The organism is Marivirga salinae (genome assembly GCF_030503855.1).
Lineage (GTDB): Bacteria > Bacteroidota > Bacteroidia > Cytophagales > Cyclobacteriaceae > Marivirga > Marivirga salinarum.
On sequence record NZ_CP129971.1, the window covers coordinates 2,977,401 to 3,438,773 of the forward strand.

The following is a 461,373-nucleotide window of genomic DNA, read 5'->3' on the forward strand; positions in this document are numbered from 1 at the left end:
CAACTCCTCTTTCAGCCTGGAAATTCGATGGTATAACCACAGATACTGCAGATTTAGCATTAGGGTTGGTGAGCGGATCAGCGGGAGAGACCTCCTCTATTTTAATTCTAATTGGAGGTTTGTATTTAGTATTTCGAAATTTCATGAATTGGAGAATTCCTGTTTCTATTCTCACCACGGTTTTCATTTTTAGTGGGATACTCTATTGGATAGATCCTGTTGAGTATCCTTCTCCTTTATTTATGCTCTTTTCAGGAGGGCTGATGCTTGGCGCTGTATTTATGGCAACCGACATGGTAGCCTCACCCATAACCAGTTGGGGCGTGATTCTCTACGGTATTATTATTGGAGCATTAGTGGTGATCATACGGCTTTGGGGCGGCTTACCTGAAGGCGTAATGTATGCTATTTTGCTCGCTAATGCGCTTTCTCCACATATAGATAGATTGATTCGATATAGAGTTTACGGAACTTCACTAAAAACTTCATGAAAGAGCAAAATACCATATCGCCCCCTAACAGTTTTAAAATGGTACGAGCAATGGCTGGTATCGGAATTATATGCGGACTGTTGATTGTACTTACTTATGAAGGCACATTACCCAGAATTGAGAGATTAAGAGCAGAGGCTTTACAAGAAGCTATTTTCAAAGTTATTCCGGGTAGCACCCAAATGAAGCCATTTTCTTATCAAGACAATACATTCGCTCCAGCTAAAGAAACTGATGAAAATATCATCTATGCAGGTTATGATGATGTGGGTGAACTGAAGGGAATAGCAATAGTAGCGGCTGGTCAGGGTTATGCAGATATTATTCGAATTATATATGGATATAGCATTGATAAACAAGGTGTTATAGGATTCTATGTTTTGGAAAGTAAGGAAACACCCGGCCTTGGAGATAAGATTGAAAAGGAACAGTTTTTTTTGGATAATTTCAATGCCTTGGATGTATCCCTTACCGAAGACAAAAATGCCATTAAGAATAAAGTAACCACTGTAAAGCAAGGCGGGAAATTGAATGAGTGGGAAATTGACGGAATAACGGGAGCCACTATTTCTTCACGGGCTATAGGAGATATAATCGCAAAGAGTACAGAGAAATGGGTTCCCATTATTTATAAGAATAGAGAAGTGTTTAAAAGCTTTGAAAATGAGTAATCAAGAAATCGATAAAGGAAGTATCAATACCGCTCCATCTTCCACTGATGAGTTTATCAAAGGTTTATGGAAGGAGAATCCGGTATTTGTTCAGGTGCTGGGTATGTGTCCTGTCTTGGCCGTTTCCAATACAGCGGTGAATGCTTTGGCTATGGGCATGGCAACAGCATTCGTCCTGCTGATGTCCAATATTTTGGTGTCATTGCTCAGAAACTTTATTCCCAAGGAAGTCAGGATTGCTTCTTATATATTGATAATCGCCACATTTGTCACCATCACAGATTATGCTATTCAGGCTATCAGCATTGATTTACACAAAAGTCTTGGAGCATTTATTTCATTGATTGTGGTAAACTGTCTGATTTTAAGCAGGGCAGAGGCCTTTGCTTCTAAAAATACGGTGGGGAAATCAGTAATGGATGCATTAGGAATGGGTCTAGGCTTCATCCTTGCACTTTTCAGCTTAGGCGCGGTTCGAGAAATTTTAGGGAATGGTGCTTTTTTCGGAATTGCCCTATTTCCTGATGGATTTCAGGAATGGGTAATTATGATCCTTCCAGCCGGAGGTTTTTTTACGCTAGCTGCCTGGTTGCTGTTTTTCAATTTAATTAAACAAAGAAAGGCTTTATCATGAATCAGGAAACCTATAGTCAGATATTTATAAATGCTTGCCTAGTGAATAACTTTGTTTTAGCATATTTCCTTGGTATTTGTCCATTCTTAGGTGTTTCAGGGAAGATTGACACTTCAAGCAAAATGGGGGCAGCGGTCACTTTTGTGATGTTAATAAGCTCAATCTGTGCTTATGGCATCCATTCACTATTGATTGCAATCAATGCGCCTTTTCTTCAGTTGATTAGCTATATCGTGGTGATTGCCTCTACTGTGCAATTAGTTGAAATGTTTGTTAAGAAAATGAGCCCAACTCTTTTCAAGGCTTTGGGTATTTTTCTGCCTTTAATCACTACCAATTGCGCTATTCTTGGGCTTGCTTTATTCCAAACTAATAAAGGCTATGATTTTTTCCAAAGCATAGTATATGCTTTGGGTGCTGGAGCAGGTTTTACCCTTGCACTAATTTTAATCGCAGGTCTTCGAGAACAACTCGAATTTGCAGAAGTACCAAAAGTCATTAAGGGAACGGTATTGACTTTAATTGTGGCTGGCATATTATCGCTGGCTTTTATGGGGTTTTCAGGTTTAGGTAGTAGTTAAATAGATGTATGATGATAAAATATGCGATAGGAATACTCGGAATTACAGCCTTAATGATTATTTGGGCTTTGGTGCAGTATTTATGGCGCAAAGCCTTTATCGATCAGCAAACGGATGAGGATGTGCTAGCAGGCAGATCAGCTTGTGGAAGTTGTGGCTGCGGTACCATTTGTAAAAAACAAAAAAGTAGCATTAAAGAAATTAAAAGATAAAGCCATGGCACACTTATCAGAATACGATATCAGAAAGCAATATTTTGCCACCATTAAAAAAACGAGAAGGCTAAGCCCTGAAGATACGGAGGAAGTAAGAGAGTTAGTATTGGAAGTACAAGATCCGGCCTTTGAATGTGAAATCGACCAAAGTTTTGGTGTTTTAGTTAAAGTAAGTGATGATTTTGGCAATACCTTGCATCATCGCCTCTACAGTGTTGCGGACATACCCAAAAAGCAGAAAAATAAAACTATCATCACCATGTTGGTGAAGCGCTGCTCTTATGTTGACGCTTTTAGCGGTGAGTTATTTCATGGAATTGCATCCCATTATTTATGTGATCGGAAAGTAGGAGATAAAATCACCATAACTGGCCCTTATCCCTTGGCCTTCAAAATACCTGAGGATAGGAGTTCTAACCTAATTCTAATTGGAATGGGAACAGGAATTGCTCCATTTAGAGCCTTCATTAAGCATATTTATAATGATGTAAAAGACTGGACAGGAAGGATTCTACTTTTTTATGGTGCCAAAACTGGTCTGGAGCTTTTGTATCAGAATGAAATAGAAGATGATCTTACCAATTATTATAATGAAGACACTTTCAAAGCGATTCATGCTTTTAGTCCAAGACCACTTTGGAATGATCCAGTAGTAATTGATCAATCCATAGATGAGCGTTCGGAGGAAATCCTAGACATGCTTTCTTACCTGAATACCTACATTTATGTAGCAGGACATGAAAAGGTTAATGAAGGATTAGATAAAGCATTTGCAGACGTTATGGGCAGTAAGAAAAAATGGGAAGCCAGAAAAGCAGAGCTTATAGCTGGTAAGAAGTGGGTTGAATTAATATATTAAAAAATACAATATGGCTGTCGTTATTGCTGTACTCGCACTTGGAGGATTGACTCTTGCTTTGGCAATTATGCTGGTAATTGCCAATAGGAAGCTCTATGTCTATGAAGATCCACGGATAGATGTGGTAGAAAATATGCTTCCTCGTGCCAATTGCGGGGCTTGTGGCTTTCCAGGTTGTCGACCATTTGCAGAAGCGCTGGTATCAGGCGAAGTATTACCAGGAAAATGTACTGTCAGTTCAGAAGAAGGTAGAGAAGCTATTGGTAATTATTTAGGGGTATCAATTGGAGGCGAAGAAAAGCAGGTAGCTCGGCTGGCTTGCGCTGGCGGTACAAACGTAGCTCGGAACAAAGCGCAGTATGAAGGAATTAATAGTTGCCAAGCCGCAGCTCTGGTTTCCGGTGGTGGTAAAGGATGTTTTTGGGGATGCTTAGGTGCTGGAGATTGTATGCGGGTATGTGATTTTGATGCCATTCATATGAATGAACATTCACTACCTGTGGTGGATATCGATAAATGCACAGCTTGCGGAGATTGTGTAGAAGTCTGTCCTAAAGATCTATTTTCTATTCAGCCAATTAGCCACCAGCTTTGGGTAGCTTGTAAAAACCTTGAAAAAGGGGATGAGGTATTGGAAGAGTGTCAGGTGGCGTGTACAGCATGCGGGCGATGTGCAATGGATGCACCCGGAGATTTGATTACCATGGAAAATAACTTACCAGTTGTGAACTATTCACTTGAACATCAAAACAAGATTCCAATACAAAGATGTCCTACTGGTGCAATTGTTTGGTTAGATCAAAAATTAGGGGCAATCAAAGGTGAGAAAAGCATAAAAATTGTCAGGAAAGGAAAGCGAAATATGGGTTATTCTTGATACTGTAATTACTAATGGAATTAGGAAATTATATCAAAGATGCATTAAATATAGGGCTAACAACAGTTTTTAAACTCTTAGTATTAACGCTCTAACTATCAAATCATTATCTGATATAAATCTATAATTCATATGATCTAAGTCACCCTTTATTAATAAAAAAGTGACTTTCTTAGTTAAAATAAAAAGCACGATTATGAGTACTAGCTCTGAAACTATTAATTCTGCAACATCCACAATTAAAAGGGATAAAATTAAAGAAGCTGTCATTGAAATTGTTAGTGATTCAGGTGAGGGCGCTCAAAAATGTGGGCAGAGTCTAGGCACTATCTCCGCAAAAATGGGGAATGGTGTATGGACGGTAGAAATTATACCCGCAGAAATTAGACCTCCAGCCAGATCAAAAGCTGGTGCCTCAGGAATTAGGGTAAGAATGGGAAGTAACAAAATCACCAATATGGGAGACCATGCAGATATGGTGGTAGCGCTCAATGAACAGGTACTCTACGGAAGAATTGACCAAAACGCTTATAAACCTGGAACCTATTTACTGATTGAGAATAAATGGGCCACTCATACCGAAGAAACTAAAGTTGCTTATGAACAGTCACTTTTAAAATTCAAAGAACTTGGTTATATCATCCATGAAATCCCCATGGAAAAGGAATGCTTAAAGTATGTGAGTGATGCGCGTAAAGGAAAAAACATGTGGGTACTTGGCTTACTCTGCAATGTTTATGACCGTGACTTGACAATTGCAGCGGAACAAGTAAAATCAATTTTCAGCAAGAAAAGTGATGAAGTTATTCAAAGTAATTTAGATCTTTTACATGCCGGTTATAAATGGGCAAACGAGAATTTATCCATGCATTTCACCATTCCTAGCAAGCCAAGTGAAGGTGAATATGTGGTAATGAATGGCAATGAGGCCGTTAGTTTGGGTGTGATGGCAGCAGGAATTGAATTATGCTCCATGTATCCCATTACACCTGCAACTTCAGCGTCTCATGCCTTGGCTGAAACGATAGAATCTGCAGGAGGTATCATTCATCAAGCTGAAGACGAAATAGCGGCTATAGGTTTTGCAATTGGCGCTTCTTATGCAGGCAAAACAGCAGTCACCATCACATCAGGCCCTGGAATTGCTTTAAAAACAGAATTTATTGGCTTGGCCGTGATGGCAGAAATCCCGCTTGTCATCATAGATGTACAGCGCGGAGGACCTTCCACCGGCTTACCAACCAAAGTAGAACAAGGTGATCTGCTTTCGGTATTATATGGGGCCGCTGGAGATGCCCCTAAGATTATACTGGCTCCAGCAACTATAGAAGAATGCTTCCATTATGTCATACTTGCACGAAAATTAGCAGAATCTTTCAGATCACCTGTTTTTGTGCTGACCAATGCCAATCTGGCTACAGGAGTTCAGCCTTTTCCAAGACCCAATATAAAATCAGCTTGGTTTTCTGACCCCATTGATCAAAGTAAATGGAAAGAAGGTGTAAAAGCTTATGATTGGGATCCTCAAACGGGTTTGAGCAAGCGTCCGATTCCAGGCCAAAAAGGAGGGATGTATACTTTGACAGGATTGGCCCATGATGAAGAAAGCCATGTAGCCTATGATCCTGCTATTAATCAGCGTGCTGCTGAAAGCAGAAGTCGAAAATTGGCTGCCTTAAAGCAAACGCTTAAGGAACCCATTATAAATGGAGATCAATCAGGTGATCTATTGCTTGTAGGCTGGGGTTCAACTAAAGGGGCCATAGAGGAAGCCGTAGAACGTGCAAGGGAAAAAGGAGCTAAAGTCAGCTCTCTTCATATCCATTTTATGAGTCCTATGGAACCGGGCCTCAAGCCAATATTTGATAAGTTTAAAAAGGTAATGACTGTGGAAATAAACTACAGCGATACCATAGGAAATCCTTTAATCACTAAAGAAAATAGGCGATATGCACAATTAGCGTGGTACTTAAGAGCTGAAACGCTCACAGATATAGACTGTTTTAGCAATGTATATGGTCAGCCATTGAGTCCCATCAAAATATTGCAGATGCTTGAGAAAACACTTGATTTAAACCTAATTGAATAGAAGATGATTACCCTAAAACCAGATTTTTGCGATATTGAACCACTAGACGGACATTTATTAAGCACCGATGACTATGCTAGTAGCGAAGCTCGATGGTGCTCAGGCTGTGGCGCACATACCATTCTACATTCTGTTCAAAAATTGTGCTCTGATGAACAACTACCACCAGAAAAAACGGTATTTGTATCTGGAATAGGTTGTAGCAGTCGCTTTCCTCATTATATGAAAACATATGGCTTTCACGGTCTACACGGGCGTGCATTTCCTGTTGCCAGCGGTGTAAAATTCAGAAGACCTGATTTGAACGTATTTGTGATTACTGGGGATGGAGATTGTTGTTCCATAGGTGCTGGTCATTGGGTTCATGCCATTCGGTATAATATGAAAATGGTAGTCTTGCTCTTCGATAACTCAATTTATGGGCTAACAAAAAAACAAACTTCCCCCACCAGTCCAATAGGCACCGTTAGTAATACTCACCCAACAGGCTCTGTACTTCCACCTATCAATCCAATACAAGCCACTTTAGGCTTGCCCAATGTTTCCTTTGTGGCACAAACGGTAGATTGGAAATTAGCCCACTTAGAGGCAACTTTAAAAAAAGCCTTTGATCATCCTGGGCTGGCTTTCGTACGAATTGTACAAAGATGTCCTGTTTGGATGCGTGACACTTATGAACCTACGGTTAAAGATCCTAACGCCATTACAGTCCTTCATCATGATGAGGGTATTGTTCTGGGAGAGGATGCATTGAAAAAATTTCGGCATGTGAAGGATCATGATCCTGCAGATATTGTGAAAGCAAGAGAAGTAGCCGAACTAGTTAAAACAACCACTCCAATTGGTCTTTTTTATCAGAATAAAAATGCAAGTAGGTATGATGAATATGGCGCTCATAACCTTGGTATTTCTGTTGAAGACCGAATAGACGCGATTAATTCACATATGGATAAATACGCCATTTAACGTCAGATATTATGGAAAATAGTGATAAACTTCAGCAAAGTATTTCTCCAATTCATTGGAAAAGAAGTGATCCTGCTCCAGAAGAAGAAATGCAAGCCTATTGGAAAAAATTAAGAAATTTTTACCGTACAGGTGAGATATTCCATGCACCACAAAAGCCTGCCTCTTCAGCACTTTTGAGTTTGCTTGATGATAGTCCATCTCCTTATCCATTTTCAATGGGAAATAGTGCAGAAAAAACTACCATTGAGCTAGAGGAAAAGGCACCTTTTTACCTAGTGGATTTTCTGCTTACTCAACACCAAAAAGAAAACAGAAAATCATTTAAAATACAATTGGCCACGCTCATAAAAGGATTAAATCGATTAATGCATATTGATGATAAAAATTCTGATATAGAGACACTTAAAGGAGATTATGATTTTGCAAATGAGCTTATAGCATTTGATAAAATGGTGGATATGGTTCCTCAGGATGCATCCGAAAAGCTAAGCGATTCAAGATTATCTCGCTTAACAGACATCATTGATATCTTGCAGAAAGGGTTGGTACATTTCAATAAACAAGAGGGCGTAATTGGAATTGAAAAAGAACTAAAAACCCTTATTGAAAAAGAATTTTTATTTAAAAAAGCACTATTGGTTGAGGCAAAGAATGATGCTTTTGACCAAATTCAAAATCTTTTCAATGAACAAGTGCAATCATTTACTTCTTTAATGAAAGCCTATCGAATAGCACAATTGGAAATTGAAGGGGAGTACAATGAAGCTATCCATAATGACTACTTTGAACATTTCACATGGTATCGTTTATTGCAGGATGAATTAAATCTTTTTCCACCAATAGTATTGCTTGTAACCCAAGCCTATTTATTTGATCATTTAACCTCTCTTTCGCATCTATTGGCTTCAAATAAACCGATTAAGATAGTGGTATTGAATCAGGAGCATATCACTGCTCCACATGAGCAATTAAGCTGGGAAGATGCCTCTCATCAGTTCAGACAAGAGATTGCAACGCTTGGTATTGCTCATCGAAATGTTTATACTTTCCAAAGTAGTATGCTTGATCCTACCTTTACTTACCAAGGGTTAGATAACTGTTTCAAATCTACTGCTCCCGGGATTTGTCATTTATCAGTTCCAAAAGAAAATAAATTGAGTAACACCAGCCATTTCTTAATTTCTAAAGCAGCCAATGCAAGTCGATATTTTCCGGGAATTCTCTATGATCCAGCAAAGTACAGCGAATGGGGTGGAAGGTTTGACCTTTCGGAAAATATCCAGTCAGAAGAAAAATGGCCTATTTTTACATTAAAGGCGAATACCTCTGATAATAAAGACTTCATAACCGAAGTGGCTTTTACTTATGCAGATTACAAAGCCATTTTTCCGGAAAAAACAGAAGAATTAATGATTATTCCTGCCGAGTATGATACGGAGCATTTAATTCCACTCAGCGAATATTTGGAAGCAGATGAAGCTAATCTATACGGTAAAATCCCATTTATTTGGCTGATTGATGAAAATCAGAATTTGCACAAGGCTGCAGTTCCTAATGTATGGGTAGTTTCTTGTCAGGAAAGATTAGATTTTTGGTCATTTTTACAAGAATTAGGCGGGCTGAATAGCTATCATGCAAAGATGGCTTTGGAACAAAAAGATCAACTTTTAGAGGAGCAAAAAGCGAAAATGGATGCGGAACGAGAGCAAATTAATGCTAAAGCACAAGAAGAAGCTATTGCTCAAGCAGCAGAGCGTCTTGTTTTAGCCTTGCTTAATGATGAAAATCACATATAATCGCAATTTCGGTCATTGGGGATTTCTATAAATATGAATAACTTTGATTTATCAAGTAAGAGATAAAGGGCAGGTTTTAAAACCTAATCAAATTTAGTTTATTCTTGGAAATTGTTCGGTTTTTTGAATTTGGGAAAAGGTAAACTAAGTTTGGTAGAATTATAAGATCTCACCTAGGAAAGAGATTAGATGATGAAGCCTTAATAACTGTAACTTGATATTTTGTGAAATTTCGAAAAATTAGCAAGATTGGTGGGGTATTGTTTCGACCAGGAATAATTCCCCACCTTTTGTTTTTTGGATGTGTTTAGGTCTAATCAAATACAAATCACAATTAAGATTAACCTTATAATTACCTTATTCTTAATTATTCTATTCTCCCCGAATATGCAAATGTATTATCATACTTCTATCAGCAATTGTAGTCGATATAATAGCATTTCATTTATTCGAAATTCACAGCTAAATCTCAAGTAGTTTGTAATTCAATCATTTTTATATTGAATAATTAAAAAAGGAAAATCACAATTCCTTTCAATTTTGAGCATAATGCGGAATTGTGATCCTATCGATAATAAAATTCTAATTAGCTTAACCTTTAAATAGATTAAGGAGCCCTATTATAATGATAAGGGTAGTAAACTAAACTGGTGAATGCGCATAATTATTTAAATGTTGAGTTGCCAGTTTAATTAAATGCTTGTCTAGTTTCCGTTCTTCTTCCAATGATGTATGAAATACACGCGAAATGGTATTGTCTTGCATCACATCAGATAAGGTAGAGATTGTTGTGTATCCAGCAATTTTGAAATGATTTATATATTGAATTGCATTAATAATCTCCATATCTCTGATTTTTGAGTCTTTAATTCTATTAATCAAATGATTTTTTTTATTGATTATTGCTCCAAATGGCTCACTCACTTCTCCATCTAACTCCACCTCGAAATTTTTGAATGCGGTTTCTATTCTTCCTTGTTGCTTCCAGGTTTTCTTTATTTCATCTCTAATAGTTGCTTTCAAATCATGAGAGGTGGCTATTTTTCGAAGTTTGGATAGTGCGTTAATCTCTTGTTCTTGGGCATTAAATAATTCTCTTCCTTCCTCAATGAACAAATCTTTTAGGTCTTCAATTTTTTTCATAACATTATCAATTTATTTTAAGAGTCATTTTCTTTATGGTTTTTGTTTATTCCCAATTTGGCATCTCTGCATTTTCAAATAATTTTTCTCTATTTTTTCCATCTGTATCCATTATCCATACTGATTTAAAACCAGAACCATCATTTGCTACGTTTACAAAAATAATTTTAGCACCATCTGGGGAGAATCTTGGCTGAAGGTCATTTGTACCATCAGTTTTACCATCTGACAAATCAGTAATCTCCAAGGTTTCAATATTAATATTAAATATGCGGGCATCTAATTGTCTTCCCGTGGCTGATTCATAGCCAGATTGATCACGAGTGAATATTACATTATTGCCATCTACTGAGAATGAAGGGTTTTCCATTATACCAGGTAAATCATCCACAAGCCTCATTGTATCTGTTCCATCACTGTTCATCAAGTATATCTCTGAAGAATAGATTGTAGAACCTATAGTTTCTACCACAATTTTATTATTGACATCAGTCCAATCGCAGGTACGGAAATTTCTGTTTATAGGAGCGATAGCCACTTTTCTTAAGGTAGTACCATCCTTGTTTATTTGGTAGAGCATATCGTAGTGACTATACAAGAACTTTCCATTGTCTGGAGACCAGCAGTAGCCCGTTCCTTGATTATGAAATCCTGCAATTGGCAGTGTCGTAACCTTTTTCGAGCCAGATCCATCTTTCGCCATAGTGTAAATGTGAAAGTCAACTTGCCTGTTGGATGAATACGCTATTAAGTCTCTCGTTTTTGAATAGAGTGGCTTAAGTTCCATGTTACTTGTATTCGTAATTCTTGTGAGAGTTTCTCCGGTATTATCGGATGAAAATATTTCGTAATTGCCTTCATGCAGTGATGAGAACAAATATCGATTATCTGGAAAGGCTATAGTCTTGAATGACCATATATCACCCTTAGTGACATTACCTGTACTACTTGTAACATTCACCTGCCAGAAGTAATTGGAATTATACTTCAACCCATCAATTACTAAACTTGTATCTTGATGATCGATTATCTCAATAAATGCTTCATTGTCATCATCTTCATACACAATAATATTATAAGCTAGAAGATCATCATAGGTAAGATCAACAGCTTGCCATTGTAGACTGATTGATAAGGGTTGATTATCAGCACTATTGTCAGGAAAAGGATTTATTGGGGGAGGTGCAATTCGGTTTGCAGCAGTGAGTTTAACAGTTACTGTCGTCTCGTTATTATTAGTTATTGTAATTTTAACATTTTCATTAGCATATCCAGTAGCTTTAGCAACTAAGGTATACTCGCCAATAGGCATATTTTCTATTTGAAATATACCTGCACTATCGGTATATGCTTCACTGGTTACGGGTACTGTACTGATTTCTACCGCCTCTATAGGTGTATTAGTTAGTTTATCTACCAATACACCATCTAAAGAACCTACCAAAGTAGGGGCGATGGTATCTTCAATACAAGAGCTGCCAATAAATAATAGAAAGAAAAATAGGAGATTTCGATTTATTGAATTTCGTTGCATGGTGCTTTTCATTAAAAAAGCCGTAAGGTTTTTACGGCTTTTGGGTTAATTTGATTTAATAATCAACTGCATTTTGTTTCCTCTTTGCTGAATTTTCAAATCGGATGAACTTAATTTATTTGAAGTATGCGAAATAGAATTATGTTGACCCTCTTGAATTATTTCATATAATAAATGATCGCCTGATACTTGTTGATTTATCGTATTTGAGTTCCCATTCTGAGTTATTAAGGCTTCTATGTGAGTACCATTAAGCTCGCCATTGTAGTGATTTAAATCTCCATTTTGATTCAAGGTAAATTGACCTCCAAAATTTGAGTGAATTAAATATAAAGAATTCTGAATCCCTACCTGCTTTGCAGTAATAGTATTAAGCCCGGCCTGCTTTATGAAAGCACTGTTTTCATCACCTAACTGAACTAGAATCGCACTATTAATAAATTCGTCATTCTTTAGGTTCGCTAAGTTTTCATTATTACCATCAATTTGCTCCATGTCAACAGCTATGCCTATTTCTTGTGAAAACCCATAATAAGGTATATAGAGTGATGCAAGAAGGATAGCCGATGTGATAAATAGATTTTTCATGTTAGAATTCATAAAAATACTTTCACCCATTTGGGCGAAAGTATTTTCTTTAAATTAAAATTGAGCTACAACTGCGTTGTTACCAACACCTAACTGATTAACATATGAATTATGTCCAGCATTGAATTGATTCACAACAGCGTTGTTTAAAGCACCAGTTTGCACTGTCAATGCATAGTTGCCTACACCAAATTGTCCTTGATATGAACAATTCAATTCACCATTTTGAACACTGAATGCACCATTACGTTCTCCCAGTTGAACTTGAGTAGAGCTATTACCAAAGCCTAATTGAAGAATGTTAGCATAGTTATATTTAGCAGCATGTCCGTGTCCACATTCTCCATCACAATCGTCTCCACATGCTCCCATTCCATTACCGTCATTCAAACCTTGAGTTTGGGAAGCATAGTTTGCTTCTCCCCATTGAGTAACATCAGCAACATTTTGAATACCTGATTGATATTGTTCTGATAGATTACCTGAACCTTGTTGGAATGCAGTAGCCATATTTCCTTTATGAAGTTGTTCTTGAAATGCTTCATTACTTTCTCCAGTTTGGAAAATACTCGCTACGTTACCATGTCCACGCTGATCTTGAGAAGCATAATTAAAGAATCCCCATTGATTAGTCATGGCACGATTCATTTTACCGTGCTGTACCTGATCAGAAACATTACCTACCCACAATTGCGTAGCAGCGGCTGAATTGCCAAAGCCATGCTGATTTTGTGTAGAGATGTTTCGTTCACCAAATTGGTTAGACAATCCAAAATTTAATACGCCTCTTTGAGATTTGTATGCTTGGTTTGCGAATCCAAATTGATCAGTTCCTACCATATTCCAGTCTCCGATTTGATCAGAATAGGAATAGTTCATTGCACCATTTTGCAATACCATCGATCCGTTTGCAAAACCAGCTTGAAACACATCACTGGTATTTTGCGCGAAACTGTAGTAGCCTGTTAATAATAAAACAACTACTAGACTCATTAACTTTTTCATCATTTTTCTATTTAAAATAAAACATATATATAATTATATGCCTGATGAAATAGGCCTGCAATACCAGCAATTACAAATCTATTTTTCAAGAATATACTCGTCAAAATTCACTTAAATCTTAACGTCTTTTTTTCTCTTTAAACCTTCTTTTTTTATTCCTCCTTTTTTATTCTTCTTTTTGAATGAGAAGTACTTGGTCACACCAATACTTACCCCCCAAAAGAAGTCATCATACTCTCCAAATTCGAGCCCATCCAGATTGTCACTAAGGACATGCCTGTAGTTTACTGCTCCATGAATTCCAAAATTGTTTTTAAGCAAATGCTCAAATCCAAATTCAACCGTTCCAAGAGGATAGAAGTCCTGATAATACTCTATCTTAGAGTCGCGATCATTCATCAATTCTTTTACCGTTCCTCCGCCAATATAAATGTATGGGGTCATGGTATTAAGATGCAGGAATTTGTACTTCACACCGAGGTCTGCATAACTCAGTATGCTATTGAATCCTCCGGAAGCACTTATTTTTCCTACTCCAAGATTAGTCATGACTGAAAAGGCCGACTTAGGCGAGTATTCCATTGCTATTTCTGCAGCCCCAAGAGTTTCTCCGTTAACATAATCACCTTCACATTTTATGGCCGATCCATTAATTCCTATTCCCCAATTATCTCGTCTTTCTCTTACTTCAAGACCAAAGGCATCTATGTAATTATTATTAATTTGTTCAGTTTTGTATTGATTTATGACATCTCCTTGTAGGTCGACAGTATCCATCACTTGCCATAATTGATCATCAATACCCTCAATTACTAGTCCAATAACAGCTTTCTCAATTGCCTCTTTCACAGCCATTTCGCTTGGTTCATTATAGGTGAATCCCATTTCAGCTTCAAGCAATCTACGTAAGCTGACAAACCTAAATACTCCCACGTCCACTTGCTGAGAAAGAATTGTTTTTGAAGTGTAAATGGTTTTTAAAATTCTGCCATTACTCGTAGATACAGCTCTAAGGTATATCGTAACACGGTCTTCTCTATATTGACCGGAGGATCCAGATCCAAAATAGCGTAGACCTGCGCCTCCAGTTTTAATATTACTGTCAAATGATACAATACCGCCTTCAATGATAATTCCTGCAAATACTAATGGGGGCAATAATTGGTCTTTAACATCCGTATAATTGGCCCGGCTAGACCGGATAATCTTTCTTTCATTCAGTAGGTTAGAAAGTCCTTCTCTTTCAATAGGAATAAACCAGCCGGACTCTTCCATAGCTCTTAGCAAAATGGATGTAGCACCTTGCGTTACAGCAGTTGACCAACTAGCACCTGTCTCTGATTCTTTGTATTGACCTGTTTGATCCCTGAATTTATAGACTGCCGCTACAATCTTATCTTTAGGCTCCGGTAAAGAGGTGAGTTGTTTGTAATATTGGGTTTCAGCTCCTAATCGTGCATTTTTAGTGCGCATGGGTTGATAGAAATAATTTGAACAACTAGATAGGATTACCAGCGAAATTATTAAGGCAAAATATTTGTATGGTATGTTTTTCATCATTATTGTTTTAGTAGTAAGGAATCACAATAACAGTTTCACCACCGTCAACGGCATCAAAAATCTTAACAGTTACGCCATCAGAACCTGAAGCGATGTCGATTTGAAATCCACCAATTTCGAAAGTTCCATCTTGCAAATCTCCCTCTCCAAAAATATTATCTACCAATTTCCTGGATAATTGAGAAAGAATTTGACGGTTTAAACTATTTTCAAAATCAGATAAAGGATCTTGTTCATAAGAAGAGAAAGTAGATTCTTCTTTATGGTCATTTTGTTCCGATGCTGAACTAAGCATCCACTGGTAATTGAAAGGATCACCTCCAAATGCCGGGTTGACCGGCTGGTAAACAAAGTCTTGAGAAAATCCAATACTGACTATCCCAAACAGTACGATTAATGTTGATAATACTTGCTTTTTCATAATATCACTATTTTAAAATATTCCTGTTCCTTTTACATCATCCCCTTCAAGTGAGCTTTTTATCTCCTCATAATTATATAAATATGCATTAGCTTGATTGACTGCCATTTCTACAATTGAAACCAGGTAATCATACCTTGGTTGAAGGGGCATTTCAAATATTAATATGTCATTAATGATAATGCTGACTTGTGTTGAATTACCTCGGAGGGGTTTTTCTTTTATCAACATGATGAATGTATCATTCAAGCCCTCTGGCCATACCCAAAGACTATAGAATAACTCATGGAAGTCATTTCCAGCTTTAGTCATGGTTTCATTCACTATTAGTTCATTGATTTCATTCTCATACTGATTTTTCATTTCAACCTCCAATGAACTATCCTGATTATGTGAAATTATTTCTTTTAATAGTTGGATACGGACGCTATCGTCTTGACCATGAATGCCTAATACTGTGATTATATTTAGGATAAAAAGTAGTAGCGTTTTCATTTTTGCGTTTTTTAAACTAGTAAAATATATAAATCGCTTTTTTTATTTGTTTAAAACTACACAATATCACATGTATGTTTAATGAGGATTATCACCACAATGAAAGATGTATATCATTTTTATAATCGATGCCAATATCGATAGGACTAAAAGAAGGAATAGCTTTAAAATGAAATTTATAAGGCTGTATTAAGCATCGCTATGGTGTAATAGGCTTAGGGATAAATAATAGTTACCGTATCCTAGTGGACAGGACATATTAGAATTTCGAATAATATTTTTGGGAAACATAATCCCGATTGATCGCGACCTAAGTGACAGCTTGAAAATGATTTGTATGGATTTAAAGTCAAACACAGGATAATTCCAGAGCAGAATCAATAAGGCCAGTAAGAATTTACTGACAGTTTATAGTTTTTTTATAAAAAATGAGGGCTTATGATATCAATCCGTTTCTTTGTAATAATGCTTTCAACTTGTCCAAATCTACCGGCTTATCAATAAAACCAATCACATTTGGGTATTCATCTAATTTGTCTTTATCAATGCTTTCCGATGAAATCATTATGGTTTTAGGTTGCTGCTTCATCAAATCCAATACATCAAAGCCACTTAAACCATCAATATATTGATCCAAAAAGAGTAACTCAGGTTCATTTCTATGAATATCTAGTAATCCTCCTAAAGTATCAACTCTGGAGCTTATATGTTCAAAATCAGGAAATATATCATCAATATTAGTTTTTAACCATTTGCTAAATATATGGTCATCATCTATAATTAAGTATTTTATCTTGTTCATATAAGTTTTGATATTTTTGTAAGCTGACCAAAAGTACAAAAAAATACTAATTAACATTGCAAGTTTTTCACGGCATAGTGTCTTAGCCAGGATATCTTAATAGTCCATAGAATCAATCCTTAAAATGAGAATTAAATAATTTAATTATATTTAGTTCATCAAAACCACAAATCATGGCAGAAGCAAGCATACATCTATCGTATTTGCGACTTAGGAGACTCATTGGCATTTGCGGACTAGCATTGCCTATATTCGGCAGCATTGTCATAGGTGATATATTACCCTCTATCAGTCATTACTATTATTCCAATGCCAACGTATTGTTTGTTGGTATTCTATCAATTTTAGGAGTATTCTTAATCTCTTATAAAGGCTATGATCAAGAGGAAGAGTGGATTTCCGATAATCTAGCCACCACCATTGGAGGGATAGCCATATTGTTGGTTGTCATTATCCCTGGGAAATATGTTTGGACTGATTTCCCAACTGCATGGAATTACAGCGTGAATTGTCCAACCTTTTATTGCACGGATGAGGACTCTATATTTAGGGTAATTCACTTTGTTTCAGCTGGTATTTTCTTTCTGGCAATGAGCTGGTTAAGTATCTTTAACTTTACGAAAAGTAGTAATACTAAATCCAATAAAGTCTATATCTTTTGTGGCATTGGAATGATTGTCATTCTCCTCCTCACCATTCTTGTAGAATTTATACTAGATCTAAATACTTCTAAATATTTCATTTTTATAGTGGAATGCATCATGTTGCTGCTTTTTGCTGTAAGTTGGTTGGTGAAGGGTAAAGCTTTGAGAGGAGGAATCAATAGTTAGAAGTGTTATGTTTTAGTACTCGCCACTATTTCTAACACGCCTATTGTTACTAAAAAATGAAGCTGTGATATATAAGGTTTCCGATTTAAGAAAAACTTGCCCAAACCATTTAAAAACCACAACTTTGAGCTAATACTATGGATGTAAATCAGGAAATATTAGCTATCACAAAGGCTTCAAGCATTATCCGAACCGAATCTGTGCAAACGCTCTGGAGTGGTTATGGAGAAATAAAACGATATGTACTCATGGGAGGAAATTACCCTAGCCTAATCGTTAAGCATATTCAGTTACCGGATGCTAATCAACACCCCAAAGGCTGGAATACTGACTTATCACATCAGCGAAAACTTAACTCTTATCAGGTAGAGCGGCAGTGGTATCAGGAATTTGCAAAGAAAACAGATGCTAGTTGCAGAGTACCGCAAATCTATCATGCGGTGGAAGAGGGAAATGAACTACTATTAATCATGGAGGACTTGGATGCAAGTGGATATCCGGTTCGTTTACATCATAATGATGTTAGCCTAAATCATGCTAAAAGTTGCTTAAGTTGGTTGGCACATTTTCATGCCAAATTTATGAATAGTAAAGTAGACGGACTATGGGAAGTGGGTACTTATTGGCATTTGGAAACTCGGCCTGATGAATGGGAGCGAATGGAGAATATTGCATTAAAAGATGCGGCCTCTGCTATAGATAAAAAACTTCAAGATGCCCATTACCAAACGATAGTACATGGAGATGCAAAATTAGCCAATTTCTGCTTTAGTGAAGATGGAAAGCTTGCAGCAGTGGATTTTCAATATGTTGGAAAAGGGAGCGGTGTGAAAGATGTTGCTTATTTTATCAGCAGTTGTTTTGAGGCTGAAGATTGTGAAAAATATGAAGAGGAACTTCTTCAGCACTACTTTAAGCAACTTAAAAACTCATTAGATCATGCTATTGATTTTCAGGCCCTTAAAAATGAATGGAGTGCGCTTTACCGATATGCGTGGGCTGATTTATATCGGTTTTTGGATGGCTGGAGTCCAGATCATTGGAAAATGCACGAGTATAGTAAAAAATTAACTGATGAAGTGTTAAATGAACTAAAAATCGCATAATGCTTACAGATAAAGATCTATATTCACTTTGTAAGATTGCAGAAAGCGCAGCAATAGCTGCTGGAGAACATATTCAATCACAATTTAATCAACATTATAAAAAGGAACAGAAAGCAGGAGGTCATTCACTAGCTTCAAAAGTTGTAACGGAGGTGGATTACAAGGCTCAGGAAATCATTCTTCAACATTTGAATAACAGTATTGAACAATATGATTTGGGCCTATTGACTGAAGAGGCCGCAGATGATTCCTCTCGACTGGAGAAAGACCATTTTTGGTGTATTGATCCAATGGATGGGACTTTAGCTTTTACAGAAGGAAGGACGGGCTATGCCGTATCTATTGCTTTGGTTTCAAAATCCGGAGACCCTCTTATTGGGGTGGTATATTTACCCGATTTGGAGGATGTTTATACTTCCGTGAAAGGAAAAGGATTACGATTAAACCATGAGGTATTCAATCGAGAAGCCTTGAAAACTGAAGTTATACAGCTTTATATGGATCGCAGTCTACAGTCAGAGCCCTATTTCGACTTACTAAAGAATGATTTTCAAAACTGGTCAGATGAAAAAGAAAAAAAGCTTGAGTTTCATCTAGGTTATGGAGCTGTACGGAATGCCATAGGCGTATTGCACTCAGCTTCTGCATGCTATTTCAAATTTCCTAAAAAGCAATTTGGAGGGGGCAGCATTTGGGATTATGCAGCCACTCGTTTATTCTTTGAAGAACTAGGCCTTATTGTAACCGATATTTTCGGCAAGCCACTTCATCTTAATGATCCTGAATCCACCTTTATGAATAAAGCAGGTGTACTCTATGCTACCGGTGGTGCTTTATTTGATTTTATCCTCAGGCTAGCTTATCAACTAGATGAGTTTTAAATATTACTGTAATATTCAGCCAAACATAAAAATAACCGAGTATTCATGACTACTTTTGCGGTTTTATAATTGACACATGACAGAAAATCAGGAAGAAAGCAAGCCGACAGCTTTCAGTGAAGAACAAATTGACCAATGCATTTCTATTTTAGAGGCATTGAATTTAGATACCAACCAAATTTTTGATATCCCAAAAGAAAAAAGAACTGCTTTGCTGATGGCGGCAGGCTTATTTTCCAGACCGAGTAGAGAAGAATTTCGAAGGAGAAAGAAAGAAGCTAGAAAATCTGAAAAGAGACAAATCAAAGCAAAGGATAAAGCTGCAAGAAATGGAACCGGTATTAGAAGTGCCAGAGAAGCTTTAGTTTTTGAAGCACCCAAAATGATTTCTTTGACAGGCGAGATTCCTAAATCGGATGTTAAATTGGAGAAGTCGCGTGAGTGCTATGTTTGTAAGGATCAATATGATACGTTGCATCATTTCTATGATACGATGTGTCCAAGTTGCGGTGATTTCAATTATGCAAAGCGCTACCAAAACGCAGACTTAACCGGTCAAGTGGCATTAATCACTGGTTCTCGTTTGAAAATTGGCTATCATATTACGTTAATGATGCTAAGGGCAGGAGCTACTGTCATTGCCACTACTCGTTTTCCAATAGATTCAGCGCTCCGTTTTGCTAAAGAAGAGGATTACCACAAATGGAGTCATCGACTGAAAATTCACGGCCTGGACTTAAGACATATTCCTAGTGTAGAGATTTTCTGTAATTTTATAGAGCAGCAATACGACAGACTAGATGTATTAATTAATAATGCAGCACAAACGGTAAGACGACCGGCTGGTTTTTATCAACACTTGATGCCAAATGAAGAAAAGCCCATCTCTGAATTGCCTTCATCCGCACAGGAATTACTTTCAGATCACCTGGCTTGCGTAAAAGAACTGCAAGAATTAAGTGAGGGAATTGCAGATGGGCAAAAGAATCTACCCGTAAGTTGGCATGGAAAAAGACTAGGAGTGGGGCTCAGTAATTCAGCTAAGCTTTCACAAATCCCATACAGCATCGATAATTCATTAAGTGCGGAGGAAGTATTCCCGGAAGGAAAATTAGATGCTGATTTGCAGCAAGTAGATTTAAGAAAAACCAATAGCTGGAGATTAAAATTAGGCGAAATAAATACCATTGAAATGGTAGAAGTACAATTGGTAAATGCCGTTGCGCCATTTGTGCTATGCAATCGTTTAGCGGATCTGATGAAAAAGGATGATACGGGCAAGAAACATATCATTAATGTATCGGCTATGGAAGGAAAATTCCATCGCTATCATAAAGAAGATAGGCACCCGCATACGAATATGGCCAAAGCGGCTTTGAATATGATGACGCATACTGCAGCCTCTGATTTTGCTAAATATGGGATTTATATGAATGCGGTAGATACAGGATGGGTAACGGATGAAGATCCTGCTGAATTGGCGAAAAAGAAGGAAAAGGAACACGACTTCCAACCGCCTTTAGATATAGTGGATGGTGCTGCCCGTGTAATGGATCCTTTATTCGATGGCATTAATACTGGTAAGCATTGGTGTGGAAAGTTTTTAAAGGATTATAGGCCGATTGATTGGTAAAGCCCCTTTAATTCCAAAACAATGCTATTAAGTTAAGGAAATATCCTTAAGGAGTTTTTCGCTTTAGCGAAAAACCTTTCTTGAGTGGTCAGGACAGGCTGTGGTTAGAATTTTCTAATGTTGGTGGTGATAACCAACATTCCTTTTTTAACCACAAAGACACAACAGAACACAAAGGAAAATAACTAAAGTTATTTTTTAGGATAATAGTGAAACTTGAGACTTCAAAGCTTAACTTAATAGCACTGAAGCCAAAATTGGGAGTGCGCACACAAATTCTTTTGCATTTTAATTTTATTTTGAAACGCATTAATATTCAGTACAAATTGCTGAACTAAATTATTTACTACTCATTAAAATCCGTGAAACTGTCCCCATGAGGGGACCATAGGGGTGTTTCTTGAGGACATTAATACTATTTAGTTAAGGTACTCTTGCAATAAGTTTTTCGCTTAAGCGAAAAACCTTTCTTGAGTGGTCAGGACAGGCTGTGCTTGGAATTTTCTAATGTTGGTGGTGATAACCAACATTCTTTTTTTAACCACAAAGACACAACAGAACACAAAGGAAAATAACTAAAGTTATTTTTTTAGGATAATAGTGAAACTTGAGACTTCAAAGCTTAACTTAATAGCACTGAAGCCAAAATTGGGAGTGCGCACACAAATTCTTTTGCATTTTAATTTTATTTTGAAACGCATTAATATTCAGTACAAATTGCTGAACTAAATTATTTACTACTCATTAAAATCCGTGAGACTGTCCCCATGAGGGGACCATAGGGGTGTTTCTTGAGGACATTAATACTATTTAGTTAAGGTACTCTTGCAATAAGTTTTTCGCTTAAGCGAAATACCTTTCTTGAGTGGTCAGGACAGGCTGTGGTTAGAATTTTCTAATGTTGGTGCAGATTACCAACATTCCTTTTTTAACCACAAAGACACAACAGAACACAAAGGAAAATAACTAAAGTTATTTTTTAGGATAATAGTGAAACTTGAGACTTCAAAGCTTAACTTAATAACATGGAACCCTCCAAAGAGGGGGAGTGCGCACACAAATTCTTTTGCATTTTAATTTTATTTTGAAACGCATTAATATTCAGTACAAATTGCTGAACTAAATTATTTACTACTTATTAAAATCCGTGAGACTGTCCCCTTGAGGGGACCATAGGGGTGTTTCTTGAGGACATTAATACTATTTAGTTAAGGTACTCTTGCAACAAGTTTTTCGCTTTAGCGAAAAATCTTTTGTTTTCTTTTGAATCTTTTGTGGTTAAAAGAAATGTTGTTTAACTATACCACTGGTATTTATTTCCTGCCATTTAAGAAATAAAAGAATATACCTAAAAATAACCTTGCTTATTTTTAGGTATTAAATGAGGCTAGCTTTGAAAGAAAAACATTTACTTTTTATTGACGGAAGTGTAAATAATCAACTCAAAGTGGGCTGCGGTGCTGCTTTGGTGATTGATGAAACTCAACTATCTGAGATTGAGCTGAAGGAAAGAATTAAGATTAAAAAGTTCAATAATACCTCTTCCACTAAATTAGAGCTTCAGACCTTGATTTGGGCATTAAATGAGTTAGATGATCGCGTTCGGAAAGTAGTGGTTTATACAGATTCTCAAAACATTGTGGGTTTACCAGCTAGACGTGAAGCCTTGGAAAAAGCAGATTATCATTCTAAAAAAGGAAAGCTTTTAAATCACTATGAGTTATATAGCGCTTTTTTCAAAATTATGGATGATTTGGAATGCGAATTTGTTAAAGTTGAGGGGCATCAAGCAAGCAAAAACAAAGATGATTACGATAAAATCTTTACGCTTGTAGATCGTGCCGCTCGAAAAGCCTCAAGAGACCTAAAATAATTGAATAAATAGAAATGAGCCCTAAGACCCATTTCTTTGAAGTAATCAATATTCTTATTGAAGTTTTACAGGAACTTGAAACATAGTTTGATCCCAACTAAAGTTAATATTGGCACCATTATCAATTGAGCTAAAGCCAATGGTAAAAGTCTCCACTACTGAAGCAGCTTGTTTTACCGGAACTTCAATTGTCACCACATCCAAATCATAATTAGGCTCCACTGCTCCAAAGAAAACATCCGTTTCGCTATTTAGGGTGATTTCAAAGGTCTCAGGACCTGGAACTGCGTACAAGCGATAAGTACCGGCATCTACTGCTTTTCCACCGAAAGTGACATCTTTATTAAAACTGATTTCTGTTGCTGCATTGGCACCTAGTCTCCAATATTTGCCGTAAGGCTGCAAAGCTCCTTCACTTTCTTCACCAAATATCAATCTTCCTTTTTTAGAGGGTTGACTATAATCAATGGTGATTTCCAATCCGCCCTCATTATAACTGACTGTTGCGGGTGGACTAACCGGGGTAGCAAAAAATAATCCGTAAACTACCCAAATAATCAATAGGAGCACTAAGCCTCCAAATCCAAGTAAAATTTTCTTTTTCATGATGGTGTATGTTTACCAGTGAAGTTACAAATATTTTATGACATCAAATCATTAGAACAAGCAAGATTTTTAATGCTCTATACTATATAAATTCAAAATTATTAGAAAAAGGATAAGGTGAAAAATACCTAATAATAGGTATTGTATTAATTAAATGAAATTAAGAACTTTATTACTCAATCAAACCCTTTGCGCTTGTATATGGACAGATTAATACAAATAGCCACTCAAGAACTTGGTCAAAAAGAAATATCAGGAGACCGTCATAATCACTCAACTAAAACTGGAGATGTCATAATATTCTGGCGTGAAAGTCCACAATCATGCAAAGGTCATTTCGGTTTCTTCTTTGGCTATTCACAAGATGCTTCTCGGGTTTATTGTTTAGGAAGAAATCAAGATAATTATATTTCCATCTCATTATATGATGCAAATATAATTCTAGGATTTATACGACTATCACTGAGTAAACTATTAAACCTTACCCTAGAAAGAAGAGATCAAGGAGGTAACTCCGATCCTGAGAAAAACCCACCACCGACTAGCGCCATTTCTAAAACGAAAAAATCAGAAAATACATGGATTCAACTTGTCATTAGGCAAGTGGTAAAATATTTAGGACCAGAAGTCAATTTGCTTGAAGCGAAAAATTTAATAGAAAATGAGAAGGTGTGCAATGATGTGAAAATCAATTCTGATGGATCAGATAATAGTGATGTTATTGAATGGATTAATGATAAAAAATAAATGTAAAAAGTAAATTTTAAATCATGAAAACAATAGAATTTAACCCAAATGGAGAAGCTTTAAAAGTCTCCTTTAAATTTTCGGGATTTTTATTAGCCTCTTATACATATACTCTATGGGAAGCTGAGAGCAATCATAAAGTAGTATATGAAAAAGGGAATAACCAAAACCCTCAAGATGACACATATCAACTACCAATGCCATTAAAAGCTAATGATGGGCGTCTAATCCAACTTAGAACAGAGTTTATTGCTCAAGATCCTAGTAATGTGAAAAATTATACAATTTCAACAGAGGTATATCAGGGAAGTAATCTACTCGGCACTGCAAAAGACGAAGGTAACAATACAGGATCTGCTCAAAGTTCACTAATTTTTATAAAAATGAAGAAATTATGAAAAAAATAATAATTACAATATGTCTATTGGCAACTGCAGCTACACTTTTTGCGCAAAGTAAAGAAGATACAACCCTAATGAAGAATTTTCGGCTTGATTTTGCTGTTCCAGATATGCCTGCTTTTAAGATGCTTGGGACAAATCCCAGTAACATTTTAAGACCTTCTTCTCCACAGGCCTTATCTCTGATGATTTCTGAAATAGGGGGTGGAGATGGATTTGTACTACCAAAATCTTTCGCTGCTGAACTTGCTCCTTACATCCTCATGAAATCAAGATCACTTACTTTGGAAGATTATGATAAAAACTCGCAATTATATAATCTGAGACTTTCATTAGGTACATCAAGAAATCCTGAAAATAGTACTACTACAGATGTATCAATAGGTTTTAGGTCTACATTAATTGATAAGGGAGATTTGAAAAATGATCAACAATATCGCAGACATGTATACAAACTATTGGCTGATAAAGGAGAGTTGAAAGATAAATATCAGGATGAATATCTTACCAATAATAATTTAAGTATTCATGATGTTGTACAAAGTGAAGTTAAAAAAACAAGCATGAATGAATATATAAACAATAAAATAGAAGATTATGAAGCAAATTTTGATTATAGACTAGATACTTTAAAACAAGGTTTCAAAGAAAGAAATTGGAATAAGCAAAAACTCGATGTTGCATTAGCTATGCTAGGTTCTTCACCAGATAGTCTTACTGAAAATATTGAATTTAATAAATTCTCCTTATGGTCTACTTACGGAGCACCTGTTGGTACAAATGGTCAAATACTTCTTGGGTTCAATTATAACTACTTTACTAATGACAGTTTAGAATATGGTATTACTTCATTAACATCCAGATTTTATGGAGGGTCAAATAGTTATAAAGGATTTGGTGAAATTCAAGTAAAGCGTAATGAAAACCTTAATTCAAATTTCATTTACTTGGCACTGGGGGGAGAAATAAATATTAAAGATGGAATCTGGGCAAACATTTCAGCAGGTTTAGAACGCAACTGGACTGACAATAATTCCTATTTTGTATCTCATTTTGATCTAAGATTTACAATCCCAGAAGATATAAAACTATTTTAGGTATTGAAAGCAGGGCCTAATTTTAATGATGATAGAATAATATTTTTTTTGTAAAGTTATGAGGTAGTGGTGGAGTGATCAATTTCAATCCTCCTAAACACAAAGTGTTCTTTTAGATTCTTTGGCATCAGCTAAGGTGACTATTTTCCTTTTACATTAAAAAATTGAAATGCAGTTGAACAAAAATGCTATTTTTGAATTTCAAATGCTTGGGGAGTACTCCCTTCAAGATATTCTATCAACTTTATAGCATCTTTCTTATCTAAATGAATGTAATTTCAAGTGTAGGTTTAATAAGTGTATTTTTACTACTACTGCTTTCTAGTTTTCTGCTATTTAGCAGATCACCGAATAGGGTGGGGAATGTTCTCTTCGCTTTATTCCTTCTGGTAACCTCATTGGAATTATCGGGGCAGTTTCTTGGAGACTTTTACAGAAACTATGAATTGATTAATAAACTGAGAATGGCATTAGTTTTTCTTCAAATGCCACTATTATATTTCTATGTCAAAAGAGCTTGTTTCAGCGATTTTAAATTAAAGCCAAAGCTGATTTGGCATAGTGCTCCATTTTTCATTTTTCTATTGATATTTTCATTTTTTGAGATCAATCAAAGGCTGGAGATATACTATGTTGTTATTTTACAGCTACAGTATTATCTCTATATAGGAGCTATCTTTCTGGTGCTCCGAAAATATAAAAGGATACACGATAAATTCCATTCTCTTCAAAGTGAAACTTATCGATGGCTGATGACAGCTTCACTATTATTCCTCTTAGGTAATAGTTTCGTACTTTTTCGTGGGGTGTTTGAAGTCCTGAATGATTTTCAGCGCTTTCCATGGTTGAATATGACCACCGCCTTGTTTGGATTGTTGGTGATTTCCTGGTTTGTCTTAAAAACTATGCGTAATCCAGAACTATTCAACAAGGTGAATGAAATTACATCTTCTTCAAGAAAGATTGCTATGGCAGACTGGGAACAGCTCCAGAATGAACAGGATCAGTTACATCAATATATGACGAAACATAAACCCTATTTGGAGGAAGCTTTAAGTTTGCAAGGACTCTCCCAAAAGACCAGTATTCCCATGAAGCGCTTGTCCTTATTAATCAACCAAAAAATAGGAATGCATTTTTTCGATTTTGTCAATGCGTACAGAATAGAAGAATCTAAGAAGTTATTAAAGGAAAGTGATTTTACGATTCAACAAATCATGTACGAAGTAGGCTTTAATTCAAAATCTTCTTTCAATACTGCCTTTAAGAAACACAGCTCGCTAACGCCTTCGGCTTTCAGAAAGCAATCGGTCTAATATTATCTACTTCATCTTCTGTATCAATATTTCATTAAAAGGGTTCGACTTTCGTCTACTCGAACCTAAAAGCCATTTTCTATTAATTTCTTTGCCTCAATCAGTAATCAATTATTAAAATAAACGAAATGAAGAAATTAAAAAACGCAGCTATTATTACTGCTTGTATTATTGCCTGGACACTCTTTGTTGGCTTTGGTTTTATCAATGGGTATCTTTTGAGAACCCTTGATTCATGCGATACTTCAGAGGAATTTTTCAAGGCTGTAAAAGAGGGCTTAAAAACTGAATTTGTTGGAAATCTAGCTATGGCGATGATTGAAGAGGGAGAGGTGACCAAAACTTACTTTTATTCGCATGATAATGAAAAGATAGACGAACATTCAGCTTTTCCTGTAGCCTCTATAAGTAAGTGGGCAACGGCCGTTGGAGTACTAAAATTAGTAGAAGAAGGTAAACTTGAGCTTGACAGGCCAGTAGAGGACTATTTAACCCGATGGCATTTGCCCAAAACTGAGTATGACAATAATGAAGTGACAGTCAGACGACTTCTTTCTCATTCTGCGGGCTTTGATGACCAATTAGGTTACAATGGTTTTGCAGCTGACGAAAAAATCCAAAGGTTAGAAGAATCACTGGACAAAGCGGCAGACGCAGGTAGTTGGACCGATGGTAAAACCATAGTAGGATATGAGCCGGGTGGGCCTCATATGTACTCTGGTGCAAGCTATACTTTGCTGCAGTTGCTAATAGAAGAAGTCACTCAAATGTCTTATCAAGAATTTATGGCATCACAAATTTTTGAGCCTGTAGGTATGAAAAATACCAGTTTTCTTTTAACAGACAGTACAGAAATTGGATTAGTGGATGTATACAAAACAGATAGCACCATTCGCCCTATGAAAAGATTCACGGCTAAGGCAGCTGCCGGCTTGATGATTAGTCTGGATGATCTATCAAAGTTGATGATCGGACTGATGCCATCGAAGGCCACTGTTCTATCTCCAGATATGATTGAAAAAATGAGAAGCCCTCAAAGCTATAAAAATGGACATGCATTTTACGGTCTGGGTCCAAGGTTATACGGTCATCCCTTAGGGAAATCCAGAACCTTTGGACACGATGGAAGTGGCAATGATGCAATCAACGCAGCGGCTAGAATGGATTTTGAAACGAGCTCCGGCATCATCATCTTAGAAACGGGCCATTACGCTTTTGCCTCCGATATGGCTGATGAATGGCTGTTCTGGAAAGCCGATATTGCCGATAGGGTAGTGATGCAGCGGAATATTCCTTATCTCTTAGCATTATTAGTTTTTGGGTATCTATTTATTTTGGCTGTTTCCATTTGGAATAGAAGAATAAGAAAATAAAGAACATCCTTCAACTGAAGAACCGCTGTTTATTCAGTTGAAGGAAATCTTACAAAGACAATATAGTATATTCCACTCGTCTATTCTGCTTACGCTCTTTTTCTGTTTTGCCATCTGTTACAGGTTTGGACGAGCCATAGCCTTTTGTTTTAATTCTGTTCTCTTCAATGCCTGCTTGCACTATATAAGCTTTCACAGCATCCGCTCTATCCTGCGATAAGATCTTATTGAGCCTTGCAGAACCTCTTCGCTCAGTATGCCCTCCAATTTCTATTTCCATGGTTTCAGAAGATCGCATAAGTCTTATTAATCGGTCTAATTCAGGATAAGAGGCTTCAAGAATCTCAAAGCTCCCTTGCCCAAAATAAACGTTATTTAAACTTATAAAGGAGCCTTCGCTTAGCGGACTCAAATAGATGTCACGGGTAATCTCCTGATAGTTTTCCTTTTCTTTTAAATCGATATTGCCGTGGGTAGATAAATAGCCGGCTAGCTGCGTATAGTAGCCATAATGCTTACCGTAAGGAAGAATGATTTGGTAGCTGCCATCCCTTGCATTAGACTTTACAGCATTCTGTCTTCTTCCTTTGGGTAATGATTCAAAATAGAGCTGTGCTTGTAAAGGTTCTTTAGTGTTGGCATCTAAAATCCTGCCCTTTATCAGCACTACCGGATCGGGTTTTAGCGCCTCGGGTAGTTTTACTCGATAAATATCTAATTGGGCAGCACTATCACTTTCGGAAACCATATAAGCCCAATTTCCGTGAGCCGGAATTGTAAAATAACCGTCCCAGTTAGGAGTGTTAATTTCAGAAGCTAGATTAATGGGTTCACTCCATTCAAATCCTCGATCATCCAACATGCGGCTCATAAAGATATCCATATCACCATAACCTGAATGACCTTCACTAGAGAAATAGAGCGTTTTACCATCAGCCGCTAAAAAGGGAGCGCTTTCATTGCCAAAGCTGTTGACTACTTTCCCTAAAGTCCTTGGCCCAGACCAAGAGTGGATATATGAGGTGTAATTGGAAAGGTATAAATCATTCATCCCTTCATTGTATCCTGTTTTTAAAGAAAGGACCATACGTTTACCCGTAACAGAAAGGCTCGTTTCAGCGGTATTGGAAGAGTTGATATAGCTTGAAATCTTCACTTTCTCAGGAATGGACCAATGGTCATCTTGCCATTCAGACATTGAATAGCCATTGCTGATCAAACTGAGACCATCTTTTGCATAGGTATTGCTTAAGAGTAGCTTGGAATTATCAGTAGCAATCCCCATAACATTATTGTCGCCAGGTGTATTCAAAGGAAATCCTAGCTTTACTGGAGCTCCCCATTGCTCATTCTCTAAGCTGGATAGCCATATTTCCTGTGCCGATTCATCGCCTTCATTTCGAGAAAAATATAAGCTTTTTCCATCATAAGAGACGATAGGGTTTAGTTCTTGAGCCTTGGTATTTATGCTTTTGGGCAACTTCTCTTTTATCAATTTAGGTTTGTTGGCCAGTTGATTGATGGCAGGTTTATCCTGTAATACATGAAAATAATCCACGCTGATGCCAATATCTCCATTCAAAACCATCCCTATTCTGCCTCCTTGAAAATGGACCTTGCTCGCAGGTATTTGGGCAACTTCCTGCTCATTTATGCTGAAGAAAATAGTTTCCTCTCGCTTATGAATCGTCAATTTATTGTCTTGGCCTTTTACTCGAATTGCATCAGACTTCCGCCAGGCTGTAAACTCCTTTATTCTTTTGCCCCAACTGGAATAAATATTAAAGCTTCCTGATGAATTGATGATAAAAGAGAAGGTTGATTTACTACTGTAATGAGAGCCCCAATGGATACCGTAGGAGCCCGCATTTCCACCTTGCGTTTGCATTACCATAGCTTCTATTTTATAGTCTTTTTCAGGATTAATGGCAAGGTGTGTATAAGTACCAAATCTATCTGTTTTATTGGACCGATCAATTCTTAAGCGCTGACCGTCATAATGATAGTGTGCATTGCTATCACTTTTGAACTGCCATCCAAAAGTGGGAGATGTAAAATCTTCCTGCATTAAATAGTGGGTTTGCGCAGACAAGAAAAGGGGAGAAGTGCAGCCAAAAAGCAGCAGCAAAAAGTACTTCATACGTTTATTTGAGTTCAATGAGCGCGCTAAACTAATAGAAAGCTTCGAATTATGCTAAAGGCAACAAATTCATATCAGATCAACTAACTGTATTTTTAATATGCCTATAACCCCTCAGTCCTCCAGACATCTCCGGAGGACGGGCGAGAGAGATGGTTTCATACCAAGACCAGCGCGACCGGGTGGTTTTCAAATCTTGAATCTCTTCTTATTTCCGCTTCTCTGCCCAACGGTTTAAGCGATCATAATTCTTAACGTAAGCTTTTAGGTGATCCTTATTAATTAAATTACTGTATCGATCGAAAGCACCATTGTTGGCCTCTCCCGAAGTTAATATTTGACCATCTTTGCAGTCATATATTTCATGCATCATCATATTTGTGGCAGTACCAACCGGTACAAGATGTACAAAAGCATATTTTTCATCTTGATCCATGACAGCTTTATCAATTTTTGCAGGCTCCACTAATTCAAAAGGGTATGGGTAAATCTCTGCTATTTTACTTTTTGTTATCCCCTTATCCAGTAGATCTTTTTGAATTAAAAGGGTCCTTTTTTCAAGTTTTCCAGCATTTTTTACGAAAGCATCCATCAATTTCTCATTCTCTAATTTTGCTTCATAGTGATTTAGAATTTTATAGATACCAACATAAACCTCTCTCGGCTCTAAATAAATATTATCGTCTTTTTGGTTGATGATTACATCTTGATAATAAATAGATTTTCTTTTTTGATACTTTTCAGCTAACCTTATAGCAAATCGCAAATACTCGCTAACCGGACTCCCAATCGTTGCTGCTTGCTTTATCGTGATAATATTTGATGACAATACAGCGTATTCTTTTTTATTACCATCCATAACGGAGGCTATGTTATCAGCTGCTACAAATTCAGTTTCTGAAAAGTCCCAGATTTGTGGAATCACTTTTTTTAAACTCTCATCTACACCAGGAGATCCCGTGAGCGCCACCAAAAGTGTTCTTTCTTTTACTTTTTGCACATCCGATTTCTTGGCAGGAAAACGAGCTGACTGAGCCCTATTGGATTGGGCTACTGCGGTGAAAGAGAAAACAAATAAAAATCCAAGTAATACAGTAGTAATTCTTTTTTTCATAGTATTTATATTTTATTGGATCAAAATATCTATCTAAAAATTAATCAAAAAATCGTTTCTAAACACCTGTCCTGTATTAGTATGCGTTATGAATATCCGCTTCCCCAATGTTGATAAAGGTATTATTATCGGCAATATCAGGATTGGAATTACCATACCAAATACCATATTTATCAATATTTTCAAAGGTAGAGTGTTCAATTCTGGGATATGGATTTGAAGCATCATTATAGATATTACTCACGCGAGTCCCCATGGATGCATCTTTAATGTGACAATAGGAAACTATACTTTCAGGCAAGGTTTGTGCATTAAACCTGATAGGGCTTGCGTTGACATCTTCACCAGTTAATTCGATAGGTTGATCAGCGGTCCCAACAGCAATAAGTCCCCCAGGTACTGATGTAGAACTTGTTGTACCAACTCCTGTAGTACCAATATATATCTCTCCATCTATTTTAACCCCGGGAGCAAGTGTCAATACATTCCCTTCCGGTGATCCAACATATACTCTATTGGGAAATTCATATTCTACATCGAAAGCCCGCCAAGTGACCGTTTCTGTAATATTGGCCTCATAAGGGATATGGATATTTTTGCCACTACTAAATTGGTTTCCTTCGTCAATATCATCGATATGATGGCCTCTTATTCGCATCGAATAGCTTAAAATATTGGCGATATCATTATTGGCATAAACGCCTAGTGTAGCAGAATTCGCTAGTTCTACCCCCCAACTTTTACTAGCATCGATGATACAATTCTCCATATTTAGGGTTGTGCCCGATACATTAATAACTGAACTAAAATCAGAGTTATGTTCTGCTTTTTCAAAAATTACATGGTGGAAATAGGAGTCAGGAGTAAATTCTGCTGTTAAGTGTACTCCTTTCCAATTGTCATACGTACTATTTTCAGGATCGTGGGCGGTGAATATAACGGGATCAGATGCTGTTCCATTCACTTTTATGGTAGCACTTGTTTCCGTTCCATACGATCTTAGGCTGGAAGACGATAAAAATTCGATTCTTACACCTTCTGAAATGGTTAGGGTAGCTCCTTCAGTAGAACCGATCCTTAAATCACCATCAGGTACGTAAGGTGCTGTTTGCTTAGACCAGGTAACGTCTTCCTCGATATACACCCAGTCAACTAAAATACCTTCATCCTCAATTTGATTATCCTGGCCTAAGGATTCGACTTTATTACAAGAAATCGAAATCGCATAATCTTCAATTTCACGAATTGTATTGTTGTTAAATGCGAAAAATTCACTAAACCTGTCTAGTTCAATCCCAAGCTCATTTGCATATTGAAAGGTACAATGTTCAAAGCTCACATCTGCTCCTTCTCTAATAGTGATTAAGGGTCGTGGGGAATCAAAACTAATCCCTCCGTATTCTATCGTACAATAACTTAATTCTGAATGTTTAGCGGTATTCACACCATGAAAATTAAGTCCTGACCAGTCGCCTGGCGATTTATTTTCTTTTGCAGAGGTGAAAATGATGGGAGCGGACTCCGTTCCATTTGCTATTAAAGCATTTTTTGAATCTGTATCATTATAGACAGATAAAACAGTATTCTCTTGAAATAGGATAGTGGTCCCTGGCTCGATGGTTAATATGGCATTATCCAGATAGACACCTGTATTGGTAATTAAGTGAACCACCCCTGCTTCCCAGGTCTCATCTTTAGTTATCATGCCACTATGTCTTATAATGGAAGGTTGTATGATAACAATCTCTTTGGTTGAAGAAGCTTCATTTCCCAGGCTATCACTAACTGTTAAGCTTACTTCATAGGTTCCAGGATTGTTATAAGCATGATTAGGATTTTCTTGTTGTGCGGTACTGCCATCGCCAAAATCCCAAGAGAAGGAGCTAGCATTTTCTGAGCATGATTCAAAAGAAATTATTTGTCTTGCTTCAAATTGATCTTCAGGAAAACTAATACAAGAAATAGGTTTATCTGGATCAACCTCGTCTTCCGCACAAGAAGTGATGCCTATAATTAAAATACAAATAGCTACTAATTTTAATGCGTATCTAAAGGGACTTTGAAAATTCATAATTAGGTAGATATGAGGTGAAAACGATCTATTAAGACCTTTGCAAGATGAAAATATAGACCATTAGTACAAAGGCTATGTAATATAAAACAGCATTTTAAGAGCTTGCTTATTTAAGTACTAGACTTAAAATTGCATGATTTTATCCTTAAGGACAAGTAGTAAAAGTCAGTGATTGACGGCTGGGCAATTTTTTTATTTATTGTGGATGTAATAAAACGGAAGCACTTTCATAAATCAATGAAGAGTTTAGTTGTTATCAAAATTAAGTACTAGTTGAGCTGACCAAAAGCAACATAGAGAGGAGTGCTCCTTAAAAAAATAGGGTATAGAAGCTGGATTTGTTGGAGCAAAGGATTTTCTCAAAACTGTTGAGGGAAAAGGGGTGTGATGCTTCGCTTAATCCTCCCAACCACAAAGCGTCCTCTTAGATTCTTTAGCATCAGCTAAGGTAACTTTTACCACTTCTGCTTTACAAGCATTTAAACCCCTGCAATCTTTTTTATAGTGGTACTTTTTGGCTGATTTGCTGTCACAAATGTAAACATGGTCAACTACCGTATTAAATGAAAATAGTAAGATGGAAATAAATAGGAGAGAGCTTTTAAGGATTTTCATGGTTTGAGATTTAAGTGCTATTAAATATAGGTAACATAATTATATTAGGAATAAGTAAAATTTAGATTTGACATTCAATAAAATATCATAGTCAATAAAATCGTCACTTTTCGTCTAAGGATTTAGTTCGTTCGTCTAAAGTTACTTTTTTATGTAAACTAAAAGTGAAAGATTACTTACATAAATTTTGTAGATTTTTTACATTCAACCAAATACAAAATGAGTAAAGAAAAAATAGAACATCTAGAATGCGTTCTTTCATCCCATAAATTATCTAAAGAAGAGACACTTTTAGAAAAGCATAGGAACAAAAGACAAGAGGTAAGGGAATTTCTTCAATCTAATTACGGCAATAAAAGCTATAACCCTTTTGATTCGGGATCATACGCGAAAAATACGGCAATAAATACAAAGTTTGATTTTGATTTAGTTTTACCCTTTAAGCGTGATTCTTTTAGTACTCTTAAAGAAATGTATCATGATACCTTGGAAGTTCTAACCGAAAAGTATAAAGGGACTGCTTATATAAAAGAACAAAAGGTTTCAATTGGTCTCGTATTTCATGCCGATTCAGACGGACATGAAATTGATATTGATGTAGTTCCAGGAAGAGAATTAAATCAAGACCAATATAGTGATGATAAGAAACTTAATTTGTTTGTTAAAAAGAAGTACGGAATTCTTGAAGAAGGATCCGAGCAATTAAGAACTAATATCCATTCTCAGATTCAAAATATTAGAAATCAAGCAGATAATGCCACAGATATTCGAAAAGTAATTCGATTACTGAAAGTTTGGAAAGTAAACAATAATGCTAAAATGAAATCATTTCTTATAGAATTGATAACTATTAAAGCATTTCAAGATGGAGAAATAACAGGGAATATATGGGATAAGCTCAAATCAGTTATTGAATATATAAAAGATAACATTGAAACGGTCAATTTAATCGATCCAGGAAATGGTGGTAACAATGTTTCTGAAACCCTTACTGATTACGATAAACAGATGATTGGAGATAGTATGAATTTCATTTTACAAAGAATAGAAAATGATTCAAGCAATCTGGAGTATTATTTTCCTGTAAACCCTAAGTTTCCATGTGAAAGTAGTAAAGGAAAATATGGTGTGAAAGAATCTGGTTTTAGTATTCCTCCAGCAACGAAGTTTGGGTGATGAATCGAATTGAGGTTATTTCGGAAGTAATAGAAAGTATTGATAGTGTTTATCTTAAAAATGAACTCAAGGAAACAAAAGCAAAATCTATAGTTGGGGAAATTGATATTGAAATAAATGATGAGAAGTACTCATTTGAAATGGAAATTCAAAAACCATACCCATTTCAATTTCATAATCAAGAAACAATTCAATTTGTTAATAAGCAATTTCTAAAATATAATCATGTAAATGCAGATGGCTCAATTTGTCTTCACACAAATAGTCACCCTGGAAATTTTAGGGAAAAACTTATTCTAGATCTGAATGGATTAAAATCTTGGGTACAGAATTATTTAATAGAGGAAAAACAAGATCACCATTATGAGCATATAATAGTACCTTATAATAGTCACGATGATATCATTAGACAATTTTTATTTACAGACATAAACATAGAATTTGAGGAAGATCAGTTTGGCCTGTGTGGTTTTAGCTTATTAGCAAATACAGTATTAGGGGGAAATAAAGGAGAGACTTACATTGTCAAAGAATTTGGGGAACCCTTAGAAGCAAAATGTAATTGGTCAATGTTCTATTCCAATACAAAAAATGACTTCGGTTTTTACATCCTCACCGACCCACCTGTCACAAAAGACAATCATAGAATTGCAGCCACTAGATGGGATGAATTAACCTATTTGATACATCCTGAATTCCTTGAACTAGTTTCAAATGCTATAAGAAATAATAGATATTTTAGAGACAGCAAGTTTATTACTGTTTTTTTCGGATATAAAATTCCTGGTAATAAGGTCCATTGGCAAGTAGCAACATTCCCAAAGAATAATCCTCCAATTTATTCAGTTAAGACCAAAGATCGAAATTGGACTGGAAAACTAAATGATAGTAAAATTAATTGGACGGAGACTATTGATTGTTCTTATCATCTATTTTTTGGTAGAGGGAAACTAAGTGAACATATTGTGACAAAGAAGATATTACTGATTGGCTGTGGTGCAACTGGTAGTATCCTTGCAGAAAACCTTGTCAGGGGAGGAGCAAAAACTTTAGCTCTAGTAGACTATGACACCAAAGAGCCGGGCAATATTAGTAGATCAAATTACAGATTTGCAACTGGAGTAACAGATAAGACAGACGAACTAGGTCTAAATTTGATGTCAATTTCCCCATTTATAGAAATAATCTATAGTAACATTCTTACTGATAAAATTAAGATACTTAAATATGACGATAATAGATCACGTGAAGAATTACAGGACCTATTAAATGAATATGGATATATTTTTGACTGTTCAACAGATAATGATCTATTATATATCCTAGATGATTTAAATTTAACATCAAAAGTTATCTCGATCGGAATAACAAACCATGCTAATGAAATGGTTGTAACAGCAGGAACGAATATTTATAAAAAAACCGCCCATATATTTAATCAATTAGACCAAGACATAAATGATTTATTTAATCCTACGGGATGCTGGTCACCAACATTTAAAGCTCGAAATACGGATATTTCAGTCCTTGTAAATACTGCTATTAATGAGATAGATAGACAGATTTCTTTAGGCTCAGACTTAAGAAACTTTTATATATCAAGAGAAGAAAACAACATTAAAATATGTCATTATTAGAATACTATTGCAATGATTTAGGTGTGAAATTGGAAATAGATGATTCTATTATTTTTAGGATGGTATCTGAATCAAAAAAACATTATCCAAAAGAGTTTGGAGGGATATTATTAGGAAGATATACTGAGGACTTTAATAAGGCAATAATTACTGACATTATTATTCCTACTGAATTTGAAAATTCTAAAACACAATTTAAAAGAGGAAATAAAGGAATAGAAAAAAGATTGAGAAAGGAGTATAACAAAAAACCAAGTATCATCTATTTAGGAGAATGGCATACTCACCCTGAATCATTACCCGAACCAAGCAATACAGATATTAGTACTTTTACTCAATTATCAGAGATTAGTTCAGTATTAATACGAAACCCAATAATGCTTATTATAGGCTTGTCGAAAGACGGTCATGAACATAAATTTTATGTTATCAATAATAAATCCTTATATAGATATGAATAGAATAATCACAATAGTACTTGTTCAATTTCTCTTTAATATTGAATGTATTGCACAGGAGAATTCCAATAACAATAAGGAAAATCAGGTTTCAGAAACAAGTCAAATGCAATATGCAATTGATAAGCAACAATATAATCTCTTTAAAAAAGAGATGGAATTAAAGTTACTAGAATCGAATAAAGAAAAGAGCCTTTATAAAAAGGAAATTGAGTTGTTATTGAAGGAATATAAGCAAGAGAAAACTTTTCTTGACTGGATAGCAATTGCAGTCGGTGGAATAACAGTCCTTTCATTATTTGGTTTCTGGCAAAGAGTCAAGTCCATGGCTCAAAAGAAAATTGAAGAGCAGTTTGAGGTCATTCTTGATGAGAAAAAGGGACAATTAATTAAGATAATTGATAGCCATGATGATGAGGAAAAACTTAAAAGGAAGAAAAAAATTAGGGTAATTACTGCACACGACTCAGATGTTTCTTTTTTAAATAGTTTTTTCAAGAAATTTGATTTCAAACACATTGAAGTTATTGAGATGGAGGAAGGTGATAATGTAGATCTTAAGGATTATAATTTTGATTTATTATTTCTAAATAGAGAAGAAGGTAACAAACCATTAAGCGATGAAATGTCACAGAAATTGATTACTGATTTACCTCAGGACTCCATTGTCTTTTCATTCGGGAAGTTTATAAATAACTATGATGAAAATGCTAAGAAAAGGTTTGCAGCAGCCACAAATTGGAGTCAACTATATGGCAATCTTATCAGTGCTCTAAAATATCAAGAACTAATTGATATAAAATGAAAAAATCCAATAAATACGCTAAAAATGGAGCTCTAATATTTGGGTTAGGAAATTCATTTATTGAGTTAATAGATCAACTTAAGGATTTGAATAAGGATCCTAATATTAAGTTTAATTGGAATAAACTTCTAACAGCAGCCATAAAAGGAGCAACAGTAGGAACAGTTGTAGGCTTTGGAATTGGGTCTGTCAGAGATTATCATAACTCACAAGAAAAACTGATTAACTTAAACAAACATTTGAGAGATCTTGCAGATTCGCTTGCGCTTGATAAGTCTAGTGCCGAGTTTATTAATTTGAATAATTCAGTCAATAAAATTATTAAAGAATTTAAAAATCACTTTCATAAAAAAATAAAGGGTGAATTAATTCCTCATGGATCAACTGAAAAAGGAACTGCCCTCAATGATTCATACGATATTGATATCGCAATTCCATTTCAATCAAAAAGTTTTCCGAATAACTATAAAATGTATAATGAAGTATATAAGTATTTTGATAATAGAATTAACACTTTAAATATAGTAGACATTAGGAAACAGAAAAGATCAGTAGGGGTATGTGTAGAAATTAAAAATAAGGAATACTGGATTGACTTTGCTCCCTACAAACTATCTAAGAATAAAAGCTCAGGTTACTTATTTGTGAATAAAAGTGGCATCTTATTCAATAATTCTACCATACAAAAAACTGATTTATCAATTCTAAAGAAAACAAAATTCACCAAAGTTCAGAAACATTTAATAGTTCTATTAAAGAATTGGAAAGAAAACGAGGGTTTAAATCTTCCATCTCATTTTTTAGAACATTTGGTAAAGGACGCATACAGAATTAATAAGGGAAATATCCCTAAATCAATAGACAAAAAGATGATCATGATTCTTGAACACATGGCCAATAGATTACATATAGTTAGAATTAACGGTTTAGAAAATACCAATAATAAGATTTCAGAAAGTATAGATGAATCTGATAAACAAAATGTAGTTGATGCTTGTAAAAAGATAATTAGAGATTATGAATATCAACCAAATTCGTTAATTGCAAACTTTAGGTAAATTGTATTAATAGAAAATAGGATCAATACTTAATAGCCCAGCAGCTTACCAAAAGATATTTTAATTTATATCATATCAACAGGTTTTGTAATTATTTATAGTACCCTCGTTACTGACATTCATGGTAAACTAAAGGCAATGATTTTCGCCAAAATAATGGGAGAGAGGTGAGTTTAGAAATCAGATGCACCACCTTTTTCATATTCAATCCTATGAATTTTCCAGCGGAACTCACCAGCAGGGGTTTTTACAATCGCTTCATCACCGGTTTTTTTGTTTAAAAGCGCTTTTGCCAGAGGGGAGTCCATCGAAATATAATCTTTATTACCAATAAGCTCTTCATATCCCACAATGCGAAAACGTTTTTTAAGGCCTCTATCAATGTTCTCAACTTCCACCCAGGCGCCAAACATTACTTTGCCTTCCTGATGAGGATGATAATGAATGACTTTAAAGTTATCTATGCATTTGCGTAGGTAACGAATGCGACTATCAATTTCACGTAAGCGTTTTTTATTGTAATGATAATCAGCATTTTCTGATCGGTCACCTAAACTGGCGGCCCATGAAACCTTGGCCGTAACATCTGGACGTACAACTTTCCACAAATGATCATGTTCTTCGCGCAATTTTTGTAATCCATCAGCAGTAATCATTTGCGAACGGTTTAGTTTAGGTAGTGTTGATTCTGGAATTTTACGTCTCATGTTTAGATGATCTTATTATAGTGCAGTCGAAAAATAATAGATTAAGGAATAATATCCTGAGCAATTCATGGATAAACAATTTTTACTGCACCAAATTGCCCGTTTACTATTATTTTTAATTTACTGCTTCAGATAGCAGAAATAGTGAAATGACTTGTCTAGATTTAACTATGATTCAAAATTTATGTATTTGTGTTATATAATTTATATTATGTTAAGTTACTATTTTTAACACCCACCTATTCTATAATATCATCTTGTGAAAAGTAAATACTCCAGGCAGCTCCTTACTCATTAGTATTTGTTCCATCCTATACTTCCTGCTTCTGCATTCAAAATGCTGATGTTCTATTTTCGATCTTATGTCCTATGGTAAAGAGCTCTTAATTATAAGCGCTGTATTTTGGCTTTAATTTTACTATCAGTATTCCCCATTAATTCTAATCGCTAAATTTTGGGTTAAACTTGGCCGATGCCCAGATTTATAATTCTATTAAAAAATAGAGCCTTATATAATTCAAGATTTGCCATACTTCATATAAGCCTAAATAAGAAGCTGAATTGTGAGCTCATTTTTAAAACAATACTTCTAAGCCATTCTAAAGAGCCCTGGAAAAAACCTCAACTTAACATAATATATTTTGGAGGTCGGATTTTGGATATATGCCTTTATTTGTTCAAAATGTTGCTACAATCAAGTTATGAAATCCTTAGACTGTCTATCTTTGTTGAGTATTAGAGATATCACCTATGGAAACTGAAAACACCCCTATTCAATCAATCATAGTTCAAGATTTTGATTATAAGGACTTCAATTTGCTAGAAAAATATAGTGGAAAACCTTTATTGATCATTATTTATAATAATCAATGTTTGGGATGCACAGGTCGAGCCATTCCCTTAGCTTATAAATTTCAACAAGAATATGCTCAACTGCAGGTAATTGGAATTCATTCTATTTTTAATAAACAGCCCGTCACAGAAGAAGATATTAAAAGCATTTTCACGAAAAATGAACTCCCCTTCCCTATTTATTTAGACCAAGAGCACAAAATATATGATCAGTTTCATGCAGAAGGAACTCCTCAATGGCTTTTGATTACGCGTGAAGGAAAATTATATCGATCGATCTTTGGATCTCAATTAGGTGCTCAAAATAGATTGATGTATGCATTGGATGCCCTTTGTTCTTGATAAAAAGCAGATCTTATAATAAGCTTTCAATAGAATTCCCCGTAAGATGTTGTACATTTTTAGTGATCTTCTCTATGTCCCAGTTCCACCATTGTAATTTCAAGAGCTTTTCAATGGTCTCTTGAGGAAAACGTTTCTTAATCTCAGTTGCTGGATTACCACCCACAACGGTATAAGGTGCCACATCTTTCACTACCGTAGCATTTGTAGCAATGATGGCACCATCGCCTATGTTTACGCCAGCCATAATGGTGGCATTATGCCCAATCCAAACGTCATTTCCTATCACTAAATCACCTTTATGAGGATAAGTTTTGCCTTCCATGGCCTTTTCCCATCCGTTTCCAAAAATGGCGAAGGGAAATGTGGAGATGGAGTCGGTAAGATGGTTGGCTCCATTCATGATGAACTTAACGCCAGAAGCGATCATACAGAATTTTCCGATGATCAGTTTATCACCGCTAAAGTCAAAATGATACTTTACATTTTTCTCAAAGTTCTCTACATTTTCGAAATCATCATAGTAAGTATAATCACCCACTATTATGTTAGGGTTCTTAATGATGTTTTTAAGAAAACAGAGCTTGTCGTAATTTTCAAGTGGAAATTTGGAATGTTTATCTGGTCCTGTCATAGTTTAGCCAAAGGTTTTAAAAGAATCAATTGTTATTTGGAGAATAAATTTCAACAGCTTTTTGCATAACTTTCATTTGGGTTTGAATGGAGTTTCTTCTTCTGTAGTCACTCTTTGTCTTATAGGCTAAGACCACGTCTATTTCAGGGTAAACCGTAATATTTTGACCTAAGGCTCCTTGAGCAGAATAAGCATTTTTAAGTCTGTAATCAGTTGTATTTTCAATTAGCCACCACATATAGCCATAGCCAAGATCAAGCCCGTCTTCCTTTAAGACAGGTGCATTTTTCTGTGCCTCTTTATAGGATGTTCTTTGTGTTGTTATTTCTCCTATCCAATCTGCTGGGATGATTTGCTTTTCTTGCCATTTTCCATTTCTCAGCATCAGCAATCCAATACGCGCCATATCTCTAGTAGAAAACCACATATGATAGGCCGGGAATTTTGACACGGATAGATTTCCATTTTTTAACTGTAGCGATCGATCCCAATCTTGCATTTGAAGTGGACCCACTAATTGCTTTTCTATTTCATCGTAAATGTTTCTCTCAGTCTCTTGCTCGAAAATATGCCCTGCTAAATTGAAATCCCAATTGCTATAGAGCCAATAACTACCTGGCTCTACAGATCCTCGCTCGGGTGCTAATCTTCGAAAGTCACCTCCGTTTGAACCCGGTAGAAATACTCCTGAGCGTGCTGAAATTACGTCCCCTATTGTGGCAGTCTGCTCAATTTCAAGTAATGATGAATGATCCACTATTTTTAACTCATTAAGTGTTTTTTCTAAATCAAGCTGACCACTTTCCACGTATTTGCCATAAAGCATAGCTAACACGCTTTTTCTGCAAGATGCGATGTAGCTATTTTCTTTTATATCGCCATATTCCAGAACAACTTCTCCTTTATGAATAATGACTAGGCCGGTAATTTGGGTACTATCGATTATGTATCTGTTGAAACTCGAAAGTTCATTTTCAGACCAACCCGATTGTGAAGGATTTTGATTTGTTGACCAGTTTTCTTTAGGATAAACCTGCGCCTCAGTTGAACAACCCAACAAAAAGGAGACGATTAACAATGTGATTATAAATTTCATGATTGCCATTAATTAATTTATAATTATAAAAAAATACTTTACAATAATCTGACTATCTACTAAATACCTTTATAATCACATTTAATTAGAATTCTGTTGGACAATTATATATAAATTTTCCTTTTATCTTTTTAAGTACTGTAAACTATATTTCAGTGCCTACTTTCACCATCCATTTTTTCCGGAAAATATTCATTTTCCATACTCACAAATTTATTTCCTTTCAAAAATATATCCATCGTAACTTCATCTATGGACTCTAAGCCACAAGCTGCTAGCATTTCCATGGCTGCTTTTACCGTATTCCGATGGAAGTTGTATACGCGTTCACTTTTTTCTTCCATCACCAATCCTTTTTGCAGATTTTTATTTTGTGTAGCTACTCCTGTAGGGCAAGCATTGGTATTACACCTTAAAGCCTGAATGCAACCTACTGAAAACATAAAGGCACGAGCACTATTACAGAAATCTGCTCCCAGAGCCAACATTTTTATAATAGACTGTGAAGAAATAATTTTACCGCTGGCAATTACTTTTATCTTATTTCTGATGTTATGCTTTTTCAGATTTTCATTGACATAAATCAAGGCAGGTTGCAAAGGTAATCCCACGCTATCAGAAAATTCAAGTGGTGCAGCACCTGTTCCGCCTTCGGCACCATCCACTGTAATAAAGTCTGGCTTAATACCCGAATTCACCATTTCTTGGCAAAGTTCATCGAATTCTTCTGTATTGCCGATACAAAGTTTAAATCCAATGGGCTTACCATCTGACAGTTCTCTTAATTCTTGTACAAATTCAAGCAAACCTTTTGCATCAGAAAAATGGCTATGGCTGGGTGGAGAATGTACTTCCGTATGAGGCTGAAGTCCTCTTATTTTAGCAATTTCAGGCGTGTTTTTAATAGCGGGTAATACTCCACCATGACCGGGTTTCGCTCCTTGTGAAAGCTTTATTTCAATCATTTTTACCTGATCATAATGCGCCTTTTTCTTAAATTCCTCAGGGTCAAATTCTCCGTTCTCCGTTCTGCATCCGAAATATGCTGTTCCAATTTGCCATACCAAATCACCACCATGCTTTAAGTGATAAGGTGATATCCCTCCTTCTCCTGTATTGTGGTAAAAATTACCTTTGCGAGCCCCCGCATTCAATGCCATGATGGCATTTGCGCTAAGAGAACCAAAACTCATAGCCGAAACATTTAATAAAGACGCCTCATAAGGTTTTTTACAATCAGCTCCGCCTACTATTATTCTGGGCAATTCCTCTTTAACGGATTTAGCATAAATAGAATGTCGTAAACCTTCATAGAAGCTATTATTCAGTTCTAACTGTGTACCAAATGGTCTAGTATCATTCACATCTTTTGCCCGTTGATAGACTAATGCCCTGTAATTACGAGAGAACGGACGTCCATCTGTGTTTCTTTCAATAAAATATTGTTGAATTTCAGGTGAAATAGATTCAAAAAGGTATCTGAAATGCCCTATAAGCGGGAAATTTCGAAGAATAGTATGTTTTTTTTGAAAAGCATCATGGAATCCTATTATACAAATAATTGCAATTGGAATTAGCACCCAAAGCGTAATTAAGTCAAAAAGCCACAAGGCAAAGACGGATGCAATTAAAATGGTTCCAATGATTAAGAATTGATTTCTCATAACTATTAATTTAGCTTAACTTAGAATATTATGCAAAAGCATATATTGTTTTTAATAATTAATCCCGGTCCTTAACGTATCATTTCCATAATACTATTAAGCAACCGGGGTTAAATAGAACCACTATTTAACTATGAAAAGTATTAAGAAGATGCTTAATTCCATCCGCCACCAAGTGCTTGGTAAATGTTAACTTTAGCATTCATTTGCTCTTTCTTAGTTTCAACCAATTCAAATTTAGATTCTAAAGCATCTCTTTGAGTTAACAGTACCTCCATATAGTCAGCACGTGCAGATCGAAATAGATCATTCGCTATGTCTATTGACTCATTCAGAGCTTGTACCTGCTGCGCTTTCAATTCATAACTTTGTTTCAAATTATTGATGTTGGAGAGCTGGTTTACCACTTCAACATAAGCATTCAAGACTGTCTGTTCATATTCATAAACTGCCTGAATTTGTTTCGCATTAGCACTGTAATAATGTGCTTTGATTGCTTTTCTATTAATTAAAGGAGCCATTAAATCACCTGCAACATTGAATAGCATAGATTCTGGTGCCTGAATCAGATAACTAGGGTTAAAAGCTTGCAGCCCAATTCCCGCTGAAATATCTAATGAAGGATAAAAATTAGCTTTCGCCACCTTTATATCAAGTTTGGCTGCTGCCAACTTATATTCTGCTTCTTTAATATCTGGCCTATTATTCAATAACTGTGAAGGGATGCCCGTCTGCACACTATCCGGCATGATATCAATGATTTTCTGTGAGCTTCGTTCAATGGGCTGCGGATATCTACCTAGCAAGTAATTGATCTTATTCTCCGTTTCAACTATACTTTGTTGGATCTTAAACTTCAAACTTTTAGTATGCAATACTTCTGCTTCAAATTTCCGAACGGCTAATTCCGTCACTCTGGATGCCTGTTTTTGTAGCTTCACAATTTTCAATGCATTGCTTTGAATTTCAATATTCTGATTCAGGATTTGGAGCTGATTATCGAGCGCTAGTAATTCATAATAAGAGTTGGCAATTTCAGCCACCAATTGTGTTATCATGAAATTCTTACCCTCTTCAGTAGCCAAATACTCCTTGACTGCAGACTCCTTAGCATTGCGTAGTTTATGCCATATATCCACCTCCCAGGAAGCAATTGCTCCTAACTGAAAATCAGGAACTGGTTCCGGCATTTCTCTACCTGGCTCTATGTCCGTAGTAGCTTCACTTGCTCCTTCAGGAGTATAACGTGCCTTTTTTTCAACACCAGAGCCCGCTTTTAGATCCACAGAAGGCAGGTATTCTCCTTTTCTAGCACCAATCTCAAATTTGGCTATGGCGATTTCCTGCAATATTATATTTAATTCCTGATTTCTAATCAGTGCCGTATCGATTAATCCAACCAAGTGAACATCACTGAAATATTCTTCCCAATCTAGTTTAGCGGTGTTGCTAGTATCTTGACTATCTGTGAATTTTTCAGGGACAGTTCGATTAACCGTTTTCTCCATTAATGAGGGAGTTTTACAGCCCGTCATGATGACAGCTGTAAAAACTACTCCCAAACTTATATATATTAGTTTTTTACTACTCATTTTTTCTTTTTCTCTTGATGTTCTGTTAAAGGATATTCTTCTTCATACTTAATGAGATGACGACCATCCGAAAGCTTAGCAAAAATGTAGTACAATCCGGGTACAATAATTACCCCGAAGATTGTCCCAAATAGCATTCCGCCTAAAGCTGAAGCTCCAATCGTTCTATTTCCAATTGCACCTGCCCCTGAAGCCAATACCAATGGAATCAGCCCTGCAATAAATGCAAAGGAAGTCATTAAAATGGGCCTAAAACGAACCCTTGCTCCTTCAATGGCAGCCTCAAGAATACTCAAGCCTTGTTGTCGTTTTTGCACAGCAAATTCTACAATTAACACTGCATTTTTACCCAAGAGACCTACTAACATGATTAAACCGATCTGCGCATAAATATCATTATCAAGGCCTAATAGCTTAAGTAATAAGAATGAACCAAAGACCCCAACAGGCAATGAGAAGATCACCGTGAGTGGAATAATAAAGCTCTCGTATTGAGCAGCTAACACTAGGTATACAAATATCAATACGATAATAAATATATAGAGTGATTCATTTCCCCTTTGTGCTTCATCGTAAGAAAGCCCTTCCCAAGCGATGTCGTAGCCTTTCGGAAGCGTAGCAGATGCTACTTCTCTTATGGCTGAAATGGCATCCGCTGTCGTATAGCCTTTTGCCGGCAACCCACGAATAGCAGCCGAATTGTACATATTGTACCTTGTCACCTCATTTGGTCCAAGTTGCTTCTTCATAGTCATAAATGCGGAATATGGCACCATCTCCCCTTCCTCATTTTTTACATATAGATCTAGCACATCTTTTGGCAATCGTCTGTATTTTGGATCAGACTGTACATAGACCTTGAAAAAACGGCCGAATCTAATAAAACCCTGCTCGTAAGTACTCCCAATCATGATATTGAGGTTCTCCATTGCTTTTCCAATAGAAACGCCTTTTTGCATGGCTCTTTCATTATCGATAACGAGTTCGTATTGAGGGTAATTAGCCGCGAAGAAGGTGAATAGACCGGATAACTCATCGCGTTTGCGTAAATTATCCATAAACTGATCGTTGATCTTCTCAAATTCCTGATAATCAGTATTAGTGGTTTTATCTAATAAGCGCATAGAGAATCCACCGGAAGAACCAAAGCCCGGAATAGCTGGTGGCTCGAAAAATTCCACTATGGCTCCAATATTTTTGGATTTCTCCTCTAATTCTTCCATGATTTCATGAACAGAATGTTTCCGTTCAGACCAATCTTTTAAGTTAATTAAGCAAGTACCGGCATTGGAACCTCGACCTTCTGTCATAATCTCATATCCTGCTAAGGAAGAAACTGTCTCTATTCCATCTATCTCTTCACAAATCTTCTGCAATCGCTGCGAAACCTGATTCGTTCTTTCTAGAGTTGAGCCAGGAGGAGTTTGAATTATGGCATAAATGGTTCCCTGATCTTCACTTGGGATAAAGCCTGTTGGCAATATTTCATTTTCAAAGAATATACCTGCACCAAATGCTAGTAGAATACCAAAAGTGAGCACTCTCCTACTCACAATTAATCGTAAGAACCCGATGTATTTCCCAGTTAGCTTGTCAAAAGCACCGTTAAACCCACCCAATGCCTTTGTCAATAAGTTTTTCTTTTGCTTCTGACCATGTTTGTTTTTCAAAAGCATAGCACATAATACAGGCGTTAGTGTTAAGGCAATAATTGCCGAAATTACTATCGCACTGGCCATGGTAATAGAAAACTGGCGGTAAAAAGTACCTACAGGACCATCCATAAAGGATATCGGTAAAAACACAGATACCATCACGGCTGTAATGGCAATAATGGCACCACTGATTTCTCCCAAAACTTGCTGTACTGCTTTATATGGAGTAATCTTAGGATTTTCAGCAAACTTAGCATGCACGGCTTCCACCACTACAATGGCATCATCCACCACAATACCGATGGCCAATACTAAAGCAAAGAGCGTCACCAAGTTAATGGACAATCCAAAAAACTGGATGACAAAAAATGCTCCGATAAGAGATACTGGCACCGCTAAAATTGGTATTAAAGTGGATCGCCAATCTCCGAGAAAAATGAAAACAACTAGCGCCACCAAAATAAAAGCATCTCGTAAGGTATGGGTAACTTGTTCAATGGAGGCATCCAAAAATTTTGATACATCGTAACTGATTTTATAATCCATTCCCGGAGGAAAATCAGCCTCCATTTCTTTTAATTTTGATTTTACGTCCGCAATTACTTCACTGGCATTACTTCCATAATTCTGCTTTAAAACAATAGCGGCCGATGGATCTCCATCTAAATTGGAATAGATGTCAAAGAATTCACTACCCAATTCTACTTTGGCAATATCCCTTAAATGGATAGTTTCAGCTTCAGCATTGGCACGAATGATGATTTCTTCATATTCTTCTGCTTTGTTTCTTCTTCCTTTATAAGTTAACACATACTCCAAAGATTGTGCTTCAATACCTGAACTTTGCCCTATTCGACCAGGACGCCCTATAATACTCTGCTCTTCAAGCGCTTTCATTACTTCTTCCACGGAAATATCATAAGCCCTCATCCTATCAGGATTGAGCCAGATACGCATGGCATAAGTTCTACTACCCAAAATTTGTGCTCTTGCAACCCCTTTAATTCTATTAATTTCAGGAATCATCTGTACGTTGGCATAATTGTATAGAAATTTTTCATCCATACTTTCATTCTTAGAGTAGAGGTTAACATACATTAACATACTCGGCTGAATAGGCGTAATAATTACACCTTCTCGTTGCACCAATTCAGGTAAGAGCGGCATCACTTGATCCACACGGGTCTTGACCCTAGTAACTGCCATGTTCGGGTCAGTCCCTGGCTCAAAAATGATATTGATGGTAGCTTCTCCAGCACTAGTGGCATCGGATGCCATGTAACGCATATCTTGCACCCCATTGATGGCATTTTCCAGTGTGATTAAAGTAGATTTTACCAATACATCAGCACTTGAGCCAGGATAAGCAATAAAAATACTCACCGTGGTCGGTGCAATTTTTGGAAACTGCGAAATGGGTAGTTGTTTGATTGATAGAGTACCTACAAATATGATAATGACCGATATCACTATAGCGAGTACCGGTCTATGTATAAATCTTTTAAACATGAGATTTTTGTTTTAGAATTCCAGTTACTCAGCGTATAAGCTTAAATTTGAAATGACATTGCGAGGCGTTTCGAATTCATAATGAACCTCATCGTTTTCTTTCACAAGCCGCAATCCCTCCAAGAGAATTTTATCCTTTTCATTTAGGCCTCCTGTGATAGCAAATAAATGTGGAATTTCCTGACCTACTGTGATTTCTCGCTGATGTACGCGATGTTCTTCATCCAAAACGTATACATATTTTTTATCCAAGATTTCGAATGTAGATTTCTGTGGAATCAATAATGCATCTTTAAGCGGTACTGTCATTAAAATATTTCCTGTCTCGCCATGTCTGAGTAATCTATTCGGGTTTGGAAATGTAGCTCTAAACTGGATATTACCTGTTTCGTGGTTAAAATCAGCCTCAATTGTTTCCATTAATCCTTTTTGATTAAAAACCTTATTATTGGCCATTAATAACTCAACCGTAATGCTACTGTCACGTTCTACTTCACTCATGTAGTCTAAGTACTCAGCTTCAGACACATTGTAGTACACCCACATTTCACTATTGTCTGATAAATGCGAGAGCAGCTCCCCTTCTTCTATTAAGCTCCCTTGTCTTACATGAAAGCGATCTATTATCCCATCAAATGGAGCTCTTATTTCGGTAAAATCTAAATGAACTTTGGCCAGTGACATCTCTGCTTTAGCTTTTTCATACTTCGCTCTAGCCATTGCCAACTCTGTCGAGGAAACAATGTCGCTATCTGCTAGATTCTTGGTATTCTCATATTCAATTTCTGCAAAATTGACTTCCGCCCTAGCTTTTTCTAGCTCAGCTTGGTATAGCCTTGGCATAATTTTAAATAGTAATTGACCTTTTGTAACAGATTGACCTTCATCCACATAGATCTTCTCTAAATAGCCTCTTTCCTGTGCTCTTAATTCAATATGTTGTATGGAGTGAATTTGACATACATATTCTTTTGTGAATGAAGTGTCCATTCTCACTGGAGAACTTATCGGAAAAGTTCTTACTTCTTCATGATGTGATTCTTTTGATTCGCAACTTGAGTAGACTAATATGCTACTTAAGATGATAAACATGAGTATTTGCCTCATAATTTTATAAGTAATTTAATTTTTTAAATAGAGTAAGTGAGTAGAGAAAGAAAATGATAATCTCTACAGTTTCATTCGGGCAGTTAACAGACTTGTGTTACTGTGAATGAGTAAAACCTTAAAAAATTAGCTAATGAAGCTTTTCCAGCAATGGAAAAGTATGTAAAGAGGTATGTTATAACTTGAACTACTGATTGCTATATCCGCAGAAGCTTTGGAATTTGCTAATGGGTTTAATAGGCTTTCAACTTGATAATGAGATAATTCTCCATCATTATCAGAATCGTTGGTTTCCTCATTTTCTTCCTCTCCATTTTCTTCATTTGATGAAGATTCTTCGGCAGGAGAATTATGAAATGGGATATGACTATTTTCTTCAGCAAGAAATTGATGTATCTCTAAATCTGAATTTTCATTTTGAAATGCAATTATTCTATGATCAATTTTTGACGCATAGGTAGGTTGGCTATAGACAGACAAAGCAAGTCCCATGACAATTGCAAATTGCCAAATGAACTTAATAAATATGGTGCTATTCCTTTTTTGCATTCAAAATTGTTGATTTGCAAATATAAGAGATAATAAGTTGAAAGAGCAAAGTGTTTATAAAATATGATTTTTCATCTAGGCCTTAGAAGTTATGAATTCTGATTTTATTTAGAATTTATTAGATTTCATTACCTTTTAAGCAGTTTGTAATACATTGGCCTTAATAAAAAGTACTCTTTTGTTCCTATTCCAATCGAAATAAAAACTTTATTGCAAATATTAGCTACGTAAGTTTAGGGTAATTAAATCTATAATTATTATATAATGCAATCTACTAACAAGATTACTTATCATTAAAACAAATCAATTTCACCTCATAAAACTATACTGCAGTCCAACTGAAGCAAAATGAATCAGCGAAAAATTGTATACCTGAGTCACATTTGCACCTCCATCAATGATTCTGTAGCCTGCTCGGGCACTTAGCCCATTATCTTTGAACTTATATTGGAATCCTAGTAAAACGTCTTCTGCCCTGCCTTGTGGGCCCACCAGCGCATCTGCTTTCAGTAAGAACTCTAAATTCTCTGAATATTTATAGCGGCCATCAAAGCTCAGGAGCGGCACCACACCCAAATCGGTAGTCTCATCCTCAAGTCCATTTTCCGATAGGGCAATTCTAGCATCTCGGACTAGCACAGTAGCCCCAGCAGATAAACTCCATTTTTCCCTATCTATAAATTGATATCGATAACTAGCTCTATAAGTGTTAAATTCGTAGCGGCCTGTTACCGTATTGCCACTTAATCCGTATTCGTTTTCTCCAAACTGAATGCTGGAGCCACTATTTTTCTCATAATCAAAGGCCAAAGGAGCTGCTGTTAATTCTATAATATTCTTGTCCAGAAAGCGAAACTGCGCTTCGATTCTGGTATATACCTGAGGTTGCTGTGGCGTAAAATCATCTGTTAATGAAAATAGATCTCCTTTATTGCCTTCCTCATTGAAATAGCGAACATCATTGCTTCCATTAAAGGCTAAGCCAGATTCTATTGTTAGGCTTAACTGGGCAAATAAAGGTTGGGTAAATAAGAAAAGTATTAGGACGGGTACAAGTAATAGAATTCTCATAAAACTTAATTGGGTTCAGGAAAATAACGGTGCAAAACCGCTATTGTTTATTTAGCATCCTACTGTGAAGATTGGGAAATAAACTATACCTATAGAATTGAATTATTCTCGTTCAACCATTAGTCGAGCACTATCTACTTCTATAAATTCTACTCCTTCCTTATTTTCCTTTACATCGCTCCAATATACTTCTTCAAATCTTAAAAAGTAGACTTGATCTTGCATTTCAACTCTTAATTCATTGCAATTTCCTCCAGTGCTCTGTGTATGACATCTATCTTCATATCCTGCTTCTATTAGGAAAGATGTTCTCATATTATCGATAATATCTACATCCACATAGGTTCTTTTACTAACTAATCCGTTTACCAAATGCTCTGAAAAATCTCTTATTTCAATTTTTAAATCTATTTCATTAAAACTTGAAAAACTGAGCTGTGTAAGCCCATCCACAGTAAATGCTTTATCAATTTCTACCTCAATTTTTTGCAAAGGCGAAATAGTATCCTCTTTGCAAGCCATAAGCCCAAGAAGGAAAAGGATCATAGTGGTACTTAAGCTTATATTTTTCACAGCATTTATATTTAAATATTTTTAATTATGAATGCCATAACGAAATATAATAGATAAATATTACTTAGGTAAAGTAGTTATTTAGGGCTTAATTATTTTAACCCAACCCTTTCTTTGGTCTATTTCTCCACATTCAGTTTCATATTTCAATAGGTAAAAATAGTTTCCGGCATATCCATTATCTGCATACCATTTAAAGTCTTGATCAGCAGTTTGATATACCTGCTTACCGTATCTATCGTAAATCGAAATTAAAAATTGTTTGAAAGGATAATCCGTTTTAATTCTAAATGCATCATTGTAGCCATCATTGTTAACAGTTGCCACATTAGGAATAAATAATTCTTGCAATTCCGGTCTATAGCGAATGGATACTGTATCAGTAGGGAATTCGCAGTTTAAACTTTTAACACCACAAAAATACTCTCCGCTAGCTTCAATAATTATCTGGTCCTCTTCAATATCTAATCTTTGAAAGCTAGTACTGTTTTCTCCTTTGAAATACCATGTCATCCCCTCATAGGAAGCAGAATTTTCTAATCTTAGCGGAATTTCCGATTCACAAAATTCCTGCTCCCCTTTTAAATTGAGTTCTGGAAACAACTTAGGCCTAAAGTGAACGGAAACCGTGTCGGTTGCGAATTCGCAGTTTGAATTTATTATAGAGCAATAATATTTCCCACTAGAGTCAATACTTATTTGATCTTCATTAACATCTAATTTTTGATAGCCAGTATTATTTTCTGCTTTGAAATACCAGGTCACTTTCTCATATGAGTCGATATTTTCTAATTTTAGCGCTGCTTCCGGCTCACAAAATTCCAGTTCTCCCTTTAAATTAAGCTCAGGAAATACCATATGGTTGATGATTTGAAACTCCTCTTCCAGCTCATCGCATTTTGAATTTAATAAACGTACTTTATAAAATCCTGGCTCGGTAGATTGAATGCGAGTAAGATTCATTGCAGAGTCTAAGAGCTGGTAATCAGCTTCTATTTCTTTCTTATGAAACCACCCAAACGTATTATTCTGATCAATATTTAGCTCAATAAATAGTTCCACTTCATCATTTGTGCATTTTGTAATGCTGCTAGGTGATTTCGATTCAACTACTCTATTAGAATTTAGTGTAAAAGTAGTTTCTTCTATACAGCCATTTAAATAATAGCTAACCGTATGATTTCCTGGTGTTAATGTTGAAATATCCAACAAATTATTTCCTAAATCTACTTGATCTAACTTCCATGTTCCTCCCTGAGGACTAGCGCTTAATTCGTATTCTGTAAGGTTATTACATAAATCAGGAATTCTTTCTATAGATGGCTGCAGAATTGTTGTAAAAACTGAACCTGATCTGAATCCGTTTTTAGTATCTGCCTCAGGGCTGCCTAAAATAAGGAATCCTTTATCTATTTCTAAAGTACTCCCAAAACCAGTTTTTGTATTATTTTCAGGATTATCAAGCATTTCCAATTCACTTCCATATGCCGTTTCATCTTCAATGATTGAATTTAGATCAAACTTATAAAGGTGATCAATTTCATTCTGATTGTACCATAAATCTTTAGCTTGAATATAAAGGTCATTTCCGTTTAAAGAGATATAGTTCCCGAACTGAGCGTAATCAACTGTTTCATTGGGGGTTATGTGGAAATCTTCATAATTGATATTTTCCATGGTTGAGTTTTCAGGTATTTTAAAACCATATACTCTGCCTGTTGCAGATTCATTAGTATCCGTACTTTCGTAATTGGGGTCTCCCACTAATAATAAATCATCTTTGATTTCAATACTTGCACCAAATCTGGAAAAAATATCCGTGTAGGAAGAAGCAAAACGATAATCAGGTAATTCATTTTGAAAGGCTTCTGAGTTTAATTTATAAACGTATACTTTTAAGTTTCTTGAAGCATTTCTGGAAACATTACCAGTACCAATAACCATATATTTATCGTTTATGATCACATCTCTTCCGAAACCATCATAATTATAGTCTTCTTCATTTTCAAATTGTAATTCTAAGTTAAACTCTTTGCTCGATTCATTATATTGATATAAATAGACCCTACCTCCTGCCATCGTACTTGATAAATCATTTTTAATTTCGCTAATGGCAAGATATCCTTTATAATAAGTAATATTTCTTCCAAAGTGGCCTTGCTCATTTTCTGATTGGATGTCAGGAGATACTAAGGATGTTAGGTATTCCCAATTACCTCCTTCTCTTTCATAAATATATACCTTACCTGTTGAGTTGTACTTTGCACCATCAATAATGCTGTCATAACTAGGAGCTGCAACAAACAACAAATCCTCAAATATTTCAATTCGGCTTGCAAAAGCATCTTCATTCACTTCTTCTGGTGCATTCACTTTCTCTTGAAAATCCCATGCTCCGTTTAATTTTTCATAAATGTAGACACTACCGGCTCTATCTCCCCATTTATAAGAACTTCCTTTTGCACCAATTGCCATCGTATTTTGGCTTACTGAAATTTGTACTCCAAATTCATCATCAGATGCAGAAATAAATCCGCCTTTAAAGGCATTTTTGTAATTTTCTATGTCTGTGGTAGAATTGGGCTCTAAATCATAGATCAAAACCCATTCATTTTGTAGATTACTTTCATCTTGGTAAACATGCCTGCTACTCAATATCAACTCATTACCCGTGCTTATTGGGTTAGTACCAAACTCCATTTTATCATCTCCAATATCAGTGGGTTTTATGATTTCTTTTTTAACATAGCCTGAAGTAGCCGAATTATCTGGCATATATATTGAGAAATTTTCTTCCAATACAGGGATAGTCCAGAAGATTATATCGTCTTTAACTATTAGTTCTACTTCAGTGCCTGTGTATCCATATGATTTTTCTATAAATCGGCTTTCTTGCATATCAGCCCAACCTGATGTTGGTTTATCAAAAATATACAGACGAGAATGCATTGAATTTTCATCGAATGAATTGGCAACATATAACTTATCATTTTCATAAGCCATATTGATTCCAAAACGATGTTGATTCGGTGCACTTGATGTTAAAATAGCCTTCTGATTCAGATTCCACTCATTATTGACATCCTTTTCAAAAACGAATACAGCTCCTTGTACCTCTCCTGCTTCATTTATATAATCTGGATTAGAAATAAATAGAACATCTGTCTTAAAAACAAGGGATGTAAAATAGCCATAATAATTCTTTCCCTCTCCACTTAAACTCTCATCTAGAAGAATCGTATTACCATTTTTAAGATCAATAATTTTAATCTTAACTTGTACCTCAGAGCCCTGATATTTATTATAGATAATTGCTAATTCTCCCTTTTCATTTATTTCCATTTCAAATATCACTACTCGAGTATCAGAATTGACCGTATCCTCTATCAGTATTCGCTCTGTTTCTATCGAAGGCCACTCTCCTGTTTGATTTTGCCTGTAGATATAAAGAATTTGATTTGCACCCGCATTGGAGGTGTATACATTACCTTTGGCTATGATAACGCTATCACTACATATTAAATCACTTCCCAACACTTGGCTTGATGACGTATTCTGAGTGGCTATTTTCTTAACGGGACTCCAGCTTTGGTTTTCTTTTTTATAGAGATGGATGATCCCAGCATTATAGGCTATAGAATCATTAAGATACTCACTAACAGCAAGGTATCCATTACTGTAGCTAGTTGCATAGCCATAATTATTTTTTGTTTTTAGCTTTGCTTCTGGAATTAATTTCTGATTCCCGCATTGGCTAAATCCCTTATTAGAATGGATCAATAAAATGGATAATAGAATAAGTATTGAGCTGATTTGACGCATTATTGGGTTTTGGTAGTGAAGCAAATATAACCAACAGATTAACTTCTTCTAAAAAAATCCAAACTATTTTATATGTGCTAAATGTAAGTTTATGCTTTAAGAATAAAAATAAAAAATAGTATCTTGGCTAATAGATTAAATATTTAACCAAAAGATAAAACTATGGATTTAACCGAATTTATCATCCGATTACTGCTCTCAGCTGCTGCAGTTTTCATTAGTGCAAAAATACTATCTGGTGTGAAAGTGGATAGCTATGGACAGGCTGTAATTGTAGCTATTGTATTAGGAATTATTAATGCTATCGTTAAACCCATTTTGGTTTTCCTTACCATCCCCATCACCATCATAACTTTAGGTTTGTTCCTTTTAGTGATTAACGCTCTGATGATTATGCTGGTCGATAAAATTATGAAAGGCTTTAAGGTTAAGAGCTTTTGGTGGGCTTTTTTCTTTAGTATTATTCTATCAGTGCTGAATGCTATTTTGCAGTCACTTTTTTAGGAGTAGTGAGTTTTAGGTTATAGGTTTTAAGTTAAAAAAAGCAACTTTCTTGGTCATACTAAAACTTAAAACCTATTATCCCAGTTACTTACTTCCGGTCTGACCTTCGGTACTGACCTAAGTGCTATCTGACTATATTACTTAAAACCTATAACCTAAAACTTAATACTTAATACTTAATACTTAAAATTGAACACTTCTTACCCGATTCCCATAGCAATCAAATCAGCCAAAACCACGATTCCTTCTCTAAGATATGGATCTTTGATTTCTCCATCCGTATTGATTTTGTTAACTACTTCTGGGTCAGAAGTTATTTTATCTCTCAATTCATTAGCCGCATTTCTTCTTTCCATAGCGGCTTCATTTTCAGCTTTTCGAGTTTCCATATTCAGACTAACTCGATACATATTTTGCTGATTGACCGCTTCATCTACATCATTTTTGAGATTTCGGAGGTATTGTTCCTCTTTCAATCTTTTTTCGTGCTTTTCATTTAGCTCTGCCAATAATTTTTCATTGATATGATTGCTTGGCTCATATTCGGAGCTTTCAATTTGATCCCATTCCAATGCTCTTTCGTAAGAACTTTCACCAAATGTTTTGGCAGTATAAGGTGATGGCATTTTAATATCTGGCATTACTCCTTTATGCTGAGTACTGCTGCCATTTACTCTATAATATTTTGCTAAGGTTAATTTCACTTGCCCTAAAGTATCTTCCACCTTCGGAACAAATTGATTTAGAGAGATTAAATTTTGAACAGTCCCTTTTCCAAAAGTATTTTCTCCTATTACCACTCCCCTTTTATAATCTTGAATAGCACCAGAGAATATTTCAGAAGCTGAAGCGCTAAATCTATTGGTTAGAACAGTTAAAGGGCCATCATAATAAATAGTTTTATCTTCATCCTTACCCAATTCAATTTCACCCTCAGAATCTCTAATTTGAACAATTGGGCCATCCTCAATGAACAATCCACTAAGTTGGATAGCTTCTTGTAAAGAACCTCCGCCATTCGATCTTAAATCAATTACGATACCATCCACTTTGTTTTTAATAGTATCTAAAATAGCTTTTACATCCTTGGTAGTACTGCCATAATCTTCTCCTTTGCGCATGTTTTCAAAATCCAAATAGAAGGAAGGAATTGTAATAACGCCTATATTATATTGATTTCCATCTCTATAAACTTCTCTTACTTCAGAATATGGAACTTGATTCTCAAGCTTAATTTTATCACGAACTATTCTAATCTCTTGAGGTACTCCTACAGAAAGCGAGGTTCCGGCTTCAATTATTTTGAGCCTAACGACAGTGCCTTTTGGGCCTCTAATCTTTTGAACAACATCATCAAGCCTCCAGCCAGTAATGTCTACAAAATCACCCTCATCGCCTTGTGCAACTGCCAATATTTTGTCATCGGTATTAATTACTTTACTTTCAAATGCTGGTCCTCCAGGTACAACTGAAGCCACTCTCGTATAATTTCCATCAGAAGTAAGCGTGGCACCAATTCCTTCAAGAGATTGGCTCATTCTTATTTTAAAATTTTCTGAAGTAATAGGAGAAAAATAACTGCTGTGTGGGTCAAAGCTTTCTGCAAAAGTATTCATATACAATTGGAAAACATCGCGGCTTTCATATTCACCTATCGTTTGTTCTAAGCGGTCATACCTTTCTTTTAAGAGTCTTTGAATGGTGGTGTCTGCCTTTTCATCCAATTTATAGTCAAGTGCTTGACTTTTAATTAACTTTCTCCATGTATCATCTAATTCGGCTGTTGAAGATGCATAATCTAAAGAATCCCGTTCAACGATTAAATATTCTTCTTTGCTATAGTCAAAATCATATTCTAATTCATTTTCAATGAAATCCATTCTTTCTTGAAACCTTTTGCGGAAAGTGTTGAATATCTCATATGGAGGAAGCAAATAGCCTAACTTCATATGATCATCTAGCCTATCGCGATATTTTTGAAATCCTTCGATATCTTCTTTTAAGAAATAATGTTTATTAGCATCTAGTGATGAAAGGTATTCATCAAAGACCACTTTAGACAAATCATCATCTATGCTAATTTTTTCATAATGATATTGAGTTAGAAGTCCAGCTACCAACCGTGCTTCCATGGATTGATCTTGAGTAGGACTTAATTTTTGAAGTTCTTCGGATTGTGCGAATCCTGAAATACTCCAAAAAAGGACAAAGATGGATACAATTATCTTATTCATACTTTATATTATTATAGTTCAGGATTTCAAACGGTGAAATCGATATTTATTTTATAGAATTTGATAAACGGTCAAATTGCTAAAGGTAAAAGGTTATTCTGGATTTTATCTTGGTAAAATAAGTTGTGTTTAGAGGAATCATCTAAATGCATAATTGACTTATCCATCATCCACTTAATGTATTTGTTGAATCTATGCCCCATCCAAACGCTCGAATTCAGCACAACCGCATAAGAATAGCCGTTATCTTTTCGATAGATAAAACAAGCCGATCCTGCTAATGTGCCTGTTCTCCACCAATTTTCTCCTCTTGCTCCTTTCCAGCCGTAAGCATCCTTATAACTTTTTCCGCTCACCATAAGTTCTTGGCTTTCTTTAGAAAGTAGTTGATATGATGTGTTCTTTGGATCTATTAATGAAACAATTTTAGCTAATTGGGATGCACTTGCTATCCAGCCACCAGCAGCCCCAAGAGTTTTGATATCACTTCCTCCATAAGGCTTCTTAACGGATTCGAAATTACCATCAAAAGATTGGAATTGATAAGCTCCAGGATGATTATAATAATGAACTTCAAATGGTTTTCTTTCCCATTCGTAGTTATCTGCTATTCGCATTCCATAAATTCCATTCGGTTCCAAAATATGTTCATTAACATAGCGCTCATAGCTTTTCCCAGATTTATATTCAATAATTTTACCCAATAGCATATATCCATAATTTGAATAGGCATATTGCGTACCTGGTTTATATCTTAACCTTCTATGTTTCAATACGAACTCAATGATGTCATCATCAGTTGGAGGCCCTTCTAACTCCATAATTCGCTTAATTTTAGCTGCTTGAAACATGAAATCACCATCTCTCCAGCTCCAACCTCCATTATGATTCAATAGATGACCTACTTTTATTTTTTTGTGATTATCATCCTTCATTTCCTCAAAGTCAGATAAAATTCCTTCTGAGCCAAATACGTTTTCTTGCAAATCTAATAATCCATCATCCACCATTTTCATGATCGTAATGGCTGTAATTAACTTAGATGCACTGGCAATTCTGAAAAGATGCTTGGTATTGGCTTTTTCTTTGGATTCAATATTTGCATAGCCATAGCCTTTGGAATAAATCAATCTATTATCCTTCATCACGGCAACACTGGCCCCTTTGATATCCCATCGATTTAAGAATTTATCAATATCTTTATCAAAAGCTTCATTGCTTAAGCTGGAGTCCATAACAGGCGCAGGACTTACTAAATTGAAATTCAAATAATTTAATTGACTGTGGGAGCTTTCGTCCATAGAACGGGTAAAGGCTACTTCAGAAGTGGTATAAAAGGCCAAACTAATTGCCATTACCCCTACTACTATTGCAATTATCGTGGTACTTTTCTTCAACTTTAAAATCAAATTGGTTCTTTTAAATTTTAATCCTTAAATAAGTAAACATTTATTTAAATAGCCAAATATAGCATAAAATAAATGATTCAACATCTAATTCACATTATAAACCTAATTAACAGCTATCGGCTGAAAAAATTCCACTGTGTAAAGATTTCTTTTTACTTTAGCTGAAAATTATAACGATCAAATTAACAGTCATTGCAATATAAACTTAAATACGATTTCATTATTGGCGGTGCAGGCTTAGCTGGGCTCACTTTAGCTTGGAAAATGCTTGATGAAGGATTATTAAAGCATAAGAAACTCTTGATTATTGATCGTGATAAAAAGAATACCAATGATCGTACTTGGTGCTTTTGGGCTGAACCTGATAAATGGTTGAATGATTTGCCGATTTCTAAATCATGGAAAAATGCCTGCGTAAAAGGAAATGATTTTGAAATTAATCAAAGTCTTCACCCTTATCAATATTATAAAATTGAAGGAATTGATTACTATAACTTCATATTCAATAAATTAAGTAATAGTGCTCAAATTACTATTATTCAAGATGTTATAGTTGGAGAAAATGCGAAAAGTAAAATAGTTGAAACTCAAAATGCTCAATATCAATTTACTGAGTACTTTTTCAAATCTTACTTTATTGCAGATGAACTTTTAGATATAAGAAATCCTAAAAAGCACTTTATTTGGCAGCATTTCTTGGGCTGGAAGATTAAAACTCAATCGAATAATTTTGATCTGGAAACCATTACCTACATGGATATGCGAGTTCCTGAAGTGAAGTCAGGTTTGAGTTTTGGCTATATTCTGCCAGAAAAGAAGAATGAAGCCTTAGTGGAATACACTCTGTTTTCAGCTGAACTCTGGAAAAAGGAAGAATATGAGAATGCTTTAAGACATTATATTGAAAACACACTCAATATTCAAGAGTATGAAATAGTAGAAGAGGAATACAATAAGATTCCCATGACCAATACGGTTTTTGAGCAAAGAAATAATAGTATCATTCCCATAGGTACTTTAGCTGGGACCGTAAAGCCAAGCACCGGTTATTCTTTTGTTCGAAATTACCGGCATATCCATCTGATTGTTAATAGCTTAAGGAGCAATACTCAAAGTTTTGAATCTGCTAATTCCAAGCGGTTTAGGTTTTATGATGAAGTGTTAATGAATGTGCTAGTTACTGAAAAAAGTAGCGGTCATGAAGTTTTTGGCAAACTCTATAAAGGCAATACATTACCAGCACTTCTAAAATTCCTTAATGAAGAAACTTCACTGTGGGAGGATTTAAAAATCATGAATACGGTGCCTAAATGGGCATTTGTGAAGGCTGTTTTTGGGGAAATGGCCCCTAAAGGAAGCCGCACAAAGACTTTCACTGAAGAAACATTGTGAAAGCTAATAGCCAGTCTGTTTCTATGGAATGCGTAGGTCAGTACCGAAGGTCAGACCGGAAACAGATAAACATCACTTTCATTTTTTTAATCAAGGAAAATTTAGTTAATAAACTTTATTAATTCTGATTAGATTTGGCAGCATATTTTGTAGAAATAAAACCGGTCTGACCTTCGGTACTGACCTAATTGAGATGCTTAGATCAGACGATATACAAAGCTTGACTTATTAACTTGGCTGAAAAGAAGGTTTAAATACTAATAGGAATCATAGTCTTAAACTCAGTTTCCTTTTCTTTTGATGAATAGTTCAAGGTGATGTCACCATTAAGCTTTTTGGTGATGATTTTGCAAATATATAATCCCAAACCAGGACCTTTAGGCAATTCAGAGCCTACATAAAATAGATCAAATATATTCTCTTGCTGTTCTTTTTTAATTCCGATACCATTGTCTTTAACACTAACAATCAATTGTTTATCAATTATTTCAATGGTTACTTTAACCCATTTCTTTAATTTTAAAGGATCATAAAAGCGAACAGCATTTCCGATTAAATTCTTTAAAATTAAGTGAAGGGAACTAGGGTCAATTTGAACTTTGTCTTTTACTGTATTATTAACTTCTATGGAAACATTATCAAGGTTCTCCTCCCCTTTCAATCTCTCAAACACGGTTTCCAATATCATTTCAATATCAATCTTTTGAGGGCTGATTGGTCTGGCACTAATTTCATAAACATTGCTCAATCTTTTAAGCATGCTATCCATATGATTAGCGGAATGATTTAAATGCTTTAAATGATCTGAGATATCATTATTCTGATCATATTCTATTTGAATCAATTGACTCAATCCTTTAAATCTTGCAATAGGTCCTCTTAAATCATGTGCTGATTTATAAATGAATTCATCAAGCTCTTTATTTTTTTCTACTAAAAGGTTGTTGGATACTGAAAGTTCTTTAGTTCTGTCTTGTACTTGCTGATCGAGATTTCTTGCAATTCCCATCAACTTTTTGTTCTGACCTTGAATGATTCTTTTGGCTTGCTCTAATTTGCTTCTTTCATGATCCAAAAGTTCATTTTGAGATTGGATCTCTTCAAATGCTTCTCTTAAATCTCTATTTTTAGCTAATAAATCTTGCTGAGCCGTTTCGATTTCTTCTTTTTGCTCATTTATTAAATCTATGGCTTCTTTATAAGCTTCATTTTGAGCAATTAATTGTTCGTGCTTTTGTTCTAGTGTTCTTGTTCTATCTTTTACTTGACTTTCTAAATATTCGTTATGCTGTTTTATTCTCTTCGAACCAACATTAACAAAGCTGAATGCGATTCCGAATACTCCTAATCCTAATAAGGATACTGAAAATGCCTGAAATATGTTTGTAAGGTTTTCATTCTCAATTTCAAATAAATAATTGAGCATACTAGCTTTTTGTGTAGCTAATAAAGGAATGTTAGCTGCTTCAATTGGTTGTACAGCAACCAATAGCAGAAAACTAATCAAAGTAAGGATAATAGAATAGTTTAAATAATTTTTCACAAATACCTGTCTTATTAAAATACTATTAAAGATAAAAAGTTTAATAGTTTTGAATTAAATTGTAAAACCTTTAATAATCAGTTAATTACCTTTATCTAATTCAAGTGACAATTTAATAAAATAATATATTTAAAAACAAGAAATACTTATATAAATATTAATCTAAATTAGATGTTAAAACATTTAATGCGTCATGAAACGGTCACTTTAAAGGCTACAGTCCTGAAATTAAACAATTTAGAAATTGAATAAATAAAAAAACCGATCTAAAAGATAGCTCCTTAAGATCGGTTCAAATACTTAATAGTATGAAAATAATGTAAGAAATTAATTCGAATTTAATTATTTTCCGAAAGGATTGAAGCCTGCCAAGCCTCTTTTGCTGCCACTCATTTTATTCATGGTCTTCATCATCTTACGCATATCCTTAAATTGCTTCAGCAAGTTGTTGATTTCTTGCACAGAAGTTCCACTTCCTTCCGCAATTCTTTTCTTACGGCTAGCATTCATTAATTCAGGATTGCTACGTTCTTCAAAAGTCATAGAGCGAATGATGGCTTCAACTGGCTTAAAAGCATCGTCATCAATGTCCAAATCCTTAATTTGTTTTCCCATGCCTGGCAACATCCCCAATAGGTCTTTTACATTCCCCATTTTCTTAATTTGCTGCAATTGAGAAAGGAAATCCTCAAAATCAAACTGGTTTTTCCTTATTTTCTTAGATAGTCGATTGGTTTCTTCCTGATCGAAAGTTTCTTGTGCCTTTTCAACCAAAGAAACCACATCACCCATTCCGAGAATCCTTTGTGCCATCCTATCCGGATAGAAAAGGTCAATGGCTTCCATTTTTTCACCGCTACTGATGAACTTGATAGGCTTCTCAACAACCGTTCTAATGGATAGAGCAGCACCACCACGCGTATCACCATCTAATTTGGTCAATACAACCCCGTCAAAATCAAGTTGCTCATTAAAGGTCTTGGCAGTATTCACAGCATCCTGACCCGTCATGGAGTCCACTACAAATAATGTTTCAGAAGGATTCAGCTCTTTTTTCAAGCTAGAAATCTCTTTCATCATGACTTCATCCACTGCTAAACGACCTGCAGTATCGACTATTACAATGCTTTTGCCATTATCTTTGGCAAATTTAATAGCATTCTTAGCTATTTTAACTGCGTCCTTATTTTCAGGCTCAGCATAAACTTCTACGCCAATTTGTTCACCTAATACCTTTAGCTGATCGATGGCAGCTGGTCTGTAAATATCACAAGCGGCTAAAAGGACTTGCTTTCCTTGTTTCTTTAATCTGTTGGCTAATTTACCAGAGAAAGTAGTTTTACCAGAACCTTGAAGTCCAGAAATCAAAATGGTAGCTGGAGAGCCTTCAGTACTGATGTCTACTTGCTTTTCGCCCATCATTTTGGCTAACTCTTCTTGAGTAATTTTCACCAAAAGTTGACCTGGGGATACTGAAATTAAGACATCTCGACCTAAAGCTTCTTCTTTAATTCTGTCGGTAACGTCTTTTGCTACCTTGAAATTTACATCGGCATCCACCAATGCTCTACGGATTTCTTTAACAGTAGTGGCTACGTTTACTTCTGTAATTTGGCCCTGACCTTTCAGGGTTTTAAAAGCGCGATCTAATTTATAACTGAGATTATCGAACATATCTTATATGGATTCTAAAATTAAATTACACAAAGGCTAGTCATTTGATTCTTATTTTCAAGTTAAATACTAGTGCTTCTCGTGTAATTGCCTAATAGGTACTTTTTAATTGATAAAATTTTGGGCAAAAGTAAGGAATTTATTGTTCTATTCCGAAGAAATTGACCACAGAGTTTTTCTGAGAATTTCAGAAAGAGCTGGTACAGCCAAAGGCTGTTTTTTTAAACCACAGAGATTCGCTAAGTTTTCCACAAAGGACCAAAAAGATAAATTTAATCTAGAATTACCATATAACTCTTTTGAAAATGCTTATTTCATAAATGAAGGATATTCGTCTATTTCAAAATAAACATTGTCTACATTCTTTATATAAACCTTTATGTAACTTAGTGAAAGTCTCCGAGTAACTCCTGACTTTCAGTACGGGACAGGTTCTGTGGTTATAGCAATAGTAGCCTTTGGCTACCAATACATGTGTTATTTACAGTATTTTTGATAGGCTTTAATTCCTTTCTCTTCTTCTAATTCTAAGGATTTTTGATAAGCTTCACAGGCTTTATCTAAATCATCAGATAATCGATAAGCTTCTCCCCTATAGTAATTTAAGGAAGCAAGATCGCTTTTACGCTTATATGCATTTTCAAATTGACGGATGGCTTCTTTATAATCTTCTTGTTTTAATGCTAAGATTCCTAAATTTCTATAGACATAAGGGTTTTTTTCATCTCTTACGATACTTTTCCTTAAATCGGCATAAGCTTTTTCATATTCACCCAAAAAAGTTAAGATATATCCTTTATTGTTTAAAAAATAAGGCTGACCAGGTTGTGATTTCAATGCTTCATTTACCGATTCTAATGCTGATTCGTATAATTCCTGTTCTGATTGGATCAATGCCAATAAATTCCATGCATTCGCTTCCTGAGGGTTTAGCTTTAATGCATTTTCCAAATGCTTAACGGCTGATTCATTATCTTTTTGATAATAATCTACTGCTGCCAAATTGGTATGGATCTCAGCATTTTCCGAATCTAAGGATAAAGCTTTTTCAAAGGAGGTTTTTGCTTCAGGATAATTTTCTAAACCCACTAAAGCCAAACCATGTGCCATGTGAGCAAATGCTGAATCTTGATATTCTTCCAAAACGGGTTCTAAATCATCTAATGCTCGATAATATTCACCAGTTTGATAAAAGGCATTGCTTCTATTGTAATACGCTCTTGTATAATCGGCTTTATATTGAATGGCTTTATTAAATGCCTGAACAGCTTCATAAGGATGTCCATTTTGATAATGTGCCACACCTAAGCCATTCCAAGCCGAGGCATTCTCCTGATTGAGATCAATAGCACTTTCAAAATAGTTTAAAGCCTGTTTCTCCTGCCCTTGATCAAGTGATTGATAGCCTTTTTGAATTAAACTTTCTTGCCTTTGCTCTTTATTTGAACAAGCAAAAAAGATTGGGATAAGTAGAAATAATATGTAATTTTTCATTTATAAAGCTTCAACTTAAATTCTGAACGGAAAATTGCAGCTTTTGATTGAAACAAAAAAGCACAGATCAAAAAATCCGTGCTTTTATTGCATTAAACTAAGTAAAACTAAACTATACTCTCTTTATTAAAACTCATCTCCTCCGCCTTCATAATCTCCACCACCTTTTTCTCGATTTCTTTTATTGGAGTTGATTCTGTAATCGAATGAAAGTGTTACCGTTGTTGTTCTCCATTGAAATTCGGAATCATAATAAAAACCATCACCACTAGTGGTAGTTCTCCATCTTCTAGAGTTCAACAGATCTCTAACATTTAGGGCTAAAGTTCCTTTTTTGTCCAATACTTCTTTACTGAAACCTAAATCAACCATATAAAATGCCTTCCTAGTACCTTGGGTGGTTTGTTGAGGAGCTCTGTAAAATGCGCTTAATTGCACATTAAAATCATTACTAAACGACATTTGAGAGGTGGCTCTACCTGATGCAGTGAAAGTTTCAGCTTCAAATACTTGTTCATTTACGACTCCGTAAGTATCTGAATAATAAATATTTAAATTCCCATTTAATCTCCACCAATCATTTAGGTCATGTGAATAATTATTTTCAATCCCGATTGAATTCCTTTCAGCCAAATTTTGTGGTTGTGTATAGGTAACACCGTCTATAACTGTATTAATTCTTTCCGCCACTCCAGTAGTTCTTCTATAATATAAACCACTATATAAGGTGGCATCACTAAAATTATTAACCAATCCAACCTCATATGAATCTGTAAATTCTGGATTCAAATTTGGATTACCAATTCTGATGTTTCTATCATCATTGAAATTAGAGAATGGATTTAAGGAACGGAATCTTGGTCTATCGAATCTTCTACTATAACTAGCCTGCAAAGTGTGTAACTTATTAAATTCATAAGTCATAAATACACTTGGGAAAAGATTGAGGTAATCACGAGCATTTATTGTATCCACAGGCTGTTTCAACTGAGTAGTAATATCCGTTAGTTCTGCTCTTAATCCTAATTGGTAAGTGAATTTATCAAACTCACTATTATAGATGGCGTAAAGTGCATGAATATTTTCATTGTAGATAAAATCATTGGTGAAATCACTTAATACACTATCTGCTTCTTGTCCTTCAACATTTTGTGTCACCTCATATTCATTGGTTATAGTTCTTAAAGTACTTCTCCAGCCTGTTTCAAAAGACCTAGTTTCACCAAGTGGTTTTACGTAATTGGCTTGCATTAATATATTTTCAGAAAATTCACTTATATAAGATTGTTGTTGAATACTATCTACATATTGCTCAGTAGACATTACAAACCTTTCATTTCTTAAATCAGAATCTTCTATTTCTGAATTATTTCTATATTGAAAATCGGCTGTTAATTTATGATCCTCATTATCCCCAAAGGTCTTAGTGAAATTCAGATCATATTCTAAAACTTCCTCATCTTCTTTTTCATTTTGAATACGAACAGAACGTCTTACCAATTCACGAGTGTCTTTATTGATGCCATCATAATCATCATAATAATTGTAACTTAAATTATTTTCATCTGAAATTCTGTAAAGAAATGATCCGGTTAAAGTTGTGCTTTCATTAAAGCTATAATCCATTCCAAATCTTGCATTTTGAGATATTCCGCTTCTTTCTCTTTCTCTATCAACATATGTTGAGTAAGCCGTGGTGTCATCCGGTGTAAATTGTTGGTCAATATAACCTCCGCCAAAATTTTCTCTGTAAGTGATTCCATAGCTACCAAATAAGTTAACATTTCCTTTACGGTAATTAATATTACTATTTACTCCACCAATAATAGGATATCCTAAATTGGCACTTACACTCCCATTAACTCCACCCTTTTTCTCTTTCTTCATAATGATGTTAATGATACCTGCATTTCCTTCAGCCTCATATCTAGCGGATGGATTAGTAATTACCTCTACCCTTTCAATTTGATCAGCTTGAATTTGTCTTAAAGCAGAACCACCGCTAATACCTACTAAACCAGATGGTCTTCCATCAATTAAAATTCTTACATTTCCGCTTCCTCTTAGGGATACATTCCCATCAATATCTACTGTCACGCTTGGAAGATTATCAAATAAAGATTCTGCATTGCTTCCTATATTACTAAGGTCTTCACTTACATTGAAAATCCTTTTATCTAGCTTCATTTCCATCTGAGGTCTTTTGGCTACCACTTCCACCTCTGACAATTGATTTACATCTTCACTTAGTTCAATAGTTCCTAAATCAATTTTGTTTTGATTTGCAATTAATTCTCTATTAACAGTTTGATAGGATATAAATTGTATTCTTAAAGTATATTCTCCTCTTTCCACTTGTAATTGAAAAACTCCAGATTCAGGAGTGACAGTACCGGTCACTAATTCATCATTACTATCAAAGACACTTACATTTGCATAAGCCAAGGGGGCATTTGTTTTAGCATCAACCAACTTGCCATTTACTGTAGTACTTTGCGCCCAAACTTGATGAGTGCTAATACTTAATAAAACCAGGATAAATATTTTCAGAATAGTTGTACTTGTTTTATGCATTTTTTCGCTTTTCAATCTTTATTTAACTCAAAATTACGATCCAATTCTGAAGAAAATTTGAATTTTCATCAGATGAATGAAAAATTAATGTAGCTACAAGTATTTTTTGAAGTGAATTGTTTAAATAAAGAATAAGGTTGAAATAATTGAAAATACTTCTTTGAGATAAATGGATATAGAATTGTGGATTAAGGCATCAAATTTTGAAATTTACCTACTCTCTTTCAACTTTCTATTGTGATTTGATGGAGCTGTTCTTTATTGATATAATTTATTTTTAATCCGCTTACTTTACAGATTTTTTGAATAATTGCTAAGCCTAAACCTAAAGATGAACTACTTTGATTTCCTTTCTTAAATCGGGCGAAAAGTAGTTCAGGTTTATGGTTTAATGGTTTACCAGAGTTTTCAATTATTAATTGATTTTTTTTCAAGTAAACTTTTATAAAACCTCCTTCAGGTATATTATGCTTGATGGCGTTATTCAAAAGATTGGTAATCAAGATTTCTAATAATACTGGATGAATACTCCATTCAATGTCTTCGCTAACTTTTTTACTTAAATTAATTCCCTTTAAATAGATTAATTCTTCGTATTCATCTAATAAATCTTCCAAGGTATTGCTTACATCAACACTTTCCTTTTGTTCAAATTCCTGATTATCAATTTTAGCCAGTAATGTTAAAGTATTTCCTAATTTTGATAGGTTAGTTAAACTTTTGGAAGCCTCACTTACTAATATTTTCTGTTCTTCATCAAGATTACCATTTTGCAAAATTTCTAATTTACCTTTTGCAATACTAATTGGCGTTTGAATTTCATGGCTTGCATTCTCCGTGAATTCTTTCAAAGACTGGTAATCAGCCATTACTTTTTGGGACATCTGATGAATAAATTCATTTAATCTTTTAAACTCCTTAGTATCTGTTTTAGGAAGATTAAAAGGCTCATTTTCTTTTATATCGAATCGCTTAATAGCAGAAAGTGTATCTTCAAATGGTTTTAATAGTCCTCGGGAAAGTAACCAGCTCCCTAAAAGCACTACAACAAATAGCAGTAAATATGTTTTTACTAAAGATTCAATTACTCCGTCAACTATATCATCTTGCTCGATTATAATATCATAAAGAGTTATTTTATAAAACCTTCCCTCAACTTTTTTACCCACTTCAAGCTTATTATGCAACTCAGGTCTTTCTAAGGTACTGTGGTAGACAATAGTATCTGAAAACATAATGTTATCTACTTCAATTGAATCTTGCTGTGGCAAAATGATAACTTTATCCCGAATGATATCTCTTGTAGGCTGTCTCCTTTCAATGTATTTTTCAGTGGAACGCAACCTTTCTTGTAAAAACCAACGCTCCTCTTTCTTTACTTCATTTGAAATGATTTGAACAGTAACTACACCACCGATAATGAATACGATAAAAGAGAGCCCGAGGAATATTAATACTATTTTGGTTATCAGTCGCATATTATAAAGTCTTGAGCTTGTAGCCTACACCGTAAACTGTTTCCAGCAAATCAGTTCCGGTTGCTTTTTGAATTTTTTTTCTTAAGTTTTTGATATGTTGATATACAAAATCAAATGAATCACTTTGATCTATAAAATCGCCCCAAAGGTGTTCAGCTATATTTTGTTTGGTTAATACTCTTTTGGCATTATTGGCAAAAAACAAAAGCATTTCATATTCCTTTTTGGTTAAATCCAGTAACTCATCCCCTACTTTTACTTCTTTCTTATCCGTATCAATCAATATCTTATCTAGTTGGATTTCATTACTGCTCTCTTGCTTTCTGGTTCGGTAAATAGCTTTTAATCGAGAAGCTAATTCTAATAAATGAAATGGTTTACCTAAGTAATCATCTGCACCTGCATCTAAGCCTCTTACTTTATCATCAATGGAATTCTTAGCAGATAGAATTAAAGTTCCGATACTTTTTCTGTTGGCTCTTAGAGAATATAACAGATCCATTCCGTTTCCATCAGGCAACATCAAATCTAAAATCACAACATCATATTCATAAGCCGCTAATTTATCGGTTGCGGTAAAAAAATCTGGTGCAATACTCGTTTGAAAACCTTCCTTTATAAGGTAATCCTCAATGTTTTTTGCCAATTCTACTTGATCTTCTACAATTAATACTTTCATCTTCTTTGTTGTAGTCTATAAAACTACTGTAATTTTTATTCTTAGGATATTTTAAGTCATAAATTCTACTGTCAATTATTTAATGGCGACTTAGCCTATCTTTATTAAACACAAAGTTAAAACTGAATTCTGAAGCAATTTTGAAGATACGGATGTAACTAATATCACATATCTTCTAAGTATTTGTAAATAAATCAATAAAACAATTGAATAAATGAAAATAAAATAAGAATTTAAAACTAGAATAGGGAAAAATGAAATTAAATGATCCATCAATTGCTCGTGAGCTAGAGGAAAGCAACCAAAGATTATTAGAAGCACAGCAATTAGCAAAAATAGGGAACTGGGAAGCCAATGTTAATTCAGGTAATATCCTCTGGTCTCCTGTTGTCTATGAAATATTTGAATGTGATCCCAATTCCTATAACCCCACCATTACTTCATTTAAAGAAATGGTGCATCCGGATGACGAAGCAAATGTTTTTGAAGAGGATATAAAAGCATTTAAAACAGGATATTTTAATCTCACCCACAGAATCATCACCAAAAAAGGAAATGTTAAATATGTTCATGAAATTGCTTCAAAAGTTGAAGATGGAGATGAACTAATTTACAGAGGAACCATTCAGGATATCACCCAGCTTAGAGAAACAGAAAAAGCCCTTATTTTAGAAAAAAAGAAATTAGATTTAATTATTTCGAGCAGTAATTTAGGAAGCTATGATTGGGATAAGGAAAAGAAATGTTATTATTTAAACAGAAATTATGCAAAAACTCTAGGTTATTCTGAAAACGAGCTGAAATCAATAAGTTTTACTAAATGGTTTGAAACTGTGCATCCTGAGGATATGGCTGTGATGACTGATTTCTTCAATAGCCGAAAAGAAGAAGACATCATTCCATATGAATTTGAAATAAGACTTAAACACAAAGAAGGGCACTGGGTATGGGTTTTTAATAATGGCAGAGCAGAAGGTTTAAACCAAGATTTGATGCCTACCTATCAATCAGGGATAATTTTGGAAATTTCGGAACGGAAACAAGCCGAAATAGAATTAGACAGAACCAAGGCATTATTACTGCAAACAAATTCGATTACAAAAACCGGTGGTTGGAGCTGGAATTTAAATAATGGCGAAATCCAATGGACAGAAAATACCAGAAATATTAATGAAGTTGATGATGGTTATGAACCTACCTTTGATAGTATTTTCGATTTTTTTTCGGATAAAAGTCTTGTCCCTCAAGTTAAGACGCTAATTGATAATAGTATTCATAAAAAAGAAAAATTTGATCTTGAATTGCAATTGCTGACTGGCAAGGGCAATAAATTTTGGGCAAGATTAATTGGGATTCCTGAAATTGTGGACGGTAAAGTTCAAAGACTTTATGGAACCATCCAGAATATAGAAGATCAAAAAAGAAATGAATTTCAACTACAAGAAAAAACAAAACAATACAATGAACTAGTAGAAAATATTCCAATAGGTGTTTATAAACTCAATAGAAAAGGAGAATTAAATTACATGAGTCCTCCTTTCAAAAAGATGATTGGTGTAGAAGATAGAGAAATTGATACCAATGACTTTGCTAATGAAGTGGTACACCCAGAGGATTTGGAAATGTTTTTGAAAGCCAATAACTATGCTTTGGACAACTATCAATATTTCAATCTGGAATTTAGGATCATTGTAAAATCGCAAACCAAATGGGTAAGGGCAACTTCACAACCCAGCAAAGACATTGACGGTAATTGGTATTGGTTTGGTACACTTTCAGATATAACCCAAAGAAAGAATACGGAGCTAAAAGTCAAAGAGAATGAAAAGCAATTGCAGAACATTATCAGTTCCATGACGGAAGCTTTAGTTTTCTATGATCAGAATGGGATTATTCGGTCTATAAATGATAGTGCTGGACAAATATTAGAACTCGATAGATCTGAAATTATTGGAAATCGACTTTCCCAAACCATTATTAAACTTTTTGATGTTGATGGAAATCCTTTGTTAGATGATAAACACCCTGTCGAGATTGCATTGCGGAAAAAAAAGTCATTTAATGACATTAGAATACAATTATTGAATAGTAATACCCATAAGATCATCTGGATAGAAGCTAATATTAAAATAATTGAAGAGGCTGATACCCATTGGGCCCTCGTTACTTTCAACGATATTAGTGACCGAGTAAAAGCCGAAAAACAATTGTTAGAGGCAAAAAAAGCTGCTGAATCTGCCAATCAGGCTAAATCTACTTTTTTAGCTAATATGAGTCATGAAATTCGTACTCCTCTGAATGGTGTAATTGGATTTTCCGATCTATTGAGAAATACTAACTTAAATGTTCTTCAAACTGATTACACTCAGCATATTTATAATTCTGCTCATTCCCTTCTCGGAATTATCAACGATATCCTAGACTTTTCAAAGATTGAAGCAGGTAAATTAAAGCTTCAGATGGAGGAAATAAATGGTTTAGATCTAGTAGAATCGGCTATCAGTTTTATAACATTCCAAGCCTCGCAAAAGAACCTAGAGCTGCTAATTGATTATGATCAAGACGTTCCTCTCTATTTTGAAGCAGATGAATTACGATTAAGGCAAATCTTAATTAATTTATTAGGAAATGCTGTCAAATTCACGAAAAGTGGGAATATAATTCTTAAAGTAAGTAGAATAAAGAAAAGCCATAAACTCAAATTTGAAGTAATTGATACCGGAATAGGTATTTCAACTAAACAACAAAAAAATATCTTTCGCGCGTTTGAACAAGCAGATGTTTCCACAACCCGAAAATTCGGAGGTTCAGGATTAGGGCTCACCATTTCCAATAAATTATTGAAAATGATGAAAAGCAAGCTGCATCTGGAAAGTAAATTGAATAAAGGAAGCAACTTTAGCTTTAATATTGATATTAGAAAATCAGATGAAACATTAAAACTAAATGAAGCGGAAAAGCCAATTAAAAAATTTCAAAAGCTGTTGGTAGTAGATGATAATCCTATTCAAATTGAATCATTTCAGAAATTATTTAAAGGTTTTAATGTACAGGTAGTTTATTGTCAATCAGCTGTGGATGCTTATAAAATGATTTCAAATGAAAAGGATTTTGATCTAATCATTATTGATGAAGAAATGCCCAATATAAATGGGCTTGAATTATTAAAAATGCTAAAAGAACGGACGCTCTTAGAAAACACTTCTGTTATAATTTTGCATAAGCATATTGAAAGTCAATTTTTCTATTCAGAATATGTAGACGAGCCCGATGTTTTTAAATTACCAAAACCAGTACTCCCCACTAAACTATTAAAATTAATACATGATATTGATTCTGGCGATGTAAGCTTAAAATCTCTTACAGAAAAAGATAATGCTAGAATTGAACAGAAAGTAGATATCAATAAAATCTTAATTGCTGAAGATAATGAGGTCAATAAGTTTTTAATTATCCGAATATTGGAAAACACCTTACCCGACTCTGAACTGATCCATGCTGAAAATGGAGAGATTGCAGTGGAGAAATTTAAAAAGTACCAGCCGGATTTAATTTTAATGGATATTCAAATGCCAATTTTGAGCGGTATAGAAGCTACAGAGATTATTAGAACAATAGAAAATCCAGGACTAAATACACCTATAGTAGCGCTTTCAGCAGGAGTATTAAAAGAGGAGAAAGAAAATGCTTTAGCGGCAGGAATAGATGATTTCTTAGAGAAACCCTTAATTCAGGAAGATTTATTGAGGACTTTAGAAAAACTTAAGTTAGATGGAAGAATTAAAGAAACTGAACGAGAACAGAAAACCCAGCAAAAGTTAAAAACTTTCAATAAGGAAGAATTATTAAAACGATTGAACCATAATGAAAAGCATTATACTAGCTTCATTACTTTGGCACAAGAAAACATGCGGACTTTTGAAAGACAAATAAACGAAACCATTGAAATTGAAAATATCCAAGCTTTAAGGACTGTCTTACATAAATTAAAAGGGACTGCCTTAGCTGCCTGTTTTGAAAATTTAGGATTAATAATTGATCAATTTGAAAGACCAAGTTTCTATAACAGTAAAGTAACTCACTATATGAAGTCTAAAATGATCCCAGAATTGCATAAACTTATTAAAATATTGGAAGAGGAAAAGTGATCTTGGTATTCATTGTACTTATACAATCCTTTCTTTAAAAGTATGCTTATTTAGATAACGTAAAATCAATAGATGCTATTATCAATGCTAACTTTGAAGTTATTTCGGGTTCCAGTAATGAAGCCATCTATAACTTATTTATCAGTAAACCTTTCTTGACAAACCATTAATCAATATTGAAATTCTTTAGAAATATCCCATAAAAGCCATTCTGTTGATTTGTTGGAAGTAGGTAGAAACTTGTATGGCGATTGTAGAAAAAAGAAGCCAGAATTCTGATATTAATAATTTAATTAAAATACTGAACTTTATATATTTTTTATACAATTTATATAGAATTTAAATGTATTTTTCTAAGAAAATATAATATATTTATGTTTGCTTAATACATAAATCAATTTCTATATCATTTAAATGGCAAAGCGATGATCCAAAATTATATAAAATTCTTCATATGGTGTACTGCATTGCTATTACATTCGAACTCTTTTTCACAAAGTAGCCAAGATAATGATAAAGATAGTGCAATGATTGCTCTTGAAATCAGCAACGCCTATTCCGAAAAAGCATTATGGTACAGGAGTATGGATCATTTTAATAAGGATAGTTCTCTTTATTATACAGCTAAGGCTTTAGAGGTTCTTGATGATCAGGAGCCTCTTCATAAACCAGCACTTAAAAGGTTAAATTTTAAAAAACAGCAAATAGTAGAAGAGCTTTCAGCTGATCAAGTTTTGGCTTTAAGTAGAGCCTACCAAGATAAAGCCTTATGGTATAAAGAGATGCCTCATTTCAACCGCGACAGTACTGTTTTTTATTTTGACATGGCTGCCCTCCTACTCCAAAATAGCCAGCCCTTACACTATGAAGGCTTGGCTAAATTGTATCTTGATATTACGGATAGATCAAATAGGTCACATAACTTTAATGTGGTGGATTCGCTGGCTCCTATCGGTTGGTCGTATTATGAAAAAATCCCGGAAAGTAAGAGAGACAAGGTTTTGGGTTATAATTTATTAAATAACTGGGCTATGATAAAAATTATCAGAGGAGAACCTAAACCTGGCCTTGAGCTTTTTGTAAAAGCACTGGATTTAGTCAAAGATGATCCCCGACCTGAAATTCAGCTTAAAGTAATGAAAGATAAGGGAAGGTTTTATTACCAAAATGGTTTGCCTGAAGAAAAAGAATTAGGAGTTCAATATCTAAAGCAAAGTATGATCGGTTATCAAAAATCAGAGTTCCCTCAAAAAAATGAAGCGCTGATTCTCAGTTACAAACTTTTAGCCTACCATTACGAAGACCTCTCAAAACCTGATTCAAGTGTCTATTATTTAAATAAAATAGAAAAACTATTACCTCAAATTACAAACCCATTCCATCATGCTTGGCATTCTTACGCAATGGCTGGTAGCTTGATTGACAGAAAAAAATATGAAGAGGCAAAATCTTATTTAGAAAAAAACATAAAGTTCTTAGAGGAATACAACCTTCGGACCATTGATATTTACCAATTCTCTTATTTTCTATTGGGAGATATTGCAGAGATTAAAGGTAAATACGATGAAGCAATTAAATATTATGAATTAGCCAAAGAGGCTTCCATTGCCATAAACACCAATGCAAACACGGCTTATTTTATTGAATTATTATCCGGAATATATGCACGCACAGGAGATTATAAAACTGCTCTCGAATACTATAAAGAGTACTCCAAGATTAATAATGTTATCGAAGTAGAAAGAAATGAAAGGAGCCTTCGAGAAAGCGAATTACAAATGAATGTACTCAATAAAGACAAAGAGCTTGCCGCTAACCAGCAAAAACAAACCATCTATATTGGTTCTCTAATTATTGGTGCTTTGTTAATCGGATTACTATACCGCAATTATAGGCTTAAGCAAAAGAGTAATGATAAACTGCAACTATTAAACGAAGAGTTAGGCCAAAAAAATCTATTGCTAGATAAACGAAACGCTGAAAACGAACTGCTACTAAAAGAAATACATCATCGTGTAAAAAATAATCTGGAACTGGTCAAGAGCTTAATTTCATTACAATCCGCTCAAATAGAAGATCCTGCCACTAAAGAAGCCATGATAGCCAGTCAAAACCGAGTTCAATCTATGGGCATTATCCACCAAAAGTTATATCAGGGAACAAACTTAGGGTGTATAGAAATGAAGGATTATTTCCTAAATCTGGGTGAAGGAATTTTGGACACCTTTAATGCAGAAGAAAAAGTAAAAATCGAGTGTGCCATGGAAAATTTAGAACTAGATGTGGACACTGCAGTCCCTATTGGGCTTATTGTTAACGAGCTTTTGACTAATGCATTGAAGTACGCATTTCCGAAAAATGAACAAGGCACCATCCATATCAGTTTAGAAAAAACAACTGATAGTAATTTAAAATTGAAAATAAAAGACAACGGAGTAGGTAAAGTAGTGGGACTAGCCCCTAAAGGGACCGGTTTCGGTTCGCAGTTGGTGCAATTATTAACCCTGCAATTGAACGGTAAAATGCAGGAGCATACTAATGAAGGCACCCATATTGAATTCGATTTCTTATTAAAGAAAAGTGCATAAATGAGCGAAAAGTTTAAAATATTAATTGTTGAAGATGAAATGCTGATTGGGGCAAATATTTCATTACAACTAAATGAATTGGGATATGAGGTTACTGGCATCGTTCCCAGAGGTGAAGAAGCACTTCAGCATATTGAGAAAACCACTCCTGACATCATGCTTCTGGATATAAATCTGAAAGGAGACTTAGATGGCATCCAGACCGCTATAGAGATGCAAAAAACACATAATATCCCCATTATTTATTTGACAGCTAATACTGATGAGGCACATTTCAACCGGGCTAAAGAAACCAAACCATTTGGATTTATATCCAAGCCTTTTAAAAAATTAGATTTACAACGGACGATCGAATTAACTATTAGCCAGATGGATAAGAAAATCAGAATGCATACTGATTCAGAATCTCTAAGCAGTAATTCTTTCATTTTAAGTGATAGTATTTTTGTAAGGCATTTAAATTCAATGGTTAAGGTAGAAATTAAGGACATCCTCTATATTGAAGCGGAACGGAATTATTGCCGAATATTTTCAAGTACTAAAGAATATTTGGTGGTCTTGTCGCTAAAAGAAATGGATGAAAAACTCCCTGCTAAGCATTTTCTAAGAACCCACCGTTCTTATATCATCAATCTTTCTCAAATTAAAGAGATAGCTGCAACTCATGTTGTGATAGGGAACAAAGCTCTTCCTGTCACAAAAGTGCAAAGGGAAGAATTGTTAAAGCGCATACAAGCTATTTAATTCCTTTGGACATAAAACCAGCACCTTCGGACAATAAATCTGGGCTTTCGTCCTTGATCGGTTTGATTCCAAGTTGATAGTCAGTTGATTAGCAAATGTTTACGAAGCATTTAAACTAATCCACTATCATTATGAAAGCTTTAACTCAGAAAACCGAACGACTACATTCTCTGGATTCACTCAGAGCCATTATGATGATGCTAGGTATCGTATTACACACCGCCATCACTTATACTGGTGGTGAACCTGGTCCTGGCTGGCCAATAAAAGATCCAGAGGCAAGCAACGAATTGTTAAAATGGCTGGGCTATACCATTCATAATTTCAGGATGCCCATTTTTATGTTGGTAGCTGGTTTCTTTGCTGCCCTCCTATTTTATGAGCGATCACCAAATAAAATGATTGTTAACAGGATGAAGAGAATCGTACTCCCATTTATCCTTTTTGTTATCTTACTCTGGCCACTGGTACAACTCGGTTTTTCATATTCACAACAGATCTTTGGACTTGCTCATACTTATACCTTCTCTAGTTTTTTCGAAAATCCCTTTAACCTTATCCCCGATCGGACCATGCACTTATGGTTTTTATATTATCTGATAATGTTTTCTGTGGTCTCTTTCGGTTTAGGTAAACTGATGCAGCATTTTCCTTCCCTAACGAAGCAAATAAGCAAGGTATTCAATCAAGTGATTACAAGGCCATTGCTAAAACTGGTAATACTATCACTCATTACTTTTTTGATATTGCTATCGATGGATGCTTACTGGGTGGCCACCTCACTAAGTTTTGTGCCTGATGGTGGTACTTTTAGCTTTTACTTCTTCTTCTATTTAACTGGATGGATATTCTTTAAGTCAAAGCATTTATTATCATCCTTCATGCAATTTGACAGACTGTTTACTTTCTTAGGCCTAGGTATATTTACCCTCTACTTTTTAGCGGACACAACAGAATTCTCTAATGCGCTAACAGCAGGTATCAGATCGGTGACTTGTTGGCTCTTTATTTTTGGTTTCACAGGTTTGTTTTTGAGGTATTTTAGTAAGCATTCGGCAATTGGGCGCTACATTTCAGATTCCGCCTATTGGGTGTATTTACTTCACTTGCCCCTAACTGCATTTTTGCCAGGATTACTGGCAGGCTGGGCGATACCTGCCTTACTTAAATTCACCATTGTTGCATCAGCTACAACCTTTATTTGCTTTTTCACCTACCACTATTTTGTGCGAGCAACCTTTATTGGGGAGTTCCTAAACGGAAGAAAATATTCCAGAAAACTCGATGATATAAAACCTTTGGAGAAGCCGGTGATGCCCAATATGACTTTAGTAACTGATGACAAATGAGGCAACTATATGAAGGATCAAGTGTTTGAAGAAACTAATAACAATTTAAGTTCAGAATAAAGAAAACATGAATTATAAACTGAATATAACAACTGTAATATCATAAGCCAAGAGTTGTACAAAAGCTAAAACAAAAACCATAAACTAAAATTCACTCATGAAAAAAGCACTAATCATTCTGATTTTAATTCAGATTTCAAATACTGCTATTGGTCAAGAAAGAAAAGACTTCTCCCTTTCCTTCAATCATATGGCACTATCAGTTAAAGATATAAATGTATCAACTACATTTTACACAGACGTTCTTAATTTGAAAATCATTCCATTGCCCTCGGAGGTTAAAGACGTAAAATGGATTTCAATGGGCGAAGGAAAAGAATTACACCTAATATCAATTTTAAAAGATGAAATTAAGACAAACAAGGACGTTCATCTTGCTTTTTCAACTGCCTATTTTGATGAATTTGTTCAGAGACTTACAGAAATGAATGTTGAATACTCTGATTTCCCTGGAAACGTGAATAAAATTAACATAAGACCTGACGGAATAGAACAAGTTTACTTTCAAGATCCGGATGGCTATTGGATAGAAGTGAATAGCATCAAATGATAAATAAAGTCATTGTACAATAACAACTGCACACAAAGTGGCTCAATAGTTCATGAGTGTACAGAGCCAATAATCAAATAACCAAAGAACCCTTTTATCTAGAGATTAATTATGAAAATCAAAAATACAGCAATAGCAGTTATCACAACGATATGCCTCTGTTCCGGTCAACTGCTGGCCCAAAAAAGTAACTATAGCGAAATCATTGCTAAAAAAGCCGACCAAATAGAACAGAAGGTGATTGACTGGCGTAGGGATATTCATCAAAATCCAGAATTGGGTAATCGAGAAATTCGGACAGCAGCTATAGTAGCAAAACATTTAGAGTCTTTGGGTATGGAAGTAAAAACCGAGGTGGGCATTACTGGCGTCATTGGAATTCTAAAAGGTGGACTCCCTGGTCCAGTTGTAGCTTTAAGAGCAGATATGGATGCCTTACCAGTAACAGAGCGAACTCCTGTTCCTTTTGCCTCTAAAGTGAAAGCGGTTTATAACGGCAATGAAACCGGGGTGATGCATGCTTGTGGTCATGATGTTCATGTAGCAATTCTAATGGGAGTTGCTGAAATTTTAACAGGCATGAAAAATGAGTTAAAAGGAACTGTTAAATTTATTTTTCAACCTGCTGAAGAAGGCGCTCCTAAAGGAGAAGAAGGAGGTGCAGAACTGATGGTAAAAGAGGGTGCATTAGACAACCCTAAAGTGGATGTCATTTTTGGACTTCATATTATTGCTCAGGTAGAGGTAGGAAAAATCACCTACCGACCCGGGGGTATGTTTGCAGGAGTTGCAGACATGAAGATCACAGTAAAAGGAAAATCATCCCATGGTGCTGAGCCCTGGTCATCAATCGATCCAATTGTGACATCGGCCCAAATCATCAATAATCTTCAAACTATTATTAGCCGCAATGTAAAAATTACCGAAAATGCAGCAGTTGTCACTATTGGAGCCATTCATGGCGGAAATCGTTCCAATATTATTCCTGAGCAAGTGGAAATGTTAGGCACAGTACGCACCTTAAGTGAGTCTGATGAGCAACTCATTTTTGAACGTATTCGCCAAATAGCTACCAAAACGGCAGAAGCAAATGGTGCTGAGGCCATTGTGGAACTACCCTATTCATCACATTACCCTGTTACATTCAATAATCTTGAACTTACTGCCAAAATGCTACCGACTTTAAAGAAAGCAGCTGGTGAATCGAATGTAATTTTGGTGCCAGCAGAGACTGGAGCAGAGGATTTTTCATTTTTCGCCAACGAAGTACCAGGCCTTTATTTTAACATTGGCGGTTTGCCAAAGGGTAAAGATCCAGAAACTTCGGCTCCGCATCACACGCCAGAATTTTTTCTTGATGAAAGTGGGTTTGTAACTGGAATTAATGCCATGGTCAATTTGGTAGTGGATTATATGGAAATGGAAAAGTAGTACCAAAATGAATCAGTAGAAACGTATTTGTATGGAAGCGAATATATATAGAGGAATAGGTTTTTACGGGTCAGAGTAACGGCATTTTACGTATGGAAAATAAAGATTTTTTATCACCTTCCACACCACTTTCACTTTCCGCTAAATTTTCCTTCGGACAAAAAACCAGCCCCTTCGGACAGTAAATCAGGGTGTACGTCCTTGATCGGTTTCTATGTTCATAGTTAAGTGCTTATTTAGATTTACAGCTATGGTCTGAAAATTTAAAACGAATTGCAACGAAGCTATTAGAAAATATGAATATTAAACCAGTCAGCACCTCCAATAGGATCATTTATTTAGATATTCTACGTGGCTTATCTATTCTATTTATTTTTATTGCCAACAGTTACTCATTTGCCGGTTGGTATGCTATGCCGGATGAAATGTATACTCAGTTTAGTGGAGGTCACTTGAATACAGTGGTCAAAAAATTAACTGTGGTTCTGGTTGACGGAAAATGGTATTCTATTTTCTCCATTCTCTTTGGTATAGGATTTATCATGCAATATGACAGCGCCAAAAAAATAGGTAAATCTTTCCCCCTCTTCTTTAGTAAAAGAATGTTGGGACTCTTGCTGTTTGGCCTCATCCACTTATTCTTTTTTTGGATAGGTGACATTCTTACCTTATATGCCTTATTAGGATTTATATTGATTTTTTTCAGGGACTTGTCCAGCAGAAAATTACTGATTACGGCAGGTATTTTACTATTGCTTCCCATCATTCATTTATTGCTGATGATTGGCTTCGATACTTTCTACCCTCTGACACTTTTTGAACCACTTGCTCACTATCTTAATCATAATAATTTTCCTATTGCGATGAATATAAACGAGGTAGATTGGTTTGCTTTCGACCACAATTTCCTCAATGTAAATAGTTGGCACCAGTTTTTTACTACTAATCTTGGTTTGCCCATTCTTCGATACCTGGAAATACTGATGGAAGGAAGAATCTTCAAAGTATTGGCTTGCTTTTTAATTGGCATCTGGGCCGGAAGGATGATCCTCCATGAAGGCTTACTAGAAAATAAAAGCCTATTAAAGAAAATCGTTTTATATGGCTTCCTGATTGGATTACCGATGAATATAGTGCTGGCTATTGCCAAAACACAAGCTGGAGGTTTCTGGACTATTATTAATTACATAAGCTATGCATTCGGTGTTGTTCCGCTGGCTTGTGCCTATGCAGCAGGTGTCGCCTTGCTTTTGCAAAAAAAGAATAAAATCATGCTACTATTGGCTCCGGTAGGTCAAACGGCTTTGAGTAATTATATTTTTCAAACGTTCATTTCAGTAATTATTTTTTATGGTGTAGGGTTTGGACTTGCTTTCGAACTGCCTTTGTGGGCTGTAATTATTGTTGTGCTTTCTATATATAGTGTACAAGTTATTCTTTCCACTCAGTGGCTTAAGTATTTCAGATTTGGCCCATTAGAATGGATTTGGAGAATAATGACTTACCAAAAATTTATAACTAATAAGAAAAGTGAATCTGCCGCTTCACAAAAACCAATCATACCTTCAGTTTAAAATTATCTGGATAATAAAAAGAATCTATTTAGGACTTGCTGAAAAAGCCTCAGTTGAGTGAAAACAGAATGAAGGAGATTTCTCAGGTTTTTATCCAACTCCCAATTAATTTATAATTTTCCTTCGGACAGAAAACCAGCCCCTTCGGACAATAAAGTAAAGTCTTCGTCCTTGATCGGTTTCTTATTTCATTGATAAGCGCTTAATTAGTTTTAATAATTGAGATTTCTGCTTTTCAAAGAATCGATGTATTAGTCAAATAATAATCGGAAGTAAGAGAAGAAATAAAAAATACGGATGCACGAAAAATAGCTAATGAAAAATATATGTAGTGAGCAAAATTGCCAGAAACAATCTCCTTAAATCAAAACTGAATACCATTATGAAAAACAATACCAACAATACCGAAAGAAGAAAATTTATTAAGAACTCTGCTCTTCTAACTGTCGGTCTGATTACTGCACCACTAATCAGCTATTCTAAATCAGAACCAGCTCGCACCACAGATAGCATTTATTTAATTGGACCTCAAGAAGGATACTCTCCTCAAATTGGTACGCTATTGTCTACCATGACAATGATGCGTAAATGGGTCATTGATACGGTCAAAGACTTATCAACCGAACAATTAGATTTTCAAATAGACGATCAATCAAATTCCATTGGTGCAATGCTTCTACATCTTGCTGCCACTGAAAGGTATTATCAGTTAAATACTTTTGAAGAAATGGAATGGGGAACTTGGGGCGAAGGAATAAAAAAAGAATGGGATATAGCAAGTGGTCTTGGAGAAGACGCACGAAAACAAATAAAAGGGAATGCTATTGATTTTTACTTATCAAAGCTTGAAGAAGTAAGGGAAATAACAAAAAAGGAATTTGCAAAAAGAGATGATGATTGGATTTTTAAATCTGAACCATTTTTCAATAATGAACTTACAAACAATTATTGTAAATGGTTTCATGTATGCGAACATGAATCGAATCATCGAGGGCAAATGAAGTTTATAATTCAAAGATTTCAAGCATAGTTGCACAGAAAAATAGTGTCTTATCAACTGAAAATAAATGGACTAACTGAACTTTTAGATTTGACAATGGAACCAGATACATCATTACTTTTAGCGACTGGACGCATACTCATTTTTGCTTCGCGCCAGTAATAAAAACTCTATGAATAAATTCCCAAACGCATTCGTCATCATACTTTCTGCAATACTCTTTGCATGGATATTAACTTTCATCATTCCTAAGGGAAACTATCAGCGAGAATTTGATACGCTAAATAACCGAAATAATGTGGTACCCAATTCATATGAACAAAAAGAAGCACCACAGCTTTCAGCTTTCAATGCGCTCCTTGCCATACCTAAGGGTATTGCTGGGCGAGCCGATTTAATTACATTAATTCTATTGCTGGGGGGATGTTTCTATTTAATTGAAAAGACGGGAGCACTTAATCAGGGTTTAAATCAACTCATCACATTGCTGAAGGGAAAAGAGCTTTTCGCTTTAGCAATTATCATCTTATTGTTTCTGACGGCCGGATTTACCATTGGTCTACAAGAAGAAATTATAGCCTTGACCCCTATTTTACTATTGTTTGGACGGACCCTTGGCTACAATCCATCAACAATTGTAACAGCCAGCTATGGATCAGCTGTTGTAGGTGCCGCCTTCAGTCCTTTAAATCCTTTTGGAGTGGTGATTGCTCAGAAAGAAGCCGAGTTAGCTTTACTATCCGGCACAGCCTACAGATCAGCATTTCTGCTTATTGCCGCTGTAGTTTGGACCTTAATCATCCTTCACTATGCGAGGAGAAATCGTGTGGAAAAAGCTAAACTGGAATTAGATATTACAGGATTAACGACCAGAAACAAAATAATTTTGGCATTACTTGCGCTTACATTTGCTATTGTTACTTTCGGATTGATAGTGCTAAACTGGGGTTTCATTGAAATGTCTGCGTGCTTTTTTGCTCTAGGCATAGGATGTGGATTAATGGCAAATTTTGGTTTCAATAAAACTACTGAACTATACGTTGACGGTTTTAAAGAAATGGTTTCTGCTTCTATAATTATTGGTCTTGCAAATAGCATTTCAATTATTTTGAGTGAGGGTTTCATTGTTGACACCATTGTGTACGGGCTTTTTTCTCCCTTAAATAATATCCCCCCATCCATTTCTGCTGTTTTGATGATGGTATCACAAGCCATTCTTCATTTTCCTATACCAAGTTATTCAGGACAGGCGATTCTAACGATGCCGATTTTAACACCTCTGGCTGATTTGATAGGTCTTTCACGCCAAGTGTGTGTTCTTGCTTATCAGTATGGTGCCATCACAATGGATATGATTGTGCCTACAAATGGTGCTTTAATGGCTGTATTAGCCCTCGCAGAAATTAAATACAATCATTGGATCAAGTTTATCATAAAACCAACCTTATTGATTTTAGGAGTTGCGGCTATCGCAATTTTAATAGCAGTACAAATCGGATACGAATAAAGCTGATAGCAGTCAAAGAGCAGCACAGATAGATTCTAATTCCAATGCCTCCTATTTTCCTTCGGACAGAAAACCAGCCACTTCGGAAAGTAAATCAGGGGCTTCGTCCTTGATCGGTTTCTATTTTCATGGGTAATCACTTAATTAGATTTAAGTTATCGGCTTTTTTTATCATCGATAATTAAACAAGTAATTATCAGAAAGAAAAGAAAAAATAAAACATACAAACACACATAAAAGGTATAGTGATAACTTTTATGTCATTTGCAAAAGTTAGCAGCAAGGCCGCAAACAAAGCAGAAAAACAGTAATTATGGCAAAAAATTCAAATATTGAAGTTAGATATGCTCAAATTCCTAAAGACATTGAGCCTATTAAAAAGCTATGGTTTGACTATTTAGTTTGGGGTAACCACAAAATGCAAGAACTATATGGCGTCCATCCTCATAATCCAAAAGAAGCGGTTGAACAGGACATTCAACAAATAAGTAAATTTCAACCACCATTTGGACAACTAATTATAGCAGTTTATGAAGGTAAAATCTGTGGACTTGGAAGCCTAAAAAGCATCAATTCCGAAATCGGAGAAATAAAACGAATGTTTGTTGACCCAACTTTCAGACGAATTGGCGCAGGACGAGCTATACTTGAAGGACTTTTAATAGAATCGGAAAAAGCTGGCTATAAAAAGGTTCGACTTGACAGCCCTAAGTTTATGGAAGCAGCTCACTCGCTCTATAGAAGTTTAGGCTTTCATGACATTGAAGCCTATCCAGAAATGGAAATCCCAGCTGAATTTAAAGACTATTTATTATTTATGGAAATGGATTTAAGGATGCTGCATTATGATAAACTCAACTATAAAATAAAAACCGGGGAAGCCGAAAACTTATCAAATTAGGCAAAACACAATTTAATACAATGATGAAAAAAACTAAAATCCATCTTTTCTACTTGATTATAATCTTTACCGGCTACAATCAAATCTGTCTGAGTCAAAACAAACAGCAGGCGGAAACTACAAGCGATTCTTTAACAGTCACTAAACCCTCTGATAATCAAATTATAGCCTACAATAATTATTTTGACAAGAATTATGAAAGACATATAGACGAATTGATAGATTTAATTTCTTACCCCTCTTTATCTATGCAAGCTGATCATCAAAATGATTTAGAGGAAGCTGCAGAATTCCTTAAAAATAAACTAATCAATATTGGCTTAGAAAAAAGCCAAATAAATTTCTCTAATGGCTTGCCGATAGTCACTTCGGAATACAATCAGCATAAAGATCAGCCTACAGTCCTTTTTTATGGACATTTTGATGTGCAACCTGTCAATAGAGAGCAATGGCAAAACGATCCTTTTAAAGCAGAAATCAGGGATGGCCGATTGTATGGTAGAGGAGCCACTGATGACAAAGGCCCTATTATAGCCTTAATAAGCACTCTTGAAGCCTTAATGACTATAGATGGCAAGCTTCCAGTAAACATTAAAATCCTGTTAGATGGCGGAGAAGAAATTGTGAGTTCGCATTTACTAGGCTGGTTAGCCGATCACAAAGATTGGTTAAAAGATATAGATTTTGGCATCAATATAGATGCAGCCATGCATAGTGATGAGCAGGGTTTGATATGGAAAGGCCTTCGTGGTGCTTCGGATATAGAAGTCACTTTAACTTCCGCCAATACTGATTTACATTCAGGTATTTATGGAGGCGTTGCACCAAATGCTGCAGTTGCCGCCTCTAAAGTAATTGCTTCTATGTATAATGATGATGGATCAGTTGCCATTGAAGGATTTTATGATGATTTAAAGATATTCTCTGAAGCCGAAAAAATAGAAATCGCTGCTTCTGTAGACAAAAACCAAGAAGCAGATGAATTGAGGAAATTTGAAATTGATCAATGGATTGGAGAAGCCGACTACACCTTTACTGAACGAACATGGATTCGTGGATCAATGGATGTCACTGGTTTTAAATCAGGTTATACTGATGGGAAAGCCTCTATTATACCGCATAAAGCTTGGTTCAGGATTATGACACGATTGGGGCCAGGTCAGAACCCAGAAAAAATTAACAGCTTGATTAAAAGCCATATCGAAAGAAATATTCCCTGGGGAATCCAAGCAGAATTTAAAGCAAGTGGAATGGCTGCAGCTACTGTCTTAAATGAAGATGATTTGGGCTATAAGATTGGAAAAAAAGTGCTAACTGACTTCTTCGGAATTGCTCCAAAAATCCTCTACATAGGTGGGACTATTCCAGCCCTATCTTTTATCCCTGATGCAGGCGGACCTGATTTAGTCTCGATCGGCTTTCAGCGAAGTGATGAGAATTTTCATGCCGACAATGAATTTATGAGAATTGATAGCTTTAAAAAAGGTCAACGCATATATGCGCAATTAATCCATGCATTTGTCAATCAAAATCGCAATAATCCTAAGTAAAATTATAATTAGAACCTGATGAAGCTTACTGAAATACTAATGAAAAAACACCTACTTATACTACTAGCCTTACTCCCTCAATTTTCATTCTCCCAAACAAGAATTATCGACATGCATGTCCATTCTTACTCTGACAGCGACTTTGGGGAAAGAGAACCGGCTACGGATCATTATGGAATCAAAGGCTCAACGAATGCCGAAGAACATCGCCTAGAGACTTTTAAGCTTTTTGAGCAATTCAATATTGTAAAAGCGGTGGTCAGCGGAAATCCTGAAAGCGTAGCAACATGGGCAGAAAAGGATAATTCCGATCGAGTGATTAAAGGAATCTTGCAATTTGCTCCTGATAGCTATAATATGGACACCGTCCGCTTTGAGCAAATGATAAAGGATGGAGAAATTGAAATATTTGGAGAATTAGGACCCTATTACAGCGGAACCACGCTAAGCGATCCTGAATGGCAACCATATCTGAGAATCTGTGAGAAATATGATATTCCTGTAGCCGTCCATACAGGTGGTGGTGAACCATTAGGTACGCATACATGGGCACCAAAAGCAAGGCTTAAATTAGGTGATCCTTACCTTATTGAAGATGTGCTGGTAAATTATCCGAAACTGAGAATCTACATGATGCATGCCGGTGGTGAAGATTGGCCTGAGCATGCCATCCGACTTATGGCCTATTATCCACAACTATACACCGATTTGGGTGTGATGCTATGGGTGGAGCCCAATACGCAGCGGTACATTACAGAATTTCTCAAAAACATTAAACATGCCGGTTATCTGGACAGGGTCATGTTTGGCTCGGATCAGATGATTTGGCCTTACGCCATCGAAAAGTCAATTGATTTCTTAAATAGCTTGGAATTCCTCACCGAAGAGGATAAAGAAGGAATATTTTATAGTAATGCCGCGAAATTTTTGAAGTTGAAAGATTGACCTAACACCAATTCACATGATCCTATGAATAAAAATATATTACTTCTGGCCTTTGTATGCCTGCTTGGGTGTTCTGAGAAAAATGAATCATTGAACCAGATTGTTAAAGCTTTTGGCTTCAATGAAATTCCTGATTCAAGCTTTGTGATGCAGCCAAAGGCACAATTTGACTCATCTGATTATACGATTGAACCTAAGCATTTAAAGAAATATTATGACCATCCTGGCGAACTTGGCTACATAGCTCAAGGTGAAGACTATGATTTTAATTCCCTTTCTGTAATAATGGCAATGGCAATACCAAATGGAGGGCCTCCGTTGCATTCGCACGGCATGGAGGAATTGCATATAGTGTATGAAGGTACTGTAGAATACATCATCAATGAGAAACGATTTACGGCAATTGGACCCTACATAGTGAAAATTCCAGCAGGCGCTCCACATGCATTTATGAATCGAGGGGAAACTCCAATAAATATTGTGGGCATATTACCCGAAAACAACACGAGCTATCATGAAATTGGACCAAATCCGCTATTAAAAAAATAACTTTAAAAATTCATGCTCTTTGATTAACAATTATAAGTACTTAAAACCAACTGAGTAATGCTTCTCCTACTTAGAAATATCAGAAGAAAGCTCATGCAAAACAAAAAAATTGGATCTTACCTTCTTTATGCAATAGGCGAAATTGTATTAGTAGTGATCGGTATATTGATTGCCGTAAGCATTGACGACTGGAATTCAGAAAATAAAAAGAAAGCCAGCCAGTCTGCCTATCTTACTGCACTGAAATCAGAATTTGAGGGAAACAGTGAGAAGTTAAAACAAGTCCGTTTAATCAACCAAAATAATATTCAATCAGCTCGAGCGCTATTACAATTAATGGGAACTAGCCCCAACAAAGTTTCTGTAGAAAAACTTCGTTTACTAGTGATTGGAACCATTGCCGCAGAAGTGCAATATCGACCAAACGTTGGAGTAATAGAAGAGATTATATCATCAGGCAAATTAGATCTATTTGAGAGCGATAGCATAAGGTATTTGCTTACCGGCTGGAGTAGTGAACTAACTAAAGTTCAGTTTCAGGAGAAAGAAGAAGTGATTCGTTTCCGATAAGTGGTGATAGAAGAAATGATGAAAACTATCAGCCTAAAAAATGCCACCTACGAATATCAAAACAATGTATTCAATTTCAGCCCTTCTAAATTGCATTCGAATGATTTTGACTTATTGAATTCCTTGTATCTCGAAAACAATTTGGTAGGTTTTATTTCAGCAAGCGAATTTCTGGAAATAAGATACGGAGATTTAGAACAGAAAATTTCCATCATCATTCAACATATAAAAAGTGAACAAAACCAGTTGTAGATGCTATTCATCCTGAAAAAATAAGAAAAAAACTACTGATGAACAAGAACGCGAAAAACTATATCCTTTATGTAGTAGGCGAAATCTTGTTGGTGGTGATCGGAATTTTAATTACCCTTCAAACCAATAATTGGAATAGTGGTAAGCAGCAAAGAAATCTTGAAATAATGTACTTAACTGAAATTAAGCTGAATTGGAAGCTTGTATAAGACAGATAGAGCAGGAATTGGCTGCAGTAACAGCACTGAATTATTATCTATTTTATTATTAGTAGTAGTCTGGAAATTTGCCAGTTAAAGTAACTTGCATTCATCAATCTAGAGGAAGAGTCTCCTCATTCCATTCAATACGTAAGCTATACTGAAAAAATAAGGAAGATATTCTATCGCTTCGGAAATAGAATCATAAGTTAATTTCCTCCTATTCCCTTTTATACTAGAAAAGCTTCGGACAGAAAACCAGCACCTTCGGACAGTCAATCGGGGGTTTCGTCCTTGATCGGTTTCATGGTAGTGTGAATATCGGTTACTTAGATGTGTTGAAAGTACGATTTTTAACGAAACTTAAAATGATACGCAGCACGCATAGCAATTCTATAGTAGGTAAAAAAATAGAGCCAGCATTAAATAGTTAGGTTAGCGTGAGGAGAGGGTGTTAATGAAAATTAGCCCCTTTTTTATTTTCATTATAGGGGTTAATAATTGTCAATTCGGAACTACAAAAGACATTGCTAACAGAAAAAACTGGCATTTTGTGGAGATGAAAATAAATCAATTTACTAATTATTAGTGTACGTAAAAACCAAATGAAGTGAAATTATCATTAAAAGTCCTAAACCAATCAACCATTGTTTCTGCATTTCTCCATCTTAAGCTTATTATATGTTTTATTATTTTCTCTTTTAGCTTGATAGCACAAAAGGGGACAGCTCAGATTATAGGTTCATTACTAAATCAGAATCAAGAGCCAATTGGATTCTCTACCGTTGCACTTTTTGACAGTGATTCCGTTTTGAAGCATGGCGCTATTAGTGAGCTTAATGGAAATTTTATTCTTGAAAATGTCACTTCGGGAGTTTATACTTTAGTCATCAAAAATATAGAGTACAGCCCCTTTTCAATTCCTAATTTGAAGGTGGTCGAAAACGAAGTGAACAAATTGGGAGCGATTACTCTTGAAAAGGCCTCTACCAATATGGACGAGGTGGTGGTAACTGGAAAGAGAGAATTACTAGAAGTCCACCCTGACAAAATAGTTTTAAATGTTGCTAATAGCATTAATGCCTCTGGTAGGAATGGTTTAGAGGTGATGAGGAGTGCTCCAGGGGTAATAATAGATCCTGATAACAATATCATTTTACAAGGGAAAAGTGGCGTAAGAATATTTATCAATGGCAGACCAAGCAGGCTGTCCGGAGGCGATTTGGCTACATTTCTTCAAAGCATGCAATCTGATAATATAGAGGCCATTGAGGTAATCACTAATCCCGGTGCAAAATATGAAGCAGAAGGTAATGGTGGCATTATAAATATCAGACTAAAAAACAATGTTAATTTAGGCTATAACGGCAATTTAACGCATAGTTCTTCAATAGGTAAAGAGCCTCGGATGAGCAATGGACTTACCTTCAATTATGGTAAGGATAAACTGGGAATTACCGCCAATTTAACCCGCTTCGATAACGTTTTTTCAAGAGCCTTTCTTGATAATCGCCAACAGGAAGGTTTTGAAGTCAACCTTCTAAACACCGACAGGTCGATCCAGCAAGGATATAACTTCTCGACCAGCATTACCTACACAATTAATAAGAAGCATTCTGTCAATTTCTCTAGTGGTGCAGTACTCACAGATGGAGACTTTACCGTAAAGGCAAATACTGATATTTACAGAGAAAGCACGCCAGTAATTGATCAGCTTTTAATCTCTAAAACACTAACTGATTTAAATTCAGATAACCTAAATTATAACCTTAACCACCAATGGAAGCTTTCCGAATCTTCCTCCCTTTCTACAGATCTTAGTTATGGAAGATTCAGAAAAGGCACCCGCATTTATCAGCCTAATGACTACTATGAAGCAGGTGGCACCGTCAAGATAGGCGAAGTAAATAATGGCTTTGACACCGACACAAATATTGATCTTTATTCTGTCAAAACGGACTACGAAAAGACTTTCGATAAATTTAATATCTCTGCAGGTTTTAAATACTATCAGGTAGAAACAGTAAATGATTTCATCGTAAGCAATGTAGTAGAAAATGAATATTTTGTTGATGAGAGCAGAAGTAATATTTTCAATTATACGGAGCAAGTAGCTGCTGCTTACCTCAATAGTAAGTTCAGCTTTTCAAAAAACCTTAAGGCTAATGTAGGAATCAGAGTAGAAAATACTGCCTCACAGGGTATACTGGAAAGTTCAGTAGCTACTGAAAATGACCATGTGATTCGCAATTATACCAACTTCTTCCCCAATGTTGGGCTTGCTTACACAAGGGGCAGATCAGATTTCAATATAGGTTATGGGAAACGTATTGCGAGACCCAACTATGAGCAATTAAACCCTTTCGAACAAAAAGAAAGTGAGCTTTTCATCTTTAAAGGAAATCCATTTCTTTCCCCTAGCTACACTACCAATTACCAACTGACCTATTCTTTTGATAAAGCACTTGTTATTTCGAATACCTATAGTGTTACGGAAGGGTATTTTGCCACCATCAATGAAACGGATGGAGCGGTTGCTTATTTTGTTCCGCAGAATATGCAAAGCACTACCAATTATGGTTTTTCGATCAGTTATCCTGTTCAGATAGCTAAATGGTGGGAAGCCTCCTATTTCGCGACCTACAATAGAAGAACTTATGATGGAGATTTTGAACAAGCCACTATTGATCTTGATGTCAACATCTACTCCGGTAGATCGCAGAATTCCTTTAAGCTGCCATTGGACCTTACCATGGATGTGAGTGTATTCTATAATAGCCCCTGGATTTGGAGAGGCTCAGTTGAGGTAGGCGCATATTCTGGAGTAGACATAGGGTTGAAAAAGATGTTTTTGAAAGATAAGCTACAAGTCATTTTAAATGCCAATGATGTATTTAATGGCTACACCCATTATACATATACTGGCGAGTATGGCGGGATGACCATGCAGGGCATTCGGTCTTTCGACAACCAAAGATTTGGAATTAGTCTCACCTATAAATTTGGTAACCAGCAAATAAAAAGTCGCAAGCGCAGAGGTGGGTTGGACGATGAGTTGAATCGTATTGCTGACTGAACACTGTTTGTACGGAGGCTTTGGCTTCTGTGCAAAAGGTGTTTTTCTAAAGTAAGTCTACGCTAAAATCTATATCACTAATCAATTTCTAAAAACTCCTAAGAACAAATGAAAACAACATCGCCTACTTCGCTAACGCCACTTCAACCTACCGACCGTATACATTCCTTAGATATTATGCGTGGTATTGTACTATTCGGAATTTTGCTGATGAACATTCATATGATGGGCTTAGCAAATGCTTACAGTGATCCTACGGTATCTGGGGGCTCAACAGGTTGGGACCTTTATACTTGGATGGTGACCAATATGCTTTTTGAGGGGACTATGAGGGCGTTATTTTCACTCCTATTTGGTGTGGGCATGTATATTTTATTAGATAGATTAGAAAAAAAAGGTGCAGGCTTAAAAGCGGCAGATATCTATTTTAGACGTTTGCTGTGGCTATTAGTTTTTGGCCTAATACATGGATATATATTGCTTTGGACAGGTGAAATATTGTACAACTATGCACTCATGGGTTTTTTAGTTTACTCTTTCCGCCATATGTCTCCTAAAAAATTGATCAGCATTGCTATTCTTTTAATGGCATTTGGCGCAGCATGGAGTTATATTGATTATGAAAAGGATGTAAAATTCATGGCTGATGTGGAGCAAGTAAGTCAATATAAAGCCGAAGGAAAAGTCCTGACAGACGAATTGAAAGAAGCTTCTCTCAAATGGGATAAGATCCAGTCAAAAAGAAGTCCTGAAGCTGTCGCAAAATTCAACAGCAACATGAGAGAAGGATATTTTGATTTAGTCGCATTCCTGGCGCCTATCAACAGGGATTATAATCAGCATGACCCTTATCGATGGGATGTTTGGGATGTTTTGAGCATGATGCTTATTGGAATTGCTTTTTTTAAATTGAAAATTCTATCAGCCAATAAGTCCTATCTCTTTTATGGTATGATGGTATTTATCGGCTATTTGATTGGCTTAAGTGTCAATTATTTCGAGACTATGCATATCGTAAATCAGGATTTTTCGCTTCTTAGTTACTCCAAAAGCAATATTACTTACGATTTGGGGCGTCTGCCAACGGCTATTGGTCATATTGGGCTAATACTCATATTTTGTAAGCTACCTATCCTGAAATGGCTGAAAAATGCATTATCGTCTGTAGGCAAGATGGCCTTAACCAACTACGTGATGCATTCTGTATTTGCCATGTTCATTTTCACGGGCGTTGGTTTCGGTTTATTCGGGACCTTCTTCAGACATGAGCTATTGTATATTGTTTTTGTAATCTGGATTTTCCAATTAATCTTAAGTCCCATCTGGATGAAATATTTTCACTTTGGCCCTCTAGAATGGATCTGGAGAAACTTAAGTTATCAAAAAAGACATCCTCTGAAAAAAGTAAGAGTGGAGGCAAAAAACACAATACATCCTGCGAGAGGCAATTTAGAAAAACAGTTATAATGACATGGCTCAAATGAAGGTAACAAAGACCCTCGTACCCACTAATATTGGCTTTACAAAGCCAGTGGAAACTGTTATGGAAATCAAAACAGATCGAATAGAATCCATTGACATCTTGAGAGGTGTAGTTATGGTTATTATGGCTTTAGACCATGTGCGAGATTATTTCTATTTCGGCTCATTTTTTAATGATCCAACTAATTTAGAAACTACTACTTCAGTGCTATTTTTCACGCGATTCATCACTAACTATTGTGCGCCTGTATTTGTGTTTTTAGCAGGCACTTCCGCCTTTTTATACGGAGCTAAAAAATCAAAGTCGGAACTCTTCAAATTTCTATTCTCAAGAGGCCTATGGCTGATTTTTCTAGAAATAGTAGTCAATAATTTCCTTTGGACCTTCGACTTCACGTACAGCTTTAAAATCTTTCAGGTGATCTGGGCAATTGGATTTAGCATGCTCTGCCTATCATTTTTAATTTTTTTACCTAAAAAAGCAATTTTTGCGGTAGGTGTTCTCCTTATTGCTGGACATAATCTATTGGATGGAATCGTGATGGAAGGTCAAAGTTTTCAATCTATTATTTGGTACTTACTACATCAGGAAAACTTTCTAACCCTTGGCTCGGATCATTTGGTAGTTATGAAATATCCACTTATTCCATGGATTGGTTTAATAGCTTTGGGGTATTTATTTGGTACATTTTATCAGAAAAATTATGATCCCAAGCTTAGGAGAAAATGGCTCTTGCGTTTAGGTTTAGGTGCTCTAACTTTCTTTTTCATCTTTAGAGGATTCAATATCTATGGCGACCTCGTACCATGGACTTTACAAAATACCGACACTAACACGATCTTAGCGTTTTTTAAAGTAACAAAATATCCGCCATCACTATTATTTCTTTGCATTACAATGGGCCCTGCCATGCTGTTTTTAGTAACATTTGAAAACAGTAAAAATAAGCTAAGTAATTTCTTTTTGGTATTTGGAAGGGTGCCACTATTCTACTACTTTCTACATATTTTAATGATTCACGTTTTGGCTATAATTGGCCTTTTAATATTTGGTGGCAACTGGCAGGACATGATTCTAACTGGAGAAAGCTTTATGGCAGGAAAGCTGGCAACCTATGGTTACTCGCTATTGACAGTCTATTTAGTGTGGATAGGAATCGTGCTATTACTCTATCCCTTGTGCAAACTATACATGCAGTATAAAGCGAATAACAAAGAAAAATGGTGGCTTAGCTATTTGTAAATTTGGCATCAATCCTAATAAATACTATTACAATGAAAGCTACACTACTATTTTTAACAGTCTCGATGTTGTCAATTTTCTTTAGCTCCCCTGATACAGAAAAGAAAATATGCAGTCTTAAAACAATGTATTATTAAATTTTATACAGGAGCACCTCTAAAATCTAAAAAATGAAAAAAGCACTAATCATCGCAATTAACTTAATGATTTGCTCAACAGCTTTTGGCCAAACACTCGATAAAAAATATGGGAAAGATGTAACATCTATTGACGCCATCATCGTAGCCTATTACGATGTGGTTTCAGGTTCGAGTGAGGATACATGGCAGTTTGAGAGGGATAAGTATATCCATTCTGAAAATGCTATCATCACCAGGCTTGATCAGAATGGCAAGGCAGATGTTCATTCCCTGGAAGCTGAATACATTCCTATGGGCCTAAACCCTAGAGAGGATTTCTATGAAAAGGAGCTTAAGCGTGTTGTCACTAAATATGGAAATATGGCACAGGTATGGAGCGCTTTTGAAATCAGGACGGAACCCGAAACTACTACAGATATCCGGGGACTGAATAGCATTCAATTGCATTACGAAATTGGCAGATGGTATATTGATAGCTGGACTTGTGAAATGGCTTCTGATGATAATACGGTAGTAGCTGATTTTTTAGAAATAAGGTGAAATTAATATAAATGGCCTGAATGATCATAAACGATAAACAAAACCCCAACTGTTTATCATCTTGGAAAATAAGTGATTTTATGAAAGCTTTATACTTCCGTGAATAACGTGCGGTGTCCAAGTTTTTGAGAATTGAGGCTATAGATGACTTAGATTGTTTATCTTTAATAAAAATCGTAAAACATGAACGAGATTGATAATTTACCAGCACAAGATGGACGCCTCTTTATAGTAACAGGAGCCAATACAGGCTTGGGCTATGAAAACAGCTTAACATTAGCAAAAAAAGGAGCGAAAGTAATTATGGCTTGCCGGAGCTTAAAAAAAGCCAATGCCGCTAAAGACTCCATTAAAGAAGAAGTACCCAAGGCTGATGTAGAAGTAATGGAAATAGACCTAAGCAGCTTAGACTCTGTGCGAAATTTTGCGAAGGCCTATCAGTCAAAATACGACCGATTAGATGTTCTGATTAATAATGCCGGTGTCATGATGCCTCCATATACAAAAACTGAAGATGGTTTGGAGTTACAATTCGAAGCAAATTTCCTTGGACATTTTCTTTTAACTGGCTTATTACTGGACGTGCTCTTAAAAACGCCAGATTCCAGGGTGGTCAGCTTGAGCTCAATTGCGCATAAAAATGGCAAGATCAATTTCGATGATTTGCAAAGTGAGAAAAAATATTCCGCCTCAGAGGCTTATGGACAGTCGAAGCTAGCTTGTTTGATGTTCGCTTATGAATTGCAAAGAAGATTGGAGAAAGCAGGTCATAAGCAAACGATATCAACTGCAGCACATCCCGGCATTGCCACTACCGAATTAGCCAGACATATGCCTAAATTAGTATATAGTATTTTAAAATATACAGTTGCACCATTCTTAACACATGCTCCAAAAGAAGGTGCTAAACCGACTCTTTTAGCCGCAATTGGTGATGCAGAGGGTGGAGACTATTTCGGACCAACCGGTTTCAATCAGTTCAAGGGAAAGCCGGGTAAGGTGTCATCTAATGCTTTGTCAAAAGATGAAGATATTGCAAAACGTCTTTGGGAAAAGTCAGAGGAATTAGTGGGCTTGAACTATTTATAAATAGTGCTTTAAATGAAAGAGTACTTAAGTCCTTGCCAATTTGACATATTAGATATTAACCACCAATGTGAATTGTACTTTATCATATGAGAAAAAATCATAGTTTACTATAAAAAGTAATAGATTGAGCTAATATTATACTGCCTTAAATCGTAACTTAGCGGACTGTCGCCATCGATAAATCACTCGCCTTTGAAATCTCAGTCCTTCAAACCTCAGCGCGTAAGCCTTAAAGAGAGTTTTGCCACGCTTAAATTTGTTCCTCGTTTCTTTAGCGAAATTCGGAAGGTCAACCCATTTCTCTTCTTCACTAACTTACTTGCTCGTATCATAAGTGCTTTACTACCTGTTAGCATGCTGTGGGTCGGCAAGCTGATCATTGATGAAATTGTCTTGCAACTCAATGCCGAAACACACGATATGAGCCAGCTTTGGCTATTTATATTCCTTGAATTTTCTTTGGCTATAGCTTCTGACCTTCTCAGCAGACTCACTACCCATACCGATGCCCTTTTAGGCGATCAATATTCCATTGAGTCATCCGTAAAGATTATCAAAAAAACGGCTGAGCTCACCCTTACGCAATTAGAAGATTCAGAATTTTATGACAAATTGGAACGTGCACGTCAACAAACTACTGGCCGAGTGGGGCTTATGTCCAATATACTCACCCAAGGTCAGGACATAATCGTAATTGCCTCACTGCTCACAGGGGTGGTGGTATTTGAACCATGGCTGATCCTATTATTAGTCCTATCTATTATCCCTACCATTGTGAATGAAATTAAGTTTAGTGGCACTAGTTATTCTCTGGCCAGAAGCTGGACGCAAGAGCGAAGAGAGCTGGACTATTTAAGATATGTTGGTGCAAGCGATGTAACAGCAAAAGAGGTGAAACTCTTTGGTCTTTCAGGTTACCTGGCTGAGCGCTTTAGTGTGCTGTCTCATCAATACTACCAAGAAAGCAAAAAGCTATCCTACAAACGTGGCATTTGGGGATCATTTTTCAACATCATCAGTACCTGTGCCTATTATGGCGCCTACCTACTTATTGTTTTTCGAACTGTTGCAGGAGTTCTCACTATAGGTGATCTTACCTTTCTCTCGGGCTCATTTAATAACCTAAGAAATAAGCTTCAGGGCTTATTTATACGATTTACGGCTATCACTGAACGCTCCTTATACTTGCAAGATTATTTTGAATTTCTGGATTTGCGCACTGGAAAGAGGTTCAATGAGACTGCTGAATCCGATACTGAAGAAAAACTTCCTTTGCCCGAAACTATAAAGGAGGGTTTTGAATTCCGAAATGTAGGATTTAGATATCCTCACTCTGAAAATTGGGTGATTCGCAATGTTAGTTTCCACCTTAAGGTGGGAGAGAAACTTGCTTTGGTTGGCGAAAACGGTGCTGGGAAATCAACTCTTATTAAGCTACTATTACAGTTTTATGCGCCTACAGAAGGGTAGATATTATTAGATGGCACTCCCATTTATAAATTCGATTCCGTAGAATACCACGACCGATTTGGGGTTATTTTTCAAGATTTTGTAAAATTCGACCTGAGTTTGAGAGAAAATATCGCTGTTGGCGAGATTGAAGAACTAGAAAACGAGCCTCGTATTAAAAGTGCTGCTGAAAAAAGCCTTGCAGAAGAAGTAATTCAGGAACTTCCAAACGGCTACGATCAAAAATTAGGAAGACGATTCAAGGACGGTAAAGATCTTTCCGGAGGCCAATGGCAAAAAATTGCTATGGCTCGCGCCTACATGAAAGATGCCGATGTGCTGATCTTGGATGAGCCTACCTCAGCACTGGATGCACGTGCTGAATCCGAAACCTTCAATCGCTTTATTTCACTCACACATGGCAAAACAGCGGTGATTATTTCGCACCGTTTTAGTACCGTACGAATCGCAGACCGAATTATGGTGCTCAAAGGCGGGAGCATATTAGAAATTGGAACACACGAGGAATTAATAGCAAACAAGCAATTGTATTCAGAGCTATTTAATCTGCAGGCAGCTGGTTATCAGTGATGTGTCGCTTTAGCAATAGCATAGGGCTTGCTTAAAAACAGCTAAATTTAAGGTAATGATTATTCCGAATTAGTTTTTCAGTAAAGTCCATTCCTCTTTTTGACCAAAAAAAGCTTCGGACAAAATAACGCCACCTTCGGACAATAAAGCTAGGGCTTCGTCCTAGAAGGCTTCTTCTTGATCCGAATTTTCGCGTGCTTTAAGATATTGGCTAGTGATCATTGATGATAGGCATTATCTGTAGCATTTTTTAGGCAGTTAAGTAGGAAGATTATGAAAGAACAATTAAAGAAGAAATTATACTATATAGCTTTTAGCCTATTGTTGATGGGCTTGGCTATAGGGCAGGTACAGGCAACAGACTTTTATGTGAAGACAGGGGTAACAAGTGGTGCAGGCACAAGTTTCGCAAGTGCCTTTGGTACTTTTCAAGAGGCCTTAGATGTTGCTACTGTCGGAGACAAAATATACATCGCAGCAGGCACATACAAGCCTAGTGTGGGAGTTGATCTTGATGCAACTGGCACTATCGAAGCGCGTGAGGTTACCTTCCAAATCCCCGATGGAGTAGAAGTCTATGGTGGATTTGAAGGAACAGAAACAGGAGCAATAAGCCAAGCTATTTTAGATGCCCGAGATTTTACTACTCATACTTCTATTTTGAGTGGAGATATAGGTGCACCTTCTGATAATACAGACAATGCCTATCATGTAGTTTATACAAGAAATGTTACTGTTACTACAGTCGTAGATGGCTTTACCATTATGGCAGGAAATGCTAATGGAACAAGTAATGGAGGTTTTCTAAATAGTAATGGAGCAGGATGGTTAAATCAAGGTGATGGTTTTGGTAATAGTTCTACTCCTACCTTGCGAAATATTGTTTTCTTTCAAAATACCGCTGATTTTGGAGGTGGAATGTATAATTATGGCTTTCTCGGAACAAGCAGTCCTATACTAACCAATTGTACTTTCTCTCAAAATACCGCTATAAGAAGTGGTGCTGGAATATATAATTATGGATACCGTGGAACAAGCAGTCCTATTCTTACCAATTGTAACTTCTCTCAAAACAATGCTATTCGGTATGGTGGTGGAATGTATAATTATGGAGGTGGATCTGGAGGAGACAGTAGTCCTGTATTAACCAATTGTACTTTCTCTCAAAATACTGCTGATTTTAATGGAGGTGGCATGTTTAATAATGGAACAGATGGAGCAAATGGAAATAGTACTCCTCAAATCGTAAACAGTATCTTTTGGGGAAATAAAACAAATGGAAATTCAACCTCTTGGATTAATGATGTAGCTACCCCTACCGTATCTTATTCCCTAATAGAAGAAGCTACACTGCCTACTGGAACAACAGATGGAGGAAATAATGTATTCAATCAAGACCCGCTATTTGTAGATGCAGCCAATGAAGATTTGAAGTTGCAAGACTGCTCACCAGCCATAAATACGGGCAACAATGCTGACATCCCCACAGGAATTACTACTGACCTGGCTGGGAAGGCGAGAACGCTAGATGTCACGGTTGATATGGGGGCGTATGAAAATCCACAATCGGAGATTAACCTACAAAGCAATAACACCAGCATCGTTTCAGGAGATACCAGTCCAAGCAATACAGACGGTACTGACTTTGGTGGAATTCCATATGGAGATAAGACAGTTACGTATACCATACAAAATACAGGTAGCTTAGCGCTTTCAATAAATGGCATTATATCAAACAATGCAAAATTTGTGGTGAGCAGTGTACCTAGCACTGTGCCTGCAAGCGGGACTGCAACCTTCGATATAACCTATAAATCCACTACGGCAGTAACGGATGTTGCCACCATCACCGTTACCAATTCAGACTGTGACGAAGGCGTGTACACTTTTGCTGTACAAGGATCAGGTGTGCAAAACGCATTAAATTTTGACGGTACGGATGACTATGTGAACATCCCTTACAATGCGAGTTTAGATATCACTGGAGCACTTACACTTGAAGCTTGGGTGAAAACAAATAATACTGCTGATTTCAATAACATTTTAATAAAAGGGAATTATGGCTATGGATTTACGATAGATAATAATGCTCAATTAGGTTACTGGAGTAGCAATACGAATTATTTTGATAATTGTCCTAAGTTTGGTTCCATACCCTCAGGTACCTGGACGCATGTGGCAGTGGTTGTAGTAGAAAATACCTCTACTACTTTTTATATAAATGGTGTTGAAGTAGGGCAAGCTATCAGCGCAGGAGAAACCACTATTAATTCAGGTGGGACAGACCCGCTAGTTATCGGTAGGCAAGGCAGTCTTTCAACGAATTACTTTGGCGGATCGATGGACGAAGTACGCATCTGGAATACAGCACGTACGTGTTCAGAGATTAAAGCAAACATGAACAATGAGCTAACAGGGGAAGAATCAGGTTTGGTAGCCTATTATAATTTCAACAAAGGTACAGCAGGAGGTGATAATACTGGACTTATCACCTTAAACGATGGGGTCAGCTCAAACAATGGAACACTGAACAGCTTTGCATTAAGTGGTACTGCATCCAACTGGGTGGTTGGCTCAACAGCCGTTACAAGTGATACACCTAGCCTAACTTCTGAAATCAACATACAAAGTAATAGTTTAGACATACTATCAGGAGATACCAGCCCCAGCAATACAGACGGTACTGACTTTGGTGCAACACTTACCAATAAGGTAGTTACCTACACTATTGAAAATACAGGAAGTGCCGATTTAATTGTCTCCTCCATCGGTATTTCGGGTACCCATCCAGCTGACTTTGCAGTGGGTGGTATTACATTTCCAGCTACGATTGCACCCGCAGCCTCTACCACCTTTACCCTTACGTTTACCCCGGGAGATCTAGGATTGCGTACTTCTACCGTGACAGTGAATAATTCTGACTGTGATGAAGGAGCGTATACGTTTAATGTGCAAGCAGTTGCAGCTACAGCTCAAGCATATGTTCGCACTGCTGCCAATGGCGGAAGTGATTCTAACACGGGAGCAGATTTTTCCAATGCGTTTGCCACCCTACAGCAAGCCTTAGGTGTCTCCGCAGCAGGAACTAAAATCTATGTAGCAGCTGGTACCTACATACCTACTCAACAATATGATTTCAGTACGGGAGCTACAATTAGTGGAATTCCAAGAGCAGTAAGTTTCAAAATTCCAGACGGTGTAGAAGTCTATGGTGGCTTTGCAGGAACAGAAACAGGAACAATAGACCAGGCCGTGCTCGATGCGCGAGACTTTACTACCAATACTACTATTTTGAGTGGAGATTTGAATGGAGATGATAATGTGACGGGTACTTTTCCATCATTTATGTATGGCAATTATGCAGAGAATGCCTACCACGTAGTTTATACAAAAAATGTTTCTGCTGCCACGATCATCGATGGAGTTACCATCACAGCAGGAAATGCTAATGGAGGTAGTCAAAATATTTATGCAGGAGGCTGGTATAATGATGGAAGTGGCACAGGAAATAGTTCTAACCCTACCTTGAGAAATATTATTTTCTCTCGAAATACTAGTTCTTTTTTTGGTGGTGGAATGTATAATAGCGGGGTTGCCGGAGAAAGCAGTCCTACCCTAACCAATTGTTCTTTCTCTCAAAATACTTCTTTATTTGGAGGGGGATTGTTAAATAATGGCGATGATGGAATTAGCAGCCCTACAATCACAAACTGCATTTTCTCTCAAAATACTGCTCTTTCAAAAGGAGGTGGTATTTATTTAATTGGAGATAACTTAGGAAACGGGTTTGGCTCTTCTGCTGCACGTATTATTAATTCAGTTTTTGAAAAAAATACTTCACATATAGGATATAATGATGGGATTGTTAATAAAGAACCTCATTTTATCAACTGTACTTTTACTGAAGCAACAATTGCTGCAGTTTCAATATTTGACTGGAATTCTGGACAGACACCTATCAAATTTAAGAATTGTATCTTTTGGAATAATACAGCCATGAAAGAAGGTGCTGGGGGTACAGCTACATTAGCAGTAACCAACAGTATTATAGAAGATGTTACGTACGCAGGAACAGGTACTATAAACCAAGACCCACTCTTTGTAGACGCTGCAAATGGAGATTTAACGTTGCAAGACTGCTCACCAGCCATAAATGCGGGCAAAAATGCTGACATCCCCGCAGGGATTACCACTGACTTGGCTGGGAACGCGAGAACTCTAGATGTCATGGTTGATATGGGGGCGTATGAAAATCCACAATCGGAGATTAACCTACAAGGCAATAACACCAGCATCGTTTCAGGAGATACCAGCCCAAGCACAGCTGATGATACAGCTATTGGAAATGTGGCAGTGGGCGATTCCAAAGTAATTACTTACACCATAGAAAACACAGGAAGTAAAGCTTTAGCAGTTTCTGAAATAAATATTACCGGCACCCAATCGAGTGAATTTGTGGTGGGGGGAATCACTTTGCCCCTTAGTATTGCAGCAAATTCATCTGCTAGCTTTACTTTGACTTTCACCGCAGCAGCTTCAGGCGTGCGTAGCGCTCTAGTAACTGTTGTTAGCGATGATTGCGATGAAGCAAGCTATACTTTTGAAGTACAGGCATACCCCATACCAAGTATAGCTATGAATGCTACCGATGTCATTTGTATTGGCGATGGTACCGCAACGGCCAATGCTGGTTCAGGCACCTATGATTTCCTATGGAGTAATAGTTTTGCAGAAACTGATGTAACCAGCTCAACTGCCACTAACTTAGGTCCCGGAGAATATTCCGTTACCGTAACTGATGCTTTAGGTTTTTCGGTTCAAGCTACCGTCTTAGTCGAAAATGGTCCTACTGTCCCAGTAGTGGATGTGGATCAGTTAAGTAATGTGACATGCCCTGGGGCAAGTGATGGATCCATTATAGTATCTGCAGGTGGAGGTGGAACTGCGCCATACACCTATACATGGAGTGACATTGGTAGTTCTGGTGCTACTAATAGTCCCGTTACTAGAAATAACCTATCCACAGGCTCTTACTCAGTAACTATTACTGATGCTTTAGGATGTCAATCAGTCAAAGAATTCACCATAGCTACCGTACCAGCAGAAATAAACTTACTAGGCAATAGCACCAGCATCGTTTCAGGAGCTAGCAGTCCAAGCACAGCTGATGATACCGACTTTGGAAATGTAGAATTGGCCGCTACTAAGGACGTTACCTATACAATAGAAAATACGGGGAGCAAAGCTTTAGAAGTTGCTAGCATAACCATTACAGGTACTCATGCTAGTCAATTTGTAGCAGCAGGAATCACTTTACCCCTTAGCATTGCAGCCAATTCGTCTGCTACCTTTACGCTTTCTTTTACCGCAGGCAATTTGGGCGCTAGTAGCGCATTAGTTACCCTTGCTAGCGATGATTGCGATGAAGCAAGCTATACTTTTGCAGTGCAAGGAACTGGACTAGATACTACGCTACCAACGGCTATTTGTCAAGCTGTAACCGTGCAATTAGATGTTGATGGAAATACCAGCATCACCGCTGAGCAAATTGATGATGGTTCTACCGATAATGGAGGCATCGCTACTTTAGCACTCGATCAAACTACTTTCACCGCAGCTGATTTGGGCGAGCAAACGGTGACTTTAACGGTTACCGATGCCAGTGGCAATGAAGCGACTTGTACGGCTGTAGTGACAGTGGAAGATATTATTGCACCAACGGCCATTTGTCAAGCCATCACTGTTCAATTAGATGCGGATGGAAATGCAACCATCACAGCCGAGCAGATTAATAATGGCTCTACTGATAATTTAGGCATCCCTACCCTAGCACTCGATCAAACTACTTTCACCGCAGCTGATTTGGGCGAGCAAACGGTGACTTTAACGGTTACCGATGCCAGTGGCAATCAAGCGACTTGTACGGCTGTAGTGACAGTGGAAGATATTATTGCACCAACGACCATTTGTCAAGCCATCACTGTTCAATTAGATGCGGATGGAAATGCAACCATCACAGCCGAGCAGATTAATAATGGCTCTACTGATAATGTAGGCATCGCTACCCTAGCACTCGATCAAACTACTTTCACCGCAGCTGATTTGGGTGAGCAAACGGTGACTTTAACGGTTACCGATGCCAGTGGCAATGAAGCGACTTGTACGGCTGTAGTGACAGTGGAAGATATTATTGCACCAACGGCCATTTGTCAAGCCATCACTGTTCAATTAGATGCGGATGGAAATGCAAGCATCACAGCCGAGCAGATTAATAATGGCTCTACTGATAATGGAGGCATCGCTACCCTAGCACTCGATCAAACTACTTTCACCGCAGCTGATTTGGGTGAGCAAACGGTGACTTTAACCGTAACTGATGCCAGTGGTAATGAAGCGACTTGTACCGCTGTAGTCACTGTAGAGGGAAGCGAAGATACGGTTAATCCAATTGCTGTCTGTCAACCCATTACCATCCAATTAGACAATGCAGGAAATGTCAGCATTACTGCCGAGCAAATTGATAATGGCTCTACCGATAATGTGGCCATAGCTTCACTTAGCATTGACATCACTAGCTTTGATTGCAGTCAAGTGGGAGAAAATAATGTGACCTTAACAGTTACCGATACCAATGGAAATACAGCCAGCTGTGTAGCTGTAGTGACGGTAGAGGATGCGCTTGCACCGACAGTTATAACACAGGATATTAGTGTGGCCTTAGATGAAAACGGACAGGCTAACATCACGGCTGCGGACATAGATAATGGCAGTACCGACAATTGCGGTATAGCTACACGCAGCCTAGACATCACCACTTTCGATAATCCGACAACGGAAAGCAGTACCGTTACGCTTACTGTAGTGGATTTAAATGGAAACAGCGCATCGGCCACAGCCGTAGTGAGCTTCCAGAAACTACCACAACAGATAATCTTTGAGGCACTAGCTGATAAAAAAGTAGGCGATGAGCCTGTGGTGCTAATCGCTACCGGCGGAGACTCTGGTTTACCAGTGACCTTCTCTTTAGCAACCCAACCTGCAACAGGAGTGGCTACTTTGGTGAATAATGAGGTGGTATTGGAAGGCCCTGGTTTAGTAACCATCACAGCAAGCCAGGCAGGCAATACAATCTTCGAAGCTGCGGCAGTTGTCAGTCAATCTTTTACAATTGCAGGGGGCGCACTTTTCTTACCCGAGCTTTTTAGTCCTAATAATGACGGCATCAACGACCACTTTATTTTACGCGGTGGCGAAGGCATAGAAAGTCTAGTCTTCCAAATATTCGATAAGGAAGGAAACTTGGTTTTTGAGACCAATAGCATTACAGATTTGTCTCAGAATGGATGGGACGGCACAAGTAGTGGTAAGGCCTTGTCGCTGGGTGTTTACCTCTGGGTACTAAAAGGAAGCCTAAAAAGTGGGGGTCCTTTATTGATTAATGGTAAAAATACAGGCATTGTGATGCTTGTTAGATAAATGATCGTTTTGAGTTAAAAAAAAATAAAACAAAAGATATGCTGTATTCAAGGAAATCCTATTTCTACACACTGCTGGTAGTCATTATTTCTGCTTTCAAGCTACACGCACAGGAGCCTAACTTTTCCATGTATCGCTATACACCCTTCTTTACCAATCCGGGAAGCTTAGGTGTGGAGCAAGATCCAGGAATAATGTTGAACTATAGAAATCAAAGCCTTGCATTGGGCCAGCGTTTTCAGACCTCAGCAGTATCAGGCTATTATCCATTTTATATAGGCAATCACCATTTGGTAGTCTCAGCCAATGTGCTCAATGAGCAATTAGCAAGTTTTATTAAAATGAATGGTGGGATGTTGGGGCTTGCCTACAGTGTGGCAGTAACAAGTAATTCTGAGTTAAGCTTTGGCTTTCAAGGCGGTTACTTCCAAAAAAGAATTGGTTCAGACTTTAGTACCGATGATCAGTATGTAAATGGTGGCTATGATCCGAATGCAGTGAGTGGGGATGAGGTGATGTATCAGGCCATGGGCTACGCGACCATGAGTACAGGTTTTTATTACCTGATAAAAGATGTAGATGGTAGCGATAAAGCTTTTATAGGAGGGTCACTTTTTAACCTAAATAGCCCTAATGTATCCTTTTTTGAAACAGGAGAAGATAAAATGCCACTGAGTTTAAAGGCAACGATAGGGTATAAGGTGTTCCAGAGCAATAAAATAGCAGTTACTCCTACTATGCGCTGGATAAACTGGCAAGGAAATAACATGATGAACATCGGGTCTCAATTTGGATATGATTTATCCAATAAACGGGAAAGCTCCAAAAGAATAGAATTGGGTTTGTGGTATAATACTAATAATTTAGGGGTATTTTCACTTGCCTATGAGCAAGAAAACCTAACAGTAGCGCTCAGCTATGACCTAGCTTTGAGCAGCACCTTGAGCAGCACCCAAAATGGCATTTTTGAACTGGCAATTGGTATGAACATAGAGCGGAGTAGCGCCAATAATTCAGGGAGAAACAATTATGCAAGAAAAAATAAGAGACGGCAGAAGAGTTACAAGAAGCTTAACCTCTTCCAAAAAAATAGTAAGAAGAAAACCCATAAACAGGATGACAATACTATAGCTCAGGAAGAAATAGACCAGCCCGCAGTGCCAGGAAAGAAAATAGTGTCAGAAATAGTTTACTTTGCCAAAGACTCTATTGGGCTCAGTGTGGAAGCAAGGAATATTTTAGATGGCGTAGTAGCTACCATGAAAGCTGATAAAAGCCTCAGAATAAAGTTGGTAGGCTATGCCGATAACGGAGCGCTTGCTACTTTGGATACTAGCTTGCCTGTACTAAGGGCTGAGCAAGTGCGTGCCTACCTTGTAAGTAGAGGTGTGGAAGCGAAAAGCGTTAGGGTGGAAAGAGTAGTGCAAAACCAACTATTGGATGATTCGGAAACAGCGCAGGACAGCGAAGGAAACAGTAGGGTGGAGATCAAGACAGTAGAAAAGTAGCAACTTAGGTGTAGGCATTTTAATAAATGGTTGAGTAGCTAATGTAGCTACTCAACCATTTTTTTGTTTACAGTATAAATGAAAATTAATTCAAGAAATTCATAACGCTATTTGACAAACTTTCTTTCTTTAGGTTTACAATACCCTTAGATGAAAGGTAAATACGCAGAACCGAAATTCTTGGTGTCCAGAGCCATCAGTATAAATATTTATCATCAGGTAACTTTGTTAGTAATCCAAGATCGTTCTGAATTACTTGATATTTTGTAACATGTAGACTGGTTTCCGCATTCCAAATATTTCCAAGACCGTGAATGGAAGTATCTATCGCTTGAAACAAATTGGTTGGATAAAATTCTTCCTTCACCGGCTTTCGTTCTGATTATTCAAAAGGTTTTTGAATAAAAATTAATATGAGTACATTAAAATCTTTTTAGAATATTTAAAGTCCTTTTAAGACCCCCATATCCAAAGCTTTTTTATAAGCAGCTAAAGAATTATTGACCTGCAATTTCTTAATAATATTCTTTCTGTGTTTATCTACAGTTCCTTTACTGATAAAAAGTTGATCGGCAATTTGCTTGCTTAAGAATCCCTTAGAAAGCAGTATTAGCACCTCAATTTCGCGCTTAGTGAGTGTTGATCTAAATTCTGGCAAATCACCAATTAATGCAATTAAATTTGCTGCATTTTCACCATATACTTGGTATTTGAAGCCTGTAAAACTCACTAAATCAGTTACGTCAATCAATTGGCCTAAGGTATAGCTAACCTGACCCAATGAATCTTTCGCTAACACGTAGGTGTTTTTTATGATTGTTCTATTATTTGGCGTTCTATATATGCAGCTAAATTTATCTCCTAATGACTGCAACTTATCTCTTTCTATAATCGCACTGTTCATTGCTTTATTACCAAAATCGACAATATTGCTAAAATCCTGAGAATTAATATTTTCATAAATAGTAATTAATGAGTTTTTGACCCTTTCATCTATGCCGAACATCTGCCCAATATTACTTGTAAGAAATTCTACATCCGCTTTTTGGCAATCCACTATATAAATGGCTTCATTGGGAAAATGGGCATAACTTTTGATCAACTGGTCCTCATTTATTTGTTGGTTCGATTCGCCATATTGTTGCTTCCTGAGTAGGTCTACTATCTTATTTTCAAATGATTTGGATTCCATCGCCCTATTGCTTACTTGAGTACAAATTCCTTTAACGACTTCATATAATAGCTGTTATTCTCAAAAAATGGTAGATGACTTGATTCAGGAACAATAGAAATTTGTGCATGTGGTAACTTCTCCATCCACTCCAAGTTGATGGCTTTATTCAAATAGTCATTTGCTCCTGAAATACACAGAATATTTGCCATGATATTTGGCAAGTGAGACACCACCTCCCAATCAGTAAACACTCCTTGAATACTAAAAATATCGGGCCCAATAAAATGACTTTGTAAAGTAACTTTACTGGATTCTCCTAAGGTTATCAACAATGGCTGAGGTAATTCTGACAATCGACACAAATGCTGTGGAATCCATTCTGACATAACAATTTCACCAATACCTGCTAAATCACCTTGCTCTTTGGCTTGCAGGTAGTTATTTTGAACTGTCTGAGGAAAACTTTCAAACCGATCTTGAATACCTCTTTTAAGAAATGCTGCTGAAGGGAAAGTATTGGATAAGATTACTTTTCCATCGTAATTAGGATGCTTTGCCAAAAATTCAAACACGATAGATCCACCAAATGATTGACCAAATAAAATTGGACTAGAAAGATGGTATTCCTCCAGTAATTGTGAAAGTTCCAAACCATAATGGACGATAGAATCTGGTAAGAAACCAGGATCATGATTAGGATATCCTGCAGGTTCGAATAACCAAGTTTGGAATCCTAGTTCCGCTAAATCTTTAGCTAATGGTTCCAAGTAATGATAGCTTAAACCTGGCCCTCCAGGAAGCATAATTATGACTTGATCGCCATTTCCGTATTTTTGAACAGCATGCATTTCCTCTTTTTTATCAGACATATAGATTTAGGGTTTTCGTATCAATAACAATCATACAACAAAATACCTATAAACAGCATTCTTTGGTCGAAAAATATAACTACACCTGTTTACAATATCATTTTAAGAACCCTATCATAAAATCCTATCAGCTTTCTTGAAATCCTTAACTTGATAGAATGAAGTCACCATCAAAGCCAACTTGGTCAGAATACTACCGCGAAGCAAAATAAGCACCTACAGAAAGCACTAAACCATAACCATAAATGGATATTTTTATCAATAGATTTTATACTATGTTTAGTATATAAAAAAGCATAAAAAATTACGCCATCCTTGATTCACTTACACATTTTAAGCATTCTTCTATTTTCTTTTCATAATAGATTAATGAAATAATAGCAAAAGGTAAATCATCAAGCTTAACAAAGACGATGCTGAAAATCTTAAATATTGTAAGTAATTAATACCACTAGATATGATAAACCTGATTTACAAAACAAAAATCCTATCATTCTTTAGTGTAACAAAATATCCACCTTCTTTATCCTATTTGTTGATCACATTAGGCCTAGCCATGTTGTTTTTATATGCATTTGAAAATACGAAAAATAAGCTGACCAACTGCTTTTTGGTTTTTGGAAGAGTTCCGCTTTTCTATTATTTCTTGCACATGCTCGTAATTCACGTTTTTGCTATCATTGGCATTTAGTTTGGATAGGAATCGTGCTGCTACCGTATCCATTATCTAAACGATACATGCTGTATAAAGCGAATAACACAGACAAATGGTGGTTGAGTTATTTGTAATTTGAATAACAATCTTAATCGAGAAAGTATTATACATGAAGCCTTTGGTTATACTCTTATTTACAACTCTTTTAACAATTTCCTGTAACTCCCCTGCTACAGAAAAGGAAGCCGCAATAACTGCAACAAGGCAAATGGGAGAATTTGAAAAAATTGATGCCCTTTAGCATATTTGGCCTACAACCAACCATAAAGAAGACGAAGAAGAAGTTGAAAAAGTGACATTGAAAATTATTGACGCACTCATCAGCGACCTAAAAATAGTCATAAATTGTGCGGATCAGTAGGTATTGCAACAAGCAAAAGCTAAATTAAACACTACATATCCTGACATGGATAATCTTATCTTTCGGGTCATTCCTTCCATTGAAATATGGACAAGAGATATGGCCCCTGTCTTCGTGGAAACCAGTAATGGAAAGCTTGCCATAGCAGATTTCAACTTCGATTCTTGGGGCTATGCTGATACCTTAGATACCGACACCAAAACCGAAGAAATTTATGATGAAATGGAAGCAGAATATCAACGAATATTAGGTGTAAAAAAGGTAATTTGGCTCAAAGATGGACTACTGGAAGTCAGCCATACTTTCCTGGGACTTCTTGCTGTTAATGATAGCACAAGTGATTATACGGTGGTGACTACCAACGGCCATACAGATGAGTTCTCACGTTTTGTAAATGATTCCACTATTCTATTGGCCAATTTTGACATCGCTGAATTAAGCGAACCCATTGCGCAGGAAAATCACCAACGCTTAGAGGCAAACTTTGAAATACTCTTGAACAGTAAAGATCAGGATGGTAAGCCCTTTACGATAATTCGCTTGCCTTTACCCTCTACCCTTCTCAACACCTTGGCTTCTGGAGATTATGTGTATGAATACATTAAAACACTTGTCTATAAAGATGGGAGTAAATTTCCTCAGGGCGATACGGTTTCAGTTGTAATACCAGCCAGTTATCTAATTTTATTATTACTAATAAAGTCATTATCGGTCAGAAGTACTGGCGAGCAGGGATGCCTAATAAAATTAAGGCGCAAGATGAAGAAGCAAAGCGGATACTGTCAGCAGTATTCCCCAATAGAAAAGTAGTAATGTTGGATGCCCCAGCTGTCAATTTAGGTGGTGGCGGATTGCACTGCATCAGTATGCATCAGCCTAAGTTGGAATTGAATCGAAAAGTTGTTTACTGTTGCCAATAATAAGTCTATTCAAGGCAAAACACTAATAAAAGTCAAATCCATATACTGGATTGACTAAAAAAAAAGCCCGCTTGAAATAAATTCAAGCGGGCTTTTGTAGTGTAAGTGAGCCTCCTGTCGGGATCGAACCAACGACCTACTGATTACAAGTCAGTTGCTCTACCATCTGAGCTAAGGAGGCTTAAAGAAATTTTAGAACGGATTCTAATCGCTTTTTTCAGTTTTTAACCTTTTGTTATCCCTGAATGCGGATGCAAATATAAAGGCTGTTTTTATTAATCCAAACCCATTTTCAGAAAAATATTAAAGAATTTTTCAATCAATGGAACGAACTATACGTAACTGCTTCTTTAACAGAGAGATTTCCTTTTCTGCGTCCTCAATTTTTTCTTCAAATTCTTTTTTCAATTTGTCTGCAGTCTTGGATGATGCAAAAAACTCCATGTTGTTTTTCCATGTAACGATGTCATTCTGCAAATCTCCTATCTTCTTTCTTAAAGAATTCTCTTTTTGATTCAATTTGCGATCAGAATTCGGTCCAGCCATTATTTTGGTAAGCTGGGCCATCAATTTCACTTTTTCTTTCTGTTCGTCACTTAAAACATCTTCAGATTTATCGATAAAGTCTTGAATAGCTTTTGAGAAGTCTTCTTTAACCTTCTGAATAGCCTCCTTAGGAACAAATCCTATCTTGCCATAAGCTTGTTCATAAGCCTCTAATTGATCTAAATCACCAGGCTCTAGTCCATTAATTTGAGCAATGATATCTTCTTTAGCTTTTAAGTTCTCCTCAAACTCTTTTTGAGCATCTTTAGAGCCAGCTCTTTTGTTTTCGAAGAACTTATCACATGCAGCTTTGAATTCTTTGTAGATGCTTTCTCTGAATTTCTCCGGGACTGGGCCCACCTCTTTCCATTGTCTTTGCAGGCCTTTTAATTGATCAGCTGTTTTATTCCATTCCGTGCTGTCACACAATTCCTTTGCTTTCTCAACAAATTCTTGCTTTTTCTTCAAGTTTTCTTCTCGCATGCTATCCAATCGCTTGAAAAACTCGTGTTTGTTAGCAAAGAACTGCTTGAAATTACCCCAGAAGTTCTTATTGATTTCCTTGGCATCTTCTTTGGGAACTTGCCCTGTGGCTTCCCATTCTTTTTGAATCGCTAAGATTTCCTTGGTTTTTGTATTCCATTCTTTAATTCTATCTGAATCGAAATCTAAAAATGGTTTAAGTTTTTCAATGATCTGCTCCTTTTTTTCAAGGTTCTCAGTTTGAATTTCTTTTAAATTCTTAACAAACTCTTTACGCTTTTCATAAATAGCATCAGAAGCGGCTTTAAACCTCTGCCAAAGTGGCTCTTGTTCTTCCTTAGGAACAGGGCCAATATGTTTATACTCTTCATGTAAATCATTCAAATACTTAATAGCATAAGGAACATCCTCAGATTGTGCTAATTCCTCCGCTTTCACACAAAGCTCCTTCTTAGCCTCTAAGTTTTTCTTTCTATCAAGTTCTTTTAATTCAAAAAGAATGCTTCTCTGATCATAATATCGATCTAAAAGAGCATTATAATTGGCCCATAGTGTTTTGGACTGATTTCCAGGAACAGGACCAACCGATTTCCATTCTTTTTGTATTTCTTTAATTACGTTTAGGCCAGTGATGGTTTCTTCCCCATCTACCAAATCACGCAATCTGTCTAATATTTCTAATTTCGTTTTAAGGTTATCATCCTTTTGATGTTCGAGTTCCTTATAATGTTTTTTTCTTCTATCTCTATATAGCTGATAATTTGCTTCAAAGCGTTCATTCAATTCATCGTGCTTCATGGCAAAATCACCCTCTTCTCCCCCATCTGCCAAAAATTTATCTAAAGCTTCTTTCTTTTCTGCTTCATAAATCTCATCAAATACAGGTTTTAGTTCATTGATGATACGGTCTGCTTTCTTGAAATTATCACTCTTAGAAATTTCCTTGATAGCTTCCACTAACTGCTCTTTGTTAAATTCAGAATAATCAGGTAATTCTTCATTATCATCATTATCATCCTGTTCTTCCTCAGTAGTATCGTCAGAATTCTTTGTTTCATTATCTTCAGAAGGAGCTTCATCCTTAGCCTCTTCTTGCTTAGGTTCTGAAGTAGTAGCTTCAAGCTGTTCTGAAGCAGAAGATTCAGCTTGTTCTTGCGCTACTTCTGGTTCTACTTTTTGCTCTGAAGCTGAATCTTGAACTTGATTTTCTGATGTGGATTCCACATTCTCCTTCTCATTATCCAATTCAGAATTATTTTCCTGTGGATTTTCAGAAGTACCTTTTTCGTCTATCATAATAATTTTGCTTTCTCTGTAATAAGGTACAATATTAATTAAAAAATGTTAAAAGTTTCAATCAATTTAGGTTGGGATCCGATGGATAGTTGGCATATATCTTAAATCTGCCTCCCATTTTCTCCAATATACTTTTCCAAAGTGTTTCTGGAGGACTCTTAAATATATTGGAAGGATGGACGCCACGTGCTATAATCCAACTATTATTATCAATTTCTTCTTGTAATTGATTTTCGGACCATCCACTATAACCTACAAAAAAACGTGCTTTTTCTTTATTGAGCGCCCCTTTTTGCATCAATCCTTGTAATGTCTCGAAATTACCGCCCCAAAAAAGTCCATCGGTAATTTTTTGACCTCCTTCTTTTAATTCTTCTATATCGTGAATAAAATGTAAAGTATTTTGCTGAACTGGACCGCCAACATATAAATCTGCTTCGAAGGTACCAATATCTTGTAATACTTCATCTACTTTTAAAATGGATGATTTATTTAATACAAATCCAAAAGAACCTTCTTCATTATGCTCACATAATAAGATAACAGTCCTGTCAAAATTATGATCCGGCAAAAAAGGTTCAGAGAGCAACAAATCCCCTTTTTGTGGTTGTTCGATATTTTTAAATTCAAAAAATTCCATCTAATGAAGAGCTGGTTTTAGGGGTAAGGCCCTGAGGATTTCAGCTTCTGCCTCATTCATTTCATCTAATCTATTGTATACTTCTTCCTTATCAAAATAATGGAGCGCCATATCCACAAATATTTCTCCGTGTTTGGCCTCTGAAGCCCACAATCTATGGTAAAATTTTTTTAAATCACCTTCAGGTAACGCTTCATATACCATTTTAAATCGTTCTGCACCTCTTGTTTCCACCAAAGAAGCCAATAATAAACGATCCATAAATCTTTCTTCCCTGCCCGACCTACAAACTTTGATTAAATCTTCCATATAAAAATCTTTCTCTATTTTATGTGGAAGCTGTATTCCTTTTGATTGCATAATAGCATAAACATCCCGAAAATGTTCCAATTCTTCAACTGCTGTGTCAATCAATTCAGGTATAATTTCTAATCTGTCAGGAAATTTAGCTACAAAACTCATCGCCATTCCGGATGCTTTACGCTCACAATTGGCATGATCTTGTAAAAAACTATCAAAATCAGCCATCACAGTATCAATCCACTCCTGACTGCTTTTGGCTTTTAAATCAATCCTTAACTTCATTTAGAAAATATTTTCACTATTTATTAATCAATAATTGGAAACAATTCGAAACAATAATAATTTTAAAATTATTAAGCCGCTAATAATTTAAAGAGAAATCTCAAAAAAATATATGAAGAAATCCATAGCAGACATCCGAAAAGAATACACAGCCCTTAGTTTAAAGGCCTCAGAAGTAGATGCAAACCCTGTAGATCAATTTTTAAGCTGGTTTGACATGGCGCTAAATGCTGAAATTATGGAGCCCAATGCCATGACCCTATCCACTATTGAAGGAAATAAGCCAACTTCAAGAATTGTTCTATTAAAAGGAGTTGAAAATGAAGAATTTGTTTTCTATACCAATTATAATAGCTCAAAAGGTCAGCAAATGGAAAAATCACCTTTTGTATCTTTGAATTTCTTTTGGCCTGAACTCGAAAGACAAGTAAGAATTGACGGAGAAGTTATGAAAGTGGATGAAGCCAAAAGTGATGCTTATTTTAAAAGTAGACCAAGAGGAAGCCAAATTGGGGCCTGGGTATCTCCTCAAAGCGAAACCATTGAAAGCAGAGATGTTTTGAATAAGCGACTTGAAGAAATCGAGTTAAAGTTTAAAGATAAAGATGTAGAAAGACCACCACATTGGGGCGGTTATACTATAAAACCAAAAATGATAGAATTTTGGCAAGGCAGACCAAGTAGATTGCATGATAGAATTCGATATACTTTTTCAGAATCAAAGAATTGGCAAATTGAAAGATTAGCTCCTTGATGTCAAACTTATATTTTGAGCGATATGCGTACCCTGACCGATTTATTGATGAGCCTATAAAAAGAGGGACTTTTGTTAATGTAGTCATACCTGTTTATAAAGAAGAGAATTTAATTCCTACTTTAACATCATTAGTTGCATGTAAAGAAACCAACTATCCTGTGGAGATCATATTGGTAGTTAATCACCCTGAAAATGTTGAACAGGAAGTAAAAAACCAAAGCCAAAAAACAGTAGAAGAAATTGAAGGCTTCGTAAATCAAAATCCTTCGGAATTGACTTTCCATATCATAAAAGCTTTTGATTTACCTGCTAAAAAGGCTGGGGTCGGATTGGCCAGAAAAATTGGAATGGATGAAGCTGCTTATAGGTTTAATTCAATCAATCAAAATGGAGTCATTCTTTGTTTTGATGCTGATAGCCAATGTCTTCCCAATTATTTACAAGAAATAGAAAAGCATTTTTTAAATAACATTAATTGCACAGGTGTCTCCGTTCACTACGAACACCCCTTATATTTAGATAATGGAGAAATCAATGAAGCTATTATTTTATACGAATTGCATTTGCGCTATTATATCCAAGCATTGAAATATACTGGATATCCTTTTGCATTTCATACGATTGGTTCCAGTATGGCAGTTCGTTCTTCAGTTTATCAAAAGCAAGGCGGAATGAATCAAAGAAAGGCCGGAGAGGACTTTTATTTTCTACATAAGATCATTCCGCTGGGTAATTTTCATACTATTTCTACCACCAAAGTAATCCCATCTTCCAGATTATCAGACAGAGTACCTTTTGGAACTGGTAGAGCCATGCAAGAGCATCAAAGCCAATCGAAAGACTTGAATTTAAGCTATGACTTTGAAAGCTTCAGATTAATAAAGGAGCTTTTAAAGGAAATAGATAACGAAAGCTTTATTGACAATATCCCAAAAGTGATATTGGAGTTTTTAAAGGATTCTGGCTTGCAAATCGAATTGGAAAAGATAAAATCCCAATCAAAAAATAAAGAGCACTTTCGAGATAGGTTTTTCGAATGGTTTAATGGCTTTAAAATGCTGAAATTGGTTCATTATCTGAGAGATAACTATTGCTCTGAAAAGGGATTAGTCGTTCATTCACGTAAATTATTGAAGGAAATTGGCTTCCAACAAAATGGTGATTTAGAGGCTTTAGAATTGTTGGAGATTTATAGGAAATTGGATACTGAGGTCTGATAGATAATTGAAACAAGATCTTTGTAAGGGTTAATCCGTGCGTCATCCCTGCGCAGACAGGGATCTTTTGATTTTAATCAAAGATTAAAATATAAAAAACATCTATAGTGTCTAAAAATAGTAGGTGTTTATCAGGCTTTTAATGGATATTGCTATTTAGATAATTGAAACAAAGTTTCAATTTGGATAGATCCCTTTATTCAAAGGGATGACGATTTTTTCTAACTTGGAAGTCATACAATAAAATTCACCATTGATAGGCCCTTAAGAAAGACTATATGATTAGATGCTGAAAAACAGTAAACTGCAGCCCATAAATTCGTAATTCAAAAATTAGTAATTCGTAATTAGATAAGCCCATTCAAATCCTTAACGCCTAAATATCTTTCTACCGTGAAGCCTTCAGCATAGTCAACGCCTATAATTTGACCAAATTCCATTGCTCTGGCTTCAATCATTTTCATAAATCTTGGACTTGAAATATAAGTCTCTGGCTCCTCTGAACCAGGCTTATGAAATTGAGAATCATAAGCTTTTACTGATTTCATTTTTTTCTCCCATTGATCACTAACATCCACTACAAAGTCTGGTGTGATAGGCAAGCTTTGAATGTAATGATAAACTTTATTGGGTCGGTATGCTTCCTGAATATTCCCATTGTCATCTGTAGTTTCAAATTTCTTTAAGCCCGCTAAAAATACAGATTCGGTTAACAGATCAGCAGCCCTACCATGATCTGGATGTCGATCAGAAATTGCATTTGCTAGGATAATATCGGGCTGATATTGTCTAATTTTTTTAACTATTTCAGTCTGATGTGCAAGGTCATTTTTAAAAAAAACATCATCAAAGCCTAAATTTTCACGAACTTTTAAACCCAAAATATCTGCACTTGCTGCAGCTTCTTCTAATCTTAACTTAGGAGTTCCACGAGTACCCATTTCTCCTTCCGTTAAATCAATAATCCCAACGTCCTCTCCCATTTCCGCATGCTTGGCTAAAGTACCCGCACATGAAAGTTCTATATCATCTGGATGTGCAGCAAATGCTAAAATACTTAATTTCATAGATTTTTTTTAATAATACTTAACACTAACAAGGTTACACCTACAATTAGTGTTCCAACATTAATAAGTTCAATAAAAAAGGAGAGTGAAACTCTCCTCATGATATTTACGCTTTTTCAGCTACTTCTTGTTCTTCTAATTCATCTTCTTTTTCAGCCAAAAATCGCTCGGCATCCAATGCAGCCATACAGCCAGTTCCTGCCGCTGTTACAGCCTGACGATAAATAAAGTCTTGTGCATCACCTGAAGCAAAAACACCTTCTACTTTGGTTTTTGTACTACCAGATTTAGTGATAATGTAACCGGCTTCATTTAAATCTAAGAAATCTTTAAAAATCTCGGTATTTGGCTTGTGTCCAATTGCAACAAAGAATCCAGTTGCTTTAATTTCTGTTTTCTCTCCTGTTAAATTATTTACCACTCTAACGCCTTCAACTTCATCTTTACCTAAAACTTCTTCCGTTTCAGTATTCCATAGAACTTCAATGTTTTTAGCCTTCTCTACTCTTCTTTGCATGATTTTAGAAGCTCTCATTTCATCTCTTCTAACAATCATGGTCACTTTATTACAAATATTAGAAAGGTAAGTAGTTTCCTCGGCAGCAGTATCTCCAGCACCTACTACCACTACATCCTGTCCTTTGTAAAAGAAACCATCACAAACAGCACAGGCAGAAACTCCCAATCCGTTTAATCTTTGTTCAGATTCTAATCCTAACCACTTGGCCGAAGCACCTGTAGAAATGATTACAGCATTAGCCGTGATTTCGTGTTTATCGTCAATAATAACTTTATGAGGGTATCCACTAAAATCGACCTTAGTAGCTAATCCGAACCTAACATCAGTACCGAATCTTTCTGCTTGCTTTTGAAAGTCCACCATCATTTGTGGACCATTAATACCATCTGGATATCCAGGGTAATTTTCAACATCATTCGTAATGGTCAATTGACCACCTGGTTGTCCACCTTGATATAATACTGGTTTCAAACCAGCTCTTGCTGCATAAATAGCGGCTGTATATCCTGCTGGTCCTGAACCTACAATAAGTACATTTACTTTTTCTTCTGTCATAACGCTCAATAATTTCTTGAATAATGTTACGGTCTTCTGCTAAAACAGATGTGAATTTAATTAATTAAATAAAAAAAGGTCTTAAAAAAGACCTTTTATGTATCATTTGTTACGAAAATCTTATCCTAAGTAAGGCTTTAAGGCTTTACTTCTGGAAGTATGTCTAAGCCTTCTAATAGCTTTTTCTTTGATTTGTCGTACTCTTTCTCTTGTTAAATTGAATTTCTCTCCTATTTCTTCAAGTGTCATTGAGTGCTCACCATTCAATCCAAAGTAAAGCGTGATTACATCTGCTTCTCTTTGAGTTAAAGTAGATAAGGCTCTTTGTACTTCTCTTCTCAATGAATCATTCATTAATTCATCATCAGGAGATTCTTCACCGTCATTTTCCAATACGTCCAACAAGCTATTTTCTTCACCTTGAACGAAAGGTGCATCCATGGATACGTGACGACCAGAGATTTTCATGGTATCAACCACTTCATTAGAAGTAACCTCTAAAACTTCAGCTAACTCATCCGGAGATGGTTCTCTTTCAAACTTTTGCTCCAAAGTAGAGAAGGTTTTAGATATCTTATTCAAAGATCCTACTCTGTTCAATGGAAGACGTACAATCCGAGATTGTTCCGCCAATGCTTGCAATATGGATTGTCTGATCCACCATACTGCATAAGAAATGAATTTAAAACCCCTTGTTTCGTCAAATCTTTGTGCTGCTTTGATCAAACCTAAGTTTCCTTCATTAATCAAGTCTCCTAAGGATAAACCTTGATTCTGGTATTGTTTGGCCACAGACACAACGAAACGCAAATTGGCTTTAGTCAATTTTTCAAGTGCAAGTTGGTCACCTTGTTTAATCCGAACGGCTAAATCTACTTCTTCGTCTGGAGTCAACAAATCTACTTTACCTATCTCTTGTAAGTACTTATCGAGGGATTGACTCTCCCGATTGGTGATTTGCTTGCTAATCTTGAGCTGTCTCATTAATTATTATTAAGTTAAAATTTAAACGAACTCTTAACGTAGAGAAGGAACCAAACAGTTCCCACTCTACATCAAAAATGTAAATATTTCCGTAAAAATGAAATTATTTTTCTTCTTTTTCTGGCTTAGGCAATAAAACCTTTCTAGATAACCTAAGTTTACCAGTCTTTTTATCGATATCAATCAACTTCACTTTCACCTCTTCTCCTATCTCTAAAATTCCTTCTAAATTATCAATTTTCTCATGCTTGATTTCAGAAATATGTAATAGACCATCTTTGCCTGGCATAATTTCAACGAAAGCACCATAAGGTTGAATTGCTTTCACAATTCCATCGTAAACTTCACCAACTTCCGGTTTAGCTACTATGCCTTTGATCCATTTTACTGCTTGATCTAAAGAATCTTTATTTACAGCAAATACATTGATTTTACCACCTTTTTCAGTTTCTTCAATCACGACAGTAGCACCAGTAGTTTTTTGAATTTCTTGAACTACTTTTCCTCCAGGTCCGATTACCGCACCGATCATTTCTCTATCGATTTCGATATTAACAACTCTCGGAGCATTTGGTTTATAATCTTCTCTAGGTGCAGCAATAGTCTTCAACATTTCATTTCTGATATGGTCACGACCTGCTTTTGCCTGGTTCAATGCTTCCATCAACAATTCAGAAGAAAGTCCGTCCACTTTGATATCCATTTGACAAGCTGTGATACCTTTCTCAGTACCTGTAACCTTGAAGTCCATGTCACCAATGTGATCTTCATCTCCTAAAATATCAGAAAGAATGGCATATTTTCCAGTTTCTGCATCAGAAATCAATCCCATTGCAATACCAGAAACTGGTGCTTTAATTGGAATACCAGCATCCATCAATCCTAATGAGCCAGCACAAACCGTTGCCATAGAAGATGAACCATTTGATTCCAAAATATCAGAAACTACACGAATTGTGTAAGGTAATTCTTCTGGAGAAGGTAAAATTTGCTTTAATGCTCTTAAAGCTAAGTTACCATGTCCTACTTCTCTTCTTCCAGGACCTCTGTTTGGTCTTGCTTCACCAGTTGAGAATGCAGGGAAGTTATAATGTAAAATGAATTTGTTGTATCCAGAATGAACTGCTCCATCTACCATTTGCTCGTCTAACTTAGTACCAAGCGTCACAGTAGTAATGGATTGAGTTTCACCTCTAGTAAAAACAGCTGATCCGTGAGCAGAAGGCAAGTAATCTACTTCACTCCAAATTGGTCTGATTTCATCCAATTTTCTACCATCAAGTCTGCTTCTTGTTTCTAAAGTGGCATTTCTAACCGCTTTCTTTTGAGTGTCTTGAAAATATTTTTTAACCAGTGAAATACTGATTTCAGAATCTTCAGGAATAGCCTCTATGTAGCTATCTTTAATTTCTTTGAAAAGTCTTCCTCTTTCTTTTTTATCCGCTAAACCTTTTGCTGCAATATCAAAATACTGCTGATAGTGTTTATCAAAAATTTCTTTTTCTAATTCAGGATTAGGCTCTTCTTCGTGATTGTACTCTCTTTTTTCAGTTTTGCCAGCATCTTTAGCTAAATCTAACTGTGCTTGACACTGAGGCTTTATAGCTTCGTGAGCAAAATTAATTGCTTCCACCATTTCAGCTTCTGAGATTTCTCTCATTTCGCCTTCAACCATCATGATGTTGTCAATAGTTGCAGCGATTATCATATCTATATCTGATTCAGCTAGTTGCTTAGCAGTAGGATTGGCGATAAACTCACCATTTACTCTAGCAACTCTTACTTCAGAAATTGGGCCTTCAAAAGGAATATCTGAAGCGGTTAAAGCTGCAGAAGCTGCCAATGCGGCTAATGCATCAGGTAAATCATCTTCTCCTAATGAGAATAATTGAATAAATACTTGAGTTTCAGAATGGTAATCAGATGGGAATAATGGACGTAAAGCTCTATCCACTAATCGAGAAGTTAAAACTTCATAATCAGAAAGTTTTCCTTCTCTTTTTAAGAAACCGCCAGGTATTTTACCTGAGGAAGCAAATTTCTCTTGGTAATCTACTGACATAGGAAGGAAATCAACGCCTTCTTTTGCTTCTTGGTTGGAAACAACGGTAGCCAAAATCATGGTGTCACCCATTCTTACTTCAACTGATCCATCAGCTTGTTTAGCTAATTTTCCTGTTTCTATGCTTATTTCCCTTCCATCAGGTAGGTTGAATGTTTTTTTTATTGCATTTGGTATAGCCATAAATAATAGTTTTTTTACTGTTTTCTCGTCTTGTTGTTAATTTTCCGCATTTGCTATACACGTCCTATAAAAGATGTGGTATTCGTAATGAGGTGTTAATAATGGAAAAAGGGAACCCATAAGATTCCCTTTTTTTTAATGAAAAGTAATTTATTTTCTTAAATTCAATTCAGCGATAATTGCTCTGTATCTTTCAATTTCGTTATCATGAAGATAATCTAATAATCTTCTTCTTTTACCTACAAGTTTTAAAAGACCATTTCTTGATGAGTGATCTTTCTTGTTAACTTTTAAATGCTGCGTCAAATGACTGATTCGGTAGGTGAAAAGCGCAATTTGAGATTCTGCTGAACCTGTGTCATTATCTGCTTTTGACCGACCATGATTTTTGAACAGCTCTTTTTTCTTTTCTGTGTCTAAATACATAGTTAGCGTTTATTAAATATTTTTAAAGGCGCAAATATACGTATATTTTTTTGTGATCAAAAAGTCTGTTTATTTTTCCTTCTTAAAAAACTTGAAAACCTTGGCAATTTTAACTGCATAATAATCGGTTTCAAATAATCTAGAATCATTTCTAGCTTGTCTTAAGAAGAATAATCCAAAAGGAAGTAATATGAAATTTGAAGCCCAAACTGCCCAGAAATTACTAATATCACCAGCTCTACCCAATTTTATGCCTGTTGTATTAATAACATAGGAAACAATGAAGAATAGGATTGAAACTATAACAGGAAAACCTAAACCTCCTTTTTTGATGATAGCTCCCAATGGTGCACCTATTAAAAACATCACAATACATGCAACTGCTTGTGATAATTTTGAATTAGCTTCAATCGCGTATACATTAATTTCAAATTCACGATTATCGATTCTTCTGTTTTCTCCTTTTAATCTATTTTTAGCGAACCTGGGTTTGTCCACTATATTAGTTGACATGCCATTATTTTTTTTATTAAAAGCACTATCAACTTTATCAATTAATTCTTGATCATATGAAGCTATTCCATGAACATTAAACTTCTTTGGTGTTTTACTTAATTTAAGTTTATCCTTGATTTTTAATGAATCGTTAATTATACCTTTATCTTTTTTGCTATCAAGCGCCTCAATCCTTTCACTGGAAAGTATTTGATTTTTCTTTTTCAATGAATCTGGCCCTGAAACATCGGTAGTATCTGCTTTCATTTTTTCCCAGTATACTACTGATGGTGGTTTAATATCTTCAACATCATTCATGTGTTGAGTGAAGAATCTGGATGTGTATTGATAAATTGTTTTTTTAGAATCGATTATATCATTCCGCATTGAATCAACATCATAACGCAATTCATTTTCATTTTTCATTAATCTGTTAGAGGAGAACAGCTCTTTATCTGTACGCTCCATTTCAAAAGAAGCTAAGCTAAATACAACCTTATTATGTTGAAATACATTCCTTACATAATTGGCAGGTTTATTAGGCTTATTCGCATCTTCTTCCGTATAACTTTTCCCATCAAAAAGCTCCATTACAAGATATTTATCTCCCAAAATGGTATACATCAAAGCGGAATCGGCAAGTATAATTTCAGTATTTCCTTTTCGATCAGAATGGTTATAAATAATGAGATCGCCTAAAGATTTATCATCATCATATTTTTTATTAGCCTTAATGCTGTATCCAGGAATACCTCCATAAAATGCACCTTCCTTAATATCTATTGAAGGTTTTTTCTGTTTGATATCATAAAGTAAACTATAGGCTTCTAGATTAGCTTTTGGCACAATAAAATTATTGGAATAATAAACCAGAGCACTTAAAAGCACCACAAAAATAAATAATGGCCTCAGAACTCTTACAAGCGAAATACCTGCACTTTTGATAGCAGTTAATTCGAAATGCTCACCTAAGTTTCCGAATGTCATAAGAGATGAAAGCAATACAGCCAAAGGAAAGGCAATAGGTGTCATATTTATACTGAAATATGCAATTAATTCCGCAAATACTGTAAAACCTAAATCCTTGCCCACAAAATCATCAAAATACTTGAGCATGTATTGCGTCAATAGTATAAAAACTACCACAAAAAACGTGATAAGAAAGGGGCCAATAAATGATCTTAGGATTAATTTGTCTATTTTCTTCATTCAAAAACTACTGAATTGAAATGCTAAAATTATTTCTATTAAAAATCTAAACTGCAAAGAAACAAGAATTATGCTAAAGATTTAAAAATAGCAGTAAATGAATTAAAATTTACTTTAATACTGATGATTTAATAAAGGCCCAACTGCTATCTCTCACCCCTACCCAATCCTTTGAGCGTAAATCAGAGGCTATAACATGATTTCCTGTTTTCGGAAATGCTAATGCTTTTTTATTTTCTGTGGCCAATTGCTCAAACATTTCTTTCATAGCTGGGACTGAAACAACATCATCCTGATTTTCTTCATCTTTATAATAATATGCCATAAAAACCGGACACTTTACTGTATTAAAAACTTCTGGCTTCATACTTTCATTTATCATGCTAAAAAGAGAAAAATATGCATCTAAGTGATAATCTTCAGACCAGTAGGCCGCAACTGAATCAGGTCTATTTTCATGGTTTATATCTCCTCCCATCACTAATTTTGTTAAAGATTCTCCCCATGGGCCTAAAACTAATTTCTCTGTGGATGGATCTTTCAATGCAATGTATGGTGAATATAAAATTAAGGCTTCTACTAATTGAGGGAACTGGGCTGCCAGCCATATAGCTTGTGCCGCACCAGTAGAAGTGCCTATTATAATAATTTTGTCACCTAATTGCTGCCCAATAGCAAAAGCCTCCATCGCAGACAACATATAAGAATTTGCCGTTAAACCTTTAAAAGCCTCTTGCGATGATAAACCATGACCTTTTTGACGTGCTAAAAATAAGTTAGCTTCTAAACTATCTGCTAAATTTCTATGTACAGGATGTCCCTCTTGATGACTTGCTCCAAAACCGTGCAAATAAACAACAGCATATTTAGTTGGACTAAATTTTTCGCCATTCCAAATTATTTGGGCCTGATTATTTGGTTTAATATCACTAAACTCATTTTCATTTTCGTTAACCCAACTTTCTATTGTTAGAATATCAGCAGGGATCTCCGGTAAAGTGTTTGAGAAAATGGGAGTATCGATCTTAGGCCCTAAAAGATAGGTTACAACTAAACCAACAATAATAATCAATAATCCAAATACTATCTTTTTAAAAACTTTCATGAATTGTGCTTAGTTACTTTTAAAATAATCACCTAAAATTAATGCTCCACCAGCTATTGCAATGTCTTTTAAAAAGGAACTAGCAGCCAATTGATCTCCTTCTAAAGCTAAAGGGAAATGCACAAAAAATGCAAATACCAAAAGCATCAGGGCAAGAAGATTTGAAGTTAACTGTACTTGTTTTTTAATTATAATACTTAATCCTGCAGCTATTAAAGCTGCACCTGTTAGGTAAACCCAGAAAGTTTGACCTGGAATAAAAGAGGGTACCACATTTTGTAAAGTTCTTGTATTTACAAAATGAAATACCCCAAATATTACCATAGGAATAGCAAAAAGAAATCTTCCGATATTGACTATTAGGCTCATTTTAATTTTCATTGATTAAAACAACCCAATATAAAAAAAATTATCCTCTTATTTTATCCAATGCTTGATTAACTGCTGCTGCATCTTCTTCTGTTAATACCATTTCCTCATTATGGAAGCTTAACAATTCCGGCTCAATTTCTTTCAATAATTTTTGTCCAGAAGTAGTAATCACTACATCAACTTGCCTTCTATCATACATGCAGGTTGAACGTTCTGCCCATCCTTTTTCTACCAGTTTATCAACCAATCGTGAAGCATTGGACATTTTATCTAACATTCTTTCCTGAATTGAGGAGACTGTTAATGGGTCAGGAAATTTCCCTCTTAAAATTCTTAAAACATTATACTGAGGCGAAGTTAATTTATGCTTTTTGAAAATTTTGTGTTGAACTGAGCCAATCCAATTAGCAGTATAGATAACATTCAAAATAGCTTTTTGTCTTTCAGTTTCAAATTTTGACTGCTTAATTTCTTCTTCTAATTTCATTTTATTTGTATTTTATATCAGGTTGTATTAACTAAAATTTACTTTCATGTGTATTGTCACTACATTAAACACGAAAGTATGCTTTTTGTTTCCGTGTTTAAACATTTAATCGACCAACCATTGAATATTTTTGATAAACGCACTAAAATTAATTTATGGAGTGGATTTATTAGCTAATAAATTAGCTAATAAACGATAGGCACCAGGAACACCAGCTGGTAATTCTCTGAAAAAACTTAAACCTGTATAAACAAATTTTCCTTTGCCGTAATCAGCTATTAATAATGCTCCCCTTTTAGTGCTTTCGCCAGGATCATTACCAGCTAAAATTGGTACATAATTACTATTCCAATTATCAGGAAAATAGAGTCCTCTTTCTTGTACCCATCCTTCAAAATCTTTAGAAGTAATTTCATTTGGGTAATTCAAAGATAAATGATCAGGGTTTATAAATTCCAAAGAAGCTTCTTCAACAGTTATTCTGTCTCTAGACAAGTTTAAAGGATAAGGCCAAAAATCTGTATCAGGCAAGCTATAGGTAGTATTATACTGAACCATATAAACACCACCTGAATTCATATATTCATTCATCTTTCCATAGTGTATTTGCAACGAAGCATTAACATTATAAGCTCTTATTCCTGCTATTATGGCATCATATTTTTTCAGTTCATCTACACTAATATTTTCAATATCAATAAAATCAACTTGATATCCCATCGCTAACAAAGCTTCATCTACTGCATCTCCTGCTCCTTCTATATAACCAATTTTTTCTCCTTTAATTTTCACATCCGCTAAAACTAACTGTTGTTGGGCATTTCTTATAATAATTTGATTTGGGATATGATCATATTGTATTTCTTGAACACTTTTATCAATTGATTTTCCATCAATTTTCACAAATGCGTTGAGATCGAATTTCCCTTCCTTATCTCCTGATTTAATTTTAATTTTAAAATCTTTGGTTGAGTTTCTCACTAAATTTTCAAAAGTCAAATCATTTTGTGGTGTTTCTGCAGTCCAAGCAGACGGCAACTTTAATTCCAATACCCCTGAAACATTATCTTTCAAGGCCTTAATTTTAATAGAAATTTCCTTTTCCTGATTTTTAGTAGTGAAAATTGAAACCTCTTCGGCAAATTCAATTGAAAGCGGTGGTATTATATAGAAAGGCTGAATAATCTCTCCATTAATTCTATCAGAGGATTTATACTTTAATGGAGTTTGAAATGATAAATTATTGCCATTAATATTTAATGTAACCTCTGCCTTAATAGCTGCTTGATTTTCTGCTTTGCCTATTAATTTTTGATTATCCACTTTATAAAGTCCGTTGGCTGATGGATCATTTAACCAATATGGATTAGAATACGGGAAATCATTGGGGATATTGACTGAAAAGCTTTCTAATTTTACTTGATTATTATCTAAATCTCCTGACACAGATAACTCTTCATTAGTAGGCAATATCTTTGTTGAAATAAGCTGAATATCAGCATTAGATCGGTTTACTAATTCCAAGTCGATGCTTATTTCATCTCCAGGAGAAGCGTATGGATTATCATGGTAAAGTAAATGATAAAAGCCTGAGCATTTAAGAATTAATTGTTCGATTGCTTTAAGTTTATCTTTTTTAATTGCAGAATCATCCAATTTTTCAATAAGATTCTTAACTACAAAAAGCTGATCAATTGAGGCTTCTGGATTGCTTAATTTAAAATTTCTGATTAATTGCTCTATTGCTTTTTGTATGGCTTTTCCATTTTTGAAATTGTTCCAAGAATGATCTACTCCAGCAAATAAATCCTTTTCATTTTCAGGTCCCTCCCAATATTCAAAATATTCAATCTCATCTCCTCTACTTCCAGCGGTACCAAAAGCTTGTGATTTATGTCTACTCCTACTTAAAGCTGCCATTTCCGTATAAGAAATTCCCAATAATGGAGAGAAACCACCAGCGTTTTCAGTAATATATTGCGACTTATCAAAATCTTCATTTCTTCTAAAAAACCATGAAGATGTATTCCAATAAATTTTCTTAGGTTGCCAGGTGTTGGTCAATTCTAATTGCTCCGGAAATGCATTTTTATCTCCCGACATATTAAAAGCCTCATGGGCTAAAATTGCAGAAGCAGTATGATGTCCATGCGTAATTCCAGGAGTTTTATTGAATCTTGTTACAATAATATCAGGTTGAAAATTTCGTATGGTCCAAACCACATCCGAAAGCACTTCATCTTTGCCCCATTTATTAAAAGTTTCATCAGGGTTTTTAGAATAACCAAAGTCGTTAGCGCGAGTGAAAAATTGCTTCCCTCCATCTATTTCTCTCGCTGCCAATAATTCCTGGGTTCTTATTAGCCCCAGTCCTTCCCTTAATTCAGGACCAATTACGTTTTGGCCTCCATCTCCTCTAGTTAAAGAAAGATAAGCGGCATCAAATTTTTTGCCATTTTCAACATATGCTATAAATCGAGTGTTTTCATCATCTGGATGCGCAGCCAAATATAAAACACGAGTCGTATTTTTTAATTTTTGCATTTGATGCAAAATTTTAGAAGCTGGGACAGGCTCCTTTACTTGAGCATTTGAGAATGAAACAAAAGAAATGGTTATTAAAATCGATAATATATATCTCATTATGGTAAAATTTTAGGTCGATTTAAGTAAAATTCTATCCCTGAACAAACGATTATCGTTCAGCGGCTTTTTTCTGATTTAAATGCAGCAATAGCAATTGAAAGCAAGGGAAATAACCAAACCAAATCATTCATTAATAAATGGAACATAAATTTTTTGGTAAACTGGGACTCCATGATTAATGAATAGACTGCAATGCCTCCTATTAGTTTTGCGATAAAAGATAGTAAAATAAACCATCTAAACTTAAGTGGTTTTAAAAAACCCATAAAAAGAAAAACAGCCACTACGAGAATCCCAATTGCTTGGTAAAAAACCCATTCATTCTCACTCTGAGCACCTTCTGTCATCCATTTTATGTAACTGTTTGGGCTCCAAAAAAGAAAAACCGACCAGGCAACATTATATACTGAGGCAATTAATAAAACACCTCGCATCCAAGCTTGTATCATACTTTATAGTTAAAATATCAAAAATAATATTTGTAGATAGGATTTCCTATTTTATTCTATCTAATGGTATTGTAAAATATTGCAATCATCTTTGCAGGATAATTATAAAGGCTAAACTTATAGTTAACTAAAGAGTTAAAAAAGTATGTTAAAGATTAATCTAATTAAAGTAATAAGAATTTCATTTCCTTCCCTACTCTTCATTTTAATAGTTTCCTTATCTTCCTGCAAGGTGTCGAAAACTAAAGACATAGCTTACATGAAGGAGGGATTTAATGAGAATTTACCAGAAAAGCATCTCAATATTTTTTCACCTAAAAAGTCAGAAACACTTAAACCAGTTTTCATTTTTATTCATGGAGGCAGCTGGGATTCAGGTAAAAAAGAACTCTATAGTTTTTTCGGTAAAAGATTAGCCCGTAAAGAGATGGTAGCAGTCATTATTGATTATCCTTTAAGTCCTGAATATATTATTTCAGATATGACTACTGCAACTGCTCAATCTGTTAAATGGGTGAAGGAAAATATCGATAATTATGGAGGTGACCCAAATCAAATATATGTATCTGGACATTCCGCTGGAGGCCATTTAGCAGCTCTTCTTAGCACTAAAGATGAATACTTTGAAGCTTTAGACATCAAAAATCCTATCAAAGGGGCGATTTTGATAGATGCAGCTGGCCTAGATATGTACACTTTTTTGAAAAAGAAAAATTACCCTGCAGGTACTTCTTATTTGAAAACATTCACTAACGATTCTGTAATTTGGAAAGAACACTCTCCTATCTATTATATTGATGAGAATGATCCACCTTTACTCATAATGATGGGTGGAAATACTTTGCCAGGAATACTTTCTAGCACTAAGAGATTTTTAGAAGAGTATAAAGAAATCGTGCCTGATCCTAATTATCATCTCCAAGAGGGTAAAAAGCATGCTCCAATGATTCTTCAGTTTTTTAATAGTAATAATAAAACATATGATTGGATTGAAGCTTTTATAAAGAATAACAATAATTAAAATTCCGAAATATTAAACTCGCACGCTTTTCTATAGTTATAATCTATAATAGATTTGTTTTTAATTTAATTAGAGCCTATTAGACAATTACACGAGAATAATTGGTAACTATTTGAAAATCAGATCCAAACGACTAATACTTGTGTGATTTAATTTTAGAACCCATATAATTGATAAATAAAATCAATGGAAGATATTAATATTTTATTAGCTAGTGCATCCTCTTACTGCCAAAAAGGTGATTTTAAGCAAGGAATACACCTATATTCTCAATACATCACACAGAATAATCAAAATCCGGTTGCATTTTACCAGCGTGGCAAAGCATATTTCAAAATTAAAGACTATCAGGCTGCACAGTCTGATCTAAGTAAAGCCATTAAATTGAATCCTGATAGTGCTGAGCTTTTTGCTGAAAGAGGCCTGATTTATTATATGGCGAAACAGCAAGATAAGGCCATGTCTGATTTTAATACTGCTGTGGAAATGGAACCTCAAAATCCTTTTAGATATGCTAGTAGAGCTTTCATCAAAGATCATTTAAACGATCTTGAAGGTGCCAAAAAGGATTATCAAAAAGCATTGGAATTAGATCCTGAAGATGCCATTTCGCACAATAATTTAGGATTGGTTTTGGGTAAAATGGGCAATCATAAAAAAGCAGAGCAGCATTATAAGGATGCTGAAAAGATTGATCCTAAGAACTTTGGAATGAAAAAGTCGGAAGAGCAAAAAGCTGACGTTGCTCCTCAGCCCAAACCAGAGCCAACTCCTTTGCCTGATATTAAACCTGGAAAACCAGAACGTCCTTCTTTTGGGAGTACTTTTAAATCGCTTTTAACATCATCTGAAGAAAGAAAGGAATTCTGGCAATTTGTAAAGGAAAAGGTGTTGAAGTGATTAGGTTCGTAAGTTTTTAAGTTATCAAGTGCGCATGTTAGCATAAAAAAGTTGAATGAAGGTGTGGGTTGGTGGATGTAGATACCTTGCTAGCACTTAGGCCAGTACCGCAGGTCAGACCTAAGGTAGTAAGCCATAAGAGCCTTGTTTTTAATCCAAAGTCAACACCACTTTACCCATAGTTTTTCCAGATTGAAAAAGTTTTAATGCTTCATGCATCTCTTCAAATTTGAAACGATGTCCAATGAATGGTGCTTCCATATTGAGTTCTTCCAATTCTTTTAAAATTTGCTTCATCAACTCTTTACGATCATAAAGCCAAATTAAATTGAATCCTAAAATTCCTTTATTTGTTTCAATCATTTTTTGCGGGTCAATTTTAGGTCGCGTTAAATATAGCCATGCCAATCGAGGCCAATTTGGAGAATTCTTAGTATCTCCATATCGTGCAGAGCCATAATTTATTACTCTCCCTTGAGGAGCGAGCATTTCATATCCAATCTTGAATATCTGGCCTCCTATGCATTCCATGATTAAATTTAATTCTCTACCAGCTAAGGCTTGTTCTAAATCATGTTTAAAATGTTTAGATCGAACAATATATTTCTGATAGCCTTCTTTTTGGAGTAAATCAATCTTAGCAGCAGAGCCAATTGTTCCAATCGTATAAGCACCCATTTTCTGCGCCATTCTGTTGGCTAAAAGTCCAACTCCACCAGCAGCAGAATGAATTAAAACTGTTTCTCCTTTTTTAAGATTCCCTAAATGAAACAAACCATAATAAGCTGTTAAAGCTTGTACTAAAAAAGAAGCGCCTTCCTCAAAAGACCAAGTCTCCGGGATTTTATTTACATATGCAGCATCAATATTGATATGAGAGGTATAAGCTCCAAAACGGGTAACACCCATCACTCGGTCGCCAATTTCTAAATCTTCAACTTTTTCTCCTTTCGCTGTTATTTCTCCCGAATATTCCAGACCAGGTATAAAACTACCTTCTGGAGTAGCGCTGTATAATCCTAAAATGGCAAATACATCAGCAAAATTTAGTCCTACAGCTTTTACTTTCACTTGCACTTCATGAGCTTGTGGATCTGCTAATTTTTCTTCAACCAATTTCAATCGGCTAATAGATCCTGCTTTATGTGTTTGATATGATTTTCTGATGAGCATGCTTAGGGTTGTTTTAAGGATATCAAAACATCAAATGTAAGAGATTTAATTTGTATAAATTTTGAAAGCTTTACAGAATGTGGAGTGATAGGTGAAGGATGATGGGGTAAAATGTTAGAAGTTTGAAGCTCGAAGCAGGAAAAATTAGAATCTTGAATCTTTACTCTTTATCAATCAAATTCCCTTCTCATCCTAATAGTCTTTCCAAAATCGATTTCTTGTAATCCCAGGCATTCTGTATCTCTGCAAAACTCCAATTGAGATGAAATTCGATATATCAAACCTACATTTGCTGCATAAACTTCAATTCTTTGATCATAATTTGAAATAGAATCTTGATTGTCTTCTTGAATTACTTGTAAGGTATTTTGAAAAGTAGAATCAGCTAAATCATAGGATTGAAAAGCTTTTAAGATTGTATATTCATCTTCTTCAAATTCCTCTGGGACACCATTCCAGCTTTTATCTTCAGCTATTGGAAAGCTTAATTTCACTTCGTCACTATTTCCCAATTGCAGCTTAGCTAAATTAGATGTTCGAGTTTTAATAATAGTAGAAACTATTTCCTTATCACCATTTTGATTAATCCTATAGCGATAGCCTTCTAATTTGGCACCTCCATCAATTGCTATGGAATCATTCCACTCATCCTGAAGAAAATAACGGCTGGTATCTATGGTACCATCATTATTATAATTGATTTCTTCCACAGAATATTTATCAACATCTTGAAATTCAATAGGGAAAAATTGTAGCCCCAAAAATTCTTCATTTGGAGCTACAGTTGAGTTTTCACAAGCTGTAAAAAAAACTATGAGACTAAATAGAAGTAGATAAAGCCTCATTCTTTAATTTTTGTTGATTGAAAGATGAATGTATCCAGCCACCGCCAACTACATCGTCACCTTCATAGAATACTGCCGCTTGCCCTGGCGCAATAGCAGGAATACCATTTCCGAAAAATACTTTCATGGTGTCTCCTACTTGTTCTATTACAGCCGGAGCTCCATCATCATTATATCGAACTTTAGTTACGGTATCTAATCGATCATCTAAAGATGTATATTTACTCATTACCAAATTCTTGACATACATTCCGTCTCTGGATAACTCATCAAAAGTCCCTAAAACTACTCTGTTTTTATCTTTCTGAATTTCAGTTACATATACTGGATATCCTAATGCTATTCCCAAGCCTTTTCTTTGTCCTACAGTGTAGAAAGGGTATCCTTCATGAGTTCCGACCACAGTGCCGTCCTCTAATACAAATTCGCCTCCTTTTACTGCATCTTCTAAACCATCGACTCTCCTTTTCAAGAATCCTCTATAATCATTATCAGGCACAAAGCAGATTTCGTAAGACTCTGATTTGTTTACCAATTCGTAGAATCCTTTATCTTCTGCCATTTTACGAATTTCAGGCTTTGTTAAATCACCTAAAGGTAAAATAGTACGGCTTAAACTTTCTTGAGAAACACCCCAAAGTGCATAAGATTGGTCTTTATTTAAATCCTTCCCTCTAGAGATGATATATCTACCGTTTTCTTCACGCACTTTTGCGTAATGACCAGTTGCAATATAATCACAGCCTAGCTTATCTGCTCTGCGTAATAATGAATCCCATTTTATGTGCGTATTGCACAGCACACATGGATTAGGAGTTCTACCTGCCAAATATTCATCCGTGAAATGATCAATTACATAATCACCAAATTCCTCGCGGATATCCAAAATATAATGTGGGAACCCCAAATTTACTGCTAAATTTCGGGCATCGTTGATAGAATCAAGGCTGCAACAGCCTGTTTCCTTTTTAGAACTGCCTGAAGAGGCATAATCCCAAGTTTTCATTGTCATTCCTATGACTTCGTAGCCTTGTTCATGTAACAAAACTGCTGCCAATGAGCTGTCTATTCCACCGCTCATAGCTACTAATACTCTTCCTTTTTTGCTCATAATTCACGTTTTCACAGGATTCACAGTCCTGCTTTGGTGATACATTTATTTCAGATTACCAACAACTTTTATTGGTATAAGGTGCAAAGATACAGAAGATTTATTCAATCCTTAAAAATTTATACACATAAAAAAAAGAGGACTACAGAAATGTACCCCTCTTTCAAAACTATATTTTATAAAATTAATTCATTGTCTCAAGTCTTAATCTATTTAAGATTTCTGAAACTGATCTTACTATTTTATTTTCTTCTAATGAAGTTACCTTTGAAAGTGCTCCATCATTAAAACCAGACCATACGGTTTCTCCACTCTCTCTATCGATGATGGAAATTATTAAAGTACCTTTACTAACATCATATTCTTCAATATCAGATTCATTTTCATCAGCAAAGTCTCCTTTGATTTCCCCATTTTTACTTAATATAGAATAAATGACTAACATATTGGATCCTGACTTTTTATGGTCGTATCCTGATGCAATTAATTCATGTCTAATTGCATCTTCAACTTCATTTTTTACTGCTAAAGTTGGAAATGTTGGTTCTGTATAGGTGATTATACTAGTCATGTAATCGCTACTAATAATCATAGATTCCTTAGTATTTGGCTCAACTTTTTTATCACTATTTAAAATACTAAATGATTCATAATTTTTATCAACTAAACCATCCATTATTTCAGTTTTTATATTTTGAGCATTTAAATTCATTATAGATTTACAATAAACAGGTAGATTACTTTTTTTGCAAATGAATTTTAAAAGAGAATTAATAAACAAATATTACAACCTATGTAAGATTATTGATTAATTAGATAAAACCATTTAGGTGATTCATATCGTTATTGCTTTATAATATAAAAAACAAAAATTTATGAGTTTACATAATACCGCATTAGCCCCCTTATTTGAAAAGAAAGATATTTTTGGACGTCAGATAAATTTAGAAGATTATAAAGACAAAAAATTGTTACTTGGGTTTTTCAGACATGCTGGTTGCCCATTTTGTAATTTAAGAGTTCATGCTTTAACTAAAGTTCATGAAAAATTAAAAGCAAAAGGTTTAGAAATGATTTTCTTTTTTGAATCTAAAGAGAGTGTATTATTAAGAAGCTCATTTCATCAGGAAGTATCTCCTATTCCACTAATTTCTGACCCTGAAAAGGAAATTTATGGAAAATATGGATTAGAAGAAAACTCCTCGAAATCTACTAAAAGTATCATCACTAACTTTGTTCAACAAGCTATTAAAGCAAAATTGAAGGGTATACCTGTACACATGATGAGAGATGGAGAGTCTATTAATACTATACCAGCTGAATTTCTAATAGATAAAGGATTCAGGTTAAAAAAATTACATTATTCAAAAAGCCTAACTGACAGGTTAGATTTAGACCTAATTGAGCAATTTGCGGACGATAGTAGTATTTTTGATGATAAGGATCAAAATGCCGCTTAATTAAAAGTTGTTTTAAAAACCTCTAAAATCAAATAAATTATTCATAATTATCATTGTAAAGATTACTCGAATTAGCATATCAAGTAATCTTTACAATGATGGTTTATAATGCTTCTACTTTATTAAAATCTCTGTCAATAATTAACTCTTCTTGATTTTGTTGAATCAATGAATGCCAACTTGATTTTCTAATTTTACTATCAAATAGTATTGACTTAAAGGCATTAAAAGCTAACCTTCTTGAAGGCATAAAATAGAGAAAAAAACCAATTCTGATATACCAAGCAAGAATTCCTGTAAAAGGCAAACCGTAAATTTCTAATATTGCTTTGTTTTTATAAAATGAGGCTGTTTGACCCAATCCAGGATATTTGAATTTTCCTGGTTTTTTATTTTTTAGGACACGAGTCAGGTTTTTTCCAATTCTTGTTCCATGTTTAATAGCCCATAGAGCATCATAATTACATGTACCACTGAAATAGGGTCTTTTAACTATAGCTGCATCTCCCCCACTCCAAATATTTCCATGTTCTGGATTTTTAAGAAAGGCATCAACTATCAACCTTTTTGAGTCATTTATTTTCATACTTGATTCCTTTGAATACACATCATTAGTCTGTCCCATCGTACAGACGACAAAATTTGTATTTAAAGAACTACCGTCCTCCATAAATACTTTACCGTCAACTATCTTCTGAACCTTTTGATTTGGATACAAATGGATTCCTAGTTTTTCAATCGTTTTTATGCTATAATTCCTTAAAACTCTCTTTTTTTGTAGTTGAGGTAAGATTTCATCAGATGAATAAACCAAATTTACCTTGAAGGAATATTTTTCTAGAATTGGAAAGTCACTTTTTAAAATATTTAAAGATTCAACTAAATTCCCACTAACCTCTACACCGGCAAAACCTGCTCCTATTACGGTAAAGCTCAACAAGCTTTCAATCTCATTTGGATCGTTAGAATTCTCTGCTTCAGTAAGATTGCGAACTAACCGTTCTCTAAGCTCTTTAATACCATTTGATTTCTTTACACTTAATCCATAAGCATTTGCACCTTCAATAGAATCAAAATTATCTAAAGAACCAGTACCCAATACTAATTGATCATAATGCAATTTCGCCACATCTCCATTGTCATTAATATATTCAACAGCATTTTCACTAGCTTGAATACTCTTTAGCTTTGCCTGAATGTAATTCGCACCTTTAAATATTTGTTCCTGCGGAGTTGATTTAAAATTTATGGGTAGAAAACCATTGATAAATTCTCCTGTAAAACCATGAAAATCATGACAATTGCTAATCGAAATCACCGTAACTTCAATTTCCTTATTGTTGATTTTTTTTCTTAATCTTCCATAAAGCTCTTTATAAGCCCATACAGAAACATATCCACATCCGATAAAGATTACTTTTTTCTTTTCCATTACCTTAAAAATTAAATAATTATCGGATTACCAAAACTTGTAAAATCAGCCAAGTGAAATCCATACTTTTTATGTTTCTTAGCCAGTTGATGAATATATTCAGCCTGATCTAAGGTGGGGTTTCCAACTGAAAAGTGTTCTTTATATCCCTCTAATGCTAATAATAATGTTTCTGAAAAACATGCATAATAGTTATTTTCAGGTAAATCAAGTTTACCTTTTTTAAGTGTAATCCCTGGAATATTAACAATCCCTCCATCTACAATTGTAAGATCAGGTCTTTCAATTAATAACTTTTCAGAAGTATTTCTGGGTTGAGTCCCATCTAAAATAAATGCATCTTTTTTCAGCATTTCCTTTTTGATAAGATTATCAGCACTAGCGGTAAGTAAAACAATTAAGTTAGACTTTTTAATATCCTTCATATCTGCTGAAATTTCAATCTTAACAGAAGGTGAAATGGCATTAAGTTCCTTTTTTAGTTCCTCTAGTTTCTCTGTGTTTCTTGCAATTAATTGAAGATTGGTAGCATAATTATGTTTAACTAACATTTTTGCCACACAAGAACCAACACTACCAGTAGCACCAACAATGGTTTGATGCTCAATAAGTGAATTATTCTTTTCAATCAATTTAACCATCCCATTATACATACTAACAGCAGTAAATGCATTTCCATTTGTAATAGAAACATCTTTTCTTTCACTTAATAATAAACCTCCTTTAGTTAGAGGAGAAGTAAGTGCTCCCAATCCAATGTTAGTATAACCACGATCTACTAAATCATCTATTATGGAATTAATTTTAAAAGAAGTTGCTTTAGCCCCACTTTTGATCATATCCTCAGAGGACATCATTAACATTTCAGTAATTCCTAACAAATCATTTTCAATACCTTCCTCATTTAAATAGATTTCACTCCACTTAAATGATTGCTTTTTCATTTTATTAAAAACTTTTCGATAAAAATTATCTGAAACCTTGTTTAAGGGTTTCCAAAACTGTCCCATATCGGAACGATAACCAAATCTAAAGTGAATGAGAAAGGCGAATTTTTTTACCAATTCTAAATCAATTGAATCGATTTTTGGCTGTTCAACAGCTAAGTTTTCTGAGTACATTTTGAAGAATTTAAATTAGGTAATAATTAAAGGTGGGATAAACAAAACAGGAAAGAATGATGATTTAACAGCAGTTCAATTTGAATAAAAAATTCCCTTTCTATTATAAAATAATGTAGACATAAAAAATACTACACAAAAAATCAAAAATCATTGTTGGCAACATGCTCTTATAAAATTCATTTTTAAATCTTAAAAATCCAGTAAGTACTAATAAAACCAAAGACAGTTTTTCAAAAATAGCCATTGTTAAAATCAATGTTTGAAATTCCGGATTTACATATACATAAATGATAGATAATCCCATCATAAGACATAAAACACCCCAATGCTGTAGGTAAAAGCCTTTCTCAGCTTCGTAAGGAGTTTTATTCAACTTTTCAATTGAAAATTTTGGAAATAAAGTATATATAACTGGAATACAGGTTATTACACCCGTTATTAAAATAAGATATTGCATTGAAAAAAGAAAGAGATAGGATTTTTTATAACTTTGTGTTTAATTTTTTAACTATATAATATCACAAATCTAATTTTAAATTTGATGTAATAAAATATTATTAATATTATTTTTTTGTTATTAAAACATTGAAGTTGATTAATTCATACTTTAACAATTAACTGAAACCGGTCTGTTAAATTTTAAGCATACTTTTAACATAATGAAAAAAACATATATAAAAGCAACTGAGTTTGACTCCAAAATTGATAAAGGAGAGGACATATCTGATAACTTAGATATCAAAAAATATTATTTAACCTGCAAAAAGAAGAAAAAATAATCTTCTATTATTTTCTTAAATCCCCCACCATTAATTTCCTTAACTTTTCGAAAAAAAATAAATGCTTAAAAAATTAAAGCAATTAGGCCCTGGAATGATAGTGACTGCAGCTTTTATCGGACCTGGGACGGTAACTACTGCTAGTATGGCAGGTGCAGGATATGGGTACACCCTACTATGGGCTATGCTATTTTCCATTATTGCTACTATCATTTTGCAAGAAATGACTGCCCGATTAGGCACTCAGGCAAAAATGGGATTAGGTGAAGCAATTCGTAAAAAATCTATTAATAAATTTTTAAGATACTTAAGTTTCGGATTAGTTATAAGTGCAATAGTATTTGGAAATGCTGCTTATGAATCAGGAAATTTAGCAGGAGCTGTCATGGGATTTGAAGATTTCCCTGAAATATTCGGGCTTAATTTATTGCTCATCTTTATCGGTATCACAGCTTTTATCCTCCTATTTGTCGGTAAATACAAATATATAGAACGCTTTCTAGTTTTATTAGTGAGTGTGATGGGAATTGTATTCATTTTGGCTGCCATACTACTACATCCTTCAATAAGTGAAATCATAAAAGGGCTTTTCATTCCAGTTATCCCTGAAAAGGCTGGCTTAATGGTAGTAGGGTTGATTGGTACCACAGTTGTTCCTTATAATTTGTTCCTTCATGCATCCGCTAGCAAAACTAAATGGAAAGAAGGTGATTCACTGCAACTTTCAAGGCTGGATACCATTCTATCAGTAAGTTTAGGTGGATTGATCACCATGGCCATTATGACAACTGCAGCAGTTGCTTTTGAAGGAAATCCTCAAGAAATTGATGGAATTGGAGCCCTGGGAAAACAATTGCAACCTATTCTTGGTGATTGGTCAACTCATTTTATTGCATTTGGATTTTTAGCCGCTGGATTTTCTTCTAGCATTACAGCCCCATTAGCTGCAGCTTTTGCTACCTCAGAAATACTTGATTGGAAAGATGGATTAAGAAACAAAAAATTCAAAATGGTTTGGGCTTTTGTACTCCTTACAGGAATTATTACTGCTTCTTTAGACTTCCGTCCAACTGCACTCATTCTTTTTGCACAGGTAGCTAATGGACTGCTTTTACCCATCTTAGCGATCTACCTTTTATGGATTGTGAATGATAAAGCGCTCATGGGAAATCATGTGAATTCTAAACTCATTAACTTACTTGGCGTTGTAGTAATTATTGTAACTTTACTATTAGGCTTCAAAAGTATATTTACTGCTTTAGGAATTATTTAATCTAAAAGATGAGTTCAATAGATATTAATTGTGATTTAGGAGAAAGTTTTGGTCAATTTATAATGGGCAATGATGATGCGGTATTTCCCCACATCAGTTCATGCAATATCGCTTGCGGTTTTCACGGAGGTGATCCTCTTCATATTGAAAACACTATTAAAAAAGCACTTCATCACAAGGTTCAAATTGGAGCTCATCCCTCCTATCCTGACTTAGCGGGATTTGGTAGAAGGAAAATCTTACTCTCTGCCGAAGAATTAAAAGCCTCAGTTAAATATCAAATCTCAGCCTTAATGGGCATGGTAAAAGCCCTTGGAGGTGAACTAAAATACATTAAGGCACATGGCGCACTATATAACTCCATTGCACATGATGAAAAAGAAGCTAAAACATTTCTTTTTGCAGTTAAAGAAATCAATCCTGATTTAGCTATTTTAGGTTTATCTGCCAGTCCATTTGAAGGAATTGCTCAAAGTTTGGGATTTCAATTTATTAGAGAGGGATTTTTGGACAGATGCTATCAAGATGATGGTAGTTTAATGCCAAGAAAAGAAAAGGGATCTGTATTGGAATCCGTGGAAGAGAGCTTGAATCAATTCATCTCAATAGCTCAAAAGAGAGAAGTCGAAACTGCAAGTGGGAAACGAATCCCAATGCAAGTGGATAGTTTATGTATTCACGGAGACAATCCACTAGCAGAAGATATTCTAAAAGCCATTCATCAATTAGACCAGTCCATTACTGTTAAATGCATTCAACTATGATTGATATAATACCTTATGGAAATAGCGCTTTACTAATCAATTTTGAGCAAAAAATAGATGCTAAAATTCATCATTTAGTAAAAGGATATTTCAATTCAATTAGCAATTTGGATGAAGTCACCTATCAGATACCTGCATACTGTTCCATTACAGTAATTTTCGATTCTCAAAAAACTGATTTTGAAAGTTTAAAACAAAAAATTGAGAAATTGGAAATCAATTCCAATGAAACGTATCCAGATGCAAGAACCATTGAAATTCCTGTATGCTATGAAAAAGAATATGCCCCTGATCTGGAATCGCTTTCAAAAGATATTAATTTAAACCCGCAAGATATTATTACTCAACATACCTCAGTTACTTATGATGTTTATATGATGGGTTTTCTTCCAGGCTTCCCTTATTTAGGGGAACTTCCTAAAGCTTTAGAATGCAAAAGAAAATCAACCCCTAGAAAGCAAGTTAAAGCTGGAAGTGTGGCTATAGCAGGAAATCAAACTGGCATCTATCCCACTGATGCGCCTGGCGGATGGCAACTAATCGGTCAAACCCCGCTTAAAATATTTAATGCACTAGATGAAAATGCTTTCCTTATCAAAATGGGAGATAAAGTAAAATTCAAATCAATTAGTTCCGAAACTTTTAAAACTCTACAGCAAAATGGCAAATGACTTGACATTAACCTTTCTTCAAGCTGGACTTCAAACGACTCTCCAAGATAAAGGAAGGGCTGGTTTACAATATTTAGGAGTTCCAGTAGGTGGAGCTTTGGATATCACCTCTGCAGCAATGGCAAATCATTTGGTTGGAAACGAAAAAAATGTGCCTGTTCTCGAAATCACCATGACTGGCCCAGAGATTTTATTTGACTCAGATGCTTTAATAGCTTTGACAGGTGCACCTTTTGAGCTTTATTGTGATGATAAATTAGTTGAAAATAATACCGCTATATACCTCAAAAGTGGATCAATTTTAAAATTTGGCAAACTGAAATCAGGTTGCAGGGCTTACCTGGCAGTAGCTGGTGAATGGAATGCCAAGAAATGGAAAGATAGTGTGAGTCCGTTATTGCAAGTTCCAGAAGCCACTCCAGATAGCATCATTAAAAAGGGAACAAAATTAAAAATTAATTCTGCTTTTTTGAATAAAACTGGAAGCTGGGATAAAAATAAGCATACTCCAATTTTATCTAATAGAGTGAGGTTAAGAGTGAAGCCTGGCCCAGAATTCGACAGCATTTCAAGAATTGCAATAGCAAAATTTTTCGGACAAGGGCATGAAATTTCTAAAGATGCCAATAGGATGGGCTATCGGTTAACAACTAACTTAACAAACCCAGAGGACAGAAGCGAAATGATTTCTTCAGGAATAATCCCAGGAACTATTCAAATTACAGGAAGTGGTCAGCCTATAATTTTATTGAAAGATGCTCAAACCACAGGCGGTTATCCCAGAATTGCTAATATAATCAATGAGGATTTAGATCAATTGGCACAGTTGAAGCCTGGAGATGAGGTTTGGTTTAGTATTGCATGAGTTTAATAGTTTCAAATTTATAGGGTAGAATATATTATTTGCTTTGCTAAAGATTGTATGCTAAGATCATTTAGTTTTATACTTATAAGTAAAAAAAAGACCTATAAAAGGTCTTTTTCTTATTATTAAATCGATATAATTTTCAATATCAATACAAGTAATCTAATGCTACTTGGTCATCTGAATTGAAAGGTCTGTTACTTCCGTCAGTACAAGCTAACATCCATGAAGCAGCAGATGCAGAAGCACCTGTTGGAGTTCCAGGAATATGGTTAGCACCTACTCCACCATCACCTTCATTAGCGGTTGAACCACCACAGCTAATACTTCTGTCGAAATAATCAGTATGACGGAATCCAATACAATGTCCCATTTCATGAGCAATGATAGTAGCTATTCCATCAACACTTAATCCGTAAGAAGATTCAAGAATACCACTCATTTTGATTTCTCCAAAAGGATCACATGAAGAAGTAGGGAAACCTGCTGAACCAAGTACACCTCTTCTTTCATCACCCTTTTTCAATCTAGTCATTACAATATCTGCTTGACTTTGATTGAAAACTCTTTGAAAAGATATAGTTAAGTTTTGAGCATTATAACGAGTAATAGCTTCCTCCATTCCATCTATCATAGCTGGACTGTATCCATTTCTACCGCCTTCTTCAGCATACATATTAATTACTCGAGGACCACAAACAAGATTGTCAGTACTGTACTGTTCTGAATCTGGTAAGTAACTTGGTTTCTCCATTTGAGCAATTGATTCATCCGTAAGGTAAATATCACCTTCAACTAAATAACCTTCCTCAAATTTCATTGGGACTTGGTCATAAATATTGAATCCCAAATCTTTTAATTTCTCCAATACAATTGGATCTACAGACAAATTATCTGCTGTAAGATTTTCATCTTCTTGACATGAAGTGAAAATAATAGCGCATGCAAATAGCGCTGATGCAATAACTTTTGACTTTGTTAACATAATTATTGGTTTAGATTAAAACTTTGGTAATTATATTGAATTAATCATTAAATACCAATAATATTTTTCATATTATGCTATACATAAAATATAATATTGTATCAGTCCAATGTTTCATTAGAAAATTAAAACTATGAAAAGTTCTATGATTATGTATATTATTAAATATGATATTAATTTTATTAATCCTTAATTATATGTAAGAACTCTGATTATTAGAGTGAAAAATTAGGCACAAAAAAACCGCTTTAATTTAATAAAGCGGTTTATAATTAAAATTTTAAATTTTATCAAGCACCAGTATCAGCTGGAGCAATTCTAGTCGATATTTTTTCATATTTAGCTTTTAATTCAGGATCAACTGAAAGAGTTTGTTTGATTGTCTTATAATTTTGAACCCCTACCATACTTTTAGCTAAAAGATTCAACGCTTCTTTGATAGCGTCAATTTTTTCTTCTTTCTCTTTGATTATTAAGCCCATAAACTGAACTTCAAAGTCATTAGCTCCTAATTCTTTTAATTTTGCTTCATCATCACCAGCACTTTCCAATTCACTATATCTTTTGGTGTCAAAACCTTCTTGCTTCTCAATGATTTTTTGGATAGCAGGACTTATTTCCGCCTTCATCTGCTCAATTACTTGCATCATTAATGCAAAATTATACAAATCTTTGTCTGTAATCTCTGAATCTTGCGCCATTACAGCAGTGGAATTTAAAAATACTATTGCTGCCAATGCCAACATTCCTTGTCTCACTATTCTTTTCATAATTGTTCTAATATTTGATTTTTTGAATTGATTACATTTTTTAAAAACCCGAATTAAAGCTTTTTGTTGTCATAAGGCAAATTTTTTCTTTATTTTATGATAAATAAATTAAGAAAAATGAGAAAAGTAGTCTATTATTTAAGCACTTGCGATACTTGTAAAAAAATTATGGCTCAATTGAATCTTGAAGATTTTGATAAAATTGACATTAAAAACAATCCATTAACTGAGCCTCAGCTACTTGAGTTATATGTAATAACAGAATCCTATGAGGATTTATTCAATAAAAGAGCAATTAAATTTCGTCAACAAGGGTTTAATAAAAAAGAACTAACTGAAAACGATTATAAAAAATTATTACTTGATGAATATACCTTTTTGAAAAGACCTGTTTTTTTAATTAACGGTGACTTATATGTAGGAAATGCCAAAAAGATTATTGAGCAATTGAAAGAACGGATTGGAAAATAGTATTTTCAATCTTTTATATACTTTTTAACTATATTTTTATCTTCCCAAAGGATTTCTTCATCCATATTTTTCAATTGGGTGATTAAAGTATAATCTATATAATTATCACTTTCTGTTATAAATTCTTCTGCCGTAATTTTTCCGGTTAAAAAGAATTCAGCTTTCTTTTCTGAACTATCTTCTATTAATTCAAATGATGCATCTGTTTTTGTGTATTGAGTAAAATAATGATTTAACTTATCACCACCATCTTTAAAATTGCTGTCAAATTCTAAAATTTTTATCCTAGGTTTTAAATTATTTTGGGATTGGTAATCCTTTAACCAAGCAGAGGAAACCAAATTATTAAATAGCTCACTTGTGGCTATTTCAGCATCTGTATTATTCCATCTACCGCTTAAGTCAATATCTTGTTGGGTATCAGTCTTTAATACTTTTTGCGTACTACATGAAATCATTAAAATGCTAATCAGAAGTAGAATGAAATTTTTCATTTATTTTAAAATTTAACGATTCCTTTTAGGTTCAAAAATCTTGCCGATAAAGAATTAGGTACCGCAAATGTTTTGCCACTTACATCTTCAATCCATGAATAGGAAATGGTATTACTCACCCCTAAAACATTTAAAACATCTAAACCTATCCAAAATGATTCAATATACTTAAGATTTTGAATTTTTTCACCCATAAACTGCTTGGAAAATCCTACATCCATTCTTTTATACCACTCTCCTATGAAAATACTACGGCCTTCTAAACTATTAGGAGGTCCGGTAGGTAGTCCAGAACCAATTTGTAATTTTAAATTTACTTTCAAGGTGGGATCATTTATGAAATTATCTTGAAAAAAAATCGCTGCAGTCACTCTTTGATCAGTTGGCCTTCTAATATATCCTCTATTATCTTCTTCTACATTCTCTCTTGTAGAAAGCAAGCCTAGGCTAAACCAAGATTCCATATCAGGTATAAACTCACCGCTAAAACGAAAGTCAGCACCATAAGCATATCCTTCTGCAGTAAGTTCAGGTCGGTACCGTAACCTGATATTATCTACATCAAAAGGAATAATATCATAAAGATATTTGTAATAAAGAGAAGAATTTAGTTGAAAAGGTCTGTTCCATAATTCTATATTTTTGGTATAATTTCCTACAAAATGTAATGCAGATTGAGCTCGTACATCAGGTGTAATATTGCCAAAAAAGTCTCTCAGTTCTCTGTAAAAAGGATATTGTCTATAAAGTCCAGTTGAAAAATTGAATTGTCCGCTTTTATCAGAATGTAAAATAACTTGATACTGAACTCGAGGACTTAACAACCATTCATCTGTATTGGAACCATAATTTAATCTAATACCAGAATTTAAAGAATGCCGATTATTGATTTGCCATTCATGCTGCACATAAACATTTGCAAATGTCGCTTGTAAATTATTTTCCTGCTTAATTACTCGATTAACTTGTGCGAAATCAGCGGAATCTTTGAATTCATATTCATCTAGATAATCATTTACATACTGTTTCTTATACTCTACACCAAAAGCCAATAGATGGTCTTTTTGTATTTGCCAATCATTTCGAATAATGGCTTGAGCAACCTGTGCATATAAGAAATTGCGCGCATAATTATAATTAGCTCCAATACCTCTAAGACTAATGCATTCATCAAAAGAATCAGAAGAAAGATCTCTATCCACTTCACACAACCTATAGAAACCCTCAGTATTAATGTATTCAAATTCGGAAGTAGAAAATGCAGATAAAATCACTGAAGTTCGGAAATTATCATTAAACAAATGACGCAATCTAGCCCCGCCTTGAAAACTTCTGTAACTTAAAGATTCTGCTCCTTCATATGACACAAATAGTCTTAATTTCTCCTGAAAAGGACCAAAATCAGTTTCTCTTGAAGCCGGCTCTAATCGATAATCATTTTGAGCAAATACCCCCAATAAATCTAAAGTAGTTTTATCAGAAAATCTGTAATTGTAGAAAGCTTGAAAATCGAGAAACCTTGGTAAGTAATTCCCTGAAGTTTCGAAAGTATTAAAGAGATATTTTGCGTTTTTATATCTTAACCCAAGTAATAAATTATCCTTTTTATTAAATTGGGTAGACAAATAGCCAGAAGCTCCTAAAAGGCCAAGATTAATATTCCCTTCTGTTTCCTCCGTTTTTTTATAGTCAATGAGAAGATTACTGGATAATTTATCTCCATATTTTGCTTCCCATCCTCCTGCTGAGAACTCTATATTACCCACCAAATCGGGATTAATAAAACTCAAGCCTTCTTGTTGACCTGCTCTTACTAGAAATGGTCTGTAAATTTCCATTCCATTTACATAAACCAAATTCTCATCAAAATTCCCACCTCTCACCGCATAGGAACTACTCAATTCATTATTGGAAACTACACCGGGTAGCGTAGTCAGTAATTGATTAAATTCATTGAAAGGAGTTGCAGTTTCATTTACAGAAAGAGGTTCTATTTTTTGTAAGCCATTTTTGGGTAAATTATTATTCTGACCGCTAACATCCACTTGTTGAAGAAGTAAGTTATCAACTTGCATTTGGATCATTGCAGAGTCATTAACTTGAACACTTATGACTTGATTAATAAAACTGACATGGGAAATTCTAATGGTATATTCCGATTGTTTCGGAACTTGAAAATCAAAAAAACCCAAACTATCTGTTTGGGCATTGATCTCTGTATCAATCAATTGAATACCTACAGAAGCTATCCCTTCATTATTTCTAGCATCTACTATTTTTCCCTTCAAACTTTGAGTTTGTCCTAAAGTACTAAAAGGGATAAGAAATATTAAAAATAAAATGAGAACTGGACGCATGTACTGCTGGCTATTTATCAAATAGAAACGTCTTTAAGTTCCTGAATAGTATGAATTGGGTTCTCTGATTTGAAAACAAAGTTTCCAGCTACCAAAACATCTGCTCCTGCTTTCAATAATTTAGGGGCATTATCAATATTTACACCACCATCTATTTCAATTAAAGTTGAAGCATTTTGGTCTGCTATTAATTCTTTTAGTTGTCGAACTTTAGTATATGTTTGTTCAATAAATTTCTGACCTCCAAATCCTGGATTTACAGACATCATACAAACTAAATCAGTATCCTGAATCACATTTTCTAGCAATGATACATTCGTATGCGGGTTGATAGCAACTCCGGCTCTCAAGCCTAAATCTCTAATGGCTTGCAAAGTTCTATGCAAATGAGGACTAGCTTCATAGTGAACAGAAATAGTAGCTGCACCTGCATCATGAAATGCCTGAATATAATTTTCAGGTTTTTCAATCATCAAATGCACATCCAATGGCTTTTTGGCATGTTTATAAATTGCTTCACAAACGGGCAATCCAAATGAAATATTAGGAACGAAAACGCCATCCATGATGTCTACATGGATATAATCTGCTTGGCTTTCATTCAACATTTCCACATCTCTTTGCAAATTAGCAAAGTCTGCGGCTAAAACGGAAGGGGCTATTAAATGACTCATTCGGCAAAGATATAAAATTTGATTTTACCCACCACTTAAGCGGTTAAAAAAGCAGCACCAAAAACTCCGGCACTATCTCCTAGCTTTGGTTTTACAATTGGTGTTTTCATATCAGGATTGAACGTAAATTGCTTGACTGACTCAACACCTTCATCATATAGATGTGGAATATTTCCAACACCACCGCCTATAATTATCACATCAGGGTCAATTACGTTTACAATTACGGATAAGCCTTTACCAAAAAAGTGAATTAATCGATCATAGGTTTTTTGAGCAAATTCATCATCGCTTTTATCAGCTATAATGTTTTTAAGTTTTTTATCCTTTCCAGAAATTCTTTTATAATAGCGTTCTAAAGATTTTCCAGCTAGAATCGTTTCTACACAACCGTATTTTCCGCAATAGCAGTCCCCCCCATCCTCATCCAGAAAAATATGGCCCCACTCCCCTGCTATTCCGTGTTTACCATTCCAAACTTTTCCATTAATGACTAATCCACCACCAACACCTGAGCCCATAATAACTCCAAATACCACTTCCGATTTAGGAAATTGATCTTTTACAATTCCCATTTGTGTTTCAGCAACAGCAAAACAATTCGCATCATTTGCCATAAAAACAGGAATATTTAAAAGTTTTTCCAGATCTTGACGAAGAGGTTTGTGGTTAAGACTAGTGGAATTACTATTCTTTAGCAATCCACTTTCTGGGTCAGTGGAACCAGGAGTTCCTATCCCGATTGATTTTGGCTGAAAACCTATTTCTTCAGCCATTTGGCTTACCAATAATTTAATTCGCTGAGTTATATGCTCATATCCTTGATCAGCCTCAGTGTCAATTCTTTTTCTTAATAAAACCTCAGGCTTTTCTTTTGATTTTAAGATTACGCCTTCAATTTTGGTACCGCCTAAATCAATACCCCATAATGCTTTTTGATCTGCCATTTTTAATAGATTTTTTAAGGAAAACTAACAGGTATTGGTTTGCCTGCTATTTTACTTGATATTATCTTTAATGGTCCACAAGGAAAGAGCTTATAAAATTCCTTAACGTCCACAACTCCAAATTTACCTACTTTAAGAATTGTAAAAAGGTTTGTGAAATGCTGCTCCTTTAAAATATGCTCTTTTCTTCATTAAAACTCTTAAAATTAATGGGTTTTGCCTAATTATAAGTATGAAACTGGAGCTTTCTTAATTAAAATTTATGAGCCGATGGTCATTTGGTTTAAAAAAAGCCTATTGTCATAAAATATTGATCCGTTCGATTTACAGAAATGTTGCTAACTATAGATGTTTGTAAAGTAATGATTACTGTCCGGCTATTGTAATGTATAATGAGCATACTACCATCTTGGTCGGTCTTAATCAATATACTATTGGTCTTTGCGTGTAGTCGAATCAAACCACCAACCTTAGTGCAAGTCTAAGATTTCAGGCTACTTAAAAACTCCAAGGTATTACTTCCTTTTCCATCTATTGGAAGGTGCACGATGAATTTTGTAAATCCTCTTTTTTCATTAATAACTTTTATATCTCCATTCAAAAGTTCCGTTGACATTTGAACTATATATAAACCTAAACCATTCCCTTGCGAATATTGATTTCCCACATAAAACATGTCAAATATTTTATCCTTTATAGTATCCTCAATACCGATCCCATTATCTGAAACTGTAATTTCCAAATTTTCCTCATATTTTCTAATATTAAACTCAACTTCGCCATCATTTTCGTTATTTATCCAGCAGAAAAAGAACGCATTTTCCAATAGGTGGTACAAAATCACCTCTACCAATTTCGGAATACTAAGTACAACAGTTTCAAGCTCAATATTTACCTTAAAGTTGATAGCACGTTCTTTTATGGTGTTATCGAATGAGGCAATTACATTCTCACTCAAGGATGTAATATCAACTTCCTCAAAATCAGCTGGCTGATGGATTAAACTAACAATGCTTAATTTTTTAAGCAACTTATCCATCTTGGTAGTGGTCTTTATCAAAAGCCCGTTCAACTCACTATTTTTGGTTTCCCGGGTCATTAGGTCACTTAATCCGGCAATGGAACATAGTGGGGATCGCAAATCATGTGAAGCTCTGTATAAAACAGTATCCAATTCCTTGAAGGTTTTATGTAGTAAAAAGGTTCGTTCCATAACGATATTTTCCAAATTTTCATTGGTGAGTTTGACGAGCCTATGAGCTTCAATAAGGGATTCCTTTTGCTTTTTTAGTCTGGATCTAAAATAGAAAAGGAGAACAATCAAAAATGCAAATATTAATGCTACTCCTAAGATCAATAACAACCTTTGTTGGTAGATTCTTTTTTCCTTAAGTCTCTCTTTTTCACTTTCTGACAATCGATTTTCTAGTTCCTGTATATCGAAAAATCGCCTTTTCAATTCATTAATTAAGGCCAAATAGGCTTTCGAATTTTCATTGAATTGGGTTTTAGTATTTTGTAAGATATTTTCTAATTCTTCTATTTCATTTAATAAATTAGATTTAGAGTCTTCTGACAAATTTTCAAAGCCTACATTGAGTTTATCACGCACAAGCTGTATTTTTTCCTCTACTGCAAATCTGTTTTGAGACATATTTTTATTCTCTTTTCTAGCTTGTTGCAAAAGGTTGTCAAAATCCTCTTCCACCACAGTCGTATCGGAAATTTTATTAAGAACATTATTGGATTCTGATAATTCATCTTTGCTAATTTGACTTAGTAACTCATCAAGTTTTTGATCCAATATTTTTTGAGTGTTTTCGTCAATCTTATCCCGTGGTACTTTGTTAGTTAATTCATAAAATATTTTAATTGAGGTGATTGTGTCTAATTGTGAAAGTAATAATCTGACCTGATCATTTTGCTCCTTTTGACTGGTTTGTTCATCAATAGGTAGTGGTTCAGGTTCTTCTACTTTCATCTCCATCTTCTCAACAGTAATAACCACAGTATCCTCATTTCTAAAATCTCGAATAATACAATCCGATATTTTAAATTGATCAACACCTTTAATTTCTTCACTCAAGGCCAAGGGAATCGTTAACATACCTCTATGATCAGTATTTTTTATTACTAACTTGTTGCCCCGGAATTGAACTTGAACACCCGCAATACCTACCCCAGTTTTATCTACAACCCTAATTTCCTTATCAATATAATTCTTTTTTCGGATTATAACTTCCAAAACACCCTTACTTAAATTCCAGGAAGCTACTTCCAATTTTTCATCTTTAAGTTTTATTGATTGTATGGGAATGTCAGAAGCTTTAAGGTTTACAAAAACTATTCCTTTTCCATTTAGCCCAACGAACTCTCCTTGATTGATAGATATGCTCTGGTTAGGGAAAGGGTTAAAATCCTCTGAAAAGGCTTTAACTTGTACGACTTGACTGTCTTGAGCTTTAGACTCAAGAGAAAAGACACAGCTCATGATTACAATTAATGTCTGTAAGATTAAATTGTTGGGGATTTTTTTAAAGCCGCCAATATAAAAATCAATCGTTTTCCTCACTCAAGCTGTTTTTAAAATCATCATTCACTACTACTAATTCGTAACTTACATCCTGTTTTGCAAACTTTGGAACCTCAAAAATTACAAATCCATCTAAACCTTCTCCTCTAATTCGGATTTTATATTCACTGTAATATGGAACTTTCAAATTAAATTTTCCATTTGCATCTGTTTTAGTTTCAGCCACTACACTGTTTACTGTCCTATCAATTAATTCCATCTCCACATAAGAGAGCACTTGTAACTCCGTTGAATCCATCCAGTTATGTTCTATAAATTTAACAACTCCCTCAACCTGAAGTGGATATACTTGCAAGTCTAATGCGAATTCGTAAATATCAAAATCAAAGCCTCTATTTACTCTATTAGAACTCAAAAAACCTTGTTGACCTAAACTGTCAATGGTAAATGATAACTCATCATAAGTAGAATTTACTGGATAACCTAAATTCTCCACTTCTTGATAAACACCATTAATCAGTTTTGCTTTGTATAAATCAAAACCGCCTAAGCCAGGATGCCCATTGGTGGAAAAATACAAATTTGATTTATAAATAAATGGAAATCGCTCATCTCGTTCAGTATTAATGCTATTACCAAGGTTTTCGGGTGGACTCCAACCCTCTTCCGTTTTTATAGATCTATACAAGTCCTTTCCACCAAAACCATTCGCAAAATTCGCACTGAATATTAGTATTTTGCCATCATTACTGATGGCAGGCTCGGAGATATTAAAATTAGGCTGATTATGCTCATAATCACTATTTTTGACCCACTTCCCTTTTCTCTTTTTGGCAAAATATAGCTGCAAAGGATAATTATCTTTATCATTCTTTCGCTTTGCAGACGAAGCATAAACCATCTGATTCCCATCATCAAAAATACTGATAGCTGGTAAATGAAATTGAACTTTTAATTTTTGTCCTGCAGGTTCTGAGTTTTCATAGTTTAAAGCTACAATAGAAAATGGATCTTCATAAGTTTTGATTTTCCTCAGATTGTAAAATGATGAATTTTCCTTGGAGTCAATTTTTTTAATCATTTCAACCTGAGGCATATTAGAAATTAAATACACCTCCTTATCAGATGCTTGAACCATTTGCAGTTCACTATGACTACTATTCAAACTGGCATAATGAGCCATATTTTTAATGGAATCCTCGTACAAATAGGACAGATTACTTAAGCGCCAGATCCTGCCAGCGTATAATTCATTATTTGGCTTTTTCTCCATACATATTTTAAAATAATGAAGAGCCAGTTCTGTACTGTCACTAGAAGTCAATGCTTCCGCAAAATAGAAATAATCCTCCATTGGGAATTCCAACTTAGTTTTTTCGTACTTCTTATAATGTTTAATCGCCTTTTCATACCTATATGTAAAGTAATAACTTCTCGCCAATCTCAAATCAATATTATTTGGAGCCTCATCTGTTTGGGCAATATCTTCATAAATCAACAAAGCTTTTTGGTAGTTTTTGGCTATAAATGCTTTATCAGCATCGACTAATGTTTGAGTTAAGACTGAAATCAAAGATTCTTGAGCCTTTATATTTGCTAAAGGGAAAAGTAAAAATAATAGCAAATAAAATAGTAGTTTTTTTATGTATAGTATTTTTTGATGGTTCATAATCCAATGTCAATGTGGTGAATTTACATTATCATATTTAAATTTGAAAAGATAGCGCAGCATAGTCTCATGTGAGGCTTGAGCAAATCTACTAATATTTCCAATAGGGTAATCGTAAGCATATGCCACTTGAAATTGAGAGGTAAGGTTAAAACAAATTAAGAAATCAACAGATTCTTGTTTTCTGTAGGAAATTCCTGCCGTCAAAACACGTTTGTAGCTAGTCAAGAAACTGAAATCGTAACTTAGAGGAGTACCTTGGTAATACTTCATTAAAAAGCTTGGGCTGATAGTAAAATTGTTTCCTACGGGAATATGATATTGCGTGAATATTAAATGATTCAAATTAATAGGATCTAAGCTAATAGTATCATTTATATTAGTTGTTTTATTGATTATAGAGGGAATGGAATAACCAGCTTCGAATTTTCTGCTTCTGAAATAAAAACCAAAACCCGCATTAAAATCAGTCCCTGAAAAGAGCTCATCAGCAACGGTTGGATCAGGATTTCCATTCTGCAATGATTGATAATCCGACCTAACATTTAACATCCCTGCCTTCAGTCCAAATGAAAGATACCTTCGGTTTCCAAGCGGTAAGTGATAAGCTAAATTAGTGGCTATTTGAATATTTTGGTGTACGCCAATGCTCTCCCTGTGAATGAAAAGTCCAGTGCCCACTTTGGGATTTTTGAATGGAGAATGAACCGAGAAAGTTTGAGACTGGGGTGCGCCCTCTAGGTCATTCCACTGATCTCTATATAAAAGCGAAATACTCAAAGCTTCACTTGTACCTGCATAAGCAGGGTTTATCAACGACCCATCAAACATATACTGAGTGTATTGAACACCCTGCTGAGCGCTTATATTGGTGTTAAACCCACTGATTATCACCAGTAGTAGCACGAAGAATTTTATATAGTATTTTATTTTACCCAAAAAAAATAAATTATAGATAATCCAATTATGATATTTTGAAAAGTTATAACCAACACTAGCTTAACTTTTACCAAAGTATTTCAATAAAGCCTTTTCTCTCAATGGCATCTTGTTCATTTCTTACCAAAATATAATAATAATATGTACCTCTAGGCACTAACTCTCCACTTTTATTTTCACCCTTCCAAACCACATTATTATTATTATAACCTTTTGCTGAATAAATTTCTGTACCCCATCTATCCACTATAATTATTTGATTTTCAGAAAACTTCTCAATGCCTTCAATGAGCCAATAATCATTATTACCATCCCCATTTGGAGTGATTAATTTGTTAATTTCTATTTTCAATGGAATGGGTTCTATTATTATGTCAAAGGAACAATACTCAGTCTGACCATTTGCCTTAGTGAATGTGTAAGTAACCGTATTGATATCTTTTTCAAATATACTACCCGGCTCATGACTTGAAGTTATGGTAATTTCAGAACAACCGGCTGTTGCGGTTGGTGGGTCCCAGCTTATACTTGCAGTCCCTTCAGTATTCTCCGCTTTTAAGGTAATATCTTCTGGGCAATTGTTAACCATAATACCAGCATCATCCAGTACATGTACTTCAAAACTGCAAAAACTTCTGTTTCCAGCATCATCAACAAATTCATATTCTACAAGTGTTACACCAACTGGAAAAGTACTTCCGGATTCATAATTTGAACTCACGCTAACTGAATTGCAATTATCAGTGGCAGTAGGTGGTTCCCATTCAACAACAGCCTCACAATCATCTGATGCATTAACACTGATATTTTGCATACAATTAAGACCCTCAGGCTCTGTTTGATCAATTACTTCTACTTCGAATGTGCAATTAGCAGTTGCACCATTTTCATCCGTGGCAATATATTCAATTATGGTAATCCCAATTGGCAACTCATCCCCTATTTGATAATTACTGCTAATATTAAGATTGGAGCAATCTTCAAAAATAGGTTCCTCCCAGTTAGCAATTCCAATACATTGCGCATTCGCATTAAGTGTAATTTTGTCAGGAGAAGACAGTAGTATTGGGCTGCTTTCGTCTTCCACCAATATCTCAAAACTGCAGATGCTACTGTTACCTGCATTATCTGTTGCTGTATAAGTAACAGTCGTTGTCCCTACAGGAAAAACTTCTCCTGAAAAATAATCGCTTTCTAAAGTGATTTCGGTATCACAATTATCTGTTACTACAGGTGATGTCCATTCTGCAATAGCTTGGCATTGTGAATCTGCAGTAAGAATGATATCTGTCACACAAGTTTTAAATTCAGGAGCTTGATCATCCTCTACTGTCACGTTAAAGCTACATTCTATTTCATTTCCTGAATTATCTGTGGCAGTATAAGTCACAAGAGTGGTTCCCAAAGGAAATATATCACCAGAGTTGTGCTTAGAGGTAACTTGGAGACTGTTATCGCAATTATCAGAGAAAACTGGGGCATCCCAGTTTACAACTGCTTCACAATCATTACTTATGAAAACAGTAATATTTTCTGGGCAATTTGATATGGTAGGCCCATAATTATCTTCGACTATAACATTAAAATTGGCAGTATTTTCATTCCCCGCTTCATCGGTTGCTGAATATTGGATATTAGTTTCTCCCAAATTGAAAACATCCCCTGAATTGAAATTACTAGTAATGACAACGGAAGAGCTACAATTGTCTTCAGCTAATATCTCATCCCAAGTGGCAACGGCTTCGCAATTTTCATTAGTTGTTACCCTTACTTCGGTTGGAATATTAAGGAATTCAGGATCAGTATTATCCGAAACGGTGACATCAAATGAGCACTGAGCTGCATTTCCACTGTCATCAGTAGCAGTATAATTAACTGTAGTAGTTCCCAAAGGAAAATTGCTTCCATTTGTAAAATTAGATCCTATATTTATAACAAGATCACAGTTATCGCTCACCGTAGGTTCGACCCATTCCGCCTCTGCCTCGCAGTTATTATTAGCATCTAGGAAAAGACTTGTAGGACATGTATCGAATACAGGTGGTATAGTATCATATAAAGTAATTGTAAAACTACAGCTGGCGTAAATTTTACCGTCCTTTCCAGAGGTATATGTGACTGTTGTGGTTCCCAGAGGAAAAGCATCTCCGGAGTTATGTGTACTTTCCAATTGCAAGTCACAAGGAACTATGGGTAGACCCCATAATACACTTCTATCGCAATTTCCATTTACATCTATTTCAAAATTTGAAGGACAATTACTTAAAGCATAGGCAGATGTGGGTTTTACATGTACAATAAAACTACACTCATCCACTACATTTCCGCCAGCGTCTTTTTCAGTATATGTTACAATGGTTTCTCCGATCTCAAATAAATCTCCTGGATCATGCGTTGACTCCACTGTTGAATTAGGATTTGGGGTAGTAGGAGGTGTCCAAGTTACAGCGGTATAACAGCCAGAGCTAATCGGTTCAGTTTGATTACCTGGACAATTTTGCAATTTAATAGTCGGTGTTTTTTTTTCAACAATTGCTTCTCTTATTTCTAAACTTTTATCCTTTAGAAAGAAATTACTTTTATCAGCTTTGGCATTGAAAACACAAAAACAAGTCCAGTAAAATATTAAAATAATTACATTAGCTTTCATTTTACAAAAAAGTATAGCCAACAAATAGTAAAATGTATGGTAGTAATATATAGAAAAACAAACAAATACAAAAGTTTATTCAATTTTAAATACTGTTGAAGAATAAGAGATAAACAACTATAAATCATAGTTTTGACTTACAAATACGGTTTCTAGATGTTAATGGAACCATAAATCTCATAAAAAAATGGATCGAATAAAAATCTTTCTTTTCTTTTAAATACTATCCCACTATATGCTTCTATTGAAAAATGGTTAAGACATTGAATGTTGGGGAGATGTAATAGATTTGTTCTATCATCTGAAGCATTTTTCTATCATAAACTTCATTTCTCAATCTTTGATTAGTACAATTTTAAATCTAAAATAGTTTGATTTTTTTTTTGTTTTTTAGTGATTGGACACTTCTAGCCTGTAAAACAATGTGATGTTCATTTTTTTCTTGTCAGACTCTGCCAGTCGTACTTGGAGAGAAACATTGTTAAGGATCAGTTTTTATGGTTTTCGAAGTCATGATACCAAAAAACACCCATACCCTCTCATTTTGAGTGCTCTTGCTTTTACTTTTCTTAGCCCATTATGGTTCTTGTGGTTTCCAAAGCTTCCTTCCAATACCGTTGACCTGTCTTTGTTAAGTTCGGTCTGTAAGGCTTTTACATTCATTATAAGCATTAAAGTCCATCAAGTAGCTCTAGCCATTCTTTCGGGCTTTCCCTTTTCATAGGTAAGCTGTTTACGCTTTTGGTCAACAAACATGTTCCTTGGCCATTTCACACCGCTAATCTGGGAGCACCTTTACTGCTTTCATCCTGTGAGAGAAAGCACTCTTTCAGTTCCTTTAAAGAAAGTCTTTCATGCACTTTTCCGATTTCGAGTGTCTTGAAAACATACCATTTTGGAGCAACTATTAATTTGAATGGGAATAAATTCAGCTGTGCTATATCGCAATTGTTATTTATTTTTTCTCAACTACAATAAAACACAAAACCCAGGAAATTGCCATACATGGTGAAATCCAGGGTTATAAATCAACTTTATTTGTGCTTTATGATTTTCTAAAATTATCGGTATTCAAAAGTCTACCTAAGACATGTAAATTATCTTAAGAAAATCCTTAATTAATAACGTTATGAACTAAATTCTCAGGTAATAAAATCAACCAAATGGCACTTCTTTTATCTTAATACCTAATTCCTGTCGGATTTTCTTGATTTGAGTGACTTCATTTTTAGTACACAAGGCCATGCTCACACCCGTTTTACCTGCTCTGGCTGTTCTTCCACTTCTATGAACATAGTAATCAACTTGCTTAGGAATTTCGTAATGAACTACAAATGCCAGATTAGCTACATCAATGCCTCTTGCAGCAACATCTGTGGCTATCAATAAATCAAGCTTTTTATTCTTAAAAGCTCTCATTTCTTTATCTCTATCCTTTTGGTGCATATCGCCTTCCAAAATTCCAGTTGAAATTTTTCTTGCATTCAGCTGTTCATGAAGTGTTCTGGCTGCATTTTTAGTATTACAGAAAATAATACCTCTCTCCTGCTTTTGAGTCTTCAAGAAATAATCTAGTACCATCATTTTTTCATCAGCATCGCATGGCACATACTGATGCATGATCTTTTCATTCACTAATTCATTTCCAGATGCTTTGATTTGCTTAGCATTAGGATCTAAATATTGCTTAATAATGTATTTGATATCAGTAGGAATTGTAGCTGAAAACAACCAAATATCCTTTTTATGCTTCATTGTATTCAAAATGAATTCCAAATCTTTTTTGAAACCCATGCTTAACATCTCATCAGCCTCATCCAACACCATCAATTTTGCATCTCTGATATCTACGGCTTTCCTTCTGATTAAATCATTAAGTCTCCCTGGAGTAGCTACTAAAATTTGAGTAGGCCTTTTCAGGTTTTGAATTTGCTTTTCAATTTTCTCTCCACCAAAAACCACTTCCATAAATACCTGATCAGAATATTTGGTGAACTTGAACAACTGATGCTTTATTTGTTGCGCTAATTCTCGAGTTGGAGATAAAATTACCGCTTGAATTTTGTCGTCTTTAGGATTAATTCGTTCTAAAATGGGTAATCCAAAAGCAGCAGTTTTACCTGTTCCGGTTTGTGCTTGAGCAACCAAATCACCTTCATTCTGCATTAAATGACTAATAACTAATTCTTGAATCTTGGTCGGATTCTTTATATTCAATTCAGATAAACCTTTGATGAGTTTATCAGATATTCCTAATTCCTTAAATGTCATGTTTTATATTACTGATATTATTAATTCCTTCTTTTGAAAGACTTCTTCTTTTTAAAGCTCGAAGGTTTTCTTTTACGAGCATTTTCCTCATATTCAGGGCCTTGACCAATTTGATTTGGTAAGCTGTTGGTCTTCATAATTGATTTTTCAATCAAGGCTTCAATACGGTTGAATTTCTCCATATCCATTTCATTGATAAAGGTTATGGCTTCCCCTTTAGTAGCTGCACGGGCAGTTCTACCAATTCTATGGACATAATCTTCAGGATCACCTGGAACATCATAATTCACTACTAGGCTGATATTCTCCACATCAATTCCACGAGAGATAATATCAGTTCCGATCAAGACTTGAACTTTTTTAGCTCTAAAATCACGCATGATAATTTCTCTTTCCTTTTGATCTAAATCACTGGAAAAAGCTTTCACTGACATGCCAATATCTTTTAAGTCGCGCTCTAAAGATTTAACTTTATCTTTTTTCCCTGCAAAAACGATAGCTGTTTCATAGATTCCTGAACCTAGAATAAATTTTAACAATGGTGTTTTTTGATCATCATGAGTTAAAAAAGCCTTTTGTGAAATGCCGGCTGCAGGCTTAGAAATTGATAAGCTTATCTCTTCAGGATTATTTAGTATGGCTCCAGCCAATTTTTTGATCTTTGGAGGCATAGTAGCTGAAAATAAAAGCGTTTGCCTTTTTTCAGGAAGTTGTTTTACGATTCTCATGATATCATCATGAAAACCCATATCCAACATTCTATCGGCTTCATCTAAAACTAAATGTTGAACGTTGTCCAACTGAGTTTCATTTGAATTCAAAAGTGCAATTAGTCTTCCAGGAGTAGCTACCAAAATATCTACACCCGCTCTAATGGCTTTCTTTTGTTGTTCCCAAGCTGCACCGTCTCCACCACCATAAATGGCAATACTGCTTGCATTAGTGAAATATGAGAAGCCTTCTATTTGCTGATCTATTTGTTGTACAAGCTCTCGAGTTGGAGCTATTATTAAAGTATTTACACCTTTGGTTTCACCACCGATGGCAATCTTATGTAAAACAGGTAGTACAAAAGCAGCAGTTTTACCGGTTCCTGTTTGCGCACAGGCTATTAAGTCTTTACCATCTAATATTTTAGGAATGGCTTCTGTTTGTATGGGTGTGGCTTTTAGAAAGCCCATCATTTCCAAGCCTTCGCTCAGCGTGGGATGAAAATTTAATTCTTTAAATTCCAATTTCTTTATTTTTAATAATTCGAAACTTTGCAGTTTGTATCAAAGGTAATGAATAGCAGGGATATATAGCTAAAAATTGGACAGATTCGCATTTTCAAGTATTATTTTCCACATGATCAGTCCGTTTCACTACATCACGTATTATTAAATCCAGTTCCAAAGAACTGTCTCTAATAGATTGAATAACTTTTACTTTATCATCATGATGAATGCTTTCAAATTTCTCAAGATAATCTAACAAACCTAAAAGTCTAGCTAATGGCGCCCTCACTTCATGACTTTGAATCCAGGCAATTTCTTTGAATCTTTCATTCTGCTGTTTAATAGATCTGATGTAATTATTTCTTACTGAAATATCTCGAATAATCCCCTGAATTTGCCCTTGAGAGGTAAGTTTGCAATTTATTTCAATAGGGATATCTATTTTATTTTCTGAAAATAAAATAGCTTCCTCTAATGCAGCCCCATTTTCATGAATAATATCGGTAATGGTCAAACTATCCCTGTTTTGTAGTTTGACTAATTGATTAAGATTATATTCGGTTATTTTTTCAACCGGTATACCAGTCATTTTAAATCCCTTCTCGTTTAATTCTATTAAATTTCCGCTCTCATCAGTTACAAAAATTGCATCGGAAGCTTGCGATACAAGGTTTCTATATTTTTGCTCACTTTTCTCAAGTTCTTGAGCTGATAATTTACTTTCAGTTACTTCCCTCACCACTGCCAACACTTTTTCTGAATTAATTGCAATAAATCTAGATTCAAAATATTTCCTCCCGTCTTTAAAGTCTAAATAATAGGAATGTTCAGTAATTTCTTTTGAACTAATTGCCTTTTGAATAGCCAAATGAATATTTTCAGCAAACTTTTTCTCAAATAATTGGTAGACAGATTTCCCTATAAATTCATTTGGTTTATAAATTAATAGAGAATGCTGGTAGGCATGAAAATCTAGATAATTAGCATCTTTATCATAAATAAATATTAAATCTGGAATAGCCTTAACCATAGAAGTTAGGTAATCATTATTTACTTCAATTTCCTTAGTTTTCTCGGACAACAGCGACTCTAACTTTTCAGGTTTTTTCAATAATTGATAGCTATGTAGACCACTTCCAAGTGATGAAGCAATTGTTAAAGTAATTACTACTGCTAATAATATATAAATAAGAGGATCTTGTTGATAATATCCTGATATTTTCCACCCTGACTCTTCAAATTGATAGCTTAACAATAAACTGCCATTCGATTTATTTGTAGTGAAATATTCTTCTTTTTTAGTATTTGGATTTATTTTTGATAATTGAAAACTAATATTCTCAATTTCAGAATTAGTAATTCCAGAAGCTTTTAGAAAATCTTCCATTTTGATCAGGACTGCAGAGAAACCCCAAAATTCCTTTTCATGAAAAATTGGTAATCTTCCAACTATGCCTATACCACCTTGCTGAAATTCAAGTGGGCCAGCATAATAAATTTTCTTATTGATAATTGCTTTATTTGCTTCAATACTTGTTTCAGAATCTTTTAAAATATCAAAACCAATTACAGATTGATGTAAATCATAAGGATAAACATATTGAATTTCACCTTTTCTCAGTATTTGAACGCCATATAAATAAGGATGACGCGCCATTATTTCTTTGGCTACATGCTTGAAATTTTTAATAGTATCCGAAGTAGGATCAATTGTTAAACCAACAGCAAAGGCAGCAAAATTGCTATTGGTCATTATTCTTCGAATGTTTTCGGTTACAAGGTTTAATTCCGACTGTAATTGTTGTGTTTTTAGTTTTTGATAATATTGGTAGCTAATTAATATCGTAGTAGAAAACACTATAGCAGTAAAAGCACCTATGGCAATAGAAAATATTAATGACTTATTTTTTCTTTTTATTTTTGATATATGATTCATTAACACTACTTAATTACTTAAGTAAGATAATATATTTTATCTCAATCAAGAAAATAAAAAGACATTTAAATTATTGGTATTAGTGAAAAAATAAAAAAAAAATAGAGCTTTGAACATATCCAAAACTCTATCATAATTAAAAAAGATAAACCTTAAACGGCATCTGATAAACTCGTGAACGTAAAATCACGAATTTTCATAACTGGAACAAGGTTTCCATTGATTCGTTGTTGCTGTCCTAATTCCTCCAAATTATTCAACATGATAATTGGGCTCTCATTAAAACGCATATTCTTAATAGGATGCTTAATTTTACCATTTTCAATATAAAAAGTACCATCACGTGTTAAACCAGTATAGAGCAGTGTTTGAGGATCGACAGTTCGGATATACCATAAACGAGTTACTAAAATCCCTCTCTTTGTGCTTTTAATTAAGTCTTCAGTTGTGGCATCGCCCCCAACCATAATTCCATTTGCAGGACCTGGAACTGGTTCTACCCCTTGCTTTTTAGCCCAGTAACGGCTGTAAGACATGTTTTTGACTACCCCATTTTCAATCCAGCTAGTTCGCTCTCTAGGTAAACCATCGCCATTCCATCCATTCGCAGGAACTAGTTCATTGAATGGGTCTGAATATATATTGACTCTTTCATCCACTAGTTTTTCACCAATTTTAGTTCCACCTCCTTTTTTTGATAGAAAACTTCTTCCTTCATCAGCTTGTCTAGCTCCCATGTTGTACAACATATTCCCTAATAGTTGTACGGAAGCTGCAGGTTCCATTATTACGGTATATTTCCCAGGTTCAATAGCCTTCGCTTCTCTACTCATAATTGCTTTTTCCAAAGCCACAGCAGATGCCTCTGCGCCATTAAATTGGTTAACATCGTTATAGTCTCTGCTAACCCAACCTGAACCAGTTCCATCACTTGTACGCATGGTTACAGTGAATTCTAACTCGGATTCCTGAGAGTAGGCAAATAAGCCTTTAGAATTCATTATACTTGAAAAGCCTGAGGAATCTTCTAAATAACCAGCTGCAGTTACATCCTTTGCTTTTGCTGGCTCGATACTGTTTTTGGCGATTTCAGCTCTAAATTCAGGACTGATATCGGCTGTACTTTTAAAATATGTTTTGGATTCCTTATATTCTTGGGGACCTAAAGGTTCCATAAATTCTGGATTCTCAGGAGCTAGTTTTGCTAATTCCTCAGCTCTTTTCACCACTTTCCTTAATGACTCATCGTCAAATTCATTTATAGTAGAGGATGCTGATCTTTTTCCAAAATTTGCTGTTACACCTAAGCTGATGTCATCATTAAAGCCACTGGTGGTTACTGTATTTCTAGCATATCGGATATTGCCCCTTCCACTCCCCGATAGGCCTGCTTCCAAGCTATCAGCAGTAGAAAAGCTCATCACCTTTTCTAATATTTGCTTTGCTTCTTCTTTAGATAATATTGCCATTGTTAAAGATTTTAGTTTTAGACTAATAGGTTTAAGACTTATTAAAGCCAAAAACCATTGAATTAGAATTAAATATTTCTTGCAGTATTGATTACATTTACGCCATCGAAACGAGTCGTGGCACTGCCATGAGAAACTGAACTGATTTGTGACGGTTGTCCTTTTCCATCAAAGAAAGAACCGAAAGTTTTGTAATCACTTTTATCACAAATCTTAGAACAAGAATTCCAAAACTCCTGGGTATTGGATTGGTATGCCACATCATTCACAGGCCCTTTAATTTTCCCCTCTTCAATTTCAAAAAACAAAGTACCACCAAATTGGAAATTATAACGTTGCTGATCAATAGAATATGAACCACGACCTACAATATAAATTCCTTTTTCAACGTCCTTAATCATATCATCTGGACTGTATTCCTCTTTTCCAGGTTCTAATGATACATTTGGCATTCTTTGGAATTGAACATCATTCCAGCTTTGAGAATAGCAACATCCGTGAGATTCATCTTCATTTATGATATGAGCCTGATCTCTAATGGCTTGATAATTTACCAAAATTCCGTCTTTAATTAAATCCCATTTTTTGGTCTTCACTCCTTCATCATCATAACCTACTGCCCCTAAAGAGCCTTCTTGAGTTTTATCAGCAAAAACATTTACTATATCACTACCATATTTAAAATCTTTGCTTTTCCATTTATCTAAAGTAGCAAAGCTAGTTCCAGCATAGTTTGCTTCATATCCTAAAACTCTATCTAATTCAGTTGCATGTCCAATACTTTCATGTATCGTTAACCCGAGATGGTTAGGATCTAAAACAAGATCATATTTCCCTGCTTTAATAGAATCAGCTTTTAGCATTTCTTTGGTTTGCTTACCAGCTAAACCTGCATCTTCTATCATGTCATATCTATCAAAATAATGCATTGTGCCACCAGGACCTTCTTTTTTGCTTGAAGCCCTTGGATCCATATATTCAAACCCCATTCCCATTGGCGAGCTTAAGGCTTGTCTTGATTTATATTTCCCAGTATCTGGATCAATAGCGGTAACATTAAAGTTTGGCCAGATGCAATGAACATCTTGATCAATGTAAGAACCTTCGGTGCTAGCAAAATATTTTTGCTCATTGATCATAAATAAAGCACTATTCACATAATTAGCACCATTATTTATGGCTTCAGCATTTGCAGAAAGAAGTAAATCCACTTTTTCTTTTAAAGGAACAGCAACCGCATTCTTTTCAAGCGGTGTTTTCCAACTTACCTCTCCATAGGATTGTACCGGAGCTAACTGAACGGGTTCAGTTTGAATTTTCCCATTTGCTTTTGCTATGGCAGTAGCTTTTTCAGCTGCCTTCTGAATTCCAGCATCGCTAACATCTAAAGTGGAAGCAAAACCCCAAGTGCCATTCGCAATAACCCTTACTCCCACTCCGAAAGATTCCGTATTTACCGCATTCTGTAATTTATCTTCTCTAGTGAAAATATATTGGTTGAGATATCTTCCGATTCGAACATCAGCATAAGTAGCTCCATTTGCCTTAGCTGCATTTAATCCAATATCAGCTAATCTTTTTTTCTCTAAAACATCTATTGGGCTTTCTAGAAGTCTGTCCATATCCACCGCATTACCAATTAATGGCACGGTTAATAATGCTCCTCCTACACCCATTCCTGCTAGTTGTAAAAACTCTCTTCTCTTCATTTGGTTAATATTAAAAATGAATTGATTTATTTTATGAAAAATAATATCCGGTAAATTTCATTATTTAGCTAGTACAAAAGGATAAACGGCATTAGAAAACTTTAAGTGGATAAGCTTTGGAAAAAGAGACAGAACGCAAAATAATACATGTCGACATGGATGCTTTCTATGCATCCGTTGAGCAAATGGACTATCCTGAGCTAAAAGGAAAACCTGTGGCTGTTGGTGGAAACCGACAGAGAGGTGTGGTAGCAGCAGCAAGCTATGAAGCCAGAAAGTTTGGAATACATTCCGCAATGCCATCAAAAATAGCCGCCTCCAAATGCAAGGATTTAGTTTTTGTAAAACCTCGTTTTGAAAGGTATAGAGAATTGAGCCATCAAATTCGAGAGATTTTCTTTAGATATACTGATTTAGTAGAGCCACTTTCTTTAGATGAAGCATATCTAGATGTAACCGAGAATAAAATGGGGATTTCCACCGCTACTGACATTGCATTGGAAATTAAAAAAGCAATTAAAGATGAAATAGGACTGACTGCTTCCGCAGGTGTTTCCATTAATAAGTTTTTAGCGAAAATTGCTTCCGATTACCGAAAGCCTAATGGGATTTTCATCATTAAACCTCATCAAGTAATTCCTTTTATAGAAAAATTACCCATTGAAAAATTTTTTGGTGTTGGTAAGAAAACAGCTGAAAAAATGCACTCCTTGGATATCAAAACTGGAGCTGATTTAAGAAATAAATCAATAAAAGAATTAATTAAATATTTTGGTAAACAGGGCCGCTATTTTTATTCAGTAAGTAGAGGAGAAGATTTTCGAAAAGTAAATCCAAACAGGATCAGGAAATCTGTAGGAGCAGAAAATACATTCGCAATTAGTTTAAAAACTAAAACAGAAATATGGGAAGCTTTACAGCCCATTGCCGAAAAATGTTGGAAACGCTATAAGCAAAGTGATGCTAATGCCCATACTATAACGCTAAAAATAAAATTTGACGATTTCAAGCAAATAACTAGAAGCAAATCATATGAGGAAGCTATAGAATCAGCCAATCTATTTGATCAAGGTTTAGAAAGTCTGATGCAATCATTTGAATTATCGCAATCCGTCAGATTAGTAGGTTGTTCCTTATCTAATTTTGAAATAGAAGAAAAGGTAGGCGAAAATGGACAAATGACTTTAGGGTTTTAGTAAAAAAATCAATTTAATTTTTCAGCAAACAGCCTTTTCAACTTATCCACTTTAGGTTTAATAACAAACGTACAATAAGGCATTCCTTCATTTCTAGTATAGAAATCTTGATGAACTTCTTCCGCTGGATAAAATGCTTCAAAAGCTTTTATTTCAGTAACGATAGGGTCATCAAAAATCTCGGAAGCATCTAACTTTTGCTTTATTTCATTTGCTATTTTCTCTTGCACTTCATTATGTGTTAAAATAATTGATCTATAATGTGTCCCTACATCTGCTCCTTGTCTGTTAAGAGTTGTTGGATCATGTACTTGAAAAAAGATTTCTAGTAAGTCTTGATAAGATATTATTTCAGGGTTGAATGAAACTTGGGCTACTTCAGCGTGTCCAGTTCTACCTTGCACTACTTCTCTGTAAGGAGGATTTTTAATATGACCACCTGCAAAGCCTGATTCAACACTTTCCACTCCTTTAAGCTTTCTTAAAACTGCATCAATACACCAAAAACATCCTGCACCAAAAGTTGCTTTTTCTAAATTATCGACATTCATATTTTTATATTGCAAATGTTAAACATTGAAAAATATAGCACAAAAAAAAGGCTATCATGATTGATAACCTTTTAAAATTAATAATGTTACTTAGTTTATTTTTGACCTTCTTCTGTCTTATCTTTTTTTCTCAATTCATCAGCTTTATTCATCATTTCCTCTGCCTTTTTATTTTCGCCTAGTTGAGAATAAAGTGTTTGAAGGGTTTCGATAATTGCCAATTCCTCAGGAGCTAGCTCCAAAGATTTTTCAAAATATGGCCTTGCCTTTTCTAAATATCCAATTGCCTCTTCTTCAATTTTTTTCCCTTTCTTTCTATAGGTCTGCAAATCCATATCCCTTGCAACTTTAAATAAATCAGCTGCTTTGTTGTAATAGTAAACAGCATAATTATAATTAGCATCTAAATATTCAGGATCGATTTCTATAGCTTTCAAATAAGCCTCTTCTGCTTTTTCAGGTTGCTCTAGTTGTTCGTATAGATAACCTAAATTGAAATATAGATTGGCATTTTCAGGCTCTTTTGCAATGGCCTCGTTAATTTTATCCTTTGCCTCATCTACTCTTTCAGCTGTGATCAATAAATTAATTTCCTGCTTATTAAATTCATCATTTTCAGGAAATTGCTTTTTAGCCATACCAATAACTTCTAATGCTTTTTCAATATCCTCATTAGCATATCTTTCAATAGAGATTATACTACCATAAATATCTGGCTCATGGTAATCTAAATCTATCAATCTGTAGTAGTATTTCAAGGCAGCTTCATTATTCTTTAATTGCTGTGATGCAATTCCTGCGTATAATGTAGCTGTTGTATCTTTTGGTAATACTAACAAAGCTTTATCGAAAGCGGCTACTGCTTCTTCAAAGTTTTGAGCAGAATAAGCTTCTGAACCTTCATTAATAAAACCACCCCACAGCTCTTGAACTTTTAAGTCAGTTAAAGTGAAATATTTATCACCTTCACTTACTAATTCAAAAACTTTATCATAGCTATTAGAAGCTTCCACTACTAAATCTTTAGAATATCCTTCTTGATTTAAGATAGCCTGATAAATAGTACCTCTAGTATACCAGGTTTTAGGATCATCCTTTGTCTTTTCATGTTCAGATGCCTCATTAATAAGCTCTTTTGCTTCTTGTAAATCACCATTTTCCAAAGCTCTATCTGCTTTTCGGACATTTTTATTTTGCGCAAAAGAAAGTCCTGCTACTAATAGAAAGGCAAAAATAAATGCGAGTTTTTTCATTTTAATCTTATTTTGTTTGAAAAATTATTAATGTATTATACTATTTTAATCTAATTAGGATTCACTATTATTTTCATCATTTGAATTATCGGGAGTATCCTCAGTTCCTTCTCCTTCTTCCTCTACTTCAATTTCATCGATTTTTTCAACTTTTTCAACCGAAGAAATGCTATCACCCTCATTTACTTTGATTAATCTAACTCCTTGTGTAGCTCTTCCCATAACTCTGAGATTTTCTACTGCCATACGAATAGTAATACCAGATTTATTGATGATCATTAAGTCATCAGAGTCTATTACTTCTTTTATAGCTACTAGCTCACCAGTTTTTTCAGTAACATTTAAAGTTTTAACACCTTTGCCACCTCTTTTGGTAATACGGTAGTCTTCAATATCAGAACGTTTTCCATAACCTTTTTCAGAAACTACTAACAGATTAGCATTTTCTCTAGTAATGGCTACCATCTCTATTACAATGTCTTTTGCATCTTTCAATGTAATTCCTCTTACTCCGGCAGCTGTTCTTCCCATTGGTCTCACATTGCTTTCGTGGAAGCGAATAGCTCTTCCTGAACGCGCAGCAATGATAATATTATTATCGCCATTGGTCAATTTCACGTTTAGTAATCTATCCCCTTCATTAATTGAAATAGCATTAATACCGTTAGCTCTTGGTCTTGAATATGCTTCAAGCGTAGTTTTCTTGATAGTACCTTTTTCAGTACACATCACCAAGAAGTTATTGTTGATATAATCTGCATCATCAAGATTCTCAACATTTATAACAGCTCTAACTGAATCTTCTGATTCAATATTGATTAAGTTTTGAATAGCTCTACCTTTAGAGGTTTTAGAACCTTCTGGTAATCTGTAAACCTTAATCCAATATACCTTACCTAACTCAGTGAATATGAGTAAATAGTTATGTGTTTTGGCCACAAAAAGCAGTTCAGTAAAGTCATCATCCTTACTTCCTGCCCCTTTTGAACCTACTCCACCTCTTCCTTGAGTCTTATATTCGTTTAATAAAGTTCTTTTGATATATCCTTGATGAGAGAGTGTAATTACTACATCCTCATTTGGAATCATATCTTCATCTGTAAATTCTTCAGCACTATGGATGATTTCAGTTCTTCTTTCATCACCATATCTGTCCTGAATTTCTTGCATTTCATCCTTGATGATCTTCATTCTTAGCTCTTCATCAGCTAAAATAGATTCTAAATACTCAATGAGTTTCTTAATCTCTTCATATTCTGAAATGATTTTCTCTCTTTCAAGACCCGTCAATCTTTGAAGTCTCATATCCAAAATAGCTTTCGCTTGAATTTCAGATAATTCAAATTTCTCTATTAATCCATTTCTAGCAATCTCAGGATCTCTTGACTCACGAATTAATTTAATTACTGCATCAAGATTATCAAGGGCAATTAGGTATCCTTCTAAAATGTGAGCTCTTTTTTGAGCTTCATCTAATTCGTATTTGGTTCTTCTGACAATTACATCATGTCGGTGATTAACATAATGCTTGATCATATCCTTCAAATTCAGTGTTTCAGGTCTTCCTTTTACAAGGGCCACATTATTAACACTAAATGAAGTTTGAAGCTGTGTATGTTTATAAAGATTATTTAAGACAACATTTGGAATAGCATCTTTACGAATTTCGTAAACTATTCTTAAACCATTTCTATCAGATTCATCTCTAATATCAGAAATTCCCTCTATTTTCTTCTCGTTAACAAAAGCCGCTGTTTTTTCAATCATATTGGCTTTGTTCACCATATAAGGAATTTCTGTAACAATTATTCTTTCCCTACCTGATTTTAGAACCTCAATTTCAGCCTTGGCACGCATTACAATTCTCCCACGACCTGTTTCAAATGCAGCTTTTACTCCTTGATAGCCGTAAATAGCTGCACCTGTAGGAAAATCAGGAGCTGTTACATGCTCCATCAATTCTGGTATTGTGATATCATTATTATCAATATAGGCATTAATACCATTCACTACCTCAGTTAAATTATGAGGAGCCATATTGGTTGCCATACCTACTGCAATACCTGATGCACCATTCAATAATAAATTAGGCACTTTCGCAGGCAATACGGTTGGCTCTTTCAGTGAGTCATCAAAGTTAAATTGAAAGTCAACCGTATTCTTATTAATATCGGTCAACATTTCCTCTGCAATTCTCTTCAGTCTCGCCTCAGTATAACGCATGGCTGCAGGAGAATCTCCATCAATAGAACCGAAGTTTCCTTGACCATCCACCATTTGATAACGAAGAGACCAAGGTTGCGCCATACGTACCATGGTATCGTAAACAGCAGAATCACCATGTGGGTGATACTTACCTAAAACTTCACCAACGATTCTAGCTGATTTTTTATAAGGTCTATTGTGAGCAAGACCCAATTCTTGCATCCCAAAAAGTATTCTTCTGTGTACGGGTTTTAAGCCATCCCTAACGTCAGGCAAAGCCCTAGAAACTATAACCGACATTGAATAATCAATGTAGGCGCCTCTCATTTCATCCTCTATATTAATTGGGATGATTTTTTCATTTTCTCCTTCAGCCATAGATTTGTTTACTATCTAAAAATAAATAAAGTGCAATTTAAAGAATTTTATTAAGCGGTGACAAAAATAATCATTTCATTTGCGTTTTAAAAACGGAAATGCTTCTCTTTTTTCATTCAAATTATATGGATGATTTTCACCTACTTTTGGGTTTTGCCATTTATAAATGGGTTGACCTCTATATTTTTTATCAATATGATGATGTTCTTTCTGTGCTTCGCAATTGCTAATAGGGCATTTTTTGAATAATGGAAAACTTATCCTTACCCCTACTTGAAATTGCAAATTCCACATTTTGGTATTAATTGATTGACCTGTAGGCATTAATGTATTGATTGATTTTAAATCAACTGATGGGCGCATGACCAATCTAAAATATTCAGAAAAATTCTTTTCTATTGGGAAACTCAAATTCCAATAATTACTAGTGGAAACATTGCCACCAGGAAAAACACTACTGGATAATTTAAAGTTACCATACTCAACATCAGCAAAATAAGAAAAATCCCAAAAATCATAATAGTGCACTCCAGCTGTTAAATAGTATTTACGAGTGAAAAATCTTGAAAAATCAGATTCATAATCTGATATGAAATCGGGTAGTCCTTTTAGATTAAGTTTGGCTTTAGAATTAATTTCAAATGTAGCCCCTGCCCCAACTCTGAATCTATTGTAATTAAAATGAATTTTTAAATGAATTGGAATAGCGTTGCCACCTCCTACAAGTCTTTTTTCTAGGCTATCAATTACATAGCTTCTATTTTGATCAGATTCATTTTGACTAGTTTGATAATAAACAGCAGATGAGGTATTCAAAGTGTCGGTTACAAACGGCTTATTGAGCCAATTCCCAATTCCTACCGAATTACCTAAAGAATCTTCTGCCAATAGATACAAATTTGAATTGCCGCTATAAATTTGATAGTCATCCAGATTTTGTCTGTATCGCGTGGAACCATAACCTATAGCCACTTCAGCAGAAAAATGATTGGCGATTTTACGCAAAAAATTAGCATCAATATCGACATCATTAGGCGGAGGCCCCCAAGGATTAAACACCTGTCCCATCACAGGTGAAATAAAAATTCCACCTAGAAATAGAATGATGATTGTAAAAGATTTTATATTAAATAGGTTTCTCCCCAACGAATGATAGTTTTAGTAGCACAAAAGTACAAAAATTATGCTAAAGCATGTTGAAACATTTATTTAACCTCAAAAGCTTCCAAAAACTCGTTAAAAATAGTAAGTTCTGATAAACCGGTTTTCATCCCTATAGATTTGATTTTATCAAATTCTATATTTCGAATTTTGCCTGGATTTAATATGTCCTCTTCCCTTTCTAAGAACATGGAGGAAATAAATCTTACTAAAATATATGGGGCTTCCATCACTCGAATTTGATAGGATTTTGTAGTGTCATTAGCTTTATCAATTGTTTCTTTTTCGAAAAGAATATGAAATATTTTATTTATAGTGCCGTAAAACTCGTCTTCCCATTGATCGAATTTTTTAATTAAAAATTTCATACAATCAGCAACAGGATCTTTTGATAGGAAAAAACCTCCTTTTGAAAGTTTCCTAGCTTTTTTCTGCAAAGACATTTCTTCTTTAAAACTAATGTTATTGTTCGCCATTGCCTTCCCTACAACAGGACTCAATAAAATCAATGACAAAAAATCATGATTACTTATTTCAAAATAAGGCGCTGTTTTTTCAAGAAAATCCTTTCGAAGTGCTTCAGTGATCTTTTCAATTTCCTGATTCTCAATGATTACGGCTATTTCTGCTTCAGTGAACATATTTTTGTTTCGTTTTATAAAAGGAAAAATACATTAAATAATTGCAGAATACAATTTTAATAGATGTAGCATCAAATAATTTAGATCAAAATTACAAAAACGGCTGATGAGTTATTTGATTTTGATATTTATATTCCATTGCCAACTCATTAAATTCCGTTTTTGAAAGATAATCAAAAGACCATTTTCTACTATAGGAATTAGGTGAATTAACATCATATTTATATTCTAATTCAGTTATTTTTTTAAGATTCTCACTCCATACCAATATTAGCTGATCATGTTTCTCCTCTAGATTAAAAATCCACTTAATATGCTCATTATTAATTTTATGTTGTGCTATACTATTTGAATTTGCTTTAATATCAAATAATAAATCAGGATTAATCAAAATGGGACTATGCAGACTATCGGTCAAAACATCTGCATCATATAAATCAAAAATATTACTTGATAAGTCATGAATCCATTCATTATTTAAATACATGGAATGCAAATAATTTGGAAACTGTTTTTGGTTCATACCAAAATATCCTGAAGATATCCCACTATCTGAATTCCTATTAAGAGCTACCATTCCATATAAACTTGTTGATAACTGTTTAGAAGAATTATTGATAGTGTAATTTAGATTATAATAAAAATGTTTCTGTTCTGATAAGGATTCATAAATTTCAGATAAATCACTTTGCTTTTCAGGTTCTGAGCAAGAAATACCGGCCAATAGAAGTAGTATGAAATATATGGAATTGTTCATGAAGTAGTTTACTATTAATTCATTCAAATATAACGAAAAGCAAATTAGTTAAAAATTTAAAAAACTCTGCACCCACTCTGGCGTTTAGTTTTTGAAACAAATTTTACATATGAACGCATTTGAATTTAAAAATCCTACTAAAATCATATTTGGAGAAGGCAAAACAGAAAAACTTGCTGATAATATTCCAGCTGGAAGTTATATTTTGCTGGCTTATGGTGGTGGAAGCATCAAGAAAAATGGTGTCTATGATCAAGTTATTGCTGCCACCAAAGATTTTAAAATCACAGAATTTTCAGGTATAGAGCCTAATCCTCATTTTGAAACACTAATGAAAGCAGTGAAAATTATAAGAGATGAAAAAATTGATTTCATTTTGGCTGTTGGAGGTGGTTCAGTAATTGATGGTTGTAAATTCCTTTCTGCCGCAGCCTTTTATGAAGGTGATGAATGGGATTTAGTATCAAAAGGCTTGTCCAGAAAACAAGAAAAGGTCTTGCCTTTTGGCACAGTATTAACATTGCCCGCAACAGGTTCCGAAATGAATTCCGGTGCAGTGGTGACCAAAGTCTCAACTCAGGAGAAAAGAACCTTTGGTGGTCCTCAGTATTTCCCAGTATTTTCAATTTGCGATCCATCTGTCATTCAATCACTTCCTAAAAGACAGATTGCTAATGGAGTTGTAGATGCTTATACGCATACGTTAGAGCAATATTTAACTTATCAGCATGATGCAATATTGCAGGATAGAATTGCTGAAGGAATTTTGCAAACTTTAATCGAAATCGGGCCACAGGTGATGGAAGATCCATCTGATTATAAAGCTGCATCTAACTTTATGTGGTCCGCAACAATGGCTCTAAATGGTATTTTAAGGTTAGGAGTTCCTACTGATTGGGCAACACACATGATAGCTCATGAACTAACGGCATTGCACGGAATTGATCATGCTAGAACCTTGGCTATTATTGCACCTAACCTATACAAAAAGCTATTTGAGGACAAAAAAGAGAAGCTAGTTCAATATGGAAAAAGAGTTTGGGGATTAAATGGAGAATCAGATAGTGAAATTGCAGAAAAAGCAATTGAAATGACTGTATCCTTTTTCCAATCAATGGGCATCGATACGAAATTGTCAGATTACACCTCTGATTATGAAAAAACCGCTCAAACAGTTTATGAAAGATTTACAGAACGGAAATGGATGGGATTAGGAGAAACACAAAAAGTAGGGCCTGAAATGGCTAAAGAAATAGTTGAAATGAGCATTTAGTTTTATTATCAGTGTATCTTAATCAAAGAAATATATCTTAAATCAATAGTATAAAGAAACTGAGCATTTTAAGTTTTTAGAATTTTATCTTTTAATTTTTCAAATTGAGAATGTTCAGTTTCTACTTCTTTCACCTTCTTATTGATGGTTTGATCTGTTTCTAATTTCAAACGAATCTCTTTTATCGTTATATCCAAAATTTTCACCTCACCTTTAACCTTGTTAATTATCTCTTCTTTTTCCTTTATTTCTTCTGAATAATCTAATAAATTACACAAACCCAGCATAGTAGCCACTGGTGCCCTCAATTGATGACCATTAATGAAAGTGTATTCAGCCAGTTTTTCATTTTTAAGTTGAAGCTCTTTCGTTCGCTCCATCACTGCATCCTCCAGGTGATTATTTAAAGCTTTCAAAGATTCATTTAAGGATTGTAACTCTTCTGATTGGGTTAAAATTTCTTTTTGTTGTAGGGTAACTTTACGATTTGTTAATTGCACATTTTTAGAGAACTCGTAACTAATATAAGCAATTGAAATAAAATGGATGAGCGCATATGCTAACACTAAATGAAGCATCAAGTCTGGAAGGTCTGTATTTAGCTGGAAACCGTAAATGGGCAATGTGAAAAGATAGCCAAGAGGAATAAGCAGTATTCTGTAGAATTTATGAAAACCTCTGGATGCAATATAATTACTCACTAAGCCAAGAATGAAAATGAAGCTTGGAATATAAAGTAATTGGAGAAGGCCAACAAACCAACCAACAACGAAGAAATCTACCATATTTTGCCTAATACCTATTCCTTTATCATTATCATGACTGACGTAATAGAGAAATAGAAGATAGGGTAGAAATACAGCTAAAGAAAACGTGCAATAATGCCATATTTCAATTGATATATTATTGTAATCTAAAAATATGATTAGATATATGGCATTGAAACAGTAAGCTGCATATCGAAAAAGCAGCGATGCTTTTCCGAAAAAATCACTTTTCTGCCAATAATATCTAATATTTAATAAATGCACATACCAAATTAAATACCTAAACCTAATTCACCAATTAAAATTTGTAATATTTTAGACTAAATACTATTTACACAAAAAAGAAACCCATTTAAGTAATAATATTTTAATAATGAGTTTACATTTCGGATGCTATAAATTTTTTGAACAAAATTTTAAATTTGATAGTTATTATCAAATAATTATTTAATAATATTCAAGCAACTTATTAATAACCTGCCATTCGTTTTAATTTGAATTGCATCAGACAAATTTAAATGCCAAAGATAGATAAAGAACAAAAATTCTTTGACTTTTCGGATTACGGGAGGAGTCCTGCAATATATGCTTCCAATTTAATTAAGGACACCTTTATTACGCCAATACATGTGACCATAATCTTTGGTATTATTGGTTTGATAACAGTATATGCAATTTTAGTAGACTATTACTTATTAGCTGGATTTGGTTTAATATTGAAGTCTATTGTAGATGCTATGGACGGGGAGCTAGCAAGAATAAATGAAAGTCCCTCCTACTCAGGAAGATATTTAGATTCAATTTTTGATAGTATTTTGAATCTCTTATTTATCCTAGTGATAAGCTATAAAAGTAATATCCCAATATGGCTTGGATTAATTGCGTATATATGCATTCAGCTCCAAGGAACTTTATACAATTACTATTACGTAATTTTAAGACATCGCTCTGTTGGAGGAGATACAACAAGCAAGATATTTGAAACGAAGCCACCTGTTGCTTTCCCAATTGAAAGTCAAAAAACTGTCAATGTTTTATTCAGAATCTTTAAATTCCTTTATCTCCCATTCGATTGGTTAATCTATCAGTTCGACAGCAAAGCCTATAAGATTCGTCAACTTCCAAATTGGTTTATGACTATAATTTCAGTTTATGGCTTAGGCTTTCAGTTAATGTTGATGGCAATTATGCTATCTCTGGGCTGGATTGATTTTATCATTCCTTTCTTTATCGCCTACACATTTATGATTTTTATATTCGTAGGATTAAGAAAATTATTCATAAAATAAATCATGGAGAATTTAGCAATACATTAAATTAATTTTTTGATGGAATTACTATTTTTGCTCTTTTTAATAGTCGTAATTGGCTGATCAATTAAGTCCGAATAATTCTTAATAAACATTGCTACAAAATAAAATATAAAGGATACATAAAATATAAAGAGCATTACCAAAACAATGCTACTAGAAGCGCCAAATATCCCTTTTATATTACTATTGACTAGTATTTGCTCTATCACAATCTGTCCGATTTTAAATAATACAGAGGTCATCACACCCCCAAAAATTGCAGGTTTCCATGGTAATTTCGCATTGGGCAGTATCTTAAATAATAAAGTAAACCAAGCTGAAAAAGTAAGTAAAGAAAATACTATACTAAAAATTCGAACTAAATAGGATTTAACATTTGGTATGAGATCCGTTAAATGGTCTCCTATAAATGCAATTACAATATCTGAAAGTATGGCAATTAAAATGATTACCCCTCCAATTGAAACTAAAGCTATTGCAGTAAGTCTTCCACGCAAGTGAGAAGTAAATTTCTGGTTACTTTTTGAAGGCACATCCCATACTTGGTTTATATTCAATTGAACTAGAAAAAATAAATTTGTACCTATAAATAGTAAAAATAGAAACACCAATATGGAAGTTAATAGATCATCTGGGAGTTCTTGAAAATTCCTGAATATTTGCTTTATTTCTTCCGTTCCTGAATTACCTAAGACATTACTGATTTGACTGAAAATTTCATCATTTAGAAACTCTGGTTTGATAAAAAGTCCTAGAGTATTTATTAAAATAACTAAGATTGGAGGTATAGCAAATAAACTAAAAAAAGCAGTGGAAGAGGCTAATTGTAAAGGATTTTTATCTTTAAGGTCCTTTAGAGATTTAGGTATTAATTTCAGAATTGCTAATATCTTATCTTTCATTTTAAATTCGCAGGGACTAATTCTAAATTGTAATAAACAGAAAAACCGAAGCCAATAAGCTTCGGTTTTAATAAATAGAGATAATTTTAATTAATCTACTTCATTCTCAATTTTTTCACCAATTGACTTTAATTCGCTTTGAACTTCATTGTAAGCACTTTGAAGTTCTCTTTGAATATTATCCCAAGTATCTTCAGTAGATCTTTCAAGCTTCTTTAGATTATCCTCTAGCTTACGTTCAGTATTTTCAAGTTTATTTTCTAATTCTGAATCGTCTTCTACTTCTTCAAGTCGCTCCTCTACTTTTTCGATTTCGTTTTTCAATCTTGCTTCCCATTCATCCTTTTGGTTTTGGAAATCATTATTCATTTCTTCAGTCTCCTCGTATTGGGCTGCATCCTGATTGTGGTCATTGTTAGACCCACAAGCAAAAGCTGATGAAATTAATAATGCTGCGGTTAATGTTTTAATTGATAGTTTCATAATTTAAAAATATTTTGTTTTTAGTTCAAAAAATATATCTCATTATTAACGCAGCAAATAAGGCAGGGTTCAATCTAAAAAATTAGATGTCTCTGAATAGTACTAAATATGTATCAAATAAAGTCATACAAACTAAATAGAATACTATTTTCATCTATCAGAATAGATAGGGGATTTATAAAGAATAATAAAAAAAGCCCCAATGCGATTATGCATTGAGGCTTGTATAATATTGATTCAAAGTATTTTATTTAACTGAATCTACCACGCTTTTGAAAGCTTCCGGATGATTCATAGCTAAATCAGCTAATACTTTTCTGTTTAATTCTATTCCTTTTTTATTTACAGCACCCATAAACTGAGAATAAGACATTCCGTGTTCTCTGGTTCCTGCATTAATTCTTTGAATCCACAATTTTCTGAATTCTCTTTTCTTTTGTTTCCTATCTCTGTAGGCATACAACCAACCTTTTTCAACAGCATTTTTAGCTACTGTCCAAACGTTTTTCTTTCTACCCCAGTAGCCTTTCGCATACTTAAGGATTTTTTTTCTTCTAGCTCTTGAAGCTACATGATTTACTGATCTTGGCATAAATTTTAATTTTTTGGAAATTGGTGACCAACATTAAAGTTGATTCTTGACGTTACCATATATCCCGGTTTAACATTGAACCTTCGTTCATTTTAATTTTGCGAAATATTAAAGATTAAGCATGTCTTTCACTCTACCCATATCAGACTTATGAACAAGTCCCATATCAGTTAAGCGTCTTTTCTGCTTAGTTTCTTTTTTGGTTAAAATATGACTTTTAAAAGCGTGTTTTCTTTTAATCTTACCGCTTCCAGTCAATTTAAACCTTTTTTTCGCGCCTGATTTTGTTTTTACTTTAGGCATTTATCTATTTATTTAAATTGGTTACTTATTTACCTTGTTTAGGAGTAATGAAAAGTGTCATTCTTTTACCTTCCAATTTAGGCATCTGTTCAACTTTCCCTAAATCTTCTAATTCAGAAGCAAAACGCAACAATAAAAGTTCTCCTCTATCCTTAAAAACAATTGTCCTTCCTACGAAATGAACGTAAGCTTTCACTTTTGCACCATCTGTTAAGAATTTCTTAGCATGATTCAGTTTAAATTCAAAATCATGATCATCGGTATTCGGACCAAACCTTATTTCCTTAATAACAGTTTTTTGTGCTTTGGCTTTTATCTCCTTTTGCTTTTTCTTCTGCTCGTATTTAAATTTTGAATAATCAATAATTTTACAAACAGGCGGATCAGCTTTTGGAGAAATCTCAACCAAATCTAGGTTTTGCTCTTCAGCCATTCTGAGGGCCTCACCAATGGTATAGACGTCAACTTTTACATTTTCACCAACTACACGAACCTCTCTAGCTCTTATTTTACTATTAACCTTGTAGGGTTCTTCCTCCCTACCTCTAGGTCTGTAGCTGCCTTTTTTTCGCATTTTACTAATATTAACCTCCTTTTTTTAGTTTACAGTGTGCAAATATCGTTATAAATATTGGATTACAAAATTACAATCCAAAATCTAGTAATCAATATCATTTATTTTCTATACTATCTATTACTTTTTGATTGAAAAATGATTTGAAATCCTCCAAACTCATGCTTCCAACATCTCCTTCTCCATGTTTTCTAATCGAAACTTTACCTTCTGCCTGTTCCTGTTCCCCAACTATTAACATATAAGGGATTTTTTTGATCTCAGCGTCACGTATTTTCCTTCCAATTTTTTCATCTCTATGATCAATAAAGCCTGTTATATCATTAGCTTCAAGTTCGCTATAAACTTGATTGGCAAAATCAGCATATTTTTCTGAAATAGGTAAAACTGCCACTTGCTCCGGAGATAACCACAATGGGAAATTACCAGCGCAATGCTCAATTAAAACAGCTACGAAACGTTCCATACTTCCAAATGGAGCTCTATGGATCATAACTGGTCTGTGCTTGCTGTTGTCAGCTCCAACGTATTCCAACTTAAATCGTTCTGGAAGTGTATAATCAACTTGGATAGTTCCTAATTGCCAGCTTCTTCCTAAGGCATCTTTCACCATAAAATCAAGCTTTGGACCGTAGAAAGCTGCTTCTCCCAATTCAATAACTGTTTTCAAGCCTTTTTCTTCGGCTGCTTCAATAATTGATTTTTCTGCCTTGTCCCATAATTCATCTGAGCCGATGTACTTCTCTTTATTTTCTGGGTCTCTTAAAGATACTTGGGTTACAAAATCTTCAAAACCTAAAGAATTAAAAACAAATAATACTAGGTCAATTACTTTAATAAACTCCTCTTTTACCTGATCTGGGCGACAAAAGATATGTGCATCATCTTGAGTGAAACTTCTAACTCTGGTTAAACCATGTAATTCACCGCTTTGCTCATATCTATAGACTGTTCCAAATTCAGCCAAGCGTAAAGGAAGATCCTTATAACTTCTTGGTTTGGTTTTATAGATTTCACAATGGTGAGGGCAATTCATTGGCTTTAGCAAATATTCCTCATCACTCTTCGAATCATCATCAGATGGTGCTGCTATAGGTTGAAAAGAATCTTTTCCATATTTTTCGTAATGACCCGAAGTGATATATAATTCTTTATTACCAATATGTGGAGTAATAACGGGTTGATAACCTGCTTTTACCTGTGCTTTCTTTAAGAAATTCTCCAAACGATCTCTCAACATAGTGCCTTTAGGTAGCCATAATGGCAATCCTAAGCCCACTTTTTCAGAAAAGGCAAACAACTCCATTTCCTTACCAAGCTTTCTATGATCACGTTTTTTAGCTTCTTCTAAAAGCTCTAAATATTCTTTTAACTCTTTTTGCTTAGGGAAAGTAATTCCATATATCCTAGTTAACTGCTTACGCTTTTCATCTCCTCTCCAATAAGCACCTGCAATATTTAATAGCTTTACTGCTTTGATGTAGCCAGTATGTGGGATATGTGGCCCTCTACATAAATCGGTGAAGTTTCCTTGTTGATAGAAGGTGATTTCTCCATCATTCAAGCCATCAATCAACTCTAATTTATATTCATCTCCTTTTTTCTGATAATAATCAAGAGCATCCTTTTTTGAAACCTCAGATCTCTGAAATTCATTTTTTTGACGAGCTAATTCAAGCATTTTTTGCTCAATTTTCTCTAGTTCCTCTCCTTGTAGCTCTTGATCTCCAAAATCTACATCATAATAAAAACCATTGGCGATGGGAGGTCCTATTCCGAATTTTATGCCAGGATATAACTCTTCTAAAGCTTCTGCTAACAAATGGGCAGAAGAATGCCAGAATGTATTTTGTCCTTCTGGATCGTTCCAAGTCAGTAATTGAATATGAGCATCTTCATTTATCGGTCTTGTTGAATCCCAAACTTGCCCGTTAACTTTTGTCGATAAAACATTTCGAGCTAAGCCTTCACTGATACTCATGGCGATATCATGACCCGTTACGCCCTTGTCAAATTCTTTTATACTGCCATCAGGCAAAGTAATCTTTATTTTATTACTCATATTATGTTGTAATTCTTACTTAATTAAATGTGATTTTGAATGAAAATGATTCCTAATTACAAATATGCAATTTTTGATTTAATAAGTGTAAATGGATTACAGCTTAATTGCCAATTACTTCTCCTTTTGCATTTAAAGTTTTTAAAACCTCTCCATTTTGATCGTAGAGAAAAAATATTCCGGCTTCTACTCTTGCATCACCTAATATATTTTCTGATTCAAATTCTAGCCTCCATAATTCTTCCATTTGATAAGATAAATAGAGTAGAATTTGTGATGAGTTTCCCTCTTCCACCGATTTAAGATTTACCAAAACATTATTATTTAAATCAAGGATTTTTTTAACATTTAAAGTAGTGTCTTCAATTATTAAATGATTTTTAATCTTCATATCAAATCCAGCATTGGCTACAAACGGCTTTTTTTGCCAACTACCCACCATCAATAAAGAGGAGTTGGATTCAATTAAATCCAAAATATATTTATCGCCCTTATTTGCTGCAGCATTTATTGGGGTGATATAAATTGTGTCTTGATCAGTAACAAAGTATTGAATATCAATTTCCATTTCTTTAGTTTTCTCAGAAACGGACTCGTATTTTTTCTCTAAAATAGTTTTTTCAGTATTAATATAAGCATCTATTGAAGGTTCAAAACCATCAAAATATGCAGCAAAATCTGTTTTTATTCGGTCATTTATTTGACTATCTATCAATTTGATCATCTCTAATTGATCAGCAAGCCTGTTTTCATATTCTTTAACAACATTTGTTCTTTGATAAATATTGGAAGAATCAGCCAATACAGGGAATAAATTAACATTCGTAATTAAATTGCTTTTATTCTTAAGTTGCTTATAACGCAATAAATTATAAACTACATTTTGTTTATCCAGATTTTCTAATCCTTTTTTCAACTCTTCTGGAATGTTCATTTCTTTAATTTTAGCAGAGTCTTTTACTTTTTCATTGAAACTCAATGCACTATTAAAATCATTATCAGTCTTATACAACAATTCTTTAATTGGCTGAACTTCTGTTTCAATTCTCTTATCCAGTGCAATCAAATACGTAGCATAATCTTGTATTTCAATCTGAAAATTATTGAAATCAATATCCTTTGGAGCTAATTGATCCCAATTATCAATAGTTGTCAATTTTAATTCCGGATCATAAAGGGATTGATTTAATGATTTTAGCTTTTCAACAAAAATTGAATAATTGGTTTTAAAATCATTAAATAATTTTATTACTTCAAGTAAGTCTTCTCTGTCATCTGAATTTGCTCTCAACATAAAGGATGATTCATCAGGATAAGAAGAATAGAAATCAACTGCTTTATTTACAAAAATATTATATTGATCTACAGTTTTCTCCTTTATTTGATGTACTTCATTAACTAATTCTTTTTTTGTAGTTACATCAGCTATTTTATTTTCATAATCCAAGTGGACGTCCGATTTTTTAATCCCGAATTTACCGGTTCTTAAATCCCTTCGATTATAAGCCATATAATAATCATCATTCTTTCTGACCTCACGATCATCTACTAATGAAATAGCTTTTTTATATGATTCTATTGCTAAATTGGCCATGGAATCATATTTTTCTGTTGAAGGAAATATCTCAACAGTATCTAACTTTGAAATAGTGATTTCACCCAAGTAAAAATAGGCATTGGCTTCATCGTCATTATCTTCTAAAAATTGCAGCAAAAGAGGTTCCGCTGATTTATAGTCTTTACTTTGCAATAAAGGGAAGACGTTTTTGTATTTAATTCTCTGAGAATAGGAATTCAATACAAATGAAAAGCAAAGAATTGATATCAGTATAATTAATCTCATTAACTTAAATTTAATTGAAATTATAGAATATAATATTGATTTATTACAAAAGTAATCTATTCTAAGTAAACACCAAAACCTTCATCTGAACGGGTGAAATTAATTCGTTCTTGAATTGTGGTGGCTAACTCAATTCCAGTATAATTTGCGGAAATTGGAAAAGAACGATGGGCTCTATTTACCAAGAAAGCAGTTTCAATTTTCTTAAGCTTTATATTTAGGAATGGTTTTAATGCGTAAAACATGGTTTTACCAGAATTCAACACATCATCAACTAATAATATTACTGCCTTTTCGGAGTTTTCAATTGGATCTGAAAGCTTTACCTCAGACTTTTCAGGATTGGATTTATCGATATTTAACTCTATAAAAGTAGGGTCTAAATCAGAAATTTCTTTTAATTCTCTTTTGATTTCTTGACCTAAAATAGCTCCTCCCCCTTCAATACCGATGATGTATAGGTTTTCTTCTTTATAATTGTTCTCTAAAACCTGAAAAGCTATCCGTTTAATTTTACTACGGATAGCTTCTCGGTCTAAAATTTGACTGCTTTTGTTAAGCATAAATTTATTTGTTTTCAGGTATTGGCATTTTTTTGCTATCCTTAAAAGTAGATAAAATTACCATGGATTGCATGCTATCCACTACTTCTATTTCACTTACTTTCTCCAACATTAATTTTTGATAAGAAGGGATATCTTTTGCAATAACTTTCAGAATAAAATCACTAGAACCTGTCACATGATTACATTCAATAATTTCATCTACTCCGTCAATAGCCTTTATGAATTTTTCAATATTTGATCTATTGTGACCTTTTAAAGAGACCATTACATAGGTACTAACTCCTAAATTAATTTTCTCATTGTCAAGCTTTGCATGATAGCTTTTTATTATACCAGCATTCTCTAGTTTCTTAACTCGCTCTAATGTTGGTGCAGGTGATAGTCCAATATCTTTCGATAATTGTGCATTGGTTATTCTGCCGTCTACTTGCAAAATATCCAATATTTTTTTGTCAATTTTATCCAGTTTGAAAGGTAACATTTTAATTATTTCGTATTTTCAATTAGAACGCAAAATTAATATATATTATTGACTTCAACCATATAATAATGTATTTATACCAAATTTATTTTTGTCATTTGGATAAAAATATAACATAAATATTGAAATTATAACATCAAACTTCCTTTACTGCAATATTGACTTAAATTAATGTTAGTTTTAATTTTCAAATATGATATATTCTAACTCATGCCCTCATCAAACTTAAATAATTGGATTAATTTTCAAGGTGATAAACTTAGTATTCATGATTTCATTGAAATGTATAAAAATGATGAAAACAAGCTACTTAAAACAGTTATTAAATTCATAAATGAGTGGCAATCCGATACCCCTTACATTTTACAAAATACTTCAGGCTCCACGGGAAAGCCCAAAACCATTAAAATTTCTAAAAGCCAAATAAAAGAAAGTGCATCAGCTACTTTAAATACATTAAAAATTAAAGCTGGCGATCATGCTTTGCTATGCATCAATCCTGAATTTATCGGTGGAAAAATGATGATTGCTAGGTCTTTTATAGGCGGATTGAATTTAAGTATCACTCCCATAAGTGGTAATCCTCTGAAGAATTTCAAATTTCAAGAACCTATAGATTTCTTTTCCTTTGTCCCCTATCAATTGGAAAGGATTTTAGATGAAAGCGCTGATAAAATTGAGTTTTTGGATAAATCAAAAGCCATTATTCTAGGAGGAGCTCCTGTTTCGGATACTTTAGCGAAAAAAATTAAAACTCAGATCTCAAATTCTAAAGTTTATAGTACTTATGGCATGACCGAAACTGTATCTCATGTAGCTTTAAAATTGATTAATTCAGATAAGGATGAAGCTTTCACGGCCTTAGAAAATATTAAATTTTCTGTGGATGAAAGAAACTGTTTAGTAATTCACGCACCCAAAATCACTGGACAAGAGCAATTAATTACCAATGACGTTGTAGATTTAGTTTCTTCAACGGAATTTTATTGGCTAGGAAGACACGATTTTGTGATTAATACGGGAGGTATCAAAATTCATCCTGAAGTATTAGAAAAAGAGATAGCAGGATTGTTCGAAAATAAAAGCATTAAAAATCGATTTTTTGTTTTTGGTTTACCCAATGAAAAATTCGGAGAAACAGTGAATTTGTTAGTGGAAGGTGAATATGATCATGAAAAGGTTATAAATCTGTTAAAGCAAAATTTAAAAGCTTTTCATGTGCCAAAGAATATATTTACGACAGAGCAAATTGTAGAGACCGAAAATGGCAAAATCAGTAGATTGAAAACTATTGAAAATTTAGATTAGTTTAAAAATGAAATATGAAGAAAGCATTTAAAATTTTAGGAATAGGATTACTCAGTATAATTGGTATCCTAGTAATCCTGCTTTTAAGTTTTTATAAATCAGATATTCAAGCAAGTGAAAATCAAGAAAAGTATTTCACCGAAGAGTCTCAATTTATCGAAATAGATAGCAATAAAATCCATATCCGGAAAATGGGTAAAGGGTTTCCTATTTTATTGATTCACGGTAGTTTTTCATCTCTACATACTTGGAATGTATGGCAAAAGCAATTGCTAAATGATTTCACTACCATTTCGATTGATTTACCTGGACATGGATTAACAGGTCCTAATCCACAAGCCAGATATGACACAGATTATTATGCAAACTTGCTTTGGGAGTTAATGGATAAGCTCAATTACGATTCAATTGCTGTGGCAGGAAATTCCATGGGTGGACAAGTGGCTTATAAAATGGCACTGCGAAAGCCCGATAAAGTCAAAAAATTAATCTTGATAAATTCTTCGGGGGCTAGTATGAAAGCGGATACTGCTAATTTTAAAGATCAAAATACGTTTTCGGTATTTTCATTAATTAATCATCCTATCTTTTCAAAATTAATGACCAGTATCACTCCAAAATTTCTTTTTGAAATGAGTATGGAACAAGTTTATTATGATAAATCAAAAATAACAGAAGAAAAAGTCCAGCTGTATTATGATTTAATGCTACATGAAGGAAACCGAGAAGCCACTTTGCAAAGATTTAAACAAAGGGCACCATCTGAATTTGATCAATTAGGAAATCTAAAATCACCAACCTTAATACTATGGGGAGAACATGACAGCTGGATCCCAGTCTCTCATGCGCATCGGTTTGACAATATTATACCAAATAGCTCTTTAATAATTTATGATGATGCCGGCCATGTTCCTATGGAAGAAATCCCTACTAGGACCGCAAAAGATGCATTAGAGTTTTTAAAGGACTGATTTAATTGCGGAACCCTTTTCCTTTTAAATCCTCAAAAACTGCATGAGCTGCATATCTACCGGAAGCCATAGCGGCATTGATGGAGCCATTTAATAAATAATCTCCAGCTAAATAAATACCATCTTGAATTTTAGATTGAGAGGGCTTCATTTTATTTTGGAAATCATCTATTTGCGGTAACGCATTATCAATATAGAAAGTCTTCAAATGCTCAAGTGTTGCATTTTCTAATTCTGGGAAGACTTCTACAAGTTCCTTTAAAATTCTTTGTTTTAATTGTTTGTCGTTTTCTTGATAATTTTGAGTTACTGAAACCGACAACAAATAGCTGCCTTCTGGGGCATAACTAATTGAAGTGTTGTTCATAACAGAGATGTTATTTATTAAATATTTTTCATCAGGCACTAGCGCAATCAAAGACTTTCCGATTGGATCAATATCGGAGCTAAAATTCAAATTTGTTACAAACTGATCTTCCATAAATTGACCTGCTAATTGTGGTAATAATTCATCGGGTTTAGTAGCAATAATGATCACATCAGCATCTAATTCATCTCCATTATCTAAAGTGACTTTTTTCAAACCCACTTTCTCTACTCTTTGATTATATTTAATATCTGTTTGTGCCAAATTAGCAGCCAACATTTCAGGAATTGCTTTCATTCCATTTTTAGGAACAGCCGCATGTCCTTCACCAAACATTTTAAATACAAACTCCAGCATTCTTGAAGAAGTGTCCAATTTATTTTCCAAAAATATACCTCCAAAGAAAGGTTTGAAAAATTGTTTTATGATGGTTTCACTAAATCCCTTTTCTCTTAGAAAGTCTAAAGAAGTGGTTTCAGTTTTTGAAAAAATCATTTCTATCGACAATTTCTTTAATTCCCTATTCCATTGAAATATTTTCAATTTATCAGAAAAGCTCCCTACAGGTGAAAAGAGCATACTAAAAAGGGTTGTCGGCTGCCTCAACGGATCGGAAATTATGTAATTTCCATTTTGAGAATCAATAATTAGAGCTCCTGGAGTAAATTTCTTGAGGTTCAACTTCTCATAATCTAAATAATGCTGAGCTTCAGGGTATGCGGTTAATAAAACTTGAAATCCATGATCCAACAAGTACTCTCCCACTTTATCCGTTTTCACTCTACCTCCAATGCTATCAGACCCTTCTAAAATGGTAGGTTTAAAACCTGCTTTTTCTAATTCAATGGCTGCTGTTAGGCCGGCAATACCAGCCCCAATTATGATTACTTTCTCGTTTTGCATGAAATTGCCTATGATGCTATTATGACCTTTTGAAAATTTAATTCAAAGATGATTAATTAATTGATTTCTAGAAACGGAAAACGAAGATGTTTTGATTTTGGTTTATATATGAATGGCTTTTAAATAAGAAAAAAGGTCAACCCTCAGAGGATCTTTAAATTCTTGAACTTTCAGTTCTTGATTCTAGACTCTTGAACCTATTTCTTATCACTTGCAATCTTTTTTAATTTATCAGGACTGATTGGCTTACTAATAAAGCCTTTGATGTATGGGTTCTTATCTGCTTTATCCAAATCTACAGGATTAATCGATGAGGACGTTATATAAATTCTCATTTTATCAACTATGCTCAACTCTTGTAAAGCATCCATAAGTTCCCACCCATCCATCATGGGCATATTAATATCTAGGAATAAAATCTCTGGAATATCTTCCCTGTTAGCTGATTTCAAATATTCCAATACCTCTCTCCCATCTTCAAAATTATGGATGTGCTCTGCAAAGCCTTCATCTTGTATAATTTCTTTACTAACAATAAGAAAGAGCTCATCGTCATCAATAATGAATATATTCTTAAATATTGCCATCCTTCAAAAACACTTTAAAAGTTGATCCAATTCCTAATTTACTTACCACTTCAATTTTGCCACCCATAGACTCTATCTGATTTTTTGTCAAAAATAGCCCTAATCCGCGAGAATCTTTATGGTTATGAAAAGTTTTATACATGCCAAAAAGTTTTTCACCATATTTTTCTAAATCAATTCCCAAGCCATTGTCTTCAATTTCAATGATTACAATTCCATTAAATTTACGGGAACTAATGCGAACATAAGCATCATTCTTTTCAGGATCCTTATACTTTATAGCATTGTTTAATAAGTTTGTAATAATACTTTCTAGAAAAGCAGGAACTGCCTCAACATATACTGCTTTAGAAACCTCATTTAAAAACCAGATTTTTGATTCTTTGATGAAGTTTTCAAATGTATCAGAAAAAGCTGTTATCGCATCACTAAGATTAATTTTATGCATTTCATCCGCAGAAGAAACCACAGAAACTACATTATTGAGATGATGCAGGGTGTCATCCAGCTTATCGGAAGCTACATTGAGTAATTTCACATATTCATTTTCAGCTATTTCTGGATTTTTCTTATTAATCAAATACATCAGACCTTGAATGTTGGCAGAATGTGACCTAAGATTATGCGAAACGATATAGGTGAAATTTTTCAACCTTTCGTTTTGATCCTCAACTATTGCTAGATATTTCTTTAGAGCATTTTCTTGTTCCTTTCTTTTTGAAATATCAGTGATGTATCCATCTAATCGAGAAGGTTTACCATTTTTTTTAATTATAGTTCCTTTATTTAAAACCCATTTCAATCGGTCATCTTTAGAACGAATTCTATATTCTAATTCAAAACTTCCTTTTTCATCTAGGTCTTGGTAGGCCTTTTCAAGCAATTTTTTATCATTTTCATAAATTCTTTCTTCCCATCTATTACCAACATAATTTTCTAAATAATAGGATTGTGGAAAGCCTGTTATTTTTTCAATGGAAGGCGTGATATAAATCATTTTATATTCTGGAATTGAAACAGACCAAACAACATCATCCATTTCTTTCAAAATACTTTGCATTTGATTTTTGGTTTGGTCGAGTTGCTTCTGAGCTATAATTCTTTGCGTAATATCTAAAATTGTAATCACCACCTCATTTACCTTGCCGTTATCATAACTCATAGGCGAGCCTTGAAGTGATAAATATTTAACAGTGCCATTTTTCCAAACTAAACAAAGCTGTACATCTTTTACAACATCTTGGGTTTGATTCACTTTAACAAATGGTAATTCTTTGGAAGGAAAAGGCTTTCCATCCATAGTATAAAGATCCCAAATTGGGTCATTATAAGTTTTTTGCTCTATTTCATTTTTCTTTAGACCTAATATTTTTTCAGTGCCTTTACTTACAAAAATAATTTTCCCTGCATTATTTAGCACCATTAAATTAAGTGCATTTGTATTCAATATTTTGTTAAGAAATTTCCTTTCGATTTCTAAACGATTTTCAAGTTCCTTTCTTTCAGTAATCTCCATATGCATACCTGAAATACGTGAAGGATTTCCTTTAAAATCTCTTTCCACTACAGAACCCCTATCCAATATCCATATGTAATGTCCCTTTTTGTGTTTAGCCCTTAATTCTACATAAAAATCACTTTTCTTCGGGTCAGGAAAAACATTTTCCATAATGTCATTGAGCTTTTCCATATCTTCAGGATGGACTAACGAATGCCAATTATCAATGGAAACTTCAAAATCGTTTCTAGTGTAACCCAGCATTTCAAACCAACGATCATTGACTGTCATTTTACCAGAATTAGCATCCCAATCCCAATAGCCCAATTCACTTCCTTTCAATACAAATTGAAGCCTTTCTTCACTTTCTTTAAGCAAATCTTCCCTTTGTATTCTTTCTGTTATATCACTCTCTATAGCAATAAAGTTGGTAAGTTCCCCAGCTTCATTAAATACAGGATTGAAAGTAATGGATACCCAATATTTCTTACCTGATTTTGAATAGTTTAAGATCTCTTGAGTAAAAGGCTTTAATGTTTTTAAGCCAGCTCTGTTAGCTTTAATGTGTAATGGATTTGTTTCCTTACCATGCAAAAATTTACCTGGCTTACCACCTAAAACTTCCTCCAATTTATAGCCTGTTTTTTGTTCAAAAGCTGAATTCACATATTCAATTCTGCCTTTATCATCTGTAATTACTACCAAATTAGTGGTTTTTTCAGCCACTAGAGATAAGCGCTTAAGTTGGTTCTCTGTAGCAATTTGACTTGAAATATCTTTGGCTATTGCTACAAAATGATTACCTATAGATTCATTACGAATATATTGTACTAGAACCTCAACAGGAATTTCTTTTCCGTTTTTCGATAAATGTGTGGTTTTTAGTCTTAAATTAGAATTTTCTCCTTTCTCAAATGAAACTGCTAATTCCCTCATGCTTTCTTCCGTCAACTCAGGATTGATATCATAAGGGTGTAACTGCAAAAGTTCTTGTTCTGAATATCCTAAAGTTTTAATTGCTCCCTGATTTACATAGTTAAATTGCAGGCTATCTTTATCGTAAATAAAAATTGAATCTTTGATTTGATCTAATGTATTCTTTAAATTAGTTAAGTATTCTTGATTCTTTCTTTCTTGTGTAACATCCGTTTGAATGGAAATATATCTTTTTATTTCTCCATTATTACCATAAACAGGATCTACAAAACAAGAAACTATGTAAGGATTACCAGACTTAGTATAATTTAGTATTTCTTGGATAAAAGATTTTCCTGAATCTAATTTTCTTTTAAAAGAAATTTTATCTTCTTCATTTGTGTTTGGCCCATGTAAAAATTCACTTGGATTTTTACCGATAATATCTTCTGCCAGATAGCCAGACATTTTGTGAAATGAATTATTTGCAAATATTATTTTCCCATTTCTATCAGTAATTAACACTGGATACAATGTATTTTTTGGAACTAATGCTAAAGTGTCTAATTCATGTTCATGAATTTTTTTATCTGTTATATCTAAATGATATCCTATAAACCATTCTACTTCACCACTCTCCGTTCTAGATGCAATCTTCCCTGAAGCAGTAACCCAACGCCATGAACCATTTTTATGCTTAAATCTAATTTCAGTTTTATATTCATTAATTTCACCTGACAAATACTTTTTTGCAAGTTCCAAAGTAGATTCCCCATCATCTGGATGAGTCAAATTAATAAATGTTTCAACGGTAACAGGCTCTAGTTCTTTTAGGGTATACCCTGCAATATTAGCCCATTTTTCATTTACAATTAATTCATTTGTTTTAAGATTCCATTGCCAAATGGCAAAGTCTAATACATCAGAAACTTTTTCAATAGATCTATAAAAATCATTTTTGATTTCAAGGGATGCTAATATAAAATTACCCTCATTTTCATTAAGATTGAAAATAGAATAATGAATTGATACTTTTTCTCTCCTCAGTTCTAATTTAGTATGAAAAATTTCCTGCTGGAGTTCACCTTTATGCTTATTAAATTCTAATTCTGTAATTATAGCTTTTAAATATTCTCTGTTTTGATCATTGAGTTGATCAAGGTTTATTTCATCATTACTATTTATACAGAGTTTTCCAGCAAATTTCTTATCCAGAAATAATTGATTGTGTTGGCCTACTTTCCAAAAGCAATAGCCATCTACAGCATAATCATTGATTAAATTGAATAATAAATGACTTTCTTTTATACAGAAATATAGTTGCTGTTTTAACCCATCCATTTATTAATAACATATATAAGAATATTAAAATATTCTTGATTTTTTTTTGTACTTAAAGCATTAATTTAATCTTTTTTATTTAAATTATATCATGACTAAAGAGAATTAATATGAAAAATTCGATCAATCAAATGTTTTTGACGTTTGTATTTATTTTAACCTATAACTCTCTATTTGCTCAAGACAAACTAAGCAATAGATTAGAACAATCAACTCGCCATCATGAATGGGTGGAGATTTCTGCAGGAGATAAAACTTTAAAGGCTTTTGTTGTTTTTCCAGAAGTTTCGGAAAAAGCTAAAACCGTTATTGTGATTCATGAAAACAGAGGACTTACGGATTGGGTAAGAAGTTTTGCAGATCAATTAGCAGAGAAAGGATTCATTGCTTTAGCACCTGATATGCTTTCTGATTTTAGTGAAGAATATTCACAAACCTCAGATTTCCCTACTTCTGATGATGCCAGAAATGCTATTTATAATTTGGAGAGTAGTCTGGTAACTTCTTATCTAAATAATTCTTTCAATTACCTAAAAAACTTGCCTGCTGGAAATGGAGAAGTAGCAGTAGTGGGATTTTGTTGGGGCGGTTCACAATCATTCCGATATGCCACCAATAATCCAAATCTAAGTGAAGCCTTAGTTTTTTATGGAACAGGTCCTAAAGAAGCCGTAGATTATGCAAATATTGAAGCTCCTGTTTATGGTTTTTATGGTGGTAATGATCAAAGAGTAAATGCTACTATAGAAGCTTCTAAAGAGGCCATGGAAGAGTATCAGAACATTTATGATTATGAGATATATGAAGGAGCAGGTCATGCTTATATGCGCTCTGGAGACGATCCTAATGGATCAGAAGCAAACATTAAGGCAAGAAATGAATCATGGGAAAGGTTGATTAGAATTTTGGAGAAGTAGTTCTGCACTTATCCATGCTTTTTGTGTTTTAGATAATTGAAACTTCGTTTCAATAAGGCAAGATTCCTTTCTTCAAAGGAATAACCTGTCCCGTATTTTAATCGGGAACGATCTAATCTAAGAGATTCCTTAATTGTAATAAAATCAAGCTATATTTAAAATGATGATGTAAAAATTTTACTTAATAAGGTAATTCCGTGCGTCATTCCTTTGAAGAAAGGAATCTATTGATTTTAACCTTTGGTTAAAATTTCAAAAGGCAAGAAATAAAACAGGCTGAAATTACCATATATTTATAAAATTATACCTAAAAGATAATTGAAACTTCGTTTCAATATGACCAGTTACCTGTTTTCACAGGGATAGCTTGTCCCGTATTTTAATCGGGAACAATCATTTCACACTGAATCAATTAAAATAGAGTAGTTAATAGAAGAAATGAAGGCCAATTTTGCTGCTTTCTCAGCTCGAGCCGTCATCCTCACGAAGGTGGGGATCTTTTGATTTTAATCTCTGATTAAAATACCCACTGATAAGGATTTCTACTTTGGCAGATTTAACACCAACGATAAAAACAGAGTGTGCTTAGGCTTTCAGGCAATTGAAACTTCGTTTCAATAGGTCAAGATTCCTTTCTTCAAAGGAATGACGTTCTAATCTAATTTAGTGCTTAAAGGCAATATCACTTATTTAAAAAACTTTAAAGAATTTTAAAAACAAAAAAAGGCTGGAATAAATCATCCCAGCCTTTTAAACATCCATCTATTTAATCAATTACATGGCTTCTATTTTATTATCAACAGGATTACCATCCTCATCAACCTTCACAACTTCCTTTATATTGAGCGCTTTTACTCCTTCCAATTGAGTTTCTGCATCACCCACAATGATATAATTCATCTGATCAACATTCATATATTGATCCATGATTTTCTTCATATCCTCAACAGTATATTCTTTTAATTCTTCTTGATTTTGCTTTATAAAATCTTTAGCCAAACCATAAGAAGAAATTTGCTGTAAAACATTTAACTTTTGTCCTAAAGTCTCATACTCTCTAGCTTCTTTTCGGATTAACGCAGTTCTTGCTTTTTCTAATTCAGCTGAATCATAATTCTGCTTATAATCTTCTATTACTTCTTTAAAAGTAGCAACTGATTGTGGAGTTGTATTAGTTTTCACACTAGAATAAGCCGTAAAAGGTGCCTTTTGAGTGCTTGAACTTAAATATGAATAAGCTCCATAGGTATAGCCTTTTTCCTCTCTTAATACTTGAAAAAGCTTTCCTCCTGAATTTCCACCTAACCCATAATTAGCTACAGTTAATGGGTAATAATCCGGGTGACTTCTTTCCACAGCCAATCTCTGCATTCTGATAACAGATTGCTTAGCATTAGGGAAACTAGCAAAATAGATTTTGCCTTTTTCATCTACACCTTTCATTTCGTATTCAGGGAAAGTTACTTCCTTAGCAGCCCATTTTTCATTCAATCCTGAAAGCGCATTTTTAACTTGATCTTGCGTTACACTTCCAGCAATTTGCATGCTTGCCACACTTGGAGAGAAGTTTTTCTCATAGTAAGCTTTCAAATCATCTATTGTGATAGATTCTACTGATTCTTCAGTACCACTTAATGGCTTAGCAAATATATGATCTTCACCATAAGTTATTTTATTGGCTACCGTTCCAGCAATAGCATCTGGATTAGCATTTCTTTGTTTGATATTATTGATTTGAGCTTTTTGTAATCTGTCAAATTCGTCAACATCCCAACGAGGCTCTAGCATCATTTCTTCGATAATTGCCACTGTTTCATCAAAATAACGAGCCAAGCAATTACCATAAATAACGATTTCCTCATTTCCTGTGTACATTCCAATATTGGCACCAATTTGACCAATTGCATCTTCTAATTCTTCAGGAGTTTTATTTTTAGTTCCTTCCTGCATGATATCAGTAAATAAATTAGCAACACCTGGTTTGTTAGGATCGTCTAATAATCCACCACCTTTTAATCTGATGCTGAAATTTACTAATGGCAATTCATCATTTTGAATACCTAAGATTTCCATACCATTTGCCAATTTAGCTTCATAAATGTTTGGAGGCGTAATTAAAGGCATTTCACCTAATGCTGGCTCTTTGCTTCTATCAATTTCACTAGGCGTTTTTTCGTACTCAGCATCTTTGTCTAAATCTGTCATTGTTGCCTCATCCATTGGCTTAACTTCTTCTATTTTAACAGTTGCTTTTTCTGAACCCTCTACAATTAAATCTAATTGATCTTTAGGAACAAAACTTGTGATAACTGCAGGCTTATCTTTGATGTATTCGTTAAAAACACGCATTACATCTTCTTTCTCAACAGCTAAAATCTTGTTGATATCTTCCGTTATATACCCAGGATCGCCTTTAAATTCATTGTAATTACTCAACTGAAAAGCTTTTCCTAAAACACTTGAAATACCATTATAAAAATTGGTTTCTTGTTTTGCTTTGATTCTTTGTAAATCTTTTTCAGAAAAACCGTCTTTTTCGAATTCAACTAAGGCTTCTTGAACTGCTGCATAAACTGAATCTAAGTCTACACCATCTTTAGCACGAATACCAATATTGAATTCACCTGCTAGCTCACTTGAATTATTATAAGCAAATACGCTTGGGGCATATTCTGTTTCTTCTACTAATTTTTTGTATAAAACAGCCCTTTTACCTTGGCTTAAAATCTCTGCTAAAGCCGATAATGCCCAAGAATCTGGATGATATTGCTCCACAGTAGGGAATACTAATCTTAAATCAGGAACTTTAGCATAGTCATCTTCATGGTAAAGCTTTTTGGTTTCCTCTAAAACTACTGGTTTTGGAGACATAACCTCATCATTTCCTCTTGATTCAATTTCACCAAAGTATTTTTCAATCCAAGCTTTCACTTGCTCTTTATCATAATCACCAGCTACCACTATAGTAGCATTATTTGGACCATACCAGTTATTGTAAAATTCCTTTACATCACCTAAAGTCGCTGCTTGCAAATCTTCTAATTCACCAATTACTTCCCAGTTATAAGGATGTCCTTCAGGATATAAAGCTTTTTTAATTACATAGCTTCTATGTCCGTATGGCTGGTTATCTACTCTTTGTCTTTTTTCATTCTGCACAACAGGCTTTTCATCTTCTAAATCTTTTTTGGTTACTGCATTAATGAAAAATCCCATTCTATCCGCTTCCATCCAAAGAATTCTTTCCAAGGCATCTTTAGGAACTACTTCATAATAAACTGTACCATCAGTCCAAGTACCGCCATTAAAAGTACCTCCTAAATCATTAATATTCTTAAAAAATGCTCCTTCTTCAACATTCTCTGATTTTTGGAACAACATATGCTCAAAAAAGTGAGCAAAACCAGTTCTGCCCGGCTTTTCACGACTTGAGCCTACATGCATTTGTATAGCTACTGCAGCAATGGGATCTGATTTGTCCTCGTGAAGTACCACTTCCAAACCATTTGGAAGAACATATTTTTCATAATCAATGGACAATTCTGCTTTATCCTCCGATTTTTCGCTTGGTTGACAAGCAGCCATTATACCAATAAAAAGTATTAATGACCAAGTTGATAATTTTCTCATATTTTGTATACAATTTAATTTGGTAGATAAGAAAGTTAATTTTTGAATAATAAGCGAATTGATAGTATATCAACGGAAAAGAAAACGGTTAAATGGTAGCAGACTTGTAATGGTATTAACTTTCGCATCGGTAATAGATATTTTAATCTTCGATTAAAATCATTAGATCCCTTCCTTCAAAGGGATGACGATTTGAACAAGCTTTTTCAGGTAATTGAAATATTACTATCTACTCTTATGGCAAATTAAACAGGTTTAGAAAGCTCCTTTAAGGGGTGATCTTCGGCTAGCTTAGAGAAGGTGTTTTTAGCGCTTTGATAGCCTATTTCATAGATTTCTTTAGCCTTAGAAATAGAAAATACTTTATAACTCGACAACTCCTCCGGCTCAATAAAAATATCACATAATTTAGCCTGTTCTTTGGTTTGATAGTTTATGATCATCAACATGGTTCTTTCCAACATATCCTTCATATTGGTGTTTTGGTTTGAAATCCCAACAGGATTGCAATTAACCCCAATGGTAAAATCAACATGCGATTTTAGTAAATTGACTGGGAGGTTATTCGTAATTCCACCATCTACAAAAGAGTCTTCCCCTATCGTAATCGGTTTAAAAATAACCGGAATGCTGGCAGAAGCCAATAGAGGTCTAATCAATTCACCAGATTCAAAATTCACATTTTCACCTTTAGTATAATTGGTGGTAGAAACTATCAAAGGAATTTTAAAATCACTGAAGGAATCTTCAGGGAAATATTCTAGCAATAAACCTGAAATTTTCTCTAAGTTAACCAAGCCTGACCAAGACATAGCCGGTCTGAAGAACTTCAAGAAATTAATATCAGAAATAATTTCTAAGGTTCTTTTGGGCTCGTAGCCAGCTGCCAAAAATGCACCTGCTATGGCACCAGCACTTGTGCCGGAGATCATATCAGGACGTATATTTTGCTCATACATATATTGAGCCACACCCAAATGAGCAAATCCTCTTGCTCCTCCCCCGGAAAGTGCTAATCCTATTTTCATCTTTTTCTATTATTTTTTATGAAGCACACTTCATCCAAGGGATCATAAAACCTCTGATAACTTGAATGTTTGATCTAAACGCACGCCTTTTTCAGTATGCTTCACAGTACAACATTCATTTTCAGCATCATGTTCTAAAAATATGATATATTCATTATCAGCTGCTTCTTTTAAGAATTTCTCTTTCTCATCCAAAGTTAAAAGTGGTCGAGTATCATAACCCATCACGTAAGGTAACGGAATATGCCCAACTGAGGGTAATAAATCAGCTGCAAAGACAATGGTTTTATCTTTATATTTTATTTTGGGCACCATTTGTTTATCCGTATGGCCATCAGCATACAAAATATCGAATTGGGAAAAAGGAGATGGTTTACCTTTATCCGCAAAGTGTAAATGACCACTTTCCTGCATGGGCATAATATTTTCCGTTAGAAAACTCGCTTTTTCCCTTGCATTGGGTTCTGTAGCCCATTTCCAATGATCTTGATTAGACCAATATTTAGCATTTATAAATTCTATGTCCAATTTGGTACGCTCATCATCCTGCCATTTTACGCCACCACCGCAATGGTCGAAATGAAGATGAGTCAGAAACATATCGGTTACATCATCTTTAGAGAATCCAGCCTTTTTTAGTGAGCCATCTAAGCTTGCATCTCCATGCAAATAAAAGTGACTAAAGAACTTTTCATTTTGCTTATCTCCTATTCCATTGTCAATTAATATTAATTGATCACCATCTTCAATGGCCATGCATCGCATAGCCCAGGTGCACATATTATTTTCATCTGCAGGGTTTGTTCTTGACCATAAAGATTTAGGCACTACCCCAAACATGGCGCCACCATCTAACTTAAAAAATCCGGTTTCTATAATATGTAAATTCATAATAGACTTCTGTTTTTTGAAATTTGAAGTTATAAAAAAAATGGCTTTTAAAAATGTAAAAGATCACATTCTTAAAAGCCATTTTATAAGTGGTAATTAGTGATTATTTAACAACCCCCATCCCACTAAACTTTTCAATTCTTTCTTCTATTCTTTTCTCTACTGATTTTTTATCTAAAGCTTTGAAGTTCTTCAAAATAGTCTTTTTCACTTCTTCCGCAACAGCCTTTAAATTGGTATGTGCGCCACCCAAAGGTTCTGGAATTATGCCATCAATCAATTTATTTTTCAGCATATCCGGAGCAGTTAATTTTAAAGCTTCAGCTGCTTGCTCTTTATAATCCCAACTTCTCCATAAAATGGAAGAACATGACTCTGGTGAGATTACGCTATACCAAGTGTTTTCCAACATCAATACCTTATCTCCGATTGCAATACCTAAAGCTCCACCAGAAGCGCCTTCACCTATGATGATACAAATAACCGGAACTTTCAGCATAAACATCTCCTTCAGGTTTCTAGCAATGGCTTCACCTTGTCCTCTTTCTTCTGCTTCTAATCCAGGAAATGCACCGGGAGTATCAATTAAAGTAACGATGGGCTTATTGAACTTTTCAGCCATTTTCATTAACCTTAAAGCTTTTCTATAGCCTTCCGGATTAGCCATTCCAAAATTTCGTTCTTGTCGCTGCTTAGTATTTCTACCTTTTTGCTGACCGATAAACATAAAGGTTTGATCATCAACAGAACCGAAACCGCCCACCATAGCTCTATCGTCCTTCACTGTTCTATCACCATGCAATTCAACAAAATCATCGGTAATTTCATAAATGTAATCCAATGTGTACGGCCTGTCGGGATGACGAGAAAGCTGTACCCTTTGCCATCGGGTTAGATTTTGAAAAGTCTCTTTCTTTAAGGACACAATTTTATTTTCAAGTTTTTTAATGGCATCAGATATATCTACATCGCTTTCTTCGGCTAATGTTTTCATCCCTGCCAATTTATTTTCTAATTCAACTATAGGTTGTTCGAATTCCAAAAGCATTGTTTTATGTATTTTAAAAACGTAAAATTAATATTTATTCTGGAAGCTTCATGAAATTTAGACAATTTCGCTAAATCTTCCCTAAGGAACAAAGATAATAACAAACAAGCAAAACTAACTGAAAAGGACATAAACAAAAAAAGCCTTCTTAAAAAGTAGGTTATAAAGCTTAGCTGAAATGTTACTCACATCAAAGGTTATTGATTTCACGAATATCTTTGGCTGGCTATTGAAACCTTATGAGATGACTTTGATAAAGCATTTGGTGTGAATTTGCCAACAATAATGAATGTTAACAACCTTAAATTTTAACCACAACAGAGACAAAAGAACACAAAGAAAAATAACCAAGGTTATTTTTTATAACTATAGTATAGATGTAAACAAAAAAAGCGTACTTAAAAAGTAAGTTTTTAGCGGTCTGGACAGCCTGTCCCGAGAATCGGGAAGACTCGAACTCGCGACCTTCCCGAGAAAGTCGGGACATTCTAACCAACTGAACTACCTTTGTTTTTTACTAGCCGTTAAAAAGCGTAAATAAAAAAAGCCCTTAGAAATTAATCTAAGGGCTTGTAAGCGGTCCGGACAGCTTGTCCCGAGAATCGGGAAGACTCGAACTCGCGACCTTCCCGAGAAAATCGGGACATTCTAACCAACTGAACTACCATATCAAATTTTTCAAATGTTTATGTTATTTAAATTGACTTGATCTGGCAACTTTTTTGAGAATTCTGGAAAGTGTATTCTCAATAAGGATCCTTTCGAGATAATCAACTGAACTACCTTTATTATCTACTAGTAGTTTCAAAAAACTTCAAAAAAAACCTTAGAAACTAATCTAAGGGCTTGTAAGCGGTCCGGACAGCCTGTCCCGAGAATCGGGAAGACTCGAACTCGCGACCTTCCCGAGGAAATCGGGACATTCTAACCAACTGAACTACCATATCAAATTTTTCAAATGTTTATGTTATTTAAATTGACTTGATCTGGCAACTTTTTTGAGAATTCTGGAAAGTGTATTCTCAATAAGGATCCTTTCGAGATAATCAACTGAGCTACCTTTATTATCTACTAGTAGTTTCAAAAAACTTCAAAAAAAAACCTTAGAAACTAATCTAAGGGCTTGTAAGCGGTCCGGACAGCCTGTCCCGAGAATCGGGAAGACTCGAACTCGCGACCTTCCCGAGAAAGTCGGGACATTCTAACCAACTGAACTACCTTTGTTTTTTACTAGCCGTTAAAAAGCGCAAATAAAAAAAGCCCTTAGAAATTAATCTAAGGGCTTTAAAGCGGTCCGGACGAGACTCGAACTCGCGACCTCCTGCGTGACAGGCAGGCATTCTAACCAACTGAACTACCGGACCAAATTATTTTATTATTTCAATATCTTATGATAATCTAATTGACTCGAACTCGTGACCTTCCCGAGGAAATCGGGACATTCTAACCAACTGAACTATCGGACAAATATTTCAAAATTTAAGCGTTTTGAAGCGCTTTATTTTGTGTTTTGCTTACCGTCTTTCCGATAAGGTGATGCAAATGTAGGCGCATAATTTTTAATTGCAAAACCTAAAGCGAAAATAATTTAAAAAAAAACATGAAAAATCAGGCTATAAGTAAAGATACAGTTGAATATCAGCTCATTAGTTGTAAAAAATAATTTGAAAAAATAATCTGTTTTTGGTAATCCTAAGCAGTATGTGTTCTTAGTCATCATCCATAGCTAAAAAAAAACGGTGCTTATGCCAGACTTTGCAAAAGCCGGACATCAATATTTAGAAAAAACGGCAATGCCAAATATATTTCACTTCCGACATTTCTTTATAGCAGTCCAAATTTTATTGGTTTCAATATATGGAACCTTAATACACCTATATAGGTCAGAGCGAAACAGACCTCCCCTATTTCAGCGGTTAGGTAAATAGCACTAAGTAAGAATTCTTTAAACGTAATTCTTAATCTTTTGGTCCCATTTTAATATTGTCAATAACAAGAAGTAGATCTTTATAATTAGACATATTTGAAAATTCTATTTGTGCCCTATAAACACCTTCCGTTTGGTATTTGAGTTTAAATGGAAAATTAAAGAATCCATCTTTTGTGGCACGTGCACCTGCAACACTATATGTTGAGGTTACTTTTACTCCTGTAGAACAGATATCTTGAAAAGATACCTTAGCATTAAAGCCTTCTGATACCATTAATTCTTCAGTGACATTTTTTCCTGATTTCGCATCTATCAGTTTAAATTCAAAATCTATTTCAATCCCATTCGTAACGGAAACTGGAGGTGTAAATAGTTTCCTTTCATTTTTTCCTTTAGGAAGATTCATGACAACCGCTTTCGAACCATCTATTCCCTTCTCTGTAATTTTAAGAGAATCTGGCAAATAACTATAATTCCAGCCTTGTTGGGTCAAATCTTTCTTTGATTCAATATCATCAAAATTAAAAGCGTAAGTTTTATCTTTCTCTAATGTTTCCGGATCAAATACTCGGTTAAGGTAAGTGACTTTATTATCAGACATGTCCGAATCTATGGGTATCAATGACCTGTCTTTTTTATACGTTTCTAAATCTATAAGATATGACTCAACAGTTATTTCGTACAAACCGGGCTGCGATAAATCGATAGGTGCAAACCTGAAATTCATCCAGCCTGTTGTGAAGCCTTTAAAATCATAGACTGCTTCCTCCTTAAGTAAAACTTCTCCATCTGATAATCTTTTTATTTGAACAGATCCAAATTGTGGTTTACCCGCTTTATTAAAATTTTCACCTCGGTTTTCAACCCTAAACTGAAACTTAGTAACCTGGCTTCTCGGACAATTACTAAATGGAACATAATCACCTCTCGGGTAATCCGGTATATCTATGGATTTAATACCAATATTTATGTCTTGTGCAAATACGGGCATAAAAAATATTACAATTAAAATCAGGCTTAAGTTTAATTTTTTCATATTTATATTATAAAGTTCATCAATCGATGAAGATATAAAAAAACAATTAATAAATATTGAACCCTTAGCAGATTTATATAATTTTTTGTAAATAAAATCTTAAAATTATTCAATTCCAATATTTCTTCAGATTGAAGATGCTAGAGTAAAACCAGTTCAGTACTCCTCTTTTGCATATAAGTACAACAAGATATTAAAATGATAACTGCTCACCTAAAAATCTTGTATATCCCGAAATCAAAAAAATCCTGTTCAAGACAAATGAATAAACTAACACCAACTATGCTTCGTTTTAACTTGTGTATTAAGATAAAGTGATATAGATTTTCACTTACACTACGACCCTTTGGACTATCAAAAACAAATGAGAAATGAATGGGAATTACTTATTTGTAGATATTAATATCTCATTTTATCAATTCTTATGACACTTTTTCATATTGCCCTACCAACACCCCTATAATCCCCATAATGCTATTAAGTTAAGGGGATTTCCTTAAAAAGTTTTTCGCTTTAGCGAAAAATCTATTGTTTTCTTTTGTATCTTTTGTGGTTAAAAAAGAATGTTTGTAAGTCTGAACAACGTTAGCAAATTCCCACCAGAAAAGAGACAATAGAACACAAAAAAGAATAACCAAGGTTATTTTTTAGGTTTACAGAGAACGATATGGCTTCAAGCTTAACATAATAGCATTTTAATTCCCTGAAGGGGATAGTCCTCTCCGAATTAACTCAGCAAAAAAACAATATTTTTACCACTATTTTCTACCAATGAAAATAGTCCATTTATCTTCTGCCTGCCTCCGGCTGGTGGAAACTACTCCCGCCTCAGGCGAATTTATATTATAGAATGATAGTTTTATAGCTTATTCAAGTAGTTTCTATTCAATACAAGGTTAAAAAATGACAGGCTGTAGATCACCCCTCAGTCCCCTTACTATTCATACTCCTCACTGCCCTTTCAATCCCAGCTGGGGTTAGTGGGAACATAGGGATTAATTGCTTAATCAATTGAATGGTATAAGTATGCGGCCAATATTTGATAGGCTCAGGGTTTAGCCAAACGCACTTTTTAAATTTCTGTGGAATGGATTTAAGGCTTTCAATACTCAATGAATTGATTTCATAGGGTGCCATAGCTGCATCTCCCATTATAAATACTCGGTAATCTTTATTATGGCTAAGGAGTTTTTCTATAGAAATGGCTTTGGTTCTTCTTTCATCAGTATAAACCCGGTCGTAAATGGTATTATGGAAATAATACACTTCCAAATCGTGGGCAAAACGAGTGCGCATTTTCCTGAATAAATTCTGAACTGTGCGAACGTAAGGTGCCATGGAATACCCTCCATTATCAATCAAAACAATGATTTTCAATTCCTCATTTTTCTCGCTTGACATTTCAGGAATAAACAAGCCTCCCCTTTTCAAACCGGATTTAATAGTTTCGGGAACATCTAGTTTTTCTGTGGCACTTTCTTCGATTACGCCTTTGATGGAAGCCAAAGCCGCATCAATATTATTATCGTTTAGTGTTGAATCTCTGTCGATCGGGAAATAGTTTTTATCTCCCATTACTTTTCGGGCCATCTTCCCTCCTCCTTGTCCACCAACACGAATTCCATTCTTTGCAGCACCACCATGTCCATATGGTGAAATTCCGCCCGTACCAATCCAATGACTCCCGCCACCATGCCTAGTCTTTTGTTGCTCACGGACTTTCTCCATTCGCTCTAATAATTCTTCTAAGGATAATTCAGAATAATCCGCCATTTTATCCAACTTTCGACTGGGAATATCATCATCCTCATTCATCGGGTCTGTATCTTCCTGATCTGGATTATCCTTATCCCAAATTTCCTTACCGGAAACCACTTCTTTAATATCATAGCTTGTTAAATGGACTTCATCCAGAAAAGTATTGACTAGCTCTTCATCCGTAATATCTCGATCTGCTTCCTCTACATAATCCATTTTCCATTTCTGGAAAGTTTCAGAACGCTTAATCGCATCTTCCAGCGTTTGTCCTGGCTTGATAGGAATATGCAGAAAATAAGCATAATAGGCTTTAGTGAAAGGCCCCATATCGGATGGATCCTTCACTATTATGCCTTTAAGGACATTATAAATATCACCTAAAGTTTTCACCAGCCCTTTTTGCATAGCTTTCCTCAGTAAAAGCAAAGTGCGGACATCTGCTTTTAGGCCATGTGATCGGAAATGTTCGGGTAAAGAGCTAAGCATAATAATTTGGTTCTAATTTAAAAATGCACAATAAATTGTCAATTGGTACTGTATATCATGTAATAACTAAAGAGTCTCACATAATTGCCTAATTGGCTCAATTCAAATTCGCACCAAAACTTTCATCAGCACCTATCATTCTGCTGACTCTTTCCATATCAGCTTGCGTTTTGATTAAAGCACCAATTCCTTCCAAACCTGCAATTTTCTTTACGGCTTCATTTGGTGCAATTTCACTCATATATTTCAGCCAATTCAAGATTTCACGAGTGGTTGGTGCTCTTTCCAAGCCTAATCTTCTCAAATGATAAAATACATCTAAAGCTACTCGAACTACTTTCTCATCCATTTTAGGATGATGTTTATCAATGATTTTGTTCATAGTATCCTGATCAGGGAAATCGATGTAGTGATAAATACATCTTCCTTTAAAAGCGGTTGGCAATTCCTGTTCGCGATTTGAAGTAATCACGATAGCTGGCATATCTTCTTCAGAAACCTCAATCACCTCACCTGATTCTGGCATAATGAATTTTCTATGACTCAAGGCGTACAATAAGTCATTAGGAAATTCACGAGGCGCTTTATCAATTTCATCAATCAGCAAAACAGAATTCGGTTTGCTGTAAGCCACTGCAGCTGGACCTTTCACCACATAATCATTTAATGAATCGGGATCACGATCACCTGTGGTTAATTTGCTATCTAAACCTTTTTCTTCCCTTTGTGCATTCAAGATTTCGATTTGAGAGTCACGTAAATATTTCACATGATCAAAACGAGCCACAAATTGTTCCACATTACTTTTTGAGCCAACCGGATAAACTTCTAAGTCTAATCCTCTGTCTTTTGCATAATGAATAGGCAATTCTGTTTTTCCAGTACCTGGTTCTCCTTCAATTAAAAGGGGCATTCCTAAAGTTCTTGCCATATGAAAAGCCTGCGCCAAAGCTGGGTCGCATAAATATTTTTCGGATCCTGTCCAATGAGATGTTTCTGCCATAATGTTTAAAACTGACTGATGTGATTATAGTTCCAAAATGAACAAGCAAAATTGAAATTAATTGTTTGAACTTGCAAGTCTGCAAGTGTTGAGGTGATGAGGTTTTTATGTATTGAGGTTGTTAGTTTTTCAATCCTATTCGTATAAAACCTAGTTCATCTTCCATATTTAAATGGAAATGGACTTTGCCGTCTTTTACAAAAAGTGGATTAGCATAATTATGAAAAGTCATGAGTTCTTTTTCTCCTATTAAATTGAGGTTTTGATCATAGACCATCATAGATACTTTCCATATAGGTTCTTCTCTGGTTTCACCATAAGTAGCTTGCTGAGCAAATCGATAAAATTTCTTGTTCGCCTCATCCCAAAAAAACTCGGTAAATCTTACTTCTTCGTTAATTGAATAAATTATTTCAACTACTTCCTCCCTGGATTCAGAACTGTTTTTATACTCTTTTTCTTTTCCTTCTGGAATCAGCTTGTGATCAAAACTTCTATATTTCAAATCATTTGTCTTATCATTATATACATACACATCGTTAAAGGCTGTATTTGAAATAATAATACTATCTCCCTGAAATTCAAATAAAACACGCTCATGACTATCGGTTAAATAACCACCATTTCTTCGAAAAACAATTTTATATCTTTTTAACTTATCAAATTCTGGTAGTAATAGGCTTTCAGTTTGTTTCTTTTCTAAATCAAGTAGAAACATGAGAGGTTTGAAGTTATCTGTACCGAAATGCATCCCGGAAATAACAATACCGCTATTATTTATTGAAGCAAATTCAAAACTTTCAGAGGCCGTTAAATCCCCCTTTATCCAATCCTCATTAAAATTCACTTTCTTAATGAGATTTCCCTCCATATCGTAAATTTTATAAGACTCAAAATCTTCGATTCCAAAATTTCCATCGGGAAAAAGCTTTAAACTCAGGATTTGGTTTGACCCTAAACCATTTGGACCTTCTTTTTCAAAATTTACTTTTTTATCAAGTTTATAATTTGCGAGATCAATTACTTCCAAAATATAATTTTCGTCATCAAAATTATAGAATTTAGTTTTATCGAAAGAAACTGCAGGGTTGTCCATGTAGGCCCCCGCCATTAGAATTTCATTTCTGGAATCTACTTGAATGGTATCTATTGAGACTTCGAAATCCGAATAGGATGATTTGCTTTTGCTTTCAGTTGATGATCCACAGGAAAAAAGTAAACCACAGTAGATTAGGAATATTACATTTGGAGCTTTCATTTATTAACTAGCTTAATAATTATTAAAAAAAGAAAATAACGAATGCTTATAAACTAAAATTATGGTTACTCTTGATTTTCTAGCAAAATAAAATCAATTATAAAGAAGCCTCTATTGCATCTGATAATTCAAGCGCTATTTGTTTAATTCCTATATCAGAATTTAAATAATCTTCAGCTTCTGAATTAGAGAAATAGCCCATGATAAATAAAATAGCTGGAGCTTTTGCATTTTGTAAAATATAATAGCCATCAGTATATGCCACTTTAAACTCCTTATTTATTGCTGTGTATTCATGTTTCATTAGCTCCCCAAAATTTTTAGAAGATTCAGCATTATCATTTTGATCATTGTAAATAGCTAACATCATATCTTCGTTTTCATTTGCATGGATTTCAGTATGAAGTGAAATAAATATATCAGCATTTTCTGATTTTCTTACTCTGTCTTTCAAGCTTACTATTTCATCTTCCTCTCTAGTCAGAATAATTTCAACTTGGTCTGAATTTTTAAAAATTTCAGCAATCTCTGTTGCCACTTTTAACGCAATTTCTTTCTCTGCTAGCTTTTTAGAAACAATCCCCTTATCTCTTCCTCCGTGGCCAGGATCTAACACAACCCTTAATTTTTGATTAGACTTTACTGATTTTTCTCCCACAGATTCTACTTTTTCAGAAATTGTTTTAAAATCATAATTCTGGATGAAATCTACTGGATCCAAAAAGTCCTTCCCGATTTCCTTTACCTCATAATGCAAATGAGGCCCTGAGGATTCACCTGTAGTTCCTGCAGCTCCAATTAAATCTCCTCTTCTTACTTTATCACCTTTTTCAACCTTAAATTCAGATAAATGGGCGTAAGTAGTTTGATAAAGTCCATTGTGATCAATTGTAATTCTTTTACCAAACCCTCCAAAAGTTGAATTAACTTCTACTACAATACCATCAGCAGTGGCTAAAACCGGATTTCCTTCATAGGTTTTTAAATCAATTCCTTCATGCATACTTTCTACCTTTAAAATCGGATGCAATCTTTTGCCAAAAGCTGAGGTAAGTTTAACTCCTTCTGCATCTTTAAGTGGGAAAATTGAAGGTATAAAGTTACTTGGTGAATTTATAATGTTCTCAAATACCTCTGAAACATTAGACTTTAAAGGAGCTACTGAAACATTTCTTTCTTTGTTGGCAAATGCAAATGTCATAATCGCAAGTACTGGCAATACGAATAAATAGTGCCATTTTGATAGCTTTTTGTTTTGATTCATCATTTTAATTCTTGTTTTGATAGTATTTAATTTAAAATGGTTTGCTGAAGCAAAAGCAAATTGAGAATGGATCTGCTGATACAATACTTCTTGGTATCCAATTGGATCATTCTGAGTAGAAATCACTCCTTCATCAGCTTGAAACTCGTGTGTTTCTATTAAGCGGTTTCTAAATAAATAGTGAAAGGGGTTGAACCAGAAAAAGGCTAAAATAATCTCATGAAAAACTCTATCTATAGAATGTCTCTTATTTACATGAACTAACTCATGTTTGAGTATTGTATTGAATGAGGATGATTCTAAAATACTTTTTGGAATGAAAATAGAGCTAAAATAACTAAATGGATTTTCTATTTTACTGCAGTAAACATTTGTTCCATTTTTAATTATCCTTTCTGATTGCATTCTCAACCTAACTAATTGAAAATGGCTAAATACTAATTTAATCAGCAAAAATAAACTAAGAAATAAAATACCCATGAAGATAAATTCAATAGTATAACTAGATTGATTAGCTGTTTCTACTGGAATTAAGTCAGACTGATTGCTTGTCATTTCTGCTATTTCGTACCAAACTGGCTTTTCGGAATTTACAATTTCGGTGGTAGTTTTAGTATCTGGAATGGCAATGGAAATAAAAGGGATTAGAAAACTTGTAACTAACGCTATGTTTATATAATATCTATTAATTGCATGTCTCCCACTTTTATGAAATGCTAAGGCATAAATCAAATACAATACAGCTTGAATAGTAAAAACTTTAAGTAGATAGATTAATAGAAAATTCATTTGGCTTTCTTTTTAATTTCATCATCAATCATTTTCCTAATTTCTTTAAGCTCATCTACAGACAATTCCTTACGCGAAGTAAAGAATGAGGCAAACTGCTTATAAGAATTATTAAAAAAGTTGTTCACCAATCCTTTTACAGAATGGTTTGAATATTCTTCTTTAGAAACCAGTGGAAAATAGTGTTTAGCTTTTCCGTGTAGATCAAACCCAATAAAGCTTTTGCGTACCAATACATTCACTACAGTGCTAATAGTAGTATAAGCTGGTTTAGGTTCTTCATATTCCATCACTATATCTTTGAGGTAAGCTTTTTCCAGCTTCCACAAATGCTGCATGAGTTGCTCTTCTGCTTTTGTTAATTCCTTCATGGCACAAGTATATTACTATTTAAGTAGTAATACAACTATTTAGTAAATAATATTACTACATATATAGTATTGAGGTTAAAATATAGGTGTAGATAGGTTATATATAGGAAAAATACATCAGTTTTAATTATAATTGGTAAGCAGTTATATAATTCCTAGTTTTGAACAAAATTTACCTAAGCATGTTGTTTTTGTAACATTTTACTAATCAATTCGCTATTTATGGCTTAATATCTATTAAATAAATCATAAATACACATTTTAAAATTCAAAATTAAAACCAGTTTTTACTTAACACATTTGTTATCTATGAACAAAATTTTAAGATTATTACTCATCATTATTATTTTAACTTCTGTACCCCAATCAAATTTACAAGCAAAATCTTCAGCGACAAATGATTCTCTCAAGGTAGAGGTGGAAGTCATCAATCCCTCTTCTACTATCAATAATGGAGAGATCAGATTACAGGTAACGGGTGGAGAAGAACCTTATCAGTTCAGATGGTCCAACCAAAATACGGCTTTAACAGCTTCAAAAGCATCAGGACTTATTGAAGGAAAGGAATATACGGTAAGAATTTCTGATGCTAACAATCAAGTAATTAATAAAAAAATCACCATTGAAGCGGAATCCATTACTGAGAATTTCAATGCTGTTTTTGACCCATTGGTAGCTGTTATGGGAAATGTGCTTTTCTGGGATCCATTTGCTGCAATCGGATTATATGATCCGGTGGTGATGACTGATCGGGAAATGATTAGAACTCCTGATTGGAATGCCAGAACAGATAAAATTTTCATTCTAAAAGAAAAGCTTGTTGCCGATGGTACTCAAGTCAAAGAAGGAGATCCACTTGCTATTGTTTCTATTGACAAGCAAGATGCAGATACTGTGAAAGCAACTGCTAATGGTGAAATTAATTTTAATGTAGCGGAAGGGGCAGTAATTTTCAGCCCGGATAATACAAAAGATTTAATCGAACAAGGGGCTCAATATTTCGCCAGTATCAAATTTGAAGAGGAACAACCTCTGCTTTACGCAAATGGAGATGTGAGAAAAAATAGTATTCCTTTTATTGTTGTATGGTTAATTGCAGGTGCTGCTTTCTTTACAGTTCGGATGGGCTTCATCAACATCAGAGGATTCAAACATTCTATTGATTTAGCTAGAGGAAAACATAGCGATCCAAATGCACCTGGTAAAGTTACTCACTTCCAAGCCTTAGCAACAGCAGTATCAGCAACAGTAGGTTTAGGTAATATAGCAGGTGTAGCAGTAGCCGTATCAATTGGTGGTGCAGGTGCTACTTTCTGGATGATATTAGCAGGTTTATTGGGGATGTCTTCAAAGTTTGTGGAATGTACCTTGGGCGTTAAATACAGAGAGATTAAGGCTGACGGAAAAATATTCGGAGGTCCAATGAATTATTTACGCTACGGACTTGAGAAACGAAATATTAAAGGAATCGGGAAAGTATTAGCTGGAATCTTTGCTGTACTTTGTATTGGGGCTTCATTTGGCGCTGGAAACATGTTTCAATCTAATCAATCATTCCAAATTATGGCTTCTCAATTTACCGTATTGGAAGGCTGGGGTTTCTGGTTTGGAATCGGATTGGCAGTTTTAGTTGGTATCGTTATCATAGGTGGTATCGAAAGTATTGCCAAAGTAACAGAGAAGGTGGTTCCAATTATGGCCATTGTTTATGTTGTTGCTGCTTTAGTTATTATTGGAATTAACTATGAAAATATCGGCCCAGCATTTTCAGCTATTTATAATGGGGCTTTAAATTCAAGTGCTCTTAAAGGCGGGTTTTTAGGAGTATTAATCATTGGATTCCAAAGAGCGGCCTTTTCAAATGAAGCAGGTGTTGGTTCTGCCGCAATTGCGCACAGTGCTACTAAAACGCATAATGCCCCTTCAGAAGGATTTGTCGGGTTAATGGAGCCATTTATTGATACGGTAGTAGTTTGTACGTTAACTGCCTTAGTATTGATATTTACAGGAATGCACGAAGTACCAGATGTAACGGGAGTAAAATTAACGGCTCAAGCATTTGGTTCTGTGATTGGTTGGTTCCCTTACGTACTGGCAATTGCCGTATTCCTTTTTGCCTTCTCCACGATGATCTCTTGGTCGTATTATGGAATGAGAGGTTGGACTTATCTTTTTGGAAAAACCAACAAATCAGAATTAGCATATAAAATTACCTTCCTTGTATTCGTTGTAGTGGGTGCATCGGTGAGTTTAGGTGCTGTTTTGAGCTTTTCAGATATGATGATTTTGGCCATGTCGGTACCCAATATGATCGGACTTTACATTATGTCAGGTGAAGTAAGGAAAGATTTGGCTCACTATTTTGAGAAAATGAAGGCAGGGAAATTAGGACAACCCGATGATGATCTTAAAGCCGATGTTTCTGCAATAAAAAACAATGACTAATTTATCGAATAATCTTACTCAGGACTTCCTGTTTATTTTGTCTTGAAATGGGCAACTGTTTGGATTTCACATTCAGACAGTTGCCTTCAATTGATTCGTACGGAAATGAGTTATGTGAAGACTCCTGTTTTAGTATTGGGAGCTTGGGCAGCCTACGAGCGATATGGAAATACAAAACAAGCTGTTGAAAACAACTATAAAGCACAATGCAAAGACATCAAAAGTGTTAGAGTAGCAGTAGCGGATAAGGCTTATCACTTTATTTTATAAGATGAGCCTAATTGGTTTTATGAGCAAGTTGATAGCTTTTTAGAAGCTATTAAAAAAAAGGATGCCTGAAACAATTTCAGGCATCCTTTCTATTTTATTTTGCAGTTTGCACTACTAAATAATTCGCATTCTTCCAGAATGATTTTTTGTCCGTAATCACTAAAACCATCTTTTCAGGTGATTCTTTTAAAGTGTAACTATCTGCTGGATGATCTGTAATCATTTTCAGGCTTTTGGAATCAAAAACTAAAGAATCCGTTTTTTCTTTGGATATTTTATCAAATAAACTCTCGCTTGCGTTAGCCTTTAAGACTTTCACTCTACCTATACCAATAAAACCTCCCTCCTTTTCAACTATACCCTTATCTTTTAAGTCTTTAGAGGTACCACTGTAGTAAAAAGCTCTATCCAAAATTTCCTTTAGGTCCTGAGCGATTCTTAATTGCTCTTGATAAGCCTCTTCTAATCCTTCCATATCACTTTCAAGGTTGGATTTCATTAAATTGAATTCTTTCTCTTGCTCTATCAATTGTTGAGCAGCCGTTTTCAATTCCCTATTCAAAGCCAGTACATCTTCACTTTGATTACCGTATTTCTTACGCAACTCGTTTAAAGAAGCATCCAAAGCCTGAATTTTCAATTTTGAATTCTGCATATTTAAGCTAATGCTCTTAATCTGATTCAAAATCTTAGTCTTGACATCCTTATCGGTCTTTAGTTCTTTCTTGAGATTTGCAGTCATTTTTACATCGCTATTGATTAGTTGTAAATTTTTATCAATTTCCTGCAATGTCTTTTTATACTGTTCTATTGAGTTTTCTAATTTCTTAGACTTATTTTTAAAAGCTTCATTTTCAGTTTTTACTTTTTCTAATTGTGCTTTTAATGCTTCATTTTCTTTTTTCACTCCGCACGAGGAAATGATAAAGAGTACGATTACGGGTAATAGGGTGATTTTAGTTTTCATGTTTTTTATTAAAAAATTTAATTTGGTCAAGCTAACGTTTTTGTTGTATTCATAGCCATCAATTTGAAAAGTATTTGCTTAAAATCTAAAATTATTTCTACCATGTTGAAATAACTATGATGGACAAGCTACAGATAATCAAATAATTAATTACGTTCTTTAATGTGAAGAATAATTTATTCTTTCTTGAATTATTGAAAATTTCGTTTAAAAATATTTAACAATTTTCATTAACTAATCTTTTGAATTACGTTCTCATACTCATCATGAACAAAGAAGCATTGCAGACATCCAAAACCATGAAATTCTATGCTTTTGGACTTATTATTTTATTAATGACCTTAGGATCTTTATTTAAGACAAAAGCCACAAATACAGAAGAAACACTAGAATCATTTTTGAATGAAAGCTATGCTAAAATGAAGCTATCAGGCCTTTCCAGACCTCCTTTCGACTTATATGAACGAGGTATGATTGGCTATATGAATTTACTGGCCAGCGGGAAAAGAATCGACAATCAAAAGATAACGCTCATTGATTTTAGAATCTCTTCAAAAGAAAAACGGCTATGGATTATTGATGTAGAAAAAAACGAGCTTCTCTATTATCGCCTTGTAGCTCATGGGAAAAATACTGGTGAAGATTATGCGAAAGCTTTCTCCAATATCAAAAACTCAAACCAAAGTAGTCTTGGATTCTATCTAACAGGAGAAAACTATATAGGAAAGCATGGTTTTTCTTTACGTTTGGATGGAATGGAATCTGGCTTTAATGATTTAGCCAGAGAAAGAGCCATTGTAATGCACTCAGCTAAGTATGTCGATAAAGATTTTGCAAAATACAATGGTAGGCTTGGAAGAAGTTTTGGTTGCCCCGCTATCGCTCTTCCTCAACATAGAGAGATTATACAAGGCCTAGCAAATCGATCGGTTTTATTCATTTATTATCCTAAGCCGAAATACGAAGAAGGAACCCAATTGAATAATAAAGAAAAGGCTGAGATCTATTTTCAAGAGCGATACTTGGCAAAAAAATAAGGAGTTAATTTTCGAGTAGTGCTTTTAATACTTTGGTATCCCTATTGTAAATATCTTTTCTAAAATTCATTGTACCTTGTTCATCTACAAAAGCAGTCCAATATTGTAGATGAACTTGGTATGGCTGGCTCAATATTACTGTATAATTTTGTGATGTCTTTAGTATTTCCATCATCTTTTCTTCCTTCCAATTCTTATCTGTTTCCAAGAGATATTTCGCAAGTACTAATGGCTCGGATAGTCTAATACAACCAGAACTTAGCGCTCTATCTGGCTGTCTAAATAATTCTTTGTGGTTGGTATCGTGCATGTACACATTGTAAGGATTAGGGTAAATAAATTTTACCTGACCTAAAGCATTATTTTTACCGGGCTCCTGTCGCAAAGTATAGGGAAAACCGGAACCTTTAAATGATTTCCAATCTATGGCTGCAGGGTCAAGCTCTGCGCCTTGAGAATTCAATACTTTAATATTTAAGTTTTTCAGATGGTTCGCATTTTTTGCCTGAGCAGGAATCATGTCCTGATATAAAATAGTAGGTGGTACTGTCCAATAAGGATTAAATACCATATACGTCATTTTCGAGGAGAAAACCGGGCTTTGTCTAAAGGGTTTTCCTACTGCCACTTTCATTTCAAATTCCACTTTACTATCTACTACTAACTCAAGCTCATAGGCCGGTAAATTCACCATGATATATTTTGACCCTAATTCTTTTGGTAACCACCTGCATCGATCTAAATTAATAATAATCTGATTAATCCTATCTTCAGGAGATAAATTCATCATAGCTAAAGTTTCTTTCCCAATTGCGCCATCAGCCGTTAAACCATGTCTTTTCTGGAAACTGATCACTGCACTTTCTAAGTTGGAATCGAAAAAATCAGTGGAATCGGTTCTTAGTATCTTTAAGTCTTTGAAAAGGAAGAGCCTATTCCTTATTTCTGTTATTCGAACATCACTATTGCCTTTCTTCAAGGTTTCACCCATAGGAAGTAGTTCCCAATTATTCTCTCCTTTTAATTCTCTATATACTTTCAACTGAGCTTTTAAGCGATCATATGCTTTAAAATTTGGTTTAAGTGACCTTAAAGATTCTTCGATATTGTTCTTTTGAGAGGCTTCTATGAGAATATTAACAGGATTGCCCTCTCTCTTAATGACTTTCCATGCTGCATCGATTTTTACCGGATCGACTTTCCCAGACATTAAATGAGAAGCTAATAGTAAATAGGCATCGGTGAATAGAATTTCTTTTTCCACCTGCTGAATTAGCGAAGGCTCTTGCAAAGCACTATATTTTATTAATTCATCAATATGATAATCTTGGGGGTTTAAACCTTCATCAAAACTCGATTTCACTGCTTCTATTAATTGCGAAGTAGCCTCTTTATTCCATATTTTATTTAACCCATTTAAATTATAAAACTCCGGAATTCCTGAACGGCATTGGATCTCAGTTGCATCATTAATTTTGTAAGTATTAGCTGCAAGGGATTCGATACTTATTCTTAAATGGTTGGTTAGCTCCTCGCTTGCTTCATTTTGAGCCTGAACTTGTGATGATAATAAAAAAATAAAAAAAAAGAAAATTAGGGTAGATCGCATATTGCAGTAAAAGAGAATATAAAATTTTAAAAAATGTATTGTATAAACTTAAGCAATTTAATTGATTAATAGGTTAAAAAATGACCTATCAAAAACAGAAATGGGTATAGTCATTTCTTAAATAAACATTAACTCAAATAATGTTGGATACCGGATTTTTCAAGAGGTGCAATTATTCTCAATTTGATATTAATGAAACTAAATTGTTTTTATGTTTTAGATTATTCTTAAAGAATATCATTTACCATATTCAAAAATCTCCTCAATACTCTTTGAAAAGTATTCCGATAATTTAAAAGCCAAAATCAAACTGGGATCAAATTTCCCCTTTTCAATTGCATTGATGGTTTGCCGGGATACTTCCACAGCATTTGCCAAATCAGCTTGAGTCAGATTATGCTCTGCTCTTAAAACTTTTACCCTGTTCTTCATTTATATCTGAGTTTGCCTGCTACAATTGCAATTAAATAAGTAATTGCAATTAACATTACTAAATAAGAAATATCTGCATTTATATTAATCAAGCTGCTTTTTTCCAAAGCGGAATAACTTAATCCACCTATCACTCCTACTCCCAAAGCTATAGCCATTGCATCAAAAGTCATTTTCTTTTCTAATTCATCAGCCCCATTGATATAATTTCTATTGGAGATAATCATTCCAATACCTAAACCTAAATTCAGGACAAATGCTGAAAGAGTAAGAATTTTTCCATCATTCCATAGATAGACTGGACCAAATGTTATCAAGGCCATGCTTAACATCCACCCTATAGTCCATAAAGCCAACAGTTTTAAGTTTTTGTGCTTTTGTAATTGCCATTCATTTGTTTTCATAATGTATTGTTTTATTGTCTAAATGTAAAGTTATATTGACACAAAGAACTACTTAATTATTATTAATGTCAAGTTTTATTTACATTTTATTTTCAAATAGATGTTTCTATATTTAGTAATGGAATGGATTTATGAGACAGACCCAAGTGATAATTATCGCTATTCTTTAGGTAAAAAAGGAGAAAAGACTTTGATATGTATTGGTGTGAATCCAAGTCAAGCAAAACCTGAGCAATATGATGGTACAGTTTCATCCGTTGAAAGAATTGCATTTCATAATCAATTTGATAGCTGGCTTATGCTCAACCTTTATCCTCAAAGAAGTGCTGATCCAACATTACTGCATCACAAAATTGATAAGAAATACCATGAGCAAAATTTAGAGGTGATTGAATCTTATCTTGAAGAGGAGGAGGTATTAATATGGGCAGCTTGGGGCAACCTTATTGATTCAAGACCATTTCTTAGGCATTGTTTATCGGATATATTTAATATGAGTCAATTTTATGATTGTAAATGGCTATCTGCAGGTGACCCCTTAAAAGCTGGACATCCCAGACACCCTCTTTATCTAAAGAAAACAACCGAATTAACTGTTTTTGATATGGAGGATTATATGGAAAAGATTATTCCATAACGGGATAATTGAAACGATTTACGTTTTATTCCTCAAGATGAAAAAGCTAGTTATTAAAGATGAACAATTATCTACCCTACTTTAACCACAAGAGAAACAAAAGAACACAATAGATTTTATATAAATATAAAATTGACTCATGCTCTTAGATTTAAATCTAAAAACTCAAATAAATATAACTGACATCTCCAATATTTTATGCAATGTACTTTTACCAAATGTAGAAATTTGACTATCTCAAAAATAACCTTGGTTATTTTCTTTTGTGTTCTGTTGTCTCTTTTCCCGATGAATACGGGACAAGTCGTGGTGAGGAAAATATTCGCCTAATTTTATTAGTGAAATTTATCTAAACTCAATAATATGTACAGATCTCTTCTGAAAAACCTAAAATTGTATTTTCTTCTCAATATGATTTTAAACTTATTAAAAACAATCATTCCAACATTGGATGATAAATCCGTTTTGCATTTTTATAAATCTCTTCCTTATCCAAAGTCATGGGCTTCAATTCTTTATTCACAAACATTTCCATTTGATCTGTATAATGAGGACTCTCAGATTTAGAAGATGCTCCATAAGGCATTATGGATTCTAATTTAGGAAGTCCTTCTCCAAAACGGGCCAATAAAATATAGGACTCGCCTACATAGGTTTGTTCCTTCAACCCCTCTCCCATTTTTTTGGTGTACATAGGCGCAATGACATCTGGCAATCCATCAATTGGCATTTCTTTGTCTCCTCGTTTATGGACTTGCAATTCGCTAAGTGGCACTTTAATAGTCCCGAATTCCGCTATCAGTTGTGATTGTGATATTTTAACAATTTCAACAGCGGTGGCCTTATCAATTTCTTTTCCTTTAGCATTATTGATTAAAACTTTCATTAATCCTGCCCCTATGCTTTCGTTTTCAGTTTTTCTATCCCAATTTTGAAGTATATTCAAATAATCTTCTATCTCTGGGTAATCTTTGGGTTTTAACTCAAAAATGATATTTACCTCTTCCTCAAATTGAAATTGCTCAGGATATTGAATATCAAATTTTATTCTTTTGAAATCTTCATAGCTTAATTTATCCTCTTGACTTATTAAGTTTTGAAAGCGAATGCTTCTATTGTTATCCTTTAGAGAAAAACCCATTTCAGCAGGGAAGTCTAAAGAATCAAGATTTTCTTCAAAGGCAGTAGCATTAAAGGGTGTATTATTCATATTAAACAAATAGCCTGCTTTTGGGTCGGTATATTGTGGCAATTCATCAAAAGCATGGTGATTATCCCATTGTGTTGCGGACGTATCTCCTGGAAGAACATTTTTCCAATTAAAATTAGGATCACGAACAGGTAATTGTGCATTACTCACATAAAATATATGATGGTCTTTGTCAGCATAAACTATATTGAAATCAGGCAGGTAAAGCTGGGAAACCACCCCTTTAAATTCTTGTAAGTTCTTTGTTTTGGTCATTTCATACCACTGTTGAATGGCCTTTAAATTTTGATTCGCTGCAAAACTTAAGGAGAAATACCCATTGTCATTTTTTAAAGTTGGCCCATAAACACTTTGATAATAGGTTTTGGAAAGTGGAATAGGTATTCCTAATATCTTGACTTTCAGTTTTGCTTTTCTTTTTTCCAATTCCAGAACTTTCCCATCAAAATAGTAATGCTCCTTTTTATCAGGATGCATTCTCAATTGATACACATCCATTTTATCAGGATGATTGACGGTGTGAGCCCATCCCAAATTTTCATTTACTCCATGAAAAATAGTAGGGCTTCCCGGAAACAAAGAACCCAGCATATTCCAGCCTTCCTCACTATTCAAATGAACTTCATACCAGCTTGCCGGTCCTTCAAAAGGTTGGTGAGAATTTACAGCTAAAAAGCTCTCTCCTGTTGTGGTTTTATTCTTACTTATGGCAATTCCGTTTGAACCAATTCCCACATATGGATTATTAAATGATTGATTGGTGACAATATCACCCACTATTTTATCTGCTCCGCTCATGGCAGACAAGGACAAAACAAATGCAGTTAGCATATCATCATCAGTAACTGGAAATAATTTTCTATTTAATACTTCATCTTTATGATGCTCTGCATAGGAATTAATACCTTGAATATAGCCATCCAACAAAGCTAAAAACTCAGGAGAAAGCTCATCTTTCTTTTCTTTAACCACATCTGGTGCACCGATAAATTGGGTAAAAAAATCTATTCCGGCTCCATCTTTCCCAAACTGTCTTCCAGCCATTAATTTACCAGCTAACAAGGTAGATTGAATGGTTTTAAAATCGTCTTCGGAATGTGCCCAAGCTAGGCCATAGGCCACTTCAGAATCCTTCTCGGCATAAATATGGGCCACTCCCCATTGATCACGAACTATATCAATTTTATCAGGAGAAATTTGAGCAGAAAGCGTGAAAAATTGAATACCACAGAAAAGTAGAAGTATATATTTCATTTGAATATTAGATAATCTGAGAGTTAAAGCTCTAAATTTATCAAGAAAATTTAATCTCAGCATAAATTCCTATATTATTGTGTTTATGAAATCATATTTTCTTTCAATTTTAATATAACATGATCAAGTACAATCCAAAAAATTGGTTCGGACTTATTTTTCATTCCTATAGCCGACAAGTAGTAAAAACACTGATGCCATTTCTAATGATAATGGTAATTTACACTGCAGTTTTAACCTTTTTAATAGAAGATTATTTCAAACTAGATTTTCATAGCACCACAGTCGTGCATTCTTTATTAGGAATAGTATTGGGTTTATTTTTAGTATTTCGAGTCAATTCAGCTTATGATAGATGGTATGAAGGCAGGAAATTATGGGGATTACTTCTTAATAATTCAAGAAATTTAGCCTCTAAGCTAAATGCCATGATTTCAGCTGAAAACGAAAAAGATCGAAAATTTTTCCAGGAAATGATTCCAGCTTTTGCTTTTGCCTTAAAGGATCATTTAAGAAAAGGTGTTAAAATTAAGCAATTGGGCATCACTGATGAAGAAATAAACAAACAACTTGAGAAAAAGGAACATATCCCGAATGCTATTACTTCATTAATCTATCAAAGATTAAATCAATTACTAGCGGAAGGGAAATTAACGCCTAATCAATTCCTGGTTTTAGATAAAGAAATGAAGGAATTTTCTGATATTTTGGGAGGCTGTGAGAGAATAAAAAATACGCCCATTCCCTATTCTTACAGCATGTTTATTAAGAAATTCATTTTCACTTATACCGTTACGCTTCCTTTGGCATTTATAAGTGAATTTCATTATATCACCATTCCCATTGTAATTTTTGTGTTTTTTATTTTGGTAAGTGTCGAATTGATAGCAGAAGAAATAGAAGAGCCATTTGGTGGAGACACTAATGATCTGCCTACTAATGAATTATCAGAGAAAATTGAGAAAAATGTAAAAGAATTATTTGAAAAAGATTTTTCTATTAAATAGAACCTATTAGGCAATTACACTAGAATCATTTGTATCTACTTGAAAATCTGAATTAAATGACAATCCTTTGTGTAATTTAATTTTAGATTTCATATAAATCATGAGTGGAATTACCTAAATGCACTAAAACTTTGAACAAAAATTAAAAAGCAATTACAATTTATATATCCAGAATTGAAATGTTAAGTTTGCCACTTGAAAAGAAAAACTACTACTAAAATATGCAAATAAACCAAAGTAACATATTCCCAATAATGGGAGATTGGCTAGTATCTGAAAACAGTATTAAACTTGATTTTTCTAATCAGAATGCTGATTTATTAAAGCTTGACATGCAATCAACCCAAAATTTTAATGATTATGTCTTTGGTTTTTTAGAACAAAAGGAGAAGAAATATGGTCATGGTGGTTATTTAGAAAACCGTATGATTTACCAAAGAAGTACTCATTTCCAGCAAGGAGAATCCCGTTGTATGCACTTGGGAGTAGATGTTTGGTGTGAAGCTTTTCATCCGCTTTATGCTCCATTGGATGCCAAAGTACACAGCTTTGCCGATAATAATAACTTTGGGGATTATGGCCCTACTATTATCCTTGAACATGAGCTAAACAATGAAAAATTCTATACGCTTTACGGTCATTTAAGCCGAGCTAGTTTAGAAAACTTAGCTATTGGTGACCATATTAAAAAAGGTCGTAAATTCTCTGAATTAGGTCCATTTCCCGAGAATGGAGACTGGCCACCGCATTTACATTTTCAACTCATTTCTGATATCAAAGATTTAAAAGGGGATTTCCCAGGTGTTTGTGCTCCATCAGAATTAGAACAGTTTAAACTACTATGTCCTGACCCTAATGTTTTTATAATAGGAGATTCTTGAAATTTTAAGCTAAATTAAAATTCCCGGCTGAACACCGGGAATTTTATCCTACTTCATATTCAAAACGACTTTTCCTTTTGCATGTCCTTTTTTGACATGTTCTAAAGCAGCAACTGCTTCTGTAAATGGAAACTCTCTATCTATAACAGCCGAGATGTATTTACTTTCAATAAGTTCTCTTAAATCATTAAGTTGAGCTCCATCCGCATGCATCATTACGAATTTGTAATACGCATTTTTTTCCTTTACTAGTTGATCTAATTTAAATCTCTTAAGCTTAAGTAAAAATCTAATCAATCCATTTAAGCCTAAATCTTTTGCTGTTTCATTATCCGGATCACCCGCAATGCTTACCACACTCCCTCCATCTTTTAAGATTTTAAATGCATCTTTAGTATAATCGCCTCCTAATGTATCATAAACAACATCCACCTCTTCGATAACTTCAAGATAGTCTTCTTTTTTATAATCGATTACTCGGTCAGCACCTAAATCCTTTACCCAGTCAACATTTTTTGTACTTGTAGTGGTGTAAACATATGCCCCTTGAGTCTTTGCATATTGAATAGCAAAGGAACCAACACCTCCCGATCCGGCATGAATCAATACTTTATCACCTGATTTAAGCTTTGCTTTTTGAAATGATTGTACGGTGGTTAAGCCAACCAAAGGAATGCTTGCGGCCTCAACATAAGATAGATTGGATGGTTTTTGACAAACCACTTGCTGATCCACTGCTATCATTTCAGCAAAAGTCCCAGGTGAATCTGTAGGTACACGAGCAAATATTTCATCACCAAGATTGAAATTAGTTACATTATCCCCTTTATCTACCACTTTACCTGCAACATCAAAACCTACTGGGGCGGGAAAAGACAGTTTTTTAATGTTTTTCATAGCCCCTTCTATGATTTTATAATCTACTGGATTGATACTTGCTGCATGTACTTCTATTAAAAGCTGATGATTACCCATATTGGGCTTTTCAACTTCTCTAAACTCAACGTTTTGTGCTATTTCTCCATAGCCAGTTATCTGTAATGCCTTCATTTATTCTCTCTGTATTTATTCAACTAAACAAAGAAAACGGAACTGAGTGAAAAGGTTGAGTTAAATGCTTTTAATTTAATGAATATGTTAAATAAGGACCTGAATCTTAATCAACTTGCTCTAATATCCAGTTACTCATTAATTCTAAGGCATCTGGAGAAATAGTTTGCTCTATTTGGGCATATTCACTTGGAGATCCTGTTTTGGCTTCTTGAAAAAGATGATTGAGTCCTGGCAACTCTTTAACTTTATAATTTGTGTTTCCACCAGCTTTCAATGCAGCTTCAATAGCTTCTAAATTCACCTTAGAAGGTACTTGTAAGTCCTTCTCGCCTACTATCGCCAATACAGGACAATCCACTTTTTTCAGTACTTTTGATGGATCATGCTTTAGAAAATAGACTATCCAAGGGTTAGTTAATTGTCCTAACACTTGATTCACAAAAACTTCTTCCTTCAATCCATTAGCCGTAGCCAATTCAGGATTTTTAGTGACCGCTTCTTCTAAATATTTTTTTAAATCTTCTTTTACAGTAGTTGCATTAACAGTGTTCACTACAATGTCATATGCTCCTTGATTAAATTCTCTTGCCGTCTTCAATTGTGATTCACTCATTCCTGATGCTTTACCAATTAATTCGCTTTGGCGTAATAACAAATCATCACCTCTAATTCCAGTGCCGGCCATTAAAACGATATATGCTACATCTTTGGATTCTACCGCTACCATCGGGGCAATAATCCCGCCTTCACTATGGCCAATCAAACCTATATTATTAGCATCAATTTCTTCACGAGATTTTAAATAATTTACAGCTGCAGCAACATCTGTTTTAAAATCAGCTGAAGTGGCTGTACTGAAATCACCTTCTGATTCTGCTGTACCTCTATCATCATACCTTAAAACCGCAATTCCTTGCTTGGTTAAATGATCTGACAACACTAAAAAGGGCTTTTGTCCTAATAGTGCTTCATTTCTATCTTGTGGTCCACTTCCACTAATCAAAACGACTACAGGGAAATTCTCCCCTTCTGAAGGCATAGTTAATGTTCCTGCAAGCTTGATTCCATCAATTCTATTTTCAAAAGTGATGTTTTCAGATCTGTAAGGAAAAGGTTCCTCAGGGTCTTGAGGTTTCTTTTTATTTAACTTCTCTAGATCATTTTGAGAAAGTATTAACGGAAAGTCTTGTCCTGCTTGCTTAAAAACACCATCTATTTCTCCATCTGAATTAAGAGTGCCTTCATATTGAATTGGGGGCATATTCATTCCTATATTTAATACACCATTCTCAAAAGTAACCTCTTGTACTGCTAAGCCAAAAGCCCCTTGATCAGGACTGTCCATGGTTGCAATTAAAGTGTCATTTTCTTTCGAAATATTGAACACAATCGTTAATTCCATTCCTTGGACTTTAAGTAAACCTTGCCATTTTCCCTCAATATCTTGAGCAAAAAGAGAGAAACATAAAAAGGTTAAGATTAGAGTGGTAGATAGTTTTTTCATATGTAATTAGTTTTACTTTTTGATATTAGAATTGATACCTTGTAAATATACTAATAGTTAAATAATCTACTACTATTTTGTAATATTCAATTATTTAAAAAATTATCAGTAAAATCGATATGTGCTAAGCAAAAAAATGATTAGTACTTAAAACTTATTACCTAGAACTTAAGACTTAAAACTCAAGAAGCTACTCCACCAAAGCCCCAGCAATAGTGGCTGTCATCATACAAGCTAAAGTTGCAGCTAAAAGTGCTCGCATACCTAATTTAGAAAGGTTTCCTTGTTGGTTAGGTGCCATGCCTCCTATTCCACCAACTTGTATGGCTATGGAACTGAAATTGGAGAATCCACACAAAGCATAAGTTGCTATGATAATAGATTTATCACTCAAAATATTAGCTGCTTTCATTTCTGCTAAGCCTAAATATGCTACAAATTCATTAATGGCTGTTTTTTGTCCTAGCAAACTTCCCACTGCCAAAGTATCATTCCACTCCACTCCCATGGCAAAGGCAAAAAGTCTAAATGCTTGACCTAAAATATATTCCAAACTAAAGCTATCGAATGTACCATTAGTTGAGCTAGTCACAAAAGCATTCAAGCCTGTCCATTCGCCAATCATATTGCCTAGAAAATAATTAATGGCGGCTATAACAGCAATGAAAGCCAACAACATCCCTCCAATATTCAAAGCTAATTTCAAACCCTCGGCAGCACCATTGGATAAAGCGTCTATCAAGTTTACTCCTAATTTATCTTGGCTAACATGTAAAGTGTCATCAATCCCATCAGGATTTGTTTCTGGAATTAAAATCTTTGAAATAACAATTGCTGCAGGTGCATTCATAATGGAAGCACTTAACAAATAGGAAGCGAATCGTGCTTTTTCTACTGGGTCATCTCCTCCTAAAAATGCAACATACCCAGCTAAAACACCACCAGCAATAGTGGCCATTCCACCGGTCATTAAGCACATTAGTTCAGAGCGTGTCATATTAGGCACAAAAGGCCGAACTAATAGAGGTGCCTCTGTTTGTCCTAAAAATATATTTCCAGCAGCAGATAAACTTTCTGCTCCGGATAGTCGCATGGTTCTTGACATTATCCAAGCAATACCATAAACCAGTTTTTGTAAAATCCCTAAATAATATAATCCTGCTGTTACAGTGGAAAAGAAAATGACAGTGGGCAAAACTTGGAAGGCAAATATAAACCCATAGGAATCGCCAGCTAAATCACCAAAAAGAAAGCGAGCGCCATCTCCGGAAAAACTCAAAAAGACAACGAAAGCTTCAGATACTTTTTTGAATATCAATTCTACAAATTCCACTTGCGTAATCAGAAGTCCGAATATGATTTGTAATAGTAAGCCAGTACCGACCAACCGCCAGTCAATTTTCTTTTTATTTACTGAAAATAGCCAGGCAAAACCCACTAAAACCAATAATCCAATAAGACCTCTGAGATAATCCATAGAATATTTTAAATAGAGCCAATTCGGCTTTTACAAGAGACACTGAAGTAATCAACTGATAATCAGATCAAAACGACTTGTCTTTGTTTATTATTTTTTTGTATCCACTTTTTAAGCAGCGACAAAATTAAAGGAATGTCTCTAATTAAAAAATCTATAAGCAAATTCAATTGACCTATTATGAAATTGAATATTCATTTTCAGTCCTTATATAAAAATAATTAGATTTGCGTATGCATTTATTTTATCAATCTCAGCTTCCTGAAATCAAGTCTTTAGATCAAGACGAATCTAAACATTGCGTTAAAGTATTAAGAAGACAAGCAGGAGATGAAATCAATATAATTGATGGAAAAGGCACTTTTTACAAAGCGAAAATAACAGAGAGCCATCCTAAAAAATGTGAGTTTGAAATAATTGAGACTACTCTAGAAAAAACTCCCGTTTTCAAAAGACATTTGGCTATAGCACCTACCAAAAACATGGATAAAATGGAGTGGTTGGTGGAAAAAGCTACTGAAATGGGTATAGATGAAATCAGCTTTTTTCAAAGTTTTCACTCAGAAAGAAAAGTTATAAAAATAGATCGATTGGAGAAAAAAGTCATCAGTGCAATGAAGCAATCTCTAAAAGCTCAAAAGCCAATACTGAATGAAATCATTTCTTACACCAAGTTTCTAGAAAGTGTTCAATCAGAAAATAAGCTAATTGCCTATGTAGATTTTGAGAATAAAGTGCATATGAAAAATGAATTGAATACTCAGCAAGACACTCTTATTTTAATTGGTCCGGAAGGAGACTTCACCCCAGAAGAGGTTGATTTGGCTATTAGCAAGGGATTTAAAAAAGTCAGTCTCGGCAATAGCCGTTTAAGAACTGAAACAGCAGCTTTAGCCGCTGTTCATTTGATGAATTTAGCAATGGAATAGTTTCTTAGGGTAAATCATGACTGCACTTATAAAATAGGAAATGTCAATTCTATCTTGGTGCCCACCCCTACTTTTGAATTTAAATCAAATTCTCCTTTTAGTTTCACCAGCATGTTTTTTACAATATAAAGCCCAAGTCCAGATCCCTCTTTACTTTGCGCGCCTCTATAGAACATTTCGAATACTTTTTCTTGCTGATCTTTAGGAATTCCTATTCCATTATCTGCAATAATGATTCTAAATTTATTTGAAGTTTTATCCGCAGTGATATCAATTTTGCAATGTCCTTTGCTAGGATCTGAATACTTTATAGCATTGGAAATTAAATTATTTAATATAACTTCCATGCGAGCTTTATCAGTAAATAGAGGCGAATCAAATTGGATTTGCTTATTGAATTCTATTTTCTCCATCCCCTCTATATAATTGTTATTTTCGATTATTTCATCTAGCAACTTTTCTAATTCAATAGGCTCTGTTTTAATTTCAGTTCTAGTGTTTCTTGATATTTCAATCACTTCCTTAATAAATTGCGTCAAACGCTCAATTCTATTTTCAATCCTAATAAAATAATCCATCACATTATCGTCCTTCACTTCATATTTCGCAATGTTAATTAAGCCCAAAATGGAAGATAAAGGAGCCTTTAAATCATGTGAAGCACTATAAACAAAATGATCTAATTCATCATTTGCTAATTCTAACTCCTTATTTTTTTGCTCTAATTCTTTTAAAGTTTCTAATCGGACCTGATCAATATGTTTGTTAATAACATCCATATTGTACATCGAAAACACCAGCACAAAAATAGATATCAACATATTAACATAAAAAGAAGTGCTTTCGGATTTTCCTCCGGTCAAATTAATTTCTCCAAAAGGTTGATATTCAGTAATCTCTAGTATGAATAATAAAATCAATACATAAACCACAGAATAGTACTTATACTTTATTTCTTCATTACTGAATACTAAAAATATAATAGCTAATATGGGAAAAAAGATAAGGTAAACGCCTATTGATTTTGGAATGATTGAGCTATAGACAAAAATGTAACCTGTGCCTAAAACGATAAAAATAAACTTTGCGATTACATGGTTTCGTTTCTCATTCACAATGTAAGTAGCTACTGCTATACCGACAATTATCAAATCAAAGCCAACTGCAATATAATTAGTATTGAATAAATCATTGATTACTTGAATTAATGCAGCTATCACAGCAATAATTGAAAATTGTGATAAAAGTATATTGGGTTTTTGTTCTAAACTCTTCTCTAACTTAGACCACTTATTAAGATTAAAAAATCTAATCACTTAATTGAATTTTGAGTTGCGAATATTAAAATATAGAATATTTATTGAATTTTATCAACAATTTTATTGATTCAGTTACGCTATTCGATGAAACACTTCCTATTACCAATCAAATAAAAGCATTTCATATTCTCAGGAGCTTAAAATACATTTACAAAATCAAAAAAATTACAATTCAATGAAACAACTATTATTCACCATAACACTGTGTTTATTCCTAATTCAAACTGACGCTTCAGCACAGTGGTTTGGTAAAAAGAAGAAGCAGAAAGAGAAAAATAAAACAGAAAAGCCAAAAGGTGATTTTAAAGAGTATAAAGAAATCATCAAGGGTGATGTAAAATCAGATGAAGGATTATTTACCACTCACCAAATTGATGATAAACTATATTATGAAATTCCTTTTAATAAATTAGAGGAAGATTTATTGCTGGTCAGCCGAATTGTAAAACTACCCGATAATTTTGGAGGTGGTTATATCAACGCCGGTTCAAAAGTAAACGAACAGGTTGTCCGATGGTATAAAAGAGATAAAAATATTGACCTAAAAGTAATCAGTTTCCAAAATGTAAGTGATGAGGACTCTCCTATTTATAAATCAGTGGAGGCTAATAACTTCTTCCCAATTTTGTATAGCTGTAAAATCGAAGCCATCAATCCCGATTCTACTGCCTATTTGGTAGACGTAAGCAGTTTATTTACTGATGAAGTGAGTGCTATTAATGCGATGCCTGATAGATTAAGAAAGTCATACAAAGTGAAGAGATTAGATAAAAGTAGATCCTACATAGCTTCCGCAAAGTCATTTCCTGAAAACATTGAAGTACAACATTTAATGACCTATGATGCTGGAGATCCTCCGGGTAGAGATCAAGCTGGAACAATCAGTATGTTATTGAATCAATCTATGATTTTGTTGCCCGAAGATAAAATGCAACCTAGATTAGCCGATGACAGAGTGGGTTGGTTTACCATTCAGAAATACGATTATAATTCGGAAAAATTAAAATCGGATGACTATGAATTGATAAGAAGATGGAGATTAGTACCTAAAGATATTGAAGCTTATAAAAGAGGCGAATTGGTAGAACCCGTGAAGCCTATTGTCTATTATTTAGACCCTGCCACTCCAGAAAAATGGAGACCTTATTTTAAACAAGGAATTGAAGATTGGAATGTGGCTTTTGAAGAAGCAGGATTCAAAAATGCCATTATAGCAAAAGATCCTCCCACTAAGGAAGAAGATCCAGAGTTCAGTCCTGAGGATGTTCGATATTCGGTTGTGAGATATGTAGCCACTACCACCAGAAATGCAGTAGGCCCTTCTGTTTCTGATCCGAGAACAGGTGAGATCATTGAAAGTGACATTATTTGGTATCACAACCATTTAAGATCTTATCGAAATCGATATATGATAGAAGCCGGAGCTCAAAAAGAATCTGCTAGAACCTTAGAAACCCCTGAAGCAGAAATTGGCGAAATGATGCGCATGGTCATTGCACATGAAGTAGGCCATGCTTTAGGTTTACCTCATAACATGAAAGCAAGTTCTGCTTACCCTACCGATTCACTTCGCTCTGCTTCATTCACTCAAGAATATGGATTAACACCTTCCATTATGGATTATGCAAGAGTGAATTATGTAGCTCAACCAGAAGATGAAGGCGTTCGCTTAATTAGAATGATGGGGCCTTATGACAAATATTCGGTTAATTGGGGTTACAGATATATTCCGGAAGCCAAAAGCAAAGAAGATGAAAAACCCATTTTGGATGATTGGATATTAGAAAAAGCAGGTAATCCATGGTACGAATTCGGGAGCGGATATGGAGTAGCTGATCCTAGAGCTAATAGAGAAAGTTTGGGTGATGATCACGTAAAAGCAAGCGAATATGGCTTAGCCAATTTGAAAAAAGTCGTTCCAAACTTAGTAGAATGGACTTCTCAAAAAGGGCAAGATTATAGTGAATTAGCTGAAGTTTATAGAGAGCTAGGCTATATGTGGTGGGGATACAACCGTCATGTAATTGCCAACATAGGTGGAATTTATGAAACCCGAAAAACAGCTGATCAAGAAGGTGTAGTCTATGAGCATGTTCCAGCATCAATTCAACGAGAGGCATTAGCTTTCCTTAATGAGCATGCATTCACTAATCATGAATGGTTATTAAATAAAGGGATTTTACAAAGAATAGAAGATGCCGGGGCTATTGAACGCGTAAAATCATTACAAGTGAGAGCTATGAAAAGCTTGCTAGATGAAGATAGAATCTTGAGAATGGTAGAAAATGAAAGCTTAAATGGTTCTGAAGCTTATACTGTCTTGGAAATGCTGGAAGATCTAAGAAAGGGAATTTTCTCGGAGCTTTATAAAGGTCAAGCAGTAGATGCCTATAGAAGAAATTTACAGAGAACTTTTGTGGAACTAGCTGCTAGTCAGATAGCTAAATTGGATGCAGAAGAGAAAAGAAATAATGAGGTGATTATATCAGATATAATTCCGCTAATGAGAGCCGAACTGGAGCAATTAAAATCTGATATCACAAGTAGTAGATATAGAACTTCTGATAAAATGAGCAGAATTCATTGGAATGATTTATTGGCAAGAATTGAAAATAGTTTTTCAGAATAGAATTTATATGAATCCGTAGCCGCGTGTGGTTTCGGATTCTTTTTTTATAAACCCTCAAACAATCTTCTCCTTAGAAATAGGGTTTTCTTAAAAATTAAAATGAAACTCTAATTTTCATTTTAGCAAGTATAAAGTCCATATTCTAAAATTTTATCATATCTAAAACTTCAAAAAGCTTTGATTTAGAGGAAATATGAGATTTAAAATAATAAATATAGATTTATACCCAAAATTATATTTTGCAGTTTCTACTTTTCCTTTTTGTTTGATCAAAAAGAAAGAAAAAATCAAGACAAAAAGATGCTTCATCGCTACATCCCAACGCTGGCCCGCCTTTTTGTCCTCCTGCCCGCCCTCTTCGAGCTTATATTACTTGGTTTTGAAAGTTTGTAGTATTAATCAAGAGGGGAATAATTATACCTAACTATTAACTTTCAAGCCCGCCAAATTTTCCTTTAATTTGCATCAAAATTTTACAAAATGGCATTAAAAACATTCGTTAAAATATCTGAAGTTAGTAATTTAAGTGATGCACGCTATTGTGCAGGAATGACGGTTAATTTAATGGGATTCATCTTGCAGAAAGATAATCCTGCTTATGTTAGCCCTGAAAACTTCATGGAATTAACTGGTTGGCTTTCAGGTGTGGAATTCGTTGGAGAATACGGCAATGCTTCAGAAGATGCCATTAAAGAATCCATCAAAGATTACGAAATCCATTATCTACAAACTGATAATCCTGCCATTATCCCTCTTTTCCCAGATTTCAAAAGGATTTTGAGATTTGATATGGATAAAGTTACAGATGCCGAAGAAGTAAAAAACACCATGCAAAAGGTAGCAGATGAGGTAGAATTCTTCCTTTTTGAATCTGGCAACGGAAATCATTACAAAGAAAATGTAGTCATTCAGGTTTTAGATTTAGCAAAGGACTTCCCTGTTGTCTTAGGCTTCAATATTGACGATAAAAATGTGATGGATTTAATTGAAAACACTTCCATTAAAGGCATTTCCTTAAAAGGTGGTGAAGAAATAAGGCCAGGATATAAAGACTTTGATGAATTGGCTGATATTTTGGAGACGCTGGAGATTGATGATACTGTTGAGGGGTAAAGGAGTCGCACTTTTCTATAAATCATTTCAATTCTTCATTTTGAATAAAATGTAATATCTCTAATCTGGGTGGAAAGTTATTATTACCTCCCATAGCGCGCGTTGCGAAGCAAAACGCGTGCTTAGCTCAATAGTTCAATTTCCAACAACCCTCTTTTTAAACCTGCATATTCCTTTGCTGAGCTGTATTTATAATCCACCGCTTCTTCAACAATCTCTGCTTCAACAGGATTATTATGGATATAATCTAGTTTCTGTTGCAATATAAAATTATTATCTAATTCAATAGGCCGATTTCCATCCTGCCACATCTTATTAGATTTAATTCTTTTCAATTTTTATCCTGCATTTTGAAAAGCCCTTAATAGCCATTCTTTTCTACTTTCATTTATATTACTAATTTGCTCAAGTATTCTTTTGTTACTTAATTTCTTGAAATCTCTCATGACACCGCCTAGGCTTTCATTCGAATCTTTTGAACTTATAATTAAATGTAGATGGCTCGGCATAATACAAAATGCATGAATGATTAAAATTACGCTTTTCTTGATATCTTTTTAAAGTATTAATAATGATGTGATTATACTCTTTTCTAGTAAACAAATCTATCCAGTAAACTATAGTGCAGGTTACAAAATATATTCCTTCGGGATTATTGAATTTATATTTCTCTGACATGGTTTTGGTTTTATTTTTTGATAAGTGAACATATAAAAACAAATCCTATTTTACAATTCTTATCATTCCTAGAAGGGTGGTGCTAAATGCAAACAGCACGCGTTTTGCAGCGCAACGCGCGCTAGTGGGTTTCATTTTTTTATTACTAAAAATATTATCCAAAACAACACGAATAAAAAAATTACCAGTTTTATTCTTTTCATTCTAATTTCATTCATCTTTTCCGGATAAATCTCTCCCTCCTTGTAGTATCGATTCATTTCTTCGTTGGAAATTTCAGGGTAAGAAAACAAGTCATCAAAAAAATCCTTAATAAAATTTATTATTTTTCTCATTGAGTGAACATATAAAAACAAATCCTATTTTACAATTCTTATCATTCCTAGAAAGGTGGTGCTAAATAGCAAACAGCACGCGTTTTGCTGCGCAACGCGCGCTAGTGGTGATTTTTGGCGAATCCTAATAGATCATTTTAGGAAATCAATAAATTTAAAAATTTATAACCTACCAGTCAACACACAAAAATTATATTATTCCATTATTTCAACTGTGAGACTATAGCCTGAAACAATTCTACTTGACATATTTTTGCAATCGAAACCGCAAACGTTTCCGGAATTATTATTTGCTAATACCTTTTTTAATAGATTTATATTGCTATAATTAGACTTTCAACCAAACAATATACTTTATGAAACGAATTATTGCACAACTATTTAACGGATTATTGCTGATGGCAATAATTGCATCATGTTCAGATGATACAAAGCTGGAAGAACAGCGAAAACACTCTAACAAAAAAGCCACTGACCCATTTTCGGACGTCACACGCACTGATGAGAATATCAATGAAAGAAACCCAGGGCCTGGTGGCGGAATTATCATGCAAGCCTTTTACTGGGATGTACCGGCTGGCGGAACTTGGTATCAAACTATTGAAAGCAAAATTTCTGATTGGGATGCTGCTGGTGTGAGCGCCATTTGGCTCCCTCCTGTTTCCAAAGCTATGAATGGCCCAAATTCCATGGGATATGATCCTTTTGATTACTTTGACTTTGGGGATTATGACCAGCAAGGTTCAGTTGAAACCCGCTTTGGTTCTCGAACAGAACTCGAAAGCTTAATCAATACTGCCCACCAGTATGATATTGAGGTTTATGCAGATATAGTATTGAACCACAATAGTGGTGGTGATTTAGAAGCTAACCCTTTTACTGGTACAGATACTTATACTGATTACAATCCTGCATCCGGTAAGTTTTATAGATCAGCCAGTGACTTCCATCCTAATGCCGTGGTAGGCAGTGATGAAGGTGTATTCGGAGGATTCCCCGATTTAAGTCATTCAACTTCCTATGTGCAAGATTGGCTATGGAACCGAAGTGATGGTGTAGGGAAATACTATAGGGATGAATTAGGTTTCGATGGCTGGAGATTTGACTATGTAAAAGGTTTTGGCGGCTGGGTAGTACGAGAATGGATGAATAATGTGGGAGGTTTTGCCGTAGGTGAATATTGGGATGGAAACGCTCAGCTCCTTCAAGATTGGGTCAACAGCACTAATAGAACCGCTTCTGCTTTCGACTTCGCATGCTACTACAGAATGGATGAAGCTTTTGATGGAAACGATTTAACTAAACTGCAAGGCGATATGCTTTGGAAAAGAGATGCTGCTAAAGCTGTAACATTCGTGACCAATCATGATACGGATGAAATATGGGACAAAATGCATGCTTATGCTTATATTTTCACACATGAAGGCTATCCTACCCTATTCTATCAGGATTATGAAGAATGGTTAGATCAAGATAAGTTGGATAACTTAATGTGGATTCATCGAAATTTGGCCACTGGGGGAACCGATATTTTGTATGCCGATAATGACGAATATGTAGCCAGAAGAAATGGAAACCCTGGCATTGTGGTTTACCTAAATGATTCTAATCAATGGCTGGAAAGATGGGTACCAACAAACTGGGGCAACTCAGTCATCAAAGATTACACAGGAAATTCAAACTGGGAACCCACCACTCAAAATGACCAATGGGTAAAAATCCAATGCCCTCCTAACAGCTATACCGTTTGGTCATTGAAATAACTTTATTTTTAGTCGTCCGAAAGCCACCTACTTCACCGTAGGTGGCTTTTTTTCATTCTAGCTACAAATAAAATTCAGCTAAAGCTGAAATGGATTAACCAGTAGAGTAGGTCGGGGAATCTAGCGGTAAAGGACTTATTGTCACATTTGCAGTCCTAGACTCCCCGACCTACTCTACTGATAAAACTTTGTGTCTTTTGCGGTTAAATTTTCAGCTTTAGCTGAATTCTTTTGTTTTCTTTTGCCTCTTTTCCCGATGAATGCGGGACAGGTTGTGGTTCAAATCATTTCAGCTTTAGCTAAATATTCCTTCGTTATCTTAGTGTAAAACTTAGAGCAACTCCCGACTTTCAGTACGGGACAGGTTATGTGGTTAAAAGAAAACAGCCTTTGGCTGATCTTTTGTTTTCATTTACCTCTTTGTCTTTAAAAAGGTTCTTTATTGATATCAGATTTTAAGCTTAGTCAGTTAACTTTGTAGCATGCCAAAAATAGATTTATCTCAAATCAACTTACCAATAGTCGAAATTCTTCCGGAAGTAGTTCAAAAAATAAAGGAAGAACAGAATCTAATCCTTAATGCAGAAGCTGGAGCAGGGAAAAGCACTATCATTCCCTTAGCTCTTTTGGAAATCCTACAGGAAAAAAAGCAGAAAATTATTATGCTAGAGCCAAGACGCCTGGCAGCTAAATCCATTGCACAAAGGATGTCACAGTTAATAGGTGAAGAAGTGGGCAATACAGTTGGCTACAGGATCCGATTTGAAACTAGAATATCGGAAAACACCAAAATTGAAGTGGTGACAGAAGGAATTCTCAATAAAATGATGGATAGCGACCCTGATTTAAAAGATGTGGCTATTGTCATTTTTGATGAATTTCATGAGCGCAGCATCCATGCAGATGTGGCCTTAGCTTTGGCTCGTTTTACCCAGCAAAATTCAAGACCTGATTTAAAATTGTTAATCATGTCGGCTACTTTAAATCAGGAACTTTTAGCAAAAGCATTGAATGCAAAAGTTGTAGTAAGTAAAGGAAGGCAATTCCCTGTAGATATTGTTTATGCCGGAAATTTAGACCAAAGGTTAATAGCTGAATTGACTGCTGAACAAGTAAAAAAAGCTTTAAAAGAAGATGAAGGTGATGTTTTAGTATTTCTACCCGGGCAAGGAGAGATATTAGCCGTTCAGGATTTACTCAGAAAATCGAAAGTAAAAGCTGAAATTTACCCGCTTTTTGGTCAACTAGCTTGGCACAAACAATGGGCAGCTATTCAACCACATCCGCAAGGAAAAAGAAAGATAGTGTTGGCGACTTCTATTGCAGAAACAAGTCTAACGATTGAAGGCATAAAAGTAGTGATTGACACAGGCTTAAAAAAGAATTCCATTTTTGATCCGAATACTGCTTTAAACAGCTTAAAAACAGAATCAATTTCACAAGATGAAGCCACTCAACGAGCAGGAAGAGCAGGAAGATTAGCAGCAGGTAAATGTTACAGAATGTGGACAGAAGCTGAACAAAACCTAAAGCCAAGCCATCGATTAGCGGAAATCTTACATGCTGATTTAGCAAACCTAAAATTGGATTTGGCTGCTAGAAATATTCATGAAAGCAAAAGACTTTTCTGGCTCACACCTCCCCCATTAGATAAGCTTATTTATGCTGAAAATCTATTAATTCAGTTGGAGGCATTAAACGAAGATAAAAACATCACAGAAATCGGAAAGCAAATGCATCAATTGCCTTGTCATCCGCGATTGGCGCATATGTTGGTAAAATCTACTGAGAATTTATCTTTAGCTATTGATTTAGCATCTCTTTTAGAAGAAAAAGATCCATTATATAAGAAAGCTGGAGCTGACATAAGCGAAAGAATTCAAATGTTAAGAACACTTCGAGGTGAAAACAGGCTAGGAAGAAATTTCAAGAAAATTGAGAAAATAGCGCATTCCTACCGAGCACTTTTCAAAATTAAAGAAGACAATAAAGAAGTTGACCCTTATGCTATTGGCTTTTTATTGGCAATGGCATATCCTGATAGAATTGCCTCCGCAAAAAGAGGAAATAATGCGCAATTTCAATTATCAAATGGAAGTATTGCTGCCATTGGCCATAAAGATGAGTTGGCAGATGAAAGCTGGCTGACCGTTGCCAATATGGATGCGCGAGGCGGAATGGGAAAAATCTTCTTAGCGGCACCTCTGAATCCAAAAGATTTGATGCCGTTGGTGAAAAATCAAAGAAATGTTTCTTGGGATTTTGATGAAGATGAATTTGAGGTCAGCAATGATTTAAGCATAGGCAACATCACTTTAAAAAAAGAAGAATTGGATGATGAACCCAATTCGAAGGAGAAAAGAAAAGCAATCATAAAAGCCATTCAACTTCATTATGATGAAATTTTAAATGTAAATGATGAATTTCTCAATTACTTAGAGGAAATTAAAGAACAAAAAAACGAAACGGAATATTCGGATATCAATTTAGCATTTCTAGGCATCACTGCAGAAAAATGGTTGCCTGAAGGAATAGAAAATGAAGAGAATATTTTCAAAAGTATTCAGGAGTTATCGCTTACAACAATTCTGAAAAGTTTATTGAAGGCTTGATTATTATCAGAATCCACACTCATCAGAGGGTTTTCAAAGTCTAACGTATAACTCGAATCCGACAGCTCAGTGTCTGACACATATCCCAAATCTCTCAACTTTTAGGATTTTGAATACTAACTATTATATATCTTATGATTACTAGCTTTAATTATCATCCTCCTCCTCTTCTTCTTCTTCTTCTTCTTCTTCTTCCTCCTCTTCTTCCACTGGAGGTAGAGGAAAATGAGTGAAAGATTCTCTTAAGCTATCTTCTTCAAAAAATGTACTGATGCTAAAGCTTTTAGGTTTAATATCATCCAATTGAAAATAGGCCGTATCAGTACTTTCCCAAACAAAAACTACGGTATCAATAGGTGTTTCAGCTGTTATGGTAGGCGGCACAAACCAAAAACCTCTTAAAGTATCTGTAGAAATCCCACATGTATCAGCCGGATTTATATACCAAAGCGAATCTTTATCTTTAGTATCAGCAGTAAAATTAAAAATCAATTGCCTAGGAACAGCACATGAATCAAAGGAAACTTGTTCATTAAATAAGAATCGCTCGTCTAAGCTCCATCTTTTAATATCTTGATTGGATAATAACCTTCTTACCTCTGCCCTTCTGAAGTCATCAAAAGTAGGCTCGTCAGGCAGACATGCACTAAGAAAAAATAAAAGTAGTAAAACGTATCCAATATTTTTCATTCCGCAAATATAGTGGTTTAAATATTCGGGATAATAAAAATGAGACAAGAATTAAAAAGATTCACATTACCGCTTACTTCATAAAATTTTAGTCTGATAATTAAGAAATAATTGAATACGATATAATATTTCTAACCATAAATTAAACTATAAGATGAATTAAAGCTATTTATAAGCCTGCATATAATGCTACAATTGTAAGATTAAGATTTAGCAGAAATTAAAAAATTTGGGATTCGTATTCAATAACGACTCAATCTATAATTATTTAGGTTTTTATTTAGATATTTATTAGCTTACTTTCGATAAACTAAATGTATTATTCGATTAACTATAGTATTTTTCACACCAATTAATATTTGTAAATTTGTATAATGTTAAAATCGAATGGCTATATAAAATATTTTTTAGTAATAGGAATCGTCACGTTTTCGATTCTATTCTTTCATAATGATAGCTATGCTCAATGCGCTAATATAAGTGGACAAGCAAGTGGAGTGAGTCCTGGAGTCGGTTGTTCACCTCATTTAGTTAATTTCACAACTGATTATGACGTCATAAATTTAACTGCAGCCGATATTGCCTATGAAGTTGATTGGGGTGATGGAAATACTGATGTATATGTACTTGGTTCAGATGCTGAAATCACAACAAGTGTTGTAAATGCAAGTACCACCAAAATTAGTTTAGCTGCAAATCACACTTTTGTCTCAGGAACAATGTGTAGATACGAAATCACAGCAAACTTAAGATTCGATGGAACTTCATGTACTGAACAACAACTACAACCTGTGGTTGTTTGGGATAATGATAATGTTAATGGTGGTACAGTGGCTATGGATCCAGATGAATACGAAGTTTGTGCTGGGTCTGAAGTTACAGTAAATTTTACGGATATAACTGACTTTAATTGTACTCCTCCTGATTACATGGATTCCAATCCAAACTTTTTTGCTAGAACATACGCATTTGAATATGGTACTTTTAATAGCATCGCCAACATTGAGGTTGATGGTGCGGTTAGAACCTATCCTTATTATGATGGTGTAGTTTTCACAACACCTGACGGTGATTTAGATAATGATGGTCAGCTAACTTACGATATTTTTGTACCAGGATCAGCCAATGTAACGGAACAATTTGAAGTTACACTCTATTACTGGAATTTTTGTAATCCTTTTAATGGAAATCCAGCCGCACCAAATTTTGGAGACGCACAAACCGCAACGGCTTTAATTACGATTGTACCACCCCCTGAACCTGAACCACAAGTCTTTGATGCAAATGAAGATTTTGCTACTGAATCTGGAAACAATAGCTTTTGGTATGACAACACACAACCAACACAAACATTTTGTGCTGATCAAATAATACATTTTAGACAAGATCCTTCTGCAAATCCAGGTACGGATTATGCTTGGGATTTTGATTGGGACGGTACAATAGCAGGTTTTGATTCTACAGCAAACGGAGCAAGTACTAGCTTTTCATATGATGCTTTAACATATGCAGGTCAAACAGTAGAAATTGGTCTAAAAATTTCTCGAGGAGATGTTGGAACGCCTTGTATTTTTTATGAAAGCATTGAAATCGAAATTGAAGAAGGTCCACAAGCAAGTTTCACATTAGATGAAAATGATGGATGTGAAGAAGTTACCTTTAATACTACCAACACTTCAAATGATGCAACCGATTATGAATGGTCAATAACTCAAATCTCTGGACCTGCAGGAACTATAGAGGATATTACTGCTCAAGAAAATAGTGTTAATTTATCAAACGTTACTATAACAGGTCCTGGAACTTATGAAGTAGAACTTTTAGCTACTTCTACCCTTGTTACCTCTTGTCCAAATTCAACTACCAGAACAATTACAATTTATGATAATCCAGCAGCAGACTTCACTGCAGATGATGTTTGTTTTGGAGATGATTTGATATTTGAAGATCTCTCAAATATCACAACAGTTGTAAATAGTGACAATATTGACAATTGGGAATTTGTATTTGATTTTAACAATACTGATTACACCACAGATCCTGAAGGAACTTTTAATGCTCAAACTATTACAACATTAGCATCTGGAGATTTTACTGGTAACGAATATGCTCACACTTATCCTGCTGCTGGCACTTATAATGTAGCATTGAGAGTTATAACAGCAAATGGTTGCGTTTCTGCAGTTGATACAGCTTCGGTTGTGGTGAAAAATAATCCTATTTCAAATTTTGAATTTGCCGATAACGGAATTGACTATACTCAAGATTTGTGTCCAGGTACTCCTATAGAAATAAAAAACACTTCCCCAGCAGGACAAACAGACCCTGCTGTTGACCAATATTATCTTGAAATAATTTCAGAAGATGGAGCTAATGATGGCTTTTTTCCAACTTTCCCTGCCGCTTTTGTTTTACCTGGCGATTCTGCAATAATAAATCCTAATCCAGGTGATTTGCCAAATCCAAATTCAAGTGCTGAATATACTTATGAATTTTATATCATTGCAGAAGGTGACAATAATTGTGACACAAGAGAAGGTCCTATTTCTATTACTTTACTACCTGCACAAGCTGCTGAATTTGACATATTTGAAAACGATCCTGGCCCTCCCCCTGGAACCGCTGCCGATCCTTATGATAATTTAGAAGTTTATTGTTCGCCTTATGAATTTTACTTTAGGACGGATGGTAACACTCAAACTTTTAATGCTGATGAGTATATTTGGACAATTACAGATGGCGTTGGTGATACCCTAACAGAAACTACAATTAATACTGCTACTAATCCCACACCAGAACGATTTAATTTCAACTTTGAAAATATTTATCCATCTGTAAGTCAGGAAGTATTTACTATTAATCTGCAAGTGATAACAGACGATTATTGTGTGACAGATAGAAATGAAACGGTAAGATTATTTCCAAAACCTACTGGTGACTTTGTTGTTCAAAATTCAGTTATCACCTGTGATTCCGTATCCTATACTTTCAAAGCAGTTCAAGAAAATATTGATTACTTTTGGTCTTTAACTGCCTCGGATCCTACTAAAATAAGAACTGCAGTTGCAGATGATGTAAATGCAGAGTTTAGAGTATCTTTTGATCGCCCTAGTAGTGCTGAACCTGATTTAGACTTCACAGTAGAATTATATACTGAAAACCTGGTTTTATGTCAAAGTGAAACTAAAGATATGGATTTGACTATTCCAAAGGCTGAAATTGTCAATGTTGATATTGACTTCACGCCAACAGATGATGAGGCTTGTTTACCCTCTATTTATGACCTGCAAAATACAACTGCTTCTTCTCCACCTACTGGCACTGAGTGGGAATTTGAAATATATAAGTATAATACAGCAACTACTGTTTACGATTTAGTTGAAACCTTAAAAGGAGAAGATCAGCCAGTTGGAAATAAAGATTTCAACACAGCAATTCCTTATGAATTCACCGAAAGAGGTTCTTATAGAATTGATTTGGTTGCGAATTTAGTAAGCAATTGTAGAATCGGCTTATCAACTCCTGTTGATATAGATATATTTGAGACGCCTGAACCTAATTTCAGAACCAATATTACAAAAGGCTGTTCACCTCTTGATGTTACGCTAATTGAAAATTCATTAATCACTTCTGGCGATCCATTTGATTTATCTATAGAAGTCTATGATCCAGTAAATAACATTGTGACCCAAACCATTGCTGCTACATCTGGAACTGGAGGACAATTAAATAACGTTCTACTAGATCCATTAATCAATACAACCACAGACTCTATAGACTACGAAATCACATTAACAGCTACAGCAAACAATAGTCTAAATTGTTCATTGGATTCCACTGTAATAGTACGTGTATACCAAGAACCTGAAATTGATTTTGCAGTTACTTCTACAAATCCTGCTTGTCAGAAAGATTATGAATTTACTTTTGATATTTCCTCTATTAATGTACCTGCAGGAACAGACTTGATTTGGAATTGGGGTGATGGGGATCCAGTATTTGTTACTGATGAAACTGTCACTACGGTAAGCCATGAATACAGCAATAGAGCAAGCTTCTTTGGCAATGATACTTATACCGTTACTTTGACGGCTGAAACACCTAATAATTGCAGTTTTAGCATAACAGAAACAATAAATTTATATCCAAGATTACAAGCACAGTTCAATGCAAGTACCGAACAAGGATGTGACCCTTTAAATGTTACATTTACCAGCGCTTCATTAGGTACAAATATTGCCGGTGGACATGAATACTACAGAAGACTTCAAGGCGATGTCATATGGAATCCAATTGATTCAGTTTCAAATACTGGGACAGTTTCAGAATATCTTGAAAATAATACTAACAATATTGAGACATGGGAAATACTTTATATTGTACAAGGAGAAGGCGGTTGTAGAGATACTGCAAACATTAAAGAAATCACAGTAAATCCATCTCCAGATTTTCAAGTAAATGTGATTAATAGCCCTTTATGCCAAACAGATGAAAATGGAGATTATGAATTTGAATTTGAACTTGATAATGTAGATGTTCCCGCTGGTACTGAGTTTACTTGGAATTGGGGAGATGGCTCTACTCCACTAACTACTAATTCTGATGCAAATCAAACTCACATTTTTAATAACAGGTTAAGTTATTTTGGTACGGATAATTATACAGTTACTGTATCAGCTGAATCAGCAGATGGTTGTATCATTAATGAAATGGTAAATATTCAACTGCATCCTCAAATTGAGGCTATTTTCTTTCAGAATTTAGATGAAGGTTGTGCACCATTAACGGTCAATTTTACGAGTTCCTCAAGAGGTACTGGTTTAATCAATAATTATGTTTATCAATTCAGAGAACAAGGTGAAACTACATGGAATACAATTTCAGGCACATCACCAAATGGTGTTGGAAGCTTTGAATTTCAAAACACTACTGGAAGCAACCTAATTTATGAAGTTAGACATTTAGTAACATCTGACTTAGGCAATTGTGAAGATATTTCTGAAATTCAAGAAATAACTGTATTTCCGGAATTTAATTCCCCAACAGTTACAGGACCTTCAGAGGTATGTACATTTGAGCAAAATGTACAATATTCCGTTCCTGATGTCCCTAGTTCAAATTTTAATTGGTCATTACCTCAAGGGGCCTTCATTGTGAACCAAAATACAAATGGGAGTGAAATTGAAGTGAATTTCAGTTCATTTAGTGGTGTTATGGAAGTAACTGAAGAGAATGCAAATGGATGCTTTGGAAATCCTAACAGTATCCCTGTCACTGTTCTTCCAGGACCGACAGTTAGTTTAAGTCTTAATGGCCCCAATACTATTTGCCCTGGTGATACCACAAGTTTACAATTCGACCTTTCAGGGCCAGGAAATCAAGGCTTTGATGTAATTTATAGTAATGGACAGCAAACTGATACACTTGAAAATATTCAAAATGGTCATATTGAAACAATTACTCCAACACAATCAAGTAACTATTTTGTATTAAACGTAATTGATAGGCAATATCCAGCGTGTTCGGCTTCAAGCGTAACTGGTTCTGCATTTGTTAATGTAAATTTTGCACCTTCTGCCTCTTTATCTGGAAGTACAACAATATGTGAAGATGGAAGTACAAATTTATTCATTAATTTAACTGGAGCTGGCCCTTGGGATTTAACCTATACTGATGGAAACAGCAACTTCTTAATTGAAAACATCACATCTCCCGTTTATCAATTGGAGGTTAGTCCTTCAATAAATACGACTTATGAATTAGTATCCGTTACTGACAGTAATAACCCTGTTTGTTCCGGAGCCGTTTCTGGTATAGCTACCGTTGAAATCAATACTAAGCCTACTGCTGAAATCTCTGGAGATTATAATAATGTTTGTGCGAATGAATTCGTTTCTCTTGATGTTGAATTAACCGGCTATGAACCGTGGACAATCCGTTACACTGATGGCACCAATATTTTCACTGTTCCTAATATTACAGCAAATGATAATTTCGACCCAGAAAACGATACTTATAATCATTCCTTTGATGTATTCCCTCCTACTGGCACCACAGAATACACTTTAGTAGATGTAAGAGATTCAAATTCTCCAAATTGTTTAGGAGATATTTCAGGTAGAGCTACAGTGAATGTATTTGATAGACCAACGGTTGAAATCGAAGGAAATAACACCATTTGCTCTGGAGAAAGCAGTCCACTAACTTTTAATTTCACAGGTGATGGACCATTTAATGCTTTAGTAACCGCCAATCAGGATACGTTAGAATATACCAACCTTCAAAATGGGCAGTCAGTAACACTCAGTCCAGAAAACTCTACAGTTTATAGAGTAATTGAATTAGTAGATAGTAGAGGCTGTTTAGGAAACAGTTTAGGTGGGCCAGTTAGTATAAATGTAAATCAACTTCCAACTTCTGAAATTTCTGGTGATGACGTTACCTGTTATGGAGAAGAAACGGAATTAATCTTTGATCAAAGCGGAGTGGGTCCTTGGACTATTACCTATTCAGATGGAAGTCAGAATTTCAGTTTCACTACTTCATTTAACAGACATTTTGAACCAGTATTTCCTACTACAACAACTACGTACACATTAGTCTCAGTTGTAGACAGCAATTCACCAGAAAGCTGTATAGGATCAGTAAGTGGTAGTGCTCTAAAAGAAGTATTCCCTGAATTGGAAGCTAATTTTGAAGCCACGCCTCAAGACATGATTTTACCTGAAAGTACGGTTTCTATTACAAACAACACAACTAACAAAAATGAATGGGAATATGAATGGGACTTCGGTGATGGAACAATTTCAACTGAAACAGATCCTGCTCCTCATGAATATGGAACTTTCGGCACTTTTGTAATCAGAATGACCGCTACCAATGGTCAGTGTACAGATACTTATCAAACCACCATAACCATAGGTGCGATCCCTCCTATCGTTGATTTTGATGCTACTCCTAAAGAAGGTTGTTTGCCATTAGTGGTGGAATTTGAAAACCTAACTCAATTTGCAGATCCATCCACCTATCAGTGGGAATTTGGAGATGGACAAAGAGTTGCAGCCGTTGAAAACCCTACCCATGTTTATCGTAATCCAGGTACTTATTCTGTTAGGTTATCAGCCACGAATATCACAGGACAACGAACTGAAATGTTTAAGGAAGAATTTATAGTGGTAAATGCAACACCCACTGCCTCTTTTACTATACCTGATGAATATAGACAAGTGTTTACTGGAGAAGAGGTTAGATTTGTCAATTTAAGTGAAGGAGCAGATGAATTTATCTGGAAATTCGGAGATGGTAATGAATCTTTTGAGGAAGAACCAATTCATGCTTATCCTGACAGTGGAATTTATGATATTACTTTAATCGCCATAAACAGTGAAACGGGTTGTACTGATTCCATGACCTTAAGCTCTCAGGTGCAAGTAATTTTAGGTGGAGCATCAGATGTACCAAATGCCTTTACGCCAAGTAGAGCAGGCCCAGGTACTGCAAGTTCAAATCCATTACAAAATGATTTCTTCTTACCTAAAGTGGAAGGAGTCTCTCAATTTAACATGAAAATATATAACAGATGGGGAGAATTATTATTTGAATCCAACGATAGAACTGTGGGATGGGATGGATATTATAACGGTGTACTGATGCCACAAGGCGTTTACGTATATCGATTAGAGTTGGTATTTGAAAATGGGCGTAGAGAAACAAAGGTGGGAGATATTACGCTCATCAGATAGGGTTTTAGATATCCATAAAGTATATATTTTGTACGGTAGAACAAGGATATGAATGAATATAGATCAAATAAAAAATTTACATAGAATATTAATTGTTAGTTTAGTTTGCTGTTTTTCTTTTTTTGGAAATCAAAGCAAAGCACAAGACTTTCAATTTTCTCAGTACCATGAATCTCCATTGTACCTTAATCCTGCTTTTACGGGTTTAGGAAAAATGCATAGAGTAACACTTAATTCAAGAATTCAGTGGCCAAGTTTACCTAAAGCTTATGTAACCAATGCCTTAGCGTATGATTACAACCTTGACTACCTAAGCAGTGGATTCGGTTTAATGTTAACTAGAGATGTGGCAGGTTCTGGTAATTTAGGTAATACAAACGCAAGCTTTTTATATTCCTATAGAGTTGCATTAGGTAAAAAATTGGTGTTGAGTACAGGTATGCAATTTGCCTATAATTTCACAGGATTAAACCAAAATGGACTTACTTTAGGTGATCAATTATTAGACAATCGAGGAGTTTCATTTGATAATGAATTATCTAACATTCAAAATATTCAGTATTTTGATTTCTCAGGTGGCATGTTGCTGTACAGCCAACAGCTTTGGGGAGGTTTTGCTGTTCATCATTTAACACAACCAGAAATGTCGCTAATTGGTGATTCAAACCCATTGAACATGAAAATTAGCATCCATGGAGGAATAAGAATCCCATTATATAGGGGTCCTAAAAAAATGGATAATATTTCTAGTATTGCCCCTTCCTTTGTTTACAAAAAGCAAGGCATTAACGATCAATTAGATATCGGTTTCAATTGGCATTATGATCCTATTTCAGCAGGTTTATGGTATAGAGGTGTTCCATTTAAAAGAACTGACCCAAATGCGGGTTTATATGATAGAGATGCCTTAATTTTTAAATTCGGTCTGATTTTCCCTGATTTTCAAGCCGGATATAGCTATGATTTCACAATTTCGGAATTTGGAGGAGCATCAGGTGGTGCACACGAAATATCAATAATTTTTGATTTTGAGGCTAAAATCAGAAAGAAAAGAAAGAAAGAATTTATTCCCTGCCCTACCTTCTAATCTTGGTTCCTTTTATTTAAAGCTCTTCTCATCATATAGCGCTCTACTAAAACATCAATTGGTTTTAATAAAACTGCAATACCTAATTTAAATATAAACCCAATTGAGGTATTCCCTACACGTTCTTCAACAATAGGTTCAAGTACTCCTTCCGAGATAATGAATAATATAATGGCTATCAATAGTACAATAGAGGATGCTTTTCTACCTACTTTAGCCTTCACTAATTGATCTATGGTATCTTGAAGTAATTGATTATTAACTTTCAGATCATCATTTATTTTATTGATTTCATCTGATTGTTTCTTCAGCTTTTCATTAGCTTCATTGAGTTTAGCATGAAGTCGATCGCTTACGGAAGTGAGGAGTTTAGCTTCTCCTATTAAGCGATCATATTTATCACACAATAATTTATAATTCTCCTTTACCTTATCAGCCGGAATATTATCATCCTCTGCCAAAACACGCACCTCATTCAAGAAGTCAATTTCTGCCTGAAATACATCGGACTGGGTAAAGTTTTTTGCCATACAGTATTAATCCTCTTTAATTTCTTTCATTTTAAATGGGATTTTAATTATTTCTTTAAAATCCTCGCCTGACTCTTCCATATCTTCGTCTTCTTCATCAAAGTACCATTCAATGGTCACCTTATTTCCGCTATCATGAATTTTTTCAAGCTTTCTGAAAATTTCGACTAAACATTTTGAAGAGCTCGTATTAAAGTACTCTAATTTAATTTCAAAAATAGTAGATTCTAAAGGATTATGAACATATTTATCTAACCAATCGAGCAATGGCTTATAAAACTCGATAGAATTCTCCGGGATTGATCTTCCGGATATCAAAAAGGTATCTGCATCCGGATTAAAATCAAGTTTAGGTGTCTTAGGTGTCGCCTCTAAGTAATAAGCATCCATAGTGTTTTTTCTTAATGTTTTATATTCACTTGCAAACTGAAATAAGCATATTCATCATTTATGGGTTTAAATCCGAATTGTAATGGTTGCCCGGATTTCCTAACCATATCCATTATTCCAAGGCCAGCTCTTCCTGTTTCAGAAAAAACCCCCTCATCTAACTTACTTCTATACTTAGCTCTAAGTTCATCATTCGTAAGTTGGTTGATTTCTTCAATACGTTTTTTAAGGTGGTCTGTGTTTTTTTGTTTTATAAAGTTACCTGAAATAACTTCATAAGTAGACATATTTTTCACTACCATAATCATTATTTCCTGAAATGATTCTGTTGAATTCTTCATTTCTTCTTGATTATGATAAATATTTTGTAGCACCTCTACCAAAATATTAAAAACCTTCTTTTTTATACGCGAATTATATTCAACCATTGCTAATTTATTCTCAGCTAAGGCAATTAAATTATTGGTTAAGCTATCAGTTATCATACCCTGATAGGCCAACAATAATTCTTCGCTTTCTTTAAGATTTTTAAATCTATTTAAGGTATCTAACATTTTTACCAATTCGGAAATAATGAATTATGTATAATCATCCGACAAATTACAATTATTATTTGAAAAAATATAATAATAAAATGATATAATAGATTTATCAATGTACGTTCCCTGTCAATTTTCTAATTAATGGCGTAAATATTAATGCTAAGATACCTGCGCCAACAATAAATATAGTAATGAATTGGAAAATATCAGGCAACAAACTTGGATCCTCTGCAATAGCATTTTGATCAAACTGACCAGCAACTAATCCTGCAATCAAATTACCAAAAGCTACAGACATAAACCATGCTCCCATCATTTGTCCAACTAATCGCTTTGGGGCTAATTTTGTAACAGCACTTAAGCCAACAGGACTTAAAAATAACTCACCAGTTGTATGCAAGAAATAGGTTATTAATAACCACGTTGGTAAAACAGTTTCATTAGACATTAATAAATAAGCTGCTAAAATCATTGTAGCAAATCCTAAACCCAAGAAAATAAGTCCGAACGCAAATTTCAATGGAATGCTTGGATTAAGATTTCTTTTCGCTAGTTGAATCCAAAGCCATCCAAAAACAGGTGATAATATGATAATGAACATTGGATTAACACTTTGAAGAAAAGAAGCTGGCATTTCCCATCCTCCGATCATACGGTCTGTATATCTTTCTGCAAATAAATTTAAAGATGATCCGGCTTGTTCAAATCCTGACCAAAATACAGCTGAAAAAAGCAATAAAATTGCAATAGCCCATATCTTTTTCTTTTCCTCTTTATTTAATCCACCAAATACAAAAATTGTAACGAAAAACAACACCAAAGTAGCAGCAACTACATATGATGCTACATTTGCTACACTTACAACATTAATATTGATATATCCTAATGTAGTTAATAAAACAAGTAATATTAATGCACCTAAAAATGCAAATATTCCTAATTTCACTCTCTTTCTGAACGTTATTTGCTTTTCATTAGATGGGTCAAATCCTTCAGGCTCAGCACCTATAGAACCCAATTGTTTTGAAGATGCTCTGTATTGAATCACTCCCAAAAGCATTCCGAATCCAGCCGCTGCAAAACCAAAATGCCAATTAATACTTTCCCCTAAATAACCTGTTATTAATGGAGCAATTACAGCACCCAAATTAATCCCCATATAAAAAATAGAAAAACCGGCATCACGTCTGGCCGGTTCGTTATCTTTATAAAGTCCTCCTACTATACTACTAATATTGGGTTTTAATAAACCAGTACCAATGACTATTAATATTAAACCAATAAAAAAGAATTCCTGTGTTGGGATTGCCATTGCAAAATGCCCGCAAGCGATGATGATACCACCATACCAAACAGCTTTTTGCAATCCAAAAAACCGATCTGCTAACCAGCCTCCTGGTAAGGCCAGTAAATAAACAAACATAGTATATAAACCATAAATTGCTGTTGCAGATTTATCATCTAACCCTAAACCACCTGTTTCAATGGATGCAACCATGAATAGAACCAAAAGGGCTCGCATTCCATAGTAACTAAAGCGCTCCCAAAATTCGGTAAAGAACAAGGTTGCCAATCCTCTTGGATGACCAAAAAAAGTTTTTTCGGAATTCATATTATCTATAAGTTAACTTATTTTAAAAAATGAAATGCTAAATCTAATACGGGCATTTCATTAAAACAAATCATTAGTGGAAATCAGGCTTATTTTAAGTAGAAAGTGTATTTTATACACTATCTAAACATTTGTAAATGATTAAAAAATTACTTTTTAAGCAAAGTAAATTCTTTAACTTTGCCAACCAAACCAAGTTATATCTAGCGAAAATATAAAAATATGAAGGAATTTGGATTAAAATCCGCTAAATCCGGTTTAGAAAGCCTGGGTTTAAAAAATGTAGCTGAGGCTTACTGGAACCTCAGTCCTGCTGAATTGACTGAGCATGCTTTGGCCAACAAAGAAGGAGTTCTTACTGACACAGGTGCATTGATGTGCGATACGGGTAAGTTTACTGGTCGTTCTCCTAAGGATAAATTCATCGTTAAGGATGACAGAACAAAAGATACTGTTTGGTGGGGTGATATTAACATTCCTTTCAGCGAAGAAAAATTTGATGCCCTTCACCAGAAAATGCTCAAATTCCTAGAAAATAAAAGAGTGTATGTAAGAGATGCTTACGCTGGTGCTGACAAAACTTACAGATTAAATTTAAGAGTAGTTAATACGCAAGCATGGCATAATTTATTTTGCTATAACATGTTCTTAAGACCAGAGAATTATAAACTGGAAACTTTTGAACCTACGTTTACGATCATCAATGCTCCAGAATTTGAAGCTGACCCTGAAGTAGATGGAACTCGTCAGAAAAACTTTGCCATCATCAATTTTTCTAAAAATATAATTTTAATTGGTGGTACAGGTTATGCTGGAGAAATGAAAAAAGGAATTTTCTCTGTGTTAAATTATACTTTACCAACTGACCACAAAGTATTATCTATGCACTGCTCAGCTAATATGAGCGAGAAAGCGGATGGTGATACTGCTATTTTCTTCGGTTTATCTGGTACAGGAAAAACCACTTTATCAGCAGATGAAAACAGAGGTTTGATTGGTGATGATGAACATGGTTGGACTGAGAATGGCGTTTTCAACTTTGAAGGTGGTTGCTATGCTAAAACCATTGATTTAACTGAAGAGAAAGAGCCGCAAATTTTCAAAGCAATAAAATTTGGTGCAATAGTAGAAAATACTCGTTTTATCCCTGGAACAAGAACTGTGGATTATGAAAACACAGAAGTTACTCAAAATACTAGAACGGCCTACCCTATTCATCATATAGATAATGCTGTTTCACCTTCTATTGGTGGAATTCCTAAAAATATTTTCTTTTTGACTTGTGATGCCTATGGAGTTCTACCTCCAATATCAAAGCTATCAAAAGGTCAGGCAATGTATCATTTCATATCTGGTTATACTGCAAAAGTAGCAGGAACTGAGGCTGGAGTTACTGAGCCGCAAACTGTTTTCAGTGCATGTTTCGGAGCTCCTTTCCTTCCATTACACCCAACACAATATGCAGAAATGCTAGGAAAGAAAATGGACGAACAGAAAGTTACAGTTTGGTTAATCAATACTGGTTGGTCAGGTGGTCCTTATGGCGTTGGTTCAAGAATGAAATTGAAATACACAAGAGCTATGATCACAGCTGCCTTAAATGGTGGTTTAGATGAAGTAGGATATAGAAATCACTCTATCTTTGGTTGTGCTATTCCTGCAACATGTCCAGATGTTCCTTCTGAAGTATTAAGCCCAAGAGAAACTTGGAAAAATGACAAGGGATATTATGAAATGGCTAATAAATTAGCTGGTGAATTTAATGCAAACTTCAAGAAGTTTGAAGATTTCGCTAATGATGAGATTATGGACGGAGCACCTAAGCCCAACCTTTCAAAGGTTTAAAAACAGCTTTTTCAGTTAAGTTAAATATATACTGCCATGGGATTTAGTTCTCATGGCAGTTTTTTTTTGTGGATCTCTGTCCAGTGTCTGATGGTTCTAACCGCCTGACGCATAACCAGACCGATCAAACGCACATCTCATCAATCTCCCATAATCCTTTATAAAACACTATTTTTTCCTTTAAACTTTTTATATTGCTATCTAAATGAATTGAGTTTTATGGAGCAATATGACTTAGTAATTATTGGAGCTGGACCATCAGGATATGCTGCTGCCATGCGGGCAGTAGATTTGAAGAAGAAAACATTATTAATTGAAAAAAGTGTATTAGGTGGTGCTGGTATTACTAATGGTGCTTTATCATCCAAAACACTATGGGAGCTTTCCAGAGATATGTTAGCTTTCCGCAAAAATTTAGATCGCTATCATATGCAGTCTCCAAAAGCTGTATGGAAAGAGATTCAATTGGAAGTTCAAAATGCAGTTGAAGAGAGAGTAGATTTACTGAAAAGTCACCTACATGAACTTCAAAAAAACTTAAAATACTCTCCCTATATTGATTTTATAGCTGGTGAAGCATCCATTGTCAGTGAACATATAGTAGAAATTGAAACTTCAAATGAAAGATTAGCATTTGAAACCGAAAATATCATTATTGCCACAGGCAGTAGACCTCGTTATTTACCCAATATCCCTATTGATGAAAAGCATATACTCACAAGTGATGGCATTGAACAAATGGATGATTTCCCAAAAAGCATGGTCATTGTGGGTGCTGGAGTCATCGGTTGTGAATATGCCACTATTTTCTCGGGTTTTGGACAAACCAAAGTCTATTTGATTGATAAAGGGGATAGTATTCTTCCATTTGAAGATCCAGATGTTGTAGCCGTAATAGAAAAGAATCTGGAAGCACAAGGCGTTCATATTCACAGAAGTTCTTCCTTAACTCACATGGAAAGAAAAAATGGAAAAGTGGTTTACAAATTAGATTTTTCAGATGGGCATCAAGAAACATTCGAAGTGGATAAGGCTTTAGTATCTGTCGGTAGAGTGCCTAATTATGAAAATTTATGGAAAGAAGCTGTTCCTATTAAAATGGGACAAAGAGGTGTGGAAGACAATGACACTAAAACATCAGTCAAAAATATTTATGCAGTAGGAGATATTACTGCTGATATAAATTTGGTGAATGTCGGGGAACTCGAAGGCAGATATGCAGTTGAAAAAATATTTGGCACTCCAGTGAAGAAGCTAGTATATGAAAACATCAGTACTATCATGTTTTTGAACCCTGAAGTTGCCGGTGTTGGCTACAATGAAAAAACTGCTCAAGAAAAAGGTTTAAATTATAAAGTAGTTACAACTGATTATTCCACTATTGCAAGGGCTGTGGCCAAAAGAAACACACAAGGGTTTATTAAATTATTGGTGACTGATGATGAGGAAATGAAAATATTAGGCATGAGGGTGGTTGGCGAACAAGCATCGGCTGCCATTCAAGCTGTGGCATTGCTCATAAATATGAATAAAGGAATTGAAGAATTAGCAGAATGCGTGCACCCGCACCCTAGCATTACGGAAGGAATTCAAGAATCTGTGCGTGCACTTTTGAATAAATCTATTTTAAAATCAGGTTTGTTAAAAGATAAAGTGAATTGCTATTGCTACAATTGCGAGAAGAATGAAAGAGCAATGATTTAAATATGATAAGCGGTTTAACAAAACATATGGAATACTGTTTTTAAAAGAAAAACTTATGAAAAATCTACTAATAATTGTGTTTTCCTTGGTATGCCACAACATATTTTCTCAGGATCTAATCAGCACTAATCAAGGTGATATTAAAATCCATCCAATTCTTCATGGAACTTTGGCATTAGAATATGAAGGACTTACAATTTATGTTGACCCCTATGGAGGAGTAGATAAATTTAAAGGATTGAAAGATGCTGATTTAATTTTAATTACAGACATACATGGTGACCATTTGAATAAAGAAACCCTCAAAGACTTAAACACTTCCAATTCTCATTTTATCGTACCAGAAGCAGTTGCCCAACAGATGGAAGGAATAGGTAATGCAGAAATTGAAATTTTGAATAATGATAACAGCACCTCATTTAACGGAATTAATATTACAGCCATACCTATGTATAATTTACCCGAAAGTGAAGATTCCAGACATCCTAAAGGCAGAGGAAATGGTTATTTACTGAATATTGCAGACAAGGTAATTTACATCTCAGGTGATACCGAGGATATTCCTGAGATGCGAGCGTTAAAAAATATTGATTTGGCTTTTGTATGTATGAATATACCTTATACCATGTCAGTTGAACAAGCATCTGATGCTGTTTTAGATTTCAACCCTTCTATAGTTTATCCATTTCATTTTAGAGGTCAAGGAGGCTTAGCCGATGTTGAGAAATTCAAATCTTTAGTGAAGAAAGAAAATAAAGATATTGAAGTACGACTAAGAAATTGGTACTCTGAAGATTAATTTTAATCTGTGTATTTACTCAATTCATCTATTTTAGTTATAGAAATTCAGTATTAAACTGTATTTAATTGCTATGATAATTTTATTAGGATAAATTGAAGCTCATTAGCTTAAATGTTAAATTAAATGCGAGAACTAATATTAGTTATTTTTTTAATTGCTAGTTCGCTCTCTTTACTTGGTAATGAGAAAACAGATAGTCTACAAAATGTTTTAAACCAAAAGATTGAGGACAGTACTCGCGTTAAAGTTTATAAAGAATTACTCTATTATTTTAGTACTTCAGAACCTTCACAAGCCATATTTTACGGACATCAAGGATTAGAACTTGCAAGAAAGATAAATGACGATTATTCAGAAATTCAGCTTCTAAACAACCTTGGAATTGCATATTATGGTTTAGGTGTTTATGAAAAAACCTTAGAATATTTCCTTCTAGTTCTTGAATTGGAAAAAGAATTAAATAATCCCCAATCGCTATCAAGGGCAATGAATAACGTAGGTATTATTTATGAAGAGATAGATAGATTAGATAAATCCGCTTATTATTATGAGGAGTCAATAAAAATTAAAAAGTCCTATAATGATTCATTAGGTATTTCTAACACGATGAGTAATTTGGGTTTGCTCTATATGAAAAGAGATATACCTGAAAAGGCGATAGATTATTTCCGACAATGCTACAAAATTGACAAACAATTAAATCATGAAGTTGGAATTTATAATTCCTTACATAATATTGGTATTTATCACAAAGATTTTGGCGATAAAGACTCAGCTATTTACTATCTAGAAAAAGCGCTATTAGCCGTCCCAAAAGGAGAAAATCATTATGATAAAACCTATATCATTAAGAGCTTAGCAGAGAGTTATCTAATAGATAAGGATTATAGTAATGCACAAAGTTATTTTAATAAAGCCATTCAATCAGCCCAAGAAGTTGAAGCATTAGATGTTCTAAAAGATTCTTATAAAGGCTTATCAAAAATATATGAACATAATAAGCAATTTGAAAAATCATTATCTGCTTACAAAAAATATAAATCATTGAACGATTCTATTTTCAATCAAGATTTCAATAATGAAGTCGCTCAATTAGAAAAGAATTTTGAAATTCAATCGAAGGAAAAGGAAATTCAGCTATTAACGAATGAAGCAGAAATCACCAATTTGCAGTTGATCAGAAGAAAAAACTCCAATTACTTCCTTACAGCCTTAGGATTATTGCTTGCTGTTTTGGCCTTTATTAGCTACAACAGATACCAAATCAAGAATAAATCGCATAAAATGCTTCAGCAAAAAAATGATGAAATAAATCTACAAAGATCGGAATTAAAGGAAAATAGAGATGAAATAGAAGCTCAAAGAGACAGTATTTTAGAACAAAAACATGCTCTAGAAGAAGCTAGCTCAGAGATCATGAAAAGTATTTGGTATGCTCAACATATTCAAAGAGCTATATTGCCTGATTTGAAGGAAATAAAATCTGTTTTTCATGAGTTTTTTATGCTTTACATCCCTAAATCCATTGTAAGTGGAGATTTCTATTGGTTTACTCGTAAAAAGGATAAAATATTCTTTGCGTTCGCTGATTGCACAGGTCATGGTATTCCTGGTGCCTTTATGACTGTTATGGCCAATGATCTACTTAATAGCATTATCATACAGCAAGATGAAAATGATTGTGCTAAAATCATTAAACTTTTAGATGAGGCAGTTTTAAATAGTCTACAATACAAGGAAAATTCCTCTAGTGATGGTTTAGACATTGCACTTCTTTGTTTTGACATAAAGAAGCATAAGCTTACTTTCTCAGGTGCCAGCATGGATATTATAGTCTATCAAAACAGTGAGTGGAAGAATTTTAGAGGGGAAAGATTTTCTATTGGAGGGTTTACAGAAGCGGAACTTAAACAACCGAAAAATATTTCATTAGACTTAAAGGAAGATACCCAGGTTTATATGTATTCAGATGGTTATGTTGACCAATTTGGTGGAACTAAAGATAAAAAGTTTATGCGTAAAAGACTCAGAAGTCTTTTGGATGAAATTAAGCTTTTACCACTGTCCCAACAGAAACTGAAGTTAGAAAAAGCAGTATTGGATTGGAAAGGCGATCAAGAACAAACCGATGATATTACTTTTGCAGGGATAAGGTTTTAAAATGAAGGTAGCCAAAAGCTTTTTATAAACCACATAACTTGTCCCGTGCTGAAAGTCGGGAGTGATGCAAAGAATTTCACTAAGGTCTCAAAGAAACAATTACCCATCCTTATTGAAAAGCTTTTTAATCCGCTTAAAAATTCCTTTCTTTTCCTTTCCATCTTCATCAAAATCTTTACTTTTCTCTTTATCAGGATTAGTAAATAATTTCTTAAAGAATCCATCTTCTTTAATTGGAGGACAATCCATTAACCTTTGGGCTTTATCCGATAAAGGTCGGAATCGACTATTACTGTAATGCTTAAGCTTTGCATCTGCATTAACTTTTTGCATCCATAAGCCAAAAATCGGCAGTGCTGAATTAGCTCCCTGTCCTAATGAAGTGCTTCTAAAACCTATGCTCCCATTATCCGAACCTGTCCAGCTAATGGTAACCAGATTAGGCAATAAGCCTACGAACCAGCCGTCTCGATTATTTTGAGTAGTACCAGTTTTTCCAGCTATATCATTCCTTAATTTATATCGCCACCGCAATCGAGATGCAGTACCTGAATTAACCACCTCTTGCATCATCTCCAATATCATTTCTTGATTGAGGCCAGAAAAAGCTTGTTTATATTCATTTTCAGATTTAAACTCTCCCAAAACATTTCCAGAAGCATCTGTGATTTTTTTAATAAAATATGGATCCGATGCTTTTCCGTCATTCAAGAAAGATGAATAAGCCGTGGCCAATTCCAACATACTCAGCTCTGCTGTGCCCAATGCCAAAGAAGCCACTTCTGGTAAATCAGATTTAATCCCCACATCTTCCGCTAAATTTATGACTGAACGAATTCCTGTTTCTTCTAAAATCTTCACCGAAACTGTATTCATCGACTTTTTTAATGCTTCTGGCATGCTCACATTTATATGTGCATAATCTTCATTATCGCTATTGGTGGGTTTCCAGCCTTCTAAATTATCATAGGAAACCGCTCTTGCTGGAAAATAATCACAAGGCTCCACTCCATTTTCAAGGGCTGCCAAATAAACCAATGGCTTAAAAGTAGAACCTACTTGTCTCTTGCTTTGAGTTACATGGTCATACTTAAAATATTCAAAATCAATACCTCCTATCCAGGTTTTAACAGCACCAGATTTTGGATCCATTGCCACGAAACCAGATTGCAAAGTCTTTAAGGAATGTTGAATACTATCGATTACACTCATGGTCTGCACATCACTCCCCGACCAATCAAAGAGCTGCATTTCCTTCTTTTCGTTTAATATCTTTTGAATTTCTTCCTCTGACTTTCCTTGATTTTTCAAAGCTTTATAATGATGAGAGCGTTTAATATATTGCTCATAAACAGATTTCTTTTTCCAAGGAGCCAAATTCCCCCAATTATCTTCAAAAGCCTTTTGCAATTTTTGCATATGCTCTTTCATTGCTGATTCAGCATACAACTGCATTTTTTTATTAAGCGTGGTGTGGATCTTCAAGCCATCACCGTAGATATCAATGGCTTTACCAGTTTCTTTTTCATATTCATCTGCCCATTTCACCAGTTCTTTTCTCACCTGTTCTCTAAAATAGGGTGCTGTCCCTTCATCTGCCTTAACTGGATGATAATCCAGTTCAATCTTTTTATCAATTGCTTCTTGATAAGCTTTATCACTAATCTTATTATACTTCACCATTTGAGAAAGCACTACATTTCTTCTTTCAATGCTATTCTCAGGAAAAATTCTCGGATTATACGTATAGGTAGCTTTCAAACTACCCACCAAGATGGCTGATTCTTCTACTGTCAACCTATTCACTGGTTTATTGAAAAAAGTTTGTGATGCTGCCTCTATACCGAATGTATTATCTGGAAAGCTAACAGTATTAAGGTAGAGGGTAAGCAAATCCTCTTTAGAATAAAGATCCTCAAGACGGGTGGCTATAATAGCTTCCTTTATTTTTATAGGAATAATTTCAAAATTATAAGAATACTCCCTAGGAAATAAATTCTTTGCAAGCTGTTGAGAAAGCGTACTACCCCCACCTGCAGACCGATCTTGAAGTATGACAGTTTTAATTAATACTCTAAAAAGACTTCTATAATCAATACCCGAATGTTCAAAAAAACGAACATCTTCCGTTGCCACCAAAGCATCTATTAAATGTTGAGGCAATTCATCATATTTTATATTCGACCGATAGCTCCTATAAAGAAATCCAATATTCTCATTATTTTCATCTAGAATTTCAGTAGCCTGTGCGTTATTAATATTAGTTAATATTTCATCATCAGGTAACTTCCCAAACATCCCCGCTTTTATGCTAAAGAAAAATAAAATGAGGAGTAATATCCCTGATCCTATAAGCAAGGATAGTAATTTAATAATTCGTTGTTTTAAATTCTTTTTCTTTTTCTTTTTTGGCATGCTATTCAATTGTCCTGCGAAGAACGGAAAATCACAGTAAAAAGTGTAATGAAAAAGTCATTAAGCTGAAAAAATTAAACAAAAGCTTAAGTTTCCCATTATTTCAAAAGAGAAAGATTGTATGTTTGTATACTCAAAAAAAGAATGATATTGTGAGTAAAACGATAAGAATCGGTGGGGTTCCCGAACATTATAATACCCCAATCCATTTAGCAATTGAATCAGGCGCAATTGAAAATGAAGGACTTAAGGTAGAGTGGAAAACCTTTGAAGGTGGAACAGGTGAAATGAGAGAAGCTCTTATCAACAATGAAGTTGATATTTGTGCCATTTTAACAGAAGGAATTGTTAGTGGAATTCTTCAAGGGGTTCCTGCCAAGATTATTAGTGGTTATGTGAAGAGCCCTTTGATTTGGGGAATCCATAGCGGAACGGAGAATCCTATCAATGACCATAAAGAAATATACGATAAAAAGTTTGCCATCAGTAGAATTGGCTCAGGCTCTCATTTAATGCCTATAGTAGATGCACTAAATAATGACAAAAAAATAGAGGAATCTCAATTTCACATCATTAACAATTTAAAAAGTGCATTAGTGTCATTAGAAAAGCAAGAAACTGACGTTTTCTATTGGGAAAAGTATACCACTAAGCCTTATGTTGAAAGAGGTGAATTAAAAAGAATAGGTGAATATGTTACGCCCTGGCCTTGTTTTGTTTTGGCTGCTCACAATGACATCATTAATGAAAGACCGAAGGATATTTCACGAGTTTTGAGACAAATTCAGCGTTCATCTGCCCAGTTTATGGAAAATGAAGATGCAGTGGAAATGGTGAGTGAAAGATTTGCAATAAAAAAAGAAGATGCCTCTAAGTGGTATCATGCTACCGAATGGGCTACTGATGGATGGGTTAGCAATAAGATGCTGAAAAATGTAGTTTACACTTTAAAGGCTGCTAATATTATTGATGAAATGGCGGATACAGAGCAGCTTGTTTGGCAGAGAAATAGTATATAAAAATAGTTTTAAGTATTAAGCTCTAAGTTTTGAATTGTGATCTTTTGAAATTAATAACTTGATTATCAGGTACTAAATACTAAAAATATACAACTTGTAACAATTATATAAATTTAAATAAATGAGCAAAGCAGAAATAGTAACCAACAAAGGCACATTAAAAATAGAATTTTATGATGATGCTACTCCCAATACTGTGAAAAATTTTCACGATTTGGCTAATAAAGGTTTTTATGATGGTTTAACTTTCCACAGAGTTATTCCTGATTTCGTAGTGCAAGGCGGTTGCCCTGATGGAACAGGTGCAGGTGGTCCTGGCTATTCAATTGACTGCGAAACAGATGGCGAAAAGCAATACCATGAAAAAGGTGTTTTATCTATGGCGCATGCTGGTAAAAACACAGGTGGATCTCAATTCTTTATCTGCCACAGCAGACAAAACACTCAGCATTTAGATGGAAAACATACTGCTTTCGGAAAAGTGTATGAAGGCTTGGATATTATTGATGATATCCGCCAAGGAGATGTAATGGAAAAGGTGACGATAATTGATTGATTATAAAAAGTTAATAAAATAATGGCAGGTTAAGTACCTGCTTTTTTTTTGTCTAGTTCCTAAAATTTCATATCCAAAATCAATAATCTTTTCACTAAGCAGGTTAAAGTAGATTTTATATCTTTGCCACAGCTTAAAATAAATAAAAATATACTATGGAAAATATAGCAGTAATTGGATCAGGAACAATGGGTAATGGCATTGCGCACGTTTTTGCCCAAAATGGATTCAAAGTTTCTTTAATAGACATAAGTGAAGCTGCCCTAGAAAAAGGAATGGCTACTATTGGCAAGAACTTGGACAGACAAGTAAAGAAAGAAAAAATAGATGAAGCCAAAAAAACTGAAACCCTTAATAACATCACTACTTTCACTTCAGTAAAAGAGGGCGCAAAAGGTGCTGATTTAGTAGTGGAAGCTGCAACAGAAAATACTGAATTAAAGCTGAAAATATTTAAAGAATTAGATGAGGTTTGTGATGAAAAAACCATTCTAGCGTCTAACACAAGCTCTATTTCCATTACAAAAATTGGATCCGTTACCAACAGACCAGAGAAAGTTATTGGAATGCACTTTATGAATCCGGTGCCGGTGATGAAATTAGTGGAAATTATCCGTGGATATTCTACTTCTGATGAAGTAACAGAGCGTATCATGGAGATGTCGAAAAAATTAGGTAAAATTCCTGAAGAGGTAAATGACTACCCTGGTTTTATCGCAAACAGAATATTGATGCCAATGATCAATGAAGCTATCTTTAGTTTATTTGAAGGAGTTGCAGGTGTAAAAGAAATTGATTCAGTGATGAAATTAGGAATGGCGCACCCTATGGGACCATTGCAATTAGCTGACTTCATTGGCTTGGATGTATGTTTAAGCATTTTGAATGTATTACACGATGGTTTAGGTGATCCTAAATACAGACCATGTCCGTTATTAATCAATATGGTGCAAGCTGGAAAATTAGGAGCTAAATCTGGTGAAGGCTTTTATAATTACAGCCACGGAACAAAAGATTTAGTAGTAGCTGATACTTTCAAAAAATAATGGAAGGATTAAATCCTCAAATATTAAATGATTTAGTCAGAGTAAAGATGCCCTTTGGAAAATATAAGGGCACTTTACTTTGTAATTTACCTGTCTCCTATCTTGAGTGGTTTAAAAGAAAAGATGGATTCCCTCCTGGGAAGTTAGGCATGCAAATGGAAACACTCTGGGTCATCAAAACCAACGGCCTAGAAGACTTACTGAAACCGCTGAGGTAACCACAGAGTTTCTTTTTAACCACAAAGTTACTCTAAGACTTTCGCAAAGAGTCACAAAGGTTTTCTTTGTGTAACTCCGTGAAAATCTCCGTGTCCTCTGTGGTTAATAGTCATCTTTGTGGTTAAAAAGGCTCTTTTTTTTATTATTCATATGAAATTTATACTTTAGCGGTTTAACCAAACCTTATAAATTATGAATGAAAATGAATTGAGCAAGATCATCATTGGCTCTGCTATCAAAGTACATCAATCCTTAGGTTCCGGGTTATTGTAAAGTGCTTACCAAGAGTGTTTGTTTTACGAACTCAAAAATCAAAACCTTAATGTCATAAAAGAAAAATCCATGCCTGTAGTTTACGAGGAAATCAAAATGGATTGTGGATATAAAATTGATTTGTTAGTTGAAAATAAAGTGGTAATTGAACTCAAGAGCGTTGACAAACTAAATGATGTTCATAAAGCTCAAACTTTAACTTATATGAAATTAGGTGATTATAAATTGGGTTTGCTAATTAATTTTAATGTCTCTTTACTAAAATCTGGCATCAAAAGACTAATAAACGGATACATTTAACCTCAGAGCTTTTTTTTTAAACCACAAAGTTTCTCTAAGATTTTCACAAAGGTCGCTAAGGTTTTTCATTTTCCTTAGTGAAACTTCGTGATATATCTCAGTGCTCATTGTGGTTTGTATTCATCTTTGTGTAACTCAGTGAGAATCTCAATACCCTTCGTGGTTAAAAATTCCTTTGTGTAACTCCGTGAAAATCTCCGTGTCCTCTGTGGTTATAAAAAAATTGTGGTTGGAAATCAGGAAACATTCTCAACCGTCTCTCCTTTCATAATTTCAGAGAAAATTTTGTAAGAATTTACCCTAGCTTCATGATCGTAAATATGTGATGCCACAATCACTTCATCTACACCAGTTTTGTTTATAAAATCTTCAGTTTGGCTCTGCACTTTTTCCTTACTCCCAACAAAAGCAAATTGCATCATTTTTTGAAAAGCTGGATGATTCGATAATTCTCTTAATTCAGCCGTCATTTCTGTTGGTGGCTGCATATAGTCTAAATTGTTTGTCATCACACCCAACATCATCCTAATCATTGAAGTTGATAATCTTTCTGCTTCCGTATCCGTTTCAGCTGCAATAACATTTATCCCTGCTATTGTATAAGGCTCTTTCAAATACTTTGAGGGCTGAAACTCATTATAATAAATATTTAAAGCTTCGAAAAGTTGTGTTGGTGCAAAGTGAGATGCAAATACATAAGGTAAACCATTTTTAGCAGCTAAATGCGCGCTATCTGTACTTGAACCTAATATGAAAATAGGAACTTCCACTCCTTCTGCTACAGTAGCGCGAACATTTGAACTTCTGTTATCCAAAGAAAAATAGCGTTGAATTTCACTAACCTCTTCAGGAAACTTATGCACAGATTGGTTTCTATCCGAACGAATGGCGTGAGCAGTTGTCTGATCTGTGCCTGGTGCTCTTCCTAATCCTAGATCAATTCTATTAGGATAAATGCTTCCTAGCGTGCCAAATTGCTCCGCAACGATCAGTGGAGAATGATTTGGCAACATGATCCCACCTGACCCTACTCTTATCTTTTGGGTGCCACTTGCAATGTGTCCAATTAAAACAGCTGTAGCAGAACTGGCGATGCTGACCATATTATGATGCTCGGCCAACCAAAATCGTTTATATCCTAAGTGTTCAGCTATTTGAGCTAAATCAAGGCTATTTTCAAAAGTTTTTTTGACGCTAATATCTTTACCTACACTAGCTAATTCTAATATAGAGTATGGTATATTCTTTAATTTCGACATTAATTCTTAGATGACTTTTAAGTCTGTTTTAACTGCTAATTAAAGAAGGGGTTACAATTTAATGAAAGTAAATCTTACAATTCAGTTTTTAATCTTCTGAATATAGATCGCTGGAATCAGCAAACCCATTAAAGTAGGATTAATAATTAATCTATGGATAAAGCTGATATACATATGATCAATTGAAGTATAATACCTCAAAATGAAATAAGGAATCAATAAAAAGAAGAAACCAAATGCTTCCACTGCCAAACCAAATTTCACATATTTTTTATCATAAAAAAGCCCATAAATTAGCAGGAGCACTAAATTATCATTTAAAAGAAAACGAATACTTCTATTGATTATAAACTGATTTTGAGGATTCAGATTATCAGAAAACAATAAACTATAATCAAAACGTTGGCCAATAAATATAATACCTAAGCTTATAATACTGATAAAAATCAGAAAGATTCTTTGTTTTCTATTAGGCTGAAGCCAATCTTTATTTTTCATTTACTTTAAATATCCAAAGTGCCCACATACCGAATACGGCTATATAAATAAAGGCTGTAAATAAATATTTATGACTGAAATAGAGAAAGTCAGGCATGGAAATCGTAACATGAAACAAAAGTAATATTCTTAAAATATTAAATAAATGAATGACTAAAATCCCCAGTGGTATAAACCATAGCATTCGTTTTCCTATTTTACCATAGGCTATCAAGAAAGAAACAAAAATGACCATTACGTTTAAACCATTACAGCCTTCATAAACAGATAGAATAGCCTGACTATCCTTGTAAATAAAAATGCTCTTCAAATCCTCTTTTGGCCCTGTGGCAATTTTATCTTCATAAACATCAATAATTGTAGCAGTTTGCTCCGTTACCCATTTGGTCATAAAATCTGCTTCACCTTTGGAGGCATCAAGGTAAAATCCATAAGCTACATTCAGCACAATATATAAGCCAATAAATTTTGCTAGAAAAAGAATGGACGGTTTGAAATCTTGATATAAGCTCACTTTTCTATAATTTTAGCGGGAACCCCAATTGCAGTTTTATTAGATTCCAAATCTTTAGTAAGTACTCCGCCAGACCCTAAAACAGAATTTTCAGCTATTTCAACTCCATTCAATACATTGGCACCACTACCTACAAAAGCACATTCCTTTAAATTAACTTCTCCTGCTAAATTGGCACCTGGCATAATTGAACTAAAATTATCTAATTTACAATCATGCCCAACCGTAGCATTTAAATTTATCACCACAAATTCTCCTACTTGAATGTTGGTGGTCAAATTTGCGCCCGCACAAATAATACTTCCTGTTCCAATACTAATGATATCATTAAAAATAGCATGTGGAGAAACTACTTTGGAAAATTCCACCCTGGGATTCGTTATCCTTTCAATCACTTTCTTTCTTATTTTTCCATCTCCTATCGCTAAAGCAATGGAAATTGAGCTATTCCAATTATTTAGTGTTTCAGTATTTCCTAAATATAATTTTCCTAATTCAGATGATTTATCTTCATCATCAAAAAAACCTAAAAAATGATAAGGAAAGCCTTTTTTAATAAGTTGCTGAACAATCAAATTAACTTCTCTGCCAAAGCCACCTGCACCGTATATTGCAATTTCTGTCATTAAACTGTCTTTTTAATAATCTTAGCAGGGTTTCCAACAACAATTGAATTGTCTGGAACATCTTCTACTACTACAGCTCCTGCACCGATAGTGCACCATTTTCCTATTTTCACTAAAGGAATCACAGTGGCTCCTGCTCCTATCAAAGTTCCTTCTCCAACTTCTACTCCACCACAAAGTGATGCATTAGGCGCAATATGTGTAAAATCTTCTATCAAACAATCATGATCAACGCTGGCTGAAGTATTGATAATTACGTGTTCTCCAATTTTTGTGTCAGCATTGATAATGGTACCAGCCATAATTACAGTTCCTTCTCCAATTTCTACATGCGAACCTAAATTAGATTTATCATGTATAGCAATACCAAATTCAGCATCAGCTATTTGTTGAACTACCTTCTTACGAGTATCATTCTTACCAATGGAAACAATGCATTCTTCTATAGAACTATTAAAATCCTTTGGTTTACCTATAACTGGAATACCCCAGAGCTGCTCTATGGATTCATCGTCATCGTAAAATCCTTTCACCTGAATACCTTTAGATAATAGAATATCAACTATCACTTTTGCATGTCCACTTGCTCCGAATAATAGCATTTTTATAGTTTTAAGTTTTAGGTTTTATGTATTAAGATTATAATTAATATATAAAATTACGAATTTAAGTAATATGAATTATTATAAAGCAATTTTAAAATAAGTGAACTCTTGACCCAAATCTAAACTACTTTTCTAATCTCAAATAAAAGCTAATCTTACATTTAAATAAATAATTACAAAAACATACATTTTAGAATTTAGCTTGAAAACCCGTTTTGAATATTCAATATGTGCAAAATAATTATAAATAAAAGATTAAAACCGATGAGTCCAATGAAATATTAGACGGAAAAATATTTTAAATAATCAACTATCCTATACTCTTTAAATTTGATTATTTAAAATTGATTATTAGTACATGAAAGATTATTTTTTCTTAGAAAACAACTAAACAAAGTCATAGTATGAATTGTCTTATGCCATATTAAATAAAAATGTAAAAGAAATGATTGAAAAAGTTACTGACATTAATTTAGAAGAACAATTAAATAAAAATGAAAAAGTGATCGTGAAATTTTTTGCCGATTGGTGTGGCGTTTGTAAGGCTTTTGAACCTCAATTCAAAAAAATGGCTGAAGAAGCGGACGGGAGTGTAAAGTTTTTAGAAATTAATGCTCCTGACAACCCAAAAGCAAGGTTGTCTGCTGGTGTGTATAGTTTGCCCTTTTTCGCTAGTTATGAAAATGGAAAGCTTAAAGAAAAAATTTCCTCATCAGATAGAAAAGCAGTTCAACAATTAATTGATGGTATAAGTAATACTGAAACTGCTAATTAAGCACTTAATTGGTAAGAAATAAATCTATAGTTTACTAGCTTTAAGTCCGATTGAATTATGCTCAATCGGACTTTTATTTATGTGCTTTATCATCTTTGAACCATAAAAAAGCCCACAAAAATGCGGGCTTTTAAAAAAATCAAAAATTGGTTTTCTTATTTTTCAAATGTTGGTTTCAAATGTTCATCAGCATGAAAAGCATTGTTGTCTCTGTCAACATCTGCCATTCCTTCATTTTCATCTATCACCATACTTTTAATATTAGAAGCAGGCTGATCTAATTCAAATGTGTAAGTAGGAAATACCCAAGGCCAATCAGCTAAAATATTCACATTATCAGCATCAAAAGACTTTTCACCTCTCATAATTCTTAATGGAATATATACCAATTCGCTGCTGCCATCATTATAAGTAATGGAAACTTCTAAAGGCATAGGCATCTCTCCTATTTTCTCTAAAGTCACAAATGACTTTCGATCCTTTTCAATTACAGTTTTAATTCCGTAATCAATTTGTTTGGTAGAATAAACAAAATACTCCTTATACCAATCCAATTCCAAACCAGATGCTTTTTCCATCACTCTGATGAAATCATTATCATTAGGATGTTTGAATTTCCACTCCTCAAAATAAGTTCTCATAGCTGGATAAAAGACATCTTCTCCCATTATGTATCTCAACTGTCCTAAAAAAGTAGCTCCCTTAGAATAAGCCGCTCTACCGTAAGCAAAATTGGTTACATAATGATCAGCATGCGTACTCATCGGCTCTTCATATCCACTTGCAGCAAGCGCAAAATATCCTCTATAATTTCCAGATTGAGGATTTTCTTGTCCTTCCTCCATGATTACATTCATCGTTTCAGCAGAACCAAAAGAAGTAAAACCTTCATCCATCCACTCATACAATGCTTCATTTGTAGCTAAAACTCCTTGATACCAACTGTGGAACATCTCATGAACAGTTACACCTACCAGGCTACCTAAGCTTCTTTCTCCCGTAATCAAAGTAGCCATAGGATATTCCATTCCGCCATCTCCACCTTGTATTACAGAATATTGTTCATATGGATATTTACCAAATGTTTTATTAGCATATTCAAAGGCTTTTACGGTATACTCAGGTAACTTTTCCCAGTTCTCTTTAGTTTCATCATTCATCTGGTATAAGAAATGTAATTCTGGTCCATCAGGAACTTGAGCCTTTACGTGGGTAAAATCAGGATCAGCAGCCCACATAAAATCAATTACTTTAGGTGCTTTAAAGTGCCAAGTATGTTTTCCTTTTTTACCTTTACCAGGTTTTACACCCTCTTCTTGATAGCCATGCCCCACTTCATTTGGGTTTTGAATGTATCCAGTTCCACCTAAGATAAAATCTTTATCAATAGTAATTTTCACATCAAAATCTCCCCAAATACCGTGAAATTCTCTTCCGATATAAGGATTTGAATGCCATCCCTGATAATCATATTCAGCCATTTTTGGATACCATTGTGCCATAGAATAGCTTATTCCTTCTGCATTATCTCGACCAGTTCTTCTGATTTGAACCGGTACTTGCGCTTCAAATTCCATTTCAAAAGTGGAAGACTCTCCTGGATTAATAGGCTTATTCAAATCAACTTCTAGAATAGTCCCTACTACCTCAAAATCAACATCTTTTCCATCTTGTTTTAAGCTTTTGATCTTTTGATAGCCTATTTCATCCTCACTTAATTTGCTAATTCTATCTCCTACTCTTCTGTCCGGATCTTTGATTGTTCTTGATCGAACATCCATCATACTATTGGGCTGAAAAGCATTATAATAAAGATGATAAAACACCTTATTCAATTGATCAGGCGAATTATTGGTATAAACTGCCTTTTGTTCCCCCTCGAATTGATGCGTTTCCACATCCATATCAATCTCCATTTCATATTTTATAGCTTGTTGCCAACGATCTGTTTGTCCAAAAACAAAAACAGAACTCATCAACATAGCCATTACAAATCCTAATAATTTTATTTTCATAATGATTATATTTTGGTTTTACATCAACTTCAAAAATGGTCATTTCTAATTAATATGCCAATCTATTTTATATAAGCTTTACATTTTAGCTGATGAAGAGTGTTAAATGGGCTAATATTAAAATGAATATTTTATTTTTGTAGGATAAAATTGTAATGCCTGTTATTTCTTTCTAATTTTCTACCTTTGTGAAAGAAGAAGTTAAGACTATGTTAGATTATAATACCCAAAGACCGGAAATGAAATTGAAAGAATATGGACGAAATGTCCAAATGTTGGTCAAACATTTACGCACTGTAGAAGATAAAGAAACGCGTAATAAAATGGCTAATACTGTGGTCGATTTAATTAAGCAATTAAGCAGCGGGCCAAAAGATTACAATAATGACAACATGCAAAAATACTGGGATGATTTATACATCATGTCAGATTTCAATTTGGATGTTGACAGTCCCTTTCCAATGCCTGAAAAAGAGATATTAGGTAAAAAACCTCAGCCTGTTAAATATGCTTCCAGCGAAGTGAAATTTAAGCATTATGGCCGTAATATTGAATTATTGGTTGATAAAGCCATAAGTATAGAAGATGAGGAAGAGAAGCGTTCAGCCGTTTACTATATTGGTCGTTTAATGAAAACGTTCTATACTACTTGGAATAGAGACAATGTAACGGAGGAAGCCATTGCAGACAATATTAAGCAATTATCAGGCGGAAAGCTCTCTGTTGATATTGACCACGTGAAAGCTACCAATGGTTTTGATGCGATCTTTAAAGATAACAGACCAAGAAATAATAACAACAAAGGCAAGCGAACAAACAAAGGAAGCAATCCAAAAAGAAGAAGAAACTAATCGATGGCATCATTTAAAATTACCGGAGGGCAAAGGCTTTCCGGTGAAATTCACCCACAAGGCGCAAAAAATGAAGCATTACAAATTCTTTGTGCTGTTTTATTAACTCCCCAAAAAGTCACCCTTCATAAAGTACCCAATATAGTAGACGTCAATAAATTAATTGACTTACTAAAAGATTTGGGAGTTGAGGTAAATCAGATTGGAGAAGAAAGCTACGAATTTACGGCTAAAAAAGTAAATCTAGATTTCTTTGGAACTGCTGAATACACTAAAAAAGCAGCTTCTTTGAGAGGCTCTATTATGCTATTAGGGCCACTTTTGGCAAGGTTCGGAAAAGCCATGATCCCCAAGCCAGGTGGAGACAAAATTGGGAGAAGAAGATTAGATACTCACTTTATCGGTTTTCAAAAATTAGGAGCCAAATTTCTCTTTGAATCAGAAAAGAATTATTACCATATAGATGCTTCCAGCTTAAAAGGCGCCTACATTCATTTGGATGAAGCTTCCGTAACGGGGACAGCCAATATCGTAATGGCCGCTTCCATGGCAGAAGGAAAGACTACCATTTACAATGCGGCATGTGAGCCATATCTACAACAACTTTGCAAAATGTTGGTGAGAATGGGTGCAAAAATTGACGGGATTGGATCCAACCTCTTACACATTCAAGGTGTAAAAGAATTAAAAGGTACTGAGCATACTATGCTCCCTGATATGATTGAAATCGGTAGTTTCATAGGCTTAGCTGCCATGACGCAATCTGAAATTACCATCAAAAATGCAGGTGTTGAACATTTAGGTATTATTCCGGAAACTTTTCAAAGACTAGGAATCAAAATGGAATTTAGAGGAGATGATATTTTCATTCCTTCTCAACAGCATTATGAAATAGAAACTTTTATTGACGGTTCTATTATGACCATAGCAGATGCGATTTGGCCAGGCTTCACTCCTGATTTATTAAGCATTGTTTTAGTAGTAGCTACTCAAGCTAAAGGAACCGTTCTAGTGCATCAAAAAATGTTTGAAAGTAGATTGTTCTTTGTTGATAAATTAATCGACATGGGAGCCCAAATCATTTTATGTGATCCGCATAGAGCTACGGTAATCGGGCTTGATAGACAAATTAACTTAAGAGGAATCTCCATGACTTCGCCAGATATCAGAGCTGGTGTTTCTTTATTAATAGCGGCTTTATCTGCTGAAGGAGAAAGTACTATTCATAACGTGGAACAAATAGATAGAGGTTATCAGAATATCGATACTAGATTGAATGCATTGGGGGCAAAGATCGAGAGGATTGATTAAAAACCCCTAACCCCCAAGGGAGAAATATGCATCAGAGGAAATTGATGGCTAGCACTACCATTAAATTATTTCCCTTCGGTCGTAATAACGAATATTAATTACGGTATCAGTTAAAAGTATACTCTAAAAACTACAAAACCCTAGTCTTGACTCTAGATTCATGAATCTTTAAATGGTAACCTTTGCTACGTTGAATTTTATTTAAAGTATTACGTTTGTATATTAGAATTAAATATATTTTTATGAAAACGCTATTCACTTTTATAGTATCAGCATTTCTTTTCTCAGCATGTTCTCAAGGCAATGCTCAGGAAAACATCACAGTTAGTGAATTAAATGCTATTGAATTCAATTCAGACGACAGTAAAGTTGTTCTGGATGTTAGAACTGCACAGGAATATGCTGAAGGCAAAATTGCAGGTAGCAAAAATTTGGATGTATTGAAGACTGATTTATTCACTACTTCCATTGAAAAACTTGATAAGAACAAGACCTATTATGTGATTTGTCGATCAGGAAGTAGAAGTCTAAAAGCTGCAAATCAAATGAAAGAAGCTGGATTTAAAAATGTAGTAAACATTTCTGGAGGAATGCAAGCTTGGGAAGCAGCAAATTTCCCTGTTGAAAAATGAGAAAGTTTTTCCAGGAATTTAGTCAATCAACAGTAGCATATTTTGAAGCCTTTCAATTTGTACGAAAACACAATCTGAAAGGCTTTATTTTGAGTGCTGCTTTCTTCAACCTTTTTGCTTTCTTTTTTGTAGGGATTTTTGCCTGGATTTATACCGGTAAACTAATCGACTTAATTTACACTACTTTTAATTTCCCTGATGATTGGGAAGAATGGGGAAATGTATTGCAAATTCTAACTGCAATCTTTATTCGAATCCTTCTCATTTCATTGTATATAAATCTCTATAAATACATAGTTCTTATCATATTTGCTCCAGTTTTGGCTATTCTATCAGAGCGGAGTCAAAACATTTTAAATCAACAAAAGAAGTCCATTAATTTAATTCGATTGATTTCTGAAATTGGCAGAGGTATGATTATGGGCATTGTCTTAATAAACCTCAATATTATAATTTACCTTTCTTTAGTAGTTTTAAGTATAGCCATTCCTTTCCTAGCTCCTGCCTTTGCAATTTTAGTTTTTCTTGTTGAGAGCTTTTTCTTTGGTGCTTCTATGCTCGATTATAGAAATGAATACTTTCAATTAAGTGTGAAATCGAGTTTAAAGAAAATTTTTGAACATAAAGGTTTGGTTTTAGGTAACGGTTTAGCTTTAAATCTGTTTATACTAATACCTTTTATTGGAGTTTTATTTGCACCTTCCTTTGCTTTAATAGCAGCAGGAATTCATGCAAATAAAGTCATACGATAAGTTTTTAAACTAAACCACTAATCTATTATGGCAATTGAAAGCAGAAATCCTTATAATAATGAAGTTGTAAAAACATTTCAAGAAGAAACTGATAATCAAGTATTTGATAAAATTGAATTAGCTGAAACTACTTACAGAGAATGGAAAACCACCAATTTCACCCATAGGAAAGAGTTAATGCTAAAAACAGCAGTTCTTCTTCGAGATAGAAAAGAACAATATGCTAATTTGATGACTTTAGAAATGGGTAAAGCTAAAAGAGAAGCTATTGGTGAGATTGAAAAATGTGCTTTGGCCTGTGATTATTATGCTGAAAATGCTGAAAAATTCCTTTCCAATAAAAAATTGGATGTTCCAGAAGGTGAAGCCTATGTTGCTCATGACCCCATTGGAATTGTTTTGGCCATAATGCCATGGAATTTCCCATTTTGGCAAGTATTCCGTTTTCTAGCCCCTAATTTAATGGCAGGAAATGTGGGTTTGTTAAAACATGCTTCAAATGTTCCGCAATGTGCATTAGCCATTGAAGAAGTTCTGGTAGATGCTGGTTTTCCTAAAGGATGTTTTCAAACACTACTAATATCTTCTTCTAAAGTCAATATGATTTTAGATGATGAGCGAGTGAAAGCTGCTACACTAACGGGCAGCGAAGGAGCAGGAAGTAAAGTAGCAGAGAGAGCAGGCAAAAATCTAAAGAAAACGGTTTTAGAATTAGGTGGAAGTGATCCTTTCATTGTTCTAAAAGATGCTGATATAGAAAAAGCTGCGAAAACAGGTACTAAAGCCAGAATGATCAATAATGGTCAGAGTTGTATAGCCGCAAAGCGTTTTATTTTGGAAGAGTCTATAGCAGATGAATTCCTCGAAATTTTCAAAAGTGAATTTGAAAATATTAAAGTCGGAGACCCATCTAGTGATGAGTTTGACTATGGCTCTATGGCAAGAGAAGATTTAGCGGAAGAACTGGAAGAGCAAGTAAATAAATCTGTGAAAAAGGGGGCTAAAATATTAATTGGTGGTAAAAGAGATAAAGCCTTTTTTGAACCTACAATCCTAACCGATGTAAAAGCCGGAATGCCAGCTTATGAAGAAGAATTGTTTGGGCCCGTGGCAATCGTTTTAATCGCCAAAGATGAACAGCATGCAATAGAATTAGCCAATGACTCAAGATTTGGATTGGGAGGCTCTCTATGGAGTAAGGATCTAGATAAAGCTAAAAAACTTGTAAGAGAAGTGGAAAGTGGTGCCGTTTATATCAATAAACTCATGGCCTCGCATCCTGCAGTACCTTTTGGCGGAGTAAAAATGAGCGGATACGGCAGGGAATTATCCGAAATGGGAATCAAAGAATTTGTTAATCAAAAAACGGTTTGGATTGATTAGGATCCGCTTTATTAATACTACAAACCTTCAAAACTAAACAATATTAGCTCGAAGAAGGCGGGCAGGAGGACAAAAAGGAAAAGTAGAAACTACAAAATATAATTTTGGGTATAAATATATTTAATATCTAAAACCTCAAATTTCCTCTAAAATAAAGCTATTTGAGGTTTTAGATATGATATAATTTTAAAATAAGAGACTTTATTTTTGCTATAAAAAAAATCAGAGTTTCATTTTAATTTTCAAGAGAACCCTGATTAATTTTAATTCAAAAAAGAAATGTCTGACACTAAAATGGTATCAGACATTTCTAATAATAACTCCTCCCCTTTACTCAATTATTATCTTATAAATTAAATTAACATCACATCAATTACACTATTTGGAATTTCAAATCCACAGAAAAACACCCCAACCCCAAATACTTTTTCCTTTACTGAAGTGTTTTGAAGAGCTAAAGGCAAAGCTGTTACATTAACCATAGCGTAAAATATAGCGAATACAGCTAATAAAATTAAAACAACTGTATTACTAGAGATAGTAAACACTCCTATTGTACTTATTCCAGCAAAAATTAATCCTGTTATTAATAATTTAATAATGTTATCCTTAGAAACTCGTCTACTTATCACAATTGAGAATATGGCGGTTAACACCAACACAATTGATGAAATCCATTGACCGCTAAGCCCCACGATTGATTCGAGTTTATTTAAATAAGCAGGAAAAACTTCAATTATAATACCTGAGAATAAACCCATTCCCACACCTAATAAAATTACTTTAAACATATTAGATTTTGGATTATAATCATCAGGCCTTTCTTCTTTACCATTTACTGTGAGTTGCAATGAATTTTTTCTTAATAAATAACCAGAAATAGAAACAATAATACCCCCTACCGCAAAAGTTAATGCCCCTCCAAGGAAATCAATAATAGATACTATAACAGGTTCTAGTGAGTATAATAAATCCGAAACAATAGTTAAGGCTGCCACAGTTATGGGTAATTGTGAGCTAGGTGAAAATATTTCAATTGTGGAAATGGCTGGGCTAGTGAAAAGACTCATAGCAAATAACCAAAGAATGACCAATATAGGCAATGCGTATAATACAAAGGATTGAGGTGGATTAACTATTAGAGTAAAGGCAACCGTCATAAATATCATGGCAGCAAAACTCACTCCTAGTGTGATAATACGTAAACGATTACCAAATCTATCTCTGTATTTATCTCCTAAATAACCAGCTAATGGTGGTGTTATGATTAAAATGATAGCTTGAACCCAAATCAAAATTGGCTCAAATTCAGTCATGTCAAAAGTATCCAATAGAGCTGGTTGATAACGGTGATATGCTATCCAACCAATAATTACAGACGCATATAAAGCCAATAAGCTAGCTGTCTGTTTCCATTGAATTGATGAATTAGAATGTTGTTCCATGATTATAGTTTATCAGTTATGCCTAAAATACGAAAACTATGATAAGATTAGATTTCATGAAAGCAAAAATTTTTCATTACTCATTCATTTTAGTTTTCAATAAAAATAAAAGCCCGTATTTAATAAAACACGGGCTTTTGAAAAAAAATTTGATGAATTCAAATTGATATATAATTATTAATCATCATATTTTCCTTTAAATTTTTTGTACAATCTTTGTTGATGAGCATCTAATATCACTTCTCGACCTTCAATAAAGACATATTCCATCTGATTACCCTCCATATCTAAAATATCTCCTTTAGAAACTACAATAGAGGCAATTTTCCCTTTTTCTAAGCTTCCAATTTTATCATCTACTCCCATTATTTCAGCTGCATTTAAAGTCACCATTTTTAAAGCTTCTTCTTTTCCTAAACCATAAGCTGCTGCAGTTCCAACACTAAATGGCAAATTTCTGACTTGCATTACTTCTCCCCATTGACCGATCGCTACTTTTATGCCCGCTTTATGAAGTAAATTAGGTAATTGATAAGGCATATCCACAGGATCAGAAGTTCTGCTAGGCAATCTTAAAGTTTCTTCCACGATTACCGGAATATCATTCTCTTTTAAAAAATCTCTAACATAATAGGCTTCATCTCCACCTACTAAAACCACTTTCTTCACTCCCATTTCCAAAGCAAACTGAATAGATTGAAGAATTTCTTTTGCTCTATCGGTATGAATGTATAGACTTTTAGATCCATCAAATAAGCCTTTCATGGCTTCTAATTTCAAATTAGTAGTTTCCGGTTTAGAGATCTCGTGATAAGAAGCAGCATCTTTAAAGAATATTTTAACTTCTTCATATTCTTTATCATAATCTTCATTTTCTCTCCATTCGGTTTCTCCTAGCCACCATCTGGGATACTTCAATTTAGAAGGCCAATTCAAATGAATTCCTTCATCATTTTTCAGAACTGCATCTTCCCAGTTCCAAGCATCTAAATCCATTACCGAACTGCTACCTGAAATTCTACCACCCCTAGGAGTAGTTTGAGCATAAAGCACACCATTAAAACGAGTAGTCGGAATTATCTCTGAATCTGTATTATAAGCAATTAAAGCCCTTACATTAGGATTAAATTCTCCCGTTTCATCTTGATCTCTCGTTGCTCTTACAGCAGCTATTTCTTCTAAACCAATGATAGTATTACTGGCTATCAACCCTGGATAAACATGCTTACCTTCCGCTTTAATTACTTTAAATTTGGATAGATCCATTCGGATAGTGGTAGCATCTGCTACATTGGTGATTATACCATCTTCAAAAGTAATAACCGAATTCTCGATTACTTCTCCATTACCTAGATGCGCATAAGCATTCATTATAGCTATTGGCTCCTTTTGAGCTGCACCGGGTGCCGGTACTTGAGCCATGGCCGAAAGACTAAAAAGACTCAGTATTATTATTCCTATATATTTAAATATCTTCATTTCAGCTTATTTTAAAGATGAATAATTTTCAATTTCTGTTTCGCAATGGTAGATAATCTGTGATTTTGGCTTTGCCTTTTGAGTAGATTTACCATTTGATTTCTCTTCTTGCATTTTAGCCACTATTCGAGCTCTTTCAGCTTGAATAGCATCTAATTTCTCTTCCTGCTCATCTCTATCAAAAAATACTATCCCTTCAATAATGGTCTTTTCAGCTTTTGCATAAATAGAAAGTGGCTCATCACTCCAAAGAACAACATCCGCGTCTTTACCCACTTTGATACTTCCCATTCTTTCATCTAAATGCAATAGCTTAGCAGGATTTAAAGTTACCATTTTTAAGGCTTCTTCTACTGGTACTCCACCATATTTCATAGTTTTTCCAGCTTCCTGATTTAATCTTCTACCCATCTCGGCATCATCTGAATTAATGGCTGTCACCACTCCTTCTCCATGCATTAATGCAGCATTATAAGGAATAGCATCATTTACTTCAAACTTATAAGCCCACCAATCAGAAAAAGTAGACCCTCCAACTCCATGCTCTTTCATTTTATCAGCTAATTTATAGCCTTCTAAAATATGAGTGAAGGTATTGATTCTGAAACCATGTCGCTCAGCTACTTTCATTAGCATATTGATTTCAGATTGTACATATGAATGGCATGAAATAAACCTTTCACTATTTAGAATCTCAACTAAAGTTTCTAACTCCAAATCCTTTCTTGGAGCACTAGCATTCGCTTTATCTCTTTTAGATAAGGCATTATATTTTTTCCATTCTGCTTCGTATTCTTTAGCTCTGATAAAGGCATCTTCAAATACCTGTTCCACTCCCATTCTGGTTTGTGGAAAACGTACTGTATTTCTTTCACCCCAATTGGATTGTTTAACGTTCTCACCCAAGGCAAATTTGATGAATTTATCAGCCCATGAAATTTTCATCTCCTCAGGACTGTAACCCCATTTCAATTTGATAATAGCCGAACGGCCACCAATTGGATTAGCTGAACCATGCAACAATTGAGAAGCCACAACACCACCTGATAGTTGTCGGTAAATATTAATATCTTCTGAATCAACTACATCTTCTATATTTACTTCGGCTGTAACGGCTTCTGAACCTTCATTAACACCTCTACTGATGGCAATATGTGAATGTTCATCTATTATTCCTGGAGTTAAATGCTTTCCTGTTCCATCAATTTCTCTTGCACCAGATGCCGATAAATCTTTACCTACTTTAGCTATTTTCCCATTTTCCAATAAAACATCCGTATTTTCTAAAACACCATCCGCTTCATTAGTCCATACTGTAGCATTTTTAATTAGAATGGTTTCAGCTTGAGGTTTTTCTGTATTTCCGTGTGCAACAAAAGGATAAATCATTGACCCTAGCTCATTTTTATCTTCCTCTTTTTCTTCTTCCTTCTTTTCCTCTTCTGAATCTTCAGCTGATTCTTCATCATTTAAAGTAGCAGTCCATTGAACCCAACTTCCATCTGGCATTTTGGCATTTCCACTTAATCCTTCTTCTTTCAACCAACCAGACAATCTGATTTTACCTTCTTCTTCTTCTTTGCTTTCATCTTTAAAAGATAAGCTAATTAATTGCTTAGAAATCTCAGATTTCACATCGTAGGAAGTAGAATCATTTACTATTATTTTGAATTTTTCTTTACCTGGCTCTCCTTTAACTTCCATTTGATAACCATCACTGCCAACAGATAAAGTGTAATTCCCTGCTAATTCAGGTGAAGTATAATCTTGATATTTATAAGGATTACCTTGAACCCAGTTTTCATAGATTTTAGTATCCTTTTTAACTGGGCTGCCATCTGTAATAATAAAATTTGCATATTTCCCTTTAGTCAAACTCCCTAATTTATCTCCCATTTTAATGAACTGAGCAGGATTATAGGTTAATGCCTTTAAGGCTTGCTCTTCAGAAAGACCGGCTTCTAATGATTGAGAAATCATAGCAGAAAGTTTTGAAGCATCTTTCAAACCATCAGAAGTAATGGAATAAGTAATACCTTTATCAGCTACCATTTTTAAATTATAGGGTGCCATCTCCCAATGTTTCATTTCCCCTAGGCTAACATTCAAAGCATCAAAAGGATCTTCTACATCAATAGCTTCAGGATAATTTATAGGCAATATTAATTGAGCGTTAGTAGCCTTTATTTCATCTAACCTTTGATATTCATCACCATTTCCTTTAATGATATATTGTACTCCAAATTCATCTCCCAATTTATCAGCTCTTAATACATACAATTTATCACCTCCAGCCTCAAAAAATTGAGGGTAACTCTGATTATTATTAAAAGCATTCAAAGAAACATCTACCATCTCATTTTGGTTTGAATACCATTTAGCATCCAAATAAGTTTGTTTAATTAAAGCAATAGCTCCCATTAAGGATGAGGGATTATCTTGAGTAGAACTTCCTTTATCAAATGAAAAATGTTGAGAAGCATTTTCTTTCAACATAATTTCATTTTCCGGACCATCATGTAAAGCCACTACAGTACCTGTTCCTCTGACCAGGCCATCTTGGTTATGAGTTAAAACAACTCCAAATCCGGCTTTACGCATTCTTTCGGCTTCGGAATCACTAGTTTCAAATGCTTCATGAGCATTGAAATAAGCTTTTATAGCATCATTAGCGTTATAAGCACCATCTTTTTTGGGTCCTAATTGTGGACCAGGACTTCTATTATTCTCAGTCTTAGGCATTCCAATTTTACTAGACAATTCAATAAAAGAAGGATATATATGTTTTCCTTTTAGATCATGAATTATAGCTCCTTTAGGAACCTTAATGTCCTTCCCAGAAGCAATTACTTTTCCTTTTTGAATTATTAAAGTTGCACTTTCAATAGATGTTTGATAATCAATATGTAATGTTGCATTAATAAAGGCGTGCAAGCCAGGTCTTTCATCTTTTACACCATTCACTGTATAAGTTTCTTGTGCGTAAGAAGTGAATAACCAAAAGCTAAAACACACTAAAAGTATTTTTCTCATCATTGTATGTAATTTTAGTTTAAGAAATGAAAATAGTACTTTTTATATAATTAAATAATAAAAATAGCATCTATTATTTTATTGGTATTTTTAGATTATTAATGGATAGTAAAAACTAAAACAATTTATATTAGATTTATGAGTAAAAAAGCACATCTTGTCATGAGTTATATATGAAACAGGCCTTTGTTATGCCAATTTTATATTCTAAATTAATGTAGTTAATCCTATAAATTTTTCAAGAATTATGAGGAAATTTTTAAATAAGCACTTGATATCCATTGCCATATATGCAGTTTCAGCACTCATATTGTTAAGTGTTATACTTTCCTTCTACAATAAAAAAGTAATGAGTGATGCATTGGAAACCCAAAAACAAGCCGATATGGTAGTTAGAGTTTCTGAAAATACATTACTCAACATTCGTCAAATGGACATTAGCGCAAGAGGTTATGCTTTAATCCGTGAAGATGGTTTTTTATTCTGGAGTGTAGCAGATGCAAGAAGAGAAAATCGGGAAAATTTCAAGACTTTGGATAGTTTATTTGCTATTCAAGGTTATTCCGACCCTGTCAACTATCCAAAATTAAAGACTGGTTTTAAAAAATATGCGGATATGTATGAGGAAATGGTCAAGCATTTGAAAAATGATGATTTGGAAGCTTACAAAGAAATTTTAAGAAATGATTTTGGAAGGACATTCTGGCCCATCAACGCTGCCTTTACTTCCAGGTTGTATGATTTTGAAGATAAACTAGTTGAAAAAGCTCAAGATAGATATGAAGGGGCCATATTCCAAAATACTATCATCCAGTTATTACTTCTATTAATAGGCTTACCTACCCTGATCTTTATATTAATTAAATTAAGAAAAGATGAGAAAAACAGGACCGCATTATTACTCAATTTAAGAGAAAACAATAAGAAATATTTATTCAATGATGGTGATACCCGTTTTAGAGGTGCAGCAAAAATATTAAATGGTTCTATTGATAATCTTAAAAAAGCAGCACTTTATGTCAAAAAAGTAGCATCAGGAGAATATGATGTACAATGGGAAGGAATGACAGAAGAAAACAGAGAACTGAATAAAGAAAATCTTGCAGGACAGCTAATTGAAATGAAAAAGCAAATGCAATTAGCTGATATTGAAAACAAAAAACGTATTTGGTCAACGGAAGGGCTCTCTAAACTTACTGAAATTATTAGAAATAGTGAACAAGACACCAAAGACCTAACTTTTCAGTCTACTAAATACTTAACAGAATACTTAGGAGCACAACAAGGAAGCTTGTTCATCTTAGTTCAAGATGAAGACGATGAAAATCAAAAACATTTGGAACTGTCTGCTGCTTATGCATTTGATAGACGTAAATTCTTAGATAAAAAGCTTGAAATTGGACAAGGATTAGTTGGTCAAACCTATCGTGAAAGAGAAACTTTGTTATTAACCGAAATACCTCAAAATTATACATTTATTAAATCAGGGTTAGGAGACTCTACTCCTACATGCTTGGCTGTAGTTCCTATGTTGTACAATGATAATGTGCAAGCATTGATTGAATTAGCTTCCTTTAAAAAATTTGAAAAACATGAAGTTGAATTTTTAGAAAAGGCAGGTGAATACGTAGCATCAGCGATTGCAACTACTCAAAATAATGAAAAAACAAGAATTTTATTAGAGCAAATGCAACAGCAGGCGGAAGAAATGAGGGCTCAGGAAGAAGAATTGAGGCAGAACATGGAAGAGTTAGAAGCTACTCAAGAAGAGATGAGAAGAAAGGAAAAAATGATGGAGGAGAAAATGCAAAATTCAGACAACTAACTAATATTCTGAATTCTATCATGCAAATCATCAATGCTAAAATGCTATCTGATTAACAGATTCAGTAAAATTTTTTCTTCATTAAATAAGAGTTTCAGATTTGTCTTGAGAAGTAATGAAGCCATTTTCCAATCTGTAAATGTTGTCAGAGAAATTAGCAACATTCATTCTGTGGCTCACAAAAAGAATGATTTTTTCATTTTTTAATTGCTGCAATAAATTTAAAATAAACTGTTCTGTATTTCTGTCCATAGCAGATGTACCCTCATCAATCAGTAACAACTGCGGGTTTCTATATAGTGCTCTGGCTAAGCCCACTAACTGCTTTTGGCCTCCAGAAATATTGGTACCCTCTTCCCCTAGTAAAGTCATATAGCCTTGGGGGAAATTTCTAAAAAATTGATCGAAACCATATTCCCTACACCATTTTTCCGCATTTTCTAATTCAACCGGATTATCACTTAAGCATATATTAAAAAGTAAAAAATTATTGAAAATTTTAATATCCTGAGGAACGATTCCAATTAATTTCCTATACTGCTCTAACTTTATATCATTAATTGAAATTCCATTTATTTTGATGGATCCTTGTGAAGGACTGTAAAAACGTTGAACTAATTGAAAGATTGTACTTTTCCCTGCACCACTTTCTCCCAAAAGGGTGGTAATTCCCCCCTTCTTAATGACCATGTTGATTTGATTTAACAGATTTAAAGATCCAGGGTAATGAAAATTCAGGTTTTGTATTGTTAGTTCATTGATATTTTCGTTTTCAAAATTTAGACCACTTTTGTTTTCAGTATTTATCCCAGTAAATTCCTCCATTCTGTTGAAAGCAACTTTTGCTTCCTGAAACTGAATATTAAACAATGCTATTTGAGTTAAGGATGGTCCAATAGAACGAGATAGGGACAATAAAGCTACCATAGAACCAATTAAAATATCGCCATTCAATACCAAAAAGGATGCTAATGATATTACGCTTACAACAAGTAGTATTCCTGCAAACTCTGTCAAAAAACTAAATTTAACATGGATTTTACCTAACTTAAATATTTGTTCCTGAAAGTTTCTATATAAGGAAGTGGTTCCCTTATGAAAAAGATTAATGGTTCCAGTTGTCTTTACTTCTGCTATACCGCTAATTACATCTATATAATTGCTTTCATTTAAAGCATATGCACTCATTACATCCTTTTGTGTATTTATAATAGGCTTGTTCAATCGCCAGAGGATAAGACCATATACAGGTATAAAAATAGCAACTACAACTCCAACTTGCCATGAATATACAAAGACCCCTATTAATGAAATAATGATAATAAGAAATTCAATTAAAAGATTACCAATTAAATTACTGATGGAAGATTGAATACGCCTGGTATCGTTCATTCTCGCTACCATATCCCCTGTTTTTTTTGAATCAAAAAATGGTTTGGGTATGTGTAAAAGCGATTCAAAAAATGAAGCTATCATTCTGTTGTTAAAATCCTTGCTTTGTATGATCAAAAATGTTGACCGTACATAACTTAATCCCACCTTTATCAATAAAATACAGGCAAATAAAACCAGTCCAATGATGAGTTTGCCGACTTCTTTGGTAGGCAAAATAACATCAATCAACTTTTGGCTAAAAATGGCCGAGGCCAACGAAAATATAGCAATTAAAACACCTAAAAAAAGTGCCGCCAATAAGATATTAAGATCTTCCTTTACCCAACTGAGAAGGTTTTCGTATTTTTTCTTTTTGGATTTTACTTTCTCAAAATTCTTGTTGGGTGTTAACTTTAGCAAGGCCTTGGTTTGCCATACTTTTTCAAGTTTTTCTTTTGACCACAACTCTACCCCCCTGCCTGGATCATTAATTATTAATTGATCTTCCTGAAAACCATAAAGAACCACATAATGCTGTAATCTGTTTTCTAGAATCACATGTAAAATTGCAGGGCAATCCAATTCCTTTAAATTTTCAACTGACTCAGCTTCTAAACCTTCTACTTCAAAGTTCAAATCTTTTGCCCCTTGAAATAGTCCCAATAATTTAGTACCTGTTTGGGTAGTTCCAGTAATTCTTCTTAACTCATCAAGTGAATTGTACCCTCCATGAAATTTGATGATAGATGCCAAACAAGCAGGGCCACAATCTGATTGACCGTGTTGCTGAACGAAAAATTGGTTGAGTTTTTTAATCATTGGATTGCTTAGTTTAAATACCTGTCAAAAATTTCTTGGAGTAATGTAATCTGTCAAATTTAATTATATTAATAATCTAAATATCTTTAATCAACAGATGCTTTTTTAATCAAAAAATTGTGGAATTTTGGTAAAATGCAGTTTTTCTAATTTTTTCATCACTCCAAGACTTTCAAAATAGCTTCTATTTTCACCTCCCCTATGAAATGTTTTTTTAGTAAGCTGTTTTCATAAATAAAAGTTTGGGGTACTCCACCAGTAATTGTGTTGGTCAATAAATAAGGATCGACTTCAACATAATGCTGTGCAAGATTATATTGCTGAAGAAAATCAAGTGCATTCTTTTTAGGTTCAAATGAAGCTAACAGTAATTGATAGTGTTGAAACTTTTCTATATTCTCACTAATCTCTTTCATTTCCCATTGGCAGAAATGACAATCACTATTGAAATACATAAAAATAGTGGACTGTTCATTATTAGTTTCTTTTATTCCCAAAATATTTGTCAAAGAATTCAGGTTCTGAATTATCTCTTCTGAATGGTTTATTTTTTTCAATTTCATTACACTCGTGTAACCCATCCAACCTAATAAACCAACAATTAACAAGGACATTATAGATAAAACTATCTTTTTCATTACGCAGTCATATTTATTGACAAAAATGTTATAAATAAAATCCAAACTATTAAAGCAGAACCATAAACGGGCAAAGTAAATTTTAGCGCAGAATCATAATCCTTACTAGTAATTTTCTTAATACCTAAAGCAAGAACTAAGAGATAAATAAATTCAAAAATATTAATGGACTTTAGAGGGAAAATAAGCCATGAATCTAACTGAGAAGGGTCATATATGCTTAATAAAGAAAGGGGGGCAAAATATTGAATTTCTAACAAGGAGTGAGAAGTATCGAATAATCCAAACCAAACCAAAGAAAAAAAAGAAGGTAGAAGCCAAATAAAATCAGCTATCATTACAATTTTGAAAATTGACTTATAAGTTATATTTAAATTAAATATTATAGAGCCACAAAGAATCCAAAAAGATACAATTGACAACTCAATCAATTGCAATGCTGGAATTAACAAATAATTTACCCAAGACCATTCATTTTTTATACTAATCAATTTCAATATGCGATCATAACTTAATTGATTACTGTAATGATCTTTAATTAAGGTATCCGTTATAAGAAATTCATTTGTTAGATAATATAAAATTAAATTGCACAATACTAGGATAAAAATTAAATATGAATTCTTAATTTCTGTCATTGTTTAATTGTTTTGATTTCGTATTAATTTTCTATAATAATATAATACTGTTAGTCCAATACACAGATAAATAAAATTTAGTGTAGTTATATTTAATCCTGTAGAATTAATAGGTACCAATTGTTTAATCTCTGAAGTTGAAGTAAATAATTTATATCCCCAAAACATCTGCATAAATGGATTAAATGCATCTGAAATAAGAAAAATACTTGAAATTGGAAGAAATATTAAACAACCAATAAATACAGTGAGCTTATGGATAACAATAGATAACACATATAGAATTATTATCAACATTGAACTAAATAAAAAAGTAATTGGGATTTGTTCAATTAAAGAAAGATGGCTTCTATTATCAGGTACTATTTCAAAATCTGGTCTTAGTACATACAATAATTCAGAAAAAGCAACAATTAATGCTATAATGATTATATATGTAAACATTGCAAAAAATAGAATTATCAATATCTTTATTATATCGATGTTAAACATTGAATAGGGAGATCGTTTTAGTAGGTCAAAACCATTTGATGCTTTTTCCATATTATTTACTGTAGATATTATTAGTCCAATAAAAAATGGAAATAAAAAAGAAACCATTGCAAGAAAACTACTATAGGTATATAGCCATTTATTTTGTATTTTACTAAATTCGTATTCCGATAGAAACCTTGTAGCATCTTTGGAAAAAACTGAATATGAAAATATAATAATTAAACCTATCACTATAGATGAAATAAGCCAAATTGATTTTAATTTACTGATCTTAAATAGCTCGGATAAAAATAGGTTCTTTTGAAATGTTATATAATTAATAATTACATTCATTGTAGATTTCATGAACGGTTTTAGTATTATTTTCTAAATCTGTATTATTATAATTAATACTTCCATTTTTTAAATGTATTAATGAATTACAAATTCTATCTAAAAAATCAAAATCATGACCTGCTACCATAAATGTCACATTATATTGGCTATTAAGAAAGAGAATCAATGAAATCAAATCTTCAACACCTGATTGATCTAACCCATTTGTTGGTTCATCTAAAACTATTAAATCTGGTTCATGTATGAAAGCAAATCCAATTCCTAGTCTTTGTCTCATACCTAATGAAATTGATTTAACAAGTTTATTTTTTACTTTCTTTAAATTTACAATATCTAATATTTTATTAATTTTGTAAGCAGGCAATCCATATAAAATTGAAATGTACTTTAAATTATCCTCTATAGACAAATGTTTATAAACATTTGCCTCGCCTACTAAAAAACCAGCAACCTTACTAAATTCTCGATTATTGTATAATATAGCATTCTTCTGATTGAAATGAATCTGCCCACAATCAGGAAAATAATTTCTACTAATCACTTTGATTAAAGAGGTCTTACCACTTCCATTTGATCCAATAATACCTAGAATTGCATTTTTACTAATAGAAAAGCTAATATCCTTAAGGATATTAGCTTTATTGATAGTTAAAAATATGGATTTTACTTCGAGAAGTACTTTTTCCATTTAAATTAACTTTGACTTAAAAAGTGGACATATACGCTGCCGAACAAGAAGACCAAGCTGATGATGCACTTTCTCCATATTCCATTAAAGTTGCTGCACATGGCAATACAAAATTAATGTAATCATTTCCACCTTCAATTTTTTCTAAACTAATCTCATTTAAATTTTTCATAATAAAAATTTTATGTTAAACATTTATTTGATTCAAATTTAACTGACAAAGCATGTAAGTATTATTCATAAAAAGAATATTTTTATTCAATAAATGAATAAATGATTTTTAGTTAATTTTTTTTCTACAGAAAAAAAATTAACAGTATATTTGTATAAACGACCAAAAACTTACACTCAAATGATAAATTATCAACTAAAAAAACTACGTATAGCAAAAAACCTAAGTCAAGAGCAATTAGCTGATGAATTAAATATTTCGCAATCTACTTATTCAAGAATTGAAAATGGAAATCAAAATTGGGCGAAATACTTAAATGAAATATGTGATTTTTTTAATATCGAACCATCTATATTATTTGTTAAAGAATTACCTTTAAATAATTCAAAAAAAATTCAAACAAATCGTGAAATTGACAACAGTAAAAATCAAATTGACGAAAAAGAAAAAATTATAAATATTTTGGAAAAACAAGTTGAATTATTGGAAGAAAAAATTCAGATACATAAAATTCACAACGAAAACTAATGTAATATAAATCCTTAGATAGAGTCGGAAAATTTCAAATATCTGAAAAGCCGTAATCTCTAATTAAAATAATAATATTATTTTAATTGACTCTTCAGACAACCAAAAATATAAGCATCCTCTGATTAAACAATTTATTATCATGGTAACTCATTCTTGTTTATCTCCTGTGTAAACCAGCATCAATGTCATAAAGAAAGTTGCAGTAAATATATAACAAGTTAGTTTCTTTAACATTCAGTCCTCTAGACAAATTCCTGACCTTAAATGATATAGCAAATGGAATAAATTTCAGTATAACGTAAACTGATAGCTAAGGTCTTAAGCTAGCCCTCTCCTTAATCCATGAGTGACGACAACAAGAAAAGGGTTGACGTTTGTGCCCAATAATCTGTAGAATAAATTTTTAAGCACTACAACGGAGTTTAAACAAATAAATACAGAACCATTTCATCAATAAAAAAAGACTGCACATCAAAATAATCTTCAATAAGAACATAATCCTATGCTAGAGTTTGCTAAACTGAGCAAAGTTTAAAGGAGGTATAAAGATACAAATTTGTAGGGTCGATACTTTTCTATAAATTAGTGTGAGATCAGTATGTTTTCTTTTGAAAATACATTTTTTTTAATTTGATCTGATCATTAGCTTATGGTTAAAGAAGCTGTAAGCTACCAAACACGACAGAGCATTGTTAAATACAATATTTATGCTCCGGTGACGGTTGTGCCACAAGTCACAAATGTCTTTAAACAGTTCGATAACCGTTTCAAGCAATAATCTCTTTTATAAGAGAAATTTATTCTACATGGTCAGCAATTTGATTTTCGTCTTCATTTTTTTTAGTGAAAAGGGAAATGCTCTGCCGGTAGAGTTTTAGGAATAGCTTTTTTCAATTGTAGGCTGCATCACATATATCTTTCAGAAATCCATATACATGCATAGATGAATTATCACCCCAAGGTAGTTGTCGCAAACATTCTTGGATGAAAAGGTAAACCCCAAAAATTCTCTTTGGTGGTTGGTAAATAAGTGCATTTTAAGACCATATAACCATTGAGTGGAAGTCCACAGCACTTGCCAAATCATCGAACAACTATACAATGGCAGATAAATATAGACCCGTATTGACAAATTGATATCCGAAAAAATCAACAATATCACCATCAAAAGCATTTTGTGTAGCTGTGTTGTAAAATACAGGGAAAATTGAAGACTTGATTACTATAGCATATACAGAATTAGCGCAATCGTACATGCACCATGCATTGATGGTTTTGGGTTGATTAATTTTCAACTTTGGGAAGTTTAATCAGTTAGAAAAATCACAAAAAAAAACCTCACTTCAATTACTGAAATGAGGTTTTTAATGAAATATATTATGTTACAATAAAGAATTTTCTTTATCGGTATTTACTAATTGTCTAGTGTTATACATCAACTTACGTGCATTAGCTTTTCTTAACTGCTGTTGAACATCAGAGATAATCCCCATCTTAGCTTCACTATCAACTTTCAAGGCAATTGTGATTTTATCTCTTTCTTGCTCAGACAACTTATCTTTTTCTTTTGCTACCCAAAGAAGAACATCTTTTGGCTCAATAAATACATCGTTAGCTTGAATTTTTGCTTCACCTCCAAACTTTTCAGTTTGTTTTGGCTTACCGATGTATAGATACGTAACCAAAGATTTTCTTTCAATCTTTTTCATTTGTTCAGCTTTAGGTATCTTTTGTTCCACCTTAATTTCGGTTTCCCTCAATACTGTAGTCACCATGAAAAAGAACAGGAGCATAAAAATAATATCCGGAAGTGCTGAGGTAGGTATTTCCTGACTTGCACTGGTTTTCTTTTTAAACTTTGACATATCTTAATTACCTCCTATATTTGTTGGTTCTGCAATAGAAATAGCCATTGGAATATCTCCTTTACCTTTATCATAAATAGCTCTTTCCTTAGGGTTACTAGTATTCAATGCCCTAAATTCGTCAACAGGAATTCCTGCTCTATCCGCATAGATTTGATAGTAAGCACCTTGTAATTGATCCAATACATTAATATATATCTCATAACTTGTTCCTCTATCAGTTTTAAAGGAAACAATTGCATCTTGTGGGCTTTCTGCCAATTCAGGATTATTACCAGGATTGAGAACATGTTCAATTAACATATCTTTAATCTTAGTATAATCATCCATTCTTTCACCTTCAACCAATAACCTATCCGCTGAATTAATAGCTACTTTAAAAAGATTTCTCTCTTTAATTTTGAGATCGATTTCTTCAGCGTCATCTTTTTCGGGTGGTAAGGTTAAAGATAATCCTTTATCAGATGCAATGGTAGTAGTTACAAGAAAGAATATTAACAATAAGAATGCGATATCGGCCATAGAGCCTGCATTTACTTCTGTTGCTGATCTTCCTTTATTTCTAGCCATTATTTTATGATTTTATTTATTTCAGAATAAATAATTGACACTACTGCAATTCCCATCAATAAATAGGTGGTTATTAAAAACCCCCCAATAACTTTTGATGATGTATTAGTAACATCAAACTGAATATACTTAGCAGTTACTTCATCACCTGAGATACCCCAACTGATTAAATAAACTACACCGATTACAACAATGCCCAAAGCAGATTTCAAAAGACTCTTTGGGTTGCCTAGCGCATTAATAAGTGGTAAAACAATTGCTCCTAAAGCAGCAATGATTACCAACAAATATGAGCCATATAACATTATATCTACAATTTCCATTTAGTTAAACTTTAAAGGGTTAAACTTACTTAGTAAGATTATGCTTCACTAAAATATCAACTAATGAGATAGATGCGTCTTCCATTTGGTTTACTAAAGAATCAATTTTAGAAACGCAATAGTTGTAAAATAATTGTAAAATAATTGCAACAATTAAACCTGCTACAGTAGTTAACAATGCTTGCTTAATACCACCTGCTACCAATGAAGGCGAAATATCACCCGCAGCTTCAATTGAATCAAATGCATTAATCATACCAATTACAGTACCCATGAAACCTAACATTGGAGCTAGAGAAATGAATAATGAAATCCACACTAAACCTCTTTCTAAACGTCCCATTTCAACAGAACCGTATGAAACTACTGATTTCTCAACCATTTCAACACCCTCTGACATTCTCATTAAACCTTGGGTAAAAATTGAAGCTACTGGCCCTCTAGTGCTTTTAGATACTTCTTTTGCAGCTTCTACACCACCTTGACTTAAAGCATCTTCTACATTAGCCAATAATTTGTTAGTATTTGTAGTTGCTAAGTTTAAAGTAATGATTCTCTCAATAGAAATAGCTAATCCTAAGATCAAACATATTAATACTACTGACATAAATCCCCATCCACCTTCAATGAACTTCTCTTTAATTACTTGGTGAAAGCCTTGCTCTTCTACAACTTCCTCCTCTTCAACCACTGTAGTAGCAGTAGTATCAACTTCCTCAACAGCTGCAGTATCTGTGACCTCCGCAGAGTCACTTTCCATTGCAGTTGTATCATTTTCCATTTCAGAGGTAGCTTCCTCATCCTGAGCAATCGCATTGCCATTGAAACCGAATATTAAAGCTCCGGTCATCATCATTAAAACAAATAGCTTTTTCATAGTTAAGTTGTTTGTAATTTTCCTTTTTAGTTATTGTATGTTAGTTAATTTAAAACTAAGTCCAATTTTACACAAATATCCACAAACAGAAAATTTTTTTAGCATTTCTTTATGCCTATTTCTAATTATTTTATTCTTTAAATTAAAAATAAGCCTAAATAATTGAGCAAAATGCGGAGAAGGAGGGATTCGAACCCTCGGTACCCGCGAAGGTACACTCGCTTTCCAAGCGAGCCCGATCGGCCACTCTGGCACCTCTCCTTTTGTCTGTAAATATTCATTTATCGATTGAACTCTTTTCAAACGTGCACAAATAAATTAATAATTTATTCTTCATGCAAGCTCATTTTGCCAAATGGTTAATATTAATAAAATATTAATACGCAAATGAGTTGCAAATAGAATGATAGTAGTTTAATATTATATTATTCCATGTAAGTGCAAATATTTCATTATTCCATTTCTCCACGAAGTGGCTTTATTAAATAACTTTGCTGCATTTCTTCAGAGTGAGCATGACTCAAAACATACATCATTTTTGTAATGGCCGCTTCAGTTGTTATATCACTACCGCTTATTACACCAATGGATTGCAAGTCTTTACTGGTTTGATACCGACCTTGAATTACCTTCCCTCCCATGCATTGAGAAACATTCAATATTAAGATCCCTTTTTCAATAGCTTTATGCAAAGCATCTATAAACCATTTTTCTGTTGGTGCATTTCCTGAACCGTAAGTTTCAATTACCAATCCTCGTAATCCTTTTATAGATAAAATCCCTTCTACAAAGGCTTTAGAAATACCTGGAAATACTTTCAGAATGGCCACTTCTTGTTGGATATTCTTCCTTACTTTTAGTTCAGTTTCTGCTTGAAATGCTCTTAATGCTGAGAAATTATATTCTATTATAACTCCTGCTTCGGCCAAAACAGGATAGTTTTCACTTTGAAAAGCATCGAATTGAACACTTTCCACTTTTTTAGCTCTATTTGCCCTTAATAATAAATTATCAAAATAAATACAAACCTCTGAAACAATGGGTCTGTGGTTTAATTTCTGACTGGCAATTTCAATGGCAGTTATCAAATTTTCACGTGCATCTGAGCGAGCAGCACCAATTGGTAATTGCGCTCCAGTAAAAATCACTGGCTTATTGAGTCCCTCTAACATGAAGCTAATAGCAGATGCTGTATAAGCCATAGTATCCGTTCCATGAATTACAATGAAACCATCATATTCATCGTAATGGTCTTCCACCAAACCTGCAATATCATCCCAATGCTTTGGATTTACATTGGATGAGTCTATCAATTTATTAAAGGAAGCAACGGTTATTTTTAAATTGAAATTTCTTAAGGAAGGAACCTCGTCTAATATATTCTGAAAATCAAACGGAACCAACGCTTGCTCTTCATTATAGACCATCCCTAAAGTTCCACCAGTATAAATAATCATCACCGCACTTTCTGGTGCTTTGGGTGTGGCGGTTTCTATATGAATTAATTCGTATGGCTTTTTCATTCAGGCAAATAAAGCTTTAGCATTAGTTGAAGTAATACTTATGAGTTCTTCTTTAGGCATTTGCTTTAAATCAGCAATTTTTTGAGCTATCAATTCCAGATAAGCTGGTTCATTTCTTTTACCTCTTTTTGGAGTTGGTGCTAAATAAGGGGCATCTGTCTCTAATACCATTCTATTAATATCAATATCAGAAATATGTTCTGCCAAACCTCCATTTTTAAAGGTGACCACTCCACCTATCCCAAGGTAAAATCCGAGGTCGATAACTTTTTGTGCATCTTCTGCATTCCCTGTAAAACAATGGAAAACTCCTTTTAAGTTATCATCCTTCAATTCTTTCACGATTTCATACGTTTCTTGGAATGAATCTCTACAATGTAAAATAATGGGGATTTGATGCTTTTTAGCTAATTCTATCTGAATTCTTAAAGCTTCTTTCTGTTCTTTCATCAGACTTTTATCCCAATAGAAATCAAGCCCTATCTCTCCAACTGCCACAAATTTCCTTTTATTCAGCCAATCTTCGACTTCATATAATTGCTTTTCGAAATGTTTTTCTACCGAGCAAGGATGGATTCCCATTGTGGCTATGGTGTTTGAAAATTTATCCTCCACTTCCATCATTGGTTCAATAGATTCATGATCAATATTGGGCATATAGAATTTTTCAACTCCAGCTTTTGCTGCCCTGTCCATCATTTCTGCTCTGTCCTCATCAAATTTCTCCGCATATAAATGCGCATGTGTTTCTATCATCCTTTAGCGAATTTTCTTCCTTTCCATTTAACGGGCAAAGGTAATAGATAAAAGAAAAGAAGTGCAACAGAAATGAACCCACTGTAGAATTCGAATATAAAAAGATTACCAAGCGGCACATATTGATTGAGTCTTTCTAAAATTTTGTTGATAAATAAACTTTGCAAAGTGATTTTTAAACCAAATAAAGGAATTGCTACAAATGGGTTGACAAAAATCATCGCAAGCATTGCTGGATAATATAAAGCCTGAAATACCAAAAGTGCTACCATGAAAGGAGGCAATTTTAAGGCTCCACTCATCCATCGTTTGCGTTGATTCATCAGGTTCCAAAAGCCTTTGATAGCAAAAGTACGTACTAAGCTTTCCTCATTTGCGAGTTGTTGATATCTATACCCCTTTTTTGCTACAGCTTTAAATAAAGCGAAATCTTCTGTAACTGAAAAAGGAATGTTTTTATATCCTCCTACTTTAGTATAAGCTTCTTTGCTCACCATCATATTATTACCAACTGCTGTGACAGGGATTTTCCAACCACTAACAATCTTAACCATGCCTAAAGCTAAACTCCAGTCAATCATTTGCATACTGGATAAAAAATCCTTGGCTTTAATAATCGTAAAGCCACTTTGAATACCAGAACCTTCTTTCCAACAAGCTAATTGTTTCATGAGCCAACTGGGTGGAACTTCCACATCCGCATCGGTTATCATCAAGAATTCACCTTTAGCTTTTTCAGCCAATTGTTCCAAAACATTTGCTTTGGCATCCAAATGTTCAACTTTTTCCTTTATAGGCACATAGAAGAAATTATTGGTCTCTTTATCCCACGCTTGCATGATTTTAGTGCTTCCGTCAGTAGAGTCATCATCTCCCATTAACACTTCGTATTTATCTTTGGGATAATCAAGTTTTTCGAGCGAGTTTAAGGCATAATTTACCGTGTGTACTTCATCACGGACAGCCATCAAAATGGAAATAAAAGGCAATTCACCTTCAAAAGGTTTGGGGTTCTCAGCTTTTGGTTTCCAGGCCATCCATAAAATTAAGTCCACTAAGATTACAACAATTATAATCATCAATAGGCCTAAAAATAGATAGGTCATAGTTTTTTAAATTTGTATCCAATATCGTAAAAATGTTTGAGATACAAAGGTAGGAATTGCATTATTTTCTCTTTTGCTTTTAAATTATCATGAAAAACTATAATACTTCCATGCTCTGAATTCTCTATACTTTTTTGAAGTATTCTATCAGATGAAATTGATATATTATAGTCTTTCGAAAGTACATCCCACATAATGAGATCATAATCTGCTTTCTTAAGCTTTCGAGCTAAATTTAAGTTAAACTGTCCATAAGGGAATCTAAAAAGCTTTTTATCCTGGATAACATGTTTTTCAATTTCCTGCTGGCAGAAGTTAACATTCTTCAAATATTCATCATCATTGGTTTTCCAAGCTTTTAAATGATTAAAAGTGTGATTACCAACTGAATGACCATTTTCTAAAATTGATTTAAAGATTTCAGGGTACTTTTTTATATTATCACCTACGCAAAAAAACGTAGCCTTAGCATTAAAATCATTTAGAATGCTTAATATTTCATGGGTTAATTCTGGGATTGGACCATCATCAAATGTTGGATAGATAATTTTTTCATTACTATCTACCTTCCATTGAAAGGAAGGAAATATTCTTTGAATGATTTTGGGGGTTTTATAGAATGCCCAATCAGACATTGTATTGACAAGCTAATAAAGTAATATCATCAGATAAAGCCCTTTTTCCGATAAAATCATCTATCTCTTTCAAAATACTTGAGAGAATTAAAGCTGGTTTGGTGTCAATATTATTATTCAAAATATCCATCACTCGCTCTGGACCAAATTCCTCTTCCTTTTCATTAAATGCCTCCGTTAATCCGTCTGTATAAAGCAATAATGTTTGAGTATTCTGAATTTCAGTTATGCCTATTTCTAGGAAAGGAATCTCTCTTAAAGCGCCTAATACCAAGGTTCCTTTTTCCAATTTCTCAATGTTTCCATTTATGGACATTAAAAATGGAGGATTATGACCTGCATTTACATAAGTAAGCTTTTTCTCTTTTAAATCGATCAGCGCAATAAAAAAAGTGATGAAATTTTCTCCATTGGCACTTTCAAATACTTGATGATTTAAATCATGAATCACTTCCTCTAAGTCTGTTGTTTTCCTTAATAGTGTTCGTAGAGAGGCTTGAAAATTAGACATCAAAAGTGCTGCAGGAACTCCTTTTCCTGACACATCGGCTATACAAACTATTTTACGGTTTTCATCAATAGACAACCAATCATAATAATCGCCCCCTACAGTGTGGTGAGGAGAATAATGGGCGTCAATGCTGAAATTATCATTCTCAGGTAGTGATTTAGGGAAAAGCAATTGTTGTACTTTCTTTGCAATTTCCATCTCCTTATCGTAAACCTCTTGTTCAAGCCTTGCTCTAGCCATTTTCTTATTTTCAATAGCTACCATAATAATATTAGTAAGCGCTTGAATAAAATTTAAATGGTTTTCAATCAATTCTTTTTCCTGAGAATTAGAAACACCTCCTAAAAAAGCTATTGCCAAGAGTTCATTCTTATGAAAAACTGGAATCGCTACCTCAAACTCTTCAAAAGGTGAATCAAACAAATCAGCATTAAATAAAATCTTACGATTTTTGACAATCTGATATACTTTATCATCCATATGAGAATAATCTTTTTGGGTGCCAAAAGATAATTTTAATTCCCATTGTTTTTTGTCTTGAACTATCAACATCAATTTACCCAGCTTAAGATTGGCTCTTAAGGTGAAATTGTAGATTTTATACAATGAATCTTCAGGTAAATTCTCGTTAATTGCTTGCGTAATTTCAAGCAGGGCATTTAGCTCCAGTTCTTTAAGCTCGAATCGGTTCGATATTTTTAGGGTTGTATCCATTTTATAAATGTGAAGTTAAGGAATTGATCGGAGAAAAGGAAAATAGTGACAATAGACAATTTATATTTAAAAATGTCCATCTAAAGAATTCAATCTAATTCTTATCGGATTATTTTTTACCTTTCTGAAAACTAATAAAAAATGATGAAGCAATATTTCTATATTTTCATTCTGTTATTTGCAGTTTCTTGCAATGCTTTTAAAAACAACAAAAGTTCTGAGCCTGAATTATCCAAATTCGACAAGTTGATTTCTGGAAAAGAGAAATTCAGTGGTTTTATGAATTACTACTGGGATTCAGAAAAAGGTAAAATCTACCTGGAAATTGACAAATTTAATGAAGAGCTGATATATGTGAGTTATTTGTCCGCAGGTTTAGGTTCAAATGATATAGGGCTTGATAGAGGTCAAATTGGAAATAGCAAAATCATCAAATTCGAGAAAATCGGGAATAAAATTATGGTTTTTGAGCCGAATTATAAATTTCGGGCAGATTCCGACAACGAAGCTGAGAAAAAAGCTGTCAAAGATGCATTTGCTCATTCTATTATTCATGGATTTGAAATTGAAGCATCTAATGATTGGGCGCATTTAGTGGATGCCACTGATTTCTTTATTCGAGATGCGCATGGTGTGAGCCAAAGATTAAAGAAATCAAAAGAAGGGACCTATAGTTTAGATAAAAGCCGTTCTATTTTCAATTTAGAAGGTTCGAAAAATTTTCCTGAGAATACAGAACTGGATTTCTGGATTTCATTCAAAGGGGAAGCAAAAGGAAGTGAAATCTATTCCGTTAGTCCTGATGCAGATAATATAACAGTTCGCCAGCATCACTCTTTTGTTCAATTGCCAGACGATGATTACGAGCCTAGAAAATTTGATCCAAGAGCGGGTTATTTTGGCACTACTTATAAAGATTATGCAGTTCCTATAAATGAAGACATCACTCAAAGATTGATTAATCGACATAGATTACAAAAGAAAAATCCTGAAGCGGAAAAAAGCGAAGCAGTGGAACCCATTATTTATTATTTAGATCCTGGAACACCTGAACCAGTTCGTTCTGCTTTATTGGATGGAGCTAAATGGTGGAACCAAGCATTTGAAGCTGCTGGCTATGAAAATGCATTTCAAGTGAAAATGTTGCCAGAAGATGCAGATCCTTTGGATATCCGCTATAATGTAATTCAATGGGTGCACCGCTCTTCGAGAGGTTGGAGTTATGGAGCAAGTGTGACAGATCCAAGAACAGGTGAAATCATTAAAGGACATGTTAGCTTGGGTTCTTTACGAGTGAGACAAGATTTCTTAATTGCAGAAGGACTTTTAGCACCCTATGACAAAAGTGGAGAAAACAATGATATGGAAGAAATGTCATTGGCAAGATTGAGACAGTTATCAGCTCATGAAATTGGGCACACCATTGGCTTAGCTCACTCCTATACATCCAGCACTGAAAATGATGCTTCTGTGATGGATTATCCTCACCCTAATATTGAATTGGATGAAAAGGGAAATATAACATTAGAAAATGCCTATGCAGAAAATATTGGACTTTGGGACAAATATGCCATACGCTATGGATATGAAGAAATTCCAACTGAGGCAAATGAAGAAGAATATTTAAATAGCATTTTGGCAGAAGCAAATGAAAAAGGTTTAACATTTATTTCAGATAGAGATGCCAGAGCAACAGGCGGAGCACATCCATATGCTCATTTATGGGATAATGGAAAAGATGCAGCTGTTCAGCTCAATCATTTGCTCAATGTTAGGCAAAAAGCACTTTCTAAATTTGGAGAAAATGTAATTCAATATGATAGACCATTAGCTCAAATTCAAGAAGCATTAATCCCCATATATTTTCTACATCGATATCAAGCAGAAGCCACGGTGAAATTAATTGGTGGATTGGATTACTCCTACAAGATGAGAGGTGATAATTTAAAGGAAATGAGCATAGTGCCATCCGAGTGGCAATTGGAAGCAGTCAATAGCTTGGCTAATGCGGTTAAAGCCGAAAATTTAGCTTTGCCAGAACAATTGTTGAACACCTTAAATCCTAGACCATTAGGATATTATGATAATAGAGAATTACTAAACGGAAAGACTGGGGTCACTTTTGATGCTATTGGAGCAGCTGAACAAGCATCGGCTATGGTTTTTGGGTTGGTAATGCATCCACAAAGGTTAAATAGATTAGTAGAATATCATGCAAGAGACAGTAAGAATCCTGGGATTCAAGAGGCTTTAGATGTTTTTGAAGATGTTTTATTTAATCAAAAGGTTAACAATAGTTATCACGAAGCCATACAGTTGACTTCACAATCAGTTTTTGTGAATCAATTGATGAAAACTTTTCAAAATGGGAAGCTCTCTCCTTTGGCGAGAGCAGAATTAATGTCTGTATTGAAAGATATTTCTATTCAATTATCAAAATCCAATTACAGAGACAGTGATTTGAGAAAGTCTCATAATCAAATGATCCTTACTCAAATAAAACTCTTTATGGAAACCCCTAAAGAATATGATGTAGCTCCTCTTCCATCCTTACCTCCTGGAAGTCCGATAGGGAGTTGCGATTATTAAATTACTAAAGACAAAATATTTCAACATAGACTAACGTTTAAGTTGGAATATTTTGTTAAACTTCAATCTTAAGCCAAAATGAAATTAATTTATACTACCACCTTAATACTTTTACCTTTTTTATCACTATCTCAATCCATTGTAAGTTATCATCAATCGCCCAATGGCGGACAAGCAGCTTATGCTTATGAAATTAATGATAAATTTAGACCAGAAATCAGATTACTTTCTAATACATTTATTGATGACTTCTATTTAAAACTAATGCTTAATTATGATTGGATCGAAAAGGATAATTATGAATTTTACAGCGGAATATCACTTCTAGGTTCCACTCTTGGAGATCCAACTCTTGGCTTTCCTTTAGGATTAAATATCTACCCTTTTGAAAATCAAAATTTCGGTTTTTTAATGGAATTCTCTCCTAATATCCCATTTGATGAAGGTAGTGGTGCTTACTTTGCAGGTAGTTGGGGAATTAGGTATCGATTTAATAGAAATTAATTATTTCTTGGGGCGTACATAATAATAAGCATTCCGATTAATGCAATAACGCCCCCTATCAAATCATAGCGGTCAGGGACAATACCATCCACTTTCCAACCCCAAATAATTGCCATTACAATAAATATTCCTCCATAGGCTGCATACACTCTTCCAAAATTTGCAGGTTGCCATGTAGCAACTACTCCGTAGCCAATCAAAATGATTGCACCGAGCACTCCTACCCACGAAGGTTTTTCTTCTCTAAGCGTTAACCATACCAAATAACCGCCTCCTATTTCGCAAAGACCTGCTAAAATAAAAATTGACATTGATTTGAAAATGGCTAGCATTAAAATTACACTTTAGCTAAAATTTGCTTTAAATCTTCTGGGATTTCCATTGGTCGCAATGGCGGGACATTAGCCCCTCCTGTATTTCCAACAGGGATTTTACCAACAAAAGATTTTACGCCTCCCACTAACAACCTTGGAATTTGACCTATTACTTCTTTAATATTTTTGATTTTAAACCCAAACTTCAACATAATCCAATGTACATAAGAATGCTGAACAGGATATGCCTGACCAATTATGTGTGCACGCTCTAAATGTCTCCAAGCAACTTGATAATCAGCAGATTTTAGTTTAGTTCTAAAATTTTCTAACTCCTTTTCATAATACGGCTTTAAGCCTTGTGGAAATTTATAATTAAAGTTCATAACTCATTAATTTAAAAGCCATTGTGCTCCAACAATCCTTTTTTAGTTGCCAGAAAATATAAATCATTCCAAGGGATACTGTTTAAATCATTCGAACCATCATATTCTTCATCATGATTAATAAGAATTTTAATATACTCTTTCTGATTTAAAGAAAACAAATGCTTATGAAGGTCTTCATCATCCCAATCCAACGCACTTTTGACATCCTTGTATGACTGCACAAAATATAACTCATCTAAAAGGTCAATTTCCTGTTCGTTCATTACTATTATATTTTCTCTCCTTCCATGTATAGCTTCCAAAATTAGCTGACAAACCAAATATCAGGACATAAAAGCTATAAAACAATTGCAATACCGCAAAAGTATCCAGCCTGAACCCTTTGCCCTGGGATTTTAAAATTAATGAAATAAAAATTCCTTCTGAAATAATTTTCAATATTACTACAGGCAGCAAAATCATAAATTGGGTTGTGATTATACTGTAAGTAATAGCCGTAATATAAATTAAATGAAATGCCCAAACCGCCAAAGCTGGCAAACTGTCTATCAGACTTGAAGTTGCGCTCCACTTAGCAGCCCATCTTTTTCTTTGTCTATAAAAGGATTTAAAATCTTTAGGCGCCTGAGTTTCCACGACTGCTTCCTTTTGGTAAAAAATGCCATTTGGGTGTTCTACTTTTAATTTTTGCAATAGAAATACATCATCACCTGAGGGAATAGAAATATTATCCGAATAAGGGTTAAGCTTTTCGAAAGTAGCTTTCCTGAAAGCAAGATTGGCTCCATTCGCCATGGTAGGATTTCCCAATTCAATACTTACTGCCCCTACTCCTATCAATGGTGCAAATTCCATTTGAAATAGTCGTGAAAGATAATTATCAGATTTAAATACCACATTTCCACTAACCAATTGAATATGGCTAATTTCAAATGGTGCATGCATTTTTTGTACCCAATCCTTCGGAAAACTACAATCTCCATCAGAGGTTAAAATGATTTCTGAGTTGCTATGTTTAACCCCTGCTGTTATAGCTGACTTTTTACCGCTTAATTGCGGAGGAAGGCTTAAAGCTTTTATTTTGAACGGAAAATTCTTTTCAAATGATTGAATGACTTCATTAAAACCATCTTCTGAATGATCGTTGACTAAAATCACTTGCAATAAATCATTTGGATATTCCAATTGTGAAAGACTATTCAACAAAACATTGAGGTTCTCTGCTTCATTTCGAAAAGGAATCAAAATGGATACCGACTTTAATTCTCCACTTTCATTTAATTCAGGTAATTTTCTCCAGATTTTGGAAGCGAAAAGCAAGGCTAATGCATAAAAAAGAATGATAATGGAGAAAAATGCCAAAATCATATGCTTTTCAATTTAAGTTTAGGAATAAAGAACAACCCTATTAAAGCAGGCAATGCAATGTTAATTAACCACAAAATTAAGCCTGAAGCTATAATTGGTGCTACGTCCACTTTCATAGATTCAAAAAATAAGGCTACACTAAACTCCCTTATACCCAAATCGCTTAAAAAATTGAATGTAGGTAATATTGACTTGGCTAAAAACATAAAGGACACACCCATAAACTGCATGAATATACTGACTTTTAAGTTTAAAATAGAAAGCAGCAATAAAAACTGAGCACTAAAAATGAGATATCGCAACATTGATAATCCAGCTAAAATGTTAATTAATTTAATTCCCATTTTCCGGACAGGCTGAACATAATCTTGAATTTTAGGATGATTTCTTTTTAAGAATAAGATCAAAAGTAGTATGAGCAGCAGTAGTCCCATTAAGCTTAAGATTGGATAAGAAAAAGAAAATGGGATATCAAAAAATGTAATTTTATTATTTGAATATATATAAAACGAAATTACACCAAAAATAGAGGTGGGCAACATCTGCATCATTCTGGAAACCAGAATAAGTCCTAATGCTTTTTTGCGGTTGTGATGAGTCAAAGAAAATACCTTTGCAAAATAGTCTCCAACAGCATGAGGCGTAACAAAACCTAAAGCTATTCCTGCCAAAACACCTGTTGAAGCTTTTGAAAGGGAAATATGAGTAATGGGTTGAATAGAGTATTTCCATTTTAAGACTTCCATAAACCAATTGAAAGGCATTAGTAGAACTACCAAAAATAGGATGATGAAATTATCATTGAAAAGTTGGAAGGCAGAAGCAAAACCAGCTTTATCTTCACTAATTTTTTCATATAGAAACAATACCACCAGTATGGTTACAAATAGTTTAATAATGATCAGTAAAGCTCTTTTCACGTGTATTTAACTGTTCTAAAGTTGCCACAACTTGTCTCGTATTTATCGGGATGGAATTCGATAAATTTTAATCATCCCCGGTTGGTATATTGAGGATTCTAAAATTGATGCTCATTTCAATGTATTTGATAAAAATAAAAAACCACCTTACAATGATGCACATTAGAAGGTGGTTTTCAAAATTTGAATACTTAATTTTCTATGTATTTGTGAATAGCAGTCTGCTCAAGCAGATATTCACAATTTTTAGATTAAAGATCCTATCGTCTTTGTTCTTCTAATTTATTTAAAGCCGTTTGCAATTCTCTTTTAATCTTCACTTGTTTATCGTGGGAACGTTTTCTTAAATCCTCTAGCTCCTGATCCACTAATTCTTTATCCTTTTTCGCCTGACGAGTAGTTCTATAGCTTTTTAAGAACATCACATAAACGATTGCCAAACCTGCAATTAAAATCACTACTATGCTCCACATTACTATATTATAGGTGGTTTTAGACATGGGAATACCTAAAAATGGCATCTCATCCACAGCACTTTGAGTTGTTTCTAATTCATTTTTAAGCTCAGTCATTTGAGATTTAGCTGAGTCTCTTTCCTTCTCTGCTTGTAGTCTAGCATTCTTTGATGAAGAAACCTTTTCTTTCAAAGAGTTGATAGAATCATTCATTATCTGACCAAACGAATTCACTTTAGCGATAGAAATAACCTTATATTTTTCAAAAGTCTCACTACCCTCAACCATATTTTGATATTGCTCTGATAAATTGGCATCATCTTGCGCCTTTGCGTCAAAATGAATACCAAAAGCAATCATTGAAAAAATAACCAAAACTTTAAATCTCATCATAATATATTTAGTCGTAAAAATTACCGCATTAATTTGCTGTAAATATAGTTTGAACGAATGGAATTAAAAAAACTTATAACTAATTGAATTATAAAAATCAGTATTTCTTTCAACATTTTTAAATAATAAAAAGTTGAGAGGGTATGAAATTCAATTATCAAAAACTCATACTAAAGACAGCTGCTATTTATAATATTATTTGGGGAGCTTGGGTTGTTCTGTTTCCTCAGCATTTTTTTGACTTGGTAGGAATGGAAAAAATTAATCATCCAATGGTTTGGCAAGGAATGGGGATGGTTATTGGAGTCTATGGCTTGGGATATTGGTGGGCTTCCTACAACCCTTTGCGCCACTGGCCTATCATAATGGTAGGTTTTATAGGTAAAATATTTGGTCCGTTAGGTTTTCTTTTTAACTATTCCCAAGGAATAGTACCCTTTGAGTTTATTTATACTTTAATTACTAATGACTTCATATGGTGGATCCCGTTTTTCTTAATTTTAAAAGATGTTCATGTTAAAACAAATTGGAAATTATCTTGAAAGTAAATGGTCTGTAAGATTAATGACTGTTTTTTATTTATTAGCAGGTTTCAATCACTTCATTAATCCTGATTTCTACTTACCACTTATTCCACCTTTATTTGCTTATCCAGAAAAAATCAATGTGTTAAGCGGAATAGCTGAAATATTGCTTGCAATAGGTATATTATTTAATCCTAGCAGAAAATATGCTGCATATGGAATTTTAATAATGCTACTGGCTTTTATCCCTTCACATGTATATTTCATACAATTAGGTTCTTGTATCAATGAAGGTTTATGTGTGCCTGAGTGGATTGGATGGATCAGACTAGTACTTATTCATCCAATTCTGCTTCTGTGGGCCTGGAAATCTGGAAAATCATCTTCTTGAGGTTATTTGTGCTCATGAGTAAAATACAGTGCCAACTTATTAAATATCTCATACTGGTCAATATTACATATATGACCTGCCCCATTTATTTCCATTAACAAAACTTGCTTATGTTTTTTGGAAAATGCTTTTGCGGATTTTAAAAAAATATAATCTTCTTTTCCCATTATCGCTAAAGCAGGAAAATTGATATCTTGATTATAAAATCGGTTTAATAACCTAAAAAATTCACTGTAAAGACCCACCCATTTCATATAATCATTTGGTGACAATTTCTGAGCTTGCTTTTGATATATTTTTCTTGATTCTTGATGTTTTCTGAATGGCATCAATAAATAAGAAAACAGGCTATACATCCATTTATAAGGCAGAAAAAGATTAAAAAACCTAGCTAGCTGAACAAATACCTTAATTAATGCATTCGCTTTAAAAATGCCACCTGCAAAAATAGCACTTACTACCAGACTAGGGTATTTCATGCTCAAATCCTGCATAATTACACTGCCAAAACTTAAGGTGATGAAATGAGCTTTTTCAATCTTTTGCTCATTTAATACCTGCATTATATCATTTGTAATCAAATCAAAATCATATCGCGCTACTTCAGGTTCTATGTCTTTTGATTTTCCGTGATCCCTTAAATCAATTAATAGCAGATTGTAATAAGCTTTAAAAGCATCTATTTGATATTTCCAGGTAGCCGTACTTCCACCTGCACCATGAATAAAAACCACCCATTCTTTTGAGGAAATATTACGATAGGCAACAGTATTGAGGGATATTTTATTCATATTGCTAAAACATCAACCATTGGTATTTGTTATAAATTTTATTTCGAAAAAAATTTTCATCACTCAATCCAGTTAAATAATAAATGCTTCAATACCTAAAAGAATTATCCGATTTTGGTTTATTAATTTTGATTTGGTTGGTACAACTCATCATCTACCCTTCTTTTACCTACATGGAAAAAGCCAATCTAATCGCTTGGCATCCAAAATATACTACAATGATTTCCGTAGTGGTTATGCCCTTGATGCTGTTTCAATTAGCCAGTACTTTTTATCTAACCTACACTCAATTTAACTATCTAGTTCTAACTCAAAGCATATTAATTATCTTATTGTGGGTCTCAACATTCGCTCAAGCAGTTCCTTTGCATAATCAGATTGACACGGGAGTGGAAATTAAAAAAGCGACTATCAATCTGGTTCAAGTCAATTGGAAACGGGCTTTTATGTGGTCATTAATTGTAATTTTAAATTTCATAGGTAGATTTACAACATTAAATAATTAATGTAGTTACATTAATCTGCATTAAATAATAATAATGACCACTTCAGATGAATTTGGCACTAAGCCAATAAATTTTTTGCTACGTAAACAAGCCATTCCATCTGCCATTGGAATTCTGACTCTGTCTATTTACGGAATAGTAGACACCATTTTTGTAGGGAATTTTGTGGGTTCAGTAGGTATTGCGGCTATTACGGTGGTGATCCCTATCACTTTCCTTATTTCTTCTATCGGAATGGGGATTGGAATCGGTGGGTCTTCTATTATTTCAAGGGCTCTCGGATCTGGAAAGCCTGAAAAAGCCAATAAGACTTTTGGGAATCAGTTAACACTTACCTTTATCTTAGGTATATTTTTCAGTTTGACATGCTGGATTTATATTGAACCTCTACTAAAACTATTTGGTGCAAAAGGTGATATATTACAACCTACCATAGATTATTTCAGCATTATTTTGCTGGGAATTCCTGTTTTGGCATTTGCCATGATGTCCAATAGCATATTCCGTGCAGTTGGCTATCCTAAAGTAGCCATGGTAGTGATGATAGTTCCAGCAGTGGTCAATGTTATTTTAGATCCTATTTTCATAGCTGTTTTAGATTGGGGAATTGAAGGCGCTGCATGGGCAACAACATTTTCTTATTTATTCAGTGCCGCTTATGCGCTTTACTTTTTCTTAAGAGGAAAAACAGGTTTTAAAATAAGTAAAACAGATTTAATACTTGATCTCAAACTAACAAGAGAAATTTTCTCAATAGGTTCCGTTACAATTGCCAGGCAAGGAGTAGTAAGTTTGCTCTTTCTAGTACTTAATAACTCATTATTCAAGTATGGCGGAGAAAGCGCCATAGCAACATATGGAATTATCAACCGAATGATGATGTTAGTGAATGTTCCTGCAATAGGTATCACTCAAGGATCTATGCCGATAATTGGATATAATTATGGAGCAGAATTATACAAGAGAGTAAGCTTAACTTTAAGAAATGCAATAATTTCAGCTACGGTACTTTCATCCATTATTTATGCAGCTATTTTAATATTCACTCCTCAGATTGTAGGTATTTTCACTAAAGATCAAGATTTAATACAGCAAACAGTTCCTGCCTTAAGAATTACATTTTTAATGACTCCGCTTATAGCATTTCAGTTGATTAGTGCAGCCTATTTCCAAGCTTTAGGTAAAGCTCTACCAGCCTTACTTCTTACTTTAACGAAGCAAGGATTTTTTCTTATCCCTCTCCTATTGATTTTACCAAATTTTTATCAATTAGATGGAATATGGATGGCTTTCCCAATTGCTGACTTAGCAACTGCAATAGTTTGTATGAGCTATTTGGTTTACGATAGCAAAAAAATTGTATTAAACCCATCTTCAGTATAACAATTAACACCCTTCCTTTTATCATCATTAAGGTATTCTAAAGACTACAGAATGACCTTCGGTGTATTAAAAACAACATTATCACATCATAAGTGTCTAACTTTGTAGAATTAAAATTGAATCATGAAATTTAAAGTATTAATAACATTATTATTCATCAGTAGTATTTCTTTTGCACAGCAAAGAGGCGGATATGGTGGAGGAGCAAGTTCCCAAATAACAGGGAAAATCACAGGGATAATTGTTGATGGAGACAATTCTGAACCAGTATCCTACGCTACGGTAGTCATTAAATCACCAAAAGACGGTGAAACCGTGAATGGTGTAGTTACAGGAGATGATGGAAGTTTTAAATTAGTAGGACTGAAACTAGGGAAATACATAGTTGAAGTTTCATTTGTGGGTTACCAGAAATTCTCTCAAGAAGTAGAGTTAACGCCAAGAGAACCTGATCATGATTTTGAAAGCGTCAAACTTACAACTGATACTGATCAATTAGATGAAGTCGTTGTATCAGGTCAAAGAGAAACTATAGAAAATAAAATAGACAGAATTGTTTACAATGCTGAGCAAGATGTTGCAAATATGGGGGGAGATGCTTCCGATGTTTTAAGAAGAGCTCCACTTTTATCAGTTGACCAGAATGGAAATGTATCATTAAGAGGAAATTCAAATGTACAAATCCTTATCAATGGTAAACCAAGCAGTATGTTTGGCGCAAATACTGGAGATGCTTTGAAAATGATCCCTTCAGACCAAATTAAAAGTGTGGAGGTAATCACCTCTCCTTCTGCTAAATACGATGGAGAAGGCACAGCAGGTATTATCAATATCATAACAAAAAAACAAACTCCACAAGGTTTTGCAGGAAATGTAGATTTAACAGCTGGAACACGAATTAATCGTGGAGTAGTAGGAATTAATGCAGGAAAAGGAAGATTGGGATTTAATGCCAATGGTAGTTCATTTTATTCTTGGCCTCAGTATGCTACTACAGATTTTTATCAGAAAACAGTCACAAATGGACAAACAAACATCAGAAGACAAGAAGGTGAAAACCTTAGCAATAGATTAGGTTATTTTGGAAATATTGGTGCTTTTTATGATTTCAATGCATATCATAGTCTTTCAACTAGTTTAAGGCTAAGAGGATTCAATAGTAATTCTGAGGGAACAAATACGGTTTCAGAAAATATAGGAGGAACTGAAAATACCTATGAAAGATTTCAAGATAACTTATCTCAAAATTGGGGATATGAATGGTCATTTGATTATGTAATGAAATTTCCTGAGCAGGAAGGAAGAGAGTTTTCTGCATCTTATAAGATTGATGGAAATATTAGAGATCAAGAATTTGAAATTAACCAACCTACAACTGAAAATTATGAAGTAGCAAGAAATATCAATGACGGAAACAATAGAGAAAACACAGTTCAAATTGATTATGCGCATCCTTTTGGAGAAAAATTTAAATTAGAAACTGGTTTCAAATCCATCATAAGAGATATTGACAGTGATTTCAAATATGAAGAGCAGCCAGAAGGATCCAATAATTATCAAGTTGTTAATAACAGAACCGATATTTTTTATTATAATCAAGATGTATTTGCTGGATATGTTTCTACTCAAACCAATATCACCAAAAAACTTGGAGTAATAGCGGGTGTTAGATACGAATATACTGGTCTTCAAGGTAGTTTTGAAGAAGCAACTGCACGTAATTTCGATCCTATATCATATGAAAATTGGTTACCAAGCATCATTGTGAATCAGAAATTCGGAAAATTCAATTCGATAAAATTATCTTATAATAGAAGAATTCAACGACCTAGTTTGGGAAATGTAAATCCTTATGTTGAAATCGGAAACATCAGAAATATAAGCTTTGGTAATCCTGACCTAAATCCTGAATTATCCGATAATTATGAATTAGGCTTCAGCACCTTCTTAAAAGGAACTTCAGTTAACCTTTCCTTCTTTTATAATGACATTAGCGAAGTAATTCAGTCCGTAATTTTTGAAGATGCAGAAAGAAATGCAACAGTGACCACCTTTGAGAACGTGGGAACACAGCAAAACGTAGGGTCTAACTTATTCATCTCTACTGAACTATTTAAAATATGGACTATTCGTGGTGGAATCAATGCTAATTATTTTATGTCTGAAGGAGTTATCCAAGAACAAGAAGTTGAAAATAATGCATGGTTATTTAGTGGAAATATTAATTCTAACATTAAATTACCCAATGATTGGATGATCGATGCCTTTGGATTTGCTAGGCCAAGACGACAAACTTTACAAGGTTATAATCCATCATTCTCTATTTTCGGTTTGGGAATTAAGAAGCAAATTTGGGATAAAAGAGGAAGTATAGGATTATCTATAATTGAGCCATTTAAAGAAAGAAAACCTTTTGAAACAGAATTAGGAAGTGAGGATAGTGATTTCTATCAAAGGAATGTATTTTCTATTCCATTCCGTTCTTTTGGTCTTAATTTCAGTTATAAATTCGGTCAGTTAGATTATAAAGCCAGACAAAAAAGAAGTAGAATCTCTAATGATGATCAAAAATCAGGTGGAGATGATGGGCAGAGTTTTTAATTTGTCGCCTCCATTTTCCATTTTTAAACTTTCTATTGAGGAAGCTTATTAGCACTTACCAAAATGAATAAGTGAATTGTAAACAACCCTTAGTAAAAATCTTTCTAAGGGTTGTTTACACTATTTCAATTTACTTTCTAATCCCTTAATCAACTTTTCAAGCATTTCCTTAAAAGCATAAATCTCAGTTTCTGAAATAGTTTCATCCCTAAAAGAACCTATTATTTTTTCTGGAATTTCAGCTGCTTTTAATTTTAACTTATCACCTTCCTTTGATAATGAAACAACTACTGTTCTTTCATCAGTTTCAGACCGCTTCCTATAAATAAAACCTTTCTTTTCGAGTCGTTTTAATAAAGGCGTTAAAGTATTGGATTCTAAGAGTAATCGCTCCCCTATTTTGTTAACTGTTTGTTCTTCATGTTCCCATAAAACTAACATCACTAAATATTGCGGGTAAGTAATATCTAAATCATTCAGATAAGGTGCATATAATTTAGTAGTTAACCTTGATGCCGCGTATAACGGAAAACACAACTGTTTTTCTAAATAAAGAGCGCTAAACTTATCCGCCATTGTAGATTATTTTTTTAATTTAGATATAAGAAATTTCCATCCGCCTGTTGACCAAAGTGCCCAAATTACTAATACAGGCTGAAAAAACAACCTAATCAACCGTTTTTGGTCGGTATCTAGACCGAAAGCATCAATTCCATTTGTGTATTGTGAGATATTGCCTGGAAAAATCAGGATATAAAACAAGGCTAATGCGATCCCTACTTTTGCTTTATGCTTAATTAGAAAAATCATTAGGAGACCTAAAGTAATTTCTACTATCCCAGAGGATAAAACTACAAAATCCATGAAAGCAGGATCTGTTGGTAACCATCTTGGAACTTGAGCAAGAAATTCATCCCGCTGAAAAGTAAGATGCCCTATTCCGGCTAATGTCATAATTGCCCCCAATAAAATTCGAAGTGCATTCTTAATAAAATTAGTTTTCATAATTAATCTTTTACGTTTTAATCGTGTGCGATATAAAGATACAATAATTATTAAACAGTAAAAATATATTCAATCAATATTAATTTAATTGGCTATAGTAGAATAGAAACTAAAACAGAATAACACAAAATATGAGATATAAAGAAAATTATTACTTTCCCTCAAAATAAAGATGAGATTTTAAAACATATAAATCTAACAATGCTTTAGGACGAGCAAAAAATTCACGAATAGTCACTCTTGTGGAAGAATAAACGGGTACCTCAGCTGCTGGAAATGCGATAGCATCCATTTCATAATACTGACTAATGTACAATGCTCTGAAAGCATGAAATTCTTGAGTAATGATAGCAACATCTTGATGATTAAAAACTTTTTTGCATCGAAAAACACTTTCAATGGTACTCAAGCCAGCAGTATCAATAGAAATTGCACTTTCTGGAACACCCTTTTTCATTAAAGCATTTTTCATATCGCTAGGCTCATTGTAATAGCGTGTCCTATTATCTCCGCTCAACAATAATCCTTTCACCTTCCCTTTATGGAATAGCTGGGCTGCTGCATCCATTCTATTGTCAAAAAAACTATTGGCTTCACCTTTCATATTCCGTTTACTCGTGCCCAAAACCAAGGCAATCTCTTTCTGCGGAATCTCATTAATATCTTCATAGATATAGGTGCTAGTCTTCGTAATGATGAAAACATTGGAAAAAATAGCAAATACAATGGCAGATATTAAAAGGAATAAGCCAAGACGGATAAAGAATTTTATCATTATGTTTTCTCTGATTCAAAAGCCTTAACGAAGAATTTTTCATAATCGTCAGGTCTTGCCATACATTTTTTATACCACTGCAAACGGTAATTTGTCTTTGTTCGCTCATTAAATTGCCAATTTTCTACGAATGACCTCATTTTACTGACTAAACTGTAAAATGTAATGCCCGATGCAACGGATACATTATAGCTTTCTGTAAATCCATGCATGGGAAGGCGGACAAACTCATCTGCCATGGATTTTGCTTCTTCGCTTATGCCTTCTTTCTCATTTCCCATTACAATAGCTATGGGTTTATCTAATTGTAATTCCTCAGGAGAAAAAGCTTCTTCATTCGGACTTGTCACTACAATTTTATAGCCTTTAGATTTTAAATCAAGTAAAACATCAGTTGTAGGCGTTTTACTTTCAGGATATTGATGAACATCTACCCATTTGATAGCACCCCTACTTACACCTCTGCCCAGTTTAAATGCATTTTCATTTTCTATAATATGATAATGCTGAATTCCTAAACATTCCCCAGACCGAATAATAGCATTGGCATTATGAGGATCACGAATGTCCTCTAAAACCACTCTGATAAAATCCGTTCGATTCTCCAAAACAGATTCAATAAACTGTTTTCGTTCATCAGAAAGAAATTCCCCAAACTTTTGGGTAAGAAAATGATTTAATTCAGCATCCATATTCCTTTAGAATAAACCCAATTGCTCTTTATCCTCATCCACATCCAAATCAACTGAATCACCTGTTTTATATTCTTTTGCATTTTCTTCTTTCTTGCTTTCCAGTAATTTTACTTTCGTGACATCATATTGAGAAAGTTTATTTCCAATTGCTTTCCAACCTTTCACATCAATCAGCATATCGAAATCATAAGTAGCAGATTCCTTTTCCCTACCTTTTCCTTTGCGGAATTCTACTTCTAGTTGTGGATCTTTATCAGTACTCACCACTGTCAAAGTAGATTTTTTATGCTCTGAAATAAACACAAAAGGCTTGTTCATTGTGCGGGTTTCAATTTGAAAACGCTTCACAAAATAGTTTTTAGAAGCTCCATCATAATAAACACTTGAGATGACACAGTTTGGATCGAATTTCTCAATTAACTCTACCTTTTCACCATCAAAACGGTTGGTCAACTCATAGTTGCTTAATTCATAAGAACCATCCTTATAAATCACCAAAATATTATCATCTCCGTGGAAAGAACCAATCAACTGACCTCTTTCATCCGTATTCAATTTGCCTACAGATTGGTCATAATAGATTTTCAATCCTCCAAAACTGCTTTCACCCAGCAATTTGAACTCGATTTTCTTTACAGGGTATTTTGTTAAAATATTTCCTCCTGCGCCCCTACCTTTGATTTCCAATTCAGCAAAATCAAAATCAAATACTTTTACTCTTGCTCTACATGAATTGGACAGTTTCACATTGATTACCTCAGATTCACCATTTGGACGAGCTTCCAGATACAATACCTTTGACCCTTTTGCACCTTTTGAAAGGTCATAATCCCTATCTCGAGTTACCGATAAGACTTGGAATCTTTTCACCATTGTTCTACCTGTTTTTCCATCTAGATAAGCCGCATTATAAACTCTACGCTCATCATTCTTACGGAAAATATCAACGTGAATAATATCTTTGCCTACGAATACTTTCTCATCAATTCGCACGACTTTATAAGTTCCGTCACGCTTGAAAGCAATCACATCATCTAAATCCGAGCAATCGGTCACGAACTCATCTTTCTTCATTCCATAACCAATAAAGCCTTCCGCCCTGTTGACATAAAGCTTCTGGTTGTTTGCAGCAACTGTATGAGCTTGAATATTATCAAAGCTCTTGATTTCAGTTTTACGCTCTCTTCCTTTACCGTATTTCTCTAATAAGCCTTTATAATAATCGATGGCATATTCGGTCAAGTTTTTCAAGTGATGCTCTACCTTGGCTAACTCCTCTTCCAGCTTGCGCATCAATTCATCTGCCTTGAACTTATCAAATTTAGAAATTCTTTTAATTTTAATTTCCGTCAAGCGGATGATGTCATCTTGCGTAATTTCTCTGTAAAATTGTGGTTTGAATGGTTCTAAACCTTTGTCAATAGTCTCTAAAACAGCTTCCCAAGTTTCACACTCTTCAATGTTACGGTAAATTCTGTTTTCAATGAATATCTTTTCCAAAGAAGAGAACAGAATTTTTTCCATCAACTCCCCTCTTCTGATTTCCAATTCACGCTCTAAAAGATGAAGCGTATCCTCAACATTTTTATTTAGAATCTCATCAACAGGTAAGAAAATAGGCTTATCCTCTATAATTACACAAGCATTGGGCGAAATAGAAACTTCACAATCTGTAAAGGCATATAAGGCATCAATGGTGATATCAGGAGATTGACCAGCTGCCAATTGTACTTCAATTTCAACATCTTTAGCGGTATTATCCACTACTTTTTTCACCTTAATTTTACCCTTATCATTCGCTTTAATGATGGATTCAATCAAACCAGTGGTTGTGGTTCCAAATGGAATGTTTTTGATTAAAAGGGTACGTTTCTCGCCTTCTTCAATTTTGGCTCTTACCCTGATTTTCCCACCCCTTAAACCTTTATTGTAGTCAGTGAAATCAGCCATTCCCCCTGTTGGGAAATCAGGATATATTTCAATCTTTTTATTCTTTAAAACATCAATACAAGCTTTGATTAATTCGCAGAAATTATGGGGAAGAATTTTAGTGGAAAGCCCTACAGCAATTCCTTCAACCCCTTGCGCTAAAAGCAATGGGAATTTTACTGGTAAAGTAACGGGTTCTTTTTTTCGACCGTCATAAGATAACTGCCATTCTGTAGTTTGCGGATTGAATACTACATCCAAAGCAAATTTTGAAAGTCTAGCCTCAATATAACGTGGAGCCGCTGAACTATCACCTGTCCTGATATCACCCCAGTTACCTTGAGTTTCAATAAGAATATCCTTTTGCCCCATATTCACCATGGCATCTCCTATGGAAGCATCACCATGAGGGTGATATTGCATTGTTTGTCCGATGATGTTGGCTACCTTATTGAAACGCCCATCATCCATTTCCTTCATGGCATGCATGATCCGTCTCTGGACAGGCTTAAAACCATCTTCATTGGCAGGCACCGCTCGCTCAAGGATTACATAAGAAGCATAATCCAAAAACCAGTTTTCGTACATACCCGATACGGCAATTACATTATGTAATTTATCCTTATCCTCTCCGTTTTGGTTGTTCTTAGGTTCGTTATTTTCGTTATTTTCTTCCATTTAAATTAATCAAAGACGATATTCTGATATTATTACTTAAAAACGCAAATTCAACTTTTGCATCTTTTTTAAAATCAATTCTGAATTGCAATAATTTTACATTAAATCATGCCTCAGCCAACTCTTCTTCTAAATCCTTCTCCACTCTTAATTTATCAATAATAAACTGTTGCCTTTCCATAGTATTGGTTCCCATGTAGAAAGTCAAAAGGTCTTTTATCTTGGTTTGATTACTTAAGATAATGGGATCCAATTTGATGTTTTCATTTATAAACTCACCAAATTCCTCAGGAGAAATCTCTCCAAGCCCTTTAAATCGAGTTATTTCAGCAGCTTTTCCAATTTTTTCTATCGCTCTTCTTCTTTCTTCATCTGAATAGCAATAGATGGTTTCCTTTTTATTTCTCACTCTAAATAATGGCGTATCAAGAATGTACAAATGTCCATCACGAACCAAATCAGGGAAAAACTGTAGGAAAAAGGTCATTAAAAGCAAGCGAATATGCATTCCATCCACATCGGCATCTGTTGCAATAATCACTTTTCTATAGCGCAATCCTTCCAAACCTTCTTCTATATTCAATGCATGTTGCAGAAGATTGAATTCCTCATTTTCGTACACTAGCTTTTTGGTCTTGCCATAGCAGTTTAATGGCTTACCTCTTAAACTAAATACTGCTTGTGTTTGCACATCACGTGATTTGGTGATAGAACCTGAAGCAGAATCACCCTCAGTGATGAATATCATGGTATCATCCTTCCTATCGTGCTTAGGATCATCATAATGGACACGACAATCTCTTAATTTCTTATTATGAAGATTCGCTTTCTTAGCTCTCTCGTTAGCCAATTTTTTAATCCCTGCCATGTCCTTGCGTTCCCGCTCCGACTGCATGATTCTTTTTTGAATGGCTTCTGCAGTTTGAGGATTTCTATGCAGAAAATCATCCAAAGCTTTCTTTACGAAATCATTAATGAATGTTCGCATAGTAGGTCCATCAGGTGCTACATTTTGAGAACCTAATTTGGTTTTTGTTTGGGATTCGAAAACTGGCTCCTGCACTCGAACAGCTATTGCAGCAACAATGGCTTGTCTGATATCAGATGGATCGTAATTTTTGCCATAAAAATCACGAACGGTTTTCACTATGGCTTCTTTAAAAGCTACTAAGTGTGTTCCTCCTTGTGTAGTGTTTTGTCCATTAACAAATGAATAATATTCCTCACCATATTGATTGGCATGCGTCATCGCCATTTCAATATCTTCTCCTTTTAGGTGAATAATTGGATAACGATTCGTTTCTTCATCTGACTTTCTATCTAATAAATCTTTCAATCCATTAGCTGAATGGAATTTCTCACCATTGAAGTTAATAGTCAATCCTGAGTTCAGGAAAGCATAATTCCACATCTGCTCTTCCAAAAAGCCTGGAATGAAATGGTAGTTTTTAAAAACTGTTTCATCAGGCTCAAAAGCAATTAAAGTTCCGTTTCTTCCGCTTGAAGAAGTTACTTCCGAATCATTAGCAATTACTCCTCTTTGGAACTCGGCAACTTTTGTTTGTCCCTCACGGTAAGCCTGAACCTTAAAATAATTGGAAAGTGCATTCACAGCTTTTGTACCAACACCATTTAGCCCAACAGATTTTTGAAAAGCTCCAGTATCATATTTACCCCCAGTATTGATTTTGGATACACAGTCAACCACTTTACCTAATGGAATTCCTCTTCCGTAATCCCTTACCTCAACTCTTTGGTCGGTTATTTTTATTTCTATTGTTTTACCAAATCCCATCATGTGTTCATCAATGGAATTATCAATCACTTCTTTTACTAATACATATATCCCGTCATCAGGTGAAGAACCATCCCCTAATTTTCCGATATACATACCAGGACGCATACGAATATGCTCCCGCCAATCCAGTGATTTTATACTATCCTCGTCATATTGAAATTCTGCCATCGCGTTTGTCGGATTGAAAGTTTATGCCTACTCAAATTTTAAAATTACAAAGCTTTTTCTAATTGTAAAGCTTTTTGAAATTGATCCTGGTGCAAATTAGGCATAGAAAGCCATCAAAGCAGATAAAGTCTTACATCAAGCAAAGCCAAGAAAATATTTGAATATGAGTTGATTAAAGCTGATAAATATGAGCTTTAATCAATAAGAAAAATATTTTAAAAAATTATTTATTTCTTCTCAGAATGAAAGGCAGCCATAGTACCCAGAAAAAGATCATTAAGAGACTAATAATAATTAAAGGAAGATACCCATTTTGCGTTAATCCTTCTTCATTGTTAATGAAAATAAATACTGTTAATAAACTCGCAAAGAATAAATTAAAAGCCCCAGCCAAACTTCTAGCCCATGATGCTAGCGTATTTCTTACTTTCTCATTTTTAAAATAGAATTTAGGACCAATCGGTTGACTTTTAATAACCACTGTAAGCGCAACACAAATAAGTACAATTACAATTGGAATAATTAATCCAGTATAAAATAAGGTATTATTGCTAAATTGAATTTGATTATTTAAAACTTTGATTTTCACAATAGATAACTCAGCGAAATATGCATAAGTGTAAAATAAAACGGCTAAATAAGCGATGCTAGTACCAATCAAAAAAGCTCTTGAAATCCTGTCCATAATTTTAATTTGCTCGCAAAATTAATTTTATTCATGAGTATTTCAGCATTTTTTCAAGGAAGTTTTTATTCAAAATGTTATATTTCGAAACGAAGCTTAGGTTAGCTATGTTAAAAGCTTAAATAATATTAAGATGGATTTTAACCCAATCATATTATCAATCCCTATTTATTTTGCCCTTATCGGGATTGAATTGCTTATTCAGGCAATAAAAAGATATAGAATCTACAGATTAAATGATGCCATTACCAACATTAGTTGTGGGATTACACAACAAGTCACAGGCATATTTTTCAAAATATTGAGTGTGGCAGCCTATCAATGGGTATTTGAAAATTTTGCCTTGTTTTCTATAGCGCCTACCTGGTACAATCTTATTTTACTATTCATATTAGCTGATTTCTTCTATTATTGGGCGCATAGAAAAAGTCATGAAATCAATTTATTCTGGGGCGGGCATGTGGTGCACCATCAGAGTGAGGATTACAACTTCTCAGTAGCTTTAAGACAGGGTTCTTTCCAAATCATTTGGACATTCTTCTTTTATTTTCCTTTAGCAATTATTGGGTTTGACACTTTAAGTTTTGTGTTAATGTCTGGTTTAGTGACGGTTTATCAATTTTGGATTCATACAGAAACCATTGGAAAATTAGGGGCTTTCGAAAAGATTTTCAATACACCATCTCATCACAGAGTGCATCACGGACGAAACCCAAAATATATAGATAAAAATCATGCAGGTGTTTTTATTATTTGGGATAAAATGTTCGGTACTTTCCAAAAAGAGGAAGAAAGACCGACTTACGGAATCACTAAGCAAACTGCCAGCTGGAATCCAGTTTGGGTAAATCTTCAGCACTATGTTGAAATGGGAAAAGGCATTAAGCAAATGAAGGGTTTTAAAAATAAACTCAAGTACATATTCTACCCTCCAGGTTGGCAACCTAAAGAAATGGGCGGTCAGCTCCCAATTCCAGAAGTTGACCCAGAAAAGGATAGGAAGTATGACAAGCAAACTTCAGGAGCTTTTAGTTTGTATGTATTAATTCAATACATCATCATTTTAGGAGGAACGGCACTCTTTCTTTTTAATGCTGATAAATTTAATATTTGGGAACAAGTTTTAGCAGTTACATTAATTATATTGGGCGTAACAGGCGCTGGAGTCATATTGGAAGAAAAGAAATATTCATTTGGGTTAGAGGTCTTCAGGGTTCTCCTTACCCCTATTATAATTGCTTTTGTACTAATCCCGAATGCAGGGTCAATAATTACCTCTGCCACTTTAGCTTATGGAATTGTTTCATTTGCTTCACTTATATTCATCAAAAAATCTTATTCAACAGTAAAAAAACCTTCTACTAAATCAATTTCATGAAAATAACCCGAATAATTCCACTCATTATTTTTCTCATATATTCAGCATGTACAGAAGTACCTGAATTAGAAAATATTGATTTAAAAGAATGGAAAAAGGATAAAGATGCTTGTAATGAATACAGAATTGAAGTTGTGGATAATCTCCTTTCTCAAAAAGAAAAATTAAAAGGATTATCCCAAAATGAGATGATAAACCTCTTAGGAACTGCTGATAAGCATCAATTATATGAGAGAAGTCAAAAATTCTTCATCTATTACTTAGAACCTAATGAAAATTGCAACCAATATACAGAAGGTTATATAAAAGCTTTATATATTCGTTTTAATTCATTGGATCAAGCAGTGGATTTTAATATTCAAAAAGTACAATAGGATATTTTTTTTTAACGCGATACCATTAATCTATTATGGCAAACTGGAGAAGAAGACTTTACGACTGGAAAATTAGAAATTTAGCCTATTCAATGGGCTTCGGAATTTTTCTACTGGCAATTGCCGTTTATTTGGTGATCATGCATACTGGCATTAATGAACAAAGCTTACTTAGGACAAAAACCATTGGTAATTTGGACAATATAAGTTTGCCTCTGTCACCAAAATATATAGCCGAGAATAAAGAAAATATAGGTTCACATGTTAGAGGTATAGAAAGGATTTTATTTGCTTACACCAAAGGCGGGCAATTAGGAGAAGATAAAATTGAAGTTAAAATCAATGAAAAATTAAAGTCGGAAGTTGAGGATTTGTTAATCTATTGGAATTCTTTAAAAGAAGAACTATATAATATTCAGGATGGAGAAACTTCAATTGATGATGCCAAAGAAAATCTTGAAAAAAGATACAATGCATTTCTAAAGGAACAGCGAAAAGTAAAAAAATTAATTGAGGAAATTAATCAGGAAGAAGAACAAGCAGAAACTTTCTATACCATACTCCTATTTTTCTATATCTTTCTATTAAGTTCATTTATTTACTGGATTGTAAAGTATTTGATACTTAATCCGATATACAAAATCTCCCTTTCTGCTAGAGAATTAGCGAAAGGTAATTTAACAGAAAAAATACCCTATAATAGCAAAAATGAATTAGGCTACATTGCTCAAAACATCAACTCTATGGCAGAAATTTTAGAAAATGCCACGGATTTCACAACTAAAATTGGCGAGGGTAAATTAGATGCTAATTATAAAGGGTTAGATGAAGATCATGATAATTCTTTGGCGGCTTCTCTTCTTCAAATGCGAGAAAAAATGCAAGAATCTGCTAAAGCGGATAAAGAGCGCAGCTGGGTAAATGAAGGATTAGCAAAATTTGCAGACATCCTCCGAAATAACAATGATAATATCGAGGAATTATCATACCAAATCATTTCAAACTTAGTAAAATTCATGGAAGCCAATCAGGGAGCTTTATTTGTATTGTCTGAGCCTGATGAAGAAGATGAAGAATCTAAAATCGTATTGGAAGCTGCCTATGCTTACGAGCGTAGAAAGAGATTGAAAAAGGAAATTGCCATAGGTGAAGGCTTAGTAGGTCAATCAGTTCAGGAAGGTGATAGAATTTACTTAACAGAAGTTCCTCAAGACTATGTTGAAATTAAATCAGGTTTGGGTGAAACGCTTCCAAGGTGTGTTTTAATTGTACCACTAAAAATAAATGAAGAAATAAAAGGAGTTGTGGAAATCGCTTCTATTCAAGATATACCAGAATACAAAATTGAGTTTGTTGAGAAATTAGGTGAAAATATTGCTTCTACTATTGCTAATGCAAAAACCAATGAGCGCACCAAGAAACTCTTAATTGAATCTCAGGAGATGACGGAGCAAATGCGTTCTCAGGAAGAGGAGATGCGACAAAACATGGAGGAAATGGAAGCCACCCAAGAAGAAATGGGTAGAGCTCAGACCGAAATGGCCGAAAAAGAAGCAAATCTTAATGCATTAATTAATAATACAACTGATTCTATTATTTTAATTGATACTGATTATAAAATAATTTTGATGAATGATGTCATCAAAAAAAGGTATAAAGATACTCAGTATGAAAAAATGAAAGAGGGTAGCAATGCCCTTGAGATGTTAGGCGATGTTCGTGAGGAATGGAAAGCCTATTATGATAGAGTATTCAAGGGTGAGTTTCTTTCTTTCACGATTAAAAGCAGTGTGAAAGGAGAAGATACCTATCGTCATTATGATATACACCCTATTAAACAAAAAGACGGTACCATTACAGGCGCTTCAGTATTTTCAAGAGATATTACCAAAGAAAAACAACTTGAAATACAAAGAGAGGAAACTGCTAAAAAACTTTCACAAAGGGGATATGTGCTTGATGGAATGATTAACAATACAGAAGATACTTATTTTGCTATTGATGTTAATTATGAAATAATGGTAGTAAATGAAGTTTTGAAAAATCGTTTCAAACAATCAGGTGTAAATTTGGAGCCAGGTTTAAGTATTTTGAGTGTATTACCAAAAGACCAATTGGAAAAATGGAAAGCTAGATACGATAAAGCTTTAGCAGGTGAAAAATTGAAGATTGTAGAGGAAAGAGAGCTTCAAAGTGGAAACCTTACTATCGAAACAAGATGTGAACCTATTCTTAATGATAAGGATGAGGTAATTGGGGTTTCTACCGTTTCCAAAGACATTACCGAACTTAAAAAGGCTCAAGAAGAAAAAGAAAAACTTCAGAAAGAATTAGAAAAACTTAAAGGCAAAAAATAGTGGGATTTTAAATTAATTTCGAATATACGATACGTTATCGTGCCTTTGTAGCGGAAATTAATATTTAAGCACTATGAAAGTTACTGCCTTAATACCAATAAAGTCATTGACATAATTGAAAACAAATGAATTTTATGTATAAAAACACTTTACTCCTATTACTTATTTCCATATTTCTAATTGCATGTCAACCGGGCGAAAAGCAAAATTCTCAAGAAGAGAAAACAAGTAAAAATAAAAGCTCCAAACCAACTCCTAAAGTAGATATAGCCGATATTGAAAAGGGGATAAAAAATTATATCGACAATAAAACCAAAGAGGCAGATGGCTATTTTCATGTGAAAGATGAAAATAAGGAATTAAGGTTAAAACTTGTCAGGGTTCATACCGAATACCTTTCCAATCTGGGCCCAAACCGTCATTTTGCATGCGTAGATTTAGCAGATGAAAATGGTGATGTTTATGATGTGGATTTCTTTATGGAAGGAAAACCAGGTGCTATGGATGTAACAGAAACCACCGTTCATAAATTAAATGGAAAACCTTTCTACAGCTGGAAGCAAAAGGAAGATAAAACCTGGCACAGAGTGCCGATTGAATCAGCTTCAAATGAATTGCTTGGAGTAATTGAAGGAGAAGATGAGTTTGAATTTTATTATGAAACCACTCTACCTGAAATTCAAAATCAAGCCAAAGTATGGATTCCCATAGCTCAATCTGATAAATTTCAGGATATTGAAATTAAGAATATGGTAATTCAAGGACAGGACAAAATGCTATTAGAGAAAGAATATGGTAATAAAATCTTATACTTAGAGCTTAAAGAAGAGCACAGCAATAAGCCAGTGAAAATCACCTATCATGTAAAAAGAAAAGAAAAAGGTGCTTATGAGGAAGAAAATCCAAATCTTAATAAATTCTTAAGTGGAAATGTGTTAATGCCTGTAGGCAATCAAAGATTTAAAGAAATAGTAGCAGAAGCAACTAAAGGCAAAGAATATGACAGCAAATTAATTCAAGCTAGAGCAATTTATGATTACATAATTGATAATATGCGCTACGCTAAAAATGAAAAATATGGGACTGGAGATGCAGTTTATGCATGTGACTCTAAAACTGGAAATTGTACTGAGTTTCATTCCCTATTTATTTCTTTAGCCAGGACAGCTAATATCCCAGCTCGTTTTGCTATTGGTGCAGCAATTCCCTCCAGCAGAGATGATGGTGGAATAAATGGATACCACTGTTGGGCTGAATTTTATGCAGATAACAAATGGTGGCCAGTTGATATTAGTGAGGGAAATAAATATACTGCTTTAGCTACTTATTATTTTGGAAGACATCCAGCCAACAGAATTGAGTTTACTAAAGGCAGAGATTTAAAATTTGAACCAGCTCCTCAATCAAGCCCAGTCAAATTTATGGCCTACCCTATTTTCGAAGTGGATGGCGAAAGTAAAGTGAGTAATGCTACGTTCAGCTTCCTCCGAACAGATAATAAAGAAATATAGTTTTAAAAAATTATGCATTAAAAAAGCCACGAAGTTGAAATTTCGTGGCTTTTTAGTTTACTGATTGGTACTTTTAGTTTTCTGGGTGCTCACCACCTTCTTCAGAAGGATGTTCTCCGCCTTCTTCAGCAGGATGCTCTCCGCCTTCTTCAGAAGGATGTTCTTCATGCTCACCTTCTTCATGCATTGTGCTATCCATTTCCTCTTCCATTGGCATTTCTTCCTCCATGCTCTCTTCCTCCATCATTACTTCTTCTGTAGAATCATCATCTGAAGAGGCTTCTTTTTTACCATCACCACATGAAATTAATGTCGCTGATAAAAAGAAAATTGCTGCTAATGCAACAAGACTTTCGGATTTAAATTTTTCTAAAATTTTCATAGTTAGTTAATTGGTTATGATTAATTAACATGAAAGATAAGAAAATATGACTTTAAAGCAATCAAATATAGGATTAAAGTATTTAATCCATAGAATCTCGACTAGTAATCAGTATCAATTCTTCTAATTGATCGAATTGTTTACGGTTCCAATATCGCACACTTCGCAAGCTTTTCTTTTGCTCTTCTAATGAATTATTTATTAAATCAATATCTTTTATTAATTCTGCTTGAATTTTGTCCTGTTGTTTTTCTTGATTTTGGATTTGATTGGTCAGCAATTCAATGTTTTGTGATTGTTGCTCTAGATTAGCGCCAATTGCTTCTTGTTTTATTTTCAAGTTATTATGATCCTCATATGATTGATAGCCGATAATACCTATGAATACAAATAACAAAAATAATATAAAGCTAGGAATAATGAGGTTAACCTTATTCTGCTTTGCAATTGGAACTGGATTAGCAGAACTCTGAAATTTTTCAGAAGCATTTGGTGCAATCACATACTTTTTCCCTGCATACTGAAATAATTGAATTAGTAAATCTCCATCTGCTAAGGTGTGCTTTTGATATTCTTCGAAATCACTATTGCCAATTTGAACCAAATTATCTTTTAGCGGAGTGTAGGGAATTGAAAAACAAGCCCCATTTTGTTCCAATTTCTTTATAAAAACCACCAATTGAAAATATTCAGAGAGCGCATTTTGCATATTATCGCCTACCTGAATATAAGCAGTCTGAGTATAAGTTGATATTTGCAAACAACTTTTTGATATGAAATAAGGAGCAATATCCTGTAAATACAAAACATCCCCTGCCCTTTTTTCAAGTTCTTGAATAACGGTTTGTTCATGTTTTGTAAAATCCATTTCTAATCTGCTTTTTTTATTTCACAATTGTTCTAGGAATAGCTGAAGGCAATCTACTTAACATTTCATTATTCAAAAGTTGAGTACTATTCGTAAAACTACTCACATTGATAACATTATTCTTCTGCCTTCCAATTAAAACTACTTCATCTCCCACTTTAGCTTCAGGAATATGTGTGATATCCACCATAAATAAGTTCATATTAATTAAACCCACTATAGGTGCTTTTTTTCCACTAATCAAAACATATCCTCTGTTGGATAATGCCCTTGGATAACCATTGGAATAACCCAAAGGCATCACTGCTATCTTCATTTTATGACTTGCTTGAAACGCTGTTCCATATCCGATAAAGTCACCTTCAGGGACATCCCGAATATCCATTATATCGGTTTTCCAGCTAAATATCCTTTTCAAAGCACCATCTGATTTCTTATCAGTCTCTTGTAAGTGATGATAATAGATATCAGGACTGGGCCAAAACCCATATTGAGCTACACCTACTCTCACCAAATCATAGACCGTATCTGGCATTGCCAAAGCCGCAGCCGAACAGGCAATATGCCTGATGTTAGGTTCAAATTTTTTATCCTTGCAGATTTTCAAGAACTCCTTATACTTCGCTTTTTGCTTATCAATTTTAAATTGATTGCTCAAGCTTTCAGCACCTCCAAAGTGAGTACATAATCCTTGAAAGACAATATGCTCTTTATTTTTCTTTAAAAAGCTAATCGCTTTAGGAAATTCTTCAGCAGGCATGCCTGTTCTGTTAGCTCCTGTTTCAACTTCAATATGAACTTTAGCAGGTTTTCCAACTTTTTTAGCCGCCTCCAATGTGATTGGTAAACGGTCATAATTGTATACAAAAAACTCAATATTATTTTCTATCGCCCATGGGATATCCTCTTCATAAATAATTCCCATGATCATAATTTGGCTTTTCTCATGGCAAGCATTGAGTACCTCTTCTGCTTCAAAAGAGGATGCTACCGAAAAATGATGTACACCAGCTTTTTCTGCCATCGGTACAAATGACTCAATGCCATGACCATAAGCATTGGCTTTGACTACTGAAGAAAAGATAGCTTTTTTTCCTATCTTCTTTTTTATAAAATTAATATTCGCTTTTAATGCTGATTGTTTCAGCTCTATTCTCGAAGAGTGTTTTACCATTTTTTCTTTGTTTCCAGCCAGGTATATGATTTCCCCCAGCTATCTTTTGCTAATGTTTTAACTTTTTCTACTTCTGAGGCAGGTATATTATCTACCATATTTTCTGCTTCTAAATCATTAAAATGGAATGCATAAGTCCTTGCAGCAAATTGATACAATGGAAGAGATGATTCTCCGTGATATTCTCCATTCCCGAATACGGAAGGTTTTATATTCTGTCCCCAATCCTGTCGCCCCTCATTATTAGGGTTCAGAAAATAGGCTCTGTAATCACCAGATGGATCTTTTTCTACTCTCAATAATGAAACTGCATGGAAACCTAACATTTCTCCTTTAGAACTTGTTATAAAAATACCAACAGGATTTGGATAAATCAACCTATGGTTTCCATTATAATCAGGATGACACATGGCGTAAAATACTCTCACAAAGCCATCAAAATCAACTATTGCGTTGGAGAAATAATCATAAGCCGAAGCAAATCCAATCTGAATCCATTGTCCATATAGTGCTGGATTTACCCATTTATGTGGGTCTTCTGCCCTACCTGAGCCACGGAGCATCATTTCATTATAAATTCTGTCCAACATTGGCACAAGCGTAACAGAAACAGCATCTAGGTTATAATCCAGATTTTGTACTAAACCTTGTCCCGTTACAGAAGCTTTAATTTCCTGACCTTCAAATCGGAAAGTGATATCATTGGTGACTGCTGCGGTCTGCACCATGTTGATCAACTTCGCAGGTGCATGCTGACTCCACATACTGATTCCTCTGGCACTTTGACAGGTAGGATTGTTTCCTTGACCTACACCAAGAGGTTGTCCCAATATTCTAAAAAGTGCGCCAATCAAATATTGTCTGGCACTCACAGCCTGATGTGGGTTTCTAGTGGATTTCAAAATCCTTTCTTCCACTTTCGGATTGATTTTTATCCCACTTAAATTAGATAAGCCCGATCTAACCGCCTCACGAGCTATAGTACCATTTTCTAGCATCTTAGCCAAGCCGTAAATACATTGGGCATTATAAATATGGATGGTTTTTAATATTAAATCAGATAGATATTCTGTAAGCTCATTCCATCTGGTCTCACCTACTGGTGTTAATCCTAATGCAACCGGAACTGTTTGAAAATACTCATTTTCAATCAAGAACTTTAAGAGTACAGCATGATACTGGCTCACCAATCCATATTTCAGCATTGACTTGCCCATAAGCTCTGCCTCAACATACAGTTCTGTATTATTTAAACCTTCCAATACAGCCTGATACTCCGTAACATTTTTATCGGCAGTATGATCAGTTGGTCTATAAATGCATCTTTGGAAGCTTAATAATTTTTGATCTCCTTCCTTTTTAGGATCTAATTCAATTTTTTCCTTAACTAAAGCAATAATTTTTCTTTGCTTTTCGGTAACCACAGGTCTTTGTTCACAAATCAGCGTAAGTTCTTCTGCCAATGTTTCCTTCACATCATCTAAGTGAATGTGCTGAGAAAGAAAATTAAAGAGGTTGTGAACTTTATGCAATTCATGCTCGCTCATGGTAAGGCGGGTCTCTTCTACAGGATCATTGAACACAAATTCTAAATTTGCCACAATAACTTCCTGTATGAAACTTTCGGCATCTTCTGCAGAAATAATATCTGTTTTGTAATCGCCTTTAGCTATAGCCAGTAATCTGAGTTCACTTAAAAGTTCAATTGTGGAATTAGGATGACCGCTTTTCAAAGTTCCATTCACTAATCCCGCAACTAATTTAGAAGGATCTGCCCAAGGTGATTCGTTAAAAATTCCACCTTCGGATATTTCTTCAATCAAATCATATACTAAAGTCAATCCTTCCACAGAATCACTTAAAATATCGATTTGTCCCATTAGACGGTTCGCTTTCTCTGGTCTTGTTAAAGAAGTCGCAGAGGTGAACTCTTCTAATAGTTCTTGTAATTTTTGATTACTATTGTCAATTAATGTTTGATTCCCCATGGGATTCTAAAAATTTATAAGATTCATTGCCAAAGTTAAAAAATGACAAGCGTTAATAATATTCAATTTAGCATCAAATGATGCAAAGAATATAGAATTCAATAAAAACTAGCACAAGCTAATGCTTGCGCTAGTTTTTGATTTTTAATTTCATGAACACAAGCGAGACGCTTGCTCCATATATTTGTTACTTAATGATAGAAATCTACATTTTCATAATGTAATAATAATTCCGTCATTCTATCAGGGTCTTCTCCCTTAAAGTTTACTGTACCAAAATGGTTCCCGAAACCATCACGATCACTTATTTTTTGGGTAGTCATCGGTGGCACCAAGTTATGGTCTAAGAAATATGGCTCTTCTTTTAACTCCTCAGGTATTTCTAATTTGGAAATAGAATTCTTATGAGGATAAATCATCACATTTCCGTAGAAATTCTTAGGCCTTGCATCTATTGCTGGTAATATTTCATTCAACTCCTCTTCCGTTAGATCAGGATCGTGGCACAATACAAATGCTCCTAAAGCATCAAAATCATAAGCTTTGCCCGCTAGTTCTAGAATGTGACCACCAGGGATTCGGCAAGCCACCTCACCAAAACTTAAGGTATCATCTTCAGTTAAGAACCATTCTGGATGAATCATTCCATATTCAATGCCGAATAAATCTACCAACTTCTGCATTTCTTTCATGATTCTATCACGTTTGCTATGCAGTAAATTTCCTTCAGGAATGAAATTAGAATACCCTAATTTCACATATTCGGTAATATTTAAGAATCTAATTTTCCCTTTATGAACAAATGCTTCACATGAAAATTCTGTTCCTGGTAAGTGGCTTTCTGCTAAGCAAGGAAAATCATCCTCTTGACATTTTTCATCAACGTCATCCATAGAGCGCAATAATCGGTGCCCAACAGTACCTGCTGATGCAAAAGGTTTAATATGTACCCAGCTATCTTCTTCTCCATCTACTTGGAGGTTAGCCTGATTTAACCTTTTCATAAAGGCCTTAACACCTTCTTTGTTGTAAACCTCTTCAAATAAACCTACACGCAAACCACCAATTAAAGCTTTTCTCTTCATCATGGCTTTATTTCTAAATAGAAATGCTCGGTTTAAAACACGAGGATCATCCCTGTAAATAGAATTCAATGCACCTGCCCATTCTACTGTTTCTTCAAATAGCGGTACAGCCACATCCACATTAAAGGGTTTTAATTTCTCATGTAAATCCAAAGAATTGGAAGTATCACTCCATTCATCAAATTGATAAGCAACAAAAGGGATATCATGCTCTTTGGCATAATCCTCAAAATCAGGAAATGATACCACTACATAAGGTTTATTGAGTTTTTGCATACTCTCGATTACGGGTAAACTCCAACCCATTAGTGCAAAACAATTTGCCATAGTTATTATAGTTTAGTTTATAAGTTTAGTAATTACTTAATATAAACTATAAAATTTACAAGTCCGATATAATACTATGATATCTGTAAATATGACAAAGCAGGAAGTTGGAAGTAAAAAGCTTGAATTAGGAAGTAGAAAGTGGGGTGTAGCGGTGATTAAATGATCTGTTTTATGGGAAGTTAAAATTCGGAAAATTGCCTATCCTCTACTTTAGAAAGATAGGCAATACAATTTTTCATCAGCCAAATTTACCTTTCAATGCTGCTAATTTAGCTTGAAAATCACCTTCTGGCTCTTTTTCTTCTACTTTCCGTTTAAATTTACCCTTTGGCTTTTCTTCTTTTGATTGTTGTTTAAAAGGATCCTTTTTCATGGAAAATGATATACGCTTTCGAGCTTCATCTACTTCCATCACTGTTACTTCTACTTTCTGGGCTACATTCACTACTTCGGCAGGATTGCTCACAAATTTATCAGCTATGTGGCTTACATGCACCAATCCGTCCTGATGAACTCCTACATCCACAAAAGCACCAAAATTTGTGATATTGGTTATAATGCCGGGCAGTTTCATTCCCACTTTCAAATCCTTAATCTCATTCACCCCTTCGGTAAATGAAAAAGCTTCAAATTGCTCTCGAGGATCTCGGCCCGGCTTAGCCAATTCCTGCATGATATCTTGTAAAGTTGGTAATCCAACAGATTCAGTCACATATTTCTTCATATCCAACTTCTCTCGCAATTCTTTGCTGCCCATCAAATCAGTTATAGAAGCTTGGACATCTTTCGCCATTTTATTGACTAAAGCATAGCGCTCAGGATGCACTGAACTACTATCTAATGGATTTTTAGCATCGCTTATACGTAAGAAACCAGCTGCTTGTTCAAAAGCCTTATCTCCTAAACGTGGGACTTTTTTCAATTCTTCTTTGCTTTTAAAAGCGCCATTTTCATTTCGATAATTCACTATATTTTCTGCAATGGAAGGTCCTAAACCAGAAACATAAGTCAATAATTGCTTACTGGCAGTATTCAATTCAACCCCAACATTGTTCACACAACTTACCACAGTGTCATCCAAGCCAGCTTTCAGTAAATTTTGATCTACGTCATGTTGGTATTGGCCAACCCCTATTGATTTCGCATCAATTTTCACCAGTTCAGCCAATGGATCCATCAACCTTCTACCAATAGAAACTGCACCACGAACTGTTAAATCATACTCTTTAAATTCATCTCGTGCTACTTCAGATGCAGAGTACACCGAAGCCCCACTTTCATTCACCATCACTACCATCACAGATTTAGGCAATCCAATGGAGTTTATAAATTTTTCGGTTTCTCTTCCTGCAGTCCCATTCCCTATAGCTATGGCTTCTACATTATATTTATCTACTAATTGTAAAATTAAAGTAGCAGCTTTGGTAGTTTGAAGCTGCGGTTCATTTGGATAGATTGCTTCATTAAACAATAATTTACCTTGTTTATCAAGGCAAACTAGTTTACAACCTGTTCTGAAACCAGGATCCACTGCCATCACATTTTTCTGTCCCATTGGTGCTGCCAACAAGAGTTGTCTCAGATTATCTGAGAACACTTTAATGGCTTCTTCATCTGCTTTTTTCTTTGTGAAAATACGGATTTCAGTTTCCATGCTGGGCTTTAATAATCTTTTATAAGCATCTGCCAAAGCTGTTTTCACTTGCTGAGCAGCTTCGTTATCAGCCTTAACAAAATGCTTCTCCATGATAAAAAGAGCATCTTCTTCCTCCGGACTGATATCCAACATTAAGATCATTTCCTTCTCCCCTCTTCTCATTGCCAAAATTCTATGAGAAGGAGCTGTTTTCACATTTTCTTCCCATTCAAAGTAATCTTTGTACTTCTGACCTTCAGTTTCCTTCCCACTTAAGACTTTTGATCGGAACTTTCCTTTTTCTAAGAATAATTTACGAGTATCTTCCCTTAATTCTGCATTCTCATTTACCCATTCAGCAATTATATCTCTAGCCCCATGCAAAGCAGATTCAATATCAGAAACCTCTTTTTCTTCATCAATAAATTTTGCTGCTTCAAGTTCTAAATCAATATTTCCTTGTTCAAAAATAAGCTTAGCTAATCGCTCCAAGCCTTTCTCTCTGGCAATGGTCGCCTTTGTTCTTCTTTTAGGCTTGTAAGGAAGGTAAATATCCTCCAGTTTAGACATGGTTTCGGCTGCATTGATTTCCTTTTCCAGTTCAGGTGTTAGTTTTTCTTGTTCCTTTATGGACTTCAAGATTGCCTCTCTCCTTTTGTCCAAATCGCGCAATTGTTGCACACGATCCCGAACATCTGCCACAGCTACCTCATCCAAACTGCCCGTCATTTCTTTTCTATATCGGGAAATAAAAGGCACCGTAGCACCGCCATCTAATAATTCTACTACCGCTTTTACCTGTTGGGGACGAACATTTAATTCCCCTGCAATTTTAATTATGTGATCCATTTCTGAGATATTAGAGTCTAGATTCTAGAACCTAGATTTTCGATAAAAATATTAATATATAAGCACTAAGTTTTTGGTGATCAAATCAAAACCCCAAAACTTTCCGTACCCTTTTCAATGTTTTAGTAGCTATTTCTGCAGCTTTCTCTTCGCCTTTTTCTAGTTTCTTATGAAGCTCATCTATATTTTCCATATAATGGTTATAGAGCTCCCTTTCTTTAGAATATTTTTCAACTATCAACTCATAAAGCGCTTGCTTAGCATGACCATAACCATAATTACCACCTTCATAATTCTTTCGCATTTCAGCTACTTGTTCATCTGAAGCCAATAATTTATAGATATTGTATACATTACAATCATCTGGATTTTTAGGCTCCTCCATTGGCGTACTATCTGTAATGATTTGCATCACATTTTTCCTCAGTTTTTTATCGGTTTGGAAAATATCGATAGTATTGCCGTAAGATTTACTCATTTTCTGACCATCAGTGCCCGGAATTGTCATGATTTGCTCATCAATTCTAGCTTCAGGCAACACGAAAACATCTCCATAACGATGATTGAAACCACTCGCTATATCACGAGTCATTTCCAAATGCTGCTTTTGGTCTTTCCCAACAGGAACTATATCAGCATCATATAAAATAATATCGCACGCCATCAAAACGGGGTAAGTAAAAAGCCCAGCATTTACATCAGCCAGACGATCAGATTTATCCTTAAATGAATGAGCATTTGCTAACATCGGAAATGGCGTGAAGCAACTCATATACCAGTTCAATTCAGTTACCTGAGGTACCATAGACTGCCTGTAGAACAAATTCTTATCTGTATCAAAGCCAAATGCCAACCAAGCTGCAGCCACTGCATTCACATTGTCTTTCCTTACGTCAGCATCTTTAATAGTAGTTAAAGAGTGTAAATCAGCAATAAAAAAGAAACTTTCATTATTTGAATCTTGAGATAATTTAATAGCAGGAATAATTGCTCCCAACAAATTCCCTAAATGTGGTTTACCTGAACTTTGAATACCCGTTAAAATTCGCGACATCTTAAATATTTTTATTTCTTATGATTTTATCTAAACTATAATTACCTCCACCATTTAGAGCTGTAACAGCAAAAACTGCTGCATATAATAAGCCCATTTCCTGCTTTCCGAATGGATCTCCACTATGAACCACTAAAGCAGCAATCAACATAGTGAATAAAATAGGAACGCTGGCTAAACGGGTAAAGAGCCCTAAAGCTACTAAAATTGAGCAAATAAATTCTGCAAAAACAGTTGCAACTAAGCTGAATTCTTCTCCTAATCCAAGAGGATCGGCAAAACTGAAATCTCCAGACAACAATTTCATGAATTTGGGATACCCATGTGTAAGCATCATAAGCCCACCGGCTAGACGTAAAATCAATAAACTTAAATTTTTAAATGGCATTGTTTGAACTGTTAAATGAATAAATTAGAAATCTTTTGAGAATTATAAATATATAAAATCAAAGTAAATAGTAGGTTCAAAAAAAGAAGAAATGCGTATCTTCGTTTACAACTAAAAAACGAATTTATGAAGAATATTCATTTGCTTAAAAGTACACTTGCGATTGTTTTTCTATTATTTTTCCACATTACAGTATTTGCACAAAATAATACTGCAAAAATTACATTCTTGGAAGAAAGCCATGATTTTGGAACCATTGAAGAAAAAGCTGGACAAGTAAAATACACTTTCAATTTTTTCAATTCAGGGTCGGATTCTATTCGACTGACTTCCGTAAGGGCTTCCTGTGGTTGTACCACGCCATTTTGGGAAAAAAGTGCTTTGATGCCAGGAGATACTGGTAAAATTGAAGTAGCCTATAATCCTTTGAACCGAGCCGGAAAATTTGCTAAAACGGTAACAGTAAGGACTTCTAGCGAGCCTGAAACAAAGATTCTAAGAATTTCAGGTTATGTTGAACCAAAACCTAAAAGTATTGAAGATGAATTCAATACTGAATTAGGAGAAATTAGACTTAAAAGTAAGTTTATCAATTTTGGAAATATTACAACTGAGAAAGCAGTTACCAAAACAATAGAAATCTACAACCAATCAGAAGATACTATTAGCATTTTAGATCGCTTTATATGCGCTGATTTTATAAAAGTCGCAAAACTGCCGGCAATTATACCGCCCAATAAATCCGCTGAGATAGAAATTATATACTTACCTAAAATAAAGAATGATTTAGGGTTTATGAATGATCCTTTAACATTATTTACAGATGAAGTTGAGAAAAGTAATAAAGGATTAAATGTGATAGCTACCATCAATGAATACTTCCCACCTATGACGGAAGAAGAATTAGCCAGTGCGCCTCATATTCAATTTGAAACTTTAGAATATGATTTTGGGCATATTGATGAAGGTCAAACGCTTTCACATGAATTTAAATTTACTAATAATGGTAAAGACACCTTAAATATCAGAAAAACAAAGACTACTTGTGGTTGTACTGTATCAGAATTAGACAAAATGGATTATATCGCGAATGAATCAGGGGAAATAAAAGTTACATTCAACTCCAAAGGTAGAAGAGGTACTCAAATCAAAAGGATCACCGTTTTTACTAACGACCCAACTGCGCCTACACAAGATTTGATAATAAAAGCATATGTAAGGGATTAAGTTTTACATTTTATGATAACCCATATAATTCAAACTAAATGTATATACCGAATAGTTATAAAAACGAAAATGTTGAAGAGGTAAGATTTCCTGATGGCAAACAGTTTTAGGATTCTAATCAATCAAATTGAAGGTAAAATCACTGGCAATCATACCCCTATGGAACTCGATAAAGATTAAAATGGGGTTGATATTTTAGTGGGTCATATTACCAAATTCAGTTCTTAGGATTTAATCTGAATTGCTGAAATAGGGAGATTCCAATTCGGTAGGAATTGCAGAAAAGATGAGATAGGCAAAACAAAATTTCCTTAATATTGGCGTGACAATTAATTTCCTTAAATAGAAGGAAGTGACTCTTTAACCAAACAGTATCGCACCCCAAATATAAAGGTCCGATTTAGCTAGTTTGCTTTATTCACATTTTAAATCTTGTTAAAATTATAAACACTCCCCATTACCACCTCTCTGTCTACCCCAATCTACCGTTTGTCGACAGAATAGAATTTGCTTTTCTTTTCTCATTAAGTTGCCGTCCAAAACAAACAAAACAACTATGATGAATCGATTAAAAGAAACTCTAACTGTACTCTTAATTTGTTTTCCCTTTCTAAATAATGCTCAGTCAGCGGCTGATGTAGTCAGGAAGGTACAAGAACTCATGCTGGAAAATTATATTTTCTTAGATAAAGCCAAAGAAACCAATGCGCATTTGGACTCTCTGCTAGCTGCAAATTTCTTCGAAGATTTTGATCATCCTCCAAAATTTGCACAAGCGCTTTCTGTTGAAATGCAAAAGATAACAAAAGACAAACATTTAAACATCGTCCCGCCACCTCCACCACCCCATCCCAATGAGGAAAATGAGGAATTAGACTTTATTACCCGTCACCTCCGCAATATGGAACGATTCAGAAATGGAGGATTTGGAAATATTGACTTACTGGCAGGCAATGTTGGATATGTAGAATTAAAAGGCTTCCGTAGAGAAGATATACCGAAAGTAGATGCCGTAATGGAGTACTTTTCAACAGCTGATGCAATCATCATTGACTTAAGGGAAAATGGAGGAGGAAATAGCCTAGGTCTATATTGGAGCAGCTATTTTTTAAAAAAAGGAGTAGGACTCAGCGGGAAGTACGAAAGAAGGACAGACAGCTATAGCGAACTATTGACGGTAACTGTGAAAGGACAAAAAAGACTGGAAATACCTCTCTTCATTCTTACCAGTGATTTCACTTTTTCAGCAGCTGAGGCATTTGCTTATGACTTGCAAAGCAGAAAAAGAGCCGTGATTGTAGGAGAAAATACAGGCGGTGGTGCACACCCAGTAAATTTTATGCCAATAGCCCAAGGCTATGGAATCTTGATGCCCTACGCCAGATCCATCAACCCAATCACTGAGTCCAACTGGGAAGGCATTGGTGTAACCCCAGACATCCCCACTACAAGCGAAGATGCGTTTGAAAAGGCCAGGAAACTGGCACAAGATGCAGCCAAAAGCTATAGAGAAGAGCCCTTTAATAAGCTCAAAGCACTGCTTGCAAAAAATAAGATAACTGAAGAAGAGGAGGCTATGGTGTATGATTTATTTAAACTTCTATTGCGAAGGAAGCATCTCGAAGATTTTATGATCAATCATATGGGCTATTTCTACCTTGATAATCAAAAAATGCATTCGGCTTTTATTATATTTAAAACAAATTTAAGGTTGTTTCCTGATTCGCCCAATGCTCATGATAGCTTTGCAGAATTCTTAGCACTTCAGGGCAAAAAGGATGAAGCTTTAAATCACTACCAGCAGGCAGTGACCTTAGCAAAAGCACAGGATGATGAGCAACAAGAGATGTACAAACGCAATTTGTTAGAATTTGAGTCAAAAATAAACCGATGACCGTCTGCTTTGCAGACGGCTTTATTTTTTTATGAAGATACAGCATCACATAACAATTTCTAAAAAGAATCTCAACCATTTTATCTTTTGGTGTGTGATGCTGATCTACTACATTAGCTCTTCCTGGCCACATGAGTCGGACAAAGTATTCCTGTTCGAACGCATGTTTTCCAAGACGATTATACAGCTCATGTTGGCTTATTTATTAATTTACCTGCACACATCTCTTTTTGTAGTGAAAAAGAGAAGACTTACCTTTGTTTTATTCAGTTTACTTACCATTTATATTGCCTATGTCTTTTACACTGCCATACGCTGTTATTATCTTGTACCTAAATATCCTGAAATTTACCAGTACCGGCCTCCGCTTGAATTTATAGAGCGCATTACCAATGGCTATGCATTTATTGGCAACATAACGGAGCTAATCTTTCCAGCTATAATTCTGATCGTGATTGATTATTATAGAAAGCAGCAAGAGCTGATTAGTTTGAAAGAACAAAAGAAAACGACTGAACTACACCTATTGAAGCATCAGTTGAATCCGCATTTTCTATTCAACACGCTCAATAACCTCTATTCACTGTCGATACAAAAATCTGATCGAACACCGGAAGCCATCGCCAAGCTTTCAGACATATTAGACTATATGCTCTATAAATGCAATGACAATTTTGTTTCACTTAAAGGAGAAATAGCACTAATCAGCAATTATATTGAATTAGAGAAAATCCGATATGGCAAAAGGCTGGATCTTTCGTTTGATCATAGCCAAAAAGATGAAGTAAAAGTAGCGCCTTTACTCCTGCTCACCTTTGTTGAGAATGCTTTTAAACATGGCGTAACCCAGGAACTTAATGTTGCTAAGATTAACATTCTGGTGGAAGGCAATAAAGATAACATCCTATTTAAGATTGAAAACTCAAAACCTGTTTTGAAAAGTGTTGAGGAAAATAGGCTTCAAGACGCCATTGGTTTACAAAACATCAGAAGACAACTTGAATTACTGTATCCTAAACAGTATCATTTGGAGGTAGTCAACAAGCAAAAATCCTTTTTAATTACTCTTAAAATAACTCCTAATGACTTATAAATGTATCATTGTAGATGATGAAGAGCTAGCAAGACAACTCATAGAAAACCACCTTTCGCAATTGAGTGATTTTGAGCTCTTAGCTTCCTGCTCTTCCGCAATAGAAGCCCATCAATTTCTTCAAAGTGAAACCGTTGACTTGCTTTTTATGGATATCGAAATGCCGGTGCTGAAAGGTACTGCCTTCGTGAAAAATCTAAAAGCAGAACCCAAAGTGATTTTCACTACTGCCCACCGTGATTATGCAGTCGAAGGTTTTGAGTTGGACGCTGTCGATTATATATTAAAACCCATCACCTTTGAACGTTTTTTTAAAGCCATCGAAAAGTTTTTGGCAATACAAAAACCTTTGGAAACAATGGATAGCAAAGATTCCATTTACATTCAAATCAATAAGAAAAACCTCCGGCTCATACTTAATGATATTTTCTTTGTGGAAAGCTTTAAAGACTATCTAAAAATCCACTTAGCAGAAGAAACATTAATGTTCAAACACAGCCTCACCGCTTTTGAAGAAAAGCTAAATCCAAGTTTTTTGAGAATCCATCGGTCTTATATTGTGAACCGTGATAAAGTGACGGCATATACCAAAAATGATGTAGAAATAGGCAAAATTGAACTTCCTATCGGAGAATTTTATAAAAAGAATACCTTAGAAAAATTAGGAAAACCTCTGAAATAAGAAGTTCCAAACAGCAATCCAAAAGGTATTGATTTACAGCTCCATAGATTATGTTTAGGCTTTTTAAAGAAAAACTATAACATTACTGTATATTCAGTTTACTACCAAAACCTACAAAGTGTCATTTGAAAAGTGGCTTTTCAGAATTTAGAGTAACTGATATTAGTATGTAAACAAATTGTGTCTATGCTTTCGCAAAACGCAATTGTTTTTAGCCATATGTTAGGCTTAATTTGAACCATGAATAAAATTTTCTACTATAGTGCGTTGCGCAGCAAAACACGTGCACAGCACAAAAAGGGAATCATTAAAAACTATATCTTTACAAGCAAAACTAACCAACCTACCCTTTCAAAATAAGCTTATAGCCTATCCCGCGAACATTGACAATTTTCACACTGGTATCTGCCTCCAGTCTCTTCCGCAACTTAGAAATAAAAACATCCAAAGTCCGCCCAATATAACTACCCTCGTCTCCCCAAATCGTTTTCAGAATATGTTCGCGTTCCACCGTGCTATTCACATAGTTCAAGAGTAGCTTAAGTAAATCCGCTTCTTTACTAGACAATTCAATGATTTCACCTTTGAATGAAAGCTCCATACTTTTCTTATTAAACTGATAGGCTCCTATTGATGTAAGATTTGGGTCGTGCTTGGCTTTTGGTTTGTTCTTTTGAGAATACAGAAACAATCCAATCAAGAGCAGCAACGCTAATCCTGGTATACCAAAAGCCAAATAATTCACTCCTTTTGCCTCCAAAAGGGCATTTTTTGGGGATTCAACAGGCGGTTCATAAAAAGAGTGTAGCAAATTATTAGGTTCCACTATCGTAAAGAAAATACGATAGCAAGCTTTGGGCAACATCCTGTTAACACAAGGCACCAAATCCTGTTTAACCGACCCCCCTATTTCATAACTGTAAACTACCTTGCCGGAAACACATTCTTCCACCTCCACTATATAACTGCTTGCAATCCCTGTTTTTTTAACTGCACTATCAATAGTCACGACAAGCACTTCAGGTTTAAATTGCAATTCACTTTCAAATCCTAATCCATACCTATCTTCCTCTTTCTCTATTGGTAATACACGTGAGCTACTATCCCCCGCACTAAGCAGCACTTCATGCCCCATCACCCTCATAGATACCTGAATATGTCTTTCATATATCTCCTCTTGAGCATAGCCAGAAAGAGCGGAGAAGCACAGAAGTAAGCAAACAAAAATGATAGTTTTAAGGTATTGAGTAATCATGATACAAATCTATCGTATTAAACTACTATTAGAAATGATTTACATTTCTTTTACATTATTTTACACTTGAAAAAGCCTACAGAATGAGCATAAGCTTATCATTGTGAAAAAAAACATGATGATGACAAAAAAATTCCTATTACAAAAAAGCTATTTTTTACTTCTCTCTATAGGGTTGATTACTGCTTGCAGCAAACAAGAGAAATCTAGTAGTAAGAATAAAAATACTGATTTAACTAAAGTCCCTGCTGCCAAAACAGCTAGTACTCAAGAAATTGTTACGTTATATGCTGATGAAAACTCATTTTGGAGTACTTTTGATAAACACGAAAATATTAAATATCCACAAGTCAGCGAATATGTAAGAAGAATATTTCAGGATCAAAAAGGGCATCTGTGGTTCGCTTCCAATGCTGTTGGCGTGAGCCGATACGATGGTGATACCCTTAGCTATTTCTCCATAAATGAAGGCCTGAGTGGTGCACAGGTAACGGGAATTACGGAAGACAAAGAGGGGAATCTCTGGTTCTCCACTAATGGAGGCGTATCGAAGTATGATGGTAAAGCATTTACTAATTACACCAGTAAAAATGGATTGAGAAGTAATAGAGTCTGGAGTATATTTCAGGATAGTCACGGAACCATTTGGGCAGGTACAACTAAGGGACTTTGTCGATATGATGGAAATAAATTCAATCCTTTTCCAATTCCTAATTTCCCAAACAGCATAGTAAGGAGCATCACGGAAGACAACAAAGGGAATCTGTGGTTTGGCACTGATGGGCAGGGCATTTATAAATATAATGGTGATTCCTTTAGTGTTATCACCCAAAAAGATGGTTTAAGTGATAATAATGTGCTCAGCATTTTGGCAGATTCTAAAGGGAATATTTGGATAGGTACCAGATTTGGAGGTTTAAGCAGATATGATGGCATCTCTTTTTCTCACTACTCAGTGGAGAACGGTATTGGAAACAACGAAGTATGCACTATTTATGAAGATAAGTCTGGCAATGTGTGGTTCAGTTCTGAAGGTTTTGGTATTTATCGTTACAAAGAAGGCACTATTACGAACTTCAGCAAGCAAGAAGGTCTCCCCATTCGAGCAGTGCAATCTATTTTTGAAGACAAAGAGGGTCGCTTTTGGATAGGCGGAGGAGATGGCCTTTACCGTAAGGCGGGCAAATCCTTTACTAAAATCACAATAAATGGTCCTTGGGAAAATTGTTAAAGGTAGGGTTATTTAGAAGACCCTACTATTAAAAACCACTACTATGGACGATAAAATTAGAGCATTTAAAGGAGTTTCTCCACTTAATGACGCAATGGATTCAGCATATGCAAGATGCATTTAGACGGATCAGCGGTTGCCTGTTTGAGATCAAATTCTATAGGTCTCCTAGTAGAGTGCTTATGCTGTATGATTCCATTTTGATTTATAAATCAGTTTTAAATTTTAATAAAAAAGGCTCGAAAATTCGAGCCTTTTTTAGTTAGTATATTTTCAAAATATTAGAATAATGAAATATTAAAGAATATCTGTAGCACACTTATTATAAAGATAGCACCAACCACAAATGGCGAAACAAATCTTACCATAAACATTATCATTTTTTCTAGAAAAGTACCTTCAAGAGCAGCATTTCCAAAGTAAAGTTCTTTTTGGAAACCTTTATTTTTCCATGACCATCCAGCAAATATAGCTATAAAGAAACCTCCTAAAGGCAATGCCAAATCAGAGAACACATTTTCAATCAGTGTAAAGAAATCTTTATCCTCGCCTCCATAATAAACGAAGTTAGTAAAGAAATCTGAAGCACCTTGCGAAAGCATTGTTGGTAAACCAACGAAAAAGATAAAAGTAGCAACTAAATAAACTGTTTTCTTACGATTGGTTTTAAATTGGTCGGTTACAAATGCAACTGGAACTTCTAATAGAGAAACTGTAGAAGTTAAGGCTGCAAAACACAATAATAAAAAGAATGAGGCACCAATAAATGGCCCAATACTTCCCATTGTTTCAAATATCCCTGGCAAAGCTACAAATACTAAACCTGGGCCAGCATTCGCTTCAATACTCGGTTGACTGAATACCAAAGGGAAAATCATCAAACCTGCTAAAAAAGCAATTGAAATATCAGCTACTGTTATCAAAGCAGCTGCTCCAACTATACTATCGTCTTTACCAACGTATGAACCATAAGTAATTAAAGCTCCCATCCCTAAAGAAAGAGAGAAGAAAGCTTGAGCTAATGCAGTATAGAATGTATTAGCTGTGATTTCACTAAAATCAGGCACCAAATAAAATGATAGTCCATCCATGGCACCATCCAGTGTTAGGCCATAAGATATTAAGCCAACAATCATAATTACTAATAATGGCATTAGGATCTTAGTCCATCTTTCGATTCCTTTTTGTACACCACCTGCAACAATGAGTGCAGTTAAAACCATGAATCCAATAGAATACAATAAGTTATCGGTGATATCAGAAACAAATCCTCCGAAATACTCTCCATAATTTACACCTTCGCTTAGGAGACCTCCAAAACCAATTTGTATGAAATAACCGAAAGCCCAACCAGCTACTACATTGTAGAAACTAAGGATCATAATGCCTGATAAAACACCCATTAAGCCAACTAATCCCCATCTTCGATTTCCGATTTTATTAAATGCCCCAAACGGATTTAATCTAGTATTTCGACCAATAGCTGTTTCAGCCAACATAATCGGTAAACAGATTAAAAAAGCACAAGCCAAATAAATTACCAAAAATGCAGCTCCTCCATTCTCTCCTACTTCATAAGGGAACTTCCAAATATTACCTAAACCTACTGCAGAACCTGCTGCTGCTGCTATAAAACCTAAACGGTTAGAAAAACCTCCTCTTGATGCCATGAATTAAATTTTAGGTCGTAAATATATAGGATTAATCCAATAGCGCAATATGAAATCTGTACGGATGTGAAGAAATTGTTATGAATGGGTGAAATTTAGATTCTAAAACCAGGTATTAGCTTCCTTTGCATCAAAAATGCCAGGCCAAAAGTTGTGATAAATGAAAAACTACTGTACAAAATGGCCATAGTACTGATAGCTGAATTTCCTACCACCTGATTAGCTATAAAAAGTGCCAAAACGCTGTTTTGTAAGCCCATTTCAATTGCTATGGTATAATTTGATTCATGTCTTAATCCAATGAATTTCCCTAATCTATAGCCCGTAAGTATAGTAATGAAGTTGAAAATAATTAGAGGAATTAACAAATTAAGATGATCCAAATAGTTAACTTCTTTATTATCTTCATCTAAAAAAATAATTGCTAAAAGTGCTAAAATTAATATAAATGGTAGAATGAATTTTAATGGTTTCTTGATTGGTTGCGTAAAATTATCAGATGTAAATTCATTAACTAAAATCCCAAGAGAGACAGGAATTATAACGGTATAGAAAACTTGAGCAGTAGTTTCCCAAAAGCTTAAGTTAATTTCTTGCTCTTTTCCCAAAAACAAATTAAAACTTAATTGAAGAATGGCAGGGATTGTAAATAATATAATAAAACTATTAAAGGCCGTCATTGAAATGGATAAAGCCACTCTTCCACCTAATAATTTTGTTACCAAATTGGATGCTGTGCCACCTGGGCAGGCTGCTAAAAGCATTAAACCAACCTTATAAACAGGATCAATGGGCCAGAAATAAATTAAAGCTAAAGCCATTAGCGGCATTAAAAACATCTGGCTTAAAACACCTGTAATAACCGCTTTTGGTTGAATAAAAACTCTATAAAAATCTTTAAACTTTAATTCCAAACCAATGCCGAACATAATTAAGGCAATAGCAAAGGGCATTATAAAGTCTACAAAGGATTGTTGCATGTAAAAAAGTAACGCAAAATTAAATCTAGTAGTCCAATAAAAACTTAATAATGTTAACTATTTAGAAAAACTCTGATTAAAAACTTTCCCACCTTCTGGAATATCAATTTTAACAAACTGATGTTTCGTAGTTTGATGGCAAGCATTACAAGATTGCACTAAAAGCTTGTAAGAATCTGCAAAGGCTTGAGTATTTTCGTCATGAATGGATTTTTCCACTTTTTCAAAAGCTGGATTGGTCATAGTGCCTACTAAAGCAGAAATATCATATCCCTCATCCACAACTTTAGCATTTTCTATTTCCTCTATTGTTTCTTCTATTTCATGAGCATAGAATTCTGATAATTCCCAATTTTCATTTTCACCTGCTAAATATAATTTATGACTGTAAGTCTGCAAGTAGCCCATAGCTTTAGCCAATTCGTAATCTTCCTCATTATGAGCATTATCCTTACTTGTTTGTACAGTTTCATTTCTTTCTTTTTCTATATTAGTGTTTAGCTCAGCAATACTTATGTAATTCATGATTCCAATCACTAGCGCTATAATAGCTAAACCACCACTCAAAACATTCTTATTCATACTTTGTATATTTTTAAAATTAATGATTCGCCAAATTTATTTAGAATTGTTTTAAATAAGAAAGAATTAACCATGAATTTTTATACCCAATTTACTTATGCATAAGGAAATTTTGTATACTTGCATCATGGCAAATCAACAATTGATAAAAGGAAGTCTTTCCACCATAGTGCTGCATTTATTGCAAAGTGCGGGTGAAATGTACGGTTATGAGATCACCCAGAAGGTAAAGCAACTCACTTCTGATGAAATCAAATTAACTGAAGGAGCTCTCTATCCTACTTTACATAAATTAGAAGCTGAAGGCACTTTAAGCACGGAAAGCAGAAAAGTGGACGGAAGAGTAAGGAAGTATTACAGATTAACAGAAGACGGTAAGAAAGCCACAGCTGAAAGAATGGAAGAACTAGAGGCTTTTCTATTGAATATGCAACGAGTTTTAGGATTTAATTTAAAATTAAGCTGATGCGAACTTTAACAGTCGAACAAAAAGAGCAGTTAGCAAATCATATAGCCAAAAAACCAATAAAATACATTGAGTTGTACAATGAATTATATGATCATTATGCCTCTTCTTATGAGAATGGCGAAGAAACCTTTGAAGAAATCATAGCAGAACTTGATGAACACTTTCAATATCAAAAAGTAAAGACAATAAATGCTAATTTACTGAAGAAGACTAAAAAATCTGTTAATGAAATTTATTGGAGTGAATTCAAGAATTCTTGGCGTTGGCCTCAAATTCTAACCACTTTAGGGTTCTTATCATTGGGCTTCTTTATAATAGAATACTTGCCGATAAAAGTGGTTATGTGGTCCGTAGTAATACCAATGTTAGTATTTAATGCTGGAATTTTTCTTTATGGATTATACTTGAGTAGAAGAAAAGAATTTGGTTCTAAAAAATTCAAATCTGCTCATCTTGATGCTAGCCAATTCTATTTGAGCTATACTACAAGCATTTTTAATCTAGCAATACTTTTACCAGTGATTGCAGGAGATCCTGACACATCAGGAATTCATTTCTTTGAACAAGTACCATTAATTGTACTATTTTTTATGATTGTATTTTTCACCTCTTCTATAATTGGACTTAAAGTATTTAAAAGCAAAATAAGAGTACAATATTTATGAAATTATCAGCTGAACAAATCACCCAAATTAAATCATGGATATCGAAAAGAGGATTTACCCATACAGATGTTCAATATGAGATTATTGATCATGTAGCCTCAGCAATTGAAGAAAAAATGGAAGCTAAGCCTGAATTGAGTTTAGAAGAGGCATTTTCTGAAGTTCATAAATCATTTGGAGTATTTGGTTTTCAAACTTTTGAAGAATCTATTGCCAATCGATTGAACAAAGAACTTTTACACTCTTATTGGTCTGCATTCAGAGAAATTCTCTTTTCCAGTAAAATTATTATTCCAATACTGATCTTTATTATTATAAACCTTATTTCACAACAACTTCCTCAATATTTTAATCAATTTATACTAAGCGCGCTTTTTGGATTCTGTATGATTACTTTGATTTATATTTATACTATCAGAAGATCAAAAAAACACCTGAAGTCTTATCTTAGTTTTAAAATGGCTTCGGCTATTATTCCATTGATGACAATTTCTATTTTCAACTTGAGATTTTTATATCTAGAATTAGTTAATCCGATTTGGACTGCCATTTTGATAAGCATTTTAGTTATCGCGATGTGGTCTGTATTCTTAGGATGTAAGCAAATGATTCAAAAAACAGAGAAATTATATAAGCTTTATAATTGAGTTTTTAGACTATTCTGGTACCTACCAACATATTTGTTTAACTAATTAATATATTTATTAAACACTTCCAACTCTTCCGTGTTATTGCCGTATATTTGACCTTCAATAAATAAACATTAATGAAAGTAGCAGTTTTCAGGAAAGAACATTTTAATGCCGCCCATAGGTTAAACAATCCAAACTGGTCGGAAGAAAAAAACCAGAAGGTTTTCGGAAAATGTAACAATCCCAATTTTCATGGTCATAATTACGAACTTATCGTTAAAGTAACAGGAGAAGTTAATCCTGAAACAGGATATGTTATGGATATGAAAGAATTGAGTGATTTGATTAAGGAAAGGGTATTAGACAGATTTGACCATAAAAATTTAAATCTGGATACTTCAGAATTTTCTGAGCTTAATCCTACTGCTGAAAATATTGCAATCGTAATTTTTAATTTATTGAGGGATAAAATTGACTCCAATAAAGATTTAAAAATTAAGTTGTACGAAACGGAAAGAAATTATGTCGAATACCCAACAGAATAAAAATTTGGAAAATTATAATGAATTCGATGATTTAGGTGATGATCATGTAGGTTCAAATTTTGAAACTCCATTAAGAGCAGATGCTTTTGAAATGGATGATGATTTGAAGATGGAAATGATTGCCAAACATTTCAAGGAAATCATGCATATTTTAGGAATGGATTTAAGCGATGACAGCTTGAAAGGGACTCCTAATAGAGTGGCTAAAATGTATGTAAAAGAAGTCTTCAGTGGTTTGAATCCTAAAAACAAACCTCAACCTAAGCTTTTTGAAAACAAATATAAATACAGCCAAATGTTAGTAGAAAAAGATATTACATTCTACTCTCATTGCGAACATCACTTTGTACCTATTTATGGAAAAGCACATGTAGCTTACATTTCAAGTGGTAAAGTGATTGGTCTTTCAAAAATCAATAGGATAGTTCAATATTATTCAAAAAGACCCCAAGTACAGGAAAGATTGACGGTTCAAATTGCAGAAGAGCTAAGAAAAGTGATGGAAACTGAAGATGTAGCTGTGGTAATGGATGCTAATCATATGTGCGTTTCCTCGCGTGGAGTTGGTGACACAAATAGCCGAACAGGAACATCTTATTTTGGTGGAAAATTCAATGATGAAGCAACAAGAAGAGAGTTTTTGGACTATATTAATTCTCCTAATAACAGTTAATTCGGAAACTATAAAATGACATTCTAAAGCCAGTTGAAAAAATCAACTGGCTTTTTTATTGACCAAAATAAAAATTGAGATAAAATGATTTAAAGTTTAAAAACTAACAAACATTCCATGTCATTAATGGTTTTTCTTAGTAGAACTTAAATAGATCATTATGTCATTTGAAAATAAAAATATATTAATAATTGGAGCTAGTTCTGGTATTGGATTAAGCTTAGCTAAAAACCTTCAAGAAAAAGGTGCCAATCTAATTTTAGCATCAAGAAACAAACCTAATTTATCAGGTGATTTTCAATATATTAAATTAGATGTTTTGGATATGAAGGATGAATTGAAAGAATTGCCTGAGACACTTCACGGATTAGTATATTGCCCTGGAAGTATAAATCTTAAGCCTTTCCAAAGTATTAAAGAAAACGATTATATCAATGATTTTAGATTGAATACGGTCGGGGCAGCAATGGTAATTCAGCAATCATTAAAAGCCTTAAAAAGTGCCAAAGGTGCAAGTATAGTTTTATTTAGCACTGTTGCCGCTAACACAGGATTATCCTTCCATGCTTCCATTGCATCAGCTAAAGGCGCTTTACAAGGCTTTGGCTTAAGCTTGGCAGCTGAATTGGCTTCTAAGCAAATAAGAGTAAATATGGTAGCTCCGAGTTTAACGGACACACCTTTAGCTGAAAACTTATTATCCTCTGACGATAAAAAAGAAGCTTCTAATAAAAGGCATCCTATTGGGAGATATGGAAAGGCTGAAGATATCTCGAATGCGGCAAGCTTCTTATTAGATAATGAAAACAGTTGGATTACAGGGCAAATATTGGGTGTTGATGGCGGAATGGAGCGAATAAGAAATATTTAATTTCTTGAAAACAATTGATTGAATTATATGTTTAAAACATAACTTTTTTTTTTAAAAAGCATATTAATTTTTTCTAACAAACAGATTTTTAAAATTATGAGTAACGAATCAGAAACATTAAAAGATAATTTGGTTTTACACCATAAAGGTTCCCATGCAAAAATATCCTTTGTAGAGGGTAAACCAGTTGCAATAGTTGAAGCAACAAGTACATACATACCGATTGAAGAATTTAAAAGCATTTTTAATGAAATTGGTAAATTGGTTGGTTCAAAAAAAATCACCAAACTAATATTTGACAAAAGAAAATTAACAGTTTTTCATCAGCCTTCTATGGAATGGTATTTTACTGAATGGAAAGAGCAAATGTGGCACAAAGGATTGAAAACACATAGAAAAATTTTACCTGACAATAAAGTATTTCAGCAAAGTGTGAAAATAGGAAGAGAAAAAATTAAAGAAGATCATCCTAATTTAAAATTCAATGAAATGGATATTCAATATAAGGATACTTTGCAGGAAGCAATTGATAATTAATATTTTTTATGGCGAAAAATACTGTTGAAGAATTACAATTAGAGCTAGAGAAGTCTAACAATGAAATAAAACTTCTTAAGTCAAGGTATGAAAATCAAGTTGGCGAGTTAAAGAAAGAAGTTTCTTATTTGAAAGAACAATTAATGGCTCAACAAGACATGCTCAAAATGGCAGTAGAATATGCTAATAAGCTAGGTAAAGAATTGAAAGGCTTAAAAAAGAGAATAGATTCAGGTAATTTTCAGAGTATACATTAATCCATTATATAATTGAACAATTAACTTATTCAAACAATTCTGATGAACAATTTATTCTTTATGTATGGGTAAAATTCCAGAATCTTATTACTTCTACAAAGATCAACTTCGAAGAGCAAAAGAAGAGAAAGAAAAGCTTAAAAAAGAGTATGAATCAAAGATTAATGGTTTAAATGATGAGATTTCATTTTTGAAAGAAAAGATACAAGCTCAGCATACAATGATAGAGCAATCTATAGAAAATGTAATGAGATTAGAACAACAGTTAAAATCTTTTGATTTGGAAATCTCAAAAGGTAACTCAGAAGATAAAGATAATACGGATTGATCAGTAGTTTCAATTAATTACTGAAGAATTTATTTGCCTTAGATGCTTTTTTTGTAATCATTAGAGAAGTATAAAAGTGCAATTTTTTAGTTGAAATTATGATATCATAAAACAACCGCAAAAAAATAGCATTGAGATTTTCTCAATGCTATTTTTAATTTTAAAAAGATAAATTAATAAATATTTAATTCATCGATTTCAAATATTTATACAAATCACTGTCGGTAGATAAAATTACAGTAGTCTCATTATTAAAGGTCTTTTGGAAAGTTTCCATAGATTTTAAGAAAGAGTACAATTCTCTTGAAGCATTATTCTTATTGTATGCATTGGCATAAATAGCAGCAGCTTCAGCATCTGCTTTACCTTTTATCTGTTCAGCCACTTTAAAAGCCTCAGATTGAATAGATTTAAGTTCTCTTTCCTTCTCACCATTAATTCGAGAAGCTTCTCCCTGTCCTTCTGAACGGAATTTGTCAGCAATTCTGAAACGCTCACTTTTCATTCTCTCATAAACCTGAGTTCTAACTTCCTCTACGTAATTGATTCTTTTAAAACGGAAATCTAAAATTTCAATTCCCAAATCTTGAGTTTGAAGATTAGCAGATTTTTGGATGTATTCTTGAATACTATCCCGTCCAACATTGATTTGGACTAAACTATCTTCTACAATTTCGCTAATTGCCCCACTAGAGATTGGCGTTCTATTACTAGTTCTTACCGCTTCTTCTAAATAATTGTTCGCAATGAAATCACGAGTTTCACCATCTAAAATATCATCCAAACGAGATTGAGCACCACGCTCATTAGTCAAACGTTTGAAAAATTGAAGTGGGTCAGTGATTTGCCAACGAGCATAAGTATCTACAAAAATAAATTTCTTATCCTTGGTTGGCACTTGGTTAGGATCACCATCCCATTCTAAATATCTCTTATCAAAGAAGTTTGCAGTTTGAATAAAAGGAACCTTAAAATGAATTCCCGCATCTTTTACTGCCTCTCCAACGGGCTTACCAAATTGCGTGATGATTACCTGTTCCGATTCCTTTACAACATATGTACTCTGAGCAATTACAATTAAAGCAACTACTACTATAACTAATATGGTTATTAATGATTTTTTCATATCTAATATTTCAATATTTTAAAATGATCACTGATTAACAGCTTTACCTGATTGTGTAGCCATATTTAATAATGGCAATACATTCCCTCCTTTTTCATCAGTAATGATTTTTTCACCTAGTTTAGGCACTACTTCCTGCATAGTTTCTAGATAAAGTCTAGTTTTAGTAACTCCAGGAGCCTTAATATACTCAGTATACAACTCGTTAAATCTAGCAACTTCACCTTGAGAATTATTTACCCTTTCGGTTGCGTAACCTTCTGCTTTTTGGATAGTTTCTTCTGCTTGTCCTCTAGCTTTCGGGATTACTTTATTGTATTCCGATTTAGCTTGATTAATCAACGTTTCTTTTTCTTGCTGTGCTTCGTTAACGGCATTGAAAGCTCCTCTAACTGGTTCAGGTGGTGTCACATCTTGTAAAACCACTTGTTCAACTCTTATCCCTAATTCATAATCATTAGAAATCTCTTGAATCAATACTTTCAATTTTCCAGCTATTTCTGCTCTACCAACTGTAAGTACTTCATTTACCGTTCTATCTCCAACAATTTGCCTCATTCCAGACTCAGAAATATCTCTTAAAGTATTCTCAGGATCTCTTACTTTAAAAAGAAAATTGTATGGGTTATCAATTCTATATTGAACTACCCATTCCACATCAGCTAAGTTTAGATCACCAGTTAACATTAAGGATTCTCCCTCAGCTCCTCTTTTGGTAAAAGTAGATTGAATTCCAGCACTAGTTGTTCTAAAACCAAATTCTTGTTTTTGCTGACGCTCAACAGGAACTTTAGTTACTGATTCTACAAAAGGAATCTTGAAATTTAATCCTGATTCTAGGGTTCTATTGTATGCTCCCATTCGAGTTACAACCCCAACCTCTTCTGCTCCTACTTGAAAGAAAGTACTGATAACAGCTGCTAAAACCACTACCACTACCACGATCAAGCGTATGTTTTTTACTATTTTTTGAAAGGACTCTTTTGCTTTGTCACCATCAAATTCGAATTCTGCCATAAATATGCTTTTTATTGGTTAATTGTTTTGACTATATAATCTTAATTTATTCATTCGTAATTTTCAAATTCGTAATTATTCACCCCATTTCCATTCATTTCCTAATTCTAGTTCCTCTTTCAAACCTTGGTCGATTAAGTATTCTTTGGTTTGTTCAAAATCTAATTTTTTAGCAGGAATTTCCTTTAAATTAGCTAATTCCCAAAGGAACATGGCTCCTAAACGGACAGTATTTTCAAGATGTTCTTCATTTACCAAATCAAAATCATCTCCATTAGAGTGATAATAACTATAGACCTTTTTTTCTAAATTACCTACCAGCCCCACTACTGGGATTCCTTCCATCATAAATGATTGATGATCACTATGTAATCCTGCCTTATTGGCATTTGTGTTTTCAAAACTTGAATCAACAGCTTGTATTTTTGTACCGATTTCATCAAAAACCGGAACCATCTCTTTTCTTCCAGTAGCATTAAAGCCTTTTGGATTTCCGCTCATATCGATATTCATCATATAGGCAACATTTCCTAATTCTCCTTCATCTGCCAACATCTTTACCATTTCCTTAGAACCCAGCAATCCTTGCTCCTCTCCCATAAACATTACAAACTTAATATTTCTCTTAGGTTGTAAATCAAGTGCTTTATAAGTTCTGGCAATATCAAGTATAGCGGCAATTCCAATTCCATTATCAATCGCTCCAGTTGATAGGTCCCAACTATCTAAATGTCCACCAATGATGATATTTTCATCTGTATTTTCCTTTGCCGGAAGAGTCGCAATTACATTTCTGGACTTAATCATCTCACTTGTATTACTCATTTGAATATGAGCAGAAATTTCTTCACCATTATTCAATTGCTCCTTTAATTCCATCCCTTTTTCATAGCTAATACAAATAGCAGGAATATCTATTAAACTACCTGTTACAGAGGCAGTTCCTGTTAATAATACTCCACCAGGAACTTGATTTGTAATAATGATGCCTTTAGCACCATATTCAATCGCCAAAGCTGTTTTTTCAGAACGATGGATATTTTTCAATCCTTCAGGACTTTCATCTAAAATTCCGATATATACTAATGCGATTTTACCTTTAACTTCATTTTTTAGGCTATCAAAATCAGCTCTTAATCCATTGCCTACATCTATCACTTCATGCTCCACATCAGCGGAAACTGGAGAATGGCCCAAAGAAACTACTGCTTCTACTTCTTCATTATTAAATTCAAGTCTAACTGAATCACGAGCCCAAGCTTCCACTTCAAATTCATGATATTCAACATCTTCATATCCGTAAGATTTCAAAAGTTCATAAGTATATTCCTCCGCCTCAGCTCCATTTTCTGAGCCAGTCAAACGGTGGCCTATGTCGGAAGTGATTTTTTCAAGATTTGAATAGGCTTTACTATTATCTTGAACTTCTTGATTTATCGACTTTAAAACATTCTGTTCTTCTTTTTGATTAGGATTACATGATAAAAGAAGGAAAAGCGGTAGGCTAAAAACTAGCTGTTTTATGTTTTTATGTGTATTTTTCATTCATATTTTATTTGAAAATTGAAGTTAAGCAAATCTTAGCACAATATTGAAATTCTAATGCACCGTAAATAAAAAAGCCTATGAATATTGAATTTTGGATGAAAATGGCTATTGATTTAGCAAAAGAAAGTAAAACTCCTTTTGGTGCTGTATTAGTGGATCCTGAGGGACAGCATGTAAGTGGCTACAATACTACTATCTTGGATGGCGCAGTTGCACATGCTGAAATTAACTGTATCAATAAAATCAAGCAATTAGATCATGATAGAGCGGAAGAATTGACTTTAATCACTACAGTTGAACCTTGTCCTATGTGTATGTCAGCTATAATATGGGCTGGTATTGGAGAAGTCATTTACGGTTGTGATATTCCCACTGCCGCAAAATATGGCAATCAAATTAATATAAGAGCAAAAGAAGTAGCGGCTGAATCATGGTATGCTCCTATTATAAATGGTGGAATTTTAGAAAAAGAATGTGAGAAATTATTTAAATAGATAATGATTTAAGATAATTTCTAAATTCTAAAAATTCTTCTAATTGATGTTCTGGTATTTTATGGAGTTGCATTTGCTCGAAATAATCATAAAAAACAGCTTCGGTTATCTTTTCTCCTTCTAAAAATCTCAAAAGATAACTCCTCTGACATAGCTTAAACAAATTGGGTGGCTTTTGAATACTATTATAAATTACATTAATTAAATGATTTGAAAGTCTGCTCAATTCGCATAATTCATCTAACCAATTAAAGCCTGTCTTTACCAGAGCATTTTCTATTTCAGCTAGTATTTTTGAAAGTTCAATTTCATTGTGAATGAAACCTCTTTTTGAGATCTGTGAAGAGATTTGAGAAAGGCTTTCCCAATAACTCAAACTTAACTTACCTGATTCTTGATTATAAAAGCGAAAAATATATTCTTCTACCTTATCAACTTTAATGGCTAATTTGACTTCCAACATAAAGCCATCTTCATATGGTGTGATATTCAACACCACCATTTTACTTCCGCTTTCGAATGGATGATGAAAGGCATCAAATCCTTCAATTTTGAAATATTGAAAGTCATTTAAAAAATCTTCTAAATTTTGAATGACTTTCGTTTTCATTATGATTTATTTAAAATTTCACTAAAAAAAGAAAATGCTCTTTCCTCTGCATAAGTATAAGTTTTTCCTTTTTGTAAAAAGCCTACATGTCCACCACGTTGAGTTAATTCCAATACAATATTTTGATTTCGCTCAGCTTCTGACTCCGGATAACAATCACCCGTTAGCATTGGGTCGTTTAACGCATTTAAAATTAAAGTGGGGATATTAATATTTTTTAAATGAGGATAACATTGAACACTATCATAAAAATCTTGAGCATCTTTATATCCAAATATTTTTGCACTGTAATGTGTGTCAAATTCATGAAAATCAGAAAAGCTTTGCCATGGTTTCACTTCTATCAAACCTGGATATTGCTCCTCCTTCTCTCTTAATTTGATATCGAGTTTACGCATGAAGCGATTCTGGTAAAATTTATTTTTCTTCAGAGCCAACATTCGCGAACTGCTTGATAAATTACAAGGAACACTTACTGCCATCGCTCCTTTTATCTCAGGATATAAGTTATCCCCATTTTCACCTACATATTTCAAAGTTAAGCTTCCTCCCATGCTGAAGCCGACCATAACTATTTCTTTATAGCCTTCTTTAAGAGCTTTAGAAACTACTTCTTCAACATCTTGTGTAAACCCATGATGATATAAAAATTCTCTGCGGTTTATTTCACCACTGCAACTCCGGCAATTCCAAGCCAATACATCCCAATTATTTTGACTAAACAATTTAGCTATGCCCAAAATATAAGGTCGATCTGCACTGCCTTCCAATCCATGAGAGGCAATAATTAGTCTGGAATTATTGTTTTTCACCCAATCAATATCCAAAAAATCACCATCCTTTGTTTCAATTCTTTCACGCTCATATTGAACACCTTTAACCTTTCTTAATGCACTAGGAAATATGGTTTCCATATGCTGATTAAATAAATAAAAGGGTGGTTTATATTGATTATTTCTAATTATTGGCATTATAATTTCTTTAAACAAAGCCGAAGATAATAAACACTTTCATGGGCTTCATTAAAAAGCATAAAAAAACCCGTTTGTTTCCAATCGGGCAGTTAATATATTTTGCAAAGCTTTTTAGGTTTTAAGCGGTAGCTGATTGCTTTGAAGTACTCATTTCATATTCATACAACCACTCCTGTCCAGCTTCTACTGAGTCAAATAATTTCATTTTTCTGCCAGTTGCTGCAATTATTGAATTTAAAATCAAAGTTGATAATTTACTTAGTCCGCAAACAACAGTTGCTTTTGATTTAGGATTATTCTTTTTTACCGTTTCTTTAATCTTGGACAAAAGTTCTTTGTTAAATCTTGCATCAGTAGCATTAACACATGACAAAACCGATTTATCTGGAAACTCTGCTACCAATTTTTGAACTGCATCAAAAGTAGGAATAGCTTCTCCACCATTTGTATTTTCTATATCGGTATAAACCATTTTAACCCCTTTGTAATTAATAACTTTGCAATACGACATAATTAAATTAATTTTATATTTTTTATCACTTATTTAATTCAATCAAATTAAGTGATTTTTTCACTTTTTAGGAAATTTTCAAATAAAAGGATTGAAGAAATTCTATTATTTTAGACAAAACACCTAAATATTAGGATAAAACTTACCTATATGGTAATGACAAATAAATCTTGAAATTGTTTTAAAAAAATGGAATTGAAAAAACTTCCTAGGAAAACACCTTCACACCTAATCTCAAACTAATTACTCTCAGTATGATTGCAAATAACTTCGGTGCTTGTACTGCCACTACCTAGGCAATTTGGACAGTATGTATATAATTCCTTTTCTCCTTCACATACAGGGCATTCGTTTATCCCCTTTCCTTCACATTGATGACATGTTTTATAACTTCTATTGCCCATAGCCCCTAATTGAATCAGTACGCCATCACCACTACATGCCGTGCAACCTACTTTTCCTTTAGCTTCACAATAGTCACATTTTTTAAGCAATTGTTTTTCACCGTTGCAAGTTACACATGTTTCCAATCTGTAACCACTCAAATCGCAATATTGGCAAGACAAACTTTTATTAAGTTGAAGTTCCAATAGCTCTTTAAGTTCTTCGGCATTTTCATAATAGGTGCCAGCTTTACCCATTATTTCAAAATATTTATCCAAAAAGCTTTGACTATTTTGGTATTGCCCGATCTCATATAATGTTTTTGAAAACAAATAGGGCATCTCTGAAGGTAATTTCACACCTAATTTTAAGATTTTACGAAATTGTGTATTGGCACTTTCATAATCGCCTTTTTGCATAGCGACTTGAGCATTTTCATAATAGAAATTTAGCGTTTCTTTCTGAGCTTGGGCAAAAGAAGTTTCTAAATTGAACAGAAAAAAAGATACTAGAACTAGAAAAATATATCTCATTATAAAATCAACAATAAATTAATTGGAATAGGATTTACTAACTAAGAATAAACGCACAAATCTAATAAAGATTCCTGAAATCCTAGAAATATTATCCTCCAACTATTTCTTTCAAATTATTGATTAAACCTTCCCAAACATCATACTGTTCTTGATCATCTTCAAAGTCAGAATAATCAACTACTTTCATGTACATAGATTGGGTGAGTTCATTTTCATCCAAATGAATTTCAATATAAGCGGGGTCGTCTTCCTCTCCTTCTTCGGGAAATTCAAATTTAACAAATTGATTAACCCTGTGTCCTGCCATAATCGCAGGATGATCTTCATCATCATAAATGAAATTATATTCTTTATCTTCATTGATATTTACATCATCTGCAAACCATTGCGATAAACCACTAGCTGTACTTATATAAGGATACAGCATTTTCTTTGAGGCATTAATTTCGAAATCACCTGTGAATTTTTTCAAGCCCATAATAAGTTCATTTTTTGTAGTTGATAAGTTAGGATTAAATATCATATATCACAATAAATTCTTTTTCATTTTTTATTTGGAATATGAAATCATAATTCATTATGTTTGCACTCCAATTTCGGATACGCTATTAGATCAAACGGATTAATAGCACTAAAAATTGTTATTTGGCGAGGTAGCTCAGTTGGTTAGAGCGCAGGATTCATAACCCTGAGGTCGGCAGTTCAAATCTGCTTCTCGCTACTATTTAAAGGCAGCTTCGGCTGCCTTTTTTTTTGTTTCAACCAATTTAAAGAAATGTTTAAAGTATACGTACTTTAAAGCCCCAATAATCATAAGATTTATATCGGATATACTTCTGACTTACCAAATCGAATGGACAGCCATAATATCTATCCCAAAGAAGGATCTACCGCTAAATACAGGGAAATTCTCTTCACAGAGGATTCTGATATTAAAAAAAGCAATCATTAGGGAAAGACAACTCAAATCTGTGAAGGGAAGAGATTATTTTTGGGAAGTAGTTTATGAAAAATATAAGCTTTAAATTAGTTTATTAGCTCAGTTGACTAGAGGGCAGTAAGCTACTAAACGACATTTCAGATGATAAACTGAAAGACAAGTATTCTTTTACCTACTTTTTTATTTTCCACAAAGCACAAAAAAAGGTGCTGAATCTGTATCCAACACCTTTTTAATCAATTAAGATTTTAAATTATTTGCAATATTCATCATATAAATCATCTGCGCCCTCATAGCCAATATTCTTAGCCGTCTGAATATCATTACAACCACCTGATTGATTTAAATACAATTTTAATGCTCCCCTATATAAAAAAGCTTCAGCATTCTCCCTATCATTATTGATAGCGATATTATAATATTCCATCGCCTTATCAATCATTCCTGCTTTGTGATAAGCCCTAGCTAATAAAGTAGCCGCTTTAGTAGAGTTTGTATTGAGTTTGTATGCTTTTTCGAATTGAAAAGCAGCATTTTCATAATCTTCTTCCCTATAAAAATTCTTTCCATAGCTTAAATAAGCCCCAATATTTCTGGGGTTTATTTCAATTACTTTTAGAAAATCCTTAACTGCCTTATCGTATTGACCAATCTCCTCATAAGCCCGACCTCTATTATAAATAGCAATCTCATGAGCAGGTTTCATTTCTAAATGCTTGTTATATGATTGGATAGCTTTTTTGTAGTCGCCAGAATTATAATATTGATTTGCTTTCTCCAATTCATCTTTATCTTCACAAGAAAATAAACAGATTGAAAAAAATAATAGAATAGATAAGTATTTCATTTTTTTGATAAATAAAATTTAAAAATGCAAAATTAATTGAATTGATATGGAAATGCTAAATAATAAGTAATTTGTTAAATAAGTTAATTACTCATATCAAAATTGATTGGATATTTAATGTTTCTAAAAGAAGTTATCTCTATTCCTCCAGACCCTACATAAAGCTCAGCATTAATTTTAAGAGGTATTTTATTTTTATCTGCAGAAAACCACCCTAAAACTGAATCTTCACCATCAAATATTTTTGTTTTTGGCATCACCGGGGTTACTTTATGAGCCCTTACTTTACCTATTGGAAGCTCTAATGTTTCATCACCCAAATACACAATTTCTAAGTTATAGAAAGTGTCCTCAAAAAAAGCAGGTACTTTTATAGTATCATTTGGCATCAATTTAGTGAAATCAACAGACCTAAAATATGCAAACCCACTTATTAAATCCCTGATTTGAGGTGGAAATTGATAATACATAGGCTCTCCGAAATCTTCATCATATTTCCCCATACTTTTAACTTCAAGCATTTGAGAATTATGATCATAATTTACGATTTCATTTTTCCTATACCCTCCTTCTTTAATGTTTCTATAAGCCTTATGAGGAACTAATGAAGTTGCATCTATATAACCACCCCAATGGTCATCAATCTTAGCAACCCAATCTACCATTCCAGTAGTTTTAGCTCTAACGTCAATTTTAAAGGCAGCTCTATTATTAATTTTATATTGATTTTTATGTACTTTTAATCTTCCCTTACCTACCGTTAAAAAACTATAATAGATCTTATATTCAATTTCCTCTCCACCTTCAAATGGAACATACTCTATTTCGGGAAAATCTTCTTGTGGTTCTTCAGAATATAAATCTTCATAACTTTTCTGCCCTAAAGCAGAAAAAATCAATAAACCTGAAAGGCAAACTAATATCAACTTCTTCATAAATAGGCTTCTTCTCAAATTAAATGCCAAACAATTTTTCAACGATTAAACTGCTACATTATTCTCTCTAAGCGCTGCATTAAGAGAGGTCTTTTTATCAGTACTTTCTTTACGAGTTCCAATTATTAATGCACAAGGAACTTGGTACTCTCCAGCTGGAAATTTCTTGGTAAATGAACCTGGAATTACAACTGATCTTTCAGGAACATAGCCTATATGTTCAACTGGTTTTTCACCCGTTACATCTATGATTTTTGAGCTTGCAGTTAAGGTAACATTTGCTCCAAGAACAGCTTCTTTTCCTATGCGAACTCCTTCAACAATTATACATCTTGAACCTATAAATGCATTGTCCTCAACTATGACTGGAGCAGCTTGGACAGGCTCCAAAACTCCACCAATTCCGACACCACCGCTGAGGTGAACATTCTTTCCAATCTGAGCACAACTCCCAACTGTAGCCCAAGTATCTACCATCGTTCCGCTATCTACATAGGCTCCTATATTAACATAAGATGGCATCATTACAACACCAGAATTAACGAAAGAACCATAGCGAGCTATAGCGTGTGGCACAACCCGAACGCCTAATTTTTCATAGCCTTTTTTTAACTTTATCTTATCATGAAATTCAAAAGGGCCAACATTTATAGATTGCATTTTTTGAAGAGGGAAGTATAAAATCACTGCCTTTTTTATCCACTCATTTACCTTCCAATTTCCCTCGCCATCTGGCTCTGCTACTCTAATTTTTCCATGGTCTAATTCTTCCACTACAGTCTTTACTGCAATCTGAGTATCCTTATCTTTTAACAATTCTCTATTGTCCCAAGCCTTTTCAATAAATTCTTTAAATTCCATTTTCTGTTTATATCTTTAATCTGTGGATGATAAAATAAAAATCTTAATCGCTTCGGTTCTTAAACCAGCAGATGATGTTCGTTCTTGTTATAAGATTGGACAATCATTAGCGCAAACAAATAAATATGAGGTAAATATCATAGGCTTTAATTCAAAAAAGAAAGCCAAACATCAAAATATTTTTCTTTTCCCAATTTTCAAATTTAAAAGAAATTCATTCAAAAGGTTATTAGCTCCTTTTTCAATACTAAAAATATACCTTCAATTAAAACCTAAACTAATATTAGTTAATACACCTGAATTACTGTGGGTTATGTTTTTAATCAGAATTTTATTTGGCACGAAAATCATCTATGACATACAGGAAAATTATGGTTTAAATATAAAGCAAAATCAGATTTACAGAGGAATAGCAAAATCATTAGCATTACTCTATATTCGGATAAATGAAAATCTTTCAAAACACTTTATAGATGGGTTTATTCTTGCAGAAAATATATATGAAAAACAGCTTAAATTTATACATAAAAAGCCCTATATCAAGCTTTTAAATAAATCTACAGAAGAAATACAAAAGGGAACCAACCCCATTAAGTTCACCAAATCTGATTCTTTAAAATTTATATATAGTGGGACGATAGGAAAGGAATATGGCACAATAGAAGCAATTGAATTCTGTAAAAAGCTGTATAATATCAACTCAAAAATAACTTTAACAATTATTGGCTATTCAACTAATATCCAGTATCTTAAACTAGTAAAAGAAGCCATAAGAAACGATGTATATATTCAATTAAAAACTGATGAAAAGCCAATTCCACAGTCTGAAATTATTACTGAAATCAATAATTCTGATATTGCTATACTACCCTATCAGTTAAACCCTAACATTTCAGGACGCTTCCCTACCAAAATATATGATTATCTGGCTTTAAGAAAACCTATGGTTATTCCGCCTCATACTCAATGGAAAGCATATCTGGATCAATATCAAGCAGGAATATGTACAGAATTCAATAATCCAGATATTGAAAGTTTTATGCAAGAATTATCATCTACAACTTTTTACAAAAAACATCCCAAAGATGAAATCCAATGGAATACTCAAGAAACGCTTTTAATAGAATTCATTAAAAAAATATTATCTAAATAATTTTTTAGACAAATCTAATTTCAACAAAAAAGCTATTTGAATTCAAATTAACCTAGTTTTAAATAATTAAGAAAAATATTTTTAGATTAATCTAATTTTATTTTACCTTGCATTAAATTTAAATATAAATGAAGAAACTTAGTTTTGCTGAGGAAAATTATTTGAAGGCAGTTTACCATCTCTCCAATGCAGGAGAATTGGATGTTACCACCAATTCCATTGCAGAGGAAATGGATACAAAAGCCGCTTCAGTTTCTGATATGTTGAGGAGACTTTCGGAAAAAGAAATGGTGGTTTATAGAAAATATCAGGGAGTGAAAATTTCTGAAACAGGTAAAACTGCTGCCTTACAGGTGATCCGGAAACACAGACTTTGGGAAGTTTTTTTAGTAGAAAAATTAAAGTTTAACTGGGATCAAGTTCATGAAATTGCGGAACAATTAGAACACATTAAGTCCCCCCTACTTATCCAAAGATTAGATGATTTTTTAGGTCATCCAAAGTTCGATCCGCATGGAGATCCTATTCCAGACGAAAATGGATTATTCAAAGAAAAGCCTCAAGTACCTTTAGCCGAAGTTGAGGTTTCAGGAGACGGAATTGTGGTAGCAGTGAAAGATACTAATTCAATGTTTTTACAACATTTAGATAGAATCGGGATTTACCTTGGAGCCAAAACTAAAGTCACCGAAAAAGTAGAATTTGATGGTTCAATGGAAATTCTAGTTGACGGAAAAAATAAATTATTCATCAGTAAAGAAGTAGCAGAAAATGTACTGGTCACACACTAAATTATTACTCTTCCTTTCACTTATTATTTTCACCTTTTCTTGCACAACAAAAGAAAAGAAAGAAGGGCAAACTTATATAGTTTGTACCACGGGCATGATCAAAGATGCGGTGGGAAATATAGTCGGAAATAAAGCCAACATTGAAGCCTTAATGGGGCCGGGAGTTGACCCCCATTTATACAAGGCAACTCAAGGTGATTTGAAGAAATTACAGCAAGCTGATATCATTGTTTATAATGGTCTTTTTTTAGAAGGGAAAATGGGAGATGTGCTCCAAAAATTAAGCAATAAAAAAACGGTAATTGCCATGGCAGAATTACTCCCAAAAAATTCTTATATCAACAACACAGAATTTCAAGGAGCCTTCGATCCTCACATTTGGTTTGATGTTAATTTATGGAAGAAAGCGGTTCAATTACTCAGCAAGGAATTAATAAATACAGATAGTATTAATCAATCTCTATTTCATAAAAATACTATTGATTTCTCAGATCAATTAGACAGTTTACATAAAGCAGTTCAAACTCAAATCAACTTGATACCCAAAGATAAAAGAGTATTGGTTACAGCGCATGATGCCTTTGCTTACTTTGGAAGAGCATATGAAATGGATGTGCGAGGTTTGCAAGGAATCTCTACGCTATCAGAATTTGGGTTAAGAGATGTCAGCAATTTGGTAGATTTTATAGTACAAAACGAAATACCAGCTATCTATACAGAAACTTCTGTTTCAGAAAAAGCCATAAAAGCGGTTTTAGAAGGATGTGGAAGCAAAGGGCATGAAGTGGTTATCGGTGGAAGCTTATTCTCAGATGCTATGGGTGAAGAAGAAACATTTGAAGGGACTTATATTGGAATGGTACATTCTAATGTAGAAAAAATTGTAAGTGGATTATCAAAAAACAAAATAGAGAAATGAACAGACAAGTTGATAATCCGATAATTGAAATTCATGACCTTTCTGTGGCTTATGAGCGCAAACCTGTGTTATGGGATGTAGACCTAAGTTTACCTGAAGGACAATTAATAGGTATAATAGGTCCAAATGGAGCAGGAAAATCCACTTTATTAAAAGCTATCATGGGACTGCTGCCACTCAATAGTGGTTATATTCAAATTAATGGCAAACCATTGGAAGAAATGCGTCACAAAATCAGTTATGTACCTCAAAGAGAAAGCGTGGATTGGGACTTTCCTACTTCGGTTTATGAGGTAGTGATGATGGGCCGGTATGGACAGCTCGGATTATTCAATAGACCAAAAAAAGCTGATAAAGAAATTGTGATGGATAGCTTGAGACAAGTCGGTATGGAAGATTTTAAAAACCGGCAAATTTCTCAGCTTTCTGGAGGGCAACAACAGCGGGTCTTTCTAGCACGTGCATTGGCTCAACAAGCGGATATCTATTTTATGGATGAGCCTTTCGCTGGAGTTGATGCAGCTACTGAAAAAGCAATAATAAAATTATTAGGTGAGATGTCTGCTCAAAATAAAACAGTAATTGTAGTGCATCATGATCTGCAATCTGTTGCAAAATATTTTGACTGGATTATCCTATTAAATATGAGGCTTGTGGCATCAGGACCAATCAATGAAGCTTTTACCCCTGAGCTATTACAAGAAACTTATGGCGGGAAACTAACGCTATTGACCGAAATAAGTGATTTAATTCAAAAACATAGATTTCCAAACAGAGAATAATATGTGGGAAAATGCACTTAGCTTTTTTGATTTTAATGATGCCAATGTGATCTATGTCTCACTGGGTACTATTATTTTGGGAGCAGGCGCTGCTGTAGTGGGCGCTTTTACTTTCTTCAGAAAAAAGGCTTTAATTGGCGATGCTATTGCGCATGCTATTTTACCAGGGGTATGTTTTGCCTTTATATTAAGCGGCACTAAAAACTATTTCCTCCTCATAGCAGGAGCATTTTTTACGGGTTGGCTTTCCATAATTGCTGTAGATTATATAGTGAAGAAATCAAAAATTAAAGAAGATACTGCTATAGGATTAATTTTATCTACATTTTTTGGAGTAGGAATAATGTTGCTTACTTATATTCAACAATCCGGAAATGCTGCACAAACCGGATTAGATTCTTTTCTTTTCGGTAAAGCCGCAAGCATGCTAGCTCAAGATGTAATAGTTTTTTCAGCTATAAGTATATTATTGATCATTCTTATATTACTTTTCTATAAAGAGCTTAAACTCATCACGTACGATAAAGATTTTGCTCACTCAGTTGGTTTACCAGTCAGATGGATTGAATTTCTTTTGAGCTCATTAACAGTTTTAGCGGTGGTTACAGGAATTCAAGCAGTTGGAGTAGTTCTAATGGCTGCCCTATTGATTACCCCAACAGCAGCTGCAAAATATTGGTCCGGTAGTTTGTCAATAATATTAATACTGGCAGCAGCAATTGGTGGTTTTTCAGGGGTTTCAGGAGCATTTATAAGCTATATAGCACCTAATATGCCAACTGGGCCTTGGGTGGTGATGGTATTATCAATATGCGCTATATTTTCAATTCTTTTTGCCCCTAGAAAAGGTTATTTTTCTCGCTTATGGCAGCAATTTCAAAATAGAAGACAAATTCAAGATGAAAATATATTAAAAGCTTTTCATCAAATTGCCGAATCAGAAAATTCATTTGGAGATCCAAAATCAATAGAAAAGCTGCGAGAAAAGCGTTATTATACTATTCAATTGATGAAGAAAATTCTTCTCCGATTAAAAAGACACGGTTACTTAAAAAGAACCAAAGAAGGCTATTACCTTTCAGATTATGGACAGCGAAAGGCAGCCAGATTAGTAAAATTACACCGATTATGGGAATTATATCTTACTGAATACTTACGAATTGCCCCTGATCATGTACACGAAGATGCTGATACCATTGAGCACTTAATTACGCCTGAAATTGAGAAAAGACTGGAAGAAAAATTAGGTTATCCTGAAGTGGATCCGCATAATTCAAAGATACCTTACGATTAAATGCAAAAAAACAAAACATAACCTTTATTCATACGATTGTATAACAAAAGAATTAATTAACATTTAAATAGAATTAACCATGAAATTACTAAAATTAACACTCAGTATTTTAAGTATAAGTTTATTCATTGCATGTGGAGGGAACAGTTCTAAAGAAGAATCTAATTCAAATGAAGAGGCTAAGACTTCTAAAGAAATCATGCAGCAGAGAGCTATGGAGAAAGAAAACTCTCAACAAGAGTCCACTTCAGAAAAAGAAAATGCTACTGCAGATAAATCCTCAAATGAAGATGTGGTGGAAATCACCATTGAAGGTAATGATCAAATGCGATTCAATTTAAATGAAATTAAAGTTAAAGCAGGAAGTACTGTTAAATTAACTTTAAAACACGTTGGAGAGATGTCCATTACACAAATGGGACATAATTGGGTCTTACTAAAACAAGGTACAGATATAATGGAATTCGGACAAAAAGCAGCTACTGCTAAAGAAAGAGGATATATTCCTGAATCTGAAGAGGATAAAGTGATCGTCTCTACTAGTTTATTAGGAGGCGGTGAAGAAGATACAATTGAATTTGAAGCTCCTGCAAAAGGTACTTACGATTTCATTTGTTCATTCCCAGGTCATGTCTCCTTAATGAAAGGTAAGTTTATAGTAGAATAAATTTTAATTAGGCATCATCTTGTGAAGGTGATGCCTTTTAATTTTAAATAAAACATGTCTGATTTTTATATAATTCTAACAGGAACATTAGTAGCCATTGCGTGTGGAATATTAGGCTGTTTTTTAATTTTACGAAAAATGGCAATGGTTGGAGATGCCATTTCTCATGCAGTACTTCCTGGTATCGTAATGGCATTCTTATGGTCAGGCAGTAGAGATTCAGTGACCATGCTCATCGGTGCTGGTACACTCGGAGTATTGACCACTATCATTATTGAATTTTTACATAAGAAAGGAAAACTTCAGACAGATGCGTCTATAGGCGTGACTTTTACTTGGTTATTTGCCTTAGGTGTGATATTGATTTCAGCTTATACTGGTCAAGTAGATTTAGATCAAGAATGTGTGTTATATGGCGAAATAGCTTACGTTCCTTTAGACACCATTATACTTTCATCAGGAACTGATATTGGTCCTAAAGCACTTTATTTAATTGGAAGCGTATTGGTTTTTGTTATTTTATTTGTAACTATTGGTTTTAAGCAATTGAAAATCACCTCATTTGATCCAGAATATGCAGTGGCCTTAGGTATTTCCGCAACACTTTGGAATTATCTTTTAATGGCATTTGTCTCTTTCACCACTGTGGCATCTTTCGAATCTGTAGGAGCTATTTTGGTAGTAGCTTTTTTAATTGCCCCAGCAGCAACCGCTTATCTTATCAGCAAAAAACTAAAAACTATGATTTGGCTAACTTGTCTGATAGGATTTATGAGTGCTTTTTTAGGTTATTATCTAGCTGCAGCACTAAATGCTTCTATTGCAGGTGCAATGGCAACAGTTTGTGGATTAATATTTGCTTTAGTTTTTACGTACGTACGAATTATGAGCAAAAAAGTCACAAAGGTTACAAATTTTGAATCTGCGAAGGCTTAAATTTGTTAGGAAAAAAATAATAAGTTAAATATGAAAATCAGTTTAATCAGTATAATAGGAGCTTTATCAGTTTTCGTGCTCTTTTCTTTCATTTCTAATCCAGAAAAAACTGAAAAGAAAGAAATTAATTGGCTATCAATTACTGAAGCCTATAAAATGAATCAGAAAGCGCCAAGAAAGATATTTGTGGATGTTTACACCAATTGGTGCGGTTGGTGTAAAAAAATGGATAAAGATACCTTTTCAGACCCAGAAGTGGTAGATATAGTAAACGAAAAGTTCTATGCTGTAAAATTAAATGCTGAGAATACTGAACCGATAACCATGGCTGGAGACACCACTACAGCTCAAATGATTGCAAGGTCTATGGGCGTTACGGGTTACCCTACTATAGTTTATATCAAAGAAGATTTTAAAACCATTCAGCCTGTTCCTGGCTATCAAAACGCCAAAAAATTTAAGGATACATTGGAGAAGATATTAGAATGGGAATAAATCAAGTGTTGAGGTGATTAGGTGAATAAGTGTTGAAATAATAGTGTCATATTGACTACGGCTTAAAAATCACTTATATACTTATGCTTATTTTCTTCCCACCAGTTTTGCTTAGCTTCTTCAGCTAACTTATCAATATCTTTCTGATTTGCCTGACTATCAGCTGTAGCCTCTTTATATTTTAGGTAATCAATAATCTTTTGCAGACCTTCAGTATCAATATTCTTTGACAGTTTAAAAATAATTTCGTCTGATATTCTAAATACTTACATATTACCAATATACGAAAAAAAATAGTTGATTTAAATAACGCTCAAATTTCTAAAGCCAACTCAGTAGCTTGCTTAATGGCTTTTTTAGCATCCAGCTCAGCCGCTTCGAAGGCTCCACCAATTAAATGTGTTTTAATTCCTTTTTCAGTTAATTCATTAAACAAACTCTTTTCTGGTAATTGACCAGCACACAGGATGATATTATCTACCTCTAATAATTCTTGCTTTCCGTCTTTAGTAATGTATAAACCTTTTTCATCAATCTTATCATATTGAATATTGGTCACCATTTTTACTTGACGGTTTCGTAATGAGTTTCTATGCACCCAGCCAGTAGTTTTACCAAGCTTCGCCCCCATTTTACCTTCAGAACGCTGCAGCATAATGATTTCTCTTGGAGTATCAATTTTAATTGGTTTGCCCTCAATTCCACCTCTTTCCTCGAAGTCCATATCTACTCCCCATTCTTTGAAAAAGGCTTGCAAGTCATCATGACTTTCTTCCTCAGGATGAGTAAGATATTCCGCCACATCAAAACCAATTCCTCCAGCACCTACAATGGCTACTTTTTTTCCAACTGGTTTATGCGCTTTCAAAACATCTATATAGGAAAGTACCTTTTCAATATCTTGCCCAGGTATTTTAGGATCTCTTGGATTTACTCCAGTTGCAACTACTACTTCATCAAAATCCTTCAAATCTTCAGCTGAGACTTTAGTTTCCAATTTTAAAGTAACTCCTGTTAATTCTATTTGCTTTTTGAAATAGCGAAGTGTTTCATAAAACTCTTCTTTTCCAGGAATTTGCTTAGCCATATTAAACTGACCGCCAATTTCTTGAGAAGCATCAAATAAAGTCACTTGATGACCTCTTTTAGCCGCTTCTGTACTGAAAGCCAAACCAGCAGGACCAGCTCCAACCACAGCAATACTTTTTGCTTTTTGTAATGGTTGGGCTATTAATTCAGTTTCATGACAAGCTTTTGGGTTCACCAAACAGCTACTAGTTATATTTTTGAATACATGATCAAGACATGCTTGATTACAAGCTATACAAGTATTGATTTCATCTTCCCTCCCCTGCTCTGATTTATTGATAATTTCAGGGTCTGCCAAAAATGGACGCGCCATAGAAACCATGTCCGCTTGACCTGAAGACAATATTTCCTCAGCCGTTTGAGGCATATTAATTCTATTGGTGGTAATTAAAGGAATTTTCACTTCCTTTTTCATTCTCTCCGTCACCCAAGTAAAAGCTGCTCTTGGCACGCTAGTCACAATTGTGGGTACTCTCGCCTCATGCCATCCAATTCCTGTATTGATGATGCTTACGCCTGCTTTTTCCAATTCCTTGGCTAACTGAACCACTTCTTCCCAAGTGCTACCATTAGGAATTAAATCTAGCATAGATAAACGGAAAATGATAATAAATTCTTTCCCAACCGCTTCTCTCACTGCTTTGGCTATCTCAATCGGAAATTTAATTCTGTTTTCATAGCTTCCGCCCCATTCGTCAGTTCTTTTATTAGTATGCTTTACAATAAATTGATTAATCAAATACCCTTCAGAACCCATAATTTCTACTCCATCATAACCTGCTTCTTTAGCTAATTGAGCTGATTTTGCATAATCCTTAATGGTGGATTTTATCCTCCTACCTGACATCTTCCAAGGTTTAAAAGGATTAATAGGGGCTTTTATGGCAGATGGTGCTAAACTAAATGGATGATATCCATATCTACCGGCATGCAATATCTGCATACATATTTTGCCACCTGCTTCATGCACTGCATCTGTTATAATTTTATGCTTTTTAACATGACTTTTTTTGGTCATTTGAATAGAAAAGGGCTTTAACCAACCTTGCCAGTTAGGAGAAACTCCACCCGTTACAATCAATCCAGCTCCACCTTTTGCTCTATCGGCATAGAAAGTCGCCATCTTTTCAAATCCATTTTTAGCTTCTTCTAAGCCAGTGTGCATGGACCCCATTAATACTCTGTTTTTCAGTTGAGTAAAACCTAAGTCTAAAGGTTCAAATAAGTGCGGATAAGTTGAATGTGCCATAGTTAAATTTAGTATGCATGCAGAACAAATAGCAATTTATATAATCTTTTTTAAAAGCCTTAAAATATCGTGAATTTATCTGTATTTTCGTCACAAAATTGAAATAATATGCAAGTAATCACTAATCATAAGGTTATCAGAAATAATTTTGAAAAGGTAGTAGAAAAGGTAAATGAAGCAGATTTAGTCATGATTCCTGCTGGCTTTAATAATCATATTATTTGGAATATAGGGCATGCGGTTGTTACACAGAATGTTTTGCTTTATGGAATGTCAGGTTTGGATTTCACACTTCCCACTGATTTTATAAAAAGATATAAAAAAGGAAGCTTTCCATCTGAGATTGAAAATCCTAAAACTGAATTGGAGCATATATTTGAATTAGGCAAAATTGCGGATGAGCAATTGGGTTATGATATTAGAGAAATGAGATTTAGTGATTACCAAAAGTATGAAACCAGTTTCGGAATTACATTAACTAGCTTTAATGATGCTTTGCAGTTTAACAATATTCATGAAGCGGTACATTTAGGGTATGTTATGGCATTAAAAAGAGCATTGGGGTATTAACCACAAAGGCCACTTTGATTTTCCTAAAATTGCATCAATAAGATTTTTAATCATAATTCCTCCCATTCCTTTGTAAGATCATAATAAGTCTCGCCATTGGCTATGCTGATAGGTGAGGCTATATTATTATGATATAATTGACCTGTCCCCAAGCCTTGAGGCATTTTTACTTTTAAATAAGATGCTAACTGGCAAATAGCATTTAAGCCGATATTAGATTCTAGCATACTGGTCATCCACCAACCAATATTCATGGATTCGGCTATTTTAATCCACTCCAAAGTAGATTGGATCCCACCAATCAAACTAGGTTTTAGAATAATATATTGAGGTTGGGTTTGTTTTAATAGCTTTTCTTTATCCTCATAAGCATTTACTCCAATCAGCTCCTCATCTAAAGCGATAGGCAATGGAGTTGAAGTGCATAGTTTTGTCATTTCATTTATCTGCCTTGCTTTAATAGGTTGCTCTATAGAATGTAAATCCAATGCTGCCAGTTGAGTTAGTTTACTCATGGCTTCATCAGGTGAAAAAGCGCCATTAGCATCAACTCTTAAGGTAATTTCATTTTTGCTAAATTTAGCACGAATGGATTTTAAAAGATTCAATTCAGTTTCAAAATCAATGGCTCCAATCTTCATTTTAATGCAATCAAATCCCGCATCTAATTTCTCCTGAATTTGCTTCTGCATGAATTCCTCACTTCCCATCCATATTAATCCATTGATCGGAATTCTTTCTTTACCTTGATAAAATGGGGTATCAAAAATTAGTTTTTTACCGCCTTGCAAAGCATCCAATAAAGCTGTTTCTATTGCAAAGCGAATGGAAGGAAAACCGTCAGGAGAAATATCTTTTGCAATTTCAAATGCTTCTTCTATAGATTTCGGAATTTGCATGCCAATCAATTGTTCGCAAACCTTTTCCAATTTAGTCTCCATTTGATCTAATGGCTCTACACTTAGTCCTTTCAAAGGCCCTGCCTCTCCTATTCCAATTAGTTTATTATCTGAAAACAGCTTCAAATACCATGTATCTTTTTCCTTTAGAGTACCACGAGAAGTACCTGCTTCAAATTTGAATTGGAGGGTGTGGTGTTGGATGGAGGCTGTAGTGAATTTCATATTGAATTAATATTTATGCTAATTTATAAAGCTTTTCTCTGTCATTTTAACTGAATTAGAAAAATATGCCCACTATCTTTGTGCTGAAATCCAGTGATGAAAATGAATTTATTAGAAAAAGCATCTCAAATCGACTTAAAAAAATATCAATACGAACTTCCTGAGGAAAAAATCGCAAAATTTCCTTTAGAAAAAAGAGACCATTCTCAATTATTGGTTTACCGGAAAGGAAATGTTCAACATCAGCATTTTTATGATATAAAATCCTATTTGCCTGAAAATAGCAGTCTGATATTCAACAATACTAAAGTAATCCCTGCTCGAATTCATTTTCAAAAGCAAAGTGGGGCTAAAATTGAGATATTCTTGCTTTCTCCATTGCATCCAACTCCAGAAGTAGCACAAGCTATGTTAGTGAAAAATAAATGTGTTTGGCATTGCATGGTGGGCAATCGTAAAAGGTGGAAAACCCAAGACCAGCTAGAAAGGTTTTTTGAAACGGATTACGGGAAAATTAAAGTAACTGCTACTTATGCGGATCATGAGCAAAATCATATCCAATTCAAATGGGATAATGAAGCAGTACCATTTGTAGAAATAGTGGAGTTAATGGGAACTACTCCTCTTCCACCTTATTTAAATAGATCGGCAACGGAAAAAGATAAACCACGCTACCAAACTGTTTATTCTAAAAATGAAGGGGCTGTTGCTGCTCCTACTGCTGGTTTACATTTTACAGATGCTATATTAAAAGACATTCAACAATCTCACCCTATTCATGAACTCACTTTGCATGTTGGAGCAGGAACTTTCCAGCCCATAAAGGCAGAAAATGTATTAGAGCATGATATGCATTGCGAGCAAATCCAAATCGAAAAATCCACTATTGAATTTTTAGCTAAAAACCATAATCCAATTATCGCTGTGGGTACTACTTCCATTAGAAGTTTGGAAAGTGCCTATTGGTTTGGGGTCCAATTAATTAATAAGGAAACCAATACCTTTCATATCAAAAAACTTTATCCTTATGAAAAAGGATTTGAAAATTTACCTAGCAGAAAAGAAAGTTTCCATGCCATTTTGGATTTCATGGAAACAGAGAATCTCGACAGTTTACATGGCGACACTGAGATTTTTATTTTCCCAGGTTATGAATTTCAGGTGGTCAATGGATTAATCACCAATTTCCATCAACCGGAATCTACCTTGATTTTATTGATTGCCGCATTTATAGGAGATGATTGGAAAAAAGTTTATGATGAAGCCTTAAAAAACAGCTATAGGTTTCTGTCTTATGGAGATTCTTCCTTATTATTACCTTAAATCAATATTTTCGATTTATGGAATCATTTGAAACTGGAATTAAAGACTTTTGGTCAAAACTAAATGAATTACTCAATGTAGTGATATTTGATATTAAAGGAAGTGATTTTACATTGCTCACGCTTCTTTTTATTATAATCTCTAGTATCCTATTAGTCTTTATATCAAAAAGACTCAGCAAGTTATTAGTTAGAAGAGTTTTAAATAGATACATCAAAGACACAGGAGTTTCGGATTCCATCGGGACTATCTTTAGGTATTCGGTAATCGTGATCGGATTCATTACCATTTTTCAGTCTGCTGGATTTGATTTAAGCACATTAGGTTTATTAGCTGGTGCGTTAGGTGTTGGTATTGGATTTGGTTTGCAAAATGTTACAAATAATTTCATTTCAGGAATCATTATACTTTTTGAGCGCCCAATTAAAGTTGGGGATAGAATTGAAGTTGGGGATATTAATGGAGATGTTTATTCTATATCCATGCGATCCACTACCGTCATCACTAATGACAATATTTCAGTGATTGTTCCTAATTCGGAATTCATCAATAGTCAGGTGATTAACTGGAGCCATAATGATAGAAGGGTTCGCTTCAAAATTCCGATCGGGGTTTCGTATAATGAAGACCCTGAAAAAGTACGAAAATTAGTTATAGGTGTGGCCAGAGATCATCCTGGAGTCTTGGATGAACCTGCACCTGATTTATGGTTCGAAGGCTATGGCGATTCTTCATTAGACTTTAACCTTACTATATGGACTTCAGACTTTATTCAAAGACCAGGTGTACTTAAAAGTCAATTATACTATGCAGTATTTAAGAAATTTGCGGAACATAAAATTGAAATTCCTTTCCCTCAAAGAGATTTACATTTAAAATCAGGATGGGAAAAGAAAATTGACAAAATATAAGTTAAAATAGTATCAGTATGGGTTAATTTAAGCATATTAATAACTTAATAAAGTCCTCAATATTGATAACTGAAATTGCTTAACAATAATTAGAATTTAATACCAATACCTCACCATGGATAAATATTTCATCATCGATTTTGACAGTACGCTTACCAGAGTAGAAGCAATGGATTTATTGGCTTCCATTTCACTTCAGGGCTTACCTCAAAAGGCTGCTGCAGAAGCACGAATTAAGGAATTAACCGATTTGGGAATGAATGGTGAGATTTCATTTCGTGATTCTTTAAAAGAAAGATTATTGCTATTAGAAGCAAAAGAATCCCATCTCCCACCATTGATTGAATTATTGAAAAAACAAGTTTCAATTTCTTTTCAGCGAAATAAAGAATTCTTTAAGCAATATGCAGAGACCATTTTTGTAATCTCTAATGGATTTAAAGAATATATCACACCTATAGTGACTGAATTAGGCATAAAAGAAGATCACATCTATGCCAATGAATTACTTTTTGATGATAATGGTAAAGTGATTGGATTTAGCGAAGACAATCCATTGTCAAAAGATGGAGGTAAAGCCGAGGTTATAAGAAAATTAGATTTAGATGGTGATATATATGTAATCGGGGACGGGCATAATGATTATGAAATAAAAGCTGCCGGTTTAGCTAATAAATTTTATGCTTTCACTGAAAATGTAAGCCGTGAAAAAGTAATGAAGAAAGCCGACCATATTGCCCCATCATTAGAAGAAGTACTATTTGAAAATAAAATTATGTCAGCATTTTCATATCCTAAGAACAGAATTAAAGTTTTGTTATTGGAAAACGTTCATCCAATTGGTGTAGATCTTCTGGAGAAGGAAGGTTTTACAGTAGAAGAATATCCAGCAGGCTTAGATGAGGAAGAACTAGCTGAGAAAATTAAAGGAGTTTCTATTTTAGGAATCAGATCCAAAACGCAAGTAACTTCAAAAGTCCTAGAAAATGCTGATCGATTAATGGCTATCGGGGCTTTTTGTATAGGCACTAATCAAATTGATTTGGAAGCAGCCCAAGAAAGAGGAGTTGCAGTATTTAATGCGCCTTTTAGCAATACGCGCTCAGTAGTGGAATTAGCTATAGGCGAAATCATTATGCTGACCCGTAATATTTTCGATAAAGCCGTGCTCATGCATCAAGGCAATTGGGATAAATCTGCTAGTGGAAGTAAAGAAATAAGGGGTAAAAAGCTTGGTATCATTGGTTATGGCAATATTGGTGCTCAGCTTTCTGTAGTGGCTGAAAGCATTGGTTTGGATGTTTATTATTATGATCTGGAAGAAAAACTTGCTTTAGGAAATGCCACTAAATTAGATAGCTTAAAAGAGCTTTTGCAAACAGCAGATATCATCAGTTTACACGTAGATGGTAGACCAGAAAATAAAAATGTAATCGGAGAAGCCGAGTTTAAATTGATGAAAGATGGAGTGATTTTCATTAATCTTAGTCGAGGTCATGTAGTAGATATTCCTGCATTAAAGTCAAATATAGAATCAGGTAAGATTAAAGGCTGTGCAGTAGATGTCTTTCCTGAGGAACCAAAAAGTAATAAAGATCCATTTGAATCAGAATTGAAAGGATTGCCTAATACTATTTTATCTCCGCACATAGGCGGAAGCACAGAGGAAGCTCAAGAAAATATCGGGAATTTTGTTCCTAATAGAATCATGGAATATATTAATACCGGAACCACAACCAACAGTGTAAATTTCCCTAATTTAACTTTACCTAGGTTACAAAATGCACATAGACTGATTCATATTCATAAAAACGTACCTGGCATTATTGCTAAAATCAATCAGCTATTTGCCAAGCACGAAATTAATATTGCAGGTCAATACTTAAAAACTAATGAAAAAATTGGGTATGTGATTACGGATATTGACAAGGCCTATTCCAAAGATTTGATTAAAGAGCTGAGGGCAATTGATCATACTATTAAGTTTAGAGTGTTATATTAAGTTAGCAGGTTGACGGGTTTTCAGGTTGGCAAGTTAGAATATAGGTCAGACCAGCTTAAAGTTGTAAAGATAGATTTTAGACTCTAACCAAACTTTTTTCCTTAGCACAAGTATAATTCCTAAAACCTTTACTATGAAAAAGTTTATCGGAATCATCAATTTCCTATCAGTCATTGCTATCGTTTATTGGAATTATTATGTGAGCACTGAAGCTATAAATGGAAATAAAATGGGGCAATTGAGTAATGAAATAAATAGCCTCTTCACTCCTGACGGATATGCATTTTCCATTTGGGGAATTATTTATTTAGCATTATTCATCAATGCAATCTGGTATTTGATTCAGGCTTTCAAAAACAAACATCAAGAAACATTAGCACAGCAAGGTATTTGGTTGACAGTTGCTAATATTGCATCAGGATTTTGGCTGTGGTTTTGGTTGAATGAGCAGTTCCTTCTTTCTGTATTATTGATGTTGGTTATTTTAATTTCATTAATGGTTGCAGTTGTTAGGTTAAAAATGGAGAAATGGGAAGCTCCTGCTAAAATCATAGGCTTTGTTTGGTGGCCAATAAGTCTATATAGCGGATGGATTACAGTAGCAACCGTAACCAATATTGCGGCATTTCTAAAAACTGAAAATTTCAGCTTGTTCTTTTCAGAGGAAGTCTGGACTATCATTATGATTTTAATTACCACTGCACTCTTCCTTTATTTTCTTTATACACGATATATGCGAGAGTTCAATGCAGTAGCGGTTTGGGCACTGATTGCTATTGCGGTTCGGCATTGGGGAAGTATTCCTTCTATTGCTACTACTGCTATTCTTTGTGCTGCACTGCTTTTGATTCTTTCTTTAATTCAAGGGTTTAAGTATAGAAAGGGAAATCCATTTGTACCAGAATTTTTGAAATAAAAAAACCTCTCAATTTCCATTGAGAGGTTTTATAGTCTTTAAAGTGGTAATAGTACACCCGAAGGGATTCCCAGCCAGGGGCTGGTCAGTCTTTGGCTGAGAACCATAGTAATCTGAAAGTGCACCTGAAGGGAGTCGAACCCCTAACCCTCGGAGCCGAAATCCGATACTCTATCCAATTGAGCTACAGGTGCCTATTAATTACTAATTAGTAATTAATAATTATTAATTAAGAAAGTGCTTCTTTCACTCTTTCTGCCGCATCTTTCAATACAATAGCTGAAGTTACTTTCAAGCCTGACTCTTCTATGATTTTTGCACCTTCTTCAGCGTTAGTTCCTTGTAAACGAACAATGATAGGCACTTTTATATCTCCAATGTTTTTATAAGCTTCAACAACTCCTTTGGCAACTCTATCGCAACGAACGATACCACCAAAGATATTGATTAAGATAGCTTCAACTTTAGGGTCTTTTAAAATGATTCTGAAACCAGCCTCAACAGTTTCTGCATTTGCGCTACCTCCTACATCTAAGAAGTTAGCAGGATCACCGCCAGAAAGCTTGATGATATCCATAGTTGCCATTGCTAGTCCAGCACCATTCACCATACAACCCACATTACCATCCAACTTCACATAGTTTAAGCCTGATTCAGCTGCTTCTACTTCAGCAGGATCTTCCTCAGATTTATCGCGCATTTCTGCTAAATCTTTATGACGGAATAATGCTGAATCATCTAAATTAACTTTAGCATCAACTGCTAAGATTTTATTATCAGATGTTTTCAATACTGGGTTAATTTCAAACATTGATGAATCCGTTGCATCATAAGCATTGTAAAGCGAATGAATGAATTTCACCATATTTTTGAAAGCATCACCTTCCAAACCTAATTTAAAAGCTACTTTTCTAGCTTGAAAACCTTGTAATCCAACACGAGGATCAATCCACTCTTTGAATATTTTCTCAGGAGTATTTTCAGCAACATCCTCAATATCCATTCCACCTTCTGTGGAAGCCATGATTACATTACAACCTTTTGCTCTATCTAACAAGATACCAACATAAAATTCTTTTGGCTCACTTTCTCCAGGATAATATACATCTTGAGCTACTAATAATTTGCTCACTAATTTACCTTCTTCACCAGTTTGATGCGTCACTAAAGTACCACCTAAAATAGCTTTAGATTTTGGTGCAACATCTTCTAAGCTTTTAGCTAATACAACTCCGTTTGAGTCTGTCTCCTTCACTTTTCCTTTTCCTCTTCCACCTGCATGGATTTGCGCTTTAAGCACATACCACTCAGTTCCAGTCTCTTTATTGAGTTTTTTAGCAGCTTCAGTAGCTTCTTCCGGTGTATCGGCAACAATTCCTTTTTGAATGGTTACTCCGTACTTTTCAAGTATTCCTTTGGCTTGATATTCGTGTATGTTCATTCTTGGCTAATTTTTCTGCGAATGTACGGCATTTAATATTATTATTCAACCAGAACGGGCAATTACGAATTACAAATTTTAAATTATGTGTTTAAGTGTTGAGGTATTGAGGTGTTGATGTTGAGACAAATTTATAATTAAATTGAAAGTAAGGAACGAAACTAAAATAGAAATAAAGTTTAAACATGAAGTTAGGAGCCTGAAGCTTGAAGTGAAAAATCATGATTTTTAGAAACAGATCCCAGATAATTCAACTTTCATATTTCATATTTCCTGTTTTCATTATCTTTGAGCCATGAGTATATTGAGAGCTAAGAATATTCAAAAGCATTACGGTGACCTTAAAGTTTTAGATGGTATTGATTTTCAGTTGGATGCAGCTAAAATCAGTGCTATTGTTGGGCCTAGTGGAGCCGGAAAAAGTACATTATTACATATATTAGGAACACTAGATCAAGCCGATAGCGGAGAACTTTTTTTTAATGACAAAGATATTAGTCAATTAAAAGGTGGCAGATTATCAAATTTTAGAAATAGCGCTATTGGTTTTATATTTCAATTTCATAATCTCTTACCTGAATTTACGGCTGAAGAAAATATTTTGATCCCTGCTTATATTTCCAAAAAGGATGAAAAAGCTTCTTTAGAAAGAGCAAAAGAATTGATGAAAATTTTAGGCATAGAGCAAAGATCTCATCACAAACCAGGTCAGCTTAGTGGAGGGGAACAACAAAGAGTAGCCGTTGCCAGGGCACTAATGAATAAACCTTCCATTGTATTTGCTGATGAACCCAGTGGGAATTTAGATTCCAAAAATGCTGAAGAACTCCATTCATTATTTCTAAAATTAAGAGATGAATTCGGACAAGCATTCGTGATCGTAACCCACAATAAAGAATTAGCCACTATTTCTGATGAAAGACATGAGATGAAAGATGGGAAACTGAGTAGATTAGATTAAGTTGGCAAGTTTTCAAGTTTACATGTTGGCAAGTTGAAGAATGCACAATTTTCTAGATAATAGAAAGTTGGAAGTTAGAAGTCAGAAGCTCGAGGTTTATGTCTGTTGTTTTTTGTTTACTGTCTACTGTTTATTCTCTATTCATCTAAGTTCTCCTAAGTATTTCCCCTAGTTGAAATTTCGGTTTTCTGCTGATTTATAGGAGGATGATGTGCCCCATCTTTGTTGTATCATTCATCAAAGTGAAATCATCATGAAACAATTATTCATCATTCCAGCGATTTTAGCGCTTCTGTTAGGATTCAATATGGATTTAAAAGCTCAAGATGTTTATTTTTCTCAATTCTATGCTAATCCTATTTATTTAAATAGTGCTTTGGCTGGTTCTGAAGGAAATCCTAGATTAACATTGGCCCACAGACAACAATGGAGTAACCTCCAAGCTTATAATGCCTCTTACTTTTCATTTGACACACCGCTTGGTAAGCAATCAGGTTTAGCGATTCATGCTTTAAATGATCAGCAAATGGATGGAGTCATCAACAATAACGCAATTGGTACTACTTTATCTCATAGAATTGAATTAAATAATAGAGCCATAATTGGCGGAGGGATTTCCCTAAACTATTTCCAAAAGTCATTTGACTGGAATAAATTAACATTTGAAGATCAAATGAGAGCTGGGAGCAGTAATCGCTACCCTACTGCCGAAAGATTTGGTCAATCAAGAACCAATATGGTTGATGTTGGGGTGGGCTTTGTTTATGCTGCTGAAAACTTAGTTGCTGGATTAAACATTTCACATATCAATACACCAAAAGAAAGATTCAATCCTGACTCTGACACATCTTTACCTAGAAGATATACAGCACACATCGCATACAGCTTCCATAAATTCTCTTACGGAAAGCAAGCTTATTCAATAACGCCATCCATTGTATATGAAAACCAAGCTGGAATGGATTATATGAATGTGGGTGGATATTGGAATAATAACTTTTTGACTTTGGGAACTTGGTATAGAGTTAAGCAAGCCATGGTTTTTACTGTAGGATTTTCTTACCAACAGTTCAATTTGGGTTATAGCTACGACCATAGCTTACAGAATGCACAAAGCAATTATGGCGCAACAAATGAATTTACTTTATCTTATAGATTTGAATGGAAAGGAAAAGATCCGAGCAAAAACTACAAAGGGAAATGCCCTGATTTGTATAAAAACTTAAGATAAAGCTATATATAATAAGATTTAATTTAGTACATATTCATAAAGTACCTCTTAAACAACTCAATAAAAGCCTGATAGGCACTATTTAAAATATTTGAGGAGTGATGACCTCAAGTGATGGATGATGATGAATAGGGCAGGTTGTGAAAACAATCTGCCCATTCTGTTTAAAAGCCTATCCAAAAATAAAAATCCTAAACTAGTTTAACATTTTGGCTTGCCATTTTCAGCTTGAATTTAAAAAGCTTAATTTCGCTTTTGTAAAACTTATGGAAATGATTAAAACAGCATACATAGTAGATATAGCAAGAACTCCAGTTGGAAAATTCGGAGGCACATTAAGCAGCGTAAGGCCAGATGATTTGGCTGCTCACATCATTAAAAGTATATTAGAAAGACAGACAAATTTTGACAAATCCTTATTGGAAGATGTGATTTTAGGTGCAGCTAACCAAGCAGGTGAGGACAACAGAAATGTGGCGAGAATGGCAGGATTAATGGCAGGATTACCTATTGAAGTGGGTGGTTTAACAGTTAATAGATTATGCGCATCTGGTTTGCAATCTATTATGGATGCTAGCCGTGCTACCATGTTGGGTGATGGTGAAGCTTTTATAGCAGGTGGTGTAGAAAGCATGACCCGTGCACCTTTTGTTATGGCTAAAGCCGAAACAGCTTATTCCAGAAAACCAGAAGTATATGACACTACGATTGGTTGGAGATTTATAAATCCTAAGCTAGCTGAAATGCACTACCCTTTTGCAATGGGAGAAACAGCAGAAAATGTAGCAGAAAAATGGAAAATAAGTAGAGAAGCTCAAGATGAATTTGCACATAATTCTCAACTAAAATATGATGCAGCACATAAAGCTGGGAAATTCAATAATGAATTGGTTCCAGTATCAATTCCTCAAAGAAAAGCTGAAGATATTGTATTTGGAAAAGATGAACACCCAAGGCTTTCTTCTATTGAAAAATTAGGTTCTCTTAAACCTGCTTTCAAGAAAGATGGATCCGTTACAGCTGGAAACGCAAGTGGAGTAAATGATGGATCAGCTGCCAGCTTGATAGTAAATGAAGAAACCTTAAAGAAATTTAATTTAAAACCGATGGCAAGGGTAGTCAGCATGGCTATAGCGGGTGTAAGTCCTGATACCATGGGGATTGGCCCAGTTCCAGCTACTCTTAAAGCTTTGAAAAGAGCAGGGTTAAAGGTTTCCGATATAGATTTAATAGAATTAAATGAAGCCTTTGCTTCTCAATCAATTGCTTGCATTCAAGATTTGGATTTAAATCCTGGAATCATAAATGTAAATGGAGGTTCTATTGCTATTGGACATCCATTAGGTGCAAGTGGGACCAGAATATCAGCCACTCTATTACATGAAATGCAAAAGAGAGAAAATGTGAAATATGGTTTGGCTACCATGTGCGTAGGTGTTGGGCAGGGTGCTGCAATTATTTACGAAAAATTAAATTAACCCTATTAGGCTTTTATATGATAAAATTTTATTACCACTTGATATTCAGGACCAAATAATAAATATTTGTATTACTAAATATTAGAATTTACACAAAATCAAAATGGATTTAGAAAGAGCAAAACGTTTTTCATCATTTATTTATTGGATACCTGCTATAATCATCATAATGGGAAGACTACCTATTCCAGAATTGGCTTTTATTGCATTGCCTATTCCCTATTATGTGGTATTCTATTTTTTATATACCAAAACAGAAAAATCACAAAGAAACAGAGTAGAATTAGCTCGACTTGTTTTGGTCACCATCTCCCATTTTGTATTATATTACATGATGTTTCATGGCAGTATTTAATCATATAATAACTTTAAGAAAAATTCCCATTCAATATATAATCAAAGAAAAATGAAGCAGTATCACGATTTAATGCAGCATATTTTAGACAAAGGAGTCCAAAAAGGAGATAGAACTGGAACTGGAACCATTAGTGTTTTCGGCTACCAGATGCGCTATGACTTATCCGAGGGCTTCCCAGTTGTGACCACTAAAAAGCTTCATTTAAGATCCATCATTCATGAATTACTTTGGTTTTTGAAAGGTGAAACGAATATCAAATATTTAAAGGAAAATGGGGTTTCGATCTGGGACGAATGGGCAGATGAAAATGGTGAATTAGGCCCTGTTTACGGTTCACAATGGAGAAACTGGCCTACTCCTGATGGAAAACATATTGATCAAATCAGTCAGATTATTGATCAGATCAAAAACACACCTAATTCAAGAAGGATAATGGTAAGTGCTTGGAATGTGTCAGATGTTCCCAACATGGCTTTACCTCCTTGCCATGCGCTATTTCAATTTTATGTGGCGGATGGGAAATTAAGTTGCCAGTTATATCAACGTTCTGCAGATGTATTTCTAGGAGTTCCTTTTAATATCGCTTCTTATGCTTTATTAACTATGATGGTAGCTCAGGTTTGTGATTTAGAACCAGGTGATTTTATTCATACTTTAGGAGATGCACATTTGTATTCCAATCATCTGGAACAGACTGAATTGCAATTATCAAGAGAGCCCTACCCTCTTCCAAAAATGAAAATCAATCCTAATGTGAAAAACATATTTGATTTCAAATTTGAGGATTTCGAATTAGTGGATTATCAATATCATCCTCATATAAAGGCAGCTGTTGCGGTTTAAATTATAATGATCTTGAAAAAGTTAAGTCTTGCTGTATTATTTATATTATTTAGCTTTTCTTTAAATGCTCAGAAGTACGATTGGTATGTAAATGGTCAAGTCATAAAAGGCTTTATTTTAAAACACAATGAACACGTAGGGCATTTAGCAAATTCTCATCCATCTGGCATTGAACTAAGTTTGCAGCAAAAACTTAATGGAAAAAGGGAATGGGAGAACTTATACAATAAACCATTGGTAAGCTATGGTTTATCTTATTATGATCTTCAAAATCCCAAATTAGGGCATTTAGTGGTTGGTTCTGCTGCCATGGATTTGCCCCTGAAAAGAACTGAAAATACTGCTTTATATTTCCGAATTGGAACAGGTCTGGTTTACAGCACAAATCCATATGATAGGGAAACGAATAACCAGAATAATATGGTAACTAGTACTATCACCTATCTATTACAAACCCGTTTAACATATGAAATTAAATTAAATGAACATTTAAGCATAACACCTAATTTAAATGTTACTCATGCCAGCAATGGGGCACAAAGAGCTCCCAATAGAGGTGTAAATATTATCACTGCCAATATGGGAATGTCTTATAAAATCAAAAGCCAAGAAGAACAGGAATTTCGTGACATTACTCCATTGGATAAGACTCCATACCAAATTTATTTTTTATTAAGTGGTGGAAGAAACACCCGAACTTTGCAAGTACGGGAACCTCTACCCTTCTTTAACTTACTGTTATATGGTCAAAAATATGTGAATCCAAAAAGTGATTGGGGCATTGGGCTAGAATATTTCCATAGCTACTCTTTAAAAGAACAGATTGCGACTAATTGGTTTAGATTATATGATGATGAAGAAATCACAGACTTTAAAAGGTTAGGATTACTAATTGGACATGAACTAAAATTTGGGAAACTGGGCTTTATCTCACAAATTGGCGTTTATATTTACAACCCAAGCAAATCGAATATGCCAGTTTATCTGCGATTCGGATTACGCTATCAATTTCATGAGAACATAATGGCACAAGTTGCACTAAAAACACATGCCGCCACAGCAGAACAAGCAGAAATAGGTATTGGATGGAGATTTTAAGAAAATATAGAATATACTTATTTTTAATCCTTTTGGGAACTTCACTACAATCTTGCGATTCAGAGGAAGCATTTGACTGCATTAAAAAATCGGGAGAAGAAACAACAATCATAATCGATGATTTTCCAGATTTCGCTAAATTATTAATCCATGATGATATAGAACTGGAAATAGTGGAAACCGATCAGGAATATTTTGAACTGACTTATGGCAAAAACCTTATCCCAAAAATTGTGATGAATCATGAAAATGATTCCTTGAGCTTCTTTAATCAAAATTTTTGCGGATGGACTAGAGATTTTGAAAAACCCAAATTAAAATGGTTCACCAACAAAAGTTCTATTAATGTCCTCTGTCTTAGCAACGGGAAAATCACTTCTGAAGATACCATTAGAAATAATTTTCTAATCAGAGTTGAAAGTTCAACTAATGAAGTGGATTTAAAAATTAATAATAATAATACCACGCTTTTAAGTAATTCATCAAGCTTATTTAAGGTTTCTGGAAAATGCAATGACCTTCGAATTGCAGCCTTCTTTAATGACGGAAAATATGAATGTGGCAATTTTATAGTTAATACAGCAAATGTCTTGCAAAGAGGCTATAATGACATAACAGTAAATGTAAGAGATAGTTTAGTCGGTAGTATTGAAAATGCAGGAAGGATACTTTATAAAGGCAACCCAGGTGTCAAAGTAGCAGTTAGCAATGGAGGAGAATTAATTCATTTAGACCAAGAGTAACTATGAATATCACTAAACCTACCTTATTACTAGATGAAAAGAAATGCAAGGACAATATTAAAAATATGATTAGCCGAGCTAATCGGTTCAATTGTAATTTACGCCCTCATTTTAAAACACATCAGTCTATTGTAGTTGGAAATTGGTTTCAGGATTTAGGGGTAAGTCAATGTGCAGTTTCCTCCTTAGAAATGGCAAAATATTTCTTCAATGCAGGTTGGACAGATATTACGGTTGCATTTCCTCTGAATATTTTAGAACACACCACTGCTAACGACTTAGCAAGGAAGATAAAATTAAATTTGTGCGTTGAATCCCTTGAAACTGTCAAAGCTTTAAATGATTTTTTAGAACATCCTGTTGGTATATTCTTAAAAATAGATGCAGGATACCATAGAACCGGACTTGAAGCTGAAAACTATGCTGAAATAGAGGCTATTCTTGAAGCTTTGGAAAGCAATCAACTTATCACCATCAAGGGATTTTTACAACATGCGGGTCACACATACGGAGCTCATGGCAAAAAAGAAATTGATGAAATCCATGCCTTTACATCTGAGAAGATGATCAATCTGAAAGATCATTTTATAAAAAAATATCCTGATATCATTATTTCAAATGGAGACACTCCTACTTGCAGTGTATCTGAAAATTTTGAGCATATAGACGAAATGCGTCCTGGTAATTTTGTCTTTTTTGATGTAATGCAAGCAGAAATTGGCTCTTGCAATTATGAAAACATAGCCGTAGCCATGGCTTGTCCAGTAGTTGCCAAACATGCTGGTAGAAATGAAGTGATTATTTACGGAGGTGCAGTACATTTCTCAAAAGACAGAATAGAAAAAGACGGTAAAACCATTTATGGATTAATAGCTGAAGAAAAAGAAAAGGGATGGGGGAATCCTATTTCAGGTTGGTATGTTAAGAAATTGTCCCAGGAACACGGTACTATTCATATTCCTGATGAAGATTTTGATCAAATTAAAATTGGAGATTTATTATACATACTTCCAATTCACTCATGCTTAACTGCCAATTTGATGAGTAAATATTATACGCTTGAGGGTGAAGAGATTGAGATGTTTCGGTATTTGAGTTAGAAGTTTGAAGCTTGAAGATGGAAGTCATTGTAACATAAACTCACATCTTATAATCCAAAACTCATTTCTGACTACTGCCCCTCCATATAATCCAATGTCAAGTTAATAAATGCCTTAACACCGGTAAGCATTCCACTTTCGTCTACGAAGAAATCAGGTGTATGATGGCCTCCTAAAGCTTGACCTTCTGGCAGTGTTTCCGGTCTTCCGCCTATGAAAAAATATAGTCCAGGGATTTCATTTTGGAAATAGGAGAAATCTTCGGCACCAGTTACAGCTTTCATCACGTGTAACTTTTCCTCTCCTACTGTTTTTTGTAAGGAGGAAACCATTTTATTGGTCAAATCAATATCATTGTAGGTTAGGGGTGCATTTTCTACTATTTCTACTTCTGCAGTTGCTCCTGCTATTTCTGCTATATTGGTTGCTGTTAGTTTGATTTTTTCATGAATCATTTCTCTCATGCCTTCATCTAAAGTTCTGATCGTTCCTTCCAACATAGCAGTTTCAGGAATGATATTAAAACGATTACCACCTTGCATAATTCCTACAGTCACTACAGCTGCCTCTTTGGTTAACTCTGAATTTCTGGATACAATGTATTGCAGACTATTTATGATTTGAGCTGAGACCGCAATAGGATCAACACTAGCCCAAGGAGTGGAACCATGCGCTTGCTTACCTTTAATATTAATAGTGAATCTATCAGAAGCCGCCATTATGCCTTCTGTTTTGTATTTGATATGTCCGACTGTGGTTCCAGCATTAATGTGCAGACCAAAAATAGCTTCCACATCAGGATTTTTTAACACACCTTCTTCCACCATCATTTTAGCTCCTCCCCTTTCTCCAGTTGGTACTCCTTCCTCAGCTGGTTGAAAAATAAACTTGATGGTTCCTGGAAGGTCTTCTTTCATTTCACTGAAAACTTCTGCAACTCCCATCATAATGGCAATATGCGTATCATGACCACATGCATGCATCACGCCAGTTTCCTGACCATTATATTCAGTTACTACTTCCGATTTGAATGGTAAATCATTTCGCTCTGTAACTGGCAAGGCATCAATATCTGCTCTAAGCCCTACAACTGGGCCAGGCTTTCCACCTTTAAAAATGGCTACAACACCTGTATGAGCAACTCCAGTCTGCACATCCAAACCTAAACTTTTTAAATGTTCAGCTATTTTTTCTCCTGTCTTATATTCCCTATTGGATAATTCTGGATTTTGATGAAAATGTCTTCTCCACTCAATTACCTTCTCTTCAATATCTTCTGCTTTTTCCAACGCAATTTTGTGCAAATCCTGTGAAAATGAAATGGCAGGAATAATAATCAAAGCAATGAGTATTGGATATAACTTTTTCATAGAGTATAGATTTTAATCAAGTTTAAATATATTGAAATATTTTAAAGAATTAGAGGAAATATGAACAACCTAAAAATAAACCATTGTAGAATCAAAAGAATACATTAGAATATGACTTTTAGCACGAGCTAAGAAGCTCGCGCTGCATCTAATTGATGTTTAACCTCTTTTAAAAGCCAATTTTGTTTCAGTTGAATCCTTTTCATCAAAAGAATAACCATCCAAATCAAACCCCTTCAAATCCTCAACTTTCTCCACTTGATTTTTGACTATATAGCGAGCCATTAAGCCTCTTGCCTTTTTGGCAAAGAAGGAAATGATTTTATACTGACCATTTTTGAAATCCTTAAATTCAACATCTACTATATTAAAATCCTTCTTTAATTCATTTTTATTCACGGATTTAAAATATTCATTAGACGCAAGATTGATCAATACTTTATCACCCTGAGATTTAAGATCCTTCTTGAGTTGCTCGGTAATCTTATCTCCCCAAAACTCATACAAATTATTGCCTTTGTCTGTTTCCAATTTAGTACCCATTTCCAATCTGTAAGGCTGAATTAAATCCAAGGGTCTTAGTAAACCATATAATCCTGATAAAATTCGGATATGCTGTTGGGCATAATCATGATCTTCTTGAGTAAAGTCCTCAGCTTCCATTCCTTGGTAAACATCGCCCTGGAAAGCTAAGACTGCTTGTTTAGCATGTTTGGGAGTTCGCTTTTTGAAATTATCATAGCGCTCTACATTCAATTGTGCCAATTTATCACTAATGCTCATCAGCTCTTGAACCTCTTCTTCCGATTTGGTTTTAAGCACTTCTATCAGCTGATTGGTTTCTTCATTAAATCGTGTTTTTGTACTCCTAATATCAAATTGTTTCTCAAAATCCAGACTTTTAGCCGGTGACAATATTGCAATCATAGTTTTTCCTTATTTTGAAATATAAACTTAGCACTTATTAAAATGTTACGGGAAATGATTCAAGAATAAAGATTCTAGACTCAAGACTTTTTTCAAATAATAGATAAATTTTCTAGTTCATCTTATTTATACCGGTCTGACCTTCGGTACTGACCTAACTTCGAGATTCCTTACTTCCAACTAACTTCCTACACCCTTCATCCCCCACCCTAAATCTTACCTCAAAACTTAAATAGTCCCGTACCTGCGTTTCATTTCCTCAGGAATCCGTTTCGGCCTCTTACTTTTAGCATCCAATAAGCACCAAAAGGTGCGGGCTTCAGCTTTAGTTTGATCGGTTTCTGGATTGAAAATTCGAGTCATTCTTTCAGACCTCACTCCTTCCATCGAATTCACCCATGTTTCTGCTACTATCTTTTCATCAGGCTTAATCTCCTTTTTATAATCTATTTCATGCCTTAAAGCTACCCAAAGATTAATTTGATCATCATTTTCTCCTGAAATATGCTTCCAATGCGCTTCTGCAACATCCTGAACCCATTGCAAATAAACCACATTATTGATATGATCCATTGCATCAAAATCGGAAGCTTTAGGCTTTATTTTGAGTTGAAATTTGTTCATTTAAAAACGATTGTACTGTTTGCTTTAAGATTGCCATTATCATGATTCTCTTCACCAAAAATGATCTCATTTGGAATAGATTTCAAAGCAAGTGATTTGGATGATAAATTATGAATTACATGCAGTTTTTCCTCTCCTAAAACCCTTGTAAATGCCAATAGACTTACATTTTGATTATCAAATTGCTCAATTCCTCCTTTTGTCAGAACTTCACTGCTATTTCTCAACTGAATCCATTTTTGATAATGATGCCATAAGGAATTCGGACTTTCCATTTGCTGATCTAATGTCTTGACTGATTTCTCCAAGGTAAATTTAGGTTCCATCCAGCTTGTTCGCAAAGAATCATTTTCAGAATTAGTCCATAAAAAAGGCTCGCGAATATTAGGATCAGGCTTTTTACCTAACATCCCTATTTCTTCACCATAATAAATATAAGGCGTTCCGGGAAGTGTCAATAGAATAGAGGCCGCCATTTTTGCTTTCTTTATATCTCCTTTGAAATTGCTCATCACGCGGTTTTGATCATGATTGCTTAGGAAAATAGCATCTTGATAATCTTTTGTAGCTGATTCAAAGACTTCTCTTTGCTTAATCAAACGACTGATTAAATCCTCATTTTTTAGATTCACCCATTTAGGTCCTTCAATGGTTGCAGCAACATTTTTACCTTGAATAACTGATTGCTGAATGCTTCCTGCTAAATCGAAATTGAATAAAGCTGGCAATCCTTTTGCAAACTCTTTCACAATTTCAGATGAAGCCCAAACTTCACCTACCAAATAAACATCTGGCTTGATTTTGCGCATTTTATCTCTGTATTCCTGCCAAAACTCATAGGAATCTTTTAATCTATCATCTGGAAAGATATGTTTAGCAGCATCCAAACGAAATCCATCCACACCAATATCTTCCAACCAAAATTTACCGATATCATATATTTCTTGTCTCACTTTTGGATTATCGAAATTCAAATCAGGCATTCCACCCCAAAAGAAGCCATAATAATGTTCTTCCTCCTTTTTATCATCCACTGCATGCCATTGGGTTATATTATCTGAATCCTGTGTCACTTCCTTTTTGGCAATTTGATCAGCTATGCTGTCACGATCAGCCCAAACATAATAATCTCTGAAAGCATTATCTTTACCTTTTTTAGCTTCTTCAAACCATGGATGATCAGCAGCAGTATGATTGATGATCATATCAATTACCACTTTGATATTTCTTTTATGCGCCTCTGAAAGAAAGGTCTTAAAATCTTCCATGGTACCATAATCAGGATGTATGGCTTTATAATCCGTTACATCGTATTTATGGTAACTAGGGGAAGGCATAATAGGCATTAACCAAACTGCGGAAACACCTAATTCTTCTAAATAATCCAGTTTTTGAGTGGCACCTTTGAAATCTCCTATTCCATCTCCATTTCCATCTGCCCACGATTGAATGAAAATTTCATAAGCCACCCCATCTGGAAAGTCGGCAATTGATTTAGATTCTGATTCATTCATGTTTCGCTGGTTGCAAGCATTAAATATTAATAAAAGGGTAAGATAAAAAATTGTATTGATGGGCTTCATGAAATTGACTTTTTAAAATTATATTTTGAGAGTTTCTCATAAGGTAAAAATAGGTAAAATGGCTAATTTTAACGAGATAATAAGGATAGATTTGACAATTCAATTTCTTTGAAACAAAAAAAGCACAAGCTATACGCCTGTGCTCTTAATTTTTAATTGGATTCTAGAATCTAAAATTCTTAAGCCAATTTATTCAAGCAATTCAATTCTTTGAAAGCTTGTTTCAAACGAACTATCATGCTTTCTTCTCCTTTTCTTAACCAAGCTCTTGGGTCATAGAATTTTTTGTTTGGTGCATCAGGATCATCTGAAGTACCAATTTGCTGCTGCAATCTATCTTCATTATCGTTGTAGTAATTTCTTACTCCATTCCAGAATGACCATTGCATATCGGTATCAATATTCATTTTCACTGCTCCATACCCAATTGCTTCCTCGATTTTCTCAGGCTCAGAACCTGATCCACCATGGAATACAAATAATACAGGCTTATCTCCAGTATTATGTTTCTTTTGGATATGGTCTTGAGAGTTTTTCAAGATATCAGGACGTAATTCTACGTTTCCTGGCTTATAAACACCGTGAACATTACCGAATGAAGCGGCAATAGTAAAGTTATCACTGATTTCTTTTAATTGCTCATATGCATAAGCAACTTCTTCTGGCTGAGTGTATAATCTGCTACTGTCCACTCCTGTATTATCTACGCCATCTTCTTCACCACCAGTAATACCCAATTCGATTTCAAGATGCATACCCATTTCGGCCATCGGCTTCAAATATTTTTTACAGATCTCGATGTTTTCCTCCAAAGACTCTTCAGAAAGATCAATCATGTGAGAACTGAATAATGGCTTACCGTGTGTCTTATAAAATTCTTTTCCAGCTTCCAACAAGCCATCTATCCAAGGCAATAATTTCTTAGCGCAATGATCTGTATGTAAAATAACAGGCACCCCATATTCTTTCGACATTAAGTGCACATGGTGAGCACCAGCAACTGCTCCGGCAATAGCTGATTTTTGGTTTTCATTTGAAAGTCCTTTACCGGCATTAAATGCTGCTCCTCCATTTGAAAACTGAATGAATACAGGAGAATTCACATCTCTTGCTGTCTCTAATACTGCATTGATGGAATTGTTACCAATTACATTCACAGCTGGCATCGCATATTTATTGTCTTTAGCATGATGAAGTAAATTCATCATTTCATCTCCATGTAATACTCCTGGTTTAGGCATGTTTTTATATTTAATTATGTTAAAAATCTTTCCGTACTCAAAAATGCCAATAATGGTAGAAATATAAAAGTTTGTGCTAAAGTAATTGGGGTATAAGTTAAATATTTACAAGAATGAGGTAATCTAGTATTAGAAGAACATATTTATCTTAACCAAAAAAAACAGGGAGCAAAGCCCCCTGCGTTTTCTTTTTATAGTTGTATATGAAGAAGAAAATTTATATTCATGTTGATTAAGTATTTAACCACACATGAATTTCATATTAAAAAGCCTAATTGGCTCTATTTAATATCCATCATTTTGATCCAATTCAGGATTAGCAGCTAGGTCAGTAGCTGGAATAGGGAATATTTCTAAATGTTCGCTAATGGAAGCGCCATCTATGCTGTTTCCTTTCCAAGGCCAAACATATTCACCACCAGTATAAAGCCCAAATCGGATCAAATCAGCTCTTCTGTGACCTTCCCAATAAAGTTCTCTGGCTCTTTCATCCAATATGAAATCAAGTGTTAAGTTACCAGCAGAAATATTTCCTGAATTATCGCCATAAGCTCTTTCTCTTAATTCATTGATATATCCTAAGGCAGTGGCTTCACTTCCGCCTCCACCTCTTAATACTGCTTCAGCATACATTAAATACGCATCTGCTAATCGGAACAAAGGATAATCAGCATCAGAAAATTCAGTATTACTACCTTGCTCACCATCTGTAGTTAGGTTTGTATATTTTGGAACGGCATATCCTTCAGTAAATACTGTTAAATCAGCTATATCTAAAGTTTGCCCATCAGTAAAGAATATAGCTCTGCTATCAATATCACCGGTTTCATCTGGAAATAATTCCACTAAATTTCGGGTGGTTCTTAAACCAGCCCAAGCGCCACTAGTGCCATAATCAGCTGCAGTCATATTACCTCCTATTGAACCATTAGTTAAGAAAGTGGTGCTTCCGTAACTTTGGGTCTGAATTCCGTCAGATGGGAATGTGAAAATCAATTCATTACTTGTATGATTATCTGCTCTAAAATTCAATTGATAGTCATCCTCAATGGAATATGGACCATTCAATACTTTCTCTAATGCAGCGACTGCTTCTGTATAATAATTTTCACCTGTATAAACTTCGCCATTCAAGTATAATTTAGCTTGCAACATCCAAACAGCTGCTTTATCAGCTCTTCCATATTGATTTTGTTGTGGATCAGGTAATTCACTTTCTATTGCATTTAATTCTTCAGCAATAAAATTAAATACATCCTCAGGCGAATCTTGCACAGGAAAATCCGTAGTGATTTTTGTTACAATAGGAATATTTCTAAATAAATCTAAGGCATGCCAATAAGCCATAGCTCTTAAAAATCTCACTTCATTTCTATAATCTTGAGCTAATGCCATTTCTTGCTCATCATAGCCGTATTCAGCTATTAAATCATCAGTACTTTGCTCAAGGAAATCATTACTATATGAAATGATCAAAAATAATCTATAGTATAAAACTTTTACAAACTGATTATCAGAAGACCATGTGTGGGTATTTAAATCTTGAATACCAGCATCTTGCCAAGCAATTACTGCTTCATCAGTGGTTAATTCCTGCGCTTTCCAATACGCTCTAATGTAAGAGGTAAAACCTTCATCATTCACCAACTGTAAATCTGCATCACCAGCAGGACCTTGCTGACCAGTTAAACTATAGGCTGCGTATATTTTGGCCATATACCTCTCTAGATTCTTAACATCTTGAAAAGCAATATTACCAGTTTCTCCAAACTCAGGCCTCAAATCCAGATCTGTACAAGATAGGATAAAACCTGCTAGAATTATATATATAAATTTCTTCATTTTCTTTTATTTAAAATTTTGCGTTTATACCGAAAATAAATGCTGTGGATGGAGGATAAATATTATTATCTATCTGAACCTCTGGATCTAAACCACTATATCCTGAAATTGGCAACATGTTTTGAACTGTACCATATAACCTCAATCTGAAATCTTCAATTTGATTGAAATTATAGCCTATTGAAAGGTTATCCAATTTTAGGAAACTGCTATTTTCTATATAATAGTTGGAAAGTAATTGTCTGTTTTGAAAACCAGTTTCAATAACTGATTCATGAAGGTTATTTAAGATTTGTGCTTCTGTTAACCTTCCAGACCATCCGTTAGCCGAAGCAGTATTATTATAAGTTTGACCTCCTATTTTAGCTCTCAAAGTGAAGGTAAGATCAAAATTACCATATCTCATATTAGAACTCAGATTGGTAAAGATTGGATGAATCGCAACTCCTTGTGTTTGCAAGTCATTCTCATTTATCTGTTCATCATTATTTATATCTTCATAAATACTATTGGTTCCACCAGTTAGTGGGTTTCCTGCATCATCGTAAAGGTGATTATATGAATAGAAAGTAGAAATTGGTTTCCCTACCTGCAATACTTGTATAGTTCGGCCAATATCCCCAGTAATACCTCCTACTTGTATTCCAGGACTATTTTCATCTATCTCATTATCAAGTTTTACAATTGTATTTTGATTATAGGTGAAATTATAATTCAAATCCAATCCAAATTTCTCATTATCTATAGCAATATAATTTAATGCTAATTCAATCCCTTTATTATTCATTTCACCAATATTGGTAATTACTCTATCTCCTACATTGGTAGCTGCCGGAACCGGAACATTATAAAGCAGTTGATCTGTAGTTTTATCATAAACATCTAATGAACCTGATAATCGACCTTTCATCAATGAGAAATCTACCCCAATATTAGTGGATATTAATCTCTCCCACTGAATATTTGGATCAACTGCAGTAGGTCTTAACAATTGAATATATTCATCTCCAAATTGATAAGTTGCACTGGCATCACTTAAAAAATAGAATTTATCATATCGATAATCCCCTATATTTTGGTTTCCAGTTTGCCCCCATCCTACTCTTAATTTTAAATCGTTAAAAACACCAGTTAATCCTTGGAAGAAATCCTCTTCAATAACTCTCCATCCTAAAGCTGCAGATGGGAAAAACCCATATTTATTACCAAAACCAAATCTGGTAGAACCGTCCATACGACCCGTAACAGTCAATAAATATTTATCATCATATGAATAATTTACTCTACCAAAATACGATTGCAGTTGATTGGTTATAGGGAATGCTCTATATAAATCAATAAATTCTCTTGGAATTACTGTAGGATCATTAAAGCTTTTACTATCATCAGTTAAATTGATGCCTTCATAACCTGTAGTCTCACTAAATACTTCTTGAAATTCATAACCGCCTAAAATATCTAAATCACTCGCCCCAAAAGACCTATTATAATTTAATGTAGAAAATAAAGTGGTGGTATAAGCATTGTTAGTTGAGCGTTGCATATAACCATCTCTGTTATCATTTCTCAAGGTAAATGGCTCAAATACTTTGTTTTGTCCATTTCTTAAATCATAAGAACCTGTTGCGCTTAAGGTTAAGCCTTCAACGCCAGGTATCTTTAAATCAAAATTGATGGAATTGAATGACCGTCTATTTTCTCCAATGCTTTGAGTTTGCTCAATGGTTGAAACTGGATTGATAGGATCAATTGAAGACTCATTCCACTCGTAATATCCTCCAAATTCCTCTGCTTCAGGATCATAAACCGGTCTTGTAGGGTCAAAAGAAACGGCTGTTCCTACAACATTTGGTTTATATTCATCATTAGTTAAAGCATTTTTGGTATTGAACGTAATATCTAAATGATCATTCAAAACAGTTGTTTTTAACCTCATACTCAAGCGAGTTACTTGATTTCTATCTCCTTTAATCACTTCTTTGTTATCCATATGGTTAACAGAAACCAAGTAATTTATTTTTTCAGTAGCACCTGAAAAGGATAGGTTATGATTTTGACTTAAAGTACTTCTAGTCACTTCATTAAACCAATCCGTATCACTTTCACCCAACCTATTCTCATTTTGCGGGCTAAATTGACGGACAGCATTCCTGAAATTTTGAGTACTTAAGAAATCTGGTTCTCTAAGAATTTCAGAAAAAGTAAACGAACCATCATATGTCACTGTATTTTCGCCTTTTTTACCAGATTTAGTTGTATATAAAATTACACCTGCTGCACCTCTTGAACCATATATTGCGGTAGCTGATGCATCTTTTAAAACAGTAACACTTTCAATATCAGCAGGATTAATGAAGTTATTCGCATTTCTTGTTCCTGAACTTCCATCATTATTGATCGGAACTCCGTCCACTACCACCAAAGGTTGGGACTGAGCATTGATAGAACCGACTCCCCTAATTGTAATACCTGCACCGCCAGCTCTTGTATTTCCAGGCGTAACATCAACACCTGCAATTTTACCGGTGATTAGGCGCTCAGGACTTGCAATTTGACCTCTATTAAAAGACTCTTCTTTAACAGTACTTACTACTCCTGTTACATCCTTTTCTTCTTGCTGTCCATAACCTACAACTACTACCTCTCCCAACTGAGAAATATCTTCTTGCATTTGAACATCAATTACAGATCGAGCACCTACTTCAATCTCTTGTTTTTTATATCCTATAAAAGAGAAAACTAATACATCCTCAGCACTTACTTCCAATTTAAATTCACCATCCAAAGATGTAGTAGTACCCTGGGATGTTCCCTTAATCCTAACACTTGTACCAGGTAAAGTCTCATTTGTACTGGCATCAGTAACCGTACCGGAAACTGTCCTTTCTTGCGCTTGCAATTGAAAAGTAGCAAAAACCATCAGGAATGCTGTCAATAATCCTCTCCAGGATATTGTCCTTTTTCCTAAAGGAACCCCATTCTTTGCTTTTGTATAGTTGTGATTCATATTGATATATTTAAAAAATTAGAACTTTATGATTTTTTGTTGCCTCTGTGTATTCTGATCTTGATAATTGACTAAATAAATTCCTGACTCCAATCCTGATAAATCCAGCACATACCGACTATTTGACCTTTCTATCCTTAGGGGGATTGATTTCCCATTTAAATCAGTGATAAAAATGTTTTGAAATGGCTGATCCGTATCAATATATAATTGGTTTTGAACTGGATTAGGATAAATCTTATGATTTGAAGTAAATTGAGATGATTCATTTGCCAGCACAATATCTTTCTGCTCAGCATCATCAATGTAGTTTTCAATTGGCTCGCTAGTCAAAATTCTAAATTCACCAGCAATCAAGTTCATGTTGACTTCACTTCCGATTTCAATTTCTTTTCCTGTTAGGTAATCATACCATGTACCAGACTGCAAAATTTGCTGTTCGAATGATTGAGTACTTTTACTGAAATTACCAATCATCACAATTTTTACATCATCATTATTATACCTAGCCCATTTCAAATCACCACTGCCCGACCATTGAAAGTTGTCTTTATTCAAATAATTAGTTCGAGTCTTTAATTTGATAAGGCTTTGATAGACTTGGAATAATTTATTTCGCTCAGGATCTTCTAAATACTCCCAATGCGTTGGCTTTACACCTAACCTGTCATTATTGAGTTCTTCATCGTATCCAAATTCACCAAATTGCCAAATCATTTTTGGGCCAGGCACCATGAAGAATAAAGCAGCATTCAATTTCAATCTTTGCATTTGTTGAGCTAAACTTTGGCTAGCACTATTTTTCAAATCCCAAGCCACTCGCTCTTCATCATGGCTTTCCATATAGCCCACAACATGAGGACCATTCCAACCTTTTGCTTGGTAACTCAATCCACTTACATTAGCACTATTACCTTTTGCAAGATTCCTGAAATTATGATTTTCATTGCCCCACAGCATCATACCATAATTCGCAAGTTCTTTTTCTTCTGAATTCTCAGCGAAATGCTCTAAAATCACATAAGAATCAGGATCGACTGACCACTGAACATCTGCCATCCTTTTAAGTAATTGAATTCTATTGGCATCATATTGTCCCCAGGCCCCTACATTTCCTATTGTGTTTTTTTGAGTGAAGCCCTTTGATAAATCATATCTGTAGCCATCCACATGATATTCTTCCAGCCAATATGCAACTACCCTATCCACATAGTCTTGTGTATATTCGCTTTCATGATTCATATCATAACCTACATTGAAATCGTGTCGAGCACTGGTATTAAACCAAGGGTTTTCAGAAGTTGGATTTCCATAATCGCCTTGATTATATAGTCTTGCCAATGAATTTCTACCAAACTGATGGTTCAGTGCAATATCTAATATGATGGCAATTCCTCTTTTATGAGCTTCATTTACCAAAGTTTTGAAGTCATATTCAGTACCGTAATATTTATCCAAGGCCAACATAGCGTATGGATTATAACCCCAACTGAGATTACCTTCAAATTCCATCACCGGCATAAATTCAATGGCGTTTATGCCCAGCTCCTCTAAATAATCAAGTCTTGCCGTTACGGCATCATAAGTTCGTAATTCGGTGAAATCCCGAATTAATAATTCATAAATCACTAAATCTTCATTAGCCGGTTTTTGAAAACTATCATCCGTCCAAGAAAACTGAGGCTTATTGGTTTGAAAATATCCAACTGCATGAGAAGTCTTTCCTGATGGATAAGGCATCAAATCAGGATATCTATTTTCATTTATGATTTCAGGATCATCATATTCGGAACCAATTTTCTCTGTATAAGGGTCGGCAATGGTAATTTCACCATCTACTAAGTATTGAAATTGGTATTCTTGCCCCGGAGTTAAACCTGTGATCTCAATCCAAAATTGATCTCCGTCTTTTTTCATTAAATATTCATCGGAAAGGCTCCAGTCATTAAAAGTGCCTATGACAAATACATTTTCTTTATTGGGGGCGGTTAATACCAGATGAACAGAAGTGTCATCTTCACCATAATTAATTCCGTTTTGCAAACCAGTTGGAAGAGGCTCACTTCCTACGGTAGGATTAACTATATATGAATAATTGAAGGTTTCTTCATTGGTTCCATTGCTCACTACAAGCTGTAGATCGTGTGCCTGACCATCATCTATTACTGTGTGCTGATAAGTAAATTGACTAATTCCAGATTCTTCAAAATCTAAATTCCCATCTACATAAAATTGATATTGGGCAGCTTCTGAGGAAGATAACTCGATATTAATAATGTCATTGGTATCATAAAAACCATAATTTCCTGAAGGAGAAGCAATATTCACTGAAAATCCTTGACTTACTTCCGTTGTGAAATCAACAGTTTGGCCATCAGACCAGTCATTTCCCTTCAAAAGCATTCCCATTTCAGATATATCTTCAGCGTTTTGGTTGTAAAATGTGGTTGGGGTTAAAGAAATACGGAAAAGGGTTTGTCCGTTTTCATTTAGTTTTTCAAGTTTAGCTTGATCTGTTGATTCGGGGTCAGAATCAGCGGGGTTGATATTGGAAGGTGCATTAGTACCGCTATTAGGTAACCACATCCACATATATGCATTATCTAAGGAAGATAAGCTTGTGCCAGTTACATTATAAGTAATGGTAATTTCCTCATCCGCAGCAAAGAATTCAGGCTCTATTTTAGGTTGTATATCTACATTTTGAGCAAAAGATGCGAATTGCAGAAATAGAAGGGATAATATGGGTAAGAATTTATTCATAAATAAAGTTTGAGAATAAAAAGAATGAGACAGGATTGTCTCATTCTTTTATGGGTTATAATTTTTTATTCAATGGTTGCTGCGTAATTCTCACCATCAAATGTTAAGGTTACAGTATAAGTACCTGCAGCATCAACACTTAAATTATCGCCACCAGCATTTAATGCAGTTGGATCACCACCTAAGTTGAAATCCCAACTATCACCAGCTCTAAATTTATACTCTCCAGTGAACTCTCCTGTTAAAGTGTAAGTTGTTACACCTTCTACAAAACCATCAGTTGTCATATCCACATCTGCATCCCAACTTGCTGAAGGAGATCCTTCACCTATTACTCCCCAACCTGTGGCAGTCATAGTAGAAATCCATGTTCCACCTTCATCCGCAGTAGTCAATGTGATATAATATGCTCCTGCAGCCGGTGCTGCAATATCTGCTCCGTTTACTGCAAGAGTAGCTTCTGAACCATCAGCAGGTAATGTTCCTCCTAAATTAAAAGCCCAATCATCATTCGTTCTGAATTTAAACCTTCTTTCGCCATCAACACTTTCTTCACCAAAGTAAACTACACCTACCCACTTATGAACGCCTTCATTTAAACCTACATAATGTAAATTTCTATCGGCATCAAAACCATTGGCATTTGCACTTCCGATAATTCCAAATTGGTATTCTGCAGGATCAAAAGTAATTTCAGGAGCATCACCAGTTCTATCCTGAGAATAGGCGAAACCTCCATCATTTGTAAATGTTATTTCAACGTCATAAATACCCTCATTTTCTGCAGTCATTTCAAAATTACCACCCACATTTCCTGGCTCAAGATTATCTATAGAACCACCAAAATTAGTAAACATCAAATAACCATTATCTGCACCAAGTCCGCCATCAGGATCTATTCTTCTGTCAATGTTCCAACTAGAATTAAATCTAAACTTATACCAACCAGTTCTTAAAAGAATGTCTGAACCTGTCCAAGTACCACCATTTTCATCTACAGACCCTGAAAGCGGAGTGTCGTCATCTCCGTTTGGAGTAGCTGCACCAATCAAACCAACTGATTCAATGTTGAAGATTACAATCTCACCTGTCATTTCATCATATGCGATTTTATATAAACCTGCTTCAACTGTGAAAGCTTGACCATCGTCTGTAGCATCTGCGACAACATCATAAGTTAATGGAGCATCTTCAGTCCCAGAATTAATAGTTTCTGTTGAACCTCCAAAGGTTGCTGAAATTTCACGATCAACTGTTTCAACTATATTATAACTACCAGCAGTTAAGTTGAAATACCCAGTTACAAACCCACTTCTTTCTTGAGCCCCAAATCCATCTGCCTCTACTTGCTCAGGAGTTAATTGCATTGTAGCTACTGGATTTTCACCCTCAGCTACGAGGTATAACCCATCTGAAACCGTTAAACCATCCTCATCCACATCAATAGTTGGTTCGTCTTCTTCACATGAGACCATAAACATAGCTGCGGTCAGCAACAATGCTAGGCTCCATAATTTTGTTAAGTTTTTCATAATTCAATTGTTTAAAGTTTACTTAATGTTTAAGTCATTTAGCCGCATTATTTTAGTTGCGCAACTAAATTTTCCATATTTCAAGTTTAGCGTAAGAATTAGCCTTAAAACAGCATAAAGTAATATTTTTTACCGCAATCGGTTGCGCAATCGTTTGCATTGATTCGTTTTTTTTCTGATGTTTGTTGGAGATCTCTACTTTTGTGGGAATTGTATAAATTCTATTCTTATTGACAGGAGAAAATAGTACATTTAAATGATCGGTATGCCTCCAGCCACCTAGATGAAACCAAAATTAACAATCAATGAAAAAAGCTAATATTACTATAAAAGACATAGCAAAGGAGTTGGGTGTCTCTCCTTCTACGGTTTCACGCGCGTTAAAAGACCATCCTGACATCAGTCAAGAAACAAAAAAACAAATCAACGATTTAGCTCAAAAGCTTAATTACCAACCCAACACGGTTGCTTTAAGTCTAAGGCAAAGTAAGACCAATACTTTGGGTGTAATCATTCCTGAAATTGCTCATTTTTTCTTTTCTGCAGTCATCAGCGGAATTGAAGATATCGCTCATGATGCCGGATACCATGTTATCATTACCCAATCAAATGAATCCTTTGAAAGGGAAGTCATGAATACTAAAGCATTATTCAATTCACGCGTTGACGGGATTCTTATGTCAGTTTCAAGAGAAACAGAGAATTATGATCATTTACAAAGTTTATTGGATTATGAAATTCCTTTGGTATTTTTTGATCGAATAATCGATTCTCTTAATGCTTGTAAAGTAATTGTAAATGATGAGCAAGGAGCTTATGAAGCCACTACTCATCTTATTGAGCAAGGATGTTACAGAATAGCCCATTTAGCTGGTCCTCAAAACTTAGCTATCAGTAAAAACAGACTGAATGGTTATAAAGCAGCCTTGGCTGATAATCGATATATGATTGACGAAAACCTCGTAAAAGTCTGCGGTTTAGGCACTTTTGAAGAAGCAGAATCCATCACTAATGAAATTTTGGATTATAGATTTCCTCCTGATGCTATTTTCGCCAATAATGATGTGGCCGCATATGGTGCAATGATTGCCATTAGAAAGAAAAAATTAAGAATCCCTGAAGACATCGCTATTGTTGGCTTCAGCAATTGGCGATTTTCAAGTCTTATTCAACCTGCTTTATCATCCGTAACTCAACCTGGCTTTAAAATGGGACAAGAAGCTACTAGATTATTAATGAAGCAAATCAATAAAGAGAAAGATGAGGAAAGTATTACTGAAACTATCTCTTTAAAAACCAATTTGGTGGTGAGGGAGTCTTCAAAGAAGATATAAACTAGCCTTTTAAAAAAATATTCAGAAATCTATTTGCTCATTAGATAAAGGCAGAAACTACCACAAATTCTGTTTTGGAAACAAAATAATTTTTAATAAAAACTAAAATTATCTATAAAGATAAATCCTTGCTAATCTATTTATTTTAGAATAATCATTTTGTTCCATGCGTCATCCCTTTGAAGAAAGGGATCTATTCCATTGAAACGAAGTTTCAATCCTTATCCTAGAAGTTCCTTGTAGGAATTATATAATAGTTCAATTTACTACTTGTGCCTTTCTTAATATTTTAACCTTTGGTTAAAACCATCAGATTCCTGCCTCCCGACTTTCAGTGCGGGACAGGTTACGCAGGAATGACGCTCTGATTTAAATTTGCATTTAATTTAATGCACTATTTCATTGAATTCAAATCTGTAAAATGCAAAAAACGTTATCCTATTTTATTTTTCTAAAACTCTGTTCAAAGTAAACATATGAGATACAGGTGGAAATTTGAAGCTAACAATTGAAAATCAATTTAAGCCTAAAAGGCTGACATATCATAAAGTTGGGTAAAGCCCTATGATTACAAATCGTAAACCTGTAGAACACCCACACATTTTTGCTTTTCGACCACCAATAGCGTATTGATTTTACGCTCCATCATCATTTCCTCTGCCTTTTTCAATTTCATCTCTTTATCAATGGAAATAGGTGATTTTGTCATGATATCTTTTGCTTTTAGACTCAAAAATGATTCTTTTTTAGCATTCATCCCCCTTCTTAAATCACCATCCGTTATAACGCCAGATAACACTCCATTTTCTTCCACTATGGCTAATCCTAATCTGCCATTTGAAATACTATGAATCACCACATCCATATCGCTTTGAGAATCAATTACAGGCAAATCTGATGAACGCATAACATCCTTCACAGTCATTAACAACCTTCTCCCTAATGAACCGCCTGGGTGAAAAAGTGCAAAATGTTCTGGTTTAAAATCACGCTCTTTCATTAAAGCTACTGCTAATGCATCACCCATAACCAAAGTGGCTGTGGTAGATGAAGTAGGCGCCAAATCTAGTGGGCAAGCCTCTTGCTCGACATGAACATTTAAATGGAAATGTGTATTCTTAGCCAATGTGGACTCAGGATTGCCACTTACACCTATAATTTTGTTGCCATTACGTAAGAAAAAGGGTATAATTTTAAGTAATTCGTCTGTCTCTCCTGAATTTGATATCGCCATTACAATATCATCATCCTGAATTAAACCTAAATCACCATGATATGCCTCTCCCGGATGAAGAAAGTAACTTGGTGTACCTGTACTTGAAAAAGTAGCCGCAATTTTTTTTCCTATAATACCGGATTTACCCATGCCAGTGACAATAAGCTTGCCTTTACTTTCCATAATGGCATGTACTGCTTGCTCAAAGTCGGGTGTAAGAAGTCCCTCTAATTCTTTAATAGACCTAGCTTCTATAGCGATTGTTTCTTTGGCTGATTCTAAAATCCGACTCATCAAATTAATTTTTTAATTAAATCTCTTAAATCCTTTAAATACAATTGGTTAGGCCCATCACTCCAGGCTTCATCAGGATTAGGATGGGTTTCTATGAAATAACCATTTGCTCCAAATGCTTTTGCTGCCAAAGCCATACCAGGGACAAACTCTCTATTTCCTCCAGTTTTCCCTCCTGCTCCACCAGGTCTTTGCACGGAATGGGTACAATCCATTATAACAGGAAATCCATGTTGCAACATATCTGGGATATTTCTAAAATCCACCACCAAGTTGTTATAGCCATACATATTTCCCCTTTCGGTTAGCAACACTTGTTTGTTTCCCGCTTGCACCACTTTTTGGCATGGATAAAGCATATCTTCTCCTGATAAAAATTGCGCTTTTTTAATGTTTACAATCTTACCCGTTTCTGCAGCAGCTAATAATAAATCAGTCTGGCGACATAAAAAGGCTGGAATCTGCATAATATCGACCACATCTTCTAATAGTTTAGGTTGATAAGATTCGTGTACATCCGTGGTAACTGAGAGATCATAAGCAGTTTTAATCTCTTGTAACCATTCTTTCCCTTCCTCTAGTCCTGGCCCACGCTTGGCGGAAGCAGAGGTTCTATTAGCTTTATCAAATGAGGATTTGAAAATAATTTCAACATCCAACTCATTTTTGATTGCAACCAATTCTTTAGCAACAGTATGCAGTAAATCCATGCTTTCCATCACACAGGGTCCTACAATGAAAAAAGGTTTATCTGAAGTTATTTTTTGATATAATTCTTTCGACATGTTTTTAATTAAATAAAGGTTTACCCCTAATCAGTAATTGTGATTGCAAAGTTGCTATTTTAAATTTCAAAACAGAAATAAATGATTTGCTATCCTTTAAAAAAAACTCAAAACTACTATAATCCATAGTAAAACTAAGCTAAAAACCTCTGCAACATCTTTAAATAGATATATTTAATAAAGTATTAATACAAATCATTAAATTGCAAACGTAACCGCAATCGATTGCGCTAATTTTATGTTATAATGAATATTGTTCAATTTTAATATTCAATAGATTAGCAGTTCTTAAAAGGAAATACAGATGATTAGTTCACAAACCATAAATAAATCAAACCTTAACCTTCACTGTGGGAAAATTGAAAAGTATAAGCGTAATGCTTATGGCATTGCAGGTAAAACCGAAAATGCATATTTCAGGATTTCTGTGGTTCAAAAAGGTATTTTTAAAATTCATTTAAGTCTTACAGAAGCCTTTGATAATCATTCTTATGCCGTAATTTCTAAACCGGTAGGAATTGATTTTTCTATTATAGACACAAATGGTCATTTAGAACTTAAAACCGAGGCGCTAACACTTGAAATTAAAAAAGATCCCTTTACGGTAATTTTCAAGGATAACGATGGAAATATCATCAATGAAGATGATCATGCATTGGGAACTTCTTGGTTGGGTGAACAAGTAACTACTTATAAAAAACTTCAAGAAGACGAAAGATTTATTGGTTTGGGAGAAAAAACAGGTCCATTGGATAGAAAAGGAACGGGTTACCAAAACTGGAATACCGACCATTTCGGATATCCGCCTGACAGTGACCCTTTATATTGCACCACACCTTTTTATATAGGAATCCACCAAGGACTTTCTTACGGAATTTACTTAGACAATTCTCATAAAACACATTTTAACTTTGGTGCCTCAAACAGAAGATTCTCTAGTTTTTCTGCCGATCAGGGTGATATGGCCTATTATTTCATCCACGAAAAAAATATAGAGGAAATTATCAGTTCTTATACTGATTTAACTGGTAGAATGGAACTCCCTCCTATTTGGAGTTTAGGGTACCAGCAATGCCGATACAGTTACAAACCGGACAAAGAAGTATTAAGCATAGCCAAATTCTTCAGGGAAAAAGAAATTCCTGCTGATGTGATTGTATTGGATATTCATCACATGGAGCAATACAAAATCTTCACTTGGGATGGAAAAGATTTCCCTAATCCAAAGCAAATGATTAATAAGCTGGAGGAAATGGGGTTCAAAGTAGTGGTAATTTGTGACCCGGGAATCAAAATTGAAGAAGGCTATGAAGCTTATGATTCTGGTAAAAAAGAAGATGTGTTCATTAAATATCCTGATGGAGAATATTATGAAGGAGAAGTTTGGCCGGGATGGTGCCACTTTCCTGATTTCACTAAACCAACTGTTAGAAATTGGTGGCAAGAAAAATTGAAAGCCTATACTGATTTAGGAATATTGGGTTTATGGAATGATATGAACGAAATTGCGACTTGGGGTCAATATTTACCAGACTTAATGGAATTTGATTATGAAGGAGAAAAAGCCTCAACCCGTAAAGCAAGAAATGTTTACGGAATGCAAATGGCAAGAAGCACTTACGAAGGTGCTAAACAAAATTCTCCTAATAAAAGAGTTTTTAATTTAACTAGAGCGGGTTTCTCTGGTATCCAAAGATATGCTGCCGTTTGGACGGGAGATAATGTTGCAGATGATGAGCATATGCTTTTGGGAGTGCGATTAGTCAACAGTTTAGGTTTGGCTGGAGTAGCCTTTTCAGGATATGATATAGGCGGATTTGCAGGAGATGCTGACAGTCAACTATTCGCCAGATGGATTTCAATTGGTGCTTTCGCTCCTTTCTTTAGAGGTCATAGTATGATCAATAGCCGAGATTCAGAACCTTGGGCTTATGGGGAGGAAGTGGAAGAAATTTCCAGAAATTATATCAACCTGCGTTATAAAATGATGCCTTATATATATTCTGCATTCTATAAAGCGCATGAAAAAGGAATACCTGTTGCAAGAAGTTTAGCAATCTATTATCCACACGACCCTAAGATTTATCATTCATTATATGAAAATCAATATCTATTTGGTCCTGATATAATGGTAGCACCAGTCGCTAGTAAAATAAATTTAGCTAAAGTGTATTTTCCTGAAGGCGAATGGTACGATTTATTTGACGATACTTTTTATAGAGGAAATCAGGAAGTAATAGTGGAATGTCCTATTGAAAGATTACCAGTTTTTGTACGGGCTTCTGCAATTATACCAATGCAGGATAAGTTAGAAAACTTGAGCCAAAACCACAATGATTGTCTTCATTTGCATATTTATGGCGGAAAGCAAGTGAATCAATGTGAATATTATGAAGATGACGGTGACTCCTTCAATCATGTAGATGGTGAATATTATAAAAGAATAATAGATTTCGATCCTGAAAATAGAACACTAACTATTAACCCAAAAGAAGGAACTTTCAATACGCAATACCAGAAAGTAAAATTATTCTTTCATGGCTTTGAAGGTAAAATAAATGGTAAAATCCAGGTTAACCAACAAACTATACCGTTGGAAAAAACAGACTTTAATTTTATAGATCAAATTTCCAATTTTGATCCATTACCAGAAAATGAAAGAATCAATTTAAAAGTAGATGATTTACCAAATGCCATCTTCAACTTAGACGATGACAAAATTGAGATCAAATGGTAATCACACAATTTTTTTACCTTTTATTAAGTTTCCAATAGTATATGAGAAAACAACTTCTATTTATAATAATAATTGCTGGAATAGTTAATTACTCTTGCCAATCTGTTCAAGATAAAATGCAGCAAGATATAATCCTTACATATCCTGAAAAAGCTAAGGATATGAACATTTATGAGGTTAACATTAGGCAGTACACAGCTGAAGGAACTATAAATGCATTTATCCCCCATATTGATAGATTAAAGAATATGGGAGTTGATATTTTATGGATAATGCCAGTTCAACCTATTGGTAAAAAAAACCGAAAAGAACCCTTAGGAAGTTACTATTCTATTAAAAATTATACCGCTATAAATCCCAATTTTGGAACATTAGAAGACTTCAATAGGCTCGTTGATACTGCTCATGAAAAGGATATGATCGTACTTTTGGATTGGGTTGCTAACCATACGGCTTATGATCACCATTGGGCTGAGGAACACCCTGAATATTACAATTTAGATTCTGTAGGAAACCTTCAATCTCCAGTGGAAGATTGGACTGATGTTGCCGACCTAAATTATGATAACCAAGAATTGCATCAAGCAATGATCAAAGAAATGAAATGGTGGATCACTGAAGCTGATATTGATGGCTTTAGATGCGACATGGCAGGAATGGTGCCTAATGAATTTTGGAAAAAAGCTATTGACAGCCTTGAAGCTACTAAAGATGTATTTATGTTGGCAGAATGGGAAGAGCCAAAAATACATGATGCAGGTTTTGATATGAGTTACGGATGGGAATTTCACCATATGTTGAATGATATTGCAAAGGGGAAAGCCAATGCGGATTCTGTGGTCGCATATTTAGAAAAAGATGCTGAAAAATATGATTCAACTGCCTTTAGAATGTATTTCACATCCAATCATGATGAAAATAGTTGGGCTGGAACAGTTTTCGAACGAATGGGAGATGCCTATGAAGCATTAGCTGTTTTAACTGCTACGGTTCCTGGAATGCCTCTAATTTACAGTGGCCAAGAAGCAGGATTAGATAAAAGACTGCCATTTTTTGATAAAGATAGCATTGACTGGTCAAATCTTGAATATGAGGAATTTTACAGCCAATTATTAATGCTTAAAAAGAATAATCCAGCTTTGTGGAACGGTGCTTTTGGTGGTAGTTTCCAAGTAATAAATTCAGCACAAAATTCATCTGAATTGCTAGCTTTCAGTAGAAAAAAGGATGACAACGAGGTGATTATTATTTTAAATTTATCCGACAGCATCCAAACCTTAAAAGTGGACAGAAATTACTTTGATAAAAGCTACCAGAAAGCTAACAATCCACAACTAACCGTAAGTTTCTCGGAAAATCAAGAACCTATGGCATTTGACCCATGGTCTTATATGATATTGACAAAAAATAGCTTGAACATTAAATAATGGATAATATATCGATCGAATCCAAGAAGCCAAAGTTAAACTTTTGGGAGATTTGGAACATGAGTTTTGGTTTTTTAGGTATTCAATTTGGCTTTGCTTTACAAAATGCCAATGTCAGCCGAATATTTGAAACACTTGGTGCAGAGAAAGACAGTTTACCCATTTTATGGTTAGCCGCACCTGTAACTGGACTAATTGTTCAACCTATCATTGGCTATTATTCTGATAGGACTTGGATTCCTAAATGGGGCAGGCGAAGACCTTTTTTTGCGATTGGTGCCGTTTTAGCTACCATCGCTTTATTCATTATGCCAAACTCCCCTAGCCTATGGATAGCTGCTGGAATGCTATGGATAATGGATGGATCAATCAATGTGAGTATGGAGCCTTTCAGAGCTTTTGTTGGGGATGTTTTACCCAATGAACAGCGTACAAAAGGATTCGCCATGCAAGCATTCTTTATCGGTATAGGAGCTGTAATAGCTTCTATCCTACCCTATGTACTCACAAATTGGCTAGGATTTGATAACACTGCGCCAGATGGTCAAATTCCTGATTCTGTAAAATGGTCTTTTTATATTGGGGGTGTTGCATTTTTCTCTGCTGTGATGTGGACAGTCTTCAACTCAAAAGAATATCCACCAGATGATATTGAAAAACTAAAATTAGAAAATAGTGAAAGAGGAATATTCACTGGTTTGGCTGAATCATTCATAGGAATATTTAAAATGCCTAAAACTATGGTTCAATTGGCATTTGTTCAATTCTTCTCCTGGTTTGCCTTATTTGCTATGTGGATTTATACAACTCCCGCAGTAACGGAACATGTTTATGGGACTATTGACACAAAATCAGCAATCTATAATGAAGGTGCTAATTGGGTAGGGATAATGTTTGGTGTTTATAATGGAGTGGCTGCTTTGGCTGCCTTCCTTTTACCGCAACTGGCCAAATATTTCGGAAGAAAAGGCACACATCTTATTGCCTTATTTTGTGGCGCAGCTGGCCTTATTTCTATATTTTACATCAATGAACCAAATTTCCTAGTCCTCAGTATGATTGGTGTAGGAATTGCTTGGGCAAGTATACTTTCAGTTCCTTATGCCATGTTGAGCAGTGCTTTACCTTCCGATAAGATGGGCTATTATATGGGAGTATTCAATTTCTTTATCGTAATACCTCAAATTGTAGCAGCTGGTATATTAGGTTTTATTTTAAAAAGTTTCTTCAACAACGATGCTATTTATGCATTAATTATCGGAGGAGTTTCTATGATTATAGCTGGGTTATTAAGTTTATGGGTTAAGGATAAGGATGAAGAAAAAATCATTAAAAATTAATAGTTTACAACTCCTGCTGTTATAAGAAACACTGACTTTAAGTGTAAGAATTGGTAATTAGCTCCGACCATATAATTAGGGCTTGCTTAAAAACTGCTAACACAAAAAATAAATTGAATATAGTATTTTCGAGAGGATTATTGTGGAATAGTTTTTAAGCATGTGCAAGCCTTTATGAAGAAAAAACCAATATTGTTTGCACTTGAAAATCAAAATTTGATTTTCAAGTGCTCTAGCCTCAGGTACGCCATCTACTGCCCGGGCGAAGATTGAGGTATAAGTATACATCTTCACTTCGCCCGATTGTATCTGACGCACCTGAGACTTTTTAAGCAGGCCCTAATTACACAAACAAAAGTTCATTATTCATTTTATTTTCATTACAATTGTCTTTTTATTAAAAGAAAATTGAACTTTTAACTGGCTAATTAACCTTTAGTAAGATTAGTAGCTCTTAAATGATAAAGGATATAATGAAAAAACTACTCCCCATTTTATTGTTGTTGCCTTTCATATTTGCAACAATTAACTTAATAGCTCAAAAACAATCTTCATGGACAACAATTTCTGTTGAAAATTCCGAAAGATTGATACCAGTAAAGAAGCAAAAAGACTTCAATTTAAAAGTTGAAGATATAAAATCATATCTAAAGCAATCTAAAGAATCTCAACTTTCCATCCCCTACCCAGACGGTAAATTTAAAAACTTCAATTTAAAAGAAAGCCAAATAATGGAACCGGCACTTGCTGCCAAATTTCCTAATATTAAGACTTATGTAGGCAGAAACCCTGAAACGGGTGATAATATAAGAATCTCTTTTGGTAGGGACGGATTTCATGCTATGGTATTTTCAAAAGAAGGTGTATTCTTTATTGATCCGGTTTCAAAAAGAGACAAAATCAAACACCAAGTTTATTACAAAAAAGACTTAAATGAAGATTTAATCAATAAAAATTTCTACGAGGAAGAGCCCATAATTGCTGACAAACAAAAATTTGCAGAGGTTCAAAGAATAGTAGAGTCAGGAATGGTAGAAAGGCCTTCAGGAACTGAATTAAGAACTTACAGAATAGCGGTGGCCACAACTGGAGAATACACGCAATTTCATGGAGGCACTGTTGAGGGCGCACTTTCTGCTATTGTAGCGACTTTGAACAGAGTAAATGGGATTTACGAAAGAGACATAGCGGTTACAATGATTTTAGTTGATAATAATGACCAATTAATTTATACTAATCCTGACACAGATCCTTTTACAAATAATAACGCTAACACATTTATCGATGAAGTACAGGCTGATATCACTAATATAATCGGTAGTTCGAATTTTGATATTGGTCACGGTTTTTCAACTGGAGCAGGTGGATTAGCCTCCTTAGGATCTGTTTGTGTTGATAGTAGAAAAGCAAGTGGAGTTACCGGTCGTTCGGAACCAATTGGCGATCCTTATGATGTGGATTATGTAGCTCATGAAATAGGGCATCAATTTGGTGCTCCACACACTTTTAATGGTGTTGTAGGTTCTTGTGCCGGTGGCAACAGAACCGCTAGTTCAGCTTATGAACCAGGCAGTGGCACAACTATCATGGCTTATGCTGGAATTTGCGGTAGTGATAATATTCAAAACAATAGTGACCCTTACTTTCATGCTGCCAGTTTAGATTACATGACCGTATTCTCTCAAGATAATGATGGGAATAGTTGTGCAGCAACAACTAGCACTGGCAATAATTTACCTACAGTGGAAGCTGGCCAAGGTGGATATACCATTCCGATGAATACACCTTTTCAATTAAACGGAAGCGCCAGTGATCCAGATGGTGATGGTTTAAGCTATACTTGGGAACAATATGATTTAGGTCCTGCAGGAAGTCCAAATAGTCCAGAAGAAAATGCTCCTTTATTTCGTTCTTTTGAACCAACTACAGACAGTTTCAGAATATTCCCTCAGTTATCTGATATATTGAATGGAACCCAAACTCAAGGTGAACTACTTCCATCTTATGCTCGTGACCTAAATTTTAGATTAACTGTAAGAGATGATCAAGCAATTGCTGCTGTAAATTATGATGATGTAAGTTTAAGTGTGACCGATCAAGCAGGCCCCTTTGTTGTAGAAGAATTTACGGGTGATTATGTTGGTTTATCTACCATAACAGTAAACTGGCAAGTAAACAACACTGATATAGCACCTGTAAATGCTGAATTCGTAGATATTTATGTTTCAACTGATGGTGGTATTAGTTTCACTGAGCAGGTAGCAGCAAATACTGCAAATGATGGATCACAAGTAATCACTTTACCCAATGTCAACACATCCTCAGCAAAAATAAAAGTTACAGCTTCTAATAACATTTTTTTTAATATAAGTTCGGGAGTATTCTCTATTTCTGAAACTACAGAACCAACCTATACTATTGCAATCAGCCAAGATTTAGAAAGCTACTGCCCCAGCGATGAAGTTACTTTCACAATCGAAAGTGAATCAATATTAGGATATAGTGAGCCAATCGAACTCAACATTCAAAGTCTAAATGATTTTACGGCCACTTTTGATAACCCAACAATAAATCCAGGAGAATCAACTATTCTAAGACTTACAAATGATACTCAAGCATCCGGAACATTTAACCTAAAATTAAATACAAATTCAGGAAGTATTTCCAGGTCAGCTGAACTACCCTTTACAGTTACAAATATTCCTGTAGAACCGAATATATTATTCCCTGCAGATGGATCAACAGACATATCATTAAGTCCAACACTTACTTGGGACGATAATAATATTGAATCTACCTATAATATCGATATAGCAACAGATTTACAATTCACTAATATTATAGAATCTGGCTCTTCAAATGAAAAGGAATATTCAATTCAAAACCGCTTGGAGGTAAGCTCACTTTTCTATGCAAGAATTAATACGGATAATAATTGTGGGCTGAGTGGTTATAAAACCATCTCTTTCACCACTGCTGAAATCACATGTGGTAATTATGTTTCAAGTGATTTACCAGTTACAATCAGTGATGGTGGACCAAATACTATTCAGTCTAAAATCAATATTTATGCTAATGGTACGATTGAAGGCATAGAAATCAAAAATATTTCTGGAAAACATACTTATATAAGTGATTTGTCATTCAGATTAGTAAGCCCATCAGGAACAGAGGTAGTTTTATTATCAAATATATGCACCAATGAAGATGATTTTAATTTCTCAATCAGTGATGATGTCGAAAATGATAATTTCCCTTGCCCACCAGTAGATGGAGGAATATATCTACCTAAATCACCTTTAAGTGCATTTATGGGAGAAAATGTAACAGGAGAATGGACTTTATATATCGATGATGGGTTCAACCAAGATGGTGGTGAATTACAAAATTGGAGTCTAGATTTATGTATTGGTAATTTATCAGAACCAGAGCTAACCAAGCCAACGGGTTTAACTTCAGTTGAGAATAATGATGCAACAATTACTATCAACTGGACAGATAATTCTGAAAACGAAGGAGGATTCATCATTGAAAGATCCAAAGAAACAAATACGGATTTTATAAAGATTGGTACAAGTGATCGAAATACTAGTAGCTTCATTGATAATAATAATTTATCAAATAATACGAACTACTATTATAGAGTGAAATCTAGTTTAGGACAATACAGTTCTAATTACTCTGATAGCACAAATATTTTATTTGAAGGGCCTCAAATTAATCCTCCAAATAATTTAATTGCCCAAGAAAATGAACTTGGAAAAATAAATCTAACTTGGACTGATAATTCAAATAATGAAACCAAGTTTATAATCGAAAGATCTTTTAATGATGAAACGAATTTCATAGAAATTGGAAATACTGAAGCGGATGTAAATTCTTTTGGAGATAATACAATTGAAGGTGATACCAAATATTATTATAGAGTGAAAGCCTTATTTAATGATTTTAGCTCTATCTATTCTAATTCTATTAATATAATTACACAAAAACAAACTCCAAATGCACCATCTAACATAACAGCTACCAATAATGAAGATGGCAGTGTTCTAATCCAATGGTCAGACAATGCGGAAATTGAAACAGGCTATATAATCGAAAGGTCTACAGATGACAATTCAAATTTTGGAATATTAGAAGAGTTAGAAATCAATAGTACTTCCTTCACTGACAACGCTGTTGCAGCTGAAACTACCTATTTTTACAGAGTAAAGGCATTTAATGGCAAAGGGGAAAGCGGATATTCTGAGGAGGCTGAAATCAAAACACTAATCAGTTTTCCTGAAGCACCTACTAACTTAGAAATCAGAATTGAAAATGATTATACGGCCATATTAACTTGGGTGGACAATGCTACCAATGAAACCGCTTATTTGGTTGAGCGATCAGTCGGAACAGACGCATTTGAACAAATAGCAGAATTGGCTCCTGATACTGAAGAATATGAAGAAGTTGTAGAAATAGGTGAATATACTTATAGAGTTTTAGCTACAAATAATAGAGGGGATTCTGACTTCTCAAACAAAGTATTAATTGACGATAAGGTTCTAAATACAATTGAAGCATTACATAGCAAAATATTGATGTATCCAAATCCAGCTAAAGAAATTGTATACATCAGAAATGAAAGCAATGTTCAGTTCAATAAGGTGGTAATTAGAAATACATTGGGACAGCTTATAAAAAGTGAAATTAATATTGATAACCATCGACAAATTGAAATACCAGTACAATCCTTAGCAAAAGGGCTTTATCTAATTCAAATAGAATCAAATGAAGGGAATTTGGTTAAACGCCTCATAATCGAATAAACTTTAAGGACAACCAAACAAAAAAAACTGCATTCAGAGTTGTATTAATAACTCTGAATGCAGCTTTTTAATATTATCTATATTACAATTATCCTATAGTTTCCACAACCAAATTATGGTTAGTGTAAATACAGATATCGGCCGCTATATGCAAACTTTCTCTTACGATATCTTCAGCTGATAAATTTTCACCAGCATGTTTCTTTAAAGCAGTTGCTGCAGACTGGGCATACATACTACCAGAACCAATAGTAGCAATCTGATTATCAGGCTCTAAAACATCACCTGTTCCAGAAATAATTAAAACCTCATCTTTATCGGCTACAATCATCATAGCCTCTAGCTTTCTTAAATAGCGGTCAGTTCTCCAATCTTTAGCCAATTCAATTGCAGAACGCTTCATATTACCTCCAAAAGCATTCAATTTTTCATCGAATTTTTCTAATAAATTGAATGCATCCGCGGTAGAGCCTGCAAAACCTGTAACGATTTTGCCATCTTGTAGCTTTCTAATTTTTTTAACATTGCTTTTAGCAACAGTATTTCCCATTGTTGCCTGACCATCAGCTCCAATGGCTACTTGGCCTTTATGTACCACCGCACATACGGTAGTTGATCTTATTTTTGACATCTTATTTTTTGCTTAAATATTAGTAATAAAAAAGTCTCGTTATCAAACAACGAGACTTCATAATACAAGTTAATATATTTTCTAAATCAAAATTCTCACTGGGTCTTCCAACAATCCTTTTAAAGTTTGTAAGAATGCAGAACCCACTGCTCCGTCCACTACTCTGTGATCGCATGAAAGCGTAACTTTCATCACATTACCTGGAACCAACTCTCCATCTTTTACAATAGCAGTTTGTTTGATCCCTCCTACTGCTAAAATACAAGCATCAGGTGGATTAATGATTGCTGTGAATTCTTCAACACCAAACATCCCCAAATTAGAGATTGTAAAAGTATTTCCTTCCCAATCCTTTTGTTCTAATTCTTTATTTTTGGCTTTTTTAGCAAAATCCTTGGCTTCAGTTGCTATATGTGATAATGATTTATTATCAGCAAAGCGAATAACAGGAACTAATAAACCTTCCTCAACAGCAACTGCCATTCCCACATGAATATGATTATTCCTTCTGATTTTATCTCCCATCCATGAGCTATTCACTTTTGGATGCTGACGTAGTGAAGCTGCTACTGCTTTAATCACCATGTCATTGAAAGAAATTTTTACTGGACTCACTTCATTGATGCTCTTACGAGCTTCCATAGCTTTATCCATGTTGATTTCCATGGTCACATAGAAATGCGGAGCAGTAAACTTGCTTTCAGAAAGTCTTTTAGCAACCGTTTTTCTCATTTGAGAAACTTTCACCTCTTCATAGCTTTCTTCTCCTACAACTTGAGGAATACTCATAGCCTGATCTGACGAAGAATCCTGTTTTGGAGCTTCTTTAGATTTTTGCTTAGGAGTGAAGTTTTCTACATCAGATTTAATGATCCTTCCATTTCCACCTGAGCCATCTACTTCTGCTAAATCAATACCTTTATCTTTAGCAATTTTCTTAGCTAATGGGCTGGCAAATATTCTTCCACCATCTTTACCACCTTTATCTTTATTCGCAGATTCAGCAGGCGGAGTTGGCTTAGGACTTCCTGAATCTGATTTACTGTCAGATGATTTATCTTCAGATTTTTCTTTCTTTTCTTCTTTATCCTCCTTCTTGCTTGCTCCTCCTGAAGATTTTTGCTCATGCGCCTTGATTAATTTTTCATAATCAGCTCCTTCCTCACCAATTACAGCAATTACGCCATCAATAGGAGCAGCATCACCTTCTTTAATGCCTATATATAATAAAGTACCATCTTCATAAGCCTCTAATTCCATAGTGGCTTTATCAGTTTCAACCTCAGCTAAGATATCCCCTGCTTCCACTTTATCACCTTCTTTTTTCAACCATGAAGCAATTACACCTTCTTCCATGGTATCACTCATTTTAGGCATAGTGATTAAGCTTGCATTCACATCTGAAGCATCAATTTCTTCTCCGCTATCTTTTTCTGATTTCTTACCATCAGATTTATCTTTTTCATCTGATTCCTTTTTGTCATCAGATTTATCAGAACCTCCACCGTTTTCGATTTCTTTTAACAAATCATCAATATCTTCACCTTTTTCACCTATGATGGCAATTACCCCATCAACAGGTACAGCATCTCCTTCTTTAATGCCTATATGTAAAATTACTCCGTCTTCGTATGATTCTAATTCCATTGTGGCTTTATCGGTTTCTACCTCAGCCAATATATCTCCTGTTGATACCTCATCGCCCTCTTTCACCAACCATGAGGCAATTACGCCTTCCTCCATGGTGTCACTCATCTTGGGCATTTTTATTACTTCAGCCATATATGTCGATTTCTATTAAACTTGTCAAAAATAATGGGAATTCAACCTTAATTCAAATTAATTGAAGTAAAGTATTAAGAATACTCGAAAACTTTCTTAATGTTTCCAATTTAGGTGAAATTAAAAAGCCCGCACCATTTAAGGAACGGGCTAAAAAATAAAATTAAATTTCTTTATTCAGAAGCTGCAGTAGCCTCTTTCTCATTATATGCTTTATTTAAACCATCAATTACTTCATTAGTAATTTCCAATCCATCATTAGCATATAAAACGTCACTTCCTCTTGAATACGTCAAAACCAATTGAAGATTATTTGCATCACCATATTCTTTCAAATAGTCGCTAATGGTTTTATATAATTCATTATTTAATTCAGCTTCTTTCTGACGCAATTTTCTTGATAAATCTTCTTGATAAACTCTTAAATTCTGTTGTTTCTTCATCAAGTTCTCTTCTAATGCTTTACCTTGAGCCACAGTTAAATTCTGAGCAGTTCTTTGGAAATCATTGATTTCATTTTGCAAACCTTGCGCTCTATTTTGATATTCTTTCTCATATTTTTGAGAAAGTTCGCCTAATTCTGATTCAATATCTTTCATGAAATCATAATTAGCTAATAAAGAATCAGAATGAACATAAGCTATGGCTACATTTTGATATATTTTTTCATCTTTTTGCTCATTTGAAGTACTTTCTTCCTCTGCTTCAGTGCCACTAAATTTGTCAAAGAATAAAAAAGCTACTGCAATAGTTAGAATAATACTAAGTTTTAATGATACGTTTTTCATGTGTTTTTTAAGTATTTTTAAATATCACGTAAATTAAAATTTACGTGTGGTAAAATATAAATTAGGTTTTACTAACGCCTGCAAAGTTAATCAAACAAATTAAAGTGCAAAGTTTATAATTTTAGGATTTAAATAGAGCCTAATGAGCAATTAAAAGAATATTTTTAATAATTATCTGATAATCAGACCTACTCACTACAGGGAGGACAGAATTTTATATAATTATGATTTAAAAACTATAAAATTTCTCAATCTTTTTTATCCTCATTATCCTCAGTTTTTTTCAATTCTTTATATTCGTATAAGAATTGATGGTCGGGGTTGGTAAAATTATAATGCTCACCGTCATCCTCAAACTCTTCTTCATCCCAATCTTTTTCAAAATACAATTTTAATTCTGCTTGTCCTGCAAAATCATTCTTCATCCACAATGCAACCAAAAGACCGCTTAATAAACCCATTAAATGCGACTCCCAAGATATATGACCATCTTGAGGCAAAACACCATAAAACATTCCACCATATAATAACAACACAACAAATGAAAGCGCTAAAGAGGATTGGTTTTTGCGAAGCAATCCACTAAATAAAATAAAGGAAGCAATTCCATAAATCACCCCACTTGCTCCAATATGGTAGGCTTCTCGAGCTATTATCCATACGAAAACGCCTGTAACAATATAAATGTATAGCAATGCTTTGAGTGCAATTTTATCATAAAAGAAAAATAGAATGATAATCAAGAGCATTAGAGAAAAGCTGTTGGACAACAAATGCAAAAAATCTCCATGGATAAATGGGGAAGTGAAAATGCCAATTGTACCTAATAAATGGCGGGGCATAATACCAAAATGAGCGAAATTAGTAGCAAAACCCCATTCTGCTGCTTTAACAAGCCATAGAATCAAGATTATGTAGCTACCAAAGACTACACTCTGCCGAAAAAGAGATTTTTCTTTAGACATACAATAAAGATACGAAATTCTTGAAAAAAGGTCGTGATTTTTAAAAGTAGATATCTTGAGCTAGACGATAAGTATTGGCATGTGCCTCAATAATGTGAGCAATTTTTTCTGAATAACCTCCTCCCATGCTGGCTACAACAGGAATTTCATTTTTAAAACAATGCTCAAAAACTATTTTATCTCTTTCTTTACATCCAGTAATACTCATACCCAATCTACCTAATTTATCTGTTGCTAAAACATCCACTCCTGATTGAAAAAAAATAAAATCAGGTTGCTGTTCATCAATTAATCTAGGCAGATTTTCTCTTAAGATTTTGAGATAGGTTTTATCATCTGTCTTATCTTCCAATTCAATATCCAAATCCGAATTTTCTTTATGCATAGGATAATTTCCTTTTCCATGCATACTAAAAGTAAAAACATCAGGGTTTCCATAAAAAATTTCAGCAGTTCCATTGCCTTGATGCACATCCAAATCTACTACCAAGATCTTTTCAACTTTATTATTTACTAATAAATATTGAGCTGCAATGGCTATATCATTTAATAAACAAAAACCTTCTCCCCTGTCAGTAAAAGCATGATGGGTTCCGCCTGCAATATTCATAGCGATTCCATATTCTAAAGCAAAATTAGCGGCATCTATGGTCCCCTGATTAATGATTCGCTCTCTTTCCACCAAAGCAGCTGACAATGGAAAACCTGTTCTTCTCTCTTCTTTTCTGCTTAAAGATAAATTTTTTAGTTTATACCAATATTCTTCCTTATGTATAGCTAAAATATCTTCTTCAGATAGTAAGTCAGGAGCAAAGAAATTACTTTCAGTCACAGTACCTTCATAAAGCAACTGTTCAGGCAGCAATTCATATTTCTCCATAGGGAATCAATGGTTTTCTGGAAGAGGGTGTGTGTATTCTTTTCTATAGGCGATTTTGAGCATCTAATAAACAATATGTAAGAATAACCCTTGATAGGTCAGTCTGTTTAATATTTAAATAATTAAGTCGAAATTATAGTAAAAAAAAGAACAAAAAAAATGCTGACTCTTTCAAATCAGCATTATATTCTATAGTATAATCTCATGTCTTGTCACCTGCCTCTTACTAATCTAGCAATTACAGATATGACCAGTAATACCAAAAATATATAAAAAATTATTTTTGCTATTCCCGCGGCTCCAGCGGCTATGCCTCCAAATCCTAATACAGCTGCGACTAGCGCAACAATTAAGAAAATTACAATCCATCGTAACATAGTGTAGTTTTAAGGTTAAAAAATGATAGTTTATCGAATATGTAACCTTATGTACGAGTATAAATAACAAAAGATTAATTATTCGTTTTAATTGACTAACAACTATCAACTTATCATTATCCCCCTAAGATAATCGTAGTTTAAATATTAACCTTGAAGAAGTATTTTATGATCAGATTTCATTTTAAAATTAAAATGAAATCTTATAGAAATGACTTAAAGCTACTGAACCGCTTTGGATTTAAATTTTGAAGTAAATAGTAATCCAACTCCCCCACCTATCAAAAGACCAGTAAGAAAATCAATCCCTTCATTTTCAAAAGAAAAATTTAAAGTAATACCAGCAATTATCATTACTATAGAAATAATATTTTTACTATTCATATTTAATTTTACTTGAATAATAAGTTAGAAGACAATCCATGCAGGATTTTAAAGGCATTTTCTTTAATTAATAAGATTGAAATCTAATCTACATCATATTCCTCTTCATCCGAAACAAATGAATAAAGGGTATCATCTAATTTCAGATTATCTTCATTGAAGTCAGAAACAAATTTATTCATTACTTCATCATCAACCTCTTCTACATTTAAACCGATATCCAATCCTATACCATATTCCCCTCCATTGTCCATATCTACATGCTCCTGAACTTTCACAAGCTCCTCATCTTCAATATCATCTATCATTTCCGCTATATATAAACCGATTTCTTCCTCCACATTATCCAAGGTTCTTAAATCTCCATTTTCGTCTTCCTGAAATTTGATAGGTTTAAAATTAGGGAATTTCTGTGCAGCCTTGTGTTCGGCCAATTCATATACTTCGCTAGCATGATGTAAACGTAATGTATAAATCACAGCATCATAAATCACTTCCTTTCCTTCATACATTCCCGTAAAGCGAAATTGCTTATACTCGTCATTATTGTCATCAGTATCAACTAAGACAAATTTATTCTTTTGCTGAGCAATTTTCTGCTTCAATTTATCGATTTCTACGGCATCGAATCCTGGATTTTGAGCACTCATAGTTTACTGGTTTGTATTAGGAAAATAAATTACAATATTTTTTTAGAAAACGCAATAAATAAAAATTTATTCATTCTTTTTACTTACACTTTCAAAAATACCGTTAACTATTGCCAAAATCACCCCAAATAATAATGCCCACCAAAAGCCATCTACATAAAATCCATCCACTAAATAATCTGCCAACATTATCATTAATGCATTAATTACCAACAAGAAAAATCCTAAAGTAAAAACAGTTACAGGAATTGTTAGAATTATTAATAATGGTTTGAGAGTGGCACTAAAAAGCGCCAAAAATAATGAGACCACTAGTGCATCAAAAAAACCTTCGACATGGGCTCCTGGAAGAATGTAAGAAGCAACAATTACAGCTAATGAGGATAATAGTAATTTGATTAAAAAATTCATTCAAAAAAGTTTAATTAAAAATATCTTTCTTCTAACACCTTTTGATGATGTTTCCAATGCCCTACTGTGATATACCACAAACTCATAATAGAAATTGGATTACCATCAGCTTCTCCTTCTTTTTTGAGTATTTTTTCAGGCATTGATTGGAATAAAGATAAGTGACTTTTTCTTAAATGATAAAATTCTTCTGCCATTTTTGTTTTATTCTGGCGTGAATATTCTGAAGCATCAGCATAATCATTTTCGGAAAAACCTGGGAGAGAGGCCGTTTCTCCTCTAGCGAGAGAAAGTGCACGAAAAACCATAATGCGTTCAGTATCCATGCAATGTTGCATCAATTGAGCCACACTCCATTTTCCTTTTTCATATCTGTGTTTCCATTTTTCATCAGGAATATTATTGATTAAAACAGATATTTCGCTGATTTGATGTGTGAGTTCCATTTCGATATCACCTTTCACCAACTCAACATATCCCTGATAAAACGGAGCATGTACTAAATTCATATATAAATTATTTATTCATTTATGGCATCCATTTTTTTGGCTACCTCTTCAGCTTCTGCCATTTTCTGATCAGCCTTTTTTCTATCAATGCTGCTCAATTTATGATATTCTGCCAGAAGCTTTTTATATTCTTCGTTTAACTTCTCTTTTTCTGATTTCTTTTTAAATAATCCAAACATAGCTTTTCTTTTAGATTTTAAAACAGCGCACTTTTCAATTTGTTTGAATTACTTTCAATCCCTCCAAAAGGAAATTTATTAAATCCTGCTTTCTTTTAGGCATTTCTTCTATGGGAAATTTAATACTAAATTTTATGAAATCTATATTTTTCAAATGATCTTCCACTTCTGCTGAACTTAATTCATTTAGAGGTACGTAATTATTGGATTTATAATCATATTCCCAAGGAGAATTATTCACACAAAAATAAACGCCTTCGTAATTCCTGAACCTTTCGATCAAATCGCGACCATATTCGTCTAAATATTTCCCCTGAAGATGAAATGTAGAAGAAATGAAATTACCCCAATAAAACATAGTACGAAAAGCCAAAATATCCTTTCTGGTGAAAAAAGCAGGAAAGTCAAGTACCATAAAAGGTAAACGCTTATAATTTTCCCCTTTAGATATTTTACCGTGAGATATATTTAATTCTTTGGGTAATTTATTCTGGAGTGGGACTAACTGAATCCTTATTTCCTCTTTTAACTCCTTTAGGAAATCCCATACCTTTTCCATCATTCTATATTTTATCAATAGAATTATTGGATCTGAGGCTAAATCTAACTCTTGAGTGGTGAATTTTGACATAATAAAAAAGGGTGAATTAATTTATCCACCCTATTTAACTTTACTTAAAATTCCTATACCTGATCTGGCTTCTGAATGATTTTCAAAACTACCTCATGCTTATCATTATCCTTATCAATCAATTTAACTCTAACCATCGGATTATCCGCTTGAATATTATCTTCAACTCCTATTATTTTAAATTGACTCAGCTTGCCTTCAATTTCAGGAGCTAACTCTTTTATAGCTTTTGCAAACTCTACTTCAAGCTGACTTGGATTATATTGCTTTGTAATCATAGTTCTTTCAGTTTTTCTTAAATCTAACAATTAAAATAGAAAAATAACATCTGATATAAGATTATTACCATCTAATAAGGGCAGATGCCCATGTAAATCCACTACCAAAGGCAGCTAAGCATACTAAATCACCTTCTTTAATTTTTCCCTCATGCCATGCTTCGCTTAATGCGATTGGAATAGAAGCTGCAGTGGTGTTTCCATATTTCTGAATATTATTATATACTTTATCATCTGACAATCCCATTTTGGATTGAATAAATTTAGAAATTCGCAAATTAGCTTGATGTGGAACTAACATATCAACATCAGATGGTTTAAGATCATTTGCCTCTAATGCTTCATTTATCACTTCTTGAAAACGAACCACGGCATGTTTAAAAACCATATTTCCATTCATGTAGACTTTATAACCTGAGGTGTCTAAGATTTGCTCAGATTGTCTTTCTTCTCTTGGTCAACTACTGCCTGGATCTTTCACAAATAATTCTTCCGCATAAGTACCTTCTGCATGCAAATGGGTAGACAAGACGCCTTGCACATCCGTTGCGCTCATAATGGCGACTCCTACCCCATCACCAAAAATAACAGCGGTAGAACGACCTCTATCCGACATATCAATAGCCGTAGATTGAATTTCACCGCCTACTACCATGATGTTTTTATACATCCCAGTTTTAATAAATTGATCAGCCACAGACAAGCTATATACAAAACCTGAACATGCATTTCTTATATCTAAGCAACCGATAGTACCCATTCCCATTTCACGCTGAAGTAAAACACTAGAGCCTGGAAAAAAATAATCAGGCGTGATACTCGCAAAAATGATAAAATCAATATCATCATTTTTCATTTTTGCATTTTCTAACGCCATATCCGCAGCTTTTTTAGCCATTTTAGCTAAAGATCCTTCTATTTCAGGATCAAAAAAACGTCTTTCTTTTATTCCTGTACGTTCTGTAATCCATTCATCTGTCGTGTCTATCCACTTGGAAATATCATCATTAGTCACCACTGTTTGAGGAACAGCGTGACCTAAGCCTACTATTTTTGAATTTTTCATTTTACTCTGTTATCGTTTCCTGTTGCACTTGAAATAAATTTAATTTTCAAAATGCGATCCAATATAGAGCAATCTTATATTCTAATCAAAAATAGTAGTCATGCAGAGTATTTAATCTTAAATATGTTTCAAGGCTACTTATTCTTCAAACCAAGTCTTATAAAGTGTGTAATTTTTGGCTGTCCTTTCAAAAATCTCCTGCATCTCACCTTCAATCTTTTTGACTTTTTTAGCAGGTACACCTGCATAAATATATCCTGACTCCACGATGGTATTTTCTAAAACCACAGCACCTGCTGCCACCATGGCTCCAGTCTGTACAACTGCATTATCCATTACAATAGCCCCCATTCCTACTAAAGCCGAGTCTTCAATCGTGCAACCATGAACTATCGCTTTATGTCCTATCGAAACCTTATTACCAATGGTAGTAGAAGCTTTCTTATAGGTGCAATGAATAACAGCCCCATCTTGAATATTAGTTTTATCACCAATTGTAATTCGGTTTACATCGCCTCTAACAACAGCACTCCACCAAATACTGCAATCCTTACCAATCGTAACATCACCTACTACCACAGCATTATCTGCTATGTAAGTATTTTGTCCAATTACAGGATATTTACCATCGCATTTTTTAATTATTCCCATTCTATATTGTTTTTAAATTATACATGTACCTACATTTTATATTAAAGTATATTTTTCTTTATTTTTATAAACTTTATAAAAGTTCAATCGTTAAGACTGTGAATCAATAAAAACCACTAATCTATGAAAATTTTAAAAATAACAAGTGCATTAGCACTAGCTGTAATTATGGCGGTTGCTTGTACTTCAAATCCTAAAGGAGATGAAGCAAAGGTAAGCGAAGCCGAAGAAGTAACAGAAGCGGAAGGTATGGAAATTGCAGTATCTTCAGATGAAGCTGACATGGAATTTGTAGGAACAAAACCAACTGGAAGACATTATGGAAATGTTGCTCTTACTGATGGCTCTATTTCCGTAAAAGATGGAAAAGTAACAGGTGGTAAATTCATTTTCGATTTAAATCAAATTACAATTACTGATTTAAAAGATGATAAAGAAAATCATAAAAAATTAGTAGGGCACCTACAATCAGATGATTTCTTTGATGCAAAAAACCATCCTCAAGTTACTTTTGAATTAGTATCTGTGAAATCTTTGAATCCAGAGAAAACAGCAGGAGATTATGATTCCTATCAAGATGATATGGAGCAACCTTCTGAGGATGAAAAAATAATGGAATTACCAGAATTTGAATTGGAAGGTGCTACGCACGAAGTAACTGGTAACCTTACGATGAGAGGTAAAACTTTAGCTATCACAGTACCAGCAAAAATCAATGTTACTGATGATGGAGTTAAAGCATTTACAAACTTTAGCATTGATAGAACAAAATGGGGCTTAATGTATGGTGATGAATCAAAAGCGGTCGATAAAGCCAAAGATAAATTCATCTACAATAAAGTAGGTGTTGGATTTAATATTGATGCTAAAGCAGAAAATATGTAATCCAATATTTTTGAGAAATAAACTGAAGGTTGCTAATATTTTTTAGCAACCTTTTTTTATGCAATTTTGCCAAAAAATAAGCGCTATTGGAAACAATAAAAATCGATACCTCATCTTTTCCTAATTATTGGGATTCATTACTAAAATGGAGTACTCAATTTCAACATCTTGCAGTTTTCAACCCTCAGCAAGTTGAACAATATCCTTTTGGCACATTTTCAAAATGTATTGCAGTCGGAAATAAAAAATTAAATCTGAATGCTCCATATTTCCAATCTCTAAAAAACTACATAAAAGAAAACCCTACTAAAAAGTTATTTGGTTATTTAGGCTATGACCTCAAAAATGAATTAGAAAAACTAACTAGCGATAATCTATCCACTATAAATTGGGTACCTATGAAATTCTTCGTTCCCGAATGTATCATTTCATTTGAAAGCAATCATATTATAATTCAGAGTGGAGATTTAGAACGTTTTAAAAATGAAATCAAAAATGCACTGTCAAAAGATATTGTAGAAAGTAATACGAAAGCAATAGTAAGCAATTTAAAAACATGGACAAGCAAAGCCGAATACATAGAGACAGTTGAAAATTTAAGAACCCACATTGAAGAAGGCGACATTTATGAAATCAATTATTGCCTCAATTTCTCAGCAAATGTTAAAAGCTTAAATCCTATTCAGGTTTTTCAAGAGCTATGCAAAATCTCTCCAGCACCTTTTGCTTCCTATTTGAAGATGGACAAGCAACACATCATTTCAGCTTCTCCAGAAAGATTTATTAAACTCAAAGAAAATAAAATCATCAGTCAGCCAATAAAAGGCACGGCAAGCAGAGGCAAAACAGATTTGGAAGATCAAGAAAATAAAAAGCAATTATCTGAAAGCGAAAAAGAAAGAGCTGAAAACATGATGATAGTGGATTTGGTCAGGAATGATTTAGCCAAATCAGCTAAAAGTGGAAGTGTGAAAGTAGAGGAGATTTTTGGTATCTACAGCTTTCAGCAAGTTCATCAAATGATAAGTACTATTTCAGCAAATAAGAAGAGTGACATACATTCTGTTGATGTGATCAAAAATGCATTTCCGATGGGCAGCATGACGGGAGCTCCAAAAATTAGGGCAATGAAATTGATTGAAGAATACGAAAACACCAAAAGAAATGTATTTTCAGGAAGCATAGGCTATTTCAATGGTGAAAATGTATTTGATTTCAATGTACTTATCAGAAGTATTTATTTTGATGAAGAAACCCAATCCATAAATTATCAAGTCGGAAGTGCTATCACTTATGATTCGGATGCAGAAGCTGAATATGAAGAATGCCTTTTGAAAGCTAAAGCAATTGAAAAAACCCTTGGCCTTCTATAATCTCACAATTCTTAAATTTTCCAAGGAAAAACTACTGCCATAATGTCATTTTCAAGAATTATTGGCTACCTTTGCCTGTTAATAATTAAGACAATACGAAGCACTTTATAAATACCAAATATGAGTGAATTGATTAAAGATTTGGACATCATTGCAGAAGAAACCAAAACGGATGAATCTTGTGCTGTTCAAGTATCAAAAGAAGAAAACACAGGCAAAAGCCGAAAATTATATATTGAAAGCTACGGCTGTCAAATGAATTTTTCCGATAGTGAAATCGTCACTTCCATTATGAAAGAAAATGGTTTTGACACCACTAACGATTTCAACAATGCAGATGTAATTTTTCTAAACACTTGCTCCATTAGAGAAAAAGCGGAGTTGACTGTTAGAAAAAGACTTACAGACTTCAATAAAGTAAAAAAGAGCAAGCCTGAATTGCAAATTGGTATATTGGGCTGCATGGCTGAGCGATTGAAAACCAAACTTTTAGAGGAAGAAAAAATGGTTGACATCGTGGCTGGGCCTGACTCCTACCGTGATTTACCCAATTTGGTAAAAACAGTGGATGACGGAGAAAAAGCAGTCAATACTTTTCTAAGTAGAGAAGAAACTTATGCAGATATAAGTCCTGTTAGATTAAACTCCAATGGTGTAACGGCATTCATCTCCATCATGCGCGGGTGTGATAATATGTGTTCTTTCTGTGTGGTGCCTTTCACTAGAGGAAGAGAAAGAAGTCGTGATCCTTTCTCCATTGTAAAAGAAGCCCAAGATTTATTTGACAGAGGCTTCAGAGAAGTCACGCTTTTAGGTCAAAATGTGGATTCCTATAAATGGTCAGAGGAAATCAATAATAAAGCAAGGTTAGAAAAGATTGAGAAAAAAGAAGAAGTTGAGGTAATCAATTTCGCCAATTTAATTGAAATGGTTGCTAATGTTTCTCCTGATTTAAGAGTGAGATTCTCAACTTCTCATCCAAAAGATATTACAGATGAAGTATTGTATACCATGAAAAAGTATGACAATATCTGTAAATACATCCATTTACCAGCTCAAAGTGGAAATTCACGCATCTTAAAAATGATGAACCGTACTTATGACAGAGATTGGTATATCAACAGAGTGGATGCTATTCGAGATATTTTAGGTCCTGAATGTGGTATTTCATCAGATATGATTTCAGGTTTCTGCTCGGAAACAGAAGAAGATCATCAGGATACTTTAAGCTTAATGGACTATGTGAAATATGATTTCGCTTATATGTTCTTTTACTCTGAAAGGCCAGGCACATTAGCTGAGAAAAAATACGAGGATGATATTCCTTTAGAAACTAAGAAAAGAAGATTGCAGGAAATCATAGATAAACAAAGAGCGCATTCTTCGGAAAGAAATCATTTGATTTTAAATAAAGTTCACAAAGTTTTAGTAGAAGGCACTTCCAAAAGATCTGAAGAACAACTACAAGGAAGAAATTCAGCTAACAAAGTAGTGATCTTTCCAAAAGAAAATTACAAAAAAGGAGATTATGTGGATGTGTATGTAGATGAATGCACAGGTGCTACATTAATAGGAAAAGCGGTTTAAATACTTTTTGCGTTGGATATACAAACTATCAAAAATAGATTTGGCATAATCGGAAATTCCGATCATTTGAACTTTGCCATAAAAGTAGCCATGCAGGTTGCTCCTACTGATATGACCGTGCTTATAACAGGAGAAAGCGGTGTAGGTAAAGAATCATTCTCCAAAATAATACATCAGTTAAGCGCAAGAAAACACGGGCAGTTTATTGCTGTTAACTGTGGCGCAATTCCTGAAGGAACTATTGACTCTGAGCTTTTCGGTCATGAGAAAGGCTCATTTACAGGAGCTTATGATGCTAGAAAAGGATATTTTGAAGTTACCGATGGTGGAACTATCTTTTTAGATGAAATAGGTGAAATGCCTCTACCTACTCAATCTCGATTGTTGCGAGTATTGGAAAACGGAGAATTTATAAGAGTTGGTTCTTCTAAAGTAATGAAAACCGATGTTCGCGTGGTAGCTGCCACTAATGTAAACCTTATTCAAGCAGTAGAGAAAGGTAAATTTAGAGAGGATTTATACTACCGATTAAATACAGTCCCTATTTTTGTTCCGCCTTTACGTGATAGAGGTCAAGATATAGAATTATTATTCAGGAAATTCACATCTGATTTTGCAGAAAAGCACCATGTTAATCCCATAAAATTAACAGAAGATGCCAAGCAAGCATTAATGGCTTATCGCTATCCAGGAAATATTCGTCAGCTAAAAAATATAGCTGAGCAAATTTCCCTTTTGGAAATGGAGCGTGAAGTTGACAAAGATATTTTGTTTAAATATTTGCCGCAAGAAGGGAATATGATGCCAGCACTCTACAAAAGTCAAGACGGCTCAACTGGTGGTGACAAAAATAATTTTTCAGAAAGGGATATTTTATACAAAATTCTATTTGACATGCGGAATGATGTGGAGGAACTTAAAAAGTTAGTCCATAACGTATTAAAAAATGAGAATTATGGAGAGGAAATTTTAAAAGACAATGAAGACTTATTTGAGGTTAAGCAAAATGAGTTTAAGGAAAATGCTGAGGGCGTAAGAACTCCATATTTATTGGACAGCCGAAAAGAAGAGGAAGATGATGCGAATGAGAGTTTTAATATTGAAGATTATCAAGATGCTGAGCATGAAGTAGAGGAAGAATCTTTATCATTAGAAAAGAAAGAAAAAGAGATGATAGAGCGAGCACTTTCCAAAAATCAGAATAAAAGAAAATATGCGGCACGGGATTTGGGTATTTCCGAGCGTACATTATATAGAAAAATTAAGCAGTATGACCTTTAGAAGTATTATAATCTTTTTATTCTTAGCAGTATTTACTAGCTCATGTGGTGTTTACAGCTTTACAGGAGCATCTATTGCACCTGATATAAAAACTATGTCCATTCAATATTTTTATAATGATTCAGGAAATGGTCCTCCCAATTTGCAGCAAACTTTTACTGAAGAAATAAGAGATTATTATCAACAGAACACGAGTTTGGAGTTAGTTGAAAATAATGGAGATTTGCAATTAGAAGGTTCTATTACAGGCTATAGAGTTCAACCGATTGCCGTTACAGCATCTGGAAACCCAAATTTGGCAGATGCTGCGGGAGCTCAGAGATTAACCATTACTGTAAAAGTTAGTTATGTAAATACAAAAGATGAGGTTTTCAACTTTGATAATAAATCCTTTTCTTTTTATGCCGATTTTGATGCTACTTCCAATACCTTAACCGCGGTGGAAAATCAACTGATTGAAACCATTACAGATCAAATTATTTTAGATATATTTAATGCATCGGTAGCAAATTGGTAAAATTTTGTAACTTTAATTCTTTAACATAGAACCAAGTGGACAAACAAAGGCTTACAACCCTCATCAATCAACCAGAAAAACTAGAAGAAAAAGACTTCAATGATTTATCAAATCTGAAGAAAGAATACCCCTATTTTCAAGCCCTATCGCCTTTAATTACTATCGGTTCGAAAAAATATTCTCCCCAAAGCGAAAAGAAACATTTGCAATCTGCTGCAATTTATGCATTAGACAGAAAGCATCTGAAAGAAATCTTAACAAAGGATTACGAATCACAAACTGTTGATGAAGTAAAAGAAATACCTCAACAGCAAAAAGATACTGCTGAAGAAAAAAATAAAGTCATTGGGGGGCCTATTGAGGGTCATAATAAGTCAGAAAGAAAAACAAGCACCACCTCAGATTCATTAATAGAAGTTACACAAACACCAGCTTCTTCTCATTTATCAGATTCCTTTTTTGAGGAATTATTTAAAGAAATGGAAGATTTAAAGGCTGAAAAGGAAAATTATCAAAAAACCTTAGATCGGTTTGAAGCTAAAAAATCTGAAGAGGAAAAACAGAAGCCTAAAGCTAAAACGATAAAGAAAACGACTTCAAAATCGGGAAGCAGAAATACTACTGCTAAAACTGCTGCCGCTAAAAAACCCACATCGAAACCTAAACCTGCTACTACTAAAAAAACTAGCACCACAAAAAAAACAACAGCTGCTAAAACCACAACTAAAAAATCTTCTTCAGATAAATCTAAGGATAGCACCAAAAAAGCATCCACTACAAAAGCGAAGACATCAAAAGCTGCTGAAAAAAAACCAAAAAAAGATGAGCATGATATAATTGAAGAAATAACTTCAAGAAAAGAATTAAAAATTAGTGATGCTCATAAAAAAGAACAATTAAATATCATCAATAACTTTATTGAGAAAGAACCTGTTCTTACAAAAAGAATAAAGCCTGATAATCAGTCAAATAAGCAAGAAGCAGAAGATCTTTCGGCAAGCAGCACCAATCTTTCTGATGATGTAGTTTCCGAAACTTTGGCAAAATTGATGATAAAACAAGGAAGAAAGCAAAAAGCCATTGATATTTACAAGAAATTAATTTGGAAATTTCCACAAAAAAAGACGTACTTTGTCGAAATTATAGATGAGTTAAAAAAAGAATCATAAATACATGTTAACATTATTAATTACTTTAATCATTTTAGTTGCCATTTTATTGGTGTTGGTAGTATTAGCTCAAAATTCTAAAGGCGGTGGTTTATCCAGTCAATTTGGAGGTTCAGGAGCTAGTCAGGTTGTAGGCGTAAAAAGAACAGGTGATATTCTAGAAAAAATTACTTGGGTATTGGCTATTAGTTTAGTGGTATTAAGCTTAGCTTCTTCTTTTGTAATCAAAACCTCAACTGTTGATACAGGTTTTACAAGCCCTAACATTGAAAAGGCTCAAGACGAAACTTTACTTCCGGACATGGATGGTGGTAGTGAAGAAGGTTTGTTGCCTCCAGTAGAAGGAGAAGGAAGTACTGAAGGTCAAGAAGGTGGAAATCAGGAACTGATTGAAGGTCTTGAAGAATCAGAAGGAGAAGATAATTCAGAAGAATAATCTTTAATTATAGATATTAATTTAAAAGGGAATCCGAAAGGCTTCCCTTTTTTTGTTTTTAATGAATTTTATTATTTAAATTTATTAAAAACAATTGTAAATGAAATTCTGTATTTGCTCTATTTTTGTTTTATTCTTCGCTTTTAACTCTTTAGCTCAAAGAGGTGATGAATTATTAGATACATCTGATAATTCAAGACAGTTTAATAGTTACATAGCTTTTGAGGTCAGGATTGTAGACTTTGAAAACAGCCTCTATGTTAATGATTTTAAAACCACTGAATTTAAAATAGAAAATGGGATGATCTACAGCATAAACAAACTGATTGGTGTCTCATTTGGTATCAATGGAGGTGTTATTTTAGGAATTCCTTATGAAAATCGATTGCAAGCTTACTTCAATAGTGGTAATAGTTCTGGACTTGACACCTTTCTTAAATATTATGATGAGATCAATTTCATAGATCAAACTTTGGCTAAAACCAGATATTTCATTGGTTTTCATCCTCAGCTTAATTTTAATATTAATAAAAAATGGAAGCTTCAGGCTGGAACAGAAATGCGATATTATTTTCAACCCTTCTTTGATGAAAGATCTTATTTTGGCAACACCTATAAAGAAGATGGAGTACATTTTGACTTTTTGGGAAACCTAGGGATAAGTTACCTTCTTAAGGATCAATTATCTATTGGACTTAATTATAACAGAAGCTTTGGTAACTTACGTAGGGCATTAATACTCAACTCATATTGGAATGAACCTTATACTAGCTCTATGAGATACCACAGTTTAGGATTAAATGTCACTTATTCATTTTAATGTCTAATCTTTTAGGAAGAATCGTTAAGTCACCTAAATACTTCACTTAGTCACTTCAATACTTATTCACTTAAACACCCAATCACTTCAACCTCTTTTTCCCAACTCAATCACTTCCAACTTTTCTACTTTCCCTTTATTAATTTCAAACCTCATCATCGTCCTCATTTTATGAAAACCTTGATTACCGGCTGCACCAGGATTTAGGTAAAGCAAATTTCCATGCTTAGGATCAGGCATGGCTCTTAAAATGTGGGAATGACCACAGATAAAAACATTGGGCTTTTCAGATTGGATTAGTTTTCGAACTCGAGGATTATAAGAAGGTGGCTTCCCTCCTATGTGCGTCATAAATATTTTTACTCCTTCCCTCTCAATAAATAAATTCTCTGGATAAGTCCTTTGAAAATCAGGTGTATCAATATTTCCATAGACGACTAAGGTTGGTGCAATTTTGCTAAGGTTTTCTATTATTTGACCTGCCTCGCCCACATCTCCTGCATGCCATATTTCATTGCAATCTTTGAAGTATTTTGGAATGTCGTCATCCCAAAAGCCGTGTGTATCGGATATTAAACCTATTTTCATTTGTTGGAGGTTGTATTGTGGTAGATTAAAGAGCGGGTAGATATTTTAATCGGAGATTAAAATGGATAGATCCCTTTCTTCAAAGGGATGACGCACGGAATTTAATGAGTAGGTTAAGATATATTTTATCATTCGATCTAAGATCAGTGCGTCATTCCTGCGAAACCTGTCCCGCACTGAAAGTCGGGAGGCAGGAATCTAGTCTATTGAAACTTCGTTTCAATAACCCTACAAATCCAAGTCATCCAAATAAGACTTTATGATATCACCAAGCTCTGCAAAATCTTCTTCAAAGGTTTCTTTGCTACGCAATTTTCCTTTTACGCTTACATAGAACTTAATTTTAGGCTCCGTACCAGAAGGTCTGGCAGAAATCTTACTTCCATCTTCCAAGAAAAATTGTAGTACGTTAGAAGAAGGGAAATTCAACTTACTCTTCACCCCACTCTCCATATTCAAAATGGTAGATTTCTGATAATCTCTTACCTCCAAAACTTTAGTCCTTGCCAAGCTCTTAGGTGGTTCTTCTCTAAACCTGGTCATCATTGCTTTAATTTCTTCGCTACCGGATTTTCCTTTTTTAGTAATGGAAACCAAATCCTCACGGTAGAAACCAAACTTCATGTACATCTCAATAAGATATTCATAAAGTGTTTTCCCTTGAGATTTCACATAAGCCGTCATTTCTGCTATCATAGCAACGGAAGCTATTGCATCTTTATCGCGTACATAATCACCGATCATATAACCATAGCTTTCTTCTCCACCCCCTATGAAAGTTTTTTTACCTTCTAAATCTCGAATTACGGCTGCAATATTTTTAAAGCCTGTTAAAGTATCAAAACTTTCAACTTGATAGGCATCAGCTATATTTTTGAAAAGCTCAGTGGTCACAATTGTTTTCACTATGTATTGATTACCATCTAGCTTCCCTAATTCACTCCAACGACTTAATAAATAGTAAATCAATAATGAACCTGTTTGATTTCCATTCAGAAGTTCGAATTCATTTTTAGCATTTTTGATTGCAATGCCCACTCTGTCAGCATCAGGATCAGTTGCCATTACAATGTCAGCATCTACTTCTTTACCTTTAGCCAATGCCATAGACATGGCTTCCTTTTCTTCAGGATTAGGATAAACTACCGTAGGGAAGTTCCCATTTGGCTCAGCTTGTTCCTCAACAATATGTACATTTTTAAAGCCATACATTTCAAGGGCTTTAGGCACCAAGGTGATGCCTGTTCCATGTATGGATGAATAAACAATATTGATGGATTTATCAGTTTCTGTTGCATCAGGAAAAAGCGATATTTTCTTCACCTCTTTCAAATAAGCTTCATCAATATCCTCTCCTATGCTTTCAAGCAAAGGTTCTTTTCCTCCAAATTGCACATCATCAATAGAGGTAATAGATTGCACTTCATTCATCACATTCAAATCATGTGGGGCAACCATTTGAGCTCCATCAGTCCAATAAGCTTTATACCCATTATATTCTTTAGGATTATGAGAAGCCGTTAAAACCACTCCACTTTTGCATCCCAGATGACGAATAGCAAATGATAACTCAGGAGTTGGTCTTAAACTATCGAAGAAAAATACTTTTATATTATTTGCCGTAAAAACATCTGCTACTACTTTGGCAAATTCTTCGGCATTGTTACGACAATCGTGTGCAATGGCAACTGAAACACCTTGTTCGGTAAATGTTTTGTTTAGATAATTACTCAAACCTTGAGTAGCCATACCCAATGTGTATTTATTCATTCGGTTACTGCCTACGCCCATAATTCCACGTAATCCACCAGTTCCGAATTCTAAGTCTTTATAGAAAGATTCTTCAAATTCCTCCTTATTGTTTTCTTGAAGGTTCTTTATTTGTTTTTTAGTGGCTTCGTCCACTACTTTACTATCTAACCACTGCTGGGCTTTTTCCTGACTTGTCATGATGGTTCTTATATTTTTAATGATTTATAATTTCTAAAAGCATATCACTTGTATTCATGATTTTCTTGTGAATACAAGGCTTAAATTACAGAATTATCGAGTAGCAAAAAATAAATATGAATCCAAATATGCGTAAAAAAAGAAAAACCATAGAAATTGATTCCTATGGTTTTTAAAAAAATTCAATATGCTTTTTATAGAGCAAGTGTACTCTTTTGCTGATTTAGCCCAAGCGGACGCTTGAACCAGTTCAGGCTCCCAGCTTCAATAGCGCAAGCATACGATTGTGCTCAGCTAGCAGGTGGAAGAAAGTTAGAGTACGCGTGACAAGTGTATCTTTATTTCAAATCAATCATAAATTGCCTCTCAATTCCTGCTCTCTTTCAATAGCTTCAAATAAAGCTTTGAAATTTCCTTTCCCAAAAGATTTGGCTCCTTTTCTCTGAATAATTTCATAGAAAACAGTTGGTCTATCCTGAACAGGCTTAGTGAAAATTTGCAGCAAATAGCCTTCATCATCTCTATCCACCAAAATATTGTTTTCCCTTATTGGTTCAATATCCTCATCAATTTCTCCAACTCTTTCAAACAAATCATCATAATAGGTTTCCGGAACTCGCAAGAACTCAACTCCTCTTCTACGCATTTCAGAAACAGTATCCACTATATCATCCGTAGCAATAGCAATGTGTTGCACTCCTGCGCCTTTATAGAAATCAATGTATTCTTCAATCTGAGATTTCTTTTTACCTTCTGCAGGCTCATTAATAGGAAATTTAATAAAGCCATTACCATTAGAAACCACTTTCGACATTAGCGCAGTGAAATCAGTAGAAATATCTTTGTCATCAAAGGTGATTAAAAGATTAAAGCCCATTACATCTCTATAGAAATCAACCCATTTATTCATTTCACCCCAGCCAACATTTCCTACACAATGATCCACATATTTCAAACCAATCGGGCTTGCTGGCAATTCACTGGTTTTTTCTACAAAACCAGGCAAAAACACACCATTATAATCATGTCTATTCACAAAAGTATGAATTGTGTCTCCATAAGTATGAATTGAAGCGATAGTAACTTCACCATGCTCATCTTTAATCGTTTTTGGCGGAGTATGAGATTTAGCTCCTCTTTTAGTCGTTTCATTATAGGATAACTCTGCATCATCCACCCAAAGAGCCAAAACCTTTACCCCATCTCCGTGAAGATTAACATGTTGTGCTACCTCTGTATCAGGTGCTAAGGAAGAAGTCAAAACCAAACGGATTTTTCCTTGTTGCAACATATAAGAACACCTATCCTTAATCCCCGTTTCGGGTCCTGCATAGGCTTTTAACTCAAATCCAAAAGCTGTCTGATAATACATTGCTGATTGCTTTGCATTACCCACATAAAATTCGATGTAATCCGTGCCATTTATAGGCAAAAAATCCTGTTCCATAGTAGTTTAAATCGATTGCATTATTATTTCTAATTCAAAAGTATGTTTTTTATGTATTAATTGAAATAAATATCAAACTATTCCTAAATAGTCTTCCGTTTACTTGGAAGTTATAAGCAATCTAAAGAATTTTACGTTCTGAAAATAATAGCACTTAAGCATGATAGATATTAAAAACTTAGACAAGGATTTGACAGCATTAGTAAAAGCAAAAATTGCTTTGAGTAAATTGACTTATGCTGATCAGGACTATGACAAAATTGAAGAAGAGCTTCATGATATGGAGGACGACTTCATAGAAAATTACGGAGAATATTTGGAAGAAGCATTAGCAGAGGTTCATGATGAATTCTGTCCTGATAACGATGTTTTACTTCCAATTGCCTACTTAGCTGATGAGTATATTGTTAAAGAAGACACAATAGATGTAGCTCCAGGACAAGGCGTTTTAGTTGAAGCTGATGATTTTGCAAGTTCAAAAGTAACATTAGCTTTAGCTCCTCAGCCAACTAGAATTGTATTACAAGCAGGAAACGACCATAAAGAAGTGGTTTGGAGAGCTGAATAAATTAATATTTTATAAATAACATTCTAAAATCCTTCTCTGGAAAAGAGAGGGATTTTTTATTATCTAACTTTAGAACAGGCAATGCATCCTCGCAATGAACACTTCAACTGACTGGAGCACAAGCGGACACTTTCGACATGTAGAGGACTCGTAATTAGCCTGTTATAGTTCAAGCGTCCGCTTGGACTACACTAGCATGATATAGTCAATAAAAAACCAAAGCTAGCGTACGCGTGTCGTGTGTGCTTTGTACATTTAAATAATCTGAATAGTATTTAAATTAAATTCCTTCCTTTACCTCATTATCCATTTAACCAAATGAAGTATTGCATTCAGGCAATTAAGCAATTCATCATTTTCTTTTATTAAAAATTTCCATTTCCCAATCATCCCTCTATATTTGCAGCGTTTTAAAAAAATAAATAAAACTTATGAGCAATATTATCTGGATTGTCCCGATTCTCGGGATTGTGGGACTGATTGTTATGGCTATAAAATCCGCTTGGGTATCGAAACAAGATGCTGGAGATGAAAGGATGACGGAATTAGCTGGCTACATAGCAAAAGGCGCTATGGCATTTTTAAGAGCTGAATGGAAAGTGATGTTCTACTTTGTAGTAATTGCTGGTATATTATTGGCTTATTCTGGAACTTTAGTAGAAACTTCCTCTCCTGTTATTGCAATTTCATTTGTAATAGGAGCTGTATTTTCTGCCTTTGCAGGATATGTTGGGATGAATATCGCAACAAAAGCGAATGTTAGAACTACTCAAGCTGCGAAAACTAGTTTAGCCAAAGCCTTAAAAGTATCTTTTTCTGGCGGAACTGTAATGGGTTTAGGTGTTGCAGGTCTTGCTGTTTTCGGAATGGGTATATTGTTTATATTCTTATACAATATGTATGTAATCCAAACAGGCGGTGATGTAAACGGCTTGGAAATGGAGAAAGCATTAGAAGTATTGGCTGGTTTCTCATTAGGAGCTGAGTCAATTGCATTATTTGCTCGTGTTGGTGGTGGTATTTATACAAAAGCTGCTGATGTTGGAGCTGATTTAGTGGGGAAAGTAGAAGCTGGTATTCCAGAGGATGATCCAAGAAACCCTGCAACCATTGCAGATAATGTTGGAGATAACGTAGGTGATGTTGCGGGTATGGGTGCCGATTTATTTGGTTCTTATGTAGCAACCATCTTAGCTTCCATGGTTTTAGGTAGAGAAATTATCTCTGAAGACCAATTTGGTGGTATCGCTCCTATCCTATTACCTATGATAATTGCAGGTTTAGGATTAGTATTTTCTATAATCGGAACTTTATTTGTAAGAATATCCAAAGAAACTGATAGCGTTCAAAAAGCCCTTAACTGGGGTAACTGGTCCTCTATCATTTTGACTGTTGTAGCTTCTTTCTTTTTAGTAACATGGATGCTTCCTGAAACCATGATCATCAGAGATTATGCATTTACAAATATGGATGTTTTCTGGGCAATCTTTACTGGATTGATTGTTGGTGCCTTAATGAGTATTATTACAGAATATTATACTGCAATGGGTAGAAAGCCTGTTTTATCTATAGTAAAACAATCAAGCACAGGTGCTGCTACTAATATCATTGGTGGATTAGCAGTTGGTATGCAATCAACTGTTTTACCGATTTTAGTTTTGGCAACAGGTATTGTAGTTTCTTATTCTTTTGCTGGTCTTTATGGTGTAGCAATTGCTGCTGCAGGTATGATGGCAACAACTGCTATGCAATTAGCCATTGATGCATTCGGTCCAATTGCGGATAACGCAGGTGGTATAGCTGAAATGAGTGGATTACCTGAAGAAGTAAGAGACAGAACAGATAATTTAGATGCCGTAGGAAACACTACTGCTGCAACAGGTAAAGGATTTGCTATTGCTTCTGCTGCCTTAACTGCATTAGCACTTTTTGCTGCTTTCGTGGGTATTTCTGGTATTGATTCTATCGATATTTATAAAGCTCCTGTTTTAGCTGCATTATTTGTGGGTGGAATGATTCCATTTATATTCTCTTCATTAGCTATTGCTGCAGTGGGTAGAGCAGCGATGGACATGGTGCAGGAAGTAAGAAGACAATTCAAAGAAATGCCAGGCATTATGGAAGGCACTACCAAGCCTGAATATGAGAAATGTGTGGATATTTCTACTAAAGCTTCCATCAGAGAAATGATTTTACCAGGTGCGATTGCTTTAATCACTCCATTATTGGTAGGATTTGGTTTGAAAGGCGTATTTGCAGATACTTCATCAGCTGAAATCTTAGGTGGATTACTAGCTGGTGTTACGGTTTCAGGTGTTTTGATGGGGATATTCCAGAATAATGCCGGTGGTGCTTGGGATAACGCTAAGAAATCTTTCGAAAAAGGTGTGATGATCAATGGTAAAATGGAGTACAAAGGATCTGAAGCTCATAAAGCTTCCGTAACTGGAGATACCGTAGGTGATCCTTTTAAAGATACTTCAGGACCTTCTATGAATATCTTGATTAAATTAATGTCAATTGTGGCATTAGTAATTGCTCCTCACATTTCTGTTAAAGATCATAGCACTGCAGAAGTGAAGAAAGAATCTAAAGAAATAGTGGTTGAAAAAAGTGAAGTAATTAAAGCTGAAAAATAATTTTAATTACTAAGAATTAATAAAAGGTTAGCCAGATTTATGGCTAACCTTTTTTGTTTTTAAAAGATCTTAAAATATTCTCACACCAATTCCCAATGCTTTTATTGTAATTACAGCAAATCATTTATATTTTGCTGTTACTTTTAGAAGTAATACAAATTCAAATCTAATGGCAGAAAAAAATTCTCAAGAAAACCAGCACAAGAAGAAATCTTCGGTTAACAAATATATCCGTGTAGATTTTAAAACCCTTCAAGGAAGAATCACTATTGGTTTTTTATTGATGGGAGCTTTTGCCATTATCATGTTGATTAGCAGTAATTATTCATGGAACAAACAAATAAATAAAGCGAAGGATTTAATCGAACTCAATAAAAATAGTAGTAGGCTTGCTGCTGAAGTTCAGCAGTTAGTAGATTTAACTACAATATTAACATTTCGATATATCAGTACTGAAGATGAGTTTTTCAAAAATGATATTGAAAATCGCTGGTTCAATGATATATACCCCAAAGTAGATGAGTTAGATAGTTTAGTACGAGAATTTGGTGATCAAGATGTGATTGCTTTCACAGAAGAATTGAATGCCCATTTACCAAAAATCAAAAGCAAGCAAAAAGAGGCTATTTCTGATCTGAGTTATGAGAAATTAAACAGAGAAGAAGTCATTGATGATATAATGCATTTGACATTTCTCATTAATAGTATAAAAGATGAATTAGCAAAAGCTGAGGTGCAATCGATCCAAAGTATTGAAGATGCAGAAAACAATATCCCTATAATTCTTACGATTGAATTTATTATTGCCTTTATCATCAGTACAATTATTGCACTCTATATCATACGTTCTGTATTATTAAGGATCAAATACTTAAAAGTTAACATTCGTGAATTAGCTCATGGTAATTTACCAGAGGATATGAGAGAATCAGAGGATGAACTCAATTCTATAATTAAAGCCATAAATGAATTAACCTCAAACCTAAAAGGTATCACAAGATTTGCAGATGAGGTGGGGAAAGGAGATTTCAGTACAGATATTACTGTTTTTGATAATCAAGGTCATTTAGGGCAATCCTTAGCTGAAATGCGTAATAAGTTACAAAACGTAGCTGAACAAGATAAGAGAAGAGTTTGGTTTAATGAGGGCATTGCAAAATTTGGAGATATTCTTCGTAAAAATGATGACAATATAGAAGATTTATCGGCTAAGCTTATTTCTGAATTAGTAGATTATACTGATTCAATTCAAGGCTCACTTTTTATTGTGAATAAAGAAGATGAACGAAACGTTAAAATTGTATTAAAAGGCGCTTATGCTTATCACAGACAAAAATTCCTAGAAAAAGAAATCAATCCAGGACAAGGATTAGTAGGTCAATGTTATTTGGAAAAAGAATACATTTACCTATCTGAAATACCTGAGAGTTATGTCTCCATACGCTCTGGATTGGGGGAAGCAAATCCTACTCACATTTTGATTAGTCCGATGAAAATGAATGAGGAAGTATTCGGTATTATTGAACTAGCTTCTTTCCATCCTTATGAAGAGTATCATACTGAATTTATTGAAAAAGTAGGTGAAAGTATATCTTCCACTATTCAAGGACTTCAAGTGTCCTTAGAAACCAAAAAGTTATTGGAAGAATCTCAAATGAAAGCTGAACAATTGCAAGCTCAGGAAGAAGAAATGCGTCAAAACGCAGAAGAACTTGAGGCTACTCAAGAGGAAATGGAAAGACAAAGCCGAGAAATGGGAGCTTTCAATCAAGCAGTAAGTATTTCCACCATGGTAGCTGAATTTGACAAAAATGGAAAAATCCTGGAAGTCAATAGTCAATTAGAATTGCAAACGGGCTGGGATAATGAAGATTTAATTAATTTAGATCGAAAAAAATTATTCTTAGACGAAGAAGATGTTGATTGGAATCAAACTTGGAAGGACATTACCGATAATATGTCCATGAGTAAATCAGCAAAACTAATTAATAAGCAAGGAAAGGAAATGCCTGTGGTTGCACATTGCATGCCTGTTTCAGATGAGCATGGAAATCCAGTGAAAATTGCTTGCATATTTATTAAGAAAGAGAAATTTTAAGAACATAATAAATTAAGAGCTGTTATAGAATTCTTAAAGCATTCAACTTGAAAGAATTTGCACAACTTATAACATCTCTCGACCAAAGCAATAAAACCAATGATAAGGTCAATGCTTTAAAAAACTACTTTCAAGTTGCCAATGATCAAGATAAAATCTGGACATTGGCACTTTTCACCCACCGGAAGCCCAAAAGAACTGTTAATACTACTTTGCTTAAAGATTGGATAACCGAATGGACAGGCATACCAGAATGGCTTTTTCAGGAATCTTATAATGTAGTAGGTGATTTAGCAGAAACCATTGCACTTCTGTTAGCTTCCAATAATTTGAGTAAAAATGCAATTGATAATCCTTTATCATATTATATTCAAACTTTAATTAGCCTCAGAGATAAAAGTATAGATGAAAAAAAGGTACAACTCCATTTAATTTATGAAGAATTAGATCAGCAAGAAAGATTCGTTTTTACCAAAATCATGACGGGCGGATGGCGAGTGGGTGTATCGCAGAACCTAATTACCAAAGCTTTAAGTGATGCCTTTGAAATTGATAAATCCATTATTGCCCATCGTTTAATGGGCGATTGGTCACCTCAAAATTATACATTCCAAGAACTTATTTTAGAAGAAGGCCAAAATGATTTGGCTTCTCGCCCCTACCCTTTTTACCTAGCACACCCCATTGAGACAGAAGAAATCCAAGCAGAATTAAATCCGGAAGAATGGCAAGCAGAATGGAAATGGGATGGCATCAGAGGACAAATTATCAAGAGAAATGATGAGGTTTTTATTTGGAGCAGAGGAGAAGAATTAGTCACAGAAAAATTTCCGGAGCTGGCTGAGATGGCTAAAAACCTAGCAAATGGAACTGTTTTAGATGGAGAAATTACAGCTTATGAAAATGGAGAACCACTTTCTTTTGGAATACTACAAACCAGAATTGGAAGGAAAAATATTACTAAAAACTTATTAATGAAAGCTCCTGTCGTTTTCATTTGTTATGATTTAATTGAACATCAAGGAAATGATATTCGGAATCTGCCTTTAGAAAAAAGACTTCAAGAATTAGATAAAATTATTATAGAATCTAACAATCCTCTTCTCATAACTTCTGAAAGTATTGATTTTACTGAATGGAATGAATTAATAGAGGTTCGTAAAAAATCCAGAAGCTTAAAAACAGAAGGTTTAATGCTCAAGAAAAAAGATTCCATTTATGAAGCTGGTAGAAAAAGAGGAAGTTGGTGGAAATGGAAAATTGCCCCGCTCACCATTGATGGAGTAATGATTTATGCCCAAAAAGGACATGGAAGAAGAGCTGATTTATATTCTGATTACACTTTTGCGGTTTGGAATGAGGATGAACTGATTCCTTTTGCAAAAGCTTATTCTGGTCTAACCGATGCTGAGATGAAAAAAGTGGATGCCTTCGTGAAGAAAAATACGAAAGAGAAATTTGGTCCAGTCAGAACCGTTAAACCAGAACTGGTTTTTGAAATTGCATTTGAAGGAATTCAAGCTTCTAATAGACATAAATCGGGCATCGCACTTCGATTTCCCCGTATAAAACGCTGGAGACAAGATAAATCCATTTCTGAAGCCAATAAATTAACCGACCTGCAAGAATTACTGGAAAAATATGGATGAGCGAATAAAAGCAGGCATCGAATGGTTTGAGAGGAAAGACTGGAAGCCATTCCCCTTTCAAATAGAAACTTGGGAGAATTTTCTAAAAGGTCATTCAGGTTTACTCAATGCTCCAACAGGTAGTGGTAAAACTTATGCACTTTGGATTGGCTATTTGATTTCCAAACTCAATTCAACTCCAAAAAAAGGATTGAAATTTATTTGGATATTACCTTTAAGAGCCTTAACTAAAGATATTCAATCTGCTATGCAAGAGGCTACTCATGATTTTGTCTTCGACTGGAAAATTGAAATCAGAACGGGAGACACTTCTACCAAAGACCGCCAAAAACAGAAAAAAACACCACCCGACTGTCTAATAACCACCCCTGAAAGTTTGCATCTGTTATTGAGTCAGAAAAATTCAACAGAGTATTTCAAAAACCTTGAAGCAGTAGTAGTAGATGAATGGCATGAACTTTTAGGAAGCAAAAGAGGAATTCAGGTAGAATTAGCCCTTTCTTCATTTAAAGAATTGAGTGAAAATCAATTGAAAATTTGGGGGATATCCGCCACTATCGGAAATTTATCAGAAGCTCAAAAGGTATTATTGGGTTCAAATGAAAAAACAGGAAAATTCATCAGTGCTAATTTAGATAAAGAAATTAAAATTGAATCCATTTTACCTGACGAGGTAGAGAAATATCCATGGGCTGGGCATTTAGGAATTAAGCTGATTGATAAAGTTTTACCCATCATTCACGCCAATAAAACCACTTTAATCTTTACCAATACTCGTTCTCAAACGGAAATTTGGTATCAGCAATTACTAAATAAAGATCCTGAATTAGCCGGTGCCATAGCAATGCATCATGGTTCCTTAAACAATCAAATCAGGACTTGGGTAGAAGAAGCACTTCATAGCGGATTAATAAAAGTGGTGGTGTGTACTTCCAGTCTGGATTTAGGAGTTGATTTTCGTCCTGTGGACACTATTATTCAGGTAGGCGGACCAAAAGGAGTAGCACGATTTGCTCAAAGAGCAGGTAGAAGTGGACATCGACCAGGAGAAATCAGTAAAATATATTTTCTCCCTACCCATTCCTTGGAACTTATAGAAGGTGCTGCTTTAAGAACGGCCATTCATGAAAAAGATTTTGAAGCTAGAATTCCTATTCAAATGGCTTTGGATGTATTATTGCAATTTATGGTAACTTTGGCTGTAGGTGACGGATTCGAACCCATTAAACTCTATCATCAAATAAAGAACACATTTTGCTATCAAAAAATAACTAAAAAAGAATGGGACTGGCTTTTAAGCTTTCTAAAAACGGGTGGGGAAAGTTTATCAGCTTATGATGAATACCATAAAACCATAACCGAAGATGGAAAAATAAAAGTCATCAATAAAAGGATGGCCATGCGACACCGATTATCCATTGGCACAATAGTGGGTGATCAGGTATTAAATGTTAAATATGTAAAAGGAGGTCATTTAGGAACTATAGAAGAATACTTTATCAGTAAATTAAAGCCTGGTGATGTGTTTTGGTTCTCTGGAAAAGCTTTGGAATATGTTCGTTTGAAAGATATGACTGTACAGGTTAAAAAGAGCAAAAGAAAAACAGGTCAGATACCGCAGTGGATGGGTGGAAGAATGCCTCTTTCCTCTCAATTGTCTTTCCACATTAAGCAAAAGCTTGAGAAGCTAAGAAAGAATGAATTAGATGAAATTGAGCTCTTAAAAATTCAGCCCTTAATTGAAAGACAAAAACACCTTTCAATTGTTCCTAAAGCAAATGAATTATTGATAGAGTCTGTTATTTCAAAAGAAGGCTTTCATATTTTTATATTCCCTTTTGAAGGTCGTTTCATTCATGAAGTGCTGGCAGGTTTAATTGCATATAGAATTAGCGTATCACAGCCTATCACCTTTTCTATAGCCATGAATGATTACGGTTTCGAATTACTAACCGATGAGGTATTTGATTTTGAAGAAATGTTATCACTGGATTTATTCTCTTTGAAAAATCTAAAAGAGGATATTTTATTGGGAATCAATGAAACCGAAATGGCGAAACGAAAATTTAGAGATATAGCTTCAATTTCTGGCTTGATTTTTAGAGGATTTCCTGGAAAAAACATAAAAGAAAAACATATTCAAGCTTCTTCATCTATTTTATTTGATGTATTCTCTGAATATGAACCTGAAAATTTATTGTTACAGCAGGCGCACAGAGAAGTAATACAACTACAATTGGAAGAAGATAGATTATTTAAATCATTGAAAAAAATTAACAGTCAAAAAATCATTTATATTAAAACTATCAAACCCACTCCATTTGCATTTCCAATCATGGTAGATAGGTTAAGAGAAAAGTTTTCAACTGAAACTATAGAAGAAAGAGTAGCGAAAATGCAAATACAATTAGAAAGTTTATGATTTTAATTATACATTTGACAGTAACTATATTAAAAATAAAATGAAAAAAATAAGTTTATTAGTACTATTTATCGGTTTTAGTTTGGGTGCATTTGCACAGTCTGATGTTACAGGAAAATGGAAAACCATTGATGACGAAACCGGCAAAGAAAAGAGCATAGTAGATATTTATGAAAAGGACGGAAAGATTTATGGTAAAATCACCAAACTTTTCAGAGGACCAGATGAGGAGCAAGATCCGATTTGTGATGATTGTCCTGGAGACAGAAAGAACAAAAAAATTATAGGTATGGAAATTATCCGTGGAATGGAATGGGATAATGGTGATGAGAGATATGAAGATGGCGAAATCATGGACCCAAATGATGGCGAAACCTATGATTGCGTAATCTGGAAAGAGGGAGATGAATTGAAAGTAAGAGGTTATGTTGCCTTTTTCTACAGAACTCAAACTTGGAAAAAAGTAAATTGATCAATTGGAAATCCAATTAGCAGGAGAAAAATTACTGCTTTCAGAAGATAAAATCATTTATTGGTCGAAAAAGCAAACCGTTTTTATTGCTGATTTACATTTAGGTAAAACTACGCATTTCAGGAAATCAGGTATTGCCATTCCATTGGCTATCATAACTGCTGAAATAGACCGAATTGAAAATATCATTGAAAAATTTCGCCCGAAAAGAATATTCTTTTTGGGCGATTTGTTTCATAGCGATTTGAATCACGAATGGAATATTTTCAATGACTTTCTAGAACAACATCCAACGGTTGAATTTATATTGATTAAAGGAAATCATGATATTCTAAATGATAAAATCTATAATCTAAGTAAACTTAAAATTGAAAAAGAACCCTTTCAATTAGACTCATTTATTTTGAGCCATCATCCTCTTAAAAAATCTGATCTACAAAATAAAGAATTAATTCTATGTGGACATATACATCCTGGTATCAGCATAAAGGGTAAGGGTCGATCCTATTTAAGTTTGCCTTGTTTTTATCTTGAAGAAAATCAATTGATTATACCTGCTTTCGGAAGATTTACTGGTTTAGCTAAAATAAAGCCAATTAAAGGAAGTAGTGTTTTTGCTGTTTTAAATGAATCCGTAAAGAAAATTGGGTGATATTTTTTTCAATACATATACGAAATATTAATGATTCTATATTAAAATCACGTACATTTCTTGCTCTGAGCGTCATCCCTTTGAAGAAAGGGATCTTGCCTTATTGAAACGAAGTTTCAATAAAGTTAAGAAATAATATTCTCTAGTCTCATAGTCAGTGAAACACCAACTATCTTAAGAACAACAATTAATATTTTAACCTAAGGTTAAAATCAATAGATCCCTGCCTGCGCAGGGATGACGCACTGAATAACATTTTACTTTATAATTAATAAACTTAATAAAGCTTAAACCTTTTAAAACACCCTCTATTCTCATTTAAAAATATCAAGGTGTAAGAAATCAAAGCCTTTTACATTCGAATATTTATAAAATTTTACGTATTATTATAATAATTTTCAAGCAAGGGGTTACTTAATCCGTGCGAGCTGTATTAACAAATGAAATTAACAGACAGTCAAATCATTCAACGCATCAAATTAGCTGATGAATCTGCTTTAGATTATCTCTATGAAAAACATTATAAGATGATGTTAAGGATGATTTTGAGAAATAACGGTACAGAGCAAGAGGCTTTGGATGTTTTTCAAGATGCTTTGATTGTTTTTTGGCAGAAAGCAATGGATAATAATTTCGAACTGACTTCAAAAATCAGTACTTATCTCTATAGTGTTTGTAAAAATCTATGGAGAAAAGAACTAGAAAGAAAAAAGAAATTTGAAGACAGTGATAAAGAAGAAAGCGAATTCAACCAATTAGAGAGTCAGGAAATGGTGAAAATCATCCATGATTGTATAAATGAATTGGGCGATTCGTGTAAGCAAATTTTAAGTTATCATTATTTTGATGGTCTTTCAATGGATCAGATAGCTAAAAAAATGGGGCTTGCTAATAGCGATACAGCTAAAACAAAAAGATATAAATGTAAAAAAAGGCTGGATGATTTAATTCGTTCAAGATATAAAGCCAGCGACTTTTTAGACTAAAAATTATGAGTGGAACCAACTATTTTCGCTTAATAGAAGCATATTTTGAAGGGAGCATCTCCCCTGCTGATAAAGCTATGCTTGATGCTAAAATCAGTTCAGACCCTTTATTAAAAGCTGAATTTGATTTACAACAAAATATCGTCAAAGGTATTTCGAATACCAGAAAACAAGAATTAAAATCAAGATTAGCTTCAATTGACTTACCTACTCATACTGGAATTTTAGCAGGGAGTGGTGTTAAGTGGTTAGCCGGAACAGTTGCTGGAGTAACAATTTTTGGTAGTGTATTATACTGGTCACTTATTTCATTTGACGATAACATCAAACCACTTGACATTAAAGCAAATCAAGAAATCACTTTCAATGGAACTTCTATAGCTGATTTTCCAGAATTAATTGAAAAAAATATTGACCCTGAAGAAGAAAAGGTAATAACCATTACCTCTTCAGAAGATCCAGTTTCAATTGATGAAAATAAAGTAGACGAAAAAGAAAAGGATGCTACAGCCAAGGTTCAACCTCAAGCATTGATGTCATATGAAGATGACAAACTTTTCACAAATCAAAATGAAGAAGAATTAGAAAATATTGCCAGTCGTGAAGTTGCTCACAATAGAATTGACAAAACAGAAATTGAATTTTTTGATGCGTTAGAAGAAAAAAACAACTTCCATTACCGCTACTTTAATTCAAAATTATATCTCTATGGTGACTTTGATGAAATGCCCTATCAAATTATTGAATTGAATGATAAAGGTAAAAAACAATTATTCTTAAGCCATAATGAGGAAGTTTATACCATAAAAGATAATACTACTGAAACAACTGAATTAAGAAAGCTTCAAGACGAAATGTTGAAAATGGAGATTCAACTGATAGTTGAAGAATAAATTTAAATTTCTTTAGAAATTATAGAAAAGCTTTTCATGAAAATGGAAAGCTTTTTTTGGTTTTTTAGCAATTTAATAAGCTAAGCATAAATAAATTCTTATTTTTGAGCTTTCAAATATGAGCAAAGAGAAAAAATATAGAAAGAAAAAGAAATTAGGGCATTATCCCTTCATAAGTGTCATTTTCAGTATGACATTAGCGCTTTTTATATTAGGATTATTTGCGCTTCTAATTACCACAACTACTTCTTTAACAAAAGTTATTCAGCAGAATGTTGAAATGCAGGTTTATCTTAAATCAAATCTGTCAGAACCTCAACAATTAAGAATTAGCAAATCCCTAGCTTCAAAGGAATATATTTTAAATGAAGAAAATATAGAATCCATTCGTTTTATCTCAAAAAAAGAGGCTGCTGAAAAGTTTATAGAAGAAACAGGAGAAGATTTTATGCAGTTTCTAGGTGATAATCCTTTGAAGGATGCCTACATCGTAAAAATTTCGCCTGAATATCATTCTTCTCAAAAAATGGAAGAAGTACAAAAAGATATTGAGAACCTTAACGGTGTTTTTGAGGTGATTTATACCAATAACATGGTGCAAAGCATCAATGAAAATATCACAAAAATCAGCATAGTTCTTTTAAGTATTTCAATTTTACTATTTATCGTAATCAGTATTCTTATTAACAATACCATCAAATTGGCGCTGTTCTCGCAAAGATTCTTAATACGAAGTATGCAATTAGTAGGTGCAACAAAAGGATTTATCAGAAAACCATTTATTTATCGTTCCATATTGCATGGAATTATTTCCTCAATTATTGCTGCAGGATTACTTTTTGGTTTATTAACTTATGGAAGTCAAAAACTAGAAGGACTTGCTGAATTACAAAATCAGAAAATGTTACTCATTATTTTTAGTGGACTTATTATAACAGGTGTTTTCATCGCATGTTTTAGTACTTACAGAGCCATGCAAAAATATATGGCGATGTCCTTAGATGAGTTGTATTAAAAGAATAGATAAATAATTGCGAGTGGATTTAACCTCACTTAGTTAAAGTCAGTAGCATATTTGAACAATATAATTTGAATTTATTTAGTTAGTATTTATGTCAGAAAAAAAGAAATTAGCATTCGGTAAAAGCAATTACATCTTAATGATTGCTGGAATTTTAACTCTTATCATTGGTTTCATCATTATGACCTTAGATTCTGAGCAATACGGCTTTGGATTTTTAGGATTAACTTTAGGCCCTATAATCGTTTTTATAGGTTTTATAATTGAAATATTTGCTATTCTAAAGAAGCCTAAGCATTAAAATGGGGTTATTAGAAGCTATTATCCTTGGAATAATTCAAGGATTATCTGAATTTTTACCGGTTAGCAGCAGCGGACATCTTGAAATTGGTGCGGTGCTATTAAATGCACATACATCTGAAAGTTTACTTTTTTCCGTTTTGGTCCATGCAGCTACTGCCTTATCCACTATAATAGTTTTTAGAAAAGATATTGCAAGCATTTTCAAAGGGATATTCACTTTCAATTGGAATGAATCTTATGATTTTGCCGTGAAAATTATTATTTCCATGATTCCTATAGCCATTATAGGAGTTTTCTTTGAAAAAGAAGTAGAAAGTTTCTTTACTGGCAATTTATTATTGGTTGGCAGTATGCTATTGATAACTGCAATTTTGCTTGCATTTACTCAAATTGTAAAAAACAAAGAAGGTGGTCCTGTGAAATATTGGCACGCCATAATTATTGGAATAGCACAATCAATTGCTATACTCCCAGGGATTTCTCGTTCAGGCGCCACCATCGCCACAGCATTATTAATAGGAGTAAATAAAGAAAAAGCTGCCAGATTTTCATTCTTAATGGTTTTGATTCCGATCTTAGGCGCCTCTTTTTTAAAAGTTTTAGATTATATAGAAGAACCTGCTGCTGCAAATCAAACTGGTGGTTTTGTATTATTTATGGGTTTTCTAATGGCTTTTTTAGCAGGTCTATTTGCTTGTAAAGCCATGATAAAAATTGTTAAAGAAGGAAAACTAATTTATTTTGCAATCTATTGTGCTATTGTGGGAAGCATCGCCATCATAAGTCAATTAATATGAGTGAAGCTATTAGTGAATATAACGAGGGAAAGGTTCTTTTAATTGATAAACCACTTAACTGGACATCTTTTGATGTGGTGAAAAAACTTAAATTTGCCTTGAAGGTTAAAAAAATTGGCCATGCAGGTACTTTAGATCCGCTAGCTACAGGTTTATTAATATTATGCACTGGTAAAATGACTAAGTCTATTGATAAATATCAGGCACAGCAAAAAGAATATACAGGAGAATTCACTTTAGGATATACCACACCATCCTACGATTTAGAAACAAAACCTGAATTCCAAAGTGAAACTAATCACCTCAACCTAAAAGATTTAAATGAAGCAACTCAACATTTTGTAGGAGAAATAGAACAAACCCCTCCTATTTTTTCAGCGGTTAAGACAGGTGGTAAAAGAGCTTATTCCTTGGCTAGAGAAGGAAAAGAGGTTAAATTAAAATCAAGAATCGTGACTATTAGTGAGTTTGAGATAACTGATTTTCAGGAAAACAAAGTTTCTTTTAGAGTGAGCTGCTCAAAAGGAACCTATATAAGAAGTCTAGCTCATGATTTTGGGGGAAAATTGGGTGTAGGTGCCTATTTATCTTCGCTAAGAAGAACAAAAATTGGTGATTTTTCCGTTGAAAATGCTGAAAACTTAAATGAATTCGTGAATAATAATAAAGTCAGCACAGATGATCGTCCATGACGGATATGAAAATTTAGAAGGCATTAAAAATGCAGTGGTCACCATCGGAACTTTCGATGGTATTCACCTTGGGCATCAAGAAATAATAAGCCGGGTAATAGAATTAGCCAAATCTGTGAATGGGGAAACTGCCTTGGTTACTTTCTGGCCGCATCCCAGATATGTTTTGGGCAACAATAAAGACAACTTAAAATTGCTCACCACTTTTGACGAAAAAGCTGAAATTTTAGAGCAGTTAGGATTAGATCATATAGTTAGAATAAATTTCACTAAGGAATTTTCTCAGTGGACTTCCGAACAGTTTATTCAAAGGATAATCATTTCAGCCTTACATACCAAAAGATTAGTAATCGGTTATGATCATCGTTTTGGAAAGGATAGAGAAGGAGGTTTTGAGCATCTTAAAAAACATTCAGATAGATATGGGTTTGAGGTGGAAGAAATACCCAAACAAACCATTGACCATGTAGGTATTAGTTCTACTAAAATAAGAAATGCAGTTGATGAAGGAAAAGTAGAGTTAGCCCATGATTTCTTAGGCAGATTTTATGAAATCAATGGAAAAGTAGTGAGTGGAGATAAAATAGGTAAAACGCTAGGTTTTGCCACCGCCAATATTCAAGTAGAAGAACCTTATAAATTAGTCCCTGCAGATGGTGCTTATGCAATCATAGCAGAAATAAATAGTAAGCAATATAAAGGCATGCTAAATATTGGCTACAGACCAACTGTTGATGGAAAAACAAAAAAAATAGAAGCTAATATTTTTGAATTCAATGATAATATATATGGCGAAAAAATCAAGGTTAGTTTTATCAAAAGATTAAGAGACGAAATTAAATTTAATTCAAAAGCTGAATTGAGCAATCAATTACAAAAGGATAAAGAAAAAGCTATTCAAATCCTTAATCAGCAACATTGAACTCATTAAAATAGTTAACTTAGTGTTAGATTTTTAGATATCAGCTTAGTATTAAACATAAAAATATGATTAATAAAGTAGTTAAAAATGCAAACGAAGCAGTAAAAGACATACCAGATAATGCAGTCTTAATGTTAGGCGGATTTGGATTATGCGGTATTCCTGAAAACAGTATTCAAGCCATCCTAGATACAAAGGTAAAAGGGTTGACTTGCATTTCTAACAATGCAGGAGTAGATGATTTTGGCATAGGGTTATTACTTAAAACTCACCAAGTTAAAAAAATGATTTCCTCTTATGTGGGCGAAAATGCAGAATTTGAAAGGCAATTACTTTCTGGAGAATTGGATGTTGAACTAATTCCACAAGGAACTTTAGCAGAAAGAGTTAGAGCTGGTGGAGCAGGAATCCCTGCATTTTATACACCAGCAGGTTTTGGAACTGAAGTGGCTGAAGGTAAAGAAACCCGCGAATTTGATGGAAAAATGTACTTATTGGAAAAGGGTTTGGTAGCAGATTTTGCTTTAGTGAAGGCTTGGAAAGGCGATACGGCAGGAAACTTGATTTTTAAAGGTACTGCTAGGAATTTCAACCCTATGATGGCAGCTGCAGGTAAAATCACGATTGCCGAGGTGGAGGAGTTAGTTCCTGCAGGAGAACTTGATCCAAATGAGATTCATACCCCTGGAATTTACGTTCAGCGTATTTTTGAAGGGAAAAATTATGAAAAGAGAATTGAACAAAGAACTGTAAGATCTTAAGATATGGCACTTGATAAAATAGGAATAGCAAAAAGAATAGCTCAGGAAGTTCAGGATGGAATGTATATCAATTTAGGTATTGGTATCCCTACCCTAGTGGCGAATTATATTCCTGATGCATTAGATGTTGTATTGCAATCAGAAAACGGACTTTTAGGTATCGGGCAATTCCCTACCGAAGATGAAGTAGATGCTGACTTAATCAATGCTGGAAAACAAACCATCACCATGCGTGACGGATCTGTCTTATTTGATTCATCGGAAAGTTTTGCCATGATTAGAGGCGGGCATGTGGATTTAACTATTTTAGGAGCTATGGAAGTTTCTGAAAATGGTGATATTTCCAACTGGAAAATTCCAGGAAAAATGGTGAAAGGAATGGGCGGAGCGATGGATTTAGTAGCTTCAGCTAAAAATATTATTGTTGCCATGCAACATACAAGTAGAGATGGTGAATCTAAATTACTGAAGGAATGTAGTTTACCTATTACTGGTTTACAGTGTGTGAAGAAAATCGTAACCAATTTAGCAGTTTTAGAAGTACAAGATAGTGGTGGTTTTAAATTATTGGAAAGAGCACCTGGAGTTTCAGTAGATGAAATTAAAGAAGCTACTGCGGGAAAACTGATAGTAGAAGGTGATGTACCTGAAATGAAAATTGATTGATATGAATAGCATTAAAATATTAAATATACTTATAGTAAGTGGTATATTAATTTTCAGTTCTTGTAAAGATAAAAATGACAACTTTGTCTTGCCATCTATTGAAGAAGACGTGGAATTAGGAGCTCAAGTAGCAGAACAAATTGAAAATGATCCAGATCAATTTCCTATTTTGGATGAAACAGAATATCCAGAGGCATATACCTATTTGAACAATCTACTTGATTATATTCTAACTTCTGGAGAAGTAAAATACAAAGAAGAATTTGTTTGGGATATTCATATCATAGAGAACGATTCTGTTTTAAATGCTTTTGCAACGCCAGGAGGCTATTTATATGTATATACTGGTTTAATTAAATATTTGGATCAGGAAGATGATTTAATGGGTGTTTTGGGTCATGAGGTTGCTCATTCCGATTTAAAACATACCACTAGAAATATCCAAAGACAATATGGTATAAACATCATATTACAATTAATAACAGGTGAAAATCCAAGTCAACTTGAACAGATAGCAGGTCAAATTGCTGGTACTGCAGCGGGCTTGAGTTTCTCTAGGGCTTTTGAAGAAGAAGCGGATGAGAGATCAGTAGAATATTTAGCTAATACACCTTATGCTTGCAATGGCGCCTATTCTTTCTTTCAAAAATTATTAGATGAAGGTCAAACAGGAGGCACACCTGAATTTTTAAGCACGCATCCTGACCCTGAAGATAGAGTGGAAGATATAAATGTAAAAGCAGATGAAATAGATTGTGATACCACGCCACTAGCACCTGCTTCTTATGAGGATTTCAAAAATATGTTACCTCAATAATAAAGATAATTAAATAACAGATTGAATAAGGAATAATGAAAAAATCGAACATCAATTTCGAAATAGAATTAGATAAAGATAACGTACCTGAAAAAATTAATTGGAGTGCTACCGATGCTGGTGAAGAATTGACTGAAACCAAAAGTATCAGTATTTCACTTTGGGATCACGTACAGAAAAATTCCATGAGAATAGATTTATGGACAAATGACATGCCTGTAGATGAAATGAAAAGGTTTTATATAGATTGCCTTGGTGGAATGGCGCAAAGTGTCTTAAACTCTACCGGAGATGAGTTCATGGCAGAAGAAATGAATATGCTCTGCGAAAAACTCGTCAAACATCTTGAAAAAGAGATGAAAGAACAGAAATAAATAGAAGGTGGCTACGGTCACCTTTTTTATTATCTCAATACATGACCTGCCAAAATCTTCTGCACTTCATAAACATCCACTGATTTACTAAACTCTTTTTCTACTTTAGGCTCATTCTGTTCATTTAACCAAATTTTTAAAGTTGCTTTGGAATTAAAGGATTTTTTAGTTTGTATGGAGAAGTTGGATATTTTTGAGTAAGGTAAACTTAAGTATTCAATTCCACGATCATCTCCTTTTTTCACATCCTCCAGAACCAAGCGCATATTGGTAAATATAAAAGTATCCTCGTTGAGCTTGAAGCCTACTTCAATTTGCTCATCTTGTAAAAGTAGACGTTCATATTCATCAGCAATTTTCGAATTTTCCAAAATTCCTGAATTATTTAAAAAATTTGATAGGAAGCTCATAATTTCATGGTTTAAATAGATTCATTAAATAATACGTGGAAATTGAATGAAAGTATACTGTATATGAAATAATCTTGCTAAAGGAACGCTATTCAATCTATACCTTGAACTGAGAACAACCACAACTGCGACTCCTGCTCTGCATTAAAATTATCATCTGAGACAAATAACAAACTTTTGCTTCCATCAGGAAAATCCGGCCCGAATGTCATTCCTTCTATGTTATCTATCCTTTGATTAAAATCTGAGAAATCGAGTATTAATTTCTTTGATACCGGTGAGTAATCTGTTTCTGCTAAAGCTTTAAAGGATTTAACATCTGTAGCATTTTCAGTTTCAACTTCAAAAAGCTTGACGAAATTGCCAACTCCAGTGGTGTAAGATCTCTCCAATACCCAAAGTTTATTTTCATCTATAAATAATATTTCAGGTACAGAATTGATAAAAAAGCCATCCTTGGGATCAGGCTTCTTTTTTAGAGAACTTACATTATAAGCATATTGATTAAGTACAACATTATTCTTAATGTCTTGTCGAACCAATCGAATAGGGTAATTACCTACTTCAAAACCTGGAACTTTACCATCTTCTTTCAGAGGTAACTCATTAGCGTACCAGATGATAGTATCGTTTTCAAAAGACAAGCTTTCAAAACCACCATTCTCTCTAACTCCCCTCACATTATTAAATTGAAAAATTCCTGGAATTGTAAGTGTGTTGATGAACTCTCCTTCCCTATCAATTTCCCAAATAAAGGGGTTAATCCATTCTTCAGTTCTACCACCTTCACTTGTATAAAAATAAGTATCACTTGATGCTCTATATCGAATTGACTCAGGATCTAATTCATTTTTCTCAAATGATATACCTCCCCTATTTTTCAGAAAAACAGTTTTATCGAAATTATAATTTAGAATTCCATCAGCATTAAAATTCACTTCCATTTCATATATTCTGGCTGGAGAATATTCTGATCGATCATCTGAAATAAAAACAAATTGATTCCCTCCCAAATAATCAATAGAAGAAAGTCCTCCTAAAACAGTGCTGTCTTTAAGCTTGTTATTATTAATAGTGATTTTGTTGATATATTGAATGGAAGTGCTAGAATCTGATTCATCAGAACTAGATTTTGAGCAAGCGATAAAAATTACTATTGGAATTAAACAATAAATGAAATGTTTCAACATAAAAATGAATAGCGATAAAAAATATTTACGCAAAAATAATAGAAAATAAATGGCTCAAGGCTTTTTAAACACACTTTTTATATAATATACATAATTTAGAAACCTATATCATCAAAATTAAACTTACAAAGGCATAGGTATTGTAAAAAAAGAAGTAACTTTGTAAAAATTAAAATTATTATAATGAATAAAGGAACAGTAAAATTCTTTAATGATTCAAAAGGATTTGGATTTATTATTGACGAAAGCACACAACAAGATTATTTCGTACATGTATCAGGTCTAATTGATGACATCAGAGAAAATGATGAAGTTGTTTATGAACTTCAAGACGGAAAAAAAGGTTTAAATGCAGTGAATGTGAAATTAGCTTAATTGATAAATATACATTTTTAGATCATTTAATTGAATTAAGGTTTCTCAGATTTGGGAAACCTTTTTTTGTGCCTAATAATTACTAAAAGTATTGTATTAATCAATAAAAACTAAACATAGGCCAATTTTATCAGTTTAATTTCAATACAATAAACCCTATTTTATGAACTGGAATGATGTAATCAAATTTGCAAATAACGGGAGCCCTCAACCTCCAAAAAGAGTAGAAAAAACAGATGATGAATGGAAATCAATTCTAACTCCTGAGGAGTATCGAGTTACAAGAAAAAAAGGCACTGAAAGTGCTTTCAGTGGAGAATATTGTGAAGCACATGAAGCTGGCCAATATGCATGTAAATGTTGTGGAACGACCTTATTTGACTCTACTTTAAAATTCAATTCAAGCTCTGGATGGCCAAGCTTCACCGAACCATTTGAAAATAATGTGATTCATTATGAGAAAGACGAAAGTTTTGGAATGGTAAGAGTTGAAGTTTTATGTAATATCTGCGATGCCCACCTTGGACATGTTTTTCCCGATGGTCCTGAACCAACAGGTTTGAGGTATTGTATTAATTCGGCTTCCATAGAATTAGTAAAATAAGAGAATCCGATTAAACACAAATACCTAATAAATACGTATTTTTATTAAAAACTTAAAAGATGAAAAATATAAAATCACTTTCTAACTACGCTCTTTTATTTTCATCATTCCTTCTTATTGTATCATGCTCTTTAGAGAGAAATATTATTGGAAGCTGGGAAATTGAATCCTATTCAGAAGAATCTGGAGATGGAAGCAATGCAAATGCAAAAAATATTGGCACAATTAATTTGGAGAAAAATGGGACCGGCTCGAATGACTTATCCTATAGAATATTAGGAAATGAGAGAACCGAAGAAACAGATTTTACTTATAATGTAAAAGATGAAAATATAACCATCAAAACAGATGGGGAAAGTGATTTAGCCAAATCTTGGATTATAATTGAAAGTAAAAGAAATTTTCAAAAATGGAAATCAACTGATGGCAAAGGAAATGTTCAAACTTTAATCTTGAAAAAAGAATAATCCCAAATTGATTATCTTATCTAATTAAATTAACAAATGATGTTCCCAAATTGTCAGCTACAATTTTTTTGTATTTAACACTTTCTTTAAATTCAGGAGATAGAAACTCTTCCCAAACTGAAGTCCAATCGCTGCCTTTAGGGAAGATAAAACCAAGCTGATCTTCCAACTCTTTTAATGGGACTGGATGCCTAGTAACATTCATTTTCTTTCTAACTGCATCAAAATATTCAGTAAAATCAATTAATGTGAAATATTTTGTACTACTTCTTAATTTGGAATTGACTTCAGTGCCTGATTCTGCATACTCTATAGTCAGACTTGGATAATACTGATCTGCTATCTTTTTTAAATATTTTTCATGAGTAGAGCCCTTAATAATGATTGCTTTATATCCTTCGAAATTTTCAGCCAAATTTGAAAAATCTCGCAATGTTTCAGCATCTTGATTAGACAATAAAACTGAGGGATTATTCATGTAAGCGGGGCTAAAATCTAAATATTTATTGCGCTCAGTAGTAATACTTGTATTGCAAACACCCATTATATTTTTACCATTTTTAACAGTATTAATAAAATCAGTAAATACAGGGACCTTCTTTACAAAATTGAAATTGAGTGTGACATTATATTGATCATTGACATAAGATTTAAATTCATTCATTATGTCAATACATACACCTTGCATTTTTCCATTTTCCTCAAATACTAAGCCTGGAGTTTGGTAATAAACAGAAGTAAGTTCTCCTTTGCCAGATGATTTTACATCCGCCCAACTACTTCCACTGACTTGGGAAAAGCTTGT

389 protein-coding genes, 5 tRNA genes and 4 pseudogenes (2 of these 398 running past the window's edge) are annotated in these 461,373 nt (G+C 34.4%); 184 read left to right on the top strand and 214 right to left on the bottom strand.

The window, feature by feature from the left end; genetic code table 11:
• The 10 genes from QYS49_RS12505 to QYS49_RS12550 all read left to right on the top strand — a co-directional run.
• Positions 1-491, top strand: partial view of an RnfABCDGE type electron transport complex subunit D gene (locus QYS49_RS12505; protein WP_308347690.1) — the end only. It extends 523 nt beyond the left edge of the window; 491 of the gene's 1,014 nt are visible here — the last part of the coding sequence; the start codon falls outside the window, past its left edge; the stop codon is at positions 489-491.
• On the top strand, positions 488-1,162 hold the full coding sequence (locus QYS49_RS12510; protein WP_308347692.1) for an RnfABCDGE type electron transport complex subunit G: 675 nt from the start codon (positions 488-490) through the stop codon (positions 1,160-1,162). The genes QYS49_RS12505 and QYS49_RS12510 overlap by 4 nt, the downstream gene beginning before the upstream one ends.
• Complete coding sequence (rsxE, locus tag QYS49_RS12515) at positions 1,155-1,796, top strand: electron transport complex subunit RsxE (RefSeq protein WP_308347694.1); 642 nt, start codon at positions 1,155-1,157, stop codon at positions 1,794-1,796. Before QYS49_RS12510 ends, rsxE begins: the two co-directional genes overlap by 8 nt.
• Positions 1,793-2,377 (top strand): electron transport complex protein RnfA, encoded by a 585-nt coding sequence (locus QYS49_RS12520; RefSeq protein ID WP_308347696.1) that lies wholly within the window; start codon positions 1,793-1,795, stop codon positions 2,375-2,377. Before rsxE ends, QYS49_RS12520 begins: the two co-directional genes overlap by 4 nt.
• Before the next feature lie 8 nt (positions 2,378-2,385).
• The gene (locus tag QYS49_RS12525) at positions 2,386-2,589 is read left to right on the top strand and encodes a hypothetical protein (RefSeq protein ID WP_308347698.1); all 204 of its coding nucleotides are present in this window, start codon (positions 2,386-2,388) and stop codon (positions 2,587-2,589) included.
• 4 nt (positions 2,590-2,593) lie between these two features.
• The gene (locus QYS49_RS12530; RefSeq protein WP_308347700.1) at positions 2,594-3,451 is read left to right on the top strand and encodes a ferredoxin reductase domain-containing protein; all 858 of its coding nucleotides are present in this window, start codon (positions 2,594-2,596) and stop codon (positions 3,449-3,451) included.
• A 10-nt stretch (positions 3,452-3,461) separates the two neighbouring features.
• Positions 3,462-4,328 (top strand): RnfABCDGE type electron transport complex subunit B, encoded by an 867-nt coding sequence (locus tag QYS49_RS12535; protein WP_308347702.1) that lies wholly within the window; start codon positions 3,462-3,464, stop codon positions 4,326-4,328.
• Positions 4,329-4,524: 196 nt separating this feature from the next.
• Positions 4,525-6,417: a 2-oxoacid:acceptor oxidoreductase subunit alpha gene (locus QYS49_RS12540; protein ID WP_308347704.1), complete on the top strand. Its 1,893-nt coding sequence runs from the start codon at positions 4,525-4,527 to the stop codon at positions 6,415-6,417.
• 3 nt (positions 6,418-6,420) lie between these two features.
• Positions 6,421-7,383 (top strand): thiamine pyrophosphate-dependent enzyme, encoded by a 963-nt coding sequence (locus tag QYS49_RS12545; RefSeq protein WP_308347706.1) that lies wholly within the window; start codon positions 6,421-6,423, stop codon positions 7,381-7,383.
• An 11-nt stretch (positions 7,384-7,394) separates the two neighbouring features.
• Positions 7,395-9,182, top strand: coding sequence for a hypothetical protein (locus QYS49_RS12550; protein WP_308347707.1), 1,788 nt, complete (start codon positions 7,395-7,397; stop codon positions 9,180-9,182).
• A gap of 642 nt (positions 9,183-9,824) precedes the next feature.
• Here the strand turns inward: QYS49_RS12550 and QYS49_RS12555 are convergent.
• The 8 genes from QYS49_RS12555 to QYS49_RS12590 form a co-directional block, all read right to left on the bottom strand.
• Positions 9,825-10,325, bottom strand: coding sequence for a YciE/YciF ferroxidase family protein (locus QYS49_RS12555; protein ID WP_308347709.1), 501 nt, complete (start codon positions 10,323-10,325; stop codon positions 9,825-9,827).
• A gap of 46 nt (positions 10,326-10,371) precedes the next feature.
• Positions 10,372-11,859: a carboxypeptidase-like regulatory domain-containing protein gene (locus QYS49_RS12560; protein ID WP_308347710.1), complete on the bottom strand. Its 1,488-nt coding sequence runs from the start codon at positions 11,857-11,859 to the stop codon at positions 10,372-10,374.
• A 45-nt stretch (positions 11,860-11,904) separates the two neighbouring features.
• A complete protein-coding gene (locus tag QYS49_RS12565) occupies positions 11,905-12,447 on the bottom strand; it encodes a hypothetical protein (RefSeq protein WP_308347712.1) in 543 nt (180 codons plus the stop codon).
• A gap of 54 nt (positions 12,448-12,501) precedes the next feature.
• Entirely contained in the window at positions 12,502-13,452 is a 951-nt protein-coding gene (locus QYS49_RS12570) for a hypothetical protein (protein WP_308347713.1), read from the bottom strand.
• Between the two features lie 111 nt (positions 13,453-13,563).
• Positions 13,564-15,009 (bottom strand): CsgG/HfaB family protein, encoded by a 1,446-nt coding sequence (locus QYS49_RS12575; protein ID WP_308347715.1) that lies wholly within the window; start codon positions 15,007-15,009, stop codon positions 13,564-13,566.
• Positions 15,010-15,019: 10 nt separating this feature from the next.
• A complete protein-coding gene (locus QYS49_RS12580) occupies positions 15,020-15,433 on the bottom strand; it encodes a curli production assembly/transport component CsgF (RefSeq protein WP_308347716.1) in 414 nt (137 codons plus the stop codon).
• Positions 15,434-15,445: 12 nt separating this feature from the next.
• The gene (locus QYS49_RS12585; protein ID WP_308347717.1) at positions 15,446-15,928 is read right to left on the bottom strand and encodes a CsgE family curli-type amyloid fiber assembly protein; all 483 of its coding nucleotides are present in this window, start codon (positions 15,926-15,928) and stop codon (positions 15,446-15,448) included.
• Positions 15,929-16,364: 436 nt separating this feature from the next.
• On the bottom strand, positions 16,365-16,730 hold the full coding sequence (locus tag QYS49_RS12590; RefSeq protein WP_308347718.1) for a response regulator: 366 nt from the start codon (positions 16,728-16,730) through the stop codon (positions 16,365-16,367).
• Positions 16,731-16,903: 173 nt separating this feature from the next.
• Here QYS49_RS12590 and QYS49_RS12595 point away from each other — a divergent pair, with 173 nt between their 5' ends.
• From QYS49_RS12595 to QYS49_RS12615, 5 genes are all read left to right on the top strand, one after another.
• Positions 16,904-17,560, top strand: coding sequence for a hypothetical protein (locus QYS49_RS12595; RefSeq protein WP_308347720.1), 657 nt, complete (start codon positions 16,904-16,906; stop codon positions 17,558-17,560).
• 137 nt (positions 17,561-17,697) lie between these two features.
• The gene (locus QYS49_RS12600; protein ID WP_308347721.1) at positions 17,698-18,666 is read left to right on the top strand and encodes a phosphotransferase; all 969 of its coding nucleotides are present in this window, start codon (positions 17,698-17,700) and stop codon (positions 18,664-18,666) included.
• On the top strand, positions 18,666-19,547 hold the full coding sequence (locus tag QYS49_RS12605) for a 3'(2'),5'-bisphosphate nucleotidase CysQ family protein (protein WP_308347722.1): 882 nt from the start codon (positions 18,666-18,668) through the stop codon (positions 19,545-19,547). The genes QYS49_RS12600 and QYS49_RS12605 overlap by 1 nt, the downstream gene beginning before the upstream one ends.
• A gap of 76 nt (positions 19,548-19,623) precedes the next feature.
• Positions 19,624-21,180 carry an SDR family NAD(P)-dependent oxidoreductase gene (locus QYS49_RS12610; RefSeq protein ID WP_308347724.1) on the top strand — a complete coding sequence of 519 codons (1,557 nt, stop codon included), beginning with the start codon at positions 19,624-19,626 and terminating at the stop codon, positions 21,178-21,180.
• Positions 21,181-22,573: 1,393 nt separating this feature from the next.
• Entirely contained in the window at positions 22,574-23,053 is a 480-nt protein-coding gene (locus QYS49_RS12615) for a ribonuclease HI (RefSeq protein WP_308347726.1), read from the top strand.
• A 54-nt stretch (positions 23,054-23,107) separates the two neighbouring features.
• Here QYS49_RS12615 and QYS49_RS12620 read toward each other — a convergent pair whose 3' ends face one another.
• Positions 23,108-23,659 (bottom strand): DUF2911 domain-containing protein, encoded by a 552-nt coding sequence (locus QYS49_RS12620; RefSeq protein ID WP_308347727.1) that lies wholly within the window; start codon positions 23,657-23,659, stop codon positions 23,108-23,110.
• Positions 23,660-23,860: 201 nt separating this feature from the next.
• Between QYS49_RS12620 and QYS49_RS12625 the strand changes: the two genes are divergently transcribed.
• The 5 genes from QYS49_RS12625 to QYS49_RS12645 all read left to right on the top strand — a co-directional run bounded on the left by QYS49_RS12625 (position 23,861) and on the right by QYS49_RS12645 (position 28,593).
• The gene (locus tag QYS49_RS12625) at positions 23,861-24,406 is read left to right on the top strand and encodes a C40 family peptidase (protein WP_308347728.1); all 546 of its coding nucleotides are present in this window, start codon (positions 23,861-23,863) and stop codon (positions 24,404-24,406) included.
• A 23-nt stretch (positions 24,407-24,429) separates the two neighbouring features.
• Positions 24,430-24,804, top strand: coding sequence for a hypothetical protein (locus QYS49_RS12630; RefSeq protein WP_308347729.1), 375 nt, complete (start codon positions 24,430-24,432; stop codon positions 24,802-24,804).
• The gene (locus QYS49_RS12635) at positions 24,801-25,904 is read left to right on the top strand and encodes a hypothetical protein (RefSeq protein WP_308347731.1); all 1,104 of its coding nucleotides are present in this window, start codon (positions 24,801-24,803) and stop codon (positions 25,902-25,904) included. Before QYS49_RS12630 ends, QYS49_RS12635 begins: the two co-directional genes overlap by 4 nt.
• Positions 25,905-26,368: 464 nt before the next feature.
• Entirely contained in the window at positions 26,369-27,220 is an 852-nt protein-coding gene (locus QYS49_RS12640; RefSeq protein WP_308347732.1) for a helix-turn-helix domain-containing protein, read from the top strand.
• A gap of 128 nt (positions 27,221-27,348) precedes the next feature.
• Positions 27,349-28,593 carry a serine hydrolase domain-containing protein gene (locus QYS49_RS12645; RefSeq protein WP_308347733.1) on the top strand — a complete coding sequence of 415 codons (1,245 nt, stop codon included), beginning with the start codon at positions 27,349-27,351 and terminating at the stop codon, positions 28,591-28,593.
• Between the two features lie 49 nt (positions 28,594-28,642).
• Here the strand turns inward: QYS49_RS12645 and QYS49_RS12650 are convergent, their stop codons facing one another.
• The 4 genes from QYS49_RS12650 to QYS49_RS12665 all read right to left on the bottom strand — a co-directional run bounded on the left by QYS49_RS12650 (position 28,643) and on the right by QYS49_RS12665 (position 34,536).
• Positions 28,643-30,733 carry an OmpA family protein gene (locus QYS49_RS12650; RefSeq protein ID WP_308347734.1) on the bottom strand — a complete coding sequence of 697 codons (2,091 nt, stop codon included), beginning with the start codon at positions 30,731-30,733 and terminating at the stop codon, positions 28,643-28,645.
• A 208-nt stretch (positions 30,734-30,941) separates the two neighbouring features.
• Positions 30,942-31,847: a hypothetical protein gene (locus tag QYS49_RS12655; RefSeq protein WP_308347736.1), complete on the bottom strand. Its 906-nt coding sequence runs from the start codon at positions 31,845-31,847 to the stop codon at positions 30,942-30,944.
• A gap of 76 nt (positions 31,848-31,923) precedes the next feature.
• On the bottom strand, positions 31,924-33,918 hold the full coding sequence (locus QYS49_RS12660; RefSeq protein WP_308347738.1) for a beta-helix domain-containing protein: 1,995 nt from the start codon (positions 33,916-33,918) through the stop codon (positions 31,924-31,926).
• Positions 33,919-34,317: 399 nt separating this feature from the next.
• Positions 34,318-34,536, bottom strand: a complete 219-nt coding sequence (locus QYS49_RS12665; RefSeq protein WP_308347739.1) for a hypothetical protein — start codon at positions 34,534-34,536, stop codon at positions 34,318-34,320.
• A 219-nt stretch (positions 34,537-34,755) separates the two neighbouring features.
• Here QYS49_RS12665 and QYS49_RS12670 point away from each other — a divergent pair, with 219 nt between their 5' ends.
• Genes QYS49_RS12670 through QYS49_RS12690 form a run of 5 tightly spaced genes read left to right on the top strand, consistent with a single transcriptional unit; the run spans position 34,756 to position 39,670 of the window.
• A complete protein-coding gene (locus QYS49_RS12670) occupies positions 34,756-35,712 on the top strand; it encodes a hypothetical protein (protein WP_308347740.1) in 957 nt (318 codons plus the stop codon).
• On the top strand, positions 35,712-37,349 hold the full coding sequence (locus tag QYS49_RS12675; protein ID WP_308347742.1) for a ThiF family adenylyltransferase: 1,638 nt from the start codon (positions 35,712-35,714) through the stop codon (positions 37,347-37,349). Before QYS49_RS12670 ends, QYS49_RS12675 begins: the two co-directional genes overlap by 1 nt.
• Positions 37,337-37,810: a M67 family metallopeptidase gene (locus QYS49_RS12680; protein WP_308347745.1), complete on the top strand. Its 474-nt coding sequence runs from the start codon at positions 37,337-37,339 to the stop codon at positions 37,808-37,810. The genes QYS49_RS12675 and QYS49_RS12680 overlap by 13 nt, the downstream gene beginning before the upstream one ends.
• The gene (locus QYS49_RS12685) at positions 37,803-38,612 is read left to right on the top strand and encodes an NARF domain-containing protein (protein WP_308347747.1); all 810 of its coding nucleotides are present in this window, start codon (positions 37,803-37,805) and stop codon (positions 38,610-38,612) included. The genes QYS49_RS12680 and QYS49_RS12685 overlap by 8 nt, the downstream gene beginning before the upstream one ends.
• On the top strand, positions 38,609-39,670 hold the full coding sequence (locus QYS49_RS12690) for a nucleotidyltransferase domain-containing protein (protein WP_308347748.1): 1,062 nt from the start codon (positions 38,609-38,611) through the stop codon (positions 39,668-39,670). The genes QYS49_RS12685 and QYS49_RS12690 overlap by 4 nt, the downstream gene beginning before the upstream one ends.
• A 173-nt stretch (positions 39,671-39,843) precedes the next feature.
• Here the strand turns inward: QYS49_RS12690 and greB are convergent, their stop codons facing one another.
• Positions 39,844-40,377, bottom strand: a complete 534-nt coding sequence (greB, locus tag QYS49_RS12695; RefSeq protein ID WP_308347749.1) for a transcription elongation factor GreB — start codon at positions 40,375-40,377, stop codon at positions 39,844-39,846.
• Between the two features lie 750 nt (positions 40,378-41,127).
• Between greB and QYS49_RS12700 the strand changes: the two genes are divergently transcribed.
• Positions 41,128-41,571 (top strand): TlpA family protein disulfide reductase, encoded by a 444-nt coding sequence (locus tag QYS49_RS12700; RefSeq protein ID WP_308347750.1) that lies wholly within the window; start codon positions 41,128-41,130, stop codon positions 41,569-41,571.
• A 13-nt stretch (positions 41,572-41,584) separates the two neighbouring features.
• On the opposite strand, the gene QYS49_RS12705 is transcribed toward QYS49_RS12700, so the two are convergent.
• From QYS49_RS12705 to QYS49_RS12750, 10 genes are all read right to left on the bottom strand, one after another.
• Complete coding sequence (locus QYS49_RS12705) at positions 41,585-42,205, bottom strand: CatB-related O-acetyltransferase (protein WP_308347752.1); 621 nt, start codon at positions 42,203-42,205, stop codon at positions 41,585-41,587.
• 25 nt (positions 42,206-42,230) lie between these two features.
• Positions 42,231-43,301 carry a serine hydrolase domain-containing protein gene (locus QYS49_RS12710; protein ID WP_308347754.1) on the bottom strand — a complete coding sequence of 357 codons (1,071 nt, stop codon included), beginning with the start codon at positions 43,299-43,301 and terminating at the stop codon, positions 42,231-42,233.
• Positions 43,302-43,453: 152 nt separating this feature from the next.
• Positions 43,454-44,965: an FMN-binding glutamate synthase family protein gene (locus tag QYS49_RS12715; RefSeq protein ID WP_308347755.1), complete on the bottom strand. Its 1,512-nt coding sequence runs from the start codon at positions 44,963-44,965 to the stop codon at positions 43,454-43,456.
• Positions 44,966-45,120: 155 nt separating this feature from the next.
• Positions 45,121-46,557: a TolC family protein gene (locus QYS49_RS12720; RefSeq protein ID WP_308347756.1), complete on the bottom strand. Its 1,437-nt coding sequence runs from the start codon at positions 46,555-46,557 to the stop codon at positions 45,121-45,123.
• Positions 46,554-49,721 (bottom strand): efflux RND transporter permease subunit, encoded by a 3,168-nt coding sequence (locus QYS49_RS12725; RefSeq protein WP_308347757.1) that lies wholly within the window; start codon positions 49,719-49,721, stop codon positions 46,554-46,556. The genes QYS49_RS12720 and QYS49_RS12725 overlap by 4 nt, the downstream gene beginning before the upstream one ends.
• A gap of 24 nt (positions 49,722-49,745) precedes the next feature.
• Positions 49,746-50,828 (bottom strand): efflux RND transporter periplasmic adaptor subunit, encoded by a 1,083-nt coding sequence (locus QYS49_RS12730; protein ID WP_308347759.1) that lies wholly within the window; start codon positions 50,826-50,828, stop codon positions 49,746-49,748.
• Between the two features lie 126 nt (positions 50,829-50,954).
• On the bottom strand, positions 50,955-51,377 hold the full coding sequence (locus QYS49_RS12735) for a hypothetical protein (protein ID WP_308347760.1): 423 nt from the start codon (positions 51,375-51,377) through the stop codon (positions 50,955-50,957).
• Positions 51,378-51,686: 309 nt separating this feature from the next.
• Positions 51,687-52,448 carry a DUF481 domain-containing protein gene (locus QYS49_RS12740; protein ID WP_308347762.1) on the bottom strand — a complete coding sequence of 254 codons (762 nt, stop codon included), beginning with the start codon at positions 52,446-52,448 and terminating at the stop codon, positions 51,687-51,689.
• A gap of 102 nt (positions 52,449-52,550) precedes the next feature.
• A complete protein-coding gene (locus QYS49_RS12745; RefSeq protein WP_308347764.1) occupies positions 52,551-53,021 on the bottom strand; it encodes a hypothetical protein in 471 nt (156 codons plus the stop codon).
• Positions 53,022-53,102: 81 nt separating this feature from the next.
• A complete protein-coding gene (locus QYS49_RS12750) occupies positions 53,103-56,843 on the bottom strand; it encodes a T9SS type B sorting domain-containing protein (protein ID WP_308347765.1) in 3,741 nt (1,246 codons plus the stop codon).
• A 162-nt stretch (positions 56,844-57,005) separates the two neighbouring features.
• Here QYS49_RS12750 and QYS49_RS12755 point away from each other — a divergent pair, with 162 nt between their 5' ends.
• Positions 57,006-57,347: a phage holin family protein gene (locus tag QYS49_RS12755; RefSeq protein WP_308347767.1), complete on the top strand. Its 342-nt coding sequence runs from the start codon at positions 57,006-57,008 to the stop codon at positions 57,345-57,347.
• 200 nt (positions 57,348-57,547) lie between these two features.
• On the opposite strand, the gene QYS49_RS12760 is transcribed toward QYS49_RS12755, so the two are convergent.
• Both QYS49_RS12760 and QYS49_RS12765 read right to left on the bottom strand, forming a co-directional pair.
• Positions 57,548-59,581, bottom strand: a complete 2,034-nt coding sequence (locus tag QYS49_RS12760) for a carboxy terminal-processing peptidase (RefSeq protein ID WP_308347769.1) — start codon at positions 59,579-59,581, stop codon at positions 57,548-57,550.
• A gap of 71 nt (positions 59,582-59,652) precedes the next feature.
• The gene (locus QYS49_RS12765; RefSeq protein ID WP_308347770.1) at positions 59,653-60,978 is read right to left on the bottom strand and encodes a serine hydrolase domain-containing protein; all 1,326 of its coding nucleotides are present in this window, start codon (positions 60,976-60,978) and stop codon (positions 59,653-59,655) included.
• A gap of 204 nt (positions 60,979-61,182) precedes the next feature.
• On the opposite strand from QYS49_RS12765, the gene QYS49_RS12770 reads away from it, so the two are divergent.
• Positions 61,183-62,382, top strand: a complete 1,200-nt coding sequence (locus QYS49_RS12770) for a lycopene cyclase family protein (RefSeq protein ID WP_308347771.1) — start codon at positions 61,183-61,185, stop codon at positions 62,380-62,382.
• Between the two features lie 250 nt (positions 62,383-62,632).
• Here the strand turns inward: QYS49_RS12770 and QYS49_RS12775 are convergent, their stop codons facing one another.
• The 6 genes from QYS49_RS12775 to QYS49_RS12800 all read right to left on the bottom strand — a co-directional run bounded on the left by QYS49_RS12775 (position 62,633) and on the right by QYS49_RS12800 (position 71,824).
• The gene (locus tag QYS49_RS12775; protein ID WP_308347772.1) at positions 62,633-63,925 is read right to left on the bottom strand and encodes a sensor histidine kinase; all 1,293 of its coding nucleotides are present in this window, start codon (positions 63,923-63,925) and stop codon (positions 62,633-62,635) included.
• Positions 63,926-64,267: 342 nt separating this feature from the next.
• A complete protein-coding gene (gene ffh / locus QYS49_RS12780; RefSeq protein ID WP_308347773.1) occupies positions 64,268-65,599 on the bottom strand; it encodes a signal recognition particle protein in 1,332 nt (443 codons plus the stop codon).
• A gap of 477 nt (positions 65,600-66,076) precedes the next feature.
• Positions 66,077-67,093 (bottom strand): tetratricopeptide repeat protein, encoded by a 1,017-nt coding sequence (locus QYS49_RS12785; protein WP_308347774.1) that lies wholly within the window; start codon positions 67,091-67,093, stop codon positions 66,077-66,079.
• A 126-nt stretch (positions 67,094-67,219) separates the two neighbouring features.
• On the bottom strand, positions 67,220-69,667 hold the full coding sequence (locus QYS49_RS12790) for a TonB-dependent receptor (RefSeq protein ID WP_308347775.1): 2,448 nt from the start codon (positions 69,665-69,667) through the stop codon (positions 67,220-67,222).
• Between the two features lie 224 nt (positions 69,668-69,891).
• Positions 69,892-71,145, bottom strand: coding sequence for a sensor histidine kinase (locus QYS49_RS12795; protein WP_308347776.1), 1,254 nt, complete (start codon positions 71,143-71,145; stop codon positions 69,892-69,894).
• 1 nt (position 71,146) lies between these two features.
• Positions 71,147-71,824, bottom strand: a complete 678-nt coding sequence (locus tag QYS49_RS12800) for a response regulator transcription factor (protein ID WP_308347778.1) — start codon at positions 71,822-71,824, stop codon at positions 71,147-71,149.
• A 254-nt stretch (positions 71,825-72,078) separates the two neighbouring features.
• Between QYS49_RS12800 and QYS49_RS12805 the strand changes: the two genes are divergently transcribed.
• From QYS49_RS12805 to QYS49_RS12920, 24 genes and pseudogenes are all read left to right on the top strand, one after another.
• Positions 72,079-75,972 carry a PAS domain-containing hybrid sensor histidine kinase/response regulator gene (locus QYS49_RS12805; RefSeq protein WP_308347780.1) on the top strand — a complete coding sequence of 1,298 codons (3,894 nt, stop codon included), beginning with the start codon at positions 72,079-72,081 and terminating at the stop codon, positions 75,970-75,972.
• Positions 75,973-76,397: 425 nt separating this feature from the next.
• Complete coding sequence (locus QYS49_RS12810) at positions 76,398-78,560, top strand: tetratricopeptide repeat-containing sensor histidine kinase (protein ID WP_308347782.1); 2,163 nt, start codon at positions 76,398-76,400, stop codon at positions 78,558-78,560.
• On the top strand, positions 78,561-79,304 hold the full coding sequence (locus tag QYS49_RS12815; protein ID WP_308347784.1) for a LytR/AlgR family response regulator transcription factor: 744 nt from the start codon (positions 78,561-78,563) through the stop codon (positions 79,302-79,304). It abuts the gene before it with no gap.
• A 131-nt stretch (positions 79,305-79,435) separates the two neighbouring features.
• Positions 79,436-80,653 carry an acyltransferase family protein gene (locus tag QYS49_RS12820; protein ID WP_308347786.1) on the top strand — a complete coding sequence of 406 codons (1,218 nt, stop codon included), beginning with the start codon at positions 79,436-79,438 and terminating at the stop codon, positions 80,651-80,653.
• Between the two features lie 157 nt (positions 80,654-80,810).
• Positions 80,811-81,263 carry a VOC family protein gene (locus tag QYS49_RS12825; protein WP_308347788.1) on the top strand — a complete coding sequence of 151 codons (453 nt, stop codon included), beginning with the start codon at positions 80,811-80,813 and terminating at the stop codon, positions 81,261-81,263.
• A 111-nt stretch (positions 81,264-81,374) separates the two neighbouring features.
• The gene (locus tag QYS49_RS12830) at positions 81,375-82,694 is read left to right on the top strand and encodes an amidohydrolase (RefSeq protein ID WP_308347790.1); all 1,320 of its coding nucleotides are present in this window, start codon (positions 81,375-81,377) and stop codon (positions 82,692-82,694) included.
• A gap of 296 nt (positions 82,695-82,990) precedes the next feature.
• Positions 82,991-84,268: a DUF418 domain-containing protein gene (locus QYS49_RS12835; protein ID WP_308347792.1), complete on the top strand. Its 1,278-nt coding sequence runs from the start codon at positions 82,991-82,993 to the stop codon at positions 84,266-84,268.
• Between the two features lie 382 nt (positions 84,269-84,650).
• Positions 84,651-85,298 (top strand): DinB family protein, encoded by a 648-nt coding sequence (locus QYS49_RS12840; protein ID WP_308347794.1) that lies wholly within the window; start codon positions 84,651-84,653, stop codon positions 85,296-85,298.
• Between the two features lie 142 nt (positions 85,299-85,440).
• Positions 85,441-86,775, top strand: a complete 1,335-nt coding sequence (locus QYS49_RS12845) for a YfcC family protein (protein WP_308347795.1) — start codon at positions 85,441-85,443, stop codon at positions 86,773-86,775.
• Between the two features lie 313 nt (positions 86,776-87,088).
• Positions 87,089-87,676 carry a GNAT family N-acetyltransferase gene (locus QYS49_RS12850; RefSeq protein ID WP_308347796.1) on the top strand — a complete coding sequence of 196 codons (588 nt, stop codon included), beginning with the start codon at positions 87,089-87,091 and terminating at the stop codon, positions 87,674-87,676.
• A 23-nt stretch (positions 87,677-87,699) separates the two neighbouring features.
• Complete coding sequence (locus QYS49_RS12855; protein WP_308347797.1) at positions 87,700-89,226, top strand: M20/M25/M40 family metallo-hydrolase; 1,527 nt, start codon at positions 87,700-87,702, stop codon at positions 89,224-89,226.
• Positions 89,227-89,265: 39 nt separating this feature from the next.
• Positions 89,266-90,171, top strand: coding sequence for an amidohydrolase family protein (locus tag QYS49_RS12860; protein ID WP_308347798.1), 906 nt, complete (start codon positions 89,266-89,268; stop codon positions 90,169-90,171).
• A gap of 24 nt (positions 90,172-90,195) precedes the next feature.
• Complete coding sequence (locus QYS49_RS12865) at positions 90,196-90,720, top strand: cupin domain-containing protein (protein ID WP_308347799.1); 525 nt, start codon at positions 90,196-90,198, stop codon at positions 90,718-90,720.
• Positions 90,721-90,777: 57 nt separating this feature from the next.
• The gene (locus tag QYS49_RS12870) at positions 90,778-91,290 is read left to right on the top strand and encodes a DUF6090 family protein (RefSeq protein WP_308347800.1); all 513 of its coding nucleotides are present in this window, start codon (positions 90,778-90,780) and stop codon (positions 91,288-91,290) included.
• Positions 91,291-91,305: 15 nt separating this feature from the next.
• Entirely contained in the window at positions 91,306-91,542 is a 237-nt protein-coding gene (locus QYS49_RS12875) for a hypothetical protein (RefSeq protein ID WP_308347801.1), read from the top strand.
• Between the two features lie 38 nt (positions 91,543-91,580).
• Positions 91,581-91,751, top strand: a complete 171-nt coding sequence (locus QYS49_RS12880) for a DUF6090 family protein (RefSeq protein WP_308347802.1) — start codon at positions 91,581-91,583, stop codon at positions 91,749-91,751.
• Between the two features lie 601 nt (positions 91,752-92,352).
• A complete protein-coding gene (locus QYS49_RS12885) occupies positions 92,353-94,818 on the top strand; it encodes a TonB-dependent receptor (protein WP_308347804.1) in 2,466 nt (821 codons plus the stop codon).
• Between the two features lie 108 nt (positions 94,819-94,926).
• Entirely contained in the window at positions 94,927-96,285 is a 1,359-nt protein-coding gene (locus tag QYS49_RS12890) for a DUF418 domain-containing protein (RefSeq protein ID WP_308347806.1), read from the top strand.
• Between the two features lie 13 nt (positions 96,286-96,298).
• Positions 96,299-97,543, top strand: a complete 1,245-nt coding sequence (locus tag QYS49_RS12895) for an acetyltransferase domain-containing protein (protein WP_308347807.1) — start codon at positions 96,299-96,301, stop codon at positions 97,541-97,543.
• A 170-nt stretch (positions 97,544-97,713) separates the two neighbouring features.
• Complete coding sequence (locus tag QYS49_RS12900) at positions 97,714-98,223, top strand: hypothetical protein (protein ID WP_308347808.1); 510 nt, start codon at positions 97,714-97,716, stop codon at positions 98,221-98,223.
• A 183-nt stretch (positions 98,224-98,406) separates the two neighbouring features.
• The gene (locus tag QYS49_RS12905; protein WP_308347809.1) at positions 98,407-99,312 is read left to right on the top strand and encodes an oxidoreductase; all 906 of its coding nucleotides are present in this window, start codon (positions 98,407-98,409) and stop codon (positions 99,310-99,312) included.
• A 654-nt stretch (positions 99,313-99,966) separates the two neighbouring features.
• Positions 99,967-101,352: pseudogene (locus tag QYS49_RS12910) on the top strand (ABC transporter ATP-binding protein).
• 273 nt (positions 101,353-101,625) lie between these two features.
• Entirely contained in the window at positions 101,626-108,828 is a 7,203-nt protein-coding gene (locus QYS49_RS12915) for a choice-of-anchor D domain-containing protein (protein WP_308347810.1), read from the top strand.
• Between the two features lie 38 nt (positions 108,829-108,866).
• Positions 108,867-110,336, top strand: coding sequence for a PorP/SprF family type IX secretion system membrane protein (locus QYS49_RS12920; protein ID WP_308347812.1), 1,470 nt, complete (start codon positions 108,867-108,869; stop codon positions 110,334-110,336).
• Between the two features lie 442 nt (positions 110,337-110,778).
• On the opposite strand, the gene QYS49_RS12925 is transcribed toward QYS49_RS12920, so the two are convergent.
• Together QYS49_RS12925 and QYS49_RS12930 are read right to left on the bottom strand one after the other, a co-directional pair.
• The gene (locus QYS49_RS12925) at positions 110,779-111,528 is read right to left on the bottom strand and encodes a LuxR C-terminal-related transcriptional regulator (RefSeq protein WP_308347815.1); all 750 of its coding nucleotides are present in this window, start codon (positions 111,526-111,528) and stop codon (positions 110,779-110,781) included.
• 11 nt (positions 111,529-111,539) lie between these two features.
• Entirely contained in the window at positions 111,540-112,379 is an 840-nt protein-coding gene (locus tag QYS49_RS12930) for an alpha/beta fold hydrolase (RefSeq protein ID WP_308347816.1), read from the bottom strand.
• A 457-nt stretch (positions 112,380-112,836) separates the two neighbouring features.
• On the opposite strand from QYS49_RS12930, the gene QYS49_RS12935 reads away from it, so the two are divergent.
• From QYS49_RS12935 to QYS49_RS19060, 3 genes are all read left to right on the top strand, one after another.
• Complete coding sequence (locus QYS49_RS12935; RefSeq protein WP_308347817.1) at positions 112,837-113,070, top strand: hypothetical protein; 234 nt, start codon at positions 112,837-112,839, stop codon at positions 113,068-113,070.
• A gap of 430 nt (positions 113,071-113,500) precedes the next feature.
• The gene (locus tag QYS49_RS12940; protein WP_308347819.1) at positions 113,501-114,265 is read left to right on the top strand and encodes an agmatine deiminase family protein; all 765 of its coding nucleotides are present in this window, start codon (positions 113,501-113,503) and stop codon (positions 114,263-114,265) included.
• Positions 114,190-114,375 (top strand): agmatine deiminase family protein, encoded by a 186-nt coding sequence (locus QYS49_RS19060; protein WP_372587665.1) that lies wholly within the window; start codon positions 114,190-114,192, stop codon positions 114,373-114,375. The genes QYS49_RS12940 and QYS49_RS19060 overlap by 76 nt, the downstream gene beginning before the upstream one ends.
• Before the next feature lie 108 nt (positions 114,376-114,483).
• On the opposite strand, the gene QYS49_RS12945 is transcribed toward QYS49_RS19060, so the two are convergent.
• The 4 genes from QYS49_RS12945 to QYS49_RS12960 form a co-directional block, all read right to left on the bottom strand.
• A tRNA-Thr gene (locus tag QYS49_RS12945) sits at positions 114,484-114,556 on the bottom strand.
• A 134-nt stretch (positions 114,557-114,690) separates the two neighbouring features.
• Positions 114,691-116,700 (bottom strand): DUF349 domain-containing protein, encoded by a 2,010-nt coding sequence (locus QYS49_RS12950; protein ID WP_308347820.1) that lies wholly within the window; start codon positions 116,698-116,700, stop codon positions 114,691-114,693.
• Positions 116,701-116,761: 61 nt separating this feature from the next.
• The gene (locus tag QYS49_RS12955; RefSeq protein WP_308347821.1) at positions 116,762-117,340 is read right to left on the bottom strand and encodes a YqgE/AlgH family protein; all 579 of its coding nucleotides are present in this window, start codon (positions 117,338-117,340) and stop codon (positions 116,762-116,764) included.
• The gene (locus QYS49_RS12960) at positions 117,341-117,925 is read right to left on the bottom strand and encodes a MiaE family protein (protein ID WP_308347822.1); all 585 of its coding nucleotides are present in this window, start codon (positions 117,923-117,925) and stop codon (positions 117,341-117,343) included.
• 112 nt (positions 117,926-118,037) lie between these two features.
• Here QYS49_RS12960 and pdxH point away from each other — a divergent pair, with 112 nt between their 5' ends.
• Positions 118,038-118,679 (top strand): pyridoxamine 5'-phosphate oxidase, encoded by a 642-nt coding sequence (gene pdxH, locus QYS49_RS12965; RefSeq protein WP_308347823.1) that lies wholly within the window; start codon positions 118,038-118,040, stop codon positions 118,677-118,679.
• Positions 118,679-119,899, top strand: a complete 1,221-nt coding sequence (locus tag QYS49_RS12970; RefSeq protein WP_308347824.1) for a glycosyltransferase family 2 protein — start codon at positions 118,679-118,681, stop codon at positions 119,897-119,899. Before pdxH ends, QYS49_RS12970 begins: the two co-directional genes overlap by 1 nt.
• 347 nt (positions 119,900-120,246) lie before the next feature.
• On the opposite strand, the gene bshB1 is transcribed toward QYS49_RS12970, so the two are convergent.
• The 11 genes from bshB1 to QYS49_RS13025 form a co-directional block, all read right to left on the bottom strand.
• A complete protein-coding gene (gene bshB1 / locus QYS49_RS12975) occupies positions 120,247-120,966 on the bottom strand; it encodes a bacillithiol biosynthesis deacetylase BshB1 (RefSeq protein ID WP_308347826.1) in 720 nt (239 codons plus the stop codon).
• A gap of 106 nt (positions 120,967-121,072) precedes the next feature.
• Positions 121,073-122,041, bottom strand: a complete 969-nt coding sequence (trxB, locus tag QYS49_RS12980) for a thioredoxin-disulfide reductase (RefSeq protein WP_308347827.1) — start codon at positions 122,039-122,041, stop codon at positions 121,073-121,075.
• A 120-nt stretch (positions 122,042-122,161) separates the two neighbouring features.
• Positions 122,162-123,025 carry a sigma-70 family RNA polymerase sigma factor gene (locus tag QYS49_RS12985; protein WP_013452378.1) on the bottom strand — a complete coding sequence of 288 codons (864 nt, stop codon included), beginning with the start codon at positions 123,023-123,025 and terminating at the stop codon, positions 122,162-122,164.
• 103 nt (positions 123,026-123,128) lie between these two features.
• Positions 123,129-125,270 (bottom strand): polyribonucleotide nucleotidyltransferase, encoded by a 2,142-nt coding sequence (pnp, locus tag QYS49_RS12990; protein ID WP_308347831.1) that lies wholly within the window; start codon positions 125,268-125,270, stop codon positions 123,129-123,131.
• Between the two features lie 150 nt (positions 125,271-125,420).
• On the bottom strand, positions 125,421-125,696 hold the full coding sequence (gene rpsO, locus QYS49_RS12995) for a 30S ribosomal protein S15 (protein WP_308347832.1): 276 nt from the start codon (positions 125,694-125,696) through the stop codon (positions 125,421-125,423).
• A gap of 69 nt (positions 125,697-125,765) precedes the next feature.
• Positions 125,766-127,400, bottom strand: a complete 1,635-nt coding sequence (locus QYS49_RS13000; RefSeq protein ID WP_308347833.1) for an LptF/LptG family permease — start codon at positions 127,398-127,400, stop codon at positions 125,766-125,768.
• Positions 127,401-127,509: 109 nt separating this feature from the next.
• Positions 127,510-128,505: an alpha/beta hydrolase gene (locus tag QYS49_RS13005; RefSeq protein ID WP_308347834.1), complete on the bottom strand. Its 996-nt coding sequence runs from the start codon at positions 128,503-128,505 to the stop codon at positions 127,510-127,512.
• Between the two features lie 9 nt (positions 128,506-128,514).
• Positions 128,515-128,874: a DoxX-related protein gene (locus QYS49_RS13010; protein ID WP_308347835.1), complete on the bottom strand. Its 360-nt coding sequence runs from the start codon at positions 128,872-128,874 to the stop codon at positions 128,515-128,517.
• 40 nt (positions 128,875-128,914) lie between these two features.
• On the bottom strand, positions 128,915-129,364 hold the full coding sequence (locus QYS49_RS13015; protein WP_308347836.1) for a MarR family winged helix-turn-helix transcriptional regulator: 450 nt from the start codon (positions 129,362-129,364) through the stop codon (positions 128,915-128,917).
• 153 nt (positions 129,365-129,517) lie between these two features.
• A complete protein-coding gene (locus tag QYS49_RS13020) occupies positions 129,518-132,007 on the bottom strand; it encodes a PIG-L family deacetylase (RefSeq protein ID WP_308347838.1) in 2,490 nt (829 codons plus the stop codon).
• A 59-nt stretch (positions 132,008-132,066) separates the two neighbouring features.
• Positions 132,067-132,459, bottom strand: a complete 393-nt coding sequence (locus QYS49_RS13025; RefSeq protein WP_308347840.1) for a hypothetical protein — start codon at positions 132,457-132,459, stop codon at positions 132,067-132,069.
• A gap of 259 nt (positions 132,460-132,718) precedes the next feature.
• On the opposite strand from QYS49_RS13025, the gene QYS49_RS13030 reads away from it, so the two are divergent.
• Positions 132,719-133,480 (top strand): alpha/beta hydrolase, encoded by a 762-nt coding sequence (locus QYS49_RS13030; RefSeq protein ID WP_308347841.1) that lies wholly within the window; start codon positions 132,719-132,721, stop codon positions 133,478-133,480.
• Between the two features lie 186 nt (positions 133,481-133,666).
• Entirely contained in the window at positions 133,667-134,380 is a 714-nt protein-coding gene (locus QYS49_RS13035; RefSeq protein WP_308347842.1) for a tetratricopeptide repeat protein, read from the top strand.
• Between the two features lie 150 nt (positions 134,381-134,530).
• On the opposite strand, the gene QYS49_RS13040 is transcribed toward QYS49_RS13035, so the two are convergent.
• The 4 genes from QYS49_RS13040 to QYS49_RS13055 form a co-directional block, all read right to left on the bottom strand.
• Complete coding sequence (locus QYS49_RS13040; protein ID WP_308347843.1) at positions 134,531-135,553, bottom strand: synaptic vesicle VAT-1 family membrane protein; 1,023 nt, start codon at positions 135,551-135,553, stop codon at positions 134,531-134,533.
• A 170-nt stretch (positions 135,554-135,723) separates the two neighbouring features.
• Entirely contained in the window at positions 135,724-136,398 is a 675-nt protein-coding gene (locus QYS49_RS13045) for a hypothetical protein (RefSeq protein WP_308347844.1), read from the bottom strand.
• A complete protein-coding gene (gene mnmA / locus QYS49_RS13050) occupies positions 136,373-137,509 on the bottom strand; it encodes a tRNA 2-thiouridine(34) synthase MnmA (RefSeq protein ID WP_308347846.1) in 1,137 nt (378 codons plus the stop codon). Before mnmA ends, QYS49_RS13045 begins: the two co-directional genes overlap by 26 nt.
• 184 nt (positions 137,510-137,693) lie before the next feature.
• Positions 137,694-138,221, bottom strand: coding sequence for a DUF4136 domain-containing protein (locus QYS49_RS13055; RefSeq protein ID WP_308347847.1), 528 nt, complete (start codon positions 138,219-138,221; stop codon positions 137,694-137,696).
• A gap of 163 nt (positions 138,222-138,384) precedes the next feature.
• Here QYS49_RS13055 and QYS49_RS13060 point away from each other — a divergent pair, with 163 nt between their 5' ends.
• Positions 138,385-138,969, top strand: coding sequence for a peroxiredoxin-like family protein (locus QYS49_RS13060; protein ID WP_308347849.1), 585 nt, complete (start codon positions 138,385-138,387; stop codon positions 138,967-138,969).
• A gap of 103 nt (positions 138,970-139,072) precedes the next feature.
• Here the strand turns inward: QYS49_RS13060 and QYS49_RS13065 are convergent, their stop codons facing one another.
• A complete protein-coding gene (locus QYS49_RS13065) occupies positions 139,073-140,401 on the bottom strand; it encodes an NAD(P)/FAD-dependent oxidoreductase (protein WP_308347850.1) in 1,329 nt (442 codons plus the stop codon).
• Positions 140,402-140,412: 11 nt separating this feature from the next.
• A complete protein-coding gene (locus tag QYS49_RS13070) occupies positions 140,413-141,522 on the bottom strand; it encodes a shikimate dehydrogenase (RefSeq protein WP_308347852.1) in 1,110 nt (369 codons plus the stop codon).
• Positions 141,523-142,365: 843 nt separating this feature from the next.
• Between QYS49_RS13070 and QYS49_RS13075 the strand changes: the two genes are divergently transcribed.
• The 4 genes from QYS49_RS13075 to QYS49_RS13090 are packed head-to-tail and all read left to right on the top strand — an operon-like array spanning position 142,366 to position 145,877.
• A complete protein-coding gene (locus QYS49_RS13075) occupies positions 142,366-143,577 on the top strand; it encodes an Nramp family divalent metal transporter (protein WP_308347853.1) in 1,212 nt (403 codons plus the stop codon).
• A gap of 8 nt (positions 143,578-143,585) precedes the next feature.
• Positions 143,586-144,341, top strand: coding sequence for a 5-oxoprolinase subunit PxpA (locus QYS49_RS13080; protein ID WP_308347855.1), 756 nt, complete (start codon positions 143,586-143,588; stop codon positions 144,339-144,341).
• Positions 144,338-145,012: a 5-oxoprolinase subunit PxpB gene (pxpB, locus tag QYS49_RS13085; RefSeq protein WP_308347856.1), complete on the top strand. Its 675-nt coding sequence runs from the start codon at positions 144,338-144,340 to the stop codon at positions 145,010-145,012. Before QYS49_RS13080 ends, pxpB begins: the two co-directional genes overlap by 4 nt.
• Positions 145,002-145,877, top strand: coding sequence for a 5-oxoprolinase subunit C family protein (locus QYS49_RS13090; protein ID WP_308347857.1), 876 nt, complete (start codon positions 145,002-145,004; stop codon positions 145,875-145,877). Before pxpB ends, QYS49_RS13090 begins: the two co-directional genes overlap by 11 nt.
• Positions 145,878-146,025: 148 nt before the next feature.
• Here the strand turns inward: QYS49_RS13090 and QYS49_RS13095 are convergent, their stop codons facing one another.
• Entirely contained in the window at positions 146,026-146,862 is an 837-nt protein-coding gene (locus QYS49_RS13095; RefSeq protein ID WP_308347858.1) for a M57 family metalloprotease, read from the bottom strand.
• 290 nt (positions 146,863-147,152) lie between these two features.
• Entirely contained in the window at positions 147,153-147,632 is a 480-nt protein-coding gene (locus tag QYS49_RS13100) for a hypothetical protein (RefSeq protein WP_308347859.1), read from the bottom strand.
• Positions 147,633-147,749: 117 nt separating this feature from the next.
• Between QYS49_RS13100 and QYS49_RS13105 the strand changes: the two genes are divergently transcribed.
• The gene (locus tag QYS49_RS13105; protein ID WP_308347860.1) at positions 147,750-148,103 is read left to right on the top strand and encodes an arsenate reductase family protein; all 354 of its coding nucleotides are present in this window, start codon (positions 147,750-147,752) and stop codon (positions 148,101-148,103) included.
• Between the two features lie 5 nt (positions 148,104-148,108).
• Here the strand turns inward: QYS49_RS13105 and QYS49_RS13110 are convergent, their stop codons facing one another.
• The 13 genes from QYS49_RS13110 to QYS49_RS13170 all read right to left on the bottom strand — a co-directional run bounded on the left by QYS49_RS13110 (position 148,109) and on the right by QYS49_RS13170 (position 168,968).
• Positions 148,109-148,597, bottom strand: coding sequence for a hypothetical protein (locus tag QYS49_RS13110; RefSeq protein WP_308347861.1), 489 nt, complete (start codon positions 148,595-148,597; stop codon positions 148,109-148,111).
• Positions 148,598-148,602: 5 nt separating this feature from the next.
• Complete coding sequence (locus QYS49_RS13115; RefSeq protein ID WP_308347863.1) at positions 148,603-150,954, bottom strand: TonB-dependent receptor; 2,352 nt, start codon at positions 150,952-150,954, stop codon at positions 148,603-148,605.
• 17 nt (positions 150,955-150,971) lie between these two features.
• Positions 150,972-151,628: a ribulose-phosphate 3-epimerase gene (gene rpe / locus QYS49_RS13120; protein WP_308347864.1), complete on the bottom strand. Its 657-nt coding sequence runs from the start codon at positions 151,626-151,628 to the stop codon at positions 150,972-150,974.
• Between the two features lie 35 nt (positions 151,629-151,663).
• Positions 151,664-152,575, bottom strand: coding sequence for an ROK family protein (locus QYS49_RS13125; protein ID WP_308347866.1), 912 nt, complete (start codon positions 152,573-152,575; stop codon positions 151,664-151,666).
• 481 nt (positions 152,576-153,056) lie between these two features.
• Positions 153,057-155,147 (bottom strand): sensor histidine kinase, encoded by a 2,091-nt coding sequence (locus QYS49_RS13130; protein WP_308347868.1) that lies wholly within the window; start codon positions 155,145-155,147, stop codon positions 153,057-153,059.
• Complete coding sequence (locus QYS49_RS13135) at positions 155,131-156,732, bottom strand: tetratricopeptide repeat protein (protein ID WP_308347870.1); 1,602 nt, start codon at positions 156,730-156,732, stop codon at positions 155,131-155,133. The genes QYS49_RS13130 and QYS49_RS13135 overlap by 17 nt, the downstream gene beginning before the upstream one ends.
• A 54-nt stretch (positions 156,733-156,786) precedes the next feature.
• A complete protein-coding gene (locus QYS49_RS13140) occupies positions 156,787-157,716 on the bottom strand; it encodes a PorP/SprF family type IX secretion system membrane protein (protein ID WP_308347871.1) in 930 nt (309 codons plus the stop codon).
• Between the two features lie 67 nt (positions 157,717-157,783).
• Positions 157,784-160,366, bottom strand: a complete 2,583-nt coding sequence (locus tag QYS49_RS13145; RefSeq protein WP_308347872.1) for an HYR domain-containing protein — start codon at positions 160,364-160,366, stop codon at positions 157,784-157,786.
• A gap of 1,155 nt (positions 160,367-161,521) precedes the next feature.
• Positions 161,522-162,637: a DEAD/DEAH box helicase gene (locus tag QYS49_RS13150; protein ID WP_308347874.1), complete on the bottom strand. Its 1,116-nt coding sequence runs from the start codon at positions 162,635-162,637 to the stop codon at positions 161,522-161,524.
• A gap of 20 nt (positions 162,638-162,657) precedes the next feature.
• The gene (locus QYS49_RS13155) at positions 162,658-163,872 is read right to left on the bottom strand and encodes a DEAD/DEAH box helicase (RefSeq protein WP_308347876.1); all 1,215 of its coding nucleotides are present in this window, start codon (positions 163,870-163,872) and stop codon (positions 162,658-162,660) included.
• A 94-nt stretch (positions 163,873-163,966) separates the two neighbouring features.
• Complete coding sequence (locus tag QYS49_RS13160) at positions 163,967-165,790, bottom strand: PAS domain S-box protein (RefSeq protein WP_308347878.1); 1,824 nt, start codon at positions 165,788-165,790, stop codon at positions 163,967-163,969.
• A gap of 152 nt (positions 165,791-165,942) precedes the next feature.
• Positions 165,943-167,259, bottom strand: coding sequence for a TldD/PmbA family protein (locus QYS49_RS13165; RefSeq protein WP_308347880.1), 1,317 nt, complete (start codon positions 167,257-167,259; stop codon positions 165,943-165,945).
• A 68-nt stretch (positions 167,260-167,327) separates the two neighbouring features.
• A complete protein-coding gene (locus tag QYS49_RS13170) occupies positions 167,328-168,968 on the bottom strand; it encodes a TldD/PmbA family protein (RefSeq protein ID WP_308347881.1) in 1,641 nt (546 codons plus the stop codon).
• Between the two features lie 116 nt (positions 168,969-169,084).
• On the opposite strand from QYS49_RS13170, the gene dinB reads away from it, so the two are divergent.
• Complete coding sequence (dinB, locus tag QYS49_RS13175) at positions 169,085-170,164, top strand: DNA polymerase IV (protein ID WP_308347882.1); 1,080 nt, start codon at positions 169,085-169,087, stop codon at positions 170,162-170,164.
• Between the two features lie 8 nt (positions 170,165-170,172).
• Here the strand turns inward: dinB and msrA are convergent, their stop codons facing one another.
• The 6 genes from msrA to QYS49_RS13205 all read right to left on the bottom strand — a co-directional run bounded on the left by msrA (position 170,173) and on the right by QYS49_RS13205 (position 177,110).
• Positions 170,173-170,715, bottom strand: a complete 543-nt coding sequence (gene msrA / locus QYS49_RS13180) for a peptide-methionine (S)-S-oxide reductase MsrA (protein ID WP_308347883.1) — start codon at positions 170,713-170,715, stop codon at positions 170,173-170,175.
• Positions 170,716-170,810: 95 nt separating this feature from the next.
• Positions 170,811-171,968, bottom strand: coding sequence for a tetratricopeptide repeat protein (locus QYS49_RS13185; protein WP_308347884.1), 1,158 nt, complete (start codon positions 171,966-171,968; stop codon positions 170,811-170,813).
• A 54-nt stretch (positions 171,969-172,022) separates the two neighbouring features.
• Positions 172,023-174,551, bottom strand: a complete 2,529-nt coding sequence (gene gyrA / locus QYS49_RS13190; RefSeq protein WP_308347885.1) for a DNA gyrase subunit A — start codon at positions 174,549-174,551, stop codon at positions 172,023-172,025.
• A 75-nt stretch (positions 174,552-174,626) separates the two neighbouring features.
• Positions 174,627-175,697: a hypothetical protein gene (locus tag QYS49_RS13195; protein WP_308347886.1), complete on the bottom strand. Its 1,071-nt coding sequence runs from the start codon at positions 175,695-175,697 to the stop codon at positions 174,627-174,629.
• Between the two features lie 59 nt (positions 175,698-175,756).
• The gene (locus tag QYS49_RS13200) at positions 175,757-176,353 is read right to left on the bottom strand and encodes a hypothetical protein (RefSeq protein WP_308347887.1); all 597 of its coding nucleotides are present in this window, start codon (positions 176,351-176,353) and stop codon (positions 175,757-175,759) included.
• Positions 176,354-176,444: 91 nt separating this feature from the next.
• On the bottom strand, positions 176,445-177,110 hold the full coding sequence (locus tag QYS49_RS13205; RefSeq protein WP_308347888.1) for a hypothetical protein: 666 nt from the start codon (positions 177,108-177,110) through the stop codon (positions 176,445-176,447).
• Positions 177,111-177,219: 109 nt separating this feature from the next.
• On the opposite strand from QYS49_RS13205, the gene QYS49_RS13210 reads away from it, so the two are divergent.
• Positions 177,220-178,383 (top strand): iron-containing alcohol dehydrogenase, encoded by a 1,164-nt coding sequence (locus QYS49_RS13210; protein WP_308347889.1) that lies wholly within the window; start codon positions 177,220-177,222, stop codon positions 178,381-178,383.
• A 68-nt stretch (positions 178,384-178,451) separates the two neighbouring features.
• Here the strand turns inward: QYS49_RS13210 and QYS49_RS13215 are convergent, their stop codons facing one another.
• Positions 178,452-179,414, bottom strand: a complete 963-nt coding sequence (locus QYS49_RS13215) for a hypothetical protein (RefSeq protein ID WP_308347890.1) — start codon at positions 179,412-179,414, stop codon at positions 178,452-178,454.
• Between the two features lie 254 nt (positions 179,415-179,668).
• Between QYS49_RS13215 and QYS49_RS13220 the strand changes: the two genes are divergently transcribed.
• Positions 179,669-180,439 carry a CDP-alcohol phosphatidyltransferase family protein gene (locus tag QYS49_RS13220; protein WP_308347892.1) on the top strand — a complete coding sequence of 257 codons (771 nt, stop codon included), beginning with the start codon at positions 179,669-179,671 and terminating at the stop codon, positions 180,437-180,439.
• A 23-nt stretch (positions 180,440-180,462) separates the two neighbouring features.
• Here QYS49_RS13220 and QYS49_RS13225 read toward each other — a convergent pair whose 3' ends face one another.
• The 9 genes from QYS49_RS13225 to QYS49_RS13265 all read right to left on the bottom strand — a co-directional run bounded on the left by QYS49_RS13225 (position 180,463) and on the right by QYS49_RS13265 (position 188,269).
• Positions 180,463-181,365 (bottom strand): YihY/virulence factor BrkB family protein, encoded by a 903-nt coding sequence (locus tag QYS49_RS13225; RefSeq protein ID WP_308347893.1) that lies wholly within the window; start codon positions 181,363-181,365, stop codon positions 180,463-180,465.
• 90 nt (positions 181,366-181,455) lie between these two features.
• On the bottom strand, positions 181,456-181,848 hold the full coding sequence (locus QYS49_RS13230) for a hypothetical protein (RefSeq protein ID WP_308347894.1): 393 nt from the start codon (positions 181,846-181,848) through the stop codon (positions 181,456-181,458).
• A gap of 247 nt (positions 181,849-182,095) precedes the next feature.
• The gene (gene rplT, locus QYS49_RS13235) at positions 182,096-182,440 is read right to left on the bottom strand and encodes a 50S ribosomal protein L20 (RefSeq protein WP_308347896.1); all 345 of its coding nucleotides are present in this window, start codon (positions 182,438-182,440) and stop codon (positions 182,096-182,098) included.
• 108 nt (positions 182,441-182,548) lie between these two features.
• Positions 182,549-182,743, bottom strand: coding sequence for a 50S ribosomal protein L35 (rpmI, locus tag QYS49_RS13240; protein WP_085515541.1), 195 nt, complete (start codon positions 182,741-182,743; stop codon positions 182,549-182,551).
• Positions 182,744-182,768: 25 nt separating this feature from the next.
• On the bottom strand, positions 182,769-183,317 hold the full coding sequence (infC, locus tag QYS49_RS13245; protein ID WP_085515540.1) for a translation initiation factor IF-3: 549 nt from the start codon (positions 183,315-183,317) through the stop codon (positions 182,769-182,771).
• A 97-nt stretch (positions 183,318-183,414) separates the two neighbouring features.
• Entirely contained in the window at positions 183,415-185,379 is a 1,965-nt protein-coding gene (gene thrS, locus QYS49_RS13250; protein WP_308347901.1) for a threonine--tRNA ligase, read from the bottom strand.
• Between the two features lie 103 nt (positions 185,380-185,482).
• Positions 185,483-187,222, bottom strand: a complete 1,740-nt coding sequence (locus QYS49_RS13255) for a tol-pal system YbgF family protein (RefSeq protein WP_308347904.1) — start codon at positions 187,220-187,222, stop codon at positions 185,483-185,485.
• A gap of 56 nt (positions 187,223-187,278) precedes the next feature.
• Positions 187,279-187,785, bottom strand: coding sequence for a phosphoribosyltransferase family protein (locus QYS49_RS13260; RefSeq protein WP_308347906.1), 507 nt, complete (start codon positions 187,783-187,785; stop codon positions 187,279-187,281).
• 4 nt (positions 187,786-187,789) lie between these two features.
• A complete protein-coding gene (locus tag QYS49_RS13265) occupies positions 187,790-188,269 on the bottom strand; it encodes an Lrp/AsnC family transcriptional regulator (protein ID WP_296619588.1) in 480 nt (159 codons plus the stop codon).
• A 210-nt stretch (positions 188,270-188,479) separates the two neighbouring features.
• On the opposite strand from QYS49_RS13265, the gene QYS49_RS13270 reads away from it, so the two are divergent.
• Both QYS49_RS13270 and QYS49_RS13275 read left to right on the top strand, forming a co-directional pair.
• Complete coding sequence (locus tag QYS49_RS13270; RefSeq protein ID WP_308347909.1) at positions 188,480-189,577, top strand: AMP-binding protein; 1,098 nt, start codon at positions 188,480-188,482, stop codon at positions 189,575-189,577.
• 14 nt (positions 189,578-189,591) lie between these two features.
• The gene (locus QYS49_RS13275; RefSeq protein ID WP_308347910.1) at positions 189,592-190,548 is read left to right on the top strand and encodes an alpha/beta fold hydrolase; all 957 of its coding nucleotides are present in this window, start codon (positions 189,592-189,594) and stop codon (positions 190,546-190,548) included.
• A 1-nt stretch (position 190,549) separates the two neighbouring features.
• Here QYS49_RS13275 and QYS49_RS13280 read toward each other — a convergent pair whose 3' ends face one another.
• The 3 genes from QYS49_RS13280 to QYS49_RS13290 all read right to left on the bottom strand — a co-directional run bounded on the left by QYS49_RS13280 (position 190,550) and on the right by QYS49_RS13290 (position 196,159).
• The gene (locus QYS49_RS13280) at positions 190,550-191,818 is read right to left on the bottom strand and encodes an NAD(P)/FAD-dependent oxidoreductase (protein WP_308347912.1); all 1,269 of its coding nucleotides are present in this window, start codon (positions 191,816-191,818) and stop codon (positions 190,550-190,552) included.
• 197 nt (positions 191,819-192,015) lie between these two features.
• A complete protein-coding gene (locus tag QYS49_RS13285; protein ID WP_308347914.1) occupies positions 192,016-192,405 on the bottom strand; it encodes a response regulator in 390 nt (129 codons plus the stop codon).
• A complete protein-coding gene (locus QYS49_RS13290; protein WP_308347916.1) occupies positions 192,392-196,159 on the bottom strand; it encodes a PAS domain S-box protein in 3,768 nt (1,255 codons plus the stop codon). Before QYS49_RS13290 ends, QYS49_RS13285 begins: the two co-directional genes overlap by 14 nt.
• A gap of 110 nt (positions 196,160-196,269) precedes the next feature.
• Between QYS49_RS13290 and QYS49_RS13295 the strand changes: the two genes are divergently transcribed.
• A complete protein-coding gene (locus QYS49_RS13295; RefSeq protein ID WP_308347918.1) occupies positions 196,270-197,076 on the top strand; it encodes a dienelactone hydrolase family protein in 807 nt (268 codons plus the stop codon).
• 774 nt (positions 197,077-197,850) lie between these two features.
• Here the strand turns inward: QYS49_RS13295 and QYS49_RS13300 are convergent.
• From QYS49_RS13300 to QYS49_RS13350, 11 genes are all read right to left on the bottom strand, one after another.
• Positions 197,851-200,706 carry a M16 family metallopeptidase gene (locus tag QYS49_RS13300; RefSeq protein WP_308347920.1) on the bottom strand — a complete coding sequence of 952 codons (2,856 nt, stop codon included), beginning with the start codon at positions 200,704-200,706 and terminating at the stop codon, positions 197,851-197,853.
• Positions 200,707-200,951: 245 nt separating this feature from the next.
• Positions 200,952-201,734, bottom strand: a complete 783-nt coding sequence (locus QYS49_RS13305; protein WP_308347922.1) for a patatin-like phospholipase family protein — start codon at positions 201,732-201,734, stop codon at positions 200,952-200,954.
• A 42-nt stretch (positions 201,735-201,776) separates the two neighbouring features.
• Entirely contained in the window at positions 201,777-202,625 is an 849-nt protein-coding gene (locus QYS49_RS13310; RefSeq protein ID WP_308347924.1) for an MBL fold metallo-hydrolase, read from the bottom strand.
• A 103-nt stretch (positions 202,626-202,728) separates the two neighbouring features.
• On the bottom strand, positions 202,729-203,673 hold the full coding sequence (locus QYS49_RS13315; RefSeq protein WP_308347927.1) for an acetyl-CoA carboxylase carboxyltransferase subunit alpha: 945 nt from the start codon (positions 203,671-203,673) through the stop codon (positions 202,729-202,731).
• 1,290 nt (positions 203,674-204,963) lie between these two features.
• Positions 204,964-205,037 (bottom strand) — tRNA-Asp (locus QYS49_RS13320).
• 594 nt (positions 205,038-205,631) lie between these two features.
• Positions 205,632-206,639 (bottom strand): hypothetical protein, encoded by a 1,008-nt coding sequence (locus QYS49_RS13325; RefSeq protein ID WP_308347928.1) that lies wholly within the window; start codon positions 206,637-206,639, stop codon positions 205,632-205,634.
• A 918-nt stretch (positions 206,640-207,557) separates the two neighbouring features.
• Complete coding sequence (locus tag QYS49_RS13330) at positions 207,558-208,883, bottom strand: hypothetical protein (RefSeq protein ID WP_308347930.1); 1,326 nt, start codon at positions 208,881-208,883, stop codon at positions 207,558-207,560.
• Between the two features lie 97 nt (positions 208,884-208,980).
• The gene (locus QYS49_RS13335) at positions 208,981-209,886 is read right to left on the bottom strand and encodes an AAA family ATPase (protein ID WP_308347931.1); all 906 of its coding nucleotides are present in this window, start codon (positions 209,884-209,886) and stop codon (positions 208,981-208,983) included.
• Between the two features lie 121 nt (positions 209,887-210,007).
• A complete protein-coding gene (locus tag QYS49_RS13340) occupies positions 210,008-211,144 on the bottom strand; it encodes a DUF4221 family protein (protein WP_308347932.1) in 1,137 nt (378 codons plus the stop codon).
• Positions 211,145-211,241: 97 nt separating this feature from the next.
• Positions 211,242-213,197, bottom strand: a complete 1,956-nt coding sequence (locus QYS49_RS13345) for an N-acetylmuramoyl-L-alanine amidase (RefSeq protein WP_308347934.1) — start codon at positions 213,195-213,197, stop codon at positions 211,242-211,244.
• Positions 213,194-213,568, bottom strand: coding sequence for a BlaI/MecI/CopY family transcriptional regulator (locus tag QYS49_RS13350; protein ID WP_308347936.1), 375 nt, complete (start codon positions 213,566-213,568; stop codon positions 213,194-213,196). Before QYS49_RS13350 ends, QYS49_RS13345 begins: the two co-directional genes overlap by 4 nt.
• A gap of 309 nt (positions 213,569-213,877) precedes the next feature.
• Between QYS49_RS13350 and QYS49_RS13355 the strand changes: the two genes are divergently transcribed.
• A complete protein-coding gene (locus tag QYS49_RS13355) occupies positions 213,878-216,013 on the top strand; it encodes an amino acid carrier protein (RefSeq protein ID WP_308347937.1) in 2,136 nt (711 codons plus the stop codon).
• A 105-nt stretch (positions 216,014-216,118) separates the two neighbouring features.
• Entirely contained in the window at positions 216,119-216,283 is a 165-nt protein-coding gene (locus tag QYS49_RS13360) for a hypothetical protein (protein WP_308347939.1), read from the top strand.
• 94 nt (positions 216,284-216,377) lie between these two features.
• Here QYS49_RS13360 and QYS49_RS13365 read toward each other — a convergent pair whose 3' ends face one another.
• Complete coding sequence (locus QYS49_RS13365) at positions 216,378-217,250, bottom strand: Cbp1 family collagen-binding glycoprotein adhesin (protein WP_308347940.1); 873 nt, start codon at positions 217,248-217,250, stop codon at positions 216,378-216,380.
• 266 nt (positions 217,251-217,516) lie between these two features.
• Between QYS49_RS13365 and QYS49_RS13370 the strand changes: the two genes are divergently transcribed.
• Positions 217,517-218,287: a murein L,D-transpeptidase catalytic domain family protein gene (locus QYS49_RS13370; RefSeq protein WP_308347942.1), complete on the top strand. Its 771-nt coding sequence runs from the start codon at positions 217,517-217,519 to the stop codon at positions 218,285-218,287.
• Between the two features lie 4 nt (positions 218,288-218,291).
• Here QYS49_RS13370 and QYS49_RS13375 read toward each other — a convergent pair whose 3' ends face one another.
• The 3 genes from QYS49_RS13375 to QYS49_RS13385 all read right to left on the bottom strand — a co-directional run bounded on the left by QYS49_RS13375 (position 218,292) and on the right by QYS49_RS13385 (position 220,732).
• Positions 218,292-219,896: a L,D-transpeptidase family protein gene (locus QYS49_RS13375; RefSeq protein ID WP_308347944.1), complete on the bottom strand. Its 1,605-nt coding sequence runs from the start codon at positions 219,894-219,896 to the stop codon at positions 218,292-218,294.
• 237 nt (positions 219,897-220,133) lie between these two features.
• Positions 220,134-220,328, bottom strand: coding sequence for a helix-turn-helix transcriptional regulator (locus QYS49_RS13380; protein WP_308347946.1), 195 nt, complete (start codon positions 220,326-220,328; stop codon positions 220,134-220,136).
• On the bottom strand, positions 220,325-220,732 hold the full coding sequence (locus tag QYS49_RS13385; RefSeq protein ID WP_308347947.1) for a hypothetical protein: 408 nt from the start codon (positions 220,730-220,732) through the stop codon (positions 220,325-220,327). Before QYS49_RS13385 ends, QYS49_RS13380 begins: the two co-directional genes overlap by 4 nt.
• Before the next feature lie 100 nt (positions 220,733-220,832).
• On the opposite strand from QYS49_RS13385, the gene QYS49_RS13390 reads away from it, so the two are divergent.
• On the top strand, positions 220,833-221,369 hold the full coding sequence (locus QYS49_RS13390; protein WP_308347948.1) for a DUF1643 domain-containing protein: 537 nt from the start codon (positions 220,833-220,835) through the stop codon (positions 221,367-221,369).
• 436 nt (positions 221,370-221,805) lie between these two features.
• Here the strand turns inward: QYS49_RS13390 and QYS49_RS13395 are convergent, their stop codons facing one another.
• Complete coding sequence (locus QYS49_RS13395; RefSeq protein ID WP_308347950.1) at positions 221,806-223,833, bottom strand: penicillin acylase family protein; 2,028 nt, start codon at positions 223,831-223,833, stop codon at positions 221,806-221,808.
• Between the two features lie 119 nt (positions 223,834-223,952).
• Here QYS49_RS13395 and QYS49_RS13400 point away from each other — a divergent pair, with 119 nt between their 5' ends.
• Positions 223,953-224,840, top strand: a complete 888-nt coding sequence (locus QYS49_RS13400; RefSeq protein WP_308347951.1) for a bestrophin family protein — start codon at positions 223,953-223,955, stop codon at positions 224,838-224,840.
• Positions 224,841-225,061: 221 nt separating this feature from the next.
• A complete protein-coding gene (locus QYS49_RS13405) occupies positions 225,062-225,721 on the top strand; it encodes a peptidoglycan DD-metalloendopeptidase family protein (protein ID WP_308347952.1) in 660 nt (219 codons plus the stop codon).
• Positions 225,722-225,769: 48 nt separating this feature from the next.
• On the opposite strand, the gene QYS49_RS13410 is transcribed toward QYS49_RS13405, so the two are convergent.
• The 3 genes from QYS49_RS13410 to QYS49_RS13420 all read right to left on the bottom strand — a co-directional run bounded on the left by QYS49_RS13410 (position 225,770) and on the right by QYS49_RS13420 (position 229,755).
• Entirely contained in the window at positions 225,770-226,771 is a 1,002-nt protein-coding gene (locus tag QYS49_RS13410; RefSeq protein WP_308347954.1) for an NADP-dependent oxidoreductase, read from the bottom strand.
• A 106-nt stretch (positions 226,772-226,877) separates the two neighbouring features.
• A complete protein-coding gene (locus QYS49_RS13415) occupies positions 226,878-228,278 on the bottom strand; it encodes an alpha/beta hydrolase family protein (protein ID WP_308347955.1) in 1,401 nt (466 codons plus the stop codon).
• A gap of 190 nt (positions 228,279-228,468) precedes the next feature.
• On the bottom strand, positions 228,469-229,755 hold the full coding sequence (locus QYS49_RS13420) for a NupC/NupG family nucleoside CNT transporter (RefSeq protein ID WP_308347956.1): 1,287 nt from the start codon (positions 229,753-229,755) through the stop codon (positions 228,469-228,471).
• 233 nt (positions 229,756-229,988) lie between these two features.
• Here QYS49_RS13420 and QYS49_RS13425 point away from each other — a divergent pair, with 233 nt between their 5' ends.
• A complete protein-coding gene (locus QYS49_RS13425; protein WP_308347958.1) occupies positions 229,989-230,684 on the top strand; it encodes a 16S rRNA (uracil(1498)-N(3))-methyltransferase in 696 nt (231 codons plus the stop codon).
• Positions 230,685-230,710: 26 nt separating this feature from the next.
• On the opposite strand, the gene QYS49_RS13430 is transcribed toward QYS49_RS13425, so the two are convergent.
• The gene (locus QYS49_RS13430; protein ID WP_308347960.1) at positions 230,711-232,000 is read right to left on the bottom strand and encodes a sensor histidine kinase; all 1,290 of its coding nucleotides are present in this window, start codon (positions 231,998-232,000) and stop codon (positions 230,711-230,713) included.
• 178 nt (positions 232,001-232,178) lie between these two features.
• Here QYS49_RS13430 and QYS49_RS13435 point away from each other — a divergent pair, with 178 nt between their 5' ends.
• Entirely contained in the window at positions 232,179-234,632 is a 2,454-nt protein-coding gene (locus QYS49_RS13435; protein WP_308347962.1) for a zinc-dependent metalloprotease, read from the top strand.
• Positions 234,633-235,112: 480 nt separating this feature from the next.
• Positions 235,113-235,745: a phosphoribosylanthranilate isomerase gene (trpF, locus tag QYS49_RS13440; protein ID WP_308347964.1), complete on the top strand. Its 633-nt coding sequence runs from the start codon at positions 235,113-235,115 to the stop codon at positions 235,743-235,745.
• A gap of 122 nt (positions 235,746-235,867) precedes the next feature.
• On the opposite strand, the gene QYS49_RS13445 is transcribed toward trpF, so the two are convergent.
• Both QYS49_RS13445 and QYS49_RS19065 read right to left on the bottom strand, forming a co-directional pair.
• Positions 235,868-236,080, bottom strand: coding sequence for a hypothetical protein (locus tag QYS49_RS13445; RefSeq protein WP_308347966.1), 213 nt, complete (start codon positions 236,078-236,080; stop codon positions 235,868-235,870).
• 3 nt (positions 236,081-236,083) lie between these two features.
• A complete protein-coding gene (locus QYS49_RS19065) occupies positions 236,084-236,296 on the bottom strand; it encodes a transposase (RefSeq protein WP_372587678.1) in 213 nt (70 codons plus the stop codon).
• Between the two features lie 818 nt (positions 236,297-237,114).
• Between QYS49_RS19065 and QYS49_RS13450 the strand changes: the two genes are divergently transcribed.
• Together QYS49_RS13450 and hrpB are read left to right on the top strand one after the other, a co-directional pair.
• A complete protein-coding gene (locus QYS49_RS13450; protein WP_308347968.1) occupies positions 237,115-238,521 on the top strand; it encodes an alpha-amylase in 1,407 nt (468 codons plus the stop codon).
• Positions 238,522-239,003: 482 nt separating this feature from the next.
• Positions 239,004-241,133, top strand: a complete 2,130-nt coding sequence (gene hrpB, locus QYS49_RS13455) for an ATP-dependent helicase HrpB (protein ID WP_308347970.1) — start codon at positions 239,004-239,006, stop codon at positions 241,131-241,133.
• 147 nt (positions 241,134-241,280) lie between these two features.
• Here hrpB and QYS49_RS13460 read toward each other — a convergent pair whose 3' ends face one another.
• Positions 241,281-241,823, bottom strand: coding sequence for a hypothetical protein (locus QYS49_RS13460; protein WP_308347971.1), 543 nt, complete (start codon positions 241,821-241,823; stop codon positions 241,281-241,283).
• 374 nt (positions 241,824-242,197) lie between these two features.
• Between QYS49_RS13460 and QYS49_RS13465 the strand changes: the two genes are divergently transcribed.
• Together QYS49_RS13465 and QYS49_RS13470 are read left to right on the top strand one after the other, a co-directional pair.
• The gene (locus QYS49_RS13465) at positions 242,198-249,565 is read left to right on the top strand and encodes a PKD domain-containing protein (RefSeq protein WP_308347973.1); all 7,368 of its coding nucleotides are present in this window, start codon (positions 242,198-242,200) and stop codon (positions 249,563-249,565) included.
• Positions 249,566-249,617: 52 nt separating this feature from the next.
• Positions 249,618-250,652: a PorP/SprF family type IX secretion system membrane protein gene (locus tag QYS49_RS13470; RefSeq protein WP_308347974.1), complete on the top strand. Its 1,035-nt coding sequence runs from the start codon at positions 249,618-249,620 to the stop codon at positions 250,650-250,652.
• Here the strand turns inward: QYS49_RS13470 and QYS49_RS13475 are convergent.
• The 4 genes from QYS49_RS13475 to QYS49_RS13490 all read right to left on the bottom strand — a co-directional run bounded on the left by QYS49_RS13475 (position 250,649) and on the right by QYS49_RS13490 (position 253,726).
• Positions 250,649-251,182: a hypothetical protein gene (locus tag QYS49_RS13475; RefSeq protein ID WP_308347976.1), complete on the bottom strand. Its 534-nt coding sequence runs from the start codon at positions 251,180-251,182 to the stop codon at positions 250,649-250,651. The two genes, QYS49_RS13470 and QYS49_RS13475, sit on opposite strands and share 4 nt — an antisense overlap.
• Before the next feature lie 6 nt (positions 251,183-251,188).
• Positions 251,189-251,572, bottom strand: a complete 384-nt coding sequence (locus QYS49_RS13480; RefSeq protein ID WP_308347978.1) for a DUF1987 domain-containing protein — start codon at positions 251,570-251,572, stop codon at positions 251,189-251,191.
• 11 nt (positions 251,573-251,583) lie between these two features.
• Positions 251,584-252,126: a SiaB family protein kinase gene (locus tag QYS49_RS13485; protein ID WP_308347979.1), complete on the bottom strand. Its 543-nt coding sequence runs from the start codon at positions 252,124-252,126 to the stop codon at positions 251,584-251,586.
• Positions 252,127-252,223: 97 nt separating this feature from the next.
• On the bottom strand, positions 252,224-253,726 hold the full coding sequence (locus QYS49_RS13490) for a peptide MFS transporter (protein ID WP_308347980.1): 1,503 nt from the start codon (positions 253,724-253,726) through the stop codon (positions 252,224-252,226).
• 222 nt (positions 253,727-253,948) lie between these two features.
• Between QYS49_RS13490 and pckA the strand changes: the two genes are divergently transcribed.
• The 4 genes from pckA (at position 253,949) to QYS49_RS13510 (ending at position 260,237) form a co-directional block, all read left to right on the top strand.
• Positions 253,949-255,571 carry a phosphoenolpyruvate carboxykinase (ATP) gene (gene pckA, locus QYS49_RS13495; protein ID WP_308347982.1) on the top strand — a complete coding sequence of 541 codons (1,623 nt, stop codon included), beginning with the start codon at positions 253,949-253,951 and terminating at the stop codon, positions 255,569-255,571.
• 219 nt (positions 255,572-255,790) lie between these two features.
• Positions 255,791-257,275 (top strand): dihydrolipoyl dehydrogenase family protein, encoded by a 1,485-nt coding sequence (locus tag QYS49_RS13500; RefSeq protein ID WP_308347983.1) that lies wholly within the window; start codon positions 255,791-255,793, stop codon positions 257,273-257,275.
• A gap of 55 nt (positions 257,276-257,330) precedes the next feature.
• Positions 257,331-258,074: an MBL fold metallo-hydrolase gene (locus QYS49_RS13505; RefSeq protein ID WP_308347985.1), complete on the top strand. Its 744-nt coding sequence runs from the start codon at positions 257,331-257,333 to the stop codon at positions 258,072-258,074.
• A gap of 126 nt (positions 258,075-258,200) precedes the next feature.
• Positions 258,201-260,237: a tetratricopeptide repeat protein gene (locus QYS49_RS13510; protein WP_308347986.1), complete on the top strand. Its 2,037-nt coding sequence runs from the start codon at positions 258,201-258,203 to the stop codon at positions 260,235-260,237.
• Positions 260,238-260,336: 99 nt separating this feature from the next.
• Here QYS49_RS13510 and QYS49_RS13515 read toward each other — a convergent pair whose 3' ends face one another.
• Positions 260,337-262,652, bottom strand: coding sequence for a penicillin-binding protein 1A (locus tag QYS49_RS13515; protein WP_308347987.1), 2,316 nt, complete (start codon positions 262,650-262,652; stop codon positions 260,337-260,339).
• Positions 262,653-262,804: 152 nt separating this feature from the next.
• Here QYS49_RS13515 and QYS49_RS13520 point away from each other — a divergent pair, with 152 nt between their 5' ends.
• From QYS49_RS13520 to QYS49_RS13540, 5 genes and pseudogenes are all read left to right on the top strand, one after another.
• Entirely contained in the window at positions 262,805-263,671 is an 867-nt protein-coding gene (locus QYS49_RS13520) for a substrate-binding domain-containing protein (RefSeq protein ID WP_308347988.1), read from the top strand.
• A 121-nt stretch (positions 263,672-263,792) separates the two neighbouring features.
• The gene (locus QYS49_RS13525; protein WP_308347990.1) at positions 263,793-264,227 is read left to right on the top strand and encodes a peptidylprolyl isomerase; all 435 of its coding nucleotides are present in this window, start codon (positions 263,793-263,795) and stop codon (positions 264,225-264,227) included.
• 155 nt (positions 264,228-264,382) lie between these two features.
• The gene (locus QYS49_RS13530) at positions 264,383-265,273 is read left to right on the top strand and encodes a 3-hydroxybutyryl-CoA dehydrogenase (protein WP_308347992.1); all 891 of its coding nucleotides are present in this window, start codon (positions 264,383-264,385) and stop codon (positions 265,271-265,273) included.
• Positions 265,273-265,491, top strand: coding sequence for a DUF3820 family protein (locus tag QYS49_RS13535; protein WP_308347994.1), 219 nt, complete (start codon positions 265,273-265,275; stop codon positions 265,489-265,491). Before QYS49_RS13530 ends, QYS49_RS13535 begins: the two co-directional genes overlap by 1 nt.
• A gap of 286 nt (positions 265,492-265,777) precedes the next feature.
• Positions 265,778-266,065: pseudogene (locus tag QYS49_RS13540) on the top strand (GxxExxY protein); the annotation flags it as partial.
• 236 nt (positions 266,066-266,301) lie between these two features.
• On the opposite strand, the gene QYS49_RS13545 reads toward QYS49_RS13540, so the two are convergent.
• From QYS49_RS13545 to QYS49_RS13565, 5 genes are all read right to left on the bottom strand, one after another.
• Complete coding sequence (locus QYS49_RS13545) at positions 266,302-267,324, bottom strand: LLM class flavin-dependent oxidoreductase (RefSeq protein ID WP_308347996.1); 1,023 nt, start codon at positions 267,322-267,324, stop codon at positions 266,302-266,304.
• An 81-nt stretch (positions 267,325-267,405) separates the two neighbouring features.
• Positions 267,406-267,822: an exosortase F system-associated membrane protein gene (locus tag QYS49_RS13550; protein WP_308347998.1), complete on the bottom strand. Its 417-nt coding sequence runs from the start codon at positions 267,820-267,822 to the stop codon at positions 267,406-267,408.
• Entirely contained in the window at positions 267,812-268,336 is a 525-nt protein-coding gene (gene xrtF, locus QYS49_RS13555; RefSeq protein ID WP_308348000.1) for an exosortase family protein XrtF, read from the bottom strand. The genes QYS49_RS13550 and xrtF overlap by 11 nt, the downstream gene beginning before the upstream one ends.
• Positions 268,333-268,962, bottom strand: a complete 630-nt coding sequence (locus QYS49_RS13560) for a NeuD/PglB/VioB family sugar acetyltransferase (RefSeq protein WP_308348001.1) — start codon at positions 268,960-268,962, stop codon at positions 268,333-268,335. The genes xrtF and QYS49_RS13560 overlap by 4 nt, the downstream gene beginning before the upstream one ends.
• Entirely contained in the window at positions 268,962-269,564 is a 603-nt protein-coding gene (locus tag QYS49_RS13565) for an acetyltransferase (protein ID WP_308348002.1), read from the bottom strand. The genes QYS49_RS13560 and QYS49_RS13565 overlap by 1 nt, the downstream gene beginning before the upstream one ends.
• Positions 269,565-270,012: 448 nt before the next feature.
• On the opposite strand from QYS49_RS13565, the gene QYS49_RS13570 reads away from it, so the two are divergent.
• Entirely contained in the window at positions 270,013-270,342 is a 330-nt protein-coding gene (locus QYS49_RS13570; protein ID WP_308348003.1) for a thioredoxin family protein, read from the top strand.
• A 155-nt stretch (positions 270,343-270,497) separates the two neighbouring features.
• On the opposite strand, the gene QYS49_RS13575 is transcribed toward QYS49_RS13570, so the two are convergent.
• Entirely contained in the window at positions 270,498-272,357 is a 1,860-nt protein-coding gene (locus QYS49_RS13575) for a M1 family metallopeptidase (protein WP_308348005.1), read from the bottom strand.
• Between the two features lie 188 nt (positions 272,358-272,545).
• On the opposite strand from QYS49_RS13575, the gene QYS49_RS13580 reads away from it, so the two are divergent.
• The 5 genes from QYS49_RS13580 (at position 272,546) to QYS49_RS13600 (ending at position 277,286) form a co-directional block, all read left to right on the top strand.
• The gene (locus tag QYS49_RS13580) at positions 272,546-273,208 is read left to right on the top strand and encodes a DUF4290 domain-containing protein (RefSeq protein ID WP_308348006.1); all 663 of its coding nucleotides are present in this window, start codon (positions 272,546-272,548) and stop codon (positions 273,206-273,208) included.
• Between the two features lie 3 nt (positions 273,209-273,211).
• A complete protein-coding gene (murA, locus tag QYS49_RS13585; RefSeq protein ID WP_308348007.1) occupies positions 273,212-274,519 on the top strand; it encodes a UDP-N-acetylglucosamine 1-carboxyvinyltransferase in 1,308 nt (435 codons plus the stop codon).
• A gap of 242 nt (positions 274,520-274,761) precedes the next feature.
• Positions 274,762-275,151 (top strand): rhodanese-like domain-containing protein, encoded by a 390-nt coding sequence (locus tag QYS49_RS13590; protein ID WP_308348009.1) that lies wholly within the window; start codon positions 274,762-274,764, stop codon positions 275,149-275,151.
• The gene (locus QYS49_RS13595; protein WP_308348010.1) at positions 275,148-275,903 is read left to right on the top strand and encodes an EI24 domain-containing protein; all 756 of its coding nucleotides are present in this window, start codon (positions 275,148-275,150) and stop codon (positions 275,901-275,903) included. The genes QYS49_RS13590 and QYS49_RS13595 overlap by 4 nt, the downstream gene beginning before the upstream one ends.
• A 27-nt stretch (positions 275,904-275,930) precedes the next feature.
• Positions 275,931-277,286 carry an NAD-dependent succinate-semialdehyde dehydrogenase gene (locus QYS49_RS13600; RefSeq protein ID WP_308348011.1) on the top strand — a complete coding sequence of 452 codons (1,356 nt, stop codon included), beginning with the start codon at positions 275,931-275,933 and terminating at the stop codon, positions 277,284-277,286.
• Positions 277,287-277,639: 353 nt separating this feature from the next.
• Here QYS49_RS13600 and QYS49_RS13605 read toward each other — a convergent pair whose 3' ends face one another.
• The 3 genes from QYS49_RS13605 to QYS49_RS13615 form a co-directional block, all read right to left on the bottom strand.
• Positions 277,640-278,731 carry an MFS transporter gene (locus tag QYS49_RS13605; protein WP_308348013.1) on the bottom strand — a complete coding sequence of 364 codons (1,092 nt, stop codon included), beginning with the start codon at positions 278,729-278,731 and terminating at the stop codon, positions 277,640-277,642.
• A gap of 177 nt (positions 278,732-278,908) precedes the next feature.
• A complete protein-coding gene (locus QYS49_RS13610; protein WP_308348014.1) occupies positions 278,909-280,210 on the bottom strand; it encodes an amidohydrolase family protein in 1,302 nt (433 codons plus the stop codon).
• 6 nt (positions 280,211-280,216) lie between these two features.
• A complete protein-coding gene (locus QYS49_RS13615) occupies positions 280,217-283,246 on the bottom strand; it encodes an amidohydrolase family protein (protein ID WP_308348016.1) in 3,030 nt (1,009 codons plus the stop codon).
• Positions 283,247-283,490: 244 nt separating this feature from the next.
• On the opposite strand from QYS49_RS13615, the gene QYS49_RS13620 reads away from it, so the two are divergent.
• The gene (locus tag QYS49_RS13620) at positions 283,491-285,068 is read left to right on the top strand and encodes a GAF domain-containing protein (protein ID WP_308348018.1); all 1,578 of its coding nucleotides are present in this window, start codon (positions 283,491-283,493) and stop codon (positions 285,066-285,068) included.
• Positions 285,069-285,149: 81 nt separating this feature from the next.
• Here QYS49_RS13620 and QYS49_RS13625 read toward each other — a convergent pair whose 3' ends face one another.
• The 4 genes from QYS49_RS13625 to QYS49_RS13640 form a co-directional block, all read right to left on the bottom strand.
• A complete protein-coding gene (locus tag QYS49_RS13625) occupies positions 285,150-287,261 on the bottom strand; it encodes a peptidase domain-containing ABC transporter (protein WP_308348019.1) in 2,112 nt (703 codons plus the stop codon).
• Positions 287,262-287,419: 158 nt separating this feature from the next.
• Positions 287,420-287,899, bottom strand: a complete 480-nt coding sequence (locus tag QYS49_RS13630; protein ID WP_308348020.1) for a peroxiredoxin family protein — start codon at positions 287,897-287,899, stop codon at positions 287,420-287,422.
• Positions 287,899-288,537, bottom strand: a complete 639-nt coding sequence (locus QYS49_RS13635) for a hypothetical protein (protein WP_308348021.1) — start codon at positions 288,535-288,537, stop codon at positions 287,899-287,901. Before QYS49_RS13635 ends, QYS49_RS13630 begins: the two co-directional genes overlap by 1 nt.
• Before the next feature lie 811 nt (positions 288,538-289,348).
• The gene (locus QYS49_RS13640; RefSeq protein WP_308348023.1) at positions 289,349-290,056 is read right to left on the bottom strand and encodes an ATP-binding cassette domain-containing protein; all 708 of its coding nucleotides are present in this window, start codon (positions 290,054-290,056) and stop codon (positions 289,349-289,351) included.
• Positions 290,057-290,408: 352 nt separating this feature from the next.
• On the opposite strand from QYS49_RS13640, the gene QYS49_RS13645 reads away from it, so the two are divergent.
• Positions 290,409-290,756: a helix-turn-helix domain-containing protein gene (locus QYS49_RS13645; RefSeq protein WP_308348025.1), complete on the top strand. Its 348-nt coding sequence runs from the start codon at positions 290,409-290,411 to the stop codon at positions 290,754-290,756.
• Positions 290,757-291,853: 1,097 nt separating this feature from the next.
• Here the strand turns inward: QYS49_RS13645 and QYS49_RS13650 are convergent.
• The 11 genes from QYS49_RS13650 to QYS49_RS13700 all read right to left on the bottom strand — a co-directional run bounded on the left by QYS49_RS13650 (position 291,854) and on the right by QYS49_RS13700 (position 299,639).
• Entirely contained in the window at positions 291,854-292,054 is a 201-nt protein-coding gene (locus QYS49_RS13650) for a hypothetical protein (protein WP_308348026.1), read from the bottom strand.
• Positions 292,055-292,141: 87 nt separating this feature from the next.
• Positions 292,142-292,624 carry an ExbD/TolR family protein gene (locus tag QYS49_RS13655; protein ID WP_308348027.1) on the bottom strand — a complete coding sequence of 161 codons (483 nt, stop codon included), beginning with the start codon at positions 292,622-292,624 and terminating at the stop codon, positions 292,142-292,144.
• Between the two features lie 3 nt (positions 292,625-292,627).
• Positions 292,628-293,194 carry an ExbD/TolR family protein gene (locus QYS49_RS13660; RefSeq protein WP_308348029.1) on the bottom strand — a complete coding sequence of 189 codons (567 nt, stop codon included), beginning with the start codon at positions 293,192-293,194 and terminating at the stop codon, positions 292,628-292,630.
• Complete coding sequence (locus QYS49_RS13665; protein ID WP_308348030.1) at positions 293,194-293,517, bottom strand: hypothetical protein; 324 nt, start codon at positions 293,515-293,517, stop codon at positions 293,194-293,196. Before QYS49_RS13665 ends, QYS49_RS13660 begins: the two co-directional genes overlap by 1 nt.
• A gap of 25 nt (positions 293,518-293,542) precedes the next feature.
• Entirely contained in the window at positions 293,543-294,394 is an 852-nt protein-coding gene (locus tag QYS49_RS13670; RefSeq protein WP_308348031.1) for a MotA/TolQ/ExbB proton channel family protein, read from the bottom strand.
• Between the two features lie 174 nt (positions 294,395-294,568).
• A tRNA-Ser gene (locus QYS49_RS13675) sits at positions 294,569-294,655 on the bottom strand.
• A 191-nt stretch (positions 294,656-294,846) separates the two neighbouring features.
• On the bottom strand, positions 294,847-295,917 hold the full coding sequence (locus QYS49_RS13680) for an asparaginase (protein WP_308348033.1): 1,071 nt from the start codon (positions 295,915-295,917) through the stop codon (positions 294,847-294,849).
• Positions 295,918-296,673 carry a TatD family hydrolase gene (locus tag QYS49_RS13685; RefSeq protein WP_308348034.1) on the bottom strand — a complete coding sequence of 252 codons (756 nt, stop codon included), beginning with the start codon at positions 296,671-296,673 and terminating at the stop codon, positions 295,918-295,920. It abuts the gene before it with no gap.
• The gene (locus tag QYS49_RS13690; protein WP_308348035.1) at positions 296,670-297,779 is read right to left on the bottom strand and encodes a glycosyltransferase; all 1,110 of its coding nucleotides are present in this window, start codon (positions 297,777-297,779) and stop codon (positions 296,670-296,672) included. Before QYS49_RS13690 ends, QYS49_RS13685 begins: the two co-directional genes overlap by 4 nt.
• The gene (locus QYS49_RS13695) at positions 297,776-298,414 is read right to left on the bottom strand and encodes a polysaccharide deacetylase family protein (protein WP_308348037.1); all 639 of its coding nucleotides are present in this window, start codon (positions 298,412-298,414) and stop codon (positions 297,776-297,778) included. Before QYS49_RS13695 ends, QYS49_RS13690 begins: the two co-directional genes overlap by 4 nt.
• On the bottom strand, positions 298,407-299,639 hold the full coding sequence (locus QYS49_RS13700; RefSeq protein WP_308348038.1) for a GAF domain-containing SpoIIE family protein phosphatase: 1,233 nt from the start codon (positions 299,637-299,639) through the stop codon (positions 298,407-298,409). The genes QYS49_RS13695 and QYS49_RS13700 overlap by 8 nt, the downstream gene beginning before the upstream one ends.
• Positions 299,640-299,780: 141 nt before the next feature.
• Here QYS49_RS13700 and QYS49_RS13705 point away from each other — a divergent pair, with 141 nt between their 5' ends.
• Both QYS49_RS13705 and QYS49_RS13710 read left to right on the top strand, forming a co-directional pair.
• A complete protein-coding gene (locus QYS49_RS13705; protein ID WP_308348040.1) occupies positions 299,781-302,228 on the top strand; it encodes a zinc-dependent metalloprotease in 2,448 nt (815 codons plus the stop codon).
• Between the two features lie 78 nt (positions 302,229-302,306).
• Positions 302,307-302,732: a hypothetical protein gene (locus QYS49_RS13710; protein WP_308348042.1), complete on the top strand. Its 426-nt coding sequence runs from the start codon at positions 302,307-302,309 to the stop codon at positions 302,730-302,732.
• On the opposite strand, the gene QYS49_RS13715 is transcribed toward QYS49_RS13710, so the two are convergent.
• The 6 genes from QYS49_RS13715 to QYS49_RS13740 form a co-directional block, all read right to left on the bottom strand.
• Entirely contained in the window at positions 302,729-303,043 is a 315-nt protein-coding gene (locus QYS49_RS13715) for a YnfA family protein (RefSeq protein WP_308348043.1), read from the bottom strand. The genes QYS49_RS13710 and QYS49_RS13715 overlap by 4 nt on opposite strands.
• 26 nt (positions 303,044-303,069) lie before the next feature.
• Complete coding sequence (locus QYS49_RS13720; protein ID WP_308348044.1) at positions 303,070-303,432, bottom strand: DUF3703 domain-containing protein; 363 nt, start codon at positions 303,430-303,432, stop codon at positions 303,070-303,072.
• Between the two features lie 11 nt (positions 303,433-303,443).
• Entirely contained in the window at positions 303,444-303,698 is a 255-nt protein-coding gene (locus QYS49_RS13725) for a hypothetical protein (RefSeq protein ID WP_308348046.1), read from the bottom strand.
• Positions 303,679-304,803: a glycosyltransferase gene (locus QYS49_RS13730; protein ID WP_308348048.1), complete on the bottom strand. Its 1,125-nt coding sequence runs from the start codon at positions 304,801-304,803 to the stop codon at positions 303,679-303,681. Before QYS49_RS13730 ends, QYS49_RS13725 begins: the two co-directional genes overlap by 20 nt.
• Positions 304,800-305,723, bottom strand: a complete 924-nt coding sequence (locus QYS49_RS13735) for a lysylphosphatidylglycerol synthase domain-containing protein (protein ID WP_308348050.1) — start codon at positions 305,721-305,723, stop codon at positions 304,800-304,802. The genes QYS49_RS13730 and QYS49_RS13735 overlap by 4 nt, the downstream gene beginning before the upstream one ends.
• Positions 305,724-305,983: 260 nt before the next feature.
• The gene (locus tag QYS49_RS13740) at positions 305,984-306,571 is read right to left on the bottom strand and encodes a hypothetical protein (RefSeq protein WP_308348051.1); all 588 of its coding nucleotides are present in this window, start codon (positions 306,569-306,571) and stop codon (positions 305,984-305,986) included.
• Positions 306,572-306,714: 143 nt separating this feature from the next.
• Here QYS49_RS13740 and QYS49_RS13745 point away from each other — a divergent pair, with 143 nt between their 5' ends.
• Positions 306,715-307,113, top strand: coding sequence for an alkyl hydroperoxide reductase (locus QYS49_RS13745; RefSeq protein WP_308348052.1), 399 nt, complete (start codon positions 306,715-306,717; stop codon positions 307,111-307,113).
• On the top strand, positions 307,085-307,486 hold the full coding sequence (locus QYS49_RS13750) for a DoxX family protein (protein WP_308348053.1): 402 nt from the start codon (positions 307,085-307,087) through the stop codon (positions 307,484-307,486). Before QYS49_RS13745 ends, QYS49_RS13750 begins: the two co-directional genes overlap by 29 nt.
• 2 nt (positions 307,487-307,488) lie before the next feature.
• Here QYS49_RS13750 and QYS49_RS13755 read toward each other — a convergent pair whose 3' ends face one another.
• A complete protein-coding gene (locus QYS49_RS13755; RefSeq protein ID WP_308348055.1) occupies positions 307,489-308,277 on the bottom strand; it encodes an alpha/beta fold hydrolase in 789 nt (262 codons plus the stop codon).
• 83 nt (positions 308,278-308,360) lie between these two features.
• Here QYS49_RS13755 and QYS49_RS13760 point away from each other — a divergent pair, with 83 nt between their 5' ends.
• The 3 genes from QYS49_RS13760 (at position 308,361) to QYS49_RS13770 (ending at position 312,767) form a co-directional block, all read left to right on the top strand.
• Complete coding sequence (locus QYS49_RS13760; RefSeq protein WP_308348057.1) at positions 308,361-308,783, top strand: hypothetical protein; 423 nt, start codon at positions 308,361-308,363, stop codon at positions 308,781-308,783.
• 33 nt (positions 308,784-308,816) lie between these two features.
• A complete protein-coding gene (locus tag QYS49_RS13765; RefSeq protein ID WP_308348058.1) occupies positions 308,817-310,166 on the top strand; it encodes an MATE family efflux transporter in 1,350 nt (449 codons plus the stop codon).
• A 123-nt stretch (positions 310,167-310,289) separates the two neighbouring features.
• On the top strand, positions 310,290-312,767 hold the full coding sequence (locus QYS49_RS13770; RefSeq protein ID WP_308348059.1) for a TonB-dependent receptor: 2,478 nt from the start codon (positions 310,290-310,292) through the stop codon (positions 312,765-312,767).
• A 120-nt stretch (positions 312,768-312,887) separates the two neighbouring features.
• Here the strand turns inward: QYS49_RS13770 and QYS49_RS13775 are convergent, their stop codons facing one another.
• The 7 genes from QYS49_RS13775 to QYS49_RS13805 form a co-directional block, all read right to left on the bottom strand.
• The gene (locus QYS49_RS13775) at positions 312,888-313,343 is read right to left on the bottom strand and encodes a MarR family winged helix-turn-helix transcriptional regulator (protein WP_308348060.1); all 456 of its coding nucleotides are present in this window, start codon (positions 313,341-313,343) and stop codon (positions 312,888-312,890) included.
• A 6-nt stretch (positions 313,344-313,349) separates the two neighbouring features.
• A complete protein-coding gene (locus tag QYS49_RS13780) occupies positions 313,350-313,772 on the bottom strand; it encodes a DoxX family protein (RefSeq protein ID WP_308348061.1) in 423 nt (140 codons plus the stop codon).
• A gap of 151 nt (positions 313,773-313,923) precedes the next feature.
• On the bottom strand, positions 313,924-314,547 hold the full coding sequence (locus QYS49_RS13785) for a SanA/YdcF family protein (protein WP_308348063.1): 624 nt from the start codon (positions 314,545-314,547) through the stop codon (positions 313,924-313,926).
• A complete protein-coding gene (locus tag QYS49_RS13790) occupies positions 314,547-315,239 on the bottom strand; it encodes a TrmH family RNA methyltransferase (protein ID WP_308348064.1) in 693 nt (230 codons plus the stop codon). The genes QYS49_RS13785 and QYS49_RS13790 overlap by 1 nt, the downstream gene beginning before the upstream one ends.
• A 6-nt stretch (positions 315,240-315,245) precedes the next feature.
• On the bottom strand, positions 315,246-317,849 hold the full coding sequence (locus tag QYS49_RS13795; protein WP_308348066.1) for a DNA gyrase/topoisomerase IV subunit A: 2,604 nt from the start codon (positions 317,847-317,849) through the stop codon (positions 315,246-315,248).
• A 106-nt stretch (positions 317,850-317,955) separates the two neighbouring features.
• Positions 317,956-319,815 (bottom strand): DNA topoisomerase IV subunit B, encoded by a 1,860-nt coding sequence (locus QYS49_RS13800; RefSeq protein ID WP_308348067.1) that lies wholly within the window; start codon positions 319,813-319,815, stop codon positions 317,956-317,958.
• Positions 319,816-320,038: 223 nt separating this feature from the next.
• Positions 320,039-320,500, bottom strand: coding sequence for a hypothetical protein (locus tag QYS49_RS13805; protein ID WP_308348068.1), 462 nt, complete (start codon positions 320,498-320,500; stop codon positions 320,039-320,041).
• A gap of 133 nt (positions 320,501-320,633) precedes the next feature.
• On the opposite strand from QYS49_RS13805, the gene QYS49_RS13810 reads away from it, so the two are divergent.
• From QYS49_RS13810 to QYS49_RS13825, 4 genes are all read left to right on the top strand, one after another.
• Complete coding sequence (locus QYS49_RS13810) at positions 320,634-321,878, top strand: sterol desaturase family protein (RefSeq protein ID WP_308348069.1); 1,245 nt, start codon at positions 320,634-320,636, stop codon at positions 321,876-321,878.
• Entirely contained in the window at positions 321,875-322,252 is a 378-nt protein-coding gene (locus QYS49_RS13815; RefSeq protein WP_308348070.1) for a hypothetical protein, read from the top strand. The genes QYS49_RS13810 and QYS49_RS13815 overlap by 4 nt, the downstream gene beginning before the upstream one ends.
• 35 nt (positions 322,253-322,287) lie before the next feature.
• The gene (locus tag QYS49_RS13820; RefSeq protein ID WP_308348072.1) at positions 322,288-324,609 is read left to right on the top strand and encodes a GAF domain-containing protein; all 2,322 of its coding nucleotides are present in this window, start codon (positions 322,288-322,290) and stop codon (positions 324,607-324,609) included.
• 125 nt (positions 324,610-324,734) lie between these two features.
• Positions 324,735-326,120 carry a transglutaminase-like domain-containing protein gene (locus tag QYS49_RS13825; protein WP_308348073.1) on the top strand — a complete coding sequence of 462 codons (1,386 nt, stop codon included), beginning with the start codon at positions 324,735-324,737 and terminating at the stop codon, positions 326,118-326,120.
• A gap of 73 nt (positions 326,121-326,193) precedes the next feature.
• Here the strand turns inward: QYS49_RS13825 and QYS49_RS13830 are convergent, their stop codons facing one another.
• From QYS49_RS13830 to QYS49_RS13865, 8 genes are all read right to left on the bottom strand, one after another.
• A complete protein-coding gene (locus QYS49_RS13830) occupies positions 326,194-326,502 on the bottom strand; it encodes a hypothetical protein (protein WP_308348074.1) in 309 nt (102 codons plus the stop codon).
• An 82-nt stretch (positions 326,503-326,584) separates the two neighbouring features.
• On the bottom strand, positions 326,585-327,370 hold the full coding sequence (locus QYS49_RS13835) for a hypothetical protein (RefSeq protein ID WP_308348075.1): 786 nt from the start codon (positions 327,368-327,370) through the stop codon (positions 326,585-326,587).
• Between the two features lie 16 nt (positions 327,371-327,386).
• Positions 327,387-328,544 (bottom strand): alanine racemase, encoded by a 1,158-nt coding sequence (gene alr, locus QYS49_RS13840; protein ID WP_308348076.1) that lies wholly within the window; start codon positions 328,542-328,544, stop codon positions 327,387-327,389.
• On the bottom strand, positions 328,538-330,532 hold the full coding sequence (locus QYS49_RS13845) for a hypothetical protein (protein WP_308348078.1): 1,995 nt from the start codon (positions 330,530-330,532) through the stop codon (positions 328,538-328,540). The genes alr and QYS49_RS13845 overlap by 7 nt, the downstream gene beginning before the upstream one ends.
• Positions 330,533-330,723: 191 nt before the next feature.
• Positions 330,724-331,944, bottom strand: coding sequence for an ATP-grasp domain-containing protein (locus QYS49_RS13850; RefSeq protein ID WP_308348080.1), 1,221 nt, complete (start codon positions 331,942-331,944; stop codon positions 330,724-330,726).
• A 241-nt stretch (positions 331,945-332,185) separates the two neighbouring features.
• Positions 332,186-334,432, bottom strand: a complete 2,247-nt coding sequence (locus QYS49_RS13855; protein WP_308348082.1) for a Tex family protein — start codon at positions 334,430-334,432, stop codon at positions 332,186-332,188.
• 85 nt (positions 334,433-334,517) lie between these two features.
• Complete coding sequence (gene trpS / locus QYS49_RS13860) at positions 334,518-335,486, bottom strand: tryptophan--tRNA ligase (RefSeq protein ID WP_308348084.1); 969 nt, start codon at positions 335,484-335,486, stop codon at positions 334,518-334,520.
• Between the two features lies 1 nt (position 335,487).
• Positions 335,488-335,874, bottom strand: a complete 387-nt coding sequence (locus tag QYS49_RS13865; protein WP_308348085.1) for a DoxX family protein — start codon at positions 335,872-335,874, stop codon at positions 335,488-335,490.
• A 126-nt stretch (positions 335,875-336,000) separates the two neighbouring features.
• Between QYS49_RS13865 and QYS49_RS13870 the strand changes: the two genes are divergently transcribed.
• The 4 genes from QYS49_RS13870 to QYS49_RS13885 all read left to right on the top strand — a co-directional run bounded on the left by QYS49_RS13870 (position 336,001) and on the right by QYS49_RS13885 (position 340,770).
• Entirely contained in the window at positions 336,001-337,101 is a 1,101-nt protein-coding gene (locus QYS49_RS13870) for a DUF1573 domain-containing protein (protein ID WP_308348086.1), read from the top strand.
• A gap of 556 nt (positions 337,102-337,657) precedes the next feature.
• Positions 337,658-338,995, top strand: coding sequence for a S41 family peptidase (locus tag QYS49_RS13875; RefSeq protein WP_308348087.1), 1,338 nt, complete (start codon positions 337,658-337,660; stop codon positions 338,993-338,995).
• A 31-nt stretch (positions 338,996-339,026) separates the two neighbouring features.
• A complete protein-coding gene (locus QYS49_RS13880) occupies positions 339,027-340,088 on the top strand; it encodes a sensor histidine kinase (RefSeq protein ID WP_308348089.1) in 1,062 nt (353 codons plus the stop codon).
• The gene (locus QYS49_RS13885; RefSeq protein ID WP_308348090.1) at positions 340,078-340,770 is read left to right on the top strand and encodes a LytR/AlgR family response regulator transcription factor; all 693 of its coding nucleotides are present in this window, start codon (positions 340,078-340,080) and stop codon (positions 340,768-340,770) included. The genes QYS49_RS13880 and QYS49_RS13885 overlap by 11 nt, the downstream gene beginning before the upstream one ends.
• Before the next feature lie 343 nt (positions 340,771-341,113).
• On the opposite strand, the gene QYS49_RS13890 is transcribed toward QYS49_RS13885, so the two are convergent.
• Positions 341,114-342,025: a helix-turn-helix domain-containing protein gene (locus QYS49_RS13890; RefSeq protein ID WP_308348092.1), complete on the bottom strand. Its 912-nt coding sequence runs from the start codon at positions 342,023-342,025 to the stop codon at positions 341,114-341,116.
• A gap of 121 nt (positions 342,026-342,146) precedes the next feature.
• Between QYS49_RS13890 and QYS49_RS13895 the strand changes: the two genes are divergently transcribed.
• On the top strand, positions 342,147-343,256 hold the full coding sequence (locus QYS49_RS13895) for a ligand-binding sensor domain-containing protein (RefSeq protein ID WP_308348093.1): 1,110 nt from the start codon (positions 342,147-342,149) through the stop codon (positions 343,254-343,256).
• Positions 343,257-343,537: 281 nt separating this feature from the next.
• On the opposite strand, the gene QYS49_RS13900 is transcribed toward QYS49_RS13895, so the two are convergent.
• From QYS49_RS13900 to QYS49_RS13910, 3 genes are all read right to left on the bottom strand, one after another.
• Positions 343,538-344,926: a sodium-dependent transporter gene (locus QYS49_RS13900; RefSeq protein WP_308348095.1), complete on the bottom strand. Its 1,389-nt coding sequence runs from the start codon at positions 344,924-344,926 to the stop codon at positions 343,538-343,540.
• Positions 344,927-345,021: 95 nt separating this feature from the next.
• Positions 345,022-345,906 (bottom strand): bile acid:sodium symporter family protein, encoded by an 885-nt coding sequence (locus QYS49_RS13905; RefSeq protein ID WP_308348096.1) that lies wholly within the window; start codon positions 345,904-345,906, stop codon positions 345,022-345,024.
• A gap of 57 nt (positions 345,907-345,963) precedes the next feature.
• Positions 345,964-346,488: a hypothetical protein gene (locus QYS49_RS13910; RefSeq protein ID WP_308348097.1), complete on the bottom strand. Its 525-nt coding sequence runs from the start codon at positions 346,486-346,488 to the stop codon at positions 345,964-345,966.
• A gap of 127 nt (positions 346,489-346,615) precedes the next feature.
• Here QYS49_RS13910 and QYS49_RS13915 point away from each other — a divergent pair, with 127 nt between their 5' ends.
• The 9 genes from QYS49_RS13915 to QYS49_RS13955 all read left to right on the top strand — a co-directional run bounded on the left by QYS49_RS13915 (position 346,616) and on the right by QYS49_RS13955 (position 351,465).
• A complete protein-coding gene (locus QYS49_RS13915; protein WP_308348098.1) occupies positions 346,616-346,954 on the top strand; it encodes a PadR family transcriptional regulator in 339 nt (112 codons plus the stop codon).
• The gene (locus tag QYS49_RS13920) at positions 346,954-347,622 is read left to right on the top strand and encodes a hypothetical protein (RefSeq protein ID WP_308348100.1); all 669 of its coding nucleotides are present in this window, start codon (positions 346,954-346,956) and stop codon (positions 347,620-347,622) included. Before QYS49_RS13915 ends, QYS49_RS13920 begins: the two co-directional genes overlap by 1 nt.
• Entirely contained in the window at positions 347,619-348,269 is a 651-nt protein-coding gene (locus QYS49_RS13925; RefSeq protein WP_308348101.1) for a hypothetical protein, read from the top strand. The genes QYS49_RS13920 and QYS49_RS13925 overlap by 4 nt, the downstream gene beginning before the upstream one ends.
• Positions 348,270-348,388: 119 nt before the next feature.
• Positions 348,389-348,799, top strand: coding sequence for a 6-pyruvoyl trahydropterin synthase family protein (locus QYS49_RS13930; RefSeq protein ID WP_308348103.1), 411 nt, complete (start codon positions 348,389-348,391; stop codon positions 348,797-348,799).
• Positions 348,777-349,472 (top strand): GTP cyclohydrolase I FolE, encoded by a 696-nt coding sequence (gene folE, locus QYS49_RS13935; RefSeq protein ID WP_308348105.1) that lies wholly within the window; start codon positions 348,777-348,779, stop codon positions 349,470-349,472. Before QYS49_RS13930 ends, folE begins: the two co-directional genes overlap by 23 nt.
• Positions 349,473-349,632: 160 nt before the next feature.
• Positions 349,633-350,343, top strand: coding sequence for an SDR family NAD(P)-dependent oxidoreductase (locus tag QYS49_RS13940; protein ID WP_308348107.1), 711 nt, complete (start codon positions 349,633-349,635; stop codon positions 350,341-350,343).
• A gap of 96 nt (positions 350,344-350,439) precedes the next feature.
• A complete protein-coding gene (locus QYS49_RS13945; protein ID WP_308348109.1) occupies positions 350,440-350,880 on the top strand; it encodes a hypothetical protein in 441 nt (146 codons plus the stop codon).
• 8 nt (positions 350,881-350,888) lie between these two features.
• The gene (locus QYS49_RS13950; protein WP_308348110.1) at positions 350,889-351,137 is read left to right on the top strand and encodes a hypothetical protein; all 249 of its coding nucleotides are present in this window, start codon (positions 350,889-350,891) and stop codon (positions 351,135-351,137) included.
• Positions 351,138-351,201: 64 nt separating this feature from the next.
• Positions 351,202-351,465 (top strand): hypothetical protein, encoded by a 264-nt coding sequence (locus tag QYS49_RS13955; RefSeq protein ID WP_308348111.1) that lies wholly within the window; start codon positions 351,202-351,204, stop codon positions 351,463-351,465.
• A 184-nt stretch (positions 351,466-351,649) separates the two neighbouring features.
• On the opposite strand, the gene hflC is transcribed toward QYS49_RS13955, so the two are convergent.
• From hflC to QYS49_RS13970, 3 genes are all read right to left on the bottom strand, one after another.
• The gene (hflC, locus tag QYS49_RS13960) at positions 351,650-352,591 is read right to left on the bottom strand and encodes a protease modulator HflC (RefSeq protein WP_308348113.1); all 942 of its coding nucleotides are present in this window, start codon (positions 352,589-352,591) and stop codon (positions 351,650-351,652) included.
• 27 nt (positions 352,592-352,618) lie between these two features.
• Positions 352,619-353,608: an FtsH protease activity modulator HflK gene (gene hflK / locus QYS49_RS13965; RefSeq protein ID WP_308348114.1), complete on the bottom strand. Its 990-nt coding sequence runs from the start codon at positions 353,606-353,608 to the stop codon at positions 352,619-352,621.
• Between the two features lie 75 nt (positions 353,609-353,683).
• Positions 353,684-355,153, bottom strand: a complete 1,470-nt coding sequence (locus QYS49_RS13970) for a M20/M25/M40 family metallo-hydrolase (protein WP_308348115.1) — start codon at positions 355,151-355,153, stop codon at positions 353,684-353,686.
• A gap of 80 nt (positions 355,154-355,233) precedes the next feature.
• Between QYS49_RS13970 and QYS49_RS13975 the strand changes: the two genes are divergently transcribed.
• On the top strand, positions 355,234-355,650 hold the full coding sequence (locus QYS49_RS13975; protein WP_308348116.1) for a nucleoside deaminase: 417 nt from the start codon (positions 355,234-355,236) through the stop codon (positions 355,648-355,650).
• Here QYS49_RS13975 and QYS49_RS13980 read toward each other — a convergent pair.
• The 5 genes from QYS49_RS13980 to QYS49_RS14000 form a co-directional block, all read right to left on the bottom strand.
• Complete coding sequence (locus QYS49_RS13980) at positions 355,643-356,260, bottom strand: hypothetical protein (RefSeq protein ID WP_308348118.1); 618 nt, start codon at positions 356,258-356,260, stop codon at positions 355,643-355,645. The two genes, QYS49_RS13975 and QYS49_RS13980, sit on opposite strands and share 8 nt — an antisense overlap.
• Positions 356,260-357,231, bottom strand: a complete 972-nt coding sequence (locus QYS49_RS13985) for a YheT family hydrolase (protein ID WP_308348119.1) — start codon at positions 357,229-357,231, stop codon at positions 356,260-356,262. Before QYS49_RS13985 ends, QYS49_RS13980 begins: the two co-directional genes overlap by 1 nt.
• Positions 357,232-357,352: 121 nt before the next feature.
• Positions 357,353-357,745 (bottom strand): hypothetical protein, encoded by a 393-nt coding sequence (locus QYS49_RS13990; protein ID WP_308348121.1) that lies wholly within the window; start codon positions 357,743-357,745, stop codon positions 357,353-357,355.
• Between the two features lie 239 nt (positions 357,746-357,984).
• On the bottom strand, positions 357,985-358,662 hold the full coding sequence (locus QYS49_RS13995; RefSeq protein WP_308348123.1) for a molecular chaperone DnaJ: 678 nt from the start codon (positions 358,660-358,662) through the stop codon (positions 357,985-357,987).
• Positions 358,663-358,753: 91 nt separating this feature from the next.
• Positions 358,754-359,143: an START-like domain-containing protein gene (locus QYS49_RS14000; RefSeq protein ID WP_308348124.1), complete on the bottom strand. Its 390-nt coding sequence runs from the start codon at positions 359,141-359,143 to the stop codon at positions 358,754-358,756.
• 169 nt (positions 359,144-359,312) lie between these two features.
• Here QYS49_RS14000 and QYS49_RS14005 point away from each other — a divergent pair.
• Both QYS49_RS14005 and QYS49_RS14010 read left to right on the top strand, forming a co-directional pair.
• A tRNA-Met gene (locus QYS49_RS14005) sits at positions 359,313-359,386 on the top strand.
• Positions 359,387-359,488: 102 nt separating this feature from the next.
• The gene (locus tag QYS49_RS14010) at positions 359,489-359,617 is read left to right on the top strand and encodes a GIY-YIG nuclease family protein (RefSeq protein WP_308351585.1); all 129 of its coding nucleotides are present in this window, start codon (positions 359,489-359,491) and stop codon (positions 359,615-359,617) included.
• Positions 359,618-359,858: 241 nt separating this feature from the next.
• Here QYS49_RS14010 and QYS49_RS14015 read toward each other — a convergent pair whose 3' ends face one another.
• The 3 genes from QYS49_RS14015 to QYS49_RS14025 all read right to left on the bottom strand — a co-directional run bounded on the left by QYS49_RS14015 (position 359,859) and on the right by QYS49_RS14025 (position 362,248).
• Complete coding sequence (locus QYS49_RS14015) at positions 359,859-360,452, bottom strand: tetratricopeptide repeat protein (protein WP_308348126.1); 594 nt, start codon at positions 360,450-360,452, stop codon at positions 359,859-359,861.
• An 83-nt stretch (positions 360,453-360,535) separates the two neighbouring features.
• A complete protein-coding gene (locus QYS49_RS14020) occupies positions 360,536-361,387 on the bottom strand; it encodes a DUF3108 domain-containing protein (RefSeq protein ID WP_308348127.1) in 852 nt (283 codons plus the stop codon).
• Between the two features lie 45 nt (positions 361,388-361,432).
• Complete coding sequence (locus tag QYS49_RS14025; protein WP_308348129.1) at positions 361,433-362,248, bottom strand: 2,3,4,5-tetrahydropyridine-2,6-dicarboxylate N-succinyltransferase; 816 nt, start codon at positions 362,246-362,248, stop codon at positions 361,433-361,435.
• Positions 362,249-362,270: 22 nt separating this feature from the next.
• Between QYS49_RS14025 and QYS49_RS14030 the strand changes: the two genes are divergently transcribed.
• From QYS49_RS14030 to QYS49_RS14065, 8 genes are all read left to right on the top strand, one after another.
• Positions 362,271-363,401, top strand: coding sequence for a glycosyltransferase (locus QYS49_RS14030; RefSeq protein ID WP_308348131.1), 1,131 nt, complete (start codon positions 362,271-362,273; stop codon positions 363,399-363,401).
• A 128-nt stretch (positions 363,402-363,529) separates the two neighbouring features.
• On the top strand, positions 363,530-364,192 hold the full coding sequence (locus QYS49_RS14035; protein WP_308348133.1) for a metal-dependent transcriptional regulator: 663 nt from the start codon (positions 363,530-363,532) through the stop codon (positions 364,190-364,192).
• A complete protein-coding gene (locus QYS49_RS14040; RefSeq protein WP_308348135.1) occupies positions 364,173-365,111 on the top strand; it encodes a metal ABC transporter solute-binding protein, Zn/Mn family in 939 nt (312 codons plus the stop codon). The genes QYS49_RS14035 and QYS49_RS14040 overlap by 20 nt, the downstream gene beginning before the upstream one ends.
• Positions 365,108-365,893, top strand: a complete 786-nt coding sequence (locus tag QYS49_RS14045; RefSeq protein WP_308348137.1) for a metal ABC transporter ATP-binding protein — start codon at positions 365,108-365,110, stop codon at positions 365,891-365,893. The genes QYS49_RS14040 and QYS49_RS14045 overlap by 4 nt, the downstream gene beginning before the upstream one ends.
• Before the next feature lies 1 nt (position 365,894).
• Positions 365,895-367,187: a metal ABC transporter permease gene (locus QYS49_RS14050; protein ID WP_308348139.1), complete on the top strand. Its 1,293-nt coding sequence runs from the start codon at positions 365,895-365,897 to the stop codon at positions 367,185-367,187.
• A gap of 79 nt (positions 367,188-367,266) precedes the next feature.
• The gene (locus tag QYS49_RS14055) at positions 367,267-367,854 is read left to right on the top strand and encodes a plastocyanin/azurin family copper-binding protein (protein WP_308348141.1); all 588 of its coding nucleotides are present in this window, start codon (positions 367,267-367,269) and stop codon (positions 367,852-367,854) included.
• A 54-nt stretch (positions 367,855-367,908) separates the two neighbouring features.
• Positions 367,909-368,790 carry a metal ABC transporter permease gene (locus QYS49_RS14060; protein WP_308348142.1) on the top strand — a complete coding sequence of 294 codons (882 nt, stop codon included), beginning with the start codon at positions 367,909-367,911 and terminating at the stop codon, positions 368,788-368,790.
• Between the two features lie 30 nt (positions 368,791-368,820).
• Positions 368,821-369,285 carry a thioredoxin family protein gene (locus QYS49_RS14065; protein ID WP_308348143.1) on the top strand — a complete coding sequence of 155 codons (465 nt, stop codon included), beginning with the start codon at positions 368,821-368,823 and terminating at the stop codon, positions 369,283-369,285.
• Positions 369,286-369,598: 313 nt separating this feature from the next.
• Here QYS49_RS14065 and QYS49_RS14070 read toward each other — a convergent pair whose 3' ends face one another.
• Complete coding sequence (locus QYS49_RS14070; protein WP_308348145.1) at positions 369,599-371,623, bottom strand: oxidoreductase; 2,025 nt, start codon at positions 371,621-371,623, stop codon at positions 369,599-369,601.
• A gap of 108 nt (positions 371,624-371,731) precedes the next feature.
• On the opposite strand from QYS49_RS14070, the gene QYS49_RS14075 reads away from it, so the two are divergent.
• On the top strand, positions 371,732-372,193 hold the full coding sequence (locus QYS49_RS14075; protein ID WP_308348147.1) for a DinB family protein: 462 nt from the start codon (positions 371,732-371,734) through the stop codon (positions 372,191-372,193).
• Between the two features lie 50 nt (positions 372,194-372,243).
• On the opposite strand, the gene QYS49_RS14080 is transcribed toward QYS49_RS14075, so the two are convergent.
• The gene (locus QYS49_RS14080; RefSeq protein ID WP_308348149.1) at positions 372,244-373,317 is read right to left on the bottom strand and encodes an o-succinylbenzoate synthase; all 1,074 of its coding nucleotides are present in this window, start codon (positions 373,315-373,317) and stop codon (positions 372,244-372,246) included.
• A 102-nt stretch (positions 373,318-373,419) separates the two neighbouring features.
• On the opposite strand from QYS49_RS14080, the gene QYS49_RS14085 reads away from it, so the two are divergent.
• The 4 genes from QYS49_RS14085 (at position 373,420) to QYS49_RS14100 (ending at position 378,469) form a co-directional block, all read left to right on the top strand.
• Positions 373,420-374,640 (top strand): S-adenosylmethionine:tRNA ribosyltransferase-isomerase, encoded by a 1,221-nt coding sequence (locus QYS49_RS14085; protein WP_308348151.1) that lies wholly within the window; start codon positions 373,420-373,422, stop codon positions 374,638-374,640.
• A 17-nt stretch (positions 374,641-374,657) separates the two neighbouring features.
• Positions 374,658-375,551: a mechanosensitive ion channel family protein gene (locus QYS49_RS14090; protein WP_308348153.1), complete on the top strand. Its 894-nt coding sequence runs from the start codon at positions 374,658-374,660 to the stop codon at positions 375,549-375,551.
• A gap of 115 nt (positions 375,552-375,666) precedes the next feature.
• Positions 375,667-377,553: a phosphoglycerate dehydrogenase gene (serA, locus tag QYS49_RS14095; RefSeq protein WP_308348155.1), complete on the top strand. Its 1,887-nt coding sequence runs from the start codon at positions 375,667-375,669 to the stop codon at positions 377,551-377,553.
• 133 nt (positions 377,554-377,686) lie between these two features.
• Positions 377,687-378,469: a TspO-related membrane protein gene (locus QYS49_RS14100; RefSeq protein ID WP_308348157.1), complete on the top strand. Its 783-nt coding sequence runs from the start codon at positions 377,687-377,689 to the stop codon at positions 378,467-378,469.
• A gap of 120 nt (positions 378,470-378,589) precedes the next feature.
• Here QYS49_RS14100 and QYS49_RS14105 read toward each other — a convergent pair.
• Positions 378,590-378,663, bottom strand: a tRNA-Arg gene (locus tag QYS49_RS14105).
• Between the two features lie 35 nt (positions 378,664-378,698).
• Positions 378,699-379,910, bottom strand: a complete 1,212-nt coding sequence (sucC, locus tag QYS49_RS14110; protein WP_308348159.1) for an ADP-forming succinate--CoA ligase subunit beta — start codon at positions 379,908-379,910, stop codon at positions 378,699-378,701.
• 295 nt (positions 379,911-380,205) lie between these two features.
• On the opposite strand from sucC, the gene QYS49_RS14115 reads away from it, so the two are divergent.
• The 8 genes from QYS49_RS14115 to QYS49_RS14150 all read left to right on the top strand — a co-directional run bounded on the left by QYS49_RS14115 (position 380,206) and on the right by QYS49_RS14150 (position 387,722).
• Complete coding sequence (locus QYS49_RS14115) at positions 380,206-380,871, top strand: ABC transporter ATP-binding protein (protein WP_372587667.1); 666 nt, start codon at positions 380,206-380,208, stop codon at positions 380,869-380,871.
• A 253-nt stretch (positions 380,872-381,124) separates the two neighbouring features.
• Positions 381,125-382,102 carry a PorP/SprF family type IX secretion system membrane protein gene (locus QYS49_RS14120; protein ID WP_308348160.1) on the top strand — a complete coding sequence of 326 codons (978 nt, stop codon included), beginning with the start codon at positions 381,125-381,127 and terminating at the stop codon, positions 382,100-382,102.
• Between the two features lie 275 nt (positions 382,103-382,377).
• Positions 382,378-383,580 (top strand): thiolase family protein, encoded by a 1,203-nt coding sequence (locus QYS49_RS14125; RefSeq protein WP_308351588.1) that lies wholly within the window; start codon positions 382,378-382,380, stop codon positions 383,578-383,580.
• A 103-nt stretch (positions 383,581-383,683) separates the two neighbouring features.
• Positions 383,684-383,935, top strand: a complete 252-nt coding sequence (locus tag QYS49_RS14130; protein ID WP_308348162.1) for a hypothetical protein — start codon at positions 383,684-383,686, stop codon at positions 383,933-383,935.
• 51 nt (positions 383,936-383,986) lie between these two features.
• Positions 383,987-384,781 carry a thymidylate synthase gene (locus QYS49_RS14135; RefSeq protein ID WP_308348164.1) on the top strand — a complete coding sequence of 265 codons (795 nt, stop codon included), beginning with the start codon at positions 383,987-383,989 and terminating at the stop codon, positions 384,779-384,781.
• A 12-nt stretch (positions 384,782-384,793) separates the two neighbouring features.
• Positions 384,794-385,879, top strand: a complete 1,086-nt coding sequence (locus tag QYS49_RS14140) for an acyloxyacyl hydrolase (protein WP_308348166.1) — start codon at positions 384,794-384,796, stop codon at positions 385,877-385,879.
• Positions 385,867-386,622: a GIN domain-containing protein gene (locus QYS49_RS14145; RefSeq protein ID WP_308348167.1), complete on the top strand. Its 756-nt coding sequence runs from the start codon at positions 385,867-385,869 to the stop codon at positions 386,620-386,622. The genes QYS49_RS14140 and QYS49_RS14145 overlap by 13 nt, the downstream gene beginning before the upstream one ends.
• Before the next feature lie 2 nt (positions 386,623-386,624).
• Positions 386,625-387,722, top strand: a complete 1,098-nt coding sequence (locus tag QYS49_RS14150; protein WP_308348169.1) for an alanine racemase — start codon at positions 386,625-386,627, stop codon at positions 387,720-387,722.
• 71 nt (positions 387,723-387,793) lie between these two features.
• Here QYS49_RS14150 and QYS49_RS14155 read toward each other — a convergent pair whose 3' ends face one another.
• From QYS49_RS14155 to QYS49_RS14195, 9 genes are all read right to left on the bottom strand, one after another.
• On the bottom strand, positions 387,794-389,092 hold the full coding sequence (locus QYS49_RS14155; protein ID WP_308348170.1) for an amidohydrolase: 1,299 nt from the start codon (positions 389,090-389,092) through the stop codon (positions 387,794-387,796).
• Between the two features lie 159 nt (positions 389,093-389,251).
• A complete protein-coding gene (gene yaaA / locus QYS49_RS14160; RefSeq protein WP_308348171.1) occupies positions 389,252-390,019 on the bottom strand; it encodes a peroxide stress protein YaaA in 768 nt (255 codons plus the stop codon).
• Between the two features lie 228 nt (positions 390,020-390,247).
• Complete coding sequence (locus QYS49_RS14165) at positions 390,248-390,643, bottom strand: acyl-CoA thioesterase (RefSeq protein ID WP_308348172.1); 396 nt, start codon at positions 390,641-390,643, stop codon at positions 390,248-390,250.
• A complete protein-coding gene (locus QYS49_RS14170) occupies positions 390,640-392,157 on the bottom strand; it encodes an alpha-amylase family glycosyl hydrolase (protein WP_308348173.1) in 1,518 nt (505 codons plus the stop codon). The genes QYS49_RS14165 and QYS49_RS14170 overlap by 4 nt, the downstream gene beginning before the upstream one ends.
• Positions 392,158-392,405: 248 nt before the next feature.
• The gene (fbaA, locus tag QYS49_RS14175) at positions 392,406-393,467 is read right to left on the bottom strand and encodes a class II fructose-bisphosphate aldolase (RefSeq protein ID WP_308348175.1); all 1,062 of its coding nucleotides are present in this window, start codon (positions 393,465-393,467) and stop codon (positions 392,406-392,408) included.
• Between the two features lie 285 nt (positions 393,468-393,752).
• Positions 393,753-395,309 (bottom strand): RagB/SusD family nutrient uptake outer membrane protein, encoded by a 1,557-nt coding sequence (locus QYS49_RS14180; protein ID WP_308348177.1) that lies wholly within the window; start codon positions 395,307-395,309, stop codon positions 393,753-393,755.
• A 10-nt stretch (positions 395,310-395,319) separates the two neighbouring features.
• Positions 395,320-398,316 carry a SusC/RagA family TonB-linked outer membrane protein gene (locus QYS49_RS14185; RefSeq protein WP_308348178.1) on the bottom strand — a complete coding sequence of 999 codons (2,997 nt, stop codon included), beginning with the start codon at positions 398,314-398,316 and terminating at the stop codon, positions 395,320-395,322.
• A gap of 18 nt (positions 398,317-398,334) precedes the next feature.
• Positions 398,335-401,079: an alpha-amylase family glycosyl hydrolase gene (locus QYS49_RS14190; protein WP_308348180.1), complete on the bottom strand. Its 2,745-nt coding sequence runs from the start codon at positions 401,077-401,079 to the stop codon at positions 398,335-398,337.
• Between the two features lie 65 nt (positions 401,080-401,144).
• The gene (locus QYS49_RS14195) at positions 401,145-402,611 is read right to left on the bottom strand and encodes a cadherin repeat domain-containing protein (RefSeq protein WP_308348181.1); all 1,467 of its coding nucleotides are present in this window, start codon (positions 402,609-402,611) and stop codon (positions 401,145-401,147) included.
• A gap of 305 nt (positions 402,612-402,916) precedes the next feature.
• On the opposite strand from QYS49_RS14195, the gene QYS49_RS14200 reads away from it, so the two are divergent.
• On the top strand, positions 402,917-403,945 hold the full coding sequence (locus QYS49_RS14200) for a LacI family DNA-binding transcriptional regulator (RefSeq protein WP_308348182.1): 1,029 nt from the start codon (positions 402,917-402,919) through the stop codon (positions 403,943-403,945).
• Between the two features lie 568 nt (positions 403,946-404,513).
• Here the strand turns inward: QYS49_RS14200 and QYS49_RS14205 are convergent.
• Both QYS49_RS14205 and kdsA read right to left on the bottom strand, forming a co-directional pair.
• Positions 404,514-405,455, bottom strand: coding sequence for a KpsF/GutQ family sugar-phosphate isomerase (locus QYS49_RS14205; RefSeq protein WP_308348184.1), 942 nt, complete (start codon positions 405,453-405,455; stop codon positions 404,514-404,516).
• Entirely contained in the window at positions 405,455-406,240 is a 786-nt protein-coding gene (kdsA, locus tag QYS49_RS14210; protein WP_308348185.1) for a 3-deoxy-8-phosphooctulonate synthase, read from the bottom strand. The genes QYS49_RS14205 and kdsA overlap by 1 nt, the downstream gene beginning before the upstream one ends.
• 304 nt (positions 406,241-406,544) lie before the next feature.
• On the opposite strand from kdsA, the gene QYS49_RS14215 reads away from it, so the two are divergent.
• The 4 genes from QYS49_RS14215 to QYS49_RS14230 all read left to right on the top strand — a co-directional run bounded on the left by QYS49_RS14215 (position 406,545) and on the right by QYS49_RS14230 (position 416,555).
• Entirely contained in the window at positions 406,545-408,977 is a 2,433-nt protein-coding gene (locus tag QYS49_RS14215) for a glycoside hydrolase family 31 protein (protein WP_308348186.1), read from the top strand.
• A gap of 41 nt (positions 408,978-409,018) precedes the next feature.
• On the top strand, positions 409,019-410,404 hold the full coding sequence (locus QYS49_RS14220) for an alpha-amylase family glycosyl hydrolase (RefSeq protein WP_308348187.1): 1,386 nt from the start codon (positions 409,019-409,021) through the stop codon (positions 410,402-410,404).
• Positions 410,404-411,744, top strand: a complete 1,341-nt coding sequence (locus QYS49_RS14225; RefSeq protein ID WP_308348189.1) for an MFS transporter — start codon at positions 410,404-410,406, stop codon at positions 411,742-411,744. The genes QYS49_RS14220 and QYS49_RS14225 overlap by 1 nt, the downstream gene beginning before the upstream one ends.
• 473 nt (positions 411,745-412,217) lie before the next feature.
• Positions 412,218-416,555, top strand: coding sequence for a reprolysin-like metallopeptidase (locus tag QYS49_RS14230; RefSeq protein WP_308348190.1), 4,338 nt, complete (start codon positions 412,218-412,220; stop codon positions 416,553-416,555).
• An 88-nt stretch (positions 416,556-416,643) separates the two neighbouring features.
• On the opposite strand, the gene hslV is transcribed toward QYS49_RS14230, so the two are convergent.
• The 15 genes and pseudogenes from hslV to QYS49_RS14305 all read right to left on the bottom strand — a co-directional run bounded on the left by hslV (position 416,644) and on the right by QYS49_RS14305 (position 426,737).
• Entirely contained in the window at positions 416,644-417,186 is a 543-nt protein-coding gene (gene hslV / locus QYS49_RS14235) for an ATP-dependent protease subunit HslV (protein WP_308348192.1), read from the bottom strand.
• A gap of 81 nt (positions 417,187-417,267) precedes the next feature.
• Positions 417,268-418,968, bottom strand: a complete 1,701-nt coding sequence (locus QYS49_RS14240; protein WP_308348193.1) for a pyruvate dehydrogenase complex dihydrolipoamide acetyltransferase — start codon at positions 418,966-418,968, stop codon at positions 417,268-417,270.
• A gap of 173 nt (positions 418,969-419,141) precedes the next feature.
• Positions 419,142-419,756 (bottom strand): OmpH/Skp family outer membrane protein, encoded by a 615-nt coding sequence (locus QYS49_RS14245; protein WP_308348194.1) that lies wholly within the window; start codon positions 419,754-419,756, stop codon positions 419,142-419,144.
• Positions 419,757-420,004: 248 nt separating this feature from the next.
• Positions 420,005-420,721 (bottom strand): rhomboid family intramembrane serine protease, encoded by a 717-nt coding sequence (locus tag QYS49_RS14250; RefSeq protein ID WP_308348197.1) that lies wholly within the window; start codon positions 420,719-420,721, stop codon positions 420,005-420,007.
• 40 nt (positions 420,722-420,761) lie between these two features.
• Positions 420,762-421,664, bottom strand: a pseudogene (locus QYS49_RS14255) (histone deacetylase family protein).
• Between the two features lie 149 nt (positions 421,665-421,813).
• Positions 421,814-421,978, bottom strand: coding sequence for a DUF1328 domain-containing protein (locus tag QYS49_RS14260; RefSeq protein WP_308348198.1), 165 nt, complete (start codon positions 421,976-421,978; stop codon positions 421,814-421,816).
• 222 nt (positions 421,979-422,200) lie between these two features.
• Positions 422,201-422,362 carry a hypothetical protein gene (locus tag QYS49_RS14265; RefSeq protein WP_308348199.1) on the bottom strand — a complete coding sequence of 54 codons (162 nt, stop codon included), beginning with the start codon at positions 422,360-422,362 and terminating at the stop codon, positions 422,201-422,203.
• Positions 422,363-422,445: 83 nt separating this feature from the next.
• Positions 422,446-423,012, bottom strand: coding sequence for a hypothetical protein (locus QYS49_RS14270; protein WP_308348200.1), 567 nt, complete (start codon positions 423,010-423,012; stop codon positions 422,446-422,448).
• Between the two features lie 66 nt (positions 423,013-423,078).
• Positions 423,079-423,423 (bottom strand): phage holin family protein, encoded by a 345-nt coding sequence (locus QYS49_RS14275; protein WP_308348202.1) that lies wholly within the window; start codon positions 423,421-423,423, stop codon positions 423,079-423,081.
• A 14-nt stretch (positions 423,424-423,437) separates the two neighbouring features.
• Positions 423,438-423,932 (bottom strand): DinB family protein, encoded by a 495-nt coding sequence (locus QYS49_RS14280; RefSeq protein ID WP_308348203.1) that lies wholly within the window; start codon positions 423,930-423,932, stop codon positions 423,438-423,440.
• Positions 423,933-423,943: 11 nt separating this feature from the next.
• Positions 423,944-424,111: a Lacal_2735 family protein gene (locus QYS49_RS14285; RefSeq protein WP_308348204.1), complete on the bottom strand. Its 168-nt coding sequence runs from the start codon at positions 424,109-424,111 to the stop codon at positions 423,944-423,946.
• 34 nt (positions 424,112-424,145) lie between these two features.
• Positions 424,146-424,742, bottom strand: a complete 597-nt coding sequence (locus QYS49_RS14290; protein WP_308348205.1) for a hypothetical protein — start codon at positions 424,740-424,742, stop codon at positions 424,146-424,148.
• Positions 424,743-424,795: 53 nt separating this feature from the next.
• Entirely contained in the window at positions 424,796-425,020 is a 225-nt protein-coding gene (locus QYS49_RS14295; protein ID WP_308348207.1) for a hypothetical protein, read from the bottom strand.
• A 64-nt stretch (positions 425,021-425,084) separates the two neighbouring features.
• Positions 425,085-426,086: pseudogene (locus QYS49_RS14300) on the bottom strand (3-oxoacyl-ACP synthase III family protein).
• Positions 426,087-426,224: 138 nt separating this feature from the next.
• Positions 426,225-426,737: a gamma carbonic anhydrase family protein gene (locus QYS49_RS14305; protein ID WP_308348209.1), complete on the bottom strand. Its 513-nt coding sequence runs from the start codon at positions 426,735-426,737 to the stop codon at positions 426,225-426,227.
• Between the two features lie 123 nt (positions 426,738-426,860).
• On the opposite strand from QYS49_RS14305, the gene QYS49_RS14310 reads away from it, so the two are divergent.
• The 8 genes from QYS49_RS14310 (at position 426,861) to QYS49_RS14345 (ending at position 434,805) form a co-directional block, all read left to right on the top strand.
• Positions 426,861-427,622, top strand: a complete 762-nt coding sequence (locus QYS49_RS14310; RefSeq protein WP_308348211.1) for a YceI family protein — start codon at positions 426,861-426,863, stop codon at positions 427,620-427,622.
• Positions 427,623-427,708: 86 nt separating this feature from the next.
• Positions 427,709-428,995, top strand: coding sequence for an aminodeoxychorismate synthase component I (gene pabB, locus QYS49_RS14315; protein ID WP_308348213.1), 1,287 nt, complete (start codon positions 427,709-427,711; stop codon positions 428,993-428,995).
• Between the two features lie 120 nt (positions 428,996-429,115).
• Positions 429,116-430,582, top strand: coding sequence for a tRNA (N6-isopentenyl adenosine(37)-C2)-methylthiotransferase MiaB (miaB, locus tag QYS49_RS14320; protein ID WP_308348215.1), 1,467 nt, complete (start codon positions 429,116-429,118; stop codon positions 430,580-430,582).
• A gap of 12 nt (positions 430,583-430,594) precedes the next feature.
• Positions 430,595-431,863: a sigma-54 interaction domain-containing protein gene (locus tag QYS49_RS14325; RefSeq protein ID WP_372587668.1), complete on the top strand. Its 1,269-nt coding sequence runs from the start codon at positions 430,595-430,597 to the stop codon at positions 431,861-431,863.
• Positions 431,853-432,380: an LptE family protein gene (locus QYS49_RS14330; protein WP_308348217.1), complete on the top strand. Its 528-nt coding sequence runs from the start codon at positions 431,853-431,855 to the stop codon at positions 432,378-432,380. Before QYS49_RS14325 ends, QYS49_RS14330 begins: the two co-directional genes overlap by 11 nt.
• Positions 432,381-432,415: 35 nt before the next feature.
• Positions 432,416-433,549 carry a tetratricopeptide repeat protein gene (locus QYS49_RS14335; RefSeq protein WP_308348219.1) on the top strand — a complete coding sequence of 378 codons (1,134 nt, stop codon included), beginning with the start codon at positions 432,416-432,418 and terminating at the stop codon, positions 433,547-433,549.
• A 4-nt stretch (positions 433,550-433,553) separates the two neighbouring features.
• Positions 433,554-433,985, top strand: coding sequence for a preprotein translocase subunit SecG (gene secG / locus QYS49_RS14340; protein ID WP_308348221.1), 432 nt, complete (start codon positions 433,554-433,556; stop codon positions 433,983-433,985).
• A 100-nt stretch (positions 433,986-434,085) separates the two neighbouring features.
• Entirely contained in the window at positions 434,086-434,805 is a 720-nt protein-coding gene (locus QYS49_RS14345) for a hypothetical protein (protein ID WP_308348222.1), read from the top strand.
• Between the two features lie 87 nt (positions 434,806-434,892).
• Here the strand turns inward: QYS49_RS14345 and QYS49_RS14350 are convergent, their stop codons facing one another.
• The 3 genes from QYS49_RS14350 to hppD all read right to left on the bottom strand — a co-directional run bounded on the left by QYS49_RS14350 (position 434,893) and on the right by hppD (position 438,790).
• The gene (locus QYS49_RS14350) at positions 434,893-435,393 is read right to left on the bottom strand and encodes a metallophosphoesterase family protein (protein WP_308348223.1); all 501 of its coding nucleotides are present in this window, start codon (positions 435,391-435,393) and stop codon (positions 434,893-434,895) included.
• 228 nt (positions 435,394-435,621) lie between these two features.
• Positions 435,622-437,343 carry a phospho-sugar mutase gene (locus QYS49_RS14355; RefSeq protein ID WP_308348224.1) on the bottom strand — a complete coding sequence of 574 codons (1,722 nt, stop codon included), beginning with the start codon at positions 437,341-437,343 and terminating at the stop codon, positions 435,622-435,624.
• A gap of 352 nt (positions 437,344-437,695) precedes the next feature.
• Entirely contained in the window at positions 437,696-438,790 is a 1,095-nt protein-coding gene (gene hppD / locus QYS49_RS14360; protein ID WP_308348226.1) for a 4-hydroxyphenylpyruvate dioxygenase, read from the bottom strand.
• A gap of 160 nt (positions 438,791-438,950) precedes the next feature.
• Between hppD and QYS49_RS14365 the strand changes: the two genes are divergently transcribed.
• The 18 genes from QYS49_RS14365 to gldC all read left to right on the top strand — a co-directional run bounded on the left by QYS49_RS14365 (position 438,951) and on the right by gldC (position 457,522).
• Positions 438,951-439,358 (top strand): hypothetical protein, encoded by a 408-nt coding sequence (locus tag QYS49_RS14365; protein ID WP_308348228.1) that lies wholly within the window; start codon positions 438,951-438,953, stop codon positions 439,356-439,358.
• 431 nt (positions 439,359-439,789) lie between these two features.
• Positions 439,790-441,997 (top strand): sodium-translocating pyrophosphatase, encoded by a 2,208-nt coding sequence (locus QYS49_RS14370; protein WP_308348230.1) that lies wholly within the window; start codon positions 439,790-439,792, stop codon positions 441,995-441,997.
• 169 nt (positions 441,998-442,166) lie between these two features.
• Positions 442,167-444,095 carry a GAF domain-containing protein gene (locus QYS49_RS14375; protein ID WP_308348231.1) on the top strand — a complete coding sequence of 643 codons (1,929 nt, stop codon included), beginning with the start codon at positions 442,167-442,169 and terminating at the stop codon, positions 444,093-444,095.
• Between the two features lie 47 nt (positions 444,096-444,142).
• Complete coding sequence (locus QYS49_RS14380) at positions 444,143-445,744, top strand: ATP-dependent DNA ligase (protein WP_308348232.1); 1,602 nt, start codon at positions 444,143-444,145, stop codon at positions 445,742-445,744.
• A complete protein-coding gene (locus tag QYS49_RS14385) occupies positions 445,737-448,166 on the top strand; it encodes a ligase-associated DNA damage response DEXH box helicase (protein ID WP_308348234.1) in 2,430 nt (809 codons plus the stop codon). Before QYS49_RS14380 ends, QYS49_RS14385 begins: the two co-directional genes overlap by 8 nt.
• Positions 448,167-448,206: 40 nt before the next feature.
• The gene (locus tag QYS49_RS14390) at positions 448,207-448,638 is read left to right on the top strand and encodes a DUF2147 domain-containing protein (RefSeq protein WP_308348236.1); all 432 of its coding nucleotides are present in this window, start codon (positions 448,207-448,209) and stop codon (positions 448,636-448,638) included.
• 4 nt (positions 448,639-448,642) lie between these two features.
• A complete protein-coding gene (gene pdeM / locus QYS49_RS14395) occupies positions 448,643-449,290 on the top strand; it encodes a ligase-associated DNA damage response endonuclease PdeM (RefSeq protein ID WP_308348238.1) in 648 nt (215 codons plus the stop codon).
• 440 nt (positions 449,291-449,730) lie between these two features.
• Entirely contained in the window at positions 449,731-450,276 is a 546-nt protein-coding gene (locus QYS49_RS14400) for an RNA polymerase sigma factor (protein WP_308348240.1), read from the top strand.
• Positions 450,277-450,281: 5 nt separating this feature from the next.
• Complete coding sequence (locus QYS49_RS14405) at positions 450,282-451,169, top strand: hypothetical protein (protein ID WP_308348241.1); 888 nt, start codon at positions 450,282-450,284, stop codon at positions 451,167-451,169.
• 118 nt (positions 451,170-451,287) lie between these two features.
• Positions 451,288-452,184, top strand: a complete 897-nt coding sequence (locus tag QYS49_RS14410) for a cell division protein FtsX (RefSeq protein WP_308348243.1) — start codon at positions 451,288-451,290, stop codon at positions 452,182-452,184.
• A 97-nt stretch (positions 452,185-452,281) separates the two neighbouring features.
• Complete coding sequence (locus QYS49_RS14415) at positions 452,282-452,491, top strand: DUF3098 domain-containing protein (protein WP_308348245.1); 210 nt, start codon at positions 452,282-452,284, stop codon at positions 452,489-452,491.
• Position 452,492: 1 nt separating this feature from the next.
• Positions 452,493-453,290: an undecaprenyl-diphosphate phosphatase gene (locus QYS49_RS14420; RefSeq protein WP_308348247.1), complete on the top strand. Its 798-nt coding sequence runs from the start codon at positions 452,493-452,495 to the stop codon at positions 453,288-453,290.
• Positions 453,287-453,982 carry a tRNA pseudouridine(55) synthase TruB gene (gene truB / locus QYS49_RS14425; protein WP_308348249.1) on the top strand — a complete coding sequence of 232 codons (696 nt, stop codon included), beginning with the start codon at positions 453,287-453,289 and terminating at the stop codon, positions 453,980-453,982. The genes QYS49_RS14420 and truB overlap by 4 nt, the downstream gene beginning before the upstream one ends.
• Positions 453,969-454,904 carry a bifunctional riboflavin kinase/FAD synthetase gene (locus QYS49_RS14430; protein WP_308348251.1) on the top strand — a complete coding sequence of 312 codons (936 nt, stop codon included), beginning with the start codon at positions 453,969-453,971 and terminating at the stop codon, positions 454,902-454,904. The genes truB and QYS49_RS14430 overlap by 14 nt, the downstream gene beginning before the upstream one ends.
• Before the next feature lie 65 nt (positions 454,905-454,969).
• Positions 454,970-455,665: a CoA transferase subunit A gene (locus QYS49_RS14435; RefSeq protein ID WP_308348253.1), complete on the top strand. Its 696-nt coding sequence runs from the start codon at positions 454,970-454,972 to the stop codon at positions 455,663-455,665.
• A gap of 3 nt (positions 455,666-455,668) precedes the next feature.
• Positions 455,669-456,331, top strand: coding sequence for a 3-oxoacid CoA-transferase subunit B (locus tag QYS49_RS14440; RefSeq protein ID WP_308348255.1), 663 nt, complete (start codon positions 455,669-455,671; stop codon positions 456,329-456,331).
• Position 456,332: 1 nt separating this feature from the next.
• Complete coding sequence (locus QYS49_RS14445) at positions 456,333-457,148, top strand: M48 family metalloprotease (RefSeq protein ID WP_308348257.1); 816 nt, start codon at positions 456,333-456,335, stop codon at positions 457,146-457,148.
• A gap of 35 nt (positions 457,149-457,183) precedes the next feature.
• A complete protein-coding gene (gene gldC, locus QYS49_RS14450; RefSeq protein ID WP_308348259.1) occupies positions 457,184-457,522 on the top strand; it encodes a gliding motility protein GldC in 339 nt (112 codons plus the stop codon).
• A 29-nt stretch (positions 457,523-457,551) separates the two neighbouring features.
• Here gldC and QYS49_RS14455 read toward each other — a convergent pair whose 3' ends face one another.
• Both QYS49_RS14455 and QYS49_RS14460 read right to left on the bottom strand, forming a co-directional pair.
• A complete protein-coding gene (locus QYS49_RS14455) occupies positions 457,552-457,932 on the bottom strand; it encodes a PH domain-containing protein (protein WP_308348261.1) in 381 nt (126 codons plus the stop codon).
• 92 nt (positions 457,933-458,024) lie between these two features.
• Positions 458,025-459,122 carry an esterase-like activity of phytase family protein gene (locus tag QYS49_RS14460; protein WP_308348263.1) on the bottom strand — a complete coding sequence of 366 codons (1,098 nt, stop codon included), beginning with the start codon at positions 459,120-459,122 and terminating at the stop codon, positions 458,025-458,027.
• A 183-nt stretch (positions 459,123-459,305) separates the two neighbouring features.
• Here QYS49_RS14460 and QYS49_RS14465 point away from each other — a divergent pair, with 183 nt between their 5' ends.
• From QYS49_RS14465 to QYS49_RS14475, 3 genes are all read left to right on the top strand, one after another.
• On the top strand, positions 459,306-459,497 hold the full coding sequence (locus QYS49_RS14465; protein ID WP_013452942.1) for a cold-shock protein: 192 nt from the start codon (positions 459,306-459,308) through the stop codon (positions 459,495-459,497).
• Positions 459,498-459,660: 163 nt separating this feature from the next.
• Positions 459,661-460,101 carry a peptide-methionine (R)-S-oxide reductase MsrB gene (msrB, locus tag QYS49_RS14470; protein ID WP_308348266.1) on the top strand — a complete coding sequence of 147 codons (441 nt, stop codon included), beginning with the start codon at positions 459,661-459,663 and terminating at the stop codon, positions 460,099-460,101.
• Between the two features lie 59 nt (positions 460,102-460,160).
• On the top strand, positions 460,161-460,568 hold the full coding sequence (locus QYS49_RS14475; protein WP_308348267.1) for a hypothetical protein: 408 nt from the start codon (positions 460,161-460,163) through the stop codon (positions 460,566-460,568).
• A gap of 16 nt (positions 460,569-460,584) precedes the next feature.
• On the opposite strand, the gene QYS49_RS14480 is transcribed toward QYS49_RS14475, so the two are convergent.
• Positions 460,585-461,373, bottom strand: the 3' portion of a protein-coding gene (locus QYS49_RS14480; protein WP_308348269.1) for a substrate-binding periplasmic protein. Its footprint extends 51 nt past the window's final position; only the last 789 of its 840 coding nucleotides appear in the window; its start codon lies beyond the right edge, outside the window — the gene reads right to left on this strand; its stop codon occupies positions 460,585-460,587.

Excerpts from the sequence above, each read along its gene's own strand:
- QYS49_RS12510 (WP_308347692.1), top strand. The coding sequence starts at position 488 with ATGAAAGAGCAAAATACCATATCGCCCCCTAACAGTTTTAAAATGGTA.
- rsxE (WP_308347694.1), top strand. The coding sequence starts at position 1,155 with ATGAGTAATCAAGAAATCGATAAAGGAAGTATCAATACCGCTCCATCT.
- QYS49_RS12520 (WP_308347696.1), top strand. The coding sequence starts at position 1,793 with ATGAATCAGGAAACCTATAGTCAGATATTTATAAATGCTTGCCTAGTG.
- QYS49_RS12525 (WP_308347698.1), top strand. The coding sequence starts at position 2,386 with ATGATGATAAAATATGCGATAGGAATACTCGGAATTACAGCCTTAATG.
- QYS49_RS12530 (WP_308347700.1), top strand. The coding sequence starts at position 2,594 with ATGGCACACTTATCAGAATACGATATCAGAAAGCAATATTTTGCCACC.
- QYS49_RS12535 (WP_308347702.1), top strand. The coding sequence starts at position 3,462 with ATGGCTGTCGTTATTGCTGTACTCGCACTTGGAGGATTGACTCTTGCT.
- QYS49_RS12540 (WP_308347704.1), top strand. The coding sequence starts at position 4,525 with ATGAGTACTAGCTCTGAAACTATTAATTCTGCAACATCCACAATTAAA.
- QYS49_RS12545 (WP_308347706.1), top strand. The coding sequence starts at position 6,421 with ATGATTACCCTAAAACCAGATTTTTGCGATATTGAACCACTAGACGGA.
- QYS49_RS12550 (WP_308347707.1), top strand. The coding sequence starts at position 7,395 with ATGGAAAATAGTGATAAACTTCAGCAAAGTATTTCTCCAATTCATTGG.
- QYS49_RS12555 (WP_308347709.1), bottom strand. The coding sequence starts at position 10,325 with ATGAAAAAAATTGAAGACCTAAAAGATTTGTTCATTGAGGAAGGAAGA.
- QYS49_RS12560 (WP_308347710.1), bottom strand. The coding sequence starts at position 11,859 with ATGCAACGAAATTCAATAAATCGAAATCTCCTATTTTTCTTTCTATTA.
- QYS49_RS12565 (WP_308347712.1), bottom strand. The coding sequence starts at position 12,447 with ATGAAAAATCTATTTATCACATCGGCTATCCTTCTTGCATCACTCTAT.
- QYS49_RS12570 (WP_308347713.1), bottom strand. The coding sequence starts at position 13,452 with ATGAAAAAGTTAATGAGTCTAGTAGTTGTTTTATTATTAACAGGCTAC.
- QYS49_RS12575 (WP_308347715.1), bottom strand. The coding sequence starts at position 15,009 with ATGAAAAACATACCATACAAATATTTTGCCTTAATAATTTCGCTGGTA.
- QYS49_RS12580 (WP_308347716.1), bottom strand. The coding sequence starts at position 15,433 with ATGAAAAAGCAAGTATTATCAACATTAATCGTACTGTTTGGGATAGTC.
- QYS49_RS12585 (WP_308347717.1), bottom strand. The coding sequence starts at position 15,928 with ATGAAAACGCTACTACTTTTTATCCTAAATATAATCACAGTATTAGGC.
- QYS49_RS12590 (WP_308347718.1), bottom strand. The coding sequence starts at position 16,730 with ATGAACAAGATAAAATACTTAATTATAGATGATGACCATATATTTAGC.
- QYS49_RS12595 (WP_308347720.1), top strand. The coding sequence starts at position 16,904 with ATGGCAGAAGCAAGCATACATCTATCGTATTTGCGACTTAGGAGACTC.
- QYS49_RS12600 (WP_308347721.1), top strand. The coding sequence starts at position 17,698 with ATGGATGTAAATCAGGAAATATTAGCTATCACAAAGGCTTCAAGCATT.
- QYS49_RS12605 (WP_308347722.1), top strand. The coding sequence starts at position 18,666 with ATGCTTACAGATAAAGATCTATATTCACTTTGTAAGATTGCAGAAAGC.
- QYS49_RS12610 (WP_308347724.1), top strand. The coding sequence starts at position 19,624 with ATGACAGAAAATCAGGAAGAAAGCAAGCCGACAGCTTTCAGTGAAGAA.
- QYS49_RS12620 (WP_308347727.1), bottom strand. The coding sequence starts at position 23,659 with ATGAAAAAGAAAATTTTACTTGGATTTGGAGGCTTAGTGCTCCTATTG.
- QYS49_RS12625 (WP_308347728.1), top strand. The coding sequence starts at position 23,861 with ATGGACAGATTAATACAAATAGCCACTCAAGAACTTGGTCAAAAAGAA.
- QYS49_RS12630 (WP_308347729.1), top strand. The coding sequence starts at position 24,430 with ATGAAAACAATAGAATTTAACCCAAATGGAGAAGCTTTAAAAGTCTCC.
- QYS49_RS12635 (WP_308347731.1), top strand. The coding sequence starts at position 24,801 with ATGAAAAAAATAATAATTACAATATGTCTATTGGCAACTGCAGCTACA.
- QYS49_RS12640 (WP_308347732.1), top strand. The coding sequence starts at position 26,369 with ATGGCATTAGTTTTTCTTCAAATGCCACTATTATATTTCTATGTCAAA.
- QYS49_RS12645 (WP_308347733.1), top strand. The coding sequence starts at position 27,349 with ATGAAGAAATTAAAAAACGCAGCTATTATTACTGCTTGTATTATTGCC.
- QYS49_RS12650 (WP_308347734.1), bottom strand. The coding sequence starts at position 30,733 with ATGAAGTACTTTTTGCTGCTGCTTTTTGGCTGCACTTCTCCCCTTTTC.
- QYS49_RS12655 (WP_308347736.1), bottom strand. The coding sequence starts at position 31,847 with ATGAAAAAAAGAATTACTACTGTATTACTTGGATTTTTATTTGTTTTC.
- QYS49_RS12660 (WP_308347738.1), bottom strand. The coding sequence starts at position 33,918 with ATGAATTTTCAAAGTCCCTTTAGATACGCATTAAAATTAGTAGCTATT.
- QYS49_RS12665 (WP_308347739.1), bottom strand. The coding sequence starts at position 34,536 with ATGAAAATCCTTAAAAGCTCTCTCCTATTTATTTCCATCTTACTATTT.
- QYS49_RS12670 (WP_308347740.1), top strand. The coding sequence starts at position 34,756 with ATGAGTAAAGAAAAAATAGAACATCTAGAATGCGTTCTTTCATCCCAT.
- QYS49_RS12675 (WP_308347742.1), top strand. The coding sequence starts at position 35,712 with ATGAATCGAATTGAGGTTATTTCGGAAGTAATAGAAAGTATTGATAGT.
- QYS49_RS12680 (WP_308347745.1), top strand. The coding sequence starts at position 37,337 with ATGTCATTATTAGAATACTATTGCAATGATTTAGGTGTGAAATTGGAA.
- QYS49_RS12685 (WP_308347747.1), top strand. The coding sequence starts at position 37,803 with ATGAATAGAATAATCACAATAGTACTTGTTCAATTTCTCTTTAATATT.
- QYS49_RS12690 (WP_308347748.1), top strand. The coding sequence starts at position 38,609 with ATGAAAAAATCCAATAAATACGCTAAAAATGGAGCTCTAATATTTGGG.
- greB (WP_308347749.1), bottom strand. The coding sequence starts at position 40,377 with ATGAGACGTAAAATTCCAGAATCAACACTACCTAAACTAAACCGTTCG.
- QYS49_RS12700 (WP_308347750.1), top strand. The coding sequence starts at position 41,128 with ATGGAAACTGAAAACACCCCTATTCAATCAATCATAGTTCAAGATTTT.
- QYS49_RS12705 (WP_308347752.1), bottom strand. The coding sequence starts at position 42,205 with ATGACAGGACCAGATAAACATTCCAAATTTCCACTTGAAAATTACGAC.
- QYS49_RS12710 (WP_308347754.1), bottom strand. The coding sequence starts at position 43,301 with ATGAAATTTATAATCACATTGTTAATCGTCTCCTTTTTGTTGGGTTGT.
- QYS49_RS12715 (WP_308347755.1), bottom strand. The coding sequence starts at position 44,965 with ATGAGAAATCAATTCTTAATCATTGGAACCATTTTAATTGCATCCGTC.
- QYS49_RS12720 (WP_308347756.1), bottom strand. The coding sequence starts at position 46,557 with ATGAGTAGTAAAAAACTAATATATATAAGTTTGGGAGTAGTTTTTACA.
- QYS49_RS12725 (WP_308347757.1), bottom strand. The coding sequence starts at position 49,721 with ATGTTTAAAAGATTTATACATAGACCGGTACTCGCTATAGTGATATCG.
- QYS49_RS12730 (WP_308347759.1), bottom strand. The coding sequence starts at position 50,828 with ATGAGGCAAATACTCATGTTTATCATCTTAAGTAGCATATTAGTCTAC.
- QYS49_RS12735 (WP_308347760.1), bottom strand. The coding sequence starts at position 51,377 with ATGCAAAAAAGGAATAGCACCATATTTATTAAGTTCATTTGGCAATTT.
- QYS49_RS12740 (WP_308347762.1), bottom strand. The coding sequence starts at position 52,448 with ATGAGAATTCTATTACTTGTACCCGTCCTAATACTTTTCTTATTTACC.
- QYS49_RS12750 (WP_308347765.1), bottom strand. The coding sequence starts at position 56,843 with ATGCGTCAAATCAGCTCAATACTTATTCTATTATCCATTTTATTGATC.
- QYS49_RS12755 (WP_308347767.1), top strand. The coding sequence starts at position 57,006 with ATGGATTTAACCGAATTTATCATCCGATTACTGCTCTCAGCTGCTGCA.
- QYS49_RS12760 (WP_308347769.1), bottom strand. The coding sequence starts at position 59,581 with ATGAATAAGATAATTGTATCCATCTTTGTCCTTTTTTGGAGTATTTCA.
- ffh (WP_308347773.1), bottom strand. The coding sequence starts at position 65,599 with ATGTTCGATAATCTCAGTTATAAATTAGATCGCGCTTTTAAAACCCTG.
- QYS49_RS12785 (WP_308347774.1), bottom strand. The coding sequence starts at position 67,093 with ATGAAAAATTACATATTATTTCTACTTATCCCAATCTTTTTTGCTTGT.
- QYS49_RS12790 (WP_308347775.1), bottom strand. The coding sequence starts at position 69,667 with ATGCATAAAACAAGTACAACTATTCTGAAAATATTTATCCTGGTTTTA.
- QYS49_RS12795 (WP_308347776.1), bottom strand. The coding sequence starts at position 71,145 with ATGCGACTGATAACCAAAATAGTATTAATATTCCTCGGGCTCTCTTTT.
- QYS49_RS12800 (WP_308347778.1), bottom strand. The coding sequence starts at position 71,824 with ATGAAAGTATTAATTGTAGAAGATCAAGTAGAATTGGCAAAAAACATT.
- QYS49_RS12805 (WP_308347780.1), top strand. The coding sequence starts at position 72,079 with ATGAAATTAAATGATCCATCAATTGCTCGTGAGCTAGAGGAAAGCAAC.
- QYS49_RS12810 (WP_308347782.1), top strand. The coding sequence starts at position 76,398 with ATGATCCAAAATTATATAAAATTCTTCATATGGTGTACTGCATTGCTA.
- QYS49_RS12815 (WP_308347784.1), top strand. The coding sequence starts at position 78,561 with ATGAGCGAAAAGTTTAAAATATTAATTGTTGAAGATGAAATGCTGATT.
- QYS49_RS12820 (WP_308347786.1), top strand. The coding sequence starts at position 79,436 with ATGAAAGCTTTAACTCAGAAAACCGAACGACTACATTCTCTGGATTCA.
- QYS49_RS12825 (WP_308347788.1), top strand. The coding sequence starts at position 80,811 with ATGAAAAAAGCACTAATCATTCTGATTTTAATTCAGATTTCAAATACT.
- QYS49_RS12830 (WP_308347790.1), top strand. The coding sequence starts at position 81,375 with ATGAAAATCAAAAATACAGCAATAGCAGTTATCACAACGATATGCCTC.
- QYS49_RS12835 (WP_308347792.1), top strand. The coding sequence starts at position 82,991 with ATGAATATTAAACCAGTCAGCACCTCCAATAGGATCATTTATTTAGAT.
- QYS49_RS12840 (WP_308347794.1), top strand. The coding sequence starts at position 84,651 with ATGAAAAACAATACCAACAATACCGAAAGAAGAAAATTTATTAAGAAC.
- QYS49_RS12845 (WP_308347795.1), top strand. The coding sequence starts at position 85,441 with ATGAATAAATTCCCAAACGCATTCGTCATCATACTTTCTGCAATACTC.
- QYS49_RS12850 (WP_308347796.1), top strand. The coding sequence starts at position 87,089 with ATGGCAAAAAATTCAAATATTGAAGTTAGATATGCTCAAATTCCTAAA.
- QYS49_RS12855 (WP_308347797.1), top strand. The coding sequence starts at position 87,700 with ATGAAAAAAACTAAAATCCATCTTTTCTACTTGATTATAATCTTTACC.
- QYS49_RS12860 (WP_308347798.1), top strand. The coding sequence starts at position 89,266 with ATGAAAAAACACCTACTTATACTACTAGCCTTACTCCCTCAATTTTCA.
- QYS49_RS12865 (WP_308347799.1), top strand. The coding sequence starts at position 90,196 with ATGAATAAAAATATATTACTTCTGGCCTTTGTATGCCTGCTTGGGTGT.
- QYS49_RS12870 (WP_308347800.1), top strand. The coding sequence starts at position 90,778 with ATGCTTCTCCTACTTAGAAATATCAGAAGAAAGCTCATGCAAAACAAA.
- QYS49_RS12875 (WP_308347801.1), top strand. The coding sequence starts at position 91,306 with ATGATGAAAACTATCAGCCTAAAAAATGCCACCTACGAATATCAAAAC.
- QYS49_RS12880 (WP_308347802.1), top strand. The coding sequence starts at position 91,581 with ATGAACAAGAACGCGAAAAACTATATCCTTTATGTAGTAGGCGAAATC.
- QYS49_RS12890 (WP_308347806.1), top strand. The coding sequence starts at position 94,927 with ATGAAAACAACATCGCCTACTTCGCTAACGCCACTTCAACCTACCGAC.
- QYS49_RS12895 (WP_308347807.1), top strand. The coding sequence starts at position 96,299 with ATGAAGGTAACAAAGACCCTCGTACCCACTAATATTGGCTTTACAAAG.
- QYS49_RS12900 (WP_308347808.1), top strand. The coding sequence starts at position 97,714 with ATGAAAAAAGCACTAATCATCGCAATTAACTTAATGATTTGCTCAACA.
- QYS49_RS12905 (WP_308347809.1), top strand. The coding sequence starts at position 98,407 with ATGAACGAGATTGATAATTTACCAGCACAAGATGGACGCCTCTTTATA.
- QYS49_RS12915 (WP_308347810.1), top strand. The coding sequence starts at position 101,626 with ATGAAAGAACAATTAAAGAAGAAATTATACTATATAGCTTTTAGCCTA.
- QYS49_RS12920 (WP_308347812.1), top strand. The coding sequence starts at position 108,867 with ATGCTGTATTCAAGGAAATCCTATTTCTACACACTGCTGGTAGTCATT.
- QYS49_RS12925 (WP_308347815.1), bottom strand. The coding sequence starts at position 111,528 with ATGGAATCCAAATCATTTGAAAATAAGATAGTAGACCTACTCAGGAAG.
- QYS49_RS12930 (WP_308347816.1), bottom strand. The coding sequence starts at position 112,379 with ATGTCTGATAAAAAAGAGGAAATGCATGCTGTTCAAAAATACGGAAAT.
- QYS49_RS12935 (WP_308347817.1), top strand. The coding sequence starts at position 112,837 with ATGATAAACCTGATTTACAAAACAAAAATCCTATCATTCTTTAGTGTA.
- QYS49_RS12940 (WP_308347819.1), top strand. The coding sequence starts at position 113,501 with ATGGATAATCTTATCTTTCGGGTCATTCCTTCCATTGAAATATGGACA.
- QYS49_RS19060 (WP_372587665.1), top strand. The coding sequence starts at position 114,190 with ATGCCTAATAAAATTAAGGCGCAAGATGAAGAAGCAAAGCGGATACTG.
- QYS49_RS12950 (WP_308347820.1), bottom strand. The coding sequence starts at position 116,700 with ATGATAGACGAAAAAGGTACTTCTGAAAATCCACAGGAAAATAATTCT.
- QYS49_RS12955 (WP_308347821.1), bottom strand. The coding sequence starts at position 117,340 with ATGGAATTTTTTGAATTTAAAAATATCGAACAACCACAAAAAGGGGAT.
- QYS49_RS12960 (WP_308347822.1), bottom strand. The coding sequence starts at position 117,925 with ATGAAGTTAAGGATTGATTTAAAAGCCAAAAGCAGTCAGGAGTGGATT.
- pdxH (WP_308347823.1), top strand. The coding sequence starts at position 118,038 with ATGAAGAAATCCATAGCAGACATCCGAAAAGAATACACAGCCCTTAGT.
- QYS49_RS12970 (WP_308347824.1), top strand. The coding sequence starts at position 118,679 with ATGTCAAACTTATATTTTGAGCGATATGCGTACCCTGACCGATTTATT.
- bshB1 (WP_308347826.1), bottom strand. The coding sequence starts at position 120,966 with ATGAAATTAAGTATTTTAGCATTTGCTGCACATCCAGATGATATAGAA.
- trxB (WP_308347827.1), bottom strand. The coding sequence starts at position 122,041 with ATGACAGAAGAAAAAGTAAATGTACTTATTGTAGGTTCAGGACCAGCA.
- QYS49_RS12985 (WP_013452378.1), bottom strand. The coding sequence starts at position 123,025 with ATGAGACAGCTCAAGATTAGCAAGCAAATCACCAATCGGGAGAGTCAA.
- pnp (WP_308347831.1), bottom strand. The coding sequence starts at position 125,270 with ATGGCTATACCAAATGCAATAAAAAAAACATTCAACCTACCTGATGGA.
- rpsO (WP_308347832.1), bottom strand. The coding sequence starts at position 125,696 with ATGTATTTAGACACAGAAAAGAAAAAAGAGCTGTTCAAAAATCATGGT.
- QYS49_RS13000 (WP_308347833.1), bottom strand. The coding sequence starts at position 127,400 with ATGAAGAAAATAGACAAATTAATCCTAAGATCATTTATTGGCCCCTTT.
- QYS49_RS13005 (WP_308347834.1), bottom strand. The coding sequence starts at position 128,505 with ATGAAAGTTTTTAAAAAGATAGTATTTGGATTATTGATTATTATTGTT.
- QYS49_RS13010 (WP_308347835.1), bottom strand. The coding sequence starts at position 128,874 with ATGAGCCTAATAGTCAATATCGGAAGATTTCTTTTTGCTATTCCTATG.
- QYS49_RS13015 (WP_308347836.1), bottom strand. The coding sequence starts at position 129,364 with ATGAAATTAGAAGAAGAAATTAAGCAGTCAAAATTTGAAACTGAAAGA.
- QYS49_RS13020 (WP_308347838.1), bottom strand. The coding sequence starts at position 132,007 with ATGAGATATATATTATCGATTTTAATAACCATTTCTTTTGTTTCATTC.
- QYS49_RS13025 (WP_308347840.1), bottom strand. The coding sequence starts at position 132,459 with ATGATACAAGCTTGGATGCGAGGTGTTTTATTAATTGCCTCAGTATAT.
- QYS49_RS13030 (WP_308347841.1), top strand. The coding sequence starts at position 132,719 with ATGAAGGAGGGATTTAATGAGAATTTACCAGAAAAGCATCTCAATATT.
- QYS49_RS13035 (WP_308347842.1), top strand. The coding sequence starts at position 133,667 with ATGGAAGATATTAATATTTTATTAGCTAGTGCATCCTCTTACTGCCAA.
- QYS49_RS13040 (WP_308347843.1), bottom strand. The coding sequence starts at position 135,553 with ATGCTCATCAGAAAATCATATCAAACACATAAAGCAGGATCTATTAGC.
- QYS49_RS13045 (WP_308347844.1), bottom strand. The coding sequence starts at position 136,398 with ATGAGGCTTTATCTACTTCTATTTAGTCTCATAGTTTTTTTTACAGCT.
- mnmA (WP_308347846.1), bottom strand. The coding sequence starts at position 137,509 with ATGAGCAAAAAAGGAAGAGTATTAGTAGCTATGAGCGGTGGAATAGAC.
- QYS49_RS13055 (WP_308347847.1), bottom strand. The coding sequence starts at position 138,221 with ATGAATTTAAATGCTCAAAATATAAAAACTGAAATAATGGATGGTTTA.
- QYS49_RS13060 (WP_308347849.1), top strand. The coding sequence starts at position 138,385 with ATGAGTTTACATAATACCGCATTAGCCCCCTTATTTGAAAAGAAAGAT.
- QYS49_RS13065 (WP_308347850.1), bottom strand. The coding sequence starts at position 140,401 with ATGGAAAAGAAAAAAGTAATCTTTATCGGATGTGGATATGTTTCTGTA.
- QYS49_RS13070 (WP_308347852.1), bottom strand. The coding sequence starts at position 141,522 with ATGTACTCAGAAAACTTAGCTGTTGAACAGCCAAAAATCGATTCAATT.
- QYS49_RS13075 (WP_308347853.1), top strand. The coding sequence starts at position 142,366 with ATGCTTAAAAAATTAAAGCAATTAGGCCCTGGAATGATAGTGACTGCA.
- QYS49_RS13080 (WP_308347855.1), top strand. The coding sequence starts at position 143,586 with ATGAGTTCAATAGATATTAATTGTGATTTAGGAGAAAGTTTTGGTCAA.
- pxpB (WP_308347856.1), top strand. The coding sequence starts at position 144,338 with ATGATTGATATAATACCTTATGGAAATAGCGCTTTACTAATCAATTTT.
- QYS49_RS13090 (WP_308347857.1), top strand. The coding sequence starts at position 145,002 with ATGGCAAATGACTTGACATTAACCTTTCTTCAAGCTGGACTTCAAACG.
- QYS49_RS13095 (WP_308347858.1), bottom strand. The coding sequence starts at position 146,862 with ATGTTAACAAAGTCAAAAGTTATTGCATCAGCGCTATTTGCATGCGCT.
- QYS49_RS13100 (WP_308347859.1), bottom strand. The coding sequence starts at position 147,632 with ATGAAAAGAATAGTGAGACAAGGAATGTTGGCATTGGCAGCAATAGTA.
- QYS49_RS13105 (WP_308347860.1), top strand. The coding sequence starts at position 147,750 with ATGAGAAAAGTAGTCTATTATTTAAGCACTTGCGATACTTGTAAAAAA.
- QYS49_RS13110 (WP_308347861.1), bottom strand. The coding sequence starts at position 148,597 with ATGAAAAATTTCATTCTACTTCTGATTAGCATTTTAATGATTTCATGT.
- QYS49_RS13115 (WP_308347863.1), bottom strand. The coding sequence starts at position 150,954 with ATGCGTCCAGTTCTCATTTTATTTTTAATATTTCTTATCCCTTTTAGT.
- rpe (WP_308347864.1), bottom strand. The coding sequence starts at position 151,628 with ATGAGTCATTTAATAGCCCCTTCCGTTTTAGCCGCAGACTTTGCTAAT.
- QYS49_RS13125 (WP_308347866.1), bottom strand. The coding sequence starts at position 152,575 with ATGGCAGATCAAAAAGCATTATGGGGTATTGATTTAGGCGGTACCAAA.
- QYS49_RS13145 (WP_308347872.1), bottom strand. The coding sequence starts at position 160,366 with ATGAAAGCTAATGTAATTATTTTAATATTTTACTGGACTTGTTTTTGT.
- QYS49_RS13150 (WP_308347874.1), bottom strand. The coding sequence starts at position 162,637 with ATGACATTTAAGGAATTAGGAATATCTGATAAACTCATCAAAGGTTTA.
- QYS49_RS13160 (WP_308347878.1), bottom strand. The coding sequence starts at position 165,790 with ATGAATCATATATCAAAAATAAAAAGAAAAAATAAGTCATTAATATTT.
- QYS49_RS13165 (WP_308347880.1), bottom strand. The coding sequence starts at position 167,259 with ATGGCAATATTATCTAAAGAAGAAGCAAAGCAAATATTAGAAAAGGTG.
- QYS49_RS13170 (WP_308347881.1), bottom strand. The coding sequence starts at position 168,968 with ATGAAGAGAAGAGAGTTTTTACAACTAGCAGGAATGGGTGTAGGAGGA.
- msrA (WP_308347883.1), bottom strand. The coding sequence starts at position 170,715 with ATGAATGTCGATAATTTAGAAAAAGCAACTTTTGGTGCAGGATGTTTT.
- QYS49_RS13185 (WP_308347884.1), bottom strand. The coding sequence starts at position 171,968 with ATGAAAAAACTCGCATTTATTTTTGCCTTTCTATTAGTAGCAGGACTT.
- gyrA (WP_308347885.1), bottom strand. The coding sequence starts at position 174,551 with ATGGCTGAAGGAGAAAATGAAAAAATCATCCCAATTAATATAGAGGAT.
- QYS49_RS13200 (WP_308347887.1), bottom strand. The coding sequence starts at position 176,353 with ATGTTCACTGAAGCAGAAATAGCCGTAATCATTGAGAATCAGGAAATT.
- QYS49_RS13205 (WP_308347888.1), bottom strand. The coding sequence starts at position 177,110 with ATGAACAATTCCATATATTTCATACTACTTCTATTGGCCGGTATTTCT.
- QYS49_RS13210 (WP_308347889.1), top strand. The coding sequence starts at position 177,220 with ATGAACGCATTTGAATTTAAAAATCCTACTAAAATCATATTTGGAGAA.
- QYS49_RS13220 (WP_308347892.1), top strand. The coding sequence starts at position 179,669 with ATGCCAAAGATAGATAAAGAACAAAAATTCTTTGACTTTTCGGATTAC.
- QYS49_RS13225 (WP_308347893.1), bottom strand. The coding sequence starts at position 181,365 with ATGAAAGATAAGATATTAGCAATTCTGAAATTAATACCTAAATCTCTA.
- QYS49_RS13230 (WP_308347894.1), bottom strand. The coding sequence starts at position 181,848 with ATGAAACTATCAATTAAAACATTAACCGCAGCATTATTAATTTCATCA.
- rplT (WP_308347896.1), bottom strand. The coding sequence starts at position 182,440 with ATGCCAAGATCAGTAAATCATGTAGCTTCAAGAGCTAGAAGAAAAAAA.
- rpmI (WP_085515541.1), bottom strand. The coding sequence starts at position 182,743 with ATGCCTAAAGTAAAAACAAAATCAGGCGCGAAAAAAAGGTTTAAATTG.
- infC (WP_085515540.1), bottom strand. The coding sequence starts at position 183,317 with ATGCGAAAAAAAGGCAGCTACAGACCTAGAGGTAGGGAGGAAGAACCC.
- thrS (WP_308347901.1), bottom strand. The coding sequence starts at position 185,379 with ATGAGTAATAAAATAAAGATTACTTTGCCTGATGGCAGTATAAAAGAA.
- QYS49_RS13255 (WP_308347904.1), bottom strand. The coding sequence starts at position 187,222 with ATGAGATTAATTATACTGATATCAATTCTTTGCTTTTCATTTGTATTG.
- QYS49_RS13260 (WP_308347906.1), bottom strand. The coding sequence starts at position 187,785 with ATGCTTAACAAAAGCAGTCAAATTTTAGACCGAGAAGCTATCCGTAGT.
- QYS49_RS13265 (WP_296619588.1), bottom strand. The coding sequence starts at position 188,269 with ATGTTACCTTTCAAACTGGATAAAATTGACAAAAAAATATTGGATATT.
- QYS49_RS13270 (WP_308347909.1), top strand. The coding sequence starts at position 188,480 with ATGCCCTCATCAAACTTAAATAATTGGATTAATTTTCAAGGTGATAAA.
- QYS49_RS13275 (WP_308347910.1), top strand. The coding sequence starts at position 189,592 with ATGAAGAAAGCATTTAAAATTTTAGGAATAGGATTACTCAGTATAATT.
- QYS49_RS13280 (WP_308347912.1), bottom strand. The coding sequence starts at position 191,818 with ATGCAAAACGAGAAAGTAATCATAATTGGGGCTGGTATTGCCGGCCTA.
- QYS49_RS13285 (WP_308347914.1), bottom strand. The coding sequence starts at position 192,405 with ATGGCAATATTTAAGAATATATTCATTATTGATGACGATGAGCTCTTT.
- QYS49_RS13290 (WP_308347916.1), bottom strand. The coding sequence starts at position 196,159 with ATGGATGGGTTAAAACAGCAACTATATTTCTGTATAAAAGAAAGTCAT.
- QYS49_RS13295 (WP_308347918.1), top strand. The coding sequence starts at position 196,270 with ATGAAAAATTCGATCAATCAAATGTTTTTGACGTTTGTATTTATTTTA.
- QYS49_RS13300 (WP_308347920.1), bottom strand. The coding sequence starts at position 200,706 with ATGAGAAAATTATCAACTTGGTCATTAATACTTTTTATTGGTATAATG.
- QYS49_RS13305 (WP_308347922.1), bottom strand. The coding sequence starts at position 201,734 with ATGAAAATAGGATTAGCACTTTCCGGGGGAGGAGCAAGAGGATTTGCT.
- QYS49_RS13310 (WP_308347924.1), bottom strand. The coding sequence starts at position 202,625 with ATGAATTTACATATTATAGAAACCGGATTTTTTAAGTTAGATGGTGGC.
- QYS49_RS13315 (WP_308347927.1), bottom strand. The coding sequence starts at position 203,673 with ATGCTTTTGGAATTCGAACAACCTATAGTTGAATTAGAAAATAAATTG.
- QYS49_RS13325 (WP_308347928.1), bottom strand. The coding sequence starts at position 206,639 with ATGAAAAAATTAAACTTAAGCCTGATTTTAATTGTAATATTTTTTATG.
- QYS49_RS13330 (WP_308347930.1), bottom strand. The coding sequence starts at position 208,883 with ATGCTTAGCTCTTTACCCGAACATTTCCGATCACATGGCCTAAAAGCA.
- QYS49_RS13335 (WP_308347931.1), bottom strand. The coding sequence starts at position 209,886 with ATGGCAGAAACATCTCATTGGACAGGATCCGAAAAATATTTATGCGAC.
- QYS49_RS13340 (WP_308347932.1), bottom strand. The coding sequence starts at position 211,144 with ATGAAAGCTCCAAATGTAATATTCCTAATCTACTGTGGTTTACTTTTT.
- QYS49_RS13345 (WP_308347934.1), bottom strand. The coding sequence starts at position 213,197 with ATGAATTTTCTATTAATCTATCTACTTAAAGTTTTTACTATTCAAGCT.
- QYS49_RS13350 (WP_308347936.1), bottom strand. The coding sequence starts at position 213,568 with ATGAAGGAATTAACAAAAGCAGAAGAGCAACTCATGCAGCATTTGTGG.
- QYS49_RS13355 (WP_308347937.1), top strand. The coding sequence starts at position 213,878 with ATGAACAAAATTTTAAGATTATTACTCATCATTATTATTTTAACTTCT.
- QYS49_RS13360 (WP_308347939.1), top strand. The coding sequence starts at position 216,119 with ATGAGTTATGTGAAGACTCCTGTTTTAGTATTGGGAGCTTGGGCAGCC.
- QYS49_RS13365 (WP_308347940.1), bottom strand. The coding sequence starts at position 217,250 with ATGAAAACTAAAATCACCCTATTACCCGTAATCGTACTCTTTATCATT.
- QYS49_RS13370 (WP_308347942.1), top strand. The coding sequence starts at position 217,517 with ATGAACAAAGAAGCATTGCAGACATCCAAAACCATGAAATTCTATGCT.
- QYS49_RS13375 (WP_308347944.1), bottom strand. The coding sequence starts at position 219,896 with ATGCGATCTACCCTAATTTTCTTTTTTTTTATTTTTTTATTATCATCA.
- QYS49_RS13380 (WP_308347946.1), bottom strand. The coding sequence starts at position 220,328 with ATGAAGAACAGGGTAAAAGTTTTAAGAGCAGAGCATAATCTGACTCAA.
- QYS49_RS13385 (WP_308347947.1), bottom strand. The coding sequence starts at position 220,732 with ATGAAAACAAATGAATGGCAATTACAAAAGCACAAAAACTTAAAACTG.
- QYS49_RS13390 (WP_308347948.1), top strand. The coding sequence starts at position 220,833 with ATGTTTCTATATTTAGTAATGGAATGGATTTATGAGACAGACCCAAGT.
- QYS49_RS13395 (WP_308347950.1), bottom strand. The coding sequence starts at position 223,833 with ATGAAATATATACTTCTACTTTTCTGTGGTATTCAATTTTTCACGCTT.
- QYS49_RS13400 (WP_308347951.1), top strand. The coding sequence starts at position 223,953 with ATGATCAAGTACAATCCAAAAAATTGGTTCGGACTTATTTTTCATTCC.
- QYS49_RS13405 (WP_308347952.1), top strand. The coding sequence starts at position 225,062 with ATGCAAATAAACCAAAGTAACATATTCCCAATAATGGGAGATTGGCTA.
- QYS49_RS13410 (WP_308347954.1), bottom strand. The coding sequence starts at position 226,771 with ATGAAGGCATTACAGATAACTGGCTATGGAGAAATAGCACAAAACGTT.
- QYS49_RS13415 (WP_308347955.1), bottom strand. The coding sequence starts at position 228,278 with ATGAAAAAACTATCTACCACTCTAATCTTAACCTTTTTATGTTTCTCT.
- QYS49_RS13420 (WP_308347956.1), bottom strand. The coding sequence starts at position 229,755 with ATGGATTATCTCAGAGGTCTTATTGGATTATTGGTTTTAGTGGGTTTT.
- QYS49_RS13425 (WP_308347958.1), top strand. The coding sequence starts at position 229,989 with ATGCATTTATTTTATCAATCTCAGCTTCCTGAAATCAAGTCTTTAGAT.
- QYS49_RS13435 (WP_308347962.1), top strand. The coding sequence starts at position 232,179 with ATGAAACAACTATTATTCACCATAACACTGTGTTTATTCCTAATTCAA.
- trpF (WP_308347964.1), top strand. The coding sequence starts at position 235,113 with ATGGCATTAAAAACATTCGTTAAAATATCTGAAGTTAGTAATTTAAGT.
- QYS49_RS13450 (WP_308347968.1), top strand. The coding sequence starts at position 237,115 with ATGAAACGAATTATTGCACAACTATTTAACGGATTATTGCTGATGGCA.
- hrpB (WP_308347970.1), top strand. The coding sequence starts at position 239,004 with ATGCCAAAAATAGATTTATCTCAAATCAACTTACCAATAGTCGAAATT.
- QYS49_RS13460 (WP_308347971.1), bottom strand. The coding sequence starts at position 241,823 with ATGAAAAATATTGGATACGTTTTACTACTTTTATTTTTTCTTAGTGCA.
- QYS49_RS13465 (WP_308347973.1), top strand. The coding sequence starts at position 242,198 with ATGTTAAAATCGAATGGCTATATAAAATATTTTTTAGTAATAGGAATC.
- QYS49_RS13470 (WP_308347974.1), top strand. The coding sequence starts at position 249,618 with ATGAATATAGATCAAATAAAAAATTTACATAGAATATTAATTGTTAGT.
- QYS49_RS13475 (WP_308347976.1), bottom strand. The coding sequence starts at position 251,182 with ATGGCAAAAAACTTTACCCAGTCCGATGTATTTCAGGCAGAAATTGAC.
- QYS49_RS13480 (WP_308347978.1), bottom strand. The coding sequence starts at position 251,572 with ATGGATGCTTATTACTTAGAGGCGACACCTAAGACACCTAAACTTGAT.
- QYS49_RS13485 (WP_308347979.1), bottom strand. The coding sequence starts at position 252,126 with ATGTTAGATACCTTAAATAGATTTAAAAATCTTAAAGAAAGCGAAGAA.
- QYS49_RS13490 (WP_308347980.1), bottom strand. The coding sequence starts at position 253,726 with ATGAATTCCGAAAAAACTTTTTTTGGTCATCCAAGAGGATTGGCAACC.
- pckA (WP_308347982.1), top strand. The coding sequence starts at position 253,949 with ATGAAGGAATTTGGATTAAAATCCGCTAAATCCGGTTTAGAAAGCCTG.
- QYS49_RS13500 (WP_308347983.1), top strand. The coding sequence starts at position 255,791 with ATGGAGCAATATGACTTAGTAATTATTGGAGCTGGACCATCAGGATAT.
- QYS49_RS13505 (WP_308347985.1), top strand. The coding sequence starts at position 257,331 with ATGAAAAATCTACTAATAATTGTGTTTTCCTTGGTATGCCACAACATA.
- QYS49_RS13510 (WP_308347986.1), top strand. The coding sequence starts at position 258,201 with ATGCGAGAACTAATATTAGTTATTTTTTTAATTGCTAGTTCGCTCTCT.
- QYS49_RS13515 (WP_308347987.1), bottom strand. The coding sequence starts at position 262,652 with ATGCCAAAAAAGAAAAAGAAAAAGAATTTAAAACAACGAATTATTAAA.
- QYS49_RS13525 (WP_308347990.1), top strand. The coding sequence starts at position 263,793 with ATGAGCAAAGCAGAAATAGTAACCAACAAAGGCACATTAAAAATAGAA.
- QYS49_RS13530 (WP_308347992.1), top strand. The coding sequence starts at position 264,383 with ATGGAAAATATAGCAGTAATTGGATCAGGAACAATGGGTAATGGCATT.
- QYS49_RS13535 (WP_308347994.1), top strand. The coding sequence starts at position 265,273 with ATGGAAGGATTAAATCCTCAAATATTAAATGATTTAGTCAGAGTAAAG.
- QYS49_RS13545 (WP_308347996.1), bottom strand. The coding sequence starts at position 267,324 with ATGTCGAAATTAAAGAATATACCATACTCTATATTAGAATTAGCTAGT.
- QYS49_RS13550 (WP_308347998.1), bottom strand. The coding sequence starts at position 267,822 with ATGAAAAATAAAGATTGGCTTCAGCCTAATAGAAAACAAAGAATCTTT.
- QYS49_RS13560 (WP_308348001.1), bottom strand. The coding sequence starts at position 268,962 with ATGACAGAAATTGCAATATACGGTGCAGGTGGCTTTGGCAGAGAAGTT.
- QYS49_RS13565 (WP_308348002.1), bottom strand. The coding sequence starts at position 269,564 with ATGCTATTATTCGGAGCAAGTGGACATGCAAAAGTGATAGTTGATATT.
- QYS49_RS13570 (WP_308348003.1), top strand. The coding sequence starts at position 270,013 with ATGATTGAAAAAGTTACTGACATTAATTTAGAAGAACAATTAAATAAA.
- QYS49_RS13575 (WP_308348005.1), bottom strand. The coding sequence starts at position 272,357 with ATGAAAATAAAATTATTAGGATTTGTAATGGCTATGTTGATGAGTTCT.
- murA (WP_308348007.1), top strand. The coding sequence starts at position 273,212 with ATGGCATCATTTAAAATTACCGGAGGGCAAAGGCTTTCCGGTGAAATT.
- QYS49_RS13590 (WP_308348009.1), top strand. The coding sequence starts at position 274,762 with ATGAAAACGCTATTCACTTTTATAGTATCAGCATTTCTTTTCTCAGCA.
- QYS49_RS13595 (WP_308348010.1), top strand. The coding sequence starts at position 275,148 with ATGAGAAAGTTTTTCCAGGAATTTAGTCAATCAACAGTAGCATATTTT.
- QYS49_RS13600 (WP_308348011.1), top strand. The coding sequence starts at position 275,931 with ATGGCAATTGAAAGCAGAAATCCTTATAATAATGAAGTTGTAAAAACA.
- QYS49_RS13605 (WP_308348013.1), bottom strand. The coding sequence starts at position 278,731 with ATGGAACAACATTCTAATTCATCAATTCAATGGAAACAGACAGCTAGC.
- QYS49_RS13610 (WP_308348014.1), bottom strand. The coding sequence starts at position 280,210 with ATGAAGATATTTAAATATATAGGAATAATAATACTGAGTCTTTTTAGT.
- QYS49_RS13615 (WP_308348016.1), bottom strand. The coding sequence starts at position 283,246 with ATGATGAGAAAAATACTTTTAGTGTGTTTTAGCTTTTGGTTATTCACT.
- QYS49_RS13620 (WP_308348018.1), top strand. The coding sequence starts at position 283,491 with ATGAGGAAATTTTTAAATAAGCACTTGATATCCATTGCCATATATGCA.
- QYS49_RS13625 (WP_308348019.1), bottom strand. The coding sequence starts at position 287,261 with ATGATTAAAAAACTCAACCAATTTTTCGTTCAGCAACACGGTCAATCA.
- QYS49_RS13630 (WP_308348020.1), bottom strand. The coding sequence starts at position 287,899 with ATGAAAAAGATAGTTTTATCTATAATGTCCTTGTTAATTGTTGGTTTA.
- QYS49_RS13635 (WP_308348021.1), bottom strand. The coding sequence starts at position 288,537 with ATGACAGAAATTAAGAATTCATATTTAATTTTTATCCTAGTATTGTGC.
- QYS49_RS13640 (WP_308348023.1), bottom strand. The coding sequence starts at position 290,056 with ATGGAAAAAGTACTTCTCGAAGTAAAATCCATATTTTTAACTATCAAT.
- QYS49_RS13645 (WP_308348025.1), top strand. The coding sequence starts at position 290,409 with ATGATAAATTATCAACTAAAAAAACTACGTATAGCAAAAAACCTAAGT.
- QYS49_RS13655 (WP_308348027.1), bottom strand. The coding sequence starts at position 292,624 with ATGTCAAAGTTTAAAAAGAAAACCAGTGCAAGTCAGGAAATACCTACC.
- QYS49_RS13660 (WP_308348029.1), bottom strand. The coding sequence starts at position 293,194 with ATGGCTAGAAATAAAGGAAGATCAGCAACAGAAGTAAATGCAGGCTCT.
- QYS49_RS13665 (WP_308348030.1), bottom strand. The coding sequence starts at position 293,517 with ATGGAAATTGTAGATATAATGTTATATGGCTCATATTTGTTGGTAATC.
- QYS49_RS13670 (WP_308348031.1), bottom strand. The coding sequence starts at position 294,394 with ATGAAAAAGCTATTTGTTTTAATGATGATGACCGGAGCTTTAATATTC.
- QYS49_RS13680 (WP_308348033.1), bottom strand. The coding sequence starts at position 295,917 with ATGAAAAAGCCATACGAATTAATTCATATAGAAACCGCCACACCCAAA.
- QYS49_RS13685 (WP_308348034.1), bottom strand. The coding sequence starts at position 296,673 with ATGATAGAAACACATGCGCATTTATATGCGGAGAAATTTGATGAGGAC.
- QYS49_RS13690 (WP_308348035.1), bottom strand. The coding sequence starts at position 297,779 with ATGACCTATCTATTTTTAGGCCTATTGATGATTATAATTGTTGTAATC.
- QYS49_RS13695 (WP_308348037.1), bottom strand. The coding sequence starts at position 298,414 with ATGTCTGATTGGGCATTCTATAAAACCCCCAAAATCATTCAAAGAATA.
- QYS49_RS13700 (WP_308348038.1), bottom strand. The coding sequence starts at position 299,639 with ATGGATACAACCCTAAAAATATCGAACCGATTCGAGCTTAAAGAACTG.
- QYS49_RS13705 (WP_308348040.1), top strand. The coding sequence starts at position 299,781 with ATGATGAAGCAATATTTCTATATTTTCATTCTGTTATTTGCAGTTTCT.
- QYS49_RS13710 (WP_308348042.1), top strand. The coding sequence starts at position 302,307 with ATGAAATTAATTTATACTACCACCTTAATACTTTTACCTTTTTTATCA.
- QYS49_RS13715 (WP_308348043.1), bottom strand. The coding sequence starts at position 303,043 with ATGTCAATTTTTATTTTAGCAGGTCTTTGCGAAATAGGAGGCGGTTAT.
- QYS49_RS13720 (WP_308348044.1), bottom strand. The coding sequence starts at position 303,432 with ATGAACTTTAATTATAAATTTCCACAAGGCTTAAAGCCGTATTATGAA.
- QYS49_RS13725 (WP_308348046.1), bottom strand. The coding sequence starts at position 303,698 with ATGAACGAACAGGAAATTGACCTTTTAGATGAGTTATATTTTGTGCAG.
- QYS49_RS13730 (WP_308348048.1), bottom strand. The coding sequence starts at position 304,803 with ATGATTTTGGCATTTTTCTCCATTATCATTCTTTTTTATGCATTAGCC.
- QYS49_RS13740 (WP_308348051.1), bottom strand. The coding sequence starts at position 306,571 with ATGATGAGATTTAAAGTTTTGGTTATTTTTTCAATGATTGCTTTTGGT.
- QYS49_RS13745 (WP_308348052.1), top strand. The coding sequence starts at position 306,715 with ATGAAATTCAATTATCAAAAACTCATACTAAAGACAGCTGCTATTTAT.
- QYS49_RS13750 (WP_308348053.1), top strand. The coding sequence starts at position 307,085 with ATGTTAAAACAAATTGGAAATTATCTTGAAAGTAAATGGTCTGTAAGA.
- QYS49_RS13755 (WP_308348055.1), bottom strand. The coding sequence starts at position 308,277 with ATGAATAAAATATCCCTCAATACTGTTGCCTATCGTAATATTTCCTCA.
- QYS49_RS13760 (WP_308348057.1), top strand. The coding sequence starts at position 308,361 with ATGCTTCAATACCTAAAAGAATTATCCGATTTTGGTTTATTAATTTTG.
- QYS49_RS13765 (WP_308348058.1), top strand. The coding sequence starts at position 308,817 with ATGACCACTTCAGATGAATTTGGCACTAAGCCAATAAATTTTTTGCTA.
- QYS49_RS13770 (WP_308348059.1), top strand. The coding sequence starts at position 310,290 with ATGAAATTTAAAGTATTAATAACATTATTATTCATCAGTAGTATTTCT.
- QYS49_RS13775 (WP_308348060.1), bottom strand. The coding sequence starts at position 313,343 with ATGGCGGATAAGTTTAGCGCTCTTTATTTAGAAAAACAGTTGTGTTTT.
- QYS49_RS13780 (WP_308348061.1), bottom strand. The coding sequence starts at position 313,772 with ATGAAAACTAATTTTATTAAGAATGCACTTCGAATTTTATTGGGGGCA.
- QYS49_RS13785 (WP_308348063.1), bottom strand. The coding sequence starts at position 314,547 with ATGATAAAATTCTTTATCCGTCTTGGCTTATTCCTTTTAATATCTGCC.
- QYS49_RS13790 (WP_308348064.1), bottom strand. The coding sequence starts at position 315,239 with ATGGATGCTGAATTAAATCATTTTCTTACCCAAAAGTTTGGGGAATTT.
- QYS49_RS13795 (WP_308348066.1), bottom strand. The coding sequence starts at position 317,849 with ATGGAAGAAAATAACGAAAATAACGAACCTAAGAACAACCAAAACGGA.
- QYS49_RS13800 (WP_308348067.1), bottom strand. The coding sequence starts at position 319,815 with ATGGCAGAATTTCAATATGACGAGGATAGTATAAAATCACTGGATTGG.
- QYS49_RS13805 (WP_308348068.1), bottom strand. The coding sequence starts at position 320,500 with ATGGACAGGATTTCAAGAGCTTTTTTGATTGGTACTAGCATCGCTTAT.
- QYS49_RS13810 (WP_308348069.1), top strand. The coding sequence starts at position 320,634 with ATGGATTTTAACCCAATCATATTATCAATCCCTATTTATTTTGCCCTT.
- QYS49_RS13815 (WP_308348070.1), top strand. The coding sequence starts at position 321,875 with ATGAAAATAACCCGAATAATTCCACTCATTATTTTTCTCATATATTCA.
- QYS49_RS13820 (WP_308348072.1), top strand. The coding sequence starts at position 322,288 with ATGGCAAACTGGAGAAGAAGACTTTACGACTGGAAAATTAGAAATTTA.
- QYS49_RS13825 (WP_308348073.1), top strand. The coding sequence starts at position 324,735 with ATGAATTTTATGTATAAAAACACTTTACTCCTATTACTTATTTCCATA.
- QYS49_RS13830 (WP_308348074.1), bottom strand. The coding sequence starts at position 326,502 with ATGAAAATTTTAGAAAAATTTAAATCCGAAAGTCTTGTTGCATTAGCA.
- QYS49_RS13835 (WP_308348075.1), bottom strand. The coding sequence starts at position 327,370 with ATGGATTTTACAAAACATGAACAAACCGTTATTCAAGAACTTGAAAAA.
- alr (WP_308348076.1), bottom strand. The coding sequence starts at position 328,544 with ATGGTAAAACACTCTTCGAGAATAGAGCTGAAACAATCAGCATTAAAA.
- QYS49_RS13845 (WP_308348078.1), bottom strand. The coding sequence starts at position 330,532 with ATGGGGAATCAAACATTAATTGACAATAGTAATCAAAAATTACAAGAA.
- QYS49_RS13850 (WP_308348080.1), bottom strand. The coding sequence starts at position 331,944 with ATGGCAAATTGTTTTGCACTAATGGGTTGGAGTTTACCCGTAATCGAG.
- QYS49_RS13855 (WP_308348082.1), bottom strand. The coding sequence starts at position 334,432 with ATGGATCACATAATTAAAATTGCAGGGGAATTAAATGTTCGTCCCCAA.
- trpS (WP_308348084.1), bottom strand. The coding sequence starts at position 335,486 with ATGTCGCGAATTTTAACGGGTATTCAAAGTTCAGGTAAACCACATTTA.
- QYS49_RS13865 (WP_308348085.1), bottom strand. The coding sequence starts at position 335,874 with ATGCCATTTAAAAATTTAAGTTTATTGATTTTACGTCTAGCCGGTGGG.
- QYS49_RS13870 (WP_308348086.1), top strand. The coding sequence starts at position 336,001 with ATGAAGAATATTCATTTGCTTAAAAGTACACTTGCGATTGTTTTTCTA.
- QYS49_RS13875 (WP_308348087.1), top strand. The coding sequence starts at position 337,658 with ATGATGAATCGATTAAAAGAAACTCTAACTGTACTCTTAATTTGTTTT.
- QYS49_RS13880 (WP_308348089.1), top strand. The coding sequence starts at position 339,027 with ATGAAGATACAGCATCACATAACAATTTCTAAAAAGAATCTCAACCAT.
- QYS49_RS13885 (WP_308348090.1), top strand. The coding sequence starts at position 340,078 with ATGACTTATAAATGTATCATTGTAGATGATGAAGAGCTAGCAAGACAA.
- QYS49_RS13890 (WP_308348092.1), bottom strand. The coding sequence starts at position 342,025 with ATGATTACTCAATACCTTAAAACTATCATTTTTGTTTGCTTACTTCTG.
- QYS49_RS13895 (WP_308348093.1), top strand. The coding sequence starts at position 342,147 with ATGACAAAAAAATTCCTATTACAAAAAAGCTATTTTTTACTTCTCTCT.
- QYS49_RS13900 (WP_308348095.1), bottom strand. The coding sequence starts at position 344,926 with ATGGCATCAAGAGGAGGTTTTTCTAACCGTTTAGGTTTTATAGCAGCA.
- QYS49_RS13905 (WP_308348096.1), bottom strand. The coding sequence starts at position 345,906 with ATGCAACAATCCTTTGTAGACTTTATAATGCCCTTTGCTATTGCCTTA.
- QYS49_RS13910 (WP_308348097.1), bottom strand. The coding sequence starts at position 346,488 with ATGAATAAGAATGTTTTGAGTGGTGGTTTAGCTATTATAGCGCTAGTG.
- QYS49_RS13915 (WP_308348098.1), top strand. The coding sequence starts at position 346,616 with ATGGCAAATCAACAATTGATAAAAGGAAGTCTTTCCACCATAGTGCTG.
- QYS49_RS13920 (WP_308348100.1), top strand. The coding sequence starts at position 346,954 with ATGCGAACTTTAACAGTCGAACAAAAAGAGCAGTTAGCAAATCATATA.
- QYS49_RS13925 (WP_308348101.1), top strand. The coding sequence starts at position 347,619 with ATGAAATTATCAGCTGAACAAATCACCCAAATTAAATCATGGATATCG.
- QYS49_RS13930 (WP_308348103.1), top strand. The coding sequence starts at position 348,389 with ATGAAAGTAGCAGTTTTCAGGAAAGAACATTTTAATGCCGCCCATAGG.
- folE (WP_308348105.1), top strand. The coding sequence starts at position 348,777 with ATGTCGAATACCCAACAGAATAAAAATTTGGAAAATTATAATGAATTC.
- QYS49_RS13940 (WP_308348107.1), top strand. The coding sequence starts at position 349,633 with ATGTCATTTGAAAATAAAAATATATTAATAATTGGAGCTAGTTCTGGT.
- QYS49_RS13945 (WP_308348109.1), top strand. The coding sequence starts at position 350,440 with ATGAGTAACGAATCAGAAACATTAAAAGATAATTTGGTTTTACACCAT.
- QYS49_RS13950 (WP_308348110.1), top strand. The coding sequence starts at position 350,889 with ATGGCGAAAAATACTGTTGAAGAATTACAATTAGAGCTAGAGAAGTCT.
- QYS49_RS13955 (WP_308348111.1), top strand. The coding sequence starts at position 351,202 with ATGGGTAAAATTCCAGAATCTTATTACTTCTACAAAGATCAACTTCGA.
- hflC (WP_308348113.1), bottom strand. The coding sequence starts at position 352,591 with ATGAAAAAATCATTAATAACCATATTAGTTATAGTAGTAGTTGCTTTA.
- hflK (WP_308348114.1), bottom strand. The coding sequence starts at position 353,608 with ATGGCAGAATTCGAATTTGATGGTGACAAAGCAAAAGAGTCCTTTCAA.
- QYS49_RS13970 (WP_308348115.1), bottom strand. The coding sequence starts at position 355,153 with ATGAAAAATACACATAAAAACATAAAACAGCTAGTTTTTAGCCTACCG.
- QYS49_RS13975 (WP_308348116.1), top strand. The coding sequence starts at position 355,234 with ATGAATATTGAATTTTGGATGAAAATGGCTATTGATTTAGCAAAAGAA.
- QYS49_RS13980 (WP_308348118.1), bottom strand. The coding sequence starts at position 356,260 with ATGAAAACGAAAGTCATTCAAAATTTAGAAGATTTTTTAAATGACTTT.
- QYS49_RS13985 (WP_308348119.1), bottom strand. The coding sequence starts at position 357,231 with ATGCCAATAATTAGAAATAATCAATATAAACCACCCTTTTATTTATTT.
- QYS49_RS13990 (WP_308348121.1), bottom strand. The coding sequence starts at position 357,745 with ATGTCGTATTGCAAAGTTATTAATTACAAAGGGGTTAAAATGGTTTAT.
- QYS49_RS13995 (WP_308348123.1), bottom strand. The coding sequence starts at position 358,662 with ATGAGATATATTTTTCTAGTTCTAGTATCTTTTTTTCTGTTCAATTTA.
- QYS49_RS14000 (WP_308348124.1), bottom strand. The coding sequence starts at position 359,143 with ATGGGCTTGAAAAAATTCACAGGTGATTTCGAAATTAATGCCTCAAAG.
- QYS49_RS14015 (WP_308348126.1), bottom strand. The coding sequence starts at position 360,452 with ATGAAATACTTATCTATTCTATTATTTTTTTCAATCTGTTTATTTTCT.
- QYS49_RS14020 (WP_308348127.1), bottom strand. The coding sequence starts at position 361,387 with ATGAAGAAGTTGATATTAGTTTGCCTTTCAGGTTTATTGATTTTTTCT.
- QYS49_RS14025 (WP_308348129.1), bottom strand. The coding sequence starts at position 362,248 with ATGGAATTTAAAGAATTTATTGAAAAGGCTTGGGACAATAGAGAATTG.
- QYS49_RS14035 (WP_308348133.1), top strand. The coding sequence starts at position 363,530 with ATGAAGAAACTTAGTTTTGCTGAGGAAAATTATTTGAAGGCAGTTTAC.
- QYS49_RS14040 (WP_308348135.1), top strand. The coding sequence starts at position 364,173 with ATGTACTGGTCACACACTAAATTATTACTCTTCCTTTCACTTATTATT.
- QYS49_RS14045 (WP_308348137.1), top strand. The coding sequence starts at position 365,108 with ATGAACAGACAAGTTGATAATCCGATAATTGAAATTCATGACCTTTCT.
- QYS49_RS14050 (WP_308348139.1), top strand. The coding sequence starts at position 365,895 with ATGTGGGAAAATGCACTTAGCTTTTTTGATTTTAATGATGCCAATGTG.
- QYS49_RS14055 (WP_308348141.1), top strand. The coding sequence starts at position 367,267 with ATGAAATTACTAAAATTAACACTCAGTATTTTAAGTATAAGTTTATTC.
- QYS49_RS14060 (WP_308348142.1), top strand. The coding sequence starts at position 367,909 with ATGTCTGATTTTTATATAATTCTAACAGGAACATTAGTAGCCATTGCG.
- QYS49_RS14065 (WP_308348143.1), top strand. The coding sequence starts at position 368,821 with ATGAAAATCAGTTTAATCAGTATAATAGGAGCTTTATCAGTTTTCGTG.
- QYS49_RS14070 (WP_308348145.1), bottom strand. The coding sequence starts at position 371,623 with ATGGCACATTCAACTTATCCGCACTTATTTGAACCTTTAGACTTAGGT.
- QYS49_RS14075 (WP_308348147.1), top strand. The coding sequence starts at position 371,732 with ATGCAAGTAATCACTAATCATAAGGTTATCAGAAATAATTTTGAAAAG.
- QYS49_RS14080 (WP_308348149.1), bottom strand. The coding sequence starts at position 373,317 with ATGAAATTCACTACAGCCTCCATCCAACACCACACCCTCCAATTCAAA.
- QYS49_RS14085 (WP_308348151.1), top strand. The coding sequence starts at position 373,420 with ATGAATTTATTAGAAAAAGCATCTCAAATCGACTTAAAAAAATATCAA.
- QYS49_RS14090 (WP_308348153.1), top strand. The coding sequence starts at position 374,658 with ATGGAATCATTTGAAACTGGAATTAAAGACTTTTGGTCAAAACTAAAT.
- serA (WP_308348155.1), top strand. The coding sequence starts at position 375,667 with ATGGATAAATATTTCATCATCGATTTTGACAGTACGCTTACCAGAGTA.
- QYS49_RS14100 (WP_308348157.1), top strand. The coding sequence starts at position 377,687 with ATGAAAAAGTTTATCGGAATCATCAATTTCCTATCAGTCATTGCTATC.
- sucC (WP_308348159.1), bottom strand. The coding sequence starts at position 379,910 with ATGAACATACACGAATATCAAGCCAAAGGAATACTTGAAAAGTACGGA.
- QYS49_RS14115 (WP_372587667.1), top strand. The coding sequence starts at position 380,206 with ATGAGTATATTGAGAGCTAAGAATATTCAAAAGCATTACGGTGACCTT.
- QYS49_RS14120 (WP_308348160.1), top strand. The coding sequence starts at position 381,125 with ATGAAACAATTATTCATCATTCCAGCGATTTTAGCGCTTCTGTTAGGA.
- QYS49_RS14130 (WP_308348162.1), top strand. The coding sequence starts at position 383,684 with ATGGATTTAGAAAGAGCAAAACGTTTTTCATCATTTATTTATTGGATA.
- QYS49_RS14135 (WP_308348164.1), top strand. The coding sequence starts at position 383,987 with ATGAAGCAGTATCACGATTTAATGCAGCATATTTTAGACAAAGGAGTC.
- QYS49_RS14145 (WP_308348167.1), top strand. The coding sequence starts at position 385,867 with ATGGAGATTTTAAGAAAATATAGAATATACTTATTTTTAATCCTTTTG.
- QYS49_RS14150 (WP_308348169.1), top strand. The coding sequence starts at position 386,625 with ATGAATATCACTAAACCTACCTTATTACTAGATGAAAAGAAATGCAAG.
- QYS49_RS14155 (WP_308348170.1), bottom strand. The coding sequence starts at position 389,092 with ATGAAAAAGTTATATCCAATACTCATTGCTTTGATTATTATTCCTGCC.
- yaaA (WP_308348171.1), bottom strand. The coding sequence starts at position 390,019 with ATGATTGCAATATTGTCACCGGCTAAAAGTCTGGATTTTGAGAAACAA.
- QYS49_RS14165 (WP_308348172.1), bottom strand. The coding sequence starts at position 390,643 with ATGAACAAATTTCAACTCAAAATAAAGCCTAAAGCTTCCGATTTTGAT.
- QYS49_RS14170 (WP_308348173.1), bottom strand. The coding sequence starts at position 392,157 with ATGAATGAATCAGAATCTAAATCAATTGCCGACTTTCCAGATGGGGTG.
- fbaA (WP_308348175.1), bottom strand. The coding sequence starts at position 393,467 with ATGCCTAAACCAGGAGTATTACATGGAGATGAAATGATGAATTTACTT.
- QYS49_RS14180 (WP_308348177.1), bottom strand. The coding sequence starts at position 395,309 with ATGAAGAAATTTATATATATAATTCTAGCAGGTTTTATCCTATCTTGT.
- QYS49_RS14185 (WP_308348178.1), bottom strand. The coding sequence starts at position 398,316 with ATGAATCACAACTATACAAAAGCAAAGAATGGGGTTCCTTTAGGAAAA.
- QYS49_RS14190 (WP_308348180.1), bottom strand. The coding sequence starts at position 401,079 with ATGAATAAATTCTTACCCATATTATCCCTTCTATTTCTGCAATTCGCA.
- QYS49_RS14195 (WP_308348181.1), bottom strand. The coding sequence starts at position 402,611 with ATGAAAAACTTAACAAAATTATGGAGCCTAGCATTGTTGCTGACCGCA.
- QYS49_RS14200 (WP_308348182.1), top strand. The coding sequence starts at position 402,917 with ATGAAAAAAGCTAATATTACTATAAAAGACATAGCAAAGGAGTTGGGT.
- QYS49_RS14205 (WP_308348184.1), bottom strand. The coding sequence starts at position 405,455 with ATGAGTCGGATTTTAGAATCAGCCAAAGAAACAATCGCTATAGAAGCT.
- kdsA (WP_308348185.1), bottom strand. The coding sequence starts at position 406,240 with ATGTCGAAAGAATTATATCAAAAAATAACTTCAGATAAACCTTTTTTC.
- QYS49_RS14215 (WP_308348186.1), top strand. The coding sequence starts at position 406,545 with ATGATTAGTTCACAAACCATAAATAAATCAAACCTTAACCTTCACTGT.
- QYS49_RS14220 (WP_308348187.1), top strand. The coding sequence starts at position 409,019 with ATGAGAAAACAACTTCTATTTATAATAATAATTGCTGGAATAGTTAAT.
- QYS49_RS14225 (WP_308348189.1), top strand. The coding sequence starts at position 410,404 with ATGGATAATATATCGATCGAATCCAAGAAGCCAAAGTTAAACTTTTGG.
- QYS49_RS14230 (WP_308348190.1), top strand. The coding sequence starts at position 412,218 with ATGAAAAAACTACTCCCCATTTTATTGTTGTTGCCTTTCATATTTGCA.
- hslV (WP_308348192.1), bottom strand. The coding sequence starts at position 417,186 with ATGTCAAAAATAAGATCAACTACCGTATGTGCGGTGGTACATAAAGGC.
- QYS49_RS14240 (WP_308348193.1), bottom strand. The coding sequence starts at position 418,968 with ATGGCTGAAGTAATAAAAATGCCCAAGATGAGTGACACCATGGAGGAA.
- QYS49_RS14245 (WP_308348194.1), bottom strand. The coding sequence starts at position 419,756 with ATGAAAAACGTATCATTAAAACTTAGTATTATTCTAACTATTGCAGTA.
- QYS49_RS14250 (WP_308348197.1), bottom strand. The coding sequence starts at position 420,721 with ATGTCTAAAGAAAAATCTCTTTTTCGGCAGAGTGTAGTCTTTGGTAGC.
- QYS49_RS14260 (WP_308348198.1), bottom strand. The coding sequence starts at position 421,978 with ATGTTACGATGGATTGTAATTTTCTTAATTGTTGCGCTAGTCGCAGCT.
- QYS49_RS14265 (WP_308348199.1), bottom strand. The coding sequence starts at position 422,362 with ATGAATAGTAAAAATATTATTTCTATAGTAATGATAATTGCTGGTATT.
- QYS49_RS14270 (WP_308348200.1), bottom strand. The coding sequence starts at position 423,012 with ATGAGTGCTCAAAATCCAGGATTCGATGCCGTAGAAATCGATAAATTG.
- QYS49_RS14275 (WP_308348202.1), bottom strand. The coding sequence starts at position 423,423 with ATGAATTTTTTAATCAAATTACTATTATCCTCATTAGCTGTAATTGTT.
- QYS49_RS14280 (WP_308348203.1), bottom strand. The coding sequence starts at position 423,932 with ATGAATTTAGTACATGCTCCGTTTTATCAGGGATATGTTGAGTTGGTG.
- QYS49_RS14285 (WP_308348204.1), bottom strand. The coding sequence starts at position 424,111 with ATGTTTGGATTATTTAAAAAGAAATCAGAAAAAGAGAAGTTAAACGAA.
- QYS49_RS14290 (WP_308348205.1), bottom strand. The coding sequence starts at position 424,742 with ATGTCAAAATTCACCACTCAAGAGTTAGATTTAGCCTCAGATCCAATA.
- QYS49_RS14295 (WP_308348207.1), bottom strand. The coding sequence starts at position 425,020 with ATGATTACAAAGCAATATAATCCAAGTCAGCTTGAAGTAGAGTTTGCA.
- QYS49_RS14305 (WP_308348209.1), bottom strand. The coding sequence starts at position 426,737 with ATGGGAATAATTAAAAAATGCGATGGTAAATATCCTGTAATTGGACAA.
- QYS49_RS14310 (WP_308348211.1), top strand. The coding sequence starts at position 426,861 with ATGAAAATTTTAAAAATAACAAGTGCATTAGCACTAGCTGTAATTATG.
- miaB (WP_308348215.1), top strand. The coding sequence starts at position 429,116 with ATGAGTGAATTGATTAAAGATTTGGACATCATTGCAGAAGAAACCAAA.
- QYS49_RS14330 (WP_308348217.1), top strand. The coding sequence starts at position 431,853 with ATGACCTTTAGAAGTATTATAATCTTTTTATTCTTAGCAGTATTTACT.
- secG (WP_308348221.1), top strand. The coding sequence starts at position 433,554 with ATGTTAACATTATTAATTACTTTAATCATTTTAGTTGCCATTTTATTG.
- QYS49_RS14345 (WP_308348222.1), top strand. The coding sequence starts at position 434,086 with ATGAAATTCTGTATTTGCTCTATTTTTGTTTTATTCTTCGCTTTTAAC.
- QYS49_RS14350 (WP_308348223.1), bottom strand. The coding sequence starts at position 435,393 with ATGAAAATAGGTTTAATATCCGATACACACGGCTTTTGGGATGACGAC.
- QYS49_RS14355 (WP_308348224.1), bottom strand. The coding sequence starts at position 437,343 with ATGACAAGTCAGGAAAAAGCCCAGCAGTGGTTAGATAGTAAAGTAGTG.
- hppD (WP_308348226.1), bottom strand. The coding sequence starts at position 438,790 with ATGGAACAGGATTTTTTGCCTATAAATGGCACGGATTACATCGAATTT.
- QYS49_RS14365 (WP_308348228.1), top strand. The coding sequence starts at position 438,951 with ATGATAGATATTAAAAACTTAGACAAGGATTTGACAGCATTAGTAAAA.
- QYS49_RS14370 (WP_308348230.1), top strand. The coding sequence starts at position 439,790 with ATGAGCAATATTATCTGGATTGTCCCGATTCTCGGGATTGTGGGACTG.
- QYS49_RS14375 (WP_308348231.1), top strand. The coding sequence starts at position 442,167 with ATGGCAGAAAAAAATTCTCAAGAAAACCAGCACAAGAAGAAATCTTCG.
- QYS49_RS14385 (WP_308348234.1), top strand. The coding sequence starts at position 445,737 with ATGGATGAGCGAATAAAAGCAGGCATCGAATGGTTTGAGAGGAAAGAC.
- QYS49_RS14390 (WP_308348236.1), top strand. The coding sequence starts at position 448,207 with ATGAAAAAAATAAGTTTATTAGTACTATTTATCGGTTTTAGTTTGGGT.
- QYS49_RS14400 (WP_308348240.1), top strand. The coding sequence starts at position 449,731 with ATGAAATTAACAGACAGTCAAATCATTCAACGCATCAAATTAGCTGAT.
- QYS49_RS14405 (WP_308348241.1), top strand. The coding sequence starts at position 450,282 with ATGAGTGGAACCAACTATTTTCGCTTAATAGAAGCATATTTTGAAGGG.
- QYS49_RS14410 (WP_308348243.1), top strand. The coding sequence starts at position 451,288 with ATGAGCAAAGAGAAAAAATATAGAAAGAAAAAGAAATTAGGGCATTAT.
- QYS49_RS14415 (WP_308348245.1), top strand. The coding sequence starts at position 452,282 with ATGTCAGAAAAAAAGAAATTAGCATTCGGTAAAAGCAATTACATCTTA.
- QYS49_RS14420 (WP_308348247.1), top strand. The coding sequence starts at position 452,493 with ATGGGGTTATTAGAAGCTATTATCCTTGGAATAATTCAAGGATTATCT.
- truB (WP_308348249.1), top strand. The coding sequence starts at position 453,287 with ATGAGTGAAGCTATTAGTGAATATAACGAGGGAAAGGTTCTTTTAATT.
- QYS49_RS14430 (WP_308348251.1), top strand. The coding sequence starts at position 453,969 with ATGATCGTCCATGACGGATATGAAAATTTAGAAGGCATTAAAAATGCA.
- QYS49_RS14435 (WP_308348253.1), top strand. The coding sequence starts at position 454,970 with ATGATTAATAAAGTAGTTAAAAATGCAAACGAAGCAGTAAAAGACATA.
- QYS49_RS14440 (WP_308348255.1), top strand. The coding sequence starts at position 455,669 with ATGGCACTTGATAAAATAGGAATAGCAAAAAGAATAGCTCAGGAAGTT.
- QYS49_RS14445 (WP_308348257.1), top strand. The coding sequence starts at position 456,333 with ATGAATAGCATTAAAATATTAAATATACTTATAGTAAGTGGTATATTA.
- gldC (WP_308348259.1), top strand. The coding sequence starts at position 457,184 with ATGAAAAAATCGAACATCAATTTCGAAATAGAATTAGATAAAGATAAC.
- QYS49_RS14455 (WP_308348261.1), bottom strand. The coding sequence starts at position 457,932 with ATGAGCTTCCTATCAAATTTTTTAAATAATTCAGGAATTTTGGAAAAT.
- QYS49_RS14460 (WP_308348263.1), bottom strand. The coding sequence starts at position 459,122 with ATGTTGAAACATTTCATTTATTGTTTAATTCCAATAGTAATTTTTATC.
- QYS49_RS14465 (WP_013452942.1), top strand. The coding sequence starts at position 459,306 with ATGAATAAAGGAACAGTAAAATTCTTTAATGATTCAAAAGGATTTGGA.
- msrB (WP_308348266.1), top strand. The coding sequence starts at position 459,661 with ATGAACTGGAATGATGTAATCAAATTTGCAAATAACGGGAGCCCTCAA.
- QYS49_RS14475 (WP_308348267.1), top strand. The coding sequence starts at position 460,161 with ATGAAAAATATAAAATCACTTTCTAACTACGCTCTTTTATTTTCATCA.